444 protein-coding genes, 3 tRNA genes and 2 pseudogenes (2 of these 449 cut by a window edge) are annotated in these 442,439 nt (G+C 67.8%); 191 read left to right on the top strand and 258 right to left on the bottom strand.

The window, feature by feature from the left end:
* On the bottom strand, positions 1-851 hold the 5' portion of the coding sequence (gene chrA, locus IFJ75_RS17795; protein WP_225896885.1) for a chromate efflux transporter. Its footprint begins 358 nt before the window's first position; 851 of the gene's 1,209 nt are visible here — the first part of the coding sequence; its start codon is at positions 849-851; its stop codon lies off the left edge, out of view.
* 212 nt (positions 852-1,063) lie between these two features.
* On the opposite strand from chrA, the gene IFJ75_RS17790 reads away from it, so the two are divergent.
* Positions 1,064-1,258: a Trm112 family protein gene (locus IFJ75_RS17790; RefSeq protein WP_207870010.1), complete on the top strand. Its 195-nt coding sequence runs from the start codon at positions 1,064-1,066 to the stop codon at positions 1,256-1,258.
* Between the two features lie 3 nt (positions 1,259-1,261).
* Here the strand turns inward: IFJ75_RS17790 and holA are convergent, their stop codons facing one another.
* From holA to IFJ75_RS17770, 4 genes are all read right to left on the bottom strand, one after another.
* Positions 1,262-2,314 (bottom strand): DNA polymerase III subunit delta, encoded by a 1,053-nt coding sequence (holA, locus tag IFJ75_RS17785; protein ID WP_207870007.1) that lies wholly within the window; start codon positions 2,312-2,314, stop codon positions 1,262-1,264.
* A gap of 4 nt (positions 2,315-2,318) precedes the next feature.
* On the bottom strand, positions 2,319-2,810 hold the full coding sequence (gene lptE, locus IFJ75_RS17780) for an LPS assembly lipoprotein LptE (RefSeq protein WP_207870005.1): 492 nt from the start codon (positions 2,808-2,810) through the stop codon (positions 2,319-2,321).
* Positions 2,810-5,395, bottom strand: coding sequence for a leucine--tRNA ligase (gene leuS, locus IFJ75_RS17775; RefSeq protein ID WP_207870003.1), 2,586 nt, complete (start codon positions 5,393-5,395; stop codon positions 2,810-2,812). Before leuS ends, lptE begins: the two co-directional genes overlap by 1 nt.
* A gap of 210 nt (positions 5,396-5,605) precedes the next feature.
* On the bottom strand, positions 5,606-6,076 hold the full coding sequence (locus tag IFJ75_RS17770) for a DUF3576 domain-containing protein (protein WP_225896884.1): 471 nt from the start codon (positions 6,074-6,076) through the stop codon (positions 5,606-5,608).
* Positions 6,077-6,490: 414 nt separating this feature from the next.
* Here IFJ75_RS17770 and IFJ75_RS17765 point away from each other — a divergent pair, with 414 nt between their 5' ends.
* Positions 6,491-6,901, top strand: coding sequence for an NtrZ family periplasmic regulatory protein (locus IFJ75_RS17765; RefSeq protein ID WP_207870001.1), 411 nt, complete (start codon positions 6,491-6,493; stop codon positions 6,899-6,901).
* Here the strand turns inward: IFJ75_RS17765 and IFJ75_RS17760 are convergent.
* Positions 6,898-7,524 carry a thiamine phosphate synthase gene (locus IFJ75_RS17760; RefSeq protein WP_207869999.1) on the bottom strand — a complete coding sequence of 209 codons (627 nt, stop codon included), beginning with the start codon at positions 7,522-7,524 and terminating at the stop codon, positions 6,898-6,900. The genes IFJ75_RS17765 and IFJ75_RS17760 overlap by 4 nt on opposite strands.
* Between IFJ75_RS17760 and IFJ75_RS17755 the strand changes: the two genes are divergently transcribed.
* The 3 genes from IFJ75_RS17755 to IFJ75_RS17745 all read left to right on the top strand — a co-directional run bounded on the left by IFJ75_RS17755 (position 7,523) and on the right by IFJ75_RS17745 (position 9,484).
* Positions 7,523-8,242 carry a YggS family pyridoxal phosphate-dependent enzyme gene (locus tag IFJ75_RS17755; RefSeq protein WP_207869997.1) on the top strand — a complete coding sequence of 240 codons (720 nt, stop codon included), beginning with the start codon at positions 7,523-7,525 and terminating at the stop codon, positions 8,240-8,242. The two genes, IFJ75_RS17760 and IFJ75_RS17755, sit on opposite strands and share 2 nt — an antisense overlap.
* Before the next feature lie 61 nt (positions 8,243-8,303).
* Entirely contained in the window at positions 8,304-8,990 is a 687-nt protein-coding gene (locus IFJ75_RS17750) for a response regulator transcription factor (RefSeq protein WP_207869995.1), read from the top strand.
* Complete coding sequence (locus tag IFJ75_RS17745) at positions 8,987-9,484, top strand: hypothetical protein (protein ID WP_207869993.1); 498 nt, start codon at positions 8,987-8,989, stop codon at positions 9,482-9,484. The genes IFJ75_RS17750 and IFJ75_RS17745 overlap by 4 nt, the downstream gene beginning before the upstream one ends.
* Here the strand turns inward: IFJ75_RS17745 and yczE are convergent.
* Positions 9,435-10,097 (bottom strand): membrane protein YczE, encoded by a 663-nt coding sequence (gene yczE / locus IFJ75_RS17740; protein WP_207869991.1) that lies wholly within the window; start codon positions 10,095-10,097, stop codon positions 9,435-9,437. The genes IFJ75_RS17745 and yczE overlap by 50 nt on opposite strands.
* Positions 10,098-10,158: 61 nt before the next feature.
* On the opposite strand from yczE, the gene yczR reads away from it, so the two are divergent.
* Complete coding sequence (gene yczR, locus IFJ75_RS17735; RefSeq protein ID WP_207869989.1) at positions 10,159-11,613, top strand: MocR-like transcription factor YczR; 1,455 nt, start codon at positions 10,159-10,161, stop codon at positions 11,611-11,613.
* Here yczR and xth read toward each other — a convergent pair.
* On the bottom strand, positions 11,610-12,407 hold the full coding sequence (xth, locus tag IFJ75_RS17730; protein WP_207869987.1) for an exodeoxyribonuclease III: 798 nt from the start codon (positions 12,405-12,407) through the stop codon (positions 11,610-11,612). The genes yczR and xth overlap by 4 nt on opposite strands.
* 253 nt (positions 12,408-12,660) lie before the next feature.
* Entirely contained in the window at positions 12,661-13,296 is a 636-nt protein-coding gene (locus IFJ75_RS17725) for a LolA family protein (RefSeq protein WP_207869985.1), read from the bottom strand.
* Positions 13,297-13,498: 202 nt separating this feature from the next.
* On the opposite strand from IFJ75_RS17725, the gene IFJ75_RS17720 reads away from it, so the two are divergent.
* A complete protein-coding gene (locus IFJ75_RS17720; protein WP_207869983.1) occupies positions 13,499-14,137 on the top strand; it encodes a GNAT family N-acetyltransferase in 639 nt (212 codons plus the stop codon).
* A 2-nt stretch (positions 14,138-14,139) separates the two neighbouring features.
* On the opposite strand, the gene IFJ75_RS17715 is transcribed toward IFJ75_RS17720, so the two are convergent.
* On the bottom strand, positions 14,140-14,631 hold the full coding sequence (locus tag IFJ75_RS17715) for a hypothetical protein (RefSeq protein ID WP_207869981.1): 492 nt from the start codon (positions 14,629-14,631) through the stop codon (positions 14,140-14,142).
* A gap of 451 nt (positions 14,632-15,082) precedes the next feature.
* Here IFJ75_RS17715 and IFJ75_RS17710 point away from each other — a divergent pair, with 451 nt between their 5' ends.
* A complete protein-coding gene (locus IFJ75_RS17710) occupies positions 15,083-15,910 on the top strand; it encodes a transglutaminase-like cysteine peptidase (RefSeq protein WP_207869979.1) in 828 nt (275 codons plus the stop codon).
* Here IFJ75_RS17710 and IFJ75_RS17705 read toward each other — a convergent pair.
* Both IFJ75_RS17705 and katG read right to left on the bottom strand, forming a co-directional pair.
* Positions 15,859-16,809 carry a hydrogen peroxide-inducible genes activator gene (locus IFJ75_RS17705; RefSeq protein ID WP_207869977.1) on the bottom strand — a complete coding sequence of 317 codons (951 nt, stop codon included), beginning with the start codon at positions 16,807-16,809 and terminating at the stop codon, positions 15,859-15,861. The two genes, IFJ75_RS17710 and IFJ75_RS17705, sit on opposite strands and share 52 nt — an antisense overlap.
* Positions 16,810-16,960: 151 nt before the next feature.
* Entirely contained in the window at positions 16,961-19,192 is a 2,232-nt protein-coding gene (gene katG, locus IFJ75_RS17700) for a catalase/peroxidase HPI (protein WP_207869975.1), read from the bottom strand.
* A gap of 252 nt (positions 19,193-19,444) precedes the next feature.
* Here katG and IFJ75_RS17695 point away from each other — a divergent pair, with 252 nt between their 5' ends.
* Both IFJ75_RS17695 and IFJ75_RS17690 read left to right on the top strand, forming a co-directional pair.
* Entirely contained in the window at positions 19,445-19,999 is a 555-nt protein-coding gene (locus IFJ75_RS17695; protein WP_207869973.1) for a peroxiredoxin, read from the top strand.
* A gap of 83 nt (positions 20,000-20,082) precedes the next feature.
* Positions 20,083-20,616, top strand: coding sequence for a carboxymuconolactone decarboxylase family protein (locus IFJ75_RS17690; RefSeq protein WP_207869971.1), 534 nt, complete (start codon positions 20,083-20,085; stop codon positions 20,614-20,616).
* Positions 20,617-20,734: 118 nt separating this feature from the next.
* Here IFJ75_RS17690 and IFJ75_RS17685 read toward each other — a convergent pair whose 3' ends face one another.
* From IFJ75_RS17685 to hrcA, 3 genes are all read right to left on the bottom strand, one after another.
* A complete protein-coding gene (locus tag IFJ75_RS17685) occupies positions 20,735-21,370 on the bottom strand; it encodes an exopolysaccharide biosynthesis protein (RefSeq protein ID WP_207869969.1) in 636 nt (211 codons plus the stop codon).
* A gap of 101 nt (positions 21,371-21,471) precedes the next feature.
* A complete protein-coding gene (grpE, locus tag IFJ75_RS17680; protein ID WP_207869967.1) occupies positions 21,472-22,110 on the bottom strand; it encodes a nucleotide exchange factor GrpE in 639 nt (212 codons plus the stop codon).
* Positions 22,107-23,207 carry a heat-inducible transcriptional repressor HrcA gene (hrcA, locus tag IFJ75_RS17675; protein ID WP_225897122.1) on the bottom strand — a complete coding sequence of 367 codons (1,101 nt, stop codon included), beginning with the start codon at positions 23,205-23,207 and terminating at the stop codon, positions 22,107-22,109. The genes grpE and hrcA overlap by 4 nt, the downstream gene beginning before the upstream one ends.
* A gap of 51 nt (positions 23,208-23,258) precedes the next feature.
* On the opposite strand from hrcA, the gene rph reads away from it, so the two are divergent.
* Positions 23,259-23,987, top strand: a complete 729-nt coding sequence (gene rph, locus IFJ75_RS17670; protein WP_207869963.1) for a ribonuclease PH — start codon at positions 23,259-23,261, stop codon at positions 23,985-23,987.
* A 118-nt stretch (positions 23,988-24,105) separates the two neighbouring features.
* Positions 24,106-24,498, top strand: coding sequence for a hypothetical protein (locus IFJ75_RS17665; protein WP_207869961.1), 393 nt, complete (start codon positions 24,106-24,108; stop codon positions 24,496-24,498).
* A gap of 40 nt (positions 24,499-24,538) precedes the next feature.
* On the opposite strand, the gene IFJ75_RS17660 is transcribed toward IFJ75_RS17665, so the two are convergent.
* The 19 genes and pseudogenes from IFJ75_RS17660 to IFJ75_RS17570 form a co-directional block, all read right to left on the bottom strand.
* Complete coding sequence (locus tag IFJ75_RS17660; protein WP_207869960.1) at positions 24,539-26,194, bottom strand: MDR family MFS transporter; 1,656 nt, start codon at positions 26,192-26,194, stop codon at positions 24,539-24,541.
* Positions 26,195-26,315: 121 nt separating this feature from the next.
* Complete coding sequence (pnp, locus tag IFJ75_RS17655) at positions 26,316-28,550, bottom strand: polyribonucleotide nucleotidyltransferase (protein ID WP_207869958.1); 2,235 nt, start codon at positions 28,548-28,550, stop codon at positions 26,316-26,318.
* Positions 28,551-28,788: 238 nt separating this feature from the next.
* Positions 28,789-29,058, bottom strand: a complete 270-nt coding sequence (rpsO, locus tag IFJ75_RS17650; RefSeq protein WP_207869956.1) for a 30S ribosomal protein S15 — start codon at positions 29,056-29,058, stop codon at positions 28,789-28,791.
* Between the two features lie 94 nt (positions 29,059-29,152).
* Entirely contained in the window at positions 29,153-30,085 is a 933-nt protein-coding gene (gene truB, locus IFJ75_RS17645) for a tRNA pseudouridine(55) synthase TruB (protein ID WP_207869953.1), read from the bottom strand.
* 43 nt (positions 30,086-30,128) lie between these two features.
* A complete protein-coding gene (gene rbfA, locus IFJ75_RS17640; RefSeq protein WP_207869951.1) occupies positions 30,129-30,575 on the bottom strand; it encodes a 30S ribosome-binding factor RbfA in 447 nt (148 codons plus the stop codon).
* A gap of 103 nt (positions 30,576-30,678) precedes the next feature.
* Positions 30,679-31,443, bottom strand: coding sequence for a hypothetical protein (locus IFJ75_RS17635; RefSeq protein ID WP_207869949.1), 765 nt, complete (start codon positions 31,441-31,443; stop codon positions 30,679-30,681).
* Between the two features lie 4 nt (positions 31,444-31,447).
* Positions 31,448-32,161 carry a DUF2459 domain-containing protein gene (locus IFJ75_RS17630; protein ID WP_207869947.1) on the bottom strand — a complete coding sequence of 238 codons (714 nt, stop codon included), beginning with the start codon at positions 32,159-32,161 and terminating at the stop codon, positions 31,448-31,450.
* 4 nt (positions 32,162-32,165) lie between these two features.
* On the bottom strand, positions 32,166-32,696 hold the full coding sequence (locus IFJ75_RS17625; RefSeq protein WP_207869945.1) for a hypothetical protein: 531 nt from the start codon (positions 32,694-32,696) through the stop codon (positions 32,166-32,168).
* A gap of 151 nt (positions 32,697-32,847) precedes the next feature.
* The gene (infB, locus tag IFJ75_RS17620; protein WP_207869943.1) at positions 32,848-35,268 is read right to left on the bottom strand and encodes a translation initiation factor IF-2; all 2,421 of its coding nucleotides are present in this window, start codon (positions 35,266-35,268) and stop codon (positions 32,848-32,850) included.
* Between the two features lie 136 nt (positions 35,269-35,404).
* Positions 35,405-36,082, bottom strand: coding sequence for an RNA-binding protein (locus IFJ75_RS17615; RefSeq protein ID WP_207869941.1), 678 nt, complete (start codon positions 36,080-36,082; stop codon positions 35,405-35,407).
* 18 nt (positions 36,083-36,100) lie between these two features.
* Positions 36,101-37,849 carry a transcription termination factor NusA gene (gene nusA, locus IFJ75_RS17610; protein ID WP_207869939.1) on the bottom strand — a complete coding sequence of 583 codons (1,749 nt, stop codon included), beginning with the start codon at positions 37,847-37,849 and terminating at the stop codon, positions 36,101-36,103.
* Positions 37,849-38,472 carry a ribosome maturation factor RimP gene (gene rimP / locus IFJ75_RS17605; RefSeq protein WP_207869937.1) on the bottom strand — a complete coding sequence of 208 codons (624 nt, stop codon included), beginning with the start codon at positions 38,470-38,472 and terminating at the stop codon, positions 37,849-37,851. Before rimP ends, nusA begins: the two co-directional genes overlap by 1 nt.
* Positions 38,473-38,632: 160 nt before the next feature.
* Entirely contained in the window at positions 38,633-38,917 is a 285-nt protein-coding gene (locus tag IFJ75_RS20145) for a hypothetical protein (protein WP_207869935.1), read from the bottom strand.
* Between the two features lie 54 nt (positions 38,918-38,971).
* Positions 38,972-40,604, bottom strand: a pseudogene (locus tag IFJ75_RS17595) (HAMP domain-containing methyl-accepting chemotaxis protein); the annotation flags it as partial.
* A gap of 137 nt (positions 40,605-40,741) precedes the next feature.
* A complete protein-coding gene (locus IFJ75_RS17590) occupies positions 40,742-41,236 on the bottom strand; it encodes a DUF1993 domain-containing protein (RefSeq protein ID WP_207869931.1) in 495 nt (164 codons plus the stop codon).
* 48 nt (positions 41,237-41,284) lie between these two features.
* Positions 41,285-42,004, bottom strand: coding sequence for a tRNA (guanosine(46)-N7)-methyltransferase TrmB (gene trmB, locus IFJ75_RS17585; protein WP_207869929.1), 720 nt, complete (start codon positions 42,002-42,004; stop codon positions 41,285-41,287).
* A 113-nt stretch (positions 42,005-42,117) separates the two neighbouring features.
* A complete protein-coding gene (metK, locus tag IFJ75_RS17580; protein ID WP_207869927.1) occupies positions 42,118-43,311 on the bottom strand; it encodes a methionine adenosyltransferase in 1,194 nt (397 codons plus the stop codon).
* Positions 43,312-43,380: 69 nt separating this feature from the next.
* On the bottom strand, positions 43,381-43,833 hold the full coding sequence (locus tag IFJ75_RS17575) for a hypothetical protein (RefSeq protein WP_207869925.1): 453 nt from the start codon (positions 43,831-43,833) through the stop codon (positions 43,381-43,383).
* A gap of 6 nt (positions 43,834-43,839) precedes the next feature.
* Positions 43,840-44,331 (bottom strand): helix-turn-helix domain-containing protein, encoded by a 492-nt coding sequence (locus IFJ75_RS17570; protein ID WP_207869923.1) that lies wholly within the window; start codon positions 44,329-44,331, stop codon positions 43,840-43,842.
* A gap of 416 nt (positions 44,332-44,747) precedes the next feature.
* On the opposite strand from IFJ75_RS17570, the gene IFJ75_RS20055 reads away from it, so the two are divergent.
* Positions 44,748-44,882 (top strand): hypothetical protein, encoded by a 135-nt coding sequence (locus IFJ75_RS20055; RefSeq protein WP_263972999.1) that lies wholly within the window; start codon positions 44,748-44,750, stop codon positions 44,880-44,882.
* A gap of 35 nt (positions 44,883-44,917) precedes the next feature.
* Here IFJ75_RS20055 and IFJ75_RS17565 read toward each other — a convergent pair.
* The 3 genes from IFJ75_RS17565 to hemC all read right to left on the bottom strand — a co-directional run bounded on the left by IFJ75_RS17565 (position 44,918) and on the right by hemC (position 46,683).
* A tRNA-Thr gene (locus IFJ75_RS17565) sits at positions 44,918-44,993 on the bottom strand.
* A gap of 44 nt (positions 44,994-45,037) precedes the next feature.
* Complete coding sequence (locus IFJ75_RS17560; RefSeq protein ID WP_207869921.1) at positions 45,038-45,733, bottom strand: uroporphyrinogen-III synthase; 696 nt, start codon at positions 45,731-45,733, stop codon at positions 45,038-45,040.
* On the bottom strand, positions 45,730-46,683 hold the full coding sequence (gene hemC / locus IFJ75_RS17555) for a hydroxymethylbilane synthase (protein WP_207869919.1): 954 nt from the start codon (positions 46,681-46,683) through the stop codon (positions 45,730-45,732). Before hemC ends, IFJ75_RS17560 begins: the two co-directional genes overlap by 4 nt.
* Positions 46,684-46,724: 41 nt before the next feature.
* Between hemC and tsaD the strand changes: the two genes are divergently transcribed.
* The 3 genes from tsaD to IFJ75_RS17540 are packed head-to-tail and all read left to right on the top strand — an operon-like array spanning position 46,725 to position 49,258.
* Positions 46,725-47,852, top strand: coding sequence for a tRNA (adenosine(37)-N6)-threonylcarbamoyltransferase complex transferase subunit TsaD (gene tsaD / locus IFJ75_RS17550; protein ID WP_207869917.1), 1,128 nt, complete (start codon positions 46,725-46,727; stop codon positions 47,850-47,852).
* A gap of 9 nt (positions 47,853-47,861) precedes the next feature.
* The gene (locus tag IFJ75_RS17545) at positions 47,862-48,860 is read left to right on the top strand and encodes an NAD(P)H-dependent glycerol-3-phosphate dehydrogenase (RefSeq protein ID WP_207869915.1); all 999 of its coding nucleotides are present in this window, start codon (positions 47,862-47,864) and stop codon (positions 48,858-48,860) included.
* A complete protein-coding gene (locus tag IFJ75_RS17540; protein WP_207869913.1) occupies positions 48,857-49,258 on the top strand; it encodes a Rieske (2Fe-2S) protein in 402 nt (133 codons plus the stop codon). Before IFJ75_RS17545 ends, IFJ75_RS17540 begins: the two co-directional genes overlap by 4 nt.
* Before the next feature lie 8 nt (positions 49,259-49,266).
* Here IFJ75_RS17540 and IFJ75_RS17535 read toward each other — a convergent pair whose 3' ends face one another.
* The 3 genes from IFJ75_RS17535 to IFJ75_RS17525 form a co-directional block, all read right to left on the bottom strand.
* Entirely contained in the window at positions 49,267-49,413 is a 147-nt protein-coding gene (locus IFJ75_RS17535; protein WP_207869912.1) for a hypothetical protein, read from the bottom strand.
* A 78-nt stretch (positions 49,414-49,491) separates the two neighbouring features.
* Positions 49,492-50,001, bottom strand: coding sequence for a phasin family protein (locus IFJ75_RS17530; protein ID WP_225896883.1), 510 nt, complete (start codon positions 49,999-50,001; stop codon positions 49,492-49,494).
* Positions 50,002-50,043: 42 nt separating this feature from the next.
* Positions 50,044-50,793, bottom strand: coding sequence for a creatininase family protein (locus IFJ75_RS17525; RefSeq protein ID WP_207869910.1), 750 nt, complete (start codon positions 50,791-50,793; stop codon positions 50,044-50,046).
* 134 nt (positions 50,794-50,927) lie between these two features.
* On the opposite strand from IFJ75_RS17525, the gene IFJ75_RS17520 reads away from it, so the two are divergent.
* Positions 50,928-52,244, top strand: coding sequence for a flavin monoamine oxidase family protein (locus tag IFJ75_RS17520; protein WP_207869908.1), 1,317 nt, complete (start codon positions 50,928-50,930; stop codon positions 52,242-52,244).
* A 228-nt stretch (positions 52,245-52,472) separates the two neighbouring features.
* The gene (nth, locus tag IFJ75_RS17515) at positions 52,473-53,159 is read left to right on the top strand and encodes an endonuclease III (RefSeq protein WP_207932668.1); all 687 of its coding nucleotides are present in this window, start codon (positions 52,473-52,475) and stop codon (positions 53,157-53,159) included.
* Here the strand turns inward: nth and IFJ75_RS17510 are convergent.
* Entirely contained in the window at positions 53,156-54,028 is an 873-nt protein-coding gene (locus IFJ75_RS17510) for an ATP-grasp domain-containing protein (protein ID WP_207869906.1), read from the bottom strand. The two genes, nth and IFJ75_RS17510, sit on opposite strands and share 4 nt — an antisense overlap.
* A 99-nt stretch (positions 54,029-54,127) precedes the next feature.
* On the opposite strand from IFJ75_RS17510, the gene IFJ75_RS17505 reads away from it, so the two are divergent.
* Positions 54,128-55,132 (top strand): adenosine kinase, encoded by a 1,005-nt coding sequence (locus IFJ75_RS17505; RefSeq protein ID WP_207869904.1) that lies wholly within the window; start codon positions 54,128-54,130, stop codon positions 55,130-55,132.
* A gap of 34 nt (positions 55,133-55,166) precedes the next feature.
* Here IFJ75_RS17505 and IFJ75_RS17500 read toward each other — a convergent pair whose 3' ends face one another.
* Positions 55,167-55,400: a hypothetical protein gene (locus IFJ75_RS17500; RefSeq protein ID WP_207869902.1), complete on the bottom strand. Its 234-nt coding sequence runs from the start codon at positions 55,398-55,400 to the stop codon at positions 55,167-55,169.
* A 143-nt stretch (positions 55,401-55,543) separates the two neighbouring features.
* On the opposite strand from IFJ75_RS17500, the gene IFJ75_RS17495 reads away from it, so the two are divergent.
* From IFJ75_RS17495 to IFJ75_RS17470, 6 genes are all read left to right on the top strand, one after another.
* The gene (locus tag IFJ75_RS17495; RefSeq protein ID WP_207869900.1) at positions 55,544-55,783 is read left to right on the top strand and encodes a hypothetical protein; all 240 of its coding nucleotides are present in this window, start codon (positions 55,544-55,546) and stop codon (positions 55,781-55,783) included.
* 195 nt (positions 55,784-55,978) lie between these two features.
* Positions 55,979-56,191: a cold-shock protein gene (locus IFJ75_RS17490; protein WP_131250401.1), complete on the top strand. Its 213-nt coding sequence runs from the start codon at positions 55,979-55,981 to the stop codon at positions 56,189-56,191.
* A 156-nt stretch (positions 56,192-56,347) separates the two neighbouring features.
* Positions 56,348-57,067, top strand: coding sequence for a heme ABC transporter permease (locus tag IFJ75_RS17485; protein WP_207932667.1), 720 nt, complete (start codon positions 56,348-56,350; stop codon positions 57,065-57,067).
* A 4-nt stretch (positions 57,068-57,071) separates the two neighbouring features.
* Positions 57,072-57,224 (top strand): heme exporter protein CcmD, encoded by a 153-nt coding sequence (ccmD, locus tag IFJ75_RS17480; RefSeq protein WP_207869898.1) that lies wholly within the window; start codon positions 57,072-57,074, stop codon positions 57,222-57,224.
* The gene (locus IFJ75_RS17475; protein WP_207869896.1) at positions 57,221-57,751 is read left to right on the top strand and encodes a DsbE family thiol:disulfide interchange protein; all 531 of its coding nucleotides are present in this window, start codon (positions 57,221-57,223) and stop codon (positions 57,749-57,751) included. Before ccmD ends, IFJ75_RS17475 begins: the two co-directional genes overlap by 4 nt.
* Positions 57,752-57,838: 87 nt before the next feature.
* A complete protein-coding gene (locus IFJ75_RS17470) occupies positions 57,839-58,069 on the top strand; it encodes a hypothetical protein (protein WP_207869894.1) in 231 nt (76 codons plus the stop codon).
* 7 nt (positions 58,070-58,076) lie between these two features.
* Here IFJ75_RS17470 and IFJ75_RS17465 read toward each other — a convergent pair whose 3' ends face one another.
* From IFJ75_RS17465 to ftsY, 3 genes are all read right to left on the bottom strand, one after another.
* The gene (locus tag IFJ75_RS17465; RefSeq protein WP_207869892.1) at positions 58,077-58,685 is read right to left on the bottom strand and encodes a MarR family winged helix-turn-helix transcriptional regulator; all 609 of its coding nucleotides are present in this window, start codon (positions 58,683-58,685) and stop codon (positions 58,077-58,079) included.
* A gap of 171 nt (positions 58,686-58,856) precedes the next feature.
* Positions 58,857-59,462 (bottom strand): inner membrane-spanning protein YciB, encoded by a 606-nt coding sequence (locus tag IFJ75_RS17460; RefSeq protein ID WP_207869890.1) that lies wholly within the window; start codon positions 59,460-59,462, stop codon positions 58,857-58,859.
* Between the two features lie 2 nt (positions 59,463-59,464).
* Positions 59,465-60,403, bottom strand: a complete 939-nt coding sequence (gene ftsY, locus IFJ75_RS17455; RefSeq protein ID WP_207869888.1) for a signal recognition particle-docking protein FtsY — start codon at positions 60,401-60,403, stop codon at positions 59,465-59,467.
* 81 nt (positions 60,404-60,484) lie between these two features.
* Here ftsY and IFJ75_RS17450 point away from each other — a divergent pair, with 81 nt between their 5' ends.
* The gene (locus IFJ75_RS17450) at positions 60,485-62,572 is read left to right on the top strand and encodes an NAD(+) synthase (protein ID WP_207869886.1); all 2,088 of its coding nucleotides are present in this window, start codon (positions 60,485-60,487) and stop codon (positions 62,570-62,572) included.
* Positions 62,573-62,575: 3 nt separating this feature from the next.
* Here the strand turns inward: IFJ75_RS17450 and IFJ75_RS17445 are convergent, their stop codons facing one another.
* On the bottom strand, positions 62,576-62,875 hold the full coding sequence (locus IFJ75_RS17445) for a hypothetical protein (protein WP_207869881.1): 300 nt from the start codon (positions 62,873-62,875) through the stop codon (positions 62,576-62,578).
* Positions 62,876-62,908: 33 nt separating this feature from the next.
* Here IFJ75_RS17445 and IFJ75_RS17440 point away from each other — a divergent pair, with 33 nt between their 5' ends.
* The 3 genes from IFJ75_RS17440 (at position 62,909) to IFJ75_RS17430 (ending at position 66,022) form a co-directional block, all read left to right on the top strand.
* Positions 62,909-63,175, top strand: a complete 267-nt coding sequence (locus IFJ75_RS17440; protein ID WP_207869879.1) for a hypothetical protein — start codon at positions 62,909-62,911, stop codon at positions 63,173-63,175.
* 219 nt (positions 63,176-63,394) lie between these two features.
* Positions 63,395-63,619 carry an alkylphosphonate utilization protein gene (locus IFJ75_RS17435; protein ID WP_207932666.1) on the top strand — a complete coding sequence of 75 codons (225 nt, stop codon included), beginning with the start codon at positions 63,395-63,397 and terminating at the stop codon, positions 63,617-63,619.
* 1,131 nt (positions 63,620-64,750) lie between these two features.
* Positions 64,751-66,022: a hypothetical protein gene (locus tag IFJ75_RS17430; protein ID WP_207869877.1), complete on the top strand. Its 1,272-nt coding sequence runs from the start codon at positions 64,751-64,753 to the stop codon at positions 66,020-66,022.
* A gap of 14 nt (positions 66,023-66,036) precedes the next feature.
* Here IFJ75_RS17430 and clpB read toward each other — a convergent pair whose 3' ends face one another.
* Complete coding sequence (gene clpB / locus IFJ75_RS17425) at positions 66,037-68,625, bottom strand: ATP-dependent chaperone ClpB (RefSeq protein WP_207869875.1); 2,589 nt, start codon at positions 68,623-68,625, stop codon at positions 66,037-66,039.
* A gap of 263 nt (positions 68,626-68,888) precedes the next feature.
* On the opposite strand from clpB, the gene IFJ75_RS17420 reads away from it, so the two are divergent.
* Both IFJ75_RS17420 and IFJ75_RS17415 read left to right on the top strand, forming a co-directional pair.
* Positions 68,889-69,230, top strand: coding sequence for a BA14K family protein (locus tag IFJ75_RS17420; protein ID WP_207869873.1), 342 nt, complete (start codon positions 68,889-68,891; stop codon positions 69,228-69,230).
* A 132-nt stretch (positions 69,231-69,362) separates the two neighbouring features.
* Positions 69,363-69,734 (top strand): BA14K family protein, encoded by a 372-nt coding sequence (locus IFJ75_RS17415; protein ID WP_207869871.1) that lies wholly within the window; start codon positions 69,363-69,365, stop codon positions 69,732-69,734.
* Positions 69,735-69,795: 61 nt separating this feature from the next.
* On the opposite strand, the gene pelA is transcribed toward IFJ75_RS17415, so the two are convergent.
* Together pelA and IFJ75_RS17405 are read right to left on the bottom strand one after the other, a co-directional pair.
* Entirely contained in the window at positions 69,796-70,929 is a 1,134-nt protein-coding gene (gene pelA / locus IFJ75_RS17410; RefSeq protein ID WP_207869869.1) for a pectate lyase, read from the bottom strand.
* A gap of 124 nt (positions 70,930-71,053) precedes the next feature.
* On the bottom strand, positions 71,054-72,616 hold the full coding sequence (locus tag IFJ75_RS17405; RefSeq protein WP_207869867.1) for a carboxylesterase/lipase family protein: 1,563 nt from the start codon (positions 72,614-72,616) through the stop codon (positions 71,054-71,056).
* A gap of 162 nt (positions 72,617-72,778) precedes the next feature.
* Here IFJ75_RS17405 and IFJ75_RS17400 point away from each other — a divergent pair, with 162 nt between their 5' ends.
* Together IFJ75_RS17400 and IFJ75_RS17395 are read left to right on the top strand one after the other, a co-directional pair.
* Positions 72,779-74,413, top strand: a complete 1,635-nt coding sequence (locus IFJ75_RS17400; protein WP_207869865.1) for a serine hydrolase — start codon at positions 72,779-72,781, stop codon at positions 74,411-74,413.
* A gap of 2 nt (positions 74,414-74,415) precedes the next feature.
* The gene (locus IFJ75_RS17395; RefSeq protein WP_207869863.1) at positions 74,416-74,811 is read left to right on the top strand and encodes a DUF805 domain-containing protein; all 396 of its coding nucleotides are present in this window, start codon (positions 74,416-74,418) and stop codon (positions 74,809-74,811) included.
* On the opposite strand, the gene IFJ75_RS17390 is transcribed toward IFJ75_RS17395, so the two are convergent.
* The 7 genes from IFJ75_RS17390 to IFJ75_RS17360 form a co-directional block, all read right to left on the bottom strand.
* A complete protein-coding gene (locus tag IFJ75_RS17390; protein ID WP_207869861.1) occupies positions 74,812-75,567 on the bottom strand; it encodes a DUF4893 domain-containing protein in 756 nt (251 codons plus the stop codon). It abuts the gene before it with no gap.
* Positions 75,568-75,616: 49 nt separating this feature from the next.
* On the bottom strand, positions 75,617-76,810 hold the full coding sequence (locus IFJ75_RS17385; protein ID WP_207869859.1) for an FAD-dependent oxidoreductase: 1,194 nt from the start codon (positions 76,808-76,810) through the stop codon (positions 75,617-75,619).
* Between the two features lie 2 nt (positions 76,811-76,812).
* Positions 76,813-77,490: a DUF4893 domain-containing protein gene (locus IFJ75_RS17380; RefSeq protein ID WP_207869857.1), complete on the bottom strand. Its 678-nt coding sequence runs from the start codon at positions 77,488-77,490 to the stop codon at positions 76,813-76,815.
* Positions 77,491-77,555: 65 nt separating this feature from the next.
* A complete protein-coding gene (locus IFJ75_RS17375) occupies positions 77,556-78,932 on the bottom strand; it encodes an ATP-binding response regulator (protein WP_207869855.1) in 1,377 nt (458 codons plus the stop codon).
* 113 nt (positions 78,933-79,045) lie between these two features.
* The gene (locus tag IFJ75_RS17370; protein ID WP_225896882.1) at positions 79,046-80,029 is read right to left on the bottom strand and encodes a DUF4167 domain-containing protein; all 984 of its coding nucleotides are present in this window, start codon (positions 80,027-80,029) and stop codon (positions 79,046-79,048) included.
* 326 nt (positions 80,030-80,355) lie between these two features.
* On the bottom strand, positions 80,356-81,249 hold the full coding sequence (gene prmC / locus IFJ75_RS17365) for a peptide chain release factor N(5)-glutamine methyltransferase (RefSeq protein WP_207869851.1): 894 nt from the start codon (positions 81,247-81,249) through the stop codon (positions 80,356-80,358).
* Complete coding sequence (locus tag IFJ75_RS17360; protein ID WP_207869849.1) at positions 81,246-82,004, bottom strand: MOSC domain-containing protein; 759 nt, start codon at positions 82,002-82,004, stop codon at positions 81,246-81,248. Before IFJ75_RS17360 ends, prmC begins: the two co-directional genes overlap by 4 nt.
* An 86-nt stretch (positions 82,005-82,090) precedes the next feature.
* Between IFJ75_RS17360 and IFJ75_RS17355 the strand changes: the two genes are divergently transcribed.
* A complete protein-coding gene (locus tag IFJ75_RS17355; RefSeq protein WP_207869847.1) occupies positions 82,091-83,347 on the top strand; it encodes a YihY/virulence factor BrkB family protein in 1,257 nt (418 codons plus the stop codon).
* A gap of 10 nt (positions 83,348-83,357) precedes the next feature.
* Here IFJ75_RS17355 and IFJ75_RS17350 read toward each other — a convergent pair whose 3' ends face one another.
* The 3 genes from IFJ75_RS17350 to IFJ75_RS17340 all read right to left on the bottom strand — a co-directional run bounded on the left by IFJ75_RS17350 (position 83,358) and on the right by IFJ75_RS17340 (position 87,262).
* Positions 83,358-85,487, bottom strand: a complete 2,130-nt coding sequence (locus IFJ75_RS17350) for a PBP1A family penicillin-binding protein (RefSeq protein ID WP_207869845.1) — start codon at positions 85,485-85,487, stop codon at positions 83,358-83,360.
* A 199-nt stretch (positions 85,488-85,686) separates the two neighbouring features.
* Entirely contained in the window at positions 85,687-86,316 is a 630-nt protein-coding gene (locus IFJ75_RS17345; RefSeq protein WP_207869843.1) for a class I SAM-dependent methyltransferase, read from the bottom strand.
* A 7-nt stretch (positions 86,317-86,323) separates the two neighbouring features.
* Positions 86,324-87,262 (bottom strand): alpha/beta fold hydrolase, encoded by a 939-nt coding sequence (locus tag IFJ75_RS17340; RefSeq protein WP_225896881.1) that lies wholly within the window; start codon positions 87,260-87,262, stop codon positions 86,324-86,326.
* Positions 87,263-87,416: 154 nt separating this feature from the next.
* Here IFJ75_RS17340 and IFJ75_RS17335 point away from each other — a divergent pair, with 154 nt between their 5' ends.
* Positions 87,417-88,538 carry an aromatic ring-hydroxylating oxygenase subunit alpha gene (locus IFJ75_RS17335; RefSeq protein WP_207869841.1) on the top strand — a complete coding sequence of 374 codons (1,122 nt, stop codon included), beginning with the start codon at positions 87,417-87,419 and terminating at the stop codon, positions 88,536-88,538.
* Between the two features lie 195 nt (positions 88,539-88,733).
* Here the strand turns inward: IFJ75_RS17335 and IFJ75_RS17330 are convergent, their stop codons facing one another.
* A complete protein-coding gene (locus IFJ75_RS17330; protein WP_207869839.1) occupies positions 88,734-89,399 on the bottom strand; it encodes a TetR/AcrR family transcriptional regulator in 666 nt (221 codons plus the stop codon).
* 258 nt (positions 89,400-89,657) lie between these two features.
* Entirely contained in the window at positions 89,658-91,514 is a 1,857-nt protein-coding gene (locus IFJ75_RS17325; RefSeq protein WP_207869837.1) for a cation:proton antiporter domain-containing protein, read from the bottom strand.
* Between the two features lie 210 nt (positions 91,515-91,724).
* Between IFJ75_RS17325 and IFJ75_RS17320 the strand changes: the two genes are divergently transcribed.
* Entirely contained in the window at positions 91,725-93,869 is a 2,145-nt protein-coding gene (locus IFJ75_RS17320; RefSeq protein ID WP_207869835.1) for a M13 family metallopeptidase, read from the top strand.
* A gap of 61 nt (positions 93,870-93,930) precedes the next feature.
* Here the strand turns inward: IFJ75_RS17320 and IFJ75_RS17315 are convergent, their stop codons facing one another.
* The 3 genes from IFJ75_RS17315 to IFJ75_RS17305 all read right to left on the bottom strand — a co-directional run bounded on the left by IFJ75_RS17315 (position 93,931) and on the right by IFJ75_RS17305 (position 95,488).
* Positions 93,931-94,536 carry a Smr/MutS family protein gene (locus IFJ75_RS17315; RefSeq protein ID WP_207869833.1) on the bottom strand — a complete coding sequence of 202 codons (606 nt, stop codon included), beginning with the start codon at positions 94,534-94,536 and terminating at the stop codon, positions 93,931-93,933.
* A 3-nt stretch (positions 94,537-94,539) separates the two neighbouring features.
* Positions 94,540-94,782: a helix-turn-helix domain-containing protein gene (locus IFJ75_RS17310; RefSeq protein WP_207869831.1), complete on the bottom strand. Its 243-nt coding sequence runs from the start codon at positions 94,780-94,782 to the stop codon at positions 94,540-94,542.
* An 82-nt stretch (positions 94,783-94,864) separates the two neighbouring features.
* Complete coding sequence (locus IFJ75_RS17305) at positions 94,865-95,488, bottom strand: DUF2975 domain-containing protein (protein WP_207869829.1); 624 nt, start codon at positions 95,486-95,488, stop codon at positions 94,865-94,867.
* A 522-nt stretch (positions 95,489-96,010) separates the two neighbouring features.
* Here IFJ75_RS17305 and rdgB point away from each other — a divergent pair.
* From rdgB to IFJ75_RS17250, 11 genes are all read left to right on the top strand, one after another.
* Entirely contained in the window at positions 96,011-96,613 is a 603-nt protein-coding gene (rdgB, locus tag IFJ75_RS17300) for an RdgB/HAM1 family non-canonical purine NTP pyrophosphatase (RefSeq protein ID WP_207869827.1), read from the top strand.
* Positions 96,606-97,757 (top strand): radical SAM family heme chaperone HemW, encoded by a 1,152-nt coding sequence (hemW, locus tag IFJ75_RS17295; protein WP_225896880.1) that lies wholly within the window; start codon positions 96,606-96,608, stop codon positions 97,755-97,757. Before rdgB ends, hemW begins: the two co-directional genes overlap by 8 nt.
* A gap of 62 nt (positions 97,758-97,819) precedes the next feature.
* On the top strand, positions 97,820-98,695 hold the full coding sequence (rsmI, locus tag IFJ75_RS17290) for a 16S rRNA (cytidine(1402)-2'-O)-methyltransferase (RefSeq protein WP_207869825.1): 876 nt from the start codon (positions 97,820-97,822) through the stop codon (positions 98,693-98,695).
* Entirely contained in the window at positions 98,692-99,117 is a 426-nt protein-coding gene (locus IFJ75_RS17285; RefSeq protein WP_207869823.1) for a YraN family protein, read from the top strand. Before rsmI ends, IFJ75_RS17285 begins: the two co-directional genes overlap by 4 nt.
* A gap of 32 nt (positions 99,118-99,149) precedes the next feature.
* Entirely contained in the window at positions 99,150-99,965 is an 816-nt protein-coding gene (locus IFJ75_RS17280; RefSeq protein ID WP_207869821.1) for a SirB1 family protein, read from the top strand.
* Between the two features lie 69 nt (positions 99,966-100,034).
* Complete coding sequence (gshB, locus tag IFJ75_RS17275) at positions 100,035-100,979, top strand: glutathione synthase (RefSeq protein WP_207869819.1); 945 nt, start codon at positions 100,035-100,037, stop codon at positions 100,977-100,979.
* 64 nt (positions 100,980-101,043) lie between these two features.
* Positions 101,044-102,654 carry a YifB family Mg chelatase-like AAA ATPase gene (locus tag IFJ75_RS17270; protein ID WP_207869817.1) on the top strand — a complete coding sequence of 537 codons (1,611 nt, stop codon included), beginning with the start codon at positions 101,044-101,046 and terminating at the stop codon, positions 102,652-102,654.
* Positions 102,655-102,809: 155 nt separating this feature from the next.
* Complete coding sequence (locus IFJ75_RS17265; RefSeq protein WP_207869815.1) at positions 102,810-104,042, top strand: aspartyl/asparaginyl beta-hydroxylase domain-containing protein; 1,233 nt, start codon at positions 102,810-102,812, stop codon at positions 104,040-104,042.
* A gap of 82 nt (positions 104,043-104,124) precedes the next feature.
* Positions 104,125-104,682, top strand: a complete 558-nt coding sequence (locus tag IFJ75_RS17260) for a hypothetical protein (protein WP_207869813.1) — start codon at positions 104,125-104,127, stop codon at positions 104,680-104,682.
* A 98-nt stretch (positions 104,683-104,780) separates the two neighbouring features.
* A complete protein-coding gene (locus IFJ75_RS17255) occupies positions 104,781-106,358 on the top strand; it encodes a response regulator (RefSeq protein ID WP_207869811.1) in 1,578 nt (525 codons plus the stop codon).
* Between the two features lie 31 nt (positions 106,359-106,389).
* Positions 106,390-108,141 carry an AmpG family muropeptide MFS transporter gene (locus IFJ75_RS17250; protein WP_207869809.1) on the top strand — a complete coding sequence of 584 codons (1,752 nt, stop codon included), beginning with the start codon at positions 106,390-106,392 and terminating at the stop codon, positions 108,139-108,141.
* A 16-nt stretch (positions 108,142-108,157) separates the two neighbouring features.
* Here IFJ75_RS17250 and IFJ75_RS17245 read toward each other — a convergent pair whose 3' ends face one another.
* The 3 genes from IFJ75_RS17245 to IFJ75_RS17235 all read right to left on the bottom strand — a co-directional run bounded on the left by IFJ75_RS17245 (position 108,158) and on the right by IFJ75_RS17235 (position 112,131).
* Complete coding sequence (locus tag IFJ75_RS17245; protein ID WP_207869807.1) at positions 108,158-110,437, bottom strand: NADP-dependent malic enzyme; 2,280 nt, start codon at positions 110,435-110,437, stop codon at positions 108,158-108,160.
* A gap of 110 nt (positions 110,438-110,547) precedes the next feature.
* Positions 110,548-111,432, bottom strand: a complete 885-nt coding sequence (locus tag IFJ75_RS17240; protein ID WP_207869805.1) for an alpha/beta fold hydrolase — start codon at positions 111,430-111,432, stop codon at positions 110,548-110,550.
* A gap of 153 nt (positions 111,433-111,585) precedes the next feature.
* On the bottom strand, positions 111,586-112,131 hold the full coding sequence (locus IFJ75_RS17235) for a D-glycero-alpha-D-manno-heptose-1,7-bisphosphate 7-phosphatase (RefSeq protein ID WP_207869803.1): 546 nt from the start codon (positions 112,129-112,131) through the stop codon (positions 111,586-111,588).
* A 211-nt stretch (positions 112,132-112,342) separates the two neighbouring features.
* On the opposite strand from IFJ75_RS17235, the gene IFJ75_RS17230 reads away from it, so the two are divergent.
* Entirely contained in the window at positions 112,343-113,500 is a 1,158-nt protein-coding gene (locus tag IFJ75_RS17230; protein ID WP_207869801.1) for a DegT/DnrJ/EryC1/StrS family aminotransferase, read from the top strand.
* Between the two features lie 3 nt (positions 113,501-113,503).
* Positions 113,504-114,442 (top strand): Gfo/Idh/MocA family protein, encoded by a 939-nt coding sequence (locus IFJ75_RS17225; protein ID WP_207869799.1) that lies wholly within the window; start codon positions 113,504-113,506, stop codon positions 114,440-114,442.
* 421 nt (positions 114,443-114,863) lie between these two features.
* Here the strand turns inward: IFJ75_RS17225 and IFJ75_RS17220 are convergent.
* The 3 genes and pseudogenes from IFJ75_RS17220 to IFJ75_RS17210 all read right to left on the bottom strand — a co-directional run.
* Positions 114,864-115,955, bottom strand: a pseudogene (locus tag IFJ75_RS17220) (MHYT domain-containing protein); the annotation flags it as partial.
* Positions 115,956-116,244: 289 nt separating this feature from the next.
* Positions 116,245-116,712, bottom strand: coding sequence for a MaoC family dehydratase (locus IFJ75_RS17215; RefSeq protein ID WP_207869795.1), 468 nt, complete (start codon positions 116,710-116,712; stop codon positions 116,245-116,247).
* Positions 116,713-116,775: 63 nt separating this feature from the next.
* Positions 116,776-117,780: a threonine ammonia-lyase gene (locus IFJ75_RS17210; protein ID WP_207869793.1), complete on the bottom strand. Its 1,005-nt coding sequence runs from the start codon at positions 117,778-117,780 to the stop codon at positions 116,776-116,778.
* Positions 117,781-117,869: 89 nt separating this feature from the next.
* Between IFJ75_RS17210 and glpK the strand changes: the two genes are divergently transcribed.
* Entirely contained in the window at positions 117,870-119,375 is a 1,506-nt protein-coding gene (gene glpK / locus IFJ75_RS17205) for a glycerol kinase GlpK (RefSeq protein WP_207869791.1), read from the top strand.
* A 39-nt stretch (positions 119,376-119,414) separates the two neighbouring features.
* A complete protein-coding gene (locus IFJ75_RS17200) occupies positions 119,415-120,497 on the top strand; it encodes a phosphotransferase family protein (protein WP_207869789.1) in 1,083 nt (360 codons plus the stop codon).
* Positions 120,498-120,630: 133 nt separating this feature from the next.
* Here IFJ75_RS17200 and IFJ75_RS17195 read toward each other — a convergent pair whose 3' ends face one another.
* The 3 genes from IFJ75_RS17195 to timA all read right to left on the bottom strand — a co-directional run bounded on the left by IFJ75_RS17195 (position 120,631) and on the right by timA (position 123,303).
* Complete coding sequence (locus IFJ75_RS17195) at positions 120,631-121,410, bottom strand: DUF1223 domain-containing protein (protein WP_225896879.1); 780 nt, start codon at positions 121,408-121,410, stop codon at positions 120,631-120,633.
* 67 nt (positions 121,411-121,477) lie between these two features.
* Entirely contained in the window at positions 121,478-122,668 is a 1,191-nt protein-coding gene (locus tag IFJ75_RS17190) for an MltA domain-containing protein (RefSeq protein WP_207869787.1), read from the bottom strand.
* On the bottom strand, positions 122,668-123,303 hold the full coding sequence (gene timA, locus IFJ75_RS17185) for a TIM44-related membrane protein TimA (RefSeq protein WP_207869785.1): 636 nt from the start codon (positions 123,301-123,303) through the stop codon (positions 122,668-122,670). Before timA ends, IFJ75_RS17190 begins: the two co-directional genes overlap by 1 nt.
* A gap of 228 nt (positions 123,304-123,531) precedes the next feature.
* Between timA and secB the strand changes: the two genes are divergently transcribed.
* Positions 123,532-124,041: a protein-export chaperone SecB gene (gene secB / locus IFJ75_RS17180; protein WP_207869783.1), complete on the top strand. Its 510-nt coding sequence runs from the start codon at positions 123,532-123,534 to the stop codon at positions 124,039-124,041.
* A gap of 33 nt (positions 124,042-124,074) precedes the next feature.
* Here secB and dnaQ read toward each other — a convergent pair whose 3' ends face one another.
* From dnaQ to IFJ75_RS17155, 5 genes are read right to left on the bottom strand one after another with little or no spacing between them, the layout of a single operon-like run.
* Positions 124,075-124,812, bottom strand: a complete 738-nt coding sequence (dnaQ, locus tag IFJ75_RS17175; protein ID WP_207869781.1) for a DNA polymerase III subunit epsilon — start codon at positions 124,810-124,812, stop codon at positions 124,075-124,077.
* 47 nt (positions 124,813-124,859) lie between these two features.
* The gene (gene coaE / locus IFJ75_RS17170) at positions 124,860-125,471 is read right to left on the bottom strand and encodes a dephospho-CoA kinase (protein ID WP_207869779.1); all 612 of its coding nucleotides are present in this window, start codon (positions 125,469-125,471) and stop codon (positions 124,860-124,862) included.
* Positions 125,468-126,310, bottom strand: a complete 843-nt coding sequence (locus IFJ75_RS17165) for a shikimate dehydrogenase family protein (protein ID WP_207869777.1) — start codon at positions 126,308-126,310, stop codon at positions 125,468-125,470. The genes coaE and IFJ75_RS17165 overlap by 4 nt, the downstream gene beginning before the upstream one ends.
* The gene (locus tag IFJ75_RS17160; protein WP_207869775.1) at positions 126,307-126,939 is read right to left on the bottom strand and encodes a Maf family protein; all 633 of its coding nucleotides are present in this window, start codon (positions 126,937-126,939) and stop codon (positions 126,307-126,309) included. Before IFJ75_RS17160 ends, IFJ75_RS17165 begins: the two co-directional genes overlap by 4 nt.
* Positions 126,939-127,820, bottom strand: a complete 882-nt coding sequence (locus IFJ75_RS17155; protein WP_207869773.1) for a pyruvate, water dikinase regulatory protein — start codon at positions 127,818-127,820, stop codon at positions 126,939-126,941. The genes IFJ75_RS17160 and IFJ75_RS17155 overlap by 1 nt, the downstream gene beginning before the upstream one ends.
* A gap of 507 nt (positions 127,821-128,327) precedes the next feature.
* On the opposite strand from IFJ75_RS17155, the gene hemE reads away from it, so the two are divergent.
* From hemE to IFJ75_RS17100, 11 genes are all read left to right on the top strand, one after another.
* Entirely contained in the window at positions 128,328-129,389 is a 1,062-nt protein-coding gene (gene hemE, locus IFJ75_RS17150) for a uroporphyrinogen decarboxylase (RefSeq protein WP_207869771.1), read from the top strand.
* Positions 129,389-130,459: a ferrochelatase gene (hemH, locus tag IFJ75_RS17145; RefSeq protein WP_207869769.1), complete on the top strand. Its 1,071-nt coding sequence runs from the start codon at positions 129,389-129,391 to the stop codon at positions 130,457-130,459. The genes hemE and hemH overlap by 1 nt, the downstream gene beginning before the upstream one ends.
* Positions 130,456-130,923 (top strand): CopD family protein, encoded by a 468-nt coding sequence (locus IFJ75_RS17140; RefSeq protein ID WP_207869767.1) that lies wholly within the window; start codon positions 130,456-130,458, stop codon positions 130,921-130,923. Before hemH ends, IFJ75_RS17140 begins: the two co-directional genes overlap by 4 nt.
* Positions 130,924-131,174: 251 nt before the next feature.
* Positions 131,175-132,611: a transcription termination factor Rho gene (rho, locus tag IFJ75_RS17135; RefSeq protein ID WP_207869765.1), complete on the top strand. Its 1,437-nt coding sequence runs from the start codon at positions 131,175-131,177 to the stop codon at positions 132,609-132,611.
* An 88-nt stretch (positions 132,612-132,699) separates the two neighbouring features.
* Positions 132,700-132,933 (top strand): DUF6489 family protein, encoded by a 234-nt coding sequence (locus IFJ75_RS17130; RefSeq protein ID WP_207869763.1) that lies wholly within the window; start codon positions 132,700-132,702, stop codon positions 132,931-132,933.
* Positions 132,934-133,064: 131 nt separating this feature from the next.
* Positions 133,065-134,369: a tRNA uridine-5-carboxymethylaminomethyl(34) synthesis GTPase MnmE gene (mnmE, locus tag IFJ75_RS17125; protein ID WP_207869761.1), complete on the top strand. Its 1,305-nt coding sequence runs from the start codon at positions 133,065-133,067 to the stop codon at positions 134,367-134,369.
* A gap of 58 nt (positions 134,370-134,427) precedes the next feature.
* Positions 134,428-136,314: a tRNA uridine-5-carboxymethylaminomethyl(34) synthesis enzyme MnmG gene (gene mnmG / locus IFJ75_RS17120; protein ID WP_207869759.1), complete on the top strand. Its 1,887-nt coding sequence runs from the start codon at positions 134,428-134,430 to the stop codon at positions 136,312-136,314.
* A 49-nt stretch (positions 136,315-136,363) separates the two neighbouring features.
* Positions 136,364-136,948, top strand: a complete 585-nt coding sequence (gene rsmG / locus IFJ75_RS17115; RefSeq protein WP_404822059.1) for a 16S rRNA (guanine(527)-N(7))-methyltransferase RsmG — start codon at positions 136,364-136,366, stop codon at positions 136,946-136,948.
* Positions 136,941-137,774 carry a ParA family protein gene (locus IFJ75_RS17110; RefSeq protein ID WP_207869755.1) on the top strand — a complete coding sequence of 278 codons (834 nt, stop codon included), beginning with the start codon at positions 136,941-136,943 and terminating at the stop codon, positions 137,772-137,774. Before rsmG ends, IFJ75_RS17110 begins: the two co-directional genes overlap by 8 nt.
* A gap of 27 nt (positions 137,775-137,801) precedes the next feature.
* Positions 137,802-138,686, top strand: a complete 885-nt coding sequence (locus IFJ75_RS17105; RefSeq protein WP_207869753.1) for a ParB/RepB/Spo0J family partition protein — start codon at positions 137,802-137,804, stop codon at positions 138,684-138,686.
* A 25-nt stretch (positions 138,687-138,711) separates the two neighbouring features.
* A complete protein-coding gene (locus IFJ75_RS17100; protein ID WP_207869751.1) occupies positions 138,712-138,894 on the top strand; it encodes a hypothetical protein in 183 nt (60 codons plus the stop codon).
* 149 nt (positions 138,895-139,043) lie between these two features.
* Here IFJ75_RS17100 and IFJ75_RS17095 read toward each other — a convergent pair whose 3' ends face one another.
* Positions 139,044-140,297, bottom strand: coding sequence for a UbiH/UbiF/VisC/COQ6 family ubiquinone biosynthesis hydroxylase (locus IFJ75_RS17095; protein ID WP_207869749.1), 1,254 nt, complete (start codon positions 140,295-140,297; stop codon positions 139,044-139,046).
* Positions 140,298-140,445: 148 nt separating this feature from the next.
* Here IFJ75_RS17095 and IFJ75_RS17090 point away from each other — a divergent pair, with 148 nt between their 5' ends.
* The gene (locus IFJ75_RS17090) at positions 140,446-142,929 is read left to right on the top strand and encodes an FtsK/SpoIIIE family DNA translocase (protein WP_207869747.1); all 2,484 of its coding nucleotides are present in this window, start codon (positions 140,446-140,448) and stop codon (positions 142,927-142,929) included.
* A 271-nt stretch (positions 142,930-143,200) separates the two neighbouring features.
* Here the strand turns inward: IFJ75_RS17090 and acnA are convergent, their stop codons facing one another.
* Positions 143,201-145,933 carry an aconitate hydratase AcnA gene (gene acnA / locus IFJ75_RS17085; RefSeq protein WP_207869745.1) on the bottom strand — a complete coding sequence of 911 codons (2,733 nt, stop codon included), beginning with the start codon at positions 145,931-145,933 and terminating at the stop codon, positions 143,201-143,203.
* Positions 145,934-146,122: 189 nt separating this feature from the next.
* On the opposite strand from acnA, the gene ccmA reads away from it, so the two are divergent.
* The 7 genes from ccmA (at position 146,123) to truA (ending at position 150,660) form a co-directional block, all read left to right on the top strand.
* Positions 146,123-146,746 carry a heme ABC exporter ATP-binding protein CcmA gene (ccmA, locus tag IFJ75_RS17080; RefSeq protein WP_207869743.1) on the top strand — a complete coding sequence of 208 codons (624 nt, stop codon included), beginning with the start codon at positions 146,123-146,125 and terminating at the stop codon, positions 146,744-146,746.
* A gap of 83 nt (positions 146,747-146,829) precedes the next feature.
* Complete coding sequence (gene ccmB, locus IFJ75_RS17075) at positions 146,830-147,498, top strand: heme exporter protein CcmB (protein ID WP_207932662.1); 669 nt, start codon at positions 146,830-146,832, stop codon at positions 147,496-147,498.
* A 67-nt stretch (positions 147,499-147,565) separates the two neighbouring features.
* Positions 147,566-147,988 carry an acyl-CoA thioesterase gene (locus IFJ75_RS17070; RefSeq protein ID WP_207869741.1) on the top strand — a complete coding sequence of 141 codons (423 nt, stop codon included), beginning with the start codon at positions 147,566-147,568 and terminating at the stop codon, positions 147,986-147,988.
* 60 nt (positions 147,989-148,048) lie between these two features.
* The gene (gene def, locus IFJ75_RS17065) at positions 148,049-148,639 is read left to right on the top strand and encodes a peptide deformylase (protein ID WP_207869739.1); all 591 of its coding nucleotides are present in this window, start codon (positions 148,049-148,051) and stop codon (positions 148,637-148,639) included.
* The gene (locus IFJ75_RS17060; protein WP_207869737.1) at positions 148,639-148,854 is read left to right on the top strand and encodes a hypothetical protein; all 216 of its coding nucleotides are present in this window, start codon (positions 148,639-148,641) and stop codon (positions 148,852-148,854) included. Before def ends, IFJ75_RS17060 begins: the two co-directional genes overlap by 1 nt.
* A gap of 133 nt (positions 148,855-148,987) precedes the next feature.
* Positions 148,988-149,920: a methionyl-tRNA formyltransferase gene (fmt, locus tag IFJ75_RS17055; protein ID WP_207869734.1), complete on the top strand. Its 933-nt coding sequence runs from the start codon at positions 148,988-148,990 to the stop codon at positions 149,918-149,920.
* Positions 149,920-150,660 carry a tRNA pseudouridine(38-40) synthase TruA gene (gene truA / locus IFJ75_RS17050; protein WP_207869732.1) on the top strand — a complete coding sequence of 247 codons (741 nt, stop codon included), beginning with the start codon at positions 149,920-149,922 and terminating at the stop codon, positions 150,658-150,660. Before fmt ends, truA begins: the two co-directional genes overlap by 1 nt.
* Before the next feature lie 64 nt (positions 150,661-150,724).
* Here truA and IFJ75_RS17045 read toward each other — a convergent pair whose 3' ends face one another.
* Complete coding sequence (locus tag IFJ75_RS17045) at positions 150,725-150,862, bottom strand: entericidin A/B family lipoprotein (protein ID WP_207869730.1); 138 nt, start codon at positions 150,860-150,862, stop codon at positions 150,725-150,727.
* A 101-nt stretch (positions 150,863-150,963) separates the two neighbouring features.
* On the opposite strand from IFJ75_RS17045, the gene IFJ75_RS17040 reads away from it, so the two are divergent.
* The 3 genes from IFJ75_RS17040 to IFJ75_RS17030 all read left to right on the top strand — a co-directional run bounded on the left by IFJ75_RS17040 (position 150,964) and on the right by IFJ75_RS17030 (position 154,991).
* Positions 150,964-152,643: a thiamine pyrophosphate-binding protein gene (locus IFJ75_RS17040; protein ID WP_207869728.1), complete on the top strand. Its 1,680-nt coding sequence runs from the start codon at positions 150,964-150,966 to the stop codon at positions 152,641-152,643.
* Positions 152,644-152,659: 16 nt separating this feature from the next.
* On the top strand, positions 152,660-153,118 hold the full coding sequence (locus IFJ75_RS17035) for a hypothetical protein (RefSeq protein ID WP_207869726.1): 459 nt from the start codon (positions 152,660-152,662) through the stop codon (positions 153,116-153,118).
* A 118-nt stretch (positions 153,119-153,236) separates the two neighbouring features.
* The gene (locus tag IFJ75_RS17030) at positions 153,237-154,991 is read left to right on the top strand and encodes a hypothetical protein (RefSeq protein ID WP_207869724.1); all 1,755 of its coding nucleotides are present in this window, start codon (positions 153,237-153,239) and stop codon (positions 154,989-154,991) included.
* Between the two features lie 15 nt (positions 154,992-155,006).
* On the opposite strand, the gene IFJ75_RS17025 is transcribed toward IFJ75_RS17030, so the two are convergent.
* Positions 155,007-155,930 (bottom strand): hypothetical protein, encoded by a 924-nt coding sequence (locus IFJ75_RS17025; RefSeq protein ID WP_207869722.1) that lies wholly within the window; start codon positions 155,928-155,930, stop codon positions 155,007-155,009.
* Between the two features lie 114 nt (positions 155,931-156,044).
* On the opposite strand from IFJ75_RS17025, the gene IFJ75_RS17020 reads away from it, so the two are divergent.
* The 3 genes from IFJ75_RS17020 (at position 156,045) to rplS (ending at position 157,816) form a co-directional block, all read left to right on the top strand.
* The gene (locus tag IFJ75_RS17020) at positions 156,045-156,416 is read left to right on the top strand and encodes a GIY-YIG nuclease family protein (RefSeq protein WP_207869720.1); all 372 of its coding nucleotides are present in this window, start codon (positions 156,045-156,047) and stop codon (positions 156,414-156,416) included.
* A gap of 219 nt (positions 156,417-156,635) precedes the next feature.
* Positions 156,636-157,391 carry a tRNA (guanosine(37)-N1)-methyltransferase TrmD gene (trmD, locus tag IFJ75_RS17015; RefSeq protein ID WP_207869718.1) on the top strand — a complete coding sequence of 252 codons (756 nt, stop codon included), beginning with the start codon at positions 156,636-156,638 and terminating at the stop codon, positions 157,389-157,391.
* Positions 157,391-157,816: a 50S ribosomal protein L19 gene (rplS, locus tag IFJ75_RS17010; protein ID WP_207869716.1), complete on the top strand. Its 426-nt coding sequence runs from the start codon at positions 157,391-157,393 to the stop codon at positions 157,814-157,816. The genes trmD and rplS overlap by 1 nt, the downstream gene beginning before the upstream one ends.
* 60 nt (positions 157,817-157,876) lie before the next feature.
* On the opposite strand, the gene IFJ75_RS17005 is transcribed toward rplS, so the two are convergent.
* The 5 genes from IFJ75_RS17005 to IFJ75_RS16985 form a co-directional block, all read right to left on the bottom strand.
* Positions 157,877-158,356: a PA2169 family four-helix-bundle protein gene (locus IFJ75_RS17005; RefSeq protein WP_207869714.1), complete on the bottom strand. Its 480-nt coding sequence runs from the start codon at positions 158,354-158,356 to the stop codon at positions 157,877-157,879.
* A 120-nt stretch (positions 158,357-158,476) separates the two neighbouring features.
* A complete protein-coding gene (locus IFJ75_RS17000) occupies positions 158,477-159,280 on the bottom strand; it encodes a tryptophan 2,3-dioxygenase (protein ID WP_207869712.1) in 804 nt (267 codons plus the stop codon).
* A 52-nt stretch (positions 159,281-159,332) separates the two neighbouring features.
* The gene (locus IFJ75_RS16995) at positions 159,333-160,190 is read right to left on the bottom strand and encodes a glutaminyl-peptide cyclotransferase (protein ID WP_207869710.1); all 858 of its coding nucleotides are present in this window, start codon (positions 160,188-160,190) and stop codon (positions 159,333-159,335) included.
* 7 nt (positions 160,191-160,197) lie between these two features.
* Entirely contained in the window at positions 160,198-161,040 is an 843-nt protein-coding gene (locus IFJ75_RS16990; protein WP_207869707.1) for a TerC family protein, read from the bottom strand.
* A gap of 88 nt (positions 161,041-161,128) precedes the next feature.
* Positions 161,129-162,121 (bottom strand): cation diffusion facilitator family transporter, encoded by a 993-nt coding sequence (locus tag IFJ75_RS16985; RefSeq protein WP_207869705.1) that lies wholly within the window; start codon positions 162,119-162,121, stop codon positions 161,129-161,131.
* A 251-nt stretch (positions 162,122-162,372) separates the two neighbouring features.
* Between IFJ75_RS16985 and IFJ75_RS16980 the strand changes: the two genes are divergently transcribed.
* The 7 genes from IFJ75_RS16980 to IFJ75_RS16950 all read left to right on the top strand — a co-directional run bounded on the left by IFJ75_RS16980 (position 162,373) and on the right by IFJ75_RS16950 (position 168,104).
* Complete coding sequence (locus tag IFJ75_RS16980; RefSeq protein WP_207869703.1) at positions 162,373-162,927, top strand: F0F1 ATP synthase subunit delta; 555 nt, start codon at positions 162,373-162,375, stop codon at positions 162,925-162,927.
* A gap of 67 nt (positions 162,928-162,994) precedes the next feature.
* A complete protein-coding gene (atpA, locus tag IFJ75_RS16975) occupies positions 162,995-164,530 on the top strand; it encodes a F0F1 ATP synthase subunit alpha (protein ID WP_207869701.1) in 1,536 nt (511 codons plus the stop codon).
* Positions 164,531-164,564: 34 nt separating this feature from the next.
* Positions 164,565-165,443 (top strand): F0F1 ATP synthase subunit gamma, encoded by an 879-nt coding sequence (locus IFJ75_RS16970; RefSeq protein WP_207869699.1) that lies wholly within the window; start codon positions 164,565-164,567, stop codon positions 165,441-165,443.
* A gap of 40 nt (positions 165,444-165,483) precedes the next feature.
* The gene (gene atpD / locus IFJ75_RS16965; RefSeq protein ID WP_207869697.1) at positions 165,484-167,034 is read left to right on the top strand and encodes a F0F1 ATP synthase subunit beta; all 1,551 of its coding nucleotides are present in this window, start codon (positions 165,484-165,486) and stop codon (positions 167,032-167,034) included.
* A gap of 3 nt (positions 167,035-167,037) precedes the next feature.
* Positions 167,038-167,307 carry an ATP synthase F1 subunit epsilon gene (locus IFJ75_RS16960; RefSeq protein ID WP_207869695.1) on the top strand — a complete coding sequence of 90 codons (270 nt, stop codon included), beginning with the start codon at positions 167,038-167,040 and terminating at the stop codon, positions 167,305-167,307.
* Positions 167,308-167,586: 279 nt separating this feature from the next.
* Positions 167,587-167,835, top strand: a complete 249-nt coding sequence (locus IFJ75_RS16955) for a CBU_0592 family membrane protein (protein ID WP_207869693.1) — start codon at positions 167,587-167,589, stop codon at positions 167,833-167,835.
* 23 nt (positions 167,836-167,858) lie between these two features.
* Entirely contained in the window at positions 167,859-168,104 is a 246-nt protein-coding gene (locus IFJ75_RS16950) for a DUF1272 domain-containing protein (RefSeq protein WP_207869691.1), read from the top strand.
* On the opposite strand, the gene IFJ75_RS16945 is transcribed toward IFJ75_RS16950, so the two are convergent.
* The 8 genes from IFJ75_RS16945 to IFJ75_RS16910 form a co-directional block, all read right to left on the bottom strand.
* On the bottom strand, positions 168,101-168,589 hold the full coding sequence (locus tag IFJ75_RS16945) for an RNA pyrophosphohydrolase (protein ID WP_207869689.1): 489 nt from the start codon (positions 168,587-168,589) through the stop codon (positions 168,101-168,103). The genes IFJ75_RS16950 and IFJ75_RS16945 overlap by 4 nt on opposite strands.
* A 99-nt stretch (positions 168,590-168,688) precedes the next feature.
* The gene (locus tag IFJ75_RS16940; protein ID WP_207869687.1) at positions 168,689-169,900 is read right to left on the bottom strand and encodes a divergent polysaccharide deacetylase family protein; all 1,212 of its coding nucleotides are present in this window, start codon (positions 169,898-169,900) and stop codon (positions 168,689-168,691) included.
* Between the two features lie 179 nt (positions 169,901-170,079).
* A complete protein-coding gene (locus IFJ75_RS16935; RefSeq protein WP_207869685.1) occupies positions 170,080-171,513 on the bottom strand; it encodes a S41 family peptidase in 1,434 nt (477 codons plus the stop codon).
* Positions 171,514-171,706: 193 nt separating this feature from the next.
* Positions 171,707-172,795: a murein hydrolase activator EnvC family protein gene (locus tag IFJ75_RS16930; protein WP_207869683.1), complete on the bottom strand. Its 1,089-nt coding sequence runs from the start codon at positions 172,793-172,795 to the stop codon at positions 171,707-171,709.
* Between the two features lie 20 nt (positions 172,796-172,815).
* Complete coding sequence (gene rlmH / locus IFJ75_RS16925) at positions 172,816-173,280, bottom strand: 23S rRNA (pseudouridine(1915)-N(3))-methyltransferase RlmH (RefSeq protein WP_207869681.1); 465 nt, start codon at positions 173,278-173,280, stop codon at positions 172,816-172,818.
* A gap of 144 nt (positions 173,281-173,424) precedes the next feature.
* Complete coding sequence (gene rsfS / locus IFJ75_RS16920; protein ID WP_207869679.1) at positions 173,425-173,853, bottom strand: ribosome silencing factor; 429 nt, start codon at positions 173,851-173,853, stop codon at positions 173,425-173,427.
* Between the two features lie 94 nt (positions 173,854-173,947).
* On the bottom strand, positions 173,948-174,568 hold the full coding sequence (locus IFJ75_RS16915; RefSeq protein WP_404822105.1) for a nicotinate-nucleotide adenylyltransferase: 621 nt from the start codon (positions 174,566-174,568) through the stop codon (positions 173,948-173,950).
* A gap of 159 nt (positions 174,569-174,727) precedes the next feature.
* Positions 174,728-174,907, bottom strand: coding sequence for a hypothetical protein (locus IFJ75_RS16910; RefSeq protein WP_207869674.1), 180 nt, complete (start codon positions 174,905-174,907; stop codon positions 174,728-174,730).
* Between the two features lie 110 nt (positions 174,908-175,017).
* Between IFJ75_RS16910 and IFJ75_RS16905 the strand changes: the two genes are divergently transcribed.
* Positions 175,018-175,740, top strand: a complete 723-nt coding sequence (locus IFJ75_RS16905; protein WP_207869672.1) for a hypothetical protein — start codon at positions 175,018-175,020, stop codon at positions 175,738-175,740.
* On the opposite strand, the gene obgE is transcribed toward IFJ75_RS16905, so the two are convergent.
* The 6 genes from obgE to IFJ75_RS16875 form a co-directional block, all read right to left on the bottom strand.
* A complete protein-coding gene (gene obgE / locus IFJ75_RS16900; RefSeq protein ID WP_207869670.1) occupies positions 175,737-176,789 on the bottom strand; it encodes a GTPase ObgE in 1,053 nt (350 codons plus the stop codon). The two genes, IFJ75_RS16905 and obgE, sit on opposite strands and share 4 nt — an antisense overlap.
* Before the next feature lie 452 nt (positions 176,790-177,241).
* Positions 177,242-178,735 carry a histidine--tRNA ligase gene (hisS, locus tag IFJ75_RS16895; protein ID WP_207869668.1) on the bottom strand — a complete coding sequence of 498 codons (1,494 nt, stop codon included), beginning with the start codon at positions 178,733-178,735 and terminating at the stop codon, positions 177,242-177,244.
* Between the two features lie 126 nt (positions 178,736-178,861).
* The gene (locus tag IFJ75_RS16890) at positions 178,862-180,112 is read right to left on the bottom strand and encodes a DUF418 domain-containing protein (RefSeq protein ID WP_207869666.1); all 1,251 of its coding nucleotides are present in this window, start codon (positions 180,110-180,112) and stop codon (positions 178,862-178,864) included.
* Positions 180,113-180,206: 94 nt separating this feature from the next.
* On the bottom strand, positions 180,207-180,782 hold the full coding sequence (locus IFJ75_RS16885) for a phthalate transporter (protein WP_207869664.1): 576 nt from the start codon (positions 180,780-180,782) through the stop codon (positions 180,207-180,209).
* A gap of 9 nt (positions 180,783-180,791) precedes the next feature.
* A complete protein-coding gene (locus IFJ75_RS16880; protein ID WP_207869662.1) occupies positions 180,792-181,670 on the bottom strand; it encodes a 3-hydroxybutyryl-CoA dehydrogenase in 879 nt (292 codons plus the stop codon).
* 156 nt (positions 181,671-181,826) lie between these two features.
* Positions 181,827-182,132: a YggT family protein gene (locus IFJ75_RS16875; protein ID WP_207869660.1), complete on the bottom strand. Its 306-nt coding sequence runs from the start codon at positions 182,130-182,132 to the stop codon at positions 181,827-181,829.
* Between the two features lie 188 nt (positions 182,133-182,320).
* On the opposite strand from IFJ75_RS16875, the gene IFJ75_RS16870 reads away from it, so the two are divergent.
* Both IFJ75_RS16870 and IFJ75_RS16865 read left to right on the top strand, forming a co-directional pair.
* Positions 182,321-182,396, top strand: a tRNA-Ala gene (locus IFJ75_RS16870).
* 264 nt (positions 182,397-182,660) lie between these two features.
* The gene (locus IFJ75_RS16865) at positions 182,661-183,971 is read left to right on the top strand and encodes a site-specific integrase (RefSeq protein WP_207869658.1); all 1,311 of its coding nucleotides are present in this window, start codon (positions 182,661-182,663) and stop codon (positions 183,969-183,971) included.
* Here the strand turns inward: IFJ75_RS16865 and IFJ75_RS16860 are convergent.
* The 4 genes from IFJ75_RS16860 to IFJ75_RS16845 all read right to left on the bottom strand — a co-directional run bounded on the left by IFJ75_RS16860 (position 183,968) and on the right by IFJ75_RS16845 (position 186,427).
* Positions 183,968-184,234, bottom strand: coding sequence for a hypothetical protein (locus IFJ75_RS16860; RefSeq protein WP_207869656.1), 267 nt, complete (start codon positions 184,232-184,234; stop codon positions 183,968-183,970). The genes IFJ75_RS16865 and IFJ75_RS16860 overlap by 4 nt on opposite strands.
* A gap of 694 nt (positions 184,235-184,928) precedes the next feature.
* The gene (locus IFJ75_RS16855) at positions 184,929-185,231 is read right to left on the bottom strand and encodes a type 1 periplasmic-binding domain-containing protein (protein WP_207869622.1); all 303 of its coding nucleotides are present in this window, start codon (positions 185,229-185,231) and stop codon (positions 184,929-184,931) included.
* Between the two features lie 12 nt (positions 185,232-185,243).
* Entirely contained in the window at positions 185,244-185,810 is a 567-nt protein-coding gene (locus IFJ75_RS16850) for a recombinase family protein (RefSeq protein WP_207869624.1), read from the bottom strand.
* Positions 185,811-185,959: 149 nt separating this feature from the next.
* Positions 185,960-186,427, bottom strand: a complete 468-nt coding sequence (locus IFJ75_RS16845; protein WP_207869654.1) for a GNAT family N-acetyltransferase — start codon at positions 186,425-186,427, stop codon at positions 185,960-185,962.
* 380 nt (positions 186,428-186,807) lie between these two features.
* Here IFJ75_RS16845 and IFJ75_RS16840 point away from each other — a divergent pair, with 380 nt between their 5' ends.
* On the top strand, positions 186,808-187,203 hold the full coding sequence (locus IFJ75_RS16840; protein ID WP_207869652.1) for a response regulator: 396 nt from the start codon (positions 186,808-186,810) through the stop codon (positions 187,201-187,203).
* A gap of 28 nt (positions 187,204-187,231) precedes the next feature.
* Here the strand turns inward: IFJ75_RS16840 and IFJ75_RS16835 are convergent, their stop codons facing one another.
* The 4 genes from IFJ75_RS16835 to IFJ75_RS16820 form a co-directional block, all read right to left on the bottom strand.
* Positions 187,232-187,474, bottom strand: coding sequence for a hypothetical protein (locus tag IFJ75_RS16835; RefSeq protein ID WP_207869650.1), 243 nt, complete (start codon positions 187,472-187,474; stop codon positions 187,232-187,234).
* A 140-nt stretch (positions 187,475-187,614) separates the two neighbouring features.
* The gene (locus IFJ75_RS16830; protein ID WP_207869648.1) at positions 187,615-188,841 is read right to left on the bottom strand and encodes a GIY-YIG nuclease family protein; all 1,227 of its coding nucleotides are present in this window, start codon (positions 188,839-188,841) and stop codon (positions 187,615-187,617) included.
* A complete protein-coding gene (locus IFJ75_RS16825) occupies positions 188,834-190,900 on the bottom strand; it encodes a DEAD/DEAH box helicase (RefSeq protein WP_207869646.1) in 2,067 nt (688 codons plus the stop codon). The genes IFJ75_RS16830 and IFJ75_RS16825 overlap by 8 nt, the downstream gene beginning before the upstream one ends.
* 2 nt (positions 190,901-190,902) lie before the next feature.
* Entirely contained in the window at positions 190,903-193,671 is a 2,769-nt protein-coding gene (locus IFJ75_RS16820; protein ID WP_225896878.1) for a class I SAM-dependent DNA methyltransferase, read from the bottom strand.
* 124 nt (positions 193,672-193,795) lie between these two features.
* Here IFJ75_RS16820 and IFJ75_RS16815 point away from each other — a divergent pair, with 124 nt between their 5' ends.
* Entirely contained in the window at positions 193,796-194,170 is a 375-nt protein-coding gene (locus IFJ75_RS16815) for a hypothetical protein (RefSeq protein ID WP_207869644.1), read from the top strand.
* Complete coding sequence (locus IFJ75_RS16810) at positions 194,163-195,155, top strand: hypothetical protein (protein ID WP_207869642.1); 993 nt, start codon at positions 194,163-194,165, stop codon at positions 195,153-195,155. The genes IFJ75_RS16815 and IFJ75_RS16810 overlap by 8 nt, the downstream gene beginning before the upstream one ends.
* Before the next feature lie 3 nt (positions 195,156-195,158).
* Here IFJ75_RS16810 and IFJ75_RS16805 read toward each other — a convergent pair whose 3' ends face one another.
* The 5 genes from IFJ75_RS16805 to IFJ75_RS16785 form a co-directional block, all read right to left on the bottom strand.
* Complete coding sequence (locus tag IFJ75_RS16805; RefSeq protein ID WP_207869640.1) at positions 195,159-195,575, bottom strand: hypothetical protein; 417 nt, start codon at positions 195,573-195,575, stop codon at positions 195,159-195,161.
* Positions 195,568-195,891, bottom strand: a complete 324-nt coding sequence (locus IFJ75_RS16800) for a hypothetical protein (protein ID WP_207869638.1) — start codon at positions 195,889-195,891, stop codon at positions 195,568-195,570. The genes IFJ75_RS16805 and IFJ75_RS16800 overlap by 8 nt, the downstream gene beginning before the upstream one ends.
* Positions 195,888-196,367 (bottom strand): hypothetical protein, encoded by a 480-nt coding sequence (locus IFJ75_RS16795; RefSeq protein WP_207869636.1) that lies wholly within the window; start codon positions 196,365-196,367, stop codon positions 195,888-195,890. Before IFJ75_RS16795 ends, IFJ75_RS16800 begins: the two co-directional genes overlap by 4 nt.
* Positions 196,364-196,936, bottom strand: coding sequence for a hypothetical protein (locus IFJ75_RS16790; RefSeq protein ID WP_207869634.1), 573 nt, complete (start codon positions 196,934-196,936; stop codon positions 196,364-196,366). Before IFJ75_RS16790 ends, IFJ75_RS16795 begins: the two co-directional genes overlap by 4 nt.
* An 87-nt stretch (positions 196,937-197,023) precedes the next feature.
* Complete coding sequence (locus IFJ75_RS16785) at positions 197,024-197,812, bottom strand: hypothetical protein (protein WP_207869632.1); 789 nt, start codon at positions 197,810-197,812, stop codon at positions 197,024-197,026.
* A gap of 864 nt (positions 197,813-198,676) precedes the next feature.
* Between IFJ75_RS16785 and IFJ75_RS16780 the strand changes: the two genes are divergently transcribed.
* From IFJ75_RS16780 to IFJ75_RS16755, 6 genes are all read left to right on the top strand, one after another.
* On the top strand, positions 198,677-198,895 hold the full coding sequence (locus IFJ75_RS16780; RefSeq protein ID WP_207869630.1) for a hypothetical protein: 219 nt from the start codon (positions 198,677-198,679) through the stop codon (positions 198,893-198,895).
* Between the two features lie 41 nt (positions 198,896-198,936).
* Complete coding sequence (locus IFJ75_RS16775) at positions 198,937-199,110, top strand: hypothetical protein (RefSeq protein WP_207869628.1); 174 nt, start codon at positions 198,937-198,939, stop codon at positions 199,108-199,110.
* 135 nt (positions 199,111-199,245) lie between these two features.
* Positions 199,246-200,142 (top strand): hypothetical protein, encoded by an 897-nt coding sequence (locus tag IFJ75_RS16770; protein WP_207869626.1) that lies wholly within the window; start codon positions 199,246-199,248, stop codon positions 200,140-200,142.
* A gap of 159 nt (positions 200,143-200,301) precedes the next feature.
* Complete coding sequence (locus IFJ75_RS16765; RefSeq protein WP_207869624.1) at positions 200,302-200,868, top strand: recombinase family protein; 567 nt, start codon at positions 200,302-200,304, stop codon at positions 200,866-200,868.
* 12 nt (positions 200,869-200,880) lie between these two features.
* Entirely contained in the window at positions 200,881-201,183 is a 303-nt protein-coding gene (locus IFJ75_RS16760) for a type 1 periplasmic-binding domain-containing protein (RefSeq protein WP_207869622.1), read from the top strand.
* Positions 201,184-201,656: 473 nt separating this feature from the next.
* Positions 201,657-202,133 (top strand): peptidase S1, encoded by a 477-nt coding sequence (locus IFJ75_RS16755; protein ID WP_225896877.1) that lies wholly within the window; start codon positions 201,657-201,659, stop codon positions 202,131-202,133.
* Positions 202,134-202,223: 90 nt separating this feature from the next.
* Here IFJ75_RS16755 and typA read toward each other — a convergent pair whose 3' ends face one another.
* On the bottom strand, positions 202,224-204,056 hold the full coding sequence (gene typA, locus IFJ75_RS16750; protein ID WP_207869620.1) for a translational GTPase TypA: 1,833 nt from the start codon (positions 204,054-204,056) through the stop codon (positions 202,224-202,226).
* Between the two features lie 189 nt (positions 204,057-204,245).
* Here typA and IFJ75_RS16745 point away from each other — a divergent pair, with 189 nt between their 5' ends.
* The gene (locus tag IFJ75_RS16745; RefSeq protein ID WP_207869618.1) at positions 204,246-205,268 is read left to right on the top strand and encodes a glycosyltransferase family 2 protein; all 1,023 of its coding nucleotides are present in this window, start codon (positions 204,246-204,248) and stop codon (positions 205,266-205,268) included.
* A gap of 12 nt (positions 205,269-205,280) precedes the next feature.
* Here IFJ75_RS16745 and IFJ75_RS16740 read toward each other — a convergent pair whose 3' ends face one another.
* Positions 205,281-205,517, bottom strand: coding sequence for a DUF1674 domain-containing protein (locus IFJ75_RS16740; protein WP_207869616.1), 237 nt, complete (start codon positions 205,515-205,517; stop codon positions 205,281-205,283).
* Between the two features lie 237 nt (positions 205,518-205,754).
* Between IFJ75_RS16740 and IFJ75_RS16735 the strand changes: the two genes are divergently transcribed.
* Both IFJ75_RS16735 and IFJ75_RS16730 read left to right on the top strand, forming a co-directional pair.
* On the top strand, positions 205,755-206,999 hold the full coding sequence (locus tag IFJ75_RS16735; protein WP_207869614.1) for an NAD-dependent epimerase/dehydratase family protein: 1,245 nt from the start codon (positions 205,755-205,757) through the stop codon (positions 206,997-206,999).
* Positions 207,000-207,017: 18 nt separating this feature from the next.
* Complete coding sequence (locus tag IFJ75_RS16730) at positions 207,018-207,890, top strand: NAD-dependent epimerase/dehydratase family protein (protein WP_207869612.1); 873 nt, start codon at positions 207,018-207,020, stop codon at positions 207,888-207,890.
* Positions 207,891-207,939: 49 nt separating this feature from the next.
* On the opposite strand, the gene IFJ75_RS16725 is transcribed toward IFJ75_RS16730, so the two are convergent.
* The 6 genes from IFJ75_RS16725 to pheS all read right to left on the bottom strand — a co-directional run bounded on the left by IFJ75_RS16725 (position 207,940) and on the right by pheS (position 213,397).
* On the bottom strand, positions 207,940-208,563 hold the full coding sequence (locus IFJ75_RS16725) for a DUF1134 domain-containing protein (protein WP_207869610.1): 624 nt from the start codon (positions 208,561-208,563) through the stop codon (positions 207,940-207,942).
* Between the two features lie 135 nt (positions 208,564-208,698).
* A complete protein-coding gene (pheT, locus tag IFJ75_RS16720; protein WP_207869608.1) occupies positions 208,699-211,137 on the bottom strand; it encodes a phenylalanine--tRNA ligase subunit beta in 2,439 nt (812 codons plus the stop codon).
* On the bottom strand, positions 211,134-211,529 hold the full coding sequence (locus IFJ75_RS16715) for a hypothetical protein (RefSeq protein WP_207869606.1): 396 nt from the start codon (positions 211,527-211,529) through the stop codon (positions 211,134-211,136). Before IFJ75_RS16715 ends, pheT begins: the two co-directional genes overlap by 4 nt.
* A complete protein-coding gene (locus IFJ75_RS16710; protein WP_207869604.1) occupies positions 211,526-211,930 on the bottom strand; it encodes a hypothetical protein in 405 nt (134 codons plus the stop codon). The genes IFJ75_RS16715 and IFJ75_RS16710 overlap by 4 nt, the downstream gene beginning before the upstream one ends.
* Entirely contained in the window at positions 211,927-212,316 is a 390-nt protein-coding gene (locus IFJ75_RS16705) for a hypothetical protein (RefSeq protein WP_207869602.1), read from the bottom strand. Before IFJ75_RS16705 ends, IFJ75_RS16710 begins: the two co-directional genes overlap by 4 nt.
* Positions 212,317-212,320: 4 nt before the next feature.
* Positions 212,321-213,397 carry a phenylalanine--tRNA ligase subunit alpha gene (pheS, locus tag IFJ75_RS16700; RefSeq protein WP_207869600.1) on the bottom strand — a complete coding sequence of 359 codons (1,077 nt, stop codon included), beginning with the start codon at positions 213,395-213,397 and terminating at the stop codon, positions 212,321-212,323.
* Between the two features lie 130 nt (positions 213,398-213,527).
* Here pheS and IFJ75_RS16695 point away from each other — a divergent pair, with 130 nt between their 5' ends.
* Positions 213,528-214,004, top strand: coding sequence for a DUF805 domain-containing protein (locus IFJ75_RS16695; protein WP_207869598.1), 477 nt, complete (start codon positions 213,528-213,530; stop codon positions 214,002-214,004).
* 98 nt (positions 214,005-214,102) lie between these two features.
* Here IFJ75_RS16695 and rplT read toward each other — a convergent pair whose 3' ends face one another.
* The 5 genes from rplT to IFJ75_RS16670 form a co-directional block, all read right to left on the bottom strand.
* Complete coding sequence (rplT, locus tag IFJ75_RS16690; RefSeq protein ID WP_207869596.1) at positions 214,103-214,456, bottom strand: 50S ribosomal protein L20; 354 nt, start codon at positions 214,454-214,456, stop codon at positions 214,103-214,105.
* A gap of 51 nt (positions 214,457-214,507) precedes the next feature.
* Positions 214,508-214,705 (bottom strand): 50S ribosomal protein L35, encoded by a 198-nt coding sequence (gene rpmI / locus IFJ75_RS16685; RefSeq protein WP_003166435.1) that lies wholly within the window; start codon positions 214,703-214,705, stop codon positions 214,508-214,510.
* Positions 214,706-214,876: 171 nt separating this feature from the next.
* Positions 214,877-216,862 (bottom strand): alpha/beta hydrolase family protein, encoded by a 1,986-nt coding sequence (locus IFJ75_RS16680; RefSeq protein ID WP_225896876.1) that lies wholly within the window; start codon positions 216,860-216,862, stop codon positions 214,877-214,879.
* 84 nt (positions 216,863-216,946) lie between these two features.
* Positions 216,947-218,209, bottom strand: coding sequence for an MFS transporter (locus IFJ75_RS16675; RefSeq protein ID WP_207869594.1), 1,263 nt, complete (start codon positions 218,207-218,209; stop codon positions 216,947-216,949).
* Between the two features lie 40 nt (positions 218,210-218,249).
* Complete coding sequence (locus IFJ75_RS16670; RefSeq protein ID WP_225896875.1) at positions 218,250-219,263, bottom strand: NAD-dependent epimerase/dehydratase family protein; 1,014 nt, start codon at positions 219,261-219,263, stop codon at positions 218,250-218,252.
* Positions 219,264-219,338: 75 nt separating this feature from the next.
* On the opposite strand from IFJ75_RS16670, the gene IFJ75_RS16665 reads away from it, so the two are divergent.
* A complete protein-coding gene (locus IFJ75_RS16665) occupies positions 219,339-219,920 on the top strand; it encodes a TetR/AcrR family transcriptional regulator (RefSeq protein WP_207869592.1) in 582 nt (193 codons plus the stop codon).
* A gap of 9 nt (positions 219,921-219,929) precedes the next feature.
* Here the strand turns inward: IFJ75_RS16665 and IFJ75_RS16660 are convergent, their stop codons facing one another.
* From IFJ75_RS16660 to IFJ75_RS16650, 3 genes are all read right to left on the bottom strand, one after another.
* Positions 219,930-221,864 carry an alpha/beta hydrolase family protein gene (locus IFJ75_RS16660; protein WP_225896874.1) on the bottom strand — a complete coding sequence of 645 codons (1,935 nt, stop codon included), beginning with the start codon at positions 221,862-221,864 and terminating at the stop codon, positions 219,930-219,932.
* 191 nt (positions 221,865-222,055) lie between these two features.
* Positions 222,056-222,577 carry a translation initiation factor IF-3 gene (gene infC, locus IFJ75_RS16655; protein WP_207869590.1) on the bottom strand — a complete coding sequence of 174 codons (522 nt, stop codon included), beginning with the start codon at positions 222,575-222,577 and terminating at the stop codon, positions 222,056-222,058.
* A gap of 167 nt (positions 222,578-222,744) precedes the next feature.
* A complete protein-coding gene (locus tag IFJ75_RS16650) occupies positions 222,745-223,704 on the bottom strand; it encodes a glycosyltransferase family 9 protein (RefSeq protein ID WP_225896873.1) in 960 nt (319 codons plus the stop codon).
* 69 nt (positions 223,705-223,773) lie between these two features.
* On the opposite strand from IFJ75_RS16650, the gene IFJ75_RS16645 reads away from it, so the two are divergent.
* Together IFJ75_RS16645 and IFJ75_RS16640 are read left to right on the top strand one after the other, a co-directional pair.
* A complete protein-coding gene (locus tag IFJ75_RS16645) occupies positions 223,774-224,547 on the top strand; it encodes an alpha/beta fold hydrolase (protein WP_207869586.1) in 774 nt (257 codons plus the stop codon).
* Positions 224,548-224,599: 52 nt separating this feature from the next.
* Entirely contained in the window at positions 224,600-225,361 is a 762-nt protein-coding gene (locus tag IFJ75_RS16640; protein WP_207869584.1) for a dienelactone hydrolase family protein, read from the top strand.
* A gap of 3 nt (positions 225,362-225,364) precedes the next feature.
* On the opposite strand, the gene IFJ75_RS16635 is transcribed toward IFJ75_RS16640, so the two are convergent.
* The 5 genes from IFJ75_RS16635 to glnD all read right to left on the bottom strand — a co-directional run bounded on the left by IFJ75_RS16635 (position 225,365) and on the right by glnD (position 232,155).
* The gene (locus IFJ75_RS16635; RefSeq protein ID WP_207869582.1) at positions 225,365-225,829 is read right to left on the bottom strand and encodes an OsmC family protein; all 465 of its coding nucleotides are present in this window, start codon (positions 225,827-225,829) and stop codon (positions 225,365-225,367) included.
* Positions 225,830-225,844: 15 nt separating this feature from the next.
* Entirely contained in the window at positions 225,845-226,585 is a 741-nt protein-coding gene (locus IFJ75_RS16630) for a GNAT family N-acetyltransferase (RefSeq protein WP_318781025.1), read from the bottom strand.
* Between the two features lie 30 nt (positions 226,586-226,615).
* On the bottom strand, positions 226,616-227,671 hold the full coding sequence (trpS, locus tag IFJ75_RS16625) for a tryptophan--tRNA ligase (protein ID WP_207869580.1): 1,056 nt from the start codon (positions 227,669-227,671) through the stop codon (positions 226,616-226,618).
* Positions 227,672-227,972: 301 nt separating this feature from the next.
* A complete protein-coding gene (murJ, locus tag IFJ75_RS16620; RefSeq protein ID WP_207869578.1) occupies positions 227,973-229,574 on the bottom strand; it encodes a murein biosynthesis integral membrane protein MurJ in 1,602 nt (533 codons plus the stop codon).
* 43 nt (positions 229,575-229,617) lie between these two features.
* The gene (gene glnD, locus IFJ75_RS16615; RefSeq protein WP_263972998.1) at positions 229,618-232,155 is read right to left on the bottom strand and encodes a [protein-PII] uridylyltransferase; all 2,538 of its coding nucleotides are present in this window, start codon (positions 232,153-232,155) and stop codon (positions 229,618-229,620) included.
* 60 nt (positions 232,156-232,215) lie between these two features.
* Between glnD and IFJ75_RS19850 the strand changes: the two genes are divergently transcribed.
* The gene (locus IFJ75_RS19850; protein ID WP_225896872.1) at positions 232,216-232,791 is read left to right on the top strand and encodes a CAP domain-containing protein; all 576 of its coding nucleotides are present in this window, start codon (positions 232,216-232,218) and stop codon (positions 232,789-232,791) included.
* Position 232,792: 1 nt separating this feature from the next.
* Here the strand turns inward: IFJ75_RS19850 and mutS are convergent, their stop codons facing one another.
* The 4 genes from mutS to IFJ75_RS16590 all read right to left on the bottom strand — a co-directional run bounded on the left by mutS (position 232,793) and on the right by IFJ75_RS16590 (position 237,859).
* Positions 232,793-235,483 carry a DNA mismatch repair protein MutS gene (gene mutS, locus IFJ75_RS16605; RefSeq protein ID WP_207869574.1) on the bottom strand — a complete coding sequence of 897 codons (2,691 nt, stop codon included), beginning with the start codon at positions 235,481-235,483 and terminating at the stop codon, positions 232,793-232,795.
* A gap of 72 nt (positions 235,484-235,555) precedes the next feature.
* Positions 235,556-236,458 (bottom strand): aldo/keto reductase, encoded by a 903-nt coding sequence (locus IFJ75_RS16600; protein ID WP_225896871.1) that lies wholly within the window; start codon positions 236,456-236,458, stop codon positions 235,556-235,558.
* A 97-nt stretch (positions 236,459-236,555) separates the two neighbouring features.
* Positions 236,556-237,185 carry a maleylacetoacetate isomerase gene (gene maiA / locus IFJ75_RS16595; protein ID WP_207932653.1) on the bottom strand — a complete coding sequence of 210 codons (630 nt, stop codon included), beginning with the start codon at positions 237,183-237,185 and terminating at the stop codon, positions 236,556-236,558.
* Between the two features lie 11 nt (positions 237,186-237,196).
* Positions 237,197-237,859, bottom strand: a complete 663-nt coding sequence (locus IFJ75_RS16590) for a fumarylacetoacetate hydrolase family protein (protein ID WP_207869572.1) — start codon at positions 237,857-237,859, stop codon at positions 237,197-237,199.
* A gap of 146 nt (positions 237,860-238,005) precedes the next feature.
* On the opposite strand from IFJ75_RS16590, the gene IFJ75_RS16585 reads away from it, so the two are divergent.
* From IFJ75_RS16585 to IFJ75_RS16575, 3 genes are all read left to right on the top strand, one after another.
* A complete protein-coding gene (locus tag IFJ75_RS16585; protein ID WP_207869570.1) occupies positions 238,006-238,383 on the top strand; it encodes a glycine zipper domain-containing protein in 378 nt (125 codons plus the stop codon).
* Positions 238,383-238,796, top strand: a complete 414-nt coding sequence (locus tag IFJ75_RS16580) for a hypothetical protein (RefSeq protein WP_207869568.1) — start codon at positions 238,383-238,385, stop codon at positions 238,794-238,796. The genes IFJ75_RS16585 and IFJ75_RS16580 overlap by 1 nt, the downstream gene beginning before the upstream one ends.
* Positions 238,797-238,923: 127 nt before the next feature.
* Positions 238,924-239,100 (top strand): DUF1328 domain-containing protein, encoded by a 177-nt coding sequence (locus IFJ75_RS16575; protein WP_207869566.1) that lies wholly within the window; start codon positions 238,924-238,926, stop codon positions 239,098-239,100.
* 105 nt (positions 239,101-239,205) lie between these two features.
* Here IFJ75_RS16575 and IFJ75_RS16570 read toward each other — a convergent pair.
* The 4 genes from IFJ75_RS16570 to IFJ75_RS16555 all read right to left on the bottom strand — a co-directional run bounded on the left by IFJ75_RS16570 (position 239,206) and on the right by IFJ75_RS16555 (position 242,363).
* A protein-coding gene (locus IFJ75_RS16570; RefSeq protein WP_207869564.1) for an IS5 family transposase occupies positions 239,206-239,972 on the bottom strand; the annotation gives its coding sequence in 2 pieces (ribosomal slippage) (positions 239,206-239,648 and positions 239,648-239,972; 768 coding nt in all).
* Positions 239,973-240,025: 53 nt separating this feature from the next.
* Entirely contained in the window at positions 240,026-240,883 is an 858-nt protein-coding gene (locus IFJ75_RS16565; protein WP_207869562.1) for a metallophosphoesterase family protein, read from the bottom strand.
* Positions 240,884-240,896: 13 nt separating this feature from the next.
* A complete protein-coding gene (locus IFJ75_RS16560; RefSeq protein ID WP_225896870.1) occupies positions 240,897-241,910 on the bottom strand; it encodes a diacylglycerol/lipid kinase family protein in 1,014 nt (337 codons plus the stop codon).
* Between the two features lie 84 nt (positions 241,911-241,994).
* Entirely contained in the window at positions 241,995-242,363 is a 369-nt protein-coding gene (locus IFJ75_RS16555) for a hypothetical protein (RefSeq protein ID WP_207869560.1), read from the bottom strand.
* Positions 242,364-242,542: 179 nt separating this feature from the next.
* On the opposite strand from IFJ75_RS16555, the gene IFJ75_RS16550 reads away from it, so the two are divergent.
* The 3 genes from IFJ75_RS16550 (at position 242,543) to IFJ75_RS16540 (ending at position 245,683) form a co-directional block, all read left to right on the top strand.
* Positions 242,543-242,884, top strand: a complete 342-nt coding sequence (locus IFJ75_RS16550; RefSeq protein ID WP_207869558.1) for a YMGG-like glycine zipper-containing protein — start codon at positions 242,543-242,545, stop codon at positions 242,882-242,884.
* Positions 242,885-243,006: 122 nt separating this feature from the next.
* Positions 243,007-243,465 (top strand): OmpA family protein, encoded by a 459-nt coding sequence (locus IFJ75_RS16545; protein ID WP_207869556.1) that lies wholly within the window; start codon positions 243,007-243,009, stop codon positions 243,463-243,465.
* A 61-nt stretch (positions 243,466-243,526) separates the two neighbouring features.
* On the top strand, positions 243,527-245,683 hold the full coding sequence (locus IFJ75_RS16540) for a protein-disulfide reductase DsbD family protein (protein ID WP_225896869.1): 2,157 nt from the start codon (positions 243,527-243,529) through the stop codon (positions 245,681-245,683).
* Between the two features lie 39 nt (positions 245,684-245,722).
* Here the strand turns inward: IFJ75_RS16540 and IFJ75_RS16535 are convergent, their stop codons facing one another.
* On the bottom strand, positions 245,723-246,286 hold the full coding sequence (locus tag IFJ75_RS16535) for a hypothetical protein (protein ID WP_207869554.1): 564 nt from the start codon (positions 246,284-246,286) through the stop codon (positions 245,723-245,725).
* Between the two features lie 225 nt (positions 246,287-246,511).
* Here IFJ75_RS16535 and IFJ75_RS16530 point away from each other — a divergent pair, with 225 nt between their 5' ends.
* On the top strand, positions 246,512-246,748 hold the full coding sequence (locus tag IFJ75_RS16530) for a hypothetical protein (RefSeq protein WP_207869552.1): 237 nt from the start codon (positions 246,512-246,514) through the stop codon (positions 246,746-246,748).
* A gap of 2 nt (positions 246,749-246,750) precedes the next feature.
* Complete coding sequence (locus IFJ75_RS16525; RefSeq protein ID WP_207869550.1) at positions 246,751-247,161, top strand: retroviral-like aspartic protease family protein; 411 nt, start codon at positions 246,751-246,753, stop codon at positions 247,159-247,161.
* Positions 247,162-247,318: 157 nt separating this feature from the next.
* Here IFJ75_RS16525 and IFJ75_RS16520 read toward each other — a convergent pair whose 3' ends face one another.
* Positions 247,319-247,483, bottom strand: a complete 165-nt coding sequence (locus tag IFJ75_RS16520; RefSeq protein ID WP_207869548.1) for a hypothetical protein — start codon at positions 247,481-247,483, stop codon at positions 247,319-247,321.
* 423 nt (positions 247,484-247,906) lie between these two features.
* On the opposite strand from IFJ75_RS16520, the gene IFJ75_RS16515 reads away from it, so the two are divergent.
* The 3 genes from IFJ75_RS16515 to IFJ75_RS16505 all read left to right on the top strand — a co-directional run bounded on the left by IFJ75_RS16515 (position 247,907) and on the right by IFJ75_RS16505 (position 250,463).
* Positions 247,907-249,049, top strand: a complete 1,143-nt coding sequence (locus IFJ75_RS16515) for a VWA domain-containing protein (RefSeq protein ID WP_207869546.1) — start codon at positions 247,907-247,909, stop codon at positions 249,047-249,049.
* A gap of 133 nt (positions 249,050-249,182) precedes the next feature.
* Complete coding sequence (locus IFJ75_RS16510) at positions 249,183-249,725, top strand: DUF1254 domain-containing protein (protein ID WP_207869544.1); 543 nt, start codon at positions 249,183-249,185, stop codon at positions 249,723-249,725.
* A gap of 327 nt (positions 249,726-250,052) precedes the next feature.
* Positions 250,053-250,463: a DUF1214 domain-containing protein gene (locus IFJ75_RS16505; RefSeq protein WP_207869542.1), complete on the top strand. Its 411-nt coding sequence runs from the start codon at positions 250,053-250,055 to the stop codon at positions 250,461-250,463.
* On the opposite strand, the gene IFJ75_RS16500 is transcribed toward IFJ75_RS16505, so the two are convergent.
* From IFJ75_RS16500 to IFJ75_RS16485, 4 genes are all read right to left on the bottom strand, one after another.
* Complete coding sequence (locus IFJ75_RS16500; protein WP_207869540.1) at positions 250,460-252,391, bottom strand: ATP-binding protein; 1,932 nt, start codon at positions 252,389-252,391, stop codon at positions 250,460-250,462. The two genes, IFJ75_RS16505 and IFJ75_RS16500, sit on opposite strands and share 4 nt — an antisense overlap.
* 103 nt (positions 252,392-252,494) lie before the next feature.
* Entirely contained in the window at positions 252,495-257,378 is a 4,884-nt protein-coding gene (locus tag IFJ75_RS16495) for an NAD-glutamate dehydrogenase (protein WP_207869538.1), read from the bottom strand.
* Between the two features lie 209 nt (positions 257,379-257,587).
* The gene (locus IFJ75_RS16490) at positions 257,588-258,448 is read right to left on the bottom strand and encodes an outer membrane protein (protein ID WP_207869536.1); all 861 of its coding nucleotides are present in this window, start codon (positions 258,446-258,448) and stop codon (positions 257,588-257,590) included.
* Positions 258,449-258,793: 345 nt separating this feature from the next.
* Complete coding sequence (locus IFJ75_RS16485) at positions 258,794-259,933, bottom strand: AI-2E family transporter (RefSeq protein WP_207869534.1); 1,140 nt, start codon at positions 259,931-259,933, stop codon at positions 258,794-258,796.
* A 150-nt stretch (positions 259,934-260,083) separates the two neighbouring features.
* Here IFJ75_RS16485 and IFJ75_RS16480 point away from each other — a divergent pair, with 150 nt between their 5' ends.
* On the top strand, positions 260,084-261,646 hold the full coding sequence (locus tag IFJ75_RS16480; RefSeq protein ID WP_207869532.1) for a helicase HerA-like domain-containing protein: 1,563 nt from the start codon (positions 260,084-260,086) through the stop codon (positions 261,644-261,646).
* Positions 261,647-261,869: 223 nt separating this feature from the next.
* Positions 261,870-262,205 carry a GIY-YIG nuclease family protein gene (locus IFJ75_RS16475; RefSeq protein WP_207869530.1) on the top strand — a complete coding sequence of 112 codons (336 nt, stop codon included), beginning with the start codon at positions 261,870-261,872 and terminating at the stop codon, positions 262,203-262,205.
* Between the two features lie 201 nt (positions 262,206-262,406).
* Here the strand turns inward: IFJ75_RS16475 and IFJ75_RS16470 are convergent, their stop codons facing one another.
* From IFJ75_RS16470 to IFJ75_RS16460, 3 genes are all read right to left on the bottom strand, one after another.
* Positions 262,407-264,587: a prolyl oligopeptidase family serine peptidase gene (locus IFJ75_RS16470; protein ID WP_207869528.1), complete on the bottom strand. Its 2,181-nt coding sequence runs from the start codon at positions 264,585-264,587 to the stop codon at positions 262,407-262,409.
* A gap of 148 nt (positions 264,588-264,735) precedes the next feature.
* Positions 264,736-266,925 carry a prolyl oligopeptidase family serine peptidase gene (locus IFJ75_RS16465; RefSeq protein WP_207869526.1) on the bottom strand — a complete coding sequence of 730 codons (2,190 nt, stop codon included), beginning with the start codon at positions 266,923-266,925 and terminating at the stop codon, positions 264,736-264,738.
* 166 nt (positions 266,926-267,091) lie between these two features.
* Positions 267,092-267,895 carry a potassium channel family protein gene (locus IFJ75_RS16460; protein WP_207869525.1) on the bottom strand — a complete coding sequence of 268 codons (804 nt, stop codon included), beginning with the start codon at positions 267,893-267,895 and terminating at the stop codon, positions 267,092-267,094.
* 274 nt (positions 267,896-268,169) lie between these two features.
* On the opposite strand from IFJ75_RS16460, the gene dapF reads away from it, so the two are divergent.
* Complete coding sequence (dapF, locus tag IFJ75_RS16455; protein WP_207869523.1) at positions 268,170-269,015, top strand: diaminopimelate epimerase; 846 nt, start codon at positions 268,170-268,172, stop codon at positions 269,013-269,015.
* 155 nt (positions 269,016-269,170) lie between these two features.
* Here the strand turns inward: dapF and IFJ75_RS16450 are convergent, their stop codons facing one another.
* Positions 269,171-270,061 (bottom strand): LysR family transcriptional regulator, encoded by an 891-nt coding sequence (locus IFJ75_RS16450; protein WP_207869521.1) that lies wholly within the window; start codon positions 270,059-270,061, stop codon positions 269,171-269,173.
* Positions 270,062-270,210: 149 nt separating this feature from the next.
* Between IFJ75_RS16450 and IFJ75_RS16445 the strand changes: the two genes are divergently transcribed.
* Positions 270,211-271,218, top strand: coding sequence for an acyl-CoA thioester hydrolase/BAAT C-terminal domain-containing protein (locus IFJ75_RS16445; RefSeq protein WP_207869519.1), 1,008 nt, complete (start codon positions 270,211-270,213; stop codon positions 271,216-271,218).
* Here IFJ75_RS16445 and IFJ75_RS16440 read toward each other — a convergent pair.
* The 8 genes from IFJ75_RS16440 to sdhC form a co-directional block, all read right to left on the bottom strand.
* Positions 271,215-271,544, bottom strand: a complete 330-nt coding sequence (locus IFJ75_RS16440; RefSeq protein ID WP_207869517.1) for a PilZ domain-containing protein — start codon at positions 271,542-271,544, stop codon at positions 271,215-271,217. The two genes, IFJ75_RS16445 and IFJ75_RS16440, sit on opposite strands and share 4 nt — an antisense overlap.
* Positions 271,545-271,605: 61 nt before the next feature.
* Entirely contained in the window at positions 271,606-272,421 is an 816-nt protein-coding gene (locus tag IFJ75_RS16435; RefSeq protein WP_207869515.1) for a kinase, read from the bottom strand.
* On the bottom strand, positions 272,422-272,742 hold the full coding sequence (locus IFJ75_RS16430; RefSeq protein WP_207869513.1) for a 2Fe-2S iron-sulfur cluster-binding protein: 321 nt from the start codon (positions 272,740-272,742) through the stop codon (positions 272,422-272,424).
* A 52-nt stretch (positions 272,743-272,794) separates the two neighbouring features.
* Positions 272,795-273,106, bottom strand: a complete 312-nt coding sequence (locus tag IFJ75_RS16425) for a gamma-glutamylcyclotransferase family protein (protein WP_207869511.1) — start codon at positions 273,104-273,106, stop codon at positions 272,795-272,797.
* 10 nt (positions 273,107-273,116) lie between these two features.
* The gene (locus IFJ75_RS16420) at positions 273,117-273,914 is read right to left on the bottom strand and encodes a succinate dehydrogenase iron-sulfur subunit (protein ID WP_207869509.1); all 798 of its coding nucleotides are present in this window, start codon (positions 273,912-273,914) and stop codon (positions 273,117-273,119) included.
* Between the two features lies 1 nt (position 273,915).
* Positions 273,916-275,700, bottom strand: a complete 1,785-nt coding sequence (gene sdhA / locus IFJ75_RS16415; RefSeq protein WP_207869507.1) for a succinate dehydrogenase flavoprotein subunit — start codon at positions 275,698-275,700, stop codon at positions 273,916-273,918.
* A 4-nt stretch (positions 275,701-275,704) separates the two neighbouring features.
* Positions 275,705-276,109 carry a succinate dehydrogenase, hydrophobic membrane anchor protein gene (sdhD, locus tag IFJ75_RS16410; RefSeq protein WP_207869502.1) on the bottom strand — a complete coding sequence of 135 codons (405 nt, stop codon included), beginning with the start codon at positions 276,107-276,109 and terminating at the stop codon, positions 275,705-275,707.
* Positions 276,106-276,555 (bottom strand): succinate dehydrogenase, cytochrome b556 subunit, encoded by a 450-nt coding sequence (gene sdhC, locus IFJ75_RS16405; protein ID WP_404822055.1) that lies wholly within the window; start codon positions 276,553-276,555, stop codon positions 276,106-276,108. The genes sdhD and sdhC overlap by 4 nt, the downstream gene beginning before the upstream one ends.
* 216 nt (positions 276,556-276,771) lie before the next feature.
* Between sdhC and IFJ75_RS16400 the strand changes: the two genes are divergently transcribed.
* From IFJ75_RS16400 to IFJ75_RS16390, 3 genes are all read left to right on the top strand, one after another.
* Positions 276,772-277,365, top strand: a complete 594-nt coding sequence (locus tag IFJ75_RS16400) for a hypothetical protein (RefSeq protein WP_207869500.1) — start codon at positions 276,772-276,774, stop codon at positions 277,363-277,365.
* Between the two features lie 125 nt (positions 277,366-277,490).
* Positions 277,491-278,114, top strand: a complete 624-nt coding sequence (locus IFJ75_RS16395; protein WP_207869498.1) for a methyltransferase family protein — start codon at positions 277,491-277,493, stop codon at positions 278,112-278,114.
* Positions 278,115-278,308: 194 nt separating this feature from the next.
* Positions 278,309-279,190, top strand: coding sequence for a pirin family protein (locus tag IFJ75_RS16390; RefSeq protein WP_207869496.1), 882 nt, complete (start codon positions 278,309-278,311; stop codon positions 279,188-279,190).
* A 6-nt stretch (positions 279,191-279,196) separates the two neighbouring features.
* Here the strand turns inward: IFJ75_RS16390 and IFJ75_RS16385 are convergent, their stop codons facing one another.
* Together IFJ75_RS16385 and IFJ75_RS16380 are read right to left on the bottom strand one after the other, a co-directional pair.
* A complete protein-coding gene (locus tag IFJ75_RS16385; protein ID WP_207869494.1) occupies positions 279,197-280,765 on the bottom strand; it encodes a GAF domain-containing sensor histidine kinase in 1,569 nt (522 codons plus the stop codon).
* A gap of 128 nt (positions 280,766-280,893) precedes the next feature.
* On the bottom strand, positions 280,894-281,307 hold the full coding sequence (locus IFJ75_RS16380; protein WP_207869492.1) for an HIT domain-containing protein: 414 nt from the start codon (positions 281,305-281,307) through the stop codon (positions 280,894-280,896).
* 77 nt (positions 281,308-281,384) lie between these two features.
* Here IFJ75_RS16380 and IFJ75_RS16375 point away from each other — a divergent pair, with 77 nt between their 5' ends.
* Positions 281,385-282,212 carry a sterol desaturase family protein gene (locus IFJ75_RS16375; protein WP_207869490.1) on the top strand — a complete coding sequence of 276 codons (828 nt, stop codon included), beginning with the start codon at positions 281,385-281,387 and terminating at the stop codon, positions 282,210-282,212.
* Here the strand turns inward: IFJ75_RS16375 and IFJ75_RS16370 are convergent.
* Positions 282,159-283,229, bottom strand: coding sequence for an SIMPL domain-containing protein (locus IFJ75_RS16370; RefSeq protein ID WP_207869488.1), 1,071 nt, complete (start codon positions 283,227-283,229; stop codon positions 282,159-282,161). The two genes, IFJ75_RS16375 and IFJ75_RS16370, sit on opposite strands and share 54 nt — an antisense overlap.
* A gap of 227 nt (positions 283,230-283,456) precedes the next feature.
* Here IFJ75_RS16370 and mdh point away from each other — a divergent pair, with 227 nt between their 5' ends.
* Complete coding sequence (gene mdh, locus IFJ75_RS16365; protein ID WP_207869486.1) at positions 283,457-284,419, top strand: malate dehydrogenase; 963 nt, start codon at positions 283,457-283,459, stop codon at positions 284,417-284,419.
* 201 nt (positions 284,420-284,620) lie between these two features.
* Here mdh and IFJ75_RS16360 read toward each other — a convergent pair whose 3' ends face one another.
* Both IFJ75_RS16360 and zapE read right to left on the bottom strand, forming a co-directional pair.
* On the bottom strand, positions 284,621-285,172 hold the full coding sequence (locus IFJ75_RS16360) for a YbjN domain-containing protein (protein ID WP_207869484.1): 552 nt from the start codon (positions 285,170-285,172) through the stop codon (positions 284,621-284,623).
* A gap of 63 nt (positions 285,173-285,235) precedes the next feature.
* Positions 285,236-286,342 carry a cell division protein ZapE gene (gene zapE / locus IFJ75_RS16355; protein WP_207869482.1) on the bottom strand — a complete coding sequence of 369 codons (1,107 nt, stop codon included), beginning with the start codon at positions 286,340-286,342 and terminating at the stop codon, positions 285,236-285,238.
* Positions 286,343-286,618: 276 nt separating this feature from the next.
* Here zapE and IFJ75_RS16350 point away from each other — a divergent pair, with 276 nt between their 5' ends.
* The 3 genes from IFJ75_RS16350 to IFJ75_RS16340 all read left to right on the top strand — a co-directional run bounded on the left by IFJ75_RS16350 (position 286,619) and on the right by IFJ75_RS16340 (position 290,271).
* Positions 286,619-287,662 (top strand): aspartate-semialdehyde dehydrogenase, encoded by a 1,044-nt coding sequence (locus IFJ75_RS16350; protein WP_207869480.1) that lies wholly within the window; start codon positions 286,619-286,621, stop codon positions 287,660-287,662.
* Positions 287,663-287,849: 187 nt separating this feature from the next.
* Positions 287,850-288,776: an EamA family transporter RarD gene (gene rarD, locus IFJ75_RS16345; protein ID WP_207869478.1), complete on the top strand. Its 927-nt coding sequence runs from the start codon at positions 287,850-287,852 to the stop codon at positions 288,774-288,776.
* Positions 288,777-288,798: 22 nt separating this feature from the next.
* Positions 288,799-290,271, top strand: coding sequence for an MFS transporter (locus IFJ75_RS16340; RefSeq protein ID WP_207869476.1), 1,473 nt, complete (start codon positions 288,799-288,801; stop codon positions 290,269-290,271).
* A gap of 61 nt (positions 290,272-290,332) precedes the next feature.
* On the opposite strand, the gene IFJ75_RS16335 is transcribed toward IFJ75_RS16340, so the two are convergent.
* Both IFJ75_RS16335 and IFJ75_RS16330 read right to left on the bottom strand, forming a co-directional pair.
* Positions 290,333-291,478 (bottom strand): serine hydrolase domain-containing protein, encoded by a 1,146-nt coding sequence (locus tag IFJ75_RS16335; protein ID WP_207869474.1) that lies wholly within the window; start codon positions 291,476-291,478, stop codon positions 290,333-290,335.
* Positions 291,475-292,710 (bottom strand): BaiN/RdsA family NAD(P)/FAD-dependent oxidoreductase, encoded by a 1,236-nt coding sequence (locus tag IFJ75_RS16330; protein WP_207869472.1) that lies wholly within the window; start codon positions 292,708-292,710, stop codon positions 291,475-291,477. Before IFJ75_RS16330 ends, IFJ75_RS16335 begins: the two co-directional genes overlap by 4 nt.
* 59 nt (positions 292,711-292,769) lie before the next feature.
* On the opposite strand from IFJ75_RS16330, the gene greA reads away from it, so the two are divergent.
* Together greA and IFJ75_RS16320 are read left to right on the top strand one after the other, a co-directional pair.
* Positions 292,770-293,246, top strand: coding sequence for a transcription elongation factor GreA (greA, locus tag IFJ75_RS16325; RefSeq protein WP_207869470.1), 477 nt, complete (start codon positions 292,770-292,772; stop codon positions 293,244-293,246).
* A gap of 77 nt (positions 293,247-293,323) precedes the next feature.
* The gene (locus IFJ75_RS16320; RefSeq protein ID WP_207869468.1) at positions 293,324-293,473 is read left to right on the top strand and encodes a hypothetical protein; all 150 of its coding nucleotides are present in this window, start codon (positions 293,324-293,326) and stop codon (positions 293,471-293,473) included.
* Between the two features lie 15 nt (positions 293,474-293,488).
* Here the strand turns inward: IFJ75_RS16320 and IFJ75_RS16315 are convergent, their stop codons facing one another.
* The 3 genes from IFJ75_RS16315 to IFJ75_RS16305 form a co-directional block, all read right to left on the bottom strand.
* The gene (locus tag IFJ75_RS16315) at positions 293,489-293,914 is read right to left on the bottom strand and encodes a response regulator (RefSeq protein ID WP_207869466.1); all 426 of its coding nucleotides are present in this window, start codon (positions 293,912-293,914) and stop codon (positions 293,489-293,491) included.
* 118 nt (positions 293,915-294,032) lie between these two features.
* Entirely contained in the window at positions 294,033-295,205 is a 1,173-nt protein-coding gene (locus IFJ75_RS16310) for a DUF1501 domain-containing protein (protein ID WP_207869464.1), read from the bottom strand.
* The gene (locus IFJ75_RS16305; RefSeq protein ID WP_207869462.1) at positions 295,202-296,842 is read right to left on the bottom strand and encodes a DUF1800 domain-containing protein; all 1,641 of its coding nucleotides are present in this window, start codon (positions 296,840-296,842) and stop codon (positions 295,202-295,204) included. The genes IFJ75_RS16310 and IFJ75_RS16305 overlap by 4 nt, the downstream gene beginning before the upstream one ends.
* A gap of 257 nt (positions 296,843-297,099) precedes the next feature.
* Here IFJ75_RS16305 and IFJ75_RS20245 point away from each other — a divergent pair, with 257 nt between their 5' ends.
* Positions 297,100-297,348: a helix-turn-helix domain-containing protein gene (locus IFJ75_RS20245; RefSeq protein WP_225896868.1), complete on the top strand. Its 249-nt coding sequence runs from the start codon at positions 297,100-297,102 to the stop codon at positions 297,346-297,348.
* Positions 297,349-297,458: 110 nt separating this feature from the next.
* Positions 297,459-300,005, top strand: coding sequence for a DNA ligase D (gene ligD, locus IFJ75_RS16295; protein WP_207869455.1), 2,547 nt, complete (start codon positions 297,459-297,461; stop codon positions 300,003-300,005).
* A gap of 44 nt (positions 300,006-300,049) precedes the next feature.
* On the opposite strand, the gene ku is transcribed toward ligD, so the two are convergent.
* Positions 300,050-300,907 (bottom strand): non-homologous end joining protein Ku, encoded by an 858-nt coding sequence (ku, locus tag IFJ75_RS16290; RefSeq protein ID WP_207869453.1) that lies wholly within the window; start codon positions 300,905-300,907, stop codon positions 300,050-300,052.
* 178 nt (positions 300,908-301,085) lie between these two features.
* Between ku and IFJ75_RS16285 the strand changes: the two genes are divergently transcribed.
* Complete coding sequence (locus IFJ75_RS16285) at positions 301,086-301,415, top strand: hypothetical protein (protein WP_207869451.1); 330 nt, start codon at positions 301,086-301,088, stop codon at positions 301,413-301,415.
* 3 nt (positions 301,416-301,418) lie between these two features.
* On the opposite strand, the gene IFJ75_RS16280 is transcribed toward IFJ75_RS16285, so the two are convergent.
* The 10 genes from IFJ75_RS16280 to IFJ75_RS16235 all read right to left on the bottom strand — a co-directional run bounded on the left by IFJ75_RS16280 (position 301,419) and on the right by IFJ75_RS16235 (position 310,670).
* Positions 301,419-301,613, bottom strand: coding sequence for a hypothetical protein (locus IFJ75_RS16280; protein WP_207869449.1), 195 nt, complete (start codon positions 301,611-301,613; stop codon positions 301,419-301,421).
* On the bottom strand, positions 301,610-302,806 hold the full coding sequence (locus IFJ75_RS16275) for a PepSY-associated TM helix domain-containing protein (RefSeq protein WP_207869447.1): 1,197 nt from the start codon (positions 302,804-302,806) through the stop codon (positions 301,610-301,612). The genes IFJ75_RS16280 and IFJ75_RS16275 overlap by 4 nt, the downstream gene beginning before the upstream one ends.
* Complete coding sequence (locus IFJ75_RS16270) at positions 302,716-304,869, bottom strand: TonB-dependent receptor (protein WP_207869445.1); 2,154 nt, start codon at positions 304,867-304,869, stop codon at positions 302,716-302,718. Before IFJ75_RS16270 ends, IFJ75_RS16275 begins: the two co-directional genes overlap by 91 nt.
* Before the next feature lie 104 nt (positions 304,870-304,973).
* Positions 304,974-305,435: a hypothetical protein gene (locus tag IFJ75_RS16265; protein ID WP_207869443.1), complete on the bottom strand. Its 462-nt coding sequence runs from the start codon at positions 305,433-305,435 to the stop codon at positions 304,974-304,976.
* A gap of 8 nt (positions 305,436-305,443) precedes the next feature.
* Complete coding sequence (locus IFJ75_RS16260) at positions 305,444-305,851, bottom strand: GFA family protein (protein WP_207869441.1); 408 nt, start codon at positions 305,849-305,851, stop codon at positions 305,444-305,446.
* 50 nt (positions 305,852-305,901) lie between these two features.
* Positions 305,902-306,894 (bottom strand): aldo/keto reductase, encoded by a 993-nt coding sequence (locus IFJ75_RS16255; protein WP_207869439.1) that lies wholly within the window; start codon positions 306,892-306,894, stop codon positions 305,902-305,904.
* 13 nt (positions 306,895-306,907) lie between these two features.
* Positions 306,908-307,903, bottom strand: coding sequence for an aldo/keto reductase (locus tag IFJ75_RS16250; protein ID WP_207869437.1), 996 nt, complete (start codon positions 307,901-307,903; stop codon positions 306,908-306,910).
* Positions 307,904-307,905: 2 nt separating this feature from the next.
* On the bottom strand, positions 307,906-309,069 hold the full coding sequence (locus tag IFJ75_RS16245) for an aldo/keto reductase (protein ID WP_225896867.1): 1,164 nt from the start codon (positions 309,067-309,069) through the stop codon (positions 307,906-307,908).
* Between the two features lie 78 nt (positions 309,070-309,147).
* Complete coding sequence (locus tag IFJ75_RS16240) at positions 309,148-309,555, bottom strand: (R)-mandelonitrile lyase (RefSeq protein ID WP_207869435.1); 408 nt, start codon at positions 309,553-309,555, stop codon at positions 309,148-309,150.
* Between the two features lie 50 nt (positions 309,556-309,605).
* A complete protein-coding gene (locus IFJ75_RS16235; protein WP_207869433.1) occupies positions 309,606-310,670 on the bottom strand; it encodes an NAD(P)-dependent alcohol dehydrogenase in 1,065 nt (354 codons plus the stop codon).
* A 131-nt stretch (positions 310,671-310,801) separates the two neighbouring features.
* Here IFJ75_RS16235 and IFJ75_RS16230 point away from each other — a divergent pair, with 131 nt between their 5' ends.
* A complete protein-coding gene (locus tag IFJ75_RS16230) occupies positions 310,802-311,698 on the top strand; it encodes a LysR family transcriptional regulator (RefSeq protein WP_207869432.1) in 897 nt (298 codons plus the stop codon).
* On the opposite strand, the gene IFJ75_RS16225 is transcribed toward IFJ75_RS16230, so the two are convergent.
* The 3 genes from IFJ75_RS16225 to groES form a co-directional block, all read right to left on the bottom strand.
* Positions 311,683-311,916: a GIY-YIG nuclease family protein gene (locus IFJ75_RS16225; protein WP_207869430.1), complete on the bottom strand. Its 234-nt coding sequence runs from the start codon at positions 311,914-311,916 to the stop codon at positions 311,683-311,685. The two genes, IFJ75_RS16230 and IFJ75_RS16225, sit on opposite strands and share 16 nt — an antisense overlap.
* 169 nt (positions 311,917-312,085) lie before the next feature.
* Complete coding sequence (gene groL / locus IFJ75_RS16220) at positions 312,086-313,732, bottom strand: chaperonin GroEL (RefSeq protein WP_207869428.1); 1,647 nt, start codon at positions 313,730-313,732, stop codon at positions 312,086-312,088.
* A 54-nt stretch (positions 313,733-313,786) separates the two neighbouring features.
* Entirely contained in the window at positions 313,787-314,074 is a 288-nt protein-coding gene (groES, locus tag IFJ75_RS16215; RefSeq protein ID WP_207869426.1) for a co-chaperone GroES, read from the bottom strand.
* A 258-nt stretch (positions 314,075-314,332) separates the two neighbouring features.
* On the opposite strand from groES, the gene IFJ75_RS16210 reads away from it, so the two are divergent.
* On the top strand, positions 314,333-314,767 hold the full coding sequence (locus IFJ75_RS16210) for a DUF2141 domain-containing protein (protein ID WP_207869425.1): 435 nt from the start codon (positions 314,333-314,335) through the stop codon (positions 314,765-314,767).
* A 184-nt stretch (positions 314,768-314,951) separates the two neighbouring features.
* Positions 314,952-315,386, top strand: a complete 435-nt coding sequence (locus IFJ75_RS16205) for a hypothetical protein (RefSeq protein WP_207869423.1) — start codon at positions 314,952-314,954, stop codon at positions 315,384-315,386.
* 56 nt (positions 315,387-315,442) lie between these two features.
* Here the strand turns inward: IFJ75_RS16205 and pgi are convergent, their stop codons facing one another.
* Positions 315,443-317,041, bottom strand: a complete 1,599-nt coding sequence (gene pgi, locus IFJ75_RS16200; RefSeq protein WP_207869422.1) for a glucose-6-phosphate isomerase — start codon at positions 317,039-317,041, stop codon at positions 315,443-315,445.
* 108 nt (positions 317,042-317,149) lie between these two features.
* Between pgi and IFJ75_RS16195 the strand changes: the two genes are divergently transcribed.
* The 4 genes from IFJ75_RS16195 (at position 317,150) to mmcB (ending at position 319,243) form a co-directional block, all read left to right on the top strand.
* A complete protein-coding gene (locus IFJ75_RS16195) occupies positions 317,150-317,626 on the top strand; it encodes a hypothetical protein (RefSeq protein ID WP_207869420.1) in 477 nt (158 codons plus the stop codon).
* A gap of 109 nt (positions 317,627-317,735) precedes the next feature.
* Positions 317,736-318,203 carry a universal stress protein gene (locus IFJ75_RS16190; RefSeq protein WP_207869418.1) on the top strand — a complete coding sequence of 156 codons (468 nt, stop codon included), beginning with the start codon at positions 317,736-317,738 and terminating at the stop codon, positions 318,201-318,203.
* Positions 318,200-318,754 (top strand): GNAT family N-acetyltransferase, encoded by a 555-nt coding sequence (locus IFJ75_RS16185; RefSeq protein ID WP_207869416.1) that lies wholly within the window; start codon positions 318,200-318,202, stop codon positions 318,752-318,754. The genes IFJ75_RS16190 and IFJ75_RS16185 overlap by 4 nt, the downstream gene beginning before the upstream one ends.
* 45 nt (positions 318,755-318,799) lie before the next feature.
* Entirely contained in the window at positions 318,800-319,243 is a 444-nt protein-coding gene (mmcB, locus tag IFJ75_RS16180; RefSeq protein WP_207869415.1) for an MmcB family DNA repair protein, read from the top strand.
* A 64-nt stretch (positions 319,244-319,307) separates the two neighbouring features.
* On the opposite strand, the gene IFJ75_RS16175 is transcribed toward mmcB, so the two are convergent.
* Together IFJ75_RS16175 and IFJ75_RS16170 are read right to left on the bottom strand one after the other, a co-directional pair.
* Positions 319,308-319,865, bottom strand: a complete 558-nt coding sequence (locus IFJ75_RS16175; RefSeq protein ID WP_207869413.1) for an ActR/PrrA/RegA family redox response regulator transcription factor — start codon at positions 319,863-319,865, stop codon at positions 319,308-319,310.
* A 102-nt stretch (positions 319,866-319,967) separates the two neighbouring features.
* Positions 319,968-321,485 (bottom strand): ActS/PrrB/RegB family redox-sensitive histidine kinase, encoded by a 1,518-nt coding sequence (locus tag IFJ75_RS16170; protein WP_207869411.1) that lies wholly within the window; start codon positions 321,483-321,485, stop codon positions 319,968-319,970.
* Between the two features lie 87 nt (positions 321,486-321,572).
* Between IFJ75_RS16170 and IFJ75_RS16165 the strand changes: the two genes are divergently transcribed.
* The 3 genes from IFJ75_RS16165 to IFJ75_RS16155 all read left to right on the top strand — a co-directional run bounded on the left by IFJ75_RS16165 (position 321,573) and on the right by IFJ75_RS16155 (position 324,272).
* Positions 321,573-322,193, top strand: coding sequence for an SCO family protein (locus IFJ75_RS16165; protein ID WP_207869409.1), 621 nt, complete (start codon positions 321,573-321,575; stop codon positions 322,191-322,193).
* 101 nt (positions 322,194-322,294) lie between these two features.
* Positions 322,295-323,575 (top strand): polyhydroxyalkanoate depolymerase, encoded by a 1,281-nt coding sequence (locus IFJ75_RS16160; protein WP_207869407.1) that lies wholly within the window; start codon positions 322,295-322,297, stop codon positions 323,573-323,575.
* The gene (locus IFJ75_RS16155) at positions 323,529-324,272 is read left to right on the top strand and encodes a M48 family metallopeptidase (protein ID WP_207869405.1); all 744 of its coding nucleotides are present in this window, start codon (positions 323,529-323,531) and stop codon (positions 324,270-324,272) included. Before IFJ75_RS16160 ends, IFJ75_RS16155 begins: the two co-directional genes overlap by 47 nt.
* A 1-nt stretch (position 324,273) precedes the next feature.
* On the opposite strand, the gene IFJ75_RS16150 is transcribed toward IFJ75_RS16155, so the two are convergent.
* From IFJ75_RS16150 to IFJ75_RS16105, 10 genes are all read right to left on the bottom strand, one after another.
* Positions 324,274-324,660: a hypothetical protein gene (locus IFJ75_RS16150; protein WP_207869403.1), complete on the bottom strand. Its 387-nt coding sequence runs from the start codon at positions 324,658-324,660 to the stop codon at positions 324,274-324,276.
* A 166-nt stretch (positions 324,661-324,826) separates the two neighbouring features.
* On the bottom strand, positions 324,827-326,383 hold the full coding sequence (odhB, locus tag IFJ75_RS16145) for a 2-oxoglutarate dehydrogenase complex dihydrolipoyllysine-residue succinyltransferase (RefSeq protein WP_207869401.1): 1,557 nt from the start codon (positions 326,381-326,383) through the stop codon (positions 324,827-324,829).
* Between the two features lie 87 nt (positions 326,384-326,470).
* A complete protein-coding gene (locus IFJ75_RS16140; protein WP_207869399.1) occupies positions 326,471-329,473 on the bottom strand; it encodes a 2-oxoglutarate dehydrogenase E1 component in 3,003 nt (1,000 codons plus the stop codon).
* Positions 329,474-329,801: 328 nt separating this feature from the next.
* Positions 329,802-330,704: a succinate--CoA ligase subunit alpha gene (gene sucD / locus IFJ75_RS16135; protein WP_207869397.1), complete on the bottom strand. Its 903-nt coding sequence runs from the start codon at positions 330,702-330,704 to the stop codon at positions 329,802-329,804.
* Positions 330,705-330,717: 13 nt separating this feature from the next.
* A complete protein-coding gene (locus IFJ75_RS16130; RefSeq protein ID WP_225896866.1) occupies positions 330,718-331,170 on the bottom strand; it encodes a PIN domain-containing protein in 453 nt (150 codons plus the stop codon).
* Positions 331,124-331,384, bottom strand: a complete 261-nt coding sequence (locus IFJ75_RS16125; protein ID WP_207869393.1) for a DUF6364 family protein — start codon at positions 331,382-331,384, stop codon at positions 331,124-331,126. The genes IFJ75_RS16130 and IFJ75_RS16125 overlap by 47 nt, the downstream gene beginning before the upstream one ends.
* Positions 331,385-331,428: 44 nt before the next feature.
* Positions 331,429-331,992, bottom strand: coding sequence for a hypothetical protein (locus IFJ75_RS16120; protein WP_207869389.1), 564 nt, complete (start codon positions 331,990-331,992; stop codon positions 331,429-331,431).
* Positions 331,993-332,151: 159 nt separating this feature from the next.
* Positions 332,152-333,342: an ADP-forming succinate--CoA ligase subunit beta gene (gene sucC, locus IFJ75_RS16115; RefSeq protein ID WP_207869387.1), complete on the bottom strand. Its 1,191-nt coding sequence runs from the start codon at positions 333,340-333,342 to the stop codon at positions 332,152-332,154.
* Positions 333,343-333,492: 150 nt separating this feature from the next.
* Positions 333,493-335,022, bottom strand: coding sequence for a spinster family MFS transporter (locus IFJ75_RS16110; RefSeq protein ID WP_207869385.1), 1,530 nt, complete (start codon positions 335,020-335,022; stop codon positions 333,493-333,495).
* A gap of 125 nt (positions 335,023-335,147) precedes the next feature.
* Positions 335,148-337,355: a TonB-dependent receptor gene (locus IFJ75_RS16105; protein ID WP_207869383.1), complete on the bottom strand. Its 2,208-nt coding sequence runs from the start codon at positions 337,353-337,355 to the stop codon at positions 335,148-335,150.
* Between the two features lie 179 nt (positions 337,356-337,534).
* Here IFJ75_RS16105 and IFJ75_RS16100 point away from each other — a divergent pair, with 179 nt between their 5' ends.
* Positions 337,535-338,245: a TetR/AcrR family transcriptional regulator gene (locus tag IFJ75_RS16100; protein WP_207869381.1), complete on the top strand. Its 711-nt coding sequence runs from the start codon at positions 337,535-337,537 to the stop codon at positions 338,243-338,245.
* A gap of 51 nt (positions 338,246-338,296) precedes the next feature.
* Here the strand turns inward: IFJ75_RS16100 and IFJ75_RS16095 are convergent, their stop codons facing one another.
* Together IFJ75_RS16095 and IFJ75_RS16090 are read right to left on the bottom strand one after the other, a co-directional pair.
* Positions 338,297-338,806 carry a DUF2306 domain-containing protein gene (locus IFJ75_RS16095; protein ID WP_207869380.1) on the bottom strand — a complete coding sequence of 170 codons (510 nt, stop codon included), beginning with the start codon at positions 338,804-338,806 and terminating at the stop codon, positions 338,297-338,299.
* Between the two features lie 112 nt (positions 338,807-338,918).
* Entirely contained in the window at positions 338,919-339,578 is a 660-nt protein-coding gene (locus IFJ75_RS16090) for a DUF2141 domain-containing protein (protein ID WP_207869379.1), read from the bottom strand.
* A 69-nt stretch (positions 339,579-339,647) separates the two neighbouring features.
* On the opposite strand from IFJ75_RS16090, the gene IFJ75_RS16085 reads away from it, so the two are divergent.
* Complete coding sequence (locus IFJ75_RS16085) at positions 339,648-340,478, top strand: LytTR family DNA-binding domain-containing protein (protein ID WP_207869378.1); 831 nt, start codon at positions 339,648-339,650, stop codon at positions 340,476-340,478.
* Here the strand turns inward: IFJ75_RS16085 and IFJ75_RS16080 are convergent.
* The 3 genes from IFJ75_RS16080 to IFJ75_RS16070 all read right to left on the bottom strand — a co-directional run bounded on the left by IFJ75_RS16080 (position 340,475) and on the right by IFJ75_RS16070 (position 343,030).
* On the bottom strand, positions 340,475-341,941 hold the full coding sequence (locus tag IFJ75_RS16080) for a carotenoid oxygenase family protein (protein ID WP_207869376.1): 1,467 nt from the start codon (positions 341,939-341,941) through the stop codon (positions 340,475-340,477). The two genes, IFJ75_RS16085 and IFJ75_RS16080, sit on opposite strands and share 4 nt — an antisense overlap.
* A 91-nt stretch (positions 341,942-342,032) precedes the next feature.
* Positions 342,033-342,452, bottom strand: coding sequence for a DUF2141 domain-containing protein (locus IFJ75_RS16075; protein ID WP_207869374.1), 420 nt, complete (start codon positions 342,450-342,452; stop codon positions 342,033-342,035).
* Between the two features lie 155 nt (positions 342,453-342,607).
* Positions 342,608-343,030 (bottom strand): metallopeptidase family protein, encoded by a 423-nt coding sequence (locus IFJ75_RS16070; RefSeq protein WP_207869372.1) that lies wholly within the window; start codon positions 343,028-343,030, stop codon positions 342,608-342,610.
* A gap of 176 nt (positions 343,031-343,206) precedes the next feature.
* On the opposite strand from IFJ75_RS16070, the gene IFJ75_RS16065 reads away from it, so the two are divergent.
* The gene (locus IFJ75_RS16065; protein WP_207869370.1) at positions 343,207-345,540 is read left to right on the top strand and encodes a sensor histidine kinase; all 2,334 of its coding nucleotides are present in this window, start codon (positions 343,207-343,209) and stop codon (positions 345,538-345,540) included.
* A 124-nt stretch (positions 345,541-345,664) separates the two neighbouring features.
* Positions 345,665-346,522, top strand: a complete 858-nt coding sequence (locus IFJ75_RS16060; RefSeq protein ID WP_207869368.1) for an HAD family hydrolase — start codon at positions 345,665-345,667, stop codon at positions 346,520-346,522.
* A 14-nt stretch (positions 346,523-346,536) separates the two neighbouring features.
* Here the strand turns inward: IFJ75_RS16060 and IFJ75_RS16055 are convergent, their stop codons facing one another.
* The 3 genes from IFJ75_RS16055 to IFJ75_RS16045 form a co-directional block, all read right to left on the bottom strand.
* Entirely contained in the window at positions 346,537-347,439 is a 903-nt protein-coding gene (locus IFJ75_RS16055) for a dienelactone hydrolase family protein (RefSeq protein ID WP_207869366.1), read from the bottom strand.
* 70 nt (positions 347,440-347,509) lie between these two features.
* Entirely contained in the window at positions 347,510-348,127 is a 618-nt protein-coding gene (locus tag IFJ75_RS16050) for an alpha-ketoglutarate-dependent dioxygenase AlkB (protein ID WP_207869364.1), read from the bottom strand.
* A 576-nt stretch (positions 348,128-348,703) separates the two neighbouring features.
* Positions 348,704-349,567 carry a hypothetical protein gene (locus IFJ75_RS16045; protein WP_207869362.1) on the bottom strand — a complete coding sequence of 288 codons (864 nt, stop codon included), beginning with the start codon at positions 349,565-349,567 and terminating at the stop codon, positions 348,704-348,706.
* A gap of 394 nt (positions 349,568-349,961) precedes the next feature.
* On the opposite strand from IFJ75_RS16045, the gene dnaK reads away from it, so the two are divergent.
* The 3 genes from dnaK to dapB all read left to right on the top strand — a co-directional run bounded on the left by dnaK (position 349,962) and on the right by dapB (position 354,028).
* Entirely contained in the window at positions 349,962-351,869 is a 1,908-nt protein-coding gene (gene dnaK, locus IFJ75_RS16040; protein ID WP_207869360.1) for a molecular chaperone DnaK, read from the top strand.
* A gap of 184 nt (positions 351,870-352,053) precedes the next feature.
* Positions 352,054-353,253, top strand: a complete 1,200-nt coding sequence (dnaJ, locus tag IFJ75_RS16035; RefSeq protein WP_207869358.1) for a molecular chaperone DnaJ — start codon at positions 352,054-352,056, stop codon at positions 353,251-353,253.
* A 25-nt stretch (positions 353,254-353,278) separates the two neighbouring features.
* On the top strand, positions 353,279-354,028 hold the full coding sequence (gene dapB, locus IFJ75_RS16030; RefSeq protein ID WP_207869357.1) for a 4-hydroxy-tetrahydrodipicolinate reductase: 750 nt from the start codon (positions 353,279-353,281) through the stop codon (positions 354,026-354,028).
* 183 nt (positions 354,029-354,211) lie between these two features.
* On the opposite strand, the gene IFJ75_RS16025 is transcribed toward dapB, so the two are convergent.
* On the bottom strand, positions 354,212-354,583 hold the full coding sequence (locus IFJ75_RS16025; protein ID WP_207869355.1) for a hypothetical protein: 372 nt from the start codon (positions 354,581-354,583) through the stop codon (positions 354,212-354,214).
* 170 nt (positions 354,584-354,753) lie between these two features.
* On the opposite strand from IFJ75_RS16025, the gene IFJ75_RS16020 reads away from it, so the two are divergent.
* Entirely contained in the window at positions 354,754-355,692 is a 939-nt protein-coding gene (locus IFJ75_RS16020; protein WP_207869353.1) for a DMT family transporter, read from the top strand.
* Between the two features lie 9 nt (positions 355,693-355,701).
* Here IFJ75_RS16020 and dut read toward each other — a convergent pair whose 3' ends face one another.
* Both dut and coaBC read right to left on the bottom strand, forming a co-directional pair.
* The gene (dut, locus tag IFJ75_RS16015) at positions 355,702-356,151 is read right to left on the bottom strand and encodes a dUTP diphosphatase (RefSeq protein WP_207869351.1); all 450 of its coding nucleotides are present in this window, start codon (positions 356,149-356,151) and stop codon (positions 355,702-355,704) included.
* Entirely contained in the window at positions 356,152-357,402 is a 1,251-nt protein-coding gene (gene coaBC, locus IFJ75_RS16010) for a bifunctional phosphopantothenoylcysteine decarboxylase/phosphopantothenate--cysteine ligase CoaBC (protein WP_207869350.1), read from the bottom strand.
* A gap of 118 nt (positions 357,403-357,520) precedes the next feature.
* On the opposite strand from coaBC, the gene IFJ75_RS16005 reads away from it, so the two are divergent.
* Entirely contained in the window at positions 357,521-358,084 is a 564-nt protein-coding gene (locus IFJ75_RS16005; protein ID WP_225896865.1) for an S-type pyocin family protein, read from the top strand.
* A 149-nt stretch (positions 358,085-358,233) separates the two neighbouring features.
* On the opposite strand, the gene IFJ75_RS16000 is transcribed toward IFJ75_RS16005, so the two are convergent.
* The 13 genes from IFJ75_RS16000 to thpR form a co-directional block, all read right to left on the bottom strand.
* The gene (locus tag IFJ75_RS16000) at positions 358,234-358,647 is read right to left on the bottom strand and encodes a helix-turn-helix domain-containing protein (protein ID WP_207869348.1); all 414 of its coding nucleotides are present in this window, start codon (positions 358,645-358,647) and stop codon (positions 358,234-358,236) included.
* Between the two features lie 196 nt (positions 358,648-358,843).
* The gene (locus IFJ75_RS15995; protein ID WP_263972997.1) at positions 358,844-359,293 is read right to left on the bottom strand and encodes a hypothetical protein; all 450 of its coding nucleotides are present in this window, start codon (positions 359,291-359,293) and stop codon (positions 358,844-358,846) included.
* A gap of 143 nt (positions 359,294-359,436) precedes the next feature.
* On the bottom strand, positions 359,437-361,071 hold the full coding sequence (lnt, locus tag IFJ75_RS15990) for an apolipoprotein N-acyltransferase (protein WP_207869344.1): 1,635 nt from the start codon (positions 361,069-361,071) through the stop codon (positions 359,437-359,439).
* Positions 361,072-361,095: 24 nt separating this feature from the next.
* Complete coding sequence (ybeY, locus tag IFJ75_RS15985; RefSeq protein WP_404822052.1) at positions 361,096-361,572, bottom strand: rRNA maturation RNase YbeY; 477 nt, start codon at positions 361,570-361,572, stop codon at positions 361,096-361,098.
* A complete protein-coding gene (locus tag IFJ75_RS15980; protein WP_207869342.1) occupies positions 361,569-362,558 on the bottom strand; it encodes a PhoH family protein in 990 nt (329 codons plus the stop codon). Before IFJ75_RS15980 ends, ybeY begins: the two co-directional genes overlap by 4 nt.
* A complete protein-coding gene (miaB, locus tag IFJ75_RS15975; RefSeq protein WP_207869340.1) occupies positions 362,558-363,976 on the bottom strand; it encodes a tRNA (N6-isopentenyl adenosine(37)-C2)-methylthiotransferase MiaB in 1,419 nt (472 codons plus the stop codon). The genes IFJ75_RS15980 and miaB overlap by 1 nt, the downstream gene beginning before the upstream one ends.
* Positions 363,977-364,058: 82 nt before the next feature.
* Positions 364,059-364,526, bottom strand: coding sequence for a Fur family transcriptional regulator (locus tag IFJ75_RS15970; RefSeq protein WP_207869338.1), 468 nt, complete (start codon positions 364,524-364,526; stop codon positions 364,059-364,061).
* A gap of 23 nt (positions 364,527-364,549) precedes the next feature.
* Positions 364,550-365,014, bottom strand: coding sequence for a GNAT family N-acetyltransferase (locus tag IFJ75_RS15965; RefSeq protein ID WP_225896864.1), 465 nt, complete (start codon positions 365,012-365,014; stop codon positions 364,550-364,552).
* The gene (gene tsaB / locus IFJ75_RS15960) at positions 365,011-365,682 is read right to left on the bottom strand and encodes a tRNA (adenosine(37)-N6)-threonylcarbamoyltransferase complex dimerization subunit type 1 TsaB (RefSeq protein WP_207869336.1); all 672 of its coding nucleotides are present in this window, start codon (positions 365,680-365,682) and stop codon (positions 365,011-365,013) included. Before tsaB ends, IFJ75_RS15965 begins: the two co-directional genes overlap by 4 nt.
* A 70-nt stretch (positions 365,683-365,752) precedes the next feature.
* Positions 365,753-366,172 (bottom strand): helix-turn-helix domain-containing protein, encoded by a 420-nt coding sequence (locus IFJ75_RS15955; RefSeq protein WP_207869334.1) that lies wholly within the window; start codon positions 366,170-366,172, stop codon positions 365,753-365,755.
* A gap of 82 nt (positions 366,173-366,254) precedes the next feature.
* Entirely contained in the window at positions 366,255-366,854 is a 600-nt protein-coding gene (locus IFJ75_RS15950; RefSeq protein ID WP_207869332.1) for a helix-turn-helix domain-containing protein, read from the bottom strand.
* Between the two features lie 125 nt (positions 366,855-366,979).
* Positions 366,980-367,534, bottom strand: a complete 555-nt coding sequence (locus IFJ75_RS15945; RefSeq protein ID WP_207869331.1) for a NifU family protein — start codon at positions 367,532-367,534, stop codon at positions 366,980-366,982.
* A 31-nt stretch (positions 367,535-367,565) separates the two neighbouring features.
* Positions 367,566-368,102, bottom strand: a complete 537-nt coding sequence (gene thpR / locus IFJ75_RS15940) for an RNA 2',3'-cyclic phosphodiesterase (protein WP_207869329.1) — start codon at positions 368,100-368,102, stop codon at positions 367,566-367,568.
* 126 nt (positions 368,103-368,228) lie between these two features.
* Here thpR and IFJ75_RS15935 point away from each other — a divergent pair, with 126 nt between their 5' ends.
* Entirely contained in the window at positions 368,229-368,975 is a 747-nt protein-coding gene (locus IFJ75_RS15935; RefSeq protein WP_207869327.1) for a Bax inhibitor-1/YccA family protein, read from the top strand.
* 117 nt (positions 368,976-369,092) lie between these two features.
* Here the strand turns inward: IFJ75_RS15935 and IFJ75_RS15930 are convergent, their stop codons facing one another.
* From IFJ75_RS15930 to IFJ75_RS15915, 4 genes are all read right to left on the bottom strand, one after another.
* The gene (locus IFJ75_RS15930; protein WP_207869324.1) at positions 369,093-369,440 is read right to left on the bottom strand and encodes a DUF2794 domain-containing protein; all 348 of its coding nucleotides are present in this window, start codon (positions 369,438-369,440) and stop codon (positions 369,093-369,095) included.
* Between the two features lie 331 nt (positions 369,441-369,771).
* On the bottom strand, positions 369,772-371,007 hold the full coding sequence (locus IFJ75_RS15925) for a trypsin-like peptidase domain-containing protein (protein WP_225896863.1): 1,236 nt from the start codon (positions 371,005-371,007) through the stop codon (positions 369,772-369,774).
* Positions 371,008-371,062: 55 nt separating this feature from the next.
* On the bottom strand, positions 371,063-371,281 hold the full coding sequence (locus IFJ75_RS15920; RefSeq protein ID WP_207869322.1) for a hypothetical protein: 219 nt from the start codon (positions 371,279-371,281) through the stop codon (positions 371,063-371,065).
* Positions 371,282-371,513: 232 nt separating this feature from the next.
* The gene (locus IFJ75_RS15915; protein ID WP_207869320.1) at positions 371,514-372,704 is read right to left on the bottom strand and encodes an acyl-CoA dehydrogenase; all 1,191 of its coding nucleotides are present in this window, start codon (positions 372,702-372,704) and stop codon (positions 371,514-371,516) included.
* 144 nt (positions 372,705-372,848) lie between these two features.
* On the opposite strand from IFJ75_RS15915, the gene IFJ75_RS15910 reads away from it, so the two are divergent.
* The 3 genes from IFJ75_RS15910 (at position 372,849) to IFJ75_RS15900 (ending at position 375,347) form a co-directional block, all read left to right on the top strand.
* Complete coding sequence (locus IFJ75_RS15910) at positions 372,849-373,115, top strand: DUF6356 family protein (protein ID WP_207869319.1); 267 nt, start codon at positions 372,849-372,851, stop codon at positions 373,113-373,115.
* A gap of 95 nt (positions 373,116-373,210) precedes the next feature.
* On the top strand, positions 373,211-374,044 hold the full coding sequence (locus tag IFJ75_RS15905; RefSeq protein ID WP_207869317.1) for a hypothetical protein: 834 nt from the start codon (positions 373,211-373,213) through the stop codon (positions 374,042-374,044).
* Positions 374,045-374,099: 55 nt separating this feature from the next.
* Positions 374,100-375,347: a CaiB/BaiF CoA transferase family protein gene (locus tag IFJ75_RS15900; RefSeq protein WP_207869315.1), complete on the top strand. Its 1,248-nt coding sequence runs from the start codon at positions 374,100-374,102 to the stop codon at positions 375,345-375,347.
* On the opposite strand, the gene IFJ75_RS15895 is transcribed toward IFJ75_RS15900, so the two are convergent.
* The 6 genes from IFJ75_RS15895 to nepR form a co-directional block, all read right to left on the bottom strand.
* Positions 375,340-376,794: an NAD-dependent succinate-semialdehyde dehydrogenase gene (locus IFJ75_RS15895; RefSeq protein ID WP_207869313.1), complete on the bottom strand. Its 1,455-nt coding sequence runs from the start codon at positions 376,792-376,794 to the stop codon at positions 375,340-375,342. The genes IFJ75_RS15900 and IFJ75_RS15895 overlap by 8 nt on opposite strands.
* Before the next feature lie 85 nt (positions 376,795-376,879).
* Positions 376,880-378,541: an MFS transporter gene (locus tag IFJ75_RS15890; protein ID WP_207869311.1), complete on the bottom strand. Its 1,662-nt coding sequence runs from the start codon at positions 378,539-378,541 to the stop codon at positions 376,880-376,882.
* 202 nt (positions 378,542-378,743) lie between these two features.
* Complete coding sequence (locus IFJ75_RS15885) at positions 378,744-378,884, bottom strand: entericidin A/B family lipoprotein (RefSeq protein ID WP_207869309.1); 141 nt, start codon at positions 378,882-378,884, stop codon at positions 378,744-378,746.
* A gap of 50 nt (positions 378,885-378,934) precedes the next feature.
* Positions 378,935-380,734 carry a sensor histidine kinase PhyK gene (phyK, locus tag IFJ75_RS15880; protein ID WP_318781019.1) on the bottom strand — a complete coding sequence of 600 codons (1,800 nt, stop codon included), beginning with the start codon at positions 380,732-380,734 and terminating at the stop codon, positions 378,935-378,937.
* 7 nt (positions 380,735-380,741) lie between these two features.
* Positions 380,742-381,362: a sigma-70 family RNA polymerase sigma factor gene (locus IFJ75_RS15875; RefSeq protein WP_207869307.1), complete on the bottom strand. Its 621-nt coding sequence runs from the start codon at positions 381,360-381,362 to the stop codon at positions 380,742-380,744.
* Positions 381,359-381,562 carry an anti-sigma T factor NepR gene (gene nepR / locus IFJ75_RS15870; protein WP_207869305.1) on the bottom strand — a complete coding sequence of 68 codons (204 nt, stop codon included), beginning with the start codon at positions 381,560-381,562 and terminating at the stop codon, positions 381,359-381,361. Before nepR ends, IFJ75_RS15875 begins: the two co-directional genes overlap by 4 nt.
* Before the next feature lie 246 nt (positions 381,563-381,808).
* Here nepR and phyR point away from each other — a divergent pair, with 246 nt between their 5' ends.
* The 3 genes from phyR (at position 381,809) to IFJ75_RS15855 (ending at position 384,448) form a co-directional block, all read left to right on the top strand.
* On the top strand, positions 381,809-382,603 hold the full coding sequence (phyR, locus tag IFJ75_RS15865) for an anti-anti sigma factor/receiver protein PhyR (RefSeq protein ID WP_207869303.1): 795 nt from the start codon (positions 381,809-381,811) through the stop codon (positions 382,601-382,603).
* A 409-nt stretch (positions 382,604-383,012) separates the two neighbouring features.
* Entirely contained in the window at positions 383,013-384,029 is a 1,017-nt protein-coding gene (locus IFJ75_RS15860; RefSeq protein ID WP_207869301.1) for an NADP-dependent oxidoreductase, read from the top strand.
* Positions 384,030-384,040: 11 nt separating this feature from the next.
* On the top strand, positions 384,041-384,448 hold the full coding sequence (locus IFJ75_RS15855) for a hotdog family protein (RefSeq protein ID WP_207869299.1): 408 nt from the start codon (positions 384,041-384,043) through the stop codon (positions 384,446-384,448).
* A gap of 114 nt (positions 384,449-384,562) precedes the next feature.
* Here IFJ75_RS15855 and IFJ75_RS15850 read toward each other — a convergent pair whose 3' ends face one another.
* Both IFJ75_RS15850 and IFJ75_RS15845 read right to left on the bottom strand, forming a co-directional pair.
* A complete protein-coding gene (locus tag IFJ75_RS15850) occupies positions 384,563-385,354 on the bottom strand; it encodes a SapC family protein (RefSeq protein ID WP_207869297.1) in 792 nt (263 codons plus the stop codon).
* A gap of 213 nt (positions 385,355-385,567) precedes the next feature.
* A complete protein-coding gene (locus IFJ75_RS15845) occupies positions 385,568-387,619 on the bottom strand; it encodes a TonB-dependent receptor (protein WP_207869295.1) in 2,052 nt (683 codons plus the stop codon).
* Between the two features lie 106 nt (positions 387,620-387,725).
* Here IFJ75_RS15845 and IFJ75_RS15840 point away from each other — a divergent pair, with 106 nt between their 5' ends.
* Both IFJ75_RS15840 and IFJ75_RS15835 read left to right on the top strand, forming a co-directional pair.
* Positions 387,726-388,223, top strand: coding sequence for a Fur family transcriptional regulator (locus IFJ75_RS15840; RefSeq protein WP_207869293.1), 498 nt, complete (start codon positions 387,726-387,728; stop codon positions 388,221-388,223).
* 69 nt (positions 388,224-388,292) lie between these two features.
* A complete protein-coding gene (locus IFJ75_RS15835; protein ID WP_207869292.1) occupies positions 388,293-389,177 on the top strand; it encodes an alpha/beta fold hydrolase in 885 nt (294 codons plus the stop codon).
* Between the two features lie 359 nt (positions 389,178-389,536).
* Here the strand turns inward: IFJ75_RS15835 and prfA are convergent, their stop codons facing one another.
* A complete protein-coding gene (gene prfA, locus IFJ75_RS15830) occupies positions 389,537-390,604 on the bottom strand; it encodes a peptide chain release factor 1 (protein WP_207869290.1) in 1,068 nt (355 codons plus the stop codon).
* Positions 390,605-390,799: 195 nt separating this feature from the next.
* Between prfA and IFJ75_RS15825 the strand changes: the two genes are divergently transcribed.
* Together IFJ75_RS15825 and IFJ75_RS15820 are read left to right on the top strand one after the other, a co-directional pair.
* The gene (locus IFJ75_RS15825; RefSeq protein ID WP_207869288.1) at positions 390,800-391,417 is read left to right on the top strand and encodes a response regulator; all 618 of its coding nucleotides are present in this window, start codon (positions 390,800-390,802) and stop codon (positions 391,415-391,417) included.
* Between the two features lie 131 nt (positions 391,418-391,548).
* Entirely contained in the window at positions 391,549-392,325 is a 777-nt protein-coding gene (locus IFJ75_RS15820) for a sulfite exporter TauE/SafE family protein (RefSeq protein ID WP_207869286.1), read from the top strand.
* Between the two features lie 2 nt (positions 392,326-392,327).
* On the opposite strand, the gene ispG is transcribed toward IFJ75_RS15820, so the two are convergent.
* From ispG to IFJ75_RS15800, 4 genes are all read right to left on the bottom strand, one after another.
* Positions 392,328-393,473 (bottom strand): flavodoxin-dependent (E)-4-hydroxy-3-methylbut-2-enyl-diphosphate synthase, encoded by a 1,146-nt coding sequence (gene ispG, locus IFJ75_RS15815; RefSeq protein WP_207869284.1) that lies wholly within the window; start codon positions 393,471-393,473, stop codon positions 392,328-392,330.
* Positions 393,474-393,537: 64 nt separating this feature from the next.
* On the bottom strand, positions 393,538-394,683 hold the full coding sequence (locus IFJ75_RS15810; RefSeq protein ID WP_207869283.1) for a helix-turn-helix domain-containing protein: 1,146 nt from the start codon (positions 394,681-394,683) through the stop codon (positions 393,538-393,540).
* 247 nt (positions 394,684-394,930) lie between these two features.
* On the bottom strand, positions 394,931-397,138 hold the full coding sequence (gene ptsP / locus IFJ75_RS15805) for a phosphoenolpyruvate--protein phosphotransferase (protein WP_404822104.1): 2,208 nt from the start codon (positions 397,136-397,138) through the stop codon (positions 394,931-394,933).
* A gap of 115 nt (positions 397,139-397,253) precedes the next feature.
* Entirely contained in the window at positions 397,254-398,555 is a 1,302-nt protein-coding gene (locus IFJ75_RS15800; protein WP_207932643.1) for an aspartate kinase, read from the bottom strand.
* Positions 398,556-398,609: 54 nt separating this feature from the next.
* Between IFJ75_RS15800 and ubiG the strand changes: the two genes are divergently transcribed.
* From ubiG to IFJ75_RS15785, 3 genes are all read left to right on the top strand, one after another.
* Positions 398,610-399,437 carry a bifunctional 2-polyprenyl-6-hydroxyphenol methylase/3-demethylubiquinol 3-O-methyltransferase UbiG gene (gene ubiG, locus IFJ75_RS15795; RefSeq protein ID WP_207869280.1) on the top strand — a complete coding sequence of 276 codons (828 nt, stop codon included), beginning with the start codon at positions 398,610-398,612 and terminating at the stop codon, positions 399,435-399,437.
* An 8-nt stretch (positions 399,438-399,445) separates the two neighbouring features.
* Positions 399,446-399,784, top strand: coding sequence for a hypothetical protein (locus tag IFJ75_RS15790; RefSeq protein ID WP_207869278.1), 339 nt, complete (start codon positions 399,446-399,448; stop codon positions 399,782-399,784).
* A 113-nt stretch (positions 399,785-399,897) separates the two neighbouring features.
* On the top strand, positions 399,898-400,122 hold the full coding sequence (locus IFJ75_RS15785) for a hypothetical protein (protein WP_207869276.1): 225 nt from the start codon (positions 399,898-399,900) through the stop codon (positions 400,120-400,122).
* Here the strand turns inward: IFJ75_RS15785 and IFJ75_RS15780 are convergent.
* From IFJ75_RS15780 to IFJ75_RS15750, 7 genes are all read right to left on the bottom strand, one after another.
* Positions 400,119-400,634 carry a GNAT family N-acetyltransferase gene (locus IFJ75_RS15780; RefSeq protein ID WP_225896862.1) on the bottom strand — a complete coding sequence of 172 codons (516 nt, stop codon included), beginning with the start codon at positions 400,632-400,634 and terminating at the stop codon, positions 400,119-400,121. The two genes, IFJ75_RS15785 and IFJ75_RS15780, sit on opposite strands and share 4 nt — an antisense overlap.
* Positions 400,622-401,104 (bottom strand): DUF6265 family protein, encoded by a 483-nt coding sequence (locus tag IFJ75_RS15775; protein WP_207869274.1) that lies wholly within the window; start codon positions 401,102-401,104, stop codon positions 400,622-400,624. The genes IFJ75_RS15780 and IFJ75_RS15775 overlap by 13 nt, the downstream gene beginning before the upstream one ends.
* Before the next feature lie 30 nt (positions 401,105-401,134).
* The gene (locus tag IFJ75_RS15770; RefSeq protein ID WP_207869272.1) at positions 401,135-401,965 is read right to left on the bottom strand and encodes an AraC family transcriptional regulator; all 831 of its coding nucleotides are present in this window, start codon (positions 401,963-401,965) and stop codon (positions 401,135-401,137) included.
* A 4-nt stretch (positions 401,966-401,969) separates the two neighbouring features.
* Positions 401,970-402,404 carry a DUF1178 family protein gene (locus IFJ75_RS15765; RefSeq protein WP_207869269.1) on the bottom strand — a complete coding sequence of 145 codons (435 nt, stop codon included), beginning with the start codon at positions 402,402-402,404 and terminating at the stop codon, positions 401,970-401,972.
* On the bottom strand, positions 402,401-403,240 hold the full coding sequence (locus tag IFJ75_RS15760; RefSeq protein WP_207869267.1) for a carbon-nitrogen hydrolase family protein: 840 nt from the start codon (positions 403,238-403,240) through the stop codon (positions 402,401-402,403). The genes IFJ75_RS15765 and IFJ75_RS15760 overlap by 4 nt, the downstream gene beginning before the upstream one ends.
* 5 nt (positions 403,241-403,245) lie before the next feature.
* Positions 403,246-403,503, bottom strand: coding sequence for a glutaredoxin 3 (gene grxC, locus IFJ75_RS15755; protein ID WP_207869265.1), 258 nt, complete (start codon positions 403,501-403,503; stop codon positions 403,246-403,248).
* Between the two features lie 65 nt (positions 403,504-403,568).
* Entirely contained in the window at positions 403,569-404,300 is a 732-nt protein-coding gene (locus IFJ75_RS15750) for a ComF family protein (RefSeq protein ID WP_225896861.1), read from the bottom strand.
* A 118-nt stretch (positions 404,301-404,418) separates the two neighbouring features.
* Between IFJ75_RS15750 and IFJ75_RS15745 the strand changes: the two genes are divergently transcribed.
* A complete protein-coding gene (locus IFJ75_RS15745; RefSeq protein WP_207869261.1) occupies positions 404,419-405,303 on the top strand; it encodes a methyltransferase domain-containing protein in 885 nt (294 codons plus the stop codon).
* A gap of 6 nt (positions 405,304-405,309) precedes the next feature.
* Here IFJ75_RS15745 and IFJ75_RS15740 read toward each other — a convergent pair whose 3' ends face one another.
* Positions 405,310-405,504, bottom strand: coding sequence for a Flp family type IVb pilin (locus IFJ75_RS15740; protein ID WP_207869260.1), 195 nt, complete (start codon positions 405,502-405,504; stop codon positions 405,310-405,312).
* Between the two features lie 36 nt (positions 405,505-405,540).
* Positions 405,541-405,954, bottom strand: coding sequence for a (deoxy)nucleoside triphosphate pyrophosphohydrolase (locus tag IFJ75_RS15735; protein WP_207869258.1), 414 nt, complete (start codon positions 405,952-405,954; stop codon positions 405,541-405,543).
* A 166-nt stretch (positions 405,955-406,120) separates the two neighbouring features.
* Here IFJ75_RS15735 and IFJ75_RS15730 point away from each other — a divergent pair, with 166 nt between their 5' ends.
* Together IFJ75_RS15730 and IFJ75_RS15725 are read left to right on the top strand one after the other, a co-directional pair.
* Complete coding sequence (locus IFJ75_RS15730; protein WP_207869257.1) at positions 406,121-406,561, top strand: DUF350 domain-containing protein; 441 nt, start codon at positions 406,121-406,123, stop codon at positions 406,559-406,561.
* Positions 406,562-406,578: 17 nt separating this feature from the next.
* Entirely contained in the window at positions 406,579-407,409 is an 831-nt protein-coding gene (locus tag IFJ75_RS15725; protein WP_207869255.1) for a S1 family peptidase, read from the top strand.
* 10 nt (positions 407,410-407,419) lie between these two features.
* Here IFJ75_RS15725 and IFJ75_RS15720 read toward each other — a convergent pair whose 3' ends face one another.
* Complete coding sequence (locus tag IFJ75_RS15720) at positions 407,420-408,319, bottom strand: isoaspartyl peptidase/L-asparaginase family protein (protein ID WP_207869253.1); 900 nt, start codon at positions 408,317-408,319, stop codon at positions 407,420-407,422.
* 146 nt (positions 408,320-408,465) lie between these two features.
* Here IFJ75_RS15720 and IFJ75_RS15715 point away from each other — a divergent pair, with 146 nt between their 5' ends.
* Genes IFJ75_RS15715 through IFJ75_RS15705 form a run of 3 tightly spaced genes read left to right on the top strand, consistent with a single transcriptional unit; the run spans position 408,466 to position 410,980 of the window.
* Positions 408,466-409,467, top strand: a complete 1,002-nt coding sequence (locus tag IFJ75_RS15715) for an NADPH:quinone oxidoreductase family protein (RefSeq protein WP_207869251.1) — start codon at positions 408,466-408,468, stop codon at positions 409,465-409,467.
* The gene (locus tag IFJ75_RS15710) at positions 409,464-410,207 is read left to right on the top strand and encodes a 2OG-Fe(II) oxygenase (RefSeq protein ID WP_207869249.1); all 744 of its coding nucleotides are present in this window, start codon (positions 409,464-409,466) and stop codon (positions 410,205-410,207) included. Before IFJ75_RS15715 ends, IFJ75_RS15710 begins: the two co-directional genes overlap by 4 nt.
* Positions 410,204-410,980 carry a 2OG-Fe(II) oxygenase gene (locus IFJ75_RS15705; protein ID WP_207869247.1) on the top strand — a complete coding sequence of 259 codons (777 nt, stop codon included), beginning with the start codon at positions 410,204-410,206 and terminating at the stop codon, positions 410,978-410,980. The genes IFJ75_RS15710 and IFJ75_RS15705 overlap by 4 nt, the downstream gene beginning before the upstream one ends.
* Here the strand turns inward: IFJ75_RS15705 and IFJ75_RS15700 are convergent.
* The gene (locus tag IFJ75_RS15700; protein WP_207869246.1) at positions 410,977-411,375 is read right to left on the bottom strand and encodes a YkvA family protein; all 399 of its coding nucleotides are present in this window, start codon (positions 411,373-411,375) and stop codon (positions 410,977-410,979) included. The two genes, IFJ75_RS15705 and IFJ75_RS15700, sit on opposite strands and share 4 nt — an antisense overlap.
* Before the next feature lie 54 nt (positions 411,376-411,429).
* Between IFJ75_RS15700 and IFJ75_RS15695 the strand changes: the two genes are divergently transcribed.
* The 3 genes from IFJ75_RS15695 (at position 411,430) to IFJ75_RS15685 (ending at position 414,273) form a co-directional block, all read left to right on the top strand.
* Entirely contained in the window at positions 411,430-412,212 is a 783-nt protein-coding gene (locus IFJ75_RS15695; protein ID WP_207869244.1) for an SDR family NAD(P)-dependent oxidoreductase, read from the top strand.
* A 104-nt stretch (positions 412,213-412,316) separates the two neighbouring features.
* Positions 412,317-412,391 (top strand) — tRNA-Gly (locus tag IFJ75_RS15690).
* Between the two features lie 1,141 nt (positions 412,392-413,532).
* Entirely contained in the window at positions 413,533-414,273 is a 741-nt protein-coding gene (locus tag IFJ75_RS15685; RefSeq protein ID WP_207869243.1) for a TMEM175 family protein, read from the top strand.
* Between the two features lie 11 nt (positions 414,274-414,284).
* On the opposite strand, the gene IFJ75_RS15680 is transcribed toward IFJ75_RS15685, so the two are convergent.
* Positions 414,285-415,385 carry a phytase gene (locus tag IFJ75_RS15680; RefSeq protein WP_207869242.1) on the bottom strand — a complete coding sequence of 367 codons (1,101 nt, stop codon included), beginning with the start codon at positions 415,383-415,385 and terminating at the stop codon, positions 414,285-414,287.
* A 243-nt stretch (positions 415,386-415,628) separates the two neighbouring features.
* Here IFJ75_RS15680 and IFJ75_RS15675 point away from each other — a divergent pair, with 243 nt between their 5' ends.
* The 4 genes from IFJ75_RS15675 to IFJ75_RS15660 all read left to right on the top strand — a co-directional run bounded on the left by IFJ75_RS15675 (position 415,629) and on the right by IFJ75_RS15660 (position 422,438).
* A complete protein-coding gene (locus IFJ75_RS15675) occupies positions 415,629-417,893 on the top strand; it encodes a TonB-dependent receptor plug domain-containing protein (RefSeq protein WP_207869241.1) in 2,265 nt (754 codons plus the stop codon).
* Positions 417,894-418,122: 229 nt separating this feature from the next.
* Entirely contained in the window at positions 418,123-420,078 is a 1,956-nt protein-coding gene (locus IFJ75_RS20140) for a PAS domain-containing sensor histidine kinase (RefSeq protein WP_207869240.1), read from the top strand.
* Between the two features lie 150 nt (positions 420,079-420,228).
* On the top strand, positions 420,229-421,641 hold the full coding sequence (gene lpdA, locus IFJ75_RS15665; RefSeq protein WP_207869239.1) for a dihydrolipoyl dehydrogenase: 1,413 nt from the start codon (positions 420,229-420,231) through the stop codon (positions 421,639-421,641).
* 5 nt (positions 421,642-421,646) lie between these two features.
* Positions 421,647-422,438 (top strand): SDR family oxidoreductase, encoded by a 792-nt coding sequence (locus IFJ75_RS15660; protein ID WP_207869238.1) that lies wholly within the window; start codon positions 421,647-421,649, stop codon positions 422,436-422,438.
* Between the two features lie 11 nt (positions 422,439-422,449).
* Here the strand turns inward: IFJ75_RS15660 and IFJ75_RS15655 are convergent, their stop codons facing one another.
* The 5 genes from IFJ75_RS15655 to fsa all read right to left on the bottom strand — a co-directional run bounded on the left by IFJ75_RS15655 (position 422,450) and on the right by fsa (position 426,860).
* A complete protein-coding gene (locus tag IFJ75_RS15655) occupies positions 422,450-423,508 on the bottom strand; it encodes an aspartyl protease family protein (RefSeq protein ID WP_207869236.1) in 1,059 nt (352 codons plus the stop codon).
* A gap of 85 nt (positions 423,509-423,593) precedes the next feature.
* Complete coding sequence (locus tag IFJ75_RS15650) at positions 423,594-424,526, bottom strand: 2-hydroxyacid dehydrogenase (RefSeq protein WP_207869234.1); 933 nt, start codon at positions 424,524-424,526, stop codon at positions 423,594-423,596.
* Positions 424,527-424,535: 9 nt separating this feature from the next.
* Positions 424,536-425,453 carry a tyrosine recombinase XerC gene (locus IFJ75_RS15645; protein WP_404822049.1) on the bottom strand — a complete coding sequence of 306 codons (918 nt, stop codon included), beginning with the start codon at positions 425,451-425,453 and terminating at the stop codon, positions 424,536-424,538.
* The gene (locus IFJ75_RS15640) at positions 425,450-426,172 is read right to left on the bottom strand and encodes a DUF484 family protein (protein ID WP_225896860.1); all 723 of its coding nucleotides are present in this window, start codon (positions 426,170-426,172) and stop codon (positions 425,450-425,452) included. Before IFJ75_RS15640 ends, IFJ75_RS15645 begins: the two co-directional genes overlap by 4 nt.
* A 34-nt stretch (positions 426,173-426,206) precedes the next feature.
* Positions 426,207-426,860, bottom strand: a complete 654-nt coding sequence (gene fsa, locus IFJ75_RS15635; protein ID WP_207869232.1) for a fructose-6-phosphate aldolase — start codon at positions 426,858-426,860, stop codon at positions 426,207-426,209.
* 30 nt (positions 426,861-426,890) lie between these two features.
* Between fsa and IFJ75_RS15630 the strand changes: the two genes are divergently transcribed.
* The 4 genes from IFJ75_RS15630 to IFJ75_RS15615 all read left to right on the top strand — a co-directional run bounded on the left by IFJ75_RS15630 (position 426,891) and on the right by IFJ75_RS15615 (position 432,251).
* Positions 426,891-429,053 (top strand): primosomal protein N', encoded by a 2,163-nt coding sequence (locus tag IFJ75_RS15630; RefSeq protein ID WP_207869230.1) that lies wholly within the window; start codon positions 426,891-426,893, stop codon positions 429,051-429,053.
* A gap of 89 nt (positions 429,054-429,142) precedes the next feature.
* Positions 429,143-430,141 (top strand): agmatine deiminase family protein, encoded by a 999-nt coding sequence (locus IFJ75_RS15625; RefSeq protein ID WP_207869228.1) that lies wholly within the window; start codon positions 429,143-429,145, stop codon positions 430,139-430,141.
* Positions 430,141-431,013, top strand: a complete 873-nt coding sequence (gene aguB, locus IFJ75_RS15620) for an N-carbamoylputrescine amidase (protein ID WP_207869226.1) — start codon at positions 430,141-430,143, stop codon at positions 431,011-431,013. The genes IFJ75_RS15625 and aguB overlap by 1 nt, the downstream gene beginning before the upstream one ends.
* A gap of 68 nt (positions 431,014-431,081) precedes the next feature.
* On the top strand, positions 431,082-432,251 hold the full coding sequence (locus IFJ75_RS15615; RefSeq protein WP_207869224.1) for a CobW family GTP-binding protein: 1,170 nt from the start codon (positions 431,082-431,084) through the stop codon (positions 432,249-432,251).
* Between the two features lie 7 nt (positions 432,252-432,258).
* On the opposite strand, the gene IFJ75_RS15610 is transcribed toward IFJ75_RS15615, so the two are convergent.
* Complete coding sequence (locus tag IFJ75_RS15610) at positions 432,259-432,669, bottom strand: surface-adhesin E family protein (RefSeq protein WP_207869222.1); 411 nt, start codon at positions 432,667-432,669, stop codon at positions 432,259-432,261.
* Between the two features lie 95 nt (positions 432,670-432,764).
* Between IFJ75_RS15610 and IFJ75_RS15605 the strand changes: the two genes are divergently transcribed.
* From IFJ75_RS15605 to IFJ75_RS15585, 5 genes are all read left to right on the top strand, one after another.
* Positions 432,765-433,733 (top strand): WD40 repeat domain-containing protein, encoded by a 969-nt coding sequence (locus IFJ75_RS15605; RefSeq protein ID WP_207869220.1) that lies wholly within the window; start codon positions 432,765-432,767, stop codon positions 433,731-433,733.
* Between the two features lie 40 nt (positions 433,734-433,773).
* Positions 433,774-433,938, top strand: coding sequence for a hypothetical protein (locus IFJ75_RS15600; RefSeq protein WP_207869218.1), 165 nt, complete (start codon positions 433,774-433,776; stop codon positions 433,936-433,938).
* A gap of 49 nt (positions 433,939-433,987) precedes the next feature.
* Positions 433,988-434,686 (top strand): monofunctional biosynthetic peptidoglycan transglycosylase, encoded by a 699-nt coding sequence (mtgA, locus tag IFJ75_RS15595; RefSeq protein ID WP_207869216.1) that lies wholly within the window; start codon positions 433,988-433,990, stop codon positions 434,684-434,686.
* A 75-nt stretch (positions 434,687-434,761) separates the two neighbouring features.
* Positions 434,762-436,681, top strand: coding sequence for a M2 family metallopeptidase (locus IFJ75_RS15590; protein WP_207869214.1), 1,920 nt, complete (start codon positions 434,762-434,764; stop codon positions 436,679-436,681).
* Positions 436,682-436,917: 236 nt separating this feature from the next.
* Entirely contained in the window at positions 436,918-438,765 is a 1,848-nt protein-coding gene (locus IFJ75_RS15585; protein WP_263972995.1) for a pilus assembly protein TadG-related protein, read from the top strand.
* 144 nt (positions 438,766-438,909) lie between these two features.
* Here IFJ75_RS15585 and IFJ75_RS15580 read toward each other — a convergent pair whose 3' ends face one another.
* The gene (locus IFJ75_RS15580; RefSeq protein ID WP_225897118.1) at positions 438,910-439,821 is read right to left on the bottom strand and encodes an isopenicillin N synthase family dioxygenase; all 912 of its coding nucleotides are present in this window, start codon (positions 439,819-439,821) and stop codon (positions 438,910-438,912) included.
* A 240-nt stretch (positions 439,822-440,061) separates the two neighbouring features.
* Between IFJ75_RS15580 and IFJ75_RS15575 the strand changes: the two genes are divergently transcribed.
* From IFJ75_RS15575 to IFJ75_RS15560, 4 genes are all read left to right on the top strand, one after another.
* Positions 440,062-440,736 carry an OmpA family protein gene (locus IFJ75_RS15575; RefSeq protein ID WP_207869209.1) on the top strand — a complete coding sequence of 225 codons (675 nt, stop codon included), beginning with the start codon at positions 440,062-440,064 and terminating at the stop codon, positions 440,734-440,736.
* Positions 440,737-440,890: 154 nt separating this feature from the next.
* Positions 440,891-441,052 (top strand): hypothetical protein, encoded by a 162-nt coding sequence (locus IFJ75_RS15570; RefSeq protein ID WP_207869207.1) that lies wholly within the window; start codon positions 440,891-440,893, stop codon positions 441,050-441,052.
* Between the two features lie 48 nt (positions 441,053-441,100).
* Positions 441,101-441,730 carry a NeuD/PglB/VioB family sugar acetyltransferase gene (locus IFJ75_RS15565; protein WP_207869205.1) on the top strand — a complete coding sequence of 210 codons (630 nt, stop codon included), beginning with the start codon at positions 441,101-441,103 and terminating at the stop codon, positions 441,728-441,730.
* Positions 441,727-442,439, top strand: partial view of a DegT/DnrJ/EryC1/StrS family aminotransferase gene (locus IFJ75_RS15560; RefSeq protein ID WP_207869203.1) — the 5' portion only. It continues 418 nt past the right edge of the window; 713 of the gene's 1,131 nt are visible here — the first part of the coding sequence; it begins with the start codon at positions 441,727-441,729; its stop codon lies beyond the right edge, outside the window. The genes IFJ75_RS15565 and IFJ75_RS15560 overlap by 4 nt, the downstream gene beginning before the upstream one ends.

Here is a 442,439-nt window from a genome sequence, read left to right as displayed (position 1 = left end):
CAGAAGATCACCAGCGGCGCCGGGATGACCCCCGCGAAAGCGACGCCGTCGAGGAAGGTCCCGTCGTCGATGAGGCCGCGCCCGACCGTATCGGCCCTGACGTAGGGAATGGCGGTATAGGCCCCACCGAAGGTCAGAAGCCCCGCTTTCAATCCGGTCCAGAACATCGCGAGCGTTCCCGTCGCGACCTCGCCCGTCACAACGGTGTCCGCCGGGAGGGCGCCTTGGACGACCGGATGCAGCCATACCGCGAGCGTGGCGGCGGCGGCGATCACGACGCCTGCGAGGACGAACCGGCGGCCAGCGATCAGGGCATAGGCCGAGCCTGCAGCCAGCAGGACGATCCAGAAGGCGACGCCGTACAGGGTGGCGGCGAAACCGACCGTCGCCACGGCCCAGAGCCAGCGGTCCTCAAGGATGTGCGCGCCGATCTTGTGAACCGCGCGCACGATGATCGCGACCACGGCCGCCTGGATCCCGAGGAAGGCCCCGGTCAGCAGGGCCACGAAAGGCGCCAGCGAGACATAGATCCAGCCGATGCCCAGCATCAGGATCAGGCCTGGGGTCATGAAACCGAGCCCGGCCAGCAATCCGCCGATCCGCCCCTTGGCCCGCATCCCCAGATGGACGCAGAGTTCGTGCGCCTCCGGTCCCGGCAGAACCTGAAGCACGGCCAGAAGACGGTTGAAGCGGGCGCCCGAGATCCAGCCCTCCTGTTCCACCAGCTCGCGCCGGATCATGGCGATCTGGGCGACGGGGCCACCGAAGGCCAACAGGCCGAACCGGAGAAAACGCAGGAACAGCGCCGTATGGCTAAGGTCGGGAGGGGTGGATTCGTCGATCGTCGTCACTGCATGGCTCCATGCCGCACAACAGTGGCGCGGTGAAAGGAGCGGCGCTTGGACGGGAGCCGTCTGATCGGGCGTCCGCATGTGCCCGAAACACGACGATATCCGATGGAGCACGGACAAGGAAGAGAGGGGCGCGGCGAGATCGGCGGTGACGTCGGCGCGCCGAGCGCCTAGATCAGGTTACCCGCCCGACCACCGACCGAGCCGATCTCATGTCCGACGCCTTCAACACCCCGACCTCGGTCGATCCGCGCCTGCTGGAGGTGCTGGTCTGTCCGGTGACGCGCGGGGTTCTGACCTATGACCGCGAGGCCAATGAGCTGGTGTCGAAGGGGGCCAAGCTGGCGTTTCCGATCCGCGATGGGGTGCCGATAATGCTCACCGAGGAAGCGCGTCAGCTCGACTAGGCTTCAGAGCCCAAGGCGTCTCGCCCGGGCGGCGATCTCGAGCAGCAGCCGTTCGGCGATCAGGCCCTCGGGCATGCCGGTGGTCTTGGTGGCGACATCGGCGACATTGACGCTGTCCTGGACCAAATCGAGGTCTTCCAGCCGCCACGAGCGGGCCTGACGCAACATCTCTGCCTCCTGTTTCCAGAAGACGCCGGCGGCCTTGGCGGCCTCCTTGGCCCCGGCTCCCGCCCCCTGCAGCACATTGATGCGGCGCAGCTTGCCCAGATGGATCGAGGCCTGGCGCACGGCCATGACGGCGCTTTCGCCCTCGGCCAGAGCTCGCCGGAGACCCGCCTGGGACGGGGCGGGACGGCCGCCGAAGGCCTGAAGCGCGGCGTCCTGCAGAGAGGCGTCGGGCTCGACGCCCAGATGGCCTTCCAGTTCGTCGACGTCGATGGTCCGGCCGGAGCCCGGGCCGATATAGAGAGCGAGGCGTTCGATCTCCTGCCGCATCAGGCCCCTTTCGCGCGGCAGGCGGCTCACGAACCGGTCCAGGGCGTCCGACGTCAGGCCCACCTTGTCGGCGGCGAGGGCCTCGCGTGTCATCCGGGCCACGTCGCCGGTCTCGTCCTCGTAGCAGGTGATGCCCGCCGCCCCCCTGGCCGTCTCGGCGGCCTTGCGCAGGGCCGAGTCGCGACCGAGCGCCCCGGCCTCGATAACCAGCATGGCGTCGGGATTGAAACCGCCGTCCGAGTGGGTTTTGACCGCCGCCGCCAGCATCTTGTCGACGGACACCTTTTCCCCGCCCAGCTTGACGCGGATCAGGCGGCGGCCGCCGATCATGCTCAGCGCGGTCAGGGCCTCTTCGAGACGGGCCTCGTCGCCGTCGATGTCGCTGTCGGTCAGGACGGTGACGTTGAAGGGGTCGTTCAGATCGGGGGTGATGGCCTTGCACAGGATCTGGGCGCGCTCAGCGACGCCTGAGCGATCCTTGCCGTGAATGACCACCGCCCGGATTCCCGGCTCGGGCTTGGCCAGAAAACGGTCGATGTCCGGGCGTTTGGCCAGAATCATCCGCTTACTGGTCCGACAGGGCCCGCAGGATGTCGATGCGGATCAGCCTGGCCAGTTCGGCGGCGGCCCGGTCCTCGCCGTCCTGCTGGGCGGCGATGGCGGCATAGGGCTGGTCGGCGGCGGCATAGGTCGAGGTCGAGGTTTCGGACCCGATCAGGGGCGTGCCGCCCGACGTCGGCGTCAGGGTCCAGGCGACCCGGACCGTCAGCTCATAGCGGGTGGCGGTGTCGTCGATTCGGCGGCCGAGCGGACGGCGCGCCTGTTCGGTCACCGTGGTCAGGCGATAGAGGGGCGGCTGGGCCCCGCGATCCCAGGCCAGGGCGTCTTCCAGCTGTTCGCGCAGCCGGTAGCCCAGACGGTTGTCCTCGGCCGCGACCGCGATACGGCTGATCGCCGCCGAGCCGCCCGAGGCGTACATGGGGGTGAAGCCACACCCCGACAGGGCGGCGCCGGCCAGCAAGAGCACGGCGGTGAGCAGGCCGGCGCGCGCCCGCATCAGCCGACCACCAGATTGACGATGCGATCCTGGACCACGATCACCTTCTTCACCGAAACCCCGTTGGCCGAGAGATAGGCCTGAATGGCGGGGTTGGCGAGGGCGGCGGCCTCGACGTCGGCGCTGGCTGCGCCGCGCGGCGCCGTGATCTCGCTGCGGCGCTTGCCCGAGATCTGGATCGGCAGCACCACCTCGTCGTCGGCGGCCAGGGCCGGGTCGTAGACGGGCCAGGGCGCGTCCAGCACCATTCCGTCTTCACCCAGACGCGACCAGGCTTCCTCGGCCACGTGCGGGGTGAAAGGGGCGACCAGTCGGGCCAGGGCCGACAGGGCCTGACGGCGCGCCTCGCCGCCCGTGTCCTTGGCATCGCGCACGGTCGCCAGGAAGGCGTAGAGCTTGGCGATGGCCGAGTTGAACCTGAAGCCCTCGACGCCTTCGGAAACGGCCTTGATGGCCTTGTGGGTCTCGCGGATCAGGGCGGTGTTGGCGGCCTCGTCGCCGGGGACCGAGGCGTCATAGCCGTCGAACTCGGCCCAGACGCGCTGGACGAAGCGGCTGGCGCCCTCGACCCCGCCGGGCGTCCATTGCACGTCGCGCTCGGGCGGGCTGTCGGACAGGACGAACAGACGGCCGGCGTCGACGCCGTGGGATTCGAGAATCTCGGCCGGGGCGACGACGTTCTTCTTGGACTTCGACATCTTCTCGATGTCGCCGATGACCAGGGCCTCGCCGGTCGACAGCTGGCGCGCCGAGCGCACGCCGGCGTCGTTGGTCAGGTCGACGTCGGTCGGCTCGACCCATTGGCCGTCCGCGCGGCGATAGGTCTCGTGGACCACCATCCCTTGCGTGAACAGGCCGGCGAACGGCTCCTTGACCGACATCATGCCCGCATCCGTCAGGGCGCGGGTGATGAAGCGGGCGTAGAGCAGGTGAAGCACGGCGTGCTCGACCCCGCCGATATACTGGTCGACGGCCAGCCAGTGGTCGGCGGCGGCCTTGTCGATCGGGGCGTCCGCCGTCGGATCGGTGAAGCGGGCGAAATACCAGCTGGAGTCCACAAAGGTGTCCAAGGTGTCGGTCTCGCGCGTCGCGTCCTGATCGCAGGACGGGCATTTGACATGCTTCCAGGTCGGGTGGCGGGCCAGCGGATTGCCGGGCACGTCGAAGGTGACGTCATCGGGCAGGACCACCGGCAGCTGGTCGGCCGGGACCGGCTGGACGCCGCAGGACGGGCAGTGGATGACCGGGATCGGGCAGCCCCAGTAGCGCTGGCGGCTGACGCCCCAGTCGCGCAGGCGATAGATGGTCTCGGCCCGGCCCTGTTTCTGCTCTTCGACCTTCGCGATGGCGGCGGCCTTGGCGGCCTCGACGTCCAGACCGTTCAGGAAGTCGGAGTTGAAGATGCGGCCCGGGCCGACATAGGCCTCGGTCCCGATCTCGATGGTGTCGACGTCGTCCGGCTTGACCACCGGGGTGACCGGCAGGTCGTATTTGCGGGCGAAGTCGAGGTCGCGCTGGTCGTGGGCCGGGCAGCCGAAGATGGCGCCCGAGCCATAGGTCGACAGGACGAAATTGGCGGCCCAGACCGGCAGGGTCTTGTCCGGATCGAACGGGTGGCGGACGCGCACGCCCAGATCCACGCCCAGCTTCTCGGCCTTTTCGATATCGACTTCCGAAGTGCCCGTCTGGGCGCAGGCCTTGATGAAGTCGGCGACGTCCGGCCGGTGTTCGGCGATGGCCCTGGTCAGCGGATGGTCGGCCGACAGGGCCAGGAAGCTGGCCCCGAACAGGGTGTCGGGTCGGGTCGTATAGACCTCGATCGGATCACGGGCGTGGTTCGGCTCGCCCTCCGGCGAGGCCGGCAGGAAGGCGGGGGCCTCGGCGATAGGCCACCACAGGGTCGCGCCCTTGGACTTGCCGATCCAGTTCTCCTGCATCAGCCGGACCTTCTCGGGCCAGCGATTCAGGGTCTTGAGGCCTTCGATCAGATCGTCGGCATAGTCGGTGATGCGCAGGAACCACTGGTTCAGCTTGCGTTTCTCGACCAGGGCGCCCGAGCGCCAGCCGCGGCCGTCGATGACCTGCTCATTGGCCAGGACGGTGTTGTCGACCGGGTCCCAGTTGACCACCGCATCCTTGCGATAGACCAGGCCGCGCTTGAACAGCTCCAGGAACCAGGCCTGCTGCTTGCCGTAGTATTCCGGGTCGCAGGTGGCGAACTCGCGCGACCAGTCCAGCGACAGGCCCAGCAGCTTCAGCTGCTCGCGCATGTTGGCGATGTTGGAATAGGTCCAGCCCTTGGGGTGGATGCCGCGCTCCATGGCCGCGTTCTCGGCAGGCATGCCGAAAGCGTCCCAGCCCATCGGGTGCAGAACGTCGAAGCCTTGCGCGCGCTTGTGACGCGCCACCACGTCGCCCATGACGTAGTTGCGCGCATGGCCCATGTGGATGTTCCCCGACGGATAAGGGAACATCTCGAGCACATAGTATTTGGGCCGCCCGGTATCCTTCGTGACGAAGGCGTTCGCATCCGACCAGCGCTGCTGCTGGCGGGGTTCGGCGGTTTTCGGTTCGTAACGGGCCACGGGCATCCTGGAAGTCGACGGGGCGACCAACGCCCCTCGCGCCCGATTAGCCCGAAGGGCGGCGACGCCCAAGGAAAATAGAGCGACGCCCTCCGACCTGAACGGTCAAAGGGCGTCGGCGCACATTAAGGGCGCTCAAGCAGTGAGCGACCGCGTCGCGAGCGTAGCGCCCTGCAAAAGGACCAGGCTGATCGCTTCGCGATCAGCCGATCAGTTCGCGTTGGCGAGGTTGAGCTGGCGCGCCTTGGTCAGGATCGCGTTTTCCAGGTCGGTCTCGGTCTGGGCGGCGACGGGGGCCGCGGTCCAGCCGCCCGAGGCGTCCTTGACTTCCTTGGTCACGGTCACGTTCAGGGCGTCCGCGCGCAGACGGGTGTCGAGGATGAAGACCGTGGCCTTGAAGCGCTCGTTCGGGGTCTGCGGATTGATATACCAATCATAATTGACCACGCCGCCCCACGGATCGGCGGTCAGCAGCGGCATGAAGCTGAGGGTGTCGAGCGTCGCGCGCCACAGATAGGCGTTCACGCCGATCCCCGTCTGGGGATTGGCCTTGGCGGGCTTGGGACCGCCCGTGAAGGGCACCTTGACGCCGCCGCAGGCGGACAGCAGCAGGCCGGCGGCGATGGCGGCGAACACAGCGCCCCTTTTCAGGGTCTTGCCCATCGCTTGAGTGGGGGCCATCGAGGAATTCTCCGTTCAGATTGGACGCCGGACCCGCGGGTGACACGCACAAAGCGCGGGCGCGACAGCTCTGACCCCTGTTTCACAAGGGGCGAGGGCCGCTGCGACGCTCTATAACACGCCCAAAAGGGGCGATGACAAGGCGAAGACGACGCTGATCTTTGCAGCACCGAAAGCCGGGGTTCCCGCAGGGCCTGTTCCGGACGGCAGTCTCTTTGCGAAACATCTGTGCGGGTTTCCGCCCCATTCCCGTGACGCTTGCGCCACAGGGGCGGAATAGAGTCCGCGGAACCCGGATGAGGCGACCACGTTGCGTTGACCGGGCGGACCCACGATGTCTAATCGTCGGGTTCACGGCGAAAACGCCGGTTCAGGGTTTGACGGTCCGGTTCAGCCGGGTCTGAAGGGTAGGAAATGCGGTTCGGCGCGATCATCGCAGGACTTCTGAGCGCGGCGGCCCTGATGGGACTGGCCGGAACGGCGTCGGCCCAGTCGGCCGGTTCGCGTTCGCATGCGCCTGCCGTTTCTATCGCCGAGGCCCAGGCCGCCCAGGCTTCCCAACGCGCCAATCCGCCGGCCCAGCGCCGCGGCCTGCGCTGGTATGACACCGGTCGCTGGGGTCTGAACTTCAACCTCAACCAGCCCGTCGGTCGCGAGACCCAGTGGGGCGATGTCGAGGCCGGCGCCTATTACAGCGTCACTCCCCGCCTGAGCGTCGGCGCCGTGGGCAGTGTCGCCCGCGCCGATCAGGACCCGGCCCGCGCGCCCGAATCCGAAAGCCGCTCGCAACCGCGCATCCGGCTGGAATCCATCTTCAAGTTCTAGGAAGCGAAGGCCGACCGGATCGCATCCACTCCCGCGATCCCGCACGCGCCTGAGCCTGTGAGGCCCCCCACGGTCGCCACATTGACCCCGCCGAGGGCATAGACAGGCCGTCGCCGCGCCATCGCCGTAAGCGCCTCCACCCCCAGGGCCGGCTTGACGGCCGAGGCGCCGCCCGCCGGAAAGATCGGCGACAGCACCACCGCATCCAGAGCCTCGGGCGCCGGCGTCTCCACCGCATGGACGGCGCCGGTCAGCAGCCAGTCCGGGCGGCGCGCCCGCAAGGCCTCTGCCTGACCCAGCGCCCGCTGCGGCAGATGGACGCCGTCCGCCCCGACCACCTCGGCCAGACCGGCGTCCAGACCGATCAGCAGAACCAGCCCCCGATCCAACGAAATCGCCTTCAACCGCCGCGCTACGGCCTCGGCGTCGCGGGCGCCGAAGTGGCGATAAACAACGCCCGCCCCGGTCGGCAGCCGTTCGGCGGTCCGCCAGGGCTCGGGCGTCCGGGCGGGATCGGTGAAGAAGAGCAGGGGCGCGCTGACAGACGCCGTCTCCCGGGCTAGACCCCGTGCCGCGTCCCAAAGGATGCGCGCCTCGTTCGACAGGGTTCCGGAGCCGTCCATGCCGTCGTCATCCCCCGCTTTGCAGTCGACGTCCACTGTCGCTGAACGCGTCGCGGCGGTGCGGACGCGCATCGACGCTGTGGCCCGTTCGGTCGGACGCGACCCGGCCTGTGTCACCCTGACCGCCGTCTCCAAGACCCAGCCGCCCGAGGCCATCGACGCCATTCTCGCCACCGGCCAGCGCGTCTTCGGCGAGAACCGGGTGCAGGAAGCCGAAGGGCGCTGGAGCGAGCGCAGTCGCGCCCTGCCCAACCTCGAACTGCGGCTGATCGGCCCGCTGCAGTCGAACAAGGCCGGAGACGCGGTCGCCTTCTTCGATGTGATCGAGACCCTGGACCGCGAGAAGCTGGCCCGGGCCCTGGCCGAACAGATCCAGCGTCAGGGCCGCGCGCCCCGGATGCTGGTTCAGGTCAATACCGGCGCCGAGCCGCAGAAAGCCGGGATACTCCCCCTGGAGGCCGACGCCTTCATCGCCCTGGCGCGCGAAATCTACGGCCTGACGGTCGAGGGGCTGATGGCCATCCCACCCGCCGAGGAGGCGCCCGGTCTGCATTTCGCCCTGCTGGCGAAGATCGCCGAACGCAACGGCCTTTCCGTCCTGTCGATGGGGATGAGCGGCGACTTCGAGACCGCGATTCGCTTCGGCGCGACCGATGTGCGGGTGGGAACGGCGCTTTTCGGGGAACGAAACTCTTCCGAAGCGCCCTCTATCGCCTGAATCGACTTCATTTTCCCCGTCGCCCTTGGCGATTCACCCAAGCCTCGCCATTGTTATCGACATGCCCACGCCCAAGACCCTGCTGATCATCGACGACGACGACGACCTGCGCGAGGCTTTGGCCGAGCAGCTGGCGCTCCATGAAGAGTTCCGCACGGTCCAGGCCGCGACAGCCACCGAAGGCATCCGGCTGGGCCGCGAGCTGCGCGCCGACCTGATCCTGCTGGACGTCGACCTGCCCGACATGGACGGGCGCGAGGCCTGCCGCCTGCTGCGCAAGGACGGGGTCGCCACCCCGGTCATCATGCTGACGGCCCAGGACTCTGACGCCGACACGGTGCTGGGTCTGGACGCCGGGGCCAATGACTATGTCACCAAGCCCTTCCGCTTCGCCGTGCTGCTGGCCCGCATCCGCGCCCACCTGCGCAGCCACGAACAGTCGGAAGACGCCGTCTTCGCCATCGGCCCCTATTCCTTCCGCCCCGCCGGCAAGATGCTGGTCGACGACAAGGGCAAGAAGATCCGGCTGACGGAAAAAGAGACCAATATCCTCAAGTACCTCTATCGCGCGGGCGCCAAGCCCGTGTCGCGCGAGGAGCTGCTGACCGAGGTCTGGGGCTATAACGCCGGGGTCACGACCCACACCCTGGAAACCCACATCTACCGCCTGCGCCAGAAGATCGAGCCCGAGCCCGGCGCGGCGCGGTTGCTGCTGACCGATGCGGGCGGGTACCGGCTGCAGCCTTGAGGGCGCTGCTCGGCCTCGTCCTCGCCTTCGGGCTGCTGGCGACCTCCGCTTCGGCCCAGACCGGCGCCGAAGAGCTGCATATCGACCCGCCGGTCAACGCGCTGAAGGCGGCGCTCATCACGGCGACAGAGGGTGGTCCGCATGCCGAGTTCGAACGGCTGCTACTGACCGAGAAGGTCTATGTGGCGATCTCGGAAGCGTCGTACCGCTCGCTGCTCGCGGCGCGGGAGGCGGGAGACCCCGCCCGGTGGACATGGATCGATTATCCAACCTTCCGGATCAACGGAGCCCCTCAGGCGATCCTGATCTTCACCAGCGCGGAAGACCTGAAGGCGGTGATCGGGGACCAATACTGGGCCAATCCACCCGGTCGTCAGGTGCTGTCTTCCCTTCCGCCCTCGGCGCCCATCATCGTCATGGACGACGAGGGACATCAGGCGAGTTTCACCGCCGAGGAAGTCCGGATTCTGCTGGGGCGTCCCGCGACGCCTTAGGGGCCGGCCCCGGGATCGTGAACATCGGCAGGAAGCGGTGGACCAGGGGTCCGATGCTGAGCGCATAGATCACCGTGCCAACCCCCACCGAGCCGCCCAGAAGCCAGCCGACCGCGACCACGGCGACCTCGATGGCGGTGCGGACCCATTTCACCGGCCAGCCGGTGCGGCGCACGATGCCGGTCATCAGCCCGTCGCGCGGACCGGGGCCGAGGCCTGCGCCGATATAGGCGCCGCTGGCCACGCCGTTGAGGACAATGCCCGCGACCAGCAGACCGGCGCGCAGGACCAGAGGCAGGTCCGTCGGGATCCAGCCGAGGAAGACATTGGCGACCGTGCCGATGACAACGACATTGGCCACGGTGCCGAAGCCGGGCATCTGACGCAGCGGGATCCACAGCAGCAGGACCACCAGCCCGATCAGATTGACGACGAGGCCGAAGCTGATCCCGGCCGGACCGGCGAACCGCTCGAAGACGCCCTGGTTGAGCACGTCCCACGGATCGAGCCCCAGATCGGCCCGGACGATCAGGGCGATCGACAGCCCATAGAGGCCGAGGCCGAGGAAGAGCTGGATCAGGCGGCGGACCAGAGGGCGGATCGGCGTGTTCATGACAGGCCAATTGCGTCGAACTGGCCATGGAAAAAAGAGCCAGTTCCGCTAGTCTGGCCTGATGACACCGCGCCTGATCCGACCCGTTTCCCTGATCCGCCACCTCGGCGTCTGGCGGGCGCCCGGCGCGGGACCGGCCTGGCGACAGCTGGCCGGGGCGCTGCGGCTGCTGATCCTCGACGGCCGGCTGCCGCTGGAGGCGCGCCTGCCCGGCGAGCGGGAGCTGGCCCAGGCGTTGGGCCTGAGCCGGACCACGGTCTCGGCCGCCTACGGCAGCCTGCGCGACGAGGGCTTCCTGACCGGCGGTCAGGGGGCGGCGGCCCGCACCGGCCTGCCGTCGACGCCGGGGCCGCGTCCGGTGCGTTCGACGCTCGATCCCGAAGCGCCTGAAGATCTGATCGACCTGACCTCGGCCGTCCTGCCCGCCGACGCCAATGTCCATGCCGCCTACGTCCGGGCGCTGGAGCGGCTGCCCGCCCGCTTGCCGGGCCACGGCTATGAGAGCGCCGGACTGGAGGAGCTGCGCGAGGCTGTGGCGGCCCACTATGGACGGCGGGGCCTGCCGACCTCGCCGGGCCAGATCCTGATCACCCACGGGGCCCACAACGGACTGGTCCATCTGCTGCGACTGATGGTCCGGCCCGGCGATCCGGTAGTCATCGACCATCCGACCTATCCGCAGGCGCTGGACGCCATCCTCGCCGCCGGGGGGCGCCCCCTGCCCGTCGCCCTGCCGGACAATGGGGAAGAGGGCTGGGACATCGAGGGGCTGGCGTCTGCGTGCCGATCCGGCGCGGCCATGGCCTATCTGGTGGTCGATCATCACAATCCGACCGGACGACTGATGCGGGCAGCCGAGCGCAACCGGTTGCTGACGGCGCTGAAGGGGACACAGACCCTGCTGGTGCTGGACGAGACCCTGGTCGAGCTGACCCTTTCGGGCGATCCGGCGGTCAGCGCCTCGACCGTGGATTCACCGCGCATTGTGCGGCTGGGCTCCATGTCCAAGAGCGTCTGGGGCGGGTTGCGCATCGGCTGGATCCGCGCCGATCGGGCCGTGATCCAGCGCCTGTCCCAGAGCCGGGCCAGCCTGGATCTGGGCGTCCCGGTGCTGGAGCAGCTGGCGGCGGCCGAGCTGCTGACCGACGGCGGGGCCGCCCTGTCGCTCAGGCGGCCCCTGCTGCGGGCCCGCCGCGATCATCTGCTGAAGCGGCTGGGCGAGGCCCTGCCCGACTGGGTCTGTCCGCGCCCGGTCGGCGGCCTGTCGGTCTGGGCCCAGCTGCCCGCGCCGATCTGCTCGGCCCTGACGGTCGCGGCGGCCGCCGAGGGGCTGCGGCTGGCGGCCGGGCCTCGCTTCGGGGTCGACGGGGCGTTCGAGCGGCGCCTGCGCCTGCCCTACACCCTGCCCGAGGAGCGGCTGGACGAAGCCGTCGAACGACTGGCCCGCGCCGCCGGAAAGCTGGCCGGGGCGAGGCCGCCGGGACGACGACAGGTCGCCGACGGCCCGGTCTACTAGACGTCCAGATCGACCGTGATCGGGCAGTGGTCCGAAGGCTGGTCCCATTCGCGGACCGTGTCGTGGATCTTGGCGCTGCCGGGGACGACCTTCGGCGTCAGGCCGGGCGAGGTCCACAGGTGGTCGAGGCGCAGGCCGCGGTTGGACTTGCGGAAATCCTGGGCGCGATAGCTCCACCAGCTGGCCAGCTTCTGCGGCTCGGGGAAGGCGTCGCGGACCACGTCGTTGAAGCCGCCCGCGTTCTGGAGCCGGTACAGGGTCTCGACCTCGCCCGGCGTATGGCTGACCACCTTGGACATATAACGGTGGTTCCAGACGTCGAACTCATTGGGGGCGATGTTGAAATCACCGGCGAGCAGCAGAGGCTTCGAGCGGTCGCGCGTGGCCATCTCGGCCGTCAGCCGCTCGTAATAGTCCATCTTGTGATCGAATTTCTCGTTCAGCTCGCGGTCCGGCAGGTCGCCGCCGGCGGGGATGTAGAAATTCTGGATCTCGACGCCCTCGACCACCGCCGAGACGACGCGGGCGTGCTTGTTGCGGCAGATATCGAGCCGGGGCGCGTCGGTAATCGGGCGGCGGCTGGCGATGGCCACGCCGTGCCAGCCCTTCTGACCGGCGATGCGCAGGTACGGCAGGCCCATCTCGGCGAAGGCGTTCCGGGGGAACTGGTCCTCCAGGCATTTGATCTCCTGCAGGCACAGGACGTCGGTCCCGCTCTCGGCGACGAACCGGGCGACCTGATCGATGCGGAGGCGGACGGAGTTGATGTTCCAGGTGGCGATGCGCAGGGTCATGGCGCGCTTCTAGCCATAAAAAACGCCCGGCACGAGCGTGCCGGGCGCTGAAGTTTTTCTCTCTCACACGCCGCTATCGGGAGGGGATGACGTCCGACGCGGAAGAGCGACCGCCGTCGCTCTGTGCTCAAAGTGTCACGCCTGCAAAAAAAGGTCAAACACTAAACCATGAAGCTTTGCCGTTGCGGTCGAACCACGATCAGCGAATCATCCGCCTACCCTCCCAACCGTCACGCTCGCGTGTCAGTTGAGACTAGTTCCGACCGGGACGACGCGTCGGGTCGCGCAGCTGGAACAGGCTGGCGGCGAGGCCGGACGCCGGCTGCAGCGTCGTCAGCTGCGTACGGGTGCGGCTCCCTTGCGCGTCGGTGATGGTCCATTCCTGCAACCGGAGCGGGCTGCCGGCGAAGGCCAGAATCACCGAGCCGTCGTTGGGGCGCGAGCCGTCTCGCGCGGTGATGGCGAAGGCGCCGGAGGGCATGCGGGTCACCCGGTCGATGCGCACACCCTGATCCAGACGGACGTTGCGGGCGAGGAAGGTCGACAGAGGGGTGGCGCCCAGCGGCACCTGGCGGAAGACCTCCAGACGCGGGTCGTAACGTTTGACGTTATAGCCGTCCGAGACGACCAGCAGGCCGGCCGGGTCGGTGTATTCGAAACGCATCTTGCCCGGACGCTGCAGATAGAAGCGGCCGCGGCGCTGCTGGCCGTTGGGACCGGTCTCGACGAAGGTCCCCTGGGCCGAGGTCAGGTTCTGCAGATAGGTCTGGGCCGTTTGCAGGGTAGCGCGATCCTCGGCGGACAGCCCGGACTGGGCGGCGGCCGGCAGGGCGGCGAGGCCCGCGAGGGCGGCGGTTCCAAACGCGAAAGCGCGGCGTGAGACGGTCATGGTCAAATCTTCCTCCCGTTCGGGATGGTTTTCGATGGGCGCCAATCTGGCGAAGCCGGGCGACGTCGATATGACCCAAGCCTGACCATATTCCGGCGCCCCGATGAAGCCCCGTTCATAACGAGTCCCCGATTGTGAGGTCAGACAACGCCGCGCGGACGGAAGCGTTGCCGCCCGGCCCGCGAACCGCGAGGATGGCCGGATGAGCGCCGATTCCGAACTTCTCGCCCTCTGGACCCGGGGCTGGGCTCTGACGCGCGGCGTGGAGCCGCCCGCATGGGACGACGGCGGCTGGCGGGTCGAGGTCGGCGCCGAAGACCAGATGCGACGATACGTCTTCGCCGAGGCCGGAGAGGCTCTCGCGCGGCGCGCCGAGACGATCACCGAAGCCCACGTCTTCCTGAAGGTTTGCGCCGGCGAGGCGACGGCGCGGCCGCTGCTGCCCGCGCGCTGGACCCTGCGGCCGCCGGGCTTCCTGATGACGCTGGACGGAGCGATGGCGATCGGGCCGGACCGTGACGAGGGCTATCGGGTCGAGATCGGTCCCGATGTCCGGCCCGGTGGTCCGGTGGTCTTCTGCACCGTCCGCGACGCCTCGGGCGCCGAGGCCGGATGCGGGCGGGCGGTGATCGTGGACGACCGGGTCGTCTACGACCGGATCCTGGTCGAGCCCGCGCACCAGAGGCGAGGTCTGGGCGGGCGGATCATGCGGGCGCTGGAGACGGCGACGGGATCGCTGGGCAAGGGCGCCCTGGTGGCGACGGAGGACGGTCAGGCCCTGTACCGCACCCTCGGCTGGCGCACCGTGTCGCCCTATACGACCGCCGTCATTCCGGACTGACCTCAGCCGGCCTTGAAGGCCTGATCGCAGAGTTCGGCGCCGAAGGCGTCGGACAGCTGTTCCTCGCTTTCGGCCATCTGGAACACGCCCAGCCGCCCGCCGATGATGGTGCGGCCGATGTCGTATTCGCCGACCACACGGCCGTTGGCCGGATCGACCAGCCGGGCATGACCCCTCAGCACATTGGCGCCGCCGATCAACAGGACCTGGGCCGGATTGGCGCGGTCGAGGCGGCTGATCGTGGCCTCGAGCCGCAGAGGTCGCGCCCCGGTCGCGCAGCCGTCGAGCTTGGTCTGCACCCGGTCGCGGAAAATGCCTGCGAACTCCGGACGGACCGTGACCTTGTCATCGGTCGTCAGGCGAATCTCGGAGACCCGCAGGCCTGCGGCCGCCGCCGGATCCAGGGCCGTGACCGGCGCAGACCGGGACATGCCGACACAGGCGGACAGGGACAGGCCGGCCAGAAGGGCGACCGCGAGAGGGAGGCGAGACATCGGCTTCTCCGAAAGCGCGAGATTGAACGCCGTTAACGCCGCGGTTCAGGAAAGTTTCCTCGGCCTGGCAGGCGTGGACGTCGCTGCCCGTCCCTTGGCCGGGACAGAAATCGTGGCTTCCCGAACACAGATGGTTCGGCTTCAGCGAATTTGAGCCCCTTCGCCCGGGCGGCCGAATGTAACACCGCAGGCCATAAGATCAGCCTTTTTAAACACCAGAAAATATCGATGAAGCCTATTTTCCGGGTGTTTCGGCGAGTCCGGGCCCAAGGCGATTTTGCAATCTGAAACAGATCGGCCTGGATTGTAAAAAACCCAGTCGTGGCGGGGATTTACGGGTCAATTTCGCCTCACTTAAGTTAGGCGGACAGGCCTCCGGGGGCCCTTCTAAGAGCGCGGTCAACACGGCCCAGCGGCCGCTCACCGACGCCTCTTCCCCCCGGATCGCGCCATGCAAAAGACCTTCGCTTTCGCCACCTTCGTCGCCCCCGTTCTGGCGACCGTTCTGTCGTTCACCGCCGGCGCCGTCTCGGCCGAAACGCCCCGCGCCCAGACGATCGGCCGGCCGGTCGCCGCCCCCGCCGGCTTCCTGGACTTCTGCCGCCGCCAGCCGTCGGAATGCCGTGCCTCCGGCCAGGGCGCCGCCGACGACGCCCAGATCCAGCGCGAAGCCTCGAGCCTGTACTGGTCGAACAATTTCGGCGGCGACGGCGAAGCCGCCGTCCGCAGCTGGCGCGCCAGGGCCGCCCGTCAGGCCGCCAGCCAGGCCGAGATCGAATATCAGTCGATCAATGAAACCATCTCGGGCGACAGCCTGGACGACGTCGTCGGCCAGACCGCAGAGCCGCTGACGATCTCGCGCGCGCCGCAACGTCTGGAGATGACCGAGGACGCCTGGCGTCAGGTCAACACCGTCAATGCCCGCGCCAACACCCGCATCGCCTATACCCCCGACCAGACCCAGTACGCCCGCCCCGACTATTGGAGCGAGGCTCCGGCCGCCGACGCCGCCCGTGGCGACTGCGAGGACTATGTCCTGACAAAGCGCCGCGAGCTGATCGCTTCCGGGGTTACGCCAGACGCCCTGTCGGTCGCCATCGTCCGGACACCGCGCGGCGAAACCCATTCGGTCCTGATCGTGGCGACCCACGACGGCGACTATGTTCTGGACAATATCAACCCGCGCATCGTCCGCTGGGACCAGACGGGCTACCGCTGGGTCTCGCGTCAGGCCCCCGGCGCCGTGTTCGACTGGGTCGCCGTCGACGCGGCCGGCTGATCATCCTGCTGCATGGCCTCGGCCAGCAGCCGGGCCTCCGCGGCGCGGCTGGAGCCGGCGCGCCAGGCGACGACGATCTCGCGGCTGGGGGCCAGGGCGCCCGCCCGGGGCTGGATATGCCGCACCACCACCGAGGGGGTGTCGGCCAGGCCCGCCTTGACGGCCATCTGGGGCAGGAAGGACACCCCGAGGCCCGATCCGACCATCTGGACCAGGGTGTGCAGGCTGGTGGCGGCGAAGACGTCGTCGCCCTTCGGGGCTTCGATATCGAAGGCGGCCAGCGCCTGATCGCGCAGGCAGTGGCCGTCTTCCAGCAGGATCAGGTCCTCGCCCCTCAGCGAGCCCGGCTGGATGGCCCCCGGCGCGGCCAGGACGTGGTCGGCGGGGGCGGCGGCGAGAATCTCGTCGTCGCCGATGCGGGCGTGTTCTATTCCATGGGCCTCATAGGGCAGGGCGATGACGGCGGCGTCGAGTTGACCCGCCTTCAGCCCCGCGATCAGGCGTGGCGTCAGGTCCTCGCGGATGAACAGCCGCAAGGCCGGATAGGCCGTCTTCAGACCCGGCAGGGTGGCGGGCAACAGGAAGGGGGCCACCGTCGGGATGACGCCCAGACGGAAACGGCCCGAGAGGGGGCGGCCGGCGCTGCGGGCGGCCTCGACCAGATCCTCTGTGCGGGCCAGCACATCCTCGGCGCGCCTGACGGCCTCGGCGCCGACGGCGGTCAGCTGGACATTGCCCCGGGTGCGTTCGACCACAGGAGCGCCGAGGATCTTCTCGAGCTCCTGCACCCCGGCCGAGAGGGCCGGCTGGCTGACATGCGCGGCCTCCGCCGCCCGGCTGAACGAGGCGTGCTCGGCCAGGAGTTTCAGATACTGGAGCTGGCGCAGGGTCGGGAGCATGGAGCCGACATAGGCGCTCCCTATCGCCGGCGCAAAATCAATCGCCACACCTGATGATGTCGCGACCGATGGCGCCGTCTCTAATGGCGCGGAAAATCTCCGCCGCGACCGACGCCACGGCGGAGACATCCCGTTCGGCCCTCAGTCGGCCTTAAGCCGCCTTGTCCAGATCGGCGCGCCACAGGTCGAAGCGGTCGGCGTTCATCACCTGAACCCAGGCGGCGATGAAGTCCTTCACGAACTTCTCGCCCGCGTCGGACGCCGCATAGACCTCCGACAGGGCGCGCAGCTGGGAGTTGGAGCCGAACACGAGATCGGTGCGCGTCGCCGTCCAGAGCTGTTCGTCGGTGATGCGGTCGGTGCCGACGAAGGTCTCGTCGCCCTCGCCGTCGACCTTTTTCCAGCCGGTCTTCATGTCCAGCAGATTGACGAAGAAGTCGTTGGTCAGCTGGCCGGGGCGATCGGTGAAGACCCCGTCCTTCGATCCGCCGACATTGGCGCCGAGCACGCGCAGGCCGCCGACGAGGACGGTCATCTGCGGCGCCGTCAGGCCCAGAAGCTGGGCCCGGTCGACGAGCAGTTCCTCGGTCGGAACGCTGAACCGCACCTGCAGATAGTTGCGGAAGCCGTCCGCGCGCGGTTCGAGGACCGCGAAGCCCTCGACGTCGGTCTCGTCCTGGGTGGCGTCGGTGCGGCCCGGAGTGAAGGGAACCTCGACCGCATGACCCGCCGCCCTGGCCGCCTGTTCGATGCCGACGGAGCCGCCGAGCACGATCAGGTCGGCGATGGAGACGCCTGCCGAGCCGGCCTTGATGTCCTCATAGATCTTGAGGACCCTGGCCAGTTTCGCGGGTTCGTTGACTTCCCAGTCCTTCTGCGGCGACAGGCGCAGACGCCCGCCGTTGGCGCCGCCGCGATGGTCGGACCCGCGATAGGTCGCGGCCGAGGCCCAGGCAGTGGAGACCAGTTCGGCGACCGAGAGGCCGGACGCGGCGATCTTGCCCTTCAAGGCCGAGACGTCGGCGGCGGAGAGGGTCGCCCCGGTCGAGGCCGGGATCGGGTCCTGCCAGATCAGATCCTCGGCCGGGACCTCGGGGCCGAGGTAGCGGGCCTTGGGTCCCATGTCGCGGTGGCACAGCTTGAACCAGGCGCGGGCGAACTGGTCGCCGAAATAGGCCGGATCGCTGCGGAACTTCTCCATAATGACGCGGTAGGCCGGGTCGATCTTGAAAGCCATGTCGGCCGTGGTCATCATCGTCGGGACCTTCTTGCCCGGCGTATGCGCGGCCGGGGCCAGGGTCTCTTCCGGATTGCCGACCGGTTGCCACTGTTTGGCGCCTGCGGGCGAGCGGACCAGCTCGTAGTCGTGGTCCAGCAGCATGTCGAAATAGGTCATGTCCCAGGTGATGGGCGTGGGGGTCCAGGCGCCCTCGATGCCCGAGGTGATGGTGTGGTCGCCCACGCCGCTCTCGTGGCCCGACTGCCAGCCCAGGCCCTGCTGGGCGATGTCCGAGCCTTCCGGAGACTCGCCGACCTTGGACGCGTCGCCGGCGCCGTGAGCCTTGCCGAAGGTGTGGCCGCCGGCCGTCAGGGCCGCCGTTTCCTCGTCGTTCATCCCCATGCGGGCGAAGGTCTCGCGGATGTCGCGGGCCGACTGCAGGGCTTCCGGCACGCCGCCCGGGCCTTCGGGGTTCACATAGATCAGACCCATCTGGATCGCGGCCAGGGGCGCTTCGAGCGCCGCGCCCTCGTCAGGCCGAATGCGGGTCCTGTTCTCCTCGTGCCCGACCCAGTTCTCCTCCGTGCCCCAATAGACGTCCTTCTCGGGCTCCCAGACGTCGGCGCGACCGCCGCCGAAGCCGAACACTGGCCCGCCCATGGATTCAATGGCGACATTGCCGGCCAGGATCATCAGATCGGCCCAGCTGAGCTTGGACCCGTATTTCTGCTTGATCGGCCAGAGCAGGCGGCGCGCCTTGTCCAGATTGCCGTTGTCCGGCCAGGAGTTGAGCGGGGCGAAACGCTGCTGGCCAGCGCCCGCGCCGCCGCGCCCGTCGCCGGTGCGATAGGTGCCAGCCGAGTGCCAGGCCATGCGGATGAAGAAGGGGCCGTAATGGCCATAGTCGGCCGGCCACCAGGGCTGGCTGTCAGTCATCAGAGCGGTCAGGTCGCGCTTCACCGCCGCATAGTCCAGAGACTTGAAGGCCTTCGCGTAATCGAAGTTGTCGCCCATTGGGTCGCCCGACTTGCCCTGCTGATGCAGGATGTCCATCGTCAGTTGATTGGGCCACCAGTCGCGGTTGGTGCGGCCCAGAAGCGAACGCAGGGCGGCCGGTTCCTTCTTCGGATCATTGAGCGGGCTCTGGGTTTTTTCGCCGTCCATGACGTCCTCCATCGTCGGTGATGAGGCGACGGTATGCCCACACTGGACGCAGGGAAAATCGATAAACTTTGTGATTGGTAGTTGAGAAATCTATAAAAGCAGCTTCTTCGAAAACAGGTCCTGACTATAGTTTTATCTTATTCGCATACGCGAAATGATCGATTTGACTTCGCAGCTGCGAAAGACCATTTGAGCTCCAGCGACGGAGGCCTCCCCCTCCGCCGGTCCATTTCAAACCACTGGAGACTGCTCATGCTCGGCGTCGGCGAAACCCTGCCCAACTTCAAGATCATCGGCGTGAAGCCGGGCTTCAACTCGCACGAGGAAAACGGCGTCTCGGCGTTCGAGCCGCTGACGGAGACCTCCTTCGAAGGCAAGTGGAAGGTCATATTCTTCTATCCGAAGGACTTCACCTTCGTCTGCCCGACCGAAATCGCCGCCTTCGCCAAGCTGGGCAAGGATTTCGAGGACCGCGACACCATCGTTCTCGGCGGTTCAACCGACAACGAATTCGTCAAGCTGGCCTGGCGCCGCGACCACTCCGACCTGAACAAGCTGCCGATCTGGCAGTTCGCTGACAACGGCGGCAAGTTCGCCCGCGACCTCGGCGTCCTGAACGAGGAAGAAGGCGTGGCCCTGCGCGCGACCTTCGTCGTCGACCCGCACAACGTCGTCCAGCACGTCTATGTCACCAACCTGAACGTCGGCCGCGCGCCGGACGACACCCTGCGTGTCGTCGACGCCCTGCAGACCGACGAACTGTGCGCCTGCAACCGCCCCGCCGGCGGTGAAACGCTCGCGGCCTAAGCTCGCCGAGCGACGAAACAGAAGGGCGGCGGCGGGTCTCCGTCGCCGCCTTTTTTCTTCCCCGAATTCTGAAAGACCTGACCATGTCGATTGATACCGTCCGCGACCTCATTCCCGCCTACGCCAAGGACATCTCCCTGAACCTGGGCTCGCTCGCCTCCGAGACCGTGCTCAACGACCAGCAGAAGTGGGGGACCTTCCTGGCCTCGGCCCACGCCATCGGTGTCGCTCCGGTCGTCAAGGCCATCGAGGCCGCCGCTGCCGAGCATCTGTCGCCCGAGGCCATCAACGCCGCCAAGTCGGCCGCCGCCATTATGGGCATGAACAACATTTACTACCGGGCCCTGCACCTGATGCATAACCCCGAGTACCAGACCATCCCCGCCCGTCTGCGCATGAACGTTCTGGGCAATCCCGGCGTGGACAAGATCGACTTCGAACTGTGGTCGACCGCCGTCTCGGCCATCAACGGCTGCGGCGCCTGCCTGGACGCCCACGAGGGCGAGCTGAAGAAGCACGCCGTCCCCGCCGCCCAGATCCAGACCGCCCTGCGCATCGCCGCCGTCGTCCACGCCGCCAGCCGGATCGTGGCGTCGGAGGCCGCTCTGCAGTCTTAAGGGCGCTAACGCGAGCCCCGGGTCCGACCTTCGGTCGGCCCGAGGACAAGCCAAGGCGGTCGCTCGCTGCTTGAGCGCGGGATTCTGCGAGCCGGTAGTCGGCTCTCGGAATCCCGCCTTAGACTAGGCCCGAGACCCATTCCCAGCCGTGCTCGAAGCCGGCGACGATGATCTTCCAGGCGAGGAAGAGGACGACGATCGTGATCCCGGTCACGATCCAGCCCAGCAGCACCGCCAGACCGTCGCGCTGCATCACCCCCAGCGAGAAGAAGGTGATGGCTACGGCGGGGATCAGATTGCCGCCGAAGATCGGCAGGACCAGCACCGCCGACAGGAAGACGCAGGCCAGGCCGATCAGCCCCTGACCGAAGCGTGAGGTCAGGAAGCGCAGGCGCGGCCGCGAAAGATGTTCGGTGAAGCGGATCGCCTTCATGAAGCGGTCGCTGAGCTTCCTGAAGGTTGCGCGGCTGACCGTGGCCCGCTCCATCCAGCCGGGCAGCCACAGGGCCTCGCGCCCCCAGGCCAGCTCCATCGACAGGAACAGCAGGGGCGCGCCGGTGATCGTGGTGCCGCCGGGCGGCCAGGGCATCAGGTTCAGGACGCCGAACAGCAGCATAACCGCCCCGAAGGCCCGGTCTCCGAAAGCATCGACCAATTCGCCCAGAGCCAGCCGCTCGCCCGGGCGGCGACCCAGCGTCTCGATCACATCAGAAAAGGCGCGCGGACGGCCGGTCGAGGTCTCGGTCAGGGACATGCCCCGACCTTAACCTTTTCAATGACAGGCGTAACCGTGCTCGCCTGATACGGCGGCGCTCAAGTCGTGAGCGACCGCGTCGCGAACATAGCGCCCTAAAATCAGGCCTTGCCGTCGAACGATCCGCCGTTGGCGGCCGGGGCTTCGCCATAGGCGCCGGAGGCGGCGGCCTTGGGGCCCGAACCCTTGGCGGCGACCACGACCATGGCGGGGCGCACGGTGCGGCCGAACAGTTCATAGCCGGCCTGCATGGTCTGAATGACCGCGCCGCCCGGAACGGTTTCCGAGGGCTGCTCCATCATCGCCTGATGCAGATGCGGATCGAAGGCGTCGCCCGGCGCCGGAGCGACCTGTTTCAGGCCGTTGGCGGCGAAGGCGCCGATCAGGGCCTTTTCCGTCAGCTCCATGCCGGTGACGAGGCCGGCGGCGGCGCCTTCCGCATCCTTGGGCGCGGCCTGCAGTGCGCGCTGCAGATTGTCGGCGACGCCCAGCAGATCCTTGGCGAAGCGCTGGATGGCGAAGGCGCGGGCGTCGTTCAGCTGGTTCTCGGTGCGACGACGCACATTGTCGGCTTCGGCGGCGGCGCGCAGGGCGCGATCCTTCCACTCGTCGCGCTCGGCGATGACCTGGTCCAGCGGCGCGAGGCTTTCGTTGGCGTCGGAGACCGGACCGCCTTCGTCCTCTTCACGCTCGATGGCGTCGAGTTCTTCCTGGGTGGGGTTTTGGTGGGTGTCGCTCACGTGTCCTGTCCGTCCAGCATGCGCCCCAGCACCCGGGCGGTGTAATCCACCAACGGAATGATGCGGGCGTAGTTCAGTCTTGCGGGTCCAATCACGCCAATGGCGCCCAGGACCCGCTGTCGGCCGTTCATATAGGGCGCCGCGATCACGGCGGAACCCGAAAGTGAAAACAACCGCGTTTCGGCGCCGATGAAAATGCGTACCCCTTGCGCCGCATTGACGCCGTCGAGCAGGCCGATCAGCTGTTCCTTCTGCTCCAGATCGTCGAACAGGACGCGAACCATCTCCAGATCGGCGGCCGTTTCGCGGTTCTGCAGCAGATTGGCGCGGCCACGCACGATCAGGGACCGCTCGCGGTCCGGACCGCCCGACCAGGCCGCCAGACCGTCCTCGACCAGACGGGCGGCGGTGGCGTCCAGCTGCTGGCGCGCGGCGTCCAGCTCGGCCCGCATCTCGGTGCGCGCCTCGGCCAGACGGCGGCCCTTGAGCCGGGCGTTGAGGAAGTTGGACGCCTCCTGCAGCGTCGAGGGCGTCACCCCGGCCGACAGGGGCATCAGCCGGTTCTCGACCGTGCCGTCATCCCCGACCAACACCGCCAGGGCCTGATCGTGGCCGAGAGCGACGAATTCGACGTGCTTGACGCCCGCATCGCTCACCGGAGAGGCGACGATCCCGGCCCCGCCCGCCAGACCGGATAGCAGGGAGGAGGCCGCATCCAGCGCCTCCTCGAAGCCCCTGCCCTTCCCGGCCAGCCGCGCGTCGATCTCGCGCCGCTCCTCCTGACCGATGTCGCCGATCTCAAGGAAGCCGTCGACGAACAGTCGCAGACCCGCATGGGTCGGGATGCGCCCGGCCGAGGTGTGGGGCGCCGCCAGCAGCCCGGCCATGGTCAGATCCTGCATGGTGTTGCGGATCGAGGCCGGAGACAGGGAGACGCCGCGCTGCGACAGGGTCCGCGACCCGACCGGCTCACCGTTTTCCAGATAGGTCTCGACGATGCGGCGGAAGATGTCGCGTGCGCGCTGGTCGAGCGCGGACAGCCCTGCCCCGGTCCCGAGGGGGGCCGTGCCGAACGGAAGCGGGTTGGGGGCATACAGGCTCACGGTTTCAGGATAAGCAGCCCCGCTCTCGCTTGCTAGGACATAGATATGCGCCCGTCAGACCGTACGCCCGAACAACTCCGCGCCGTCACGCTGGAAACCGGGGTCAACCGCTATGCCGAGGGCTCGTGCCTGGTCACCTTCGGCCATACCAAGGTGCTGTGCCTGGCCTCGGTCGAGGACAAGGTGCCCGGCTGGATGCGCAACACCGGTCAGGGCTGGGTCACCGCCGAATACGGCATGCTGCCGCGCGCCACCCACACCCGCGGTCGCCGCGAGGCCGCCGCCGGGAAACAGTCGGGCCGCACCCAGGAAATCCAGCGCCTGATCGGCCGGTCCCTGCGCGCCGTCGTCGACCTGAAGGCGCTGGGCGAGCGTCAGGTGGTCATCGACTGCGACGTCATCCAGGCCGACGGCGGCACCCGCACCGCCTCCATCACCGGCGCCTGGGTGGCCATGGCCACGGCCCTGGGCCATCTGGTTTCGGAAGGCGTGCTCAAGACCAATCCCATCCTCGATCAGGTCGCCGCCGTGTCCTGCGGCGTGTTCGAGAACGAGCCGGTGCTGGACCTCGACTACGAAGAAGATTCGAACGCCGAGGCCGACAGCAACTACGTCCTGACCGGTTCGGGCACGATCGTGGAGATCCAGGCCACGGGTGAGAAGCGCGGCTTCTCCCGCGCCGAGTTCGACCGCCTGTTCCAGCTGGCTGAAATCGGCTGCGCCGAGCTGTTCGTGAAGCAGAAGGCGGCGCTGGAGGCGGCCCTCAAGGCCTGATCAGGCCACGATCGCTTCGCGCGAAACGCGGGCTTTGGAAGGGACTAGCCGAGCGGCGCGGATCGATGCATCGTCCGCGCCGTTCCCCTGACCGTGACCCTGTTGTGGAGGCGTGCCGATGCGTGGACTGGCTTCTCTGGCGATGCTGTCGGCGGCCCTGCTGCTGGCCACGCCCCTGCTGTCGGCCTGCGGCGAGCCTGCTCCGGAAAAGACGGCCGAGGTCGCCTCCGCGCCGGCCCAGACGCCCGTGATGCCCGAGGATGCCCCACCCCAGGAAGAGGCCGAGGCGACGATCACCGATTCGGTTGTGCCGACGCCGGTCAAGAGCTGCGCCGAGGACATCGGGGCGGCCGCCTCTGCGAAGCTGGTCCAGCGCTGCATCGCAGTCAGCCCGGCGACCCATCCGCCGTGCAACGCCCAGAACGAGTGCGCCGCCATCCAGGGTGAGATCGACCGGTCCTGCGCCATGTATGGCCCGGGCGAAACGAAGCCGGCCGAATGCGCGGCCTGATTCCTTAAACCACCTCGGCGGGATCGGCCGGTGGCTCTCTCTATGCCGGGTCGGCCGGCGGCTCTCCAGGCGCCTCGCCCAGGGTATGGACGTCGACCGGCTTCGGTCGCGGCGTCAGCGGCAGGTCGGGCACCAGCAGGGTTGCCGTAAAGCCCAGCAGACAGACGATGAAGCCCGCGAAGATGACGCCGAGGATGGCCGAAGTGACCGTCTCGCGCACCGCCGGGTCGACGGCGGCTACGGTCGGGGCTCCCGGCTCGGCCTGAGCCCGGCTGGAGAGGGCCAGTTTCTCCAGATCGGCCAGCGACAGGGTGCGGACCTGTGCGGTCGGGTCGGCGGAGACCCGATGGGTCATGGGCGCCGCCAGATTGTGGGTCAGGACCGCGCCGAAGACGGCGACCCCGACCGTGGAGCCCACCTGACGGAAGAACTGTCCAGCGCTGGTCGCCACCCCCAGCTGCTCGCGCGGCACGGCGTTCTGGGTGGCCAGGTTGAAGACGCTCTGGGCCGGACCGAGGCCGAGACCCAGAAGGGTAACCCGCCACATCAGGTCGAACAGGCCCGCGTCCGACGGCGTCTGCGACAGGAGAAAGGCCGCGAGCGTCGTCAGGGCCGCGCCCCCGACCATCACCAGCTTGTAGCGGCCGAGCTTGTTGACGAGGAAGCCCGAGGCCGTCGCGGCCATGATCAGACCGACCGTCAGGGGCATCATGGCCAGACCGCTGGTCGTCGCCGGCAGGCCGAGGCCGAGCTGCATATAGAGGGGCAGGAAGGACACCATGCCCATGAAGGCCATGAACATCAGGAAGGCCGACAGATTGCCCGTGGCGAAGGTGCGGTTGCGGAACAGGCTCAGCGAGATGATCGGATTGGCGACCCGGGCCTCGACCAGCAGGAAGGCGATCAGGGACACGGCCGCCAGGGCGAAGAGGCCCAGGATATGCGGCGCGCTCCACCCCGCCGTCCCGCCCCAGCTGAGCGCCAGCAGGAAGGGCACGAAGGTGGTCAGCAGAAGGGCCGCCCCGGCGAAGTCGATCTTGCCGCCCGTCCGGTGTGTCAGCCGCGGCATCTCGACCAGGATCATGAACAGGGCCAGACCCGCCAGCGGCAGGTTGATGTAGAAGACCCAGCGCCAGCCGGCGACGTCATAGCCGAACAGATGCGCCGTCGGCAGGTCGGTGAAGAAGCCGCCGATCAACGGGCCGATGACGCTGGCCAGACCGAAGGTCGAGCCGAACAGCCCGCCGAGCTTGGCCCGTTCGCGCGGCGGATAGAGGTCGGCGATGACGGCGAAGGCGGAGGTGATCAGGGCGGCGCCGCCCAGCCCCTGGATGGCGCGGAAGACGATCAGCTGGGTCATGCCGCCGCCCAGCAGCGGCAGGGCGCCGAACTCGCCCGACAGGCCGCACAGCATCGAACCGGCCATGAACAGGCTGATGCCGATGACGAGGATCGGCTTGCGCCCATAGATGTCCGACAGCTTGCCGTAGATCGGCACCATCACCGTCGACGCCAGCAGATAGGCCGTGGTCACCCAGGGATAGAGGTCCAGCCCCGACAGCTGGGCCACGATCCTCGGCATGGCCGTGGAGACGATCGTCTGGTCCAGCGCCGACAGCAGGAAGACGATCATCAGGGCGATCAGGGTCACCCGCTTTTCCAGCGGACTGAAGGTCTGGGGCTCGGGAGAGGTCATGGCCCTGTTTGCGTCAGAAGGTCGCGGCCTGCAATCGTATCCCCGAACGACAAAGGCCCCGCTGTTGCCAGCGGGGCCCCGATCATTTCAGCAGTAACGCCGTCGACTGGTCGCGCCAGTCCTAGTCACGACGGGGGCGACGACCGCGGCCTTCGCCGCCGCCTTCGCGCTTCTTGCCGCCGCCGCCGGTGTCTTCGGTCAGCGGGGCTTCACCGCGCTCGGCGCGCTCGGCATTGATCTTGTCGGTGATGTCCTCACCGGTTTCCTGATCGACGACCTTCATCGACAGCTTGGTCTTGCCGCGATCGTCGAAGCCCAGGAACTTGACCTTGACCTCTTGACCCTCGGACAGGACGTCGGCCGGGTTGGCGACGCGTTCCAGAGCGATCTGCGACACGTGGACCAGACCGTCCTTGGCGCCGAAGAAGTTCACGAAGGCGCCGAAGTCGACGACCTTCACGACCTTGCCGGAGTAGATCATGCCGGGCTCGGGCTCGGAGACGATCGACGAGATCCAGTTCTTGGCGGCGTCGATCTTCTCCTGGTCCGAAGCGGCGATCTTGACGGTGCCGTCGTCCTCGATGTTGACCTTGGCGCCGGTCTTTTCGACGATCTCGCGGATGATCTTGCCGCCGGTGCCGATGATGTCGCGGATCTTGTCGACCGGGACCTTGATGGACTCGATCTTCGGAGCGAACTCACCCAGCTCGGTGCGGGCGCCGTCGATGGCCTTGTCCATCTCGTCGAGGATGTGAAGGCGGCCGGCCGAAGCTTGGGCGATGGCCTTCTTCATGATCTCTTCGGTGATGCCGGCGACCTTGATGTCCATCTGCAGCGAGGTGATGCCGTCACGGGTGCCGGCGACCTTGAAGTCCATGTCGCCGAGGTGATCTTCATCACCCAGGATGTCCGACAGGATGGCGAACTCGCCCGACGGCTCCAGGATCAGACCCATGGCGATGCCCGAGACGGGCTTCTTCAGGGGCACGCCGGCGTCCATCAGGGCCAGCGACGAACCGCAGACCGTGGCCATCGAGGACGAGCCGTTGGACTCGGTGATCTCGGAGACCAGACGGATGGTGTAGGGGAAGTCTTCCGCCGACGGCAGCATCGGACGGATCGCCCGCCAGGCCAGCTTGCCGTGACCGATTTCGCGACGGCCGGCGCCGCCCATACGACCGGTTTCACCGACCGAATAGGGAGGGAAGTTGTAGTGCAGCAGGAACTTCTCTTTGTACGTCCCGGTCAGGGCGTCGATGTACTGCTCGTCCTCGCCGGTGCCGAGGGTGGCGACGACGATGGCCTGGGTTTCACCACGAGTGAACAGGGCCGAACCGTGGGTGCGCGGCAGGATGCCGACTTCCGAAACGATCGAACGGACCTTGTCGAGGGCGCGGCCGTCAACGCGGTGGGCGTTGTCGATGATGTCGCGACGCAGGACGTGGGCTTCGCATTCCTTGAAGGCGGTGGCGAACTTGGCCGACTCAACGCCGTCCGGGTTCTCTTCGGTCTTCACCAGAGCGGCCGAGGCCTTCTTCTTGGCGGCGCCGACGGCTTCATGACGGGCATGCTTGCCGGGGTGGGTGTAGGCGGCCTTGATATCCTCGCCGACCAGCGACTGGATCGAGGTCACGACGTCCGAGTGGTCTTCGGCCTGGAAGTCGAAGGGCTCCTTGGCGGCGTGTTCGGCCAGTTCGATGATCGCTTCAATGACCGGCTGCATGCCGCGCTGGGCGAACATCAGGGCTTCCAGGAAGGTGTCTTCCGACAGTTCCTTGGCTTCCGATTCCACCATCATCAGGGCGTCGGCGGTGCCGGCGACGACGAGGTCGAGCTGCGAGTCGGGCAGTTGGTCGATGGTCGGATTCAGGACCAGCTCACCGTCGATGTAACCGACGCGGGCGGCCGCGATGGGACCCATGAAGGGCACGCCCGAGATGGTCAGGGCGGCCGAGGTGGCGACCATGGCCAGGACGTCGGGATCGTTTTCCAGATCGTGCTGCAGGACGGTGACGACGACCTGGGTCTCGTTCTTGAAGCCCTTGACGAACAGCGGGCGGATCGGACGGTCGATCAGGCGGGAGACCAGGGTCTCCTTCTCGGTCGGACGGCCTTCACGCTTGAAGTAGCCACCCGGGATCTTGCCGGCGGCGAAGGTCTTTTCCTGGTAGTTCACGGTCAGCGGGAAGAAGTCCAGGCCCGGCTTGGGCGCGCGACCGTAGACGACGGTGGCGAGGACGACGGTCTCGCCGTAGGTGGCCAGAACGGCGCCGTCGGCCTGGCGGGCGATGCGGCCCGTTTCCAGGGTCAGCGGGCGGCCGGCCCAGTCGATCGTCTTGCGTTTGATATCGAACATGTTTCGTCTTTCGTATCCCGGGCGGCGTATTCCGGCCGGGGTCCCATCAATGGGTGGAGCGTCGGGCGTTCAGTCCTTCGGTCCATGGACCGGCCGCCCCATGGCGATCGGTCGGGAGTAAAGAGGACCGATCCTGGCCCTCGCGTCTGCGCCGTACGTCCGGCGGCGCGCCGGTCTCTAGGTACGGAAAGAGGCGCGGACATGGCCCGCGCCTCGAAACCGTTGTCGCCGGGAGCGCTTAGCGGCGCAGGCCCAGCTTGGTGATCAGAGCGGTGTAACGCTCCTTGTCGACCTTGGTCAGGTGGTCAAGAAGGCGACGACGCTGCGAGACCATCTTGAGCAGGCCGCGGCGCGAGTGGTTGTCCTTCTTGTGGGTCTTGAAGTGTTCGGTGAGGTTGGCGATGCGTTCCGACAGGATCGCGACCTGAACCTCGGCCGAGCCGGTGTCGCCGGCGGAGCGGGCGTTGTCGGCGATGACTTCGTTCTTGCGTTCAGCAGTGATCGACATCGTGTTCTCCATTTTTGTAGGCGCTAACGCTCGGCTCGCGGAGCCTCGCTGCTTGAGCGCCGGAGTGTCCCTTCGGTCCCTTTTGGGGGGTGCGTCAGGACAGGTTAAATACGCGGTCGGGTTCTAGCCGGCCGGCCCGCAACTGACCGAGAGCGACGAGGGTCTGTCCGTGAAAGGCTGAAACGGTTCGGTCGCCGTCCCTAAGGCGGCTCTTGAGCGTTTCGACCTGTCGGGGGAGCAGAACGATCGGTCGTCCCTGACGAAGCGAGAAGGCGTCCTGTTCCGTAACGGCCAACTCCGGGATGTCGTCCAGGGCGGTCGCTACGGGCAGCAGGCCTTCAAAGGCGGCGTCCCTATGCACCAGATCGGTCAGGAAATCCAGTGTGACGGCGTTCTCGACCGAAAACGGCCCCACCTGCTCGCGCCGCAGGGCCGAGACATGCCCCTCGGCGCCCAGGGCCAGGGCCAGATCGCGCGCCAGAGAGCGGACATAGACGCCCTTGCCCGTGCGTATGGTTATCTCCGTATGGTCGGCGCCCGGCATGTCGGTGACCTCGGCCTCGTGGATCACCACCTTGCGGCTGGCCAGTTCGAACTCGGCGCCGTCGCGGGCCAGGTCATAGGCGCGCTGGCCGTCGACCTTGATGGCGGAGAAGCGCGGCGGGGTCTGGTCAATCTCGCCGACGAAGGCCGGCAGGGCCGCCTTGACCGCCTCCAGCGACGGACGGACGTCGGACCGACCGATGATCTCGCCCTCGCGGTCGATGCTGTCGGTCGAGATGCCCCAGTGGACGGTGAAGCGATAGATCTTCTCCGCCTCCATCATGAAGGGCACGGTCTTGGTCGCTTCGCCGAGCGCGATGGGCAGGATGCCCGAGGCCAGGGGGTCCAGCGTTCCGGCGTGTCCCGCCTTCTGGGCGTTGAACAGCCGGCGGATCTTCGACACCGCGTCGGTCGAACCCATTTCGAACGGCTTATCCAGGCAGACCCAGCCGTTGACGACCTCGCCCTTCTTGCGACGGCCCATTATGCCGGGCCTGTCGCGTGTTGCTTGGCTTGAGGCCGACCCATCAGTCTTCGTCTGCCTCGTCACGTCCGGCCTGCAGGTCGGCGCGGACGCGGGGGTCGTCGAACAGGCGGTCGATACGGCTGGCGGCGTCGAAGCTCTCGTCGTGGCGGAAGCGCAGGTCGGGCGTGAACTTCATGTCCAGATGGCGACCCAGCTGGCCGCGCAGGAATTTGGCGTGGGCGTTCAGCGCCTTGATGATCTCGCTCTCATGGCCGGCCGTCGGGGCCGTGTCCACGCCAGCGCCCAGGGGCTCGACGAAACAGGTGGCGTGTTTCAGGTCGGGCGACAGCCGCACCTCGGTGACGGTGATCGAGACGTCCTTGAGCGCCTCGTCGTGGATCTCCTCCTCACGCAGGATCTCGACCAGGGCGTGACGGACCAGCTCGCCCGCGCGCAGCTGGCGCTGGGTTGGACCGGCGTTGGAGAATTTGGGCTTGCGGTTGCTCATCGCGGGATCCTCGTCGCTCGCCGGGGATCGGACCCGGCCTGAAAGCGCCCTCCGAAAAGGGAAGTCGGGCGGTCTAGGCCCCTCGGCCCCCAAAGTCCAGTTTTCAGCAGGTCAGCAGATCGGGCTTGGTCGTCGGCGCATAGCGGTCGCCGAACAGGGCGTAGGTTACTTCCGCCTTGCGATCGCCCGCATAGCGGACGACGAAACTGCGGCCCTTGTCTCCGGGAAGGACTGTGGCCTGCATGGCCCTGGCGTCCCTTTCGTCCATCTTGGCGCCGCTATCGTCATAGGCGACCGGAAAGCTCTCGACCCGCACGACGGGTTTTTCGGGGGTCAGTTCGATCAGACCCGACCACGAACAGGCATAGCCTTGCCAGACGCCTCCGGCTTCGGTGAGCAGGGCCGGCGCGGGCGTCAAATCGGTTCGCAGAGTCCACTCCGGCGGTGCGCCGAAGGTCCCGTCCACCCTGAACTCCGGCCAGGCGCCGAGGCGTTCGAAACCCGTGCCCGTCCGTTTGAGATAGTGAATGCTGAGAGCGCCGGCGTCGATATGGGCGGCGTCACTGAGCTTGCCCTGCGACACAAAGGCGAACTGGTCGCCGCCGAGAGACACCAGTTTGCCATCGGCATAGATCACCTCCGCGCCGTTGCGCGAGGCGCCCGGCATGAGACGTCGCACGGGCGCCGGAGCGCCCCAGGCCGCCTTGAAGCCCAACCCCTCCAACGTCCTTGCATCCAGAGCTTCGGTGACTTCCGGCGCGGCGGCGGGGGCAGCGGCAGGCGGCGCCTTGTCGGCCTTTTCCAGCCGTTTGCAGCTGGCCGTCGCGGCCAGAAGCGACAGGGCGGCGATGGCGAGGAGGCGGTTCATCCGCCTATCTGGCGACGGTTGACGCCGTCTGTAAAGCGGAGCCGGAAGCCCGATCCGCAGCCCGGTCCGCGGTATTCCCGATCTCGGCGGAGAGAATGGTCTGGACCGGGCGGATCGGCAGACCGGCGGCGTTCAGGACCTCGCCCGCCCAGTGGTTGCACAGGTGCAGGATCGAGAAGGTCTCGCGGCTGGCGAAGAAGCGGACCGGGTCGCCCGGACGGGTCGCGGCGACGCGCGCCTTTCCGGTCGACAGGTCGAGGCTGGCCTCGATGCGACGGTCCATGGCCTCGAACCCGGCCTGTGACAGGACCAGCCGGCGACGGCCTTCGGGCAGGAAGGCCTGTTCGGGCGCCTGGGTCTCTGGTCGCAGCATCAGGACGGACGGATTGCCCGGGCGGAAGAAGGCGCGGGCGCCGTCGGGCAGGCGCGACTGGATCGGGCTCTGGTCGACATAGAATTTCGCATCCCCCCAGCCGATCAGGATCCAGTCGCCCGGACCGAGGGTCGCGACGGCCTCCGCCAGCGGCCCCGGCCGGGCCGCGAGCGCCGCGCGCGGGACGACCATGTCGGTGTGGAAGCCGTTATCGAGCAGATAGAGTGGGACGCCCTCGTCACCGGCGGCCTTCGGCCACAGGGCCGGATCGCCCGGCGCGGTCCAGGTCCACAGGGCGGCGAGCGCCCCGACGATGCCTGCAAGAAGAGCCCCCCGGATCCCCATGGCGTTACGGCCGCTCGGGCAGGGGATTGTCGCTGCCGCCGAAACCGCTGCGCGGCGGCAGGGCCCATTCGCCGCGATAGTCGTAGGTCAGCTCGACGCAATGGCGATACTGACCGTCGGCCCAGCGCCCAACGGCGTGCATCTTCAGCGGCCGCACGGCGCGCACCAGACCGACGACCAGATAGGTCTCATCCGCCCCGGGGCACAGGGCGCGGGCCAGGGGGCGGCCATCGCCGTCGGATGGGATGGTGTAGACCGTGGTCTCGCCGGCATAGTCGGGCAGGGCGCGCCGGGCCTGATCGGGGCCGCCGCGGCGGATGTCGGCCGAGCCGCGCGAGGTGGTCGAGATGATGCGGCGAATGGCCACCGCGCCGAACAGGCCACGATGCACCTCCAGCGTCACGCCCCGCGTCAGGGCCGTGGTGATCCGGTCCGACGGATTATAGGCCAGATAGCTGGTTCCCGCCGCCGCGGGCGTCGCGAGGGCGGACAACGCCAGTGCGGAGGCAATAAGGGCGGTCACTGTACGGTACATGACGGCTTCATTCCCGGACTATGCGGCGGAAGCGGGGCAGTGAAACAAGGCAAAGACCCGTCGCCCCTGATGGAACGACGGGTCATTGTTGATCCGATCGGCCACGGCGCTCAAGCAGCGAGCGACCGCGTGATGAGCGGTAGCGCCCTTGCTAGAGCGTGCGCTTGATCTCTTCGACGGTGAAGCACTCGATGTAGTCGCCGACCTTGATGTCCTGGAAGCCCTGGAAATGCATGCCGCACTCCTGGCCCGACGGGACCTCGTTGACCTCGTCCTTGAAGCGCTTGAGCGTCTGCAGGGTGCCCAGTTCCAGAACCACGACGTCGTCGCGGATGATCCGGACCTTGGCGCCCTTGCGGACCACGCCTTCGGACACCCGGCAACCGGCGATCTTGCCGGTCTTGGAGATGTCGAAGACCTGAAGCACGGCGGCGTTGCCCAGGAAGGTTTCCCGTTGCAGCGGCGCCAGCATGCCCGAGAGCACGCCCTTCATGTCGTCGAGCAGGTCGTAGATGATCGAATAGTAGCGGATCTCGACGCCCTCACGATCGGCCAGATCGCGCGCCTGTTTCGAGGCGCGGACGTTGAAGCCGAGGATCGGGGCGCCGGCCGACTTGGCCAGGGTGACGTCGCTTTCGGTGATACCGCCGGCGCCGGAATAGACGACCCGGGCGCGGACCTCGTCGTTGCCCATCTTCTCAAGCGAGCCCTGAATGGCCTCGCCCGAACCCTGGACGTCAGACTTGATGAGGACCGGCAGTTCCGAGATTTTCTTGGAGCCCAGCTTGGACATCATGTCGGCCAGCGAGACCTGGTTGATGCCGCCGGTCGCCTTCTCGCGCTTAACGCGGGCGCGGTACTCGGTCAGCTCGCGGGCGCGGGCTTCGGAGTCCACGACGGCGAGCGGTTCGCCGGGCGAGGGAGCCTCGTCCAGACCCAGAATTTCGACCGGGACGGATGGACCAGCCTCGGTCAGCTGGGCGTTGCGCTCGTCGAGCAGGGCGCGGACCTTGCCCCAGGCGGAGCCGGCGACGACGATGTCGCCGCGCTTCAGGGTGCCGCGCTTGACCAGGACGGTGGCGACCGGGCCGCGGCCCTTGTCCAGCTTGGCCTCGATGACCACGCCTTCGGCCGAACGTTCCGGATCGGCCTTGAGGTCCATGACCTCGGCCTGCAGCAGGATGGCGTCGATCAGGCCGTCGAGGTTGGTCCTGGCCTTGGCCGAGACCTCGACGATCTGGGTGTCGCCGCCCAGGGCTTCCGAGATGACCTCGTATTGCAGCAGCTCGTTGACGACCTTTTGCGAGTTGGCGTCGGGCTTGTCGATCTTGTTGACCGCCACGATGATCGGAGCCCCGGCCGCCTTGGCGTGCTGGATGCTTTCGATCGTCTGCGGCATGACGCCGTCGTCGGCCGCGACGACCAGCACCACGATGTCGGTGACATTGGCGCCTCGGGTCCGCATGGCGCTGAACGCCGCGTGGCCCGGGGTGTCGAGGAAGGTGACCTTCTGGCCGTCCTTGGTCCGCACCTGATAGGCGCCGATGTGCTGGGTGATGCCGCCGGCCTCGCCCGCGGCCACGTCGGTGGTGCGTAGGGCGTCGAGCAGCGAGGTCTTGCCGTGGTCGACGTGGCCCATGATGGCCACGACCGGCGCGCGCGGCGTGGTCGCCTCGTCGTCGATGGCGTCCGACAGGAAGCCAGTCTCAACGTCGGATTCCGAAACCCGCTTGACGGTCATGCCGAACTCGTCGGCCACCAGCTCGGCGGTGTCGGTGTCGATGACGTCGTTGATCTTCATCATCATGCCCTGACGCATCAGGAATTTGATGATGTCGACGCCGCGCACGGCCATCCGGTTGGACAGTTCCTGCACGGTGATGACGTCGGGGATGACCACTTCACGCGCGGTCTTGGGCGCATCGGTGGAACCGCCCTTGCGCTTTTCCTTCTCGCGTTCGCGAGCGCGGCGCACGGAGGCCAGCGAACGCATGCGCTCGGCGGTGTCGCCGTCGCCGGCGACCGACTGGATGGTCAGGCGGCCTTCGCGGCGCTTGGGCTCACCGCGCGTGCGGCTGACGGCCTTGCCGGCATCCGAGAAACGCTTGTCGCCACGGTCGTCCTCGGGCTTGGCCGGGCGACCGAAGCCGACGCCGGGGGCGCGGCTGGGACGAGCGACCTCCGCCTGGGCCTGGGTGGCCAGCTCGATGGCGCGGCGACGGGCTTCCTGTTCCTCACCGGACAGGGCGCCGCCGGCGGGCTGCTGACGCGGCGGGGCCGGACGCGGGGTCGGCGCGGCGGCCGGCGCGGCGGTCTCGGTGCGCGGACGGGCGACATCGAAGCCCTGCGGACGCTGATGGCCGCCAGCGGGCGCTCCCGGACGGCGCTTGGTCTCGACGACCACCGTCTTGGTGCGGCCATGGCTGAAGCTCTGGCGCACGGTGCCGGTCGAAACCGATCCCGCGGCGCGCGGCTTCAGGCTCAGTGGCGCGCGCGGACCCGTCGTCGACGGGGTTCCTGCAGGCGTACCGTTGCCCTGGCCTTCGTTGGTCTTGTCGTTCTCGTCGCTCATCCGGTCGCTTTTACTCGTGGCGGGGAAGTCCGCCTGATCTTGAAATCGTCACGTCGCCCCAAAGTCCGGGGCTAGAGTCTGGAAACGCGAATAGCCGTGCGCAGTCCGGCGTTACGAAAACGCCAAACCCCGCCCGTTAATCCGCCCCTTCAGGCTCGTCCTTCAGGTCCTCGTCCGACCCGTCCGCGGCGTCAGACCTGTAGTCCAGGTCCCACGCCGCAGGGCGAAGCGATCGAAATCCCGCCAGTCGTTCGACCTCGGTGGTCCAGCGATCAGCGCGCCCGCCCAGCAGCAGGACGGCGTGTATCGCATTTTCCAGCCCCAGGGCCAAACTCAAATCGTCCGCACTGAAGGCGCCGCAGACCTTTGTGATCTGGTGTCGCGCCAGGGCGAGGATTTTGCCGCGCCCGTCAGAGGCGCCGTCGGACGCCTCGATGACCCACGCGGCCTTGCCGGCGCGGATGCTCGCGGCCGACTTTTCGAAGCCGGAGATAAGCACGCCTTCGCGCCGGGCAAGACCCAGCTGGTCCAGACAGCGCCGAACCAGCAGGTTTTCGACCGTATCGGCCAGGTCGGCCGGGGCGTTCAGCTTAGTTTTCGCGGCCCGCGAGAACAGGTTCTTCTTCGCCGCCTGCTCGACCGAGGCCCGGTCGGCGGCGACCCACAGGCCGCGCCCGGGCAGTTTCCTGCCCAGGTCGGGGAAGACGGAGCCGTCAGGCCCGGCGACGAAACGGATCAGACGAGATTCATCCATGACCTCGTGTGTGACGAGGTCCCGGCGCTCCCTATCCGTCGTTGCGTCCCGCAAGCTCATGTTCGGCCCCGCGTCCCATCACGCGTCGCGGGAAGATTCGAGGTCTTCGGCGAAGACCTCCGCGTCGCCGTTCTCGAGCGAAGCCTCTTCGAGGCCCTCGGACTGAGGCGCGAAGACGGCTTCGGGGTCGTATTCGCCCTCGGCGTATTCTTCCTCGTATTCCGGCTCGGGCTGCGGCAGTTCCGAGGCGTCGATCCAGCCGGCGGCCACGCGGGCCTGGAGGATCAGCAGCTCGGCCTCTTCCTGCGACAGGTTGAAGCTTTCCAGGACGCCGGCGACCTTGGTGCGCTCGCCGTTCTTCATCTCATAGCCGCCGCGAATTTCGTCCGTGGCCAGGTCGGCCAGGTCCTCGACGGTCTTGACCCCGCCTTCGCCCAGGGCGACGGCGATGGCGCCGGTGACGCCCGGCACGGCCAGGACTTCGTCCAGCACGCCCAGCTCGATGCGCTTGGCGTCGAGGGCGGCGGCCTGACGTTCCAGGAAGTCACGGGCGCGGGCCTGAAGTTCCTCGGCCGTGTCCTCGTCGAAGCCCTCGATCTCGGCGACTTCGTAGGATTCCACGAAGGCCAGGTCCTCGATGGTGGCGAAGCCTTCGGTGACCAGCAGCTGGGCGATGACCTCGTCGACGTCCAGGGCTTCCTGGAACAGGCTGGTGCGCTCGGCGAACTCGCGCTGGCGACGCTCGCTGTCCTGGCTCTCGGTGATGATGTCGATCTGCCAGCCGGTCAGCTGGGAGGCCAGACGCACGTTCTGACCACGGCGGCCGATGGCCAGCGACAGCTGCTCGTCGGGCACGACCACCTCGACGCGGTCGGCCTCTTCGTCCAGCACGACCTTGGAGACTTCAGCCGGGGCCAGGGCGTTGACGATGAAGGTCGGCTCGTCGGCGTTCCACTGGATGATGTCGATCTTCTCGCCCTGCAGTTCGGCGACGACCGCCTGAACGCGCGAGCCGCGCATGCCGACGCAGGCGCCGACGGGGTCGATGGAGCTGTCGTTCGAGAGCACGGCCATCTTGGCGCGCGAACCCGAGTCGCGGGCGGCGGCGCGGATCTCGATGACGCCGTCGTACACTTCCGGCACTTCCTGGGCGAACAGCTTGGCCATGAAGCCCGGGTGGGCGCGGCTCAGCATGATCTGCGGGCCCTTGGCCTCGGGACGGACGTCATAGATGTAGGTGCGGATCCGGTCGCCGATGTTGAACACCTCGCGCGGGATCGACTGGTCGCGGCGCATGATGCCTTCGCCACGGCCCAGGTCGACGATGGTGTTGCCGTATTCGACGCGCTTGACGGTGCCGTTGACGATCTCCCCGACGCGGTCCTTGAACTCCTCGTACTGGTTGGCGCGCTCGGCCTCGCGGACCTTTCCGGTGATGACCTGACGGGCCATCTGGGTCTGGACGCGGCCGAACTCGAACGGCGGCAGAACCTCGACATATTCCTTGCCGACTTCAGCTTCCGGATCGCGCTTGGAGGCGTCGCGCAGGCGGACCATGGCGCTGTCGTTGAATTCTTCCAGCTCGTCTTCCGGCATCCAGTCGTCCTCGACGATGGTGACGTGACGGGTCAGGCTCAGCTCGCCTGTCTTCGGGTCGATCTTGGCGCGGATGTCGTGATGGGCGCCGTAGCGCGACTTGGCGCCCTTCTGGATCGCTTCTTCCAGAGCCTCGATGACGATCTCGCGATCGATGTTCTTCTCCTGGGCGACCGCATTGGCGATCTGGAGCAGTTCGAGACGGTTGGCGGAAATACCGGTGGCGGCCATCAGGCTTTGTCCTCGGGAAGGGTCTTGTTGGTGTCTTCGGGAGCCGCCCGTTCTTCCTCGGAAAGAGGGGGCAGCTCGTCGTCTTCGGGTTCGCCGCGGGCCGCACGAAGCGCCGCGCCGCGTTTGATCAGATCGTCGTTCATGACCAGCTTGGCGTCGACCACCCAGTCGAAGGGGATCAGGGCGGTGTCGTCCTCGCCGTCCAGGTCGATGGCCACCATGTCGGCGCCGTCGTCGTCCTTGTCCAGACCGGCCAGAACGCCCTTGAAGCGTTTGCGGCCCTCGACCATCCGGTCGGCCTCGAGGCGCGCCTCGAAACCCTCGAACAGTTCGAAGTCGATCGGACGGGTCAGGGGGCGGTCGATGCCGGGCGAGGAGACTTCCAGCAGATATTCTCCGGCGATGGGGTCGGCGGCGTCGAACACCTCCGAGACCGCACGGCTGAGGCGGGCGCATTCCTCGACCGAGATGTCGTGGTCGGTCGGGCGTTCGGCCATGATCTGCAGTCGCTGGCGCAGGGTGCCGCCCATCAGACGCACGCGCACGACCTCGAGGCCGAGCGACTCCGCGATGGGGTCGATCAGTTCGAGAAGCTGGCGGTCCTGGACGGTCTTGGCGCGCAAGGCGGGGATCAACTCAATAAAAAAGCGGCTGGCCTTCCGGGCCGCCGCTTTGAAACGGCGCCGTCGGACGCCGATGTCTAACGATGTGGGAGGCCGTATAGGCCAAAGCGGAGGCCTTGTCAGCCCCCGCCTTCGCCTCAAACGAATCCCGCTCCGGATGTCAGAACTCTTCCCAGCCGTCGGCGGCGGCGACAGGGTCCGGACGCGGAGCGGCCCCGCCCTGGCCGAGCGTTTTGAGGGCCGTCACAGGCTGATGGACGGGCGGTCGCGCCGGCGGCGTCACGGACGGCATGGGGCGCCTGGCGGCCCGGACATCGGCGACCGGAGCGGGGGCGCTGCGCGTGCGGAAGCGGGCGACCGACTCGGCCAGACGGCCGGCGTCCTGGGTCAGGGCGTCGCAGGCCGCGGTCGCTTGCTCGACCATCGCCGCGTTTTGCTGGGTCACCTGGTCCATCTGGTTGACGGCGGTATTGACCTCATGAAGGCCGGTGGCCTGTTCCTGGGCGGAGGCGGCGATTTCGGATACCAGACCGTCGATCTCGGCGACCCGGCCGACGATGCGTTGCAGGGCCTCGCCCGTCTGGCCGACCAGGTTTACGCCCTGGGCGACCTGCTGGCCCGAGGTGGAGATCCAGGGTCTTGATCTCCTTGGCGGCCTCGGCGGACCGCTGGGCCAGGGCCCGCACCTCGGAGGCTACGACCGCGAAACCGCGACCCGCGTCGCCGGCGCGCGCCGCCTCGACGCCCGCGTTCAGGGCCAGGAGGTTGGTCTGGAAGGCGATCTCGTCGATCACGCCGATGATGTCCTCGATCTGGGCCGACGAGGCCTCGATCTCGCTCATGGCCGCCACGGCGTCGCGCACGACCCGGCCCGAGGTCTCGGCCTCGCCGCGGGCCGACTGGACAACCTCTGAGGCCTGGCGCGCGCCCGACGCAGTGCGGTTGACGGTGGCTGTGATCTCGTCGAGCGCGGCGGCGGTCTCTTCCAGACTGGCGGCCTGCTGTTCGGTGCGGCGCGACAGGTCCTCCGAGGCCTGGCTGATCTCGGCCGAGCCCGAACGAATGGCCGCGACATTGGAGCCGACGACGGCGATCGCCTCTTCCAGCGGGGCGACGGCGGAGTTGAAGTCGGTCTTCAGCTTGGCGAAGCCGGAGGCGATGTCGTCCTCCAGCCGGCAATCCAGCTCGCCGCGGGCGAGGCGTTCCAGGGCCTTGCCGACGGCGTCCATGGCCTGGACGCTGTCACGCGCCGCGAGATCGAACTCGGCCTCCTTGGCGCTCAGTCGGCGGTCCAGATCCTCCTGGAAGCGCGCCGCCTCGGCGCGGAGCCTCTGGGTCTCGAGCCCGCTCTCGCGAAGGACCTCGAGCGCCCCGGCGATGTCGCCGACTTCGTCCGCGCGGTCGCGACCGACGATGGTGCGCCCATAGTCGCCTCCGGCCATGGCCTGCATGACCGCGGTCAGGGGGCGCAGAGGCGCGATCGAGCGGGTGGCCCAGACGGCGACCGCGGCCCCGACGGCCAGACCGCCAACGCAACAGGCGAGGATCAGCCAGACGAACCGCGAGGCCGCCTCACTGGTCTCGGCCCCGATCTCCTTGTTGCGCGCCTCCTGCAGGTCGATGAACTGGTTGATCCGCGCCAGCCATTCGATGAACAGCGGCCGCGCCTCGGTCATCAGCAGCCGGCGCGCGCCTTCCCGGTCGCCGGCGGTCTGGAGGGCGACGACCTGTTCGACCACCGGCAGAGTCCGCTTTTCGGTATCCTTGATGCTTTCCAGAATGGCGGCCTCGTCCGGGGTCACATCCGGACGCGCCATCATCTCGTCCATGGGGCCGGCGGAATCGGCGTATTTCGCGGCCAGGGTTCCGATGCTCTGGATCGCCGCCTGAACCTCTTCCTCGCTCTCGGCCAGGGTGACGTCGCGCAGACTGATCGCCCGGTCATGGACGCTGCCGCGGAAATTGATCGCATAGCGCTGCTTGACGCCGTTGACCTCATTGACGGTGGCCAGGTTGCGGCTGATCGCGTTCACCTCATTGATGGCGATCGCACCGACCACCACCGAGAGCGAAAGGACCGCGGCGAAGCCGATCCAAAGACGCGTTCCAATCCTGATCTTCGACAGCCCCATGGGTTCCCCTCCCCGAAACAGCAGGCGCGCGATCGGCGCCCGTCGCATTCGAAAACACGACGTTCGGCCAAACCAGCCGATTCACGGTTAATGGGCGGTTACACGCCCATGGGGTGCGACATTCCGACGCCGGTCGATCAGGCGGTGCCCAGATAGTCCCGCTTGCCGATCTCGACGCCCGCGTTGCGCAGGATCCCGTAGGCCGTGGTCACGTGGAAGAAGAAGTTCGGCAGGGCGAAGCCGGTCAGATAGGCGCCGCCCTTGAAATGCTGTTCGCCGCCCGGGAACTTCAGGACGACGTCACGATCCTCGCCGCCGTCGAAGGCGGAGGCGTCGACCGATTTGATGAAGGCGACGGTGGCGTCGATCCGGCCCTTGAGCTCGGCGAAACCTGTCTCGGTGTCGGCCATCGACGGATTCTCGGTCCCGCTCAGCCGGGCGACCGCGCCCTTGGCCGAGTCCGAGGCCAGCTGAATCTGGCTGGAGAAGGGCCGCATGTCGGGGGCCAGGCGCGCCTCGATCAGCTTCGCCTCGTCAAAGCCCTGGGACAGGGCCTTGTCCATGAGGGCCGACAGATTGGTCAGGGCGCGCACGAAGACCGGCGCGGAGGCGTCGTAAAGACCGAAGGCCATGAGAGTTTCCCGGAGATTTCCTGTCCGCTTTCGGACGCCGGGTATCTGTTAGGCGGTCCGCTCGAATTCAAGGAACAGCGGTGCCGTATCGCCCAGCTTCTTTTCCTCGTAGCGGGTGACGACGTGATCGGCCGGAGCGACCTTCCAGTCGTCGGCCTCGTTCGCCTGCCAGGCCAGATGGGGGTTCCGCTGGAACCGCTCCAGCGCCCATTCGGCATAGTCCTTCCAGTCGGTAACGAAGCGCAGACGCCCACCCGGCTTGAGCACGCGCACGAGGGCCGTGACGAAGTCGTCCTGGACCAGTCGCCGCTTGTTGTGCCGCACCTTGTGCCAGGGGTCGGGGAACAGGATCATGACCCGGTCCAGCGAGGCGTCAGGCAGGGCCTCGACCACCGCCCGGGCGTCGTCGGCGTGCAGCCGGACGTTCTTCAGCCCGCCTTCGTCGATATGCCTGAGCGCGGAGGCGACGCCGTTCAGGAAGGGTTCGCAGCCGATCATCAGGGCGTCAGGGTTCGCGGCCGCCTGTGCCGCCAGATGTTCGCCGCCGCCGAAACCGATCTCCAGCCAGACTGCCTTCGCGTCCGGCATCATCGCAGTCGGATCGACCGGCCCGGCCTTGGGATCCGGCACGGCAATGGACGGCATCAGGGTGTCGAACAGGGCCGCCTGCAGCGGCTTGATCGGGCGCGACTTGATCCGCCCGAAGGTCCGCATGGGACGGTGGGCGCTGGTGTCGGCGGGGCTGTCAGGGGTCTTGGAGGCAGGCATGGCGGGCCCTCTAGCGGGTGATGGCGACAGAAAGAAGCCATCACAAACGAAAACGCCGGCCGCCCCTTTCGGAACGACCGGCGAGTTCAGGACCCCGAAGGATCAGGCTACGATCAGGCGAGAGCCTTGAGCTGGTCGACCAGATCGGTCTTTTCCCAGCTGAAGCCGCCCTCGGCGTCCGGCTCGCGACCGAAGTGGCCATAGGCGGTGGTGCGGGCATAGATCGGCTTGTTCAGGCCCAGGTGCTCGCGGATGGCGCGCGGGGTGGCGCCGCCGATGAAGTCGAGGATCTTGTCCTCAAGAACCGCCTCCGGAATCTTGCCGGTGCCGTGCAGGTCGACGTGGATCGATTGCGGCTTGGCCACGCCGATGGCGTAGGAAATCTGGATAGTGCAGCGGTCGGCGAGACCGGCGGCGACCACGTTCTTGGCCAGGTAGCGACAGGCATAGGCGGCGGAACGGTCGACCTTGGTCGGGTCCTTGCCCGAGAAGGCGCCGCCGCCATGGGGCGCCGCGCCGCCGTAGGTGTCGACGATGATCTTGCGGCCGGTCACGCCGGCGTCGCCATCAGGCCCGCCGATCTCGAAGATACCGGTCGGGTTGATGTGCCAGACGGTGTTCTCGTCGGTGAAGCCTTCGGGCAGCACTTCGAGGATGTAGGGTTTGACGATGTCCGCGACGTCGGCCGAGGACAGGCCCGGCGCGTGCTGGGTCGAGAGCACGATCGAGGTGGCGCGGACCGGCTTGCCGTCCTCGTACAGGATGGTGACCTGGCTCTTGGCGTCGGGCTCAAGGCGCTTGTCGCCGGCGTGGCGGACCTCGGCCAGCTTCTTCAGGATGTTGTGGCTGTACTGCAGGGTCGCCGGCATCAGCTCGGGCGTCTCGTTCGAGGCATAGCCGAACATGATGCCCTGGTCGCCCGCACCCTCGTCCTTGTTGCCGGCGGCGTCGACGCCGACCGCGATGTCGGCCGACTGGCCGTGCAGACGGTTGATGAACTCGAACTTCTCCCAGTGGAATCCGGACTGCTCATAGCCGATGTCCTTGACCGCCGCGCGCACGGCGGCCTCGATCTCGGCCTCGATGCCGGGAGCCCAGGCGCCGGACGTGTTCATGACGCCTTCGCCGCGGATCTCGCCGGCCAGGACGACCAGATTGGTCGTGGTCAGGGTCTCGCAGGCGACGCGGGCATAGGGGTCCCTGGACAGGAACAGATCGACGACAGTGTCGGAAATCCGGTCCGCGACCTTGTCGGGGTGCCCCTCGGAAACGCTTTCCGAGGTGAAGAAAAAGGAAGAACGGGACAAGGGTCTGGCTCCGAAGACGCTCCAAGAGGAGCGATTTAGGCGCAGACATATAAAGATATGCTTATATGTTCAAGGCTGCGGCCGAGCGGAATGGCGCAGGAGCGGCCGCGCCGTCGGCCGTTCCCCGGCCAGCCAGCGCTCCAGAACTCCGCCCAGCAAGGCGTAGAGGGTGAACAGGCCGAACACCCACTGAGCCACGATATTCTCGCGCGCAGTGACCTCGGGCCGGGTCATGACGGCCAGATAGGCCATGACGACCAACCCCTGGGCCGCGGTCGCCAGCAGCAGCCACCAGCGATCGAATTTCAGCGTCAGCCAGCCGAGCACGCCCAGCAGAACCGCGTCGGCGACAGCCAGGCCGAACATCAGCTCTCCGACCCGGGCCGGCTGCAGGAAGGGCGCGATCAGATAGTTGACCAGCAGGACCACGGCGACCGTCCGCTCGGCATGACCGCCCTTCAGCCAGGCGATCGGCAGGATCACCACCACCGAGATCAGGAAAAAGAGCTGGGTCGGCGGCACGGTCGGTCAGGACTTCTTCTTGGCCACGCCGGGATAGACCTTGGCGTCGATCTTGCCGACGGCTTCGTGCATCTCGCCCAGCATCACCACCGTGGTGGCGACGAAGGCGGCCAGAATGATGGTCAGACCCACGATCAGGGCGATGCGAACCGCCGGGTTTCGCGGCGGCGGCCTGTAGCCGAGGCGCGCGCCGTCGGCGGGGTCGGCGGCCGGGACCTCGGGCTTGTCGTCGTCCGCCGTCTGGCCGGACGGTTCGACAGACGGTTCGACGGGCGGCTTGGGCTCGACAGCCGGTCCCTCGGAAGTATCTGGTACGATCGGGTCCAGGAGGGCGAGGGCGGCCTTGCGCCGGTTGACGCCCAGTCTTTGGCACGCCTCGTGGACGTGCTTCTTCACCGTGGCTTCCGAAATGCCGAGGTGGGCCGCGATCTCCTTGTCTGTGCGGAAGGCGGTGAGGCGCAGACACTGCTCCTGACGCGCACTCAAACGGGGATGCATCGACGACTCCAAGGGATCGTCTCAACTAGAGCGTTTGCCCTGTCGCCGTCCACCATCTGAACGCGGTTCATCAATCAGAAAACGCGGCGTTTCAAGCCTGTGTTCTGCGCGCATCTTAAAACCGGGACGGCTCGGCCGCCCTCAGACCCATGAAACGTCGTCGCCATCGAACGGCGGACGATGGCCCGACGCTGGAACATCGGGCCACCCCATCCGCGATGGATCGCCGCTCGAGGGTGCGGCGCAGGGGTGTGAGCCCCCATGGATAAGGACGTCGCCGCCGGTCCGTCGCCTCAGGTCCTGAGTCAGAAATCGAAAGGAAATTCGCCGCCGGCGTGTCGGCATGGCCCGAGCTTTGCAACCTGAGCCATATTCAGCGACCCGCGTCCCGGGCCGCGACGCTTCGGACACGCCGCATGCTCATCGCCGCCATCGCCCTCGTCGTCGTCGCCGTCATCGCGGTGATCGTTCTGTTCGTTCGCGAGGGGATCGAAAAGCGCGGCTATCTGAAGAACCGCCGACGTCAGCCGGGCCGCATCCCGCTCAACTGAGCCTAGCTGCGGGCGTCATATTTCAGGAGAGGGAGTGGTGCCGCTTAGGTGACTCGAACACCTGACCCCATCATTACGAATGATGTGCTCTACCGGCTGAGCTAAAGCGGCCCTCGGCGATCGGGGCCGGGGCCCCGCGACGCGAGGAGCGCTCTTTATACGGGACGCGCCGCCTTGCCAAGCGCTTCCATGAGGCTGTTTTCATCCGGACGGGCTGCGAGGCGGACCTCGGCGAAATCGAGGGCGCGGATCGGGGCCGCCACGGCGGGCGAGAGGGCCACGGCGGTGCGGTTCGCGGCGTCGTCCTGCGTCAAACGGCGGGCCAGGACCTCGGCCGCACGGGCGGACTGCAGGAGGACGATGTCGAAGGCTTCGGGCGTCGGGGCGGCGGACTCGATCATGCGATAGACCGGCAGGCTACGCACCGGAACCCGGCCGGCCAGCAGGGCCGTCAGATCCGCGGCGGGCCGTTCGGCGCCGGGGGTCAGAAGGACGCCCTTCCGGTCGCCCCAGTCCGCCGCGATCCGTTCGGCGAGGGCCTGGGCGTCCCCACCGACCGAGACCACATCGGCGAACCCCTCGCGGCGAGCCGCCTCGGCGGTGCGGTCGCCGACGGCGAAGACCGGCCAGTCGCGGCGCGGGGTCAGGGCGGCGAAGGCCAGGCCATTGACGCTGGTGAAAGCCAGGGCCGCGACATCGTCGAGCACGGCGCCGGGCGGCGAAAAGTCGGGATCGCGCGTCAGCAGGGGAAAGACGACCGCGTCGTACCCGGCCTCACGGACGCGGTCGGCGAGGCGGGCGGCGCCGGGGACCGTGCGGGTGATCCAGACGAGGGGCCCGGGCCCGGTCAACCGGAGACGACTTCCTGATCGCCTGCCGCGAGGTGAACCTCATGGCCCAGGGTCTGGCCGAGCGTATGAGCGGCGGCCTCGGCGTCCGAGGCATGGATGTCGCCGAGCGTCCCGGACCGACGCCAGCGGGCCGAGCCGTCGGGGCTGAGCATCTCGGTGGTCAGCAGCAGATGGCCGTCGCCGAAGGTCGCATGGGCCCCGACCGCCGTGCGGCACGACCCCTCCAGCGCGACCATCGCTCCGCGCTCGGCGGCGATGGCCAGGGCGGTCATCGGATGGTTGAGGGCGGCGATCCAGCGGGCGTGCTTTTCCGCCTCTTCGTCCCCGTCGCGGGTCTGGATGGCCAGGGCGCCCTGCCCCGGCGCCGGCAGGAAGCGGTCCAGCGAGAGCCGCTCGCGGATCACCCCGGACAGGCCTAGCCGGTTCAGCCCGGCCGTGGCCAGAAGAATGGCGTCGAACTCTCCCTCGGCCAGCCGTTTCAGCCGGGTGTCGACATTGCCGCGCAGCATCTGGATGTCGAGATCGGGGCGCAGGGCGAGCGCTTGGGCCTGACGCCGCAGGGAGGCGGTGCCGAAGCGGGCGCCGGCGGGCAGGTCATCGAAGGACGCATACTGATGGCTGATGAAGGCGTCCGAGGCGTCTTCCCGCTCGGGAATGGCGGCGATGCGCAGGCCCTTGGGCTGTTCGGCCGGGACGTCCTTCATCGAATGGACGGCGACGTCGACGCGGCCGTCCAGAAGGGCCTCCTCGATCTCCTTGGTGAACAGGGCCTTGCCGCCGATCTCAAGCAGGCGGCGGTCCTGAACCCGGTCGCCGGTGGTGACGATCTCGACCAATGGTACCTGCTCCAGCGTCAGGTCCATGGCGGCGGCGATGGCGCGCTGCATCATGCCCGACTGGGCCAGCGCCAGCTTCGAACGCCGGGTGCCGATGCGAATGACGGGAGACATGGAAAGTTGCGCAGGCCCTGTGGGGTCGCTACCTCGACCCGATGACTATCGGCGCGAACTATAGCAGCGGGGCGCACCCGGCAACCGGAGGGGATCTTGTGGTCCTCGGGCTGGAGACCAGTTGCGACGAGACGGCGGCCTCGGTCGTGCGGCTGACGCCGGGCGGCACGGCGACGGTCCTGTCCTCGGTGGTCCATTCCCAGATCGACGACCACGCGGCCTTCGGCGGCGTCGTGCCCGAGATCGCGGCGCGCAGTCATGTCGAGATGATCGCAGGCGTGAGCGAACGGGCCATGGCCGAGGCCGGTCTGGGCTATGGCGAACTGGACGGGGTGGCGGCGACGGCCGGGCCCGGTCTGGTCGGCGGGGTCATGGTGGGGCTGAGCTTCGGCAAGGCGGCGGCCTTGGCGCGCGGCCTGCCCTTCGTGGGCGTGAACCATCTGGAGGGGCATGCGGTCTCGGCCCGGCTGGGCGCGCCGGTGGCCTACCCTTTCCTGCTCTTGCTGGTCTCGGGCGGTCACTGCCAGCTGCTGGAGGTGCGCGGCATCGGCGACATGAGCCGGCTGGGCACCACCATCGACGACGCCGCCGGCGAGGCCTTCGACAAGATCGCCAAGGCCATGGGGCTGGGCTATCCCGGCGGGCCGGCGCTGGAGAAGCTGGCCGCCTCGGGAGACGGCTCGCGCTTCGACCTGCCGCGCGCCCTGCTGGGCCGCAAAGACTGCGACTTCTCCTTCTCGGGGCTCAAGACCGCGGCCTCGCGTCTGGCCCAGGCCTGCGAGACCGATCAGGACCGCGCCGACCTCGCCGACGCCGTCCAGTCGGCCATCGCCCGCCAACTGGCCGAACGCTCCGAACGGGCCATGAAGGACTATGCGGAGAAGCACGAGCACCGGCTGTTAGTCGTTGCGGGCGGCGTGGCGGCCAACAAGACGGTCCGATCAACTCTGGAAGCGGTCGCAGCCAGACAGAGCTTTTCCTTCCTCGCCCCGCCCATGGCCTATTGCACCGACAACGCTGCCATGATCGCGCTGGCCGGGGCCGAGCGGCTGCAACTGGGGCTGACCTCGGACATTGATACAGCCGCCCGGCCGCGTTGGCCGCTGGACGAAGCGCGCGCCTTGGCCGATCCTGTCCATCCCGCGGGCCGCAAGGGCGCGAAAGCGTAGGAAACACGCATGGAATTTCGATCTGCGGGCGTGATCGGCGCCGGCGCCTGGGGCACCGCCCTGGCGCAGGTGACAGGCTGGGCCGGGCTGGACACCCTGCTGCAGGCGCGCGAGCCCGAGGTGGTCGAAAGCATCCGCGAACGCCGCATCAACGAGGCCTTCCTGCCGGGCGTCGTGCTGGACGACCACGTCAACGTCACCGCCGACATCGCCGACCTGGCCGCCTGCGACCTGATCCTCGCCGTGCCCCCGGCCCAGCATCTGCGCTCGGTGATGACGGCCTTCGCGGCCCACTATCGCCCGGGCACGCCCATCGTCCTCTGTTCCAAGGGGATCGAGCGCGGCTCGCTGAAGCTGATGACCGATGTGCTGGCGGAATCGATTCCCGGGGCGACGGTCGCCGTTCTGTCGGGGCCCAGCTTCGCCGCCGACGTGTCGCGCGGCCTGCCGACGGCCGTCACCCTGGCCTGCGCCGACGCGGCGCTCGGCGAAGAGCTGATGTGGACCCTGTCGGCGCCCGGCTTCCGGCCCTATCTGGCCACCGACCTGATCGGCGCCGAGGCCGGCGGCGCGCTGAAGAATGTTCTGGCCATCGCCTGCGGCATCGTCGAGGGCCGGGGTCTGGGCAAGTCCGCCCACGCCGCCCTGATCACCCGGGGCTTCGCCGAAATGACCCGTCTGGCCGTGGCCTTGGGCGGTGAGGCCGAGACCGTGGCGGGGCTGTGCGGGCTCGGCGACCTTGTCCTGACCTGCTCCAGCCCGCAGTCGCGCAATATGAGCCTCGGCCTCGCCCTCGGTCAGGGCCAGACGGTCGAACAGGCCCTGGCCGGCAAGCGGTCGGTCGCCGAAGGTTATGAAAGCGCGCCCGCCGTCCGCGATCTGGCCCGCAAACTGGGCGTCGAGACCCCGATCTGCGAGGCCGTCGCCGCCGTCCTGGCCGGAGAGACCACCGTCGACGTCGTCATCGACGGGCTTTTGTCGCGCCCGCTCAAGGTCGAGCGAAATTGAGCGCAGAGACGGCCCCCGAGGCCGCCAGTGAGGCGCCGGCCGAGCGCAAACGCGTCTGGACGACCCCGCCGAACGTTGCGCTCGGCCTGATCGACGACATCGCCGACCCGGGCTCGCGCGGCTATGTGCTGCAGATTGGCGAGGCGTTCTTCCACGGCTTCGTGGTCCGCAAGGCCGGCGAGGTCGCGGGCTGGATCGACCGATGTCCGCACGCGGGCTTTCCCATCGCCGTCGAACTGGACCGTTATCTGACGCCGGACGGCGGCCTGATCCTGTGCGGCTGGCACGGGGCGGTGTTCGAGCCGATCAGCGGCAAATGCGTCGGCGGGCCGTGCGCGGGCGGCAAGCTGTCGCCCTGGCCGGTCAAGGTCGAGGGCGGGATCCTGCGCACGGCCTGAAAGAGGCTTTAGCCCTCTTCCTCGCCGCCGAAGGCCTCGTCGACCTCGTCTTCGGTGATGCGCTTGGACGGATCGCCCGGCTGGCCGAGGTTCTGTTCCTCGGTGCCGTCGCCCAGCATGCCGGGGTGCGGATCGGTGGTTTTCGGATCAGCCATGGTCGTTATCCTGTCTGGAGGAGACTCGACAACGTTGGCTCGACCGCCGCGTTCCCCTGTCAGGTGAACTCCGGAGGACTACTTCCTCAGCCGTCGCGCATTGGCGACCGCCGTGTCGTGGATAGGCTTCATCGCCTCGGCCTGGGCCCGCAGCAGTTCGGTGTTCAGGGTCAGCATCTGACCGGCCGCCCGGCCCCACCAGCCCATGGCGTAGTCGTACTGGGCGGCGGCGAAGGCCTGGGGCGTGGCGGCGGCGGCCATGGCGGTCGCCGCCTTGCCCGCATGGCCCAGCTCCTCCATGGCCGACTGCGACAGCCGGCCCCCGACATCGCCGAGATTCCGGCTCAGCGAGGCGGCGGCTTCCGACAGGGCCTCGGTCTTCTCCGTGCTCATCAGGGAGATTTCGGTCAGGTCGGTCTTGCTCGGATCGGCCATCCCCGCTGCGAGGATTTCCAGTCGGGCTACGATGACGTCGCCGGCGGCCTTCATCATCTCCCCGCCCGCCACAGCGGTGGTCGCCGCCGAACGGGCGTTTCGCGCCGCCCGCCGGCTATCGGCCAGGAATTTGTCGAGCTGGGTCTGGGTCATGGTCTCTGTCGTGCGCCCCTCGGCCACCATGAGCAAGCGATCTTAAGGCAGGGTTTCGTTCGAAAACCCGGCCACGTCCCTGAGCAGGGCGGGAATCGCGGCGTCGATGATCTTCTGGCCCTTCTCCGGATTGGCCTGGGCCGGGTCCGAACCGATGCGGCCGTCGGGGAAGCGGGCGCGGTAGTCGAGCGCGTCGCGGATCGGGCCGTTGGGCGCGATCTGCGGGCTGTAGTCGGCCGTCTTGATCCGTTCCGGATAAGCGGCCTGGGTCACGGCGATCTCGGACGGGGTGGCGTGCATGCCGTGGCCGGTCGGGAACAGGGAGTTGCACAGCCCCATGACGCCGGGCAGGTCCCACCAGTTTCTGAGCTTGAGCACGAAGGGCGGCCGGTCCTCGACGAAGGACCATTCGGCGTAGATCTCGCTGAACGTCGCCTCGATCGTCGCGACATTTCCGCCGTGGCCGTTGAGGAAATAGATCCGCTCGAAGCCGTGACGGCTCAGCGACGACACCCAGTCGGTGATCGCGGCCATGAAGGTCGAGGGGCGAAGCGAGATGGTGCCTGCGAAGGCCAGGTGATGCTGGGCCATGCCGATGTTGAAAGTCGGGGCGACGACCAGGCTCTCGTCGGTCTTCTCGGCCGCGTGAGCGATGATCTCGGGGCAGAGCCAGTCGGTGCCCAGAAGGCCCGTCGGGCCGTGCTGCTCGTTCGAACCGATGGGGATGACGACCGTCTTCGTCTGCTTCAGTCGGGCGTCGATTTCGGGCCAGGAGGACAGGTGGATCAGCATGGTTCAGGCTCCGACGCGACTTGAGGTGCCGGCCTTGTATCAGACCCCGGGCGGTTCGCACGATTTCGGCGCAACGATTTCCCGGTCCCGGCGGTTGGCGAAGGCCCAAGCCTCCTCTACGCCTGCGACCAACCATGACCCACTCGTCCACGCCCCTGCCCGCGGAAGTCGACGTCGTCGTGATCGGCGCCGGCTCGTCCGGGATCGCGGCGGCGCGGCGTCTGGCGAAGACGGGGATCTCCGTCATCGTTCTGGAGGCCCGCGACCGCATCGGCGGCCGGGCCCACACCGTGCACCGGCGGCTGACACAGCATCGCGGCGGCAGCCTCGACCTGCCGCTCGACATGGGCTGCGGCTGGCTGCATTCGGCCGATGAGAACCCGCTCGTCGCGGTGACGCGAGAGGTCGGCCTGACCGTCGACGAGACCCCGCCCCCGTGGAGCCAGGCCGCCTTCGGCATGTCGGTGGACGAGCGCGCCGCCTGGCGCGCCGCCTTCGACGCCCTGGACGAACGGATCGAGGCGGCCGTGGCGCGGGGCGAGGACCGACCGGGCGCCGACTTCTTCGCCCCGTCGGACACCGCCGAGGGCCGCTGGAACGGCCGGATGGACGCCCTGTCCGGCGCCCTGAACGGGGCGAAGTTCGCCGAGGTCTCCACCGCCGACTATGTCGCCTATCGCGACACCGAGGTGAACTACCGGGTGCTGGAGGGCTATGGGACGCTGATCGCGACGCTGGGCCGCCCCGTCCCGGTCGTGTTGGACTGCCCGGTCGGAAGGATCGACCGGACCGGGCCTCTGATGAGGGTCGAGACCCTGCGCGGCGCGGTGCTGGCCAAGACGGTGATCCTGACGGTCCCGACCAATCTGATCGCCTCGGAGGCCATCCGTTTCGATCCGCCGCTGCCCGAAACGGTCGAAGCCGCAGCGGGCCTGCCCCTGGGTCTGGCGTCCAAGGTCCATATGGCGGTCGAGACGCCGGAGGATTTCCCCAAGGACGGACAGCTCTGGGGCCGCAGCGATACGGCCCAGACCGCCGCCTACCACCTGCGCCCCTTCGGTCGACCGGTGATCGAGGCCTATTTCGGCGGCGACCTGGCCTGGGGGCTGGAGGCCGAGGGCGAGGGCGCCTTCTTCGATTTCGCTGTCAGCGAATTGGTCGACCATCTGGGCTCGGACTTCAAAAAGCGGCTGACGCCCCTGACCACATCGATGTGGGGCGCCGAGACCTGGTCGCGCGGCGCCTATTCCCACGCCCTGCCCGGCCACGCCGGCGATCGGGCCCGGCTGGCCCATCCCGCCGAGAGCCGGCTATTCATCGCCGGCGAGGCCACCGCCCCGCATTTCTTCGGCACCTGCCACGGCGCTTGGATGGAGGGCGAACGCGCCGCCCTTCAGGCCATGGCCGCTCTGGGCGTCGACCGCTGGCTGTCGGAGCCGCGGGAAGATTAGATCCCGTCATCCTCGGCCTTGTCCCGAGGACCCATGGCGGACACGATCAGGACAGTGACGGGCAGGTCGGGTGTCGAACTCACACGATCCGTGCGTTGAAAGATGGGTCCTCGGGACAAGCCCGAGGATGACGGAGTTTGGGTTTTGGCGAAGGCCGTGAAATCAGCGCTGAAGATCAAGTCCAAGGCCAGATCAGGCGCCAAGCCCGCCCCCAAACGCCCGGCGATCATGACCGGCGCCGCTATCCCGACCCTGGCCTGGCCGCCGGACGAGGATCGGGTCGAGGAAATCTTCGAACGCCTTTCCCGGGTCATGCCCGAGCCGAAGACCGAGCTGAATTTCTCCAACCCCTATACGCTGGTCGTCGCCGTCGCCCTGTCGGCCCAGGCGACCGACGTCTCGGTCAACAAGGCCACCGACAGGCTGTTCGCGGCCGCCGACACCCCGGCGAAAATGCTGGCGCTCGGCGAGGAGGGACTGGTCCCCTACATCGCCTCGATCGGCCTCTATCGCGGCAAGGCGAAGAACGTCATCGCCCTCAGCCGGATCGTGATGGAGCAGCACGGCGGCGAGGTCCCCCTGACCCGGGAAGCCCTGCAGGCCCTGCCCGGCGTCGGGCGAAAGACGGCCAGCGTCGTCCTGAACGAACTCGGCATCGAGGCCGCCATCGCCGTCGACACCCACGTCTTCCGCGTCTCGCACCGGCTGGGTCTGGCCAATGCCGGCACGCCCGACAAGGTCGAGGCCCAGCTGTTTCGCGTCGTGCCCGAGGCCTTCCTGCCCAAGGCCCACCACTGGCTGATCCTGCACGGCCGATACACCTGCACGGCGAGGAAGCCGAACTGCCTCGGCTGCATCATCTCGGATCTGTGCCCCTCACGCGCCGGACTGGTGGCGATGGGGGAGGCGCGCTAGCGCTCCAGCCGCGCCCGGACCGCCTCGGCGAAGCCGGCGCCCGCCCTCGGGTCGTTCTTGAGATAGAAGTCGGGCTCGATCAGTTCGGCCTCCATCAGGACCCAGCGGCCCTCCCCGTCGCGGGTCATGTCGATGCGGGCGTAGAGCAGCGGCTCGTCGATGGCGGCCAGCACCTGTTGGGCCAAGGCCATGGCCTCGGCGGGCGGCTCGACGGAGACATAGGTCCCGCCGAACTGGACCTGGATGCGGAAGTCGCCGGGGACGGGGGTCTTGTTGACCGCATGGCTGAACGTCCCGCCGAAGAAGAGCAGGCTGGTTTCGCCCTCGCTGGCGATGGCGGGCAGATAGGGCTGGATCATCGCGGCGCCCTCGGGCGCATCGGCCAGGGCCTCGCCGCGCTTGAGCCGCAGGGTCTTCCACGCCCCGCCCGAGACAGTCGGCTTGATCACCAGTTCCTCGGCGCCGAAGGCCGCAAACGCCGCCTCGACATCGGCCTCGGTGACCCGGTCCGTGAAGCGCGTCGGCGGGATCGGCACGCCCTTCGCCTCCAGCCGGGCCAGATAGGACTTGTCGGAGTTCCAGCCCAGCACCGAGGCGGGGTTGGCCAGGGGCACGCCTGCCTCCGTCCAGGTCTTCACCGCCTGCATGAAGCGCGCATGGTCGCGGTGATAGCCCCAGAGCAGCACCGGCAGCACCAGCGGGAACCGCGTCAGGCCGCCCGCCTCTTCCACATGGTCGACCCAGCTCTCTGGCACGGCGACGATGTCGGCCCCGGCAAGGGCGCCTTCCAGCCGCGCCAGCACCTGGGGCCACTGGCCGCGATAGGAGGAGTCGGCGGGATCGGGGGTCAGGATGGCGATGGTGGTCATGGAGGTGGCTATAGCCGAGGCGATCCGCCCGGGAAACGCATAAGCATGTCCTTATATGTTTCGCATGACACCCTTCGCGGCGTCGGCTAAGGGGCAAACATGACCCAAGCCCAATATGATGTCTGCGCCGTCGGAAACGCCATCGTCGACGTGCTGAGCCCCTGTGACGACGCCTTCCTGGTCGCCCAATCCCTGACGCCCGGCTCGATGCAGCTGGTTGACGAGGATCAGAGCGCGGCTCTGTATGACGCCATGGCGGCGGGGGTCGAGGCCTCGGGCGGTTCGGCGGGCAACACCGTCGCCGGCGTCGGCTCCTTCGGCGGCAAGGCGGCCTATATCGGCAAGGTCGCGCCCGACACCTTGGGCGGCGTCTTCACCCACGACATCCGCGCCTCGGGCGTGCATTTCGACACCGCGCCGCTGGAAGGCGGCGCCGGGACGGGCCGCTGCCTGATCAACGTCACGCCCGACGGCCAGCGCACCATGTGCACCTTCCTGGGCGCCGCTAACCAGCTGGAGGTCGCCGACATCGACGAAGCCCTGATCGCCGACAGCGCCATCGTCTATCTGGAAGGCTATCTGTTCGACCCGGCTCCGGCCCGCGCCGCCTTTGAGGCCGCCGCCGCCGCCGCCCACAAGGCGGGCCGCAAGGTCGCCATCACCCTCTCGGACACCTTCGTCGTCGCCCGCTGGCGCGCCGAGCTGCTGAGCTTCATCGCGGCCTCGGCCGACATCGTCCTGGCCAATGAAGGCGAACTGGGCGCCCTGTTCGAAACCGAAGATTTCGACGCCGCCGCTACGAAACTGGCCGCCATGGTCGAAGTCGCCGCCGTGACGCGCGGCGCCGACGGCTCGGTGATCATCAGGGGCGAAGACCGCGTCGCCGTCGCCGCCTTCCCGGTCGACAAGGTGGTCGACACCACCGGCGCCGGGGACCAGTACGCCGCCGGCTTCCTTCTGGGTCTGGCGCGCGGCCTGTCGCTGGCGGACGCCGGCAAGCTCGGCTCACTGGCCGCTTCCGAGGTCATCGCCCACTGGGGCCCGCGCCCGATGGTCAAGCTGGACGCCCTGGCGACGGAAAACGGTCTGACACTGAAGGCCTGAAGCCCGGGGGGCCGGATCGCGGCGCCCGGTTCGATCAGTTCCGCGGAGTCAGCCGGGAAGCGCCGCCGGTGATCTTGCAGATATTGTCCGTCTCCGGCCGACCCGTCTGGGCGCCGGTGGGGGCCAGGATGCCGCCGCGCGCCTCGCAGTCGTCGGCCAGCTTCTGCTCGCGGGTGGAATAGTTTCCCTCCGGCGGGCCGTTGCTCGCGCAGGCGGACAGAGCGGCGGCGGTCAGGCCGACGATCAGGGTGGCAAGGGGCAATCGCATGGTCGAGCTCCGGTGAGACGGGAAACGAACGGCTCAGCCTGTGCCCCGTTCCGGGCGGGATCAAGGGCGGTAAGCGCGTGTCCGACGGCGGATACAGACGGGATGCCCTCGCATATCGCCGCGCTTGCGCCTATCTGTGATCCATGACCTTCAGACCGACTACCCTGGAACGTGCGTACGAATTGGCCCGAAGCGGCGCCTGCCGCACCGTCGGGGACATCAAGGCGAAGCTGCAGGCCGAGGGCCATGAGCGGGTTCAGGACCGGCTGTACGGCGGCTCGCTGACCTCGGCTCTGCGCAAGCTTTGCGTAGCGCATTATATCGCCCCGGAAGGCGACGACACGCCAGTGCCCGCCGCCACAGAGGACGAGGACGCGGCCTGAGCCGACGCTCTGGACAGTGTCAGAAATTCAACGCCTTGTTTCGGCGCCCATTCAGGCGCATAAGCCAGCCCGTCGATCTCTCTGCGTAACGCCCCTCTCTTTGCGAACGCACCGAGTTTCCAGGCCTTTCCCATTCAGAACCGACAGGTCACGCGCGCTGTTGCACGTGGCCAATCGCTAGCGGAGGTCCTGAAAATGGCTACCGGCACTGTCAAATGGTACAACTCCACCAAGGGTTACGGCTTCATCGAGCCTTCGGACGGCGGCAAGGACGTCTTCGTCCACGTCTCGGCTGTTGAAGGCGCTGGCCTGAACGGCCTGAACGAAGGCCAGAAGATTTCCTACGAAGTCGAACGCGACCGTCGCACCGGCAAGGAATCGGCCGGTCAACTGAAGGCCGCCGAATAGTCTTTATCGACTGTTCGACTGAATTCGCGGGGCCGGTGGGAAACCACCGGCCCCGTTTTCATATCCTCCCCATGACATGGGGAGGGGGACCGCCCGCCTCTTGCGGGTGGTGGAGGGCTCTTGCCGCCTGACCCGGCCCCGCGTAATCCCCGCACGATGTTCGGCCTCGCCAATCCCGAGCGCTTCATGCGCTTCACCGGTCCCCTGACCCCCTGGCTGTGGGGCGTGGCGGCCGTGCTGCTGGCGGCGGGGATCTGGCTGTCGTTCACCGCGCCCGGCGACTACCAGCAGGGCGACACCGTCCGCATCATGTTCGTCCATGTGCCCGCCGCCTCGCTGGGCACTATGGTCTATGCGGCGCTGGGGATTTCGAGCTTCTTCGCCCTGGTCTTCCGCCATCCGCTGGCCGACGCCGCCGCCCGCGCCGCCGCCCTGCCCGGAGCCGCCTTCACGGCCCTGGCCCTGATCACCGGCTCCCTCTGGGGCCAGCCGATGTGGGGGACCTGGTGGGTGTGGGACGCGCGGCTGACGAGCGTGCTGGTGCTGTTCCTCTTCTACCTCGGCTATATGGCCCTGCGCTCGGCCATCGACGATGAGACCAAGGCCGCCCGCGCCGCCGCCGTCCTGGGTCTGGTCGGGTTGATCAACCTGCCGATCGTGAAATTCTCCGTGGACTGGTGGAACACCCTGCATCAGCCCGCCTCCCTGTTGCGCGCCGGAGGCTCCAGTCTGGCGCCGGTCTTCCTCTGGCCGCTGCTGACCATGATGGCGGCCTATGCGGCCCTGTTCCTGGCCGTCTGGCTGACGGCGATCCGTACAGAGATCGTGCGCCGCCGTGTGATGTCGCTGCGCGCCCGCGCCGCCCTGGAGGCCTGACGCCATGCTCGACCTCGACATGACCCCTTATGCCGCCTTCGTCTGGCCCGCCTGGGGGATCAGCGCCCTGGTGCTGGCCGGCCTCGTCGCCCGCGCCGTGATCGCCTCGCGGCGCTGGAAGCGAGAACTCAAGAGCCTTGAGGATGACCGCCCATGATGCGCTGGCTGGCGGTGATCCCGCTCGTCGTACTGGCCGCACTTGCCTTGCTGTTCGTCGGCTGGTCGCTGAGGCACGACCCGACCTACAAGCCCGACGCCGCCGTGGGTCAGCCGGCGCCCGAACGCGTCCTGCCGGTGCTGGTCGGTTCGGTCGCCGGACCGTCCAACGTGGACGTGAAAACCGTGGCCATGGGCCAGCCGGTCATCGTCAATATGTTCGCCAGCTGGTGCGCGCCCTGCCGCGTCGAACATCCGAAGCTGATGGCGCTCAAGGCCCGGGGCGTGCGCATCATCGGCGTCGCCTACAAGGACGAGCCCGAGGCCACGGCGAAGATGCTGGAGGACCTCGGCAACCCGTTCGACATGGTCCTCGTCGATCACGAAGGTCGGGCGGGGCTCGACCTCGGCATCTCGGGCGTACCCGAAAGCTTCGCCGTCGACCGGACCGGCAGGATCGTCGCCAAATCGTCAGGCCCCCTGACCAATGACGCCGACGTCGAACGGCTGGTCGCGGCGCTCAAGTAGCGAGCCGCAGCGCGGCAAGCGATAGCGCCCACAGAAGAGGTTAATCGCGTTAACCTTTTTTCGAGAGATTTCGTTAACCCTGTCGGCATGAGCGCGATTCGCCCCGACCTGCCCGCCGTCCAGCCGACCTCGGCGCCGTCATCGGTGCGTCAGGCCCAGGCCGCCTTCTTCCGCGCGGCCCTCGGCGAGGTTCAGGCGACGCAGGTCCAGACGACGCCGGTGCGCACGACCCCGGTCCAACCCCAGACCACCGAGCCGACCTCGTCCGCGAGCGGACGGTCGCTGCGCCCGGGCAGCCTGCTCGACATCAAGGTCTAGGAAAAGGTCACTCGGCCGGTTCGAGGACCGGCTTGGCCTTCTTGATCTTGGGCGTCTTCTTGGCCCCGCCCTCAGCCGCCTTGCGGGCCAGCTTCTCGGCGCGCTTGGCTTCCTTGGCCGCCTTCTTGAGCGCCTTGGCCTCGGCCTTGGCCAGATCGGGGGCCTCGTCCGCGGCATTGGCCAGATCGGCCAGCAGCTCCAGGAAGCCGTCGCGCTTGCCCTTGGGCAGCAGGGCCATGATCCGCTTGTCGGCGGCCTCGACCCTGGGTCGGGCGGTTTCCAGCAGGGCCTGGCCCTCTTGCGACAGACGCACCGCCTTGGCGCGGGCGTCGACGGCCGACCGTTCGCGCTCCAGCAGCCCCTTGGTGGTCATGCGCGAAACCAGATCGGCGAGGGTCGAACGGTCGATGCCGGTGGCCCGGACAAGATCCGTCTGGGTCAGACCCGATTTCGCCGCCACCGCCTCCATGACCGCGAACTGGCGCTGGGTCGGACCATCGGCGCCAGCCTCCTCGGAATAGATGTCGAGCGCCAGCTGCAGCACACGGTGCATCAGGTGGCTGGGCGACTCCGCCAGCGTTCCCAGACGTTTGGACGACTTGCCTGACTTGACCATGGTCGAACTTCCCCAAGAGGCGCGAGACGGTTTGACGCCTCTACCGTGGACGGAGGGTTATCAGCGTGGCTTTACGGTTTGACGACATTCCGGCGTTGGCGCTTCGCGCCGGCGCTATCGCTCGCGACGCGGTCGCTTGCTGCTTGAGCGCCAAACGGGCCTCCGGTTTGGTCAAAGCCCCGTATCCGGCGAGGTCGGGCCCGGTTCCTCGTCCTTGATCATATGCTTCATGATGTAGGGAATTTGGATCAGGCCGAAGACGCAGGCCAGGATCCACAGGCCGACGCGGAACTGGACCCAGATGGCGTCCGGCTGGGTGCGCCAGACGATCTCGTTGGCGATGGCGATAGTCGCGAAATACAGGCCGTAGCGCAGGGTCAGGACCCGCCAGGCCTGATCCGTCACATGGATCGCCTCGCCCAGCAGATATTTGAAGGGCGATTTGTTGAGCGGCAGCGAGCCCAGCAGCACGATCGCCAGCATGGCGTTCTGCACCGTCAGCTTGATCTTGATGATGCTCTCGTCGTGGAAAAAGATCGTCAGCCCGCCGAAGACCAGGGCGAAGGCGCCGGTGATCAGCGGAAGGGGGGCGAACCGCTTCTCGACGAGATAGCCGACGGCCAGGGCGATGGCCGAGGCGACGACCAGCACCCAGGTCGCCTTGATCATGTCGCGGGTGATGAAATAGGCGGCGGCGAAACAGAGCAGGGCGCCGAAGTCGACGGCCTGACGGATCCACTGCGGACGTTTGGCTTCGGGCACGGTCTGGCCGGTCATTCTCAGTCCTCGAGCCCGACCAGCGAGCGGGAAAAGGCGCGGGCGTCGAAGGGTTGCAGATCCTCGATCCCCTCGCCGACGCCGATCAGCTTCAAGGGGGCGTCGGACGCCTGGGCCACCGGCACAAGGACTCCGCCGCGCGCCGTGCCATCCAGCTTGGTCATGACGATGCCCGAGACATAAGCGGCCCGGCCGAAAATCTGTTCCTGGGCCAGGGCGTTGCGGCCGACGGTCGCGTCCAGCACCAGCAGGGTCTCATGCGGGGCGTCCGGATCGATCTTCTTCAGCACCCGAACGATCTTGAGCAGTTCGTCCATCAGTGCGGACTTGTTCTGCAGCCGGCCGGCCGTGTCGATCAGGACGACGTCATAGTTCTCGGCCCGGGCCTTGGTGTAGGCGTCGAAGGCGAGGCCGGCCGGATCGGCGCCGTCGCGGCGGCTCTCGAAATCGGCGCCCGAGCGCTCCGCCCAGACCTTGAGCTGTTCGCGGGCCGCGGCGCGGAAGGTGTCGCCGGCGACGATCATGACCTTCGCCCCCTTGGCCGTCAGGTCGGCGGCGATCTTGCCGAGGGTCGTGGTCTTGCCCGATCCGTTCACGCCCACGAACAGGACGACATACGGCTTGATGCCTTCCGCCAGCGGATCGAAGGTCGCTTGACGCGGCAGCAACTCAGCGGCGACGGCTTCGGCCAGAGCCTCCTTGACCTCGCGCTCGTCCGACACCTTGCCGAAGCGCAGATCGCGGAAGCGGGCGACGATCCTGTCGGTCGCGGCCGGGCCCAGATCGCTCTCCAGCAGATGCTCCTCCAGCCGGTCCAGCGCCGCCTGATCGAGCGGCTCCTTGACCAGGCCGCCGACGACGGTCTCGGTGATCTGTTTGGAGGATCGGGCCAGACCGTCGGAGAGACGCTGGAACCAGCCCTTTTTCGGCGTATCGTTCATAGCTACGGCTTTAGCGGTCCCGCCTCCTCAGGTCACGGACTAACATAGCCGCAGTTGGCGGAGCCGGGACTTTGGCTCTATATGAGCATAAGACCCCCGAAGGACCGCGCCCTGGCCGTGACCCACGCTTTTCAATCGCCCGCCACCCACGGCTTCGTCCGCGTCGCCGCCGCGACCCCGGTCGTGCACATCGCCGATCCGAAATCGAATGCCGACGAGCATATCGCCCTGATCCGTCAGGCGGCCGATCAGGGCGTCGATCTGATCGTCTTCCCCGAGCTGTCCCTGAGCGCCTACGCCATCGACGATCTGCATATGCAGGCGGCACTGCTGGAGGCGGTTGAGACGGAAGTCGGTCGCATCGCCGAGACGATCAAGGACCTGAAGATCACGGCCGTGGTCGGGGCGCCGGTCCGGCACGAGGGGCGGCTGTACAACTGCGCCATCGTCATCGCCGACGGCTGGCTCTGGGGCGTGGTTCCCAAGACCTATCTGCCCAATTACCGGGAGTATTACGAAAAGCGCTGGTTCTCCCCGGCCTCGCCCGAACTCGCCCCCAGCGGCGGCGTCCCGTTCGCGGGTCAGCAGGCCGCGTTCGGAGCGCATCTGATCTTCAGTATCGAAGACCGGCCCGAGGTCACCTTCGGGGTCGAGATCTGCGAGGACTACTGGGCGCCGCTGCCGCCCTCGACGCGGCAGGCCCTGGCGGGGGCGAAGATCCTGCTCAACCTCTCGGCCTCCAACGTCGTCATCGGCAAGTCCGACGACCGGGCGATGCTGAGCTCGAGCCAGTCGGCGCGGGCCCTGGCGGCCTATGTCTTCACCGCCTCGGGCTGGGGCGAGAGCACCACCGACCTGGCCTGGGACGGTCAGGCGACGATCCACGAACTGGGCGCGAAGCTGGCCGAGGGCGAACGCTTCGCCATGGACAGCCATCTGACCATCGCCGACATCGACGTGGACCGGATCGCCCAGGAGCGGCTCCGGACCGGCACCTTCGCCGACTGCGCCCGCCGCGAGATCAAGCCGGGCGACTATGTCGATGTGCCGATCCGCGAACAGGGCAGGGGCGCGGCGGAAGGCCCCCTGCGCCGCCCGCTCGACCGCTTCCCCTTCGTGCCGGACGACGCGGCCCGGCTGGATCAGGACTGTTTCGAGGCCTTCAACATCCAGGTGCAGGGGCTGATGCGGCGCCTGAAATCCACCGGCTCGAAGAAGATCGTCATCGGGGTTTCGGGCGGGCTGGACTCGACCCAGGCCCTGCTGGTCGCCTGCCGCGCCTTCGATCGGCTGGAGATGCCGCGTACGGATATCCTTGCGTACACCATGCCGGGCTTCGCGACCTCGGAGGGGACGAAATCCAACGCCTGGACACTGATGAATTCTCTGGGCGTCACCGGCGCCGAGCTCGACATCCGCCCGGCCGCCGAACAGATGCTGAAGGACATCGGCCATCCGTTCGCGGACGGTCAGCCGGTGCATGACATCACCTTCGAGAATGTGCAGGCGGGTCTGAGAACGGATTATCTGTTCCGTCTGGCCAACCAGAACAACGGCTTCGTGCTCGGCACCGGCGACCTGTCGGAACTGGCCCTGGGCTGGGCTACCTATGGCGTGGGGGACCATATGAGCCACTACAACGTCAACGGCGGGGTGGCGAAGACCCTGATCCGGCACCTGATCCGCTGGGTCGCGGAGAAGGAGCATGACGGTGGCGCGCGCGATGTGCTGCACGCCATTCTGGCCACCGAGATCTCGCCCGAACTGGTGCCGGCGGGCGCCGACGGCAAGATCCAGTCGACCGAGGCGACGGTGGGGCCGTATGCGCTGAACGACTTCTTCCTGTTCTACATCACCCGGTTCGGGCTGAAGCCGTCGAAGGTGGCCTATCTGGCGCATCAGGCCTGGGGCGATGCGTCGAAGGGCGACTGGCCGGCGCATCATCCGGAGGCCGACCGCGTCGAATACGACCTGGCGACGATCAAGGCGTGGCTGAGGAAATTCCTGATCCGCTTCTTCCAGACCAGCCAGTTCAAACGCTCGGCCCTGCCGAATGGGCCGAAGGTCGTCACCGGCGGCAGCTTGAGCCCGCGCGGCGACTGGCGGGCGCCGTCGGACGGCAATGCCCGGGTCTGGCTGGACGAGCTGGACGCCAACGTGCCGGACTAGGGTTCAGACGACCAGCGAGACCATCGCACCCGAGAGGCCCGCGTCGCCGAGGGCGGCGTCGACAGAAGCGAGGGCCTTGTCGGCGTCGGCGACCTCGGGCGTGTTGGGATCCCCGGCAGCCTTCGCATCGGCCTCGGCCTTGGCCTTCATCGCCTTGAGCTCGGCCAGCAGCTGTTTGACCGTAGCGGCGAACTCGGAGTCCTGACGCACGCCATCGGACTTGCGGGCCTGTTCTGCGCTGCTGGCCGCCTGGGCCGCCATGGCCGCGCGGTAGGGGTCTTTCGGCGTGGCGGCAGAAGGCATGTCGGGGGCGGCGTCAGTCCGGTCCAGGCTTCATTGGAGACGACGACGGCTTCCGCCGGGGTCGCTTCCGTTCCGGACGAGACTGTCTCAGCGCCCGCAGCCGGGGTCGCGGCGGCATCGGTGTTAGCGCCGCCCCAGGATTTCACGATCGATCCCAGTTCGCGGGCCAGCTGGGCGATCAGCTTGCCGACGGCCTCGGGGTTAGCCGGCATCGACATCTTCAGCATCTGGATGCGGGCCTTGAGTTCGTCGGCCTTCTTCTTGGCGATGGCCTTGCGTTCGTCCGAGGCCTTGTCCTGACGGACGGTCATGGATTCCACGGCGGCCCTGGCGGCGCGGATCTTCTGCTCGTCGCGGCTTGAGATCGACGGCAGGCCAGTACTGCTCAGGCCTGCGCCCGCGGTCATCGTCGCACTGGTCACCGAAGAGGTCATGAGGCCGCAGGCTCGGGCGATTTGCCCAACCCGGCAAGCGTGCAGGACCCGTGACGGACGCGCCCGGTTGCGCTACCTCCGCGTCATGACCGACGCCCCGACGAAAGACTCCAACGGCAACCTGCTCGCCGACGGCGACAGCGTGACCCTGATCAAGGACCTCAAGGTGAAGGGCTCGGGCGGGGTGACGCTGAAGCGCGGCACATTGGTGAAGAACATCCGCCTGACCGACGACCCCGCCGAGATCGAGGCCAATGTCGAAAAGGTCCGCGGCCTGGTGCTGCGCACGGAGTTCGTGCGGAAGGCGTAGAACGACCTTCCCCTCTCCCGGCGGGAGAGGGCTTGAGCGCCCGAGAGCGCAGCGATCGGTTCGCGCGAAAGGGTGAGGGGCTGGCGTCTGGCATTGGGGGACGGCTCACGCCGACTGGACCGCCAACCCCTCATCCGACCCGGCTCCGCCGGGCCACCTTCTCCCACCGGGAGAAGGACTCACACGTTCTCATCCTCACGCGCCCATGCGCTGAAGACATGTTTGCGTTCCCCGCCGGGAAACCCGGCGGGTGGGGGGAAGCGGCGGAGCACGGGCGATCTCGCCCGGGTACCGTTGACGCCGACCCTCGCGGATCGCCGCCTCTAATGTGGAGTTTCGGCGTGGTCGCCCGTGCTCCGCTCGATCGGTTCTCGCAAGCGCCTTGGGGGAGGGAAGCTCTTCAGCCGGGAGCGGCGGGGGTCCCATTGTCCCGCCGCCTCAGGTTCACCCGGTTCGTCCCCGTTCCACAGGCTCAGCCCACGACAGGCGAAGGGCGCCGGGAGGCCCCCTCCGGACCCGGGGCTCTCCATGCCCCGGCAACCCCGCGATCGACCCCGCCGCACGTCCGGCTCCCGGGCCCGGGACGCCTTCCCCTCGCGACGGGACAGGAGAGATTATACGGCCGGTTTCGGGCGTGCTTATTCGATTGGGGCCAGAAGCGCGAAAACCCGGGAAATCCTTGGGATTGGGGAGGGGGATTGTGCGCAACTGCGCGGTTGGACCTCGCATCCCTCTCCCGGCGGGAGAGGGATGCGAGGCTCGCAGAGCGTAGCGATGCGATGCGCCAGCCGAAAGAGTGAGGGGTTGGCGTCTGACATCGAGCGACGGCTCACGCCGACTGAACCATCCGCCCTCATCCGATCCCTTGGGGCAATCTTCGAATGTCACGAGCACACGACGATCTTCGCCGGGGCCGGGCGAGGCTTCATGCCAGCATTGGGGGCGGAGAAGTAAGCTGCCCAATTAGCAATTGATTGGCCCCTTTCACCAACGGCCGTCGCTTTCGGTTTCGGACCATGCTTGCGAACCACACCCATGTGTCGGACTGTCGAGTCCCGCTATCCTGCGGGCAAAACACTGGGGGCGACATTGGAGGATAAGACCGAGTTAGATAACCGAAATCGTGACCGGGTGAAAGAAGCGCTCAACCGTATTCAGTCGGGAGACGACGATGCTTTCGGTGATTTGGTTTTATCTGAGAGAGTTTATAACGATTTAGATATCGAGAATATTGTACTTCCTTCTTTCAATTTAGACGCGGTGAAATCCTATCTTCCATATTCGGACAGAATATACGTCATGGTGTGCCCGAACTGCATTCGGAACGATAACATTAATGATTACAAGAAACTCGTAGAAACTGGATCAATTGTCCCGGTTCTTGGCAGTAGTTATTCAAGCTTCGATGATGAATTCGTCGACATAACATATTCACATAATCATGTAGGCGGACAAGAGTATTTCGCCTTGCGGAGTCTTTTTGCCGGAGGAGAAGGGTACGCGAGAGTTTGCGCTCATTGCGTAGAGGAACGATCTACAGCGCTTAAAGCTCAACTCTTAAGGAAAAAATTGAAGGGATTCCCAGAACGCAGCTTGAATACACTGATGATGAATCTTCATCCTTATATTGAACCTGATTTTGAACTTCTAGACAAACTAGAAGAAATGATAGTTAGAAGAGATTCAGAAGGCGCTCTGTCCATAATGGAAATGGGATGGACTCTCAGCCAAATGAGATCTGCCAACATATTCAATTCTCCTGTAGTTATATCTGGGACCTCTTATCAGCAACTTCCTACTGGATATAGTGATCAGGTAGATCAGACTCAAAGGCATGCCGTGAAGATTCAAAAAACCATCGGTGATGGATTAGGGATCCAAATCCCAGATGGCTTGGAACTTTCACAATATATTGAGTTAGCCTCTGATTTTCGCCCCAGAATTCAGGCATTGATTCAAAAAATTGAAGACCCATCAGATTCGAATAAGTGGCAAGGGTCACTGGACAAAGAAATAATAAACCTGAACCAAGAAGCCGCAAAACTATCCAAATCTATGAGATACATTGCCCTCGCCGCCGTAGTAGAATTTTACAAAAACAATCAGATAAAACTCAACACTGCTCTGGTTGCGGCATCCATGAGCTTGGGCGCCTCAGCCCTCGGCTGCGGAGTAACCGCTATCGCGGGAACAGCGGGGGGAGCGGTTTTGACAACAGCCGCTACAGGCATAGCTGGATCACGAGGCTGGATTGGTACCGGCCCCGCAATCGAACGAGCTACACGCACTTTTGGAAATGCTGTTCAGCCTCACATTGATAGCTTGATCGCGAAGTATGTCGGTTCGTCACCGATGGCAGTCAGTATTTTATCGCTCAAGAAGGACATAGGTGCTGCGACCTAACGTCTATGATGCGCCTAGTGAACGCGCGCCTTCCCGATCTCCAGCCCGCCTTCGCCGGCTGACACGGCGATCACCGACCCGTCCGCGATCTCGCCGGCCAGCAGCTTCTTCGCCATCGGGTCCACCAAGTCCTTCTGGATCACCCGCTTCAGCGGACGCGCGCCGTAGACCGGGTCGTAACCCTTGTCGGCGAGCCAGGCGGCGGCGCTGTCGTCGAGGGCGAGGGTCAGGCGGCGATCGGCCATCAGTTTTTCGAGGCGGGCCAGCTGGATGCGGACGATGCCGCCCATCTGTTCGCGGCCCAAGCGGCGGAACAGGATGATCTCGTCGATGCGGTTGAGGAATTCCGGGCGGAAGTGGGCGCGGACGGACTCCATGACATAGGGGCGCACGGTTTCGACGTCGTCGCCCTCCTGCTGACCCGCGAGCGCCTCCGACCCCAGGTTGGAGGTCATGATGATCAGGGTGTTGCGGAAGTCGATGGTTCTCCCTTGCCCGTCCGTCAGGCGGCCGTCGTCGAGAACTTGCAGGAGCACGTTGAAGACGTCGGGGTGGGCCTTTTCGACCTCGTCGAACAGGACGACCTGATAGGGTCGGCGGCGCACGGCCTCGGTCAGGGCGCCGCCCTCGTCATAGCCGACGTATCCCGGAGGGGCGCCGATCAGGCGGGAGACGCTGTGCTTCTCCATGTACTCCGACATGTCGAGCCGGGTGATGGCCGCGTCGTCGTCGAACAGGAAGGCGGCCAGGGCCTTGGTCAGCTCGGTCTTGCCGACGCCGGTGGGGCCGAGGAAGAGGAAGCTGCCCAGCGGCCGGTGCGGATCGTTGAGGCCGGCGCGGGCGCGGCGAACGGCGTCGGCGACGGCGGTCAGGGCCTCGTCCTGACCGACCACGCGGCCGCGCAGGGCGTCCTCCATCTGGAGCAGCTTCTCGCGCTCGCCTTCCAGCATCTTGTCGACGGGGACGCCGGTCCAGCGGGAGACGACGGCGGCGATCTGTTCGGCGTCGACGACCTCGGGGGTCAAGGGGCCGGACTTGTCGGTCTCATTGGCCTCGGCCTCGGCGAGCTGCTTCTCGATCTGCGGGATCTGGCCGTAGGCGATTTCGGACGCGCGGCCGAGGTCGCCCTGACGCTGGGCGAGGGCCAGGTCGGCGCGCAGGCGGTCGAGGGTTTCGCGAAGCTGGGCGCCTTGCCCGACCTTCTCCTTCTCGGCCTTCCAGCGGCGGGTCAGGTCTTCCGACTCGACCTCGAGGTCGGAGATGTCATCCTCAAGGGTTTCCAGACGCTGTTTGGAGGCCGCGTCGGTCTCCTTCTTCAGGGCCTCGCGCTCGATCTTCAGCTGGACCAGACGGCGGTCGATCTCATCGAGCGCCTCGGGCTTGGAATCGACGGCCATGCGCACGCGCGAGGCGGCCTCGTCGATCAGGTCGATGGCCTTGTCGGGCAGGAAACGGTCGGTGATGTAGCGGTTCGACAGGGTCGCGGCGGCGACGATGGCGCCGTCGGCGATGCGGACCCCGTGGTGGACCTCATACTTCTCCTTGAGGCCGCGCAGGATGGAGACGGTGTCCTCCACCGAGGGCTCGGCGACGAAGACCGGCTGGAAGCGACGGGCCAGGGCCGCGTCCTTTTCGACATGCTTGCGGTATTCATCCAGGGTGGTGGCGCCGACGCAGTGCAGCTCGCCGCGCGCCAGGGCGGGCTTGAGCAGGTTGGAGGCGTCCATGGCCCCGTCGCCCTTTCCGGCGCCGACCAGGGTGTGCATCTCGTCGATGAAGAGGATGATCTGGCCCTCGGCGGCCGAGGTCTCGTTGAGCACGGCCTTGAGTCGTTCCTCGAACTCGCCGCGGTATTTCGCCCCGGCGATCAGGGCGCCCATGTCCAGCGACATGACCTTCTTGTCGCGCAGGGATTCGGGCACGTCGCCGTTGACGATGCGCAGGGCCAGACCCTCGACGATGGCGGTCTTGCCGACGCCGGGTTCGCCGATCAGAACGGGGTTGTTCTTGGTGCGCCGGGCGAGGACCTGAATGGTGCGGCGGATCTCCTCGTCGCGGCCGATGACCGGATCGATCTTCTGGTCGCGGGCCGCCTGGGTCAGGTCGCGGGCGTAGCGTTTGAGGGCGTCATAGCCGTCCTCGGCGGCGGCGCTGTCGGCCGTCTTGCCCTTGCGGACATCGGTGATGGCGGCGTCGAGTTTCTCTGACGTGGCGCCGACCGATTTGAGGATTTCCCTGGCCACCCCGCCTTCGCGGGCGATGGCAGAGAGCAGGCGTTCGGTGGTGACGAAGGCGTCGCCGGCCTTCTTCGACGACTCTTCAGCGGTGGCGAAGACGCGGGCGGTGTCGCCGTCCAGATAGAGCTGGCCCGAGCCGCCGGAGACCTGGGCGCGCTTCTGCAGGGCGGTTTCGGTGGCGGTTTCGGCCTTTGCGGCGTCGCCGCCGGCGGCGGTGATGAGATTGCGGGCGAGACCGTCGCGCTCCTCCAGCAGCACCTTCAGCAGATGCTCGGGGGCGAACTGCTGGTGACGGCGCGCGAGGGCGAGAGACTGGGCCGACTGGACGGCCTGTTTGGCGCGGTCGGAATAGAGATCGAGGTTCAAAACGTGTCCCCTGTAGAGGCGGAAGTCCGGAAATCAGATGCGACTGACCGCGCGTCCTCTGATGCAAGCAACGCGCCGTTCGGTCGAGCGAGATTTGGGTGTGGCGAGGCGGTCACACAAGAGGCCCCCGCCCGGGATGCGCCTCAATGTGTCAGCCTTGTTACACATTGAACGCAAAGAGAAATATCCCGGAAAGCGGTCGAAATCGGAGTCGCGGACGTTTCATCGACATCGGAGTTCACCGATCAAGAAGGAGACCCCTCATGCGCAACACCCGCACAGTCCTGGCCGCCATGGCCGCCGGCCTGATGACCCTCAGCGCCATTCCGGCCTTCGCCGCCCCGCAGTCGCACAACAACGCCCCGCAGCAACAGCAGCGCGGCAACGACAATCGCGACAACGGGCGTGGCAATGGCGGCGCCAGCGAATATGGCAGCTGGAACACCAGCTGGGGCGCCCGTCCGCCGGCGCCGCCGCGCAGCTTCTCGCGCCACAACGACTGGTATCGCCACGTGCGGGCCTGTTCGCAGCGCTACCGCAGCTATAATCCGGCCACGGACCGTTACACGGTGCGACGCGGCCAGACGGCGATCTGCCGCCTGTAATCGCTGAGAAAACCCGCCGAGGTTGAAGCCTCGGCGGGGCGAGCGGTGAAATCTCACCTGCGGTGCAACGTCGCAGGGGTCGGGGTGTTCTCGGTTAACGCCGGGCAGGTCCCGGCCATCGGAGAAACGCTTATGAGAAAACTGCTGATCGCCGCCGCCGCCGGTCTGATGACCCTCAGCGCCCTGCCCGCCTCCGCCGGGGCCGCGCCCCAGGAACGGCCCTACAACGCCGGCCCAATGAACGGACCGATGAATCACGGCCCTGATCGGGGCGGTCCGGATCGAGGCGGTCCCAATCACGGCGGTCCCGGTCGTCCGGGCGACCAGTACGGCAACTGGGACGACCATTGGGGCGCCCGTCCGCCGGCCCCGCCGCGCAACTGGAGCCGCCAGAACGACTGGTATCGCCACGTGCGCGCCTGTTCGCAACGCTATCGCAGCTACAACCCGCGCACCGACAGCTACACGGTCCGCCGCGGCGTCTTCGCCCGCTGCCGCCTGTAGTCTCACACACGGCAATTGAAGACGGCCGCCGTGGGGACACGGCGGGCGTTTTCGTGTCCGCTCAGGTCGCGGGCAGGCCGACGCGGCGGCGCCAGGCCGGGTAGTCGCGGTCGATCAGACCGGCGGCCGCCCCGTCGAAATAGTTGTAGCCGGCGCGGCGCTCGCGCTCGATGTCGGCGAGCGCGGGGTGGACTACGGAATCGCGGCCGAGGAAGATCGGACGGTTGGTCCCCAGCTCATAGAACCGGGCCCAGAGGCGGGCGCCCGGAGCGGGGATCACGCGGCGGTCGTTCTGGCCCTCGGCGTTGGTGAAGCGCTCGACGGCGATGTCGGGGATGACGGTCGATCTGAACCAGGCGACCGAGCCCTCGACGGCGGCGATGATCTCGGGCGAGGGGTTGGGGACGCCCATCAGGAAGCGGGTGATGCCGACGCTCTCATAGCCCGACAGCGACGGCGGCTCGAATTTGCGCGCCCATGCCGGGGCCAGGGTGACCTCGTCATGCTGGGCGCACCAGACGGTGAGCTTGCCGTCCTGTCTGATCTGGGTCTTGAGGATGATGTCGATCCCGCGCGCGACCGCCTCGGCCGCCTTCGCCTTGCGGCCCGCATCGACGAAGCCGTAGGGGCCGGCGCCGTTCGAGACGTCGCGCAGGACGTTGAGCACCCGCACCATGGCGTCGTCGTTGTAGGTGATGTGGGTGTAGTAGCCCGTCCGCAGCGGGAAGAACTGGGGCCAGCCGCCGTTCGGATACTGGGCCGCCAGCACCCAGTCGAACCCCTTGTCGAAGGCGGCGACGTAAGCGGCCGAGTTGGGCGCGCCCGCCTGAATGACCCTGGCCAGAAACTCCATCTCCAGGGTCGTGGCCTGGTTGTCGATGGTGTCGCCGAGTTCGGGATCGACCGGGGTGGCCGGCGGCGCGCTCATGTCGGTGTTCTTGGGCCAGGAGCCGTTGGCGAACTGATAGAGCAGGACCGTATCGGCCAGACGCCGGGCCTCGGCCGAGGCGTACCAGGCCGCGTCCTGACGCAGGACCGCGCTGCCCCAGCGGACGGGCGCGGCGGTCTGGACGGCGGCAGGCGCGGGCGCGCTTGCGGCAGCGGGGGCGCAGGCGGCCAGAACGGCCAGCATGGGCGCGGCGGCGAGCAGCCGGCGGGTCTGGACGCGGCCGCGACCGGTCGACGAAAACGGCATGGGTTCCTCCCGAATGAGCCTTGAGGCCCGCCCCGTTCCGTCCCGGACGGCGAGGTCTGGGCGTGACGCTACATCAGGTCCGCGACGCAGGAAAGACACCGGTGTCAGAAACTCCGTCTGGCCGTCAGCGGGGGCCGCGCAAGCTGTCATAGACGGCGTCGAAGGCCCGGAAGTTGGGCTCTTCCGGCAGGTCGCCCATGGCCGGGGTCTCGCCGAGGCGCATGGCCTTGGGGTCGGCGAGGGTGAAGGGCGCCCAGGCCCCGCCTCGTCCGTTCGGATCGCCGATCGCGGCGAAGGCGACCCAGGCCTCGGCCATGCGGTCGGCCAGGACCCGGTCGGTCGCCGTCCAGTTCCCGTCGGCCGGATCCAGATGGTCGAACATGTACCAGAGGTCGGCGAAATGGCTCGCGCCCCAGTCGGCGCGGACCGATCCGGCGAGCCAGGGCGGGCGGCGCTCGAAGCGGTAGAGATAGACCGGGCTGCGACCGTGTTCGGCCTGCAGCATGGCCCAGGTGCGAATGTCCCAGCCGAAGCGCAGGTCGCGCTCGAAATCGAGCCGGGCGGTCCTCGCCTGATCGTCGGTCGTGAAGGCGTAGGGCGCCGGCAGGGGCGGCGGCAGACGGCCCCACCGGGCGGCCAGTTTCTCGTTGAAATTGGCGGCGGTGACCTCGGCGACGTCGGTCAGGGATCGCGCCTCCTCGGCGTTATAGCCGACCAGCAGGGGCACATCGCTGTGGCGTCCGGCGCGGAAGACCTCGAACGGCGCCTCGGGCAGGAGACGCGGCTCAATCACCGGATGGGTCACTCCGCCGGCGCCCGCCAGCAGCCGGTCGGCAGGGAGGGCGCGCATCTCGTCCAGCGTCGTGGCGCCCAGACGGGTCATCAGGGCGGCGCCGTCGGCCTCGGCCCGGGCCAGCTGGTACTGGGGGGCCAACGCCGTGGGTTCGAACAGGCCGCCCGACTGGCCGATGGCGCGCTGGAACAGGCCCTTGGCCCGGGGCGAGGCCATCAGGATGCTGACCGAGGTCGCGCCCGCCGACTGGCCGGCGATGGTCACCCGGGCGGGATCGCCGCCGAAGGCTGCGGCATTGGCCTTGACCCACTCCAGCGCCGCGACCTGATCCATCAGGCCATAGTTGCCGGAGGCGTGGTCGGGAGATTCGGCGCTGAGGGCCGGATGGGCGAGGAAGCCGAGCGCGCCCAGCCGATAGGCCACGGTGACGACCACCGCCCCGCGTCTCGCCAGCGCCGCTCCATCATAGAGGGGGATCGACGTGGAGCCGTTGGCCAGACCGCCGCCGGGAAACCAGACGATGACAGGTTTCGGCGATCCGTCCGCGATCGGTGCCCAGACGTTCAGATAGAGGCAGTCCTCAGCGGACGGCGACGGCGGCTCGCCCGGCATGGAGGTTCCGGTCTGGAGACAGGCTGGGGCAAAGCGGGTCGCCGGGCGCTCGCCGGTCCAGCGCGGCGCCGGCCGGGGATCGCGCCAGCGTAGAGGCCCGACCGGGGCCGCCGCATAGGGGACCCCGCGAAAGACCCGCACCCCGTCCTGCCGCTCGCCCACGATCCGGCCGCCGGTGACGGAGACGCGGTCAGGAGTCTGGGCCGAGGCCGCGCCCGCAGACGTCAGCAGGCCGAAAATCACGGCGAGGCGAATCGCGATCCGCCCACGGGTCGTCGTCATCGTCAGCCCTCCTCCAGTCCGGTCATTTGCAGCGGGCGCGGCGAAGGGTGCCAGTTAAGCTTCTGTAAGAGCCCCAACCCGCCCTTGAAGGCGGTCCGGACTCTGGCGCGGGCCTGAATCGACGCGTAGCGTCATCGCTCGGGTTTTGCTGGAGCTTTCGCCATGTCCCTTCGCCTATCGCGCCGTCAGGCTCTTTCGTCTGCGGGCCTCGGCATGGCCGGTCTGGCGAGCCCGTCTCTCGCGTGGAGCCAGACAGGGACCCCGGCGCCCGACGCCGGCACGGCCCTGGCCGAGGCGGTGGACGCCTATGTGAAACGGGCCATGGCGGCCTTCCCGGACCAGCCGGCCATCTCCATCGCCGTGGTCAAGGACGGGCGCACCGTGCTGGCGCGCGGATACGGCGTTCGCAAGACGGGCGAGGCCCGGACCGTCGACGAACACACCCTGTTCGCCATAGCGTCGAACACCAAGAACGTCACCGCCGCCGCCCTGGCCATGATGGTCGATGAGGGCAAGGTGAAGTGGGACGAGCCGGTGAAGACCTATCTCCCCGAATTCGCCCTGTCCGATCCGTACATCGGCGAGCACATCACGGTGCGCGATACGCTCAGCCACCGCGCCGGTTTCGGCCTCGGCGCCGGGGATCTGCTGTTCTGGCCCAACAGCGACCGGACCCGCGACGAGGTCGTGGCCCAGGCCGCCTTCGTGCCTATCGAGGACGGGTTCAGGGCGAATTATCACTACTGCAACCTGATGTTCGTGGTCGCCGGGGCGGTGCTGGAGAAGGTCTCCGGCATGCGCTGGGAGCAGTTCATCCAGACGCGGATCTTCGATCGCGTGGGGATGGCCGAGACCGTGCCGATGGCGACCCTGGCCGATCCGCAGAAGTCGGCCCTGCCCCACGCGCGCGTCGGACCGCCTCTGCGGACGCATGGGCCGATGGTTCAGATCGCGGAGTCCATCGCCGAGGTGTGGAACTGGGATTCGGCGGCGGCGGCGGGCGGCATCTGCACCAATCCGGTCGACTGGGCCAAATGGATCAATGTCCGGCTGGCGATGGGCAGGCTGCCCGACGGGTCGCGGCTGTTTTCCGAGGCGGTCGCCAGGGAGATGTGGAAGCCCAATATCATCGTCTCGGGTTCGGAGGGGCCGACGGCGGCCATGCCGGGGCGGGCCATCGCCTCGACCTACGCCATGGGCCATCAGGTGCAGGACTATCGCGGCGAACGCTACATCAGCCACGGCGGCGGCTCGCCGGGCGGCATCTCGGCGACGGTGATGATCCCGGGCCGCAATGTCGGCTTCTCGGTCTTCTCCAATGCCGAGGAGGGCCAGCTGCTGCGCGCCCTGCGCTCGGGCATCGCCGACATCTGTATGGAGAAGGGCGGCTCGTTCGACTGGATCGCCGACGCGGTGCGGGTCGCGGCAGAGGCCGAGCCCAAGGCCATCAAGGCCGCCGCCGACATCGACGCGCGTCAGGCGGCGGGGACCAAGCCGTCCGCGCCTCTGGAGGCCTATACCGGGACCTGGCGCGACCCCTGGTACGGCGACATCACGATCGAGATGAAGGACGGCGGCCTGTGGATGGCGTTTACGCACACCCCGACGCTGAAAGGTCCGGTCGAGCCCTATGACGGGGAGACGATGCGGACCCGTTTCCTCGACAAGCGCGAGGAGGACCTGCTGGTCACCTTCGCCCTCGAGAACGGCCGACCGAGGACGGCGACCATGAAGGCGCTGAGCCCCGACGCGGATTTCTCGTACGACTATCAAGACCTTAGACTGACGAAGGTCTGATCATGGAACAGTTCAAGGCGCTCTGGGCCGGACGGTCCCGGCGGCGGGAATACTGGGCGAGCCTCGTCGCGCTTGTGATCGCCTATCTGATGCTGGCCAGCGTCGCAGGGCCGGTGATCGCGAGCACCGCATCATTTCCGTTCTGGCTGCTGATCGGGACCCGTCGACTGCATGATGTGGGGGCCACGGGCTGGCTGTCGCTTATCCCGTTCGGCCTTGGGTTCGTGACCAGTTTCGCGGTCAGTTTCGCCGCCGGGATCGGAAGCCCGCTTCCTGTCGACGCCCGGGAGGCCAATCTCCTGGCCAGTCTGGTCTCGATGATCTTCATGATCGGTCTCGGGATCTGGCCCCCGCGCGCCAGGCCGGCCGTTCGTCCGGAGCCGGAAGCGGCCGCCTGATCACCGTGTCAGTTCGAGGATCTCCAGCTTGGCCTCCTGTTTCGGCCAGGGGATGACCAGCCGCCAGCGTTGCGGGCCGAGGCGTTCGAGGACGCCGATCTGGTCGCGTTCGCGGGTCTGGCCATAGGTCGGATACGCCGTCTCGTCACCCCAGGCCTGGGCGCCGAGGAAGACCAACTGGTTGTCCGAATGGGGATAGAGCAGGCCGCGCGAGCGCTGCGAGCCCGTGGTCTTGGTCAGGATCAGGTCGCCGCCGGGCGTCAGCTCCACCGTGCAGCGGAAGGCCGGATAGGACAGGAAGGCGGGACCCTTTTCGTCGCGTGAGCCCAGTTTGATCGTGCGACAGCGGTAGTTTCCGGGCGGGGGCTGGAGGCGGCCGGTCAGGGCGGCGTTGGGATCGACGAGGGGGCCCAGCGCCTCGACCTGATCGGCGAACCCCTTGTCCTCGGCCTCGGCGCGGCCCAGCCGCCAGGCCTGATCCAGACGGCCGAGGGCGGAGGCGTCGGCGGCTTTCGCGACCTGGCGCCAGTCAGCGGCGCCGCCCTGTTCGCCTGCTGGCGGCGCCGGATCGACAGGGGGCGGGGTCGGTCCGCTGAGGCTCTCTCCGGCGGCCGGATCGTGGGGCGCCGAGGCGGGCGGGGTGACCCCGTCCTGGGGCGTGGTCTGGGGGTCTTCGGTCGAGGGCGAGGGGCTCCGGCTGCAGGCCACAACGACAAGAGCCGCGCCGGCGACGGCGATGAGGGGACGGGCGGTCATGGTCGCTCCTTCGATCAGAGGGAGACGAACGGTCCGCGTCGGCTGGGGTTCACATCTTCCGGATCGCCGGGCCTCTGGGATCCAGCAGCAATCCCGAGACGGTCGCCGCCAGCAATCTCGGGGCGAAGGGCAGGCGGGCGACCTTGCCGAGGATATGGTCGCGGATCCAGGGCAGGACGGCGCCGTCGGCCTGATAGAAGGGGGTGAAGATCATCGACAGGGCCTGATAGAGACGCACATGCCAGCGGCGGGCGGCGGCATAGGCGGCGAGGGCGTCGGAGAGATCCGGATGGGTCTCGAGCGCATCGGCCAGGGCAAGAGCGTCAAGCAGGCCCATATTGACCCCCTGCCCCAACTGCGGACTGGTCGAATGGGCCGCGTCGCCGAGGACCGCCAGCCGGTCGGCGACGGGCCGGATGAGGGTGTGGTGGCCGTAGCGGGCGAGGGTCAGGGCGTCCGGGTCGGCGATGCTGTCGAGGATCGGCGCTACCTCGGGCCAGAGGGACAGGATCTCGGCCTTCCACGGATCGAGACCCGCCGCGCGCCAGGCCGGGTGGTCGTCGCCCTTGAGGCTCCAGAAGAAGGTGGCGAGGCGCTGGTCGGGCGCATCCGGCAGGCCGCCGCAGGGCAGGACGCCGATCATCTTCGAGGCCTCGCGATAGACCTGCTCCAGCGCGCCTTGGTCGAAGCCGCCGCCCGGCCAGGGGACCGTGCCCCACAGGCCCGACCAGCCCAGTTCCTGACGCCGCGCGCCGAGGGCTCTGGCGATGGGCGAGCGGGCGCCGGTGGCGTCGACGATCAGATCGAACCGGGCGCTGGTCCAGCCGTCGGCGCCGGTGAGCCGGCCGTCAGCGGCCCCGACGATCTCCCTCCCCGTCTCGAACGCCACCCCGTCGGCCAGACAGGCGCGGTGCAGGACGTGGAACAGGGCGGCCCGATGCACCCCCAGCGAAGGCCGCGGCGCCTTCAGGTCGCCGTAGCGGATGTCGAGGACCACCCGGCCGCGCCGGGCCTCGCGGCCGAAGATATGGGTCAGGGGCTGGGCGTGGCGCTCGACCTCGGCGGTCAGGCCGAGCCGGTCGAGGACGTGCAGGCCGGTGGGCTGGAGCATGAAGCCGGCGCCGACCGGGCGGGCTTCCTCGAACCGCTCGTGCACCACCACCTGCCGCCCCTGACGAGCCAGCATCAGGGCGGCGGCGAGACCGGTGGGACCGGCCCCTGCGACGGCGACAGACCGGGTCAAGGTCAGGCGGGGACGAGTTCGATCAGGTCGAGGTTGGATTCGTTCTGGGGCCAGGGAATGACGAGGCGCCAGCGGCGGTCGCCGATCCGCTCCAGGGTCGCGACGACGTCGCGGTCGGGGCGACGACCATAGGTATTGGCCGGGGGCTCGGCGGCCAGGGCCACGGAGCCGAGGAAGACCATATGCCGGTCGGTCTCGGGGAAGAGCAGCCCGCTGGGCCGCTGGGATCCCGTCAGTTTGGAGAATTTCAGGCCGCGCGGCGTCTGTTCGATACGGCAGGCGAACCAGCCGTAGACGACATAGCCGAGGCCGTCCTCGCCGCCCTGGGAGCCCAGTTTGACGGTGCGGCAGCGATAATCGCCGACGGGCGGGACGACGGGGGCGAAGGCGGCGCGCGGATCGATCAGGTCGCCGAGGCTCTGCAGATCCCCGGAGCCGGTCTGGCGGCGGGCCTGCTGCAGGGCCAGCGACCAGGCGGCGTCGCGGCGCTGGTAGCGGTCGCGGTCGGTGGCGGTGATGACGCCGCGCCAGTCCATCAGGGCCGCGCCGGTCGGACTGCTGGGCGGAGCCGGATAGCTGGGCTGGTTCGGCGGCGGGGGCGGAGGCGGCGGAGGCGCGCCCGTGGCGCAGGCCGACAGGACCAGGGAGGCGGCGAAACCGGCGAGGACGGCGAGGCGCATGGGCGACCTTGAGCTACGACTGACGCGAGGCCTTCAGAGCGCTCGCAGCCCGCCCCGTCAAGCGGTTACGCCGCTTGCACGTCGTTGGGCGCCCCCGCCCCCGTCCCCGACTCCGACAAACTCTCGATGAGGGCGCGATTCAGGGCCCGGGCCAGAACAGGAATGTCGAGCGGCTTGGTCAGATATTCCCGGAAGCCCGCCGCCCGGCCGCGTTTGATGTCGCCGGGCATGGCGCTGGCCGACAGGGCCAGCACCGGCAGGCCGCGCGTCAGGGGGTCGGCGTCGAGCCGAGCCTTGAGCTCGAACCCGTCCATCCCCGGCAGGTTGATGTCCAGCAGGATGACGTCGGGGCGTAGGTCGCGGGCCAGAGCCAGCCCCTCGTGCCCCGTCTCGGCGACATGCAGCCGCAGACCGCCCAAGGCCGCGATGACATGCCGCATCAGGGCGATGTTGGACGGATTGTCCTCGACATAGAGCAGGGTCGCCGCGCCGCCCGGCATCACGGGTGTCTCCAGCGCCGGGATGGGAGAGGCGACGACCTCGGGCGCCAGGGATCGAGCCAGGGGCAGGCTGAGGGTGAAGATCGAGCCTTCGCCCTCGCGGCTGACGGCCTCAAGCCTTCCCTTCATGGCCTCGGCCAGACGGCGCGAGACGGCGAGGCCGATGCCGGTCCCGGGGACTTCGGAGGTCTCGCGGCCCAGACGGTTGAAGGGCTGGAAGAGATCGGTCATCCGGGCCTCGGGAATGCCGACGCCGGTGTCGTGGACGGCCAGGGCCACGCCCTCGGCGGTCTGGTGCAGCTGCAGGAAGACCGCGCCGCCCGGGCGATTGTATTTGATGGCGTTGGACACGAGGTTGAGTAGCACCTGCCGCAGCCGGGTCCGGTCCGCAACGACGCCGAAGCCGGCGGTGGGCGGCGGCGGGGTCAGGGCGATCCCGGCGGCCTCGGCCTGGGGTCTCAGGCTGTCGCAGACCTGGCGGGCGACCAGGTGGGGGTCCACGGCCTCGATCGACATCGACATTTTGCCGGCCTCGATGCGGGCGAGGTCGAGCACCTCCTCGATCAGGCTGAGCAGATGCTGGCCCGAGGCGAGAATCTGGTCCACGGCCTGGGACTGGCGCCGGGTCAGGGGCTCGGCCTGGACGTTCATCCGCATCAGTTCGGAAAAGCCGATGACGGCGTTCAGCGGGGTGCGAAGCTCATGCGACATGCCCGCCAGGAAGTCGGTCTTGGCCTTGTTGGCGGCGGCCAGACCCCGGGCCTGTTCGTCGGCGGCCTCGAGCGCGAGACGCAGTTCGCGAGTGCGCTCCTCGACCCGGTCCTCGAGCGAGGCGTTCTCGGTTCGCAGCCGCCGGCTCTCGCCCCGGGCCCGAAGCGCCAGCCTTATCCCCGCCCAGGCGCCCGACAGGGCAAGGGCCAGAAGCATCAGAATGAATTCCATGACAAGTCCTCCTGAAGCAGAGGATGACGGCCATAGATTGCATTACGGTAAAACCACAGGTTGTGTTGCGAGGCCGAAGAAACCCCGGAGCCGCGAACGGTCCGGGGTCAGGATTACTCTTCGGCGGCGGTTTCGGCCTTGCGGCGCGGCGCCCGCTTCTTCGGCGCCGGCTCTTCGTCCGAGGCTGCGGCGACCGGCGCTTCCACGGCGGGGGCGGCAGGCGCCGAGGAGCGGGTCAGGAAGCCCGGCAGGGCGGCCGGAGCGTCGTCGGCGTCGCCTTCGCGCGGCATCCGGTTGCGGCGCGGACGCTGGGCCTTGGGGGCGTCGTCGGCGGCGGGCTCGTAAGGCGTCCCCGTCAGGGCTTCGGCCGGCGCCGCAGTCTGGGCGTCGGCGGCGGAATCCGCGCCGGCGTCATAGGGGGCGTTGTCGGGCGCCTCGCCCACGCCGCCCTCGGCCTCGAAGCGGCGGTTGCGCTCCTCGCGGCGGCGTTCCCAGCGTTCGCGGCGGGTCTCGCGGCGCGGACCACCCTCTTCGCCCTCGGCGCGGGGTTGTTGCTGGTCGCGGTCGCGGTTGTTGTCGCGATCCTTGTTGTTGTCGCGGTCACGCCATTCGCGCTGCTGCCCGCCTTCGCCACGGTTCTGATCGCGGTCGCGGTTCTGGTTCTGCTCGCGGGGCTGCCCGTCCTGCCGGTCGTTTTCGCGCGGCTCATTGGCCTGCTGGGCGGCGCGGTCGGCGGCCTGTTGCGCGGCGAGGAAGGCGGCGGCCTGGGCCCCGGTCTCGTCCTCGAAATCGATGTCGAAGCCCTGATTGGACAGTTCGCGCGCGGCGATCTCCGACACCGGACGGGCCGGCTGCAGGGCGCGCAGGACGCGGAAATAGTGTTCGGCGTGCTGGAGATAGTTCTCGGCCAGCACCCGGTCGCCCGAGGCGGTCGCGTCGCGGCCGAGCTGCAGATAGCGCTCATAGACCGTCTGGGCGTTGCCGCGGACCTTGATGTTCTCCGGGCCCTGGGAGTCCCAGGACCGGTTCGGATTGGCGTTGTTGGCGTTCGACTGACCGCCGCCGGGCTTTCTGTTACGTCCGCGTTGACGCTTCATGCCCTTGAAATCTCTCATGAGACGCTACCGTGCTTTCGAGAGGACAGCCGGATCGCGATGCGCGTCCAGAGCCTGTCCGTTTCGTCGTTCCGCTTCGTTCGGGGCCAATCCCCGGGGACGATCTATTCGGAAATCCGTCGTCGCCCCGTGGTTCGCCGGGCTTTCCGGCCCGACCATCACATGCCCCGAGCGCGCGTGACTGAACCGGTTAGGCGGTACGAGGCGTGCGGTTTGGGTGGGAGACAGCCTCTGACTTAGCGCGCGTCCGGCTGTTTTCCAAGGGGTTTGTTGGCCTCCCCGTCACAGCGCAATGGGGAGGATAGGGATCAGCCCTTGGGGATCGGATTGGTGCGCGGGTCGGGGCCGTTGGTGACGACGCGGTGGCGGTCGCCGAGGTCCTTGACCACGATGACGTTGTCGAAGCCCGCCTCGACGAAGAGGGCCTTGACCGCCTCCCCCTGGTCCCAGCCGATCTCGACGGCGAAGACGCCACCGGCTTTCAGGATGCGTTTGATCTCGGGCGCGAGCTGGCGATAGGCCTCCAGCCCGTCGGGGCCGCCGTCGAGGGCCAGGATCGGATCGTGGTCGCGCACCTCGGGGTCGAGGCCGGGGATGTCGCCGGACGGGATATAGGGCGGGTTGGAGACCACCAGATCGAAGCTGTGGTCGGCGAAGCCCGCCGCCCATTCGGTACGCAGGAAGGCAGCGCGGCCGTCGAGATCAAGGTTGGTGGCGTTCTCGCGCGCCACGGCCAGGGCCTCGAAGGAGATGTCGGTGCCGACGCCCTTGGCCGCCGGGCGTTCGCTGAGGATGGCCAGCAGGATGGCGCCCGAACCGGTGCCGAGGTCGGCAACGGTGAAGGCCTCATGCGGGACGTGGGCCAGCATGGCGATGTCGAGAATGGTCTCGGTGTCGGGGCGCGGGCTGAGCACGTCGGGGGTGACGTTCAGCATGATCTTCCAGAAGCCCTTGCGGCCGAGGATGCGCGACACCGGCTCGCGCTTCAGGCGGCGGTCGATGAAGCCGTCCAGCATGGCCAGCTGGTCGGCGCTGACGGCGCGATAGGGGTCGGTCAGGATGTCCATGCGGCTGGCGCCGGTCGCGGCCTCCAGCAGCAGGCGGGCGTCGATGGAGGGGCTGTCGATCCGCGCGGCCTTGAGTCGGGCCTGTGCGGCCTTCCAGGCGGAGACGAGCGTGGGAGTGGAAGAGGTGTCGGTCATGCGGGTCTCGCTACCGGATCGCCGATCGCGATGCGACCCCCCTGCTCGATCGAGACATAGAGTCCGCACAACATATGGCCATAGGTCTCGAACAGGGCGCGGACCACGGCGAGGTCGCGTTCGCCCGTCGCCGGATCGACCTCGGTGGCGGCGCAGCGGACGATGGGCTTGGCCCCGCGCAGGACGGTTTCGCCGATCGTGATGGCCTCTCCGGCCCAGTCGTTCTCGACCCAGGGCGCCCAGCCCTCGACCTGGATATTGGCGCGGAAGCGCAGGGGGGCGAGCGTCTGGCCCCATCGCGCCTCGAGATCGCGCACGCTGTTGAGGTTGAGGATCGAGACCCGGCCTTTGGAGGAATCCATGAAGCGATGATCCGGGCCGGCCGCGATCAGCTTCAGCGGTCCCCTCGCCTCCTCGTCGAGGAAGGCGGCCAGCCGGGCCTCGAAGGCGGCGCGGTCGTCGGGGTCGTCCAGGCGGACGTCGAGACGGTCGCCGTCGATCTCGGCGGTCAGGACATTGGTCGCCTCGTCCCAGCGGGTGCGGACCCGGGCGAGGATGGCCTGACGCATAAGGACGGTGAACCTCTGCTTCGGGATCTGTTCGGGAGCCGAAGGGTCGTAGCCGGAGGGGCCGTTCTCGACCGCCCACATCCGGTCGCCGGGGAACCAGCCGCCGGTTTCGAGGACGGCCTCGGTCAGGGGCTCGGGCGTGAATCCCTTGACCGGATGGCGGTAGAGGGCGGCGACGGTCGACATATGGGATCACTGCCCGACGAACGAAGATGCGGCAAGAGGAGGATAAGCCGGGGGAACGGCGTTGCAGCTTGGCCGTTGAGGCGTCGATGTCGTCTTCCAAGCTCCCTTTCAAACTGACCCGGGTCGGGAGAGGCGCCCCCAGCAAGGCGTCCGTCTGGCGGTTCGCCGCCGCGACACTTGGGGGTCTGGCTGCAGGCGCCGGGGCGGCGCACCTGCTCTATACCCAGGGCCATAAATACGGGCTGGAGCTGAGGCCGAAGCGGCCAGAGCTCGTACCGCCGAAAACGCCCACGCCCGAGGATTATGACGTGCGTGATCCGGGTCGCGGGCGGCTGGCGACCCGGCCCGAACACATTCCGCACAAGGGCTGGATGGATATCCTGTGGCGGGTCGGGGCAGCCTATTTCGGCGATCGGGTCGGCTTCTTCGCCGGCGGAGTGACCTTCTTCATCGTGCTGTCGCTGTTTCCGACGCTGGCGGCTTTCGTGACCTTGTACGGCCTGTTCGCCGATCCGGCCGACGCCTGGAGCCGGCTGCAGTTCCTGTATTCGATCCTGCCGTCGAACGTGGCCCAGTTTCTGGGCGGCGAGATGCAGCGGCTGGCCGCCAACTCTTCCGGCCAACTGACCTTCACCCTGGTCTGGACCCTGTTGCTGTCGCTGTGGACGGCCAACGGCGGGATCAAGACCCTCTTCTACGGACTGAACGTCGCCTATCATGAGGTCGAGAAGCGCAATCTGGTCCGCTACAACCTGATCTGCATGGCCTTCACCCTGTCGGGTCTGACGGCGGTTCTGGTCTCGGCGGGTCTGGTGGTCGGGGCTCCGATCGTGCTGTCCGTGTTCGGCCTGCAGGAGAATTTCGGCGTCTTTGCCTGGTTGCGCTGGCCGGTCCTGCTGGTCGGCTATACCGGCGCCCTGACCCTGATCTACCGCTTCGGACCGTGCCGGCAGAAGGCGCGCTGGCGCTGGCTGACGCCGGGAGCAATCTTCGCGGCGGTGCTGAGCGTGATCGTGTCCTTCGTCTTCAGCTGGTACCTGTCGACCTTCGTGCGACTGGACAGCTACGGCCCGCTGGCGGCCTTCATGGGTTTCCTTCTGTGGATCTGGTTCTCGGTGCAGATCATCCTGATGGGCGCCGAGGTCAACGCCGAGATCGAGCATCAGACGGCGATCGACACCACCACCGGCGCGCCCCGTCCGCTGGGCGAACGCGGGGCCCTGGTCGCCGACACCATCGGGCCGAGGCGCGGCTCGCCCGCGGCGCTCGACTTCACCCTCAAACACGCCGAGGCCGTCGCCGACCGGCTGACCAAGAAGAAGGCGAAGAAGCGCGCCAGCTGATCGCGAACGATCAGAAGAACAGCGGGTCCGAACGCTTCTCGGGCGGCAGGGTCTCGAGCTTCTGCGGCTGATCCTCACGGCGCGGCTTGGGCGCCTGGGCCGGAGCGGGCCGAACCTCGACACGCGGCGCCGCGGGCTGCGGCTGTCCGGGATCGTAGGGCTCGCCCGCGTTGGGATCGACTGGCGCCACCACCGTGCCGCCATAGGGATCCTCGACCTGACCGATCAGATCGCCGACCGGATCGGGCGGGACCCAGCCCTCGGGCATGGGCGGGCCGTTGGGGATGGCGGGGGCGTTCAGGCGCGGCAGGGCAGCGGACATGAAGTCCTTCCAGATGGCGGCCGGAGACCCGCCGCCGGTGACGCCGCGCATCGGGGTCGCATCGTCCTTGCCGACCCAGACGGCGGCGACGAAGCCGCCGGTATAGCCGACGAACCAGGCGTCCTTGTAGTCCGAGGTCGTGCCGGTCTTGCCCGCCAGATCGCGGCCGGCGATGGAGGCCGAAGCCCCGGTCCCGCCGGTCATCACGCCGCGCAGCAGCTGGTTCATATAGTAGAGCGGCGGGTTGTTGATCGCCTGGCCGCCGATCGCGCCGGAGTTCGAGTGCTGGTAGATGACCCGGCCCGAGGGGGTTCGGATGCGGCTGATGCCATAGGCCTGGACCCGACGGCCGCCATTGGCGAAGGCGTCATAGGCCTGGGCCATCTCGATGGGCGAGACCTCCGAAGTGCCGAGCGCCATGGCCGGATCGAGGCTGATGCGGCTGGTGATGCCCAGGCGGCGGGCGGCGCGCGAGACGCTGTCGCGACCGATCTTGTCGGCTACCGAGGCGGCGACCGTATTGGTCGAATGGGCCACGGCGTCGGCGATGGTGGTCGGTCCGCCGAAGGTCCCGGAATAGTTCCTGGGCGACCAGGTCCCGATGGTGATCGGCTCGTCGACCACCGGGGTCTGGGGCGTGTAGCCGGCCTCCATGGCCGCCAGATAGACGAAGGGCTTCCACGAGGAGCCGGCCTGACGCTGGGCGTCGACGGCGCGGTTGAACTGGCTGTCGGCATAGGACGAGCCGCCGATCATGGCGCGGACCCGGCCGTCGCCGTCCAGGGCCACCAGAGCCGCCTGCTGCACGCCCTTGGACGCATCGCGGGTCAGGATTCGGTTCACGGCGCGCTCGGCCGAGGTCTGGAGAGTCAGATCCAGGGTGGTCTCGACCACCATGTCCTCGGTCGGTTCGCCGACCAGGCCGCGGATCTGCTTGTCGAGCCAGTCGATGAAATACTGGGCGTGCTGGCTGGCCAGGGTGCGCGAGACGCGGACGGGCTCGAGCACCGCCTGTTCGCGCTGGGCCGGGGTGATGACGCCGGTGTCGACCATCTGGTTCAGGACGACGGTGGCGCGGGTGGCGGCGCGCTCATGCTCCGACACCGGCGAATAGCGCGACGGCGCCTTGAGCAGACCGGCCAGAAGCGCGGCCTCGCCGACCGTCAGATCCTTGGCCGGCTTGTCGAAATAGCGTTGCGAAGCCGCCTCGATCCCATAGGCGCCGGCGCCGAAATAGACCCGGTTCAGATAGAGGGCGAGGATTTCCTTCTTGGAGAATTTCAGCTCAAGCCAGACGGCCAGCATCAGCTCCTGCACCTTGCGGCGCATGTTCTGGTCGGGGGTCAGGAACAGGTTCTTGGCCAGCTGCTGGGTCAGGGTCGAGCCGCCCTGGACGACGCGACCGGCGCGCATGTTGCGCGCGGCGGCCCGCATCATGCCGATGGGGTCGAAGCCCGGGTGCCACCAGAAGCGGCGGTCCTCGATGGCGATGAAGGCGGCCGGGACATAGTCGGGCAGGCTGTCGAGATCGGCCGGCGGCGCCTGTTGCGTCCCGCGCGTGGCGATCAGGGCGCCGTTGCGATCCAGATAGGTGATCGAGGGCTGGCGCGAGACATTGTAGAGGCTGGAGGTGTCCGGCAGGCCGCGCGCGAAGACGGCGAAGAAGACCACCAGGAAGATGACGCCCCAGATGGCCAGGACCCCGCCCCAGTAGAGGACCTGCTGCAGACGGGTGCGCTGCGGCTTGGCGCCGCCGCCGTTACCGCCGGGACGACCGCCGTGGCCACCCTGTCTGCCCCCGAAACCTGGACCGGCCATCGATATCCTCAAAGTCCCGCTGCGGAAGGGGTTGTACCCGATCCGGCGCTATCCCACACGTCGCTCATCAAAACAGCCCGCGTGGTGAACAGGCGGTGAAGATGTCACGGGGAACGTGAGGCTTGTTTCCGGTGAAATCAGGGCGAGGGCGTTACGGATTGGTGAGGCCGGGGTGCAGGAAAGGTGCAGGCGGCGCGCTTCACCCCCGCCGCGCCACCCACCGGTTTCCGTATTCGTCCTGCTCGGCGGGATCGATCGGGTTGGGGGTGAAGCCGTGGGCGGCGAAGATCGTACGGTATTCCTCGGCCGCGAGACTGCCGTGATAGAGGGGTTCGCCACGCCATTCGCCGATGACCTCACCCTCCTTCTGGCCGGTGGAGGTCATGAAGACGCAGGCGTCAGCGGCGTGGGACAGGATGCGCGGCAGGGCGATCCTCTGGTCGGCGGGGCTGAGGTGGAACAGGCTGTGCCAGGCCAGAAGACCGTCGAAGCGGCGGTCCCCGAGGTCGAGGGTCCGCATGTCGCCGTCCAGCCATTCGCCCGCCGGCAGAGTCTCCGCCGCATGGGCCCGCAGGCCCGGAGAAGGCTCCACCCCCGTGACCCGGAAGCCGCGTTCGATCAGGGCCGCCGCCACCGGCCAACCCGAACCCGAGCCGACATCCAGCACGGTTCCGCCCGGCGGCAGGGCGGTCATGAACCGCTCGAACCAGTCGATCTCGGACAGGCCCCGCGGTTCGCCGGCGACCAGCCTCGGCCCCCGGTCGGCGATCCAGCCCTCGGCCTTGTCGGAATAGAGGCCGACGATGCGGGAGGCCGAGGGATGGGTCATCTTCGCCTTACTGGGCGACGAAGGCGTCCAGCGCCGAATAGAAGGCCTCGGGCTGGTCCAGCATGATGAAGTGGGCGCTGTCGTCGATGCGCACCAGTTTCGCACCGGACAGGTTGGCGAAGGAGGCGCGGTAGATGCCGTCGGTCAGCTCGGGCGTCATGCGCGGGTCGTTGAACTTGGCGTAGAGGACCTCGGTCGGGGCGGTGATCTTCGGCAGTTCGGGACGCAGGTCGGTGGCGATCAGCTCGCGGAACGCATGGGCCGAGACCTGCTGGTCGCTGGTCGCCGTATCCTGCAGCGGCCCGGCGCGCTTCGATTCCGTATTGATCATGCCGGTGACGGCGGCGGCGGCCTGTTGCTGGTACTGCTCCGGCGAGGCCGAGGCCATGCCGTTGCCGATCATGTCGGCGGTCGCGGCGATGCTCTCTGCCGTGGCTCCCGGAGGGCCGAACATCGCCCCCATGAAGGGCGTCATGTCGACGACCATCAGCTTGCCGACCAGATCAGGATGGCGCGCGGCCAGCATCAGGCCGATGGTCCCGCCCATGGAATGGCCGACCACCACCGGATGGTCCAGATGGTTCTCGGTGATGTAGCGGGCGATCTCCTCGGCGACCGGGGCCGCGACCGGACCCGTCCCGTTGCCCTCGACCGGCGCCCCGGCGAAGCCCTGGATATGGATGCGGTGAACGCGCCAGCCGGAACCCAGATGTTCGACCGTGCCGTCCCAGACCTCGGGCGAGGAGCTAAGCCCCGGGATCAGGATGATGTCGCGGCCGCCTTCGCCGTCGATGCGCACATGCAGCCGGTCCGAGGCGAAGTCGGCGTGGCGGTGATGTTCGGTGTGTCCGGTGTGACCATCCTGCGCAGCGGCAAGGCCCACCGCGCCGAAATTGATCATCAGTCCGACGGCGGCGACCAGTCCGGTCAACAGCTGGGTATTCATCCGGGTTTCCCTCCAAGGCGTTTTGAGCAGGCCGTGCGCCCGCCTTCTCATCCGCTTGTCGTCACAGTGGGGTCGAATGGATGCGGGCGGAAGCGGGGTGGTTGAAAAATTCCTGCGTGATGACGTCGCGGGCGCGGACGCCTAGAATGGCCGGATGCCCTCCGCCGACTCCGCTCCCGTCTCTTCCAACGCGCCTGAAGCCAAGGCCCCGCCGACGGCGTTCGGCAAGGGGTTCGTGCTGGACGCCTGGTATTTCGTGGCCCTGTCGCGCGACGTCGCGAAGGGATCGCTGAAGCGATACGAGATCATGGGCGAGCCGGTCCTGATCGGCCGGACCAATGCGGGCGCCGTCTATGGCATGCGCGACATCTGTCCGCACCGGGCCGCGCCGCTGTCGGCCGGGCGGATGGTCGACAAGCCCGGCGAGGGCGAGACCATCGAATGCCCCTATCACGGCTGGCGCTTCCGGCCCGACGGGGTCTGCGCCGCTATTCCGTCCCTGGTCGAGGAGCAGGCCTTCGAGGCGAACCGCATTCGCGTCCGGTCCTATCCGGTGGTCGAGAGCCAGGGACTGGTCTTCGTCTTCATGCGGTCCGATCCGCGCTCGGAAGAGGCCCCCGACCACGCGCCGCCGGTCTTCCCCGGCGTCGTCGGCGGCGAGGCGAAACTGGTCGAGTGGATGGATTTCGACAGCCATATCGACCACGCCGTCGTCGGCCTGATGGACCCCGCCCACGGGCCCTTCGTGCATCAGCAGTGGTGGTGGCGGTCCGAGCATTCGATGCATGAGAAGGCCAAGGCCTTCGAGCCGCGCGAGTTCGGTTTCGCCATGGTCCGTCACGCCCCGTCGTCGAACAGCCGGGCCTACAAGATCCTCGGCGGCGCCCCCGCGACCGAGATTAGTTTCCGCCTGCCCGGCTACCGCTGGGAGCATATCCAGGTGGGTGAGAAGCAGGTCCTGGCCCTGACCTGTCTGACGCCGGTGACGGAGACGAAGACCCGGATCACCCAGATTTTCTGGTCCGACCACTGGGTGTTCAACATCGCCAAGCCCTTCCTGAGGATGGGTGTCGTCGCCTTCCTGAAACAGGACGGCGGTATGGTGAACCTGCAGAACGAGGGGCTGCGCTACGACCCGGCCCTGATCTGGATCGACGACGCCGACAAACAGGCGAAATGGTACCAGCAGCTCAAGCGCGAATGGACGAAAAGCCGCGTGGAGGGACGCGGCTTCGTCAACCCGGTCAAGGCCGGGGTGCTGAGGTGGAAGAGCTGATCCTCCCCGTTCGCCGCTGGGCGAATGGGGAGGTGGATCGGAGGCGATAGCCGACGAGACGGAGGGGGCGACGCGATGATTCAGGTGAGGAACCGGTGACGCGCTCACTGGCAGCGCCCGGTCGCCCCCTCCGTCTCCTCGCGAAGAACTCGGAGCCACCTCCCCATGCTGCGCACGGGGAGGAGACCTGTCCCCCTAGCGCGTCAGGGCGCCCGCGAGGATGACGTCGATCTGTTTGGCGACGTGGGCCGACAGTTGCTCTTCGGTCCAGCTGTCGTAGGCCGCGCGGCGGTAGTTCGACAGATAGGCGTCCCACAGCAGGTCGGTCAGCAGCGGCACGTCGGCGTCCTGCGACAACTCGCCCTTGCCGACGCCGTCACGCAAAATCTGGGTGATGACGGCCAGCAGTTGCTTGGTCACGGCGCGGGCGCGCGTCTCGGCGGCCAGCGGCTGGAACCACGAACGGGCGACGATGGCCTGGAACAGCGGCAGCTGGTCCAGCGAGCCGTGGTAGCCGGCGGTCAGGGCGGCGGCCAGACGGGCCTTGACCGAACCCTCGCCGGCGCCGGCCTTCACAGTGTCGGCCAGTTTGGTCATGTCTTCGGTCAGGACGGCTTCGAACAGCTCGGCCTTGTCCTGGAAGTTGGCGAAGACGGCGCCCGTGGACATGCCCGCGCCCTTGGCGATGTCGCGGATGGTGGCGGGCTCATAGCCCCGCTCGGCAAAGAGGCCGCGAGCGGCGTCCAGCACCTTCTGACGGGTGCGCACCTTGGCGGCCTGACGGCGGTTCATACGGGGAGCTTCGGATCCGGCGACGTCATCGGGGGAAGGGGCGTCGGCGATCGCGGCGGTTTGGGACATGGAGATGCTTTACTCAAACCCGACGACGGGGGAACCGCCGGGGACGATGGGGAGATGGGGGCGACTGCGAATTCCGGCGCCGCCTGAAGGCGAAAATCACCGGTCTCCAAAAGACGCTACCCCGAGAACGGGGGTCTTCATCACGGAACGATGACGAAAATGGGGTCCAAATATTAACGGCGCCGTTCCGCGCCGCGTGGCGTCGGGGAAGCCTCACCCCGGATAAACGGCGTTATGTCGACATTCCGTCGCGAACGGTCACGCTTTATTTTCCAGCGGTTTCCGAACGCTAGAACCGCGCAGGGCCCGGGTCGCCCGACCGCGCCGCTCTTCCGGAATCGCCGCCTGAAACACCGCGCGGAAAACGTCGCGCTTTTCGTGGATAGAGGCCAGGACCAGCCCCATGGGCACGCCGACGTCGACCAGGGTGTTCTCGGCAAGCTGCAAACTGGCCTCGGTGGTCTCGGGCACAGCGTCGGTGACGCCGAGGCCGTAGAGGCGGGCGGCGTGACGGTCGTCGCGGGCCCGGGCGATCAGGGTCATGTCGTCGCGCAGGGCCCGGGCGGCGATCACCACCTCGTCCACCTTGGACGGCGCATCCATGGTCACGACCAGGGCCCGGGCGGTGTCGATGCCGCAGGCGGTCAGCATCTCGGCCCGGCCGGCGTCGCCGTAGTAGATGTCGAAACCTTCGCGTCGGGCCTCGCTGACGGCGGCCGGATCGGCGTCCACGGCGATGAAGGGCACCTTGTGTTCGGCCAGCATCTCGCCGACCAGCCGCCCGACCCGGCCGAAGCCGACGATCAGGACGGCGCCCTCTCGCACCACCGGGTTCAGGGCCTCGGCCGGGACCACGGGGGCCTCGTTGTCACGCGGCTCCAGCCTGCGGGCCAGCTTCAGCCCCAGCCAGGCCATCAGGGGCACGGTGAACATCGACAGGGTGGCGGAGACCAGCACGGCCTGGGTGAAGGCGGGCGGGGCCAGACCCTCGTTCATGGCGGTGTTCAGGACCACGAAGGCGAACTCCCCCGCCGGGCCCAGAACCAGGGCGGTTTCGATGGCCGTGCGGGCGCCCAGCTTCCAGAGGCGGGCCAGGCCGTAGATGGCGATCGCCTTGATGGCCGTAATGGCAAGGGCCAGGCTGAAGACGAAGACCGGATCGGCGGCTAGGACATTGAGGTCCAGCCCGATGCCGACGCCGACAAAGAAGACGCCGAGCAGCAGGCCCTTGAACGGCTCGATATTGATCTCGACCTCGCGCCGGTACTCGGTCTCTGCGATCAGCAGGCCGGCGATCAGGGCGCCGATGCTCATCGAAAGGCCGGCGGCCTGGGCCGCGACCCCCGTCCCGACCACGACCAGCAGACACAGGGCGACGAACAGCTCCTGACCCCCGTGGGACCGTTTGCGGATACGGGTGACCGAGCGGAACAGAGGCCGGAGCACGACCCGGCCCAGAACCACGATCAGGGCGAGGCCGAGGGCGGCGGGGGCCAGGGTGAACAGGGTGCGGCCGATCTGGTCCGGCTGCAGCAGGCCGCCGGGATGGGCGGCGGCGGCGAGAAACGAGGCGGTGATCAGGATCGGCGCCACGGCCAGGTCCTGGGCCAGCAGGACCGCGAAGGTCGACCGGCCGGTGGCCCCCTTCAGTCGCCCGTTCTCGGCCATGACCGGCATCACCACCGCGGTCGAGGACAGGGCCAGCGCCATGCCGAGCACGGCGGCGGCGGCCAGGGACTGGCCCAGAACCAGGAAGCCGCCGCCCAGCACCAGGGCGCAGACCAGCACCTGAAGCAGGCCGAAGCCGAAGACGAGGCGGCGCATCGCCTTGAGCCGCTCCCACGACAGCTCCAGCCCGATCATAAAGAGAAGGAAGGCGACGCCGAGCTCGCTGAGCTGGGCGATCTGGGCCGGATCGCTGATGGTGAACCAGGACAGCCAGGGCAGGGCGGCAGTCAGCTGGCCGAGGCCGTGGGGACCGAGGACCACGCCCGCGGCGAGGAAGCCCAGCACCGGACTGATCCTCAGCCGGCTGAACAGGGGCACCACCACGCCCGCCGCCGCCAGGAAGACGACCAGATCCTTGTATTCGCCGCCGCCGCCGTGTCCCGCCATTCGTCCTCCAATTCGCTGCGGGGACAATCTTGTCTCAACGCGGGTCCGGCGCCATCCCGTCGCTGAGATTCATGAATCTTTTTTAAGGCGACACCCCCCCTGTCCGGCGTAGGTTCGCCGCCGAACCGCCATATTGGCTTCGGCCGCGCATGGCCTCATCCGCCGCTCATTTCGACGAAAATCGCCGATCTTTCAGGACTGATTTCCTACATGAAGAAGCTTCTCCTCGGCGCCGCACTCGGCGCCCTGCTCGTGCCCGCCGCGTCCTTCGCCCAGACCGTCGACGCCGGCCTGTTCAGCGCCCAGGGCGACGAACATGAGTGCCTCGACGACAGCTGCGCCACGGTCGCCCTGTTCCAGTCGGGTCCGACCGGCTCGGGCTATCAGGGCACGGTGGCGCCCAAGTACGGGACCTGGGGCTTCGATCTCGCCGGCCGCGACACCACGGTGAATCCGGGCGACAACTTCATGGAATACGCCAACGGCACCGCGCTGAAGTCGCTGGTCATCCCGTCGGACCGCACCTCCTACGGCTCGTTCGCCCTGCTGCGCGAACTGTCGGACAACCGGATGAAGGAACTGGTCCTGGGTCTGGCGGCCCGCACCGACCTGACGCCGGGCACCGACGAGGCCAAGATCGCCGACGCCTACCGCGCCTATATGGACGAGGCCCGCATCGAGGCGCTCGACGCCCAGCCGCTGCAACCCTATCTGGCCGCCATCCGCGCTGCCGACAACCGTGACAAGATGGCCGTCCTGATGGGCGGCACCCAGGGCCGCCTCGGCAGCTCCCTCTTCCGCACCGGCATCACCATCGACGCCAAGCAGCCCGACCGCTACGTCGTCGCCGCCGGCCAGGGCGGCATCGGCCTGCCGAACCGCGACTACTATCTGGACCCGCGCTACGCCGACAAGAAGGTCAAATACCAGGCCTATGTCGAGCGCATGCTGACCATGATCGGCTGGGACAAGCCCGCCGAGAACGCGGCCGCCATCGTCGCCCTGGAAACCTCGATCGCCGAGACCCACTGGACGCCGATCGAGAACCGCAACCGCGACAAGACCTATAACGAATACACCATCGCCAAACTGGCCGAAGAGGCCCCGGGCTTCCCCTGGCAGGCCTATTTCGACGCCGCCCAGCTGGGTACGGCGCCGCGCCTGATCGTGTCGCAGAACACGGCCATGCCCAAGATCGCGGCCATCTTCGCCCAGACCCCGGTCGAGCTGCTGCAGGCGTGGGAAGCCTTCCACACCGCAGACGACGCCGCGCCGCGCCTGTCCAGGCGCTTCGCCGACGCCCAGTGGGAGTTCCGTTCGCGCGACCTGTCGGGCCAGCCCGAACAGCGCAGCCGCGAGAAGCGCGGCATCTCCTTCGCCGAGGGCTCCCTGGGCGAGGCCGCGGGCCGTCTGTACGTCGCCGAATATTTCCCGGCCGAGTCCAAGGCCAAGATGGAGCAGCTGGTCTCCAACATCCGTTCGGCCCTGTCCGACAGGATCGCCAACCTGACCTGGATGGGCGCCGAGACCAAGGCGGCGGCCCAGGAGAAGCTGTCGAAGATCACCGTCAAGATCGGCTATCCGAACAAGTGGCGTGACTATTCGGGCCTGGAAATCCGTCCGGACGATCTGTTCGGCAACGCCGAACGCACCGGCATCTTCCAGTGGAACTACCAGCTGGCCCGCCTGAACAAGCCCGTCGACAAGGCCGAATGGGGCATGACGCCCCAGACGGTGAACGCCTACTACAACTCGTCGAACAACGAGATCGTCTTCCCGGCCGCCATCCTGCAGCCGCCCTTCTTCGATCCGGACGCGGACCCGGCCGTCAACTACGGCGGCATCGGCGGCGTGATCGGTCACGAGATCGGCCACGGCTTCGATGACCAAGGCTCCAAATCCGACGGCAACGGCGTGCTGCGCGACTGGTGGACCCCGGCCGACAAGGCGAATTTCCAGGCCCTGACCACGCGTCTGGGCGCCCAGTACGACGCCTTCGAACCCCTGCCCGGCTACCATGTCCAGGGCGGGCTCACGATGGGCGAGAACATCGGCGACGCCTCGGGCGTGGCCGTGGGTCTGGAGGCCTATCACATCTCGCTCAACGGCCAGGCCGCCCCGGTTCTGGACGGCACCACCGGCGACCAGCGCTTCTTCTACGGCTGGGCCCAGGTGTGGCAGTCGAAGATGCGCGACGAAGCCGCCAAGCAGCAGGTCGCCACCGACCCGCACAGCCCGGCGATGTTCCGCGTCATCGGCCCGCTGCGCAACTCGGACGCCTGGTACGAGGCCTTCAACGTCCAGCCCGACGCCAAATACTATCTGACCCCGGCCGACCGGGTTCACATCTGGTAAGACGGGCGAGAGCCTGAACAAGGAAGGGCCGGAGCAGCGATGCTCCGGCCCTTTTGCTGTGTCAGCTCTTCCTGAGCGTGACGTAGATCGCGCCGTCTCCACCATGACGACGGTGAGCCGAGGCGAAGCCGGAGACAATGGGGCGCAAGCCCGGCGACTGCAGCCATTCGTGGACCGAGGCGCGGATGATCCCGCCGCCGCGCCGGCCCTGGCCCGTGATGACCAGCACCGACTTCAGCCCGCGCGCCTGACAGCCCATGAGGAAGGCCCGCAGCTGGTCCTCGGCCTCGAACCGGCCAAAGCCGTGCAGGTCGATGCGGTCCTCGATCGGATCGCGTTCGCGCGACAGGCGGCGCTGACGGCGGGGCTCCAGCTCCTCGGGCGCGCCGCGGGGGGCGTGGGAGGCGACGGGCGGAACGGAGGCGGGTTTGCCTGGGGGCTTTGCGGTCGGTTTGCCGGCGACGGGGCGTTTGGCCGGGGTGGTCGCCGTGGCGAGGCTGGCGGGCGGATCGGCGGGGAGCGGACCGCCGGGAATGACGAGGGCGGCCTTGCGCGCCCTGGGCGGGGTGACCGAGCCCGAGACCCGGGCCCAGATGCGGCGGTCCTCGGACGTCAGATCCCCTGAAGCCTTGTCCGCTGCAGGCTTTTCGGGAGGCCCCTTGGCCACCGGTCAGTCGTCGCTATCGCCGTCGGAGCCCATCTCCTGCGGCCCCGGCTCATGCACCAGCAGATCGCCGGGCTGGCAGTTCAGCTCGCGGCACAGGGCGTCCAGGGTCGTGAAGCGGATCGCCCGCGCCTTGCCGGTCTTGAGAATCGAAAGATTGGCCAGGGTCACGCCCACGCGGTCGGCGAGCTCGGTCAACGACATGCGCCGTTCGAGCAGGATGCGGTCGAGCTGAATGCGGATGGCCATTATTGATCTCGGGGGGCGCTATCGTTCGCCGCGCGGCGGCTCTCTACTTGAGCGCCAGAGGAATGTTGAGCGGGCAGCGTCATCAGATCGTCAGTTCGCTCTCGCGTCGCAGACGGGCGCCCTCGCGGAACACCTCGGCGAGGACGAAGACGACCAGGACGGAGAAGATGGGGGTCAATAGCTCACCGAACCCCTGCGGGTCCATCTGTCCGGGCACGAGGCCGGCGGCGACCATGCCCTGGGCGACCCAGACGCCCGCCGTCACCGTGGCCAGGGTCAGGCCGATGGCGCGCAGCCGGCGCACATTCTCGGGCCGGAAGGGATCGCCCGCGGTCAGGGTGCGGAAGATGAGGCGCAGGTTGCGCAGGATCAGCAGGAAACCACCGACCCAGGCCGTCAGGGCCCCGAGGCCGAACAGCAGCAGCGGCTGGGTCAGGGGCTGTTGCAGCCCGCCGTCATGGGCGGTGACGGTGACGTTGTAGTTGGAGATGGGGATGAAGATGGCGGCGACGAAGGCGATGAGCAGGCCGGCGGTCAGCAGCATCAGCAGCACATAGGCCACGTCGAGGGCGATCTTCAGAAGACTGGCGACCGAGCCGGGACCGAGGGTCCGCAGGGGGCCGCGAAGAAGAGGGAGGGCGAACCGGGGCCTGAAGCCCTTCGCGGGAAGCCGACCTTTCAGATTCTCGAGGGTCGGAAGACGCATCGGCCGTGTCGCTCAGGCCGGAGGGAAGGAGGCGAATGCCGCGCGGGGTCCGGCGAACCCCGTCGCGGTCTTATTCATCGCGATCTTCATGGGTCTCGTCAAAGCCTCACAGGACGTCTTTACCGTGAACCGGGGGTCATCGCTGACCCCCATGGTCAAATCCCTGCACCGATCGAGGTGCAAAGCGCGGTAGACGGTCTCAGAAGGCCTGGACGAGGATGGCGACCAGAGCGGTCGGCAGGGCGGCGAGCAGGGCGGCGTTGACCAGCACATTGCCGACCTTGTCCATGAAAAGCGAAGCGTTCATCGTGTTCATCGTGGTTCTCCTGATTGAGGGGGTCGTTTATTGCCCTCTCGGTTATGACTGCGAGGTAAAGATTGTGCGTTTCCGTCAATCTCTGGAACGGTGCAGCCCCCGTTCGTGAGAACATAGATAGGCCTTGCTACAGGGAAGGTCACGTTACATATCGTTTAACGATATTAAACTTTGGCAATGGATTGTAACGGGGTACGTGAAGAGCGATGAAACTCAAGCTTATCAAAGGGATGCGGCTCGTAGCGGCCACTCACAACCCCGGCAAGGTGCCCGAAATCGCGGCCCTGCTGGATGGAAATTACGAGATTGTCACGGCGGGAGAGCTGAATCTGCCCGAGCCGGACGAGACCGAGACCACTTTTGGCGGCAACGCCATGCTCAAGGCCCGGCACGCGGCCCGGCTGTCGGGCGAGGTTTCGCTGGCCGACGACTCGGGACTGTCCGTTCTGGCGCTGGACGGGGCGCCAAGCATTTTTTCCGCCCGCTGGGCCGGTCCGAGCAAGGATTTCGCCCTGGCCATGCGGAAGGTGGAAGAGCGGCTCGAGGAGATCGGGTCGACCGACCGGCGCGCCTGGTTCACCTCGGCCCTGGCGGTGGCCTGGCCCGATGGACCCTGTGTGGTCGTCGAGGGCGAAGTGCACGGCGAACTGACCTTCCCGCCCCGGGGCACGCGCGGCTTCGGCTATGACCCCATCTTCATCCCCGAGGGCTTCGATCAGACCTTCGGCGAGATGGAGCCGGCGGCCAAGGACGCCATGAGCCACCGCGCCCGCGCTTTCGCCAAGTTCAAGGCCGCCCTGATTGACTGACTCTCTGGACCCCGGTTCGGACGTCGCCGTCTATGTCCACTGGCCCTATTGCGCCCGTATCTGCCCCTATTGCGACTTCAACGTCGTCCGCGACCGGGGGAGGACGGAGGAGCAGGCCGGGCTGGTGGCGGCGATCCTGACCGATCTGGAGGCCCAGGCGGACCTTCTGGGGACCCGACGTCTGGCCTCGATCTTCTTCGGCGGCGGCACGCCGTCCCTGATGCCGCCCGAGGCCGTGGCGTCGGTGGTGGAGGCGATCCACGCCCGCTTCCCCGCCTCCCACCCGGTCGAGATCACGCTGGAGGCCAATCCGACCGACGCCGAGGCCGCCCATTTCGCCGCCCTGGCCGAGGCGGGGATCAACCGGCTGTCGCTGGGGGTTCAGTCGCTGGACGACGCCGCCCTGAAGTTCCTCGGCCGCAACCATTCGGCGGGCGAGGCGCGCCGGGCCATCGGGCTGGCCGGCAAGGCCTTCGACCGGCTGTCGATCGACCTGATCTACGCCCGGCCCGACCAGTCGGTCGCCGACTGGACCGCCGAACTGACCACCGCCGTCGATCTCGGGTTCGAGCACGTCTCCCCCTATCAGCTGACCGTCGAGCCCACGACCGCCTTCGGCCGGGCCTTCGCGCGCGGCGACTGGACACCGCCGGACGAGGACCAGTCCGCCGCCCTCTATGAAACCACGCAGGAGGTGCTCGGGGCCTCAGGCTTCGAAGCCTATGAGGTGTCCAACCATGCGCGCGGCGTCGCGGCCCGGTCGGCGCACAACATCCATGTCTGGCGCGGCGGCGACTATCTGGGCCTCGGTCCCGGCGGCCACGGGCGGCTGACGCTGGAGGGCGTTCGCACCGCCACAGTCGCCCACCGCCGGATCTGGGATTATGTGGCCGGGGTCGAGGGGGCCTCGCCCTGGGCCGAACGCGAGGCGCTGGACGCCGAAGGCGCCGCCGAGGAGCGGATTCTGCTGGGTCTGCGCACGGTCGAGGGGGCGGAGGCGTCGCTGTTCGACACCCTGGGGATCACGGACCGCGTGACGGATCTGACCGCCGATGGCTTCCTCCAGATCCGCGACGCCCGGGTGATCGCCACCGACACGGGCCGCCCGATCCTCGACGCGGTGCTCAAGGCCCTTCTGACATGATCCCCCCCCCCCGCGCGGGGGAGGATTGTTATCGAAACCTCTCGCTGGCAGGGTCCCGCGCCATGACTGAACCCGCGCCCTTCCCGCCGACCGCCCCGCCGTCGCGTCTCGTCTCGCCCGGCCTCTATCTGGTGGCGACGCCGATCGGGAACCTGCGCGACATCACCCTGAGGGCGCTGGACGTGCTGGCCGCCGCCGATCTGGTGCTGGCCGAGGACACGCGGGTCACCGCGAAGTTGCTGTCCGCCTACGGGCTGAAGGCCAGGCTGGAGCGCTGCGACGACCACGCCTCGGCCCGCGCCGCCGAGATCGCCATCGAGCGGGTGCGGGAAGGCCAGGTTGTGGCTCTGGTGTCCGACGCCGGGACCCCGGTCATCTCGGACCCCGGCTTCGTGGTGGCCCGCGCCTTCATCGCAGCCGACCTGCCTGTGCATCCGATCCCGGGCGCTTCCAGCCTGCTGGCGGCCCTGTGCATCGCCGGCCAGCCGTCCGACCGGTTCCTGTTCGCCGGCTTCCTGCCGCCCAAGTCCGGGGCGCGGAAGACGATGCTGGCCGAGCTGAAACAGGGCCGCCAGACCCTCGTCTTCTTCGAGAGCGGGCCGCGTCTGGCCGCCAGCCTCGCCGACATGGCCGAGGTGCTGGGCGACCGACCCGCCGCCGTCACCCGCGAACTGACCAAACTCTATGAGGAGGCGATCCGAGGGAGCCTGTCCGAACTGGCCGCCGATCCGCGCTGCGATGCGCCAAAGGGGGAGATCGTCATCGTCATCGGACCCGGCGCGGTCGAGGTGGCCTCGGCCGCCGATGCCGACGCCGCCCTGATCGAGGCCTTGGCCCGGCTGCCGACCGGCGAGGCCGCCTCCGAGGTGGCCCAGGCGCTCGACCTGCCGCGCAAGGCCCTCTACCGCCGCGCGCTGGAGCTTCAGGGCAAGGGATGAAGCCGCCCACCCGGCTCAAGGCGCCAAAACAGGCCGCCCGCCCCAAGGCGGCGTGGCGGCAGGCGCTGGGCGGCAAGGCGTTTCGGCAGGGGCACGCCTCCGAATGGACGGCGGCGGCCTGGCTGATGCTCAAGGGCTATCAGATCCTCGGCTTCCGGCTGAAGGGGCGCGGCGGGGAGATCGACATCCTCGCCCGGCGAGGTCGGGTGCTGGCCGTGGTCGAGGTCAAACGGCGTGCCACCATGGAGGCCGCCCTGACCGCCCTGACCCCCGAACAGCATCAGCGGCTGGTCGCGGCGGGCAAGGCAGTGTTGCACGGACGACCCAGCTTGGCCGGACATGAATTGAGAATCGATATGGTGGCGCTGGCTCCCGGACGATTTCCGCGCCATGTTTCGGCCATAAGTTTTCCCGGGTACTGAAATTCCCGCGGAAATCAGGTTGGGGAGTCAGAGTGACGCGCGAGGAAGCGGAAGCGATCCTGGTCGAGGCCGGTCGGGCCGACGACGACGACTTCCCCCTGCTGGAAGCCGCGATCGCCTGCGCCATCCACGACTATCCGTTCCGCGACCCCGATCCCGTGCGCACCCTGGCCCGCAACGCCGCCGAGCGGCTGGGCGAGCGGATGGACCGCGAGAGCCCCGACGACGCCCTGGCCGAGACCATGGCCGCCGACCTGAGGCTGAACGGCGACCTGCTCCACTATGACGACCCGGCCAATACCGATGTCATCGACGTCGCCGAGCGCCGGCGCGGCCTGTCGGCGGCCCTGGCTGTCTTCTACCTCGACGCCGCCAAGCGCGCCGGGCTGGTGGCGCAGGGCGTCGACTTTCCCAACCACTTCCTGCTGCGGGTCGAGACCCCGGCCGGTCCGGTGGCGCTGGATCCGTTCAGCCAGGGCCGCATCGTCCTGCCGTCCGAGCTCAGCCGTCGGGCGCTCAGGGCTGGGCTGACGCCGCATATCGCCGACCGGCTGGACCTGCTGATGGCCCCCGTCACGGACCGTCAGGCCCTGATCCGTCTGCAGAACGTCCTGTTCAGCCGCGCCATCAAGGCCGAGGACTATCAGGGCGCCGAACGCTCGGCCATGCGCCGCGCCCTGCTCGACCCCGAAGACCACCGCCCCTGGCTGGACGTCGCCTCGGCGCGCGAGAAACAGGGCGCCCTGAACGGCGCGCTGGACGCCCTGCACCGCGCCCGCACCGTGGGCGGACAGGAAGTCATTATCCAGCCCGCCAGTTTCGAGCGGCTGAGGATGCGGCTGAACTAGGGGTCCGCCCTTGCGCCTGCGGGCCTCCCCGCCCATTACCCAAGCTTCCAGCCGCGCAAGGTCTCCAGCATGCTCAAGGTCGCCGTCCAGATGGACCCCGTCGAAGGGGTCGATATCGAGGTCGACACGACCTGGCTGATGATGATGACGGCCCAGGACCGGGGGCACGCGATCTGGGTTTACGACTTTCGCACCCTGGCGCTGGAGGAAGGTCGCCTCTATTGCCGCGCCCGACCGGTGGCCCTGCAGCATGTCGCGGGCAGCCATGTGACCTTCGGCGACTGGGTCAAGCTGGATCTGGCCGATGACATCGACGTCGTCCTGATGCGTCAGGACCCGCCGTTCGACATGGCCTATGTCACCGCCACCTATATGCTGGAGACGGTCCATCCGAAGACCCTGGTCGTCAACGACCCGGCCGAGGTGCGTTCGGCGCCAGAGAAGCTGATGGTCACGGCCTTCCCCGGCCTGCAGCCCCCGACCCTGATCTCCTCCGATCCCGTGGCCCTGACCGAATTCCACAAGAAGCACGGTGACGTGGTGCTCAAGCCCCTGCACGGCAACGGCGGCTCGGGCGTGGTCAAGCTGCGCGCCGACGACCCCAACCTCGACGCCCTGATCGAGATCCACGCCGCCGGGTCACGCGATCCGCTGGTGATCCAGAAATTTATCCCCGCCGTCAGCAAGGGCGACAAGCGCATCCTGCTGATCGACGGCGAGCCCGTCGGGGCCATCAACCGGGTGCCCGCCGAGGGCGCGGTGCGCTCCAACCTGCATGTCGGCGGCACGGCCATGCCGGTCGAGCTGACCCCGCGCGATCTGGAGCTCTGCGCCGCCATCGGCCCGACGCTGAAGGAACGGGGTCTGATCTTCGTCGGCATCGATGTGATCGGCGAATATCTGACCGAGATCAACGTCACCTCCCCCACCGGCGCGCAGCAGCTGAAGCGGTTCACCGGCATCGACGCCACGGCGCTGATGTGGGACGTCATCGAGGCGAAACGCGCGACGTAAACCACGCGGGGTTGCATTCCGTTAGGGTTCATGGTTCGTTCTCTTCCGGAGCAGGAGGGCGGCCATGCTTGCATGCGTAGCGACGGTGGCGTTCGAGGGGGTGGAGGCGCGGCGCGTCGACGTCCAGGTGCAGCAGATCGGGGCCAGCGAGGGCTCCTTCGCCATCGTCGGCCTGCCGGACAAGGCGGTCGCCGAGAGCCGTGAGCGGGTGCGTGGCGCCTTCGCCGGCATCGGCCTGGCCCTGCCCTCGCGTCGGATCATCGCCAATCTGGCCCCCGCCGACCTGCCCAAGGAGGGCAGTCATTTCGACCTGCCCATCGCTTTGGCCCTGCTGGCCTCCATGGGGGTGATCGCGCCGGATGCGCTCGAGGGCTGGGCCGCCATCGGGGAGTTGGGGCTGGACGGACGGATTGCGGCGGTGGGCGGCAGCCTGTCGGCGGCCATGGCGGCCAACGCCATGGGGCTGGGTCTGATCTGCCCCGAGGCCAACGGGCCCGAGGCGGCCTGGGCCGGAGACGTGGCCCTGCTGGCGCCCCGCTCCCTGATCGGTCTGGTCAACCACTTCAAGGGAACCCAGGTTCTGCGCGCGCCCGAGCGCGGGCCGGTGGTCGGCGGGTCGTGCGTTCCGGACCTGCGCGAGGTCAAGGGGCAGGAGAGCGCCAAACGGGCGCTGGAGGTCGCTGCCGCGGGGGGCCACAACCTGCTGTTCATCGGCCCGCCGGGCTCCGGCAAGTCGATGATGGCGGCGCGGATGCCGGGGCTTTTGCCGCCCCTGACCTCGCAGGAATTGCTGGAGACCTCGCGCATCTGGTCGGTGGCCGGGATGATCGAGCGCGGCGCCCTGACCCATGAACGGCCGTTCCGGGCGCCCCACCACTCGGCCTCGATGGCGGCCCTGACCGGCGGCGGACTCCGGGCCAAGCCGGGCGAGGCGTCACTGGCCCACAACGGCGTCCTGTTTCTCGACGAGCTGCCTGAATATTCGGCCCAGGCGCTCGACAGCCTGCGGCAGCCGCTGGAGACCGGCGAGATCGTCGTCGCCCGCGCCAACCACCATGTGAAATATCCGGCCCGGTTCCAGCTGGTGGCGGCGATGAACCCCTGCCGCTGCGGCGTCGGCGGCTTTGGCAAGGGCGCCTGCGGCAAGGCCCCGCGCTGCCAGCGCGACTATCAGAACCGCATCTCCGGCCCGATGTTCGACCGGATCGACCTGACGGTGGAGACCCCGCCGGTGACGGCCGCCGACATGGCCCTGCCGCCGCCTTCGGAAGGGACGGCGGAAGCGGCCGCCCGCGTCGCCGGGGCCCGCGCCCTGCAGGCCGAACGGGTCGCGGAACTGGGGCTCGACCCCGTTCAGGCCCGGGATCAGGGGATCAACGCCCGCTGCTCCGGCGAGGTGCTCGACCGTTTCGCCACCCCCGACGAGGCCGGCCGCGCCCTGTTGATGCGGGCCGGGGAGGCCGGGGGGCTGACCGCGCGCGGCTGGACCCGGACGCTGAGGCTGGCGCGCACCATCGCCGACCTCGAAGGCTCGACCGGGGTCCTTCGCCGCCATATCGCGGAGGCCCTGATCTATCGCCGCACCGCAATGGGCGCACAGGAGGATTTCGACCGCCAGCGGGCGAGCCGCGAAGGCGGCCTGTCCGACGCGCGCCCCAGCCTGCCCGCCTGGTAACCTTCCCGCCCGGGAGCCTTCCCGCCAGATGGCCCTCCGGCCTGCAGGGTTGTCTGGCTGACGAGAGAGTCCGGCCCTTCGCGAGCCGGGATCGCGAAGCGGTAGAGCGCGGCAGGCAGATTGAGGGGCGGCGTTCGAGAGACTAGGAAGGCGGAATGACCCTGACGCCCTCCCCGTCCCCGATCTCCCCCGCGGGCCTGTCCGTCCCGGACAGCCTCGCCGCCGCCGAGGCGGATCTGCACGCCGCGCGCTGGACCGAGGCGCGAAAGCGTCTGGAGGATCTTACCACCGGACCCCTTCGCATCTCCGCGTCTGCCGAAGCCGCAGCCCTGGGCCTGCTGGCCGCAGCCTGCCACCGGTTGGGCGATACGGCCGCCGCCACCTCCGCCGTCGACCGGGCTCTGGCGCTCGACCACCGCGAGATGCGGGCGGTTCTGATCAAGGCCGATCTGCTCTGGGCCCTCGGCGCCCGCCGCGAGGCCAACCTCTATTACGGCGCCGTGGTCGATATCGGCGCCGAACGGGCGGCCCGTCCTGCCTCCGGTCTGGCGCCCGACCTGGCTGAGGGGGTGACCCGGGCCCGAACCATCCGCCAGCGGCTGGCCGCCAATATGCTGGGCGAACTGCAGACCGAACTGGACCGCGCCGGCTATTCCGGCGGGACCTCGGACCCCCGCTTCACCCACGCTCTGGACCTGCTGACCGGCAAGCGACGCCTCTATACCCCCCAGCCGCGCGCCTTCTTCTATCCGGACCTGCCCAACTGGCAGTTCTATCCCCGGTCGATGCTGCCCTGGGCCGATGCGGTCGAGGCCGCGACCGACGCCATCGCCGGGGAGCTGACCGCCCTCCTCGCCGACGACGCCGGTTTCGCACCCTATCTGAACAGCCATCCGGATCTGCCGAGCCAGCCCGACTATCCGCTGATCGACAGCCTGGACTGGAGCAGCTGCTTCCTGTGGAAGGACGGCGCCGCGACGCCCAATGCGGCGCTGTGCCGGCGCACCATGGAGGCCCTGAAAGACGCCCCCCTGTGCCGCATTCGCGCCCGGTCGCCCCAGGTGATGTTCTCGCAGCTGAAGGCCGGGGCTCACATCAAGCCGCACACCGGCTTCGTCAACACCCGCCTGACCTGCCACCTGCCGCTGATCGTGCCGCCGAACTGCCGCTTCCGCGTCGGCAACGAGGTCCGGTCGTGGGAGAAGGGCAGGCTCTGGGCCTTCGACGACACCATCGAACATGAGGCCGTCAACCAGAGCGACCGCACCCGGGTGGTGCTGATCTTCGACATCTGGCGGCCCGAACTCAGCGAGGAGGAGCGCCATCTGGTCGCCACCCTGCTTGAAACCCTGGACGCCTTCTCCCCGCGCACCCAGTCCTGGGAATAGGCGCCCTTGAGTTAGGCGTCGGCGCCAGAGCTTGAACCGCTCAAGGTTGTGAGCAAAGCTGGCCTTTCGCCAAAGGTCGCTCATGGTCACCCTGCTCGTCGCCCTCGTTCTGCAATCGACGCCGCCGCTCACCGCCCCCGCCGATTGTTCCCTGTCCGAGGCGGACCGCGTCGCCAACCGGGCCCTGACCTTCGAGCAGTTCGACCAGTATCGTTCGACCCTGCGGTCCACGGCCTGGAATCTGTCCATGGCCGGTTGCCACGCGGCCTCGGCCGAGGTGGATCAGGACTATCTGGTCCATGGCCCGATCCTGTCCGACCGCCAGTATGTCGTGGTCCGGTGGCATATGGCCCTGAGCCTTGCCCGCGCAGGTCGTGAGGCGGAGGCCATTCCCCTTGCCGCCGCCTCCATCGCCCCGGTCGAGCCGTCGGAGGACCAGTTCGACTGGAACACCTATGTCCGGGGCGTCTGGGGCTTTCTGAGCAAACGTCGCGAGGTGCTGGAGGCTTCGCTGACAACGCTGAAAGCGGCGCCGGGCGGACGCAACGCCATCAACGCCCGTGCCTTGGGCCGGCTGTCGAAATGTTTCGACAGCCCCTACGCCGAGGCGATCGAAGCCGAAACCTGCGCCGTCGACTGATCTCTCCAGCACGCGATATTCCGTGCGGGCGCTTGAACCGCCCTTAACCCTTGGTGGTGCAGGATGGGGGTCACGGAAGGCGATCCACGGAATCGACCATGGCCCGAAGGGCGAAGACCACTGACCTGAATTCTACGGTTCCGGCTCCGGCGGAGCCGTCCATCGACGGCAGCGACCAGTTCCTGCGGCTGATGAGCCATGAGATGCGCACGCCCCTGAACGGGGTGATCGGGATGCTGGGCCTGTTGACCCGCACCCGTCTGGACGGCGCCCAGCGCGCCTATGCCGAGGCGGCCCAGTCGTCGGCCGAACATCTTCTGGGTCTGGTCAACGATCTTCTGGACTATGCGCGGCTCGAGGCCGGGCGGCTGGAGTTCGACCCGGCCCCGGTCGAGGTCGAGGCCCTGGTGCGCGGCGTCGCCGAACTGCTCAGCCCCCGCGCCCACGACAAGGGGCTGGAGATCGTCTGGTCGGTTTCGGGCGACGTGTCCGACATCATGGCCGACGAGGGCCGGCTGCGGCAGGTGCTGTTCAATCTCGCGGGCAATGCGGTCAAATTCACCGATGCGGGCGGCGTCCGCATCGCCGTCGAGCGGATCGGCGGCAGCCGCGCCCGGCCGCGCCTGGCCTTCATCGTCGACGACACCGGCCCCGGCGTCCCGCCCGAGGCCCGTGAACGCATCTTCGAGGAGTTCGGCCACGTCGACGCCTCGGACGCCACCCGCTTCGGCGGCGCGGGCCTGGGTCTGGCCGTGGTCCGCCGTCTGGCCGGGGCCATGGGCGGCACCGTCGTCGTCACCGACCGGCCGCGTCAGGACAACTCGGACATGTCCACGGGATCGCGTTTCCGCTTCGAAGCGGCGTTCGACGCGGTTGCGGGCGCCGCGCCGCGCCCCAAACCCCTGACCGGCATCACAGTCGCGGTTCGCTCGCCCGACCCCTTCGTGGCCAAGGCCGCCACCGACCAGATCGTCGCCAGCGGCGGCGAGGCCAGCGACGATGCCGCCATCGTCCTGGTCGACCATGCCGGGGCGGTGAAGGAATTCGGTCCGGGCGCCGTCGCCCCCCTGCCCGCCTCGGGCCGCGGCGTGATCCTGCTCAAACCCTCGGAGCGTGAGCTGATCGCCCGCTACCGCGCCATCGGCTTCAACGGCTATCTGATCAAGCCCCTGCGCCGCGCCTCCCTGGCCGAGCGGGTTCTGGCCGCGGTCCAGGCCGCCGAACCCGTCAATGACGCCGCCCCGCGCAAGGCCCCGGCCGAGGACGACCGCGTCGTGCCCGTCCGTTTCGCCGGCATCCGCGTCCTTCTGGCCGAGGACAATCCGGTCGGCGCCCTTTTGGCCAAGACCCTGCTGCGCCGCGAGGGCTGTGTGGTCGAGACCGCCGCCACCGGCACCGAGGCCGTCGCCGCCATGAAGCGCGCCCGCTACGACATGGTCTTCATGGACATGCGCATGCCGGGGATGGACGGACCGGCGGCGACGCGGGCCATCCGCGCGGCCGGGGACAAGACCCCGATCGTCGCCCTGACCGCCAACGCCTTCGCCGAGGACCGAAAGGCCTGTCTTGAAGCCGGGATGGACGACCATCTGGTCAAGCCGCTGGAGCCCGACGCCCTGCGCGCCGCCCTGACCCGCTGGACGAACCGCGACAACCGCTTCAAGGTCGCGGTCTGACGCCGGGGGGCGTCGCCCCCGGAGTTTTCCAATGACCGACGCCGTGACCACCAAGCCCGCCGGCCGCTTCGGCGGCCTGGCCGTCTATGGCGAGCGACGCGTCATGGCCCAACTGCTGCTGGGCTTTTCGGCCGGCCTGCCGAACCTTCTGATCTATGACACCCTGACCGCCTGGCTGCGGGATTCGGGGGTGACGCTGGAGCTGATCACCTTCTTCGGCCTGGCCACCCTGACCTATGCGCTGAAATTCGTCTGGGCCCCGTTGCTGGACCGGACTAACCTTCCCTTCCTGACCAAATGGCTGGGCCATCGGCGGTCGTGGATGCTGGCCACCCAGGCCATGATCGTGCTCGGCCTGTGGATGCTGGCGGGCCAGAACCCCCAGACCAATCTGGTCGGCGTCGCCCTGTTCGCCCTGATGGTCGGCTTCTTCGGCGCGACCCAGGACATCGCCATCGACGCTTGGCGGATCGAAGTCTCGGACGACGCCCGTCAGGGCGCCATGGCCGCCGCCTACCAGCTGGGCTACCGGGTCGCCGTCATCGTGGCGGGCGCCGCGCCCCTGGTCCTGGCCGAGCTCTACAACTGGAACTTCTCCTACGCCGTCATGGCGGCGCTGATGGCCATCGGCGTGGTCGGTGTCCTGCTGGCCCCGCGCGAGAAGACCCACAGCATCCGCGAAATCCCGGTCGGCGACATTCCCGCCCGGCCCGTGCTGCAGGTCGTCGAATGGATCGTGAGACTGGCCCTGATCTTCATCGCCGCCCTGATCATCGGCACGGGCCTGACGGACAAGCCCGACGCCCTGCTCTGGGCCTTCGGCGGCGTGATGGGCGCGGGGGCCGAGACGATCAAGGGGGGGCTGGAGGACAATACCGCAACGGGCGTCCTGACCCAGTTCGCCTATGTCATCGGCGGTTTCGTGATGATGGCCGTGGCCTGCTGGCCCATTCCGGGGGTGAAGACCCGTCCCGGCGCCTATCTGGCCGGCTCGTTCGGCCAGCCGCTCGCCGACTTCTTCGTGCGCTTCGCCAAACTGGCCCTGCCGATCCTGGCCCTGATCTGCCTCTATCGCCTGGCCGACTTCGTGCTGAACATGATGAACCCCTTCTATCAGGACCTGGGCTTCACCAAGATCGAGATCGCCGAGGTTCGGAAGGTGTTCGGGGTGGTCATGCTGTCGCTCGGCGTCTTCGTCGGCGGCTGGTCGGTGGCCAAGCTGGGCCTGATCCGCACGATGGTCATCGGCGCCTTCATGAGCCCGGTATCGAACCTCGTCTTCGGCTGGCTGGCGACCCAAGGGCATGATCTCGGCGCCCTGTTCGTGGCCATCGGGGTTGACAATGTCGCCACCGGCTACGCGGGCACGGCCCTGATCGCATACATGTCCAGCCTGACCTCGATCGGCTTCACCGCGACCCAGTACGCCCTGTTCAGCTCGCTCTACGCCCTGCCCGGCAAGATCATCGCCTCCCAGTCGGGCAAGATCATCGAGGCTTCGGCCCGGGCGGCAGACGCGGGCGGGCCGCTCAGCCTGTTCAAGCCGATGTTCAATAAGCTGCCGGAAGGCTCGCTGGTCGCCGGGGCGGCCAAGAGCGGGGTCAGCGTCCAGGGTCTGGGCGCGGGCTATTTCACCTTCTTCCTCTATTCGGCGGCGATCGGGATCTTCGCCATCCTGCTCGCCTTCTATGTCGCCAAACGCCAGCCGGCCGTCATGGCCGAGGCGAAGGCGCGCGAGGAGGCGGCGCAGGCCGAGGCCGCGACCGAAGCCCAGCCCTCCTGACGGCCGACGCCGGAGCCTAGAGCTCCGGCGCGCCGCCTTCGTAGGCGGCGAAGGTGGCGGCGGTGATGATCTCGGACACCGAGGCGCCGAGGCTGACGATCTGGACCGACTTCTCGAGACCTACCAGCAGGGGGCCGATCACGGTTGCCCCGCCCAGGGACTGGACCAGACGCGTCGAGATCGAGGCCGACTGGATCGCCGGCATCACCAGCACATTGGCGTCGGCCGACAGGCGCATGAACGGATAGTTCGACCGCGCGCCCGGATCCAGCGCCAACTCGGGCGGCATCTCGCCTTCATATTCGAAGTCGACGTCCATGCCGTCGAGGATGCGGATCGCCTCACGCACCTTCTCGCCACGCTCGCCGGGCGGGTCGCCGAAGGTCGAATGGCTGAGGAAGGCGACGCGCGGAGTGCGGCCCAGCTTGCGCACGGCCGACGCCGCCTGGATGGCGATCTCGGCCAGTTCCTGGGCGTCGGGCAGTTCGTGGATCGAGGTGTCGGCGACGAACAGGGTCCGGCCCTTGGCCAGAACGATCGACAGGCCGATCAGTCGGTCCTTGACGTCGATGACCCGGCGCACCTCGCGCAGGACCATGTTGAAGTTCCGGGTCGTGCCCGAGACCACCGCGTCGGCATCGCCCAGGGCGACCATGGCGGCGGCGAAATAGTTGCGGTCCTGATTGATCATCCGCTGGACGTCGCGGCGCAGATAGCCGCGGCGCTGGAGCTTGGCGTAGAGCCAGTCGGTGTATTCGACGTTCTTGTGGCTGACGCGGGCGTTGACGATCTCGATGCCCAGAGCGTCGAAGTCGAGGCCGGCCTCGATGGCGTTCTTGCGGATCAGGTCCTCGCGGCCCAGCAGGACCGGGGTGCCCAGTTCGGACTGTTTGAAGGCCCAGGCGGCGCGGATGACGGTCGTCTCCTCGCCCTCGGCGAAGACCACCCGCTTGTTAGGCGCCGCGCGGACGGCCGAGGAGATCTTCTGCATCAGGGCCGCCGACGGATCGACGCGCTCGCGCAGACTGGCGCGATAGGCGTCCATGTCCTCGATCTGGATCCGGGCCACGCCCGTATCCATCGCCGCCTGGGCGATGAAGGGCGGGATGTACCAGATCAGACGCGGATCGAACGGTGTCGGGATAATGTAGTCGGGGCCGAACTTCAGCTTGCGGCCCGAATAGGCGGCGGCGACCTCGTCCGGCACGTCCTCACGAGCCAGGGCGGCGATGGCCTGGGCGCAGGCGACCTTCATCTCGTGATTGACCCGGCGGGCGCGCACGTCCAGCGCGCCCCGGAACAGATAGGGGAAGGCCAGGACGTTGTTGACCTGGTTCACATAGTCGGACCGGCCAGTCGCGATGATGGCGTCGGTGCGGACCGACAGCACATCCTCGGGCGTGATTTCCGGATCCGGATTGGCCATGGCGAAGATGATGGGATTGGGGGCCATGGAGGCCACCATCTCCTTGGTGATCGCGCCCTTGGCGGACAGGCCCAGGACGACGTCGGCGCCGACCATGGCTTCAGCAAGTGTGCGGTGCGGCGTGTCGGTGGCATGGGCGGCCTTCCACTGGTCCATGCCGGTGGGGCGGCTCTTGTAGACGACGCCGTCACGGTCGACGATCACGGTGTTCTCGGCCTTCACGCCCGCGGCCTTCATCAGGCCGATCGAGGACAGGCCGGCCGCGCCGGCGCCGGCCAGAACCACCTTCAGGTCCTCCAGCTTCTTGCCGACGATATGGGCGGCATTGATCAGGCCGGCGGTCGAGATGATGGCCGTGCCGTGCTGGTCGTCATGGAAGACCGGGATGTCGAGCAGGTCCTGAAGCTCGCTCTCGATCACGAAGCATTCCGGGGACTTGATGTCCTCCAGATTGATGCCGCCCCAGGTGTCGCCGATGTTCTTGACGACGGTGATGAACTCTTCCGGGTCGGTGGTCTTCACCTCGACGTCGAAGCTGTCGACGTCGGCGAAGCGTTTGAACAGGACCGACTTGCCCTCCATCACCGGCTTGGACGCCATATGCCCGAGGTTGCCGAGGCCCAGGATCGCCGTGCCGTTGGAGATGACCGCGACCAGATTGCCCTTGGAGGTGTAGTCATAGGCGAGGTCCGCATCCTTGGCGATCGCCAGAACCGGAATGGCCACGCCCGGCGAATAGGCCAGCGACAGGTCGCGCTGGGTCGCCATCGGCTTGGTCGGCGCCATGGAGATCTTGCCGGGCGTCGGAACCTTGTGGAAATCCAGCGCGTCCTGATCGGAGAAGGTCTGTTTGTCGGTCAGGTCGGGCATGGTGGCCTTTGCGCGCGCGTCGTCAGGATCGGGGTCGAAACCCTGACTGTCCTAGAGCGACGCTGGCGAGGGGACAACCCGGGCCGAGATTGACCCAGGGGAATGTCGCCTCAATCGACCCCGGCGAGGAACTCGAAGATCGCCGCCTTGGCCTCCGGCTCGTCCAGCATTGGCGCGTGGCCGACGCCGGGGACGTCGACATGGTCCATGCCGGGCGCGGCCTTCTTCATCCTGGCGGCGATCTCCGCGCTCAGAAGGTCCGAGTTTCCGCCACGAACCAGCAGGGTTGGGCGGTTTTTCGCCAGTTTGCGGAACCACGGCCAGAGATTCGGGACCAGGGCCTTGGCCCCGGCCGCCCGGATTGGCACGGCGATGTCGGGGTCGTAGTCCAGCACCGGCGTCCCCTCGGTGCCGTCGCGGAAGATGCGGCGGGCGAAGGCTTCCCAGTCGGCGTCCGAATAATGGGGGAAGGCGACCTCGTTGATCCGCCTGGCATAGTCGGCGGCGGCGGCCCAGGTCGGGGTGTCGACCGGCTGGCCGGAATAGGCGGCGATCCGGGCCAGGCCCTCGGGCGAGACCTCGGGACCGATGTCGTTCAGGACGGCGGCGGTAACGGCCCTGGCCTTGATCGCCGTCAGGGCCATGGTGATCAGCCCGCCCATAGAGGTGCCCATGAAGACGGCGCGCTCGATCCCGGCCTGTTCCATCAGGGCGACGACGTCGCGGGCATAGACATCAGGCGTATAGGTCATGGCATCGGGCGCCCGGTCCGACCGACCGCGACCGCGCACGTCTATGGCCAGGACCCGGCGCCCGCTCTGGGCCACCAGCGGTGCGATCCCCTCGAAATCGGCGCTGTTGCGGGTCAGGCCGTGGATGGCGATGACCGGCAGCTTCGCCGGCCCGGGTCCGGGCGCGTAGTCCCGCGCGAACAGGCTGAGGCCGTCAGGAGAGGTCCACCGACGCTCGGCGAAGGCGATGTTTGGCGCGGCCATGATCTCAGTGTCCCCGTAATCCACGATGCGCCCCCGCTCCGGCAGCGTATTTCAACGCCGTACGAATTGCGATTCCGGGCCCGGAGCAACTCTCCGAACAGGCGAAGTCTGTGGCCTGCGGGACGCTTAATGCGCGAACAGACTTAAGGCCGGTCAGAGACCCAGAACGTCGTGCACGAAGTCGGCGAGGTCAGGGCCGTGGAACAGGAAGCCCTTCACCCCGGCGCGACGCGCGGCCTCCATGTCGCTTTCACGGTCGCCGATCATGAAGGATCTGGCCGGGTCGATATTGTGGTCGGCGATGGCGCGCAGAAGCATGCCGGGATTGGGCTTGCGATCCGGGTGATCCTCGTGGAACCAGGCGGGATCCTGGGCCTCATGATGCCACGGGCAGGCATAGACCGCGCCGATCACCGCCCCCTTCGCCCCCAGACGGCGGACCAGCAGGGCGTTGAAGGCCTTCATCTGGGCCTCGGAGAACAGGCCCCTCGCCACGCCGGACTGGTTGGTGACGACCACCACCAGATAGCCGTGCTGGTTGAGCAGCTGGATCGCCCGCGCGGCGCCGGGAATGAACTCCAGATCCTCCTCGCGATGCGGATAGCCGACATCGACATTGATCACGCCGTCACGGTCGAGGAAGACGGCGGGAATGCCCGAGGGATTGGCGGGCGGCGGGGTCACGGATTCTGTCGTCATGCCCGACCGCGTCTATCGCCCTACGTTGCAAGTCGCAACGCGAAGTGACCCTGTCGTGTTTGGCGTCGGGAACGGTCATTTGCTAGACCGCCCCACCATCGTCGCTTCCGCCCGATTTGCGGAGGCTTTTCCCGGGCGGACGCCTGTCAGCGTCGCTCCGGCCCCGATCTCGAAGCGAGGCGGGTCGGACAAGAGATGAAACGATAACCCCATGATCCCCTTCATCGACCTTCAAGCCCAGCGCCTTCGCCTCGGCGGCAAGATCGAGGCCGCCGTCCAGGAGGCCGTCGTCGGCGGCGCCTGGGTCATGGGTCCGCAGGTGCGCCAGTTCGAGGCCGACCTGGCCGCCTTCGGCAAGGCGAAGCACGCCCTGGGCTGCGCCAACGGCACCGACGCCCTGGCCCTGCCGCTGATGGCCTGGGGCGTGGGCCGCGGCGACGCCGTCTTCGTGCCCTCCTTCACCTTCGCCGCCACCGCCGAGGTGGTGCCGTGGTTCGACGCCGAGCCGGTCTTCATCGACGTCGATGAGAAGACCTACAACATGGACCCGGCCCATCTGGCCGCCGCCGTCGAGGCCACGATCGCCGAGGGCCGGCTGACGCCCAGGGTGGTCATCGCCGTCGACCTGTTCGGCCAGCCCGCCGACTATGCGGCCATCAAGGCCGTCTGCGACAAGCACGGGCTGAAACTGATCTCGGATTCGGCCCAGGGCTTCGGCTGCACCATCGACGGCGACCACCCGCTGAAATGGGCCGACGTCACCACCACCAGCTTCTTCCCGGCCAAGCCGCTGGGCTGCTACGGCGACGGCGGCGCGGTGCTGACCGACGACGACGAACTGGCCCAGCTGATGGATTCCATCCGGGTGCACGGCAAGGCCGTCGCCGTGGACCTGAAGGACCGCACCTTCGACCACGACCCCAAATATCTGAACATGCGCGTCGGGCTGAACAGCCGTCTGGACACCATCCAGGCCGCCGTCCTGATCGAGAAGCTGAAGGTCTTCGGCGAGGAGATCGAATGGCGCAACCGCATCGCCAAACGCTACAACGAAGGCCTCGCTCGTCACGTCGCGGCCGTGCCGAATGTGCCCGAGGGCAATGTCTCCAACTGGGCCCAGTATACGATCGAACACCCGAACCGCGACGCCCTGGCTGCCCATCTGAAGGAACAAGGCGTGCCGACGGCAGTCTATTATCCGATCCCGCTGCACCTCCAGCCGGCCTATGAACACTATCCGCGCGGCCCGCAGGGCCTGCCGGTCACCGAGCGTCTGAAGGAGGTGGTGATCAGCCTGCCGATGCACGCCGACCTGGATGAGGCGACCCAGGACAAGGTCATCGCCGCCGTCGCTTCCTTCAAGGGCTAAGCCATGAACCCGAGCCAGCTCCACACCCCCCTGCGCGCCGGCGTCGCCGGCGTCGGCGTCATGGGCCGCAACCACGCCCGCGTCATGTCCGAGATGCGCGAGTTCGACCTCGCCGTCGTCTTCGACCCGGACAGCGCCACGGCCGGAAACGTCGCCACGGCTTTCGGCGCCCAGCCCCTGACCACCGCCGCCGACTTCGTTGCGGCCGGTCTTGAAGCCGCCGTCGTCGCCACCCCGAACCGCCACCATGCCGAGCTGGGCGTCGCCCTGCTGGAGGCGGGCGTCCACGTCCTGGTCGAAAAGCCCATCGCCGCCACCGTCGCCGACGCCCAGCGGATGATCGACGCCGCCAAGGCCAACGACCGCGTCCTGATGGTCGGTCAGGTCGAGCGCTTCAACCCGGCGGTCGAGGCGGTCAAACGCGCCATCGCCGGCGAGGAAGTCATCTCCATCCAGATCACCCGCGTCGGCCCCTTCCCGCCGCGCATGGGTGAGGTCGGGGTGGTCATCGACCTGGCGGTGCACGACATCGACATCATCCGCCACCTGACCGGTTCGGAGATCGCCGAGGTCCAGCCGCAGCTGGCCCGCACCCGCGCCGACCGCGAGGACACGGCCCTGCTGCAGTTCCGCCTCGACAACGGGGTGATCGCCCACATCACCACCAACTGGGTGACGCCCTACAAGACCCGCACCCTGCAGGTCGCCACGCATAACAAGTTCGTCGTCGCCGACCTGATGACGCGTCAGGTGACCGAATATTTCGGCCAGCAGCCGGACGGTTCCTATTCCACGCGCGGCGTGATGAGCTGGCCGAACGAGCCGCTGAAGAAGGAACTGGAAGCCTTCGCCCACGCCATCCGCACCGGCGAGACCCCCGCCGTCACCGGCGAGGACGGCCTGCGCAACCTCGAGGTCGCCCTGAGGTGCCTGGGAGAGTGAGGCGCCTTGGGGGAGTAAGGCCTCAGGCGGCCCCCGCCTCCACCCGCAGCGGCGCCGGTCTGAACGTCAGCCGCGCCCGGAAGCCGGCAGGCGCATAGTCCAGCTCGGCCGCGCCGCCGAGGTCGCCCTTCAGGCTGGTGGCGATCAGGCGCGAGCCGAAACCGGTGCGTTCAGGTTTCGGCACCCTGGGTCCGCCCGTCTCGATCCAGTCCAGTGTGACACGCCCCGCCGCATCCGGCGCGGTCCAGCGGACCGAAACCCGACCGCCCTGGCGGCTCAGGGCGCCGTGCTTGGCGGCGTTGGTGGCCAGCTCATGGATGATCATCCCCATGGCCAGGGCTTGGGGCGGGGCGAACAGGACGTCGGGGCCGTCCAATGCGAACTGGTCCGGCGAATAGGGTCGCATCTCCCGGCCCAGCATGTCGCGCAGCATGGCCTGCTCCCAGCCTGTGGCGGTGAGCAGATTGTGCGTCTCCGACAGGGCCATTAGCCGCGCCTCGAACAGGGACGAGAACTCGGGCACCGACTCGGTCCGGCGCGCCGTCAGCATGGCGATCGACTGGATGGTGGCCAGGGTGTTTTTCACCCGGTGATTCAACTCATTGATCAGCAGCTTCTGGCGCCGTTCGCTGGTCTCCAGATCCTCGAACGCGCGGCGGCGGTCGGTGATGTCGGACACCACCCCCGCCAGTTTCAGCGGCCGGCCCGAGCGGGTGCGGACCAGGCTGCCCTTGGACTGGACCCAGCGGCCGGTGGTCCCGATCGGATATTCGACGTCATAGTCGGCCTCGCCCGCGATGGCCTTCTCCAGCGCCTGGGCGCGGGCGGCCAGATGGTCGTCGTTCATCCAGACGGGGTGTTCGATGGCGCCGGTCGGATCCTCATCGGCCAGGCCGACCAGTTCGCGCGCCCGGGCCGAGAGGGTGAAGGTCCGGTCCTTGAGATTGAGCTCCCAGTATCCGACGTCGGCGGCGGCCAGCACCGAGACCAGCCGGGCCCGGTCGTCGGCCATGGAGGCGGCCAGGGCGATGAACAGGATCACAGCGGTGACGGCCGCGACGCTGACGGCGATGGCCAGGGGCGGGGCGCCCGAATCGTCCATGACCTCGGCGACCGGTCTCAGGTCCAGGGCCGCCATGCCGGTGTAGTGCATCCCGACCACCGCCAGGCCGAGGAGGGCGGCCGCGGCGGCGCGCCAGCCGATCGAGGTTTCTCGCCGCGCGGCCCACAGGGCGGTGATGGAGGCGCCGATGGCGATGGCGATGGAAAAGGCGATCAGGCCCGGCCGCCAGCCGACGGTGGCGGCGGTGCGCATGGCCGCCATCCCGACATAGTGCATCAGGGCGATGGCCGTCCCCATGGCCGCGCCCGCGATGGGAATACGACCCGCGCCGAGCCGGTCGCGCGAGGCGGTGAAGAAGGCCCCGGCCGTGCCCGCGACCGCCAGCAGGAAGGACAGGACCGTCAGGCCGGGATCGTAGCGGACCGGGGCGCCGGGGTCGAAACCCAGCATGGCGATGAAATGCATCGCCCAGATGCCGCCGCCCATGGCCACGGCCGCCGCCGCCAACCAGGGCGTCTGGTCCCGGCCTTCACGGCCCCGGATGCGCTGGAACAGGTCGAGCGCCGTCCAGCCCGCCAGAACTGCGACAGCATAGGCCAGGAGGAGGAAGACGCCGCCGTGGTGGTGCAAGGCCGTTACCGTACAAATCTCTCCGAACGCCCCTTATCGGGCACAAGCCGCGCCGGCGTCCAGCCGCTTCCCTGGATCGGCGGTAGCCGACCCCGCCAACTCAGGGAATTCAGTCCTTCACCATCTGCATGCCCAGCCATTCGGCGATCAGGGCCGGCTTGGAGCCGCCTTCGATCTCGACGGTGACCTCGTGCTTGATCAGCCAGCGGGTGACGCCGCCGTCCGTGCCCTTGTTCTCGGCCGAGAGCAGTTTGAAGCGGCCGCGCACCTTGGAGCCCGAGGCGACCGGGCTGATGAAGCGCAGCTTGTCGAAGCCGTAGTTGACGCCCATGACCACGCCTTCCAGCGGCGGATTGGCGTCATAGCTCATGGCCGACATCAGGCTGAGGGTCAGGAAGCCGTGGGCGATCGTGCCGCCGAAGGGGGTCTTGGCCGCCGCCTCGGGATCGATGTGGATGAACTGCCAGTCCTCGGTGCAGTCGGCGAAGGCGTCGATACGCTTCTGGTCGATCTCGATCCATTTCGAGACCCCGACCTCCGTGCCGATCAGGCCTTCCAGTTCCACGCCCTTGGTCATCGCATCGCTCCCGTTGTTTCGTCGAAAGCTATCCGCCTTCCCCCGGGTCAGGCCAGCGGGAATTCAGCCGCCGAAGCGATCTTCGAAACGATCCTCGATGATGGCCGAGAACAGGGCCGGATCGACGTTCCCGCCCGACAGGACGATGACCGTGGTCTTGTCCGCCGCCGAAACCTTACCGGTCAGCAGGGCCGCCAGGGAGACGGCGCCGCCCGGCTCGACCACCAGTTTCAGGGTGCGAAAGGCGTAGCGCACGGCCTCGGCGACCTCGGCGTCGGTCACGGTCAGGATGGCCGCCAGTCGGCGGTTGATGGGGAAGGTCAGCTCGCCCGGCCGGTCGGTCATCAGGGCGTCGCAGATGGTGCCCTTGGCGGGCGCATGGGTCAGCCGCTCGCCCTTGGCCAACGAGATCTGGGTGTCGTTGTAGTCGGCCGGCTCGACGCCATAGACGGTCGTCGCGGGCGACAGGGCCGCCATCGACAGGTTGATCCCGGCCATCAGCCCGCCGCCGGACGTGCCGCACAACAGTTGATCCAGAGCCTCGACGCCCGCCTCACGCGCCTGTTCGACAATCTCCAGTCCGGTGGTCCCCTGTCCCTCGATGACGAAGGGGTCGTCGAAGGGGCGAACGAGAATGGAGCCCTTCGAGGCCGCGATCTCCTCGCCGATGTCCTCGCGGCTCTCGGTGTAGCGGTCGTACATCCGGACCTCGCCGCCGAAGCCGATGACGCCCTCGACCTTCACCTTGGGACTGTCGGCGGGCATGACGATAATGGCGGAGGTCCCGACCATCTTCGCGGCGGCCGCCACGGCCTGGGCGTGGTTGCCCGAGGAATAGGCCACGACCCCCCTCGCCCCCTCCTCATCCGTCAGCCGGCTGATGCGGTTATAGGCGCCGCGGAATTTGAAGGCCCCCGCATGCTGCAGGGTTTCGGCCTTCATCAGCACCCGCCCGCCCAGCCGTTCGTTCAGAGCCGGACTCTCGATCAGGGGGGTGCGCACGGCGACGCCGGCGATCTGGCGGGCGGCGTCGCGGACGCCATCGAAGGAGGGGGTGTGCAAGGTCATGCCCCGCTGCTTAAACCAAAGCCGAAGTCGTGCGTAAGGGCCAGTTCAAGAGTTCCTGCCCCGACTTTCCGCCACCACTGGAGACGCCGATGCCGCATCTGATCCTCGCCATCGACCAGGGCACGACCTCCAGCCGCGCCATCGCCTTCGAGGTGGGGGAGGATCAGTCGCTCAGGGCCGTGGCCATCAGCCAGATCGAACTGGCCCAGCATTTCCCCCACTCCGGCTGGGTCGAGCATGACGCCGTCGAGATCTGGACCGCGACCCTGCAGACCTGTCGTGAGGTGATCCGCAAGGCCGGGGGCGTGTCGCGCTTCGCCGCCATCGGCATCACCAACCAGCGCGAGACCTCGGTGATCTGGGACGCTGCGACCGGCGAGCCCCTGCACAGGGCCATCGTCTGGCAGGACCGCCGCACCGCCGACGTCTCGTCGCGACTGGCGACCGAAGGCCATGAGGCCATGGTCCAGGCGGCGACCGGCCTGATCCTCGACCCCTATTTCTCCGCGACCAAGTTCGCCTGGCTGCTCGACAAGGTCCCCGGCGCGCGGGAACGGGCGGAGAAGGGCGAGGTGAAGCTCGGCACCATCGACGCCTGGCTGGTGTGGAAGCTGACCAACGGCCAGAGCCATGTCACCGACGCTACCAACGCCAGCCGCACCTCCCTGATGGACCTGCGCACGCGGGAATGGCGTGACGACCTGTGCGCCCTGTTCGATGTGCCGAAGGCCGCCCTGCCCCGCATCGTCGGCTGTTCGGAGATCAGCGGCGAGAGCGACCCCTCCCTTTTCGGCCGCGCCCTGCCCATCGCCGGTTCGGCCGGGGACCAGCAGGCGGCGCTCGTGGGCCACGGCGCCCTGACCCCCGGCGACGCCAAGATCACCTACGGCACCGGCGCCTTCCTCGTCGCCAATGTCGGGGACCAGCCGGTCGCCTCGACCCGCCGGCTTCTGGGCACGCTCGGCTATCAGGTGGGCGAGACCGCCGCCCCACTCGTGGCCTATGCGCTGGAGGGCTCCATCTTCTCCGCCGGATCGGCGATCCAGTGGCTCAGGGACGGGGTCGGGATGATTTCCGAGTCCCGCCATTCCGAGGCCATGGCCCAGGGGCTGAAGGACAATGGCGGGGTCTATCTGGTGCCGGGCTTCACGGGTCTGGGCGCGCCCTGGTGGGAGCCCGATGCGCGCGGCGCCGTCATCGGCCTGACCCGGGATTCAAAGCCGGCCCATTTCGTCCGGGCGGGGCTGGAGGCCCTGGCCTATCAGACGCGCGACCTTCTCGACGCCCTCGCCGACGACGGCGCGCCCCGGCTGGAGCGGCTCAAGGTCGATGGCGGGGTCACGGCCAACGCCTTCGCCATGCAGTTCGTCGCCGACATCTGCGAGGTCACGGTCGAACGCCCCGCTTTCCAGGAGATGACGGCCCTCGGCGCGGCCAAGCTGGCGGCGCTGGGCGTCGGCCTGATCGCGGATCTTGAGGTGCACACCACCGAGGCGCCCGCCGTCTGGACCCCGCGCATGGAGGCCGCAGAACGCGAACGTCTGCTCAAGGGCTGGCGCAAGGCCGTCAAGGCCGCCATCATCGCCGCGAACTGAACGACAGAGCGTCTTCAAGACGCCGACCGAGGAAGATCCATGACCGACGCCGACACCAATCTTGACGCCCAGGCTGCCTTTTCCGGCACGCGCGAGGTCGATCCCCGCTACGCCCTCGACGAAGGCAGGCTCGGCGAATGGCTGGCGGCGAATGTGGAAGGCTATGCGGGGCCGCTGACCGTCCGGCAGTTCAAGGGCGGCCAGTCCAATCCGACCTATGAGCTGGTCACGCCCGGCCGGTCCTATGTCCTGCGCAGAAAGCCACCCGGAACCCTGCTGCCCTCCGCCCATGCCGTGGATCGGGAGTTCACCGTCATCTCGGCACTGTGGAAGCAGAACTATCCGGTCGCCCGACCTTATGCTCTGTGTACGGATGATACGGTCATCGGCTCGATGTTCTATGTCATGGACAAGGTCGAGGGCCGGGTTCTGTGGGACCTGAAGCTGCCGGGCATGGAGCCCGCCGAGCGCCGCGCCATCTATGAGGCCCAGACGGATGCGCTCGCCGCCCTGCACGCCTTCGACCCCGCCGCTATCGGTCTCGGCGATTACGGCAAGCCGGGCAACTATTTCGAGCGCCAGGTCGGGCGCTGGACCAAACAGTACCGGGCTTCGGAGATCGATCTGATCCCGGCCATGGACCGGCTGATCGACTATCTGCCCGCCACCCTGCCGCCCGAGGGGCCGGCGCGGATCGTCCATGGAGACTTCCGCCTCGACAATTTGATCATGGCGCCTGTGGCCTCCGAGGTCCGGGCCGTGCTGGACTGGGAGCTGTCGACGCTCGGCGATCCGATGGCGGACTTTTCCTATATGCTGATCGGGTGGGTGCTGCCGGCCAGCCAGCGGAACGGTATCAACGGCGTCGACCTGAAGGCGCTGGGCATCCCGACGATCGAGGAGACGGTCGCCCGCTATGCGGAGAAGACCGGCGCCGGGATCCCGGCCAATCTCGACTGGCTGATGGCCTATAATCTGTTCCGGCTGGGCGCCATCTGTCAGGGCATCGCCGGCCGGGTGCGCGACGGCACCGCCTCCAGCGCCCACGCCCGCACCATGGCCGCCCAGGTTGGCCCCCTGTCCGACGCCGCCTGGAGCTTCGCGAAGAAGGCCGGGGCCTGAACTTTCCCCGGTCAGGGACGATCAGGCTCGGCGCGGCCTATCCGTTCGGAACGGGCGCGAAGCCCCACGCGAACGGGCCTCGGTCCGACAGGACTCCAAAAAGCCATCCAGTTCGCCCCCAGCCAAACCAGCCCTATTGGGTGGCGGCGGTCAGGATGCGGCGGTCACCCTTGGCCTGGACCATGACCGCGACGGCTTCGTCGGGATCGCGCTGGGCCGGCAGAGGATAGAGAACGGGACGCCCGTTCCAGTCTCCCAGTTTTCGCAGTTCGCGCACCACATTGACGTGGCGCACCGCCCGGCCGCGATTGTCGCCGCCGCTGACGGTCACGGTCTGGGCGCCGGGCCTGTAGATCACGGCCCAGACCTCGGCCCCGCCGACCGGGGCCCGGCCCGAGCCGACGCCGACACGGTCGCCGCTCTCGCGGAACTCGACCTGGGGCGGGAAGATGCGACGCGTCGCCTCCTCGTCCACTGCCGCCTGGACGGCGGGAGCCTCGGCGCCCGAGACCTGACGGCGGCCATCGATGATGACCTGGGGCGTATAGACGCCGCGCAGCCGCATCGCCGTCTGATAGGCGCGCTGGCGCTGGGCGAACTCCGGCTTGGCGAAGGTGTCGGGCCAGCCCATGTAGTCCCAGTAGCCCACGGCATAGGTCAGGGCGATGACGCCCGGCTCGTCGGCGATGGTCTCGACCACCTGATTGGCGTCGGGACAGCCCGGGCAACCCTGGGCGGTGAACAGTTCGAGCACGACCGGCTCTGACGGCGGTCGGCGATGGGTCGGGGCATGATTGCGCGACGGCGCCGGCTGGGCCCAGGATCCGAGCGCCGTCCCCATGGTCGCGGTCCCGGCGATCGCCACCGCCGCCCCGATCATCCATCCCCTGAACGTCTTGGCCCTGAGTTTCATGGCGCGAACCGTAGCGGGCTGAGACGGGGATCGCCCCTCATATCTGCGTGAGGCGCGGGTGATGCGATCACGGTCTCGGTACGAGCCGCCACATCCGCAACGGATGCCGGACCGTCCCGGCCTCGACGCCCGCGGCCTGACCCCGGCCCATGTAGAAGTCGGCGCGCACCGGCCCGCGAATGGCAGACCCCGTGTCCAGCGCCATGACCAGTCCACGATAGGAGGCGTGGGCGCCGTTCAGGTTTCCTGCGTCGGCGTCGATCCAGACGAGGTCGCCATAGGTCCAGCTGGCCGGATCGACCGCGATCGACCGGCGTGCGGGCAGGGGCACGCCGGCCGCCCCCGCCGGATTGCCGCCGTCGTCGGGCTGGAGGTCGAAGAAGATGTAGCGCGGGTTCAGGGCCGTGATCGCCCGCGCCTCACGGCCCCGGTGCGCGGCCAGCCAGGCGCGGATCGCCTCGCCCGAGGTGCCGTTCCTCGGCAGCAGGCCCTGCTGCTCCATCGGCCGGGCGATGCCGACGAAGGGGCGGCCGTTGTCGGCGGCATAGGCGGCGCGGCCGGTTGTTCCGTCCTCGAAGGTCAGATAGCCGGAGCCCTGGATCTGCAGGAAGAACAGGTCCTCGGCCCGCATCCAGGCCAGGACCGGGGCCGAGGGCGACCCCGCGGCCGCCGCGGCCTCGATGGCGGCGCGGTCGGCATAGGGGCCGGTCGAACCGTCCGGGCGGCGCTGGACCACCCCGCCGGAACCCCGCTCCAGATCGAGCGGCCTGGCCAGCACCGGCATGTCGAACTCGGAGGTCTGGCGGTGGCTGGCCGAATATTCGGGCGCGAAATAGCTGGTCAACAGGCCGTCGCGGCCATCAGCGGTGCGGGCCTGAACCACCCGGAATCCGGTCTCGAAGAAGGCGCGCGTCAGGGCCGGGGTCACCGGTCGAGAGGTGCGCTGCAGATCCATCGCCCGGGCGCACTGGCGGGCGCCCGCCGGATCGCGGGCCACGCCGCAGGTCTTGAGGTAGGCGTCGAAGGCGGCGACGAAATCCTCAGTGTCCCAACCGGCCAGATGCGCCGGACTGTCGGCGCCCACGGGCCCGGACGAGGGCGGGACGGGCGCCGGCGCGGTGGGAACGGACGGAGAGACCACCGGCGGCCGGTTCGGCACGACGGGCTGTGTCGAGGCGCAGGCGGCGAGAAGGGCGGCAGCCGCAAGGCCGAGGCCGGTCGCGGCCGACCGCCAGCCCTTCACGCTCACAGACCGCATCAGGCGGTGGCCGGCTCGACCCGGGCCAGAACCCAGTTGGGATCGGCGGCGCCCAGGGTGCGCTCGAACGTCCAGTGTTCGGCCGTGCGGCGTTCCTCGATACGGGGTTCGCCGGGCGCGCCCGGGGTGGCCTCGCCTTCCGGCGGAATGATCTTGCTGCGCAGCTCGGACAGGAAGCGGACCTTGGCGATGGCCTTGTCGCCCTCGGCGGTGGCGCTTTCCAGATCGGCGCGCGGGGCGTGCAGGAACTCGACCTGTTCGGTTTCACCCCGGGTCTCGCGCGCGGCGATGCCGTGCTCGAAGGATTCCATCACGGCCGGGGCCAGCAGGGGCCTCAGCGCGGCCCGGTCGCCCGAGGCATAGCCGCGCACGATGGTCTCATAGGCCTGACGCGAACCGTCGAGGAATTTCTGCGGGTCGAACTGCGGATCGCGGGCGCGCAGCCCCGATATGGCCGCCAGGGTCTGGGCGTCCAGGGCCGGGCGGGCCGGAGCGGTTTCGGCGGCGGGCAGGACGGGGGCGCGCGCATCATCCTGCGGCTGACGGCCGACCCGCTTGCCCAGCACATTATAGAGCTGGAACAGGACGAAGACGGCGATGCCCGCGAAGAGCAAGATCTGGAACTGGACCGGCAAGACTCTATCCTGAATGACGTCGGGCCCGACCAACCCAAATCAGGCCGGATCGGAACGCGCGACGGACGATTAGGGTCTCATATAGGGCGGCGCAAGGCGAGACGCATCCGCCGACATGCCCTGACAGGCGCGCGCCGTTGCCGCACGCCCGTCCGCCGTGGTAGTCGCCGCCCCCTCACCCGGTCGCGTGCGACGCGCCGGTCCACTCCATTCACGGCCCCTTCGCCCATGACCGACGTTTCGACCACCGCCGCCGAGGCTCCGCAAACCCAGGACGGCGCCCCGCCCAACGGCGGCTTCCGCATCCTGGCCCAGTACGTCCGCGACCTGTCGTTCGAGAACCCCAAGGCGCCCGACAGCCTGCGTATCGAGGGCAAGCCGGGCATCGACATGGGCGTCGAGCTGAACGCCCAGGGTCGTCCCGACGGCCTGTTCGAAGTCGACATGAAGCTGTCGGTCAAGGCCTCGACCGACGCCATGACCGTGTTCAACGTCGAACTGCTGTACGGCGGCCTGTTCCAGCTGAACAATGTCGCCCCGGCCGACATCGAGCCCCTGCTGCTGATCGAATGCCCGCGCTACCTGTTCCCGTTCGCGCGCGAGATCATCGCCCGCGCCACGGCCGACGGCGGCTTCTACCCGCCCTTCATGATGGACCCGATCGACTTCGTGGCCATCTATATGGCTCGCCAGCAGCAGATGGCCGCCAACGCCGACGCCGGAACCGGCCAGGCCTGAGTCACTGAAACCAGACGACCGGAAAGGCGTCCGTCAGCCGGCGGACGCCTTTTCCATGTCTGCTTCGACGGTGATCCCATAGCCCTGCCACAGGGAGCGGTCCTTCAGGGTGGCGGTCAGGAAGGCCAGATGGGCCTCATGCTCGGCCGGGGTCGAGCGCGGGGCCAGGGAACGCGGCCGGGCGCCGTGGCCGCCCGCGGCGGCGAAGGCGGCCGCCTGTTCGGCGCCCTTGCGGCTGGTCAGGTCCAGCACTCGCTCCTTGCCGCCGCGCAGCTCCAGATAGACCTCGGCCAGCAGGCGGGCGTCGATCAGGGCGCCGTGGAACGAACGGTCGGCCAGCGAGACCTTGTAGCGTTTGCACAGGGCGTCCAGCGAGTTGGGCATCCCCGGCCAGCGTTTCTGGGCCAGCTGAAGCGTATCGATCCACCGGTCGGCGGGCAGCAGGGGCGAGCCGCAGCGGCCGTACTCATGGTCGATGAAGTTGCGGTCGAACTGGGCGTTGTGGGCGATGACCGGGGCGTCGCCGATGAATTCGATAAGGTCGGCGACGATCTCGGCGAATTTCGGCGCGTCCTTGACCTTCTCATCGGTGATGCCGTGCACCCGGATGGCGTCCTCGGGGATCAGCCGCTCGGGATTGCAGTAGCGGTGGAAGGTCCGGCCCGTCGGCAGAAGGTCCATGATCTCGATACAGCCGACCTCGATCAGCCGGTCGCCCGTGCGCGGGTCGAAGCCGGTGGTTTCAGTATCGAGAACGATTTCGCGGGCCATGGCCTCTTAATGGGGTTGTTCGGCCCCCGGCGAAAGACGGACAAAGGTCAGGACCGGGGAGAAACCCAGTCTGGATCGAGCACTGCCGCCACGATCGCCTTCACCTGATCGCGCGCCGCCTCCAGCCCGCGGTCGGTCTCGACGATGAAGTCGGCCAGTTTGCGCTTTTCGGCGTCGGGGACCTGACGCTCCAGAATGGCCTCGAAGCGTTCGCGGGTCATGCCGGGTCGGGACAGGACCCGTTCGGCCTGAACCTCCGGGCTCGCGGTGACCACGACCACCGCATGGAAGGATTTCTGTCCGCTGCCCTCGAACAGCAGGGGGATGTCCAGCACCGCCAGCTTGACCCCACGCTCCGCCGCCTCGGCCAGCTCGCCCGCCCGGCCGGCGGCGACCAGGGGATGGACGATGGCCTCCAGACGTTTGAAAGCCGCATCGTCGCGGCCCAGAGCCTCGGCCAGCCGGGTCCGGTCGACGGCGCCGTCGATGACCACGCCCGGAAAGGCCTCGCCGACCGGTTCGACCGCCCCCCCGCCAGGCGAATAGAGCCGGTGCACGGCCTCGTCGGCGTTCCAGACCACCGCGCCCTCGTCGGCGAACATCTGCGCCGTCGTCGACTTGCCCATGCCGATGGAGCCGGTCAGGCCCAGCAGGATCACTTTTGCGCCTCGATCGCCGCCAGCAGCAGGGGGCGCAGCGGCAGGGCAGGGGGTTCGACGCCGAAGATGGCCCTGAACGACGGTCCGGCCTGACCGATCAGCATCCCCAGACCGTCGACGGTCCGCAGGCCCCGGGCCCGCGCGGCCAGAAGAAATTCGGTGTCCACGGGGCGATAGGTCATGTCCATCACCGCCGTCTCGGGCGCCAGCCGGGCCAGATCCAGCGCCGGCTTGATGCTGAGCGCATTGATGACCAGAACAGCGCCGTCAAAGGCCTCGTCCTCATCCACAACCGTCACTGACGACCCCAGATCGGCGGCCAGGGCCTCGGCCCGGTCGCGTGACCGATTGAGGATCCGAACCTGCGCCCCCTCGCCGATCAGGGTCCCCGCCGCGGCCCGGGCCGCGCCTCCGGCGCCGAGGATGACCACCGGCCGGTCCTTGACCGTCAGGCCCGGGGCCTGATCGGAGATCGCCCACATCATGCCGAAGCCGTCGGTGCTGTCGCAGGCGACCTGGCCGTCACGGAAGACCAGAACATTGGCCGAGCCCGAACCCTTCGCCGCCCCGCTGGCGCTGTCCGCCAGGGCGAAGGCCTGTTCCTTGAAGGGGGCGGTGACATTGATCCCCATCAACAGGCCCGCGCGGCCGGCCGCGACCAAAGCCGCGAACCCGGCCTCGTCGGCGGGGGCGAATGGCACATAGGCGGCGTCCATGCCGGCGGCGGCGATCCAGGCGTTGTGGATGACCGGGCTCAGCGAATGGCCGATGGGATTGCCGGCGATGCCGCCGACCTTCGCGGCGCCCGAAATGGTCTGCCCAGAAACGGAAGAACTCACGAGGCGATCACTCCCGCGCGGCGCAGTTCGGCGAGGACCGGCCACAGCGGCAGGCCCAGCACGGTGAAATAGTCGCCCTCCACCGCCTCGAACAGCTGGGACCCCAGCCCCTCCAGCCGGTAGGAGCCGACGCAGGCCAGAAGCTCATCGCCCTCGGCGGCCAGATAGGCGTCGAGGAAGGCGTTGGAGAAGTCGCGCATCTTCATCTGGACCGTATCCACGCCCGACCAGACCACCTGACCCTTTGTCGCGATGGCCGCGCCCGAATGCAGCTGGTGCGATTTCCCACGCATGGATTTCAGCCGGGCCTTCGCCTCGTCCAGCGACTTCGCCTTGGAAACCAGCCCACCGTCGAAGGCCAGGGTCTGGTCGGCGCCCAGGACCCAGACGTCCGGATCCCGGCGCGACACGGCCAGGGCCTTGGCGCAGGCCAATTCGATAGCCAGTGCGTCGGCGCTCGCGTCCTTCATGGCGACCTTGATCGCTTCCTCGTCGACGCCCGCGTCCTCCAGACCGAAGGTCACGCCGGCATCCGTCAGCATGGCCCGGCGCGCGGCGCTGCGGGACGCGAGGATCAGGCGCTCGCGCTCAAGTAGCCCGGAGGGCGATAGCGCATCAGGAATGCTCATCACCATGCCGCTCCGATCCGGCGCGTGCGCTTCTCGCTCAACAGGTTGACGATGGCCGCGGCCGTCTCCTCGACCGAGCGGCGGGTCACGTCGATGGTCGGCCAGCCGCGGCGTTCGAAGGCCCGGCGCGCCTTGACCGTCTCCTCGCGCACCAGATCGTGGTCGACATAGGCGGAGGTATGGTCGGCGTTCAGCCCGTCCAGCCGGTTGCGACGAATCTGGACCAGCCGGTCGGGCGAGACGGTCAGGCCGATGACCAGCGGGTTCTTCAGCCCGACCAGACGCTCCCCGTCTTCCTGACCCGGCACCAGGGGCACATTGGCCGCGCGGATGCCGCGGTGGGCCAGATAGATGCAGGTCGGGGTCTTGGAGGTGCGCGAAACCCCGCAGAGGACGACATCGGCGCCCTCCAGCTGCTCGGCCGTGCCCTGACCGTCGTCATGGGCCATGGCATAGTCCAGGGCGCTGATCCGGTTGAAATATTCGTGGTCCAGGGCGTGCTGGGCGCCGACGCGCGTCGACAGCGCCGCGCCCAGATAGCGCGACAGGGCCCCGACCAGCGGGTCCAGCGCCCCGATCTGGGGCATGTCGGCGAGGCGGCAGCCTTCCTCCAGCTGGGCGCGCAGATCGCGGTCGACCAGGGTGTGCAGCACGACCCCCGGCGCCATGGTGATCTCCTCCAGCACCCGCTCCATCTGCTTCTCGGAGCGGACCAGGGCGTAGATGTGCTCGATTGGGATGACCCCCTCGAACCGGGCCGTGACCGCCTTGGCCATGGCGTTCAGGGTTTCGCCGGTCGAGTCCGAGACCAGATGGACGTGGAAATAGGTCGCCAGCCGCACGGGACCGGCCGGCTTTCCGACGGGAGAGTTGGGCGTCATGCGGTGGGACTCATCAACGGATTCCTGTGGAAACCCCGGTTGGCTTTCTGGGCGCCGAAATCCCCGGACGGGGCGCCGATCTCTATAGCCGCGCCCGTCGGCGGGGGCGAGCGGGGACAGCGGGGAGGATTCATCTCTCCGGACCCAGAGATTTCCAACGCCCGTCCGGTCTCCACCGCGCTGCAGTGGATAAGGTTAACAAGACGTAAACGGCGCCCGTCAGTCATGCCCAGGCGCAGCGCGGCTCAAAGCCCCGCGCGTTAAGGGTTCGTTAAGACTTATCCCCGGTTTCGACAGCCCTTTCCGGGGGTCCGGATCCATCCCGGACCGCCCGTGGACGTTCGTTTTCCGTTCACGGCGCCGCCTGAAAACCATCCCCGTCGTCCCCGCCCCCTGCTGCCTTCCTCCAATCTTTTAAATTCTTGATCAGAGAAGGGGGAGGGACTGTGACCCCTTGGACAAACCGCGCTCTTGAGCGAAGGCCGGGCTCCCCGTAGGACCAAGGTCATGACAACGCCTTCGGTCCAGCCTCTCCTCCTTCAGGTCCTTTCGGGTCAGAAGACCAGCCGCCCTCCCGTCTGGTTCATGCGGCAGGCCGGGCGGTATCTGCCGGAATACCGGGCCCTGCGGTCCGAGGCTTCGGACTTCATCGCCTTCTGTCTGAACCCCGAGATGGCGGCCGAGGCGACCTTGCAGCCGATGAAGCGGTTCGGCTTCGATGCGGCCATCGTCTTCGCCGATATCCTGCTGATCCCGCGGGCCCTGGGTCAGGACGTCTGGTTCGAGACCGGCGAAGGACCCCAGCTCGGCGAGATGCCGCCGGTGGGCCGGATGGCTGAACTGGCCGAGGGGGCCGGCGAGCACCTCGCATCCATCGGCCAGACCCTGTCCCTCGTCCGCGAAGGTCTGAAACCGAAAGAAGGGGAGCAGGAGCGCGCCCTGATCGGCTTCGCCGGCGCCCCCTGGACCGTCGCCACCTATATGCTGGACGGTCATCACAACACGATCGGCAAGGGCGAGCGAGCGACGGCGCGCAAATACGCCTATGAAGACCCCGAAACGGTCGACGCCCTGCTGGACGTTCTGGTCGAGGCTACGGCCCGTTATTTCGTCATGCAGGCCAATGCCGGCGCCCAGGTGCTCAAGATCTTCGAGAGCTGGGCCGAAGGGCTGCCCGACGACCTGTTCGAACGGCTGGTCCTCAAACCGCATCAGAAGCTGGTCGCCCGAACGCGGGAGCTGGGGGTGACGGTTCCTCTGATCGGCTTCCCGCGCGGCTCGGCCATCCACGCCGAACGCTATGCGGCCGAGGTCGATGTCCAGGCCGTGGCCCTCGACACCGCCTGTCCCCTCGCGGTCGGCCAACGGGTCCAGAAGATCAAGCCGATCCAGGGCGCGCTCGATCCCCTGCTGCTGCGCGCCGGCGGGAAGGCGCTGGACGCCCGCGTCGATCAGCTGATGGAGGCGTGGAATGACGGTCCGTGGATCTTCAACCTCGGCCACGGCATCCTGCCCGACGTGCCGATTGCCCATGTCGAACAGGTCCTGGAACGGATCGGGGCCCAGTAATGGCTTCCGCATCTTTGGCCGAGGCAGGGCAGGGCGGTCGCCGGATCGCGGTGGTGCTGTTCAATCTGGGCGGGCCGGACGACGCCGCCTCGGTGAAGCCCTTCCTGTTCAACCTGTTCAACGACCCGGCCATCATCGGCCTGCCCGGCTTTCTGCGAACCCGGCTGGCGAAGCTGATCTCCTCGCGGCGGGAAACTTCGGCCCAGGCCAACTATGCGATGATGGACGCGGGCGGCGGTTCGCCCCTGCTGTCCGAGACCCGCCGACAGGCCTCTGCTCTGGAAGCGGTTCTGGCCTCGGCCCTGCCCGGCGACGAGGTCCAGACCTTCATCGCCATGCGCTACTGGCATCCGCTGACGGAAGAGACCGCCGTCGACGTCGCCGCCTTCGGCCCGGACGAGGTGGTGCTGCTGCCCCTCTATCCCCAGTTCTCCACGACCACGACCCAGTCCTCGCTCAAGGCCTGGCGCGAAGCCTATGCCGGATCCGGGCGGTCGCGGGCCATCTGCTGTTATCCGCAAGGCGGCGGCTGGATCGAGACTCAGGCCGAAGAGATCCGGTCGATCCTGGCCGAGACTAGAGACCGTCCGATCCGTATCCTGTTTTCCGCCCACGGCATCCCCGAGAAGCTGGTGGCGAAAGGTGATCCCTATCAGGAGCAGATCGAAACGACCGTCGCCGCCATCGTCGCCCGGCTTGGCGAGGTCGATCACCGCATCTGCTACCAGAGCCGGGTCGGGCCGATGAAATGGCTAGGCCCCTCAACGCCCGAGGCCATCGCGGAGGCCGGCCGCGACGGGGTCGGGGCCGTGGTCGTCCCTGTCGCCTTCGTCTCCGAACACATCGAGACCCTGGTCGAGCTCGACATCGAATATCGCCATCTGGCCGAGCGGACGGGCGTCGCGCCCTATATCCGCACCCCCACGGTCAGCCTGTCTGAACCCTTCATCGCCATGCTGTCCGACGCGGTGGTCGCATCGCTGGGCCGCACCGGCGTCGCCCCCTATGGTCCGGGCTGCCGGGCGAGTTGGAAAGCCTGTCCGTTTCAGCATCAGGAGAGAGCCGCATGAACCAATACGATCTTGCCCGCGGCCTCCACATCCTGGCGGTGATCGCCTGGATGGCCGGTCTGCTTTTCCTCCCGCGCCTGTTCGCCTATGACGCCGAACAGAACGCCAAGCTCGAACCGCTGAAGTCCGAGATGCAGACCCTGCTGCGGACCTGGCAGGGGCGGTTGATGAAGATCATCATCAATCCGGCCTCGATCCTCGTCTTCATCTTCGGCGCCTGGCTGGTCCATCTCGACATCCAGATGCGCGGCGCGGCGTTCCTCGCCCAGCCGTGGATGATCACCAAGCTGGTCGGGGTCGTCCTGCTCTACGGCTGGCACGGCTATCTCTCCGCCGAGCGCAAGCGCATCGCCGCCGGAACCTCGGTCCGCACCTCGAAATTCTGGCGCATGACCAATGAGATCCCCTTCGTTCTGGCCATCATCATGGTGTTGTCGGTGACGACGGAGTGGAGCTTTTCGTAGGGCGCTACCGCTCGGCTCGCGGAGCCTCGCGGCTTGAGCACCGCTTGACCTTGTGGGGCGTTTCGTGGTTTCGCTGCCGGTGAACCGCGAGGCGCGATCCGCCCACGGTCCCCCTCTCTGCGCGACGCCGGCTGGTTCGACCCGCCGGAGCCCGTCGCAACTCCCTTCGGCCGCAAGGCCAGACTTTTTCCAACGCCTCTTCGTCCCGCGCCTTTATGGCGTCCGGGCGCGAGGCCGGGTGCTATCCTGACATGACCGACGTTCGCGACACCGACCCTACCACCCCCGAAGCCGAAGCGCTCGAAGGGCTGAGCTCCGAAAACGGGGCCTCCGAAAACACCGCGGAAGAAATCGCCGCCGCCCAGAGCGCCATCGAGGCCGCCGAGGCGGAAGACGAGGAGGAGGGCGAAGCCGTCGTCCCTTCCGGCCGCATCACCCTGCAGGAACTGAACGACAAGACGCCGGCCGAACTGGTCGCCTTCGCCGAACAGCTCGAGATCGAGAACGCCGGCAACCTGCGCAAACAGGATCTGCTGTTCGCCATCCTCAAGGCCCTGGCCGATGAAGAGGTCGAGATCATCGCCGACGGCGTGCTCGAAATCCTCTCCGACGGCTTCGGCTTCCTGCGCAGCCCGGGCGCCAACTATCTTCCGGGTCCGGACGATATCTATGTCTCGCCCTCGCAGATTCGCCGCTTCGGCCTGCGCAACGGCGACACCGTTCACGGCGCCGTCCGCGGCCCGCGCGAGGGCGAGCGTTACTTCGCCCTGCTCAAGGTCGACACGATCAATTTCGAGGATCCGGAAACGGTCTCGACCAAGGTCCTGTTCGACAACCTGACCCCGCTCTATCCCGACGAGCGGTTGCACATGGAAATCCAGGATCCGACCCTGAAGGACCGTTCGGGCCGGGTCATCGACATCGTCGCCCCGCTCGGCAAGGGCCAGCGCTGCCTGATCGTCGCCCCGCCGCGCGTCGGCAAGACGGTGATGCTGCAGAACATCGCGAAGTCGATCGAGAAGAACCACCCCGAGGTCTTCCTCATCGTCCTGCTGATCGACGAACGTCCGGAAGAAGTCACCGACATGCAGCGCACCGTGAAGGGGGAGGTCGTGGCCTCGACCTTCGACGAGCCGGCCAGCCGCCACGTCGCCGTCGCCGAGATGGTGATCGAAAAGGCCAAGCGCCTGGTTGAACACAAGCGCGATGTCGTCATCCTGCTCGACTCGGTCACCCGTCTGGGCCGCGCCTATAACGCCACCGTTCCTTCGTCGGGCAAGGTCCTGACCGGTGGCGTCGACGCCAACGCCCTGCAACGGCCCAAGCGCTTCTTCGGCGCGGCGCGCAATGTGGAGCAGGGCGGCTCCCTGACCATCATCGCCACGGCCCTGATCGACACGGGCTCGCGCATGGACGAAGTGATCTTCGAAGAGTTCAAGGGCACCGGTAACTCGGAAATCGTCCTGGATCGCAAGGTCGCCGACAAGCGCATCTTCCCGGCCATCGACGTGCTCAAGTCGGGCACCCGCAAGGAAGAGCTGATCACGCCGAAGGAACAGCTGACCAAGACCTATGTCCTGCGTCGCATCCTGAACCCCATGGGTCCGCAGGACGCCATCGAGTTCCTGCTCGACAAGCTGCGTCAGTCCAAGAACAACGGCGACTTCTTCCAGTCGATGAACACCTGATCGACGAGCGCCATTGGGCGAGCGATGGTATGGCCGGGTAATACGTAGTTTCACGTGAAACATCGGGTCCCGGAAATGGAGCAAGGCGATGAAGGTCACCATCAACATCGAGTGCGAACCCGCCGAAGCCCGCGCCTTTCTCGGCCTTCCAGACGTCACCTCGCTCAACGATCATCTGGTCGAAGAGATGAAAAAGCGGATGGACGCCAACGTCTCGGCCATGCAGCCGGAAGAGCTGATGAAGTCCTGGACCAGTTTCGGCCTGACCGCCCAGGACCAGTTCCGCCGCCTGATGGACGCCGCGACGACAACTTCCAAATAATGTCTCCTCCCCACGCAATGGGGAGGGGCCGCGAAGCGGTGGAGGGGCGCCGTCTCTAAGAACCCCCTCCGTCTCGCCGCTCCGCTCCGAGCCACCTCCCATCGCGGAGCGATGGGGAGGAGAGTTCTCCCATGAACCACACCATCTTCGCTCTCGCCACCCCGCCGGGCCGAGGCGCCATCGCCATTCTTCGCCTGTCGGGCCCTGAGACCGACGCCAGCCTGACCGGCCTCGGCGCGGGCGGGCTGAAGCCGCGTCTGGCTTCGCTGCGCACCCTGACCCACGGCGATGCAGTCATCGACCAGGCGCTGGTCCTCCGCTTCCCCGGGCCGAACTCCTATACGGGCGAGGACTGCGCCGAACTGCATCTTCATGGTGGCCGGGGCGTCGTCGAGGCGGCGTCCAGCGCCCTGATCGCGCTTGGCCTCCGCCCAGCCGAGCCGGGCGAGTTCACGCGTCGCGCCTTCGAGAACGGCCGGATGGATCTGGCCCAAGCCGAGGCGGTCGCCGATCTGATCGACGCCGAGACGACGGCCCAAGCGGGGCAGGCATTGGGTCAGCTCGACGGCGCCCTGTCCCAGACCTATGCAGGTTTCCGCCGCGACCTGCTCAAGGCCCTGGCTCTCGTTGAGGCGGAGATCGACTTCCCGGACGAGGATGTGCCCGACAATCTGGCGCGCACCGCCGGGCCGGTGCTCGACGTTCTGGCTGCCGATCTGCGTGCGGCCTTGTCTGACGCGGACCGGGGGAGGCGCGTTCGCGAGGGTTATCGCATCGTCCTGATCGGCGAGACCAATGCCGGCAAGTCGTCACTGTTCAACGCTCTGGTAGAACGGGAAGCGGCGATCGTCACCCCCATCGCCGGCACGACGCGCGATGTCCTCGACGCCGAACTGGTCATCGGCGGCTATGCGGTCACCCTGTCCGACACGGCGGGCCTGCGCGAGAGCGATGATCCGGTCGAGGCCGAGGGGGTCCGCCGAGCCCGGGCTCGCGCCGCCGAGGCCGATCTGCGTCTGTGGGTCCGCGCCCCCGGCGATCCCGACGGCGTCGCGGCGGAATTTGCGAAGTCCGAGGATCTGGTCGTCCTGACCAAAGCCGATCTGGGCGCCGCTTCTGTGGAAGCCGATCAGGTCCTGACCGTCAGCACGGCAAGCGGGGAGGGCCTGTCCGCGCTGCACGACTGGATCGCCGCCCGTCTGGCCCGGGATCTTTCGGGCGCCGACTTCCCGGCGGTTACACGTGAAAGACACCGCCGCCGCCTCACCGAGGCCCTGTCCGCCGTCGAGGCCGGGCGCGCCGCTCTCCATCGAGCCCCCGAGATGGCGGGCGACGATCTGCGTCGCGCCGCCGAAGCCCTGGCCCGGGTCACCGGCGCCATCGGCGTCGAGGACGTTCTCGGCGAGGTGTTTTCGACCTTCTGTATCGGAAAGTGAGGGCGCCGCGTTTCACGTGAAACGCCGCCCTCGGTAGATTTTCGAGCCCATTTCCACTATGTCCCGCGCCATGCCCAATCCCAACAATTTCGACGTCATCGTCATCGGCGGCGGCCACGCCGGCTGTGAGGCCGCGGCGGCCTCGGCGCGCGCCGGCGCCCGCACCCTCCTGCTCACCCAGAAGCTGGAGACGGTGGGAGAGATGTCCTGCAACCCGGCCATCGGCGGTCTGGGCAAGGGCCATCTGGTGCGCGAGATCGACGCGCTGGACGGCGTCATGGGCCGGCTGGGCGATGTCTCCGGCATCCAGTTCCGCCTGCTGAACCGCTCCAAGGGGGCCGCCGTCCAAGGGCCGCGCAGCCAGATCGACCGCCGTCTGTATCGCGAAGCCATGCAGGCCGAGCTGGCCCGAACTCCAAACCTGACCCTGATGGCCGGCACCGCCGAGGGCCTGATCATGGACGGCGACCGCGTCGTCGGCGTCACCACCCTCGGCGGCGAACAGATCCGCGCCGCCGCCGTCGTCCTGACCACGGGCACCTTCCTCAACGGCGTCATCCATCGCGGTGACGAGCGTATTCCGGCGGGACGTCACGGCGAGGACCCCTCGACCGGAATGGCTGCCGACCTCTATGGGGCTGGCCTGCAGATGGGTCGCCTCAAGACCGGCACCCCCGCCCGCCTCGACGGCCGCACCATCGGCTGGGACTGGCTGGAGATGCAGGCCGCCGATGACGAGCCCGTGCCCTTCAGCTTCCTGACCGACCGGATCGAGGTGCCCCAGATCGCCTGCGGCATCACCTCGACCAATGAAGAGACACACCGGATCATCGCCGCCAACCTCGGCGAGAGCGCCGTCTATGGCGGCCATCTGACCGGCCGCGGGCCGCGCTACTGCCCCTCGATCGAGGACAAGGTGGTCCGGTTCGCCGACAAGACCTCGCACCAGGTCTTCCTCGAGCCCGAGGGTCTGGACGACCCGACCGTCTATCCGAACGGGATTTCGACCTCGGTCTCGCCGGAGACCCAGCTGGCCTTCCTGCGCACCATGCCGGGGCTGGAGACGGTCGAGGTCTTCCGCTTCGGCTACGCCATCGAATACGACTACGTCGACCCGCGCGAACTGACCCCGGCGCTGGAGGTCAAGCGGCGGCCCGGCCTCTATCTGGCCGGTCAGATCAACGGCACCACGGGCTACGAGGAGGCGGGGGCGCAAGGCCTCATCGCCGGCCTGAACGCCGCCCGCGCCGCCGCCGGTTCGGATCCCATCATCCTCGGCCGCGACCAGGCCTATATCGGGGTGATGATCGACGACCTGGTGACCCGGGGAGTCACCGAGCCCTATCGGATGTTCACCAGCCGGGCCGAATATCGTCTGACCCTGCGCGCCGACAACGCCGACCAGCGGCTGACCCCGATCGGGATCGCGGCGGGCGTTGTTTCACGTGAAAGAGCGAGCGCCTTCGGGGCCAAGGCCGCCGCCCTGGGCGAGGCCATGACCCTCGCCCGCGAGACCCGATACACCCCGAAGGAGGCGCAAGCCCTCGGCATCGCCGTCAACTCCGACGGTCAGCGACGGTCGATGCGCGATCTGCTGGCCTATCCCGGCGTCGACCTGACCGCCTTCGAGGCCCAGCATCCGGCCATCGCCAGCTGGTCTGCCGCCGTCCGGGAACAGGTCCAGATCGACGCGGGCTATGCCGGCTATCTCGACCGTCAGGCCGCCGACGCAGAGGCCCTGCGCCGTGAGGAACAGCTGAAGCTGCCGCGCAATCTCGACTATGGCGCCATCGGCGGTCTCTCGAACGAGGTGCGCGAGAAGCTGTCTCTCATCCAGCCGCAAACTCTGGGGCAGGCGGGCCGGATCGAAGGCATGACGCCCGGAGCCCTGACCGCGCTGCTGTCCCACGTCCGCAAGGGCGCGCGGACCGAAGCCGCCGCCTGACATGACGCCTTCCGAATTCCAGACCCTGACCGGCGCCGCGCCGGAGCGCATGGCCGACCTCGCCGTCTTCCTCGAGCGGCTGACCGAGGCCAATGAAGTCATGAACCTCGTCGGGCCGGACTCCATCCCCGACTTCTGGAACCGTCACGCCTGGGACTCGGCCCAGTTGCTGAATTTGGCGCCCGAGGCCAGGACTTGGGCCGACCTTGGGGCCGGAGCCGGTTTCCCGGGTGTGGTCCTCGCCATCTTGTTGAAGGGTCGGCCCGGGGCGCATGTTTGGCTGATCGACTCCCTGCAGAAACGCTGCCGGTTCCTGCAGACGATCGTCGACGAACTGGCCCTGCCGGCGACCGTCATCTGGGGGCGCGCCGAGGAGCAGTCGGTCACGGTGGACGTCGTTACCGCCCGCGCCGTTGCCTCGATGGAGAAGCTTCTGGGTTATGCACAGCCCTACCTCTCTCGCGGTGCACAAGCTGTGTTTCTCAAGGGAGAGAAGGCCGAGGCGGAGTTGCGGGAAGCGGCCAAGGTCTGGCATCTGGAGGCTGACCTCTCCGTCTCCCGCAGCGATCCCCGCGGTCGTATCGTCACCGTCAGGACCCTTCGCCGTGGCCCCCAAAAGCGTAAACATGCCTGAGTCCGAAAAGAAGACCCGCGTCCTCGCCGTCTCCAACCAGAAGGGCGGGGTCGGCAAGACGACGACCGCGATCAATCTGGGCACGGCCCTGGCCGCAATCGGCGAAAAGGTTCTGATCGTAGACATGGACCCTCAGGGCAATGCCTCCACGGGGCTGGGTGTTCCACGTGAAACGCGCCGGATCACCATCTATGACGTTGTCGTCGACGGCCGCTCGATCCACGACGCGGCAGTACCGACGGCCGTACCGGGTCTGCATATCATCCCTGCCGACGCCGACATGTCGGGCGTGGAAATCGAGTTGAGCCAGGCGGACCGCCGTTCCTATCGTCTGCGCGATGCGCTGGAGGCGCAGGCCAACGGTCGTACCGGGTATGACCCGGAGCCCTATGACTACGTCCTGATTGATTGTCCGCCTTCGCTGAACCTGTTGACGCTGAACGCCATGGCGGCGGCCGACGGCGTGCTGGTGCCGTTGCAGTGTGAATTCTTCGCTCTGGAGGGGCTGACACAGTTGATGAAAACCATCGACATGGTCCGTCAATCATTGAATCCGGCGCTGGAAATCCAGGGCTTGGTCCTGACCATGTACGATCGCCGCAACGCCCTGTCCGGCCAGGTCGCCGCCGATGTGCGCGGCCATTTCGGCGACAAGGTTTATGACGCGGTCATCCCGCGGAACGTCCGGGTGTCGGAGGCGCCGTCCTTCGGCAAGCCGGTGCTGATCTACGATCTGAAATGCACCGGCAGCCAGGCCTATCTCCGCCTCGCCAAGGAGGTGGTCGGCCGCGAACGCCGCCGCCGCGCCGAACCGGCCGCCGCCTGAAAACAATAGAAAAAACGGAACAAAGACTTGTCTGAACGTCAAAGAGGATTGGGCCGCGGCCTGTCGGCCCTGCTGGGCGAAAACGCCGCGGAAGCCGTGCCTGTTTCGGGCGCGCAAGCGGCCGGCATCCAGACGGCCCCTATCGAAAGCCTCAAGCCCAACCCGGATCAGCCGCGCAAGATCTTCACCCAGGAAGACCTCGACGAACTGACCGCCTCGATCCGCGACAAGGGCATCCTCCAGCCCATCCTCGTCCGCACCCAGTCGGGTCAGGATGGCATGTGGCAGATCATCGCCGGCGAACGGCGCTGGCGCGCCGCCCAGGCCGCCCGCCTGACCGAAGTGCCGATCGTCGTGCGCGAAATGGACGACGTCGAGGTGTTCGAGGTCGCAATCATTGAAAACGTCCAGCGCGCCGATCTGAACCCGCTGGAAGAGGCCGACGCCTACCGGATGCTGATGGAGCGCTTCGGCCGGACCCAGGACACGGTCGCCGGCGTCGTCGGCAAGAGCCGCAGCCATGTCGCCAACACCCTGCGCCTGCTGCAACTGCCGGAAGAAGTCCTCTGGTATGTCCGTCATGGCAAGCTGACCGCCGGTCACGCCCGCGCCCTGATCACCGCCCCCAACCCCGGCGAGCTGGCCGAACAGGTCTTCAAGGAAGGCATGAACGTCCGTCAGGCCGAGGCCCTGGCCCGCCGCGCGGCCGAGGGCCCGAAGCCTGCGTCGTCGAGGCCCGCCGCGACCTCGGGCGAAGGCTCGGCCGACGTTCAGGCGCTGGAGCAGGATCTGGCCGACGCCCTGGGCCTGAAGGTCCAGCTGGCCGACAAGGGCGGCAAGGGCGAAATCACCATCCGCTACGGCTCGCTGGAGCAGCTGGACGACCTCTGCCGCCGCCTGATGCGCGGCTGACCGCAGTCTGTGCTAGGGTATCCGCATGACCGACAAGCCTGAGACCGCCGCCGAAGCCCTGAAACGCGTCCTCGCCGCCAAGAAGGCGAACGCCACCGGGGCTGGCGGCCCGGCCTTCAAGCCCGGCCAGCATCCGGAGAAGGCCGCCGGCGCCAAGAGCGCGGCCATGGCCAAGCCCGCCTTCCGCAAGGCCTCGAAGCGGGGCTAAGCCGCGTCTCCTCGCCACGCAGGGGGAGGGGGACCGCGAAGCGGTGGAGGAGCTCTGCAGTCCCCGCCGTCGGGGGATCAAGAGCCCCTCCGTCTCCTCGCGAAGCGCTCGGAGCCGCCTCCCCATCGCTACGCGACGGGGCAGAGACGCTAGACCGCTTCGCCGCGCAGCAGCCTCGGCAGATCGCCCGTGGCGCCGCCGGCCTCGCGCATGAAGGCGCGGCGCAGGGGGCCGATGCGGTTGACGGCCGCCATGCCGAGATCCCGCGCCAGCCGCACGGGCGGCAGATCGTTGGAAAACAGGCGCACGAAGCCGTCGAAACCGGCCGCGAGGGCCGCATTGTCGAACCGGCGCCAGCGGGCGTAACGGTCCAGCACCATCTCGGAGCCGAAATCCTCGCCCAGCCGCACGGCCTCGATCAGCACCTCGGCCAGGGCGGCGGCGTCCTTCAGCCCCATGTTCAGCCCCTGGCCCGCGACAGGATGCACCCCGTGGGCCGCGTCGCCGAGCAGGGCGGTGCGCGGCGCGGTCAGTTTCTCGGCCAGCTCCAGCGACAGCGGATAGACGAAGCGAGGGTCCTCAGGGACGGCGCCGTCGAGGAACTCTCCGAAGCGGCGCATCAGATGGGCGTTGAAGGCCTCGTCCGACGCCGTCTTCAGCGCCTCGGCGCGGCGGGTGGTTTCGGTCCAGACCAGACTGGCGCGCTGGTCGGTCAGGGGCAGGATGGCGAAGGGGCCGCCGGGCAGGAAATATTCGTGGGCCACCCCGCCGTGGGGCCGGCCCAGACGCACCGTGGCCACCACCCCGCTCTGGCCATAGCCCCAGCCGACCGTGCCGATACCGGCGGCGCGGCGCACGACCGAGGCCCGCCCCTCGGCGCCGACGACCAGCGAGCCCTTCAATACGTCGCCGTCGCTCAGGGTCACGGTCGCGCCGAAGCCGTCGGTCTCCACCGAGGTCACCGAAACGGGCGCCCGCACCTCGATCCCGGCGGCGGTCACCGCCTCGGCGAGGGCCGTGCGGATGCGGCGGTTCTCGACCATATAGCCCAGCGGCTCGTCGCCGTTCTGGTCGCCGATCTCGGCGGCGTCGAAGCGGAGGTAGGCGGGAAGGGGGCGGTGGGCGGCCGCGCCGGGCCTTTGGCCGTCGGTCACCAGAATATGGTCCATCCGGCAGGCGTGGGGTCGTAAGACCTCACCGACGCCGAGTGCGCCGAACATGCGGAAGGTCGCATAGGCCACGGCGGTCGAGCGGCCGTCGAAGGTCGGGGCCAGCTGGGCCGAAAACGGCTGGGGATCGACCAGCACCACCTTCAGCCCCCCTTGCGCCGCCGCCAAGGCGAAGGTCGCCCCGGCCATGCCGGCGCCGGCGATGATGACATCATGGGTGAAAGGCGTGCTCATGCCCCGCTTGTCGCGCTCCGAGCGTCCTGCGTCCAGAGGTCAGAAGGTCCACAGGCGAACCCCTGCAAGCGTGGCTTGGTAAATGCCCCCTTAACCACCCTCGGGCGACAACGGCGAAGAGACCGTTTCGTCCGGAGTTCGCCTGCCCATGTCCGCCGTCCTGATCCTCGGCAATCGCGCCTGGTCCAGCGCCCGCATCCTGTGGGACGCGCCCTTCGTGGTGCGGTTCCGGGGCGTGTTGCAGGCCCTGCTCGCGGCCCTGCTTCTGGTCGCCCTGATCTCGTGGAATCCGGCCGATCCGAGCCTGAACGCCGCATCCTCGACGAGCGCGACCAACTGGCTGGGCGGCAATGGCGCCCTGTTCGCCGATCTGGCCATGCAGTCTGTGGGTCTGGCCGCCTGGCCGATGACGGTGCTGTTGATCGCCTTCGGCCTGGCCACGGCCATCGGCGAGGCGATCCAGCAACGGCTCAAGCCGACGCCGCTGAAGGCCCTGTCGGCCTCGGCGGGGGTGCTTCTGCTGTCCGCCGCGCTTTCGGCCCTGGCCGCGCCCGCCGCCTGGCCTCTGGCGACGGGAATGGGCGGTCTGTGGGGCGACGCCTTCACCGGCCTGACCGCCGCCGGCCTGCATGCGCTCAGGATCCCGGGCGCCCGCGCCATAGTGGGCCTGCTGTTCGCGGGTCTGGGTCTTTGGGCCTGCGCCTATGCCGTGGGCGTGCGCCTGACCGATTTCTCCGAAGCCCTGCATTGGGGCTCCACCCTGCGCCGCCAGCCCGATCCTCAACCCGTCCCCGCGCCGCGCAAGCCGCGCGCCGTTCGGCCCAAGCCGATGACCGAGGCCGCCGCCATCCAGTCCGAGCGCCAGTCCGAACGGATGGCCACGGCCTCTCCGGAAGTCTCGACCCGGGCGTCGATGGCCCCGGAGCCGGCTCCCGACGCCGCTTATTCTCCCGATGAAGCCGACGCCGCCTATGCCGACGACGGCCCGCCGTGGGAAGAGGCCGCGCCGATGGCCCCGACCTCGCTCGCCGCCGCCGTCGAGCCGCGCGTCGCCGCCCCCAAGACGCCCAAGCCCGCGAAAAACAACGCTGACCCGGATCAGGGCGCCTTCGTCTTCGACCGGCCGGAAGGCGACTTCGATCTGCCGCCGCTCGGCATGCTGGCCAAGCCCCAGGCCCGCGTCGGCATGATCGACGAGGATTCCCTCAAGCAGAACGCCAAGATGCTGGAAGGCGTCCTAGCCGAGTTCGGGGTCAAGGGCGTCATCGACCAGATCCGCCCGGGTCCCGTCGTCACCCTGTACGAACTGGTGCCCGCCGCCGGGGTCAAGCACGGCCGGGTCGTCGCCCTGTCGGACGACATCGCCCGCTCCATGTCGGCCCGCGCCTGCCGCATCTCGGTCGTTCAGGGCCGTAACGCCATCGGCATCGAACTACCCAACGCCAAGCGCGAGACCGTCTATCTGCGCGACCTGCTGGCCTCGGGCGAATACGCCAAGCCGTCGCACATCCTGCCTCTGGCGCTGGGCGAAAGCATCGGCGGCGAGCCCTATGTCGCCGATCTGGCGCGCATGCCCCACCTTCTGATCGCGGGCACCACCGGCTCCGGCAAGTCGGTCGGGGTCAACGCCATGATCCTGTCGATCCTCTATCGCCTGTCGCCGGCCGAATGCCGCTTCATCATGATCGACCCCAAGATGCTGGAACTGTCGGTCTATGACGGCATCCCGCACCTGCTGGCGCCCGTCGTCACCGATCCGAAGAAGGCCGTTGTCGCCCTCAAATGGACGGTGCGCGAGATGGAGGACCGCTATCGCCGCATGTCCAAGCTCGGCGTCCGCAACGTCGCCAGCTACAACGAACGCGCGGTCGAGGCCCAGAAGAAGGGCGAGCATTTCGAGCGCACGGTCCAGACCGGCTTCGACGAACAGGGCCGCCCGATCTACGAGAGCGAGAAGATCCGCCCCGAGCCCATGCCCTATCTGGTCGTGGTCATGGACGAGATGGCCGACCTGATGCTGGTCGCCGGCAAGGACGTCGAGGGCGCTGTCCAGCGTCTGGCCCAGATGGCCCGCGCCGCCGGCATCCACCTGATCATGGCGACGCAGCGCCCGTCGGTCGACGTCATCACCGGCACCATCAAGGCGAACTTCCCTACGAGGATTTCCTTCCAGGTCACGTCCAAGATCGACAGCCGCACCATCCTGGGCGAACAGGGCGGCGAGCAGCTGCTGGGGCAGGGCGACATGCTCTATATGGCCGGCGGCGGCCGCATCACCCGTCTGCACGGTCCGTTCGTGACCGACGGCGAGGTCGAGGCGGTCTGCGCCCACCTGCGCGCCCAGGCCGAGCCCGACTATCTGGATCTGATCACCGACGATCCGGACGGCGACGGCGACAACGCCATGGGCGGCGATGAGGGCGGCTCCTCGGGCGACGACCTCTATGACCGCGCCGTCGCCGTGGTCACCCGCGACCGCAAGGCCTCGACCTCCTATGTCCAGCGCCGCCTGCAGATCGGCTACAACCGCGCCGCCTCCCTGATCGAGCGGATGGAGCAGGAAGGCGTGGTCAGCCCCGCCAACCACTCCGGCAAACGCGACGTCCTCGCCGGCCCGCCGCCGATGGGGTGACCGCAACCGCGGTTCAGATCGAATATATCCCCGCCACCCTCGAGCTTGTCCCGAGGGCCCATGGCGGATGCGAACGCGGACCTCAACCGCATTGTCGATGCGGCAGGATCATCGCCGTCTGGATTGCTAAACGCTGGGTCCTCGGGACAAGCCCGAGGATGACGGATTTGGGTTCAGGGTTCAGGCCTCAGACCCACCCGACATCACAGACACGAAAAAAGGCCGGTGGATCGCTCCACCGGCCTTTCTCATTTCAAACCGCTGAGGCCGATTACTCGGCCGCGATGGTTTCGGCTTCGGGGGTGGCGCCGCCGCCCGCGAGGTTGCGCAGGACGTAGGGCATGACGCCGCCGGCGCGGAAGTAGTCCAGCTCGGTCTGGTTATCGATGCGGCAGCGGACCGGGAAGCGGGCCATCTTGCCGTCCGACGGGCGGAACAGCTCGACCCACAGATCCTGACGGGGCTTCAGCTTGCCGATGTTGACGTCCGACAGGCCGCGGACGGTGACGATTTCCTCGCCCGTCAGACCCAGCTTCTGCCAGCCGTCGGCCTTGAACTGCAGCGGCACCACGCCCATCCCGACCAGGTTGGAGCGGTGGATACGCTCGTAGCTTTCGGCGATGACCGCGCGGACGCCCAGCAGCTTCGTACCCTTCGCGGCCCAGTCACGCGACGAGCCGGTGCCGTATTCCTTGCCGGCGAAGACGACCAGCGGACGGCCTTCCGACTGGTAGCGCATGGCCGCGTCATAGATCGACATGGTGTCGCCCGACGGGAAGTGCTTGGTCACGCCGCCTTCGATGTCCGGGGTGATCTTGTTGCGGATGCGGATGTTGGCGAAGGTGCCGCGCATCATGACCTGGTGGTTGCCGCGGCGGGCGCCGTAGCCGTTGAAGTCCAGCGGGTCGACGCCGTGGTTGATCAGGAAGGCGCCGGCGGGCGACGAGGACTTGATCGAACCGGCCGGGGAGATGTGGTCGGTGGTAATCGAGTCGCCGAAGATGGCCAGGACGCGGCCCTCGACGATGTCGGTGACCGGAGCCGGGTCCATCGACAGGCCCTCGAAGTAGGGCGGGTTCTGGACGTAGGTCGACTCGGCGTCCCAGTCATAGGTCTGGCCGCCTTCGATCTTGATCGCCTGCCAGTGCTTGTCGCCCTTGAAGACGTCCTTGTAGCGCTTGGCGAACATGGCCGGGGTGACCGACTTGCGCTGGATGTCGGCGACTTCCTGCGACGTCGGCCAGATGTCCTTCAGGAAGACGTCCTTGCCCTTCTTGTCTTGACCGATCGGGTCCTTGGTGATGTCGATGCGCATGGAGCCGGCGATGGCGTAGGCCACGACCAGCGGCGGCGAGGCCAGGTAGTTGGCCTGGACGTCGGGGTTCACGCGGCCCTCGAAGTTGCGGTTGCCCGACAGGACCGAGGTGGCGACGATGGCGTTGTCGTTGATCGACTTCGAGATCGACGGGGCCAGCGGGCCCGAGTTGCCGATGCAGGTGGTGCAGCCGTAGCCGACCAGGTTGAAGCCCAGCGCGTCCAAATCCTTGGAAAGGCCGGCGTCGTTCAGATAGTCGGTGACGACCTGCGAACCGGGAGCCAGCGAGGTCTTGACCCAGGGCTTGGCCTTGAGGCCCAGCGCATTGGCCTTGCGCGCCACCAGACCGGCGGCGATCAGGACCGACGGGTTGGAGGTGTTGGTGCACGAGGTGATGGCCGCGATGACGACGTCGCCGTCGCCGACGGTGAACTTTTCACCTTCGACGTCATAGCGCGGGGCGTCCGACGGACGGCCGAAGGTGCCGGTCAGGTGGCCTTCGAACTCGGGGGCGGCTGTGGTCAGTTCGACGCGGTCCTGCGGACGCTTCGGACCGGCCAGCGACGGGACGACCGAGGCGAGGTCCAGCTCGAGGGTGTCGGTGAAGATCGGATCTTCCGAGTTCTCGTCGATCCACAGGCCTTGCGCCTTCGCATAGGCTTCGACGAGCGCGACGCGCGCCTTGTCACGACCGGTGGCGGTCAGGAAGTCGATGGTGGCTTGCGAAACGGGGAAGAAGCCGCAGGTGGCGCCATATTCCGGGGCCATGTTGGCGATGGTCGCCTGGTCTTCCAGGGTCAGGCCGGTCAGGGCGTCGCCGAAGAATTCGACGAACTTGCCGACCACGCCCTTCTTACGCAGCATCTGGGTGACGGTCAGGACCAGATCGGTCGCGGTCGCGCCTTCCGGCAGACGGCCGGTAAGTTTGAAGCCGATGACTTCCGGGATCAGCATCGGGATCGGCTGGCCCAGCATGGCGGCTTCAGCCTCAATGCCGCCGACGCCCCAGCCCAGAACGGCCAGGCCGTTGATCATGGTGGTGTGGCTGTCGGTGCCGACGACGGTGTCGGGATAGGCGACGGTCTTCTTGCCCTCTTCCAGCGTCCAGACGGTCTGGGCGAGGTTTTCGAGGTTCACCTGGTGGCAGATGCCGGTGCCGGGCGGAACGACGCGGAAATTGGCGAAGGCGGACGAACCCCAGCGGAGGAAGTTGTAGCGCTCGATGTTGCGCTCATACTCGCGCTCGACGTTCTGGCCGAAGGCTTTCGAGGTGCCGAAATTGTCGACCATGACCGAGTGGTCGATGACCAGATCGACGGGGTTCAGCGGGTTGATCTTGGAGGCGTCGGCGCCCAGTGCGGTCATGGCGTCGCGCATTGCGGCCAGGTCGACGACGGCGGGAACGCCGGTGAAGTCCTGCATCAGGACGCGGGCCGGGCGGAAGGCGATCTCGTGCTCGACCGAGCCCTTGTTCTCGATCCAGGCGGCGACGGCTTTCAGGTCGTCCTCGGTGACCGAGACGCCATCCTCGTTGCGCAGCAGGTTCTCGAGAAGCACCTTCATCGAGCGCGGCAGACGGGAAATCCCGGCCAGACCAGCTTCCTCGGCGGCGGGAAGGCTGTAATAGGCGTATTTCTTGCGCCCGACGGTAAGGTCCTGACGGGTCTTGAGGCTGTCATTCGACGGCATGGAGAGTCTTCCTCTGGTGTACGCCGCCCGACAATCCGGTTGCGCCTCCGCGCGACAGACGCCGGGTCACACAGGTCCCCGACGCGCGCGGCGAAAGCCTGCTGCGGCACGGGGGGCTATAGCTCCGCAGATGTATACAGTCCATGTATCCACGTCCTGCGTGGGGACATTGATAACGGGTCGCAAAAAGTGATCCATTCCCTGAGCTTGAGCCGCCTTTCGATCGTCCGTGGGGAGCGGGTCCTGTTCCGTGAACTGGACTTCGAACTTCAGGCCGGTGAGGTCTGCGCCCTCGTCGGGGCCAATGGGGCGGGCAAGACCTCCCTGCTGCGCGCCGTCGCCGGGCTGATCCGGCAGGACGCCGGCGAAATCATCTTCCACGACGGCGACCGCAACCGGCTCGATCCGCGCGAGGCGAGAGGGCGCGAGGTCCATCTGCTGGGCCATCTGGACGGGCTCAAGGGGGCGCGCACGGCGCGGGACGAACTGGCCTTCCAGTGCGACTGGCTGGGCCACACTCAGGACGGCGTCGATGAGGCGGTCGAGACCTTCGGCCTCAAACCCCTGCTGGATCTTGAGGTGCGCAAGCTGTCGGCGGGACAACGCCGTCGGCTGGCGCTCGGTCGTCTGGTCGGATCGCCGCGCGCCCTGTGGCTGCTGGACGAGCCCATGGGGCCGCTGGACGCCCGCTGGCGCGCCGTCTTCGCCGAGGCGATGCAGCGCCATCTGCGGTCCGACGGCCTGATCCTCGCCGCCGTCCACGACGCCCTGCCCATGCCCGTGCGGACGCTCGATCTGGGAGGGCTGGCGTGAGCGGCAAACCCAGACTGCCGAAATGGAACGACCCGAAGCCGGAGCGGCCCGAGCCCGGCCCGGCCGAGCCGCGTGCGCCCGGTCTGCGCGGAGCCACCCGGGTCCTGTTCGAGCGGGAGCTGTCCTTGGCCTGGGGCGGCGGCGGCGGGCCACTGCTGGCCTGCGCCTTCTTCGCCTGTCTGACGGCCATCCTGCCGCTGGCGGCGGGCGGCGAGCTCAAGACCCTCGCACCGGTCGCGGCGGGTGTCGCCTGGCTGGCGCTGGCCCTGTCGTCCCTGCTGTCGCTGGAACGGTTGTTCGAACGCGATCTGGAAGACGGGGCGCTCGATCTTCTGGCCACCGGCCACCTGCCGCTGGAATCCGTCTTCGTGATCAAGGCGCTAAGCCAGTGGATCGCCACCGGCCTGCCCTTGGCCCTTACCGCGCCCGTGGCGGCGCTGGCGCTCGGCCAGCCCTTGCATCTCGCGCCCCTGACGGCGCTCGCGGCGGCTCTGGGCGGACTGGGTTTCGCCTTCACCGGGGCGCTGGGTGCGGCCCTGGCGCTGGGGGCGAAGCGCGGCGGCCTGCTGATCGCCGTCGTCGTCCTGCCCCTGTTCATTCCGCCGGTAGTGTTCGGTTCGGGCGCCCTGGCCCGGGCGGTTCAGGGCCTGCCGCCCGGCCCGGCGCTCGCCCTTCTGGCCGCCTACGCCCTGTTCGCCGCCGTCATCGCGCCGTTCGCGGGCGCGGCGGCGATCCGGAACGCGCAGGGCTAGGTGATCAGTGATAATCTGAAACCCGAGTTGGCTTGCCGTCCCGCCCGGCAGGCGTAAAGCGGATCCCATGACCGACATCTTCCAACCCGAAACCCCGCTTCAGGCTCCCGACCAGCAACCGGTCGTGCGCGTCATCGCCATGCCGGCCGACACCAATCCAGAGGGCGACATCTTCGGCGGCTGGCTTCTGGCCCAGATGGACCTCGCCGGCTCGACCCCGGCCTTCGACCTGGCGCGCGGCCGCTGCGCCACCATCGCGGTCGACGGCATGGTCTTCCACCAGCCGGTCTCGGTCGGCGACGAAATCTCGATCTATGCGAAGGTCCTGCGCCTCGGCCGCACCTCGATCCGCGTCCATGTCGAGGCCTGGAAGCGTCCGCGCGCCTCCCACACTGTCATCCGCGTGACCGAAGGCGTCTTCACCTATGTGGCTATCGATGAAAACCGGAAGCCGCGCGCCATTCCGGAACAGGGCCCTGAAGCGGTCTAAAGCCCCACCGCAAAGGTCGGAAATCTTGACCAGACGGGCCTTCGCGCCTACCTGAGCCCCATGGCCGTCAGACGTATCCTCACCATCGACAACCCCGCCGACCTGGCGGTGCTCAAGCACATCTCGAAACCTGTCGAGGCTGTGGACGACGGCGTGCGCGCCCTCATGGACGACATGCTGGAGACCATGTACGCGGCCCCGGGCATTGGTTTGGCCGCGGCCCAGATCGGCGATCTGCGTCGCGTCGTGGTCATGGACCTGCAGGACGGCGAGCCCACCACGGACGCCGAGGTGGTCGATGAGGCCGGCGAGGACGCCGAGCCCAACCGCGGCGCCAACCCCCGCTTCTTCGCCAATCCGGAAATCCTCTGGGCTTCGGACGAACTGTTCCAGTACGAGGAGGGCTGCCTGTCCCTGCCGGAATATTTCGACACGGTCTCGCGCCCGGCCCGCATCCGCATCGGTTATCTGAACCGCGACAACCAGCGCATCGAGGAAGAAATCGACGGCCTTTACGCCGTCTGTTTCCAGCACGAACTGGATCACCTCGAGGGCGTTCTGTTCATCGACCACCTGTCGCGTCTCAAGCGCGACCGGGCGGTGACCAAGGTCAGGAAATACATGCGCTCGCGGGCGCTGGAGGACGCGTGATGGCCCGCCGATCGACCGTTATCGACACCCACGGCCGTCGTCGCCTGACCCGTAGCGAGAAGATCGGCATCGGCAGCCTGGCCACCATCATCGGCGTCGCCGCCGTGGGCCTGATCGCCGGGGTCCTGCTGGACCGCCTGCTCGACTTCGACGACGCCCTGGACGCCGGCGGCGAATGGGACGAGGGCGGCGGGGTCGCTTCGCGCTGGGACTAAAGTCCCAGCTTTCTTTTTGGGCGCTATGTTCGCGACGCGGTCGCTCACGACTTGAGCGCGGTTGACCTGATCCTTCCGTCCGGACGCGTGCCGGGCTAGGGGACCCCGTCTTTCAACGATCCGAGGGCATCTCATGCGCCTTGCCTTCATGGGCACCCCCGAATTCGCCGTGCCGTCGCTGGCAGAGCTGATCGCCTCGGGCCATGAGATCGTCGCCGTCTATTCCCAGCCGCCGCGCCCCAAGGGCCGGGGTCAGAAGCTGACGCCGTCGCCGGTCCACGCCTTCGCCGAGGCCATGGGCCTGCCGGTGTTCACACCTGAATCGATGAAGTCGGCCGAGGCCATCGAAATCTTCCAGAGCCTGGATCTCGATGCCGCCTGCGTCGTCGCCTACGGCCAGATCCTCAAGCCGGCCGTGCTGGAGGCGCCGCGTCTCGGCTGTTTCAACCTGCACGGCTCCCTGCTGCCCCGCTGGCGCGGCGCCGCTCCGATCCAGCGCGCCATCATGGCCGGCGACCGGGAGACGGGCGTCCAGATCATGCGCATGTCCGAAGGCCTCGACGAGGGCGCGATCCTGCTGTCGGAAATCCTGCCGATCCAGCCGGATGACACGGCCGCCAGCCTCTCCGAACGCATGTCCACGACGGGCGCCACCCTCTGGACCCGGGCTCTGGCCGCCATCGAGCGCGGCGGGGTGACGGAGACGCCCCAGGCCGGGGAACCCACCTACGCCCGCAAGATCACGCCGGCCGAGGCCCGCATCGACTGGACCCGCCCGGCCGCCGAGGTCGACTGCCACATTCGCGGCCTGTCGCCCTTTCCCGGCGCCTGGTTCGCCGCGCCTGACGGTACGCGCGTGAAGGCCCTGATGTCGCGCACCAGCCTGAAAGGGACCGGCGCCCCCGGTGAAATCCTCGATGACGAGCTGCTGATCGCCTGCGGGCTTTCCGGTGAAGAGGGGGGCGCCGTCCGCCTGACCCGTGTCCAGCGCGAGGGCAAGGCGGTTCAGGCCGCGGAAGAGCTGCTCAAGGGCTTCCCCCTGCCCGCCGGGACGTTGCTGGGCTGATGCCCCGCTACCGCCTGACCATCGAATACGACGGCTCGAGCTACGCCGGGTTCCAGGCCCAGGCGGGGCTGCCGACCGTGCAGGGCGCGATCGAGACGGCGGTTAAGGGCTTCTCGGGTCAGGACGTCCGCATCGCCGCCGCCGGCCGCACCGATTCCGGCGTCCACGCCACCGGTCAGGTCGTCCACGTCGATCTGGACAAGGACTGGCCCGCCGCGACCGTCATGAATGCGCTGAACGCCCATCTGGTGAAGGAGGCGGTCGCCGTCCTCGATTCACAGGCCGTGAGCGACGACTGGCACGCCCGCTTCTCGGCGACGGGCCGGCGCTACCTCTACCGCATCCTCAACCGCCCCGGCCGCCCGGCGCTGGAGCGGGGCAAGGTCTGGCACATGAAGAAGGCGCTGGATGCCGGGGCCATGCATGAGGCGGCCCAGGTTCTGGTAGGCCATCACGACTTCACCACCTTCCGCGACCTGGCCTGCCAGTCGAAGTCGCCGGAGAAGACGCTCGACGTCGCCCGCGTCACCCGCGTCGGCGAGGAGGTTCATCTGGTCTTCGAGGCCCGGTCCTTCCTGCACCGTCAGGTCCGCTCCATGACCGGCACCCTGGTCGAGGTCGGCCTCGCCCGCTGGACGGCGCAGGATGTCGCCGACGCCCTGGCCGCCCGCGACCGCACCGCCTGCGGACCCGTGGCGCCGTCGGACGGGCTCTATCTGACCGGCGTAGCTTACGACTGAGCCCCGAAACACAAAAAGGCCCGCCGGTCAGGGCGGGCCTTCAGCAACCTTGGCGTTGACCGCCTTAGTGTTTGGCGGTCTCGGCGCCTTGGGTAACGGCCGAGCCGGCGGCCGAGACGTCGCGGCCGGCGCCGGAAATGGTGTTGCAGGCCGAAACGGCCAGGGCGGCGGCGACGATGCTGAGGGCGATGATCTTGCGCATGGGTTTTCTCCGAGGGGGAATTGTTGAACCTTCGCCGTAACGCCAAGCGTGACCATAGGGTTGCACGGTCAATTCAGGCTTTGGTCTGCTAATCCGTGGTGATGACCCCAGCCTCCACCACCGTCGCCAATACCGCCCGCCGTCTCGTCGATGTCCTCGTCATGAACGGGGTGGAGCGGATCTTCTGTGTCCCCGGCGAGAGCTATCTGGCCGTTCTCGACGCCCTGGCCGACGTGACCGACCAGATCCAGGTCATCACCTGTCGGCACGAGGCGGGCGCCGCCAATATGGCCGAGGCCTATGGCAAGCTGACCGGCAAGCCGGGCATCTGCATGGTCACGCGCGGCCCCGGCGCGACCCACGCCTCCATCGGGGTGCATACGGCCCATCAGGATTCGACCCCGATGATCCTGTTCGTCGGCCAGATCGCCGTCTCGGACCGGGGCCGCGGCGCCTTCCAGGAGGTCGACTATCGCGAGGTCTTCGGCGGATTGGCCAAATGGGCGACCGAGCTGGAGACCTCGACCCGCACCGTCGAGGTGGTCGAGCGCGCCTTCGCCACCGCCCTGCAGGGCCGGATGGGCCCGGTGGTCATCGCCCTGCCCGAGGATGTGCTGGAGGCCGACGGCGGCCCGGCTCCGGTGCGGCCCGTCGCCCCCGCCCGCTCGGCGCTGGATCCCGCCTTCGTCGCCGAGGTCGGCTCGCATCTGGCAAAAGCCGAGCGGCCCCTGCTGGTGCTCGGCGGCTCCGGGTGGACGCAGGAAGCGACCACCGCCATCGGCGACTGGGCCGAGCGCATCGGCCTGCCGCTGGCCCTGTCGTTCCGACGCAAGGACCTGATCTCCAACGCCCGGCCCAACTATGTCGGCGACCTCGGTCTCGGCCCCAATCCGGTGCTGCTGCAGCGGGTCCGCGACGCCGACCTGATCATCACCATCGGCGCCCGGCTCGGCGAGAACCCGACCCAGGGCTACACCCTGCTCGACCGGGCCCGCACGCCCGAGACCCTGATCCACATCCACCCGGGGCCCGAGGAGCTGGGCCGCGTCTGGCCGCCGCTGATGAGCGCCTGCGCCGACGTGTCGCTGGCGGCCATGGCCCTCGCGGAAATCGAGCCGGGCCGCACCTGGCACGAACAGGCCGAGGCCGGCCATGCCGCCTATGAGGCCTTCACCACCCCTGTCGCGGTCACCGGCCGGGCCAATATGAGCGAGTGCATGGCCCATCTGCGCTCGGTCCTGCCCGCCGACGCCGTCCTGACCAACGGCGCGGGTAACTACGCCGCCTGGCTGCACCGCTTCCACAAGCATACGGCGATGCACACCCAGCTGGGCCCGACCTCGGGGGCCATGGGGTACGGCTATCCGGCGGCGGTGGCGGCCAAGAGCCTGTATCCCGACCGCGACGTCGTCTGCATCGCCGGCGACGGCGAATATCTGATGACCGGTCAGGAGCTGGCCACGGCAGTCCAGTACGGGATCAACACCGTCACCGTCATCGTCGACAACGGGACCTACGGCACCATCCGCATGCATCAGGAACGGGACTATCCGCGCCGGGTCATCGCCACCGACCTGAAGAACCCCGACTTCGTCCAGTACGCCCGGGCCTTCGGCGCCTTCGGCGTCCGCTGCGAGACCACCGAGGACTTTCCCGCCGCCTTCGCCGCCGCCCGTAAAGCGGTCTCAGGACCGGACGGCGTCCCCGCCATCGTTCACCTGATCACCTCGGCCGAGGACATCGCCCCTGGCCGCACCATCACCGCCCTCAGAGGCGGGTAACCCCGGGAGACGCGTGATGCGTAGATTTGCAGTTCTGTCGACGGCCGTCGTCGCGACCCTGTCCGCCTGCGCCACCGACCCCGCCGGGCCCGGCGGCCCTCCGTCTTCCGCGGACAACGGCAACGACTGCGCCGTGATCGCGGCGGTCGCCAGGGAGCATTACGGCTTCAACACCACCGACCGCCTGCCGCCGCCGCTGTGGCTCAAAGACGGTGACAGGACCTGGAACCCCCGCTGCGACTGGAGCCGCTACGGCGTCGGCTTCCCCCGGACCTACGATCCCGCAACCCGTTCGGAGCCGGGCAAGCCCGTCCAGTGGGTCTCGTTCGACAGACCCGTCTATGACGGCCGCGGCGCCACGGTTCAGAGCGGTATCATGCACGGACCGCTGGCCGGAATGGGCGTCGAATGCCGCGTGATTTCGGGCTTCGCCGGATGGACGGTCGGCAATTGCAAGAACACCTGGATCTCCTAGGTCCGAGCCCGGACCCCGCAGGGGTTCGATCGCTGACCCGAGCGCCGGGTCACGGATCATTGTTCTCGACTCGCAAGAGCGGCCCAACATAAGGTCGGGGGATCGATCCGGGGACCCCATGACCACCAAGACGGAAGCCGCCCAGCCCGTGGTTCTGGCCATCGCCGACATGGTGACGGGCGCGTTTGAGAAGACCACGACCTGGATCGCCATCGTCCTGTTCGTCAGCGCTGTGGTCTATCTGTTCCGGGACGTGTTCCGGAGCTACCGTCTTCTCAGGGTGGTCAGGGAGGGCCGGCTTCAGTCCGGGGGACGCCTCGCCGCCGTCGGGACGATCCTCGGGATCGCCTTTCAGGACTGGACTTTTCTTGCCATCAAGGAACGCAAGATCTTCCGTCGCGTCCGGATGCGCGCCGAGCACGAGATGTTCCCGCCGACGCCCCAGATCGACCTCGCCCGCTTTCAGTCGCCGACATCGCGAAAGCTTCGTCGGATTCCGGGCGACGAGACCGGGGCCCAGAGGGTCGAGCTGTACCAGGCCGCTCTTGCGAAATGGAAACGCCATCTGCCGAAGATCTACAAGGGCGACCCCACCATCAAGGTCGCCAACGCCGCCGAGGTGAACGCCCACTTCGCCGAGATGGACCGCTATTTCGACGTTCTCGCCGATATGGGCGTGGACGAGGAGGGCAAGTATTTCATCTGCCCGATCGAGATCGAAAGCGGCTTCATCACGCCCCTGCACCTGCTCACGGGGCTGCTGATCGAGTTCAATCAGAAATGGGGCAATGTTCTCAGCGCCTTCAATCGCGACGCCAGCAAGGTCACGGGGCCGCTGGGCGAGTCCGGCGGTGACATCCGGGAAATCCAGATGTTCATCTACACCTGCTGGCTGCTGTGGGGGCCGAGCATTCCGGTCTGTGGATGCGCCCGCTCCGACGCCCGGTTCCGATCCGTCCAGTACGGCTTCGGCGACGAGAACAATTCGCTGGAGATCGTCGGCGCCGCATCCCGCATCGATCCGCTGATGAAGCATCTTCTGGATACGACGCGCAATCACATCGCCTCGGCCACGGAGCCGGGCAAGCGCGATGTGATAAGGATGCCCATGGCGCTGCCGGTCACGGTGCGCGGTCGGCTGCGGCTCAGCGACACCATCGGTCTGGACCGGCGCGACACCAATGCCCTGCCGGGCACGGCCCTGACCAGCTGGAAGGGCGGAGCCGATCGGCGGCCCGTCCTCTACATCTCCACGATCAAACAGGGCGCCGAGGGCGCGGCTTCGCCCTATGAATCGGTCAACGTCGGCGAGATCAGCCTCGAGGAAGGCGCCGTCCGCTCGAAATACTATTCGGCCTATCTCTGGATCGCCTTCGTGATGATGGAGGAGAAGGACGGCCGCTTCACGCCGCTCAGCCAGACCCGGAACGAGGCGCGACCGTGGACGGATCTGGTGCCCTTCTTCGAGCACGGAAATCTGGCCGATGCGGAGAGCCTCGCCTACGGAAAGGCCCAGCTGGCCGCCAAGGTGGCCGAGGCCCTGGTCAGCGCCGTCGAGAACCTTCCGAAGGAAACCACCACCCGTCTGGTGTTCGCCTGCGCGATCGACGACCCCGGCTGCAACACCGCCGCCGAATCCCTGTTCGCGGGATGGCAGGGCGGGGAGCGGGTGCGCGACCTTGTTCGCGCCCGGGTCCGGGAACGGGCGGGGCAGGGGGATCCGGACTATGTGAGGCTGCAGACGTCAGGCGTCGTCATCTTCGAACCCGACGGCGCGGCCTGGCGGGCGGCGCATGACTACTCCGCTTGCGCCCTGCCGGATCACGTGGCCCTGCACTACAAGACCATGGACGACGAGGCCGTGACGGCCTGACGCCGCTTCGGCGGATCAGGCCGTCAGCGTCCCCCGGAACCGTCGCCCGATCCCGTCTCCGGCCCCGACCCGCGACCGGATCGCCTCCGGCCTTTCCGGGCTCGCCAGCACCGGCCCCAGGTCGATCAGGCGGACGGCGCCGTCCTTCCAGGCCAGGGCGTCCAGTTCGGCCAGCTGCCGGGCCGCCGTCTCATTCCGCTCCAGCGGCTGGCCCTTCAGCACCGAAATGCCGAAGAACCGGGCCAGATGGTCGCGCACCAGCCGGGCCGGCAGGGCGCGGGCCTCCCCGGCGCCGAGCACCGACAGGATCAGGGTGTCGACCGGCGGATGGTCGGGCGACAGCGGCGGCTGGACATAGTCCATATCGACCATCAGGGCCCCGGCCCGGCTCCAGACGCGTAAGCGATCGAACTGATCCATGCCGGTGAAGCGTGTGTCCCGCTCATAAGCGTCGTCGTCCATGGCGATGGGGTCGTTCTGCTCGATGAAGACCAGAGGCCGGGCGCCTGTCCCCTCCGGGAGGGCTTGCGGGAACATCCCCGCCACATGATCGGAAATCGCATGAACCAGGGCGCGGAACCGGCCTTTTCCGCGCTGGGCGCCGTCGACATAGACATAGTTGAGGTTGGCCGTGATCACCGGAACCCCGTTCAGCGCGCCGTTCGGCATGGCGATCAGATTGGCCCCGCCGACCAGGCCGCCGTCGTCCGGATCGCGCGCGGTCAGGCAGATTTCGCGGAACAGGCCGTAGCGCGCCTCCAGCGCCTGCCGCGCCGCGCCGTGGTTCAGGTCCAGACAGGCCCGAAACCCGTCCTCGTCCTCCATCTCCTCGGGCAGGACGAAGGCCTTCTCGTATCCGGCGAAGAAATCCGCGAAGACCGGGCTGTCGGCCGTGTCGGTGGTCTCCAGGATCAGGGGCGCGTTCGGGGTCGAGCTCATGGGCCGTCGCCCTATACGAATTCCGCAGCTCTGGCGAATGACCCCTCGGGTTATTTACCCGGACTAAAATAAAGCCTATTCTACCCGGATCAAATGGAATTCGCGAGCCCGACCATGATCCCAGTCCCACCTTCGACCGTCCCGTCTTTGGCCGCCCGCAAGGCCCTGATCGCCGACTATAAGGACACCCCGACCGTCGCCGGGGTCTATGCCGTCATCTGTGCGGCGACAGGTCAGGCCTGGGTGGGTCAGACGCGCCATATCGACACCCGCTGGAACGGACTCAGCTTCACCCTGAAGACCGGCTCGGGTCGCGATCCCTCGCTGCAGGCGGCCTGGAACGCCCATACGCCCGACGACTTCCGCTTCGAACAGCTGGACCGGCTGCCGACCGATCTGTCGGACCTGCGGCTCAAGGACGAGCTGAAGGAACGAGCGGCCCGCTGGACCGCGCGGCTGCAGGCGGAGACCCTTTTGCCGGGTTGAGGGCTTCGACCGCGCGTTTGTGCCGGGATTTTTCCGCGTCTTTTCAGTCTGAAGACGGAAAGTCGGCGACTTCGGCATGGCGCCGTTTGCAACGGGACTATATTGGGCGCGCGGCTCGCTCCCTTTCCTGTCTTCGCGACCGTTTGGCAGGATTTGGCAGTCTGTCAGTGTGTTTTTCGGTGGCGCCCTGCCACTTCAACCGGATCGACCCGACCCTCAATGCCCTTCACCGCCACCGTCCTGACCATGTTCCCCGAGGCCTTTCCGGGCGCGCTCGGCGTGTCCCTGATCGGCACGGCCTGGCGCGAGAAGGGGCTGTGGAGTCTGGAAACGCTGGACATTCGGGACTTTTCCGAAGATAAGCGCGGCTTCCTCGACGACACCCCTGCGGGTGGCGGCCCCGGACAGGTCCTCAAAGCGGACGTGGTGGCTCGAGCGCTCGACAGCGTGGCGGGCCCGCCTCGGCCGCTTTTGTACATGAGCGCACGCGGTCGGCCCCTGACCCAGGCGCGGGTGAAGGAATGGGCGAAGGCGGACGGGATCACCGTCCTCTGCGGCCGGTTCGAAGGGGTGGATCAACGGGTGCTCGACGCCCGCGGGTTCGAGGAGGTCTCCGTCGGAGACGCGGTTCTCGCCGGCGGCGAGGCGGCGGCGATGCTGGTGATCGAGGCGTGCGTAAGACTGATCCCCGGAGTGCTCGGCTCAGGCGAAAGCCTGTCGACCGAGAGTTTCGAGGACGGGCTTCTGGAGCATCCGCAGTACACGAGACCGCGGACGTTCGAGGGGCTGGATATCCCCGAGGTGCTGTTGTCGGGCGACCATCGCAAGATGGCGATCTGGCGTCAGGAACAGCGGGAACTCACTACGCAGGAGCGGCGGCCGGATCTCTGGCAGGCTCATCTTGCAAATCGACCAGCGGAATCCTCCGCCAACTCAAAGCTAAAGGGCAAAAAAGCCCGAGGAGAACAAGACTAATGGCCAACATCCTTCAGACTATCGAAGCCGAAGAAAAAGCCCGCCTGATCGCGACCCGCGCGATCCCGGACTTCCAGCCCGGCGACACCCTGCGCGTCATGGTCAAGATCAAGGAAGGCGAACGCGAACGCATCCAGGCGTTCGAAGGCGTCTGCATCGCCCGTGACGGCGGCGGCGTGAACGAGACCTTCACGGTCCGCAAGATTTCGTTCGGTGAAGGCGTGGAGCGCAAATTCCCCATCCTGTCGCCGAACATCGACGCCATCGAAGTGAAGCGCCGCGGCGTCGTCCGTCGCGCCAAGCTCTACTACCTGCGCGACCGTCGCGGTAAGTCGGCCCGTATCGCCGAGCGCCAGACGGTTCGTCCCGCCAAGGGCGCCCAGGTGCCGGTCACCGGTTCGGCCGAGAAGACCGACGAAGCCTAAGATCGGCCTCACGGCCAAAGACGAAGGCCCCGGTCGAGAGACCGGGGCCTTTTTCATTTTCTACTGCGGAAACAGGCGGTTGGACGCATCCTTTTGGCCGTCGACGCTGCGTCTGAGGCTATGGACCTCGGTGGTCTCGCGGTGGATGGCGGCGTGGGCCCGGCGGATGGTCTCGCGGGTGGTCGCCGACAGTTTCTCGTCGGCGACGGCGGCGTGGAAGCGCTTGTCCAGCGCGGCCTCGCCCCGGTCGGCGGCGTCGACCAGACCGGCCTCGTCGCGCATCAGGGCATGGCTCATGTCCATGACGGCGCGCTGGGCCTTGGCGAAGATCGAACCCGAGGTGTCGGGCTGACCGCCCAGGGCGGTGACGGTCGCGGCCATGACCCGGGCCATGTCGCGGCGCTCCTCGGCCAGGGCGCTGAACAGGCTGCCGTGGCCCGAGCTTTCGCTGTCGTCCGCGATCAGGTCCAGCCGTTCCGCGCTGTCGAGCGTGGCGGCGATCAGGCCGTTGAGGACGTGGATATCGTGACGGTTGGGCATTGGGGGTCTCCAAAACTTACCCACTGGAACGGCCCAGCCTCGCCCCGGGTTGCGGCGCGATTGCGACCGGCCGATCACCGTCGGATCAGCAAGTCATCACAGCTTCGTGCCCAAGCCTCGCTAGAGCTTCGTGCGAAGCGACCAGAGTTCCGGGAAGCAGCGCTTCTCCAGCGTCGTCATCAGATAGGCCGCGCCCTCCGTGCCGCCGGTGCCCCGACGCCGGCCGATGATCCGCTCTATGGTCACCACATGTTTGTGCCGCCAGGTCAGCAGGGCGTCGTCGAGATCGACCAGCTTCTCGGCCAGCTGATACTGGGCCCACCAGCGGTCGGTGTCGCGATAGACCTCCAGCCAGGCCGCCTCGACGCCCTCCGACGGTTCGTAGGGCCGGCTGACGTCGCGGTTCAGAACCGCCTCGGGCACCGGCAGGCCGGCGTTGGCCAGCTGGGCCAGGGCGTCGTCATACAGGCTGGGCGCCTCGATCGCGGCCTTGAGCGCCGCATGGGCCTCGGGCCGGTCTTCCTGGAAGGCGAGAAAGCGGGCGTCCTTGAGCCCCAGCATGGCCTCGAAGCGCCGGAACTGGTCGCTCTGGAAGCCCGAGCTTGAGCCCAGCACATCGCGGAAGCGCAGATAGTCGGCCGGGGTCATGGTCGCCAGGATGTCCCAGCTCTGGGTCATCACAGCCTGGATGCGGCTGACCCGCGCCAGCGACTTGTAGGCCGGGACCAGATCTCCGTTCCGCACCATCGTCTGGGCCAGCCCCACCTCGTGCAGGATCTGCTTGAGCCACAGCTCCTTGGTCTGGTGGATGATGACGAACAGCATCTCGTCGTGCTGGTCCGAGATCGGATCCTGCGCCGACAGCAGCCGGTCGAGCCCGAGGTAGCGGGCGTAGGTCATGTTGGAAGGGGCGGCTTCGGTCATGCGGTTCGATACGGCGAACAGGGGCCGGGGTCGAGGGCGGGGGGGGGCGACCCTACTTGATCCGGATCTCGAACAGCTGCGGCCAGTTCTTGCCGGTGACGAACAGCCGCTTGCCCGCCGCGTCCCAGGCGATGCCGTTCAGGACGTCGTCGTTGACGTCCTTGCGCTCGCTCTCCGGAAACAGGCCGGTCAGGTCGATCCAGGCCACGACATGGCCGTTGGTCGGATCGATGCGGGCGATGCGGTCGGTCTGCCAGATGTTGGCGTAGATATATCCGCCGCCGGGCGCATCCGCGTCGGCGACCCACTCCAGCTCGTTCAGCTGGTCCACCGGCCGGCCGTCGGCGGTGACGGTCAGTCGGCCGGTGACGGCCAAGGTCTGGGGGTCGAGGAAGCGCAGGGCGGGGGTGCCGTCGCTCATGATGATGCGGTGGTCGTCCTTGGTCAGGGCCCAGCCCTCGCCCGTATAGGAGAAGAGCCCCATCGGGCTCAGGTCCGTGGCGTTCCAGATGAAGCCCAGATGGTTGCGCCAGGTCAGGCTGATCAGCCGGTCGCCGACCTGGACGATGCCCTCGCCGAAATAGGCGGTGTCCAGCACCCGCTTTCTCAGGACCTCGCCGTCGGCCAGCCGGACGATGCGGATGTCGGACGGGAAGCGGCCGGTGCTCTCGACCAGTTCGGCCTCGGCGCCCTCGCCGCGATAGAAGAGGCCCTCGGTGAAGGCGTCGGTCGCATGCGGGAAGGTCCGCACAATCTCATATCCCAGCACCGGGACGGTCCCGGTCGTGCCCGCAGCGGGGGGCGCCTGCGCCGCTTCCGCCAAGGGGGCCGAGGCCGCCCCCATCGGGGCGGCGCAGGCGCCGAGGAGCATGAAGAGGGCCGAGAGACGGACGGGAAGACTGAGGCGCATCCTTCGCCTATACCCCGGGTCCCGCCGTTTCGCGCGCGTTCAGTTCGGCCTGATGCGCGTCAAGCGCGGCCTGCTTCTTCTTCGACGAGGCGCGCCCGGCCATGTTCAGCCCTTCGACCAGAGCCGAGAAGGCCATGGCGGCATAGATATAGCCCTTGGGCACATGGACCCCGAAGCCATCGGCGATCAGGACGGCGCCGATCATCAGCAGGAAGCCTAGGGCCAGCATGACCACGGTCGGGTTCTTGTCGATGAAGTTGGCCAGCGGGTCCGAGGCCAGCAGCATCACGGTCACGGCGACGATCACCGCCACCATCATGATCGGCACGTGATCGGTCATGCCGACGGCGGTCAGGATGGAATCGACCGAGAAGACCAGGTCCAGCAGGATGATCTGGACGATGGCGGCGCCGGCGTTGTTGATGACGACCGACTTCTTGTCGAGCACGTCGTGGCTGGGCGTCGGATCGACCGTGTGGTGGATCTCCTTGGTCGCCTTCCACAGCAGGAACAGGCCGCCGGCGATCAGGATCAGGTCGCGCCAGCTGAACATGGTGTCGAAGGACGGCTCGCCGTGGCTGTTCAGCGGACCATGGAAGCCCAGGTTGAATACCGGGGCGGTCAGGCCGACAATCCAGCCGATGGTGGCCAGCAGGCCCAGACGCATGATCAGGGCCAGGCCGATGCCCAGCCGGCGCACCTTCTGCCTCTGCTCGGGCGGCAGCTTGTTCGACAGGATGGAAATGAAGACCAGGTTGTCGATCCCCAGCACCACCTCCATCACGATGAGGGTGGTCAGGGCCAGCCAGGCGGCGGGGTCGGTCAGAAGCGGGACGATGGCGTCGAACATGGGAGTCCTTGAAAGCGTGGCCGCCTAGATAATGCAGGACTCTGTAATCCCGTCATCCCCGACCCGCGTCTGATTGTCGCTTGGCGGCTCAGGGTTGGCTCGGCGCCGGGACGTCGGAGACCAGAGCCCCCGCCCCGCCGCCCGCGATGACCGCTTCCCGCACCGCCGAATGGGAGGCGAAACTCTGGGCCTCGACATAGATGCGGCCGGCCTGGGGGTAGGCGGCGCGGAGCTTCTGCTCCAGTCGGGCGACCGTGTCCTCGACGTCAGCGGCTGAGAGGTCGTTGCGGAAATCGAGGCTGAGGCACACGAGGATTTCGTTAGGGCCGAAATGCATGGTGCGGGCGTCGTTCAGGCCCTCGACGCCCGGTTCGGCCGCGGCGATGGCGCGGATGCCCTCGCGCGTCGCCGGATCGGCGGCCTCGCCGGTAAGCAGGCTCTGGCTCTCGAAGGCGAGGAAGGCGGCGGTCACGGCCAGGATCACACCGATGACGATGGAGGCGATCCCGTCCAGCACCGGCAGGTCGAACAGCTGGCTACACACCACCCCGACCAGGGCGACGACCAGACCCGACAGCGCCGCAGTGTCCTCGAACAGCACCGTGAAGACGGTCGGATCCTTGGACCCATGGATGGACTTCAGGAAGGGCCTGTCGCCGCGCTCGGTGTTGAACGCCTTCAGGGCCACGAACCAGGACGCCCCTTCGAACACGACCGACAGACCCAGGACGACGTAGTTGACCCACGGGTTCTCGATCGGCTCGGGCGCGCGGATGCGGTCGATCCCGTGGGTGATCGAGACCACGGCCCCGACGCCGAAGATGAGCACCGACACCACGAAGGTGTAGAAATACAGTTGCAGCCCGTGGCCGAACGGGTGGGTTTCGGTCGCCGGACGGGCCGCGCGCCTCAGTCCGACCAGCAGCAGGACCTGGTTGCCCGTATCGACGGCCGAGTGGATCGCTTCCGACATCATCGCCGCCGAACCGGTGATCAGGGCCGCGATCAGCTTGGTCACGGCGATGGCCAGATTCCCGGCCAGGGCGGCGAAGACGACGTTCTTGTTGGTCGATGCGGCCATGCGGTCTTTCGGGGCGGGAGGGCGAACACGGTGAGACGGAACGCCGCAGGATCGCAACCGTGCCGCTCATCCGTCCGATCACGACTTGTTGCGAGCGGGAAAACCCCATGCTATCAGGCGCCCGGCTTCATAGGGGCGTTTCTGACGAAACGGCCCTGTGCGTGCTTTCCTTAAGCATTTCAGGCCCTTGGCCGGCGCGGACATCGCCGCCGGTCGCGACCACAAAAGCTTGACCGAACGGGTACGACACCTTGGCAGACGATTTCAGGACGACGGAAGTCGGCGAGCGCTACGCACAGGCGCTGTTTGACCTCGCCCTCGAGACGAACAAAATCGACGCCGTGCGCGCCGATCTCAAGTCGCTGAAGGCCGCCTGGACCGAGAGCGCCGACCTGCGCCGCCTCGCTACCTCGCCGGTGATTTCGGCCGAGGACCAGGTCAAGGGCCTGATCGCCATCGCGACCAGGGCGAAGTTCGAGATCACCACCCGGAATTTCCTCGGCCTGCTGGCCCAGAACGGCCGAGCCCGCGATCTGGCCGCCGTCATCGCCGGTTTCGAGGCCCTGTACGCCAAGCATGCCGGCATCGTCGCCGCCGAGGTCGTCTCGACCCAGGCCCTGACCGCGGCCCAGCTGAAGACCATCACCACGGCCCTGACGACGGCCCTGGGCAAGAACCCCGAAATCACCACCCGGGTCGATCCGTCGATCCTGGGCGGCCTGAAGGTGAAGGTCGGCTCGAAGCTGTTCGACGCCTCGTTGAAGACCAAGCTCGACCAGATGAAGTTCGCCCTCAAGCGCGCCTAAGGCGCGCGCCAACAAGAATGTAGCGGGCCTCACAGCCCGACCTGAAGACGAAGACAGAGAGATCCAAATGGACATCCGCGCCGCCGAGATTTCGGCCATCCTCAAGTCGCAGATCGCCTCCTTCGGCGTTGAAGCGGACGTGTCCGACGTCGGCCAGGTGCTGTCGGTCGGCGACGGCATCGCCCGCATCCACGGTCTGGACAACGTCCAGGCCGGCGAGATGATCGAGTTCCCCAAGGCCGGCGTGAAGGGCATGGCCCTGAACCTCGAGCGCGACAACGTCGGCGCGGTTATCTTCGGCGCCGACGCCGCCATCGCTGAAGGCGACGAAGTCCGCCGCCTCGGCGAGATCGTGGACGTTCCGGTCGGCAAGGGCCTGCTGGGCCGCGTCGTCAACCCGCTGGGCGAGCCGATCGACGGCAAGGGCCCGATCTCCTTCACCGAGCGTCGCCGCGTCGACGTCAAGGCCCCGGGCATCATCCCCCGCAAGTCGGTGCACGAGCCGATGCAGACCGGCCTGAAGGCCATCGACACCCTGATCCCCGTCGGCCGCGGCCAGCGCGAGCTGATCATCGGCGACCGTCAGGTCGGCAAGACCGCCGTCGCCATCGACACCATCCTGAACCAGAAGTCGACCAACGCCGCCGCGGCGTCGGAAGGCGAGAAGCTGTACTGCATCTACGTCGCCATCGGTCAGAAGCGTTCGACCGTCGCCCAGATCGTCAAGACGCTCGAAGAGCGCGGCGCCCTAGACTACACCATCGTCGTCGCCGCCACGGCCTCGGAACCGGCCCCGCTGCAGTTCCTGGCTCCGTTCGCCGGCACCGCCATGGGCGAGTTCTTCCGCGACAACGGCATGCACGCCCTGATCGTCTATGACGACCTGTCCAAGCAAGCCGTCGCCTACCGCCAGATGTCCTTGCTGCTGCGCCGCCCGCCGGGTCGTGAAGCCTATCCGGGCGACGTCTTCTACCTGCACTCGCGTCTGCTGGAGCGTTCGGCCAAGCTGAACGCCGACTACGGCTCGGGCTCGATGACCGCCCTGCCGCTGATCGAAACCCAGGCCAACGACGTTTCGGCCTATATCCCGACGAACGTGATCTCGATCACCGACGGCCAGATCTTCCTGGAATCCGACCTTTTCTACCAGGGCATCCGCCCGGCCGTGAACGTCGGCATCTCGGTGTCGCGCGTGGGCTCCTCGGCCCAGACCAAGGCCATGAAGAAGGTTGCGGGCTCCATCAAGGGCGAGCTGGCCCAGTATCGGGAAATGGCCGCCTTCGCCAAGTTCGGTTCGGACCTGGACGCCTCGACCCAGAAGTTGCTGGCCCGCGGCGCGCGCCTGACGGAGCTGCTGAAGCAGCCCCAGTATTCGCCGCTGACCATGGAAGAGCAGGTCGTCTCGGTCTACGCCGGTACGCGCGGCTATCTGGACGGCATCGCCGTTTCGGACATCGGTCGTTTCGAGAGCGAGCTCCTGGCCCGCATCCACTCGTCGAACGCCTCGCTGCTGGACGGCATCCGCGCCAAGAAGGACCTCACCGCCGAGCTCGAAGCCGAGCTGAAGTCGGTGCTGGAAGCCTTCGTCAAAACCTTCGCCTAAGCCTGATCACCGGAAGCTGAAAGAGTAGCGCCCGATGGCCAGCCTCAAGGAAATGCGCAATCGGATCGACAGCGTGAAGTCCACGCAGAAGATCACGAAAGCCCTGAACATGGTCGCCGCGGCCAAGCTGAAACGCGCCCAGGACCAGGCCGAAAGCGCGCGTCCCTACGCCCGCAAGATGGCTGCGGTCATCGCCAATCTGGCGGCGGGCGTCTCCGGCGACGGCGCGCCCAGGCTGCTGGCCGGCACGGGTTCGGACAAGAAGCACCTCGTGGTCGTGGCCACGGGCGACAAGGGTCTGGCGGGGGGGTTCAACTCCAACGTCATCCGCGCCGCCAAGGAGCGGATCAACTCGCTGATCGCCTCGGGCAAGGACGTCCGCATCGTCGCCGTGGGCCGCAAGGTCCGCGACGGCCTGTCGCGTCTGTACGGCGACAAGCTGATCCGCACCTTCGAAATGTCGGACCACAAGGTCATCGGCATGGGCGCGGCCGAGCCGATCGCCGCCCTGATCGCGGAGGAGTTCGAGGCCGGCAACGCCGACGTCGTGACCCTGTTCTACAGCCGCTTCCAGTCGGCCATCTCGCAGGTCCCGACGCCCAAGCAATTGATCCCGGCGGTCGTAGACGGCGATGCGGCTCCGATCAACCTGAACGGCGCCGTTTACGAGTACGAGCCCTCGGAAGAGGAAATCCTCGACGTCGTCCTGCCGCGCAATATCACGACGCAGGTCCTGGCGGCGCTGTACGAGAACCAGGCCAGCTTCTTCGGCGCCCAGATGGCCGCCATGGACAACGCCACGCGCAATGCGGGCGACCTCATCAACTCGCTGACGCTGCAGTACAACCGCAAGCGTCAGGCCCAAATCACCACCGAACTGATCGAGATCATCGCCGGCGCGGAAGCGCTCTGATCCTCCGATCCTGACAGAACATACGAAACGGACGCACCCGATGACCGACACCGTCAAGAAACCCGCCGCCCGCAAGCCTGCGGCTCCCAAGGCCCCGAAGGCCGCCGCCGCCACGGGTAACGCCGTCGTCACCGCAGGCACGGGCGTGGGCAAGATCGCCCAGGTCATCGGCGCCGTCGTCGACGTCGAGTTCGAAGGCCAGCTGCCGGCGATCCTGAACGCCCTGCACACCCAGAACGTCGACCAGAAGACGGGCGAGCCCTTCACCCTGGTTCTCGAGGTCGCCCAGCACCTCGGCGAGAACATGGTCCGCACCATCGCCATGGACACCTCGGAAGGCCTGACGCGCGGCCAGCCGGTGACCGACACGGGCACCTCGATCCTGGCGCCGGTCGGCCCGGGCACCCTCGGCCGCATCATGAACGTCGTCGGCGCGCCGATCGACGAACAGGGCCCGATCAACACCACCATGTACCGCCCGATCCACCGCGAGGCGCCTTCGTTCGAAGAGCAGTCGACCTCGTCGGAAATCCTGGTCACGGGCATCAAGGTCATCGACCTGATGTGCCCCTACACCAAGGGCGGCAAGACCGGCCTGTTCGGCGGCGCCGGCGTCGGCAAGACCGTCACCATGCAGGAACTGATCAACAACATCGCAAAGGCCTACGGCGGCTATTCGGTGCTGGCCGGCGTGGGTGAGCGCACCCGCGAAGGCAACGACCTGTATCACGAGATGATCGAGTCCAACGTGAACGTGGACCCGACCAAGAACAACGGCTCGACCGAAGGCTCGAAATGCGCCCTCGTTTACGGCCAGATGAACGAGCCTCCCGGCGCCCGCGCCCGCGTCGCCCTGACCGGTCTGGCCCAGGCCGAGTACTTCCGCGACGAGGAAGGCAAGGACGTTCTGCTGTTCGTCGACAACATCTTCCGCTTCACGCAAGCCGGTTCGGAAATGTCCGCCCTGCTGGGCCGTATCCCGTCGGCGGTGGGCTATCAGCCGACCCTGGCCACGGAAATGGGCAACCTGCAGGAGCGCATCACCTCCACGAAGAAGGGCTCGATCACCTCGATCCAGGCCATCTACGTTCCCGCCGACGACCTGACCGACCCGGCCCCGGCCGCCTCGTTCGCCCACCTTGACGCCCGCACCGTTCTGTCGCGCGACATCGCCGCCCAGGCCATCTTCCCGGCCGTCGATCCGCTGGACTCGTCCTCGCGGATCATGGACCCGCTGGTCATCGGCGAAGAGCACTACAACGTCGCCCGCTCGGTCCAGGAAGTCCTGCAGCAGTACAAGGCCCTGAAGGACATCATCGCCATCCTGGGCATGGACGAGCTGTCGGAAGACGACAAGCTGGTCGTGTCGCGCGCCCGCAAGATCTCGCGCTTCCTGTCGCAGCCCTTCTTCGTCGCCGAACAGTTCACCGGCGCCGACGGCAAGTTCGTCTCGCTCGAAGACACGATCCGCTCGTTCAAGGGCATCGTCGCCGGCGAATACGACCACCTGCCGGAAGCCGCCTTCTACATGGTCGGCCCGATCGAGGAAGCCGTCGAGAAGGCCGCCAAGCTCGCCGCCGAGGCCGCCTGAGTCATGGCGGGCAAGCTGCAGTTCTCGCTGGTCGCACCTGAGCGCGAGGTCTTTTCGGGCCACGTGGATCAGGTCGACGCGCCGGGCGTCGAAGGCGACTTCGGCGTCCTGCCCGACCACGCCCCCTTCATGACGGCCCTGCGCGAAGGTCCGGTCACGGTCTTCGACGGCAATACGAAGCGCGTCTTCACCGTCCATGGCGGCTTCGCCGACGTGACCCCCGCCGGCCTGACCATCCTGGCCGAGCAGGCGACGGAAGTCGTCGCGGGTTAAGACCTGACAGAGCCGCGACAAGCGCTTTGATCCATCTGCAAACAGCCGGCGCGCAAGCGCCGGCTGTTTTGCATTTCGGACTGGCGACCCGGTCGCCAAGGGCTGTCGTCAAATCGACCAATCCCGACGGGCCGAAATCGCCAATCTCGCCAGTCTGGCCAAGGCGGGTTGAACGGGCGATGCGGGCGGCTAGACTGGCCTCATGGGGCCACGTCCCCGCCGCCGGGCGACCGGCGTGAAGTCCGGGACGGCCCGGCCCACACGGAGGGCTTCAAGGCCATGACCCTGATCGATATCGCCGGCGTATTCGGCGTCCTGCTCATTCTCATCGCCTACGCGGGCGCCACGGCCGGAAAGCTGGATCCGAAGCAATGGCCGGCGCTGGTGCTCAACCTGGCGGGCGCCCTGCTGATCCTCTGGTCCCTGTCGGTGGACTTCAACCTGTCGGCGGCCCTGATGGAGGGCGCGTGGGCCCTGGTCGCCGTGGCGGGTCTGGTGCGGCTGGCGCTGGGCAAGCTGCGCCGCTAACCTCAGCCTCCGAGGAGGCTCCGATGCTCGAACTGCGCCCGAACTGTGAATGCTGTGACCGGGACCTGCCGCCCGCGAGCGCCGAGGCGCGCATCTGCACATTCGAATGCACCTTCTGCGCCGACTGTGCGGAGGGGGCGCTGAAGGGGGTCTGCCCCAACTGCGGGGGTGGTTTCGCGCCGCGCCCGATACGGCCCGCCGCCAAACTGGTCCGATATCCCGCCTCGACCGTGCGGGTGCTCAAGCCCGAAGGCTGCGGCGCGACCTAGCCTGCGAACTTCCCGAAGGCCGCCACCACCTGCTCATAGGCGGCGCGCTTGAACGGCACGATCAGGTCGCAGGCTTCCGAGAGGTCGCCCCAGCGCCAGGCGTCGAACTCGACCTCCTCATGCTGGTTCAGGTCGATCTCGGCCTCGTCGCCGGTGAAGCGGAAGGCGAACCAGGTCTGGCGCTGGCCGTTCCAGGGTTTGCGCTTCTCGCGCAGGTGCTGGGCCATCAGCTCGGCCGGGAAGTCGTAGAGGATTTCGTCGTCGGTGCGGCCGAGAAGCTCCACAGAGGTGACCCCGGTCTCTTCCTGCAGCTCGCGCAGGGCGGCCTCGGCGACGTCCTCACCCTTGTCCACGCCCCCTTGCGGGAACTGCCAGTTGTACGGCCCCTCGGTGGCGTGCCGGCGCCCGTACCAGACCTTGCCCTCCGCATTGAACAGCACGACGCCGACATTGGGGCGGTAGAGGGAGAGGTCGGGCAGGGTCATGGGTGAGGAGTGCTAGTGAGCGAGAAGTGAGTGCGAGGCGGCGAGCGCGCTTGCGATCCTGCTCACCCCTTGCTCACTAGCACTCCTCACCTGGTGCAGCTACCGCCCCGGCCGTTGCGTCATCGCCGAGGCCGGGGCCAGCTGCAGCCCCCGCGCATCCAGACCGGCGGTCCAGCGGGCGGCGGCCTCGACGGTGACCGGATAGCTGAAACCGGTCCCCAGAGCCGCGCCGGTGGCCTTGGCGCGGGCTTCGAGCGCGTTCAGGCGGCCGACGATGAAGGCCGGGGTCTGGGTCTCGTCAATGATGGAATCCGCGCTGGCGCGGGCCCAGGCGCCCGGCTTGCGGCGGGCCGAGCCGTCGTCGATGAAGGCGACGCCATGCTGGCGCAGCACGCTGAGGAAGGCGGCCATGCCGTTGTCCGAGGTCACGAACTTGTCGCCCAGATAGTTGGTCACCGCGAAATAGCCGGTGGCGCGGCCGAGCAGCCAGTTCATCCGGGCGGTGATGTCGTCGGGCGTGGCGGAGGACAGCAGGGTCTGGGGACCCGGATCGTTGTCCGGATAGCCCGAGGGCTCCATCGGGATCTCGATCATCACCTCATGGCCCTGGGCGCGGGCCAGATCGATCCAGCCCTGCAGGCCGTCGGCATAGGGGACGAAGCTCAGGGTCACCTCGGCCGGCAGACGTTCGATGGCGGCGCGGGTGGTGACGGCGTTGAGGCCGAGGCCGCCGACGATCAGGGAGACGCGCGGCTTGCCGTTCGGGCGGAAGGGACGGGCATAGGCCTGGGCCGGGACGCGGCCGTCGGCGGCGATGGTCGGCAGGGGGCCGTTCGGACCCGGCTGGCTCAGGCCCGCGATCGGGGCCGAGACCAGGGGCTGGGCCGGGCGTTTGGGCGCGGTGAAGGCGCCGCCGCCCGCGACCGTCGCGCCGTCGGGCAGGGTGATCAGGGCGTCGCCCCCGGCGGCTCCGGAGAGGGCCGGGTCGGCATTGGGATCGCCCAGGGTCTGCCAGGCGGCCCAGTCGCCGCCCATGCCGAAGGCCTCCATGCCGGTTGGCGCCTCAGGGGCTGCGGGGGCGTGGGTTTCGCGATGCAGGGCGGCGCGCGCCGAGGGGGTTCCGGCCGTGGGGTCGCCCAGCACCGTCAGGAACAGGGCCACGGTTCCAAGCAGCAACAGGCCGGCGGCCCCGACGGCGACCGGCGGCCGCTTCAGGGCGTCGACGACCGGGGCCAGGCTCAGGCGCGGAAGCTTGCTCTGCGGAGCGGCTCCGGCGGCGGCGGCGAGGGCGGATTCTCTCTTGGCGAACATAAGGCGACAGGACGCTGGGTCAGGGACCGCGACGGGCGGTCCTTCTCAGACGTCACTCTGCCGTGCGGCGGTTAAGAAACCCTAACGCGCCATTCACCATCCTCCTCCCCACGACGTGGGGAGGTGTCTCGAAGCATAGCGAAGAGACGGAGGGGCTCTGTCAGCCCACGCTCAACCCTTTACCGGCGGCGCTGTTGCGGCGTCGGGGTCGCTTCCGGAGCGGGCTCGGGCTTCGTCTCCGGAGCCGTGGCCGGAGCGTCGTCATTGGCCGCCGTTTCCGCCGCCTTTTCCGTGCCGTCATCGACCACGATCCCGGCCGGGGCCGCCGCCAGTTTCGAGAGGTCGCCGCCGGCGCGCAGCACGTCCAGCGCCCGTTCCAGCTGATAGTCCTTGGCCTTGTCGAAGTCCGGGCCCGGGGCCTCGTGCGGCGTGTGGGCGCCCTTGCGTTCGGCGCCGATGGAGGCGTCCAGGGCGGTGGCGTAGGCGGCCTCGGAATAGATGAAGCTGGAGCGCGATACGATCCGGCCCTCAGCCTCCGAACGGGCGACCTCCAGATCCGGCTCGATGCCGATCTTCTGGATCGAGCGGCCGGACGGGGTGTAGTAGCGCGCCGTGGTGATCGACAGGGCGCCGTCCTTGCCCTGGTTCAGCGGGATGACGGTCTGGACCGAACCCTTGCCGAAGCTGGTGAGGCCGACCATCGTCGCCCGTTCCTGATCCTTCAGGGCGCCGGCCACGATCTCGGACGCCGAGGCCGAGCCGTAGTTGATCAACACCACCAGCGGCAGGCCGTTGGTCAGGTCGCCGGGCTTGGCGGCGTAGCGGTCGATCTGGTCGGGCTTGCGGCCGCGCTGGCTGACGATCTCGCCGCGCTCGAGGAAGGTGTCGGACACGTCGATGGCCGCGGTCAGAAGCCCGCCGCCGTTGTTGCGCAGGTCGAGGACGAAGCCCTTGATGCCCGGCTTCTCGGTCTTCAGCCGGGTGATGACCTGGGTCAGCTCGCGGCCGGTGTTCTCGTTGAAGGTCGAGATGCGGATATAGCCGAAGTCGCCTTCCAGACGGCCGGTGACGCTCTCGACCTTGATCACCTCGCGCACCAGGGTGACCTCGCGGGCCTCCTCGCCGTCGCGCAGGACGGTGACCTTGACCGAGGTGCCCATGGCGCCGCGCAGTTTGTTGGACACTTCCGAGACGCTCAGGCCCGCGGCGTTCTGGCCGTCGATGGCCGAGATGACGTCCCCGGCCTGGATGCCGGCGCGGCTGGCCGGAGAATTGTCCATCGGCGAGATGACCTTCACCAGACCGCCCTCGGCCGTGATGGTCAGGCCGACGCCCGAATATTCGCCCGAGGTGCGCTCCTGCAGGTCCTCATAGCCGTCGGGGGCCAGATAGTTGGAATGCGGATCCAGGGCCGACATCATGCCCGCCAGCGCCGCCTCGATCAGCTTCTTGTTGTCGACCGGGACCACATAGGCCTGCTCGACCACGGCCAGGACGTCCCCGAACAGCTGCAGCATCCGGAAGGTCTCGTTCCGGGGCGTCTGGGTGGCGACAGTCATGCCGCTCAGGCCCAGGGCCAGCACGGCGCCGCCGGCGAGGAGCAGTTTACGCATTCGGTCTCTTTCGCGGTCGTCAGAGGTCTTCGAAGCCGAAGCCTTCAGGCGTCCGGTATCAGGGTCAGGAACGCCGAAGTCACGACGAATTCGTGGCGCCGACGCTTGCCCCGGATAAAATCAGCGTCGGGGGCGGATGGAAAGCGGTTTCGCGTTCGCCGAACCGGTCATCGCAGCTCCTCGCCTGAGCCCCTCACCTCAACCACGGCGCGGGGTCGACGGGGCGTTCGTCGCGGCGCAGTTCGAAATAGACCTCGCCGTCGTCGGCCGAGCGACCCAGGGCCTGACCATCCGCCACCCGGCCGCCGGCCTCGACCGATACGCTGTCCAGACCGGCGATGACCGCACGCCAGCCGGGGCCGAGGTCGAGGATGACCACCTGGCCCCAGCCGCTCAACGGCCCGGCGTAGTCGACGACGGCATTGGCTGGGGCGGTGATGGTCCGCGCGCCCGTGCGCCAGCGCCAGCCCGAGGAGCCCCGGCCGAAGACGGCGTCGGGCTGGCCCGGGGCGGGCGGGCTCAGGCGCGAACGGCCGCCGGGCAGGCGGGTGACCACGGTCTCGGCGTCGGCCTCGGCGGCGGAGAGGGGCTGTATTTCGCCGCCCAGACTGCGGATCCGGGCCTCCAGCACCCTGGCGGCGCGTTCCGAGCGTTCGGCGTCGGCCTTGAGCACGGCGACGAGTGCGGCCTTGCGGGCCGACAGGTTCTCGATCTCGCCGCGCCGATCGCCCTGGGCGCTCTCGGTGGTCATCAGCTGTTCGCTGGACAGAACGGCGAGGCGGCGGATGCGGGCGATCTCGGTCTGCTGATCGACCAGGGCCCGGGTGCGGCGCTGCAACTCGGGCGTCATGGCCCGCATCAGGATGGCGGCGCGCACCGTGTCGACGGCCTTGTCGGACGGGATCAGCAGGGGCGGCGGCGGATCACGGCTCATCATCTGCAAGGCCGAGAGCAGGCGCGCCTGCTGGCCCCGGTCCTTGGCCAGGGCGATCAGAAGCACGGATTCCCTCCGGCTCAGCTCGTTCAGTCGGGCGCGCTGGGCGGCCATCTGGATGTCGTCGTGGCTCTCGGCCTGACGCAGGGCGGCCAGCTGGCGGTCCAGATCGATGATCTCGGCCGCGGCCTCGGCGGCGTCGGCCCTCAGCCGGCGGGCCCGGACCTGCTCGTCGCGATATTCGGACTGGAGCCCGGAGAGCTCGCTGCTCTCTTGCCGCGCGCGCAGGCTCGCCGCGGGCGTCGCCGCCAGCGCGAAGGCGCAGCCGAGAAGGAGGAGGCGTTTCAAGGGATCAGATCGGGACCGGTTCAGTCCCGATGATAGGGTGATCCGGCCAGGATCGTCACGGCCCGATAGAGCTGTTCGGCCAGCATGGCGCGGGCCAGGGCATGAGGCCAGGTCTGGGGCCCGAAGGCCAGGGTCGAACCGGCGGCGTCGAGCACAGACTTGTCCAGCCCGTCCGCCCCGCCGATGACGAAGACGACCTTGCGCTCGCCCCGGTCGCGCAGGGTCGCGATATGATCGGCGAAGGCGCGGCTCGAGTACGTCTTGCCGCGCTCGTCGCAGGCGATCAGGTGCGCGCCTTCCGCCGCGGCAAGCAGCAGTTCGGCCTCGGGCGCCTTGCCGGTCTTCTTCGCGTCGAGATCGACCAGCTCCAGAGGGCCGAGACCCAGCGCCCGGCCCGCGAGGGTGGCGCGCCGGGCATAGTCGTCCGCGAGCGCGGCCTCAGGCCCGCGCCCCGGTTTGCCGATCGCTATGACTGAAAGTTTCACCCCGAACTCCGCTCGTCCCCGCGAAGGCGGGGACCCAGTCATTTTATGAGGCAATGCCTGTGGGATGAGGGTCTGTCGCCAGCCATCCTGATCCGATCGCCCAAAGCACTGGATCCCCGCCTGCGCGGGGACGAGCGGAAAAGATCAGGCCGAGGCCTGGGTGCGGTGGGCGCTGTCGACGGCCCAGATCTTCTCGATGTTGTAGAACATCCGCACTTCCGGCCGGAACAGGTGGATGATCACGTCGCCGGAATCGATCAGGACCCAATCGCAGTGCGGCAGGCCCTCGACCTTGGCCTTGCCCAGACCGTGGTCCTTCAGCGTGCGCAGCAGGTGGTCAGCAAGCGCGCCGACGTGGCGGTGCGACCGGCCCGAGGCCACGATCATGGTGTCGGCCATGGGCGACTTGCCCTTGAGGTCGATCAGGACGATGTCCAGCGCCTTGTCGTCATCCAGCTTGGCGAGGATGGCGGTCTCCAGCGGCGTCGAACCGACGGGCAGAGCCGCGCGCGGACCGTCAAACCCCGTAGACTCGTCGCCGTCTTCGGAATGGATGGGCTCGAATTCGTCCATCTCATGGGCCGTGTTGGAAACGGCGTCGTCTTGCGTATCGTACGCGGGCGAGGGGGTCAGCGGAGGGCTCCAGGGCGGTGACTAAAGAGGGTCTCTAGCACAGATGGCCCCCAAGGTCACCCGACTCAAGCGGAGCCGCCGAATCAGGTTCGACGCGGGCTTTCGCGCGCAGGGCGGTCGACGAACTGAGGTTCAGCGGCGCGGTCAGATAGGTCCAGGCGGGGGCCGCCATATCGGGCAGGCGGCGGGCCTCGGTCTCGGACACCCGATCGCTCGCGAAACGCCGCGCGGCCGGCGCAGAGCGGCTTTCCAGCAGCGAGCCCGGCCGGGCGATCACCGCCACCGGCATCATCCGCATGATGTCGGTCCAGCCCCTCCAGCGATGGAAGCTGGCCAGGTTGTCGGACCCCATCAGCCAGACGAAATGCACGCCCGGATGGCGCGCCTTCAGGGCCCTGAGGGTATCGACCGTCCAGGCCGTGCCGATGCGGGTCTCGAAGTCGGAGACGATCATGCCGGGCCCCTTGGCCAAGGCGCGGGCAGAGGCCATCCGGCCCTCCAGCGGCGCCGTCTCCTGACGGCCTTTCAGCGGATTCTGCGGCGAGACCAGCCAGATGACCCGCTCCAGCCCCAGCCGGCTCATGGCCGTCTCGGCGACATGGGCGTGACCGTCGTGGGCCGGGTTGAACGAGCCGCCGAACAGCCCGACCCGCATCCCTCGCGTCAGGGCCAGCCCATCCCTCAGCGCCCCGTGACGGGGCCCGGAGATCCGGGGCGCGGGACCGGCGTGGAAGAAGGACAAGGCGGGGAGGGCTCTGACAGGCTTATGCTCAAGGCTGCGCTATCACGCCGTCACGCCTCTGTCGCGCAGGAATCACCCGCCGGTTTGCTTGAACGTCTTGCCCACCTCGCCAGCGTCGGGACCATCGGGTCCGGCCGACTTCGTCTCGCGGCGGCCGGTTTCCCGGACCTTCGCCTCCGACGTAGAGGCGTCGGGCTTGCCTCCGGGCGCGGCGCCGTTCGCCTTGCGGCCGTCGCTCTGTTTGTCATCCATGGATTGTCTCTCCTTTGTCGTCAGGGAGCGAGCTCAAGGCCGTGGGGTTCCGGCGCAATGAACCCGCCTCCCCGCCGATCGTTCACCAGGGGCAGTCGCCGGAGAGACCGATGAGCCAATTCAACGCCGAATGGACGGTCGGCCCGCATGGGGCGATCGAGACGGTCGATGAAGGCCTGATCAGTGTCGCCGGCGAGATCGTCATGCCCCTCGGCCGCTTTCCCCGGCGGATGACGGCGGTGCGCCTCAAGGACGGCGGGGTGGTGATCTGGAGCGCCATCGCCCTCGACGACGCCGGCATGGCCGAGCTGGAGGCTTTCGGGGCGCCGCGCTTCCTCATCGTGCCCAATGCCGGTCACCGGCTGGACGCCCGGCTGTTCAAGGACCGCTATCCGGGCCTGACGGTGGTCGCACCCGAGGGCTCGCATGAGGCGGTAGAGGCGGCAGTGCCGGTCGACGCGACCGAGGACGTCTTCGGCGATCCGGGCGTCCGCTTCGTCACGGTCGCGGGCACGGCGGCGGCCGAGAGCGCCCTGATCGTCACGCGATCAGGCGGGACGACCCTGATCACCAACGACATCATCGGCCATGTGACCCACCCGCACGGTCTGGGCGCCAATGTCATGACGCGGCTGTTCGACTACGGGGTGCACGAACCGAGCATTCCCCGAACCATCCGCCGCTTCATCAAGGACAAGGCGGCGCTGGCGGCCCAGATGCGCGACTGGGCGGCCCTGCCGGACCTGAAGCGGATCATCGTCTCTCACGTCGATCCTATCACTGACGCTCCGGCCGAACACCTCAGGCGGCTGGCCGACGAACTCGACGACTAGGGCCGCCAGGCCTCGGTCAGCTGGACGCGTTCGTCGCCCTCGTCGTCGATCTCGCCGCGGTTCTTGCGGACCTCGGCCCAGGCGGCGCGCAGCAGTTCGGGCACGCCCTCGCCGGACACGCCCGAGACCAGCATGGGACGGCGGCCGGCGACGGCCTCCAGCTCGGCGGCCTTTTCCTCGCGCGCTTCCGGGGTCAGGGCGTCGATCTTGTTGAGCGCCAGAATCTCGGCCTTGTCGCCCAGACCCTCGCCATAGGCATCCAGCTCGCCACGAATGATCCGGTACGCCTCCACGACATTGTCCTGGGTGCCGTCGATCAGATGGATCAGGGAGGCCGAACGTTCGACGTGGCCAAGGAAGCGGGTGCCGAGCCCGGCGCCGTCACTGGCGCCCTCGATCAGGCCGGGGATGTCGGCGATGACGAAACGCTCGCCCGGCGACAGATCCACCATGCCGAGGTTGGGGGCCAGGGTCGTGAACGGATAGTCGGCGATCTTGGGCCGGGCGGCCGAGGCCGCGGCGAGGAAGGTCGACTTGCCGGCGTTGGGCAGGCCCGCCAGACCGATGTCGGCGATCAGTTTCAGCCGTAGCCAGATCCACATCTCCTGGCCTTCCTGGCCGGGGTTGGCGAAGCGCGGCGCCTGGTTCTGCGGGCCCTTGAAGCGGACATTGCCCCAGCCGCCGTTGCCGCCGCGCAGCAGGCATTCGATCTGGCCGACCTCGGTCATGTCCAGAACGACCGTCTCCTTGTCCTCACCCAGCACCTGGGTGCCGACCGGGACCTTGAGCACGACATCCTCGCCCTTGCCGCCGTGCATCTGTCGGCCCTGGCCGTGATGGCCGGTGCCGGCCTTGAAATGCTGTTTGTAGCGATAGTCGATCAGGGTGTTCAGACCCTCGACCGCCTCGATCCAGACATTGCCGCCGTTGCCGCCGTCGCCGCCGTCAGGGCCGCCGTTCGGGATGAATTTCTCGCGTCGGAAGGAGACGGAACCGCCACCGCCGTTGCCGGAACGAATATAGATCTTGGCCTGGTCGAGAAATTTCATGGAAGACTTTGTTGGGGCGCTAACGCGCGTCTCGCGGAGACGCGCTGCTTGAGCGCGAGCCCTATAGAGCAAGAGAGCGGCGAATTACAGGCGGACGATGATTCCGCCGGATCCGGATGAGTTCGTGCCGCAACTCTCGTGTTCCTGCGAAGGCATTCGCATCGCGCTCAAGCAGTGAGCCGCCGCGCAGCGAACGATAGCGACCTCAGGAATCTGGATGTGAAAAAGCCCGCTGCGGGGGATACATCGCAGCGGGCTTTCACGCTCTCTGTGGAGCGGACGTTTCCTCCCCGAAACGCCTCCGACCGGCAGCTGTGCTTCCGCGTTGCGCCGTTCGAGTGAGGTCAAATGACCCGGATGCCCGGGTGTCGTCAATGAACCGTCACGCAAAAACCGAAACTTTTATGAGTGATCGTCGATAAGTCATCCGTGAAGCCGGATTTTATCGAAGCTTATTCGATAATGCCGCGAATGGTTTGCACAAGGTCGCTGCGGGCGACGGTGACCTGACCGGGTCGGGCCGCCTTCCAGGCCTCGTTATCGGCCACGCCGGCGGCCAAGGCGCGTCCGGCGTCGAGGTCCTTGATGGTTACCTGACCGGCGGCGATCTCGTCCCCGCCCAGCATGACGGCGGCGGGGGCGCCCCGGCGGTCGGCGTATTTCATCTGGGCCTTCATACCGGCCCGACCGAGGTAGAGTTCGGCGGGTATGCCCGCGTTCCTCAGCTCGGAGACGGCGTCGAGATAGGACTGCATGTCGTCCTGCGAGAAGACGATGACCACGACCGGCCCGCGCACCGAGGCGTCGGCCCGTCCGGCCGCCCGAAGCGCCGAGGCCAGACGCGACACCCCGAAGGAGAAGCCCGTCGCCGGGGTCGACTGGCCGGTGAAACGGGCGACGAGATCGTCATACCGGCCGCCGCCGCCGATCGAGCCGAAGCGCATCGGCCGGCCCTTGTCGTCTTTCGTCTCCAGCAACAGTTCGGCCTCGAAAACGGCGCCGGTGTAATATTCCAGACCGCGCACGATGGTGGGATCGAACTTCACCGAGGCCTGATCCACGCCCATGGCCTTCAGCGCGGCGTCGATGCCGGCCAATTCCTCAAGGGCGGCTTCACCCGCCGCGCCCAGACCGCCCGCCCGCGCGACGGCCTCCAGCGTCTCCGCGCGCGACAGGGCCGCGTCGCCTGCGGAAGCGAGGAAGGCCTCGATGGTGGCGGCGACGCCCAGCGGCAGTTTCGCCCCCTTGGTATAGTCGCCGCTCTCGTCCAGCCGGCCTTCGCCGAGCAGGGCCGACACGCCTTCCCAGCCCAGACGGTCGAACTTGTCGACGGCGCGCAGGGCGGTCAGGCGCTGGGCCGGATCGGTCACCCCGCCGGCGTCGAACAGGCCGTCGAACAGTTTGCGGTTGGAGACGCGGATCACCGCCTGACCCTCGGCCAGACCCGCCGCCCTCAGGCCCGCAGAGGCCATGGCGATGATCTCCGCGTCGGCCTCGGGCCGGTCCGAGCCCACGGTGTCGGCGTCGCACTGCCAGAACTCGCGGAAGCGCCCCGGTCCGGGCTTCTCGTTGCGCCAGACCGGCCCGAAGGCGTAGCGGCGGAAGGGTTTGGGCAGGGTCTCCCAGTTCTGGGCCGCGAACCGGGCCAGCGGCGCGGTCAGGTCGTAGCGCAGGGCCATCCACTGGTCGTCGTCGTCCTGAAGCGCCAGAACGCCCTCGTTCGGACGGTCGGTGTCGGGCAGGAATTTGCCGAGCGCGTCGACATATTCGAAGGCCGGAGTCTCCAGCGGCTCGAAGCCCCAGCGCTCATAGACCTCGGACACCTTCGCCACGATGCGGCGCTCGGCGATCAGATCGCGGCCGCGCTTGTCGCCAAAGCCGCGCGGACTGCGGGCCTCGGGGCGGACGAGTGCGGTATCGGGGGTGGTCTCAGGCGTATCGGTCATGCCGGGCTTTTAGAGGGGATAGACCCGAGAGTGCTAGTGAGGAGTGCTAGTGAGCGAGCAGTGAGCGCCGGCCATCTGCGAAACTTTCGTGGCGCCGCTCACCTCTTGCTCACTAACGCTTCTTGCTCACCCCCGCTTCAGCAGCGGCACGAACCGCCCATAGGTCAGGCAGCGCCACACCCACTCCAGCGGCCCCATCTCGAACACCGACAGCCACAGCGGCGACCAGATCAGCTGCAGCAGCCAGACCGCCCCGACTATGCCCCACAGCGGCGCCGGCTCGACCTTGCCGTACAGCAGCGGCCCCCAGGGCATGTAGAACAGGGAGGTCATGATCAGGGTCTGGGTCAGATAGTTGGTGAAAGCCATCTTCCCGACCGGCGCCAGCCGCCGCGTCAGCCAGCCCAGACCGTACCGCGTCATCAGCACCAGCAGCCCGACATAGGCCAGGGTGCAGAAGGGGGCCAGGGCGTCGCCGATCGAGCGGGGGATGTAGATCTCCGCCGGGGCGTGGCCGGGCAGGAGATCCAGCCAGTTGTACCAGCCGAAGGGCACGGTGATGGCGATCCCGACCACCACCATCAGCCCATAGACCCAGGCCGACGACCGCCCCGCCAGATAGCCGGTCTTGAACAGGCCCAGGCCGATCATCATCAGCCCCACGGTGGGGAAGACGAAGAGGACGGCGCTCATCCCCTGGACGATCCCCCACATCTTCAGGTTCTCGAACATGGCGCCGGCCCAGCCCGAGCGGACGGCCTCGACCGTCTTCAGGGTGGCGGCGGCCTGTTTGGCCACCTCGGCCGCGCCCTTGGCGGCGTCATAGGGCTGAAGCGAGGAAAAGACGTTGCCGCCCAGTTCCAGCAGGGTGAAGGCGGTGACGATGCCGATCCCCGTCCACAGAAGCCGCTTCGGCGACCAGGACCGGCACAGCATCATGAAGACGCCCGACCAGGCATAGAGCAGCAGGATGTCGCCGAACCACAGGGCCAGGCCGTGCAGCAGGCCGAAGATCGCCAGCACCAGCAGGCGTCGTCTCAGGATCGCGCCCCGGGCCTTGTCGCTCCGCTCGCCGCCGACGAGGAAGATCGACACCCCGAACAGCATGGAGAACAGGGTCCGGCATTTGTTGTGCAGCAGAACCTCGACGGCCCAGACGGCCCAGCTGTTGGCCGTGTCCAGTGCGTAGGGGGCGGCCATGGAGCCGGCGTCCATCATCGCGGGCCAGGCGAAGGCCATGGCGTTGACGGCGAGAATGCCCAGCACCGCGAAGCCGCGCAGGACATCGAGCGTCTCGATCCGGTCGGCGCGGCTGACCGGCCCCGGCTTGAGCGCGGGTTGAGGTTCAACCGCGATGGCCACGGCGGCTTCTGTCATGTCGATGTCCCCCGCCCGAACCGGGCGCCGGGAAGGTGCCGAACGATGATCCGCGAGGCAATACGCCGGAGGCGCAAACCGCGGCGACTGTGACCTAGGGGTTGTCGTCGCGCATCAGGCCCAGGCGGTCGCGAACCTTGTCGGGCGCGGGCTGGAAGGCCAGGAAGGCGGCGCACAGGCCGGCCCACAGGGCGTAGCTGACACCCACCAGGATCGACACCGGAAGGCCGCCGACGCCGTAGATCAGCAGGATGGTCTCGGTCGAGCCGAGCGCCTGCATGACGCTGCCCGACGAGATCGCGCCGATCAGGATCTGGATCAGGGCGAAGATCACGGCCAGGGCCGCGCCCAGAAGGCCGCCGTACAGCATGAAGCGCCAGATCACGCCCAGACGCGAGGCCGGTCGGCCGGTGCGGTCGCGCTCGCGGCCCAGCAGCCAAAGGCCCGTCGGGGCGGCGATGAGGCCGATGAACAGGACCAGCAGCCGCCAGTCCATCTCGCGCCCCGGGATCCAGTGCGGCCCGCTGGGCGGCCAGATGAAGAAGGTGGCGATCAGGGGCGGCCAGCAGACGGCGGCGATACTGGCCAGCACCTGCGCCCCCGGGGTGCGCCGCCACATGACCCGGGTCTGGCCGGGCAGGTCTTCGGGCTTTTCGAAGGTCGGGATCATCGCGTCGCCCTACCGTGTCGGAACGGGGCTGGGGCCGGAATAGTCGTAGAAGCCGCGGCCCGACTTGCGTCCCAGCCAGCCGGCCTCGACATATTTCACCAGCAGGGGGCAGGGGCGGTATTTGCTGTCGGCCAGACCGTCGTAGAGCACGTTCATGATGGCCAGGACCACGTCCAGCCCCATGAAGTCGGCCAGCTCCAGCGGACCCATCGGGTGGTTGGCGCCCAGTTTGAGCGCCTTGTCGATCGAGGCCACGTCGCCGACGCCCTCATAGAGGGTGAAGATCGCCTCGTTCATCATCGGCACCAGAATACGGTTGACGATGAAGGCCGGGAAGTCCTCGGCGTTGGTGGTGGTCTTGCCCAGGCTCTCGGCGAAGGCGACAGCGGTGTCATAGGTGTCCGCAGAGGTGGCGATGCCGCGGATGATCTCGACCAGGCCCATGACCGGGGCCGGCTTCATGAAATGCAGGCCGATGAAGCGGTCGGCCCGATCCGTCGCCGAGGCCAGGCGGGTGATCGAGATGGAAGAGGTGTTGGAGGCCAGCAGGGTATGGGCCGCCAGATGCGGGACCAGTTCGGCGTAGAGGGCCTTCTTGACCGCCTCGTCCTCGACCGCGACCTCGATGACCAGATCGGCCGATCCGGCCTCGGCCAGGCTGTCGGTGGTCTGGATGCGGGCCAGGGCGGCGTCGGCGTCGGCCTGGGTCACCGTGCCCTTGCCCACCTGGCGGGCCAGGTTGGCGGCGATCTCGCCCACGGCTACCGGCAGGCGCGCCGCGGCGATGTCGTAGAGCCGCACGGAATAGCCGCCCAGAGCCACGGCGTGGGAAATCCCGACGCCCATCTGTCCGGCGCCGATAACGGCGACTGTTCCGATCGTGGTCATTTAGTCGTGGTGTTCAGCGGCCCTTGGCCAGTCGGCGGCACCTTAAGAGGGTCGCCGGACGGTGCAAGGCTGGAATCGTGCAATGCAGCAACAGAGCCGAAGCCGGGGCGGCGCCTGAGACACGGTTTCGCGTCGTGGACGAGCCCCAACCCCTTTCTAGCCCAGCAGGCCGATCAGGATCGGCGCGGCCATCCGGTCGAACAGGATGCGGGCGAAATTGAGCAGCAGCAGCACCACGATCGGCGAGATGTCGATCCCGCCCAGCGACGGGATGACCCGGCGGAAAGGCTCCAGCAGGGGCCGGGTCACGGCGTCGAGGAAGCCGGCCACCTGGTTCACGAACCGGTTGCGGTGGTTGATCACATCGAAGGCGAACAGCCAGCTCAGGATGGCCGAGGCGACGATGAACAGGATCATCAGGCCGATGACGGTGTCGACCAGCCAGACGATGGCGTAACCCATGGAAGCGCTCCGAGCGATGAGACGGGCCCGCAAACAGGCCGAGCGCCGCTTCTAGCCGAGGTCGCGCGGAGCCACAAACGCCGATACGTCGCACGGGTCGGGCGCGGGCGGTCGCCATGGGACGGGCAGGCTGTTGACACCACACCCCCGCCCCCCGTATGTCCCGCCCTCGCCTGCACCCTGAGAAGGGGGCCGTAGCTCAGTTGGTAGAGCGCGTCGTTCGCAATGACGAGGTCAGGGGTTCGACTCCCCTCGGCTCCACCAAATCCTTGCTCAACAAGGGTTTGGACGGAAACAGGCGATCAATCTGACACCACGCTGCTACACACGGCTCCCAAGAGACCGTCGAAAAAGCGTTCGCCTACAGTCAGTTCACCGTCCCGACGCTGTGGCACCACCTCGTCGCACACACCGTCCAAACGGCCCCTTCAACCGTCTGCTCGGTCACCTGATGCTCGGCGTCGGCAATCGTCTGGCCTGATAGTCCGTGGATCGACCTACTACCTTCGACTTCGGGTTCCGCGTTCATTGGCTGGCATCCTCGGCAAGACGGAGGTGATGAGGTCTCTCGGCACCGGCTATCGGGCTGATGCTGTCCGCAAAGCTCGGATCGTCGCAGCAGAGTTCGAGCAACAATGGCGAGACATCGAAGCCCACGGCACTCTGCCGGTTATCCCGACTCCCCACGAGCGTCCAAAGATCGCGCCGACGCATCCGGCACCGCCAGCGGACAAAACGCTTCGCCAAGCCTTCGAACTGTTCCGATCCGATCCTGCAAAGCAGCGCACTCGCAAGACGGACCTTCATTATCTGAATCTCATCGAGTTGACGGTCGGCCTATGGGGCGAGAACCGCACGATCCGGTCCATCGACCGTGAAGCGTCACGCGAGCTTCTCGACGTGCTGCTTTGGTTGCCGTCGAACGCCGAGAAGAAGTTCCCCAAGCTGTCACCGCTGGCGGCTGCAAGGATGTCCAAAGAGAAGGGCCTGACCGGGCGTCTCTCGCCAGCCTCGGTCAACGGCTACATGTGCAAGTTCAGGGCGGTTATGAACTTCTGCCAGAATGAGGGCTGGATCGAGCGGAACCCAGCCAAGGGGCTTCAGGTCATCGACCGGGTGAGACGGCGGGATAAACGCCTACCATTTTCCGCCGAGCAGCTACGCCTGATCTTCGACGCGCCGATCTACCGAGGCTGCGTTGACGATTGGGCCGGATACGCCACGCCCGGCTACGCGCACCCGCGTCGTGGGCGGTTCTGGGTGCCGCTGATCGCCCTATTCTCGGGCATGAGAATGAACGAGATATGCCAGCTACACGTCGCGGACATCCACCGGCTCGATGGCGTGGACTGCTTCTTTGTGACGGAAGGACCGTCTGACGCCGACAACGGCAAACGCTTGAAGACAGAAGCCAGCGAACGGTTCATCCCCGTCCACCCCCAACTGGCCGAGATCGGGTTCCTGTCCTTCGTGGAGCAAAGGCGAACGGCTGGCGCCGTCCGCCTATTTTCCGAACTCCAGAAGTCCAGCACCGGCTACTACAGCGACCCGTTCAGCAAGTGGTTCAGACGCTTCCTTGAGCGCGCTGGGGCGGCTCGCGAAAAGACCTGCTTCCACTCGTTCCGACATTGCTATCGGGACGCTCTACGCGAGGCCCGCATTGAGCATGAGGTTGCCCTCGCACTGGGTGGCTGGTCTTCGGGCAACAGCAGTGAGGGGGGTGAAACCGCCGCAGCGTATGGCCGAGGCTACCGCGCGCAGACGCTCTACGACGCGATGGGCCGGATCGCCTATCCTGATCTGGACCTATCGCACCTCAAGCCGGAACGGACGGGTTAGATCAGAACCTCGACCTCGCTTGCCGTGATCAGGTTCTGCTGCCCAGTGACCTGTCCCTTCATCCGAAGACTCACGCCGCCTCCCGATGCCAGTCGCGCCTTCACAGCTTCCGCATCTGCGACGAAGAACTGATTGAGCTTGTTGTTGTGTTTCTCGTGGACGGCCCGATCCGCCATTACAAACATCCCGTGCCGCATAACCGGTTCGTAGACCTCCGTCGTCCCGTCCGGGTTGGTTCGAGTCCGCCGAAACTGGATCGTCATAACACCTTCTTGTAAAAAACACGCCAATATATGCTTGTTAAACAATGTCAGAAATGGCTTGGCTTTACAAGATCGGCACCCGCGCGCTGTTCAGCGCGCTGGAGGTCGAAGGTAGTAGGTCGATCCACGGACTATCAGGCCAGACGATTGCCGACGCCGAGCATCAGGTGACCGAGCAGACGGTTGAAGGGGCCGTTTGGACGGTGTGTGCGACGAGGTGGTGCCACAGCGTCGGGACGGTGAACTGACTGTAGGCGAACGCTTTTTCGACGGTCTCTTGGGAGCCGTGTGTAGCAGCGTGGTGTCAGATTGATCGCCTGTTTCCGTCCAAACCCTTGTTGAGCAAGGATTTGGTGGAGCCGAGGGGACACCAGAAGGATCGGTTTCGTCGGTCATAGGATGCTCTGGGACTCGGGGGCTTAGAGCGGGTCAGCAGAGGCCGATGTGGAGGCGTGGTCAACGGCTGGGACGGTTGCCTTCGACCGTTGCTGACGTCGGGCACGGGCGGCCACAGCGTCAGCAAGCCGTAGTCGATTGAACGCGATGGACGGTCAGTCTTGGCCGGCCGTGGTGGCGTGGCGCGCGGGTCCGTCCCTTAAGGCCCTCTGGAGCCTTCCCAGACGGTGCTCGCCATTCTTGGCCATGATCCTGGTCACGCGGCTTCAGAACGGCTCCAGGGCCGTCTCTAACCGCCCTACGGGGTCTTTTCGCTGGTCATGTCGTGGATCAGCTTCATGATCTCGGCTTCCTCATCGGCCGACAGGGTGATCCAAGATTTCTCGACCATGATGACGTCAGGGTCGCCACTCTTGATCTTCTCCACGGCTTGGCGTGCATCAGTCTCTCCAGGCACTTGGAACATCACTGCGCGGACATCATCGAGTTCATCGTCGATGATCTTCCGCCGAGCTTGGGCGAAGCGTTGGAAGGCGTCGTCGCGCTTCCCAAACGCTTTCCAGTCCTCTCTGGACGGGCCTGATAGGCGAACCACGAACACGCTGCTCTCCTCCTAAGCACCAGCCTCTACGAACGCCCTGTAGACGCTTGCTCGACTGATCCCGACGCTCTGTGCGATCTGGGCGACGGTCTGGCCTTCAGCCTTCAGACGCAAGACCTCGGGCGTCTTGGCGCGGGCAGTCGGAGCGCGTCCTCGATAGCGTCCCTCAGCCTTGGCCTTGGCGATCCCGGCACGCTGTCTCTCCAGCATGATCTCGCGTTCCCACTGGCTCACCGCGCCCAGCACTTGGAGGATGAGCACCCCGGTCGCGGTCGAGGTATCGACGCCCATGCTCATGATCCGAAGCGTTACGTTGCGGGCCTTCAGGTCTTCGACGATCCGCAGGAGGTCGGTGACGCTTCTGGCCAGACGGTCGGGCTTGGTCACGATGAAGGTGTCGCCGTCTCTCACCCAATCGAGGGCGGCGCGGAGTTGTGGACGCTGAGCATCAACGCTGCTCACATGCTCCTGAAAGACCTTGGTGGCGCCGGCGGTTTGGAGTTCGGCGACCTGTGCCTCCAGGCCGGCTCGTTGCTCGGCCGACGACGTTCTTGCGTATCCAACCAAGGCACCCGTCATCGACCCTCCTCACACGGTTCTCAGACAGTGTGACACAGGTCTCTCAAAAGGCGATCAGAATGCTTGTGAGACACTGCAACCAGGCTCTCGGGGAGTCTCACGAGGGCGTGGGCTATTGAGGGGAGGGGGGGGTGGCTAACCAGAACGCGCTACTTCGCCATGCGATAGTTTCGGAGGGTCTCACCCCGGAGTTCGACATCCTGCGCTTCGATCAACTTGAAGCCGTTGCGCTCAAAGAATGGGCGAGCAGTGATGCTCGCTTCCGTGAACAGGCGGCCAATGCCCCTCTTCGTCGCTTGAGCATGAATGTGATCCAACAGAGCGCGCGCGACTCCTCGGCCTTGGTAGTCGGCATGAACGAACAGCATGTCGATGTGACCGTCTGGCTCCAGATCACTGAAGCCCACAATTTCTCCGGCGACCTCCGCAACGAAGGTCGGTCGGCCTCCCAATCGGTTCGCCCACTGCTCGCGATTCACCGCAAGCGGCGCCCATGCCTCAATTTGGGCCGGGCTGTAGTCGCGGCTGGCTACCTGCCTGACCGATCCAGTAAACAGGTCGATCAGCGCGTCGAGATCGGCCTCACTGTAGGCCCGGATGTGAACTGCTGCGCTCATGTGGGAGCCACTGCCACAAGCGATCTTCCCCGACCACCCAAAGCTGCCTTGGACGCAATAGCCGGGGCAGTTCGTCTTCCAGATCGGCGATGGCGTCATACTGGAAAGCGAGACGCAGGTAATGGTGGCGGTGCTCCACGACTGAGGTCGCTGCCGCGCTTTCGCGAGCCTTCATCGCCCGCAATCGGTTGTAGCTGATCGCTGCTCCCATGGGGCGGGAACGCTACGCGGGCCAGTCGGCTCCTTAACCAATCTTGGGCTGAATACTCCTGAACTCTACGGCGGGACGCGCCATATATGACGGAACTTTAACAGAAAACCGGGCAACGTCCCTTTAAGAGCAGGGTTAGCCACCCGGCAGAAATTAGTCCGAGACCGGAATGTCAGAAAGCGTCTGTGTCTTCGTCGTCGATGACGAAGCCCTTGTTCTCCTCACTATCGAGCATGCGATGGAAGATGGAGGCTTTGACCACAAAACAGTCCTCTCAGCCGAAGACGCTCTGACCCTGCTCGAAAAGGAAGGTGAGACCTGTCGGGCCTTGGTCACCGACGTTAACCTCGGCGGCAAGCTCACCGGCTGGGACGTGGCTCGTAGCGCGCGGGAGCAACTCCCGACCTTGCCGGTCGTCTATGTCACAGGTGACAGCGCGCACGAATGGGCCGCGCATGGTGTGCCGAACAGCGTTCTGATCTCCAAACCATTCGTCGCAGCGCAGATCGTCAACGCTGTGGCGGGACTTCTGAACACCGAGCCGTCCCTCTCTGCGGCGAGTTAGGACGAGACAAGCACTCAGACTATGGAAGTTACCCGCTTTTCAGTGCGACCACATCGTCCAGCGGCATAACGAACATCTGGCTGTAGCCTTGGTGGCCGTCGCTTGTGGTGAACACCACGAACTCCTCACCCGCCTGTTCGGCCGCTTCGCGCACGATGTCGCTGAACTCGTTGATGTGGTCCGGTTTGCCGATCAGCGTGAATCCATCCCGCTCGACTTTGACGTCGTAGGCGGGGGCGCCGCGCTTCAGCTTGTCGAGCAGCCGTCCCATGGCTGAAATGGAACACCAGCATACCTGACCGTCAAGCTCAGCGGTATCTGGATGTTCATGGGTCACGCCCCGTGCTGGACATCTACGCGCGGCGGACAATCACAAACCGTTTCTGAAACCAGTCCGGGCCTGGGAGAGCATTATGACCGGCGCAAACGCCCAGCCTGTGGGTCGTAAATGAACTCGACGATACTGCCGTCGCGAATGCGCTCCACGGCCTCATCTATCGCGCTGATTGGCACCAAGAACCACTCGCGCGGCTTCACGTCATTACCGAACCGGTCAGGGATCGTGAGATCGAAAAGCGCGGGCGCGAACACTTTGTGGATGAGGGCTTCGAGCTTGCGACACTGAATGCCGTAGACTTTGTAGGTGGCGACGACCTCTACGTCTGCGAGCAGGTAGGTCGCGCTCTTGTTCGCCCCGGCAATGCGTGCGGCCACGTCTCCGCCAGTCACGCCGATCTTGTGAAAGACCTGGCGGTGTTCCGCGACGAACGGCTGGTCCGACAGGCTACGCAGAACGTAAATCGTGCCGTCTTCGATCTCGCCGTCGTCGGCCGCGCTACCGAAAACCGCGCTTGGCGCGGTGTCTTCAGCCACGCCTCCAAAGAGCGGCCCCGCATCGGGTTCAGTGATCCGACGCCCAGCGTCGTCCTTGTAGAGAGCGCGCTGCAATGAGCGGAGCAGTAGATCGCTCTCGGTGCCGTTGGAATAGATCACGCGCAGACGCGCGTCGGTCTCGCCGTTCGGTGCCTTGATAGGTTCTCCTACCGACGCGACGTAGGCGATCTGACCGCCGACGATGAAGAAATCCCCCTCGCGGATGTCGGCCTTCTGGAAGCCGGCGTCACGAACAAATCGGCGGGTGACACGCACGCCCGCATCGAGGTCTCGCTGGACCTCGGCGAACAGCGGCTCGAAGACCTCGAAGTCCTCGCAACGCTCACGTCCAGCGATGTCTTCGGCGGCCTGACGCTCTTCGCGCGACGAGACGTGCCGCAGCTTGGTGATGTCCTGATCGTTACTGCCGGCGAGTTCAGCACGCAGTGCTTCGAGGTCCATCTCCTCGGGTTCGACGGGCACCGCCTCGGAGTTCAGGAGACCGTTCTTGTCGAACGCGGCGAGCAGGGTCCGGCATTCTTCCAGACCGCGCATTCGATCCAGGCGCACGGCGTAGAGCCGCTCGAAGATGTCGCGATCTTCGCCGTGCAGAGGCGCGCGACCGTGCTCTTCGAAGAAGCGCACTATGTCCTCGAAGCCCGCGATGATGCGCTCCTCGCGTGGTGTGTGGGTCGCCGCCTCAGTCTCGGCCGGAGCGAAGTCGGCGAGTTCGGCGCGCAGGTCGTCGAGGCTCAGGTCAGCCATACTTGCCTTCCCGGTCGTAGCGCATGAAGGCGGCGGCGCCCTCGGCCAGTGTCCGCTCCCACTCATCGGCAGCGTCCATCAATGGCGAACGACCACGCTCGCGACGGAAACGAACGGCGCGCGCGGCGTAGTCCTTGGCCTCCTCGGGTGAGAGCGTCGTGCGTTTCGCCGAAATCACCGACTGGACCTGCTTGAGGGTGGCTTCGTTCATGGACTTGGCCAGGACGGCATAGGCGGTCTCGAACGGGTTGATGCGGTCGATCAGATCGATGTCGAGTTCCTTGACCTCAATAGCCAGCCGGCGGACGCCATCCAACAAAGCTGTGTTTGCCTTCGGCTCGCCGGGCGTGTCAGGCGTAGCAGCGAGTTCCTTGGCCTTCTGCGTTAGGTTCAGTGCTGCGATGGCGTGCTGGCGGATCGCCTCCTGATCCTCGGCACTCATGTCGGGATACTTGTCGCGGACGATCTTGCCCATGCGGACTTGGGTCAGTTCCTCGGGCACCGTCTCCTCGTCGAACAGACCCCGTTCGAGGGCGGTCTTATCCTGCACGAAAGCCGTGATGACCTCGTTCAAATCCTCCTGGCAGACACGAGTCGCCTCGGGGCTTTTCGGTTGAACCAGGCCGCCGATCTCGAAATGGAACTGGCCCGTCTGGTCGTTAAAGCCGACGTTGGCCTTGCCTTCCTGATAGCCGTCGTCGCCGTAGTCGAAGCCCTCGATCTTCCCGTGGTCCTTCGGCGTGAAGTTGAAGCGCGGCGCCAACACCTGCTCCATCAGAAGGCTCGCGGCTATGGCCTTCAGGGTGTCGTTGATGGCATCGACGACGGCACCTTCCGAGGCGTCTGGCTCCGCAATCAGATTGGTAAAGGATGCGCTTTCCTTGCCGGGCGCGTCGCGGGTGGCGCGGCCGATGATCTGGATGATCTCGGTCAGGCTGGAGCGGTAACCGACCGTCAGGGCATGCTCGCACCAAATCCAGTCGAAGCCTTCCTTGGCCATGCCGAGAGCCAAGATGATGTCCACATGGTCGCGGTCGTTCTTATGCGACGGGTCTTTCAAGGCGGTCAGCACTTTGGCGCGTTTCGCCTGATCGCCATCATCGACCAGATCGGCGATCTTGATGATCCGGCCGTCCTCCAGCTTCACACGATGGAATCCGGTCGTCGGGTCGGCGCCCAGCCATTCGCCGAGGCAGTGCATGATGTGCTCCACCTCCTTGATCTTGTCCGCCGTGCTCTCGCGCGAGTTCACTGATGGGATGTGGACGATGGTCTTCTTCGACGGATCAAGCACGGCTTCGATGGCGGTTAGATACCGGCCGCTGTAGAAGAAATAGCCGATGTTCAGCGACTTGAGGTGCTCGTAGCCGTTCAGTTGCTCGTAGTAGGTGTAGGTGACGGTCTCGAACCTATTCTCGTCCTCGGGCATCAGCACCGGTGCCGCGTCGCCCCGGAAATAGCTCCCTGTCATCGCCACGATGTGCGCCTTGCCGCGCCGGATGAACTCGGCAAGTTGGGCGCCCAGCCGATTGTCGGGGTTGGCCGAGACATGATGGAATTCGTCCACGGCGATCAGCCTTCCGTCGAACGCCTCGACCCCAAGCTGGTCCACGGCGAACCGGAAAGTGGCGTGGGTGCAGACAAGCACCTTGTCTTCGCTGGCCAAGAACTGGCCGACCGCCTTCACCTTCGATGGATCAACGCGCTGTTCGTCAGGGCCGGGCGCGTTGCAGAGGTTCCACTGAGGCTTCACCGTCCAGTCGGCCCAGAAGCCGAACTTCGACAGCGGCTCATCCGCGAAGCTGCCGCCGATTGACTTCTCCGGCACGACAATGATCGCCTGTTTGAGGCCCTGGTTGTGAAGCTTGTCCAGCGCGATGAACATCAGCGCGCGCGACTTGCCCGAAGCCGGCGGCGACTTGATCAGCAGATACTGTTCTCCTCGCCTGGCGTAGGCGCGCTCCTGCATCGGACGCATACCGAGTTCGTTGGCCTTGGCAGATGCGCCGGTGCGGGCCGTCGTGAAGCTGACGGCGGGAATGGGTTTGGCCGTGGTCATTTTCACGCGGCAACCTTGGTCGGGCCACCGGGCTTGGTGGTCATCTTGGAGTAAAGTTCGAACAGCTTCTCCAGCCGCTCAGTGTCATTGCGAAATCGCCGCCCGATGTAGATGCGTTCTAACAACTCGTCATTGGCCTCGTGGGCGCGGCGAAGGTCTTCGGGCATGTCGTTTGGTTCGTAGAGGTCACCGAGTGTAGCCGGGAAGTGTGCCTCGCGGGCGAGCACGATGTTCTCGGCGCAGCGGATAAGGTCAGCCTTATTCTGCTGAGTTAGGCTGGGGACCGGAAATGTATTCCAACCCATCGTATTTGAGTATGAGAAGCGCAGTTCCAAACGCGCGCAAACAGTGCCAATCCAAACCCAATGAAGACGCGATGCAATCAAAGACATCACCCAAAGTGGCTGATCGTAAATTGCGTAACATTTATGTCCAATGACCGCCCCGTCACTCGCTACGGTGACGGGCAAGTAGTCCCGATTCTCGGAAGTGATAGCGGGGATGATAATTGCTGTTTTTCCAGAGGCCGGAGAAAGCTGGACGAACCGGTGAGATATTGGGGCCTTGTCTCGCGTAGAGGGTGCCTTGCTCTCTCGCCTGAACTTCGCAACTTTATCTACTTGCGACCGCACGAAATCATTCTCAAGCACAAGGTTGAGGTCAGCATCAATCAGCCAGAGACAACACCGAGGAACTCCAGAGATCACCTCCTGCGCGCCCCAAAAATCTTTGATCAGTGACGACGGAACAGCGTGTTTACCCAGCAAGTCCTTCTTCTCGGACTGCTCAAATATGAGGTGGCCTCCGTCCTTTGCCATGTTGCCGATATACATTTGCGGCCTGTCGCCAATCGGCTTCTGCAACGGCTGAACGACTTGATCTGACCCTGCCGCCAAATAGGGACCGATCACCCCAACTTCCTTCCGTTGCCCGTCATCATATATGAATCGTGGGCCATCCTGACTTGAAAGACCGACGATAACGACAGTCACGCCAGCATTGTTGGAAGCCAGATTTGCCCACCTAAAAGAACGATGCGCGAACGATATCCGCTGGCCGGCAGAGAACACTATCGGCCAAAGAATAGGCACCTGTTCGCCCTGACATATCGAGTTAGTCGCGACAAACGCACCGCCCGCGTTCGGAACATACCTCATAAAATCACTCAGCTTCACGAACCACGCGGCAACATAGTCCAAACTCTTGTGCTTATCGGTTCGACTGCCAAGAAGTGCGAACAGGTCTGATTTTTGATCTTCTTCCTTCTTGTTTCTTCCTTTGTAGGGGGGGTTACCGCAGATGTAGGTTTCGCCTCCCTCGTTCTCGAAGTCGATCTCGGCTTGGTCGAGTGGAGTCTGGAAAAGATCATCCGAGGTGACTCTTACGCCAGTGCCTGTTGGAGGGCAGACGCTCAACCAGTCCAGGCGCAAGGCGTTGCCGCAAGTGATCCAGTTCTCCGCGCCGAGCGGCAGGAACTCGGCAATCGCCTCCTTCTGTCCACGATAGGTCACGTCAGACTGATACTCGGCGATGATGAGGGCGAGCCGTGCGATCTCAGCCGGAAAGTCGCGAAGCTCGATCCCCCGGAAGTTGGTGAGAGGAATGTCGGAACGACGATCCGGCTCTCCGCGTCGCTTGTTGATCTCGAACTCGATCTCGCGCATCGCCTTGTAGGCGATCACCAGGAAATTGCCCGACCCACACGCCGGGTCGAACACCCTAATCCGAGCCATGCGTTTGCGGAGGTTCAGTAGCTTTTGAGGGCTGTCGCCGGCCTCAACGAGCTTTTCGCGCAGATCGTCGAGGAAGAGCGGATTCAGCACCTTCAGGATGTTGGGGACGCTGGTGTAGTGCATGCCCAGCGAGCCGCGCTCATCCTCGTCGGTCACCGCCTGGATCATCGACCCGAAGATGTCCGGGTTGATCTTCCGCCAGTTCAGGCTCCCGATGTGCATCAGGTAAGAGCGCGCCACTTTGCTGAACCGGGGCGCCTCAGTGCTGCCGCTGAAAAGCTGACCGTTCACATACGGGAACTTGCTCGCATACCGCGGGAGGTCAGCCGCCTCGCGATCCGCCGGCTTGGTGTCCATGGCGCGGAAAATCTCGCCGATAACCTCGTGGGTCATGGCGGCATCGCCGGCCGACATCTGTTCGACTGTCTTGATGAACAGCCCTTCGGTCAGGAAGATGTCGGTGTCCTCGGCGAAGAAGCAGAAAATCAGCCGCGCCATGAAGTGGTTCATGTCGTGCTGACGCTCGATGGACGCCCAGTCCGGGTTTTCCTTCAGAAGCTGGACGTAGAGCTTGTTAAGACGACCCGTCGCCTTCACATCGAACGAGCTTTCGCGGATTTCCTTGACCGTGGTGATCCCAGCCAGCGGCAGGAAGAAGCCGAAGTGATCGGGGAACTCGGCGTAGGTGCAAGCGACCGTGCCGCCGCCGTTCAGGTCTTCCGCTTGGAACCACGCGCCGTCCGTCGCAACGATGAACTTGGCCTTGGCCGAGGCGGTCTTAGGGCTGTCGCGCAAGGCCTTTAGGGTGTCGTCCACGGCGCCAGGCGCGCAGGTGGCGATATGGATGTTGTTGCGCTGTAGGACGCCGCCCGGCACGTCGGACTGATTGGTCGATCCAGTCCTCAGCCGCTTGATCGTGGTTGCTGGGTTGTCGAAGGCGATCAGAAACTGAAACGGGAACTCGGCCGCGTCGAACGGTTCAAGCGCGAGGTTGGATACAGCTTCTTCAATCTCAACGGGATTCATGCGCTGGACCATACGAAGTGCGCCCCCATCGCAGCAACTCACGTCTTCCAGTCCAGGGCCGGCTTGCGTCCGATATGGTGGACAAGCGCGGAGTCCATGAGAGACTCAACGGACTTTCACCGATGATGGAGGTCCATTGGCGCCCGCTGAACCCGCGCTGCGATGCCTTGCCGTCGCAGTCAGACTCGATGCGAAGAATGAGATCGACAGCTTCGAACTCACGCATCTCCTCGATGATCTCGCCGGTTCTGGACAGTGGATGACGACGCTGGAGTGGTTATTCGTAGAGCCGCCGCAGTCGGCCGCCGGCGAGGTCACTGCCCCTGTCTCGTTGCCAGAAGAAATCGCCGTGAAGGCGATCCTGGCGGACCTAACCAACGAGCCGCACCGCATTCTCTTCGATCACGCCATGACTCCCGCTGAAATCAGGCGGTGGCGTTGGGTGGCGTTCCAGATGGACCTAAATCCCGAGGGGCGTGGTCGCTTTCCATGGGAGCGGGGCCATGGATGAAGGATTGCTTGGCTGGGCGACCGCCTCTCTCGTAAAGCTCGACGACGAGCAGCCCGGCGTCATAGCCAGAGTGCTGACCGCATCATCTGGCCGGCGCCAGGCCATCTTTGCCGCGCTCTCGGCGCAGGAGAATGGCGAGGTCGTCGGCGAGGACTCGTGCTTGCTCCCGCGCAAACTGGCCGAGGTCGTTCGCCATGGCCGCTCAAGCGACATCTTGCGTCATGCGTTTCGTGATGTGCCGCAAGGCCTCCCTGGATTGCTCCAGCGGATCGGCGACCGGCCACTCACTCACGCCCGCGCCTACCTCGACCTGCGCGAGATGCTCTTGCGCGGCGACATGCGAAGCGCAGACGCGCTGAGCCAGTCCGGCCGAATCACTGTTCGCAAGCTGGAGGTGCTGGCCGCTCTCGATGCGCGCTGGCGTCACCAACACACGCTCTCGCGCCTCGATACGCCCGCCGAGGCAACGCGCTTCAACGCCGCCGTGGAGTTCGTGCAGAGCGTTTGTTCGAGGGCTGACGACGACGCGGTAGCCGCAGCTATCGCCGCGATGGGACCATCATCTACGCTCCCCAGACTGCTGGATCGCCTCGTTCGACGCGCCGACCGTTTGCCCGAGCACCCGATCCAAGCCGGCGACGACGAGCTACGACCATTCACGACCATGCGTGACTATCTCGATGCCGCACGACGATACAGGAACTGCCTCGCCAGCAAGCTCGACCATGTGGCAGCGGGGCGCCTCGCCATCGCGGAGTTCCGGGGGGAGGCGTTGCTCGAATTTCGACCGTTAACCGCCGAGGCCGGACGCGGATGGATGCTTTGGATGGTCCACGGCCACAGGAACTCGCCGGTGGCTTGCAAGGTCTGCGAGGCGGCCGAGCAGAAGTGTGATCTGCTCGGCATCCCTCGCGTCAACGAAGGCGCCGGCGGGTCTCGGTGGCGCAGCTTCAGAAGCTTCGCGCGTCAGGTGGACTGGGATTGAGACTTATCCGACGCCCATACCGGCAGCGGAATAGGCAGCTTCCACCTGTTCCACTGCGTGCTGTAAGGCTTCTCTGTTTCCACGGCACGCGATCAAAGCAGTCCGCACATCGAGGCCGATGATCAGGAGCAGTTCAAACTCGCCACCGACGACGTGGAAGATGTGCTTTGGCTCGGACGCATAGGGGCGAATTCCAAGATATCGGACGGTCATCCAAATATCCGCTCCAAACGGGCGAAAATCGAAGCTCCCGGCTTGATCCCGCAACCTGTCCATTACGCGCAAGGCTGTGACGACGATGCCATCGTAATTCGTCAGCGGTGGGGTTTTCCATGCACTCCCCGGAAGGTCCGAGAAGTCTCCTCCAGAGATATCCACATTGCGCTCAGGAACGACGGCCTGTTGGCGAGACTCACTCATCGCCGTCTCCGTCACTCGCCGAGTTCGCGAACGCTTCACAGCCCATGTCGAGTTCGATCACGACCGTCAGATCGGCTTCGTTTTCGGCCCATGATTTCATAGTGACGATGTAGCCGACCGCATTGATCGTCCACCGACCAGGGACATATTGGATGGCGTCATCAGCTTCGACCTGAGTCCAGATTCTGTTGTCCCCAACGGCGTCGAGGAATACACATTCGTCCGGGTCGGAGTCGTCGAACAGGAGCCAGTCATCGTTCTGCTTGATGATCGGAATGAAGCGTTCTTCCCATTCTTGTTCGGTCAACATGGTCATGGTTCACCGATCCCGGCGACACGTTCCGTGATCCAGCTTTCTCTGTAGACCTTCCAGACGTCAGCGGCAGCGTGAACCCCACACCATCTGCGCCAGTCGGATTGAGCTTTCCGAATGGCCTTCTGCACATTCGGCGCGACTACCGGCCATGGCGACCACCCGAGGCCGTCAGGGTCGGTTAGAATGACGACCCAGCAGTTCTGCAATGAAGTGTCTTTCGGTGACTTGGCGCACTCATAGTCGTCCGTAGGCTCGAAAGTGACTTCCTGCCCGATGTGCTGCGACCCCCAAGCCTTTTTGGAATGGTAATAGCCATCCCCGCCGGGGTGCCGGCCGGGCTTCAGCGTGACCAGTTCAGCGTCCCCGTCCTCGAACTTGGTCCAGATGTTTGCGTCAGGCTGGTTTGCCAGTTCGTCGATCTCTTCGACCCCGTAGAACTCAGGATCGAAGCCCTCCCACCATTCATCGTTGGTCATTGGACTTCCCCTTGGATCGCTGCGGGAGTCGCCAGCCGTTTGGCGAAATGAGCGTCCAGCCGGTCGCGCTGACGCTCGAACCATGCGGCGCAGACCGCGCAATCGGCGCCCGGAACATGGAAGGTCGTGTGGCAGTCCACGCCAACGAGCGAAACGCCATTTCGTCCTTCCCATCGAAGGGTCGGCTTGAGATCGACCCACCATTGATCACCATGCGTGATGATAATTCTGGGCGAGTTCCGCGAAGGCCAGAACGCCACTGTCACTTCGTCGTCCCGTCGCGCGCTCATTCCATTGAAGGTTTTTCTGATCAGGTCGCGGACCTTTTTCCGCCGGTCGAGGTCACCGATCCCCCGTTCGATCTGAACGGCCAGCGGCCTGAAAAGCGCGTCGATCACCCCGGCCACTGCCGCGCTCAATCGACAATTTGTGATCTGCTGCTGCGTGAGGCCGTCTAAGAACTGGTGCGCGAAGGCGATCTCTTTCGTCTCAGTCGCTGAAACCACCTCGGGCGGATCGACGATGACGGCGCGACGCGACTTTCGCGTCTTATACTCAACTGTAAACACGGACTTTCTCCAGAGGCATGTTGCTCTGGAGAACATGACCGACGCCGGCCAGCGGCACATGCGGTTCTGCGGACGGGGTTGGAAGACCTACTTTTCCAACCTCATCCCAGAATAAGTCTTGCGCGCGTCTGTGATAGTCCTCTCGTGAGGTAGTTCGCGAAGCCCGATGCCCAGCCGCCGGAGTTCGTGTTCCACCGCATCTCCAAATTGCCGATTGGACAATCTCGACAACGGCGGGAGGCCGCCGGGCCATAACTTTTCGATTACGACGGGAAGGAGCTTCGTCCACACCCTGCCAGCGGCAGCGGCCTTCTCCCGATAAACCGCTTCCTCATCCAGGGCGGGCACCACTACGATGTCGAACAGCGGTTCGCTGGCAACCCGTCCGACCGACTTCATCCAATCATCAATCACGACGTGCGCGCACGCCGACGATGGCATCGATGAGCGATCAGTGAGGGGCGAGCCTCTGCGGGCCATCAACGTGACTGTGCCGCGCTGAATTTCATTCGCGAATGCCTCGGTGGCTCGCTCGAAGAGTAGCTTAGCTCTCTCACGGATGATGAACGACGTCACCTGACTGACTGCTGGCGGGATTGATAGGTTCGGGAGATCGACCCAGTTGACCCGATGGCGAACGGCACCGCCGCTAACGAGCCAGACCAAGGCCAGCCCCTTCCCGGTTCTTTGCTGGCGAACACGCAGTTGTTCGCCGGCCTTTGATAAGCCCGCAATGGAAAACACGTCACGGAGTCGCTTCGTGGGCAATGTCGATCTGAATTCGGGGATGAGATCGGAGAGGAAAGATTCGCGTCGCGAGGCCGACAAGGCTGTAGTGAAGGCGGCACTCAGGAGCGATTGAAATTCAGAGGACATGCGCTTTTAGTGGCGTGAGCGATTTGGCTTCGCCTGATCTCTGAAGTGCATTCATCAGGATTCCGTAAGCACGGTTCGTCGCGCGTCACCGCATCTGCGGCGCCACGGAAACCGTCAGCCATCTTTGAATGCGGTGTCTCCCAATATCACGAGGAGCTTTGTCCTTTTCTCCCCTGTCGCCAGGACGATGAGCATCGTCCGCGACAAGAGAGATCAGACATCACTTATCGCGAATGTCCCAACCGGCGACGATCCGCGTCTATAGCGGAAGCTGGCGGTTCCCCGAGACCAGCATGTAATCGCCCGATCCTTGCCATGCTCGCTTGTGTGCTTTGTGAGGCGGTCGAGCTTCGGGGCCTGTTGGCGATGTGGCGAGCAGCCTTTTTCATCGGTCAACGCCTTGTGCTCGGAGCAGCAGTTATGGTGGCAGAACGGTTATGGGGGAAGTTGCCCCCAAGCTAACGGCCCCTGCGGTTGGATGGACAAGGGCGCGTTCGGACGGGCGTGAAATTGATCAACACGCACACGTCCTCCTTTGTTTGAAATGCCTTTCGAGAGCCAAGCTCTCCAAGCGGCCGTCCTTCAAGCCGCGCACCCAGATCGAACTGGTCGGGCTATCAGGTCCATCTTGTTGGGCGTTCTCCCACGTTTCTCGGTCAGTCGTCCCGATAGCCGTTTTGCGGCGGGGCAACCGCGCTTGTCCCCTGAACGATATGGATGGCCAACGCCGTTGGCCTACCTTCTATTTATGCACGAATGCTGATGGCCTGACGATATCTTTCCGCACCTGGCTCGCCGGCTTCCGTTGATAAATAGGGCTACCGATCCGCGATGTTGTGGTCGGCAAAGCGACCACGGAGCCAGATGTTCGACCTCTACGAATTCATGCTGAAGAGCCGTCTAACGACGAGCCGTCGCCACTGCGCCACCTATTGGTGTCAGATGGCCCCGAACTATCTCGTGATTGGTGGCCCCTCTGATACGGCCATGATCACGGTCTTCCGCCGGCTGATTTCAGAGGGGCGATGGGCGGCGGCCTATCGAGTGGCGCACGCCCTGCTTTTCGGACAGGTGCGACGATGAGCTTACCGGTGGCTCCGTTCCAAACTGACCATCATATCGAGATGGCCATCGACCTCGATGACGCCACCGACGATGCTCGCCGCCTATTGGCCGAGTCCTGGTGTTGCGAGAACGCGGAGAAGCGTTGGTTCAGGAGCGTCGACAAGCTGAAGCAGACCGTGCGCTTCTCGTTTCAGTGTCGTCGGGACGCTGTTCATTTCTGGCTGTCGAACTAACGAACGCATCTACCACCTTGCCCTCAGCCCATTATCCGGTTCCTTGAACGCCGTGACAGATCGCCGACCCGGTGTAATCATCGACCGATGGGGACGTTTCGACCCCTGCCAGATCAACCCCGGCGGCGCAGCTTGATGGCCAGTATTGATGAGATGGCTCGGAAAATTGCGGTGCGAATCGGCTCGCTAAGCGAAGAGGAGCGCGTCCAACACAACACAAGCCAGATCAGAGAATCTGAGCGTCAACACGCTCTTTTCAAAGCCGCGTTCGATCAGGGCAAATGCTATATCTGCGACGCAGACCTGACGACGTTCGTTGAAAGAGTCCCCTGCCTCCACTGGTTCCTCCGACCTCCCGGCGTGAAGAAACGGCACTACCCTGCCGTCGCCGAGAAGTTCGGTATGATGGCGATTCAAAGCTGGGTGAGGTGGGTCGCTAACGAGGGGGGCTGGGCGAAAAACATCGCCGACACTGCCGATGAAAACCACGTTGTCCAAGTGACCGCCCGATACGGCGATTTTTCGTGGTCGATATCATGCGGCAAGTCGGACTTTGCGGGTCATTCAGGGAAGAACAGCGACTTTCCCCATTACCACTTACAGATGTGGATCAATGATCGACCGTTCATCAGCTACAATGATTTCCACTTCCGTATCCACGACGACGAACTCGCTATTTTGAAGGCGATGGATGCCTCGGGGGTGAAGTCTAAATTCGTTTTCGGAGAAAGCTTCGATGACCTCATGGCTGCTGTTGAACCCGAGTGGGTCATCAATCTACCGGTCATCGAAGGTAACCCTGACAGCGCGCCGTTCAGGATGGAGACTGTCATAGTGGCCGACGAGGGGACCGTCATGTCAGGTGAGATGATCTATGACATGATCCAACAGGCAAAGGCGGACGGCGTAACCATCGCCAGCCGCGCTTCCACAATTCCCAACGCAACGGCGAGGACCATCATTACCGAAGGCCCCGGCGTAGTGGACCCGGCCCCGCGAGAAGGTGGTCGAGGATCGAAGCGATTAGCTTGATAATGACGATAGCATCAGCAGTTGAACAACCCCCCTCCCCTCAATAGCCCACGCCCTCGTGAGACTCCCCGAGAGCCTGGTTGCAGTGTCTCACAAGCATTCTGATCGCCTTTTGAGAGACCTGTGTCACACTGTCTGAGAACCGTGTGAGGAGGGTCGATGACGGGTGCCTTGGTTGGATACGCAAGAACGTCGTCGGCCGAGCAACGAGCCGGCCTGGAGGCACAGGTCGCCGAACTCCAAACCGCCGGCGCCACCAAGGTCTTTCAGGAGCATGTGAGCAGCGTTGATGCTCAGCGTCCACAACTCCGCGCCGCCCTCGATTGGGTGAGAGACGGCGACACCTTCATCGTGACCAAGCCCGACCGTCTGGCCAGAAGCGTCACCGACCTCCTGCGGATCGTCGAAGACCTGAAGGCCCGCAACGTAACGCTTCGGATCATGAGCATGGGCGTCGATACCTCGACCGCGACCGGGGTGCTCATCCTCCAAGTGCTGGGCGCGGTGAGCCAGTGGGAACGCGAGATCATGCTGGAGAGACAGCGTGCCGGGATCGCCAAGGCCAAGGCTGAGGGACGCTATCGAGGACGCGCTCCGACTGCCCGCGCCAAGACGCCCGAGGTCTTGCGTCTGAAGGCTGAAGGCCAGACCGTCGCCCAGATCGCACAGAGCGTCGGGATCAGTCGAGCAAGCGTCTACAGGGCGTTCGTAGAGGCTGGTGCTTAGGAGGAGAGCAGCGTGTTCGTGGTTCGCCTATCAGGCCCGTCCAGAGAGGACTGGAAAGCGTTTGGGAAGCGCGACGACGCCTTCCAACGCTTCGCCCAAGCTCGGCGGAAGATCATCGACGATGAACTCGATGATGTCCGCGCAGTGATGTTCCAAGTGCCTGGAGAGACTGATGCACGCCAAGCCGTGGAGAAGATCAAGAGTGGCGACCCTGACGTCATCATGGTCGAGAAATCTTGGATCACCCTGTCGGCCGATGAGGAAGCCGAGATCATGAAGCTGATCCACGACATGACCAGCGAAAAGACCCCGTAGGGCGGTTAGAGACGGCCCTGGAGCCGTTCTGAAGCCGCGTGACCAGGATCATGGCCAAGAATGGCGAGCACCGTCTGGGAAGGCTCCAGAGGGCCTTAAGGGACGGACCCGCGCGCCACGCCACCACGGCCGGCCAAGACTGACCGTCCATCGCGTTCAATCGACTACGGCTTGCTGACGCTGTGGCCGCCCGTGCCCGACGTCAGCAACGGTCGAAGGCAACCGTCCCAGCCGTTGACCACGCCTCCACATCGGCCTCTGCTGACCCGCTCTAAGCCCCCGAGTCCCAGAGCATCCTATGACCGACGAAACCGATCCTTCTGGTGTCCCCTCGGCTCCACCAGGCGGTTTCCCTTGTCGATACGGACTGTCCGCCCCGTCGGGGGGGCAGTGGCCGGGGTTCTTCCGCCGGTTCGCGTATCCGTGATAGCGTGACGGCGCCGGCCAGATCCTGAGCCGGGAACGGGGAAATAATGACCACACGAATTCTGATGGGCGCGACCGTGTTCGCGGCCGTCCTGGCCGCGAGCGCGCCGGCTCTGGCCCAGGACGCCTCGCTGGATCCGGTGTTCGGCTCTGTGACCCTGAAAGCCGGGTTCCAGCCGGATCCGCGCAGCGTCGACATCGTCGCGGGCGGGACCGAGGACGCCTCGCATCTGGGCGGGGCCTGCGTCGGCATGGTCGGCGATGCGCCGGATTACCGGCTGAACTACACCGCCGGCGGCCTGCCGCTGAACATCTGGGTCTATGCGGACGTCGACACCACCCTGGTGGTCAATGACCCGGACGGCGAATGGGTCTGCAACGACGACGGCGCCGGCGACGGCGGCAACGTCAATCCGGGCCTGCGCTGGGCCACTCCGCCCAGCGGCGTCTACGACATCTGGATCGGCCGCTACGGCAAGGGCGACGGCGCCCAGGCCCGCCTGGTCTTTACCGAGAACCATTGACTCGTCGGACAGCAAAAAGGCCGCCCCAGCGACGGGGCGGCCTTTCCAATTCCGGTTGCTCTGGCGACGGCCCCAGGTCGGGCCGAGTCCTTACTCGGGGCGAGCGCGCTTCTTGCGGAACGAGGGGTTCAGGATCTGCTTGCGCAGACGGATCGACTTGGGCGTGACCTCGACCAGCTCGTCGTCCGAGATATAGGCGATGGCCTGTTCCAGCGACATCACGCGCGGCGGGGTCAGGCGCACGGCCTCGTCCTTGCCGGAGGCGCGAACGTTGGTCAGCTGCTTGCCCTTGATCGGGTTGACGTCGAGGTCGTCCCAGCGGGCGTTCTCGCCGATGATCATGCCTTCGTAGGTCTTCTCGCCGGCGCCGACGAACATGATGCCGCGGTCTTCCAAGTTCCACAGGGCGAAGGCTGCCGTGTCGCCGTCCGAGTTGGAGATCAGCACGCCCTTCAGACGGCCGGCGATCTCGCCCTTGTGCGGCTCATAGTGGCTGAAGACGCGGTTCAGCACGCCCGAACCCCGCGTGTCGGTCAGGAACTCGCCCTGATAGCCGATCAGCGAGCGCGAGGGAGCCTTCAGGCTGATGCGGGTCTTGCCGGCGCCCGACGGGCCCATGTCCGACAGCTCGGCCTTGCGGGCCGACAGCTTTTCGATGACCACGCCGGTGAACTCGTCGTCGACGTCGATCATGACGTCCTCGATGGGTTCCAGACGCTCGCCGTTCTCGCCGGTCTGGTAGACCACGCGCGGGCGGCTGATCGATACTTCGAAGCCTTCGCGACGCATGTTCTCGATCAGAACGCCCAGCTGCAGTTCGCCGCGGCCGGCCACTTCGTAGGCGTCGCCGCCTTCGGTGGTGGTGACGCGGATGGCGACATTGGCCTCGGCCTCCTTGAGCAGGCGGTCGCGGATGACGCGCGACTGGACCTTGTCGCCTTCGCGGCCGGCCAGGGGGCTGTCATTGACCGAGACGGTCATGGAGATGGTCGGCGGGTCGATCGGCTGGGCCGGCAGGGCTTCGGTGACTTCCATGGCGCACAGGGTGTCGGCCACGGTCGCCTTGGACATGCCGGCGATGGCGACGATGTCGCCCGCTTCCGAACCCTCGTCCAGGGCCTGGCGCTTCAGGCCGCGGAAGGCCAGGACCTTGGTGATCCGGCCGCGCTCGATTTCCTTGCCGTCGCGGTCCAGAGCGTGAATGGCCATGCCGGGAACGGCCTTGCCGCTCTCGATCCGGCCCGTCAGCAGACGGCCGAGGAAGGGGTCGCTCTCGATCAGCACGTTCAGAATCTGGAACGGCTTGTCCTTGTTCTCCTGCACCTTGGGCGGCGGCACGTGGCGCACGATCAGGTCGAACAGGGGCGCCAGGGTGTCGGACGGTTCGTTCAGGTCCAGCGTCGCCCAGCCGGCGCGACCCGAGGCGTAGATGTGCGGGAAGTCCAGCTGCTCTTCGGTCGCGCCGATGGCGGCGAACAGGTCGAAGGCCTCGTTGTGGACGCGGTCCGGATCGGCGTGGGCGCGGTCGACCTTGTTGATGCACAGGATGGGACGCAGGCCCATCTTCAGGGCCTTGGTCAGGACGAATTTCGTCTGGGGCATGACGCCCTCTTCGGCGTCGACCAGGATGACGCAGCCGTCCACCATGCCCAGGATGCGCTCGACCTCGCCGCCGAAGTCGGCGTGACCGGGGGTGTCGATGATGTTGATGCGGGTTTCGCCGGCTTCACCGTTCCAGAGCACCGAGGTGCATTTGGCCAGGATGGTGATGCCCCGTTCCTTTTCCTGGTCGTTGGAGTCCATGGCGCGTTCGGTCGTGGCCTCATTGGCTCGGAACACGCCCGACTGGGCCAGGAGTTGGTCGACCAGGGTCGTCTTGCCGTGGTCAACGTGGGCGATGATGGCGACGTTGCGAAGGTTCATATCGTGTCGTTCAATGCGAAAAGGCGGCCGACAAAACGGGGGCCGCTCTGGGATGTGCGTCTGCGGGGAGCGCGCGCCTCATACAAGGGCGCGACGGAAAAGGCCAGTAGGCTCAAATCAGGGCCGTAGAACGGCGATCGCTTCGGGTTTGTCGTCGGGCCGGGCCCGTGTCAGATCATATCCATGCCCATGCCTCCGTCTTCCGCCGGGTCAGAGCCTGTGAACGACCGCCCGGCGCGCGGCGGACCGGCCATCGTCACGACCTTGCGCGACGCGGGGCCGCTGCTGGATCGCTTCATCGCCTGGCACGTCGCGGCGGGCTTCGCGCGCCTGTATCTGGTGTTTGACGACCCGGCGGATCCCGACGCCGTCCGGGTGGCGAGCCGCCCCGGCGTGACGGTCATCGTCCATGACGGGGCCCTGCGCGAGGCCTGGACCGCCCAGTCTGTGTACGCCGGACTGGCCGATTCCATCGACACCGAGGTGATGGCGCGGCAGATTCTCAACGCCGCCGTCGTCATGGATCGGGCGCGGCGCGACGGGTGTTCCTGGCTGCTGCATATCGACATCGACGAACTGTTCTGGTCCCCCAATCAGTCGGTCGCGGACCATTTTTCGGCCCTGGAGGCCGAGCCGTTCGACGTCGTGACCTATCGCAACCTCGAAGCGGCGCCCGAGGCGGACGAGATCGATGACCCGATGGGTCAGGTCACCCTGTTCAAGGTCCCTCCGGAGCGACTGCCGACCCTGCCCCAGGCGGCCTTGCGACAGGCGTTGCAGGCCAGCCCGCGGTTCCGGACCGGGATCTTCAACCTCTATTCCAACGGCAAGTCGGCGGCGCGGCTCGACCGGCCGGGACTGGAGCCCTTCGGCGTGCATGATTTCGGCCGCCCCCAAGCCGGAACGGCGCGGGCGATCAGCGCGCGCCACTTCATCCTGCACTATGCCTGCTGCGGCTTTCAGGCCTTTCTGGCCAAGTATCGCCGACTGGGCCGGTTTCAGGACAGATGGTGGGGCCGATACGACATCGCCGCCGCCATCGGTCCGTTTCACCTTCAGGCCCGGGACGTGATCATGACCGGGGACGAGGCCGCGGCGCTGGCCTTCTATCGCGCCCGAGTGGCCATCGAAAATCCGGCCGAGGCCGAACGGCTGCTCGCCGCCGGAGTGCTGGAGCGGATCATCGGCCCGGCCAGATTGCTGCGTGGCTAGACTTCTGCGCGGCTAGAAGTCGACCGCCAGGCCCTTCTTCTCCCAGTCGCCGTAGCGGGTGGGTTCCGGGCCGGTCGGCCCGCCATGCTCCAGCGCCATTTCGGCCGCCTCGACGGCCCGCCGCTCCGCCGCCTCCTCCAGGGCCCGGCGGGCGGCCGGGGTCAGGGGACGCTCGCGCGTCGCGCCGGGGACATCCAGGTTGAAGCCGGGATCATTGGCGGGGGCGTCGGTCGAAACGTCGTCGGTCATGGGCGGCATGTAGGCGTTTCCGGACAGGAGGAGAAGATGGGCGCAATCCTTCTCCTCCCCGTCGTTCCGCGAGGTTCGGCGTCTCGACAGTCTCCGTTTTCGGCGTTTCTTCCGGGATCGGAGACACCCGACCCGCGCCGATCGCTGGACGGCGCCCTGCGACTTCGTCCACCGCTCCGCTTTGCCCCGGTCGTCCTCATGGTCTAGGCAGGAGCGGGGAAGGAAAGGTGGCGTAAAATGAAGGTCTTGATTCTGGGCGGCGACGGCTTCTGCGGCTGGCCCACGGCTTTGCACCTGTCGGGGAAGGGCTGGGATGTCGTGATCGTCGACAACCTGAGCCGCCGCAACATCGACAATGAGCTCGAGGTCCAGTCCCTGACCCCGATCCGGACCATGGGCGAGCGGATCGCCACCTGGAAGGAACTGACGGGCCGCACCATCGGCTTCGTCAATATGACGGTCGGCAAGGAGTTCGACCGGCTGGTCGCCCTGATCCGGGACGAGGCGCCCGACAGCGTCGTCCATTTCGCCGAACAGCGGGCCGCGCCCTATTCGATGAAATCGGCGCGGCACAAGCTCTACACCGTCGACAACAACATCAACGCCACCCACCATCTGCTGGCCGCCATCGTCGAAAGCGGCCGCGACGTCCATCTGGCCCATCTGGGCACCATGGGGGTCTATGGCTACGGCACCGCGGGGCTTAAGATCCCCGAGGGCTATCTGAAGGTCACGGTCGAGACCGACAACGGCCCCACCGAGCAGGAGATCCTGTTCCCGCCGAACCCGGGCTCGATCTATCACATGACCAAGACGCAGGACGCCCTGCTGTTCCAGTTCTACGCCCGCAACGACCGGCTGCGGATCACCGACCTGCATCAGGGCATCGTCTGGGGCGCCCAGACCGAGCAGACGCGGATGGACGAGCGGCTGATCAACCGCTTCGACTATGACGGCGACTACGGCACGGTGCTGAACCGCTTCCTGATGCAGGCGGCGGTCGGCTATCCGCTGACGGTGCACGGCGCCGGCGGCCAGACCCGGGCCTTCATCCATATCCAGGACACGGTGCGCTGCGTCGAACTGGCCCTGAACAACCCGCCGGCGCGCGGCGAACGGGTCAAGATCCTCAACCAGATGACCGAGAGCCGCCGGGTGCGCGACCTGGCCGCCATGGTCGCCCGGATGACCGGGGCGACCGTCGAAACGGTCGCCAATCCGCGTCAGGAGGCCGACGAGAACGAGCTGGTCGTGGCCAATGACCAGTTCCGCGATCTGGGGCTGAAGCCGATCACCTTGGCCGAGGGGCTGATGGCCGACGTCACCGAGGTGGCCCGCCGCTACGCCGACCGCGCCGACCTGGCCAAGATTCCCTGCATCTCCGCCTGGAACACGGACCGGGCTGAAGCGCTGGAAGCGGCGGCCTGCCCGACCCTGAATGATCCGAACGTCGCGCCCCTGCGGCCCCGGGCCAGAGCCTGAGTGCGGGCTGAGGTCGATTTGAGCGAACCCCAAAAGCTTCTGGTCTTCGGCGGCGGCTATCTGGGCCGAACTGCGGCGCTGGAAGCCATCCGCCGGGGCGGAACCGCCGTCGCCACCTCGCGCGATCCGGAGCGTCGGCTGGCGTTGGAAGCCGAAGGGATCGCCGCCGTCGACCCGAGCGACCGCGAGGCCCTGTCGGCGGCCCTCGCCGGAGCCACGACGGTTCTGATCACCGCTCCGCCCGACGCCCAGGGCTGTCCGGCGCTGAGGGCCCTGGCGGTCGCGGAATCGGTCTCCACGGCCTGGCCCGACTGGATCGGCTATGTCTCCTCCACCGCCGTCTACGGCGACCGCAACGGCGGCTGGGCCTTCGAGGACGACGCGCTCAACGCCTCCAGCCTCGAGGGCGGCCGCCGGGTGCGGGCCGAGGCCGACTGGCTGGACGCCGGACGTGGCATGGGTCTGACGGTGCAGATCTTCCGCCTGCCGGCGATCTATGGTCCCGGCCGTTCGGTGGTCGACCGGTTGCGCGACGGCTCGGCCCGGCTGGTCCGGAAGCCCGGCCAGGTCTTCAACCGGGTTCATGTCGAGGATGCGGTGGCGGGCCTGTTCGCCTCGATGGCCCAGCCCCGACCCGGCGCGGCCTACAATCTGGCCGACGACGAACCGACGCCGGCCGATGTAGTCATCGCCGGCGCCGCCGAACGGCTCGGTGTGCCGCGCCCGCGCGAGGTCGACTGGCACGACCCCGAGGTCTCGGACACCATGCGCCGCTTCTATCTGGACAACAAACGCATCTCCAACGCCCGCGCCAAGGCCGAGCTCGGCTGGCGGCCGCAGTATCCGACCTGGCGGGAGGGGCTAGAGGCGATAATCGCCGCTGAAGGCTAGCGCTGAAACGCGCTCAAGCAGCGAGCGACCGCGTCGCGAGCGGTAGCGCCTAAAAAGGAAGCACGTTCCGCTGGCGGCTGTAGGCCATGGTGCCGACATTGGCGCCGAGGCGCAGGCCGACGCCGGTGCGGACCGGGGCCAGGACGATGCCGTCGGCGCGCTGGTAGTTCACGCCCAGACCGCCGACCAGATAGGCCGAGCCCTCGACGCCCGGGTAGCGGCGGTAGATGGCGTCGGGCGTGTAGAGGCCATAGACGAGGGTGAAGACCCGGCTGGCGTTGCCGCCCAGGTCCCAGCCGATCGAAATCCCCTGCCAGAAGACGTCCTGGGCGGTGCCGAGGTCCTTCATATGCAGGGCGCCGCGGCCGTAGCGGACGCCGAGCGCCACGGCGCCCGCGCCTTCCTCACCGGCGATATAAGCGGTCGGGCTGTCACCCTGGTCGCGGAAGATGCGTTCGATGGCGCCGCCCATGGCCTCGGCGGCGATGCCCAGCTGGCGCGAGCCGGCGGCGACCAGTTCGTCGGCCGAATAGGCGGGGGCGTTGGCGTCCGAGGCGATGGGATAGGCGGGCTCGGTGCCCTGACGCGGGGCCGCGCCGCCGCTGGCGCAAGCTCCGAGCGCCGAGGTGGCGGCGGCGGCGAAACCGGTCTGGATCAGGTGGCGGCGATGCATGGCGAGGTCTCCGGCGGGTGAGTCGCCCGTCATGCGAGCGTTGCCGTCAACCTCGCGGGCCTTTGCGGCAGCCTTGCGGCGTCAGGGTTAACGAGAGGTTGAGACCCGGCCGCGAGCCGGGTCTCAACTCTGGCGTCAGGCGCGCAGCTGGGCGCCCAGCTTGGCGGCGGCTGCGACGACCCTGGTCGACAGGGCCTCGATCTCGGCCTCTGTCAGGGTCGCCTCGCGGGGCTGGAGCACGACTTCCAGCGCCACTGACTTGGAGCCCTCGGGGACGCCGGCGCCGCGATAGACGTCGAACACCCGGACCTCCTCGATCAGAGTCTTGTCGGCGCCCACGACGGCGCGGACCAGATCACCGGTCGCCTTGTCGTCCTTGACCACGAAGGCGAAGTCGCGGGTCAGGGGCTGGAGCACCGACAGGTCGGCGGCGCCGCGCGTCTTAGATTTCGCCTTGGGCTCGGGGACGCTTTCCAGCACGATCTCGAAGGCCAGCATCGGACCGTCGGCGTCCAGCGCCTTGAGCACGCGCGGATGCAGGGCGCCGAACTCGGCGATGACGGTCTTGGGCCCCAGCTGCAGCCGGGCTGAACGGCCGGGGTGCCACCAGTCGCGGTTCTGTCCCTGAGCGAGCTGCAGGGAGCCGACCGGCGCGCCGATCTCTTCCAGCAGGCCCATAAGGTCGCCCTTGAGGCCGAACAGGGCGTCGTCGGCGCCGTCCTTGCCGGTCCCCCCGCTGGCCCAATGGCGGGCGGGATGGGGCGCGATCAGGCCGGCGATGACGGTGCGCTGATCCTTCGGACCGTCGCCCGGATAGATCGGGCCGATCTCGAACAGGGCGGCGTCGGCATGGCCGCGCGCGGCGTTGCGGGCGGCGGCCTGGATCAGATTGGGCAGGGCCGAAGGCCGCATGCAGTCCAGTTCGGACGCGATGGGGTTCTCAAGCACCAGACGCTCATCCCCGCCGCCGAACAGGGCCGCGATTTTCTGGCTGGTGAAGGACCAGGTCACGGCCTCGGCGTAACCGAGCGCCGCCAGCGCCCGGCGGGCCAGACGGATGCGGGCCTGACGCGGGTTCAGCACGCCCCTGGACGACGGGTTCTGGTCGGGCAGGGGAACGTCGGGCAGGTGGTCGAAGCCGACGATGCGGGCGACCTCCTCGACCAGATCGGCCTTGCCCTCGACATCGCGGCGCCAGGACGGCGGAGTGACGGTCCAGGGCTCGGCCTGACCGGTCTCACCCGCCTTCACGAGGAAGCCGAGCTGACCCAGGATGGTGCCGATGCGGTCGTCCTCGAGGTCCATGCCCGACAGCCGCTTCACATAGGCGGGGTCGAAGGCGAAGGCCTCGGGGTTGGCTGGATGCTCGCCCGCGAGGACGATCTCCGACGGTTCGCCGCCGCACAGGTCGAGGATCAGCCGGGTGGCCAGCTCCAGCCCCGGAATGACCGAGGCCGGGTCCACGCCGCGCGCGAACCGGTACTGGGCGTCCGAGGAGATGGTCAGGCTGCGACCGGTCTGGGCCGTGACGATGGGATCGAACCAGGCGCTTTCGAGGAAGACGTCGGTGGTCTCGTCCGAACAGCCGGTCGACTCGCCGCCCATGACGCCGCCGAGGCCGATGGGGCGCTCGCCATTGGCGTCGGCGATGACGCAGACCGAGGCCTCGGCCGGATAGGTCTTGCCGTCCAGCGCGATCAGATGTTCGACCGCCCCCGTCTCGGCCGAATGCAGGCCGCCGCGGATCACGATCTCGTCCCCGACCAGCTTGCCGGCGTCATAGACGTGCAGCGGGCGGGCGCGGTCGTAGGCGATCAGGTTGGTGACATCGACCAGACGGTTGATCGAGCGCAGGCCGATGGCTTGCAGACGCGTCTGCAGCCAGGCAGGCGAGGGACCGTTCTTCACGCCGCGGATCAGGCGGCCGGCGAAGACCGGGCACATCTCCGGAGCCTCGATCCGCACCGAGATCGGCGAGGCGAAGGCGCCGCGCACCACGGCGATGTCATAGTGTTTGAGCTTGCCCAGACCCGTGGCGGCCAGATCGCGAGCGATGCCGGCGACGCCCAGCCAGTCGGGCCGGTTCGGCGTCACCTCGAAATCGATGACGGGTTCCAGCGCATAGACGTTCGCGGCCGGGGTTCCGACCGGGATCGACGGCGGCAGCTCGAGGATGCCGTCGCTCTCGCCCGGCAGCTCCAGCTCCCCGGCCGAGCACAGCATGCCGTTGGAGACGACGCCGCGCACCGGCTTCTCGACCAGTGTGACGCCGAGGCCGGGCACATAGGCGCCGATGGGGGCATAGATGGTGGTCAGGCCCGCGCGCGCGTTGGGGGCGCCGCAGACGATTTCCTTCATCCCGTCGACGGTCTCGACCTGGCAGACGCGCAGGCGGTCGGCGTTGGGGTGTTGCACCGCCTCGATGATGCGGGCGACGGTGAAGGCCTTGAGGGCGACGGTGGGATCCGAGACGTGTTCGACCTCCAGACCCGCCATGGTCATGGCGTCGGCGACGGCCGCGGCGTCCGCGGTCGTCTCCAGATGGTCCTTCAGCCAGCCGAGGGTGAATTTCACGAAGCGGCTCCGGACGGGGCGCCCGCGGGCAGGGTCTTGAGCTGTTCCAGGAACTCGGGCGCGCCGGCGTAGCCCACGGCGACGAATTCGCACCGTTCGAAAACGCAGTTGCTGAACGGTATGACGCCGTTGACGCGGGTCGGCCCCAGGGGCTGGAGCAGCAGATTGCGCATGTCGCCCTCGGCGTTGCCCATGCTGCAGGCGTTGAACTGGCAGCCGGCGATCGGAACGATCACCGCCGGTCCCTGAATGCGGCAGTTGGTGAAGGTCTTGCCGTCCAGGACAGCCTCGCCGCGCAGGGCCGCCTCGTGGAACAGCAGGGGAAGCCAGATGTCGAGATTGCTGTAGTGCGGGCCGGCGCCGAGGGCCGGGAAGGTCAGGGTCTGGCTCATGCGAGTGGTCCGCCCGAAGACATGCTGGCGATCAGCTGATCCAGGAAGGCCTCGGGGCCGGTGAAGGCGACGTTGTAGAATTCGCAACCCTCGAACACGCAATCCCGGATCGGCAGGGTTCCGGGCGCGCGCACGCCCAGGGGGCGGAGCAGGAGGTTTCTGATGTCGCCCTGGCTGTCGCCGAAATTGGTGCTGTCGAAACTGACTCCGCCGGCGACCAGCAGAACCACCGGTCCCTGCAAACGGCAACGGCGGAAGGTGCGGCCCTCGATGAAGCCGGGCGCGGCGCTGCCGACCACGACCGTGTAGAGGTCGAAAAGATTGATATCGACGTCTTCGAACACGGCTTGCGTCAGGCCCTGGGCGACGCGGATCGGGCGGTTGATCGGGGCGTAGGTCATTCGCCGCCCCTCATCGTCAGATCCTCGGCAAGGGAATCGAGGACCGCATCCGAACTGGTGAAGCCGACCTGTTTGAACCGGCAGCCGACGAATTTGCAGTTGGAGAAGCCGACCGCGCCTACCAGTTTGGGGCCCATGGGGCGGAACAGCAGGGAGCGGACGTCCTCGGTCACGCCCATGTGGCAGTTCTCGAAATTCGTGCCGTTCATGATCGCGATCATGCCCGGCCCTTCGATCACGCAGTCGGTGAAGGTTCGGCCCTCGATGACCGCCTGTCCGGCGTTCAGGGCGTGCACCGCGAGCAGGGGAAGCCAGATGGCCTCCTTTTCGAAGGTGGTGCGGGCCGCGAGTTCGCGACCGAAGGCTTCGGACATTACATCAGTCATGGGATCAGCTCAGGCCCGAGGCCGGGTTGGGAGAGGAGAAGGCGGAGAAGCCGTAATGGGCCAGCCAGCGGACGTCGGCCTCGAACATCGGGCGCAGGTCCGGCATGCCGTATTTCAGCATCCCCAGACGGTCGACGCCCATGCCGAAGGCGAAGCCCTGGTATTCGTCCGGATCGATGCCGCATGACCGCAGCACGTTCGGGTGGACCATGCCGCAACCGAGGATCTCCAGCCAGTCGGTCCCCTCGTTGAACTTGATCTGACCGCCCGAGCGGTCGCAGCGGATGTCCATTTCGGCCGAGGGCTCGGTGAAGGGGAAGTGGTGCGGACGAAAGCGGGCGTCGACCGTGTCCAGCTCGAAGAAGCGGGCGATGAAGGTCTGAAGCGTCGTCTTCAGGTGGCCCATATGGATGTCGCGGTCGATCACCAGACCCTCGACCTGATGGAACATCGGGGTGTGGGTGGCGTCGGAATCCTTACGGAAGGTCCGGCCGGGCGCGATGATGCGGATCGGCGGCTGCTGGGACATCATGGTCCGCACCTGCACCGGCGAGGTGTGGGTGCGCAGCACCTTGCGCTCGCCCGTTTCCGGATCGGGCTTGAGGAAGAAGGTGTCGTGCATCTCCCGCGCCGGGTGTTTGGGCGGGAAGTTCAGGGCCGTGAAATTGTGGAAGTCGTCCTCGATGTCCGGGCCTTCGGCGACGGCGAAGCCCATGGAGGCGAAGATGGCGACCATCTCGTCCATCACCTGCATGGTCGGATGGACCCCGCCCTTGCGGCGCGGGCGGGCCGGCAGGGTCAGATCGACCTTTTCCGACAGCAGGCGGGCGTCCAGCTCGGCGGCCTCCAGCTCGGCCTTGCGGTCGGCGATGGCCGAGGCGACGCGGTCGCGCAGGCCGTTGATCATCGGCCCCTGTTCGCGGCGCTCGTCGGGGCTCATCGCGCCCATGCCCTTGAGCAGGCCCGAGATGACGCCCGTCTTGCCCAGGGCGTTGACGCGCACGGCCTCCACCTCGGCGACTGTGGTCGCGCCGCCGATGGCGTTGATCAGATCGAGTTCGAGTTGGGGAAGATCGGTCATTGCCGGGAGCATCTAGCGGCTGGCGAGCCGTTCGTCACCCTCCGGCCCCGGAGCCGTGGGCTTAAGGATGTTCGGCGCCGCTTTCTCAACCGCCAGACGGCCAGAATGGACGCCGCAACGGGAGGTCGCGATGGGCTGGATTCGCACTCTGGGAAACAGGCTGGGCTATGGCGGCCGTTCGGATCGCCGTGAATTTCTGGCAGGAGCGGCCCTGACCGTGATCGCGCCCTATGCCCTGTCACTGGCGATCAAGGGTTCGGTCGCGCGGCTGTTCGCCGCCTTTCCCCGAACGGTCGCCCTCGGGCTGGCCCTGATCCTGACCTTGCTGGTCTGTGCGGCCATCATCGCCTGGTTCTGGGGCTGGAGCGCGCTGTTGACCCGCCGGGCCCGCGACGTCGGCGCGCCGGCCTGGTCGGGACTGGCCGGCCTGTTCGCGCTGTGGGCCGCGATGACCGCCGTGAAGGGGTTCGCCGATCCCGGTGTCTATGGCTGGACCAATGTACTCGCCTGTCTGGCCTTCGCTGTCGTCTGGGCGGTCTGGCCGAGCCGGGGCGGATCATGGGCGCCGGGGCGTCCGGGCGGTGCGCCGTCCGCCGAACCAGCCTGATTCCCCCGGCCTGCGCGAGCCGCAAACGAAAACGCCCGCCCCGGCGACCGGGACGGGCGTTTCAGATCGTGCAGACCGTAAGGACTAGGCCAGACCTCTTAGGCGAGGGCGGCGCGGACCTTGGCGGCGATTTCCTTGAAGCCCACGCCTTCCATGGCGATCGCGGCCAGGACCTTGCGGTCCAGCTCGATGCCGGCCTTGCCCAGGCCGTGGATGAACTGGGAGTAGGTGAAGCCTTCCTGACGGGCGGCGGCGTTGATGCGCTGGATCCACAGGGCGCGGAAGTTGCGCTTGTTCACGCGGCGGTCGCGGTAGGCGTATTGCCCGGCACGGTCGACGGCGGCCTTGGCCGTGCGGATGGTGTTCTTGCGGCGACCCGAGAAGCCCTTGGCCTGTTCGAGAACCTTCTTGTGTTTGGCGTGGGACGTAACGCCCCGTTTCACGCGAGCCATGATTTATTCCTTCAAATTCGTTGGGTTGAGATCAGTCTGTGCGCGCGCCGATCAGGCGTACGGCATGTAGGACTTGATCTTCTTGGCGTCGGCGTCGGCCATGACCGAAGTGCCGCGGTTTTGGCGGATGTACTTCGAGTTGTGGCTGATCAGGCGGTGGCGCTTGCCGGCCACGCCCGCCTTGACCTTACCGGTCGCGGTGAATTTGAAGCGCTTCTTGGCGCCCGACTTCGTCTTCAGTTTCGGCATTTTCCACTCTCAGTTTGAGTGGGCTACCGCTCTTCGAGCTACATGAGCCCGTCGTTGGGTAACCCGGTTTCGAAACCGCCAAGGCATGCCATTAGCCCGGCGGTTCGTAGGCGAAGGCGCGGCTAGTAGGGGAACCGGGCCCGAAAGGCAAGCGGAGTCTGGGCCGGCCGCTCAGTTCGACGGCGCGCCCGGCGGGTTGTTGGCCTCCAGGAAGCGAACCGTCTCGGTCAGCATCTGGGTGCGGGTCTCCTCGCGCGACATATGGTGGTCCTCGCCGCTCAGCTCGATCAACTCGACCGGCTTGCCCGCGCGGCGCAGGGCGGCGGCCATCACCCGGCTCTGTTCGATCGGCACCACCGTATCGTCGCGTCCGTGGATCAGGAGGATCGGCGCATCGGCCGTTTCCGCCAGTCGGGCCGGGGAGCGCGCGTCCAGCGACCGGTCGCCCGGCCCGTCCCCGCCCATGAAGCGGTTCCAGTAGCGGACGGTCTCATTGTCCTTGCGGACGCCCTGGGCGGCCTCCCAGGCGATCATGCGACGCAGGTCCGAGACACCGGACACGGCGACGGCGCAGCGGTAGACGCCGTGATCCAGCGTCGGCCCGGCCATGGCCGCATAGCCGCCGTAGCTGGCGCCGACGATACAGACGCGTTTGGGATCGATGACGCCTTCGCCGGCCAGATAGCGCACGCCGTCGGACAGGTCGGTCTGCATCTTGCGGCCCCACTCGCCGTAGCCGGCCTCCAGGAAGCTCAGCCCATAGCCCGTCGAACCGCGGAAATTGGCCTGGAGCACGGCATAGCCGCGCGACGCCATGGCCTGGGCTTCCCAGTCGAAGCCGCTTTCATCCTGCCACTCCGGACCCCCGTGGGCCAGAACCACCAGCGGCAGCCCCCTGGCGTCGGCCCGGCCGGGCGGCAGGGTCAGATAGCCGTGGATTTCGAGTCCGTCGGCGGCGTCATAGGTCACCAGCCGGACCGGGGCGACCATTTCGGGTGTGATGGTGGGGTAGGCGGATCCGACCGTGCTGACGCTGGCGTCGTCCAGATCGACGAGGTGATAGGCGCCGGAGTCTCCGTCGCCGCTGGTGTACACCACCGCCTGACGCAGGTCGTCGCTCCAGCTGACCAGTTCGGGCTTCTTGCCCGGGAAGCCGCTTTCCACGGCGGCCCAGAGTTCCCCCGCGCCCTGTTCCACGAAACTGTAGCGGGAGCCGTCGTCATCGCGCCGGGTGACGCCGACCAGTCTTCCGTTCACCGGGTGAAAGAGCGGGCGCTGAGGCGAGATTTCGAAGCGCAGGGAGCGCCACACGCCGGTCGCCAGATTGACGTCGAACAGACCTCTCACGCCCTGGCCCTGATGGGTAAGGTCGGGCCGGTCCGCCCAGACGATGACGCTGTCGCCGTTCATGCCCAGACCCATCAGGTCGGGCCGGTCCAGAAGGGCGGTCGTGGTGAAGGTCTCGCGGAAGTCGTCGCCCTGTTTGAGCTGCAGGCTCCAGCGGCCGGTGCGCTCGTCGTACTCGGCCTTGGCCACCGGATTGCCCTGGGTGTCCAGCACATAGTCCACGACCTTGTCCGACAGGGGGGCGAAGGCCCGTGGGCGGCCGTTGTCGGGATCGATCCGGTAGAGGTCCATGTGGTTCTGGCGGTCGAACTCATAGGCGCGGACCAGCACCAGGGGGGCGCCATTGTTCCGGACCACGCGCGGCATGCCCATCAGGGCCGGGAAGACGCTGGCGGCGCCGTTCAGCATCCGGGTGACCCGACGCCGGGCGGGATCGAAGATCTGGCCGAGATAGAATTCGGTCTTGCTGATGCCGAAGTCGGGAATGGATTCCGTCGAGGCGGTGGTGACCAGCACCTTGTCCTCGCCGACCCACTGGATGGCCTTCACCTTGGCCAGGCCGACGCCGACGGTGCCGAGGGTGGTGTTCGTCTTCAGGTCCGCGAGGGCCATGGTGCGCTGGTCGCCGACAACGGCGACGAAGGCCATCCGGTCGCCCGAGGGCGAGATCTGCACCAGCTCCAGCGACGGCAGGGCGCCGTAGGCCGAGAGGGGGGCGAGGGCTGGAGGCGTCTGGGTCTGGGCTTGGGCCGCGCCGGACGCGACAAGGGGCGCGAGAAGAAGCAGGGCGCCCACGAGCGCCGTCGTCACACTACGATACACGTCTGGCCCCCGCCGATACTGAACCTCGCTACATTTGCGCGGCGGAGCTGAAGGCTCAAGCGAATTTCGCCTTCAGGTCGTCGTGGAGCGGGCGATCCCGGCCTGACGGCGGCGGAAGGCCCGACCCGCATTGACCGCCGCCACCGCAGCCGGGACCGTCAGCAGGGCGCCGATCAGCATGGGCCAGTCATGGCCGACGCCCGAAAAGACGGCGCCGGCCACGATCGGGCCGACGATGCGGGCGCCGGAGCTGGCGGCCATGTTCAGACCCAGCATGGCGCCCTGTTGATCCGGCGGCGAGGAGCGCGAGATCAGGGCGGAGATATTGGGCATTGTGATCGCCATGCCGAAGGCGCCGACCGCCATCATCACCGGCACCGCCCAGGCGACGGGGGCCAGCACCTGTCCGACCAGACCGACCCCGAACAACAGACAGCCGCAGGCCAGGACCCGGCTCTCGCCGAAGCGGCGGGCCAGCCGACCGGTGACCAGGCTCTGGCAGATGACCGAAACCACGCCCACGGCCATGAAGCTGAGCCCCACCTCGCGCGCGCCCCAGCCGTAGCGGGCCTCGACCCACAGGCCGAAGGTCGACTCCATGCCCGAGAAGCCGGCCATATAGATGAGGGTCACCAGCAGGACGCGGGAGATGACCGGATTGGCCATGGCGTCGCGCACCCCGCCGAGGAAGGGCGGGCGCGGGGCGCCGGGATCGGCCCTGGCCAGGCTTTCCTTCAGGAACACGACCACGCCGAGACCGGCCAGCAGGCACAGGCCCGCCGCCGCGAAGATCGGCAGCTGGTAGCCGAGCCGGCCCAGGTCGGGGTGGACCATCAGCCCGCCCAGACCCGGCCCGACGATGAAGCCCATGCCGAAGGCCGCCCCGATCATCCCCATGCGCGCGGCGCGCTTCTCCGGCGGGGTGATGTCGGCGACATAGCCCTGGACCGTCGAGATATTGCCGGCGCCGAGGCCCGTGAACAGCCTGACCGCGACGGCCAGCCAGATGTTCGGCACGAAGGCCAGGGCCAGATAGCCGACGGCGTTGGCCAGGACGGTGATCAGAAGCACGGGCTTCCTGCCGATCCGGTCCGACAGCCGGCCCCAGAAGGGTTCGCCGAAGAACTGGCCGAGCGAATAGGCCGAGAACATCAGCGCCACCTGCCAGGCCTCGGCCTTCAGGCTCTGGCCGAAGAAGGGCAGCAGGGGCACGACCAGGCCGAACCCGACCAGATTGATGAACACCACGGCGAACAGGACGGCCAGGGCCGGGGCCTGACGCTTCGGCTCCTGCGACTTCGCGGAGGCGGCGGGATCGGACGGCGTATCGGTCATGGCCTGACGCTAGACTGAGCCGCCTGATCCGGAAACGGGGTTATGCGGCGACTTTTCCGATCAGGCTGCGGGCGCAATCCTTCAGGGTTTCGCGCGTCGGCCGGGGTGTGAAGCCGAGCATCCGCCGGGCCTTGTCAGCGCTGAAACTGTGGCGGCGGCCCAGCATGGGCGTCAGATTGCGCATCCGGGGAATGAAGACGGCTAGCAGCCGCACGATCGGATCGGGCATCCGCTTCGTCGGGACCCGGGCGCCGTCCCGGCCCAGACTTTCCTTCAGGACGGCGGCGACATCCTCCATCCACATCCGCTCGCCGGCGGCGATGAAGCGCTGGCCGGCGGCCTCGGGCGCGGTCATGGCCTTCAGATGCAGATCGGCGACATCCCGCACGTCGACCACGTTGAAGCCGATGTGCGGGATGCGCGGCGGCCGACCGTTCAGGAGGCCGTCGATCAGGGCGACCGAACTCAGGGCCTTGCGCGACAGGACCGGGCCGAAGACGGCGGCGGGCAGGACGGTGGTCAGACGGTCCGTGAAATCATTCTCCGCCGCCCAGTCCCAGGCGGCGCGCTCGGCCAAGGTCTTGGATCGGCGATAGTCGTCCAGATTGGGATCGGTGACGTCGCTCCAGACCGTCTCGTCGCTCGTGGTGTCGCCGCGCACCTCGCGCGGCGTGACGGCGGCGCAGGACGAAGTGACCACCACCCGCTTCACCCCGGCCCTGCGAGCAGAGGCCAGAACCCGAAGCGTGCCGTCGCGGGCGGGACCGATCAGCTCGGCGAGAGCCGCGCCGCTGAGCGGCGAGGCGACGTGCAGAACCCGATCGCAACCGGCCAGGGCGGCGTCCCAGCCCGCGTCGGCGGTCAGGTCGGCGACGGCGAACTCCAGGGCCTCGGTCGGGGCGCCGGCCGCCGCCACGGCGCGCCGGACCGCCTCTTGCTTGGCCGCGCTGCGCACGGTGGCCCGCACGCGATAGCCCGCCGACAGCAGTTTCGCCGCGCACCAGCCGCCGATGAAGCCCGAAGCCCCCGTCACCAGAACCATTTCCATCGCCATGCCGTTCACTCCCGTAAAGGTCTACAGGTGTATACATGCTTGTTGTCGCCTCGTCTACAGGTGTAGACATTGTCCATGACCGACACCGCCCGCCGCGATTCCGCCTCCACCCGCGCCGCTATCCTGGCCTCGGCGCGCAGGGCCTTCGCCCGGGCCGGCTATGACGGAGCGGGCCTGCGCGAGATTGCGGCCGGCGCCGGGGTCACGGCCATGATGGTCAACCGCTATTTCGGGTCCAAGGAGGCGCTGTTCGGCGAGGTCATGGCCACGATCATGTCCGCGCCCCGGGTTCTGGACGACGCTCTGATGGCTCGGCCCGACGCCGCTGAAATCCTCGCCCGCGCCGTGGTCGGGATGACGGGTCCGGAGGCCGAGCCGCTCGACGCCTTTCTGATCATGCTGCATTCGGCCTCGAGCCCGACGGCCGTGGCGGTGACCCGGCGCGAGATCGAGCGCAATCATCAGGCGAGCGTGGCGGGCGGGCTGGCCGGCCCCGACGCCGAGGTCCGCGCCGGCCTGATCCTGGCAATCGTCTCGGGCGTCCAGACCGTGCGTCAGGTCGTCGGGGTCTCCACCCTGGCCGAGGCCGATCCCGAGGTCCTGATCCGGTTTCTGACCGCCCTGTTCTCCAGCCTGCTCGCGCCCCGGAAGGTCTGAGATCCGGTTTCAGTGCGCCGGATTGTTGGCTTCGAGGAAGGCCACCGTCTCTTCGAGGGCCGCCAGACGGGTGCCGCCGCGGGACAGCCAGTGGTCCTCGCCCGGCATCTCGACCAGACGGGCTCCGGGTTTGCCGGCCTCGCGCATGGCGTTGATCATCATCCGGCTCTGTTCGATCGGCACGACGGTGTCGTCTCGGCCGTGGATCAGCAGGATGGGGATGGTGACCTTGTCCGCGAGCCGGGACGGGGAGCGGGCGTCGAGGGATCGGTCGCCCAGACCGTCGGCGCCCATGAAGCGGTTCCAGTAGCGGACGGAGACGGTGTCGCGGCGCCCGGCCTGCTGGGCCGTCCAGCCGACCATCCGGCGCAGGTCCGAGACTCCGGCGATCGAAACGGCGCAGCGATAGACGTCGGGATCGAGGGTCGCGCCGGCGAGGGCCGCATAGCCGCCGTAGCTGGCGCCGACGATGCAGACGCGTCTGGGATCGACGATGCCTTCGCCGGCAAGATAGCGCACCCCGTCGGACAGGTCGGTCTGCATCTTGCGGCCCCATTCGCCGTAGCCGGCCTCCACAAAGGCCTGGCCATAGCCGGTCGAGCCCCGGAAATTCGGCTGCAGCACCGCATAGCCGCGCGAGGCGATGGCCTGGGCCAGCCAATAGAACCCGCCGTCGTCATTGGCCTGGGGCCCGCCGTGCGGCAGGACCACCAGCGGCAGGCCGCGGGGGTCGCTGACCTGCGGCGGCAGGGTCAGATAGCCGTGGATCTCGAGGCCATCGGCGGCCTTGTAGGACACAGGCCGCACCTCCCCGACCTGGGCCGGGCCGATGGTGGGATAGGCTTCGCCGACGATGTCGGCGGCGCGGCGGTCGAAATCAACCAGTTGATAGACACCCGAGCTCCGGTCGCCGCCGGTCAGGACCAGCACCTGGTGCAGATTGTCGCTCCAGGAGACCAGGACGGGGGACTTGTCCGGGAAGGCCCGCAGGATCGCCGCCCAGCGCGTCGCCGCCGCCGGGTCGATGAACTCATAGGTCATGCCCTGGTCGCTCATCCGTGCTCCGCCGATCAGAAGGCCGGTGACCGGGTGGTGGATCAGGCTTTCAGGCTGGCGGGTGAAGGGAAGACGGGTCCATTCGGCGGTGTCGACATCGACCTGGAACAGGTTGGAGCCCGGATCGCGCGGATCGGCGGGCAGGTCGTCGCGCCGGGCCTCGACGATGATCGACCGTTCGGTGGTTCCCATGCCCCGCAGGGCGGGGGCGTCCAGCGGCGCCTCGACCAGCCAGCGGGTCGTATAGGTGGAGGCGCGGCCGTCCTGCAGCAGTAGGGCCCAGCGGCGGCGGTCGTCATAGAAGGATTTGGCGATCACCGTCCCGGAGGCGTCGAGGACAAAATCCTCGGTCGTGTAGAGCATCGGCGCGCTGAGCTGGCCGTAGGCGTTGGCCGGATTGACCCGCAGAAGATCGACGTGACCGGATCCGGTGACCGAGAAGGCGCGGACATAGATGCCCTCGCCCTGCGCCGAGGTGCGTATCTGCGGATCGCTGGCCAGCATGGGCGCCACGCCCCGCGTCGAGTTCAGGATCTGTTTGAAGGTGCGGGTGGGGACGTCGAAGACCAGCCCGAGGGCCCATTCCGATTTCGGGATGTTGAAGACGGGGATGGACTGGGCCACGCTGACGGTGGCCAGCAGGCGATCGTTGTTGATCCACTCCAGATTCCGGACCTTGGTGACGCCGACCGTGGAGGTGGCCAGCAACCGGCCGGTGGCGATCTCGGAGATGACCATGGAGCGTTCCTCGCCCATGACCGTGATCCGCGCCAGCCGCGTCCCGTCCGGCGACAGGGACACCATCTCCAGCGCCGGCAGGGCCCCGTAGGCGGCAAGCGGCGGCGGGGCCAGGCTGGTGCCTGTTTGGGCTCCTGTCGTTTGGGCCATCGACGGCCCGGCGGCCACAAGCCCCGTCAGGAGCACGGCGGCCCCGATTCCACTCAACTTCACGCAATCCCCCAGGCTCAGCCCGGCGCAATCATTGCGTGTCGGCCGGACGCGCGCAAGCATCCCGGCGCAAACGAAAACGCCCCGGCGCGAGGCCGGGGCGTTTCAGGATCGGACGATGCCGGGAGCCGCTACTTCGGCGCCAGGATCATGATCATCTGGCGGCCTTCCATACGCGGGGCGTATTCGACCTTTGCGATCTCGTCGAAGTCTTCCTGGACCTTGTTGAGCAGCTTCATGCCCAGTTCCGGGTGAGCCATTTCACGACCGCGGAAGCGCAGGGTCACCTTGACCTTGTCGCCCTCGTCGAAGAAGCGGTGCATGGCCTTGGCCTTCACCTCATAGTCGTGGGTGTCGATGTTGGGACGGAGCTTGATCTCTTTCAGCTCGACGACCTTCTGGCGCTTGCGGGCCTCGGCCTTCTTCTTCTGCTCCTGGAAACGGAACTTGCCGTAGTCGAGGATCTTGGCCACCGGCGGTTCGGAGGTGGACACGATCTGAACCAGGTCCATGCCCGCTTCTTCGGCGGCTTCCAGCGCGGCGGACGTCGGCATGACGCCCTGCTTCTCGCCGTTCTGATCGATGAGCAGAACGCGCGGCGCGCGGATATCTTGGTTCATGGGCGGCCCATCCTTGACGGGCGGCGTTTGCATCGGACGGCGAATGAGCGTCGTTTCCTTTTGTGGACGAAAGCAGTGTGGACGAAAGTCTTGCAGGCTCGCAGGGGTCAGCGCACGGCTCGGCGCCGCGTTCCCTGAGGCGCGCTATATGCGCCTGAAAGCCCGTTTTATCAAGGCGAGGCTGATCAGCCGTTAACGGCTCAGCTGGCGATATAGGCGTCGTGGAGCGCCACGACCGCCTCGAAGACGTGATCGACCGTCAGGTCCTCGATAGGCGAGAACTGGCCGCGCGTCTCATTGGAGGCCGCGATCCGGGTGCGCGGGCCCCAGGGGCCGTAGAGCCACCATTCGGTCGGACCGAACAGGCCGAGCGTCGGTCGTCCCAGCGCCGCCGAGACGTGCATCAGGCCGGAATCGTTGCCGACGAACAGGGCTGCGCGGTCGATGGCCGCCGCCGAGGCCAGGATGTCCCCCTTGCCGACGAAATCGATGCCGCGCGATCCTGCGGCTTCCAGCGCCGGGGTCGCGGGCGGCCGGTCGCCGGGCCCGCCGACGGGCATGAAGCGCCAGCCGTCGAAGCGGGGCTCGGCCTTCAGCTTCTCGACCAACTGGCCCCAGCGCTCGGCGGGCCAGCTTTTGCCCGGCTGGTGGGCGATCGGCGCCAGCGCAATGATCGGCCCCGGTCCCGTACCGCCGGCCAGTTGCGGGTCGATGACGGCGGCGGCTTCCGTGCGAGCCCGGTCATCGAGGAAGATCTCGGGATCGATCGGGGTGTCGGAGCCCATCAGCCGCGACACCATCTCGACCTTGCGCAGGCCGGTCTCCCACGAGCGGTTGTAGACCACGCGCCGCTTCGCCGGGATCAGCCAGCTGAGCGCCGAGCCGCGGATGTCGACGACCAGGTCCCAGCGGGTCCCCGAGACCTGTTTCCACAGATCGACCCAGTGTCCGGCCATCTTCTTCTTGTCGAGGACGATGACCCGCTCGACGCCCGGGGCGGAGCGGAAGAAGGGCGCGGGCGGGCGGCCGCAGGCGACGGTGATCGCCGCGCCGGGCAACTGGCGTTCGATCTCGCGGATCACGCCCGACGAGATGACGCAGTCGCCGATGCGGTTGGAGCTGACGAAGAGGACTTTGGGGGTGGACTGGACGGGCGGCACGCTTTGACCTTCGCTTCGTTCGTCGGCGTTCGCTATCAGGTGCGGACCGTTTGCGCGAGAGTAGGCCGCATGACCCCCATCGACCAGACTGACACCAACGACAACGACCTCCAGCATCTGGCCCGGCCGGACGGGGAGACCCTCGCCTACAAACAGATCTCCGGCGAAGGCCCTACGGTGGTCTGGATCGGCGGGTTCCGCTCGGACATGGAGGGGACCAAGGCCCTGGCGCTGGACGCCGCCGCCCGCGAGCGCGGCTGGGCCTTTTTGCGCTACGACCATTTCGCGCACGGCCAGTCGTCGGGCGACTGGCGGCAGGCGACCATCGGCCGCTGGCGCGAGGACGCCGTCGCCCTGATCGACAGCCTGAAGGGTCCGGCCATCCTCGTCGGCTCCTCGATGGGGGGCTGGGTCGCCCTGCTGGCGGCGCTGGCGCGGCCCGAGGCGGTGGCGGGTCTGGTGCTCATCAATCCGGCGCAGGACTTCACCGAGACCCTGATGTGGCCCGGTCTCGCCGATCACGAGCGTCAGGCCATCCTGCGCGACGGGGAGACGGTGGTGGTCGAGGAAGGGCTGGGTTCCTACGTCCTGACCCGCGCCATGTTCGAGGAGGCGAAGGACTGGCTGCTGCTGGGATCGCCGATCCAAATCGCGACGCCGGTCCATATCCTTCAGGGCCGTGCCGACGATGTCGTGCCATGGCGGCATTCGACCGCCTTGGTGGAGGTCCTGACCGGCGGCGACGTCCTGCTCGATCTGGTCGAAGGCGGCGACCACCGGCTGTCCGCACCGGCCGACCTGACGCGACTCATCAACGCCGTCGCGGCCCTGCGCGGCCTATGATCTGTCAGGGTCGGGCCTTCTCAAGACCCCTTTGACGGCTATGGTGACGCTCATGGACACCTTGAGCGCGCGCTGGGCGAAACTGGAGACCCACACGACGGTGGTCGGGCCGGACGACGACCGACCGCGTCCGGCGGTCCTGCTGTTCCACGGCTGCGGGGGCCTACGCGACCATCTGCCGAAATACGCCGCGGCGGCGAAGGCGGCCGGATGGCGGGCCTTCACCGTCGATTCCTACGGATCTCGCGGCTACAGCCGGGCCTTCGCCCTGGCCACGGTCTGCACGGGCCTGCTGCTACGCGGCGACGAGCGGGCGGGCGACATTCTGGCGACGATCCACGGCGTCTCGGCCCGGCCCGACGTCGACGCCTCGCGTATCGCCCTGGCCGGCTGGAGCCACGGCGGCTGGGGCATCATGGAGGCGATGAGTGCGGACCGGCGTCCGAAATCTCTCGGCCTCGCCGATCCGGGCGAGGTCTCGCTGGACGGGATCAAGGCGGCCTATCTGGCCTATCCCTATATCGGTTTCGCCGCCCTGAACCGGATGCGGCCCTGGCGACACTGTCCGAAGACGCTCGCCGTCATCGCCCGCGGTGATCACCTGACCTCGGTCCGCAACGCCGAGAAGGTGCACGAGATGGTCCGCAACTGCGGCGCGGAGGTCGAGACCTGGATCGCCGAAGGCACCCACAGTTTCGACGAACCGACTTCCGCTCCGCCGATGCGCTACCACCCCGAACTGACCGACGAGGCCATCCGCCGGTTCAGGGCTCTGCTGGAAGACGCCGCCACGGCCCCGCCGGTCGTCGCCTGATCGTCAGCCGATCTTCGCCTCGACCACGATCTCGGCCCGGACCGAATGGGCCATCTCGCAGTGTTCGTGGGCGGCGTGGTGCAGGGCGTCGAGCTCGGCCTGCGTCGGGGCGGGCCCGAAGAAGGTGGTGACGGGGCGCAGGGTCACCCGGTTCATGTAGCGATGGCCGCCCGCGTCCTTGCCCAGCATGCCCGAGGCCTCGTCGACATAGCGGTCAACCACGAAACCGTCGCCGGCGGCGAAGGCCAGGAACCATAGCATGTGGCAGCTGGACAGGGACGCGACCATGGCCTCCTCCGGGTCCACGGCGGTGATGTCCGACATCGGAACCGGCACGCTCTCGGGCGCCGAGGAGCCCTTGACCACGGCGCCGCCGTCAAAGGTCCAGACGTGGGCGCGCGAATACTTCTTGTCGATGAAGACCTGGCCGTCGCGTTTCCATTCGACGGTGGTGTGGTGTGCGCTCATGGCCTGCCTTCCCGCTCAGCTTTCCAGAATCGTATAGGTCATCGGCGCGCGAATTTCGAAGCCCAGGGTGCGATAGAAGGCGATGGTCGCGTCATGGTCGGCGAAGGCGTGCAGGAAGGCCGCCTCGCCCGTGGCGTGGATCTCGCCCACCACCACCCGGGACAGGGCCGCCGCATAACCCCGGCCGCGATGATCCGGATGGGTGCAGACCCCGCTCAGTTCGGTGAAGCCGCCGACCCGCAGCCGCCGTCCGGCCATGGCGATCAGTTCGCCGTCCTGTTTGATCCCGACGAACGGGCCGAGTTCGCGCGTCCTCGACCGGAAGGGGCCGGGCCGGGTCAGGGTCGCCAGGGCGAGCATGGCCGGGGCATCGGCTTCGGTCAGGGTCTGGAAGGCGATCTCGGGGGCGGATGAGGGGGTGAGTTCGGTCGCCGTCATCTGCACCAGGGCGATGCGGTCGCGAATGGCGATCCCTTCCGGCAGGACATCGACCATCGGCCCGTCTGCGCGCTCGACCAGGCTCGCGCCCGGATGACGCCGGGCCAGTTCGGTCAGGCGCGCCCGGCTCTCCGGCGAGCCGTCGGCGGCGGAAACGAAGACCCCGATCTCGGGATCGATCCGCACGGCGCGCGCATCGGAATCCCTCGTTGTGAAGGACGAGAGACGTGTGGTCAGGGCGTTCCAGACGGCGCGGTCGAGCGGGTGGGTCATGTTGGACGCGATGTAGTGCGGGATGGCTGCGCCGTCAGCCGTCATTGCAGCGATGGGTCCGAAAACCGCCGAGGCTCAGGCCCGCCAGAAGCCCACGATTGTCTTGACCTCATCCACTACCGGATCGGCGATGGCGGCGGCGCGTTCGGCGCCGTCCTTGAGGACGCGGTCGATCTCGGCGGTGTCGGCCATCAGGCGGCGCATCTCGGCGGTGATCGGGGCCATGGCGCTGACGGCGAGGTCGGCGAGGCGCGGCTTGAAGGCGCCGAAGCCCTGGCCGGCGAACTCGGCGGTGACCGCGTCCTTCGACTGGTCGGACAGGGCCGCATAGATGGAGATCAGGTTCCTGACCTCGGGCCGGTCGTCCAGCGCCTCGCCGACCTCGGGCATGACGCCCATGTCGGTCTTGGACTTGCGGATCTTGCCGGCGATGGCGTCGGCGTCGTCGGTCAGATTGATGCGCGACTGGTCCGACGGGTCCGACTTGGACATCTTGGCCGAGCCGTCACGCAGGCTCATGACGCGCGGCGCCGGACCCTGGGTCAGGGGTTCGGGCAGGGGGAAGAAGTCGGGCACGCCGAAGTCGTTGTTGAACTTGGCGGCGATGTCGCGGGTCAGTTCCAGATGCTGCTTCTGGTCCTCGCCGGTCGGCACCTCGGTGGCCTTGTAGAGCAGGATGTCGGCCGCCTGCAGCACCGGATAGGTGTAGAGGCCGACGCTCGAGCGTTCCTTGTGCTTGCCCGACTTCTCCTTGAACTGGGTCATCCGGTCCAGCCAGCCGAGGCGGGCGACGCAGTTGAAGACCCAGGCCAGTTCCGCATGGGCGCGCACGGCCGATTGCGGGAAGATGACCGACTTCGCCGGATCGAGGCCGGAGGCCAGATAGGCGGCGGCGATCTCGCGCGTCTGGGCGGTCAGCAGGGCCGGATCCTGCCAGACGGTGATGGCGTGCAGATCGGCGACGAACAGGAAGCAGGGCGCGCCCTGATCCTGCAGCTGGGTGAAGCGTTTCAGGGCGCCGAGATAGTTGCCCAGATGAAGCGCGCCCGAGGCCTGGATGCCCGAAAGCACCCGTCGCGGACCGGCGTAGTTGGAGGTGGGGGCGGGGGAGGCGGGCGCAGCGTCGGACATGGGCTCGCAGATGCCCTAGCAAGCGCCTGAGGGCAAGATCGCCGGTCGCCTGGAGCGAACCCTCAGATCAGAAACCGTCGGCCGGGCGCGGGGATTGCACGGGTGAGCCGGTCTCAACCGATTGTATCGTCGGAACTCTCCGGAAATCCGGGCCCCTCGACCAGGCATAGTCGGGCGCCGTGGTAGCCTATGGCCTCAACGGTCTTTGCCATGTCCGGCTCTTCGCCCGCCTCAAAGGCTCATCCGGCCGATGCGAACTCTCCGGACTCTTCGGACCCTGTTTTCGGGTCCGGAGAGTCCGCTAGTCCAGCCCGCCGCCTTGCACCGAGGCGCCCGGCTCACGACGCAGGACCGCCTTGAGTTCGGCGGGGGTGACCGCGCGGAACAGGAACAGACAGGCGCCGTAGACCACGGCTCCGGCCCCGCAGACGATCAGAACCGCGATCTCCTTGGCGAGGAACAGCTTGCTGAGCTCGGGATAGAAGATCCCCGCCGCCAGCAGGAGCGCCGCCATGACGCCGCTGGCCGCCAGCACGCGCGAGATGCGCGAGACGAAGCCGGCCGAAGGAGTCCAGGCCTTCTCGCGGATCAGTGTGCCCCACAGCAGGGCGACGTTGATCCAGGCCGAGACGCTGGTGGCGATGGCCAGACCCAGCACGCCGTCGACGCCGATGTGCGAGAACCAGAAGAACAGGCTCGCGCCCAGCACCACGGTGATCACCACCGAGGTCACCGCGAAGATCATCGGTCGCCGGGTGTCCATCCGGGCGAAGAAGGGCGGGGTCAGGACCTTGGCGAGGACGAAGGCGGGCACGCCCCAGCCGAACTGGCGCAGGGTGTCCGCGGTGCGGGCCGCGTCCTGATGGGTGAAGGCCCCGCGGGTCACCGTCGAATCGATGATGAAATAGGGGATGACGAACAGGGCGACGGCGGCCGGCAGGGTGAAGGCCATGGCCAGGTTGATGCCGTCGTCCAGGGTCTTCTGCCCGCCCTCGTGGTCGCCCTGGACGAAGGCCCTGGTCAGGCGCGGGACCAGGGCCAGGCCGATGGCGACCCCGACGAGGCCGAGCGGCAGCTGGTACAGGCGGTCGGCGTTGTAGAGCACCGAACGGGCGCCGGCGTCCGAGCCGGTCAGGACCTGGCTGACCACGGAGTTCAGCTGCAGGGCGCCGCCGGCCATGGCGCCGGGAATGGCCAGGGCCAGGGTCTTCTTCACGCTGGCGGTCAGCTTCGGCAGGGAGATCTTCAGGCGCACGCCCAGACGCCGCACGCCCCACCACAGCAGGCCCGCCTGGACGAGGCCCGAGACGGTCACCGCCGCGCTGACGGCCAGAAGCGTGTCCGGCTGACTCATCGAGGGGATGAAGGTCGGGGCCAGAAGCGGGAACAGGGTGCAGACGTTCAGCGCGACCGGCACCCCGGCCGACAGGGCGAATTTTCCGCCTGTGTTGAGCACGCCCGACAGCAGGGACGCGATGGTCATACAGGCCAGATAGGGCATGGCCAGCTGGGTCGCGGTGATCGCCACCGACATGACCCCGGCGTCGTGCTTCCAGGCCGACATCAGCAGCGGGATGATCCACGGCATGGCGATCTGCATGACGATGCAGAAGCCGGTGACCACCGCGAACATGAAGCTCAGGGCCTCCGAGGCCGTCACCGCCGCGGCCTCCTCGCCCTCGGCGGCGCGGACACCGCCGTAGATGGGCACGAAGGCCTGGGCGAAGGCGCCCTCGGCGAACAGCCGGCGGAACAGATTGGGCAGCATGATCGCCGTGGCCCAGGCGTCCATCATCGGCCCCTGGCCGAACCGGGCCGACAGGGCCAGGTCGCGGGTGAAGCCCAGGACGCGGCTCCCCAGCGTCAGGGTGGACTGGACGATCGTATTGCGAGCCAGGCTCATGCGGGAGGGTCCGAACCGCCGGAATGCGCGGGTAATTCTGCGCTTAGCGCGGTTCCGCCTGCGACGAAACGTCCTTCGCACGTCGGATCGGACGATTGAGGTCAGAGACGTCGCGGGCGCTGGCCCGGGCGGCGATGATCTGGCGGCCCTGGGGCGCGGCGGGGGCCCGTTCCAGCACCGCCTCCAGCCCGGTCTGGATTTCGTTCAGCAGCATTTCGGAGAAGATCTTCCGCCCCTTGCGGTCCACCACATAGAAGCTGTCGACCGCCCGCTCGCCGAAGCCGGCGACGTGGGCCGAGCGGATCGACAGGTCCAGATCGGTCAGGGTGCGCGACAGCTCGGCCAGAAGGCCCGGCCGGTCGGCGCCCGAGACCTCGATCACCGTCGCCGTCTCGCTGGCCCCGGCGTCGATCATGACCACGGGTCGCACGTCGAAGACGGCGCGGCGCGGGGTCGAGGCGGGCATGGCGGGCGGCTCGACCGGGGTCTCGCCCCGGGCGGCGGCCTCGAGGGCGGCGACCAGGGTCTTGAGGCGGCGCGGCTCGGCCTGGCCATAGGGGGCGTCGGCGCCGTCCTGGACCTGAAACACGTCCAGCGCCGTGCCGTCGGCGGCAGTGGCGACCCGGGCGCCTGTGACGTCGGCCCCGGCGGCGGCCAGCACCGCTGTCAGGTCGGCGAACAGCCCCGGCCGGTCGCGGGCGGCCAGCGCGATCTCGGTCGTGGATTCGATCCGGCCCGGCCCCTGACGGCATTCGGCGGCGGCGCCGGTCTCGAAGGCCCGGGCGATCAGGGCGGCGTGTTCGGCCAGGGGGTCGATCAGATCCACGTCCTCGCCCCGGAACAGGGCCTCGACCCGGGTATAGAGGGCGGTGATCAGCTGGCCCTTCCAGTTGTTCCAGACGCCAGGCCCCACGGCGCGGATGTCGGCGACGGTCAGGACCAGCAGCAGGCGCAGCCGCTCGGGATCGCCGACCAGCTCGGCGAAGTCCTTTATCGTCTGGGGATCGGAGGTGTCGCGCTTCTGGGCATAGTCGGACATGGCCAGGTGGTTGCGGACAAGCCAGACCACCAGCTCGATCCGGCGCGGGTCGACGCCCAGCCGTTCGCAGGCCCGCCGCGCCGCGATGGCGCCGTCCTCCAGCTGACCGCGCTCCCCGCCCTTGCCGACATCATGCAGCAGCATGGCCAGCATGAGCACCTCGAAGTCGGCGATCAGATGGATGGTCGAGGACGACAGCGGATGGTCGTCCTTCAGCTTGCCGCGGAAGATGTCGTTGATGATGCCGATGGCCTGCAGGCTGTGCTCGTCGACCGTGAAGGCGTGGTACATGTTGAACTGGGTCTGGCCGACGATCCGCCCCCATTCGGGGAGGAACCGGCCCAGCAGCCCGGTCTCGTTCATGATGGTCAGGACGCGATAGGGCCTCTGGCCGTGCGCCAGGATGTGCAGGAAGGCGGCCGTGGCGCGGGGATCGCGCCTGAGCTTCGGCGTCACCAGCCCCAGCGACCGGGTCACGGCGGAGAAGGCGTGGGGATGCAGGTCCAGATCGTGCTGGTCGGCGGTGACGAACAGGGTCAGCAGCTTGACCGGGTCGTCGATGAAGACCTGGGCGCTCTCGACCGACAGCCGGCCGCCGTCCTCGATGAAGCCGGGAACGCCGAGGTTGCGCTTCCGCCCCGGGATCAGCCGCGACAGGCTGAGGGTGTTCTTCTGCTGACGCGCCTCCAGCGTCGCGCTCATGGCCCGGGTCAGGGCGCCGACGTCACGGGCGACGAGGAAATAGCGGCGCATGAACCGCTCGACCGCCGGCTCGTCGCCGCGCCCGCGCCAGCCCATCCGCCGCGCCACCTCGGGCTGGAGGTCGAAGGTCAGCTTTTCCTCGGCCCGGCCGGTGATCAGGTGCAGGTGGCAGCGCACCCGCCACAGGAAGTCGAACGCCTCCTCGAAGGTGCGGCGCTCGCGGGCGGTCAGGAGATCGTTCAGGACGGCGGCGCCCAGCGGGCTTTCCGGCGCGAGGGCCCGGGCGATCCAGAACAGTGTGTTGAGGTCGCGCAGACCCCCCTTGCCGTCCTTGATATTGGGCTCGACGCGATAGCGGACATTGCCCGCCTTGGTGTGACGCGCCTGACGCTCTTCCAGCTTGGCGGCGATGAAGGGGCGGGGGTCGGCATTGGTCACCGTCCCCCGGAAGCGCCACAGGAAATCCTCGGCCAGATGTTTGTCGCCGGCCAGCCAGCGCCCTTCCAGCAGGGCGGTGCGGACGGTCATGTCGGTGCGCGACAGGGCGAGGCATTCGTCGACCGACCGGGCCGAGGATCCGACCTTCAGCCCAAGGTCCCACAGGACGTAGAGGACGAACTCGGCGACCGTCTCCGTCCGGGCGGTGGTCTTCCACGGCCTCAGGAACAGCAGGTCCAGATCGGAAAACGGCGCCAGCACCCCGCGCCCGTAGCCCCCGACAGCGATCAGGGTCAGCTTCTCGGCCTCGGTCGGATTGTGCGACGGATAGAGGGTCTCGGAGGTGAACCGCCACAGGGCGATCAGGATCTCGTCGGCGGCGGCGCTATACTGTCGGGCCACCTCGACCCCGCCGAGGCCCCCGGCCAGACGGGCGGCGATCTTCTCGCGCGCGGCGTCGTAATGGGCCTTCAGGGCGGCGGCGACGCCCAGCTGTCGCGCGAGGTCCTGGCCGAGATGAACCTGATGCGGTCGGACCCCCAGGCCTATATCGCCGTGCTGCAGGACTACCGGACCCAGTTCCGCGGCGACATCGTCGTGCGGCCCGGCCGGATCAATATCCAGACCCGCGAGGGGGTTGCGGCGGTCGACGAGGCCATCGCCTTCCTGCGCCGCCAGAAGCCGATGGCGCCGCTGTCGCCCGATCTGATCCTGGCCTTGACGGCCGGAGACCATGTCGCCGATCAGGGCCCTTCGGGCTTCATCGGCCACTATGGTTCGGACGGCTGGGATTTCGCGACCCGCGTGACCCGGCGAGGCGGCGATCCCTATGGCGGGGAGAACATCTCCTACGGCTATGACACCGCCCGCGAAGTGATCATCCAGCTGCTGGTCGACGACAATATCGCCGACCGGGGCCACCGGGTGAACCTGTTCCGCGACGGCTATGTCCGCGCCGGCGTCAGCTGCGGCCCGCATGCGGTGTTCAACCACATGTGCGTCATCGATTACGGCTATGAGCCGGTGAAGCGGCGCTAGATCAGACCTTCAGGGCCTTCAACCGGTACAAGGCTTCAAGCGCCTCGCGCGGGCTCATCGCGTCGGGATCGAGCGCTGCGACGGCCTCGTCCATGATCGACTTCATCGGCGGAGGCGGCGGTTCGGCGACTGCGAACAGGGGCAGGTCGTCCAGCTTGTCGTTGGCGGCCTTCTCGGCCTCCAGCCGGTCCAGCACCGAGCGGGCGCGGGCCACCACCCAGGGCGGCACGCCCGCCAGCTTCGCCACCTGCACCCCGTAGGAGCGATCGGCGGCGCCGGCGCCGGCCTCGTGCAGGAAGATCAGTTCCCCGTTCCACTCCTTGGCCTTCATCGACAGATTGGAGACGTGGTCGAGCCGCTCCTCCAGCCGCGCCAGCTCGTGATAGTGGGTGGCGAACAGGGTGCGCGAGCGATTGGTCTCGTGCAGGGCCTCGGCGCAGGCCCAGGCGATGGCCAGACCGTCATAGGTCGCCGTGCCGCGCCCGATCTCGTCCAGCACCACGAAGCTTGCGGGTGTCGCCTGGGTCAGGATGGCGGCCGTCTCGACCATCTCCATCATGAAGGTGGAGCGGCCGCGCGCCAGGTCGTCCCCGGCGCCGACGCGCGAGAACAGCCGGTCGACGACGCCCAGCCGCATCGCCTGCGCAGGCACGAAGGATCCGGCCTGGGCCAGGATCACCAGCAGGGCGTTCTGGCGCAGGAAGGTCGACTTACCGGCCATGTTCGGCCCGGTGACGATCGACAGACGCGGGCAGGCGCCCGCCCCCTTGATCGGGGCGCCGTCCAGACGGCAGTCGTTGGGGGTGAAGGGGTCGCCCGCCTTCCTGACCGCCGCCTCGACGACGGGGTGGCGACCGCCCTGGACCTCGAAGGTCAGGCTGGAATCAACCGTTGGCCGGACCGCCCCGACCTCTTCCGCCCATTCTGCGAGCGCCGAGGTGGCGTCCAGTTCGGCCAGGGCGTCGGCGACGGCCTGCAGCGGCTGGGCGAGGCGTTGCACGGTCTGGCGCCAGCCCTCGAAGGTCTCGCCCTCCATGGCCAGGGCCCGGAACCCGGCCTGGCTGATCTTCGCGTCCAGCTCCGACAGTTCGACGGTGGTGAACCGCACCTGGGCCGCCAGGGTCTGGCGGTGGATGTAGGGGCTCTCCGGACCTGCGCGGAACAGGGGCTCGGCATGTTTGGCCGTGGTCTCGAGGAAATAGCCGAGGACGGCGTTGTGCTTGATCTTGAACGGCACGCCCGATTCGGCGACGGCGCGGGCCTCGAGGTCGGCGACCACCCGGCGGCTGTCGTCGCGAAGGGTGCGGGCGGCGTCCAGCTCGGGCCGGAAGCCGGGACGGACGAAGCCGCCGTCGCGCGCCAGATGCGGCGGCTCGTCCATCAGGCCTTCGATGAGGTCGATCTTCAGCCGCCCCAGATCGGGCGACAGGGTCAGGCGGTCGAGACAGCCGAGCAGCCGCTGCGGCGGCGCGCTCAACGGATTTGCGGGAACCACGAACAGCCCCCCGATGCTCTCGGCGATGTCCAGTCCCGAACGGATGGCGGCCAGATCGCGCGGTCCGCCACGGCCCAGCGCCAACCGGGACACCGCGCGGGCGACGTCGGCGGAGGCGCGCAGGGCGTCCCTCAGATCGCGGCGCAGGTCGCGGCGCTCCAGCAGCCATTCGACGGCGTCCAGTCCCTCGTTGATGGCCAACGGATCGCGCAGCGGCCGGGCGACGCGCTCGGCCAGAGCCCGGGCCCCGCCCGAGGTGACGGTGCGGTCCAGACAGGCCAGCAGCGAGCCCTCGCGCTCGCCGCGCTGGGTGCGGTCGATCTCGAGCGACTGGCGCGTCGCCGGGTCGATAGCCAGGAAGCCGCTCTCGCCCGAACGGCGCGGCGGCGTCAGGGCCGGGACCTTGCCGGCCTGGGTCGTCTCCAGATAGGCGGCGACCAGACCCAGGGCCGAGACCTCGGCCTCCTCGAAGGCGCCGAAACCGTCCAGCGAGGCGACGCCGTACAGCCGCTCGACCCGGTCGCGTGCGGCGGCGGGCTCGGCGACGGCGGAGGCCAGGGCCTGAACCACCCCGCCGGAGCCGTCCAGCGCGGGACGGACGGCGTCGTCGGAGAAAAGCTTGTCCGGGACCAGCACCTCGGACGGGCGGAAGGCGGCGAGCGTCGCGGCCAGGTCTTCCAGAGCGCAGGCGACCGAATCCACCGCCCCGGCCGACAGCTCGACCACGGCGACGGCCGCGCGGCCCTTGCGGATCGCCACCGCCGCCAGACGGTTCGCGCCCCGCGCCTCCAGCAGGGAGTCCTCGGTCAGGGTGCCGGGGGTGACGACGCGCACGATGTCGCGCGCCACGATGGCCTTGGAGCCGCGCTTTTTCGCCTCGGCGGGGGTCTCGATCTGGTCGCAGATGGCGACGCGCTGTCCGGCCCGGATCAGCCGCGCCAGATAGCCGTCCATGGCGTGGACCGGCACCCCCGCCATGGGGATGTCCTCGCCCTGATGCTTGCCGCGCCTGGTCAGGGTGATGCCCAGCAGGGCCGAGGCGATCTCGGCGTCCTTGAAGAACAGCTCGTAGAAATCGCCCATCCGGAAGAAGACGATGGCGTCGGGCTGCGCCGCCTTGGCCGCCAGATACTGGCCCATGACGGGGGTCACGCCGTCAGGCGCGGGCTGCGGGGGGTGGGCGAGGGGAGCGTTCATGCGAGCGCACAGGGTGAAGGATCGCGTGCTTCGTCTCAAGCCATTCCGAGGCGGGATGGCTGACTTGTTTTGTCAGGCCGCGGCGCTGATCGGCGTGCGGGCGCTGAGGGCGGCCGGCTCGGACAGGGCGAGCGCCTCCCAGTCCAGATCGGGCTTGGGCGCGCAGGAGGCGGCCAGGATGGCGCGCAGCTCGGCCGCCGAGGCAACGCTGGCCACGACGCAAGCGGCGGGCGGCAGGTTCAACGCGAAGGCCAGGGCGGCCTGCATCGGGTCGACGCGGGCCTCGGCCAGGCTGCGGCGCACGCGCGACAGGGCCGGACCGTGCTCGGCCAGATGCGGCGGCAGGCTTTCTCGGCTGGCGAACAGCAGGCCGCGCGCAAAGACCGATGCGATGTGGACGTCGATATCCATGGCCGCGAGATCAGACAGGGTCCCTTCGGTCACCGGACGCTGGTCCAGAAGATTGCAGGGCATCTGGACGACGTCGGGCTGGTAGCGGCGCGCCAGCAGGGCCGGGCCATCCTCCATGGTCGCGCAGAAGCCGATGCGGCGATAAAGCCCGCGATCCTTGAGCGCCTTCATCCGCTCCCACAGGGCGCGGCCCTCGGCTCCAGCCAGGTCGGCGGCGTTGGACACCAGAAGCGTGTCGCCGCGCGGCAGACCCATCCGCTCCAGCGAGCGGCGGGCGCGGGCCTCGACCCGGTCCAGCCCCTCGGACAGGGGCACGGTGCGTACGGTCACACGGAACGGCGACGGGAAGGGCCAAGCCTGACCCAGCAGCCGCTCGCCGTCGCGATCGGGACGGGTGGCGACGGTGTTGATCCCGCCGTCGGCGGCGGTCTGCAGCAGGAAACGCATCGCCTCCTCGCGCGCGCCGACCGGTGCGGTCGCCACGGCGCCCACGCCCCTTTCGGGGTCGGTCACGACCGCCATGGCCAGTTTGCCGGCGGGAGTCTGTACGGGGAGAGGCTTCACCCCCGAACCCTGCACGACAAAGTTTAAGGGAGGCTGACCCGGAAGTTGCCGGAACCTTACCTGCAGACTCGCGGTCTCTCGAATTTCCTTAGCGAAATCAGTCTGCGTCCGGCTGTTTGTCCGGATGGGCCGCGATAAAGGCCGGATGGGTTTCCGCCGCCTGTTCGACCGCCAGCAGCCTGGGCCAGGGCGACAGATCGACATTGAAGCGCCGCGCCGAATAGAGCTGCGGGATCAGATAGCAGTCGACCATGGTGGGATTGGCGCCGAAGCTCCAGCCGGCCCCGTCCCTCGCGACCATCTGCTCCAGAGCGTCGAAGCCGGCGGCGATCCAGCCGCCCGCCCAGGCGTCCACCCCGGCCTGATCGGCGCCCAGACCGCGCACGGCGCCGAGCACCCTGAGATTGTTCAGCGGATGGATGTCCGAGCCGATGAGGGCGGCCATGGCCCGGACCCGGGCGCGATCGAGCAGGGCGGTCGGCAGCAGGGCGGGGTCGGGGTAGGCCTCTTCCAGCCATTCCAGAATGGCCACGCTCTGGGTCAGGACCGCGCCCTCGACCTCCAGGGCCGGGACCATTCCCTGGGGGTTGATCGCCAGATACTCCGGGGTCTTGTGCGCCCGGGTGCGCAGGTCGACGTCGCGCCGCTCGTACTCCAGACCCTTCAGATTGAGGGCGATCCGGGTCCGGTAGGCCGCGCCGGAGCGCCAGTAGGAGTGCAGGATCATGGTCACGGCCCTCAGAGCGGGGGGGCGACGGTGAAGCTCAGGGTCGTCAGGCCCTCGATGGTGGCCTCGACCGTGTCGCCCGGAACCAGCGGCCCGACGCCTTCCGGGGTGCCGGTGAAGATCAGGTCGCCGGGCTGCAGGGTCCACAGCTCCCCCGCCTTGGCGACGATCTCGTGCGGGTTCCAGATCATGTCGTCCAGCGACCCCGACTGTTTGGCCACCCCATTGACCGACAGGGCGATGGCGCCCATCGGCCGCGGCAGGTCGCCAAGGGTCAGGGGGCCGCACGGGGCCGACTGGTCGAAGCCCTTGGAGGCGTCCCACGGACGGCCCTTCTCCTTGGCCAGGGCCTGAAGGTCGCGCCGGGTCAGATCGACGCCGACCGCCCAGCCGATGGCCTGCCCACCTTCACCGATGGCCACGACCAGCTCGACCTCGTGATGCAGATTGGTGGTCTGCGACGGATAGGCCGGATCCTTGCCGTCGGTGACGAGGGCGTCCGCCGGCTTGGAGAAGAAGAAGGGCGCCGGCCGGGTCGCGTCGCCGCCCATTTCGCGCACATGGGCGGCGTAGTTCTGGCCCACGCACAGGATGCGGCGTACCGGAAAACGGCGCTCATCGCCGACGATCGGCAGGGACGGGGTCGGGGCGGGTGAGAAGAGCCAGTCGGTCATGGTGCTTTTCTTAGGACGCGGAATCCGCAGCGTCATCCGCAATCCCATGCTGCGCTGCGGCGAAACGGCCGGAACCCTCGCGAGGATATAGCGTTCAGCGGCTGGTACCTCTATTTACAGCCAAGCTGACCACCGGAGCGCGCGACATGGCCACGACCAAGGCTCGAGAAGATATCAAGAACGACCTAAAGACCCTGAAGGAAGACCTGAAGACCGGCGCCCGCGAGGAAACCGAACGTCTGAAGGAAAAAGCCGCCGAGGCCCAGCAGCGTCTGAAGGCCAAGTCCGCCGAGGCCGAGGCCCAGGTGCGCGAAAAGGCCGAGGTTCTGCGCGAACAGGCGCGCGGCTATTATGACCAGGCTCGTCTGCGCGGCCGCGAGTACTACGACGACGCCTCCGAGCGGTTCGACGAGGCCCAGCGCTACATCACCGAACGCGTCCAGGAACGTCCGGTCCAGTCGACCGCCATCGCGCTCGGCGTCGGCGTTGTGCTCGGCTTGCTGCTGGCCGGTCGTCGCCGCTGATGATCGGCAAGGGGCTGGTAAAAAAGCTGGTCGCCGGCCTCGCCGCGGCGGCCAGCGCGTTCGTAGCCGTGATCGCGCTTGGCGCGACGCTGTTCTATGCGCTGTGTCTGGTGCTGCCCGCCCTCGGCGCGGCGGCGATTACCTTCGCGGTGTTCGCCGCCGTGACGGCGCTGATCGCGGTGATCTTCCTCAACGCCGGTGGTGATCACCACCACGACGACGACGAAGATGAGCCCGAGAGCTTCGCCCAGAAGGCGGTGCATCTGCTGCGCGAGCGTCCGATCCTTGGCGCCGCCGGCGGTCTGGGCATCCTCTTTTTCCTGCTGCGCAACCCGGCCCTGGCCGCGATCGCCGCCAGCATGATCACCGAGAAGCGTATGGAGAGCCGCGGCTACGGCCGCAGACGTCGGTAGACTTCGCAGAGTCTTCGACCTCCACGGAACAGTAGGGGTTGAGACGCGTTGATTGAGGGAGCGGCGCCGGTCAGGTGGCGTCCAAGTTGATCAATCGTTTCAATCTCATCCTGAGCTGGAGGCCACTATGCTGCGCTGGGCTATCATCTTCTTCGTCGTGGCGCTCGTCGCCGCTGTTCTGGGCTTCGGCGGCATCGCCGGCATGTCCTTCGAGATCGCCAAGTTCGTCGCGATCATCGCCGTCGTCCTGTTCCTGGCTTCCCTGATCATGGGCGGTCTGCGCGGACGCGGGACGCGCATATAAATCGACGCTTCGGCGTTTGAATAAAGAAGCCGCCGTCCGAAAGGGCGGCGGCTTTTTCGTGTCTGAGATGGCGGGAGCGTCGGTGAACGACGGAGTGACGAAGGCCTAGGTCGTGGACTCATAAGCTCTGAGCCACAGGCGGGTTGAGGCCAGCAGTACGGCGGCGAGGAAGTTGCGGGCCAGTTTGTCGAAGCGTGTGGCGACGCGGCGGAAGTGCTTGAGCTTGCAGAAGTAGCGCTCCACGACGTTGCGCTGTCGATAGATGGCGGGATCGACGGAGCGCTGGACCTTGCGATCCTTCTGGGTCGGGATATGGGCGCAGCCGCCGCGAGAGCGGACCAGATCGATGACGGCCTGTGCGTCGTAACCTCTGTCGGCGACGAGCGCCTTGGCGGGCTTGAGGCCGTAGATCAGTTCCTCGACGGCGGCCTTGTCGGACGCCTGGCCGGCCGAGAGGGTGATCCTGAGCGGCAATCCGTCCTGATCGACCAGGGCGTTGATCTTGGTGCTCAGTCCCCCACGAGATCGGCCGATGGCGTGATCCGGGCCCCCTTTTTTCCACCGGCGGCGTGCTGGTGGGCCCGAATGATCGAACTGTCGATCAGGTGCATCGAACCCGGCGACGCCGCCGACAGCGCCTCGAACACCCGCACCCAGACGCCTGCTTTGGCCCACCGATTGAAGCGATTGTAGACCGTCGTGTGCGGCCCGTAGCGACCCGGCAGGTCACGCCAGGGCGAACCCGTCCTCAGAATGTAGAAGATGCCGTTGATCACCCGACGGTCGTCCACGCGGGCCACGCCGCGGGGCTTGTTCGGAAGCAACGGCTGGATCAGCCGCCACTCCGTTTCGCTCAGATCGTATCGCGCCATCGACGTCTCCTTCCGAAGACCTCGAATCCCTCAGACCTTTATGGGTTCAGAACCTAGACCGCCGCCTTTTCCTTGTCGCCCGCGACGGCCGGGTCGGGCGCGGTGTCCGGGTGGCGGGTGTCCTGACGGCGCGGCAGACGCCAGGTGCGACTGGGCGCGAAGGCTGAGCCGTCCCAGGCCATGGCCGTGACCACGATCTCGCGCTCATCCCACTCCAGTTGGTTGAAGCTCGGAGGCGTGCCGCGTTCGCGGTGCGACAGGGTCCCGCAACCGACCGCATAGGAGCACCGGTCCGTCAGGTCGATCGGCAGGGCGAAGGGGATATGGGTATGGCCGGTCATGATCAGATCGACCCCGGCCTCGGCGAAGATTTCGGCCGCCGCGTCGCCGCGCTTGACGTCGCCGGTCATCGGCGTGCCGATCATCTCGATCAACGGGTGATGGCAGGCCAGGATGCGCAGGGCCCCGACCGGCGCCTGGCGCAGGGCGGCGGCGGCCCGCCGGGTCTGGTCCAGATCGATGACGCCCTTCGACCAGTTCAGCCGCGCCTGCCAGCCCCGGGCCGTGGTCACGCCCCGCACCATCAGATTGTCGCGCTTGAACTCGCCGTCATGGGCCGGATGGCCAGTCGCCGCCTCGAAGGCGCGCCAGGGCCAGAACAGCCGGGCCATGGCGCTATAGTAGGGAACGTCATGATTGCCGACGACGACGAAGCGCGGCTCGGGCATGGCCCGGATCCAGTCGCCCGCCGCCTTGAACTCGTTCGGCAGGCCCTTCTGGGTCACGTCGCCGGTGATCAGGATCAGGTCGTTCTGCGCGGCGTGGGCGTAGTCGAGAGCGGCGGCGCAGGCGCGCCGGTGCTCGGCGCCGAAATGGACGTCGGAAAACTGGATCAGGCGGCCGGAGCTCAAGGCGGCGTACTCGTCATACGCTGTCTTCCGCCGCCGGCGGATGGGGCGCAAGGGCCTGGAAGGCCTTGGGGATGAAGGTGACCTTCGTCTCGTGCGGCAACAGGGTCGGCTCGCCGTCGATCACGGCCGGGATCTTCGACCGGGCCCAGACCTCGATCTTGCGCGCGGGCCGGGTGGTGACCGACGGGTCTTGACGCCAGTCGCTGAACAGGGCCGTCGCCGCCAGACGGAAGGCTTGGCCGGTATCGCTCGGATCCATGGCGGCGGCTTCCAGCCCGACGGGTTCGTCCAGCGCGCGCGAGATCATCGGGCTGATCAGGACCAGGGCCTCGGTCTTGGCCTTGGCGGCGCCGTCCAGCGAGAACCGCAGTCGGCCGGTGAAGGCGCGGCGCAGGGCGCGGCGGCCATAGGCCCAGGCCAGGGACAGCTTGCCCGACCGCATGGCCTCGCGCGCCGGGGCCCAGAGGGCGGGAGAGCCGAGGATGGCCGCGCAATAGAAGTCTTCGCCCTGGACGGTTCCCCCCGAAACGCATTGCGGCGCCCCCTCTTCCAGCGCCTTGCGCAGCGCCAGCTTCCAGTCGGCGGTGCCGTAGAGCGCCTTGGGCAGCATGTTCATCGTGCCGCCGGGCAGGGGGGCGACCAGCGGTCCCTTCGGTCCTGCGCGCGAGGCCACGGCCCGCGCCGTGCCGTCTCCGGCCAGGACGAACAGGACGTCGGGCCCGGAGGCCAGAGCCGTCTCGATCTGGGCGTCGATGCGATGGCCTTCCAGCGAGATCACCTCGGCCTCGCAGGGGTATTCGGCCATGATGGCCTCGACCTCGCCGACAGCGCGCGGGCCGACCGAACCCGAGGCCGGATTGACCAGCACCACGACACGCCGGATCTCGACATGGGGCGTCAGTTCGCGGACGACGGTGTCCGCCGCCTCGGCCATGTCGTGGTTCGATACGGGCGCCGCGTCAGGTCCCGTTTCAGGCCCCGTTTCAGGTCTGGTGGCGTCGCCGTGAAGGGTGATGCTGTCGGTCATCTCGCCCGAACGTCCGGCCGGGGCCGACGTTCCGGGCAAGCGTAACTATTCCACCGGAGCGTTTCGTCGCACCGAGGACGGCCCTCAGTGGGCGGGTGCGGGCTTCAGTTCCTGGGCGGTCTCGGCGGCGCCGGCCTTCAGGGCGTCGCCGGTCTTCTCGGCCTTGTCGCCGGCCTTGTCGGCGGCCACGGTCGCAGCGGCGGGCGCCTTGCCGACGGCCCTCACGGCGGTCTGGACGCCGGTGGAGATCCAGCCGTCGATCACGGCGCCGCCGGCGGCGACGGAGCGTTCCTTGATGGCCATGACGCCGGTCAGGGCGCCGAAAAGGGCCAGCAGGGTCACCAGGAAGCCGATGAACGGACCGGCGCCCGGGCCGCGCTTGCGCTTGCTGCGCGCCCAGACCGGGCTGTGGCCCGTATCGTCCGAATTCCGGACCACTTCAGGAAAACGCATGTCAGACCCCTCCAACCAACTTTTCTTGCGACCGTCGAACCCCGCGACGGTGCGGGATCAGCCTAGTCGATCGTCAACGAAGCGCATAGGGCGGGAACCTGCACCATAATCCAGCGTTCTCCCCCCCGGGGCGAACAACAGGCTCGCTCTCGAGCCATTCGGGATGAAGGATTACACCCATGAAGAAGGCACTCATCGCCATCGGCGCCGCCGGTCTTATGGCTTCGGCCTGCGCCAGCGATCCTTACGGCGGCACCAATGAAACCGCGAAGCAGGGCGCAATCGGCGCCGGCCTCGGCGCCGTCGCTGGCGCGATCATCGGCAACAATGTCGGCAGCGGCAACGCCGCCACCGGCGCCCTGATCGGCGGCCTCGCCGGCGGCGCCGTCGGCGCCATCCGCGGCTCCAACCAGGACCGCGCGAACCAGCAGCGCTACCGCGACAACGGCGGCGCCTATTACTATTGCTACGATAACCGTCAGTCCGAATGCTATTGGGAAAACGGCCAGCGCCGCAACTAGGACGGTTCGGCCGTCCGAGGGACGGCTGGGCGGGAGCAGGGGCGGCTCGCAGCGCGGGCCGCCCTTTTTCACGTCGCGATCAGGGTTTTGAACGCCGGTATTCGGTGACGGAGGGGACGAGCATGGGCAAGGGCGGGATTCTGGTCGCGGCGGTGGCTTGCGCGGGGCTGCTGGCGGGGTGCGAGACGACGCGGAACATGTTCACCGACCGGTCGCAGATCGTGGAGACGCCGTCGGCGTGCGCGGCGAAGCGGTTCGAGATCTATTTCGCGGACGGGGAGGCTCGGCTGACGGAGCCGGCGCGGCAGGCGATCGGGCTGACGGCGACCCAGCTGCAGGGCTGCAGGATCAACAGCGTCAAGGTGCTGGGCCTGGCGGACGCCAGGGGCGGGGCCCAGGCCAACCAGAGCCTGTCGGAGCGGCGGGCGACGGCGGTTGCCGAGGCCCTGGCGGCGGCCGGCTGGCCCTCGCCGGCGTTCGAGGTGGGCGCGGCGGGCGACGACGGGGCGGTCAACGCCCAGGGCGTGCGCGAGCCCTTGCGGCGGCGCACCGAGGTCCTCGTCGACGCGGCCCCCAATTAGAACTCCGACGCAGCGACGGCAGAGGTTATAGGTCGGGCCTCGACCGTCCGGACCCTCGCCGTTGCGTCTTCTGAAATTCCTTCTTCTCAGCCTGGCCCTCATTTCCGGAGCGGCGTCAGCCCCGGGCGCGTGGGCGCAAACCCCGGCCCAAAGCCCGTCCGGCGGGGCGTCAGGCGCGCAGAAGACCGAGCGGATCGAGGCCGAACTGGTCCCCATGTCGGCCTGGGCCGCGCCGGGATCGACCGCCGTGGTCGCGGTCAGACAACAGATCAAACCCGGCTGGCACACCTACTGGCGCAATCCGGGCGACTCGGGCGGGCCGACGACCCTGGACTGGACCCTGCCCGCCCATGTCACGGCCGGCGACATCGTCTGGCCCCTGCCGCAGCGCCAGCGGCTCTCAGGGCTTACCAACTATGGCTATGAGGGCGAGGTCTTCCTGCCCGTGCCGATCGAGGTCCCGGCCGAGGCCAAACCCGGAACCACCATCCCCCTGACCGTCCGCGCCGTCTTTCTGGTCTGCAGCGCCGAGATGTGCGTGCCGGATCCCCTGACCCTGAGGCTGGACCTGCCGATCAAGGCCGGCGCCGCGCCCCTGGCCGGAGCGACCGGCCGCCGCATCCAGACGGTGGTCGAGACCGCGCCCCGCCCCGCCGGGATCACCGCCCATGCGACGCTTCAGAACGGCGCCCTGACCCTGAGCCTGACCGGCGGCCCGCTGAACGGGATCGCGCCCAGACAGGCCTCCTTCTTCCCGTTCGAGGGCGACGTCATCGACCACGCCGCCGCCCAGTTCGGCCAGCGCGGCCCGAACGGCCTGACCCTGACCCTCGCCCCCGGCCGCGACCTCAAGACGGACGGCCTGACCAGCCCCGTCTCCGGCGTCCTGTCGACCGATCTGGGGAGCTGGGAGATCACCGCGACCCCCGGCCCGGCCCTGCCCGGAACCACGGGCGCGGGCGCCCTCGAACCCACCCCCGACGCCTTCGGTCAGGCCGAGGCTCCGGCGAAGACCGGCCCGCTCGACCTTCTGAAGGCCGCCGCCTTCGCCCTTCTGGGCGGGCTGATCCTCAATCTGATGCCCTGCGTCTTCCCGATTCTGGCCATGAAGGCGGCGGCCCTGACCCGCTCAGCCCATGAACCGGCCGAGGCGCGCCGCGACGGCGTCGCCTTCACGATCGGGGTGCTGGTCTCCTTCGCCGTCCTCGCCGCCGTGCTTCTGGCCCTGCGCGCCGGAGGACAGGCGGTCGGCTGGGGCTTCCAGCTCCAGTCCCCGGCGGTGGTCGCGGCTCTCGCCCTCCTGATGCTGGCCGTGGCGCTCAACCTGTCCGGCGTCTTCGAGGTCGGCCAGAGGCTTCAATCCATCGGCGGCCAATCGCCCCTGTCCCGCCTGCCCGGAGGAACCGGCGCCTTCTTCACCGGGGTTCTGGCCGTGGTGGTCGCGGCCCCCTGCACGGCGCCCTTCATGGCCTTTGCGCTGGGCGCGGCTCTGGTGATGCCGGCCCCCATGGCCATGGTCGTCTTCCTGATGCTGGGTCTGGGTCTGGCCCTGCCCTATCTGGCGATCAGCCTGTCGCCGGGCCTGCTGGCGAGATTGCCGAAGCCCGGACGCTGGATGGTGCTGCTCCAGAGGTGGCTGGCCCTGCCGATGTACGCCGCCGCCGCCTGGCTGGTCTGGGTCTTCTGGCGGCAGACGGACCTGTCTCCGGCCCTGCTGCTGCTCGCGGCCTGCGTCGCCGCCGCCGTGGGTCTGGCCGCCGTCGGGATGTTCGCCGGCCGCGCCCGTTGGGCGCGCGGCCTCGGCTGGGGCGCGATCGCCGTCGCCGTCACACTGACCGGGGTCTCGGGCCATCTGGCGGCGCGCGCGAACGCTCCCGCCGAACTCCCCGCCGACGCCTGGTCCGAGGCGAAGGTTCAGGCGGCGCTGGCCTCGGGCCGTCCGGTCCTGGTCAACTTCACCGCCGACTGGTGCGTCAGCTGCAAGATCAACGAACGCACCGCCCTGTCCTCGCCGGTCACCGCCCGGGCGCTGCGGGAGACGAACGCCCTCTACCTCGAAGGCGACTGGACGCGCCGGGATGACGCGATCACCCGGGAGCTGGAGAAGCATGGGCGGTCAGGGGTGCCGCTGTATCTGGTCTACCGGCCCGGGAAGGCCGAGCCGGAAGTGCTGCCACAGCTGCTGACGGACGGGGTGGTGGTGGAGGCGTTGAAGTGAGGGGAGAGGTTAGGGCTCGGACGCCGAGAGATCGTTCATTTAGGTTTCGCCGAATGAAGGATCTTCATGTCCTGCCCAAGTGCGCCACTGGCCGGTAGTTTTGTCTCGTGTGCGTCGGATCAGTGACGGATAGTCATCGGCGACCGAACGCATAAGGCCTGTAAAGTCGGCAAGCTCGACCTGGATTAGGCCCTTTGCTTGTTCGTAGTCCGACGTGACCATGAAGGCGTCAAAGGTCTCAGCCTCTCCTATAACCTCCACGAATACGAGGCTATGAATTAGGAGATTCACGAGCCGCCGGTTGGGCATGTCCACGGGAGTGGCGGTGCTCAAGTCAAAGAACTTGTCGAACCGATGACTGTTCACTTCCGAGTACCCAGAGCGAACCGGCGCGAAGCGCTGAACGCGCATTGGCGCGCTGAGAGTTGAGGTGGACAGCTTGGTTGCGTCGTCCAGTTTCCGCATCGCGTATGCGGCGAGAAACACCTTCTGTTCGATCAGGAACGAGCGTCGCTCGGAGCGGCTGGGTTTGGCTGCCCAGCGCTCAATTAGGTCGGCATCGCCGATAAGCCGAGATTTCCAAGGCACGCTATCGTGAATCATCGGCCATCCCGATCAACCTACCGATTTGCCATCCATACAGCGGCCGATGAGATCATCAGACAATGCCTTTAAAGCGTTCAGGTGAGCGCGGACGACATTGTTCTGCGTTGGCGTGAACGCTCAAGATACGACATTCGGGCAACGTACCGCTTAATCCGACGTTAGCGATTCCGACCGGACTCTTGTTGTGTTACGATTCGTCATAACGCAGGTCGGTTGGATCGCATGAACACCGTCAGCCTTGAGCGCGAAATTCGAGCATACGAATCCATGCTTCCCGAAATCAAAAGGGAGTACGGGTCGGTATGGGCGGTTATTTCTCACGAGAAGCTCGTGAGCACCTTTAAAGCGTTTTCTGACGCGGCTCGCTTCGTGAACGCCAATTGCCGTGATCACCAAGTCCTGATCCGCCATACCGACCAGCACAACGAAACCGCTCCGTTCGTCGAAATCAGCAACTGACCGTGGCTTTTGGTTCGTGGGTCACCGGACCCCTGATCGACATGACCTTGTTCGGTGCGAATGGGAGCGAAGAGCAAGCTCTTGTCGGGATAATCGATACCGGCGCTTCGGTCATCTGCATCGACAAGCGGATCCCGATCAGGTTGGGGCTGACGCCCACCAACCTTAAAACTATGATCGTTGCGGATGGCTCCGAAGTACAAGCCACCGTCTTTGCGGGTGAACTCTCCATTCCCGAACTCGATTTTCGGGATTGGGTCGAGCTTCATGGGATGGCCATGAAGAGCGAGACAAACCGCGTCTTGATTGGCCGATCTTTCCTGGCACCGTATCACGTCACGTACAGCGGTCCGGAAGAGCGCTTCCACTTCGCCAAAACCGTGGCCTTCCAAGAGGCCGAACAAGACGGCTGAGCCTGCGTGCTCCGGATCCGGTGTCTGGGGTTGGACCCCTCCACCGCACTGATCCCTGCGCGATCAGCCCCTCCACCGCTTCGCGGTCCCCCTCCCCACGAGGTGGGGAGGATATGCGGTCCCCCTCCCCATCGGAGATGGGGAGGAGACGTGGCGGCTACTTCGCCCGCTTCAGTGTCAGCCACACCGCCGAGACGAGGAAGTAGAAGGCGCCGAAGCCGGCGTAGCCGGCGACGGTGGCTATGGAGAGGTCGGCGGGGCCGCGGGACATGATCGTGAAGAAGACGCCGGCGAGGATGGACTGGGCGCCGGAGAGGATCATGGCCCATTGGGCGCCGGCGGTCTTCCAGCGGCGCAGGCCGGTGAGGACCGATCGTTGATTTCAAAATCCGTCATCCCCGGGCTTGTCCCGAGGACCCATCGGCCCGCGCCATCGGACGGGGAGGTTGCGGGCTGAGTCTTGGTGCGGCGCTGTCCTGCCGAACCTTGCCATGGGTCCTCGGGACGAGCCCGAGGATGACGGGGGTGGGGTGAGGTGTGTGGGGTTGGCCCCCTCCGTCTCCTCGCGAGGGCTCGGAGCCACCTCCCCCGATGGGGGAGGATTGTCGATTTTGAATCTGTCATCCTCGGGACGAGCCCGAGGATGACGGGGTGGGGTGGCGGACGTGCAACCCCCGGTCGTCTGGTTCGTTTTCTGGCCGTCGCGGGCGCGCGGTGAGGCGCCGGTATCCGGGCGAGGGACGACATGGCCATGACGGCGGTTTCGGGTCTCAAATGGGCGGCCTGTGGGTCCGCGCTTTCCCTCGTCCTGGCGCTGGGCGGGTGCGAGCGGAAGGCCGCCGACGAGGATGCGATCCATCTGGAGGGCGGATCGGCGGCGGCGCGGGCCTATGTGGCGGGGTTCACGACGAAGGATCCGGCGACCTGTTTCCGGGAGGTGGGGCTGAGACAGCCGGAGCTGAAAGGCCGCCCCGGCGGCCTGGGTCCCCGGGTCGCGCCGACGCGGGTGATCGTGATGATCGACGGGTCCGGTTCGATGGCCGGTCGGATGGGCGGCCGGACCAAGCTGGAACTGGCGCGGGAGGCGGCGCTCGGGTTTGTCGAGGGATTGCCCGCCTCGGTGCAGACCTCGCTGCTGGTCTTCGGTCAGGAGGGGAACAATCGGGCGGACGGCAAGGCGGCGTCCTGTTCGGCCATTGACGTGCTGGCGCCGATGTCGGCGGACCGGGGGCCGTTGCGCTCGGCCCTGGGGCAGGTGCGGGCGGTCGGCTGGACGCCTCTGGCCGCCGGGCTGGACCGGGCCGAGGCCCTGCTGGCGGCCTCAGCCACGCCCGGCGAGCAGGTCATCTATGTGGTGTCGGACGGGGAGGAGACCTGCGGCGGCGATCCGGTCGCGGTGGCGCGGCGGATCAACGGCGGCCGGACCCGGGCGATCGTCAATGTGATCGGCTTCAACCTGCCGTCGGGCGAGGCGGCGAAACTGGCGGCGGTGGCGCGGGCCGGGGGCGGCGGCTTCGTCAACCTGTCCAACGAAGCCGAGCTGGCGCGGGTGACGGCCGAGGTGAAGGAATCGATCCGTCAGACGGACAATGAGGTCGCGACCAGTATCACCACGACCGACAACAATGTGGCGACCAGCCTCGCCGTCACCGACGCCGACACCTGTATCTCGATCATGGCCACCGACGAGGAGACGGCGATGATCATCGACCTGACGGATCGGGAGACGGCGGGACGGCCCGTGTCGTTCAAGGAGGAGGCCAAGGCCCTGCTGAAGGCGCGCCACGATGCGATGCGGGCGCGGCTGGCGGCCTATCGGGCCCGTCTGACCGGGGCCGAGGCGGCGGCGAAGCGGGATATCGATTCGGCGGCGGAGGCGGTGCGCTGATCCTCCCCACTGCGTGGGGAAGATATGGTCAAGTCTGTTGAAAATACTGTTTTGTCGGGGTTTTCCCTGACGGCTCTTGGCGCGGCGGACGGTCAAGGTGGAGGCGTAAACCTTACCGTACCCGGGTCCAGTGATGTCCTGTCGCGTTTTTCATGCCGTGCGTGCCGAGGAGGAGAGGCCGGGTCTGCCGGATGCGGCGGTCATCGCGACCCTTCTGGAGGAGCGGGATGTGCAGCGGGCCTGTCAAGCCTGGCTCCTGGCGCTGCCGACGGTGGCCTGGGCGCAGTGGCAGAACCAGCATGAGACGGTGTTCGGGGCACGCGACGGCGACATCGTCAAATACCGGTCGGTGCGCGACAAACTCGGTCTGATGGGGGCCGACGCGGCGCCCTGTGCGGCGGGGTTCGTGAACACGGCGCGGACCGGGCCGGTGGCGGTGGACTTTCCAGCCGGGGGAGGGACGGCCGGAGAGTTCGTCGACTTCCGCGGACGGGCGATCGGGGCGGTGGGGATGGGCGGCCCGGACCGGGGCCGGGGCGGGCGCTATCTGGTGCTGGGGCCGGGGCAGGCGCCGCCGGAAGGGATCGGCTGGGACTTTCTGGTGCGGTCGCCGACCTTCAACCTGGCGCTGACTTTTCGCATCGCGCGCCCGACGCGGCCGAGCGGGAGCGGGTGACGAAGGCCTGCCGCATCTATCCGGCGCGGCAGGCGGCGGCGCCGCGGCCGACGCGGGTCGTCCGGCCGGAGGGGCGGCCGTGGAGCGGGACGCCGCCGACCGGCATGGCCTTCTGGCGGCGGCTGAACACCGTGCTGCAGGTCGAGCCCGAGGACCCGGCGCTGACGGCCCTGCTGACGCCGCTGGGTCTGGAGAAGGGGCGGCCGTTCGAGCCGGACGCCGATCAGACGCGGGCGCTGGAGGCGGGGGCGCGGCTGGGCGCGCGGATGGCGCTCGCCGAGGCGGCAGGGGGACCGGCTGGCGGCGGGAGCTCGCGACGGGGATCGGGTGCTCCCCCAAAGTCCGGCGCCGGAGGAGGGGCGGCTGACCGCCTGGCGCGACGCCCATGGCCAATGGTTCGACGGCGGGCGGGCCTGGGGGTTCAGCGTGCCGGCGATGGGGTCCTCGATGGGGCCGGCGGGGCTTCCGGCGGAGGGCTGGTCCGTGACCCTCTATGACGTGGAGACGCGGGGCTTCATCGACACCCCCTGGGACCTCGTCGGACGGGGGTCGGACGACGCACTGGCGCGGCAGGCGGACGGGTCGGTGGCGCTGATCTTCTCGCCCCAGCCGCCGGCGGATGCGCCGAGGTCGAACTGGATCCCGACGACGCCGGGGCGGGCCTGGTTCGCCGTGTTCCGGTTCAGGGGGGCGGGAGTGGAAGAGGGCTGGGCCCTGCCGGAGATCGCAGCCCTCTAGGCCGCGGCGGCTTCCGAGGCGTCGAGGCTTTCGGCGATCTCGGCGAGGGCGCCGGCCAGCTGGCGCACGTCGATGGGCTTGGGCAGGAGGCGGGTCATGCCGGCCTCGAGGCAGGCCTCGATATGGTGCGACATGGCGTTGGCGGTCAGGGCGATGATCGGGGTGGCGGCGAGCGCCTCGCGGCGTTCGATCTCGCGAATGGCGCGGGTGGCGGCGAAACCGTCCATCACCGGCATCTGGACATCCATGAGGATCAGGTCCCAGCTTTCCGAACGCCAGGCCTCGACGGCGGCCTGACCGTCGTCGACCAGCACCACATCGACGCCGAGCTGGCCCAGAAGGGTGCGCAGGACCAGCTGGTTGGTGGCGTTGTCCTCGGCGGCGAGGACGCGCAGGGCCGGCAGGGGGACGTCGTCGCCCTCGGCCGCCTTGGCGACCGCTTCGGCCTCGCCGACGAAGGGCAGGGGCAGGGTGACGGCGAAGCGGGAGCCGACGCCGGGGCGGGAGGTCACCGAGACGTCGCCGCCCATCCGCACGGCCAGCTCGCGCACGATCGACAGGCCCAGCCCCGTGCCGCCGAAGCGCCGGGTGGTCGAACTGTCGGCCTGGGCGAAGGGGGTGAAGATGCGGCCCAGGACCTCGGCGTCCATGCCGGAGCCGGTGTCTATGACCTCGATGGTCAGGACCTCGCCGGCGCGGCGAGCCTTGAGACTGACGCCGCCCTCGGCGGTGAATTTCAGGGCGTTGGAGACGAGGTTGGACAGGATCTGGCGCAGGCGGGTCGGATCGCCCTGATAGACGCCCGCGGCCGTGCCCAAGTCGACGTCGAGACGCAGTCCGCGGTCGCCCGCGGTGGCGGCGAAGGTGGAGCTGAGGCTGGTCAGCAGATGGCCGAGGTCGAAGGGCACGACCTCCAGCTCCAGCTTGCCGGCCTCGACCTTGGACAGGTCGAGAATGTCGTTGAGGATGGCCAGCAGAGCCTCGCCCGATTCCGAGATGATCTCCAGCCGGGCGCGCTGGGCCTCGGGCAGGGGATCGGCGGCCATGGCCTGGGCCATGCCGAGGATGCCGTTCATCGGGGTGCGAATCTCGTGGCTCATGACCGCGAGGAACTGGGACTTGGCCTGGCTGGCGGCCTCGGCCTGCTGGGCGAGGACACGGGATGCGGTGACGTCCCAGTTGGCGCCGATCAGACGTTCGGGGGCGCCGTCGGCGCTGCGGTGGACCCGGCCCAGAACCTTGATGATGCGGATGTCGCCGTCGAGGCGGCGGATGCGGAATTCGGTGTCGATGACGTCGGTGACGAGAGCGTTCTGGATCGCGGCTTCCAGCGGGCCGACGTCGTCCTCATGCAGATTACGGGCGAAGAAGGCGAAGTCGAGCGGGCCGGGCGGCGGGGCGACGTGGTAGAGGGCGAACATCTCCGGCGACCAGCTGAGGGCGTTGGTGCCGAGGTCCCATTCGAAGATGCCGATCTCGGCGGCCTTGGCGGCGAGGCTGGCGCGTTCGGCGAGGCGCAGACGCTCGGTCTCCTCGGCCTTGCGCGCGCTGATGTCCTGGACGTGGGAGATGAAGTAGATCGGGGCGCCGTCGTCGTCGCGGACGATGGCGACGGTCAGCTCGGCCCAGACCACGACGCCGTCCTTGCGGAGATAGCGTTTGTCCATCTGGTAGGAGGTCGAGGTTCCGGCCAGCAGGGCCTGAAGCTGGTCGAGGTCGGCCCCGAGGTCGTCGGGATGGGTCAGGGTCTGGAATGTCAGGCCGGCCAGTTCGTCGGCCTCATAGCCGAGGAAGGCGCGCAGCGAGGCATTGGCGCGCAGAAAGGCGCCGTCGAGCGCGATCAGGGCGGTGCCGATGGCCGAATGCTCCATGGCGCGCCACAGATAGCCGGGCTTGAGCGCCGGCAGCGCGGTCGGTTCGGTGGCCATGGTTCCCATGAACACCGTTGTAATCCCAAAAGGTTTTAGGACCTGTGAACCGGACCCGCCCCGGCAGCGCTTTCGCGTTGCCGAGGCGATTTTTTGTACGGTATCAGACCGAGGCGGCGACGGCGCGGATAGCGCCGTTGGCGATGGTCAATTTGGCGAAGGTCCAGCCGGAGCCGGAACCCTCGATCTCGTCGACGGAGGCGCGGACGCCCTCGACCACGGCCTTGCGCGGGCCGATCCAGGCGTCGACCGCGGCTTCGGCGGCCGCTTCCGAGGCGCCGACCGAGGCGTCGGAGGCCCGGGCCACGGCGCGGGTCAGGGCGACCTGTTCGGACATCAGGTCCTCGATCAGGCGACGCACGGCCAGACGGTCGAAATGATCGCCCGACTGGATGCCGCCGGCCGCCGCGCGCAGGCGGTCGAAGTCGAAGGCCGCGCCGACCTGGTGATAGAGGCGGGCCATGGCCGGCTCGGCCCAGCCCGCTTCCCTGGCCAGATCGCCGATGTCGGCGGTGGCGACGAGGGGACGGAGCATGGCAATGGTCTTCGCCAGATCCTCGCCCACACCCATGGCCGCGAACTTCTGCAGACGCTTGTCGAGCAGACCCTGTTCGAAGCGCGACAGGACGTCGCCGCCCTGCTGACGCAGGGCGTCGGCGGCGGGGCGGTAGGCGGCGATCAGGCTGTCGACCGTGGTCCCCACGCGGCCCGCCCGCTTGGCCAGCCAGAAGGTCTGGCGGCGCAGGACGGTGGAGATTTCCGTGTAGAGGGCGGTCTGGGTCTCGGCCGGGATCTTGAGATCCAGACCGTTGACCGCGTCCCAGGCCTCGTCGAGGCGGAAGACGCGACGCGCGGCCTCGAAGGCGATGACGAGGGCGGTGGTATCGACCTCGGCCGAGGCCTTCAGACGGTCCGGGAAGGTCGGCCCCGTCATATTGACGATCTCGTTGCAGAGGACGGTGGCGACGATCTCGCGGCGCAGCCTGTGGCTCTTCATCTCGTCCTCGTACTTCGCGAGGGCGTCGGGGAAGTAGCGGACCAGGGTCTCCTCGAAGAAGGGATCCTCGGGCGCGGAGGAGGCGACGATCTCGTCGGCCAGTTCCAGCTTGGAATAGGCCATGAGGACGGCGAGCTCGGGCCGGGTCAGGGGCGTGCCCGAGGCCTTCATCTCATTGACGCGCAGGTCGTTGGGCAGGCCCTCGACCTTGCGGTCCAGTTTGCCGCGCGCCGTCAGCGCCTGCATGAAGCGTTGCTGGGCGTCCAGGGCGCCTGCGCCTTCGGCCTGCTGCAGGGTCAGGGCCAGGGTCTGGTCGTAGTTGTGGACCAGAACCTTGAGGCCGACCTCGTCGGTCATTGAGGCCAGGAGAGCCGTGCGCTGGTCGGCCGGCAGGACGCCGTTGGTGACCGCCGACCCGACCAGGATCTTGATGTTGACCTCGTGGTCGGAGGTGTCGACGCCGGCCGAGTTGTCGATGGCGTCGGTGTTGCTGCGGCCGCCGTTGCGGCCGTATTCGATGCGGCCGGCCTGGGTGAAGCCGAGGTTGGCGCCCTCGCCCACGACCTTGACCCGCAGTTCGCCGGCGTCGATGCGGAGCGCATCGGTGCCCTTGTCGCCCACTTGCGCGTCGGTCTCGGTCGAGGCCTTCACATAGGTGCCGATGCCGCCGAGGTAGAGGAGTTCGGCGGGCGCCTTGAGGATGGCGCGCATCAGGGTGACGGGGTCGACCGTGTCCTCGGCGATCTCGAGGAGGGCCTTGATCTGGGGCGTCAGCTGGATCGACTTGGCGCCGCGCGAGAAGACGCCGCCGCCGTCCGAAATCTTCGCCTTGTCATAGTCCTGCCAGGACGAGCGCGGCAGCTGGAACAGGCGGTTGCGCTCTTCCCACGACGCAGCCGGATCGGGCGTCGGGTCGATGAAGATATCGCGGTGGTCGAAGGCGGCGACCAGTTTTGTGGCCTTGGACAGCAGCATGCCGTTGCCGAAGACGTCGCCGGACATGTCGCCCACGCCGACGGCGGTGAAGGGCTCGGACTGGATGTCCTTGCCGATCTCGCGGAAGTGGCGCTTGACCGCCTCCCAGGCGCCGCGGGCGGTGATGCCCATGGCCTTGTGGTCGTAGCCGATGGACCCACCCGAGGCGAAGGCGTCGCCCAGCCAGAAGCCGTAGTCGGCCGAGACGCCGTTGGCGATGTCGGAGAAGGTCGCCGTGCCCTTGTCGGCGGCGACGACCAGATAGGGGTCATCCCCCTCGAAGGCGACGACATGGGCCGGACGGATCACCGAGCCATCGGCGCCGATGTTGTCGGTGATGTCCAGAAGGCCCGAGAGGAAGGTCTTGTAGGCGCGGATGGCCTCGGCCTGTTGCGCGTCGCGGTCGCCGCCCGCGCGGACGATGGCGGACAGGTTCTTCGGGAAGAAGCCGCCCTTGGAGCCGACGGGGACGATGACGGCGTTCTTGACCTGCTGGGCCTTCACCAGACCCAGGACCTCGGTGCGGAAGTCGTCACGACGGTCGGACCAGCGCAGGCCGCCACGCGCGACGGGACCGAAGCGCAGGTGGACGCCCTCGATATGCGGGGCCCAGACGAAGATCTCGCGATAGGGTTTGGGCAGGGGCAGGTCGTCGAGTTCGCGCGAGGCGATCTTGATCGAGATGTGCGGTTTCGGCGCGCCGTCGACCGTCTGGTAGAAATTGGTGCGCTTGATCGCACCGACCAGCAGGGCGAGGCGGCGCAGGGCCCGGTCGTGGTCGAGGCTCTTCACGTCCTGCAGCAGGGCGGTGATCTTGTCCGAAAGTTCGGTGCAGTGACCTGCGCGCTCGTCGGCGGAACCGCCGAGCGACGGGTCGAATTTGCAGTGGAACAGGGAGACGATGGCGCGGGCCACGTCGGGGTAGAGGGTCAGGGCCTCTTCCTGAACCGCTTGCGACGGATCCAGGCCGGTCTGCTGGCGATAGCGGGCGAGGGTGCGGACCAGGGCCGCCTGACGCCAGTCGACGCCCAGCTCCATGACCAGACGGTTGAAGCCGTCGCTCTCGGTCAGGCCGGTCCAGACCGCGGTGAAGGCGGTCTCGAACGGCGCCTTGATGTCGGCGAACGACAGGGCCGCGCCGCGCGGGTCTTCCAGCAGGAATTCGTGGACGTGAATCTCGGTGTCGCCCACCGGTTTGATGGCGTGACCGAACTCTTCCAGCGTCTTCAGACCCATGTCGGCGAGCACCGGCAGGACGTCGGACAGGGGCACGGCGGCGCCGCGATGATAGAGTTTGAAGCGGAACTGCAGCTCACTGTCGCCCGTGGCGCGGAAGGCGCGGACGGCGACGGGTTCTCCGCCGTCGTGAGCGCCCGTGGCGTTCAGGCGGTCGATCTCCTGCAGGTCGGCGACGGCCTCGGCGGCGTCATAGCGGTCGCGGTAGCCGGCCCCGAAGGCCTCGGCCCATTTGGCCGAGAGGGCGCCGATCTGGGCCTCGTCGATGTCGGCGTCGCGGGCGGCGCTTTCGAAGCGGTCGATCCAGCTGCGGCCGGCCTCGGCGACGGCGGCCTCGAGCGCCACCGGGTCGGGCGTCGGGTGATCGCCGGGGGTCACGCCGATGATGTAGTGGATGCGGACCAGGGGCGCGTCCGACAGCTGGGGATACCAGGCCGACAGGCGGCCGCCCCAGGCGGCGGCGAGGATGCGGGCGATGCGCTCGCGCACGGTAGAATCGAAGCGTTCGCGCGGGATGAAGGCGAGGACCGAGATGAAACGGTCGAACGGATCCTGACGCGTGAAGGTCTTGATGCGCGGACGATCGTAGAGGTGGAGGATGCCGAGCGAGATGTTGAGCAGCTCGTCCTCGGAAATCTGGAAGAGCTCGTCGCGCGGATAGTTCTCGAGGATGTTCCTGAGGCGCTTCTCGTTGTGGCTGCCCGGGGCCTTGCCGGCGCGGGCGAGGGCGCCGGCGACCTTGGCGCGGATCAGGGGCACCTGGGAGGCGGCGCTGTCATAGGCCTCGGCCGTGAACAGGCCCACGTAGCGGGTCTCGCCCGAGGGGCGGCCGTCGGCGCCGTAACGCTTGACCCCGATATAGTCCATGTAGGCGCGGCGGTGGACGCGCGAGCGGATATTGGCCTTGGCCACGGTGACCGGGTCCGACAGGTCCATCTGGCGCTTCATCTGGGCGGTCAGGATGGCGGGCTCGGAGGTGCGGCGCAGCACGGTGCGCGACGGATCGCGCAGGACCCCGACTCCGGCCGAGACCTGACCGAGGGGCTCTTCATGGGCATAGCCGCCGTCGGCGGTGCGCGGATAGTCGTAGTCGCGGGCGCCGAGGAAGACGAAATGGTCGGCGTTGAGCCAGCGCAGGAACTCCAGCGTCTCGGCGACGACGGCGGAATCGACCGTGCCGGGGCAGGCCTCCAGATGGGCGACCGAACGCTCCATCAGCTCATGCATGGCGGCGTGGTCGGCGACGGCGGCCTGGACGTCGGCCAGGGTCTCGACGAGGGCGGCGGTCAGGGCCTCGCGGCGCTCGGCGGGCAGGGGGTCGATGACCACCACGATCATCGATTCGCGGTCGGAGCCGGCGGTGCGGGCGCCGGCGGCGTCGCGGCCGAGGGTCACGACCGGGTGGAAGAGGGCGCGGACCGAGACCCCGGCGTCGGCCAGCTCGCCCATGACGCTGTCGACGAGGAAGGGCCGGTCGTCCTGAACGATGGCGATGACGTCATAGCCGGTCGCCGAACCGTCGGCGGCGGCCAGGGGCTGGACCGAGACGCGGGCGGCCTCGCCGGACTTACGGACATCGGCAGAGGTCCAGACCCGGGCCAGAAGGGCGGCCAGATCGGCGCCGCCCAGCTCTGGCGTTTCGTCGTCGGCATAGTCCTCGTGGGCCTGCGACAGATAGGAGGACTGCAGCGGGCCCGTCCCCCCTCCGGCCTTGGCGAACCCGTCTTCGAGCGCCTCCAGGGAAATCGCCTGAGGGACGGAGCGAAGGTCGCCGGACATGGGCAGGGTCTCATTCGGCGCGGCCGGAGCCGCAAGGGGGTCAACGACACGATAGGCCGTTGAAGCTTCGGATCAATGAATGGCTGATTAGGCCCGACCGGCGCCCTCTGGAAGCCGGAAACGACATGGCCGGACCCGCTTTCGCGGACCCGGCCATGGTTATCGCCGATAAGTCTGTCCGGATCAGGTCCGGCTCAGGCTCACAGGATTCAGAAGCGGTAGCTCATGCCGATGTTAAAGGCGTGCAGACCGAATTTGGAGTTGGAGCGGATGATATCCGTGCCGGTGGTGTTGGGGGCGAGGACGAAGGGATTGGTCGCCGGGGCCGTGCCCTGGCCGACGCGGATGACATGGTCGCCGGCGTCGAGCGAGCTGTAGAGATATTCGCCGGTGAGGCTGAGGTTGGGGGCGAGCGAATATTCGACGCCGCCGCCCAGCTGGTAGCCGTCGGCGCGGTCGTCATCGAGGCGGGCGGTGAAGGTGTTGGCGCCATTGGTGGTGAAGAAGCGGTTCTCCACCTCGGCGGTGGCGGCGCCGCCGGTCGCATAGACCAGGGCCGGGCCCCAGGCATAGCCGACGCGGGCGCGGACGGCGGCGAGGTTGTTCAGGGTGCGGGTGAAGACATAGGCGGCCGGGGTGGTGGAGAAGCCGGTGACGCTGTCCTCCTGATTGCCGACGCTGTAGTCGCCGACGACGCCGACGACGAAGGAGCCCATCTGGTAGTCATAGCCGGCGCGGACGCCGCCCTGGGTTCCCGGCGCGTCCTTGTCGCAACCGCCCGCGGCGGCGTTGGAGTTGGCCGCGCCGCCGCAATAGCCGGGCGAGAAGGCGTCGGCGCCGGCGGGCGTGGCGAGGGTGACGGTGTCGCCGTAGTTTCCATCGAGGTTGCGGTCGAAGCGGAGGCGCTCGTCGCCCTGGCCGTTCTGCTGGGTGAAGCCACCGAAGACGCCGACATAGGGGCCGGTCCAGCTGTCGGGACCGGATTGGCCGAACAGCGTCTGGGCCGAGGCCGGGGCGGCGATGAGGGCGGCTGCGGAAGCGGCCGTGAGGAGGGTGATCGTGCGGGTCATGAGGGGCGTTCCTGTCCGTGTGCTGAGCGTTTGCCCCCGAGGGTCACGGGCGGCGGTCGCGGGTCCTAACGGGACAGGTACGAAGCGGGATGCGCGGCGGCCGAGGCCTGCGCCAATGCGCCGCACGTGACGCAGTGCGCTGTTTTGTCTCGGGAAATCGAAGGTTACTAGGGAACCAAAAGACAAGGCCGTCGGACGGGGGGGTCCGACGGCCTGCTTTGGGGATCGGCGCTGGAGGGGGAAGGGCGCCGTCCCGGGTCGACGCGAACCCCGGAGGGGGAGGGAGGGTCCGCGTCGTCTGAGACCCAGATAGGAAGGCGTCAACGGGGGTTCAAGGGGCGCCCGTCAGGGGGTTTCCTGCGGCGGCTTGACGCGTCGCTTGCTCGCCCGGGCCCTGGCCGCAGCTGCCTGCTTCTCTTCCTCGTCGGCATAGGGGGCTCCGTCGCCGGACAGGAGGATGGCCATCCACATCGAGCCCTTGAACTCGGCCAGGATGGCCATGGCCATGACCGCCAGAGGCGTCGACAGGAACATGCCGACGACGCCCCACATCTTGCCGAACAGGGCCAGCGACAGGAGGACGGCGACCGGGTCGATGTTCTGGTTGTCGCCCTGCATGCGCGGCTGGATCATGTTGCCGACGATGAAGAGGACGGCCTGGAGACCGATCAGCAGGACGATGGCCTGCCAGTAGGTCGGGAACTGGACGAGGGCGAACAGCGGCGGAGCGAGGCCGCCGACGGCGCCGCCCAGCACCGGGATGAAGCCGACGATGAAGATGACGAAGGTCCAGAACTCGGCGTTCTGGAGCCCGACCGCCTTCATCAGAATCCAGGCGAAGACGCAGATGATCGCACCGGTCACCGACTGGACCCAGATGTAGCCCTCGACCCCGCCGCGGACGCGCTGGAACACCTCCATGGCCTCGGAGCGCTGGAGCTTCTCGGGGAACATGGCGACCAGCTTGCGCCGGAAGCCGCCCTGCGACGCCAGCAGGAAACCGAGATAGACGAAGACGAAGAAGGCGCCCGAGGCCACGCCCTGTGCCTGGAGCGCGACGGTGGTCAGATACCCCCGGATGTCGATGCCGGCGATCAGGACCTGCAGGGTCGGCGGGTTCTGGATCCGCAGCAGGGCGGAGCCGTCACGCAAAATCTGGTCGATGCGCGGCCCGATATTGGTCGCCACGCCCGAGGCCTGGCCGAAGAATCCGGAGGCGCCGTAGATGATGATGGCGATAGAACCGGCGAAGATCAGCACCACCACGATCAGGGCCGCGATCCCGGCCCAGCGGTGCGGCAGGGGCGTCTTCTCCTCGATCGACCGCTTCACCCCGTCGATGACGATCAACAGGAAGATGGCCATGGCCAGAGGCGTCAGGATGTCCGCCAGCCAGACGAGGGCCGCGGCCGTCACGACCACGGCGATCAGGACCAGGGCGTTGCGGGCGACGACGGGGGTGGCGACGGTGATGGGCGGTTTCATGCGGTGACCTTCGGGGGGCGGGGACGGCGCGTCAATGAGGATTGGGGAGGATCGGCCCCGATGGGATGACGTTCCGCAAAGCTTGATCCGCCAACGCTTTTACGCGGTGAAAGGCTGCGCTAATCGAGTCAGAACACTGGAGACGCCTCGATGTCCGATCTGCCTGCTACCGGCCTGTTCATGGGCCAGTCCAATGACACGGGGGCCGGGGTCCCGGAGATCCTGTTGTGGCAGAGGGCCAACCGGCACGGCGTGATCGCGGGCGCCACGGGGACGGGCAAGACGGTGACGCTGCAGATCCTCGCGCAAGGGTTTTCCGAGGCCGGGGTGCCCGTCTTCTGCGCCGATGTGAAAGGCGATCTGTCGGGCATCTGTCAGCCGGGCGCGCCGAGCGAGAAGCTGATCGCCCGGGCGACGGGGATGGGGCTGACGCTGAACCCGAAGGCGGCGCCGACGGTGTTCTGGGACCTCTATGGCCAGAAAGGGCATCCGGTGCGGGCGACGGTGTCCGAGATCGGGCCGCTGCTGATGGCGCGGATGCTGGATCTGAACGATGTGCAGGAGGGGGTGCTGACCGTCGCCTTCCACGTGGCGGACAAGGAGGGGCTGCTGCTGCTGGACCTCGACGACCTGCGCTCGATGCTGACTTACGTGGCCGAGAACGCCGCCCGAATCGGGCGCGAGGTCGGCAATGTGGCCCCGGCCTCGATCGCCTCGATCCAGCGCGCCCTGCTGCAGCTGGAACAGGACGGCGGCGACGCCTTCTTCGGCGAGCCGGCCCTGCGCCTGACCGACATGATCCGCACGGGTCTGGACGGCCGGGGCCAGGTCAATGTGCTCGATTCGACCAGGCTGATGAACAGCCCGCGCCTCTATGGGGCGTTCCTGCTGTGGCTGCTGTCGGAGCTGTTCGAACAGCTGCCCGAGGTGGGCGATCCGGAGAGGCCGAAGCTGGTCTTCTTCTTCGACGAGGCGCACCTGCTGTTCAGGGATGCGCCCAAGCCCCTGCTGGAAAAGGTCGAGCAGGTGGTGCGGCTGATCCGGTCCAAGGGGGTGGGGATCTATTTCATCACCCAGAACCCGGCCGACATCCCCGACAGCGTCCTGGCCCAGCTGGGCAACCGGGTGCAGCACGCGCTGCGCGCCTATACGCCGTCCGATCAGCGCGGGCTGAAGGCGGCGTCCGAGAGCTTCCGCGTCAATCCGGCCTTCGATACGGCCGAGGCCATCCAGGCCCTGGGCACCGGCGAGGCGCTGGTTTCCGTGCTGGACGAGAAGGGGGCGCCGTCGATTACCGCCCGCACCCTGATCCGCCCGCCGGACAGCCGCCTCGGCCCCGCGACCGACGCCGAACGCGCCTCGGTCATGGCCGCCAGCCCCGTCGCCGGGGTCTATGACACCGCCATCGACCGCGAGTCGGCGGAAGAGGTGCTGGCCGCCCGCCACGCCGCCGCCGATCAGGCCGCCGATGCGGAGGAAGCCGCGAAGGCCGAGGCGAAAGCTCAGGCCCAGGCGGAGAAGGCCCAGGCCCAGGCGGACCGCGCCGCCGCACGAGCCGCGCCGCGTCAGGCCCCCGCGCCCCGCGCCGCCCCGCGCCGCTCGACGCGCGAGACGCCGATCGAGGCCATGACAAAGTCGGTGCTGAGGACGGCGGGTTCGACGATCACCCGGGAGCTGCTGCGCGGGCTGCTGGGCAGTTTGAAGCGGCGGTGATCCCACTCACCGCTCATCCCAATTCCGTAATCCCAAATTCCGTCATCCTCGGGCTTGTCCCGAGGACCCATACGTCCGCGTGCGGAATGCTGATCGGGTGTGGGCACAGGTCAGCGTTTCACCGTCCCTGTCCCGCCATGTTGAAGCATGGGTCCTCGGGACGAGCCCGAGGATGACGGGTTTAGGCGTTGAATTGCAATCATGGGTGGTTCAGCGTCCGCCGATGAAACGGGAACGGGTCTTCATCGCGACCTACATCATGACCAACGCGCCGCGCGGGACGCTGTATGTCGGTGTGACCAGCAATCTGCATGCGCGTTGTCGGCAGCATCGTGACGGGACGTTCGGAGGGTTCACGTCGGACCATGGGCTGACGCGGCTTGTCTGGTTGCAGCCGTTCGAATTCATGACCTCGGCGATCCGGTGCGAGAAGCGGATCAAACACTATGTCCGCGACTGGAAGATCAATCTGATCGAGCGGGACAATCCGCACTGGGAGGATCTGGCCGCGAACTGGGATCGTCCGCCGGTGTGGAAGCACGGGCCGACGGACGAATAAGGTTTCGCCCTCGCCACTGCCGTCCCCCCCCAATTCCGGCATCCTCGGGCTTATCCCGAGGACCCATGCGTCCACGTGTGGAATTTTGATCGTGTGTGGGGATGTGGCGGCGTTTCACCGTCCCTGTCCGGCCTTGCTGAACCGTGGGTCCTCGGGACAAGCCCGAGGATGACGGGGTTTGGATGACGGTTATCTAGAACCTCAATCCATCAACTGCTGCGCCAGATAGACATAGTGCCGGGCCCAGCGGCGGGCATTGGCGACCGGGTCGGCGTCGTTGGAGTGACCGCCGGAGGTCTCTTCGTAATAGAGGTGGTCGTAGCCCATGTCGCCGAGACGGGCGGCGAACTTCCTCGCATGGCCCGGGTGGACGCGGTCGTCGCGGGTGTTGGTGGTGATGTAGAGGCGGGGGTAGTCCGCTCCTCGGCGCAGGTTCTGGTAGCCGGAATAGCGGGCGATGAAGGCGGCGTCGGCGGGGACGCGCGGGTCGCCGTATTCGCCGATCCAGGAGGCGCCGGCGGGCAGTTCCCAATAGCGCAGCATGTCGATCAGGGGGCTTTCGATGACCGCCGCATTGAACAGCTCCGGATGCTGGGTGATCGAGACCGAGGTCAGGACCCCGCCGTTGGAGCGGCCGTAGATGCCGAGGCGGCGCGGCGAGGTGATGCGGCGCTCTTCCAGATCGCGGGCCACGGCGGCGAAGTCGTCAAAGGCCAGCTGGCGGTGGTCACGCAGGGCGGCGTCGTGCCAGGCGGGACCGAACTCGCCGCCGCCGCGGATGTTGGCGATGACGAAAGCGCCGCCGTTCTCGAGCCACAGCTTGCCCATCTCGGGCTTGTAGGCGGGCGGATAGGCGATGGAGAAGCCGCCGTAGCCGAACATGATCGTCGGCGTCGATGCGTTCATCGGGGCGTCCCTGGGACGGACCACGAAATAGGGGATCTTCGTCCCGTCGGACGAGGTGGCCTCGAACTGTTCAACGACGTCCCTGGAGGCGTCGAAGCGGGCCGGGGCCGAGCGGATGACATTGGCGGTCGACTGGTTCAGGTCGGCGATGGCCAGGGTCGGCGGGGTCAGGAAGCCTTCGAAGCTGTAGAAGATCCGGCCCGACTTGCGGTCGAACGCGCCCAGATGGACGGCGGCGTTGTCGGCGGCCGGGAGGACGGTCTGGGTCCAGGGCCGGGTGGCGTTGTTGTTGAACGAGACGACATGGCCGATGACGTTGTCATAGACGGTGGCGACGATCTTCTCGTCCATCACCGCCACCTCCTCGATCGACTGGCGCGGGGTCGGAACCAGGACGATGTCGGATTCGGTCGACATGAAGATGTTGCCGTCGGTCGGCGGGCGCAGGACGTTGAGGCTGACGGCCAGGAGCGAACCGGCGGTGCGGGTGTTGCCGCGCCGGGTCCAGTCCTGATCCGGGGTGAAGACCAGCCGGTTGTCGATCATGCCGTGGATGCTGACCTTTTCCGGCAGGCCGAGCTTGATGGTTTTGGCGCCGTCGATCAGCCAGGTTTCCTGGCGGAAGGTGTCGAGCGGGCGTGAGACGATGACGGCCTGAAGCTCGCCCGCGCCGTTGCGGAAGGCGCGCGGGCTGACGCCGTAGCCGCCGTCCGAGGCGGCGCCGCGGAAGATCTCGACGGCCTGATCCAGACCCTGACCCCGGCGCAGACCCTTGACGATGAAGGGATAGCCGCTCTCGGTCAGGGCGCCGGGGCCGAAGTCGGTGGCGACCAGAAGCGTGTCCTTGTCGAGCCATTCGATGCGGTGCTTGCCCTCGGGCAGGACGAAGCCGCCCCCCGAGACAGGATCGACGAAGGCCTTGGTCGTGGTGTCGAACTCGCGGACCACGACAGCGTCCTTGCCGCCGTCGGAGAGGGAGATCAGGCAGCGGGTCTCGTCGGGCGGCAGGCAGTCGGCGCCCTTCCAGACCCAGTCCTTGCCCTCGGCCTTCGACAGGGCGTCGATGTCGATCAGGGTCTCCCAGTCGGGCGTCGCCGAGCGGTAGGAGGCCAGGGTCGTGCGCCGCCACAGGCCCTTGGGATTGGTCGCGTCCTGCCAGAAGTTTCCGATGCCGTCGCCGAGGAACGACGGGGCCGCGATCCGGTCGGTCGCCGACAGGATGTCGAAGGCCTGCTGGCGGAAGGGCTCGTAGCGGCGGTCGCCGGTCAGGGCCTTGAGGCTCTTCTCGTTCTCGGAGGCGACGAAGGCCATGGCCTCGGTCCCGTTGACCTCCTCCAGCGCCAGATGCTCGTCGGCGGCGCGGACCCCGGCGGGGGACAGGTCGCGCGGCATGTGGGGCGGGGTCGATTGGGCGAGGGCTGTGGTGGCCGTCGTCGCGAGCAGGACCGCCGACAGGGTCAGAACGAGACTACGCATCTTTAAACTCCGTCATCCTCGGGCTTGTCCCGAGGACCCATGTTTCCGCGACCCGACCGCTGCCGGTTTCGCACCCCGGTTGCCGTCATCGACCGCGTGTGTCGACCCATAGGTCCTCGGGACGAGCCCGAGGATGACGGAATTCAGATCACTGCTGCGCCGGCTGATCCATCAGGCGACGGGTCAGATAGGTGTATTCCAGCGCGATCCGGCGGGCGGTTTCCAGCAGATTCGCTCCGGCCGCGTGGCCGCCGTCGGTGTTTTCGTAGAAGAGGACCGGATAGCCGAGCTCTTCCAGGCGGGCGGCGGCCTTGCGGGCGTGGCCCGGGTGGACGCGGTCGTCCTTGGTCGAGGTGTGGATGAAGACCTCGGGGTAGTTCATGCCCGCGCGCAGGTTCTGGTAGGGCGAATAGGCCTGGATCCAGGCGCGCTCTTCGGGGACGTCCGGATTGCCGTATTCGCCCTGCCAGGACGCGCCGGCCAGCAGCTTGTTGAAGCGCAGCATGTCGAACAGGGGGACCTGGATGACGGCGGCGTTGATCAGGTCCGGGCGCTGGGTCAGCATGGCGCCCATGAACAGGCCGCCCTGCGAGCCGCCCATGATGCCGAGCTTGGGCTGCGACGTGATGTGGCGGGCCTCGAGGTCCAGCGCCACGGCCTGGAAGTCCTCATGCGCCTTGTGGCGGTTCTCCTGCAGGGCCGCATCGTGCCATTTGGGTCCGAACTCGCCGCCGCCGCGCGTATTGGCCACGACATAGACGCCGCCGCGCTCGAGCCACAGCTTGCCGACGGTCGCCGAATAGCCGGGCAGGAGCGAGTTCTCGAAACCGCCGTAGCCGTAGAGCAGCGTCGGGTTGGAGCCGTCCATCGGGATGTCCGACTTGTGGACCACGAAATAGGGGATCATCGTCCCGTCGGCCGAGCGGGCCTCGAACTGGTCGACCTGCATGCCGGTGGCGTCGAACTTGGCCGGCAGGGATTTGACCACGGCGGCGGCGCCCGTGGCGGCGTCGGCGAGGTAGAGGCTGGACGGGTTCAGATAGCCGGCGACGGAGACGAACAGGCGGTCGTCGGTCTCGCTGGCCGAGCCGACGCCGACGGTGACGTTGCGCGGAAGGTCCATGCGGCTGTGGCTCCAGTCGGACGGGTCATAGACCTCGATCCCGCCCCGGACGTTGTCGAACAGGGCCACGACCAGTTTGTTGCGGGTGGCGGTCAGGCCCTCGATGGCCTGACGTTCGGTCGGGCGGATGACCAGCTTCGCCTGGGTCTTCGAATCGGCCAGCCAGGCGTCGAGGTTCCAGGCGATGACGTCGCCGGTCAGGAAGGTCTGGCCGGACGGGGCGGTCCAGTCCTGTTTCATCGAGACGATCAGTTGGCCCTGGACCAGGGCGTTGATGTCGGACTTGGCGGGCAGCTCCAGCTTCGTCGTGGAGCCGTCGGCGTTGAGGCGGAAGGTTTCGCTCTCATAGAAGTTGACGGCGCGGTTGATCAGGGTCGCCTTGATCACCCCGTCGGCGTCGCGGAGCGCATAGCCGGAGACCGAGACGTCCGAGGGCTGGCCGGTGAAGACGGTCTCGGCCTGATCGACGGTCTGGCCGCGCGTCAGCCGTTTGACGATCATCGGATAGTTCGAGGTGGTCAGGGTGCCCGGGCCGAAATCGCGCGAGATCAGCAGGGTGTCGGCGTCGATCCACGAGGCGCCGCCCTTGGACTCGGGCAGGGAGAAACCGTTCTCCACGAAGGTCTTCGAGACGCTGTCGAACTCGCGCACGACCACGGCGTCCTTGCCGCCGTCGGACAGGGAAACGAGGCAGAGGCGTTCGTCCGGCGGCAGGCAGGAGGCGCCCTTGTAGACCCAGTTCTTGCCTTCCGAGGCGGCGAGGGCGTCGAAGTCGAGCACCGTCTCCCATTGCGGGGTCTCGGAGCGGTAGCTGTCCAGCGTGGTCTTGCGCCAGACGCCGCGAACATGGTCGGCGTCCTGCCAGAAGTTCGTGATCGTGCCGTCGTGGTTGAAGCCCGGGGCCGGGATGCGGTCCTTCGACTGGACGATGGCCAGGGCCTGCTGGTGCAGGGGCTCGTAGCGCGGATCGCCTTGCAGGATGCCGAGGCTGCGTTCGTTGTGCGCCTTGACCCATTCCATGGCGCGGGCGCCGTCGACCTCTTCCAGCCACAGATACGGATCGGTCGCGTCCGAGGTGGCGAAGCCGCCCTCGGGGATCGGGGGATTGGCGAGAGGCGCGGATGCGGAAGCGGGAGCGGTCGTTTGGGCCATGGCGGCGGTGGTCATTCCGGTTGCGGCGAGGAGGACGGCGGCCGAGGCCAGCGAGCGCATCATATGGGAACTTCTTGAAGGTGGCGGCACCTTAGCGGTGGAGATGTGCCCGACAAGGTTACGGATTGTTCATTCTGGAAGGCGCTAACGCTCGGCTCGCCCCCGGTTACGACCTGGGGTCGGCCCGAGGATAAACTCTGCCTCGCTGCTTGAGCGCAGGCTGCGACGCTCAGTCGCCGTCGTCGGGGATGCAGAGCAGGTGACCGCAGGCCTTGCAGTGGACGGCGTCGGGGTCGTGCTTCTGCAGGCCGCATTTGTCGCAGGGGAAGCGGACCTTGTGCGGCCGCAGCAGGGCCTGTCCCAGGCGCACGAACAGGGTGATGCCGATCAGCATGACGGAGATGGACAGGATGCGCCCCCACGCGCCCGGCAGGGTGATGTCGCCGAAGCCCGTCGTGGTCAGGGTGGCGACGGTGAAATACAGGGCGTCCAGATAGCCGTTGATGCCGTCGTGACGGCCCCGGAAGGTGGTGTAGACGAAGCCGGTCACCACGAAAACGAAGGTGACCAGGGCCGACAGGGCGCGGGTGATCTCCTCGACGCGGGTATCGTCGAACCGACGTCCGATGGTGCGCCAGAACATGTCGGAGTTGAGCAGGGTCCAGAGCCTGAGGATACGCAGGAAGCCGAGGTTGACGGCCCAGGCGGGGGCCAGCAGCGACCCCAGCACGACCAGATCAACCCAGTTGATCGGTCGCCGGAACCAGTCCTTCCAGTCCGAATAGGCGGTGATCCGCGCTGCCAGGTCGAGGATCAACAGGGCGGCGATGCAGTAGTCGACCGTATAGAAGGCCCGGCCGTGGGCCTTGAGGATGGGCGCCGCGACGAAGAAGGCGATGATGGCCAGATCGACCAGGATCACCGCCAGCCGGAACCGCACCGCCGTCAGGCTGTCGCCGTGATAGAGGTAGCGCAGCCGGGCCTTGATCCGGAGGCCGTGATGCTTGTGCGAAGGGGCGGTCGGTTCGGCCATGAAGCAGCGATAACGCGCGTCGCGACAAACAGCACCTCTCCTTTCGTCATCCTCCGGCGACCTTCGCGCAAGCGGAGGGAGACCGGGGGACCCAGCGGCGCCGAAGGCGATCTGTTCAGGCGCGATGCCGAAAGGCTCCGCTCGCGGCAGGTTCGCGCTCGCGCGCGCCGCTGGGTCCCCCGGTCTGCGCCGCGAAGATGCGGCTTGCCGGAGGATGACGAAAGAAGGGGAGCGATTTGGGAACCGGCTTCACCATGCGTATATACCGGCCGAAATGACCCGTCCCTTCGTCAAGATGAACGGCGCCGGCAACGACTTCGTCGTGGTCAATGCGCTCGACCGGCCCTTTACGCCGACGACGGAACAGGTGCGCGCGCTGGGCGACCGGGACACGGGCGAGGGCTTCGACCAGCTGATCGCCATCGAGCCGTCGGAGACCGGCGACGCCTTCATGCGGGTGTGGAACAGTGACGGCTCGGCGGTCGAGACCTGCGGCAACGCCCTGCGCTGCGTCGGCTGGATGCTGATGCAGGCGTCCGGAGCGGACACGGTGACTATCGACACCCTGGGTGGACCGGCGGTCGCATCGAAGCCGAACGATGGGCTCGGCGAATTCCGGATCACCGTCGACATGGGGGCGCCGCGGCTGGACTGGCGCCAGATCCCCCTGTCGGAAGAGATGGATACGCGCGGCATCGAGCTGCAGATCGGGCCGATCGACGCGCCGGTGCTGCATACGCCCGGCGCGGTCTCGATGGGCAATCCGCACGTCGTCTTCTTCATGGATCATACGCCCGACGACGCCTTCGTGCGCGGCTCGGGATCGCTGATCGAGCACCATCCGCTGTTTCCCGAAGCGGTGAATGTCGGCTTCGCCCATGTCGAGGCGCGCGACCGGATCCGCTTTCGGGTGTGGGAGCGGGGCGCGGGCCTGACCAGGGCCTGCGGCACCGGCGCCTGCGCGGCGCTCGTCGCCACGGCGCGGCGTGGCCTGACCGACCGCAAGGCCACGGTGGTCATGGACGGCGGTGAGGTGGTCATCGACTGGGATGAGGCCACCGACCACGTCTTCATGACCGGCCCGGTCGAGGTCGAACGGACGGGCGGGCTGCCGTTCTAAATCCACCCGTCATCCTCGGGCTTGTCCCGAGGACCCAGACTTCCGCGCGCGGGATGTTGATCGCGTCTGGTGATGCTGCAGCGTCCGCCGTCTCTGTCCGGCTGTGTTGAACAATGGGTCCTCGGGACAAGCCCGAGGATGACGGATTTATATGTTTAGCTCTCGCGCTGACGTACTCTCAACCAACTGACGAAGGCGGCGAGCGCCGGGGGCGGGTGGCGGCGCGAGGGGTAGTAGAGGAAGGGGCCCTCGAACGGCGGCAGCCAGTCCTCGAACAGGGACACCAGACGACCCGCCGCGATGTCGGCCTCCGCCCAGGCCGAGAAGGTGGCGTGAAAGCCGAGGCCGTCGACGGCGGCGCGGGCGGCGAGGATGCGGTCGGTGACGGTGAAGGCGCCCTCCGGATGGATGCGGATGACCCGGTCGTCCTTCTCGAACTCCCAGACCACGACCCCGCCCGGCAGTTTCATGCGGATACAGGGCAGGGCGGCCAACGCTTCGGGACTGTCGGGCGTGCCGACCCGTTCCAGAAGTGAAGGGGCGGCGACGAGGACGAAGCGTTCGGGCGCGCCGAGGGGCACGGCGATCATGTCCTTGTCGAGACTCTCTCCATAACGGACCCCGGCGTCGAAGCCCGCCCCGATGACGTCGGTGAAACCGTCGTCGACCACCAGCTCCAGCTGCACGCCCGGATGGGCGGCGAGGAAGGGGGCGATCAGGGGGCCCAGGGCGATCTCGGCCGCGCCCGGGGCGTTGATGCGCAGACGCCCCACGGGTTCGTCGGAGGGCAGGCCGGTGGCGGCGAGCGCCAGATCCAGATCCTCGAGCGCCCCACCGACGCGGGCGATCAGGGCCTCTCCGGCCTCGGTCGGGGAGACGCTGCGGGTGGTGCGGTTCAGGAGCCGGGTCCCGAGCCCGTCCTCCAGCGCCCGGATGCGCTCCGAGAGGCTGGACGGCGACAGGCCGTGCTCGGCCGCCGCGCGCCGGAAGCCGCGATGGCGCGCCACCGAGACCAGCAGGGCCAGATCGTCGAGCGAAGGCTTCATTGTTCGAAAATCCGGATGAAGGCGGCGGCGTTGGTCGGATCATCGCACGATCAAGCGCGGCCGGGGAAGTTTCGGGCAGGTCTGCATCCAGTCGGATGTCCGGCGACGACTTGGGAGGGAAAGGCGGATGGTCCGCCGGGAGACCCACGATGATCCGTCACCGCGCCGTCCTCGCTCTCGCCGTTTCCGCCGGCCTGACCCTTGGGGCCGGATTGGCCGCGCCCGCCCGCGCCGAACCGGTTCAGGCCGCCGCCCAGGCGGTGGTCGAGACCCCGATCCCGGGCTTCCCCCATGCGGTGCTCTACAGCCTGCCGGGCGAGGAGGCCCGACCGGTGGCGGTCATTCTGGCCGGGGCCGACGGCGGCGATGAGGGCGGCAAGCGGTTCGGGCCGATTCTGGCGCGGATGGGCTATGCGACGGTCAGCCTGCCCTACTACTCCCCGAACTGGGGCGAATACGCGCCGCCGCCGCAGTACCCGGACCTGCCGGGCAGTTTCATCGACATCCGTATCGACCAGATCGGCGAGTTGCGTGAGGCGCTGAAAGCCTTTCCGACCGCCGACGTCGAACGGTTCGGCCTGTTCGCGGCCTCCAAGGGCTCGGAGTTCGCCCTGATCGCGGCCAGCCGCTATTCGTGGATCGACGCCGTGGTCGCCTATACGCCCAGCGATCTGGTCTGGGAGGGCTGGGGTCTGGAGATGGTCGAGGCCGAGGGAACGCGGTCGTCGTTTTCATTCGCGGGGCGGCCGCTGGCCTTCATGCCCTATCGCGGCTTCGTCGAGGGGCTGATGGCCGGGCCTGGCAAGGCGGACCTGAGGGCCATCCATGAGAACGGCCGCGCCGACCATCCCGAGCGGGAGGCGGCGGCGCGGATCCCGGTCGAGGACTATCCGGGCGCCCTGATGCTGATCGCGGGCGGGCGCGACGCCCAGTGGAACTCGGCGCGGCAGGCGCAGGGGATCGTCGCGGCGCGCGAAAAGGCTGGGCTGAAGACCGAGACCCTGATCTATCCGGAGGCGGGCCATGATCTGGTCGGGGGCGACGGGGGTCCGAGGTCCGATCCGCGAAGCGGCGGGACGCCCGAGGCCAATGCGACGGCGCGTCTGGACGCCTGGCCGCGGATCACGGCGTTTCTGGCGGAGAGTTTGAAACTCTAGCGCCCGCCCGCACGGCGCCAGGCGTCTCGCGCGGCGGCGAGACGGGCGGGGACCAGGCCGCGCAGGGAGGTCTGGTTGCGGCATTTGAGGCCGGTCTCGGCGCCTTTTGTCCAGGCCGTGTCGGCCTCGCAGGCGGTGCCGGCGGCGATATCGACGACGATGACGGGCGAGGGCAGGGCCATCTGGCGGTCGAGCCGAAGCTTCATGCCGTTGCTGGAGGTATCGACGATGACGCAGCCGAGTTCGAAGCCGGAGGCCAGAACCACGCCCCGAGCGTGACTGGGCCGGCGCGGCTCGAGGCGGCGGTCTTCCTGCTGGATAGTCATGGGTACTGAACGCTCAACTCTTGATCCAGGTCGCCGAGCCCTCCCGGCGGCGCCTGAAGCCCTACCCTTGGCGCAGAGTGGTTACCGCCCGATGTGCGTCGAGGGTTACCGTGGCCTCGGCCGCGATCCCGCCGGCCAGCATGGACCGGGTGATGCGCTCGAAGACCTGGATGAAGCGGGCGATGCGGGCGCGGTCGGGGGCGGGCAGGGCGTCGAGATCGAGGCCCATCAGCTCCGCCTCCTGCTGGCAGCGCCAGTCCAGAACCACGTCGAAGGACGGGGCCTTGAGGAAGAGGATGGCGTCGAAGGCTGAGAAGGCGCGGGCGTAGTCGCCTGCTAGTGCATCACTGACCAGATGCCGCCAGCGGCCGTCGGGATCGCGGTCACGCTCCAGATCATTGATGGATTCCGCGAGGTCGGCCTCCGGTTGGGCCTGCGCGCCGAGGCACCAGCCGTCGATCAGGATGACGGCGGGGCGGCCGGTGAAGACAGGCCATTGGTCGATGGGGAGCCGGTCGTCGGCGCGCTTGTCGAAGGCTGGGAGGGGCGTGGTCGTGTCCGGACCGGCGGCCCGGAGCGCCGCGACGGTCGCGGACAGAAGGTGGAGGTCGTAGGTCAGGGGCGGACCGCGCGTCTCCAGCAGCGGATGCAGGTCGCGGGCGAGGGCCTGACGCTCCGCCTTCGTCCGATAGACGTCGTCGAGGGACAGCTGGACGCCGTTCAGCGAGGCGGCAAGCGCGCGGGCGAGGGTGGTCTTGCCGGAGCCCTGCGCCCCGGCGATCCCGATCAGGGGGATGTGGCCCACCTCTTCTGACGAAGGTCGAACATGGGTCGCGATCAGGGCCCGGGCGGTCGCCTCGAGCCGGGGATCGATCACCTAGTGCTGGCTTTCCGGCAGGCGGACGACGAGGCCGTCGAGCGCGTCCGAGACGCGGATCTGGCAGGACAGGCGGGAGTTGGGCTCAACGTTCTCGGCGAAGTCCAGCATCGATTCCTCCATGGCGCTGGCCTTGCCGGCCTCCTGCAGCCAGTCGGCGTCGACATAGACGTGGCAGGTGGCGCAGGCGCAGGCGCCGCCGCAGTCGGCGTCGATGCCCGGGACGTTGTTGCGGATCGCGCCTTCCATGACCGAGAGGCCATTCTTGACCTCGACGGTCTGCTGGTCGCCGTCGTGCTGGATATAGGTGATCTTGGCCATGGCGGGGTCTTAGCAAGGGTCGGGAGAGAGGCAAAGCACCCGGATCGGTGTGTCAGGCCGCGACATAGACCCAGGCCTCGATTTCCGAGGCGAGGCGGACGCGGATGCGGCGGTAGAGGTCGCCTTCATAGGCGTCTGCGGCGGCGAGGTCGGCTGGCGTGATCTCGAAGACCACCCCCTCGACCGGGGTGGGGGCCGGGCCGCCGGGGATCAGGACGGGATAGACGGCGTCGCCGTCGGTGAGCGTGGAGCGGGTGAAGCCGTCGAGGCGGTCGGGGTCGCCGGTCAGCGGGCGCCCGAAGTGGGCGATCTGGATCGCGGGGTCCTGCAGCGTGCCATAGGCGAACAGCAGGACCCCGGTCATTTCAGTCGGATCAGGCCGCGGTCTTCTTGCGGTCCGGCGCCACCATCAGCTTCTTGGTTTCGGCGATGGCCTTGGCCGGATTCAGCCCCTTGGGGCAGACCTGGGCGCAGTTCATGATGGTGTGGCAGCGGTAGAGCTTGAACGGATCCTCAAGGTCGTCGAGGCGGCTCTGGGTCGCGTCGTCGCGGCTGTCGGAGATCCAGCGGTAGGATTGGAGCAGGGCCGCCGGGCCGAGATACTCGCCGGCGTTCCACCAGTAGCTGGGGCAGGACGTCGAGCAGCAGGCGCACAGGATGCACTCGTACAGGCCGTCCAGCTTGGCCCGGTCCGCCGGCGACTGCAGCCGCTCGGTGGTCGGATCGGGCTCGTCCGACTGGAGGTAGGGCTTGATCGAGTCGTACTGGGCGTAGAACAGCGTCAGGTCCGTCACCAGGTCCTTGACCACCGGCTGGTGGGGCAGGGGCGAAATGGCGATGGTCGAGGACGAGCATTCGTCCCAGCCCTTGGTGCAGGCCAGGGTGTTGCGCCCGTCGATGTTCATCGAGCAGGAGCCGCAGATGCCCTCGCGGCACGAGCGCCGGAACGACAGGGTCGGATCGATCTCGTTCTTGATGTGGATCAGGGCGTCCAGCAGCATCGGGCCGTGGTCGTCCGACGACACCTGGTATTCGTCCCAGCTGGGGTTCTGATCGACGTTCGGGTCGTAACGATAGACCTTGTAGGTCTTGACGTTCCTGGCGCCCGGGGCGGCCTTGTAGACCTTGCCCTTCCTGGGGCGCGATCCAATGGGAAGAGTGAATTCAGCCATCTCAGTAAACCCTCGCCTTGGGTTTGATGTACTCGATCTCGTCGGACATCGTGTAGGTGTGGACCGGGCGGTAGTCGATCTTGACCGGCTCGCCGGCGACCTTCCAGGCCAGGGTGTGCTTCATCCATTCGTCGTCGTGACGGTCGGGGAAGTCCTCGCGGGCGTGCGCGCCGCGGCTTTCCTGACGGTTGGCCGCGCCCTCGATGGTCACGAGCGCCAGGTCGATCAGGTTGTCGTATTCCAGGGTCTCGACCAGATCCGTGTTCCAGATCAGGCCGCGATCGGTGGTCTTGATGTCGGCCGAGCGGGCGTGGATGTCGCGCAGCTTGGCGACGCCCTCGTCCAGGGTCTTGCCGGTGCGGAAGACAGCGGCGTCCGACTGCATGGCGGCCTGCATCTCGGCCCGCAGATGGGCGGTCGAGGTCGAGCCGTTGGCGTTGCGGAAGCGCTCGAGGCGCGCTAGGTGCGGGGCGGTGGCTTCCGGCGGGGCGGCCGGGACCGGGGCGGCCTTGTCGACGATCTCGCCGGCGCGCAGACCCGCGGCGCGGCCGAAGACAACCAGGTCGGTGAGGGAGTTCGAGCCGAGGCGGTTGGCGCCGTGAACCGAGACGCAGGCCGCCTCGCCGACGGCCATTAGACCCTTGACCACGGTGTCGGCGTTGTCGCCGACCTTGGTCAGGACCTCGCCGTGATAGTTGGTGGGGATGCCGCCCATATTGTAGTGGACGGTCGGGATGACCGGGATCGGCTCCTTGGTCACATCGACGCCGGCGAAGATCTTGGCGCTTTCCGAGATACCGGGCAGGCGCTCGTGCAGGATCTTGGGATCGAGGTGGTCGAGGTGAAGGTTGATGTGGTCCTTCTTGGGACCGACGCCGCGGCCTTCGCGGATCTCCATGGTCATGGAGCGCGAAACGACGTCGCGCGAGGCGAGGTCCTTGGCCGACGGAGCGTAGCGCTCCATGAAGCGCTCACCCTCGGAGTTGGTCAGATAGCCGCCCTCGCCGCGGGCGCCCTCGGTGATCAGGCAGCCCGAGCCGTAGATCCCGGTCGGGTGGAACTGCACGAACTCCATGTCCTGCAGGGGCAGGCCGGCACGCAGCACCATGGCGTTGCCGTCGCCGGTGCAGGTGTGGGCCGAGGTGGCCGAGAAATAGGCGCGGCCGTAGCCGCCGGTGGCGAGGATGACCAGCTTGGCGCGGAACTGGTGCAGGGTGCCGTCGTCCAGCTTCCAGGCGGTGACGCCCGTGCAGACGCCGTCCTGCATGATCAGGTCCAGGGCGAAGTATTCGATGAAGAATTTCACCTCGCGACGGACCGACTGGCCGTACAGGGTGTGCAGGATGGCGTGGCCGGTGCGGTCGGCGGCGGCGCAGGTGCGCTGGACCGGGCCCTCGCCGTAGTTGCGGGTCATGCCGCCGAAGGCGCGCTGGTAGATCTTGCCCTCGTCGGTGCGCGAGAAGGGCACGCCCCAGTGCTCGAGCTCATAGACGGCCTTGGGGGCCTCGCGGACCAGATACTCGATGGCGTCCTGGTCGCCCAGCCAGTCCGACCCCTTGACGGTGTCGTACATGTGCCATTTCCACGAATCCTCGCCCATGTTGCCGAGCGAGGCGGAGATGCCGCCCTGCGCCGCCACGGTGTGGGAGCGGGTCGGGAAGACCTTGGTGACGCAGGCGACCTTCAGGCCCTGCTGGGCGGCGCCGAGGGCGGCGCGCAGGCCCGAGCCGCCGGCGCCGACGACGACGACGTCGTATTCGTGGTCGATGAATTTCAGGTCCGTCACGCGATCAGGCTCCGATACCGGCGGGGAGCGGGGCCGAGCCCAGCGCCAGACGCACGATGAAGAAGACGCCGGCCGCGGCCAGCACGAAGAAGGCCAGGTTCAGAAGGCCGACGAGCAGCCCCTTGGTCCCGGGCTTGTGGATGTAGTCCTCGACGATGACCTTCCAGGCCAGGGCGCCGAAGAGGCAGAAGATCAGGACCGTGGCGATGGCCAGCCCGGCGTTCAGCTTGCCGGCGAACCAGGCGACGACGGTCTCGTAGCTCGCGCCCGTCAGGGTGAAGGCGGTCGAGGCGACCCAGACGCCGAGCGGCATCAGGGCGGCGAGGCAGAGTTTTTCCAGGGTCCATTCGCCGGCGCCGTGACGCTCGGAGATCTTGACCCCGTTCCTGAACTTTGCGGGATGACTCACAGCGAGATCCTTCCGGTGGCGAACAGGAGGGCGAAGAAGGCGACCGCCAACGGGACCGGGCCCCAGACGGCGATGTTGGACAGCAGGTTTGCAGGTTTGAGCGTCAGGCCCTGACCCGCGTCGTTGATCAGGTGGCGGGCGCCGTTCAGCAGGAAGGAGAACAGCACCACCGTCAGGCCGAAGCCGACGAACAGGCCCAGCGGCGTGGCCAGGCAAGCGCCGATACGGGCGAAGGCGTCCGGCCCGAAGGCGACCGCGCCGAGCCAGCCGACCAGCAGGACGGCCGCGACGCTGGCGGCGCCGATGGTCACCCGGAACAGGATGGAGGCCGCCATGGTGACGTGCCAGCGCCAGACCTGGAGGTGGGGCGACATGGGGCGCGGGCGGCCGTTGGGCTGGAGGACGTACCGGTCGTCGTGACCGGTCGAGTCGGGGGTGTTCGACATGCGAATGGTTCTCAAAACCCTGTGAATTCAGGCTTTCACCGTTTATGGGAGTGGCTTTAGGACCCCCCGTCAGGGGGTGTCAACGCGACGGGCGCCGCACTGCGGCAAGAAAAAGTGCGACGCCGTGTCCCGAGGGCGGAACCGATCACGTTTTCGCGTGTTGCCGCTTCCACGCTAGCCATGTGCGCCCGCGATCCGCATCGTGGGCCTATGCTGTTGCTTACCCTCATGATCGCCGGTGTTTCAGGCCTGTCGGGTCAGGAAACCGCCTATGCCCAGGCGGCCTCGAGCGAGGTCTATGCCGCCCCCGTGGTCCGCCCTTACGAGCCGCCGTCCGATTTCGGACGTCAGGTCGAGGAAGGGGACGTCAACCGTCCGATCCGCAGCCGCCCGATCACCGGACCGGTCGCGGTCGAGGCCTATCAGGGCAATTACGAACAGATTCGTTCGTCCGGCGAGATCGGCTATGTCGCGGCGGTCAACCGCGCCCGGGCCTCGGCCGACGCCCGGATGGGGTCGCTGGACGGGGTCTGGACGGCGACCGGCGCCGACGGCCGGCCGGTGCTGGATCTGGTTCTGTCGGATCGCGGATCGTCGAAGCCCGTCGAAGGCGCTCTGAGTTTGAACGATCAGACCCGCTCGACCGCCCCGGTCGAGTCCGTGACCCGGAACGGCGAAGAGACGGTGATCGAGGCCTCGGTGGGTGGGCGCGCCGTCAGGCTGCGCCTGCGACAGGCCGGTCAGGGCTGGACCGGAAGCCTGAGCGGTCTGGGCCGCGATCAGGCGGTTTCACTGACCCGCCCGGGCTGAAAATCCCAAGCGTAGCGGTAACCACGTTACGCGTTTCGGTTGCGCGACCTAACCTTGGTTATAACCGGCGGATTTAAAAGCGGTTCTTAAGGGGGCGGCAAGGACGTTGGCGGCATCCTGCGGTCATGACCAGCATCGACCTGAAAATCAGCCGCCTGACCATGTCACGGCTGCTCGACGGCGCCGAGCGTATCGCCATCGTGGTGCTCTACCTCATGATGGTGCACCGGTTCGTCGGCGATCTGGCCGCCAAGCCGGCCAATATCCTGTTCATCCTCTCCGAGGGGATGATCGCGGTGATGGTCCTGTTCCGGCGCGGCACGGAAGCGATCAGCCTCAGGCCGGTCGACTGGCTGACGGGGGTCCTGGGGACCGCCCTGCCGATGCTCTATCAGCCCACGGGCGGCGGCTGGAGCGGCGGGGCCATGCTGATGGCCGCGGGCCTGCTAATCAGTGTCGGCGCCAAGCTGTCGCTGCGCCGCAGCTTCGGCGTCGTCGCCGCCAACCGAGGGGTCAAGCGTTCGGGCCTGTACGCCGCCGTCCGCCACCCGATGTATCTGGGCTATCTGGTCACCTATATCGGCGCCTTCGCGGTCAACCCGAGCAGCTGGAACGCCGTGCTGCTGTCGGTCTGGCTGGTGTTCGAAGTGCTGCGCATCTACGCCGAGGAGCGCATCCTGATGCAGGACCCGGCTTATCAGGAACACGCCGCCAAGGTGAAGTACCGGCTGATCCCGGGAATCTGGTAGGCTCTTTCTTTTGGGCGCTACCGCTCGCGACGCGGTCGCTCGCTGCTTGAGCGCGGTTTTGGCGCTATCGCTTACGACGCGGTCGCCCGCTGCTTGAGCCCGGGCTCCCCTTTTTGAGCGCTATCACTCGGCGCGGCGCCTCCCTGCTTGAGCGCGGACTAGCCATCTATGATCCGCCACACTAGATGTGGCGAATGACCGATCCTGTTGTTCGCCCCGTCATTCGTCCCGTCGTTCGCCAGCATCCCGCCTTGCGGGACGACATCGGCGATCTGGTGACCCGCCGTCCGGTGCCCGGGCCGGGGCTGGAGCAGATGGATCCCTTCCTGTTCCTCAATCACCACGGGCCTCAGGTCTATCCGCCGAACAACCGGGGCCTGCCGTTCGGGCCGCACCCGCACCGGGGGTTCGAGACCGTCACCTTCATTCTGGACGGAGAGCTGGCGCACAACGATTCCGCCGACGGGGAGAGCATCATCAAGGCCGGGGGCATCCAGTGGATGACGGCCGGGTCGGGCCTGATCCATGCCGAACTGTCGCCGGCCGCCTTCAAGCGCGACGGCGGGCCGATGGAGATCCTGCAGCTCTGGGTCAATCTGCCGTCGCGGCTGAAGATGACGAAGCCGGACTATGTCGGACTGCAGGCGGCGGATATTCCGAGCTTCACCACCGACGAAGGCCGGGTGACGGTCGAGCCGGTCTCCGGCGTGTGGGGCGATGTGAACGCGCCGATCCAGTCGTTGATCGACATCCAGCTGGCGGTTCTGAAGTTCAAGGCGGGCGGGGTGTTCGAGGCGCCGATGGCGCGCGGCCGGACGGTGTTTCTCTATGTCGTGGCGGGCAAGATTTCGGTCGGCGGGACGCCGGTCGAGCCGTGGAATCTGATCGCGCTCGGCGACGGGGATACGGTCAAGATCGAGGCGACCTCGGACGCGGTGATCCTGCTGGGTCATGCCGAACCGATCGCCGAGCCGGTCGCCAGCCACGGCCCCTTCGTGATGAACACCCGCGAGGAGATCATCCAGGCCATCACCGACTATAACGCCGGCAAGTTCGGACCGCCGCCGAGGGTTTGATCGGCTCTATCCGGCCTGCATCTGCAGGGGCGCCGCTTCCGCAGCTGCAGGCTCCAGCGGGATCTCGAACCAGAAGGTCGAGCCGTGGCCGGGGGTGCTGTCCACCCCGATCCGGCCGCCCATCATGACTACCAGCCGGCGCGAGATGGCCAGGCCCAGGCCGGTGCCGCCATAGAGGCGGGTGGTCGAGCTGTCGGCCTGGGTGAAGCGGTCGAACAGCCGGTCGACCGCCTCGGGCGAGACGCCGATGCCGGTGTCGGTCACCTCGACGCGCAGTCCCGCATCCCTGGCCTGAAGGCTGAGGCCGATCCGGCCCGTCTCGGTGAATTTGATGGCGTTGGACAGGAAGTTGAGCACCACCTGACGCACCCGGCCCTCGTCGGCGACCATGGCGTGGGGCAGGGCGTCGGCGATGTCGAGATCCAGATCGAGGCCCTTCTCGCGGCACTGTTCGGCGATCATGGCGACGGCCCCCTCGGCCATCAGCCGGGGATCGAACGGGGCCGGGTCCAGCTCGAAGGCGTCGGCCTCGAGCCGGGAATAGTCGAGCACGTCATTGATCACCCCCAGAAGGGCGTTGGAGGCGGCCGAGATGCGGGTGGCGTAGTGCCGCTCCTTGTCGGTCAGGGTCGGGCTGGACTGCAGGAAGGCGGAAAAGCCGATGATCGAGGTCAGGGGGGTGCGGATTTCGTGGCTGGTGTTAGCCAAGAAGTCGGACTTGGCGCGGGTCGCGGCCTCGGCGGCGTCCCGGGCCTCGATCAGGGCGGTCTGGGCCTGGACCGTCTCGGTGATGTCCTGAAAGACGCCGAACAGGCGCACCGGCCGGCCCTCGGCGTCCATCTCGCAGCGCGCCTTGGAGCGGGTGGTGCGCTCCTGCCCGTCCGCACGGGTGATGCGGAGGGTAGCGTCATAACCTGTCCCGGTTCTGAGGGCCCGGTCGACCAAGGCCCGAACCACGGCGGCGTCCTCGGGATTATAGGCGCCGATGGCCGAATGCAGGGTGGGATCGACCGTCCCGGGCTGGAGCCCGTGGATGCGATAGACCTCGTCGGACCAGGTCACCTGACCGGTCGTCACATCGACGCTGAAGTGACCGACGCCGGCCATGGACTCGGCCAGCTCCAGGGTCTCGCGCTTGGCCGAGGCGGCGCGTTCGTCGCGTTCCAGTTCGAACAGATCCCCGGCCATGACGGCGAACCGGCGCAGGTGGTCGATCTCTTCGGCGCTCAGGGGCGGGCGCGGCTTGAAGTCCATCACGCCGAAAGAGCCGACGGCCTTGCCCGAGCGATCCGAGACCGTGGCCCCGGCGTAGAAGCGCAGGCCCTTGTCGCCCTTGACCAGATCGAGATCCTTGACGCGCGGGTCGGTCAGGCCGTCCTCGATCAGCAGCAGGGCGCCCGGACCCTCGGCGATCAGCAGCCGGGTCGGGCTGAAGGGGACGACGCCGACGGGGGATGTCGGGAAGCCGGGCAGGCCGATCAGGGTGCGCTGGGCGACCCGGTCGTCGACGAAGATGGAGCACAGGCCCACGGGCGCCGAAAACAGGGCGCACGCCGTCCGGACCAGACGGCCCATGGCGCTGTCATCACCGGATGCGGGTTCGAAGATACTTTGGGGCACGGTCTGAACCTGACACTCAATCGTAAAATCTAGGTCAGGTGGAACGCTGAGCGGCTACTAACTTTGGTTATAAGGCCACGCTTTCACAGCCCTGCCGCGAGGTCGGCGAGCTCCGCCAGCCGAAGATCGCCCAGGGCGGTGCGGCCGTCGCGGCCCCAGATGGGGTCGGGCCAGAGGGGGTCGTCGCGGCGGCGACCGACGACATGGACGTGCAGCTGGGCGGTGACATTGCCCAGCGCCGCGGTGTTCACCTTGTGCACCTCTAGGTCCATCGCCTCGCCCAGGCGGCGGACCATCTCTCCGGCGCGGATCATCTCGGCCATCAGGACGGGGCGGTCGGCCGGGGACAGGTCGTCCAGCTCGGAAGCGTCGGCGACGCGCGGTATCAGCACCAGCCAGGGGAAGCGGGCGTCGTCCATCAGCCGCACGTCGCACAGGGGCCAGGCGGCGACGGCGGCGGAATGGGCGATCAGGCGCGGGTCGGTCTGGAAGGTCATGGGCCCATCCTAACGGCGGGCGAGGAATTCGGCAGGGCCTTAATCGGCCCGCAAGGACGATCGGTCATCCTGGGCGGATGACGCTGAAGGACCTCGCTCTCGTGATCGGCCTGGGCGCCGCCTTCATCCTGCTGGAGCGGCTGATCCCGCGCGACCGGAGCCAGCGGGTGCTGCGGCCGGGCTGGACCACAGACCTCTTGCACACCTTCATCGGCGGCTGGCTGATCAGTATCGGCATCTTCGCGGTGGGGGTGGCCTTGAGCCTGTTGAGGGTCCACGCGGTTCCGCAAGCGATCGCCGGGGCGATCCGGTCCCAGCCCCACTGGCTTCAGTTCGTCGAAATCCTGCTGCTGTCCGACCTCGGGGTCTACTGGATCCACCGCATCTCCCACGCGGTCCCGGCGCTGTGGCGGTTCCACGCCGTGCATCATTCGAGCGAGCATCTGGACTGGGCTGCCTCGCACCGGGTGCATCCGGTGGAGCAATTGCTCTTTTCGACGGCGGCGGCGGGTCCGGCGATCCTGCTGGGCTTCTCGCCCGGCCCCTTGGCCCTCTACGCCCTCGTCTATCAGGCCCATGCCCATCTGCTGCACGCCAATGTGCGGATCGACTTCGGGCCACTGAGGCATGTGCTGGGCTCGCCCGCCTTCCACCACTGGCACCATGCGGATCAGCGCGAGGCCTATGACCGCAATTTCGCAGCCCTGTTCGCCTTCTACGACCATCTGTTCGGCAGCTTCCGCCTGCCCAAGGGCCGGTTGCCCGAACGCTACGGCGTCGAGGACCCGGTGCCCAGGGACTTCCTCGGCCAGCTGGCGTATCCGTTCAAAGCGACCGCTGCCCCTGCTCCGTCATCCTCGGGCTCGTCCCGAGGACCCATGGCGGAACCCGACCCGATCCGTTGAGGGTGAGTACGGGCGGCAAGGTCGTCGCCGACCGTCCCTGTCCGCGCCGCTGAACCTTGGGTCCTCGGGACGAGCCCGAGGATGACGGCCTGACGGGATGCTCAGTTCAACCCGTAGACCACGCAGGCGTTGTCGGTGAGGGTCTGCAGCGGCGGCTGCAGGGCCAGACGCGCGGCCTCGATGGCCTCCTCGCTGGGCGCCTGACCCGGCGCCGGGGGGGCGGCGGCGGCGGGGAGCGACATAGGGCGGGGGCGGGGCGGCCATCCGCGAGCCCGTGACCACCACATCCCGATCGACCGTGGTCTCCTGACCGCCGCCCGCAGTGTAGGAGGGCCAGCCGGCGAGGACGTCGGTCTCGCAGGCGCGGCCGGTCGGGTCAATGACCCGCACCGAACCGAGCGAGGCCCCGGCGTTGGTCGCGGCCGCCAGGGCGCGGCTTCGGGCGTCCTTCATGGCTTCGGCGGCCAGATTGGTCTTCCAGACGTTCTCGGGCTCAAGCCGGAAATTGACCGAACTGATCGACATCGGCTGGCTGGCGACGACAGTCGCATAGACCCGTTCCAGAAGGGCGGTGTCGCGGAGGGTCAGCTGGACCGAGGCCTCGGTCTGGTAGCGGTTGATCTTGTCGGGGCGGACGTTGTCGCGCATCACCCCGGCCTCGTCGCGGTACTGCTCATAGAGGGGGCGGGTGGTCAGCCGGGTCTCGACCCGGACCTTGTCGACGCCATAGGCCGCCAGCGCCTGGCTGAGGGCGCGGACCTGATCGGCGGCCTTGCGCGAGGATTCGGTCGCGCTGCGTTCGATGGACTGGAAGCTGGCGCTGAAGCCGGCGCGGTTGGCCGGGATCTCGACGCGGACGCTGCCGATGGAGGCGATGACGGGATCGCGCATCCACCAGGGCGCCGGGACATATTGCTGGCCGATGGTGGCGGGCGGGGTCTGGGCCGAGGCGGGAGCGGCGATCCCGGCGATCCCGGCGAGGGTCGCGACGATCAGGGCGGCGGTCACTTTACGCATCGGCGTCTCTCCCGTTTCACTCTCGTTATCCGGGCACCCTCGCAGTCACCGTGAAGGTCGTAAACCCCGGACCTTGCCGAGGCCCGTCCACAGGTCTAGACCGCCGCGCAAAGATTTCCTCTCGCAACTGCAAACCGGCCCGAAGCCGCTCCCAGGCAGACGGCCAACCACCCCCGGCCTCAAATAGCGCCCAGCGCCTCAGGCCACCCAAAAACGGAGACTTGCCTATGGCTCGCGCGAAGATCGCCCTCATCGGCGCCGGTATGATCGGCGGCACCCTGGCCCATGTGGCCGCGCGCGAGGCGCTGGGCGACGTCATCCTGTTCGACATCGCCGAAGGCACCCCCCAGGGCAAGGCTCTGGACATCGCCGAAGCCACCGCCGTGTTCGGCTCGTCGGTCGCGCTGAAGGGCGCCAACGCCTATGAGGACATCGCCGGCGCCGACGTCTGCATCGTCACCGCCGGCGTGCCGCGCAAGGACGGCATGAGCCGCGACGACCTGGTCTCCATCAACCTGAAGGTCATGAAGGCCGTCGGCGAAGGCATCAAGGCCCACGCCCCGAACGCCTTCGTCATCTGCATCACCAACCCGCTCGACGCCATGGTCTGGGCGCTGCAGAAATTCTCGGGCCTGCCCAAGGAGAAGGTCGTCGGCATGGCCGGCGTGCTCGACTCGGCCCGTTTCGCCTACTTCCTGTCGGAAAAGACCGGCGTCTCCGTGCAGGACATCCACGCCTGGACCCTGGGCGGCCACGGCGACGACATGGTCCCGATGGTGCGTCACTCGACCGTCGGCGGCCTGCCCCTGCCTGACGCGGTCGCCGCCGGCTTCCTGTCGCAAGCCGATCTGGACGCCATCGTCACCCGCACCCGCAAGGGCGGCGGCGAGATCGTCGCCCTGCTGAAGACCGGTTCGGCCTTCTACGCCCCGGCCGAAAGCGCGATCGCGATGGCCAAGTCCTATCTGCTGGACCAGAAGCGCGTCCTGCCCTGCGCCGTCTGGCTGTCGGGCGAATATGGTCTGTCGGACCTCTACGTCGGCGTTCCGGCCCTGATCGGCGCCGGCGGCGTCGAGAAGGTCGTCGAGTTCACCACCAACGACGAGGAAAAGGCGATGTTCGAGAAGTCGGTCGCCTCGGTCCAGGGCCTGATCCAGTCCTGCAAGGATCTGGAGCCTTCGCTGGCTTGATAAAGGGGCGCGGTCACCTCCCCCATTCGCGAAGGCGAATGGGGAGGACAGATCGCGAAGCGATCAGGAGGGGGCGACGCGGTCTTGGCCGGTCGCCCCTTTTTCGTATCTGGACCTCAGGCAGAGGTGTCGCCCTGTCCTGATCGCCGCTGCGCGCCGATCTGTCCTCTCCATCGCCCTTCGGCGACGGAGAGGTGAACGTTAGTTCGCCGGAGCGGGGGCCGCCGCCGCTGCGCCCGCGCCGGTGGTCAGGCGGGCGAATTCGGGCAGGAGGCCGCGCCAGATCGACAGGTGGTCGGCCAGCTGTTCCGGGCCCCCGTTTCCGAGCAGGACGTCGTACTGGACCACGGCCGAGGGCAGGCCGGTCCCCTCGGGCGCCTCATAGATGGCCTTGAGGAAGCGGCGGTCGCGGTTCCAGCCGTTGATCACGTCGGGGGTGACGGCGGCGTTGGACACCGCGGTGGTGAACTGGACGTCCGAACACAGGCCGTTCTCGCAGGACTGGAAGAACAACAGCCAGGCCAGGCCGTCGGCGTCGACGCGGACATACTGGCGGCCCTGATCCGTCTGGATCGCCCCGACGGTCGCGCCCTGGCTGTTGAGCCAGGCGATCACGGCGGCCGGGGAAACGCCGAGCACGGCCGGGCGCGGGGTGGCGGCGGGTGCGGCGGCGGGCGCCGCAGCGGGCGCAGTCTGGCTCACCGGGGTGACGGACAGGGCGAGGGCCGACAGGGCGGCGGCGAGAACGGTCATCGGAAATCCTCCAGCTTCGGCTCCAGCCTAGCAGCCATTACGGCGAAGTTGTGTGCGTGACGCTTACGCGTGCTCCGCCTTCTCCAGCCATGAGGCGCTGGACATCTCGCGCAGGCGCGAGACGGTGCGTTCGAACTCGAAGGCGCCGTCGCCGGCCGGATAGAGGGCCTCGGGTTCGGCCTCGGCGCGGACGACCAGCCGAGTCCCGGCCTCATAGAGGGCGTCGATCAGGGTCACGAGCCGCTTCGCCTCCTGGCGCCGGTCGGGGCTGAGGATGGGCACGGAATCGAGGAACAGGGTGTGGAAGCGGGCCGCGATGGCCAGATAGTCCTGCGGACCCAGCGGCCGGGCGCACATTTCCTCGAAGGTGGCCCGCGCCAGACTGCCGGCCGTGCGCTCGATGACCACGTCGCGGCCGAGGACCTGCAGATGGGCGGCCTCCTCGGGCTCGCCGCCGCGCAGGTCGGTCCAGAGGTCCTCGAAGGCCGCGCCGGACTTGCCGTCGGCGTCTCCCGTGAACCAGACGGGCGAGCCCATCAGCCGGTTCAGCCGCCAATCGCGGGCGCCGGCGATCTCGATCACCACACAGCGCTGTTTGATCTCGTCGATGAAGGGGGTGAAGAGCTGGCGGTTGATGCCGTTCTTGTAGAGTTCGTCGGGCGCGCGGTTGGAGGTGACGGCCAGCACCACCTTCCTCTCGAACAGGGCGTCGAACAGCCTGCCCAGGATCATGGCGTCGGCAATGTCGGTGACCTGAAGCTCGTCGAAGCAGAGCAGGCGCGCCTCCGAGGCGATCAGGGCGGCGATCGGCTCGATGGGATCGTCGCCCTTGTGGGTCCCGAAGACGGCCTGGCGCTGCTTTCTGTCGCCCTCGCGCCACTGACGGACGAGATCGTGGATGCGGGCCATGAAGGCGTGGAAGTGGGCGCGCAGCTTCTTAGGCTCGGGCGTGGCGGAAACGAACAGGTCCATCAGCATGGATTTGCCGCGCCCGGGCGGGCCCCAGATGTAGAGGCCGCGCACCTCGCGGTGACCGCCGAACAGTCCCTTCTTCGCCAGGTCCTTCTCCAGCCGCTCCATGGCCTTGATCAGCGGCGCCTGGGCCGGATCGGGGGCCAGAACGCCCTCGTCGACGCGGATGTCATAGGCGGAGCGGATGCGGGAGGTCATGGCCCTCAGTTAGGCGACCTGGGCAGTGCTGTGAAGCTGACGCCGGGACGCCCAGCCAACGAAACATAAGCGTAGCCAATGCTGGCGACCTGCGAACTGGGGCAAATCCTTGCGCGGCGGACGCGAAAACCGATTGCTTCGCGCGCGCGAAAGCTTACATGCGTGCCGCTGCCGCAAAACCCCTTGCGGCAGGCCTTGCCTTTTCACGCATCAAATCGCGCTCAAGCAGCGAGGGACCGCGTCCCGAGCGTTAGCGCGTCCGAAGGACCAAATATCATGGGCTATCGCGTCGCCGTCGTAGGCGCCACCGGCAATGTCGGCCGGGAAATGATGACCATCCTCGAGGAACTGAACTTCCCCGTGGACGAAATTCACGCGATCGCCAGCCGAAAATCCAAAGGCGTGGAGGTCTCGTTCGGCGACCGCACCCTGAAGTGCCAGGATCTGGAGCAGTTCGACTTCTCGACCGTCGACGTCGTGCTGATGTCGGCCGGCGGGACCGTTTCGAAGGAATGGTCCGAGAAGATCGGCAAGGCCGGTCCGATCGTGATCGACAACTCCTCGGTCTTCCGTATGGACAAGGACGTGCCTCTGATCGTGCCGGAAGTGAACCCGGACGCCGTCAAGGACATCCGCAAGAACATCGTCGCCAACCCGAACTGCTCGACCGCCCAGCTGGTGGTCGCGCTCAAGCCCCTGCATGACGCGGCCAAGATCAAGCGCGTCGTGGTCTCGACCTATCAGTCGGTCTCGGGCGCGGGCAAGGAAGGGATGGACGAGCTGTGGAACCAGACCAAGGCCATCTATGGCCTGGGCGACGCCAAGCCGAAGAAATTCCCCAAGCAGATCGCCTTCAACGTCATCCCCTTCATCGGCGCCTTCAACGAGGACGGCTATACCGACGAAGAGGCCAAGATGTGGAACGAGGTCCACAAGATGATGGACCCCGAGATCAAGCTGACGGTCACCTGCGTGCGGGTGCCGGTCTTCGTGGGCCACTCCGAAGCGGTCACGGTCGAGTTCGACCGTCCGATCTCGGTCGACGAGGCGCGCGCCATCCTGCGCGAGGCCCCGGGCGTCCTGGTTGTCGATAAGCACGAGCACGACGGCTATATCACCCCGGTCGACGCCGCGGGCGAACACGCAGTCTATGTCTCGCGCATCCGCAAGGACCATACGGTCGAGAACGGCCTGAGCTTCTGGGTCGTGTCGGACAACCTGCGCAAGGGCGCCGCCCTGAACGCCGTCCAGATCGCCCAGCTGCTGGACGAGACCGGAACCCTCAAGTCCTCGTCCGGCTTCCGCTCGATCACGGTCTGACTATGCAAGCCCTCTCCCGGTGGGAGAGGGCTTGAGCGCCCGGGAGCGAAGCGATCGGTCTTGCGCGAAAGGGTGAGGGGTTATGCCCTCACCGGTCAGCGCCAGCCCCTCACCCTTTCGGATTCGCGCATCGCTGCGCTCTGCGAGCCTCAAGCCCTCTCCCCAAGGGAGAGGGAAAGGAAGTTTCATGTCATCTTCCGCCGCCTCCGAGACCCGCAACGCCCTGATCGCGGCCCTGGTCTGCTACACGGCCTGGGGCGTCTTTCCGCTGCTGTTCATGGCCATGGCCCACAGCGGCTTCACGGCCCCCGAGATCCTGACCCAGCGCGCCGTCTGGGCGCTTCTGTTCGCCGCCGCCCTGGTGCTGGCGACGGGTCGGATGGCCCAGGTGCGCAGCGTCCTGACCACGCCCGCGACGCTCGGCTGGCTGCTGCTGTCGACCGTGATGATCCTGATCAACTGGGGCGCCTATGTCTGGGCCACGACCCAGCATCATACCCTCGAGGCCAGCCTCGGCTATTACATCAACCCCCTGCTCAACATGGTGGCGGGCCTGTTCCTGTTCCGCGAACGGATCGACAAATGGGGCTGGGTCGCCATCGGCTCGGCGGCCGTGGGCGTGGTCCTGCAGACCCTGGCGCTCGGCCGGGCGCCGTGGCTGTCCATCCTGATCGCCCTGAGCTTCGCGGCCTATGGGGTGATCCGCAAACGGGTCGCCGCCGACGCCCAGACGGGTCTGTTCGTCGAATGTCTGCTGATGATCCCGTTCGGGGTCGGCATGCTGGTCTGGCTCAGCCAGGCCGGGCAGGTGGTCGGTTTCGCCTCGCCGGCCCATTGGGCCTGGTCGGTGTCCAGCGGTCTGGCGACGGTCCTGCCTCTGGCCCTGTTCGCCTGGTCGGCGCGGCGGCTGCCGCTGTCGACGATCGGCTTCCTGCAGTTCCTGGCCCCCACGCTGCAGTTCGCCATCGGCGTGGCCTCGGGCGAGCCCCTGACGCTGTTGCGCATCCTGTCCTTTGTCTTCATCTGGGCCGGCGCGGCCGTCTTCGCCCTGGCCGCCCTGTGGCGCAAACGGGCCGAGCGGCAGGCGATCAAGACGGTGGTCGACGCGGTCTAGGGAGCGGCCTAGCCTTGGGCGCATGACCGATACGCTGACGAAAGCGCACAAGCGCTGGATCCTCGCCGCGACGGTGCTCGGGTCGTCGCTGACCTTCATCGACGGCTCGGCGCTGGGCGTCGCCCTGCCGGCGATCCAGAAGGATCTCGGCGCGGGACCGGCGGCGGTGCAGTGGGTGTCGAACGCCTATCTGCTGACGCTGGGCGCCCTCGTCCTGATCGGCGGAGCGGCGGGCGACCGGTTCGGGCGGCGCCGGGTCTTTCTGGTCGGGGTCGGCCTGTTCACCGCGGCGTCGGTCGCCTGCGGCCTGTCGCCCGATGTGCGCTTCCTGATCGGGGCGCGGGCGGCGCAGGGCGTCGGCGCGGCCCTGCTGACGCCCGGAGCCCTGGCCCTGATCGGGGCGACCTTTCCGCCCGAGGAACGGGGCAAGGCCTTCGGCGCCTGGGCCGGGGCGGGGGCCATCTTCGGCATGGTCGGACCGCTCGTCGGCGGCTGGCTGGCCGACCACGCCGACTGGCGCGCCATCTTCTGGATCAATGTGCCTCTGGCCGTTCTCGCCGTCCTGATCACGGTGAAATTCACGCCCGAGAGCCGGGACGAGGGGGCCAAGGGTTTGGACGGCCTCGGCGCCGTGCTGGCCGTGGTCGGGCTCGGGGCGGTGACCTGGGGACTGACGGCGGCGCCGGATCTGGGGATGGGCAGTCCGTGGATCGTCGGGTCTCTGGTCGGGGGCGTGCTGGTGCTGGCGGGCTTCCTGTGGGCCGAGGCGAAGGAGGCGCATCCGATGATGCCCTTGAGCCTCTTCCGGTCGCCGGTGTTCAGCGGGATCAATCTGCTGACCCTGCTGCTCTATTTCGCGCTCGGCGGGGCGATGTTCTTCCTGCCGTTCGAACTGATCCGTGTGCACGGCTGGACCGCGACCGGCGCCGGATCGGCCATGCTGCCCTTCGCCGTGATCATGGGGCTGTTCTCGGGTCTGGCGGGCCGGATCGCCGACCGGTTCGGGGCGAGGCTGTCCCTGAGCGTGGGGCCGGTGCTCGCGGGTGTCGGGCTGGCCCTGCTGGCCCTGATGCCGAGCGATGCGGGCTATGTCGCCGGGCCCCTGGCCGGAATGACGGTGCTGGCGATCGGCATGACCCTGGCGGTCGGTCCCCTGACGGCGGCGGTGATGGGGGCGGTGGCCCCGGGGCACACAGGGGTGGCGTCCGGCGTCAACAATGCGGTGGCGCGGGTCGCGGGTCTGCTGGCCGTGGCCCTGCTGGGGATGGTGCTGTCGGCGGTGTTCGTCGCGGTTCTGGACCAGTCGGAGGCGCGGGCGCGGCTCGGCGACTTCATGGCCGGCGCCCGGGGCGGATCAGGAGAGGGCGCGGCCTTCCACAGGGCCTATCAGGTGGTGATGGCGGTCTGCGCCGCCTGCGCCGTGCTGGGCGGCGTCATCGGCGGGCTGACGGCGCCGGGGCGGGTGAAGAGTGAGCAAGAGGTGAGCGAGAGGTGAGCGTGTGGCCGCACGCGCGGTGGCTCACTGCTCGCTCACTCTTCACCCCTCGCTCACCCGCCTAGAGACCCGAATAGAAGGCGTCGATCAGCCTGACCGCGCGCGGATCGCCGATCAGGTGGGGCGACTGGCGGGTCATGACATAGGCGCCCGAGACCTTCGTCTTCGGATCGGCGAAGACGCAGGAGCCGCCCCAGCCGCAATGACCGACCGTGTCCGGGTTGGGGCCGAAGATGTTCAGGCCCGCGTTCCTCATGACGCCAGTCGCCCAGCTGATGTCATAGGGCAGGACCTTGTCGGGGCCGTGGATGCGTTCGCGGGTCAGCTGGCCGACGACCTCGGGCGACAGGATCCGGCGGCCGTGCAGGACGCCGCGGTTGGCGACGAGGCTCATGATCCGGGCCAGATCGCGGGCCGTGCCATGCAGATTGGCCGAGGGGATCTCGGTCGTGCGCCATTCGGTCGAGCCGCGTCCGCCGGGGGCCGCGCCCTTGGAGATGAAGGCGGCCGACTTGATCGGGTCGAGGGTTCCCAGGTTGGGCGGGGCCGAGGGTTTGCGGATGGCCGCGACCCGATCGTGCTCGGCCTCGGGCAGGCCGATCCACAGGTCGAGGTCGTATTTCGTGGCGAAGTCTTCGCGCAGGGCCGTGCCCATCGAGCGGCCGTCGGCCAGTTCGAAGACGTGTCCGGCCAGATAGCCGATGGTGATCGGGTGGTAGCCCGAGGCCGTGCCCGGAGGCCACATCGGGGCCTGGGCGGCGAGGCGGGCCAGCACCGCCTGACGGTCGAACCAGATGGCCGGGTCCTCCGGCGTGTCGAAGCCGGGCAGGCCGTCCTGATGCGACATCAGTTGGGCGACGGTGATCGCTTCCTTGCCCGCCTGACCATAGTCGGGCCAGAGGCCGGCGACGGTCTGGTCGTAGCTGAGCTGGCCGCGCTCGACGGCCGCAGCGATCAGCAGGGCCATCACCGCCTTGCCGGTGGAGAAGACGGGGGTGAGGGTCTTGTCGGTGAAGGGGGTATTTTCACGCGGATCGGCCTGACCGGCCCAGAGGTCGACGACGACCTCGCCCTCGACACAGAAGGTGACGCGGGCGGCCTGTTCGTTGAGCCCGTCGGGGGCGTCGGTGAAATTGGCCGCGAAAGCGTCCTTCACGGCGGCGAAACGGGGCGGGCAGACGCCGGAGATGTCGGGGAGGTCGCTCATGCGGGGGTCTTATCCGGGGATTTGGCGTTCAGCCAGTCCAGCGCGCCGTTGGCCGCGACCACGCCCGAGGCGAAACTGGCCTGGAGCAGATAGCCGCCGGTGGGGGCCTCCCAGTCCAGCATCTCTCCGGCGACGAAGACGCCCGGGCGGGCGGTCAGCATCAATGATGGATTCACGGCCTCCAGACCCACGCCCCCGGCCGAGGAGATGGCCCGGTCCAGCCCCTGCATCCCGGTCAGCTTCAGCCGCACCCCCTTGATGCGTCGGGCCAGTTTCTCGGCGCCCAGCGGGATCTCGCCGGGGATGTCGCGCAGGACGGCGATGGCGGCGGGCGACAGGCCCCCGGCCTTGCGCAGATGGTTGGTCATGGAGTCCTTGCCGCGTCCCTGAACCAGACGGTCGACGAGGGCGGCCTCGCTCAGGTCCGGGCGGAGGTCGAGGGTCAGGACGGCCGAGCCGTCGCGGGCGATGGCCTCGCGCAGGGCCGAGGACAGGGCGTAGATGGCGCCGCCCTCGATGCCGTAGCGGGTGATCATCACCTCGCCCCTGATGGTCTGGCCGCCGAAGGTGAGGGCCACGGCCTTGAGCGCCTGACCGGCGGCGCGGTCGATCAGGATGTCGGTCCAGTCAACATTGAATCCGGCGTTGGAGGGCCGCAGGGGCGCGACCGGTACGCCCTCGGCCTCGAGCAGGGGCGCCCAGCTTCCGTCGGAGCCCAGACGCGGCCAGCTGGCCCCGCCGGTCGCGAGGATGACGGCGTCGGGGGTTTCGGCTGATCCGTCCTCGAAGGTCAGGGCCTCGCCGGACCAGCCGGTCCAGTACGAGCGCGTCTTCAGGACCACGCCGAGCTCGGCCAGCCGGGCCAGCCAGGCGCGTAGAAGCGGAGAGGCCTTCATGGCGCGGGGGAAGACCCGGCCGCTGGAGCCCACGAAGGTCGTCTGGCCCAGATCCCCGGCCCAGGCGATCAGGTCGTCGGGCGAGAAGGCGTCAAGCCAGTCCGCGGCGGCGCCCTCGGCCGGACCGTAGCGCGACAGGAAGGCGGCCTGCGCCTCCGAATGGGTCAGGTTCAGCCCGCCACGCCCCGCCAGCAGGAATTTCCGCGCCGGGGACGGCATGCGCTCGTGCACGGTCACCGCGACCCCGGCCCGGGCCAAGATCTCGGCCGCCATCAGCCCGGCGGGACCGGCGCCAATGATGGAAACGGTGCGAGCGGAGGTGTCTGGTGAGGCCATGAGGCGCCTTCTAGCGCAAGAGGGGGGATTTCGGAGCAAAAACCCCTATATGTTTCCAGATGAGCGTCGCCTTCACCCGTGAGGAAGACCTGGAGGCCACGGCCGCCGATCTTCCCGACCGCCCCATCTCGCCCCACGCCAATCTGGTGACGGCGTCCGGCCTGGCCGCCATCGAGGACGCGCTGGCGGCCGCGCGGGCGGCATACACGGCGGCTCAGGCCCATGGGTCGATCGAGGCGGACCGGACCGCCATGGCCCGGGCGACGCGCGACCTGCGCTACTGGTCCGCGCGGCGGGCCAGCGCCCAGCTGCTCGAGGTTCCGGCCGAAGGCGTCGTGCGGTTCGGCGGTTCGGTGACCATCGAACGCGAGGACGGACGCACCCAGACCTGGCGCATCGTCGGCGAGGACGAGGCCGATCCGGCGGGCGGTTCGGTCAGCCATGTCTCGCCCCTGGCTCGCGCCCTGATCGGCAAACGGGTCGGCGAAGAGGCCGTGGTGGCGGGCCAGTCGGTCGAGATCGTCGCGGTCGACTGATCAAGGCCCATTCCGGGTCGACACGAAACATCAGCTGCGCTCAACTGGCGCCAAGACAAGAAAGAAGAGAGACGCCCATGGCCCGTAAGCCCAACTACAGTTTCGAGCGTCAGGAACGCGAGCGCGCCGACGCCAAGAAGGCCGCCGAAAAGGCCGCCGCCAAGGCCGAGAAGCGCGCCCAGCAGCAGGCCGAGAAGAACGGCGACGCGGCTCCGCAGGAAGACTGATCTAAGGGCCGGGCGTCAGGCGGCCCGGGAGGCGGCCTCGCCTCCCGCCGCCGCCGCAGCCGGCTCGGCATTTTTCAGCATCCGGGCCAGACGCGGCAGCAGGTGGCTCTGGATCCGGTCCTTGGTCAGATAGTCGCGCGCGCCCAGCGACACGGCGCGCTGAACGTCCTGGGGCGCGCCGCTCACCGTCAGGACCATGGCGGGCGCCGTCGCGTCCTGCGGGTGGGTGCGCAGGGTTTCCAGAACCGTGAAGCCGTCCATGTCGGGCAGGTTGAGATCCAGCAGCACGGCCTGCGGCTTGACGATGAACATCCGCTCGAGGGCCTCGCGCCCGCACCGCGCCGTATGGACGTCATAGCCCGCGGCCGTAAGTTTGGACCGGACCAGCTCGCGCACGAGGGAGTCGTCTTCGGCGATCAGGATGCGGCGTCGTCCGGGCATGGGCCCTCCATCGTTGCGGCCGGCCGTTTTTGCGGGCCTCTCGGTTATGCCGGAGGAATAACCGGGGATGGATACCGGACCCTTACGCAACCCATAGGTCTTTGGTTATACGCGGCTTTCAGACCAGCCCGTCGTAAGCCGGGGCTTCCGCCGCGCTGCCGGGGAAGACGCGGTTATCAAGCGCGGCGCGGTCCACGCCCATATGGTCGCGAAGCACGCCCTTGAAGACCGAGCGGACGTCGAGCGTCGGGGCCAGGTCGCGATCCTCGAACAGCTTCGCTTCGGCGAGCGTCGGCCAGTCTCCGACGAGACCGCCCTGTTTGAGCGCGCCGCCGGCCAGCAGCAGGGAGGAGCCGGTGCCGTGGTCCGTCCCTTGCGTGCCGTTGGCGCGAGCGGTGCGGCCGAATTCGGTGGCGACGACGACGACGGTGCGGTCCCAGTCGGTCCCCAGCCCCCGATGCAGACCGCCGATGACCTGATCGAGGCCGGTGAGCCGGGTCTGGAGCTGGCCCAGCTGGCGGGCGTGGGTGTCCCAGCCGTCGATCGACAGGGCCACCAGATCGGCGCCCTGATCCCCTGACATCAGCCGGGCCACGGCGGCGCCGAGGCCGGCGACATCGTTGCGGCGCACCGCCCCGTCGCCCGCGACCATGGCCATCAGTTCGGTCTCCAGACCGCGCGCCAGATTGGTCCCCAGCATGGGATCCTCGACATAGAGATCCTGAAGCAGGGAGGCGATGCGGTCGCCGCCCTCGATCTTGCCGCCCGGCGCCCAGCTGGAGGTCGGGGCCGAACCGCGCAGGATCAAGGGCGTCTGGGCCCCTATGGACAGGCCGTGATAGCGGGCGCCCGACGCGGCCAGCGCGCGGTTCAGCCAGCCGTCGGTCTGCTGCCTCAGGCCCTCGCCGCCGTTCTCCAGCACGTCCTGGGCGTCGAAATGGGAGCGGATGCGGGTCGGGATGGCCACCGCCGGGGCGAAGCGGGCCTGACCGGCGCCGTAGAGGTCGTGCAGGCCCTTGAGCGACGGATGAAGGCCGAAGCCTTCGGACAGGGCCAAGGCCCCGTTGGGCTGGCCGGGCGCGGGGATGGCGAGCCCGCCGCGCAGGGGGACGTAGTTGGCATCGCCGTAAGGGACGGTGACCGACAGGCCGTCCATGGCGCCCCGGGCGATGATCAAGACCATCTTGTTGCGCGGCCCGGCGGCCGATTGCGCCGAGGCGCGTCCGGCGAAGGCGAGGCTGACGCCGGCGGCGCCGAGGAACAGGCGACGGTTGAGGTGGGGGTAGGTCATCGGCGTTGGAACTCCGGCGACATGAGAAAGAGGGTCAGGGCTTCGGGGCGGCTTTCGGCGCGGGCGACGGCGAGGCGGGTGCGTTCGCCGAGGCGGGCGCCGAGGGCGTTTGCCGCGACGGTGTTGGGATCGGCGACCTGAGCGAGGTCGGCGGCGGCCTTGGACCAGTCGAGCCGTTTGACCAAGGCGTCGGGTCCGGCCCAGTCGGCGGCGGTGTCGGGCCAGCCCTCGGGCGAGGGGGCCGCGAAGGCCGGTTGCCCCATGGAAACCAGAGCCTGCTGCAACGGTTGAATCCGTTGCGGCGCCGTGCCCAGAGCCCGGTGGGCCGAGATGATGAACTCATAGGGCGTCTTGATCTTGGCCGGGCGGGGCTCCCAGCTTTCGGGCGCGGTGATCAGGGCACGGGCCACGACGGCGAGGTCGCCGCCCGAGCGGGTCCAGGCCTGTTCGAGCCTGTCGACGAGGGCGGGCGGCGGATCGTCGGCGACGAAATGGGCGGCGATCCTGCGGGCCAGCCGCCGGGTGGTCCGGGGGCTGTTGGCGAGGTCGCGCAGGATGGCTTCGCCCTGGTCCTTCTCGCCGGGGGCGTAGGTCTTGCCCAGAACGGTGCGTTCGCCAGGCTCGTGGACGATGGCGCGATAGACGAAGCCGTTCAGGCCGGGCTCGCCGCGCACCGCCGCCTGAACGCCGCGGGCATAACGCGCCTGTTGCCGGGCGCCGCCGCCGCCGAAGCCTTGCGCCCCCGCCGCGACATTGGCGCGGACCAGATCCATTCCCTGATCCCGGGGCGCGGGCACCGACCAGCCGGTCAGGGCGCGGGCGAATTCGGTGACGTCGGCCTGGGTGTAGCCGCCGTCGGCGCCGACGGTGTGCAGCTCCATGATCTCGCGGGCCAGGTTCTCGTTCAGCCCGGCGTTGCGGCGCTGGCCGGCGCGGCTGTCGGGGCCGATCGACTGGGCCTGATCGAGATAAAGCAGCATGGCCGGATGCTGTTCGGCGGCGACGGCCAGATCCTCGAACTTGCCGAAGACATGGGGGCGGATGGCCTCGCGCTCATACTGGCCCATGAAGACGGCCGACTGGAATTTCGTCGCCGAGACGGTGAAGCCATTGGCCCAGAACAGGGCCCAGCGCTCGGCGAAGCCGGCCTCGGTGGCGGCGCCCAGCTGGGCCCGGGCGAGAAACTCCCGCGCCGTGTCCTGCACCAGATCGCGGCGGCTGTCGCGACGCGCGTCGAAGGCGGCCTGGGCGGGGTCGGAGGCTGCGGGCGCCATGGCTTGCGGCGCCATCGGCATGGTCTGTGGGGCGGCTTGGGCGGGGGCGGCCATCCGCTGGGCGCGGCGTCCCGGTCGGCGGGGTTCGGCCGGCGTCTCCGTGGCCGGTTGGGCGCCGGCTGCAGGCGGCATGTCCTGACGCGCCTGCCGGACCTGCCGGGCGTCGCGCTGATAGTCGAGGAAGGCCTGCATCCGCTCGACCGAGGTGTCGAACTGGCCGGTCGGGTTGGCCGCGCCCGAGGGCTGGATCTGGCCTTCCAGCCAGCCGCGCGGGTCGTTCAACCGTTGAATCTCGCCGGGTCGGGCGCCCAGGCCGAAGCGGGTGAGGGCAATGGCGGCGTTGACGTCGGATTGCGAAGGCATGGCCCGTCCTGTCGTCATTTGTATCAGGGCTGAAACGTCCCGCCCTGAAAAGTCCGTCGAAGATGGGGAGTTGCAAGCCGGGATTGCCGGGTATCCAATGACGGTCGACAGCCAAGGCCGCTCTGGAAGGGCCTCGGCGGGAGGGAGATCGATGGGCCAGAGTTCCGACGCCCTGACCGACGCCGCCGCCCACCCCGATCGGTGCGGTCGGTGCTGGACGATGTGGCCGCGCCGGCGCGCTCGGCTCTGGCGGCGTCATGGCGGCGCTCGATCACCCTCTATGGCCTGGATCCCGAGGACGGGCGGCCGCCCGAGCTGCTGACGGCGCGGGAGCTGGAGACGGCGCGGCAGGAGATCGAGCCCCTGATGCGGGCGGCGGTGGCGAGGAGCTGGCCGAGGCCGAGCGCGGGTTTGTGCGGCGAGCTTTGGCGAGGGCCGACGGAAACGTCTCGGCCGCCGCGCGCGCCCTGGGCGTCCGTCGGGCGACCCTGCACAGGAGAAGCTGAACCGGCTGGGGCTGAGCGGACGCCAGGCCTCCTTTTTCCCGCAGGGGGAGAAGGTCGCGCACCCTGATCCAATCCCGCGTTCAAACGTTGCCGTCGCCGAGGAGACCGTGATGCTGGGCGAACTGAAGACCTATAAGGCGAAGCGGGACTTCGCGGCGACGCCGGAGCCGGCGGGGAAGAAGGGCAAGGGCGGCCAGACCGGCGGCCGTTATCTGATCCAGCGCCACGCCGCGACGCGGCTGCACTATGATTTCCGCATCGAGGCGGACGGGGTGCTCAAGTCCTGGGCGGTGACCAAGGCGCCGTCGCGGGATCACACCGTCAAACGCCTCGCCGTCGAGGTCGAGGATCATCCGCTCGACTATGGATCGTTCGAGGGGACCATTCCCGGCGGCAACTATGGCGCGGGCACGGTGCAGATGTGGGACACCGGAACCTGGGCGCCGCAGGAGCCGGACCTCGAGGCCGCCTTCAAGCGCGGCCAGATCAAGATGATCCTCGACGGCGAGCGGCTGAAGGGCAAATGGGCCCTGATCCGGCTTCGGTCCGATCGCGGCAAACCGTCCAAACGGAACAACTGGCTGCTGATCAAGGAGATCGACGAATACACGGTCGACGGGGAGGGCGACGCCAATATGGAGATCGACGCCTCGGTCACGACCGGCCGGACGATGGCCGAGATCGCCGAGGGCAAGACGCAATGGACATCGTCGAAACCCACCGGCCGCAAGGCGCCGCCGAAACCGAAGGCGACGACGGCCCAGGCCTCGCACGCGACCCGGCCGCACGCCTTCGTCCCCATCCAGCTGTGCAAGATCGCCGACTATCCGCCCTCGGCCGCCGGCTGGGCGCATGAGATCAAGTTCGACGGCTATCGGCTGCAGGTCGCGACCGGCGGCGGGCGGGCGACGATCCGGACGCGCAAGGGGCTGGACTGGACCGACCGCTTCCCCGAACTGGCCGCCGACGCCGCGAAATGGCCCGACGCCGTGATCGACGGCGAGCTCTGCGCCCTGACGGAGGACGCCAGCCCCGACTTCTCGGCGCTGCAGGCGGCCATCTCGGACGGCGACACCGGCGGCCTGATCTATTTCGCCTTCGACCTTCTGTTCGAGGGCGGCGAGGATCTGCGGACCCTGCCCCTGTCGCACCGCAAGGCGCGGCTGCAGGCGGTGCTCGACCGGCTGCCCAAGGCGGCGGCGAAGCGGATCCGCTTCGTCGATCACTTCGCCTCCAGCGGCAAGGCGGTGCTGGAAAGCGCCTGCCGGATGGACCTCGAAGGCGTCATCTCCAAACGCCTGGACGCCCCCTATTCCGCGGGGCGCTCCAACAGTTGGGTCAAGTCGAAATGCCGGGGCCGGGACGAGGTGGTCATCGGCGGCTGGACGTCCGAAGGCGACCGCTTCCGCTCCCTGATCGTCGGCGTCCATGACGGCAAGAAAGGTCTGCGCCCCCTCGGCCGGGTCGGCACGGGCTATGGCGAGCCCTTGCTGAAGACGCTTCTGCCCGCCCTGAAAAAGGCCGCCGCCGACCGCAGCCCCTTCGCGGGCGCGACCCCGAGGAAGACCGGCGGCGAGACCATCCACTGGCTCAAGCCCGTCCTCGTCGCCGAGATCGAACACGGCGGATACACCGACAGCGGCTCCCTCCGGCAGGCCGCCTTCAAGGGCCTGCGCGACGACAAGACCGCGCCAGAGGTCGACACGGCGCCCCAGACCCCGGTGAAGACCAGCCCGAAGCCCGCCGCCGCCAAACCCGGCAAGCTGGTCGTCGCCGGGATCACCATCTCCCACCCCGACAAGGTGCTGTGGCCCGCCCATGACGGCGCCGATCCGATCACCAAGGCCGATCTCGTCGCCTACTATGAGACCGTCGCCGAGCGTTTGCTGCCCCATGTCGCCGATCGGCCGACCTCGATCATCCGCGCGCCCGAGGGGATCGAGGGCGAGCAATTCTTCCAGCGCCACGCCATGCCCGGCTCCAACCCGCGGCTGAAGCTGATCGACGTGCATGAGCGCAAGCCCTATGTCGCCGTCGTCGACGTCGGCGGTCTGGTCGCCATCGGCCAGTCGGGCGGGCTGGAGCTGCATCCCTGGGGCTGCGCGCCCGGCGATCCGGAGACGCCGGAACAGATCACCTTCGACCTCGATCCGGATGTCGGGCTGGACTTCGCCGACGTGATTTCGGCGGCTAAGGTAGTGAAGGCGAAACTCGAAACCCTCGGTCTCAACCCCTTCGTCAAGACGACCGGCGGCAAGGGGCTTCACGTCGTCGTTCCAATCAAGTCTGACGCCCGCTCGGCTGTGACCTGGGAGCAGAACAAGGCCTTCGCCAAGGCGGTCTCCGAGGCCATGCGCGTCGAGGCGCCCGACCGCTTCACCACCACCCTCGCCAAGAAGGCGCGGGGCGGGAAGATCTTCCTCGACTATCTGAGGAACGGCCGGATGGCGACGGCGGTAGCCCCCTGGTCGCCCCGCGCCCGCCCGGGCGCCGGCATCGCCTTCCCCCTGAACTGGGGTCAGGTGAAGGCCGGGCTGGATCCGAAGGCCTTCAATATCCGCACCGCCCCGGCCCTGTTGAAGAAGGCCGATCCGTGGAAGGACTTCCGCGACGGCGCGGTCAGCCTGCAACCGGCGCTCAAAAAGATGGGCCTCTAACGATCCCGCTCATCCCCGCGCAGGCGGGGACCCAGCGGTTAAACTCACGCCGCCTTCTTCTTCGCGGCCGGCTTCTTCGCCGGAGCCTTCTTCGGCGCCGCCGTCTTAGCGGGCGCCTTACCCGACGCCGACCCCTTCAGACTGTTCCTCAGCGCCGCCATCAGGTCCACGACATTGGTGTCGTCCGGCTGTTCGACCTCGACCAGACCCTTGCCGCCCTTCTGCTTGGCCTTGATCATGTCGCGGAGCGCATCGTCATAGCGGTCCTTGAAGGTGGTCGGATCGAAGGCGGCCTCCTTCTGGGCGATGATCCGGGTGGCGATGTCGACCATATCCTTGTCGGGCTTCACCGCCGGGATATCGTCGAAATAGTCGTCGGCGTCGCGGACCTCGTCATGGGCGCGCAGGCTGTAGGCGATCAGGCCCTTGCCCCGCACCTCCAGCGCCAGCTGACGCTCTCGGCCGCGCAGGACCAGACTGCCGATGGCCACCTTGCCCGCCGCCTTCATGGCGTCGCGGATCACGGCGAAGGCCTCGGCCCCGACGCCCTTCTCGGGCACGACGAAGAAGGGATCGTCCCAGTACAGACGGTCGATATCGGCTTCGTCGACGAAGCTGTCGATCGAGATCGTATGGGTGGTCTCCAGCTTGACCTTGTCGAAGTCGGCGTCGTCGAACAGGACGTACTCGTCCTTGGACACCTCATAGCCCTTGACCAGATCGGCGCGCTCGACCGGTCCGGTGTCGGGATCCGTCGGCACCATCCGGATGCGATTGTTGGTCTCCGGATTGATCAGGTTGAAGCTGACATGGGCGTTGGACGCCGTCGCCGTGTAGAGACCCACCGGACAGGTCACCAGCGACAGCTTCAGATGGCCGTGCCAGGTCGGTCGCGTCGCCATGGTCGTCTCCCGTTGTGAACCGCGGAGTCGAACGTCGCAGGGCCGGAAGCGTTGCCCCACGCCCCGTCGCGCGCGGACCCGGGTCGATTTGCCCCTCCCGTCGCCCATTCGTCACTCGACGAACAACCTTGGGTCCGGCAGGGTGGGACCGTCAGCTTCACTGCTCCCGGAGACCCCCATGCGCCGCCTTTTCGCCGCCGGAACCCTCGGTCTCGCCGCCCTGCTGTCCGCCTGCGCGCCGGCGGTAACGACGCTGCCGCGGGCCTACGGCGACCTGTCCGACCGGCTGAAGGTGGTCGAGCGCGGCTATCCGCAGCCGGGCGGCCCCTGCTGGCTGCTGGGCGAGACCTACAAGACCTCCGAACTGTTCGACGACAGCGCCGACCTTCTGGCCTGCCCGCGCGAATCCGTGCGCGATCCGCGCGTGACCTCGGTCGGCCGCCGCGTCGGCGAGTTCGAGGGGGTGATCATCTTCTCCGTGCCCCGCTCGGCGACGGCCGCCCACTAGGGTTTATCGCCGCCTGAAGCGGGCCCAGATGACGCAGACCGCCGAGGTCGCCAGCAGGGCCGCGCCCAGTCCGTCCCACAGGCCGTTCTCCAGCAGCGCCCCCACCAGCCCGATCAGGGCCAGGACGCCGAGGATCAGCGGAACGCCGAATACGACCCACAGGCCGAGGTCCCCCGCTCGTTTTGGGCCGCCCTTCACGCCGCGCCTCCCGGCTTGCGCTTCTTCCTGGCCAGCCAGAGGTAGAGGCCGGAGCCGAGGATGACGATGGTCGCCAGGTCCAGCAGACCCCAGACGATCTTCAACCCCAGCCCGCCGTAGTCGCCGAAATGCAGCGGCTGCGACAGGCTCAGCGCCTTCACATACCAGGGCGTCGGGGCCACGGCCGCCAGCTCTCCGGTCCTGACGTCGATCAGGGCGGGCGTGGTCAGATGGGCCGTCAGCGGCGTGTCGCCGTGGAAGAAGACGGCATAGTGGTGATCCGTCGAATAGTCGGTGCCGGGAAAGGCCACGAACTGCAGCGTCTTGCCCGGCAGGGCCTGTTTCGCCCGCGCCACCGCCTGATCCAGCGAGGCCCGCTCACCGGTCGCGACCGGGGCCGCATATTCCGCCGTCAGTTCCTTGAGCGCCGTATTCTTCCAGACGGTCAGGATCGGTGTCGCGAGCGTATTGACCACGCCGGTCAGCCCCACGACCGTCACCCAGGCCACGGTCACGACGCCCAGAAGATTGTGCCAGTCCAGCCAGCGCGTCCGCGCCGCCTTCTCCAGCCGCAGCGTCCCGAACGGCAGCCGCCGCATGAAGGGGGCATAGAGGACCACGCCCGAGACGATCGCAACGACCAGCAGCAGCCCCATGGCCCCCAGGAACAGCATCCCGGGCAGGCCCAGGAACATGTCCGTATGCAGCTGCAGCAGGAACTCCAGCAGCGGATGGCCAGCGACCGGCGGGGCCGCCTCGCCCGTCGTCTGGTCGATCGGCTGGAAGTGGAATGCGGTCGCGGGACCGCCTTCCGGCCGGCTGGTGACGTTCACCACCGGCCGGTCCTCGTCGAAGCTCATGAAGGCGGGCACGTCGCCCGGCTCGCGCGCCAGGGCCGTGGCCAGAATCTCGTCGAGGCTCTTCTTCGGCGCATTGGGCTCGGCCGCCTGCCAGCTCTGGTCGAGCAGCAGATGGTTCAGCTCATGGGTGAAGACCAGCGGCAGGCCGGTCAGGCACAGCATCAGCAGAAAGGCGGTCGAGACCAGGCTCGACCATTTGTGAACCCAAGACCAGGCGCGGATCGTGCCGGGCGTCATCCGCCTCAGAAGTCCGCCGAGATCGAGACCCGCAGGGTGCGCGGCGCGCCCAGCGTCAGATAGTTGGCGCCCGGATAGCCCCCGACGGCGACCCACTGGTCTTCGTCGGCGATGTTCTCGACCCGGGCCCGGGCGGTCAGCGGATGGCCGCCCGCCTCGAAGGCGTAGCGAACGCCGGCGTCGAAGCGGGTCCAGGCGTCGAGCGGGACGCTGGTCGTGGCGTTGGTCTCCTGTTCGCCTGTGTAGACGGCGCGGCCTTCCAGGGTCAGGCCGGCGACCTGGGGCACGTCCCATTCGATGTTGGCATTGGCCTGGAAGTCCGGCACGCCGATCGGGGTGCGGCCGCTCGAGGCGATCTCGGCGTCCAGCCAGCTCATCCCGCCCAGCAGGCGCAGGCCCGCGATCGGCTCGCCATAGACGCTCAGTTCCACGCCGCTGTTCTCCTGCTCGCCGCCCGAGGAGTAGGTCCCCGCCGTCGCGCTGGTTTGGGTGAAAAGCTCGCTCTGGAGCGTCGTGCGGAACAGGCTGATCGAACCGCCGAAGGTCCCGGCGTCATATTTGGCGCCGACCTCGAACTGTTCGCCGACGAACGGGTCCAGCACCTCGCCCGCGTTGGTCACGTTGAGGCCATTGACCACGGCCGGGGCGATCTTCCCGGGGATCAGGGCTTCGGCATAGTTGGCGTAGAGGGAGACCCGGTCGATGGGCTTGAACACCACGGCGAAGGCCGGGGTCACGGCATCGCCGTCATAGGACGAGCCGAGCGCGCCGGTGTTGTAGTCATAGGTGCGGGTCTTGATGTTCTGGTAGCGCACGCCCGCCGTGACCAGCAGCCTGCCGTCCAGGAAGGACAGCATGTCGGCGATGGCCAGGCTGGAGTTGTCGACCCGCTCGGTCACCAGCGGGCTGTCGAGGTCGCCGCCGATGAAGAAGTTGGCGGCCGGCTGGGTTGCGGCGACCGGGTTGGACAGGGTCCCGGCCGGGAAGCCCGCGAAGCTGGAGAAGGCATAGGCGTTCTTCGACTTCGACTGCACCTGCGAGGCCGAGGCCACGATCCGGTGCCCGACGGAACCGGTGGTCAGATCGGCGCGCAGGCCGACGTCCCCCGACCAGACGGTGTCTTCACGCGTATTGTCGAACCGATAGGCGGTCAGATTGCCGCCGGCGTCGACGTTCGGGTTGGCCAGGACATTGGCCTCCTTGCCCTGACGGCCGCCGAAGGCCGCCCAGGCGGTGACGCTGTCGGTTACGTCGAACTCGCCGCGCGCCGCGCCGAACACCTGCTGCTCGTCGGTATAGGTCCAGGGCTGGGCGTAGTTGACGTCGGCCGAGGGCGCGGCCGGAACGGCGCCCGACGGCGTCACGGTCGGACGCGGGGCGTCGATATGGTGGTCCTGATAGCCGACATCGGCCGAGAAGCGGGCGCGCTCGCCGCGGCGGTCCAGACCCAGGCCGATGGCGGTCAGCTGGCGGTCCTCGCCGTCCACCGTGCTCTCGCCGTCGCGACGCACCAGGTTCAGACGGGCGCCGTATTCCTGATCGACGCCGAAGCGGCGGGCGACATCGCCGGCCAGATAGATCTCGCCGCCGCTTTCGATCCCGGCGGTCACGCGCGTCAGAGGCTCATTGCCCGCCCGCTTGGGCGTCAGGTTGAAGGCGCCGCCGACACCCGATCCGCCGGGGGCCGCGCCGTTCAGGAAGGCGGTCGCCCCGTGGAAGACCTCGACCCGCTCCAGGAACTCCGACGCCACGAACTGGCGCGGCAGGATGCCGTAGAGACCGTTATAGGTCATGTCGTCCGAATAGACCGGGAAGCCCCGGATCACATACAGCTCCTGAAAATTGCCGAAGCCCTTGGACACCCGCACCGCCGGATCGTTCTGCAGCACGTCGCCGACGCTGCGGGTCTGCTGGTTGCGCGACAGCTCCTCGGTGTAGCTGGTCGTTGCGAAGGGGGTGTCCATCACGCCCAGCGACCCGAACAGGCCGACCCGGCTCCCCCGCGCCACCTGGCCCCCGGCATAGGGGGCGGTCAGGGTGACCTGCGAACCCGTGACGATGACCTCTTCCAGCTCGGTCGTGTCCTGCGACGTCTGGGCGAAAGCGGGGGCGGAGACGGCGAATGCGCAGCAGGAGGCGAGGAGAAGGGAGCGGAACATGAAGGCGACTTTCTGCGGGCCGGGGAGGGCTGTAATCTGAGAATGTGTCGCAATATCCGAACAGCCTGCGCCGTTCAAGGCCGCCACGGCGTCGCAGGCCGTATTCAACCCTGGGAGACGGAACCCTCGGCCGCCCGATGGTTGTGGGTCGCCGTGCCGTCCAGCACCTCCATCATGTAGTCGCCGTCGGGCTTGTCGGCGAACCAGTCGGCCGCCATGGCCCGGGCCCGGGCGAAGAAGGCCTCTCCCGCCTCGTCGAGCGGCCGGCCCCGGTTCTCGTCCGTTTCGCGCCCCGCCGTGTTGTCGAGCCCGGCCGCATAGTGGCGCACAGAGCCCCGTCCGAACTCCATCGTCCGGGCGCGGCCGCGTGCATTGGCGGTCCCATCGCCGCACAGGTCCAGATAGCGCTGGAACGGCCCGGCCAGAAAGGCGTCGGGGCTCATCCATCCACATTCGGCGGCGGCGCTCATCAACACCGTATAGTCGGCGATGGCCGACCAGTCGGGTTCGACCGGCGCCGGCTTCTGCGGCCAGAACCAGTATTTCAGCCAGCCGACGACACGCATTTTTTTCGCTAGTCCGGATCCTTGTCCCACACCTGCACCGTCTCGGGCAGGCCCACCCACGGATGGCGGCGGCTGTCGTAGACGCTGTCGGACGGCGGCGGGAAGGTCGGGTCGGCGAAGGATCCGACCGAGATGCTGACCGAGCGGTCCTCGAACCCCTCCTCCGTATGGAAGACGTTGGAGCCGCAGACGGGGCAGAACCGAAAGCGGAACTTCGCCCCCTGATCCCCGGTGCGCACATATTCGGTGGCTCGCCCGCTCATCGACCATGCGCCGCGAAAGCCAGCCAGGGTCGCGAAGATGCTGCCCGTCCGCCGCTGGCAGGACAGGCAGTGGCAGACCCCCACGCCGCGAGGCTCGCCCTCGACGGTGATGCTGAGCTGTCCGCAGTCGCAGGAGGCGGTTCGGTGGGTCATGTCGCCCATATAGGACGGCTTTGCCGAACCGCCTCCCCTTCAGGCGGGAATCAACGGTCGATCATCTTCTGCTGGGCCGGGGCGTAGCGGTCGCCGGTCACCTGCAGCGTCGCCGAGGCGGTGTTGAGCGCCTCTACATCGTCCGCCGTCAGCTCGACCGCGACGGCGCCGAGGTTCTCCTCGAGCCGGTGCAGCTTCGTCGTGCCGGGAATCGGAATGATCGACGGCGACCGGGCCAGCAGCCAGGCCAGGGCGATCTGGGCCGGGGTCGCGCCCTTCTGTCTGGCGAAGGCCTGGACGAGGTCGAGCAAGGCCTGGTTGGCGTCACGGTTCTCCGACTGGAACCGGGGCAGGGTGCTGCGGAAATCGCCCTTGTCGAAGGTCTCGTCGGCCTTGATCGCCCCGGTCAGGAAGCCCTTGCCCAGAGGGCTGAAGGGCACGAAGCCGATGCCCAGGTCTTCCAGCGTCGGCAGGATCTCCGCCTCCGGCTCGCGCCACCACAGGGAGTATTCGCTCTGCAGGGCCGCGACCGGCTGGACGGCGTGGGCGCGGCGGATGGTGCTGACGCCGGCCTCCGACAGGCCGAACGCCTTGACCTTGCCCTCGGCGATCAGGTCGCGGACCGTCCCCGCCACATCCTCGATCGGAACCTCGGGATCGACGCGGTGCTGGTACAGGAGGTCGATCGTCTCGACGCCCAGCCGCGACAGCGAACCCTCGACGGCCTTGCGGATATGGTCCGGACGGCTGTTCAACCCGCCGGTCGGGGCGCCGGGCTCAAGCGCGAAGCCGAACTTGGTGGCGATCACCACCTGATCGCGGAACGGGGCCAGGGCCTCGCCGACCACGCTCTCATTGACGAAGGGGCCATAGACCTCGGCCGTGTCGAAGAAGGTCACGCCGCGTTCGACCGCGGCGCGGATCAGGGCGACGGCCTCATTGTGCTCCGTCGCCGGACCGAGGCCGAAGCTCAGCCCCATACAGCCGAGGCCGAGGGCCGAGACTTCGAGATCGCCGAGTTTGCGTGTGGGGAGGGTGGTCATGGGGAAGCTCCGATCAACGGTTGGTCATGGCCAGGACAGCCTCGGGAAGGCGGGCCCCCTGGATATCAATTTTCGCGGCGGCGGCGGCGATGGCCGTCAGGTCGCCGGCGGTCAGTTCGACCTCGGCCGCGCCGAGGTTTTCCTTCAGGCGGTGCAATTTGGTGGTCCCCGGGATCGGGACGATCCACGGCTTCTTCGCCAGCAACCAGGCCAGGGCGATCTGGGCCGGTGTCGCGCCGTGGCTCTCCGCCGTCGCCTTCAGAAGCTCGACCATGGCCGTATTGGCCGCCCGCGCCTCGGCGGTGAAGCGCGGCGAGATCGAGCGGAAGTCGCCCGGGGCGAAGGCCGTCTCCGCATCGATCTTCCCGGTCAGGAAGCCGGCGCCGAGCGGACTGAACGGCACGAAGCCGATGCCGAGATCCTCGCACAGGTCGAGCACGCTGTTGGCCTCAACATCGCGCGTCCACAGGGAATATTCGTTCTGCAGCGCCGTCACCGGCTGCACCGCATGGGCGCGGCGGATGGAGTCCAGGCTGGCCTCCGACAGGCCGAAATGCAGCACCTTGCCTGCCTCGATCAGATCCTTCACGGCCCCGGCGACCTCCTCCATCGGCACGGCCGGATCGACGCGGTGCTGGTAGAGAAGGTCGATGTGGTCGGTCCTCAGCCGCTTCAGCATGCCCTCGACCACAGCCACGATATGCTCCGGCCGGCTGTTGACCCCGCCGTTGCGCGCGCCGGTCGCCTGATCGATGTCGAAGCCGAATTTGGTGGCGATCACGACCCTGTCGCGGATCGGCGCCAGCGCCTCGCCCACCACCGTCTCATTGACGAAGGGTCCATAGGCTTCGGCCGTATCGAACAGGGTCACGCCCAGGTCGAAGGCGTCGCGGATCAGCGCGACCGCCTGCGCCGTCTCCGTCGCCGGTCCATAGGCGGCGCTGAGACCCATACAGCCCAGGCCGAGGGCCGACACCTCAAGGCCGTTTCCGAGTGTGCGCGTCTTCATCGTCATTTCTCCGTGGTCTTCGCCGGCGCTTCCCGTCCGGAATGCACCAGAACGCTGTCGGGCAGACGCGCGCCAAGCACCGCGATCGCCGAGACTGCGGCGTTCAGTTCCGTCAGTTCGTCCGGCGAGAACCGCAGCGCGGCCGCCCCGACATTTTCCCGCATATGGGCCATCTGGGTCGTGCCCGGGATCGGGACGATCCACGGCTTCTTCGCCAGTAGCCAGGCCAGGGCGATCTGGCCGGGCGCCGCGTTCTTTCGATCGGCCCAAGCCTTCACCAGCGCCACAAGGGCGAGATTGTGCGCCAGATCCTCACCCGCGAACCGGGACTCGGCCTGGCGGATATCGCCCTGGGCGAACCGGGTGCCGGCATCGATTGCGCCGGTCAGGAAGCCGACGCCCAGCGGGCTCCACGGGACGAGGCCGATTCCCAACTCTTCGCAGGTCGGGATGACCCACTGCTCCGGCCCGCGCCACAGCATGGAATATTCGTTCTGGACCGCGCTGACCGGCTGGGTCGCATGAGCGCGGCGCAGGGTGCCCTGGCCCATCTCGCACAGGCCCCAGTGCAGAACCTTGCCTTCGCGCATCAGGTCGCCGATCACCCCGGCCACGTCCTCGATCGGCACGTCCGGATCGACCCGGTGCTGATACAACAGGTCGATGCGGTCGGTCCGCAGACGCCGCAGCATCCCCTCGACGACCTGCCTCACATGCTCCGGCCGGCTGTTCAGGCCGGGACGGCGGGCGCCGGTCTCCTGATCGATGTTCCAGCCGAATTTGGTGGCGACGACGACCTGATCGCGGAATGGCTGCACTCCCTCGCCCAGGATGCGCTCGACCTCGTGCGGGCCATAGGCCTCGGCTGAATCATAGAAGGTCACGCCCTGATCGAAGGCGGCGCGGATGATGTTCAGCATCTCGGGCCGCGAGGGGACGGTGGTCTGATAGGTGCGGCTCATATTCTGAACGCCGATCCCGACGCTCGAGACCTCCAGCTTTCCCAGCCGCCGCCGTCCGGGCCCAGGCGCCGCCGCCGGGCCTTGTTTTGAACTCGCGACCATCGCCGACGCCGGCAAGGCCGCGGCGGCCGACAGCGTCAAACCCATGCCGAACAGGGCACGGCGGCCGGTGTTCTCGACTTCCGTCTCTGGCTCGTCTTTCATCGAAAATCTCCGGGAGTGTGTGATTGAAAAAAGTCGACGTCCCCCCGGGTCTCAGTCGGTGGGCCTCAGTCCCTTGCCTCAGTCCCTGACCGGCGGCTGGTATTGCTCGTCCGTCACCGGCTCCATCCACTCCACGACCTTGCCGTCGAGGGCTTCCTGAACGGCCCAGTGGCTCATCCCGACCGTGGCGCTGGCGCCGTGCCAGTGGCGGTGGTTGGCGTTGCATTGAACCACATCGCCGGCGCGGATTTCCTCCACCGGCCCGCCTTCGCACTGATGCCAGCCCACGCCCGAGGCGACGATCAGGGTCTGACCCAGGGGATGGGTGTGCCAGTTGGAACGGGCGCCGGGTTCGAAGATGACCAGCGCGCCCTGAACATTGCCGGGCTCGGACGATTTGAACCCGTTCTCGATGCGGACGCGGCCGGTGAAATAGTCGGCCGGGCCGAAGGCAGCCGGGGTCGTTCCGTTGCGCTGAACGGTCATTGGTGGCTCCTGAATGAGGATGAGAAGGGCGGCGACGAACGCCGCCCCCATCACGCGGCCTCGGCGGCCGGGGCTTCCAGCGACGCCATGTCGATGACGAAGCGGTAGCGGACGTCGGACTTCTCCATCCGCTCGAAGGCGTGGTTGATCTCGTCCATGCGGATCATCTCGACGTCGGGCAGGATTCCCTTCTCGCCGCAGAAGTCGAGCATCTCCTGGGTCTCGCGGATGCCGCCGATGGGCGAACCCGAGACGCGGCGCCGCGCCATGAGCAGCGGCAGGGTCGACAGCTCTTCCATCGGGCCCAGTTGGCCGACGATGACCAGGGTGCCGTCGATGTCGAGCAGCGGCATATAGGGGTTGAGGTCATGCTTGACCGGCACGGTATCGATGATCAGGTCCAGGCTGTTGGCCGCCGCCTTCATCGCCGCCCGATCTGACGACACCAGCAGGGCGTGGGCGCCCAGCTCCTTGGCATCGGCTTCCTTGTCGGCGGTGCGGCTCAGCACCGTGACATGGGCGCCGAGGCCCGCGGCCAGCTTGACCGCCATATGGCCCAGACCGCCCAGACCGATGACGCCGACGCGGGTGCCTTCCTTGACGCCCCAGGTCTTGAGCGGCGACCAGGTGGTGATGCCGGCGCAGAGCAACGGCGCGGCCTTGGCGATATCAAGATTGTCGGGCAGCGACAGGACGAACTCCTCGCGCACCACCAGATCCTTGGAATAGCCGCCGTAGGTCGGGTCGCCGGTGATCCGGTCGCGGCCGTTATAGGTCTGGGTGTTGCCGTGGCGGCAGAGCTGCTCCTCGCCCTTGTCGCACTGGTCGCAATGCTGACAGCTGTCGACCATACAGCCGACGGCGACGCGGTCGCCTTCCTTGTATTTCTTCACCTCGGAGCCGACGGCGGTGACGACGCCGACGATCTCGTGACCCGGCACCACCGGATAGGACGACCAGCCCCAGTCGTTGCGCGCCTGGTGCAGGTCCGAGTGGCAGACGCCGCAGTAGAGGATCTGCATCTGCACGTCGTTGGCGCGCAACTCGCGCCGGTCGAAGGTCCAGGGCTCCAGCGGCGCGGTGGTCGAATGGGCGGCGTAACCGATGGTCTTCATGGGGTGGCTCCAGCAGGCGAAGAGGGCGCCGTCCGGACGGTCCCTCGGGTTTCGGTAGACGCAGTCTAGGACTGGTTCGGCCCGTCGATTAGGCGCAGATATCGGCATGCACCCATGTCGAGGATTCATCAATGAAGCGCGATGAGCTGGGCGACCTCTCCACCTTCATGGTCGTGGCGGAGGAACGCAGCTTCACCCGGGCGGCGGCCAAACTGGGCACCTCCCAGTCGGCGGTCAGCCATACGGTGCGGCGGCTGGAAACCCGTCTCGGCCTACGCCTTCTGGTCCGGACCACCCGCAACGTCGCCCCGACCGAGGCGGGCGAGCGATTGCTGGAGACCCTGCGCCCCGCCTTCGACGACATCGAGCAGCGGGTCGCGGCGCTCGGCGACCTGCGCGATCGTCCGGCCGGAACCATCCGCATCACCTGCGGCGAGCATGCGGCGCGCAGGGTCCTGTGGCCCGTGCTGGAACGCCTCCTGCCCGCCTATCCGGACATCAAGGTCGAGATCTCGGTCGACGACAGCCTCGCCGACCTCGTCGAGGGCCGGTTCGACGCCGGCGTCCGCCTGGGCGAGCGGCTCGGCAAGGACATGATCGCCGTCCCCATCGGCCCCGAGCTGCGCATGGTCGTCATCGCCTCGCCCGACTATCTGGCCCGGCGAGGGACGCCGCAGACGCCGCACGACCTCGCCGACCACGCCTGTATCAACTACCGCCTGCCGACCCTCGGCGGCCTCTATGCCTGGGAGTTCGAGAAGGACGGTCAGCCGACCAATGTGCGCGTCTCCGGCCAGCTGATCTTCAACAGCATGGCCTTGGTCCAGCGCGCGGCGCTGGCCGGCATGGGGCTGGCCGTCATGATGCACGACGAGGTCGCCCCCCTGATCGCCGAGGGCCGCCTGACCACGGTGCTGGACGACTGGACCCCGCCGTTTTCGGGGTACCACCTCTATTACCCCAGCCGCCGCCAGCCGACCCCCGCCTTCGCCCTCCTTGTCGACGCCCTGCGCTACCGCGGTCGGTAGAAACGCCCCGTCTGCGCGCCCATCTTATGTGAAAGAATGTGGCGGCGGAGGCGACGACCTCCAGCCGGACCGGTCGGGTACTCCTCGCGCGCGATGGCGGGCGTCACGAGCGCATATTGTTCGAACCAGACCAGTCGGGTGCAGCCATGCTCCTTGCTGAACCCATCGAACGTTCGGTGACGATGTTTCCAGACTCGCGCCGTCAGATTGGCGGTCATGCCGGTGTAGAGCGTCTCCGTTTCGCCCGCCGGCCATCATGTAGGTCGCGATGAAGGCGCCAAGGCTCGGCATGCGCACCGCCCGCAATCAAAAAGGGCGGGCCCATCGCTGGACCCGCCCTTCTGTTCGTTCAGTCCCGGCTCGAGGCCGGGATGACAACCGGACTTCCTAGAAGTCCATGCCGCCCATGCCGCCCATGCCGCCGCCCATGTCGGGGGCGCCGGCGCCGCCCTTCTTGGGAGCGTCAGCCACGGCGGCTTCGGTGGTGATCAGGATGCCGGCCACGGAGGCGGCGTCCTGCAGGGCGGTGCGGACCACCTTGGCGGGGTCGATGACGCCCATGGCGACCAGGTCGCCGTACTCTTCCGTCTGGGCGTTGAAGCCGAAGGTGGGGCTTTCGTTTTCCAGCACCTTGCCGACCACGATCGAGCCTTCGACACCGGCGTTTTCCGAGATCTGACGGATCGGAGCCTGCAGGGCGCGACGGATGATGGCGATGCCGGCCGTCTGGTCGGCGTTGTCGCCGGTGACGCCCGTCAGGATCTTCGAGGCCTTCAGCAGGGCGATGCCGCCGCCGGGAACGATGCCTTCGTCAGCCGCGGCGCGCGTGGCGTTGAGGGCGTCGTCGACGCGGTCCTTCTTTTCTTTCACCTCGACTTCGGTCGAACCGCCGACGCGGAGAACCGCGACGCCCCCGGCCAGCTTGGCCAGACGTTCCTGCAGCTTTTCCTTGTCGTAGTCCGAGGTCGTGGCTTCGATCTGGGCCTTGATCTGGGCGACGCGGGCTTCGATGTCGGCCTTTTCACCCACGCCTTCGACGACGGTGGTGTCGTCCTTGGTGATGGTGACCTTCTTGGCCTTGCCGAGCATGTCGAGGGTCACGTTCTCGAGCTTGATGCCCAGGTCTTCCGAGATGACCTGGCCGCCGGTCAGGACGGCGATGTCTTCCAGCATGGCCTTGCGGCGGTCGCCGAAGCCCGGAGCCTTGACGGCGGCGACGCGCAGGCCGCCGCGCAGCTTGTTGACCACCAGGGTGGCCAGGGCTTCGCCCTCGATGTCCTCGGCGATGATCAGCAGCGGGCGACCCGACTGGACCACGGCTTCCAGGATCGGGAGCATGGCCTGCAGCGACGACAGCTTCTTCTCGAACAGCAGGATGAGGGGCTCTTCGAGTTGAACCTCCATCTTGTCGGCGTTGGTGATGAAGTAGGGCGACAGGTAGCCGCGGTCGAACTGCATGCCCTCGACGATGTCGACGGTGGTTTCGGCGGTCTTGGCTTCCTCGACGGTGATGACGCCGTCGTTGCCGACCTTGGCCATGGCTTCGGCGATCAGGGTGCCGACTTCAACGTCGCCGTTGGCCGAGATGGTGCCGACCTGGGCGATTTCCGAGTTGTTGGAGACCGGCTTGGAGTTCGACTTGATCTCTTCGAGGACGGCGGTGACCGCCTTGTCGATACCGCGCTTCAGATCCATCGGGTTCATGCCGGCGGCGACGGCCTTGAGGCCTTCCTGCACGATGGCCTGGGCCAGGACGGTGGCGGTGGTGGTGCCGTCGCCCGCCTTGTCGTTCGTCTTCGAAGCGACTTCGCGGATCATCTGGGCGCCCATGTTCTCGAAGGCGTCTTCCAGCTCGATTTCCTTGGCGACCGAAACGCCGTCCTTGGTCGAGCGCGGGGCGCCGAAGGACTTCTGGATCACGACGTTGCGGCCCTTGGGACCCAGGGTCACCTTGACGGCGTTGGCGAGGACGTTGACGCCGCGCAGCATCTTGTCGCGGGCGTCGGTGTTGAACTGTACGATCTTGGCAGCCATTGAGGCAGCTCCTTATCTATTGTTTTCGAAGAAGAAGGTCGTCGACGCGGGTGCTTAGGACAGCACGCCCAGGACGTCGGATTCCTTCATGATGATCAGGTCTTCGCCTTCCAGCTTGACCTCGGTGCCCGACCACTTGCCGAACAGGATGCGGTCGCCGGCCTTCAGCTCGAGAGCGTTGACCTTGCCGGACTCGTCACGGACGCCCGGACCGACGGAGACGACTTCGCCTTCCTGCGGCTTTTCCTTGGCGGTGTCGGGAATGATGATCCCGCCCTTGGTCTTGGATTCTTCTTCCACGCGCTTGACCAGCACGCGATCGCCGAGAGGACGAAACGCCATCTGCATATTCTCCGGTGAGACTTCTATTGTTTCCTCGCAAGCGACCCCCGGACCGGCGTTTTGGCAGCCGGCGCCTGAGAGTGCTAACGCGCCGTGCAAGTAGGGGGGCTGGGGGGCAGGGTCAAGGCAAGGTTCGATGACGGGATCAGAGAATGAGCCCGAAAAGCTGCTTGACGTAATGTACTTTGTAAAATAAAGAACATTGCAGACGGCGATCGGCGCCGCCGACAATCGGAACGAACGACAATGAAAGCCTCCATGATCGCTATCGCCGCCCCCCTCCTGGCATGCGCGGCCCTCACCTTCTCCGCCGGCTGGGCCCTGGCCGGGGACGTCACCGTGACCCTGACCGGCGTGCAGGCGCGCGGTGGCGACCTGCTGGTCGGGCTGCAGACGCAGGCCCAATTCCTGAAACACGAAGGCGTCTACGGCGAGCGGATCGAGAACCCGACGGCGGGGACCCGGACCTTCACCCTGCATGATGTGGCGCCGGGCGACTATTCCATCACCGCCCTGCACGACGAGGACGGCAACAAGGACATGAAGCTGGTCAACGGCCGTCCCGCCGAGGGCTGGGGCATGCTGCACGGCGAGACCCTCCGCGCGATGCCGACCTTCGATCAGGTCAAGTTCACCGTGCCGGCCTCGGGCAATGTCGCCCTGACGGTGGCGATGGATTACCCGGCCAACTGAACAGGCTGAAGCCTGGGCCGGGCCCGGCGAGGCTGCGCCGGGCCCGGCAAGGCGCGGCGCAGTTGCCGAGACGAAGCTGAACTGAAAATGAACGTGGCGAACCCGGGTCGTTCAGAAGCGGGGCGTTAGAAGGAAATCATGACGTCGGCATCCGCCGGCCCGACCTTTTGCAAGGAGACGCATCATGATGAAGTTCAAGCTGGCCGCCGCCGCCGCGGCTCCCGTTCTCGCCCTGAGCCTGCTGGCCGGTTCGGCCGACGCGCAAAGCTACCGTGATCGCGATCACCGCGAGGACAACACCGCCAAGAACGCCCTGGTCGGCGCCGCCATCGGCGGCATCGCGGGCGCCATCCTGGGCAACGGCGACGGCCGTTATGTCGCCGGTGGCGCGCTCGCCGGGGCTGCCGTGGGCGCCGCGAGCTCGAACTCGCGCGACGACCGCAACTATCGGGGCGGCTACGGCTACCGCTACGACCAGGGTCCGGACTGCAACTATTTCCGCGACGGCCGCTGCTATCGCAACGAAGGCCATTGGGAGCGCGATCACGGCATCAACAGTCGCGACTACGACCGCGGTCGCTATGACCGGCGCGACTATCGCTACGACCGCCGCTGGTAGGTCGTAGCCGAGGGCGGGAAACGGGCGCTTCGGCGCCCGTTTCTGCGTCTGGAGCCCTAGCCCAGCAGACGGGTCAGCAGACCCGCCGTCGAGGGGTCGAGTTCGGCCGAGGGGCCGCCCGCCGCGACGTCCTTGAGGATGGCTTTCGCCAGCACCTTGCCGAGCTCCACGCCCCATTGGTCGAAGGAGTTGATGTCCCAGACCACGCCCTCGACGAAGGTCTTGTGCTCATAGAGGGCCAGGAGAGCGCCGAGGGTCTCGGGCGTCAGCCGCTCCATGACGATGGCCGTCGAGGGGCGGTTGCCGGGGAAGGTCTTGTGGGTGGCCAGACGGTCGGCCTCCGCCGCGTCGGCGCCCGAGGCCAGCAGCTCGGCGCGGGCCTGTTCGGTGGTCTTGCCCAGCATCAGGGCCTGGCCCTGGGCGAGGGCGTTGGACCAGAGGGGGCTTTCCGGCGCGTCTTCATGCGTCTTCGCCACGATGACGAACTCGGCGGGGACGACCTGCGGCCCCTGATGGATCTGCTGGAAGAAGGCGTGCTGGCCGTTGGTGCCGGGCTCGCCGAAGACGACGGGGCAGGTCTGGCGCGTCACGGCTGAGCCGTCGCGATGCACCCGCTTGCCGTTCGATTCCATCTCCAGCTGCTGCAGGAAGGCGGGCAGGCGGCGCAGGGCATGGGCATAGGGGGCGACGGTGCGGGCCGGACGGTTCAGCCCGTCGACGTTCCAGATCTGGGCGAGGGCCAGAAGGACGGGCGCGTTCTTTTCCAGCGGGGCCGAGACGAAATGGTCGTCCATGGCGGCGGCGCCGGCCAGCATCGCCTCGAAGACGTCGGGGCCGAGGGCGATGACGCAACTCAGGCTGACCGCCGACCACAGGGAATAGCGGCCGCCGACCCAGTCTCTGAACGCAAAGGTGCGGGCGCATCCAAACGCGACAGCCTTGTCCGGCGCGGCGGTGACCCCGATGAAATGCTTGTCGCGACCGGCTTCAGGCAGGCCGGCGGCCAGCCAGGCCTTGGCGGCCTCGGCATTGGCCAGGGTTTCCTGGGTGGTGAAGGTCTTGGAGACGACGACGACGAGGGTGGTTTCGGGATCGAGCCCGGTCAGGGCCTCGGCCATGTCGCGCGGGTCGATATTGGCAACGAAGCGCAGGTCGATCGACGGTTCGAGCGGGCGAAGCGCGTCCCAGACCACGCGGGGACCGAGGTCAGAGCCGCCGATGCCGATGTGGACGATGGCCTTGAACGGCTTGCCGGTCGCGCCGGTCTCAGAGCCGGAACGGACGGCGGTCGCATAGGCGGCCATGTCGGCGCGGACGGCGTCGACCTCGGCCGAGACCGGCTCGCCGAGTGCGATGTAGTTCGAGCCCTTCGTGGCGCGCAGGGCGGGATGCAGGACAGCGCGGCCCTCGGTGGCGTTGATGGCCTCGCCGCCGAACAGGCGGGTGCGGGCCGCCTCGACCCCGGCGGAGCGGGCCAGATCCAGACAGGTCTCGAAGCCCTCGCGGGTCCAGGCCTGTTTCGACAGGTCGAGATACAGACCGGCGGTCTCGACCCCCATGCGGGCGACCCGGTCGGGGTCGGCGGCGAACTGGTCGACGATGCGGGCGTCGGCGTCGCGGGCGGCGGCGGCCTCAAACGCGGTCCAGTCGGTCATGGTAAACGTTTCCTGTCGATCTCAAGGTGTCGTTTACGGGTGGGGCGTATGCCGGTTCAACGGTTATTCCGGCCCTGATTCCTGAATTGATCCGGCGGAGAAGTTTCGATGTCCTGCGGTCTTGCCCTGAGCCTCGCCCTGATGATGAGCGACCCCAATGTCGCGGTCGCCGCGGCCCAGCCGCATGCGGTGGCCGGAGCGCCAGTGTCGGTCGCCGGCGAGCCCCTGTTTCTCGACATTGTCAGCCAGTCGACCTCGCTGAAGGCCGTGGTGGACGCCTGGGCCGCCGACAAGGCCGCCGACGCCGCGGGCTTCCTGACCGGCGCCGACTTCACCGGCTTCAAGACCCGCGCCGAACACCTGTCGCAGACCGACATGCAGGGCCATCTGATCCTCAAGGAGCGGGGCACGGACGGCGATCTGAAATGCATCCTGCGCGGCATCTCGGAAGACATTCCCAAGAAGATCGCCGCCGTCGAGGCCGCGACCACGCCGGAGGCCCGGGCCGTGGCCCTGTCGGAGCTGTCCTATCTGCTCAACGACAATGTCGAGGTGATCACCTCGCCGCCCCAACCTGAAGTGTGATGGCTGAAGTCTAAACCACCCGGTCAAACGACCCGATTGGCGCGGAAGGCAAAACGCGCTTGAGTGGAGCAGGCCGCGTCGAGAGCGGTCGCGGCCGAAGCGAGCCCCCATGCCCAGGAAGTTTCTGGTCGTCGTCGACGACAGTCCCGAGTTCGACGCCGCCCTGCGCTACGCCTCGCGCCGGGCCCGCTCGACCGGCGGCCGGGTCGCGCTTCTGGCCGTCATCCCCGACAGTTCGGACGAGCACTGGGCCGGGGTGCGCGAGGAGATACAACGCCAGCAGAGGGCCGAGGCCGAGGCCCTGCTGACCCGTCTGGGCGCCGAGGCCGCCGAACGCTCGGGCGCCCAGCCCATCTTCATCATCGAGGCCGGCGACGCCCAGGCGGCGATCCGCAAGACGGTCGGCGACGACCCCGAGATCAAGATCCTGGTCCTGGCCTCGGCCGGCGGCGGCAAGTCGGCGGGGCCTCTGGTCTCGGCGGTGCTCAAACACGGCGCGGCCTTCACGGGGCGCAAACTGCCCGTGACCATCGTGCCGGGCGAACTGACCGACGCCGAAATCGAGGATCTGGCATGACCGCCGTGACCGATCCGGTGATCGAAACCGCACGGCTGATCCTGCGCCCGACGGCGATGAGCGATTTCGAGCGCTGGTGCGACTTCCAGTCCGATCCGGAGACGACGCGGTTCATCGGCGGGCCGAAGACGCCGGCTGAGGTCTGGCGCATCCTGATGACCTGCGCCGGGGCCTGGAGCCTGACCGGGGTCTGCTTCTTCTCGATCATCGAGAAGGAGACGGGTCAGTGGATCGGCCGGATCGGGCCGTGGTTTCCGCATCAGTGGCCGGGCAAGGAGGTGGGCTGGAGCCTGCACCGCGACGCCATGGGCAAGGGTTATGCGCTGGAGGCCTCGGTTGCCTCGATGGACTACGCCGTCGATGTGCTGGGTTGGGACGACATCGTCCATACGATTGATCCGGCGAACGCAGCGTCGGCGAAGCTGGCGGAGCGGCTGGGGTCGGTGAACCGGGGACCGGGGCGGCTGCCGTCGCCGTTCGAGGCGGCGCGGGTCGATATCTGGGGCCAGACGGCGGCGGCGTGGCGCGAGAACCGCAAGCGGTTCGTCTGAAGCCCGCCGGTTGAAACCGGAACGGAGCCGGAACATAATGGCGGAATGTCCGCCGCCTTCGATCTCGAACTCGTCTTCAGCCGTCCCGAAACCACGCTTTCGGTGACGCGCGGAGCCGCAAGGCTGCTGATCGACATGGGCTATGCGCCGCTGCTGGAGGTCTGTCTGCCGAACGGGCGGCGCGCCGACGTCATGGCCATCGGCCGAAAGGGCGACATCGTCATCTGCGAGGTGAAGTCCGGCATCGAGGACTATCGCGTCGACCGCAAATGGCCGGAATACGCCCCCTTCTGCGACGCCTTCTTCTTCGCCGTGGCGCCGGAGTTTCCGGAGGGCGTCCTGCCGGAGGAGCCCGGCCTGATCGTCGCCGACGCCTTCGGAGGGGCGGTGGTTCGGGACGCGCCGGTGCTGGCGCTCGCCCCCGCGCGCAGGAAGGCGCTTACCCTCGCGTTCGCGCGGTTGGGGGCGATGCGGACTTTGAGGGATTAGGGCGTGGGGTGTGGGGTGTGGGGTGCGACCTCTTACGCCCTACCCCCCAATCCCCCACACCCCATCAGCGCGGCGCGCGCTTCGCCAGGATGCGCTGCAGGGTGCGGCGGTGCATGCCGAGACGGCGCGCGGTCTCCGAGACATTGTGATCGCAGAGCTCATAGACGCGCTGGATGTGCTCCCAGCGCACCCGGTCGGCGCTCATCGGGTTTTCGGGCGGTTCGGGCGAGGCGTCGCCGATGGCGAGCAGAGCCTTGACCACGTCATCGGCGTCGGCGGGCTTGGACAGATAGTCGACCGCCCCGGCCTTGACCGCCGCGACCGCCGTGGCGATGGCGCCGTAGCCGGTCAGCATGACGATGCGGGCGTCCTCGCGGCGCTCGCGGATCGCCTCGACGATCTTCAGGCCGTTGCCGTCCTCCAGCCGCATGTCGAGCACGGCATAGGCGGGCAGGGCCGTCTTCAGGGCGTCGGTCGCCTCGGCGAGGGATCCGGCGGTGGTCACTTCGAAGCCGCGCGATTCCAGGGCGCGTCCCATCCGGGTGCGCAGGGCCTGATCGTCGTCGAGCAGAAGCAGGGTTTTATCGTGAAGCGCGGCGACGCGGTCCTCGATGACTGACATTTCTAGAGTCTCCATGGGCCTCAAGTCGCGGTCCGGACCGCCGGGGTCAAGACATGCGCGGCGTTTGGTCGCTGGTCAGGAAGCGCCTGAAATCAGGTGATTTCAAGCGGCGGCTGTCTCGAGTGAGGCGCGGGGCCAGCGCACGGTCACCCGGGCGCCGCGATGGCCGATCGGGCCGTCGCCGGCCCCGACCGAGACCCGGCCGCCGGTGCGCTCCAGCAGGGTGCGGGCGATGAAGAAGCCCAGACCCATACCGCCCTGGCTGGGGATCACCGCCTCGGTCGAGGGCAGGGGCGGGAAGGGCGGAGGCGACGGGGCCGTGTCCTTGCGGCGGCCCCTTCCCAAGGCAAAGGGCGCGGCTCCGAGACCCACGCGAGCGGGCCGGGCGGCGGCGCGGAGCTGGGCGGCCAGGGCCCGGCGCGCCTTGCCGTGGGGGCGGCTGGTCACATAGGGCTCGCCCAGGCGCGGCAGGATGTCCGGGGCGAAGCCGGGGCCGTCGTCCAGCACCTCGACGACGATCCAGTCCTCATCGACGGTGGCTCCGACCCGCACTGAAGAGGCGGCGAAATCGGCGGCGTTCTCGACGAGGGCGGACAGGCCGTGGACTACCTCGGGCAGGCGTTTCACCTGCGGGACCGGCCGGCCGTCGGCGGTGGTGGTCTCGACGGCGATGTCGAGGTCGAAGCCCAGATGGGGATCGACGACCTCGGCCAGAAGGGCTTTCAGGCCGACCTCGGCATAGAGGGCGTCGCCGTCCTCGGGGCGTTGCGACAGCCGGGTCAGAATCTCGCGGCAGCGATCGGCCTGTTGCAGCAGCAGGGCCGCGTCCTCGGCCTCGGGGCTGTCGGCGGGAGCGCCGCGCAGCATCTCCTTGGCCACAACCTGGATGGTGGCGAGCGGCGTGCCCAGCTCGTGCGCGGCGGCGGCGGCCAGACCGCCGAGCGCGGCCAGCCGCTGCTCCCTCTGCAGCACGTCCTGGGTGGTGGCCAGCGCCAGCTCCAGCTTCTCCGCATCGGCGGCGACCCGCCAGGCGTAGGCGGAGGTGAAGACCACCCCGGTGGTCAGGGCCATGGCCAGACCGATCCGGTAGAGCAGCGGCAGGATCAGCTCGGTCCCCGACTGCCAGGGCAGGGGCAGGGACCATTTGAACAGGACCCCCGTCGCGATGAGGACGAGGAAGCCGAGGCCGATGGCCTGACGCCCCGGCAGGGACGCCGCCGCCACCGTCACCGGGGCGACCAGCAGCAGGCAGAAGGGGTTCTCCAGCCCGCCGGTCAGGCCCAGAAGGGTCGAGAGCTGGAGGATGTCAAAGCCGAGGTGCAGGGCCGTCTGGCGGCCGTCGGGCAGGCGGTTGTCGGTGCGCCGCAGATGCAGCAGGGCCGCGAGATTGACCGCCGCCCCCGCCGCGATGGTCGCCACGCAGGGCCAGACCGCCAAGGGGAAATGCAGCAACTCATGCGCCACCCAGATGGTCGCCGCCTGACCCATCAGGGCCAGCCAGCGCAGGATGATCAGGGTGCGCAGGGTCAGGCCGCGCCCGCGCCGGGGCAGGTCGCGCCAGTGGTCGGCGGGGCCCTCGCCGCCGATGAAAGGCGGCTGCCCGGGTGACTGCGACGTCATAACGGAGGAAGAGGCGGTTTCACGGATGTCCACGACCGTTCTATAGACCGGTCGCCGCCGTCTGTCGGCAGCGCCGGGAAAGACCAAATGCCACGCCGTTCCATCCTGCTGTTCGCGGCCGCCTGTTTCATCATCGCCGCCTCCCTGGCCATCGTCACCGTGGTGGTGGTCACCGGACGCGAGCACGGGGTCACCGAGGCCTCCAGTGCGACCGGCCAGCCGACCGTCGGCGGGCCGTTCCAGCTGGTCAATCAGGACGGCCAGACGGTCGACCAGACGATGCTGAACGGCAAATGGACCCTGGTCTTCTTCGGCTTCACCTACTGCCCCGACTATTGCCCCACGACCCTGACCGGGCTGGCGGCGACCAAGAAGCAGATGGGCGACAAGGCGAAGGACCTGCAGATCGCCTTCGTCAGCGTCGATCCCGCGCGCGACACGCCGAAAGCCCTCAAGGACTATCTGGAATCCGACGGCTTCCCCGAGGGCGTCGTCGGCCTGACCGGCTCGCCGGAGCAGATCGCGGCCGTCGCCAAGGCCTACCGCGCCTATTATCAAAAGGTCGGCGAGGGCGAGACCTATACGATGAACCACACCCTGACCGTCTATCTGATGGGACCCGACGGCAAGTTCCGCGCGCCCCTGGCCTATGACCTTGGGCCGCAGAAGTCGGCCCAGCTGATCGAGCGGGTGATGGCGCGGGGCTGATCCGAGGGGCGCCGGCTCGCCAAAAGTGATAATCCTTTTGCAGTGCACAATGATTTATGGTGCCTTGCGCCGCAGTCGGCGGGGGCCGGTATTGGAGTCTCATGCTCTACGCACTTCACGAACTGGCGTATCAGTCGGCGCAGCCTTTCCGTTTCGGGGCGCAGTTCGCCCGGAAATTCTGGACCTCGCCCTTCAATCCGGCGTCGGACACGGCCATCGGCCGCACCGCCTATGCCTCGGCCGAGCTGTTCGAGAGCGTCACCCGCCGCTACGGCAAGCCCGACTGGGGGCTTGAGGTCGTCACCATCGACGGCAAGCCGGTGCGCACTGTCGAACAGGTGGTCTGGGAAAGCCCCTGGGTGAAGATGGTGCGGTTCGCCCGCAACGTCGGCGACCTGAAGCGCGCCAAGAAGCCCGTGGCGGCGCCCAGCGTCCTGATCGTCGCCCCCTTGTCGGGCCACTATGCGACCCTGTTGCGCGGCACGGTCGAGACCTTCCTGCAGGACCACGACGTCTATGTCTCGGACTGGACCAATGCGCGGCAGGTGCCGATGCTGGAGGGCCGGTTCGACTTCCACGACTATATGGACCACGTCCGGTCGATGCTGGCCCAGATCGGCCCGCGCGCCCACGTCGTCGCCGTCTGCCAGCCCGGACCGCCGGTCCTGGCCATGGCCGCGGTGATGGCCGAGGAGAACGATCCCAACCGGCCGGCCTCCATGACCTTCATGGGCTCGCCCATCGACGCCCGCCTGTCGCCGACGGTGACCAATGTGCTGGCGGAAGAAAAGCCGTTCACCTGGTTCCAGTCGAACATGATCCACACCGTGCCCTGGCCCTATCCGGGGTTTGGCCGGCGGGTCTATCCGGGCTTCGTCCAGCTCTATAGCTTCATGTCGATGAACGAGGAGCGCCACACCGACGCCCACTGGACCTATTTCAAGGATCTGGTGAAGGGCGACGGCGACGGGGTCGAGAAGCACGAACAGTTCTACGACGAGTATCTGTCGGTGCTGGACCTGTCGGAGGAGTTCTATCTCCAGACCATCGACATCGTCTTCCAGGACTACACCCTGGCCAAGGGCGAGCTGGTTCACGACGGCCGTCCAGTGGATCTGTCGAAGATCATGGACATCGGCCTGATGACGGTCGAGGGCGAGAACGACGACATTTCCGGCGTCGGCCAGACCCAGGCCGCCCATATTCTGTGCCCCAATGTTCCCGTCGAGCGCCGGGTGCTCTATGTCCAGCCGGATGTGGGCCACTACGGCGTCTTCAACGGCCGGCGGTTCCGCGAGGAAATCTATCCGCGCACCCGGGACTTCATCGCGACCAATGAAAAGCTCTGCGCCGTACCGGACCGGTCAGCGACTGCCGCTTGAGGCCCCCAATGGGGCCGGTGAAACGATCCAGCTGCGCCTGTCGGTGAACCCGAGGGCGCGGCGGATCTCGATCCGTATCGACGCGCGGGCGGGCGAGGCGGTGGCCATCGCGCCCAGTGAACGCCGCCTGTCCGAGGCCGTGGCCTTCGCCCGGTCCAAGGCCGGCTGGATCGCCGAACGGCTGGAGGCGCGGGTCGAGGGCCAGCCGCTGGAGCCCGGCCAGATCATCCTGCTGCATGGGCTCGAGACCCGGCTGGAAGCGACCGGGACCAATGGGGCGGCGCGGCTGACGGCCGACGGCGTCGGGCCGGTGATCCGCTCGGGCGGCGAGGGCGAGGCCTTCGCGCGCCGGGTCGAGAACCTGCTCAAGCGCGAGGCGCGGACCCAACTGGTGGCCCGCACCGAGGTCCATCTGAAGGCGCTGGGCCAGAGGCCGGTCAAGGTGTCGGTCGTCGACACCCGCTCGCGCTGGGGCTCCTGCAGCCCGCACAACCGCTCTATCCGCTATTCCTGGCGCATGGTTATGGCCCCGCCCGCGGTGCTCGACTATCTGGCGGCGCACGAGGTGGCTCATCTGGTCCATGCCGACCATTCGCCGGCCTATTGGTCGGTGGTGCATGGGCTGGTTGGGGATCATCGCCCGTTCCGCGCCTGGCTGAAGGCCAACGGACAGGCCCTGCACGCCGTGGGTCGCTAGGTCAGCGCAGCAGGCCCGCCAGAGGCATCGACAGGACCAGCAGGGTCGCCAGGCTGTAGACGGCGAAGGCGTTCAGGGTCTGACGGCGGCCTCGGGCCGAGATCGGGTCGCGTGGGCGATACCAGCGCTGCGCCCAGAGCAGATAGGCCGCCTGGGCGCCCCAGCAGGCCAGGAAGACCAGAACGGCCCAGGGCTGCAGCATCATCAGCGCCGCGCCCGAGGCCAGCACCAGCACCGATCCCATGGCCAACATGACGTCGGCCGCGCGTTCGGTGATGGACGAGGGCGGAGAAGAGGGCAGGACGGCGGCGATCATCCGCTCCAACCGCCAATTGATCAGGACCTGCCGCAGGGCGAGGACGCCTGCGAGCACATAGAAGACACCCATCCCCCGAACGGCCCACTCCATGACGGGAGGGTGGCCTATTGTTTCGTATAGGTAAACCTACGGATTCTGACAGGGGTTGTGCGGAAATCTGTCAGGCCTGGCGCAGACGAAAAAGCGCGCGACCGCCGAAGCCGCCGCGCGCTCTCATCTCTTTCTTTGAGACGTCCTAGAGGTCCAGCAGCGAGCGCTGCGGGTCTTCCAGGTGTTCCTTGACGCGGACCAGGAAGGTCACGGCTTCCTTGCCGTCGACGATGCGGTGGTCGTAGCTGAGGGCCAGGTACATCATCGGGCGGATCTTGACCTCGCCGTTGATGGCCATCGGACGCTGCACGATGTTGTGCATGCCCAGGATGCCCGACTGCGGCGCGTTCAGGATCGGCGTCGACATCAGCGAACCGTAGGTGCCGCCGTTGGTGATGGTGAAGGTGCCGCCCTGGAGCTGGTCCATGGTCAGGCCGCCGTCGCGGGCCGCCTTGCCGAGGTCGGCGATGCCCTTCTCGATGCCGGCCAGCGACAGCATGTCGGCGTCGCGCAGAACCGGAACCACCAGACCCTTGTCGGTGCCGACGGCGACGCCGATGTCATAGTGGTTCTTGTAGATGATGTCGGTGCCGTCGATCTCGGCGTTGACGGCCGGGATTTCCTTCAGGGCGTTGATCACCGCCTTGGTGAAGAAACTCATGAAGCCCAGCTTGACGCCGTGGCGCTTCTCGAAGGCGTCCTTGTACTGGGCGCGCAGGGCCATGACCTGGGTCATGTCCACCTCGTTGAAGGTGGTCAGCTGGGCGGCGGTGTTCTGGGATTCCTTCAGGCGGCGCGCGATGGTCTGGCGCAGGCGGGTCATCTTGACCCGTTCCTCGCGCGGCTGGTCGGCGCGCGGGGCGGCCGGGGCAGCGGCGGCGACCGGGGCCGGGGCGGCCTTCGGAGCGGCGGCGGCGCCAACAGCGGCGAGCGCGTCGCCCTTGGTGATGTTGCCCTTGGGCCCGGTCGGGCTGATCGAACCGGCGTCGAGGTTGTTCTCGGTGACCACGCGCTGGACCGACGGCGACAGCTGTGCCGAGCCGGTGTTGGCCGAGGCGGCAGCGGCAGGCGCAGCAGCCGGAGCCGCAGCAGCCGGGGCGGCGGCCGCGCCGGCGCCGGCGGCGATGGAGCCGATGGTCTGGCCGGGGGTGACGGTCGCGCCTTCGTCGGCGGAGATGGTCAGGACGCCGTCGGCCGGGGCCGCGACCTCGACCGCGACCTTGTCGGTCTCGATCTCGACCAGCAGCTCATCCTTCTTCACGGCCTCGCCGTTCTTCTTCAGCCACTTGCCCATCGTGCCTTCGGCGACGCTCTCGCCCATGGTCGGGACCGGGATGGCGACCGTGGCGCTACCGGCGGCCGGGGCCGAAGCCGAAGCGGGAGCAGCGGCCGGAGCGGCGGCGACGGGAGCCTCAGCGGCCTTTTCAGCCTTTGGAGCGGGCTTGGCCGCGGCCGGGGCGGCCGAAGCGCCTTCGGTGACGACGCCCAAGACGGCGCCCGGAACGACGGTGTCGCCCTCGCCGGCCTTGATGTCCGACAGGACGCCGTCAGCCGGGGCCACGACTTCCAGCGAGACCTTGTCCGTTTCCAGCTCGACCAGGACCTCGTCCTTCTTCACCGCGTCACCGACCTTCCTGGTCCATTTTGCGATGCTGGCTTCCGAGACGGATTCACCAAGGGTCGGGGTCAGGATGTCGGCCATGTCGGGTCCAGGCTTTCGTATTTTCAGGCGTCGGGCGGTTGTAGGTCAGTCTTGTGTCAGGCGAACGAACACAGGTCTAGGCGGAGATCAGGCGAAGGCTTCGTCCGTGAAGGTCTGCAGTTCCTTCAGGTGGCGGCTCATAAGGCCCGCGGCGGTCGAGGCCGAGGCCGGGCGGCCGACGTAGCGGGCGCGCTTCGACTTCACGTTCAGCTTCTCGAGCGTCAGTTCGATCCACGGATCCACGAAGGTCCAGCCGCCCATGTTCTTCGGCTCTTCCTGGCACCAGACCAGTTCGGCGTTCGGGAAGCGGGCCAGTTCGGTCATCATCGACTTCATCGGCCAGGGATAGAACTGCTCCAGACGCAGCAGATAGACGTCATCGACGCCCTTCTTCTCGCGCGCGTCGAGCAGGTCGTAATAGACCTTGCCCGAGCAGACCACGACGCGACGGATGTCCTTGTCGGCCTTGATCTTGATGCCGGAGACTTCGGGACGGGTCTGGGCGTCGTCGTGCAGCACACGGTGGAAGGACGAACCCTCCGCCATATCGGCGATGGTCGAGACCGCCTTCTTGTGACGCAGCAGCGACTTGGGCGTCATGATGATCAGCGGCTTGCGGAACGGCCGCTGCATCTGTCGACGCAGGATGTGGAAGTAGTTGGCCGGGGTCGTGCAGTTGGCGACCTGGATATTGTCCTCGGCGCAGGCCTGCAGGAAGCGTTCGAGGCGGGCCGAGGAGTGTTCCGGACCCTGACCCTCATAGCCGTGCGGCAGCAGCATGGTCAGGCCGCTCATGCGCAGCCACTTGCGTTCGCCGGAGGTGATGAACTGGTCGATGACCACCTGGGCGCCGTTCACGAAGTCGCCGAACTGGCCTTCCCACATGACCATGGTGTTCGGGTCGGCGAGCGAATAGCCGTATTCGAAGCCGAGCACGGCCTCTTCCGACAGGGCCGAGTCGATGACCTCGAAATTGGCCTGGCCTTCGCGCAGGTTGTTGAGCGGGATGTACCGCTCTTCCGTGGTCTGGTCGATGATGCCCGAGTGACGCTGGGAGAAGGTGCCGCGCACCGAATCCTGGCCCGACAGGCGGACCGGGAAGCCCTCGTCCAGCAGGCCGGCGAAGGCCAGGCTCTCGGCGGTGGCCCAGTCGATGGTGCCGGCGGTCAGGCTCTCGCGACGCGCCTCGATGACGCGCTTGAGCGTCTTGTGCATGTCGATCTGGTTGGGGATGGTCGTCAGGCGATGGCCGTAGTCCATCAGCTTCTCGGCCGGGATGCCGGTCTTGCCGCGACGCTCGTCGTCCTCGGCCAGGCCCACGCCCTTCCACTGACCGTCCAGCCAGTCGGCCTTGTCGGCCTTGAAGGTCTTGCCGGCCTCGAACTGTTCGTCCAGCCAGGCTTCCTGTTTGGCGACCAGGGCGTCGACCTCGGCCTCGGTCAGGACGCCTTCGCCGACCAGACGGGCGGCGTAGATCTCGCGCGTCGACTTCAGGGCGCGGATCTTCGAATACATCAGCGGCTGGGTGAAGGTCGGATCGTCGCCTTCGTTGTGACCGAAGCGGCGGTAGCAGAACATGTCCACCACCACGTCCTTGTGGAATTTCTGGCGGAATTCGGTGGCCACCTTGGCGGCGAAGACGACCGCTTCCGGATCGTCGCCGTTCACGTGGAAGATCGGCGCCTGGACCATCAGGGCGACGTCCGAGCAGTAGGGCGTCGAGCGCGAGTTGCGCGGCGAGGTGGTGAAGCCGATCTGGTTGTTGATGACGAAATGCATCGTCCCGCCGGTGCGGTAGCCCTTCAGACCCATCAGGGCGAAGCATTCGGCGACCACGCCCTGACCCGCGAAGGCGGCGTCGCCGTGGATCAGCAGGGGCATGACCTTGGAGCGGTCCAGCGCCCACTTGTTCTCGGGCACGCCGACATTGGCCTCACGGATGTCGAAGGCCTGTTTGGCGCGCGCCTTGCCCAGGACGACCGGGTTGACGATCTCGAGGTGCGAGGGGTTGGCGGTCAGCGACAGGTGGACGGTCTTGCCGTCGAACTCGCGGTCCGACGAGGCGCCCATGTGGTATTTGACGTCGCCCGAACCCTCGATGTCCGAAGGTACGGCCGAGCCGCCCTGGAACTCGTGGAAGATGACCTTGTGGGGCTTGCCCATGACGGTCGCGAGGGTGTTCAGGCGGCCGCGGTGGGCCATGCCGATGACGATCTCGTCGATGCCCAGGGCGCCGCCGCGCTTGATCATCTGCTCCAGCGCCGGGACCATGGCCTCGCCGCCATCCAGGCCGAACCGCTTGGTGCCCGGGAAGCGCTTGTGGGAGAAGCGTTCGAAGCCCTCCGCCTCGATCAGCTTGTTCAGGATGGCCAGCTTGCCTTCCCTGGTGAAGCCGTTCTTCTCGAAGGCGTCGGCGCCCTCGAAGCGCTGCTGCAGCCACGCCTTCTCTTCAGGCTCGGCGATATGCATGTACTGGATGCCGATATGGCCGCAGTAGGTGCGCTCCAGGATCGCCATAAGCTCGTTCACGGTCGCGTACTGCAGCCCCAGGACGCCGTCGAGGAAGATCGGGCGGTCCAGGTCGGCGGCGGTGAAGCCGTGGAAGGCGGGGGTCAGCTCGGGATTGTCGATCGGCTGTTCGATGCCGAGCGGGTCGAGCTTGGCGTGCAGGTGACCGCGCACCCGGTAGGTGCGGATCAGCATCAGGGCGCGAATGGAATCGTGGGCGGCGGCGCGGACCTCGTCGGCGGTCGCGCCGGCGACGGCCGCAGCGGCGGCGGCAGGCGCGGGCTTGGCGGCGCCGGCCTTCTTCGGATCAACCTTGGGGGCGGGCCACTGGCCGTCGAAGACGCCGGTCTCCTCGGTGGGCTCCAGGATCGCGCCGCGGCCCCAGCCGCCGGCCGCGCCCGAGGCCTTGACCACTGCGGCCGAGTCCTTGAGCTGGTCGAAGAAGCTGCGCCACTCGGCCGAGACGGAGGACGGGTCGGTCGCCCATTTCTCGTGGAGGTCCTCGATGAAGGCGGCATTCGCGCCATAGAGGAAGCTGGTCTCGGCAAAGACCTGGTTCAGCCGACCGGCATCGTCCGCCATTTTCTCACGTCGTCCTTCTGGGGCCCCACGGTCACAACCGCGTGAGGCCGGCGCGGTTCATATAGGCGCTGTTTCCTTATGGGTCATGACCGAAGAGGGGCGAAACGATAAGAAATTGGTTCGGAGCGTAACAAAAACGCCCCCGGCCGTGACCGGGGGCGTCTTCAATACGTGTTTCCGGCACGATCGATGCCGAAACCGGTGTCATGTCGCTCGAGGAGCGACGATTCACCGCGATGTCGATCCGCTCACGACCCGCGCTCAAGCAGCGAGCGACCGCGTCGCGAGCATTAGCGCGGCGCTCCAGAGGAGCGCTCGCTGAAGGGCGTTAGCCCTTCAGCACTTCAACAAGCGTCTTGCCGAGGCGGGCGGGCGAGGGCGACATCTTGATGCCGGCCTCTTCCATGGCCGCGATCTTGGATTCCGCATCGCCCTTGCCGCCGGAGACGACCGCGCCGGCGTGGCCCATGGTGCGGCCCTTCGGAGCGGTGCGGCCCGCGATGAAGCCGGCCATCGGCTTCTTGCGGCCCTTCTTGGCTTCGTCGATCAGGAACTGGGCGGCGTCTTCCTCGGCGCCGCCGCCGATTTCGCCGATCATGATGATCGAGGTGGTTTCCGGGTCGGCCAGGAACAGTTCCAGGACGTCGATGAACTCGGTGCCCTTGACCGGGTCGCCGCCGATGCCGACGGCCGTGGTCTGGCCGAGGCCTTCGTTGGTGGTCTGGAAGACGGCTTCATAGGTCAGGGTGCCGGAACGCGAGACGATGCCGACATTGCCCTTCTTGAAGATGTTGCCCGGCATGATGCCGATCTTGCACTCGTCCGGCGTCAGGATGCCGGGGCAGTTCGGGCCCAGCAGGCGCGACTTCGACTTCTCGAGGCGGGCCTTGACCTTGACCATGTCCAGCACCGGGATGCCTTCGGTGATGCAGGTGATGAAGGGCACTTCGGCGTCGATGGCCTCGATGATGGCCGCGGCCGCGCCCGACGGCGGGACGTAGATGACCGAGGCGTCGGCGCCGGTGGCTTCCCTGGCTTCGGCGACCGAGGCGTAGATCGGCAGGGTCTCGCCGTGCGAGCCCGTCCAGTTCGTGCCGCCCTTCGACGGGTGGACGCCGGCGACCATCTGGGTGCCGTGGTAGGCCAGGGCCTGTTCGGTGTGGAAGCCGCCGGTCTTGCCGGTCAGGCCCTGGACGATGATTTTCGTGTTCTTGTCGACGAGGATGGACATTGGGGTCTCTCTGTCAGGCGGGAAGGAAAGGGTTTTCGACGCGGACCGACCCGTAGGTCTGTCCGTGGTGAAGGTCTTCGGAATAGAGGATTTTGGCGCCGAGGCGCTCGGCGGCGGCGATGACCGCTCCATCCCAATAGGAAATCTGATAGCGGCGGGCGTTGTCCATCCCATCGCGAACGACCTTGAAATCGACGGGCTGGAATGGCTTTTTGGACAGGCGGACCACCCATTCCCGGGCCTCCTCCGCCGTCAGGGGCCGCGAACCCCTCCGCTGGACGTTGACGTAGAACTCGGCCAGCACCTGGCTCGAGGTTCCAAATCGACGCGTCAGCAATCCGAGCGCGCGCTCGTACTTCGCCGGCTCGTCGGCGGACCCGAGCGCTGCGTAAATCAGTACGTTCGTATCGAGAAAGATGTCAGCGCCAGCGATCAAAGCGAGGCTCGCCGCTGTAGGTTTCGTCACGGCTTCCGGGCCGCCAGTCGCCCAGCCGGCCTTCGCTTTCGCGCGCCAGTTTCAACAGGGCCTCGGTCGCCTCGTCGTGTTCGGTCTCTTCCTCGACCAGCCGGGTCAGGAAGCCGCGCACCATTTCGTTGACACTGGTCCGCTTCATGGCGGCCAGTACCCGCACCTTGTCGAGCAGGTCGTCGTCGATGGCGAGGGTGAGGTTGCGGGTCATGGCGCTACACGGGTTATGTGGAGCACATAGCCTGTGGGTCGGGATTAGTCGACCCTTGGCAACATATACATCAGCGTGGACCCCCGCCCCGAGCGGTCGAGCACGACAAGCCGCATCTGCCCGGTTCGAGCCATCGCCACGAACTGGTCGTCCGACAGGCTACGGCTCGGCGCCCGACCCTCGGAAGTCTGCAGCCACGCATAGGCGTCAAAACCGCCCGCATTGACGGCGTCGAAGTCCATAAGGTCGCGCAGCCGCCGGTCGAGGGCGCGATGATCCGTGGGGCGGGCGCTGACCCCGCAGAAATCCAGTATGACAGTGTCGCGCCCGACGCGCCGCGTCATCTGGCCCGTCATGACGATGCTGATGTCGGTGGCGTTGGTGCGCATGAAGCCTGCGCGTTCCGAGGCGTTGCGGAGCCGAGGAGTCATGCTCTCCGGCACGGGCGAAAAGCCCGCATCCGCCGCCAGGGCCGCAACCTGGGCGCGGTCGCCCCGCGCCCTGACGCAGATGGTGTTCAAGGTCGCGATGAGGTCGGTGGGTTCAGGCGTCGCCACAGACTGCGCCGAAAGCGCAGCGGGCGGACACAGCAAGACCAATGCGGCCATCAAGGCCGGAACAACTCGAAAAGCGTCCATGACGCTTATGGTCAAGCATGGTTGTGCTTGCGTCAAGGACTCCACCCCTGAGGGTATCAGGGGTGGAGTTCCGGTGCCGCGGAGGAGCCCTGCGTCGCCGGGAGGCGACGCCGACCCTCGCGGGTGAGACTAGCCGACCGCCGCGACGATCTTCTGGGCCGCGTCGTCGAGGTCGTCGGCGGCCTGGATGGTCAGGCCGGATTCGTTCAGAATCTTCTTGCCCAGTTCGGCGTTGGTGCCTTCGAGGCGGACGACCAGCGGCACCTTCAGGCCCACTTCCTTGACGGCCGCGACCACGCCTTCGGCGATGACGTCGCACTTCATGATGCCGCCGAAGATGTTGACCAGGATGCCCTGGACGGCCGGGTCGGCGGTGATGATCTTGAAGGCCGCGGCGACCTTCTCCTTGCCGGCGCCGCCGCCGACGTCACAGAAGTTGGCCGGCTCCTTGCCGTACAGCTTGATGATGTCCATCGTCGCCATGGCCAGGCCCGCGCCGTTGACCATGCAGCCGATGTTGCCGTCGAGGGCGACATAGGCGAGGTCCCATTCCGACGCTTCGATTTCCTTGGCGTCTTCCTCGGTCTCGTCGCGCAGTTCCTTCATGTCCGGGTGACGGAACAGGGCGTTGCCGTCGAACGAGACCTTGGCGTCCAGGACGCGCAGGTGGCCGTTCTCCATGACGATCAGGGGGTTCACCTCCAGCATCGCCATGTCCTTCTCGGTGAAGGCCTTGTACAGGGCGGGGAACAGCGACTTGCCGTCTTCGGCGGCGTCGCCGGTCAGGCCGTAGGCGGCGTTGATGGCGGCGACATCGGCGTCGGTGACGCCCGCTTCCGGGTCGATGGCGATGGTCTGGATCTTCTCGGGGGTGTCGTGAGCGACGGCCTCGATGTCCATGCCGCCCTCGGTCGAGACGACGAAGGCGACGCGGCCGACTTCACGGTCGACCAGCAGCGAGCAGTAGAGTTCGCGGGCGATGTCGGCGCCGTCTTCGATGTACAGGCGGTTGACCTGCTTGCCGGCTTCGCCCGTCTGGGCGGTCACCAGGGTGTTGCCGAGCATTTCGCCGGCGTGCTTGACGGCTTCCTCGACCGAGAAGGCCAGGCGGACGCCGCCCTTGGCGTCGGCGGGCAGTTCCTTGAACTTGCCCTTGCCGCGGCCGCCGGCGTGGATCTGCGACTTCACGACATAGAGCGGACCGGGCAGCGACCTGGCGGCGGCCTCGACCTGATCGACCGAGGTGACGGGGACGCCCTCGGCGACCGGCGCGCCGAAGCTCTTCAGGACCTGCTTGGCCTGATATTCGTGAATGTTCATGGATCCGACGTCCTGTGGCGAGAGTGGCCTGGGGAAGAGTTGGCCGCGCTTATAGGCGTCGCTTGTTCGCAGGTGCAACCGTCTGTGATCACCTGTTACGCTATCGATCGGATCAGGCCCGGTATGAAGGGGCCATATGAGGGGTCGCCCCTAGTCGACCCAGTCCGTCTTCAGCGTCCTTGAGGCGCCGAACAGCAGGACGGAGGCCAGGACATAGAAGCCGACGCCGGTGTAGATGGCCCAGCGCAGGCTCTCCTCGCCGAAGGTCGGGGCCAGAAGGTCGCTCATCCAGCCGAAGTAGAAGAAGCCGACGGCCAGACCCAGCAGGTTGTTGATCAGCAGGAACAGGGCCGAAGCGGTCGAGCGCATCGGGGCGGGGACCAGATGCTGGACCGCTGCCGTGACCGGACCGAGCCAGGACAGATTCAGGCCGGTGGGGATCAGGAAGATCAGGAAGGCGAGCGTCAGGGCCAGACCCTGGGACCCGCCGCCGGGGATGATCTGCTGGATCAGCCAGGCCGAGTTCATGGCCAGGATGAAGCAGGGGCCGGAGATCAGGAAGGCGATGGCCGGGGTCAGGGGATAGGCGCCCTTGCCCTTCTTCGCCAGCTTGTCGGCGATCATCCCGCCCAGCCAGATGCCGGCCAGACCGCCGATCAGGGCGATGCCGGAATAATACCAGGAAGTCTGTTTCAGGGTCAGGTCGAAGCTGCGCATGAAGAAGAGCGGCAGCCAGCCCGCGACGCCGTAGCCGCAGACCGAGGAGGAGGCGGCGCCGAGGGCCAGCAGCCAGAAGCTGGGCTTCTTTACCACCACCGAGGCCGTGGCCCGGGCGATCATCAGCGAAATCCCGATGACGAGGGCGAGGCCGCCGCCGAAGGCCCAGATCAGGGGATTGCCGATGGCGAGACCGGCGAACTGTCCGAGGGCCGCCAGGATCATGCAGCCGGCGCCGAGGCCCAGCATGATCAGGGCGGCGACGCGGCCCGGGCCGGTCGAGCCGGCGATCGCCGGGACGGGCGCCGAGGCGGGAGGCGGGGCCGCCGTGGCGGAGGCCGCGACATCGCTGCCGCCACGCTTCGGATCCCGGACGGTCAGACGCAGCAGGGGGGCGAGCACGAGGCCCAGCAGGCCGACGGCGATGAAGGCGGTCTGCCAGCCGTAGGTCGCGGCCAGAAGCCCGCCGACCAGAGTCCCTGCCGCCGTGCCCAGCGGAATGCCGAAGGCGAAGGCGGCCAGGGCCCGGGCCCGGTGCTGGGGCGGGAAATAGTCGGCGATCAGGGAATAGGCCGGGGCCACGCCGCCCGCCTCGCCGATGCCGACGCCCATCCGGCACAGGAACAGCTGGCCGAAGGAGCCGGCCATGCCGCACAGGGCGGTGAAGCCGGACCAGACGGCGAGGGCGCCGGTCATGATCCAGACGCGCGAGAAACGGTCGGCCAGCCAGGCCAGCGGAATGGCCAGGGTCGAATAGACCGAGGCGAAAGCGATGCCGCCCAACAGGCCGAACTGGCTGTCGGTCATGTTGAAGTGGGCCTTCAGCGGGGCGGCCAGAATCCCGATGATCTGGCGGTCCAGAAAATTGAGCATGTAGACGGTGACCAGAACCGCCAGGACGTAATAGCGGTATCCGCCCCGTTGCGTGGGGTCCTGCGCGGCGGTCGTGTCGGTCGTCGCCATGTCGCTTCCTCGGATTTTCTGGTTTTCGGTATGGTAACGGCCGCGCTGGGGACCGCAACGAAAAAGGGCGGCGGCTCTCCGTCGCAGGAGGACCGCCGCCCTTGTCTCGGGGAGCTGGAAGCCGCCTATCGACGCCAGGTCAGGCGGGCCGTAACGGTGCGCGGCGGGCCGTAGAAGGCGTCGATGGAGTTGTTGTAGGTGGCGCCGGCGAAGTTGTAGCCGCCGACCTTGTAGCGTTCGTCGGTCAGGTTCTTGCCGAACAGGCCCAGCTCCCAGGCGCCCGAGGGCGAGGTCCAGGTCGCCGACAGGTCGATCAGCGTATAGGCCTTCTGGTCGAGCACCGGATCCGGGGCGTCGAACAGGTGATAGTCGCCGCGGTAGGAGGCCGAGGGGGTGATGCGCAGCTGACCGCCCGCCACCTGGTCCGACCAGGTCAGGCCGAGGTAGCCCGACCATTCCGGCGAGTTCTGCGGCTCGCGGGTGTTGGACACATCGACCGGCGTGCCGGTGGCCAGGGAGATGAATTTCTCGAACTCGTTCTTCAGATAGCCGACCGAGAAGTTGGCGGTGAAATGCTCGTTGAAGAAGGCCGCCCCTTCCAGCTCGGCGCCGTAGATGTGCGAGGCGCCGACGTTGTCGACCACCGAGGCGATGCCGACGGCCGGGGCGGTGGCCACCTGCTGGGTCGTGATCTGCTGGTCCTTGTAGTCGGCGTAGAAGATGGCCGAGGAGAAGCTGAGGAAGTGGTCGAAGGCCGATCCCTTCAGGCCCAGCTCGTAGTTGGTGACCGTTTCCGGCTCATAGCCGTTGACCGTCTGGGGCACGAGGGCCGCGTCGCCGCGCATGTCCCAGCCGCCGGACTTGAAGCCCTGGCTGACCGAGGCGTAGCCGGTCATGTCGTCCGAGAAGTCGTAGGAGACGCTGACGCGGGGCGTGAATTTCTCGAAGGTCTTGGAGGCCGTGTAGTTGGTGCGGGTCGCGAAGATCGGACGATCCACGCCGCCGGTGAACGGCGAGCGGGTGGCGCCCAGATAGAACAGGCGCAGGACCTGGCCGTCCTTGTCGTCACGTGTGTAGCGGCCGCCGGCCGAGACGTGCAGGCGGTCGGTCAGATCGTAGCTGAAATCGGCGAAGGCCGAATAGGACTTGGTGTCCACCGAACCGGCAGCGGCGATCGACAGGCCGAGGTTGCCGGCGATGGTGTCGAAGGCGCCCGAGGCGGTCGAGTCCATGTAGAACAGGCCGGCGACGCCCGAGAGCCGCTCGCCGGTGTAGAGCAGCTGGAACTCCTGGGTGAAGGAGTGGTCCGAATAGAGGGCCGGGATGTCCAGGGTCGGCAGGGGGGTTTCGTCGAAGTCGATGACGGTCTTGGTGTCGCCCGTCAGATAGGCGGTGATCGCCTTCAGGGTGATCTGGTCATTGACCGTGTACTCGCCGGTCAGGGAGACGCCGTCGGTGGTCACCGACTGGTCGCCGGTCAGGCCGGCCTGGGTGTCATAGACGTCGGCCGGGGGCAGATAACCGCCGGTGGTCGAAGGCACTTCGCGGTGACCGTGGCGGGGCGCCGAGTCGTCGCTGACGCGGTTGTAGGCCAGGCGGAAGAACAGGTCCGAGGTCGGGGTCCATTCCGCGCTGAAGCGGTAGGCGGTGACGTCCTTGTTGTAGTGCTCCTGGCCGGTGGTCAGGTTTGTTCCATAGCCGTCGCGGGTATAGCGGGCCACCGCGCCGCCGACGGCGAAGCTGTCGGTGATCGGCAGGGTCAGGGAGCCGAGGGCGTTGATCTCGCGATAGGAGCCCAGGTCGGCGCGCAGCATGGCCTCGGGCTCATCGCCCAGACGCTTGGTGACGTATTTGATCGCGCCGCCGATGGTGTTGCGGCCGTACAGGGTGCCCTGCGGTCCACGCAGGACCTCGATGCGCTGGATGTCGAAGATGTCCAGCACCGCGCCCTGCGGACGGGCGACATAGACGTCGTCGATATAGAGGCCGACGCCGGGCTCGAAGCCCCAGAGCGGATCCTGCTGGCCGACGCCGCGGATGAAGCTGATCAGGGTGGAGTTGGAGCCGCGGGCGATCTGGACCGTGGCGTTGGGCGTCTGCTGCTGCAGAACGGTGATGTCGGTGGCGCCGGTCTGTTCCAGGCGGGCGGCGCTGAGCGCGGTCACCGCGATCGGCACGTCCTTCAGCTGCTCGTCGCGGCGGCGGGCGGTGACGACGACGTCCTCGACCGAGGCCGTGTCTTCCTGCGGCGCTGCCGTTTGGGCCAGGGCCCCGGTTGAAATAGCACTCCACGCCGCGCCGGCCAGCAGCGCGCTCTTGACGAGTCTGTTCATAGGGGTTGTCCCGTTCCTTTGTTTCCAGCCCAAAGACGCCGTTATTCAGCGTTCAATGATTTTCCTGAACCTGACCCTGTTTCGTTGTTCTGTCAAACGGCCCAGCTTTGGATCGCTGACGTCGCGTCACCCTGTGGCGCCGTTGCACCGGCGCCGGTCGTGGGTTTAAGCCTGTGCGCATGAGCGAGATCGCCCCTTCTCCGGCCCGCCGCGGCCGCCCGCCCAAGGCCGCCGGCGCTCCCGCCGTGGATACCCGCGCCACGATTCTGGACGCGGCCGAGGACCTGTTTTCCAAGCACGGCTTCTATGGGGTGACCATCCGCGAGGTGGCGCGCGAGGCCGGGGTCGATACGGCCCTGGTCCACTATTATTTCGGGGCCAAGCGCGAGCTGTTCGACGCGGTGTTCATCCGCCGGGCGGAGGTCTGGAACAACGACCGGGTCGACGCCATCAACCGCTATGTCGAGACCGCAGGCGCAGGCGCGACGCTCGAGGGGCTGCTGGAGGCCTTCCTCAGGCCGCCGTTCGAATGGTCGCTGAAGGGCGGGCCGGGCTGGAAACACTATGCCGCCCTGGTGGCCCAGACCAACGCCAACCCGACCTTCGGGGGCGAGACCATGGCCCGCTATTTCGACCCGGCCATCCATCGGCTGATCGAGCTGATCCGCAGCCTGATTCCGGGGTCGAAGGACGTCGATCTCTATTGGGCCTATCACAACCTGTCGGGGGCCCTGACCCTGACGCTCGGCGAGACGGGGCGTCTGGACCGGCTTTCCGGAGGCCTCGCCCGTTCCGGCGATCTGGAGAGCGCCTGCGACTATATGGTCCGGTTCGCGGCGGCGGGGATCCGCGCGGTCTGCGGGCCGACCGTGGTTCCGCAGCAAGGCTGAGTGTCTGGGCCTGAGCTTGTCGGAAAATCGCTGACACTCCCTTATCAGGCTCTAGCCGAAGAACACCGCCCACATCAGACGGCCCGGCAGGAAGGTGAAGCCGCCCGCGATCACCAGCCCGCCGACGAACAGGGCGGCCATGGTGCGTCCGTGGGCGCGGACCCGGCCCGAACGGACGTGCCAGATTCCCATCGGCAGGGCGATCAGGGTCCAGCCCGAGAGCAGGTGGATCAGGCTAAAGGATCCAGGGTTCATGACCCGGATGAAGAAGGAGCTGATCGCCACGGTCGCCATGGCGATGACCCAGCTCCAGCCGATCATACGATGCGCCGCCGTGCCCTTGACCCCGATCAGCTGGACAACGCCGAGCAGGAGGGCGCTCAGGGCGGCGGCGATGTGAAGCTTGAGCACCCAGCCCTGACCCAGGAGCAGGGCCCAGTCGGGCGCATGGCCGAACTGCCGGGAAATCAGGACGGCGCCCGCCCCGGCGACGAGGGCGACGGTCGCCAGCAGCAGAAGGCGGCGGGGCGTGTAGGCGGCGGTGGGGGTGACGGCGGTCATGGCGGGATCCTCGGGTGAGGTCCCGATCCTTGCGGGTTTCCGGTGCGCTCAAAGCATCGCTTCGCCGATCACCGCCCCCGCTTCGCGAACGGACAGGCGCCCCGTCAGGTCTTCAGAAGACGCCGCGCAGGAGGATGTGCTGTGTCACGCCGGCCGTGGTCTGTTCGAAGGACGCCGCATCGAACGCAGGCAGGCCGAACCGGGCGCGGGCGCCGTTGGAGAAGCCGAACGGCTCACGCGGAATGCCCAGACGGTTCTTGCTCAGCTTGCCGTCGCCGTCGGTGTCCTGAAAGGCGGCGATGGCGTAGCGGCCGGGCTCCAGGCCCTGGACATAGATCTGGGTCACGGTCCCGGTGCGCTGGAGCATATAGGTCCGGACCGGGTTCTCGCCGCGGCGGAAGCTGTCGGCGTCGCGATAGATGGCCACGGCGATGCGGCCGTTGGTCTGGGGCGTTTCCAGCTGGAGCAGCAGGGTGGTCTGGCGCGGCCGGGAGGGGCGGCTCTGGGTCGGCGGCACGATCGAACGCGAGGGAGCAACCGGCGGCGGGCCGGCAGTGGTCGAGGGTTCGGCCGAGACATCGGCGGCGACGGAGGATTCGGCAGCCCGACCCGTGGTCAAGGCGGCGGAGGGGGGACCGGCGGCGGGCGCGACAGGAACGACATTTGCGGTGCGCGGCGGCGGGGCGATGGGCACCATGCCGGCCTGCTGGGCCACCACGGCGTGCGCCGGGGCCATAACAAACAGCGTCGCGATGGCGAGGATGATCTTCATTCCAGGTGCGTTTCGTGGTCTCACAGCGTTATCGCCCCCGACCATGACGGCGAACCCGCGTCGAATGCAATGAGTCCCATCCTGAATTCCCCCAAGACGTCAAACCCATCGGCCAAAACCGACGGCGATCGCGCCGTTCGCAGCAAGCCCCCTCGCAAGCCCCTGACGCTAGGTCTGGTTCGCGGCATTGTCGTGGCGGCGGCGGCGGGCGGGGTCTTCGCCTTCATGGGCGCCTTCGGCACGGGCGCGGCCCCGTTCGGTCTGCGGCTGGTCTATTGGGTCCCGGTGATGCTGGCCGGCGGTTTCTGGGGGCATCTGTGCTCAAAGCTGATCGAGCGGTGGGTCGATCTGGACGAGCGGCCCTGGCTGGCGGTGCTGGTTCTGACGCTGGCGATCACCGGACCGGTGTCGGTGCTGGTCTGGTGGGTCACCGGCCTGGTGTTCGAGGGGCGTGTCTATCCGGTGTCGGCCCTGCCCTACATGCTGATCCCGGTCGGGGTGGTGACGGCGACCCTGTCGGCCATCAACGTATTCCTGTCGAAGGCCCAGCCGGTCCAGACCCATGCGGCCGAGGGCGGAGCCCCCGCCGCCCGTTTCCCGGATCGCCTGCCGATCAAGCTGAGGGGCGCGACCATCCGCGCCGTCCAGGCCGAGGACCATTATCTGCGCATCCACACCGACCGGGGCTCGGACCTGATCCTGATGCGGTTGGCCGATGCGCTGGAGGAGCTGGAGGGTCTGGAAGGCGCCCAGACCCACCGCAGCTGGTGGGTGGCCCGGGGCGCCGTCCGCGATGTGGCCCGCGGCGACGGCCGCGCCACCCTGTCCCTGGAAGGCGGCCTGACGGCTCCGGTGAGCCGACGCTATGCCAAGGCCTTGCGGGAGGCGGGCTGGTACTAGCTTTTCCACGCCCCGTGAAAGCCGGCCGGCAGGGCCACGTCGGCGGCCCAGGTCGCGACCGGGCCGTCCGAGACATGGGCGGCGTCGAAGACGTGCAGCTCTGTCACTCCGGCGCGCAGATTGATGGCGGGGCCGACCAGCCAGGCGTCGCGCTCGGTGCGGGCGTCGGGCTTGGGCACGAAGACGGTCTCCTCGACGATATGGCCGATGCCGAACTCGAAGCTGTCGGACTTGCCTGACGCCCAGTCCTGAACCGCCAGACCCGTCGGCAGGGGGCGGTCCGGCGTCTCGCCCGCCATATGGGCGGTCAGGGCGCGGTTGAGGCCGGCGAAGCGCGGATTGGCCTTGGGGAACTCCCCGACAGCGCCACTGGAGACCATGTCGGCGCGGCCGTCGGCATGGAGGGTGACCAGTTTGAGCACGGCGGGCTCGCCGGGAACGCGGCCGCTCTGCTGGACCATGACGCGGGCGCCCTCGACCGCGAACTGAACGTCCTTGCCCGCCGCGACGTCGAAGCGGATCGTTCCGTCCCGCTCCGCCCAGGCGTCGCCGAGGTGGAAGAAGGAGAAGCTCGGCAGCTCGTAGAGGCGCGTCCGCGTCAGATCGGCCTTGTCCAGAACCAGCACCTGCGTCCCCAGCTCGGGCTTCCAGGCGAACTGGCTGGCGAAGGGCATGGCGCGGTGGTCGAACACCCAGGGCTGAAGCACGATCACCAGATGCCGGTCGGTGGCGGTGAAGTCGTGGAAATAGCTGTTGCGCGGCAGGCGCACGACCGAGGCGTCGATCAGGCCGCCGTCGGCGCGCAGATGCCAGACGATCATCTGGTCGCCGCTGGTCCCGACGTTCCAGACCGTACCGTCGGGTGCATGGCGGGGATGGGCCTGGAAGGGCATGCCCTTTAGGTCGTCGCGCAGGCTGACGAAGCTTCCGGTGGCGAGGCTGGACGGATCCATGGCGAGGGGCGAGCCGCCTTCCCACAGGGCCCAGATGGCGTCGCCCGCGACCATGACCGAGGTGTTGGCGACATTGGCCGCATCATTGGAATCCAGCCGGGCGCGGCTGTCGCCCGCCGTGCCGAAGCCCGGGGTGACGATGGCGTCAAGTTCGGTCTCGTAGCGGCGCTTGGGGGTATCGGCGAAGCGGGCCTGCAGCGTCGCCCGGCCGTCGCGGATGTCGAAGGACCGCATCAGGCCGTCGCCGTCGAACCAGTGGGTCGCCGACCCGCCCGGGCGGCGGAATTTCGCCGGGCCGTTGCGAAACAGCGTCCCCTCCAGCCCCGCCGGCGCCCGGCCGTGGACCAGCCGCAGGGCTTGCGGGGCGACGTCGCCTTCCAGGTCGCGAGTAGCGAGCGCCCAATCAGCCGTCGCATCGAGCGCGGCGGCGGCGCGCACCATCTCGGGCGTGGCGACGGCGGCGGACAGGGCGGCGGCGCCCATCAGGAAGTTGCGGCGGGTGGGGGTCATGGGGGTCTCGTGGAGCGTCGGGCAAAGGGCTGGGAACCGGGGGTCTGAGGGCTCAAGCAGCGCGAAGCGCGTTAGCCTCCAGCAAGAAAGATCAGCGCAAGCTGATCGTCTGGGCGGTGTCGCCCGCGACGGTGAAATGGGCCTGATCCCAGCTGGCCGGACCCATGTTGCCGCGGGCGTTGTTGGAGAAGCCGTAGGGTTCGGTCGGCATGCCGAAGGGGTTGGCGTTCATCCGGCCGTCGCCGTTGATGTCATGGAACGACCGGGCGGCGTAGTCGCCGGCGGGGACGGTGAAGGTCGCCGAATGCTGGCCCGCGGCGACGTCGACCAGGGCTTGGGCGACCGGGGCGCCATTGCCCTTCCACGCGTCCTCGCTGCCGAACAGGACGACCATGACCTGACCGGTGGCGGCGGCGGTGTCGAAGGTCAGGGTGACGGTGGGCTCGTCAGCGGCGAAGGCCGGCGCCGAGGCCAGCAGGGCGGCGACGAGAGAGAGGGCGGCGATCTTCATGGCGGCGATCCTTCGGGGGAGGAGCCCGACGGCCGGGCTCCGATGTCCCGACCGTGCCGCCGCCCCGGCCGTCTCGCCACCGCCTCTACGGCTGCGACCGCCGTCCGTTCGCGAACGCCCACGCCCGTGCGTTCACGAAGCGCGAACGAACATCCTCAGTCCGCCGCGTCCTCGATCGCGTGGATCTGGTCGTCGTCGAGGCCGAAATGATGACCGATCTCGTGGATCAGGACGTGGGTGATGATCTCGGCCAGACCGACGTCGCCGCGCTCGCACCATTCGTCGAGGATGGGGCGGCGGTAGAGGAAGATGCGCGACGGCTCGATCGCCGGTCCCATGGAGTCGCGCCGGCCGATGTCGACGCCGTGATACAGGCCGCTGAGCTCGAACGGATCCTCGATGCCGAAGCTGGCCAGGGTCTCGTCATCGGCAAAATCGTCGATGCGGAACACCACCTCGCCCGCGGCCGCGCGGAACTCTTCCGGCAGGTCGGCGAAGGCCTGTTCCGCCAGCCGGGCGAAGTCGTCGAGCGACGGAGCGAGCTGGTCGGCCCAGATCGGGGTGGAAGCGGTGGGCATCGAGCGTGTCCGGGTGATTTGTGGTTCGTGGTTGTGGCTGATGTTGTGACGGCCGGGGTCCGGAGCCAATCGTCTGCGACGTCGCAATCACCAACCACAAACCACTAATCACCAACCCCGACGCAAATCTCGCATCTTAAGCTATGGTGAATCATCGAATCGGCGGGTGAGGATTGATGGCTGAGGCCGAAATCGCCTTTGTGGCGGCGGCAGGCGCGGCGGGTCTGGCGTTGGCGGTCAGCGCCTGGGCCTGGCGGCTGCGCGGTCGGCTGGCCGCGCGCGAGGACGACGTCGAGACCTGGGAGGCCCAGCGCGCCGCCGCCCTGTCCGAGCGTGACGGCGCGCTCACGGCCTTCGAGGACCTGCGCATCGGCCTGACGTCCGACGGCGGCGTCACCACCCTTCTGGGGCCGACGGAGGCCGTGGTCGCGGCCCGCGCCGCCCTGTGCCCCGAGGACGAGGGCGCCGATGACGCCGTCGTCCTGGCCAGCGCCGTCCACGCCGCCTGGCCGACCCAGATCCGCGCCCTGGTCGAACAGGGCGAGGCCTGCGACCTGCGTATCGACACCACGACCGGCAGCTGGGCTGTCGAGGGACGGCTGTCGGGCGGCGTCGCCTGGCTGAGGCTCTATCCGATCCGGGCCATGGTCTCGGGCGTCGAGGCCAGCCTCGGCCTGCTGACCGACGCCTCGCCGGCCCCGACCTGGGTGATCGACGCCGAGGGGCGGCTGCTGTGGGCCAACCGCGCCTGGCTGGCCGAGGTCGATGCGGCCTCGCTGGAGGAGGCGCGCGACCGGGGGCTGGTGTTCGACCGCAGCGCCGAGGCCCTGCTGAGCGAGGCCGGACGCATCGGGGTGCGGCAGGAAGGTTTCCGCTGGACGGCGGGCGGCGGACGCCGTCGCGCCTGGCGGATCGTCGCCGAGCCCCTGGCCCGGACCGGCGCCCTGGCCGGGGCGGTCCTGGCCTTCGCCATCGACATGACCGAGGCCGAGGAGACGCGCGACACCCTGCGGCGTCACGTCGAGGCCCATGACGAGACCCTGAACCACCTCGCCGACGCCGTGGCCATCTTCGGCCCGTCCAAGCGGCTGGCGTTCCACAACGTCGCCTTCCAGCAGCTGTTCAACATCGACCCGGCCTGGCTGGACGAGCGCCCGACCCACGCCGAGCTGCTGGACCGGCTAAGGCAGAAGCGCCAGCTGCCGGAAGTGGTCGACTATGCGGGCTGGAAGGCCGGGGAGCTGGACTTCTACGGCGCCTCCGAGGCCGCGCCCGACGACAGCTGGTCCCTGCCGGACGGCCGGACGCTGCGCGTCGTACGCCAGCCGCACCCGCTCGGCGGCATCCTGCTGCTGTTCTCGGACATCACCGACGAGCTGCAGCTGCGCAGCCGCTACAACGCCCAGATCCAGGTCCAGACCGCGACCCTCGACAAGCTGAACGACGCCGTCGCCGTGTTCGGCTCGGACGGGCGGCTGAGGCTGCACAATGAGGCGTTCGAGACCTTCTGGGAGCTGTCGGCCGAGCGTCTGGCCGAGGCTCTCGATTTCGACGCCGTCGCCGAACTCGCCAAGCACACCCTGCCCGATCCGGCCCTGTGGCTGGGGCTGAAGGCGCGGGTCGCCGATCCCGATCCCGAGAGCCGGGTGCCGATCTCGGGCGAGGGTCGTACCGCCGACGGCCGTATCGCCGCCTGGCAGACCCGCCCCTTGCCGGACGGCGCCACCCTGGTCGCCTTCTCCGACGTCACCGCCCGACGCGAGCTGGAACAGGCCCTTGCCGCCAAGGCCGCCGCGCTCGAGGAAAGCCAGGCCCTGAAGCGCGAGTTCGTCGGTTCGGTCAGCTATGAGCTGCGCACCCCGCTGACGACCATCGTCGGCTATTCCGAGCTGCTGGAGACCTTGGGCAATCTGAACGAGCGCAACCGCCAGCATGCTGGGGCGATCCGGGTCGCCGCCAGCCAGCTGGCCCGGTCGATCGACGATGTTCTGGACATGGCCCAGATCGACGCCGGCGAGATGGAGCTGGCGCTGGGCGACGTGCGCATCGACGACATGTTCGCCGCCGCCGCCGACCGCTTCCGCCCCCGGATCGAGGGGCGCGGCGCCCGGTTGATCGTCGAGCCGGTGGACAATACGGGCGCCATCCGCGGCGACGCCCGCCGCATTGCCCAGGCGCTCGATCACCTGCTGGAAAACGCCACCCGCTCGGTCGCCGAGGACGGTGTGGTCACGCTCAAGGCCGAGGGCAATCCGTCCGAGGTCCGCATCCGCGTCGAGGACACCGGGCGCGGCATTCCCTATCACCTGCAGGCCCATGTCTTCGACCGGTTCGTCCGTCGCGATCGGGGCGGGCCGGGGGTGGGGCTGGCGCTGGTCAAGGCCCTGGTCGAACTGCACGGCGGCTGGGCCGAGGTCGAGAGCGAGCCCGGCAAGGGCGCCGCCTTCATCCTGCACCTGCCCATCGACGCCCAGAGCGACGCGGCGGCGCCCGAGCTTCAGCTGGGGTGATTGGCGGCTCGCCAGTGAAGAGTGCTAGTGAGCGCAGGAGTGAGGCCGGGCGGCGTCTGCATCGGCGGCCTCGCTCACGTCTTGCTCACCAGCACTCTTCACTGCTTGCCCCGAGTTCGCCCGCATGACCGCCCTCCTCAAGACCGCCATCATCTACGATTTCGACGGCACCCTCGCGCGGGGGAATATGCAGGAGGTGACCTTCATCCCGTCGCTGGGCATGGGGATCGGCGACTTCTGGGGCGAGGCGGACCGGCTGACCAAGTCGAACGACGCCGACAACATCCTGATGTACATGCAGCTGATGCTGCAGCGGGCGCGCGAGCACGGCGCCCCGATCACCCGCAAGCTGCTGGCGGGCCACGGCGAGGACGTGAAGCTGTTCGACGGGCTGAAGTCCGACCTGACCGGCAAGGGCTGGTTCGAGCGCATCAATGAGATCGGGGCGCGATACGGCCTCGATATCGAGCACTACATCATCTCGGCGGGCCTCGAGGAGATGATCGACGGCTGTCCGATCCGCGACGCCTTCCACCACGTCTTCGCGTCGAAATTCGCCTATGACGACACGGGCACGGCCATCTGGCCGGCGGTCGGGGTCAACTACACGACCAAGACCCAGTACCTGTTCCGCATCAACAAGGGCGTGCTGAACCACTGGGACCACGAGCGGATCAACAAATTTGTCGCCGACGACGACCGGCCGGTGCCGTTCGAGCGGATGATCTTCCTGGGCGACGGGGACACCGACGTCCCCACCATGAAGATGATGCACACCAAGGGCGGCTTCTCGATCGCCGTCTATGATCCCCAGAACACCGCCCGCGACCAGAAGAAGGTCTACAGCCTGATCTCCGAGGACCGGGTCAATTTCGTCGCCGCGGCCGACTACCGCGAGGGCCAGCCGCTGGACCTGATCGTCAAGGGGCTGATCGGCCGGATCGCCATCACCGCCGGGGTGATGCCGGCCAGTGAAGCCTGAGGCCGGGGCCTGAGTTACTTCAGCTTCGCCTCGAAGACCTTGAGCAGCTTCGACCATCCATCGGCGGCGGCGTCGGCCTTGTAGCTGGCGCGGTAATCAGCGTGGAAGCCGTGCTGGGCGCCCGGATAGACAACGATCTCGCTCGTGGTGTTCCCGGCTGAGCGCAGGGCCGCGCGCATGGCCTCGACCGCCGTCTGGGGGATGCCCTGATCAAGCTCGCCGTAGAGGCCGAGCACCGGACATTTCAGGTCGTCGGCCAGATCGACGGGCCAGGGCGTCCCGGCCGAGGCCTGTTCGGGCGTGGCGGTCGCCGACGGGGCCAGCTGGCCATACCAGGCGACGCCCTGATCGATGACGGGGAAGCGGGCGCAGGCCTGCCAGACGACCTTGCCGCCCCAGCAGTAGCCGGTGATTCCGACCTTGTCGCCATTGGCCCAGAGCTGGCCGCTGGCCCAGTCCAGGGTCGCCGAGACGTCGCCCATGACCTGTTCGTATTTCGCCGCGCCGACGATCTGGCGGATGCGGGTCATGTCGGACAGGGGCGCGGGGTCCTCGACGCGGACGAAGAAGGCCGGGGCGATGGCGGCATAGCCCTGTTTGGCCAGGCGGCGGCAGATGTCCTGGATGTAGGCGTGGACGCCGAAGATCTCGGACACCACGATCACGACCGGGTAGGGGCCGTCGCCCTCGGGCCGGGCCACATAGGCGGGCAGGGCGAAGCCGTCGGGGGCCGGATAGGTCACGTCCGCGGTGGTCAGGCCCTGGGAATCCGTGACGACGGGCTCGGCCGACTGCGCGAGCGCGGCGACCGCATACTGGCTGAAGAAGAGGCCGCCGACGGCGCCGACGCCGAGCGTCCGACGAGAGAATTTCAGGTCTTCGGCGGTCTGGCCTTCGGGACGGATCAGGACGGTCATGCGGCGCTCCGGAACGGGTCAGGTGAATGCGGTCCGGACCTTGATCCCGGTTCAGGCGGGCGTCGAGTCCCTAAAGCGCCCGGCGCAGTGTCAGATTGAGGCGCCCCCCGCCGGGGATCAGCCGCGACGACCCCTCCAGCACCCGGTCGATCCCGTGCCGCGCCAGTCTTGCAGGCCCGGTCAGGGCGCAGACGTCGCCGGAAGTCAGGCGGAAGGTGCGGGTCGGCCCTCTCTCCGCCGGGCTGATGCGGAAGGTCGCCGTGTCGCCGAGCGAGACCGACAGGACCGGCGCGGTGTGATCGGCTTCGTCGCGATCCTGATGCAGCCCCATCTTCGCCCCCTCGCGATAGAGGTTGACCAGACAGGCGTCGGGCGGGGCGGGCCAGCCGGTGAGCTGGTCCCAGAGGTCGAGCAGCACAGCCGGGATCGGCGGCCAGGCGGCGCCCGTTTCCGGATGGGCGGGCTGGTAGCGATAGCCGTTCCGGTCCGAGACCCATCCGAGCGGGCCGAGGTTGGTCATCCGCACCGAGAAGGGCCGTCCGCCCGGGGTGACCGGCCGGTAGAGGGGCGCCGCTTCGAGGGCGGCGAACACCTGTTCGACCAGCGCGGTCTGCTCCGCCTCCGACAGGGCGGACGGCCACAGGCGGAAGCCGGGCAGGCCGGTCGGGATTTCGGGCGGCGGGTTCACAGCGGCACTCTAGCGTGGACAGGCGGGTGCGTCCTCTCCGGGCGACCGGAGCGGTTGGGAGGCGAGCGGGGCCGCCGGGCGACGCCCGGGAGTGTTGAGAGAGATACCGTTTCGACGCCGCCTTCCGGCCCCGCGCGAGGATTTTCGAGCAGCTTGCGTCAGGTGGCGATCTTTACGCCTTACCGCAGCGCCACCCACGGGCGGGGCCTGCTTGCGACAGGCTCCCCGGACCGGGCTCAGTATCCCCCTGGCCCCTACCTCCAGCGAACTGGACTCCCGCTTCTCCGCATTCCGCCGCCAGACGGTCGCAAGGCCTCTGCGCCTCCCCCGCGACGGAACGGGAGGATTATAGGCGGGGTCGTGGGTAGGGCCTGAAAACGTTGGGGTTCGTGGCTGGAATTGCGCGGGCTGGCGAATTTGGGCGCCTGTATCCACCCCACCGCTCATCCCGGCGAATGCCGGGATCCAGATCCAGACGTTGCGCCTGCCGCAGGGATGCCGCCGTGCGAAACTTCAAACATCCGATGTGAATCTGGATCCCGGCATTCGCCGGGATGAGCGGTGATTGGGGGGCAGTCACGCGTAGAGGGCGACGAACATTCCGGCGGCGGGGGAGGCGTTGCGGATGTCGCGGTCCATCTTCTCCAGCGCCTTGTCGACCTCCTTCAGACCCTCCTCGGTCTCCTTGAACGCCTTTTTGGTCTCGTCGTCGGGCCCCTTGAGAGCGGTCTGGATTTTCGCCCTGGTCAGGAGGTCGCGGATGACCTTGCCGACGCCCCGCACCAATTTGACGAAGTCCATGTCGCCGGCGGCCTCGGAGCCGCTGACCTCGTCGCGCATCTTCTCGTAAATGTTTCGCGGGTCGACGATGGCCGTCGGGGCTGCGGGAACGGCTTTCGCACCGGATGGCGAGGCCGTATCCGCGACCTCCCCGGCGTCAGGCGCTTCGGCTGTGACAGAGGCGTCCAGGTCTTCGGTCCCTCCGGCGGCGGGCCTCTTTTCCGAGGCGGCTTCGGCTTGATCAGAAACGGCCTTGTCAGGGGCGGCCGGGGCGGGCGCGGAGGCGTTGCCGAGATCGCGGGCGGAGCCGCCAGCGTCGGCATAGGCCTTGATGGCCGACTTCAGGTCCCTGGTGATGGCGGCCAGCTGTTTGGCCATGACCCCGGGATTGTCGGAGGCGAACTGTTTCAGCGTCCGGATGCGGTCCAGCAGGGCCAGGACCTGGGCCTTCGCCTGGGCCTTGAGCGAGGAACGCCGCTCCTTCTGTATACCCGCCAGGGCGGTCGCGACGGACCTGGCGGCCTCGGTCTTGTCGCGGGTCGTCTCCGAAGCCTCGTCGGAGGCTTTCGCGGAGGTCGCGGCGTCCTTCAGCAGCGACGCGAGGGTCGGCCTGGGGGGCGTTGCGGCCGGTCTGGCGAGGGTGGTGTTCAGGGCGGTCATCGGATCCGAGCTTTCTGCTGGAAGCGCGGATCCTGACATAGAGAGACTAAGCGGGGCTTTACGCGGGCGGCGTGAGGGTTCCCTGCCGCCGCTACGCCAGAAGGGCTCCTGACGGGGGCTGGCGGCGGCTGACAGGGCCGATCGCGAGATTGGAATGGGCAAAGAGTCCTCGGGTTGAATCCCGACGTTGCACATCAAGGCCTTGCGGGGCATGAGGGCTTTCCCATATCCGCACCAGCCGGAGAGGCCCCGAAATCCATGGGGGCTTTCCAACGGACAACCAGCCACCGTCCCTCCTGCGAGGGGCATCACGACCAACCGGGGACGGTCACGCGCGGCGCTTAGCTTGAAAAGGCCGCCGCACCGCCCGCCAGACGGAGAGACAATAAAGCCCATGGGCAAGATCATCGGTATCGACCTCGGCACGACCAACTCGTGCGTCGCGGTCATGGAAGGCAAGAACCCCAAGGTCGTCGAGAACGCCGAGGGCAACCGCACGACCCCGTCGGTCGTCGCCATCCAGGACGCGGGCGAGACCCTGGTCGGCCAGCCGGCCAAGCGCCAGGCGGTCACCAACCCGACCAACACCTTCTTCGCCATCAAGCGCCTGATCGGCCGCAACTTTGATGACCCCGTCGTGGCGAAGGACAAGGGGATGGTCCCCTATGAAATCGTCAAGGGCCCGAACGGCGACGCCTGGGTGCGCGCCAACGGCAAGGACTATTCGCCCCAGCAGATTTCGGCCTTCACCCTGATCAAGATGAAGGAGGCCGCCGAGGCCTTCCTCGGCGAGAAGGTGACCCAGGCCGTCATCACCGTCCCCGCCTATTTCAACGACAGCCAGCGTCAGGCGACCAAGGACGCCGGCAAGATCGCCGGCCTGGAAGTGCTGCGCATCATCAACGAGCCGACCGCGGCGGCCCTGGCCTATGGCCTGGACAAGAACGACGGCCAGAAGATCGCCGTCTACGACCTGGGCGGCGGCACCTTCGACGTCTCGGTTCTGGAAATCGGCGACGGCGTCTTCGAGGTGAAGGCGACCAACGGCGACACCTTCCTGGGCGGTGAGGACTTCGACCTGCGTCTGGTCGACTATCTGGCCGACGAGTTCAAGAAGGAGCAGGGCGTCGACCTGCGTTCCGACAAACTGGCCCTGCAGCGCCTGAAGGAAGAGGCTGAAAAGGCCAAGAAGGAGCTGTCGTCCACGACCTCCTACGAGGTCAATCTGCCCTTCATCACCATGAACGCCTCGGGCCCGCTGCACCTGAACATCAAGCTGTCGCGCGCCAAGCTGGAAGCCCTGGTCGAAGACCTGATCGCCCGCACGATCGAGCCCTGCAAGAAGGCTTTGGCCGACGCCGGTCTGAAGGCCTCGGACATCGATGAAGTGGTTCTGGTCGGCGGCATGACCCGCATGCCCGCCGTGCAGGAAGCCGTGAAGAAATTCTTCGGCAAGGAGCCCCACAAGGGCGTGAACCCTGACGAAGTCGTGGCTCTGGGCGCCGCCGTTCAGGCCGGCGTTCTGCAAGGCGACGTCAAGGACGTGCTGCTGCTGGACGTGACCCCCCTGACCCTGGGCATCGAAACCCTGGGCGGCGTCTTCACCCCGCTGATCGAACGCAACACCACCATCCCGACCAAGAAGAGCCAGGTCTTCTCCACCGCCGACGACAACCAGTCGGCCGTGACCATCCGGGTCTTCCAGGGCGAACGCCCGATGGCGGCGGACAACAAGGTCCTGGGTCAGTTCGACCTGATGGGCATCCCGCCGGCGCCGCGCGGCCTGCCGCAGATCGAGGTCGCCTTCGACATCGACGCCAACGGCATCGTCCACGTCACCGCCAAGGACAAGGCGACCAACAAGGAACAATCGATCCGCATCCAGGCGAACGGCGGCCTGTCGGACGCCGACATCGACAAGATGGTCAAGGAAGCCGAGGCCAACGCCACGGCCGACAAGGCCAAGAAGGACCTGGTCGAGGCGAACAACGCCGCCGAAAGCCTGATCCACTCGACCGAGAAGGCCCTGGCCGATCACGGCGACAAGGTCGACGCCGAGGTCAAGGGATCGATCGAGACCGCTCTCGCCGAGCTGAAGGCCGCCAAGGAAGCCGGTACGGACCCGGAAGACATCCGCGCCAAGACCAACACCCTGGTCCAGGCCTCGATGAAGCTGGGCGAGGCCATGTACGCCCAGGGCCAGGCCTCGGATGAAGACGTGACCGCCACCGCCGACGACGGCGTGGTCGACGCCGAGTTCGAGGAAGTCGACGGCGACGACGACGAGAAGAAGAGCGCGTAAGACACACGCTCTCCAAAACTTGAGGGCCCCGCTTGTCAGACGACGGCGGGGCCTTCTTTTATGAAGGTTGCATCACACGGCCCGCTTACCATGTGTCTGACAGGCACTGACTGGGTCACGGACCGCGCCGATCGCCCGCAGAGGCGACGCCGGGCCGACAAGGGATAGAGGACGAGTTCGCCCGATGGCGCGTGACTATTACGAGATTCTGGAGGTCGAGCGGACCATTGACGCCGCCGGTCTGAAATCCAGCTATCGCAAACTGGCCATGATCCACCATCCGGACCGCAACGGCGGCTCCGAAGAATCGATGGCGAAGTTCAAGGAAATCTCCGAGGCCTATACCGTCCTGTCCGACGAGCAGAAACGCGCCGCCTATGACCGCTACGGCCATGCGGGCGTGAACGGCGGCGGCGGGGGTTTCGGCGGCGGCCAGCAGGGCTTCCACGACGTCAACGACATCTTCTCCCAGGTCTTCGGCGACGCCTTCGGCGACGTCTTCGGCGGACGCGGCGGCGGCCGGCAGAATAACGGGCCGCGCCGCGGGTCAGACCTGCGCTACGATCTCGAGATAACCCTGGAGCAGGCCTACAAGGGCGCCGAGGTCGAGATCTCGGTCCCCTCGACCCTGACCTGCGAGACCTGCGAGGGCACGGGCGCCAAGAAGGGCGCCAAGCCGACCACCTGTTCGACCTGCGCCGGTCAGGGCCGGGTGCGTCAGGCCAACGGTTTCTTCCAGGTGGAGCGGACCTGCCCGAGCTGCGGCGGCGCCGGCCAGAAGATCTCGGCGGCCGACGTCTGCCCCACCTGTCACGGCCATGGTCAGGTGAGGAAGACCCGCACCCTGAACCTGAAGGTTCCGGCGGGCGTCGACGACGGCTCGCGCATCCGCCTGACGGGCGAGGGCGACGCCGGCCAGCGCGGCGGCCCGCGCGGCGACCTCTATGTCTTCCTGTCGGTGCAACCGCACGAGCTGTTCGAACGCGACAACCTCGACCTGCTGTGCACGGTGCCGGTGCCGATGACGGTCGCGGCCCTGGGCGGCGAGATCGAGGCCCCCTGCCTGGTCTCCGAGGCCTGCGACGGCCAGTGCAAGGCCCCCGTGGTCGTCCCCGCCGGCGCCCAGACCGGCAAGACGGTCCGCATCAAGGGCAAGGGCATGCCCCACCTGAACGGCCGCCAGCGCGGCGATCTGGTGGTCGAGCTGTTCGTCGAGACCCCGACCGACCTGACCCCGCGCCAGAAGGAGCTGATGCAGGAGCTGGCCCAGTCGTTCGGCGAAAGCCAAAATCCACGGAATAGTTCCTTCGCCGGCAAGGCCAAGCGTTTCTGGGCCGATATTCTCGGTTCCGAGCCGGATTCCTCGAAAGAGACTGCCGCGTAAGGCGGTTCGTGCTTAGAGTGCGCTGATGAGCGGAATATTTCACGCCGGGATCTCCGGCGCACGCGGCCGGATGGGCCGTGCGGTCGATCAGGTGCTGGATGAGCGCGACGACGTCATGGTCGCCGTGCGCTTCGACTGGGGCGAGACGCCGGACCTGAGCCTGTGTGACGTGGTCATCGACTTCTCGACGGCCGAAGCCTCGATGGCCCTGGCTGAGCTGGCGGCTGAGCGTGGCGGACCTGCCCTGGTCATCGGCTCGACCGGCTTCACCGCCGAACAGGACGCCCGCATCCTGAAGGCGGCCGAGAAGGTCGCCATCGTGCGCAGCGGCAACTATTCGCTCGGCGTCAACATCCTGATCGGGCTGGTCGAGCACGCGGCCCTTCGGCTGGACGCGCGCGACTGGGACATCGAGGTCATCGAGGCCCATCACCGGCTCAAGGTGGACGCCCCCTCGGGCACGGCCCTGATGCTGGGCGAGGCGGCGGCCAACGGACGGGGGCACGACCTCGAGGAGGTCCGCCAGAAGCCCTACGACGGCATCACCGGCGAGCGCGAGCCAGGCAAGATCGGGTTCGCCTCGATCCGGGGCGGCGGCATCGTCGGCGAACATACGGTGCTGTTCGCTTCCAAGGACGAGACCCTGACCCTCAGCCACTCGGCCATCGATCGCAGCCTGTTCGCCAAGGGCGCGGTCGCGGCGGCGGCCTGGGTGCGGACGCGCCGTCCCGGCCTCTACGACATGCAGGACGTGCTTGGGTTCCGGCAGGCGTAGCCTGCCGGAACCCAAGCGTTTTCAGGGAGAGGTCGCTGCGCGACGCGCTACCTTCGCGACGCGGTCGCTCACTGCTTGAGCGCCGGCTCACTCACCGTCGAAGCTCGTGAGCGGCTCTTGCGCTCAAGCAGCGAGGCTCCGCGAGCCGAGCGATAGCGCGTCGCGAAGCGACCTCTACAGGGATCAGTGCGCGTGACGGGCGCGATGTGATCGGAACGCTGATCCCGTGAGAATGGTCTTCAGGAAGAAGAAGATCGCGATCACGATCGCATAGCCGAGGAAGAGGGCGAGGGCCGTCATCCAGAAGCCCATGGTCATGATGTCCGGCAGGGCGATCTGGCCGCCGTCCAGGGCCGGGCGCAGCATGACCACCAGACGATCGACGATGACGGCGCCCAGGGCCGTGCCCCACAGGCTGCGCCAGGCCGGCATGACTAGGGTGGCGATCAGTGCGATGATCAGCCCCACCACCTGGTTGACGCCGTCGAAGCCGCCCTGGGCCAGGGCGAACAGGCCGCTCAGAAGCGAGCCGATCTGATCGAGGAAGTTTTCCATCACGCACCGCTCCTGTTGATTGAGGGCCTGCCGGAAACACAGCTTGGCCGCATGAAGCAGGGTTAACGCCGGTCTTCCAGATTCGCTCCGCCCGCGCGTGCGCGATTTCAACCGGACAGCGGCGGAAGGCTACGCTACAGAGCCCGGATGAACGGCAAGGCCTTGAAAGCATGAGCGGGACGGCGTCCGCCCCGAGCGGGGGACAGACCGACCGGATCGCGTTCGGCATCGCCCTGAGGATCGCCTCTGCGGGCTTCTTCTCGATCATGTCGGCGGTGCTCAAGCTGGCCGCGACCCACGGGGTCAATGCGCCCGAGATGCTGTTCTTCCGCGCCCTGTTCGGCCTGCCGGTGGTGCTGGTCTGGGTCCTGACCATGCATGGCGGGGTGCAGGTTCTGGGCACGGAGCGGCCCTGGGCCCATCTGTTCCGCAGCGCCCTGGGCATCGCCTCCATCCTGTGCACCTTCCATGCCCTGACCCTGCTGACCCTGCCGGACTCGGCGACGCTCGGTTTCACCGCCCCGATCTTCGCCACCATCCTCGCGGCGCTCATCCTCAAGGAGGCGATCGGGCGGCATCGCTGGATCGCGGTCGTGGTCGGCTTCATCGGCGTCGCCGTGGTGCTGAGGCCCGGGACCGGTCATGCCCCGCCGCCGGAAGGGGTGGTGTTCGGCCTTCTGGCCGCGCTCGGCACCGCCGGGGTGACAGTGACCCTGCGCCAGCTGAAGGACACCGAACATGTGGCGGCGATCGTCTTCTGGTTCTTCTCGGCCTCGGTGGTCGTGGGCGGTCTGATGCTGCCCTTCTTCGGCCGCTGGCACGACCTGACCACCTATGGGCTGCTGGCCGCGGGCGGGTTCGCCGGCGCCCTGGCCCAGCTGAGCTCGGCCGCCTCGCTCAAGGCGGCGCCGGTCGCGACCGTGGCCCCGTTCGACTATCTGCAGATCGTGGGCGCCGTCATCTTCGGCTGGTGGCTGATGAACAGCCCGCCCAGCCTGAACACCCTGGTCGGCGGCGTCCTGATCGCGGCGAGCGGCCTCTACACCGTCTGGCGCGAGCACAGGCGCAGCAAGGACCGGCTGATCCAGACGACGTCGGCGCCGGTCTAGGCGTCCAGCCTACCGTCCCGTGGAACCGAAGCCGCCTGCGCCCCGCGCGGTCTCGTCGAGGCTCTCGACCTCGGAGATGATCGCCTGGGCATGGGCCGCGATGACCATTTGCGCGATGCGTTCGCCGCGCTGGATCACGAACGGTTCGGCGCCGTGGTTGATCAGGATCACCCCGACTTCGCCGCGATAGTCGCTGTCGATCGTGCCGGGCGAGTTCAGGCAGGTGATCCCGTGCTTGAGCGCCAGCCCCGAGCGCGGCCGCACCTGGGCCTCCCAGCCGTGGTCGAGGGCGATCTTGAGACCCGTGGGCACCAGGGCGCGGGCGCCGGGCGCCAGCGTCACCGGAGCCTCCGCCGGAATGGCGGCGCGCAGATCCATCCCGGCCGAACCGGTCGTCTCATAGGCCGGCAGGGCCAGCCCTTCGGAATGGGGCAGGCGCTGGATCCGCAGGGTGGTCATTCAGGCTTTTCCGGCAGTCTTTAGAGAGATGGCGTTGAAGTGATCGGCGATGCGCGCCGCCAGCTGGCGGGCGATGGCGGTCTTGGGCTGGCGCGGCCAGCTTTCGGTCCCGTCGCGGGTGACCAGAAGCACGGCGTTGCCGTCCGAGCCGAAGACGTCGTCGGAGACGTCGTTGCCGACGATCCAGTCGCAGCCCTTGCGCGACAGCTTGGCGCGGGCGTTAGCCTCCAGTTCCGTGGTCTCGGCCGCGAAGCCGATGACGAGGGCGGGGCGGTTGGGACCGGGCGCGGCGATCCCCGCCAGGATGTCGGGGTTCTCGATCAGGGCAAGGGTCGGCGGGCCGCCCGGACCCTTCTTGATCTTGCCGCCGGAGATGGTGTCGATGCGCCAGTCGGCGACGGCGGCGGAGAGGACGGCGATGTCCGCGGGGAGCGCCGCTTCCGTGGCGGCCTTCATCTCCAGCGCGCTCTCGACGTCAATGCGGCTCACGCCGACAGGAACCGGCAGGCCGGTCGGGCCGGAGACGAGCGTCACCTCGGCGCCGAGGGTGGCGAGGGCCGAGGCGATCGCATAGCCCTGCTTGCCGCTGGAGCGGTTGGTCAGGCCGCGCACGGGGTCGATCGCCTCGAAGGTCGGGCCGGCCGTCACGACCGCCTTGCGGCCCAGAAGCGGCCTGCCGTCAGGGCCGGTCAGAAGATCGATGATCCGCTCGAGGATGGCAGCGGGCTCGGCCATCCGGCCCGGTCCGTATTCGCCGCAGGCCATCTCCCCGTCGTCGGGACCGACCACGGCCATGCCGTGGAAGCCGTCGAAACCCTTGAGCCGCGCCACATTGGCCTGAACCGCCGGGTGCAGCCACATGCGCACATTCATGGCCGGAGCCAGCAGGGTCTTCTTGTCGGTGGCGATCAGGGTGGTCGAAGCGAGATCGTCGGCGAGACCGTTGGCGGCCTTGGCGATCAGGCCGGCGGTGGCGGGGGCGACGACGATCAGATCGGCCCAGCGCGACAGTTCGATATGGCCCATGGCCGTCTCGTCCTCGGGCGCGAACAGGGTCTGGCGCACCGGGTGGCCGGTCAGGGCCGCGAGAGACAGGGGGGTGACGAACTCGGCGCCCGAGGCGGTCAGTATGGTCTGGACCTCGCCCCCGGCCTTGCGGACCAGCCGGACCAGCTCCAGCGCCTTGTAGGCGGCGATGCCGCCGCCGACGATCAGCAGGATCTTGCGGGACTGGAGCGCGCCGGTGGTCATGTCGTGCTTCTAGCGGTCGGCCGTCTCGCCGTCGAGGCGAAGCACAACCGCGAAAAAGAACATTGCAAGAACATGCAACCTATGCCTAACTGTGTTCTGCGATGCAATGGAGGGTTGGATGAGCGGAACGATCATCAGGACCGGGGCGGCGCTGGCCGCGGGGGCGGTTCTTCTGCTGGGGGGCGGTTGCGACAACGGGCCGTCGGCGGTCCAGACGCGGGACCGGGCCGGAGAAGCGGGGGCGGTCCTGACCGCCGCGGCGCTCGGCGGGCCGGCCCAGGCCGAGGCGGCGGGAGCTGGGCCCGGGGGCGGGGCGACGGCGGAGAAGGGTGTGGTCACCGCCAACCGGCGCGAGACTGCTGACGCCAAGATCGTGCGACTTTACGAGCGCAACGGCTCGGCCTTCGGGGCCCGCTCGGCCGAGGACTATGCGGCGCGGATGAAGGCCTTCGCCGACCATCCTCCTGCGGGGGCGGATACGGCGAAGCGGCCGAACGGCGACACCCTCTATTACCAGGCCTCGACCAACACCTTCGCGGTCGTCGCCCGGGATGGTACGCCACGGACCATGTTCAAGCCGGACGACGGGCCCGCCTACTGGACCCAGCAGAAGGAACGGGCGCCGAACTTTGGCGTGCAGAGGACGGCGGCCAGGACCGCGGGGGAAGGGGCAGGGACCTGACACCGGTGGCGCGGTGAGGTTGCGGGGTGCGCCGTCCGGAACAGAGTCGGTCGGGCGGTCTCCAGACGTGTTCGGGCGCGTCCGGGACGCGCTCCGTGCCGGGCTTCCCGACGGTCAGGCGGATGGCCGCGCCGTCGGGAGAAGGCCGATCAGGCCTCTTCCTCGGGGCGGTCGGTCATCTCGCGGATCAGGTCGAGGGCCAGCTTCTGCTGCCGGTTCGACAGCTGCGGCGCCAGGCGCGAAATCTCGATCGAATAGCGGGTCGAGGGGAAGTCATGATCGAAGGCGGCGGCGCCGTCTTCAGCCATGCCCGGCTGGCCCTGGGCAAGGCCCTGGAAGAAATAGCCGATGTCGACCTTGAAGAAGCGGGCGATGTCCCAGAGCTTGGACGCAGAGATGCGGTTCGCGCCCTTCTCGTACTTCTGGATCTGCTGGAAGGTCAGGCCGAGAGCCCGGCCCAGATCGCTTTGATTGTACCCCAGGCTGATGCGTTTTTCGCATACCCGTCTGCCCACGTGACGGTCGACGGGGTGGGGTCCGTCTTCGCCTGCGCCTCTAGCCATTTTTCTCTCGCCGTATCCGCGTACTAACGCGACCGTTTTGATGCGCCGCGTTTAAGCGACTGTCACCTGATAATACACATACGGCGGCGCTTCACATTCGGTTGCAACCTTTAGGCATCATTTTTCGCGGATTCCGCGCTGCAAACCGCGAATGGGTATCAGGTACGAAACGTACCATATGCAAAAACGCGAAAGTTCAGGGGCGATTCGCCTTATGCGCGCGAATCCCCTTCAGGGCGGCGAGGGCCAGATTCCGCTCCAGCGGGTTCAGATCGGCTGCGACCTCGGCGATGGCGCGCAGGGCGGCATCGTCTGAAGCCGGATCGTGCGGATTTCCGGACGCGACTTCGAACGCCGTCGCTTCTTCGGCCATACCCGGAGCAAGGCCGGTCGCGACTCCTGTCGACGCCCCCCTCGCCACCTCGCCCGTCACCTGCCCCAACCCTCCGACCGTCGGGGGGGCTGTCGCGCTGTCGGTCTCGCCGCCGGCCCCGACCGGCCCGATGGTGAAGGGCTGGCCGGCATAGATCTCCGACACGTCCAGACCGTAACGACGGCAGAACTGCCAGATGCGTGAAGCCGGAATTCGTTGACCGCTTTCATAGCCCTGCCAGCGGCCGACCGAGGCGCCCATGTCGGCGGCCACCTGTGTCCTGGTCAGTCCCAGAGCTTCGCGCAGTTCCCGGAAACGGCGGCTTATCGCCACATCGACATGACGGGTCCGCTCGGTCTCCTGCCGTTCTCCCGTCTTCCTTCTCGCCCTCTTCTCCCCGGCTTTCGTCATATCGTTCACTCGCGCCCGGGCGAGGCCAGCCGGGTCCAGGGAAGGCAGATCGCCAGACTGGCCAGAATCGCCAGCCAGAAGAAGAGATCGCCGACGCGGCCATAGAGGGTCGCCGGGGCGGGGCGCGGCAGGAAGGCGTCGATGACCCCGCTCTCGCCCGGATCCAGCCGCTTGCCCGGGACCAGCCGGCCCCAGCCGTCGATCATCGCCGAGACGCCCGTCGGGGTGGCGCGCACCACCGGCAGTCCGGTCTCGATGGCCCGGTAGCTGGCGAGGTTCAGATGCTGCAGCGGTCCCGACGTCCGTCCGAACCAGGCGTCGTTGGAGACATTGGCGATCCACGACGGTCGCCTGGCCCCGCCCGGCGTGAAACCCGGATAGAGGCTTTCGTAGCAGATCAGGGGTTGAACGCGCGGAGCGTTGGGCAGGTCGATCGGGGCGGGCTTCGGACCCGCGCTGAAGTCCGACGGCATATGCACCAGGCTGCGGATCCCCAGCGCGCCCATCAGGTCGCCGAGCGGCAGATATTCGCCAAAGGGCACCAGCCGGTATTTGTCATAGATGCCGCTGACCCGCAGACCCGGCCCGTCGCCCTCGTCATGCAGGGCGAACAGGCTGTTGAAATAGCGGTCGGGTGCGCCAGTTTTGGGCGACGGCTCGGCCCGGGCGAGGCCCATCAGCAGGGTCTGGCCAGGCTGTAGGGCGCGGGCGATGGCTGTGGCCTCGGGCGCGCCGTCGGCGAAGACCTGATTGGCGCTGGCCGGCAGGGCGCCTTCGGGCCAGACTACGACGTCCGGCAAACCCCCTTCACCCGGTCTGGCGGTCAGGTTCAGATAGCGATCGACGATCCCCTGATAGGCCTCGGGCGTCCATTTCGATTCCTGGGCCACATCGGCCTGAACGATGCGGATCAAGGTCGGCGACAGCTCGACCTTCGCGCCGTGCAGCCGGATCATGCCGCCGACGACGAGCGCCAGCAGGACGCCGACGCCGAACAGGGCCGAGGCGGCGCGGCGTTCGCGCGTACCCGGTCCCAGCAGGGGGGCGAAGGCCGAGACGGCGGCGACGGTGACGAAGCCCAGGCCGTAGACCCCGACCACCGAGGCGAACTGCGACCCGGCCGAGCCGGCCTTCCAGCTGGCCCCGGCCGGGTTCCAGGGGAAGCCGGTCAGGACATGGCCGCGCAGCCATTCCAGCAGGCAGAACAGGGCGGCGAAGACCAGGACGCGGATGACGCCCGCAGGCGCGAACCGCCGATAGAGGGCCAGGGCCGTTCCCCAGAACAGGCCGAGGCCGGCGGGCAGCAAGCTCGCGGCGAAGGGCGCCATCCAGGCCTGGGACGGATCGACCTGAAACGCCTCGGCGACCCACCAGCAGGAGATGAAGAAATAGGCGAAGCCGCCGAGCCAGCCCATCCAGAAGGCGCCGCGCTTCGTCTCCGAGCGCTCGGCCAGAAGCATGAGCAGGGGATAGCCGAGCAGACCCGGCAGGACGCCGAATGGCGGATGGGCGAGGGCCGCGCCGACCCCGGCCAGCAAGGCCAGGCCGATGCGGCCGAAACGCAGGATCAGCCGACGCCGCTTCTCGCTTCCGGCGGCGAGGGCGTGAACGGGCAGGTCGGCCAGGGGTTCGGAGGTCATGCGGCCCGTTTTACTGGAGGCGATTCAGAGGTCGTCAGGCAGGATGTATGGGTCCGCCACGCCCAGGCTGGCAAGCAGGGTGCGCTCTTCGGCCTCCATCGCCTCGGCCTCGGCCTCGTCTTCATGGTCGCGTCCGAGGACATGCAGGGTCCCGTGAATGACCAGATGGCTCAGGTGGTTGGCCAGGCTCTTTCCCTGCGCCTTCGCTTCATCGCGGCAGATACCGAAGGCGAGGACAATGTCGCCGAGGTGCGGCGGAGCGCCGGGCATTTGCACCTCGCCGCCCGGGAAGGACAGGACATTGGTCGGCCGGTCCTTGTCGCGGAACTGGGCGTTCAGCAGTTGAACCGCCCCGTTGTCGGTAAGCAGGACGACGAGGCCGCCCTCGGTGGCTCCCAAGGCTGCCTGCGCCGCACGTTCGACGATGGCTTCCGCGTCCGGCAGGGCGTCGGTCCAGTCGTCGGCCTCGATCTCGACCTCGATCATGCTCCCCTCGGTCACGGGGTGGGATCTTCGAGATCGGCCTTGGGACGGGCGCTCGCCGAATCGGCGTCATAGGCGCGGACGATCCGCTCGACCATGGCGTGGCGGACCACGTCGCGGGCCTCGAACTCCAGCACCCCGACCCCCTTCACGTCGCGCAGGATGCGGAGCGCATGGGCGAGGCCGGAATCACGCGGATTCAATAGGTCGATCTGCGACGGGTCGCCGGTGACCACCATGCGCGCGCCCTCGCCGAGACGGGTCAGGACCATCTTCATCTGCAAGCGCGAGGTGTTCTGCGCCTCGTCGACGATGATGAAGGCGTGGCTCAGGGTGCGGCCGCGCATGAAGGCGATGGGGGCGGCTTCGATCTCCCCCTTGTCGCGACGGCGCTGGACGTCTTCGGCGCCGAGGATGTCGTTCAGGGCCTCCCAGATGGGGGCCAGATAGGGATCGACCTTTTCGTTCAGGTCGCCGGGCAGGAAGCCCAGCTTCTCGCCCGCTTCGACCGCCGGCCGGGTGATGACCAGCCGGTCGACCTGACCGCGCCGCAGCAGCGACGCGCCATAGGCGGCGGCGAGGAAGGTCTTGCCGGTGCCCGCCGGGCCGACGCCGAAGGACAGTTCGTGATTGGCCAGAACGTCCAGATAGCGGGCCTGGGCGTCGGTCTTGGGCACGATGGCGCCGCGTCGGCCGATGGGCAGGGCCAGGGGATCGACGCGGCGGCCGCCGCCCGAGACGCCGGTGCGGGCCACGCCGATGGCGGCGCGGACGTCGGCCTCATTGACCTCGGCGCGCTGGGCGATGCGCCCGGCCAGGGTCTCGATGACCTGTTTGGCATTGGCCCGGTCGCGGGCGCCGCCGTTGATCGACACCCCGCCGCCGGGGGCCTCGATCAGCACCTTGAAGGCGTCCTCGATCAGGGCGACGTGGCGGCTGTTGGGCCCGATGACGGCATGCAGGGCGTCGTCGTCCAGCTCCAGGAATTCACTTTCTCTCGCCACTAAGCGACCTTCTGTTGAAGCAGCCGCCCGGTCAGGCTGTTCTGCTGTCCGCTGATGATTTCGACCGGAACGATCTGGCCGAGCAGATGATCCGCGTCGTCGACATGGACCGATTGCAGCCAGGGCGAGCGGCCGATGGCCTGATGTCCGTGGCGGCCCTTCTTCTCGAACAGGACGTCGAAAATCATGCCCGCGCGCGAGGCGTTGAAGGCGGTCTGCTGTTCGAACAGAAGGGTCTGGAGCGCGTGCAGCCGTTCGCGCGCCACGGCGTCGGGCACCTGGGTCCCCATGCCGGCGGCCGGGGTGCCGGGGCGCGGCGAATAGATGAAGGAGAAGGCCGAGGCGTAGGTCACCTGACGGACCAGATCCATCGTGTCCTCGAAATCCTTGTCCGTCTCGCCGGGGAAGCCGACGATGAAGTCGCCGGACAGGGCGAGGTCGGGCTGGGTCTCGCGGATGCGGGCGATCAGGTCGATATATTTCTGGCGGCCGTGCTTGCGGTTCATCAGCCGCAGGATCCGGTCCGAGCCCGCCTGAACCGGCAGGTGCAGCCAGGGCATCAGGGCGGGCAGATCGCCATGGGCGGCGATCAGGTCATCGGACATGTCGTTGGGGTGGCTGGTCGTATAGCGGATGCGGTCGATGCCGGGGATCTCGGCCAGGGCATAGGCCAGCTTCGCCAGGGTCCAGACGCCGTCGGGACCGGCGCCGTCATAGGCGTTGACGTTCTGGCCCAGCAGGGTGACCTCGCGCACCCCCTTGTCGGCCAGACCCCGCGCCTCGGCCAGCACATCGGCGACCGGGCGCGACCATTCGGCGCCGCGCGTATAGGGCACCACGCAGAAGGTGCAGAATTTGTCGCAACCCTCCTGCACGGTCAGGAAGGCGGTCGGTCCCTTGACCCCGCGCGCGGCCGCGCCCTCGGCGGAGAGAGCGTCGAATTTTTCATTGGGGGCGAAGTCGGCGCCGATGCGTTCGCCGCGCGCCCGGGCGTTGCGGGCCAGAAGCTCGGGCAGCTGGTGATAGGCCTGGGGGCCGACGACCAGATCGACGGCGGGCTGGCGGCGCATGATCTCCTCGCCCTCGGCCTGGGCGACGCAGCCGGCGACGGCGATGGTCATGCGGCCCTCGCCGCGGGCCAGCTTCTTGTCCCGCATCTCACGCATCTTGCCGAGTTCGGAATAGACCTTCTCGGCCGCCTTCTCGCGGATGTGGCAGGTGTTCAGGATGACGAAGTCGGCGCCTTCCGCCGTATCCGTGGCGGCATAGCCGAGCGGGCGCAGGACATCGGCCATGCGCTCGGAATCATAGACATTCATCTGACAGCCGTAGGTCTTGATGAAGAGACGCTTCGGCGGCGTCTCTCCGGTCCCGGCTTCAGGGTGCGCACCGACGGGCGCGACGAGGGTCTCGGTCATGGGCGCATATTAGGGGGCTACCGCGCGTCGCGCTACTTGAGCCCGCTGACAAGGAGCGGCGCCCCGAGACCAGCCTCCTGGCTCAGTGGTCGTGGCGTGCGCCGTGACGGGTGAAGATCAGGCCTTCGCGCTTGGACGGCTCGGCGCCTTCGATGGCCGTGCCGTAGAGCTCGAGCTTGTGCCCGACCAGCTGGAAGCCGAGGCGTTCGGCGATCTCGGTCTTCAGCCGCTCGATCTCGGCGTCGAAGAATTCGATGACCTCGCCCGTGCGGGTGTCGATCAGGTGATCGTGGTGGTCGTCGCCAGCCTCTTCATAGCGGCTGCGGCCGTCGCCGAAATCGTGCTTCTCGACCACGCCCGCTTCCTCGAACAGGCGCACGGTCCGGTAGACGGTGGCGATCGAGATATGGGGGTCGATGGCGGAGGCGCGGCGGTACAGCTCCTCCACGTCCGGATGGTCCTCGGCGTTCGAAAGCACCCGCGCGATGACGCGCCGCTGCTCGGTCATCCGCATGCCGCGTTCGGCGCAAAGCTTTTCGATCCGGTCCATGGTTCGACAAGATAGAGGCAGCGTCACCGCGAGGGAAGTCGCTCCGGCCATGCAAGTTCAAGAAGAAGCGCATCGACACGGCTTGCATCTGATTTTTCGTAATAGTTCCTGCGGCGTCCGGTCTGGATAAATCCCAGACGGGCATAGAGGGCGCGGGCGGCCTCATTGTCCTCGGCGACCTCGAGGAACAGGCGTTCGGCCCCGGCGCGGGCCGCGAACTCGGCCGCCGCCTGGGTCAGGCGGGCGCCGAGGCCGGCGCGGCGGGCGGATGGACGCACGGCCAGGGTCAGGATCTCGGCCTCGTCCAGCACCACCCGGCACAGGATGAAGCCGTCGGGCGCGCGGATGGCGAAGACCCCGGCCTGACCCAGAAGACTGTCGAAGGCGGCCGTGTCCCAGGGGGCGTGGAAGGCCTCGAGATGAACCGCGGCCAGAAGCGGCGCGTCCTCCGGGCCCCGGGAGACGATCAGGTCGGCTGATTCGGTCACGACGGCTTGGCGGGGCGCGCCGCTGGCGGTCGCGCCTGTCCCGGCAGCCGGGTCGGCGGGGTGGCGTCGGGCGCGCGCAGATACAGCGGCGTCGGCGGGGCCTCAGCCGGATCGGCCGCGATCGTCAGGGCGGCGAGGGCCTCGGGTGTCGGGACGGTGATCGGCTCGGCCGCGAGGGCGCCGGTGACGAGGGAGACGCCGCTGCCCGCCCAGATCCGATCTTCGCCGGACAGGGTCTCGCGCGCCGCATCGAGGGCGAGGGCGGTTGGCGCCATGGTCGGTGCGCCGTCCTGGAAGGTCTGCAGATAGACCTGGCCCCGGCGGGCGTCGATGACGGCGGCGGTCGCTCCGGCCCCGCCGTCGGCGGAGCGGGCGAGGGCCGCCAGGGTGGATATCCCCACGACCGGCACGCCGAGCGCGGCCCCCAGCCCTTGCGCGAAGGCGAGGCCGACGCGCAGGCCGGTGAAGGAGCCCGGACCGACGGTGACGCCGATACGCGCGATCCCGTCGAAGCCGCCGGCGTCGGCGACCGCGTCGCGGACCAAGCCGCCGATCCGCTCCTGATGCCCCTTGGCCATGGGCTCGACGCGCACGCCCAGAGGACTGTCGCCGTCGAAGACGGCGGCGGTGCAGGCGTTCAGCGCCGTATCGATGACGAGGACCTTCATGGGCGGACCTCTATCCGCGCACGGCCGGGAAGGCGAGGGGGCTCGCCGCCCCCGGTCATGTGATGGCGGGTCAGCGTGAGGCGAGGGCCTCCACGATGGTCGCGACCGCGCGTCGGGCGTCCCGGCTCTCGATCAGGCCGAAGCCGGTCGCCACAGCCCGCCCCTCGGCGCTGGCGGTCAGGAACCGCAGACCGATCAGCCATTCCGCTTCAGCGGCGTCGGCCCCGACGGATCCGCCCGGCGGTCCCTCCTGTGCCATGTCAGGCGCGGGCGGCGGGAAGAACCCCGCCGTGGCGGCCCCCAGGACGGTCGCGATCCGGTGCAGGCGCGAGACCGAGACCCGGTTCGATCCAGCCTCATATTTCTGGATCTGCTGCGAACTGATGCCGAGCCGGTCGGCGAGCGCCTGTTGCGACAGGCCGAGCGCCGCGCGGCGCTGGGCGATGCGGGCCCCGACGAAGGCGTCTACCCGGTCCGGCGTTCTCGGCATGGGGTGTCCCTTCCGCGTCATCGGATTTAAGAGTTTCATGAAACGAACAAAGTTGCAACTTATTCGTTTCATCGCCCCGGTGTCACGGATCGAGACGGGCGATGACGGCTGCGACCCGGGCGGCCCGGGACCGCTCAAGCACGGTCTCAGCGTCCAGCCCGCCCGGACCGCCGCGCAGATAGAGGCGGTCGGCGTCGGCGCGGTCATAGAGGCGGATCAGGCGCCCGCCGTCGGTGAGGTCGATGACGCAGCCCTGATCCCGGCGTGGCCAGCGGCCCGGATCGAACTCCAGCACCACGCCCGAGGCGGCCCAGGGGGCGAGGTCGTCATTGGAGAGCTGCAGCCGTTCGGTCGCGACCCGAGGGGCGGACGGGGCGCCGGACCAGCCGCGCCCGCCGCTTTCGACGCCCTTGGCCGGAGGCGTGGCGGGCGCATCGGCTGTGATCCGGGCGGCGGTGAGGGCGAGGTCTTCGGGACTGGCGTCGAGGGCGGCGGTCAGGCGGCGCTGGACGTCGGGCCGGAACAGGCCCGGGCGCTTGCCGGCCTCATACAGGCCCCAGCCCTGGCTGGTCATATCCAGCCGGGCGCCGGCCTCGGCCTGGCTCAGGCCGCGTTCGCGGCGGAGGGCGGCCAGGGCTTCGCCGAGGGCGCGCACGTCGCTGTCCTGTTCGAAGCGGGGCATGGCCGCAGGATGGCAGGCTTGCGCGCGGGCGGCCAGAACGAATTGGTTTCAATGAAACCCTGTCACCAGACCCGTGACGCGCTCAAGCAGCGAGCCGCCGGGCGGCGAGGGTTGGCACCCTTCGCCTAAATCACCTGCTCCACCCGGGTCACTTCCGGGACGTAGTGTTTCATCATCTGCTCGACCCCGGCCTTGAGCGTGGCGGAGGAGGAGGGGCAGCCGGCGCAGGCGCCGCGCATGCGCAGGCTCAGCACCCCACTGTCCTCATCGAAGGAATCGAACAGGATGTCGCCTCCGTCCTGGGCCACGGCCGGGCGGATGCGGCTGTCGAGCAGGGCCTTGATCTCGGCGACGATCTCGGTGTCCTCGCCCGCGTCGGCGACCGCCTCCTCGGTGCGGATCAGGGGCGCGCCCGAGGTGAAATGGTCCATGATGGCGGCCAGGATCGGCGGCTTCATATCCGACCAGTCCAGACCGTGCGGCGCCTTGGTCACCGAGACATAGTCGGCGCCGAAAAAGACGCCCGCGACGTCTTCCAGATTGAACAGGGCCTCGGCCAGAGGCGAGGCGGTGGCCTGGTTGATGTTCAGGAACTCGCGCACGCCCAGCGGGGCGACATCCCTGCCGGGCAGGAATTTGAGCACGTTCGGATTGGGCGTGGGTTCGGTCTGGATGAACATGGACCGCAGATGCGCTCAGTGGAGCCCGCGTTCAAGACGGGTAGGACTGCTCCAGCTCATATTCGCTGCCGTGATCGGTCAGGGTGCTGGAATACAGGCCGAAGCGGTCGATGCGGATCGGCGGCGAATGCAGCAGATTGTGGTTGGCGACCCAGGCCCCGATCCGGTCCGGATTGGTCTGGGTCTTCAGATAGGCCAGGGTCAGGTGGGGTTTGTAGACGCGGGGCTCCATGCGGATCCCGGCCCGCTCGCCCGCCGCCTTGCAGCGTCCTGCGAGCACGTTCAGGCGCTCATTGACCTCGACCCCGGCCCAGAGGGTGTCGGCGCGGTGGCCGTCGCCAAAAGAGCCGATGCCCTTCAGTTCGATCTCGAACGGATCGACCGGGATGCGCGACAGCTCGCCGGCCAGATCATCGGCCTGACGCTCGGGCACGTCGCCATAGAAGGCCAGGGTGATGTGCAGCGCCTCTTCCGGCCGCCATTTCGCGCCCGGGAGGCCGGTCTGGCGCCGTTTCAGGGTCTGGACGACGTCCCAGGGAATGGGCAGGGCGGTGAAGAGGCGCAACATGCGACCCTTGGTAGCGGGGCGGATCGACGCGGGAAAGCGCACATTCCCTTGCATGGCGGGGCGCGGACCCCGATATTTCAGCCAAGGCCGGGGACGTGCTCCGGCCAAGAGGAGATTGATCTCGCGATGAGCGACTTCAGAAACGGTTTCACCAATGTGGCGCCCGCCTCGGCCGACATGTCGGTCGACGCCGGACTGCGCGGCTTCATGCTGGGCGTCTATAACAAGCTGGCCCTCGGCCTCGTGGTCGCCGGCGCCCTGGCCTATGTGACCGGCAATGTGCCGGCCGTGCAGCAACTGCTGTTCGTGCAGGGTGCGGATGGCCGTATCGGCCTGACGATGCTGGGCCTGATCATCCAGTTCTCGCCGCTGGTCATGCTGTTCGGCTCGATGTTCTTCATGAAGAATCCGACTGCAGGCGGCGTGAACCTGCTGTACTGGGCCGTGGTTTCGACCATCGGCGCCGGGCTTGGCATCCTGTTCCTGCGTTACACCGGCGGTTCGCTGGCCACGACCTTCCTGATTACGGCGGCGGCCTTCGGCGGCCTGAGCCTGTTCGGCTATACGACCAAGCGCGACCTGTCGCCGATCGGGACCTTCCTGATCATGGGCGTGATCGGCCTGATCATCGCCTCGGTCGTCAACATCTTCCTGCAGTCGGGCACCTTCTACCTGATCATCAGCGCCGTCGGCGTGCTGCTGTTCTCGGGTCTGATCGCCTTTGATACGCAGCGGCTGAAGATGACCTACTACCAGCTGGGCGGCGACCAGCAGGCGATGGGCGTGGCGACGGGCTTCGGCGCCCTGAACCTGTTCATCAACTTCATCAACCTGTTCCAGTTCCTGCTCGCCTTCACGGGCGGTCGTCGCTGAGTTCAGGCGGGGGTCGCGAGGCGGAGCCCCCTGCGTCTCGTCGCTACGCTCCGATCCACCTCCCCATCGCAGGCGATGGGGAGGAAAAGGCCCCGGCGGAAACGCCGGGGCCTTTTGCTATTCCACGATCTGGAATTTCCGGCTGTCGAAGACGCGCAGGACCTGGGGCAGTTCGCGGCCGCGTCTCAGGACCACCCCGCCCTCGCCGATGACGGCCCACTGGCCCTGACGGGTCTGCAGCGCCGGGCGTTTCTCGATCCGGTAGAGGGGGGCGTCGCCCGAGCGGCGGAAGACGGCGAACTCTGCGACGTCCTTGTGCCCGATCATGGCGTAGTCTCGCCATTCGCCGGCCGCGACCATGCGGCCGTAGACACGCAGGATCAGGTCCAACTCCTTGCGGTGAAAGAAGACGGGACCTTGCTGAGGCTGTCCATCGGGACCCGCCGCGTTCGGATCAAAGCTCATCCGATCAAGTTAGGCCGCTCTCGCCCAAACGCCAGCGCTGACCGAACGGAGCGGTCCTGAAAATAATCGACGGCGACACGAAATGGCCCCGTTTCGGTCCAGCCACGGCCCGCTTGCCCGGCGAAACAGCCAGTGTCGGCCAGACGGAGTTCGGAAGCGTCCCGGATCCTGAACAGCCCCCCCAGCCCCCCTGGATGTTTCCAGCAACGGGCTCCGTCGGGCCGACGCTTCCTCCAAGCGAGACGCCCGCTGCCGCCCCCCTCCCCCTCCTGGCGCAGCGGGCGTTTTGCTGTCCGGCGTCCGGGTTCAGGATCGAGGACGTCGCCGGGGATCACTCCCCGACGTTGATCTCCACCGTTTCCTCGCCGCGCCTGACCGTCAGGGTCGTCATGCCCTGATCGGCTTCGAGCGCCGAGGCCAGACCGGCCAGATCCGTCACCTCGCGCTCGCCCACCTTCGTCACGATATCGCCGGCGGTCAGCTTGTGCTGGGCCGCGTCGGAGCCGCCCTCGACCGAGACGACGAGCACGCCCGTCTGCGCGGCCGTCTGGGCGGGCGCCTCCTCCTTCGCCGCGGTCTCGTCGCGGGCGGGGGCAGCGGGGAGGGCCTGGAACTGGGCGCCGAAGGCCTCGATGGCGGTCTTGCCGACCGCAACCCGCACCGGCTCGGCCGTGGCCACCGTCAGGGCGGTGGTGTGCTCATGGCCGTCGCGCAGATAGACGATCGGCAGACGGGTGCCCGGCGGGGCGATGCCGACCGTGGCCTGGACCGAGCCGGCGTTGGCCACCGGACGGTTCTGGATGCGGGTGATGATGTCGTTTTTCTGCAGGCCCGCCGTCTCGGCCGGGGAGCCGGGAGCGACGTCCTCGACAACCGCGCCGCGCACGATGCCCAGGCCGAAAGCCCGCGCCCGGGTGGCGGTCAGGGAGCCCATGACCGCCCCGATCTTGCCGCGCGTCACCTCGCCGTGCTCGCGGATCTGGCCGACGACGAACATCAGGATGCGGGTCGGCACGGCGAAGGCGATGCCGTCGTTGCCGCCCGTTCCGCCCAGCGGGTCCGATCCGCCCGACAGGATGGAGGTGTTGATGCCGATCAAACGCCCGCGGCTGTCCAGCAGCGGCCCGCCGGAGTTGCCCGAGTTCACGGCCGCATCGGTCTGGATATAGTCCTCGACCGCATCGCCCAGACCCGAACGGCCCAGACCCGAGATGACGCCCATGGTCAGGGTCTGGTCGAGGCCGAGCGGATAGCCGACCGCGAAGGCCAGGTCGCCGGTGCGCAGGGTGTCGGAATCGACGATCTCCACCTGGGACAGGTTCGGCGCCTCGATCTTGAGCACGGCGACGTCGGTGGCCTTGTCGACCCCGACCAGGGTGGCGTCGAACAGCCGTCCGTCGGTCATGTCGACTGTAAATTTGGTGCCGCCGTCGACCACATGGTTGTTGGTGACGATGATGCCCTGGCGTGCGTCGATGATCACGCCGGAGCCGCTTTGCAGCGGTTTGGGCTCGTTCTCGCCGGAGGTCGGACCGCGCGAGGCGCCCAGGGTCGTCACCTGGACCACGGCGGGCAGGGAGCGTTCCAGACCGGTGGCGAAGGTGAAGACCCCGCGCCGCTCGTCATAGGGCAGGGGAATTGCGGCGTCCGGGGGGCGGCGTCGGGGCGGCGGCCGGACGGGGCGCGCGATAGGGGGTCGGAGGGGTCTGGCTCGGGGCCGGAGTCGCGGCGGGAGGCGTCGGCCTGGGCGTCGGTTTGGGGGTTTGGGCCAGACCCGCGCCGGGGAGGGTCAGCAGGACCAGAGCGACGGCCGAACCCGCCTTGAAAACCGAACGTGACATCAAGTCTTTCCCCGGGCGCGACGCGTCCTCGCGGGCGGCCGGACCTCAACCTAGCGCGAGAATTGCGCCGTGACGATGGTCCCCGGCGCGGCGTCATCACTCGCCATTTCCGCCCCGTAAGGCCCCTCCGCCGCTTCGCGGTCCCCCTCCCCCCGAAGGGGCAGAGACGACTTGCGCTCAAGCAGCGAGCGACCGCGTCGCGAGCGGTAGCGCGGCGGCGAAGCCGCCCTTCCTAAAAAGCGCTCTCGCCGGTGATCGCCCGGCCGAGGATCAGCGCATGCACATCATGCGCGCCTTCGTAGGTGTTGACGGTCTCCAGGTTCATGGCGTGGCGCATGACGTGCATCTCGCCGGTGATGCCGGCGCCGCCATGCATGTCGCGGGCCTCGCGGGCGATGGCCAGGGCCTTGCCGCAGTTGTTGCGCTTCATCAGGGAGATGGCCTCCGGCACCCAGGCGCCGGTGTCGAGCAGGCGGCCGAGCGCATAGGCGCCCTCGAAGCCGAGGAAGATCTCGGTCTGCATCTCGGCCAGCTTCTTCTGCACCAGCTGGCGCGACGACAGGGGGCGGCCGAACAGCATCCGTTCGCCGACATAGTCGCGCGTGGCATGGAAGCAGAACTCGGCGGCGCCCATGGCCCCCCAGGCGATGCCGTAGCGGGCCTTGTTCAGGCAGGAGAACGGACCCCGCAGACCTTTCACGCTGGGCAGCAGATTGGCCTCGGGCACGAAGACGTCGGTCAGGCCGATGTCGCCGGTGATGGAGGCTCGCAAGGACAGCTTGTCGCCGATCTTGGTGGTGGTGAAGCCCTCGAAGCCGCGCTCGACGATGAAGCCGCGGATCACGCCGTCCAGCTTGGCCCAGACCACCGCCAGATCCGAGATCGGCGAGTTGGTGATCCAGTATTTGCCGCCGTTCAGGCGATAGCCGCCCTCGACCGCCTCGGCCTTGGTCTTCATGGAAGCGGGATCAGAGCCGCCGTCGGCCTCGGTCAGGCCGAAGCAGCCGACCAGTTCGCCGGCCGCCATCCGGGGCAGGAAGCGCATCTTCTGCTCCTCCGAACCGAAGGCGTAGATCGGATACATGGCCAGGGACGACTGGACGCTCATGGCCGAGCGGTAGCCCGAATCGACCGCCTCGATCTCGCGCGCGATCAGCCCATAGGCGACGTGGCTGACGCCCGACCCGCCGTACTGTTCGGGCAGCATCGCGCCGAGGAAGCCCATCTCGCCCAGTTCGGTCATGATGGCGCGGTCGAACGTCTCGTCGCGGAAGGCGGCGACCACGCGCGGCAGCAGCTTTTCGCGGGCATAGGACCGGGCCGCCTGCTGGATGGCCCGTTCGTCCTCGGTCAGACGGCCGTCCATGTCGAACGGATCGTCCCATTTGAAGGTTTGCGCGGAGGCAGCGGCGCCGTCGGCCATGTGATCTTCCCGGTCTCTATAGTGTTTCAGGGCGTTCAGCGGATCGTGACGCGTCGTGACGATCCGGCCCCTGTTGTTGTTCGCGGTTTAGGGCAGAATGGCTGCGCCGGGTAGGGGCTGGCCCGGTGTCTCGGAGGACCTTCCATGATCCGCAGGTTGAAGATCCTGTTCGCCGACCATCCGCGCGAGGTGGGCGAAACCTATCTCGAGCATTCGGCGACGGCCTTCGGCATGGGGATGCGGCTGGCTCGACTGTCTGCGACCGCCTTCCTGCATGGACTGGTGCCCGGCGTGTGCAAGACCGCCGTTTCGGACGAGATCAGGACCATGGCCCGCGAGCTGGGCGGCCGGGCCGAAGAGGCGAGGGAGTGTCGCATGCGTGACGCCGGCGTCTGGGACCCGGGACTTTAGGTCGGGATTCGACCTGATAGGCGCTTCAGGGCGTCGGGAACATTCTCACGGACAAGCGACGCCGCGACCTCTCGGGCGACCGCCAAGGACGTCCGATGAAACATCTCCCGCTGATCTCCTCGCTGTTCGCGTCCGGCCTGCTGTGCTGGGGGGCGACGGCGACCTCCGCCGCCGCCCAGGCCCTGGAGGACCGCTTCTGGTTCGAGGCCTCGGCCTTCAAGCCGAACATCGACACCCATGTGCAGGTGTCGCCCAGCTACGGAATGGGGGCCGGCACCGACATCAGCCTGGAATCCGATCTCAACCTGGCGGATCGCGAGACCCTGCCGGACCTGTTCCTCGGCGCCCGGCTGGGGAGCCGTTGGACGATCACCGGCGAGTATTTCGCCCTGGACCGGGAAGGCAGCGTCGGTCTTCAGCGGGAGATCGTCTTCGACGACGTCACCTATCCGGTCGGGGTAACGCTCAACAGCGCCTTCGACACCAGTGTCTATCGGCTGAGCGCCGCCTATTCCTTCATTCACAACGACCGGGCCGAGGTCGGGGTTTCGCTCGGCGCTCACGTCACCACCTTTGATCTCCAGCTCGAAGGCAAGGGCTATATCGGCAGCGCCAGCCTCCAGGCCCTGCGTCGCGAGCGGGACGTCCTGGCGCCCCTGCCCACCCTCGGTCTCTATGCGGGCTATCGCATCACACCCAGGCTGAGCGTCGGCGGGCGGTTCGACTATATGTCTCTGGGCGTCGGCGACTATGACGGCGAACTGACCAACGCCCAGGCGACCATCTCCTGGCAGCTGTTCAGGAACGTCGGGGTGGGAGCCATGTATCGCTACGTCGACTACGGCCTGCAGATCGACAAGGAAAAGTGGACGGGCGACATGTCCTACCAGTTCTCGGGTCCCGCCGTGTTCCTCCGGGTCGGCTTCTGACAGCAGCCTCAGGCCCCCGCCTTCTCCCGAACCGGGAGACGGGTTAGGCAGGGGAATGACCCAGTCTTCCCGCCCCTCTTTCATCCAGGGTCCCCTGGCCGGCGTTCGCGTCCTCGACCTGTCCCGGGTGCTTGCGGGGCCGTGGGCGACTCAGGTCCTGGCCGATCTGGGCGCCGAGGTGATCAAGATCGAGCGGCCGGGGGCGGGCGACGACACCCGCGGCTGGGGCCCGCCCTTCCTGAAGACGACCGACGGCGGGCGCGGCGACGCGGCCTATTTCCTCTCGGCCAACCGGGGCAAGAAGTCGGTCACCCTGGACATCGCCTCGGAAGAAGGCGCGGCCCTCGCGCGCGATCTGGCGGCGACCTGCGACGTGGTCATCGAGAACTTCAAGACCGGGGGCTTGCGGAAATACGGCCTCGACCACGCCAGCCTGACGGCGGCCCACCCGAAGCTGGTCTATTGCTCGATCACCGGCTTCGGCCAGGACGGGCCCGACGCCGCCCGACCCGGCTACGACTATATGATCCAGGCCATGGGCGGGCTGATGTCGATCACCGGCCAGGCCGACGGGGCGCCGGGCGCGGAACCGATGAAGGTCGGGGTCGCCGTGGTCGATCTCTTCACCGGGATGTATGCCGCCAACGCCATTCTCGCGGCCCTGCTGCACGCCCGGGCGACCGGGGAGGGCCAGCATATCGACCTTGCCCTGTTCGACGTTCAGGCGGCCATGCTGGCCAATCAGGCGACCAACTATTTCGCCTCAGGCAAGGCGCCGACGCGGATGGGCAACGCCCACCCCAACCTCGCCCCGTACCAGCCCTTCCCCTGCTCGGACGGGATGATCGTGGTGGCGGTCGGCAATGACGGCCAGTTCCGCGCCTTTGCGAAGGCGCTCAGGGCCGAGGGTCTGGGGACCGACCCGCGCTTCGTCTCCAATGCGCTGCGGATCGAGCACCGCGCCGTGCTGACGGCGGAGATCAGCGCCCTGACCGCCCGGCTGACCATGCGGGAGCTGACCGTGGCGCTGGACGCCGCCGGCGTGCCATGCGGGCCGGTCAATACGATCGATCAGGTGTTCGAGGAGCCCCAGGCGATCCACCGCGGCCTCGTCGTCGAACAGGCGCGCGCCGATCTGTCAGGCCCGGTGAAGACCGTAGCCTCTCCCATCCGCCTGTCGAAGACCCCCGTCGCCTATGACGCCGCCCCACCCGCCCTGGGGCAGGATACGGAGGAGGTGCTGAGCGGAATGGGTCTGGACGCTGAGCGGCTGGCCGCGCTCAGGACCATGGGCATTATTTGAGCGCCAGCGTCACCTGTTTGATGTCGACATATTCGTCGATCCCGTGGATCGAGCCCTCGCGGCCGTAGCCGGACGACTTGACCCCGCCGAAGGGGGCGACGGCGGTGGAGATCAGGCCGGTGTTGATGCCGATCATCCCCGCCTCGATATGCCGGCCGATACGCATGGCCCGGTCCAGATCCCGGGTGAACAGATAGGAGGCGAGGCCGAACTCCGAATCGTTGGCCATGGCCATGACCTCCGCCTCGGTCTCAAACGGGAAGACGGGGATCAGGGGGCCGAAGGTCTCTTCCCGGCGGAACAGTTCGTCCTTGCCGCCGAGGGTGACGGTCGGCTGGAAAAAGCGGCCGCCCAGTTCGTGGCGCGCCCCGCCGGTCAGGACCTTGCCGCCGTCGGCCTTCACATGGGCCAGATGGGCCTCGACCTTGTCGATGGCCTTGTCCTCGATCAGGGGGCCGACCTTCACGCCCTCTTCGAAGGCCGGACCGACCGGAATCTTCGCCACCTCGGCCGCCAATTTCGTGGCGTAGGCCTCGGCGACCGAGGCCTCGACATAGACGCGGTTCGGGCAGACGCAGGTCTGGCCGCCGTTCCTGAACTTGCCCTTGATGGTCTCGGCGACGGCCAGATCCAGATCGGCGTCGGCGAAGACGATCAGGGGCGCGGCGCCGCCAAGCTCCATCGACACCCGCTTCAGCGTATCCGCCGACTGTTTCGCGAGCAGCCTCCCGATAGGGGTCGAGCCGGTGAAGCTCAGCTTGCGGATCAGGGGGGAGGCGGTCAGCACCCCGCCGATGGTCGCCGCATCACCGGTAATGACGCTCAGCGCCCCCTTGGGCAGCCCCGCCTCATAGGCCAGTTCGGCCAGCGCAATGGCGGTGAAGGGCGTCTGGGAGGCCGGCTTGACCACGGCGGTGCAGCCGGCGGCGAAGGCGGGGCCGAGCTTGCGCGTCAGCATGGCCGCCGGGAAGTTCCACGGGGTGATCAGGGCGCAGGGACCGACCGCCTCGCGGAAGGTCAGGATGACGTGGCCCAGAGGACTGTCCTGGGTCTCGCCGATAATGCGCTCTGCCTGTCCGGCGAACCATTTGATGAACCCGTTGGCATAGGCGACCTCGCCCTTGGCCTCCTCGAACGGTTTGCCGTTCTCCAACGCCATCAGGGCGCCGAGCCCCTCGGTATTGGCGTCGATCAGGGCGGCCCAGTCGCGCAGGAATTTCGCCCGCTTGTGCGGATCGCTGCGCGACCAGTCGGGGAAGGCGTCATGGGCGGCCTGAATGGCCCGCTCGGTCTCCGCGCCGCCCAGATCGGGGATATGGCCGATGATCTCGCCGGTCGCCGGATCGTCGACCGGAATGCCGCCCGAGCCCGCGGGAATGGCCTCCCCGGCCAGCAGGGCGTGTTGGCGCAGAAGCTTCAGGCCGGCGTCGCGGGCGGCGGTGTTCATGGCGGGACCCTCGTCGATAATGCGTGATCTCTAACGCCGTGACGTCGCGTCAGGGCGCAAAAAAATCATGGTTCGCTTCAGGGTCTCAGTCGCCAATGGTGTCGAGATCCCTGCCCTTCGTCTCCGGCAGGAAGATCAGGGCCGCGACGGCGGCCACGGCGGTGAATCCCAGCGCGTACCAGAGGCCGAAATAGATGTTCCCCGACCAGGCCACGAGGGCGAAGCTGGCGGCCGGCAAGAGGCCCCCGATCCAGCCGGTGCCGATATTGTAGGGCACGCTCATGGCCGTGTAGCGGACCCGCGTCGGGAACAGCTCGACCAGAGCCGCCGCCTGCGGGCCATAGACGGCGGTGGCGGCGACCATGAAGATCATCAGCACCCCGAAGACGCCCCACCAGTTGAAGCGGGCCGGGTCGGCCCTGGCCGGGTAGCCGGCTTCGACCAGGGCCGCTTTGAGCCGGGTCTCGACGTCGGTGCGCGCCGCCTTGAGGTCCGCGCCCGCGAGCTTGCCGGCCTCCACCGAAGCCACTTCCTGCCCGCCGATCCGCACCACCGCCACCGACCCAGCCGGGGCGGCGATATTGGCGTAGTTGACCCCGGCGTTGGAGAGGACCGACTTGGCCAGGTCGCAGGAGGAGGTGAAGGCGGTCTTGCCGACGGGATCGAACTGGACCGCGCAGGCGGCGGGGTCGGCGACCACGGTGACGGGCGAGCTGGCCTGGGCCTCCGCCAGGGCCGGATTGGCGGCGCGGGTCAGGGCGTGAAAGCCGGGAAAGACCGCGATCAGGAACAGGATCATACCGCCGACCATCACGGGCTTGCGCCCGATCTTGTCCGACAGCCAACCGAACAGGACATAGAGCAGGGCCGAGGCGACGGTCAGGGCCAGGATCATGCCGTCCACGGTCGAGGCCTCGACCTTGAGCACCCGCTCCATGAAGAAACGTGTGTAGAAATAGCTGGCGTACCAGACGGCCCCTTGCGCGAACATGATGCCGACGAGGGCGACCAGCACCCAGCGGGCGTTCTTCCAGCTCAGGAAGCTTTCGCGGAACGGGGCGTGACGGCCCTGGCTCTCGGCCGCCATCTTCACGAAGGCCGGGCTCTCGTGCAGCTTCACCCGGATCCACAGCGACACGACCAGCAGCAGGGCCGACAGGCAGAAGGGGATGCGCCAGCCCCATTCGTCGAAGGCCTCGACCCCGAGAATGGTCCGGGTGGTCAGGATGACGACCAGGGCCAGGATCAGGCCGAGCGCGGCGGTGGTGTTGATGTAGGAAGTCAGCAGGCCGCGCGTCTTCCGCGGCGCATGCTCGGCGACATAGATGGCCGCGCCGCCGTATTCGCCGCCCAGGGCGAAGCCCTGCAGCATCCGCATGATCAGCAGAAGGATCGGCGCGGCCAGGCCGATCATGCCGTAGTCGGGCAGCAGGCCGATGGCCACGGTGGCCAGACCCATCATGGTGATGGTCACCAGGAAGGTGGTCTTGCGCCCGGTCTTGTCGCCGAACCAGCCGAAGGCCAGGGCCCCGGCGGGCCGCACGACAAAGCCCAGGCCGAAGGTCAGCAGGGCCAGGATGTAGGACACCGCCTCGCCGGCATCGGCGAAGAAATGGCGGGCGATGATGGTGGTCAGGGAGCCGAAGACGAAGAAGTCGTACCACTCGAAGGCGGTGCCGGCGGCCGAGGCGGCTACCACGGTCGTCAGGGCGGGCTCTGCGCTCTTGGTGGTGGTGGCTGCGGTCATCTTGATCTCCCCGGTCAGCCTCTGGCGGGCCGTCTTCGGGCGACCCTAGCGGGCGGGGTCACGAGGGGGAAGCGCGGCGGTTGGGCGCGGCGCAGCAAAAACCCCGCCGGTGGGGCGACCGGCGGGGCTCTTTACGGCGTCGGCGGCTCTCTCCAGCCACGGACGCCCCTGGAAACGCGCTCCGAAGAACGCGGTTCCGCTATCAGTTGCCCTTGGCGTCCTCGGCGGCGCCGGTCACGGCGTTGCCGGCGGCGGCGGTGTCCTTGCCCACGCCCGAAACCGTGTTGCAGGCGGCGGTGGTCAGGGCGGCGGCGGCGGCGAACAGAACGAACATCTTGCGCATTGGAAACACTCCGGGAGGGGCGGCGCGATGATCGCACCGGGTCTGTCGGATCAACGCGACGGAGGCTTGGCGGTTCCGACCAGATCGGCGGGATCGCTGGGCACGACGGCCTCGGGCGTGGCGAAGACCATCCGGGCGATGGTGCCGCCGTCGGGACCGCGCAGAATTTCGGCCTCGCCCCTCAGTTGTTTGGCGAAGGCGCCCATCAGGGTGCGTCCGACCCCGGCGGTGACCGCGGCCTGATCCGGACCAGGGCCGTCGTCCTGGACCTCCAGCACGCTCTTGTCGCCATCGACCTTGAAGCGAACCTGAAGGTTGCCGCCGCGCCCGGCGAAGGCGTGCTTCTGGGCGTTCGAAACCGCCTCGACCAGCCACAGGGCCAGGGGCGCCAGCTTGTCCGGATCGACCACCAGACTGTCAGCCTCCACCGACGAGGACACCACGGGGCCGCGCATGGCCTCGGCGGCGACCAGCTGGCCGACCAGTTCGGTCAGGAACTCGCGCGCGTCGGCATAGCGGATATTCTCGGACTGGTAGAGGGTGCGGTAGATCAGGGCCAGGGCCGAGATCCGCTGGCGGGTGTCGCCCAGCGCCGCCTTGGCCGGGGCGTCAGTCAGGGCCCGCTGCTGCATCGACAGCAGCGACGAGATGATCTGCAGATTGTTCTTCACCCGGTGATGGATCTCGCGCATCAGCGCGTCCTTTTCCGTCAGGCTCTCTGTCAGCATGCCGTCGCGGGTGGTGATGTTTTCGGCCAGCTCGTCCAGGGTCTGGGCCAGAAGGCGGATTTCCGACGGGGCGTTGGCGGCCTGGACCGGGCGCACAGAGAACCGGCCGCGCGCATAGATGGCGGCGATCCGTTCCAGATAGTCGAGCCAGCGGATGACCACCCGCTCGGTGACCAGCATGACCGCGGCGAAGGCGGCCAGCCAGGCGGCGAAGGGCAGAAGGATCGACCCGATCGGATTCAGCTGCGCCCAGGACAGGAGGCCCGGCGCCGGGGCCGACAGCAGCACATAGACATCGCGTCCCGCCAGGGCGGCCCCGGCATAGACCCGGTGCTGGCCCAGGTCGTCATCGGCCTCGAACAGGGCGGTGGCGTCGCTGCGGGCGCGCTCGACCCAGCCTTCCAGGGTCTGGTCTCCCCTGAGGCGGAAAGCCCGGACGTCTGTGGCGGTCAGGATGCGCCCTTGCGCGTCGGTCAGGGCCGCCTGGGCGCCCTTGGGCAGGGCCGGATCGGTCACGTCGGGCTGCAGCCGGTCCAGCGGGATCAGGGCGACCATGCCGCCGTCGAACCGGCCGAGCGGACGCTCCACCCGCGACGCGATCAGCAGGCTGGCGCGGGGCGATACCGTCAACGAGGAACGCATCACCACCAGGGGGTCGCCGGCGGCGATCCGCTGGAACCAGGGCCGGGCGCGGACCACCTCGGGGGTGCTGGTGGCCAGCGGCGGACGCGAGGAACAGACGATGTCCCCGGTCCCGGACATCCGATAGAGGGCCTCATAGTCGTCGAGCCGCTCGATCAGGGCCCCCAGCCGGGGACCGCAGCTGGGGCCGGTCGCCTCGGGGCCGAGGGCCTCGAGCAGGATGGTGGTGCTGTCCAGCCGGGCCTTGGTGGTCGCTGCGGCGCGAGCGGCGGCCAGCTGCAGATCCGAGCGGCGATCCGCGGCCTGTTCGCGGAAGTCCGCCTGGGTCTGGATCGCGCCCAGCACCAGGATCGGCAGGAGGGCGATGGCCATGGCCACGCCCAGCCGGAAGCGGATGCTCTGGAACCGCTGCGAGGCCTTCTGGGGCCTGGGCGTGAAACGCCGTTTCAGATCGCGGCCCAGGGAGCGGCCGATACGCACCACGGGCTCAGACCTGCCTGGCGCCGCTCAGACGGTCTGCATCGGCCAGGATGGACCGCATGGCGTCTCCGGCCGCCTTGCCGTCGCGGGCATAGCCGCCGCGCTCCAGCGTGGCCTGCAGGGCCCGGCGGGCGCGGCTCACGCGACTCTTCACCGTCCCGACCGCGCACTGGCAGATTTCGGCCGCCTCTTCATAGGCGAAGCCGCCGGCCCCGACGAGGATCAGGGCTTCGCGCTGTTCCTCGGGCAGGGTGTTCAGGGCCATGCGCAGCTCGTCCAGGGCGACGGGCGCCTCGGGATCGTCGACGGCGACCAGAGTCCGCTCGGCGGCTTCCTGATCCAGCTGCGACTGACGCCAGGAGCGGCGCTTCTCGGAATAGAACTGGTTGCGCAGGATCATGAAGGTCCAGGCCTTCATATTGGTGCCCATCTGATAGCTGGCCCGGGCGTCCCACGCCTTCATCATGGCGTCCTGGGCCAGGTCGTCGGCCGCAGTCGGATCGCCGGTCAGAGTCCGGGCGAAGGCGCGCAGATGCGGAATCAGGGTGACCAGTTCGCGCTTGAACCCGGCGTCATCGGCCGAGGGCGGTTTGGGCGGCGCCGGCGGCCGGGAGGAGGAGCCGCTCATTCGCCGCCCTTCTCGCCCGCATTGTCGTCGGCCCGGCGCAGGATGGCTAGGAATTCGTCGGGGATGGGCTCGTTGACCACCTCGTCGAACATGTGACGCAGCTTCACGCCGATGGCCTGCTGGCGCAGACGGGCCTCTTCCAGCCCGGCCTCGCCTGTGGGAGCGGCCTTGCGCCGGGAGGAGTCAGGAGTATCGATCATGGACAATTAGGCCGCCACCCGTTGCACGCATTCAAGGACGCGCCGATCTTGGCGATCGACGTCATTATGGAACCGGACAACGTCGGCCAACGGACACGGTTCCGGTTATAGATGCAAAAATATGGCCAAGGTTGTCGTCAGCCCATGGAACCGTGGCGGTGATGATACGTTTGGAGCTGGTCACGCGCCCGGGTCCGCCTTGGGGTCTTTGGCGTGTCACCTTGTTATGTCGGGGAATTTTCTGAAATGAGCCTTCTGGCCAGACTTGCGCCTCATCTGCCCTACGTCCGTCGCTACGCGCGCGCCCTGACTGGCGACCAGGCGACCGGCGACAACTATGTTCGCGTCGCCCTCGAGGCCCTGGCCGCCGGCGAACGCCAGTTGTCGACCGAAATGACCCCGCGGGTCGCACTCTATCAGGTGTTCCACGCCATCTGGTCCTCGACCGGCGCCCAGCTGGAAGATCAGAGCGGCATCGAGGGGCGCGACGACGCCTCGCGCCGTCTGATGCGCATCGCCCCGCGCTCGCGTCAGGCCTTCCTTCTGACCGCCCTCGAAGGCTTCACCCCGTCCGAAGCCGCCCAGATCCTGTCGGCCGACGTCAATGACGTCGAACGGTTGATCGGCGAGGCCCAGGCCGAGATCGACGCCGAACTGGCCACCGACGTCCTGATCATCGAGGACGAGGCCATCATCTCGGCGGACATCGAAAGCCTAGTTCGCGAGCTGGGCCACAATGTCACCGCCACCGCGACCACCCATGACGAGGCCGTCGACGCCGTCGCCCGCCACCGTCCGGGTCTGGTCCTGGCCGACATCCAGCTGGCCGACGGCTCGTCGGGTATCGACGCGGTCAAGGACATCCTCAAGCGCTTCGACGTGCCGGTGATCTTCATCACCGCCTTCCCCGAGCGCCTGCTGACCGGCGAACGCCCGGAACCGACCTTCCTGATCACCAAGCCCTTCCAGCCGGAAACGGTGAAGGCGGCGATCAGCCAGGCCCTGTTCTTCCACCCCTCGCGCCGCAAGGAAGCCGCCTAGGCGTCATCAGACCGATCGTGAAAAGGCCGTCGGACAGGCACTGCCCGACGGCCTTTTTCCTTGGGCGCCTCCCGCGATTCGCGACGGGACAATCAGTCGTTTCCCTGATGTGGCGAAAAAATCGCGCATCCGATGGAACGGCTTTCAAGAGTCGCCGTTATCAAGCTGTGGAGGCGGCGACGCCCCCCCGACTTGAGACCGGCCTAGCCGGTCTGTCGCCTCCACGCCTCATTCTCGATGATGCCACTTCCCTCGGGCGGATCTCTGATCCGCCCGATTTTCTTTGCGGAATGGCGGCGGACCTCACGGTCCGCCCTTTTTCTTTGCGGGCGACGCCGAGGCCTCTCGACAGGCGGAGGCGACGCGCCAAGATGGGTTCTGAAAAGAAACCATCCCGGGAGAGCGTTCGATGCCGATGAATCGTCAGTGGGTCCTGCGCCAGCGACCGCAGGGTCTGATCAAGGACGGCGACCTCGAACTGGTCGAGAGCGCGACGCCCGAGCTCAAGGACGGCGATATCCTCGTCCGCACCGTCTACCTCTCGCTGGACCCGACCAACCGCACCTGGATGAACGACGCCGTCGGCTATCTGCCGCCCGTGGGTCTGGGCGAGGTCATGCGCGGCCTGACGCTGGGCGTCGTCGAGGAATCGAAGTCGCAGAAATACAAGGTCGGCGATCTGGTCACCACGGCCATGGGCGGCTGGGCCGACTACGGCGTCGTGCCCGACAGCGGCGCCTCGCGGGTGCACCGGGCGCCCGGCCTGCCGCTGACCGCCAATATGTCTGTCATGGGCATGACCGGGATGACCGCATACTTCGGCGTTACTGATGTGCTGAAGCCCGAGCCGGGTCAGGTCATGGTCATCTCCGCCGCAGCCGGCGCGGTCGGCTCCATCGCCGGCCAGGTCGCCAAACAGCGCGGCGCCCATGTCATCGGCATCGCCGGCGGGCCCGACAAATGCCGCTGGCTGGTCGAGGAGCTCGGCTTCGACGCCGCCATCGACTACAAGAACGAGGATGTCGGTGAGGCGCTCGACCGTCTGGCCCCGAACGGCGTCGATCTGAATTTCGAGAACGTCGGCGGCGACATCATGGTGGCGGTGTGGAACCGGCTGAACCTGCACGCCCGCATGGCCGTCTGCGGCATGGTCTCGGCCTATAACGCCACCAAACGCCCGCCGTCGCCGGACCTCAGCCGCCTGATCACCCACCGGATGACGATGCAGGGCTTCCTGGTCATGGACTATTCGCCCCGCGCCAGGGAAATGGTCGCCGAGCTCGGCCCCTGGCTGGCCGAGGGCAAGGTGAAATGGAAGGTCCACGTCGACAACGGCCTCGAAGGCGCCTTGACCTCCCTGAACCGCTTGTTCACCGGAGACCACGACGGCAAGCTTCTGGTGCGCGTTTCGGAAGAGCCGGCCTAGGGATATTCACCATGAGCGAAAGCCTTCACCTCCATTTCGAGGATCTCGAAAACGGCCAGGTGCTCCAGCTCGGGGCCATCGCCGTCGACGAGGCGGGCGTGGAGGCTTTCGTCGAACGGTTCGCGCCGGGCTGGGACACCGCCTATGGCGCGCCCGACGCCATGGTCTATGCCCTGTGGTCTCGACTGGCGGCGGAAAAGGCCTCGGGCTGGGCCCAGACCAAGGTTCTGGCCGTCGACGGCCTTCGCTTCATGCGCAATCCGCCGCCGGGGGAGCTGCTGCGCGGCCGGATGACGGTCATGGGCAAGGACCCTGTCGGCGACGAAAAGGGCATCGTCATCGCCCAGCACGACCTTCTCGACGAGGGCGGCCGGCTGGTCTTCGGCTGCCTGACCCGGGCGCTTTTTGTGCGCCGCTGACGCCCACGAAAAAGCCCCGCCGGCGAACCGACGGGGCCAATCAGTCAATCGGGGGGCTGAAGTAGCGCGACCGCGCGATAGCCCCCAAGAAAGAAGCTTAAGTCGCTGCGCGACTTAAGCGTTGGCGGCGACCGGCATCTGGGCGGCGCGCTGGAAGGCCAGGGCGATCAGGCGGTCCCAGCCCAGCAGCGACACCAGATGGGCGTAGATCTGGCCCAGGGCGCCGTTGTCGCGCAGCTCGGCCAGCTTCTCGGCCGGCAGGGCCTTCAGCTTGTCTTCCGAGACGGCGAAATAGTCGGCCAGCTTCTGGGGCTCGCCCGGATTGCCGTTCTCGTCGCGCGGCGTGAAGACGGCCTCGCGGGTGTGGAACAGGTCCAGCTCGTTGAGCAGGGCGATGAAGCTGTCGGTGCGCTGACGCTCCTGTTCGAAATTGTTGCAGAACTCCATCGCCTGGGTGACGTACTGGCTCGGCTGGCCGTTCTCGAACAGGGGCACCTGCCCGCCTTCGGCGATGAAGGAGGCGTCGCGGTCGATGCACAGGATCATGCGGTTCTGGACTTCGTCATTGGCGAAGACGAACGGATAGCGGCGGGCGTAGGCCGGGATATAGGCCTCGGCCTTGAAGTCGCCGGCGGCGTCGACATACAGGTTTTCGCCCTGGCGCAGGCCCATGACGGCGACCGGCTGTTTGGTGTCGCCCAGGAAGACGACCGGATAGGACAGGGCCGCCGGAGCGAACTCGGTCACGGTCAGCGGCACGACGTGGGTCTGGGCCACGAAGGCATAGGGCTTGTCGACCGGGTTGGCGCCCAGGGTGCCGTGCATTTCGGCCGAGAGCGGCTCGGGCTTGTTGTAGAACAGGACGGTCCCGGCCAGCTGGCCTTCGGTTTGCAGGGTGTCGGTCATGGCCGGCAGGGTCTCTGAAATAACGGAAAGTCGCGCCTTCTAGCGGAACCCGGCGTCGGCGGCAAACGTGAGTATTGCAGATGGGGAAGGTGGAGAGGCTCCCGAAGCGCCACGATCCGGAGGGGGGCCAGATCAGCTTCGGGAGCCCCTCCGTCTCGTCGCGCGATAAAATCGCGCTCAAGCAGCGAGCCGCCGCGCGGCGAGTGTTAGCGCCTAAAACCTGTAAGCCACGCCGATGCGGAAATTGCGGCCCGGCATCGGGGCGATGTCCTTCAGGAAGGAGACGTGCTCGCGGGCTTCCTCGTCCGTCAGGTTCTTCGCCTCGGCGAAGACGGTGACGTTGCGGTCGGTCAGCGGACGCCAGGCGGCGGCCAGGTTGAGCAGGATGTACTCATCCGTCGGCAGCTCCAGATCGGCGACCCGGTCCTGTTCGGCGACGTGGCGCACCTCGACCGAGGCGTCGAACGGGGTCGAGGTCCAGGCCAGACGGCCGGTCACCGACCACGGCGGGATGCGGGCTGCCGGGCCCAGATCCGTCTCGGCGTGGACGTAGTCGGCCGAGCCTTCCAGCGCCAGTTTGCGCGTGCCCGAGGCCCACAGGTCGTACGAGCCCTCGGCCTCGAAGCCGTAGAAGGTCGCGTCGGTCTGGACGAATTGATAGACCGGGAATTCTTCGCCCTCGTCGGAGGTGAAGGTCGCGCCCGTCGGCCGCTCATCGATGAAGCCGTCGTATTTCGAGCCATAGACGTGCAGGTCGCCCGAGGCGCGGCCGGCGTCATAGTGGACCGTACCTTCCAGCGTATTGACCTTCTCGGTGTCGAGGGTCAGGTCGCCGGTCTCATAGGCGGCGGTGGCGATGTGCAGGCCGTCGGCGAACAGTTCGACCTCGGACGGCGCCCGCTCGTTGTGGGCCAGGCTCAGACCCAGGAACAGGCCGGGGGCCGGACGCAGGAAGCCGGCGATCGAGGCCGAGACATTGTCGAACTCGCGCTCCAGCTCGACCGTGTCGCCCAGCGGAACGGCCGAGACCGTATGGCGGTCGTAACGCAAGCCCCCCTCGAAGCCGAACTGGCCGAGGTCCAGGCGCTGGACGGTGTAGATCCCCGCCTCGTCGATGTCCGTGGTCGGGACGAAGGCTTCCTCGCCGATGGCCTCGAAGGTGCGCGACAGACCCTGGACGCCGATCGCACCGTTCCAGGTTCCGCCGCCCAGCGGACGGGCGCGCTGGACCAGATCCAGCCGGCCTTCCTGACCGTCGGAGTTGAAGATGGTGCCCGGCTCGTCGGGGCCTTCGAACTCGGTGTGGGTGTATTCGGCGTGGCCGTAGTTGGCGCGGACCGTCTTGAACGGGCCGGCGTCGAAATTGTACTCCCCGCGCACGTCCTCGCGCGTCTGGTGCAGCTGGATGAAGACGGTCGGCTCGGCGACGGTGCCGTATTCGCTGTCGGTGTCCTTGTAGGAGACGCCGAAATAGCCCTTGTCGGCGATATAGGCGCCGCCGAGGCCCCAGGCCTTCAGGTCGGTATAGGAGTTGGGCTGGGTTCCGCCCGGGCCGCGCGGCTCGCCGTCCTCGGCCGCCAGACGGGCTGAACGGGCGGGCGAGGGGATTTCATAGTCGTCGGTGGTGCGGCGCACCCCGTCGATGTTGAAGGCGAAATGGCCGGTCCCGGCCGTCAGGCGGGTGAAGATCGACTTGCCGTCATCGACGGTCGAGGCCTGGGTCGAGATCACGCCCGACAGGCCGCCTTCCGGAACCTCGGTCGGGATACGGCTGTCGAGGATGTTGACCACCCCGCCGATGGCCGAGCCGCCGTACATCAGGGTCGACGGGCCGCGCACCACCTCGATGCGATTGGCTTCGGCCGGGTCGGTGGCGACGGCGTGGTCGGGCGAGACCGAGGAGGCGTCGATCATGCCGATGCCGTTGGTCAGGACCTGGACGCGCGGGCCGGACAGGCCGCGGATCACCGGACGGCTGGCGCCGGGGGCGAAGCCGGTCGAGCGCAGGCCCGGCTGGCCGGCCAGCATGTCGCCCAGCGACTGGGCCGGGGCGGTGGCCAGGGCCTGTTCGTCCAGAACCTCGGTGGCGATGGTCGAGGCGCGCTGACTGACGCCATACGGCGAGGCGGTGACGACCACGTCGTCGACCGTGTCGGCCTGATCGGCAGGCTTTGCCGTCTGGGCGGAGGCGGCCCCGGCCAGGGCGGCCCAGCCGGTGAAGGCGAGCAGCAGGGCGCGGGTGGAACGGGCGGAGTTTTTACGCATAAGGGACCTCGGCGTCGGGGAGACGGCGAAGTGTTATGAGATAACATCACATACCGTCAAGTCCGTTCCGGTTGCGGCGCGGCCTTTCAGCCCTTAGCTGTGTCCCATGGCCAGCTCCTGCGACCACGAACACCATCACGACCGCCCCGGCGCCGAGGCCGTCGTGCGTGCCCTGGACGCCGCCGAGGGCCGTTGTGTCGCCGAGGGCGAGCGGATGACCGCGCCGCGTCGCCGGGTGCTGGAGCTGCTTCTGGCCGCCGGGGAACCGGTGAAGGCCTATGATCTGATCGCCCGCTATGGCGAGGACGGCCAGGCCGCCAAGCCCCCGACCGTCTATCGCGCGCTCGAGTTTCTGGAGCGCAAGGGGATGGCGCACCGCATCGCCTCCATCAGCGCCTATGTCGCCTGCACCGCCGGAAACGACGCCGAGGCGCTTCCGCACGCGGCGGCCTTCCTGATCTGCGACTGCTGCGGCGCCACCGAGGAAGTCCTCGCTCCCAGCGGCCAGACCTTCTCCCTCGCCGCCGACACCGCCGGCTACGCCATCGAACGCACCACGATCGAAGGCCACGGCCGCTGCCCCGCCTGCAGGGTCGCGGCATAAGGTCCCTGAGGCCAAAGAGAGGGTTCGGCCTTACTGGCCAATGTCGTCCCGGCTCCCTACCTTGAGGCCATGGACGCCGCCCTTCTGACCCCGCCCCGCCGCCTGTCCGTGCCGGTGAACAACCGCTGGGGCGCGGGCGAGATGTCGGTGATGGATTTCGGCGATCCGAAACGGCCGGTCGATCTGGTCTTCGTCCACGCCAACGGCTTCAACGCCGCCACCTATCGCACCCTGCTGGCCCCCCTGTCGGCCTCGCTCAGGATCTGGGCGCCCGATCTGCGCGGCCACGGCCGCACCACCCTGCCGACCCCCACGGCCGGCCGCTTCAGCTGGGCCGACCATCGTGATGACCTGACCGCCCTGATCGACGCCGTCGACGGGCCGCCGGTGGTGATGTCCGGCCATTCCATGGGCGGGACCTCCAGCCTGCTGGCCGCCGCCGAACGGCGCGATCAGGTCTCGGGCCTCGTCCTGTTCGATCCGGTGATCTGGACCCGCCCCTGGGTGGCGGCCTTCAAACTGCCGATCCTGCGCGGCCTGCCGCGCCGCATTCCGTTGGCCAAGGGGGCCCTGCGCCGCCGTCGGCTGTTCGACAGCCGCGAACTGGCCGTCGCCGCCTACCGCGGGCGCGGGGCCTTCAAGGGCTGGCCCGAGATGATGCTGGCCGACTATATCTCCGACGGCCTGATCGAGACCGATCAGGGCTTTACCCTGGCCTGTTCGCCGGAGTGGGAAGCGTCGAACTATGCCGCCCAGTCGCATGATCCCTGGCGCGCCGTCCGCCGTCTCGATCGCCCCGTGCGCATCCTCAAGGCCGAGACTCAATCAACCTGCCACATGCCGTCCGATCCCCGCCATCAGCTCACGGTCGAGACCGTGCCCGACAGCACGCACTTCTTCCCGATGCTGAAATCCGACATCGTCCGCGACGCCCTGTTCGACGCGGCGGTGTGACAGGATCCTCCCCTATCGGGGGAGGGGGGACATTTTCACCGCTCATCCCGGCGAATGCCGGAATCCAGATTCAGACGCCGTGTCGGCCGCAAGGATGCGGACGGCGCGAACCCTCGAACAGCCGATGTGACTCTGGATCCCGACTTTCGTCGGGATGAGCGGTGTCCGGGGATGCGAACCGATCGAGCGGAGCACGGGCGACCACGCCGAAACTCCCTTTAGAGCGGCCAGCGGCGACGCTGATCGTCAACGGTATCCGGGCGAGATCGCCCGTGCTCCGCCGCTTCCCTATCTCCTTGGCGCAGTGGCGCGCGAGGGCGATGACTCATGTCCCTCTCCCGCAGGGGGAGAAGGGCTCCCTAGTTAAACTCCGCTTCCAGATCCGCCAGACGCGCGGCCTGGTCCTCGGCGATCAGGGCGTTGAGCAGGGGGTCGATGTCCCCTTCCATGATCTGCGGCAGGCTGTGCAGGGTCAGGTTGATGCGGTGGTCGCTGACCCGTCCTTGCGGATAGTTGTAGGTGCGGATGCGTTCGGACCGGTCGCCCGAGCCGACCTGGGATTTGCGGGCGTCCGACCGGGCGTTGTCCTTGGCCTGACGCTGCATGTCGTACAGGCGAACGCGCAGGTTCTTCATAGCCTTGTCGCGGTTGACGTGCTGAGACTTCTCCGACGACGTCACCACGATCCCGGTCGGGAAGTGGGTGATGCGCACGGCCGAGTCGGTCTTGTTGACGTGCTGGCCGCCCGAGCCGGAAGCGCGGAAGGTGTCGATGCGGATGTCCTTGTCGTGGATCTCGATCTCGACGTCCTCGACCTCGGGCAGGACGGCGACCGTGGCGGCCGAGGTGTGGATGCGGCCTTGGGTCTCCGTCGCCGGAACGCGCTGGACGCGGTGGACGCCGCTCTCGAACTTCAGCCGGCCGAAGACGCCGTCGCCGGTGACGGTGGCGATGATTTCCTTGTAGCCCCCGGCGTCGCCCTCGGTCGCCGAGTCCAGCTCTACCCGCCAGCCGCGGCTCGAGGCATAGCGCGAATACATGCGGAACAGGTCGCCGGCGAAGATGGCGGCCTCGTCCCCACCGGTGCCAGCGCGGACTTCGAGCACGGCCGAGGCGTTCTCGTCGGCGTCGCGCGGGGCCAGCAGCAGGGCGACGTCGCGCTCCATCTCCGGCAGGCGGGCGTTCAGCGCCTCCAGCTCGTCGGCGGCCATGGCGGCCATTTCCGGATCCTCGGCCATCGCCGCGAGGTCCTCGATCTCGGACCGGACCTTTGCGAGCGCCTGAACGGCGTCGGCGACCGGCTTCATCTCGGCGTGTTCCCTGGACAGGCGCACGATCTCCTGACCGTCGGTGGCCGCACCCATGCGCGCCTCCACCTGATGGAAGCGATCGAGCACCTGATCGAGCCGGGCCTGGGGCAGTCGCAAGGGAGAGGTCGCCTGTTCTGAAGGAGGCGCGGTCTTACTCCGGGAGGCGTCGTCATGTCGAGGAATCGCGGTTCAGTGCGGCCGAACCGCGCGCTGGCGCAGTTGTGATCCGGCGTCACGATCCCGTCAGGGCCGGTTACCAATCCCGGCCCCACGCCTTAGGTCCGGTCGAGCTGTTCAGTCCGGAGACCTCCAATGTTCGATCGTCCGCCCGTGTCCGAAACCGCCAATGACGAGGCTCACGAGGCCGTTGAACGTCTCTGCGCCCTCTACGACCGCCTGCTTGAACAGGTCGGCGACGGCGGCCTGTCGGAGGCGGCCTCGGCCGAGCTGCGCGCCATGGCCGGCATCTACGACCTCGATCTCCAGCGGACGGACGCCGAGGTCTGGGCCGACCTCCGCGCCGTCCTGATCCGTCAGACGCCCCGCCCAAAGGCCGCCGAGACGACGGCGCCCGAGCCCCTGACCCTGTTGCTGGTGGAGGATGATCCCGAGACGGCGGCCGACCTGACCCTGGCTCTGGTCGAGGCGGGCCACAGCGTCGTCGGCCCGTTCCAGAACGCCGAGGCGGCCGAGGCCGCGGCGGCGCTCCACCTCGTCGACCTGGCCCTGCTGGATATTAACCTGACCGGCGAAACCACGGGCATCGACCTGGCCCGCGCGCTCAAGGACCGTTGGGGCCTGCCGTCCCTCTTCCTGACCGGCGACATCGGCGCCGCGGCCCGGCACGCCGATCTGGCTGAGGCCCTGGTGCTCAAACCCTATACCGGCGCCCAGGTGCTGGAGGCGATCACCCGGGTGACGACCCACTAGCGCTGGGCCATTCCGGGAGGCGGGAGAAATACTCGCCTCCGCAGCTAGGATTTGTCGCTTTACCGACTTCGACGCCCATCCGAGAACAACGGCACATCCTCGTCCCGCTTCCGCCGGAGCCCGCCCGATCCATGCAAGACTTCCTGCTCTTCCTCGCGGTCGGCTTCCTGGCGCAATGCGTCGACGGGGCCCTGGGCATGGCCTATGGCGTGATTTCCTCGACCGTGCTGCTGGCCTTCGGCGTGCCGCCCGCAACGGCCTCGGCCAGCGTCCATGCCGCCGAGGTCTTCACCACGGCGGCCTCGGCCGGGTCGCATGCCGCGAACAAGAATGTGAACTGGAAGCTGTTCGTCCCGCTCGCGGCCGGGGGTGTGGTCGGCGGCATTCTCGGCGCCTTCGTCCTGACCACGGTGAATGGCGATGTCCTCAAGCCGTGGATCACCGCCTATCTGTCGATCATGGGTCTGGTCATCATCTGGAGGGCCACCAGGAAAACGCGTGAGCGCGTGTTTCCGGTGAAGTTCTCCGCCCCCCTGGGTCTGGTCGGCGGCTTCTTCGACGCCATCGGCGGGGGCGGCTGGGGGCCTACCGTGACCACGACCATGGTCGGCTCGGGGCAGGACCCGCGCATCTCGATCGGCACCACCAACACCGCCGAATTCTTCGTCACCGCCGCCATTTCGGCGACCTTCCTTGCCGCCTTGCTGACCGGTCACTGGGAACAGGCCGAGGGCATCGCCAGCCACGCCACCGCCGTCGCCGGCCTGATCGTCGGCGGCCTGATCGCCGCCCCCCTGGCCGGGGTCATCGCTCGCATCGCCCCCCGTCAGGTCCTGACATACGGCGTCGGCGCGGTCGTGCTTCTGTCCGCGGGCTATCAGGCCCTGCGGCTGTTCAAGGTGATCTAGGTCTATTCCGCCGCGACGCGGGCGGTGGCCTCCGCCGCCCGGGCGGCATCCAGTTCGGCGGCCTTGGCCTCGACCATCTGGACGATCTCATCGACCATCCTCGCATTGTCGAGTTTGTGGGCGATCTTGCCGTTCAGATAGACCATGCCCGAGCCCTTGCCGCCGCCGGTGAAGCCGACGTCGGTGTAGAGGGCCTCGCCCGGACCGTTGACCACGCAGCCGATGATCGACAGCGACATGGCGGTCGAGATGTGGGCCAGCTTCTCTTCTAGCACGCCCACCGTCTCGATGACGTTGAAGCCCTGACGGGCGCAGGACGGGCAGGCGATGATGTTGACGCCCCGGTGGCGCAGGCCCAGCGACTTGAGGATGTCGAAGCCGACCTTGATCTCCTCGACCGGATCGGCGGCCAGCGAGACCCGGATTGTGTCGCCGATCCCGGCCCAGAGCATATTGCCCATGCCGATCGACGACTTGATCGTGCCGGTCCGCAACGGCCCCGCCTCGGTCACGCCGAGGTGCAGCGGACAGTCGATGGCCTCGGCCAGCTGCTGATAGGCGGCGACGGTCAGGAAGGGGTCCGACGCCTTCACCGAGATCTTGAACTCGTGGAAATCGTTGTCCTGCAGGATGCGGGCGTGGTTGAGCGCGCTCTCGACCATGGCGTCGGGGCAGGGCTCCCCGTATTTCTCGAGCAGCTCCTTCTCCAGCGAGCCGGCGTTGACGCCGATACGCATGGAACAGCCGTTGTCGCGGGCGGCCTGGATGACGTCCCGGACCCGCTGGGCGTTGCCGATATTGCCCGGGTTGATGCGCAGGCAGGCGGCGCCGGCCTCGGCCGCCTCGATGCCGCGCTTGTAGTGGAAGTGGATGTCCGCGACCAAAGGCACCTTGGCGGCCCTGGCGATGGTTCTTAACGCCGCGGTCGAATCCTCGTCGGGACAGGAGACGCGGACGATGTCGGCGCCGGCTTCTTCCAGTTCGCGGATCTGACCGATGGTCGCATTGGCGTCCGAGGTCAGGGTGTTGGTCATCGACTGGACGCTGATGGGCGCATCGCCGCCCACGGCGACGGACCCCACCATGATCTGGCGGCTCTTGCGGCGCTCGATGTGGCGCCAGGGACGGATATGCGAATGGTCGCTCATGTCAGACGCAAGATAGGCGCTTCATCGTGGCATGGCCATGACGGCCCGCCACTTTGAATGCGCCTTATTGAGGCGCGACCGCCGCGTTGAAGCCCTGCTGGGCCTGGACGGCGTTGGCCTGGATCACCTGCCCCGCCTGGGCGGCGGTCCGGGCGGCGGCCTGATCGGCGGTGCGCTGGGCGGCGGCGGCCTGGGCGGCGACCTCGGAGGCGGTCTGACGGGCCAGCTGTTCGGCGCGCTGGTTCAGCTGGGCCAGCGGGGTCAGGACGGTGGACAGACCGCCCCCATGCTCGCCGTTCAGATAGACGTCGAAGGCGGTCGGGTCGGAGACGTCGACCGTGGCGGCGACGCCCGTCGGGGCGCGCCAGCTTTCGCCGGCGGCCAGCTGGCGGGCGAACAGGACGCGGCCGTCGCTCATGCGGACAACAAGGGCGGCGGCCTTCTTGGCCTGCAGCACGACCTGGGAGGCGGTGGCGGCCGCGCCATAGATGGCGCCGCGCGGATTGAAGGCGGCCTGCACCGGCGTCGCCCGGGCGGCGGCGGCGGCCGCGACGGCTTCGAGGTCGGTCGGGTCGATGCCGGTCAGCTGGGCCTCGAGGCCGGGCGTGACATAGAGGGCGGGCGTGGTCTGGTCCGGCGGGGCCGGGTGGGGCGCGCCGATGCTGACGGGGTGCTGGCCGGGCACGTCGCCCAGGGTCCAGCTCTCGGGCACGGAGGCGATGTCCGACGGCTGCGGCGCGCGCAGCATGTTGACGCGCTGGAAGACGTTCCAGCCGACCACGGCGACGGCGATCGCGGCCACGGCGGCGATGACGCGCGGCGAATAGCGACGCACGTCCTGGAAGGCGACGCCGACCGGCGCCTGCAGCGGCACCGAACCGTCCGGGCTTTCGCGCTTGAAGCGTTCGACGGCCAGCTGCTCGTCCAGGCCCAGGGCCTCGGCATAGGCGCGGACATAGCCGATGGCGAAGACGCGCGACGGCAGGGCCGAGAAGTCGCCCTCTTCCAGAGCGATCAGATAGCGGGTGTGGACGCGGGTGACGACCGACAGCTCGGCCAGCGAACGGCCCGAGGCCTCGCGGGTGGCGCGCAGCCCGGCGCCCAGAGTCGCGGCGTCGACGATGGAGGGCACAGGGTCCTTCCAGTCCGGATGTGACCGAAACTCATCGGGGACATTCCCCGTATCCAGCGCCATGAAGGCTGACCCCATACTCGGCGCGTCGTACCCCGGAACTGCGGGATGCCGATCATGCGCCGTACTCGACCAAGACGCGAACGATACCACATTGGCTTCGTCGCTCTGAGCTCCCCCCGGAGATCGTTTTTCGTCGGTGTCTGGATATCGCATTTCAGCCGGTCATTCAACGCTCTGTTAAGCATGACGGCGGCTCGCCCGGGAGGTGTGGCGCGCTCTCCTCAGAAGCGAATTGGAGGAGGGTGCACCAGGACGGGACGCGTCAGACCACGACGTTCAACTTTCGCGCCAGACTTTCGATCTCGTTACGGATCGATCCGGCGGAGCTGCCCAGAAGGCTGGCCATACCCCGTTTGGCGGCGGTCAGATCGGCGGACAGAATCATCCGCTTGACCGGCCCCACGCCCCCCGCCGGCGCCGACAGTCGGGTAAAGCCCAGCGTCAACAAGGCGAAGGCTTCCAGAGGGCGGCCGGCCAATTCTCCGCACACGGACACCGGCGTGCCGGTGTCGGCGCAGGCCTTCTGGATCGACTGCAGGGCCCTGAGCGCCGGGGGCGACAGGGGGTCGTACCGGTCCGAGACCAGCGGATTGGTCCGGTCGGCGGCGTACATGTACTGGAACAGGTCGTTGGACCCGACCGAGACGAAGTCCGTCAGGGGCAGGAGCGCGTCGAGGTGCCAGAGCACCGAGGGGCATTCGATCATCGCCCCGACGCGCAGCAGGGCGGGCAGGGGGCGACCGCGACGCCGCGCCCAGTCGCATTCCACATCGACCAGTTCGCGCGCGGCGCGGAACTCGTCGACGGTGGCGATCATCGGGAACATGACACGCAGCTCGCGCCCGGCTCCGGCGGCCAGAAGCGCGCGCAGCTGCAGCCGCAGCAGGGACGGCCGGTCCAGCCCCAGGCGGATGGCGCGACGGCCCAGAGCCGGATTCTCCTCCCGCTCGGTCGTCTCCATGTAGGGCAGGACCTTGTCGCCGCCGATGTCGAGGGTGCGGAAGGTCACGGGCCGATCGCCGGCGGCGTCCAGCACCAGCTTGTAGAGGGCCGTCTGGCTGTCCAGACGCGGCAGCTCCTCGGAGACCATGAACTGGAATTCGGTGCGGAACAGGCCGATGCCCTCGGCGCCCGTCTCGTCTAGGTTTTCCAGATCGACGGCCAGACCGGCGTTGGTCAGGAGCGAGATGCGGGTTCCATCGGCTGTGACGGCCGGAACGTCTCGAAGCTTGGCGAACTCGGCCTGACGCTGATCGCGGACGGCCATGCGCGACTGGACCGAATCCAGCATGTCGGGCCGGGGCCGCAGATGGGCCTCGCCGGTCTCGCCGTCGACGATGACGAGGTCGCCCTCGCTCAGCCGGTCGCGCAGCCCCATCAGACGGCCGACGCAGGGGATGCCCAGCGCCCGGGCGACGATGGCCGCGTGGCTGGCCGCCGAGCCCTCTTCCAGCAAGAGGCCCTTCAGGGTCTCGCGCGGATATTCCAGCAGGTCGGCGGGCCCCAGGTTGCGGGCCACCAGAATGGCGTCGTCGGGCAGTTCGCGCTGACCCGGATTGTCGCCGGCCAGGACCCGCAACAGCCGGTTGGCCAGGTCCTCGAAATCGTGCAGCCGTTCCTTGATATAGGGGTCGCGGGCCTTGGCGAAGCGGGCGCGGTGCTCGTTGCGGACGCGGTCGACGGCGGCCTCGGCCGTCAGGCCCGAACGCACGGCCTCGACCAGCGACCGGTTCCAGCCCCGGTCGTCGGCGAACATCCGGTAGGTTTCCAGAACCTCGAACGACTGGCCGGCCAGCTTGCCCTGACCCCCCTCTAGCATTCTGTCGATACCGGACTTCAGGTCGGCGAGGCCGAGATTGAGCTTCATCTCCTCAAGCACGGGGTCGGATGACAGCAGCTTCTCGGGCGCCAGCGGCGCCTCGTGCAGGATGACGTGACCGAAGGCCAGGCCGTCGGCGAATTTCTGGCCCTTCAGCCGTTCGGGGCGGTGCGGGGCGACCTCGACGTCGCGCAGCTCTTCCTGACCCAGCAGTTCGCCCGAGGCCACCGTCTCGGCCAGGACCATGGCGATGGTCTGGATGTCCTCGACCTCGTCGGGGTCGTAGCGGCGCTCGGCGCGGTTCTGGACGACCAGAACCCCGATGGCCCGACCGCCGCGCAGCAGGGGCGCGCCGAGGAAGGCGTGATAGGGGTCTTCGCCCGTTTCCGGACGATAGGCGAAGCTGGGATGCGACGGGGCGTCCGACAGGCTGATCGGCTGGGCCATGCGCGCCACCTCGCCGACCAGACCCTCGCCGGGCCTCAGACGGGTGTTGTGCACGGCCTCGCGGTTCAGACCTTCGGTGGCGAACAGCTCCAGCTCGCCCGAGGCGCGGCGCAGATAGATCGAACAGACCTCGGCGACCATCGACTGGGCGATGGTGCGCACGACGCGATCGAGCCGCTCCTGGGCCGGAGCCGCACCGGCCATGGCCTCACGGATCTGGCGCAGGAGGTTGCGTGGCCCCCTCGTCGTCAATCCGCCGCCTATTGGCATTCAGCCTCCCGTCCCAGACTTCCCAGATAGGGAGCTACTGTGACGCTATCTATAGCGCATCCAGTCCGTATGCCGAATGAAGTGCACGAACCGCGAGTTCCGCATAGGCGTCCTCGATCAGGACACTGATCTTGATCTCGGAGGTGGAGATGGCCTGGAACTTCACGCCCTTGTCGGCGAGGGCCCGGAACATGGTCTGGGCGACGCCCGCATGGCTGCGCATCCCAACCCCGATGACCGAGACCTTGGCCACGTCGGCGTCGACGCGGATCTCTTCAAATTTGATCTCGTCCTTGGCGGCGGTCATCAGCTCCTCGGCCCGGACGGCGTCGCGACGGCCCGTGGTGAAGGTCAGATTGACCCCGCCGGCGGTGCGGGCCTGGGACTGGACGATCATGTCCACATTGACGTTGGCCTCGGCCAGGCGGGTGAAGACGTCCGCCGGGGCGTCGGTGCGGTCCGCGAGGCCCAGCAGGGTGATGCGCGCCTCGTCGCGGCTGACGGTCACGCCCGAAACGATGCGCTTTTCCACGATGTCTTCCTCGTCACAGATCAGGGTGCCGGCTCCCACCGGCAGGTTTCCGTTTTCGTCGGGTTCGACGAAGCTCGACAGGACCCGCACGGGGACCTGTTTGGCCATGGCCAGTTCGACCGACCGGGTTTGCAGCACCTTGGCGCCGAGCGACGCCATTTCCAGCATCTCTTCGTATGAGACGCGGTTCAGCTTGGTGGCCTTCTTCTCGATGCGCGGGTCGGTCGTATAGACGCCGTCCACGTCGGTGTAGATGTCGCACGGGCATTCCAGCGCCGCCGCCACCGCCACCGCCGAGGTGTCCGAGCCGCCGCGGCCCAGGGTGGTGATCCGGCCGCCGGCCGTCACGCCCTGGAAGCCCGGGATCACGGCGATCTCGCCCAGGTCCATGGCGGCGCCCAGCACCTCGCCCGGCACGTCTTCGATGCGGGCGCGGCCGTGGGCGTCGTCGGTGATGATCGGGATCTGCCAGCCCATCCAGCTGCGGGCGTTGTGACCCATGTTGCGCAGGGTCAGGGCCAGCAGGCCGGCGGTGACCTGTTCGCCCGAGGCGACCACGACGTCGTATTCGTCGTCGGACAAGGGCAGGCCCTGCGCGGCCGGACCCGCGCCGTCGGTCCAGGCGACCAGCTCATTGGTCTTGCCGGCCATGGCCGAGACGACCACGGCGACCTGTTTGCCCGATTTGACCTCGGCGGCGACGATGCGCGCGGCGCGGCGGATCCGCTCCAGGTCGCCCATGGAGGTGCCGCCGAATTTCATCACCAGCCGCGAGGCGGGCGTCGAAGCGTCGGGTATTGTGGTCTCGGGCCGCGTCATCCTGGCGGTCACCCCCATCTTGCGTGAAATCGTCCGGCGGTTCATGCCACCGGGATGGCCGCTTCTAACGACACCGGAACCCTCGTGAAACCCCAAAGCGGCGCGGCTTTTTCTGGCGCCGACGATCAGGTGGCCTCCGGCGCATCGATCGATCCGGCCGACGTCGCGCGGTTCTCGGCCCAGGCGGCGCTGTGGTGGGACGCGCGCGGTCCCTTCGCGCCGCTGCACAAATTCAACCCCAGCCGCCTGGCCTTCGTGCGCGACCGGGTCGCCGAGCGCTTCGGTCGCAATGCGCGCGAGCGGGCGCCGTTCAAGGGACTGAGCCTGATCGACATCGGCTGCGGCGGCGGTCTGCTGTCCGAGCCGATGAGCCGGATGGGGTTCGACGTCACCGCCATCGACGCCTCGTCCGAGAACATCGGCACCGCCCGCGCCCATGCGGAGCCGCAGGGCCTGCCCATCCGCTATCGCGCCGCGACGGTCGAGCAGATGGAAGCGGCCATGAACGCGGGGGGCGCGGGGCCGTTCGACGTCGTCCTGACCATGGAGGTGATCGAGCATGTCGCCGATCCGGAGGCCTTCGTCCGCGCCTGTTCGCGGCTGGTGGCGCCCGGCGGGATGATGATCGTCGCCACCCTGAACCGCAGCCTGAAGGGGCTGTTGCTCGGCAAGATCGCGGCCGAATATGTTCTGCGCTGGGTGCCCGCCGGGACCCACGACTGGCGCCAGTTCCTCAGGCCCGACGAGATCCGGCGCATGCTGTCCGAGGAGCCCGTGGCCGTCACCGGTCCCTATGGCCTCGCCTACGACCTGTTGACGGACCGCTGGGCCGAGAGTGACGATACGGACATCAACTATATGATGATCGCGACCCGAGACTGAGACCCGACATGCCGCTGGACCTGCCGCCCGCCCCGCCCGCCTATATCCAGACTGCGCCGGCTCGCCCGACTGCGCCGGAGGCCGCGCCGCCGTCGCTGGCCGGCGCCGTCGGCGTCTGTGTGCGCTGGGAAGCCGATCCCATCCATGTCGCCGAAGTGGTTGTCGTCATTCCCTCGGGCAACGCCACCCTGGACACCGCCATCGTGCCTACCGTCAAGGCGGCCGCCTGGCCGAAGCCTGCGGGAGACACGGGCGGATGGACAGGCCGATTTGTCGCCATCGGCGTGCCGGTCCCGGCGGGCCCGCAGCCGACATGCGAGAAGCTGCCAAACCACGCACGGCCCTGACGGCGGATATCGCGGGCAAGCTTACCGCGATTTCATCTACCTTGCTGTGATGTAACGGGATTCTGCGAGCGGGCGGTGGAATGACTGGGGTATCGAAACCCCGGAGCCACTCCATGAAACGCCTTCTGATCCTCGCCGCCGCAGCCGCCGTCGCCCTGTCGACCTCGGCCTGCGTCACCGTCATCGACGCCACCGACGACGGCGACCTCGCCTGGCACGGCGAGAACGCCCAGCCCTTCGACGCCGCCCGCGACCAGTGCCGCGCCGAGACCCGTCACGGCCAGCATTCCGACGCCTTCCGCGACTGTATGGCCGGCAAGGGCTGGACCCGCAGCTAGTCCTGGAGCCTGCGGATCATGTAGCGGGCGTCGGAGCCGTAGCTGGCAAGTTTGGTCCGGACGGCGGCGTTCTCGCGCACTTCAAAGCCCTGCTTCGTCCAGAACCCGACCGCGTCATTGACCGCGACGAGCGCGATGGCGGGCCAGCCCCTCGACCGGGCCTGGTCCGCCAGTTGCTCCACGATGGCCCGCGTCGCCCCGCCGCCCCGCGCGTCCGGCCGCAGGGCGAGGTCGTGCAGATAGATGACCTCGGCGTCCGCCGGGATGGCGTCGATCAGACTGTTCACCGGCGGCGCGCTGTCGATCCGCCACGGATAGCTGACGGCATAGCCCATCGGCTCGCCATCCCCGTCCGCCAGCACGAAACAGCCCTGGGCCGCGAGCGCCAGCCGGTTGGCGAACATCGGCCGACCCTCGAAATGGTCGGGGAAGCTGACGAAGGCGATGGCGGCGACGGCGTCGAGATCGCTCTCGGTCATCGGCCGCCATGCAAATGTGGTCAGGTCGGGCATCGGGTGTTGAGGTCGGCCTTGCGGTAGGACCAGCTCATGGACTGGATCGGGGACTGGTCGCGGTCGTCCATATGGCCCTCGATGCGGGCGTTGAGAACATCGCCCACCCTTTCGTAGATGACCCGCTGCGGGAAATCGTGCCCGGCGTTCTCGAACACCACCCGGGTTCCGCTTGCTTCCCTCGCCGCGAAGGCGACCGGCGGGGCGCCGTTGACGCCAGCGAAATAGGAGACGTTTCCGCCGGCGGGCGTTTGGGGCGAAATCCGGCTGGTTTCGAACCCGGTCAGCTTGCCGCCCTCGAGGGTCAGGGCCGTGCCCAGCATCAGACCGCCGCGCGCATCGCTCCAGGTCTCCGACACCTCCCGCCCGCCGTCGCAGGATAGCCAGTAGCCGCTCATCCACGACAGCTGGTCGGCGGTGACGGGGGTGGATTGGAGGACGAGGGCGGCGGCGAAGGTCGAGAGGATCATGTCGGTCTCCAGCGAAGGTTCGGCGCGACCCTAGAGCGGCGAGTGGGGCGAGGGCTTGTAGGTTTGCGACGCGATCGAGCGCGCCAGCTCCGCCTGATCCCGCGCCCAGGCGGTCGCCGTGCAGCCGAGGTAGCGCTGGAAGTCGCGGGCCATCTGCGGCTGGTCGAAATAGCCGGCGGCGAGACCGGCCTCCAGCCAGGACACGGCGTCGGCCTCCGGATCGTTGATGTGATCAAAGACGCGGCGGAACCTCAGGATCGAACGGAACTCGCGCGGCGAGATCCCGACCCGGCCGCGGAAGCGGCGCTGCAGGGCGCGCTGTTCGGCGGCGGGGCGGGCGACGGGCGGCTGTTCGGCCTGGGCCGCATCGATCTCGGCCCGGACCTCGGGGTCGAGGGCCCAGCCGACGTTCAGACGCTCGGCCTCCAGCAGGGCGACCATGACCGCCACCTGCCCCTCCGGATCGCCGGCGGGCGCCGTGAGCCCGGCCAGCCGTCCGGTCATGTCCAGCCTCTGATCCACCGCCAGATGGCCCGACATCCCCAGCCAGTCGCGGGCGCCGTCGGGCTCGAACCGGACGGCGACCAGTTCGATCGGTCCGACGGGGCGCAAGGCCAGGGGCCGGGTCATCTGGCCGGCGAACAGGGCGGGCGGCTGCAGGCGGAAGACGCCGTCGGGCCCTTCCTCTTCATAGGGGCTGCCGATGTCGAGGATCAGCTCGGGACAGCCGTCCGGCGCGATCCGCTGCACGGAGCCCGAAGGCGAGGGGGAGGCATAGGTCCAGATCGTACGCACGAAGGGACGCAGCGACGCGGGCGGCTCGTGCTCTGCGTATCGCTCTTCGCCCGCCCCCGCGTCCATGATCTCAGTTGACCTTGGCGGGGTCCGGCGGGGCGGCGGGCAGGGGCGAACAGGGCACGCCGTCGTCCTTCAGCTTCTTCACCTCGGCGGGCGTGGCCTCGCCATAGATCTCGCGCTTCTCGGAGCGGCCTTCGTGGATGTCGCGGGCCTCGCGGGCGAAACTGTCGCCGACATAGTCGAAATTCTGCTCGACATGGGCGCGCACCTCGCGAGCGGCCTCGAGCATCATCGACTGCATCCTGGCGGCCATGTCGGGCGCGGCAGGAGACCGTTTCGTGCCCGAGACGGCCGGCGCCATGATCTGTTTGGCCACCCCGTGCGAGCCGCAGAAGGGGCATTCGACCAGGCCGCGCTCCGCCTGGTCGTCATAGTCGGAGGACGAGCCGAACCAGGCCTCGAACGGGTGGTCCTGGTCGCAGACGAGGGCGTACCGGATCATAGCGGCCCCGCGAATTCGCGGTCGTGCTTCAGGGCCGGGACCGAGGCGCGGGCCTTTTCGACGGCGGAGAGGTCGAGCGTCGCGCGCAGGACGGCGGGTTCGTCGTGATCCAGTTTCGCGATCACCTCGCCCCACGGCCCGACGACGATGGACCGGCCCCAGGTCTTGCGGCCGTCCTCATGCAGACCGCCCTGGGCCGGGGCCAAAACGAAGGCGCCGGTCTCGATGGCCCGGGCGCGCAGCAGGGTCTCCCAGTGAGCCTCGCCGGTCGGGACGGTGAAGGCGGCGGGGACGGAAATCATCGCCGCCCCGGCCTTGGCCAGCCGGCGATACAGATGCGGGAAGCGCACGTCGTAGCAGACGCTCATCCCCAGCCGGCCCCAAGGGGTGTCGGCGACCGTCGCCCCGTCGCCGGGGCGGATGGTCGCGCTTTCCCGGTACGTCTCGCCATTGGCCAGATCGACGTCGAAGACGTGCAGCTTGTCATAGCGACCGACGAGGCCGCCGCCGGCGTCGATCAGCAGGGAGCGGTTGGCGGCGCGGTCGTCGCCGGCCGCGCCCGACCGGACCACCGCCGAGCCGATCAGAATCCAGACGCCGAGCTCGGCGGCCAGTCGGCGCAGGCCGAGGATGACGCCGTCCTGATCCTCGTCCGTGACCCATTGACCCTTCTTGTCGCGCCTCTGCTCGACGAAGTTCGAGACCTCGGGCGTCAGGATGAATTTCGCGCCCCCCGCCGCGGCTTCGCGGATCAGGGGTTCGACATGGGCCAGCCCGGCCTCGGGCGTCGCCGGGGTCCGCGTCTGGATCAGGGCGATGTCGAGGCCGGCGCTCATCAGGATCAGGCGTCCAGCAGCGGGTCGAGACCGCCCTTGCGCTCCAGCGCCTGGATGTCGTCGCAGCCGCCGATGTGCTGGCCGTTGATGAAGATCTGCGGGAAGGTCGCGCGGCCGCCCGACTTCTCCATCATCTCGGCCTTCTTCTCGGGATCGTTGGAGGCGACGATCTCGGTGAACGCCGCGCCCTTCTTGTTGAGCAGGGCCATGGCCGACGAGCAGTAGGGGCAACCGGGCTTGGTGTAGACGACGATCTCGGCCATGGGCGAACTCCGACAGGATTTGAGGGTGACCTAGCGCGAATCCACGCCCGGTCGAAAGGATGCTCCTATGTAGGAAGAATTCTCGCCGTGCGCACCCGGGCGATGACGGCCAGATCGACCGCACGCGCCCCCGCCGCCAGAAGCGTCTTCGCACACGCCTCGCCGGTCGCCCCGGTGGTCAGGACATCATCGATCAGCAAGATGCGCCGACCCTTGATGCGGCGGGCGCCCGCCTCGGTGACGGCGAAGGCCGACTTCACGTTCAGCCGCCGCCCGCGCGCGCTCTTGCCGCCTTGGGTCGCCGTGCGCTCCGTCCGGACCAGGGCGTCGGCCAGATAGTCGAGGCCGGCAGTGCGGGCCAGCGGCCGGGCGATCTCGGCGGCCTGGTTGAAGCGCCGTGACAGCAGCCGCATCCGGTGCAGGGGCACCGGCACGACGGCGTCGGCCTCTGCGATCAGGTCGCAGGCCGCGCGGCTGATCCAGCGGGCGAACAGGGCCGAGAACTGCTGCTGGTCGCCGTGCTTGTACTTCAGGATCAGGCCGCGCGAGGCCTCGTCATAGACGCAGGCGGCCCGGGCCCGGGCGAAGGCGTAGGGCTGGGCCAGGCAGGCGGCGCAGCGCTCCGAGGCGAATTCGCCGCCGTCGAACTCGAAGGCCGCGCCACAGCCGTCGCAAACGGGCGCCTCCAGAAAGATCACCCGGCTCCAGGCGTCCGGGCTCAGGCCCGCAGCCGCCGTGGCTTCGCGGCTGTCATGCGCGACCGGCGGCAGGATCAGGTCGGCGAGGCCCCGCCCCACATCCGAGAGCCGGGGCAGGACAGGCCAAGGCGGGACAGGGCGGGGAAAGCGGAGTAGGGGGCGTCGCGCGGCCGTCGCCGCTTCCAATCCGTCCCTTGAATCCCCATCCTCTGCGTCCATGACTTCCCCCAGTTCTGGCCCCTCCGGCCCTCCTCAAATCTTCGACGCCATCCGCCGGGCCGCCCGGCTGAGGCGATCGGCGCCGCGTTTCCGCGAGGCCGACTTCCTGCACGTCAGGGCTGCGGACGGCGCTGTTGACAGCCTTGAGGCGATCCTGCGCGACTTTCCCGTCGCCGTCGACCTCTCCGCGCGACCCGAGGCGTTCGGAGATTTGCTGGCCGACAGTCCGGCGGCGAAGCGGGTCGGCCCGGTCCGCGTCATCAACGCCGGGGCCGCCGCCCCGGGCGCGGAGGCGCTGGGGCTTGAGGACCAGTCCGCCGACCTGATCGTCTCCCTGATGACCCTGCACTGGGCCAATGACCTGCCGGGCGCGCTCAGCCAGATCCGCCGCGCCTTGAAGCCCGACGGCCTGTTCCTCGGCACGCTTCTGGGCGCCGCCACCCTGAAGGAGCTGCGCGCCGTCCTGACCGAGGCTGAGTTGGCCGAGCGCGGCGGGGCCCAGGCCCGGGTTTCGCCCTTCGCCGACGGCTATGACGGCGCGGCCCTGCTGCAGCGGGCGGGATTCACCCTGCCGGTGTCGGACGTCGACCGGGTCACGGTTCGCTATCCCCACCTCTTCGCCCTGATCCGCGATCTGCGCGCCATGGGCGAGACCAATCAGCTGGCCGGGACCATCCGCCCCCTGACGCGCGGCATATTGATGCGCGCCGCCGCCCTTTATTCCGAGAAGTACGGCGAGGCCGACGGGCGGATTCCCGCGACCTTCGAGATCGTCAATCTGGCCGGCTGGGCCCCGCACGAGAGCCAGCAGAAGCCCCTGCCGCGCGGCTCGGCCAAGGCCCGGCTGGCGGATGTGCTCGGGGTGACCGAACACAAGGACTGAAAAGGCTCAGCCCCCCGTCATTCCGCCGGAGATGGCGATGAAGGCGGTGTTGAAGATGGCGCTGGCCTTGTTGCCGAAGGCGGTCACGGCGCTGACGATGACCACGAAGATCAGCGAGATGATCAGGCCGTATTCGATGGCGGTGGCGCCGGAATCGTCACGCCAGAAACCGGGCAGAAAGCGGGCGCTCAGCTTGCGCATCGGGTCCTCCTGCCTCTGACGCCTTCTGGCGTCGCTTCAGAGCAGGTCGCGCAGCCAGGCGACCAGCGGAGCGTCGGCGGGCGGCATGGGATAGTCCGGCAGCTTGTCCGGCTTCACCCAGGCCAGGGCGGCGTGTTCGTGAGCCACGACCACGCCCGACCAGCGTCGGCACAGGTAAAGTGGCATCAGAAGGTGAAAGCTTTCGTAAGCGTGGCTGGCGAAAACGAAGGGGGCGAGGCAGCTCTCGGTCACCTCGATGCCCAGCTCCTCGCGCAGTTCGCGGATCAGGGCGGCCTCCGGCCGTTCGCCCGGCTCGACCTTGCCGCCCGGGAACTCCCACAGGCCGGCCAGCTGCTTGCCCTCGGGCCGTTTGGCGATCAGCACCCGGCCGTCGACGTCGATCAGGGCGACGGCGACCACAAGGACGGTGGGCAGGACGGATTCGGTCATCCCGTGGCTCTACATTTCCCTGTGCGCCCTCGCGACTGCAATCTTTCGTCACACAGTGTGGCGCGGCGGCGCTTGCGGATTGGGGCGAGATTCGGGCAAGGGCTCATACACCGGGGCCCCGGCCGGGCCGTTCGCATCCGCGCATTCGACCAGATTCTTCAAGGGCATGGGCTCGACCTTCTCCGATATCCTTTCCAGCCCCGAGATCCAGGCCTTCGCCAGCGGATTCCCGGTTATGGTGCTGCACCTGGTCGCGACCTTCGTCCTGCTCGTCGCGGGGGCCGTGATCTACGGCCTGCTGACGCCGTGGAAGGAGATTTCCCTGATCCGCGAGGGCAATTCGGCGGCCAGTGTGGCTTTTGGCGGGGTGCTGCTGGGTCTGGCCATTCCGTTGGCGGTGTCCCTGTCGGTGTCGACCTCGCTCAGGGATATCATCCTGTGGGGCATCGCCACCCTGGTGCTGCAGCTGCTGGCCTTCCGTGTCGTCGACGCCGTTCTGACCGGACTGCCGCAGCGGATCCAGGAGGGCGAGATCTCGGCCGCCGTTCTGCTGGTCGCGGCCAAGCTGGCGACCGCGCTGGTTCTCGCCGCCGCCCTGACGGGTTGAGAGGGGCGGGCTGACCGATGGCCGGCTTCCGTATCCCGGACTGGAGCGTCTATGCGGTGGTCCTGGCGGCCATCATCGGCCTGTCGCTGAGCCGGCGCGAGAACGCCGACGCCCCGCCCGCCCCGACCCCGCCGGACGAGGCCGAGGGCGCGCTGCTGGGGCCCATCACCCCCTTCGATCCCGCGGTGACGGTGGAGGCGCCCGATGGCCCGTTCCAGCCCTCGGCCGGGACCGCCTTCTCCATCGCCGCCGACGGCCGCTGGATCACCGCCCGCCATGTGGTCGACGGCTGCCGCAAGCCTGCCCTCGTCGTGGGCGGAGGCCGGGCTGTGGCGGCGGACCTGCGGCTGGCGCGCGGCGCCGACGTCGCCCTGCTGATCACCGACGGCGGACCGCCCGGCCTGCCGGTCCTGACGCGGCCGCAGCTCAAACACGGCCAGCGCGCCTTTCATCCGGGCTTCCCGCAAGGCCGGGTCGGGGAAGTGTCCAGCCGCCTGCTGGGCCGCGAGACCCTGAAGGGTCACGGCCGCGGCGCCCATGACGAGCCGGTTCTGGCCTGGGCCGAGGTCGGCCGCACCGAAGGACTGGAAGGAACGCTGGCGGGCCTGTCCGGGGCGCCCGCCCTCGACCGCCAGGGCAGGGTCCTGGGCGTGACCATCGCCGAGGCGCCGCGTCGGGGCCGAATCTACACCACCTCGCCGGAGACCTTCGCCCCGACCATCCGGGGTCAGTCGGGCGCCGAACAGGCGCCGCTGAGCGAGCCGATCACGGTCGATAACTATGGCCGGGTCTCCGACACCCTGAGGCGCGACCTGCGCGTGGCCCAGGTGGTCTGTCTGGCGGGTTGATCGGGGCCGGTCAGACCCCGAAGACCTCGACCCCGATGTCGCCGTCCGTCGTCAGCCAGGCGCGCTTCATGCCTTGGCTGTTGAAGGGGTGGGCGATGTTGCCGTCGGCGTCGAGCGCGATCAGGCCGCCGTCGCCGCCCAGTCCGCCGATGTCGTCGATGACCGCGCGCGCGGCGTCTGTGATCGTCTGACCCGCCCCGACGCGCCAGCCGACCTGGGCGGCGGCGGCGACGCGGATGAAATATTCGCCCTGGCCGGTGCCCGAGACGGCGACGCGGCCGTCGGCCCAGGTTCCGGCGGCGGGGATGGGGGTGTCGCCGACCCGTCCGGGCATCTTGCCGAACACGCCCGCGGTCGAGGTCGCGGCGGCGAGACGGCCTTCGCTGTCCAGCACGCAGCAGCCGACGGTGCCGTGGCTGAGAGCGTCAGGCGCCGTGCCGGGCGGATGGTTGTCCTCGCCCTTGCCGGCGTGGGTGAACCAGCTGGGCTCGTCGGCGATGGCCTCCAGTCCCTGATCATGGGCGAAGAGGGCCGCGCCCTCGCCGACCAGCATGACGTGCGGCGTATGGTCCATCACCGCCCGGGCGGCGCGGACCGGGCTGCGGAAGCCCTGCAGGGCGGCGACGGCGCCGGCCTTGCGGGTCGAACCGTCCATCAGACTGGCGTCCAGCTCATAGGCCCCGGCGAGATTGGGCGAGGCGCCCTTGCCGGCGACATAGAGACCCGAGTCCTCGAGCAGCACCACCGCCTCGACCGCGACGTCGATCGCCGGGGCGCCGGCGTCGAGCCGCGCCTTCATGGCCTCGACCACCTCGCGCATATGGACGACTTCGCGGCTGTAGTCGCGCTCGCGCCGGGCGCCGGCGCCGCCGTGAAGGATGAGGGCAGGGCGAGTCTTGCCGAGGGGCATGGGGGTCTCCGCTTTCCGGCCGCGTTCGATCGGGCCTTTTCTTATCGTGGGGGGCTGATTAGCGTTCCCGGGACGCGCATGCCACGGGGGCGGCGCCAAAACCGCCAATCAAACGGCGAAAAAGCCGTCGTAAGGGAAACTTCCAGATGCGCGCAGTCCTGTCCAAGACCGTCGGCGGTCCCGAGGCCCTTGTGGTCGAGGACATCCTTGATCCGACCCCCAAGCCGGGTCAGGTGATCATCGAGGTCAAGGCGGTGGGCATCAACTTCCCTGACACCCTGATCATCGAGGACAAATACCAGTTCCGCCCCGAACGCCCCTTCGCCCCGGGTGGCGAGGTCTCCGGCGTGGTCGAGGCCGTGGGCGAGGGGGTCAAGGGGATCTTCAAGGGCGACCGGGTCATCGCCGTGCCCGGCTGGGGCGGTCTGGTCGAGCGGCTGGCCGTGCCGGCCGCCAGCGTCATCAAGATGCCCGAGGGGATGTCGTTCGAGGAGGCCGCCGCCCTCGTCATGACCTACGGCACCTCCTACTACGCCCTGAAGGACCGGGCCCAGCTGAAGGCGGGGGAATCGCTGCTGGTGCTGGGCGCCGCGGGTGGTGTGGGCGCCGCCGCCGTGGAACTGGGCAAGGCCATGGGCGCCCATGTCATCGCCGCCGCCTCGACCAATGACAAGGTCCAGTTCGCGCTGGAGCTCGGCGCGGACAACGGCCTGATCTATCCCTCGGGCAAGATGGACAAGGCGGCCCAGAAGGAGCTGTCGGGCGAACTGAAGCTGGCTTCGGGCCGCGACGGTCCGGACGTGGTCTATGACGGCGTCGGCGGCGACTATTGCGAGCCGGCCCTGCGCGCCATGGACTGGAACGGGCGCTATCTGGTCGTCGGCTTCCCGGCGGGTATCCCGTCCCTGCCGCTGAACCTGACGCTGCTCAAGTCCGTGTCGGTGATCGGGGTCTTCTGGGGCGCCGCCGTCGCCCGCGACCCGGCCGGTCACGCCGCCAATATGGCTGACCTGCTCAAGTTCTACGCCGAGGGCAAGATCAAGCCGCGCATCTTCCAGACCTTCCCGCTGGAGCGCGCCCATGAGGCCATCAAGGCCCTGGGCGATCGCACGGCCATGGGCAAGATCGTGGTGACGGTCGAGTCGTGAGCGACCTGAGGCTCGCTGACGGTCTGGAGGTCGAGGAGGCGGCGGAGCGGCTGGCGCGGACCGGCCGCACCCGCCTGTCGGGTCTGATCGGCGAGGGGGCGGCGGCGATCCATGCCGCTGTTCTTGATCCGGACATGGTCTGGATGCGCGCCATCGAGAACCCCTACAACGAAGACGTGCCGGTGGCCCTGTTCGAGGCCGAGCCACCGGCGGAACAGGCGCGGCTGATCGCCATGGCCCATGAAGAGGCCGTCGACGGCTTCCAGTTCATCTTCGACCGGCTCCGGCTCGGACGGGCCAGGGCCATGGGTCTGCCGATCCCCCAAGCTCTCTACGACCTGCACGACCTGTTCAACTCCGAGCCCTTTCTGGCGTTCGCGCGACGACTGACCGGCGACGACCGTATCGCCTATGCCGACGCCCAGCCGACCCGCTACCTGCCCGGCCATTTCCTCAACCGCCATACGGATGAGCATGAGGACGCGGGGCGGCTCTACGCCTATGTGCTGAACGTCTCGCCCGAATGGCGGGCCGAGTGGGGCGGCCTCCTGATGTTCCTCAACGAGGAGGGGGCGGTCACCGAGACCTTCACCCCCAGCTTCGGGACGCTGAACGTGTTCAGGGTGCCTCAGAGCCACTGTGTTTCGATGGTCGCCCCGTTCGCCGGGGCGCCGCGCTATTCGATCACCGGCTGGTGGCGCTCAGCGCCACCGCCCGAACCGCGCCGGAAGGCGGAATGACCGACACCCCATCCTCCCCGATCCGCCTGAACCCTGACCTGGACCTGGCCGCCCTGGCCGGGGCCTTCGCGCGCGGCGGGCGGCTGCATATCCCGAACATCTTCGCCGCTGAGGCCGCCGACGCCGTGGCGGGGGTTCTGGAGGCGGAGACCCGCTGGAAGACCACGGTGGCGGCCGGCGGCGCCTTCTTCGAGATGCCGCTGAACGGCCGGCTCGCCGAGGATCCGGGCAAACAGTCCTGGCTGGACGACGCGAAGGTCGATGGGGCCAGCCCCCTGACCCAGTACATCTTCGACACCCGCCGGCTGGACCAGCGCGAAGGCCACGAGGAGGGTCATCGGGACGCCGCCGACGCCGCGCTCGACTTCATGAACTCGGAGGCCTTCATCAGCTTTCTGCGGGCCCTCACCGGCGACGACCGGGTCGATCTGGTCGATGGACAGGCCAGCCGCTATCGCCCCGGCCATGTGCTGACGGCCCATAACGACGTCTCGGCGGGCAAGAACCGGCTCTACGGCTATGTGCTCAACATGACGCGCGAATGGCGGGCGGACTGGGGCGGCAATCTGGTCTTCTACGGCGCCGACGGTCACATCGAGCACGGCTGGGTGCCGGCCTTCAACGCCCTGAACCTGTTCGTGGTCCCGACCCGCCATGCGGTGACCCAGGTGGCCTCCTTCGCCGCGAAGGACCGGTTGTCGATCGTCGGCTGGGTGCGCTCGCACCAGAAGGTCGGGCCCCAGACGCGCGAGGAGGCGCGTCAGGCGTACTAGCGATCCTTCAGCCGCTCGACGGTCTGGGCGGCCTCGTCGCGGTGGCGGCGTTTGATATTGGCGCCCAGGGTGGCGATCAGGGCGGCGAAGACAGCGGCGTCGTCGGTGAAGCCGATGCCGGCGAAGATGTCGGGAATGGCGTCGATCGGCAGGACGAAATAGGCCAGCGCTCCCAGCATCATCCCCTTGGCCGCCGCGGGCGTTTGCGGATCGCGGGCCGCATACCAGACGCTCAGGGCCTGATCGGCGAAGGGGATGCGGGCGGCGGTCGAGACGATCTTGGGCCAGAAGCCGCGCTGGACCCGCATCTCGTTGACCTTCTGGACCGACGGGACCAGCGCCTTGGCGGGATCCAGAACATCCTCTGGCGTAACAGGTTGTGATCCGGTCGGCATCGCCGCTAAACCCCTCGCACATTCATCGGTTCAGACAAGATAGGGACTCTTCGCATGAAACTCGACAGCTCCATCGCCGCGGTCGTCACCGGCGGCGCTTCCGGCCTCGGCGAAGGCACGGCCCGCGCCATCGCCGCCACGGGCGCAAAGGTCGCCCTGTTCGACATGAACGAGGAGAAGGGCGAGGCCATCGCGAAAGAGATCGGCGGGGTCTTCTGCAAGGTCGACGTCACCTCCGACGAAGAGGTCGCCGCCGCCTTCGCCAAGGCTCGCGCCGCCCACGGCCAGGAGCGGCTGACCGTCAACTGCGCCGGCATCGCCACGGGTCAGAAGACCGTGTCGCGCAAGAAGGACACCGGCGAGATCCGCGCCCACGACATGGCCTCGTTCGAGCGCACCGTGCGCATCAACCTGTTCGGCACCTTCCGCGTCCTGTCGCAGTCGGCCCTGGGCATGGTGAGCCTGGACCCGATGGAGGACGGCGAACGCGGCCTGATCGTCAACACGGCCTCGGTGGCGGCCCAGGACGGCCAGATCGGTCAGGCGGCCTATTCGGCGTCCAAGGGCGGCGTCTACGCCATGACCCTGCCGATCGCCCGCGACCTGGCCCAGGAAGGCGTGCGGGTGAACACCATCCTGCCCGGCATCATGTGGACCCCGATGATGGCCGGCATGGACCAGAAGATCCAGGACGCCCTCGCCGCCGCCATCCCCTTCCCGTCGCGTCTGGGCCGCCCGGCCGACTATGCGTCCCTGGTGCTGGAGCTGGCCCGCAACGTCTACATCAACGGCGAATGCATCCGTCTGGACGGCGCGATCCGTCTGGCGCCGAGATAATCTGAAAAGAGTCGAAAAAGACCCTTGCGGTATCCCGCGAGGGTCCGCTATACGGCCGCCTCTCGACGAGACGGATCGCCTTTCCGAAGGGGCCGTTACGGAGTGCGGGCGTAGCTCAGTGGTAGAGCACAACCTTGCCAAGGTTGGGGTCGGGCGTTCGAATCGCCTCGCCCGCTCCAGTCGAACCGAAGGCCCGATCCGCAAGGATCGGGCTTTTCTGTTTTCAGGCCCAGCCCTTGTTTTCCTGTCTTCGCCCCGGGCGGCGTGAGTTTGCCAAGGTTGGGGTCGGGCGTTCGAATCGCCTCGCCCGCTCCAGTCGAACCGAAGGCCCGATCCGCAAGGATCGGGCTTTTCTGTTTTCAGGCCCAGCCCTTGTTTTCCTGTCTTCGCCCCGGGCGGCGTGAGTTTGCCAAGGTTGGGGTCGGGCGTTCGAATCGCCTCGCCCGCTCCAGTCGAACCGAAGGCCCGATCCGCAAGGATCGGGCTTTTCTGTTTTCAGGCTTCAGCGATCCTTGCGGCGTTTGACGGCGACACGGCGGCGGTCGAGCGCATCGCGGATGACCAGATAGAACAGGCCGACGACGGCCACGCCGACGACCAGATACATCACATACATCATAAGCCGCCCCCTCGGGTCGACGCTGACAACGCCGTTCTCCGGAAGTGAGCGCCCGAAAGCGCTCGCCGTCAATGATGCCGGAGGTTGAGATTTCATAGGGATGGGTACGGAGGGCCCGGTGCTGGAACGCCGGACCCTCCCGATCTGGAAGGATCGGCCGTTCCCCCGAACGGCAAATGGGAAACAGAGGTCGCCCAAGGGTGAAACGCCACCAATCGACCGCGGCCTCAAGTGAATTGTCTGCAACACTCACAAGTCCTGCTTATGCTCAGGCGGAGACAAATACCTGCGGTAGCGCAGGTGTCCGTGCAATGCTCTGACAAGGGACGAGAAGGACTGAGCTCAGCGAGTCTGGACGCTTTTCTCAAAGCCGTCTGATCTTGGAGCTGCTTATGTCGGGGCAGGGCGATTGACGGCCCGTCCCGGAGCCAGCGGAGGTTCAACCGGCAAAATTGAAACCGTGAGGTTCAACCAGCGAGGTTCGGGGCGGGCCGTCTGTCGAACGCGGACGTCACGCGATGGACGAACGACGTTAGACCAGCTTGGGTGGAAATGGCTAGTGGCTTGTCGCCGCACCATGTCCCGAACATGAGACGCGGTCGCAGCGTCGGGGCAGGCTGTGTCACAGGCAGCGTCAGGAAACGGCGGTTGTTCAATGTCCGCCGATGGCCCATCGTTCGGCCGCGTCGAGGGAGGACGAGATGGCGGACGGGGACAAGGGGCGATCATCGGTCAGGCCGGTGGAGACCGCGCGGCTGGACGCCTTCGTCGACGCCTCCTTCGCCTTCGCCGTGACCCTGTTGATCATAGCCGGGGCCGAACCGCTGAACGATTTCGGCGACCTGATGCGGGCCCTGGGGCGGATCCCGGCCTTCGCGGCGGGGTTCGGTCTCGTGGTCATGTTCTGGCTGGCGCACCGGAATTTCGGCCGGCTGGCCCCGATCCGCGACAGCTGGTCGGCGACGCTGAGCCTGGCCATCGTCTTCATGATCCTGATCTACGTCTTCCCCTTGCGGCTTCTGACCGAGGCGGGGGCGGCCTGGTTCACCGGCGGCGTCCTGCCGGGGCGGGGGCTGATCCAGACCCTGGCCCAGCTGCGCGATGTCTATACCGTCTACGGCATCGGCTTCGCCCTGCTGTGCTGGCTCTACTTCCTGCTCTACGGTCACGCCCTGAAGCGGGGCGCGGTGGCGGGGCTGGCCGAGGCGGACCGGGACGAGGCGCGGGAATCGCGCGCCGTCTGGGGCCTGATCACCCTCGCGGGGCTGTTCTCGGCCCTCCTGGCCTGGGTCCTGCCGCTTCGCATCACGCCCTGGGCCCCCGGCTTCGCCTACTGGCTGATCCCGCTGGGCCTGTTGCTCATGAACCTGTTCCAGCGCCGCGGCATCGGCCACGGCCCGGTCGGCAAGAGCAAACAGGCCGGGCCCGACGAGGTCGAGTAACGAACCCCTCGTCAGAGACCCAGCGCCGTCCGGATGTCGCGCCAGTCGATGTATTTGAAGTTCTGGGTCCCGCCCTCGTTGACGTCGTCCTGAACCACCACGACCCCCTCGGGGAAGCGATCGCCGACCCGGCCGCCGAGGGCCGCGACCCCGTCTGTGCCGGTGACGCCGTCGACAGCCCCATCCCGCACCACGATCCGCCCCACATAGGCCGGCGTCGCGCCGTCGATGCGCCAGATGGGAAAGGTCGAATCGCCCTGACTGGAGGCGATCAGATAGCGCTTCTCCCCGTCGGCCAGGGTCGTCAGCCCCTCGGCGTCGGCGACCAGCAGGCCCGGCGCGATCGGCTGGATCAGGGTGCGCGTGGCGCCCGAAGCGGGGTTCAGCCCATAGCGCCACAGGCCGACGTTCTCCTCGTTCAGATACAGGGCGTCGGTCTCCGGATCGGCCGCGCAGCCTTCCGAGATGGAGCCGATCCCGAACCGGCGCAGCTCCCGCGCCACCGGCTGACCGTCGGCGGAGGCGGTCAGGTCAAATTGTCGCACCTCCCCCTCATGGCCCACGAGGATGGCGTCGATCGTTTCGCCGCGTCTGGCGAAGCAGAAGCCATAGGGTTCGACGACGTCGGTCGGGATGCGACCCCACAGGCGCACCGCATTGGCGCCGGTTCCGGCCGGATCGAACAGATAGAGGGTCACGCCGACCTTGCCCGGGGTCCGGTCGCTGGCTCCCAGGACGATCTGGCGCCGGCCGTCGACCATCAGGCCGTCGATCAGGTCGACGTTGTTGAGCAGCCCCTCGGGCAGGAACTGCAGAATCTCGCCTTCAAGGCCGTAGATGTAGAGGCCCGACTTCTTGTCCGTGCCCGCCACAAAGCCTTGAACCGTATGACCTTCTACCAGAACCGGCTTGGCGGAGGCGAAGACCGCCGGATCGTCGGCGGCATCCTGGCCCGGGGCGCCCACCGAGGGGGTTTCGAGCACGGCGTGCACCGTCGTCCCTTCGCCGATGAGCCCCGCGCCCTCGCCCTGGAAGTCGACCTCATGGGTGGCGCAGGCGGCCAGGGCTATCAGCGAGGCGGCGGTCAGAAGGGTGGTCAGGGTGCGGCGCATGGGGGCTCCGGGAGGTCGGGATGGGCCGCCAGACCATGAGGTCGACGCCGGGGTCAACGGCGGCCTGATGACGCAGCGATTGCGGTTTTGCGACAGCTGATCCGTGTGGGAACCGATCGTCACATCGCAGAGGCCAAACCGCATTTTCCCTGTCGTCGAACAGTCGCCGACGCGTCAACGCGCGCCGTTATGCGCCCCCAATCCGGCCAGAGGCGCAACGCCCGGCCTGTTGGGGATCACATCATGAGACTGAACCTTCTGCTCGGCGCCGCCATCGCGCCGTTGGCTTTCGCCGGGGCTTCCGCAGCCCAGACCGTCGAGACCGGGCCCGCAACGGCCGTGGAAGAGGTCATCGTCACCGGCCAGCCGCAGATGCGGAACCGCACCGACGATGTCGTTCCGACCCTGTCCTACGATCTGGAATACTTCCAGCGCTTCGAACCCCTGACCGTCGGTGACGCCCTGAAGCGCGTGCCTTCGGTGACTTTTCTGTCGGACGTCCTCGAATCCGACGGCGCCCGCCTGCGCGGCCTGGATCCGGGTTACACCCAGGTCCTGATCAACGGCGAGCGGGTGCCCGGCGCCGGCGTCGACCGCTCCTTCTTCGTCGACCGCATCCCCGCCGAACTGATCGAGCGGGTCGAGGTCGTCCGCTCGTCCTCGGCCAACCGCTCGGGCGACGCGGTCGCCGGCGCCATCAACATCGTGCTGCGTGACGCCCTGGCTCTGGACGGCGGCTATGTCCGTCTCGGCACCCTGCACTGGAACGACAGCGAGTACGGCCAGTGGGGCGGAACCTACGGCGCCGTCTGGGGCGGCCGTGTCGGCCCCGGCCGTCTGTTGATCGGCGCCAACGTCCAGGATCGTCGCAATCCCAAGGACAAGTTCAGCGCCCGCTATGACGAGCCCGGCGGCAGCCTGGTCAATATCGAGGACCAGACCGACGTCCGCGACGGCACCGACTATTCGTTCAATGCCGCCTATGAGGTCGAGGTCGGCGGCGGCGATCTGGACCTGTCCGGCGTGTTCGTCCGCACCGACCGCTACCAGGACGAGGACTCGATCGAGTACAACCAGGGAATTCGCGACGCGGCTCACCTGTCGACGATCAACGACAACGACGTCGACATCCGCACCGACAACCTGTCGCTGAACGCGAAATATTCGCACGACATGTTCGGCGGCAAGACGCGCTTCAAGCTCGGCTACGCCTCGTTCGACGACAACCAGTTCGAGTTCGAGAATGAGGCCGAGTATCTGCGCGACGCCCTGCCGGACGAGGACCGCTACACCGCCGACCGGACCTATACGGATCTGAGCGACGAAGAGGTCTCCGGCGCGATCGAGCACGAGCGTCGCCTGACGGAAACGATGAAGGTCGAGGTCGGCGTCCAGTTCGTGGACAAGGATCGCGAAACCAGCATCACCGCCCCGGCCCGCGTGCGCTTCACCATTCCGAACGCCCCGGCCCCGCGTCCGACCCAGCCGGCCTTTGGTCCGAACCTGCCCATCCCGGGCGGCGTCAACACGATCGAGGAAACCCGCGTCGACCCGTACGTCATGTTCTCGGGCGAGCAGTCGAACCTGAAGTGGGAAGCCGGTCTGCGCTATGAGACGACCGACACCACCATCACCGACCAGACCGCCCCGGCCGCGGATCGGGTGAGCGACAGCGACTATGGCGTCCTGCTGCCCTCGGCCAGCCTGCGCTACAGCCTGTCCGACACCGACCGCCTGACCGTCTCGGTGGCGCGCACTGTGCGCCGTCCGAACTTCGACCAGCTGTCGCCCGCGACCCTGGAAGAAGAGGTCGGCGACAGCGACTTCCTCGGTAATCCGGACCTGGAGCCGGAAACGGCCTGGGGCGCGGACCTGGGCTTCGAGCGTCGTCTGGGCCACCGTGGCGTGGTCGGCATCAACGCCTTCTACCGCGACGTCACCGACCTGATCGAGAACGTCAACACCGGCGCCGAAGGCAGCGCCGGCGCCGGAACCTTCATCTACACCGTCGACAACGTCGGCAACGGTCAGGTGTGGGGCGTTGAGTTCGACCTGTCGACGCCGCTGGACTTCATCGGCATGGAAACGACCGGCGTCTTCCTGAATTACTCCTGGCTGGATTCCAAGATCGACGACTTCATGGGCGAGCGCCGCTTCAACGGCCAGTCGGACTATGTCCTGAACTTCGGCTTCACCCACGACATCCCGACCTGGGGCGCGGCCTTCGGCGCCACCTACCGCAAACAGGGCGACGCCCACAGCCGGGTCATCTCGGAAGAGGTCAAGACCTCCTACGGCGCCGACCTGGAGGCCTTCATCGAGAAGCGCGTCGCCGAGAACGTCGTGATCCGCCTGACGGGTTCGAACCTGCTGAACTCGTCCAAGGACGAGGCCTTCGACAAGTTCGCCAACCTCGACGACCAGGAAGCCCGCGACTACGACGAGTACGAGCTGGAAACCGAGTCGGCCGGCCCGGTCTATCAGCTGGTCGCCCGCGTCGCCTTCTGAGGCCGACCAAAAACCTGACGAAGAAGGGGTCGGACGGCGACGTCCGGCCCCTTTTTCACGCCCGGTTCACATCAGGATGGTTAATGCTCAACGCTGTGCTTGACGGCGTTCGATCCGCCGGGAAGGAGAGTGGCGCCCGCCATTTTACAATTGTGGGCGAAGTGGTGCGCTCCTTGCGCGGTGCGATGGCCTCGCGACCGCAAGGCGCCAGATTGGGACGTTCGGGTTCATGCTGCTGGAAGGCGAGGTCAACTGGACGGTGGTGTTCGCCGTGCTCGCCGTCGCGGGCCATGTTGTCGCGCTCATCGCCATCTGGTTCGCCCTGCGCAACCGCATCCGGCACGCCAGCGCCTCGGGCGAGCTGAACCAGGTCCAGAAGGTCGCCGCCGAGACCGACAAGCGGCTGTTCGAGACCCTGAACGCCATTCCCGTCGCCATTGTCCAGACCGACACCCAGGGCAAGTTCACCTTCGCCAACAAGGCCGCGCACCAGCTGATGGGGCGTCGTGACGCCGAGCTGCTGGGCCTGCGCTTCCATTCGGCGACCTGGGGCATCACCTTCCCGGACGGACGGCCCATCCCGCCCGACATGCTGCCCAGCGCCCGCGCGCTTCGGGGCCAGACCGTGCGGGGCTTCCAGCATATCCTCGCCAACCCGTCGTCGCGGCGGAAGATGCTGGTCTCGGTCACGGCCATGCCCATCGAGAACGAATACGGCCAGATCATCGGCTCCACCGCCGCCGTGGTCGAGACCGAGGGGCTGACCACGCCAGAGGCGCCGCCCGCGCCCGAGCCGGCCATCGTCCATCCCGACGCCGACCTGACCCGCCGGGTGTTCGACAGCGCGACCAGCGGCCTGGTCGTCGTTTCGACCCACGGCGTGGTGCGCGAGGCCAACCCGGTGGCCCTGGACCGTCTCGGCCGCACCGAGGGCGTGATCGGCGCAGACTTCGCCGAGACCTTCCTGGCCGACGGCCAGAGGGTCGAGGGCCGTCAGACCCTGCGCGCGGCCCTTCAGGCCCCGGCGGGCGCCGCTGATGTTATCATCGCGACCCAGGCCGACGGCGCGATCGTGGCCTGGCGCATCCTGCCGCTGACCAATTCCGAGGGCGTGGTCGACGCCCTGCTGCTGGCCGGGGACGAGCACGTCCCTGAGCCGGAAGTGGCGGTCGAGCCGGAAATCGTTCCCGAACCGGAAGCGATGGTCGAGCCGGCCTTCGTCACTGCGGACATCCCCGAGCCGGAGGTCCAGCCCGCGTTCGAACCCGAACCCATCCCGGCGGAAGCCCCGGCTTTCGACGCCGCGTTCGACGGACCCGCTTCTGGCCCCGTGCCCGGTCCCGACGCGCTCGACGAGGACATGCCGACGGTGGAGCCTGCGTCTGACTCGGCCGAGCTCGACGCCCTGCGCCGCGAACGCGACGCCGCCCTGCGTCAGGCCGAGGCCGCCCGCGCGGAGGCCGAGACGGCCATGGCCGAGGCCGACCGGATCGAGGCCCGGGCCCGCGCCGAGGAAGACAATGTCCGCCGTCTGGAGGGCATCGGCCGTGTCACCGGCGGCATGGCCCAGGACTTCAACGCCCTGCTCGGCGTCATGACCAGCGCGCTCGACATGATGCTGAAACAGGCCGAGGACCCCGCGAAGGTGCGCCGTCTCGGGCAGGCGGCGCTCGCCGCCGGTCAGCGCGGCGAGGCCATGACCGCGCGTCTGTCGGCCCTGTCGATGGACGACGAGAATGCGCCCAGGACCCTCGACGCCGGCGTCCTGCTGCGCGCCATGGAAAGCCGTCTGCGCGCCCTGGCCGGCCCCGGCGTCGACCTGATGATCGAGGGGCCGTCGGCTCCGGCCATCGTGCGTCTGGATCCCGTGGCCTTCGAGGGCGCGGTGCGGGCCCTGGTCGCCAATGCGGTCGAGGCCGTCAGCGGGTCCGGCTCCGTCGCCGTGCGGCTGGAGACCACCGAGGCCGGCGCCCGTCTGTCGGTGCGCGACACCGGCCCGGGCATGGACCGCGACGTCATCGCCCGCGCCCAGGAGCCCTTCTTCACCACCAAGACCGGCGCCGCCGGTCTGGGTCTGGCCCAGGCGCGCGCCTTCGCCCGCCAGTCGGGCGGGACCCTGACCATCGACAGCGCGCCCGGCGAGGGCGCCGAGGTGGCCGTGACCCTGCCGGCCGAAGCGGCCTGATCGAGGTTGTCGGTCCTTCCGATCCTTGGAAGCGTAACCGAACGACACCATATCTGACGCAGAAACGGCGGTTCGGCGGTTGACCCGGCGGAACCGGGCGTTAGGTACGGCGGGCGCGCTCCCACGCCCGACATAGACCCCGAGGATCCCATGGCCGAAGCCACCGCCCAATACGACGTCGTCATCATCGGCGGCGGTCCCGGCGGCTATAACGCCGCGATCCGCGCCGGCCAGCTGGGTCTGACCGTCGCCTGCGTCGAGAAGGGCGACACCCTCGGCGGCACCTGCCTGAACGTCGGCTGCATGCCCTCCAAGGCCCTGCTGCACGCCTCCGAGCTGTTCGAGATCGCCAACAAGGAGTTCGGCACGCTCGGCATCGACGTCGGCACGCCCAAGGTCAATCTGCCGCAGATGATGAAGCAGAAGGCCGACAGCGTCGGCGCCCTGACCAAGGGCATCGAATTCCTGTTCAAGAAGAACAAGGCCGTCTGGATCAAGGGCAAGGGCAAGATCGCCGGCGCCGGCAAGGTCGAGGTCACCGCCGCCGACGGCACGGTCACCATTCTGACCGCCAAGGACATCGTCATCGCCACCGGTTCGGAGCCCACCCCCCTGCCGGGCGTGGACTTCGTCGAGGGCAAGATCATCGATTCCACCGGCGCCCTGTCGCTGCCGGCCATCCCGAAGAAGCTGATCGTCATCGGAGCCGGCGTCATCGGCCTTGAGCTCGGCTCGGTCTGGCGTCGTCTGGGCGCCGAGGTCACCGTGGTCGAGTTCCTCGACAAGGTCGGCGCCGGCATGGACGCCGAGGTCGCCACCGCCTTCCAGCGCGGTCTGACCAAACAGGGCATGACCTTCAAGATGGGCACGAAGGTCACCTCGGCCAAGGTCGCCAAGGACGGCGTCGTCCTGACCCTGGAACCCGCTGCCGGCGGCGAGGTCGAGACCCTGACGGGCGATGTGGTTCTGGTCGCCATCGGCCGCCGCCCCTACACCGCCGGCCTGGGTCTGGAGACTGTCGGCATCGAGACCGACAAGCGCGGCTTCCTCAACAACGACCACCTGAAGACCGGCGCGGCCGGCGTCTGGGTGATCGGCGACGTGACCCACGGTCCGATGCTGGCGCACAAGGCGGAAGAAGAGGCTGTCGCGGTCATCGAGTACATCGCGGGCAAGGCCGGCCACGTCGACTACGACCTGGTCCCCAGCGTCATCTACACCGGTCCCGAAGTGGCCTGGGTCGGCAAGACCGAGGAACAGCTCAAGGCCGCCGGCGTCGAGTTCAAGAAGGGCAAATTCCCCTTCACCGCCAACTCGCGCGCCAAGATCAACCATGAGACCGAGGGCTTCGTGAAGGTCCTGGCCGATGCGACCACCGACAAGGTTCTGGGCGTCCACATCTACGGCCCCTCGGCCGGCGAGATGATCGCGGAAGCCTGTATCGCCATGGCCTTCGGCGGCGCCTCGGAAGACATCGCCCGCACCTGCCACGCCCACCCGACCCGCTCCGAAGCCGTCAAACAGGCGGCCATGGGCGTCGAGGGCTGGACCATGCAGGCGTAAGACCGATGGACCTGAGGATCGCCGGAAAACGCGCCCTGGTCTGCGGCGGGTCCAGCGGTCTGGGTCTCGCCGTGGCGACGGCTCTGGTGAAGGAGGGCGTTCATGTCGCCCTCTTGTCCCGTGATGCGGCGAAGCTTCAGGCGGCGGCGGATGAGCTGAACGCCATGGGGCCCGGTAGGGCGGTCATCGCCCCGGCGGATCTGGCGGATCACGCCGCCCTTCTGGCGGCCGTGGATGTGGCGGAAGCCGCGCTGGGCGGACCTATCGAGATCCTGCTCAACAACACCGGCGGACCGCCGCCCTCGGGCGTGGTCGGTCTCGGTCCCGAGCTGTGGCGCGCCCAGTTCGAGATGATGGTCCTGTCTGTCTTCCGCCTGACCGACCGGGTCCTGCCGGCCATGCGGGCGGCGGGCTGGGGCCGGATCCTGAACGTCGCCTCCGTCTCCCTGATCGAGCCCATCGGGACGCTCGGCGTGTCCAACACCCTGCGCGCCTCCATCGCCGCCTGGGCCAAGACCCTGTCGAACGAGGTCGCCGCCGACGGGATCACCGTCAACACCCTGCTGCCAGGCCGGATCGACACCCCACGCATCGAGCGGCTCGACAAGGCCGCCGCCGAACGCACGGGCAAGACGCCGGAAGAAGCGCGCGCCGCCTCCGTGACCTCCATCCCCGTGGGCCGCATCGGCACGACGGAAGAGTTCGGCGCCGTCGCCGCCTTCCTCGCCAGCCCTCTGGCCGCCTATGTCACCGGGTCGCTGGTGCGGCTGGACGGCGGATCGGTGCGGGCGATCTAGCCCCCGTCCCCCTAGCGGCGCGTCATCGTCTCGGGCGTGCGTCTCAGCGGCCCGAACTCCATACGTGAGCGACCGAAGTCGAGCGACACCCGCCGGAAGCGATAGAGGACGTCGGCGCCCAGCAGCAGGGCGGGGCGCTGGTTCAGCTCCAGGGTTTCGAAGGCGTGGAGATCGGCGAACAGCAGGGAGGCCGGCCCCAGACGCCGCGTCCCGATGGTCAGCTGGCTGACATTGGCGTGCTCGGCCAGGATGGTCTGGCCCGTGACGCCATAGATCGGGATCAGGGTCCGCTGGGTCGGCCGGTCGCCGCCCGAGGCGATGGCCTGGAACAGGCTCATATTGCCGATCGAATACTGGGCGCCGCTGTCGACGAAACAGTCGACCTGAACCCCTTCGACGCGGGCGTTGACAAGGATCAGCTGGCCGAACCGCCCGATGCGGGTCCGGCCGCAGCTGTCGCGTCGGATGTGGCTGGGGGTGTAGAAGGCCGTGCCCACCTCGATCCTGTCGGGGCCGGACGGGGTCAGCTTCATGGAGCGGCGGTCGAGGTTGAACTCCAGCTCGAACCGCGACAGCACGTCCAGCCCCATCAGGCCGTCGGCGCCGAGCAGTTCGCGCGGATAGACCCCGGCATAGATGTCGTTGAACCGTCGACCGCCGAAGCTCAGCCGGGCGATCTTCACCGTCGGGGTCAGTTCGGCCGAGGTCAGGCCGTGGACCAGGATGGGCGGCCCGGGCGGCAGGGCCATGGCCTCGGCCACATCGCGGGCGATGGCGGTCCGTCCCGCGCCGGTGTCCATGACGAAGGCGAAGCCGGGGCGGCCGTTGAGCTCGGTCTTGACCGCCATCCGGGTGAACAGATTGGCCAGCAGCCGCGCCTCTTCGCCGACATCGGGCGGCGGCGCCAACGGATCGGGGCCGGGCGCCACCGGCGGCGGCGCTGACGTCGTCTGGGCGAGGGTGGGACCGGCGATCAGGCCGAAACCGGCCGCGCAGAGTCCAAGGGTCAGGGCGCGCCTGTGCGGCTGCGTCGGTGTGAAGGCGTCGCCGTGTTCGGCTGAAGACCTCATGACCGCCTCCCCAGCGGTGTTATGGCCTCAGTCTGAGCCGAAAACGCCGATCTGCATAGGTCCGCCCACGGAGGGTCAGGATGCATCAGGCAACGGGTGTCGGCGCGGCCTCTCCGGCGAGGGCGGCTTCCAGATTGGCGATCATCAGCGCCGCCATCGCCGTCCGCGCCTCGACCGTCGCCGAGCCGATGTGGGGCGCCAGCACGCAGCGGTCCGAGTCCAGCAGGGCCTGCGGGACGTTCGGTTCACGGGCGAAGACGTCGAGACCCGCGCCGCCCAGCCGGCCCTCGGCCAGGGCCGCGATCAGGGCCTCCTCATCGACCACCTCGCCCCGGGCGATGTTGATCAGGACCCCGTCGGGGCCGAGCGCCTCCAGAACCCGGGCGTCGACCAGCCCCTTCGTCGCCGGGCCGCCCGGGACCGCGACGATCAGGACGTCGACCGAGGCGGCGAGGGCGACCGGATCGGGGGCATGACGCCAGGCGACGTCCGCGACCGGCTTGCGGCTGTGATAGGCCAGCTCTCCGGCGAAGGGCTCCAGTCGTCGGGCGATCTCCCGCCCGATCCGGCCGAGGCCGAGGACCCCATACCTCAGGCCGGTCGCGCTGCGGGCCAGCGGGAACTTGCCGCCGGCCGCCCAGTCGCCTGCCCTCAGCCAGCGCTCGGCGGCGGGCAGGCGACGCAGGGTGGAAAGGGTCAGGGCGAGGGCCAGATCGGCGACGTCGGCGCTGAGCACATCGGGGGTATTGGTGACGACCACGCCCCGGCTCCGGGCATGGGCGACGTCGACCCGGTCATAGCCGACTCCGTGGACGGCGATGATCTTCAGATCGGACAGGGCGTCGATCAGACTGTTCGGAACCGCCGTCCCGCCCGAGGCGACGAGACCGACGATCGGCGCGCCTGCAGGCGGAGACCCGACGGCCTGGGGCGGATGGAGGACCCACGCTCCGGCCTTCAGTTGCTCGGCGGCCAGTTCAGGCAAGCCGGGCAGGACGAGAATGTGGGGGAGGGACATCCGCCCCTTCTAGGCCCGGGGATGGGCCGCGGCATAGGCGCCGAGCAGCCGGGCGGCGTCGACGGCGGTGTATTTCTGGGTCGTCGACAGGCTGGCGTGGCCCAGCAGTTCCTGGATCGACCTCAGGTCGGCCCCGGCGCCCAGCAGATGGGTGGCGAAGGAGTGGCGCAGGGCATGGGGCGTGGCGCTGGCCGGCAGGCCCAGCCGGCCCCTGAGTGTCTGCACCGTCGCCTGCACGTGGCGGGGGCTCAAGGGCCCGCCGCGTTTGGCCCGGAACAGGGCGTCGCGCGGCTCCGGCGGGAAGGGCTGCAACGCAAGATAGGCATCCACCGCCTCGCGTACGGCGGGCAGTATGGGGACGATGCGGGTCTTGGAGCCCTTGCCGACGATGCGAATGGTCTCTGGGAAAGGGGCGTCGGCGCGGATCAGGCTGAGGGCCTCGGAAATCCGCAGGCCGCAGCCGTAGAGCAGGGTCAGGACCGCCCGGTCGCGCGCGGCCTCCCACGGCTCGGCGTCGGGATCGGCCTCGGGCTCCTGCATCAGGCCGCGCGCCTGATCGGCGGTGACGGGGCGGGGCAGGGAGGGTTTGATCTTCGGCCCCCGCACGAGCGCCAGCTGAGGCGCGGGCGTATCGCAACGCCGGTCGAGGAAGTCGTGAAAGCCCCGGATGGCGGCCAGGGTCTGGCCCAGCGATCGGGCGTTCAGCGGATGGTCCCCGCTGCGCCGCTCGGCCAGATGAGCGCGGACCTCGGCGGCGGTCACCGTGCCCAGATCGGACAGGGACTGGGGGTCGCCGCGATGGCGTTCGAGAAAGCCGAGATAGTGCCGCCCGATATGGCCATAGGCTTCCAGCGTGCGGGGCGACAGCCGCCGCTCATGCGCCAGATGCTCGAGCCAGGCGAGCAGGACCTCGCCCGAGGTTTTCAATTGAGTATCGGCCAGCGTTCGGCCGTGCGCTCGACGACCCGGGCGATGAAGGCGACGAGCTCGCAGCCCATCTGGGGCGTGAAGCCCTCTTCCTCGGGCGAGCCGAAGGCGCAGATGGCGTGGCGGGCGCCGCCGAGGTCGCCGGCCGGATCGCCGCCGAAGACCGGTGCCATGCGGATCAGGGCGACGGACCTCACCTGCTCATCGGCCGCGCCGAACAGGTCCAGCCCTTCGAAATTCGGACCCAGCCAGGTCAGGCCGTGGTCGCCAAGCAGGGAATCGACCCCGCCGACCTCCAGGGCGCGCCAGCCGAAGGGCACGCCGCCCGGCTTCTCCAGCGCGATGGCGGCGCCCGCCAGACCGAAGCGGCCCTGTGCGGCCGCATCCAGACGGCGGGCCAGGTCGGAATGGTTGCGGGCCTCCAGCAGGTCCAGCGCCGCCACATGGGTCTGGGTCTGGGCGGCGAAATTGGCGCGGGCGACCGTCTCGATCTGTTTGCGGGCGTCCGCCTCGCGGTTGGCCACGGCTTCCAGCCGGGTGAGGGCGGCGGCGCCGAATTCCACGACGTTACGGCCGTGCGGCTTCAGCCCGATCTCTTCCAGCAGGGAACGGTCGTCCAGCAGGATCTGGGGATTGGCCTGAAGCCAGGCGCGCACCTCCGGCCAATGCGGCTCGGAACTGGTCTCCAGCTCGGCGAAAAGGTCTCGGGTGCCGCTCAACGGTCGTCTCCTCCCGGAAACGCCGGGCCGTATGCTACAGGATCGACTGACCGGTCTTGCCCCAGTCCGCCAGGAATTGATCAAGACCCTTGTCGGTTAAGGGGTGCTTGACGAGGGCCTTGAAAACGTCGGCCGGCAGGGTGGCTGCGTCCGATCCCGCCACAGCGGCGGCGGATACGTGGTTCGGGTTGCGCAGCGATGCGGCCAGAATCTGGGTCTCGAAACCATGCAGATCATAGAGGACGCGGATTTCCTCCAGCAGGCCGATGCCGTCGGCGCCGTGGTCTTCCAGACGGCCGACGAAGGGCGAGATGAAGGTCGCGCCGGCCTTGGCGGCCAGCATGGCCTGGGCGGCGGAGAAACACAGGGTGACGTTGGTCTTGATGCCCTTGTCCGAGAAGTTGCGCGCGGCGCGCAGCCCGTCCCAGGTCAGGGGCAGCTTGACCACGACGTTCGGGGCGATGGCGGCCAGCTTGTCGCCTTCCTTGACCATGGTCTCGAAATCGGTCGCCACGGCCTCGGCGGAGATCGGCCCCTCGACCAGTGCGCAGATTTCAGCGATGACCTCGGCGATGTTCCTCCCCGACTTGGCGATCAGCGACGGATTGGTGGTCACGCCGTCCACCATCCCGGTGGGCAGCATGTCCTTGATGACGGCGACGTCGGCGGTGTCGAGGAAGAGTTTCATGGCGGGGTTTCTAGCCGAGGCGGGCCGGTCTTGAAAGTCGCATCCGTCCTCATTCCCCTGCCGGTGCCGGAAGCCTTCGACTATGAGGTCGCCGCCGAGATGGCGGTGGAGCGTGGCGATCAGGTCGCCGTGCCCCTCGGTCCCCGGCTGATGCGCGGCATCGTGTCCGAGGTGCGCGAGACCACGGGCTCGAACCGGCGGCTCAAGGCCGTGGAGATGGTGCTGGACGATCCGCGCCTGCCGCCCGGCACGGTGGACTTCGTCGAATGGGCCGCCCGCTGGACCCTGAGCGCGCCGGGCGAAATGGCCTCGACCGCCCTTAAGGGGCTGCGCGCGCCGCGCCCGAAGCCCGAACGTCGCGTCCGCCGGGTCGAGGGGCGGGAGCCCGCCCGGCCGACGGCGTCGCGCACGGCGGTGCTGGAGACGCTGGAGGGGCGCTCGATGCCGGGTGCGGATCTGGCGCGTGCGGCCGGAGTGTCGTCGGGCGTGGTCAAGGGACTGGTCGACGACGGGGTGCTGGAGGTCATCGAGATCGAGGCCGTCGCCGCCTTCGACACACCCGATCCGGACCATGCGCCCTCGATCCTCAACGCAGATCAGGCGGCCTCGGCATCGGCCATCGCGGAAGCGGTAGAGGCCGGCGGCTTCGCCCCCTTCCTGCTGGACGGGGTCACGGGCTCGGGCAAGACCGAGGCCTATCTGGAGGCCGTGGCGCGGGCGCTGAGGGCCGATCCGACGGCCCAGATCCTGATCCTCCTGCCCGAAATCGCCCTGACACAGGCCCTGATCGCGCGCCTTTCCGACCGTTTCGGCGCCGACCCGGCCGAATGGCATTCGGGCATCGCCCCGCCGCGTCGACGTCAGGTCTGGGAGGCGGTGGTCGCCGGCCGCTGCAACATCGTGGTCGGGGCGCGTTCGGCCCTGTTCCTGCCCTTCGTGAACCTGAAGCTGATCGTCGTCGATGAAGAGCACGACAGTTCGTTCAAACAGGAGGAGGGGCTCGTCTATCACGGCCGCGACCTCGCCGTGGCCCGGGCGCGGATCGAGGGGGCGGCGGTCGTCCTGGCCTCGGCGACGCCGTCGCTGGAGACCCTCTTCAACGCCGGACAGGGCCGCTATCGCTGGCTGAAGCTGGGCGCGCGGCACGGCACGGCGGTCCTGCCAGACATCCGCCTGCTGGACCTGCGCCAGAACCCGCCCGATCCCCAGACCTGGCTGTCCGTCCCCTTGCGCGAAGCCATCGGCGAGACCCTGCTGAAGGGCGAACAGACCCTGCTGTTCCTCAACCGGCGCGGTTATGCCCCCGTGGTCCTGTGCCGCGCCTGCGGGCACCGGCTGACGGCGCCGGACACCGACAGCTGGCTGGTCGAGCATCGCTACACCGGCCGTCTGGTCTGCCACCTGACCGGCTTCTCCATGGCCCGGCCGAAGACCTGCCCGTCCTGCGGTGCGTCGGATTCGCTCGTCGCCGTGGGGCCGGGCGTCGAGCGGGTCGAGGAGGAGGTGCGGCAGCTCTTCCCCGAGGCGCGCACGGCGGTGTTCAGTTCCGACACCGTGCCGGACGCCAGGGCGGCTCGCGCCCTGATCCAGTCGATGATCGACGGCGAGATCGACATCCTCGTCGCCACCCAGGCGGCGGCCAAGGGGCACAACTTCCCCAAGCTGACCCTGGTCGGGGTGGTTGACGCCGACCTGGGTCTGCGCGGCGGCGACCTGCGTGCGGCCGAGCGGACCTTCCAGCTCCTGACCCAGGCGACCGGACGGGCCGGGCGGGCGGAGATCCCCGGGCGCGCCCTGCTGCAGACGTGGACGCCCGAACATCCGGTGCTCAGGGCCCTGGCGGCGGGCGACCGCGACGGCTTCGTCGAGGCCGAGATGGACGAGCGGGAGGCGGCCTCCCTGCCGCCGTTCGGACGGCTGGCCGCCCTGATCCTGTCGGGCGAGAACGCGGTGGCGGTGGAGAAGACGGCCGAAGCCCTGGCCCAGTCCATTCCCAATGCCGAACGGCTGGAGGTCTATGGCCCCGCCGACGCCCCCCTGGCCCTCATCCGGGGACGGCGGCGCAAGCGGCTGCTGGTCCGGGCCGACCGCGACGTCGATCTGCAGGGCTTCCTGCGCGCCTGGCTGGGCCGGGTGAAGGTGCCGGCCTCGGTGCGGCTGACCATCGACGTGGACCCGTACAGCTTCCTTTGAAGGCCCGTTGTCATTGAAACGACAGGACCGGATGTCTATCTGGACCCGCTTTCCGGCGCCCCCTGCGCCGTCTCAGGATTTCGCCGCCCATGTCGCAAGTCATTCCCGCCGAATGGGCTCCGCACCGGGCCATGTGGGTCGGCTGGCCGAGCCATCCCGAGCTGTGGGACGACCTGGAACAGGCACGCGACGAGGTCGAGGGTCTGGTCCTGGCCCTCGCCGGCCCCGGTCGCGAACAGGTCAGACTCATGGTCGGGACCGAGGAGGCCCTGGTGGGGACGCAGGGGCGTTTCGCGGGCGTCGAGAACGTGACCGTGGTCCCGGCCCTGTTCGGCGACATCTGGCTGCGCGACACCGGTCCGATCTTCGGCCCCGGCTCGAAGACCGCCGCCGCCTTCGAGTTCAACGGCTGGGGCGAGAAATATATCTATGAGCACGACACCGAGGTCGCCGCGCAGATCGGCGCGTTCTCTGGCGTGCCCCTGACGCGGCACAGCGCCATTCTGGAAGGCGGATCGCTGGACCACGACGGTCTGGGCACCATCCTGACCACGCGCCAGTGCCTGCTGAATCCGAACCGGAACAAGGGCTGGCAGGAAAACACCGCAGGCATCGTGCTGGAAGAGGCGCTGGGCGCGCGCAAGATCATCTGGCTGGGCGACGGCCTGCTCAACGACCACACCGACGGCCATGTCGACAATCTGGCCCGTTTCGTCGCGCCGGGCGTCGTCGCCTGTCCGATCGCCTTCGGGACCAATGATCCCAACGCCGAGGCCTATGACGCCTGCGCCGCCGCGATCACCGCCTCGACCGACGCCGAGGGAACGCCCCTCAAGGTCCTGCGCATCCCCTCGCCGGGCATGGTCGTCGACGCCGACGAGCGTCCGGTCCCGGCCAGCCACATGAATTTCCTCATCGCCAACGGCGCCGTGATCGTCCCCACCTATGGCAACGCCATGGCCGCCCGTCTGGCCTGCGAGGCCTTGGCCACCGTCTTCCCGGACCACGAGATCATCCCCCTGCCGTCCAAGGCCATCCTGACCGGCGGCGGGTCCTTCCACTGCATCTCCCAGCAGGAGCCTGCCTGATGACCCGCACGATTTCCGTCGCCGGCCTGCAGACGTCCTACGGCGAGGACATGCAGGCGAACATCGCCAAGACCGTCGATCTGGTGAAACAGGCGGCTTCAAAGGGCGCGCAGGTGATCCTGCCGTCGGAGCTGTTCCAGGGGCCGTATTTCTGCGTCAGCCAAGAGGAGCACTGGTTCGAAACCGCCCACCCCTGGCGCGAGCATCCGGCCGTGGTTGCGATGGCGCAGGTGGCGAAGGATCTCGGCGTCGCCATCCCCGTCTCGATCTTCGAGAAGGAGGGGCCGCACTACTATAATTCCATCGTCATGCTGGACGCCGACGGTTCGCCCCTGGGCGTCTATCGCAAGAGCCACATCCCCGACGGCCCCGGCTATCAGGAAAAATACTATTTCCGCCCGGGGGATACGGGCTTCAAGGTGTGGGACACCCGCTTCGGCAAGGTCGGGGTCGGCATCTGCTGGGACCAGTGGTTCCCGGAGGCCGCGCGGGCCATGTCCCTGATGGGCGCCGACGTTCTCATGTATCCGACCGCCATCGGCACCGAGCCGCAGGACGGCGACCTGCACACGGCCCAGCCCTGGCGCCGCGCCATGCAGGGCCATGCGGTGTCGAACGCCATCCCGGTGGTCGGCGCCAACCGCATCGGCCATGAGACGGTGACCCCGGTCGGCCAGACCTTCTACGGCCATTCGTTCATCGCCGATCAGCAGGGCGAACTGGTCGAGAGCTTCGGCGCCGAGGAAGAGGGCGCGCTGGTCCATACCTTCGACCTCGCCGAGCTGGACCGTTACCGGGCGGCCTGGGGCTTCTTCCGCGACCGCCGGACGGACCTCTACGGCGCGCTGACCTCGGCGCGTCCCACGAGCTGAGCCACGAACTGACGAAGGGAAGGGGGCGCCTCTTCCCTTCGCGGGTCGGAGCCGCCATCTAGCGGCCTATGACCTCGACCCTCGACGCCCCCGCCTCTGCCGCCGCCGCCAACGGCAAGATCCCCGTCACCGTCCTGACCGGCTATCTGGGGGCGGGCAAGACGACCCTGCTGAACCGGATTCTGACCGAGGATCACGGCAAGCGTTACGCCGTCATCGTCAATGAGTTCGGCGAGATCGGCATCGACAACGATCTGGTCGTCGGCGCGGACGAGGACGTGTTCGAGATGAACAACGGCTGCGTCTGCTGCACGGTGCGCGGCGACCTGATCCGCGTCGTCGCCGGCCTGATGAAGCGCCAGCGTCCCGGCAAGCCGGCCTTCGACGCCATCATCGTGGAGACCACGGGTCTGGCCGATCCCGGCCCGGTGGCCCAGACCTTCTTCGTCGACGAGGACGTCAAGGCCAAGACCCGGCTGGACAGCGTCACCGCCCTGGTCGACGCCAAACACGTCATGGCCCGTCTCGACGACTCGAAAGAGGCGCGCGAGCAGGTGGCCTTCGCCGACCGCATCATCCTGAACAAGACCGACCTGGCCTCGGAGGCCGAGTTGACGGCGGTCGAGCAGCGGCTGAGGAAGCTGAACCCGCTGGCCCCCATCACCCGCGCCGAACGGGCCAATGTGCCGCTTGATCAGGTGCTGGGCCTGCACGGCTTCGATCTGGAGCGGATCCTCGACGTCAATCCGGAGTTCGCCAACCCTGCCCATGGGGAGGCTGGCCACGTCCATGACGAACACTGCGGCCACGACCATCACGGGCACGATCATGGCCACGACCACGACCATCATGGGCATGACCATGCGCACCATCCGGACTCATCGGACGGGTCGGACCATGTTTCGGGGTCCGTTTCCGGGGCCCGTGGGCACGATCATGCCGACGACATCAAGGGGATCTCGGTCTCGGTCGACGGCCCGCTGAACGGTCAGAAATTCACCGCCTGGCTGGACCGGCTGCTGGGCGAGCAGGGCCAGAACATCCTGCGCGCCAAGGGCATCATCAATGTCGAGGGCGAGGAGCGCCGTCTGGTCTTCCAGGCCGTGCACATGATCCTGGAGGGCGACCTTCAGCGCGAATGGGGTCCGACCGAACGCCGCTGGTCCCGCGCCGTCTTCATCGGCCGCGACCTCGACGAGGCCGCGATCCGCGCCGGGTTCGAGAGTTGCGCCGCCTGACCTTGGGTCAGGCCTTGCAGACGTGCTCGATCAGCAGGGTCTGGCCGGGGTCCGACGCCGGGCCCAGCGCGGCGTCGTGTGGCTCTGTCGCCAGGAAACGCGCGGCGCTGTAGATTTCGGTGGTCCCCCTGCCGATCGTCCGGGTCGCGCAATCGACGACGATCTCGGCGACGACGGTGTTGGGGGCGTCTTCCCCCATCCCCGACGGGATATCCGCCTTCATGAGGAAGCGCACCGTCTGGCCGTCGCGCGCGATGCTGGACGGCAGGACGAAATAGGTCACGTGCTCGACCGGACCGACTTCGGTCCAACCGGCGGTGTCGCGGTTGGTCAGGGTCTGGGCCGAGGCGGCGCCGGCGGCTCCGACGCTTGCGGCGATCAGCGCCGCCGCGCGGATCCGACGTTTGAACGTGTTCATGATGGCTTCCCCCGTTTTCGGAAACCTCGCCAAGCCCGGCTTCGGCGTCAAGGTCCGGCGTTGACCCCGGCGTCCGGACCTCTATGTCACACGCCATGAGCCAGTTCGCCTTCGACGCCCAGATCACCGCCGCCCTGTTCGACAGGGACGGCGCCGTCTTCGCCCTGGGTGATGGATCGGTGCGGTTCGAGGACGGGTCGTATAACGCGGTCCACGACGGGGCGATCCTGTGCGCGGCCCTGCATCCCTCGGGCGACGGGATCGTCACCGGCGGCGACGACGGCCGGGTGATCTGGAGCCGGAAGATGGAGGCCGGGGTGCTGGCCACCTCGGCAAAGAGCCAGTGGATCGACGCCATCGACGCCTCGGCCGAGACGAAGCTGATCGCCTTTTCCTCGGGCAAGACCCTGTCGGTGATCGATGCGACCGACATGGGCTTCCGCCGTGACTTCGAACATGAGCGGACGGTGTCCGGCGTGGCCTTCGATCCCAAGGGCCGCCGGATCGCGACCTCGACCTACGGCGGCGCGGCCCTCTGGTACGCCCGGATCGCCCAGCAGAAGCCGACCCTGCTGAAATGGGCCGGATCGCACACCGGCATCGCCTTCTCGCCCGACGGCGCCTTCCTCATCTCAACCATGCAGGACGCGCAGCTGCATGGCTGGCGACTGAAGGATTCCAGGGACATGCGGATGGGCGGCTATCCGTCCAAGGTGCGCAGCGTGGCCTTCCTGTCCGACGGGCGGCTGATGGCCACCTCGGGGGCGCAAGGGGCGGTGCTCTGGCCCTTCGTCGGCGCCACTGGGCCGATGGGCAAGGAGGCGACCGAGATCGGCTATGACGAGGGCAGTCTGGTGACCCTGGTCGCCGGCCAGCCGAAGCAGGGGGTCATGGCCGCCGGCCTCAGCGACGGCCGCGTCTGGTGGGCCGACCCGGCCGGCCAAGGGCTGCGGTTCCTCAAGGCCGAGCGCGGCGCGGCCATCTGCGCCCTGGCCATGAGCCCGAACGGCCAGCGCGTCGCCTGGGCCGATGAAGACGGAAACGCCGGGGTCGCCGAAGCCTGACTCCTCGACAGCCCCGGAGATTCGGCCGCATCGTCGGGGAATGAGCCCTCGATTTGGCGAGCGTCCGCCCAAGACCCGAACCCAGGCCCGCAAGCCCGCGCCGACGCCGGTGTTCGCCCTCGGCTGTCTGGTCGTGGCCATCATCGGGGCGGTGCTGGTCGTCGGACTGGCGGTGGTCTTCCTGTGGGACGTCAACGCGGAGTGAGCCTTGCCAGCACTCTTGCCTTGGGGGCAGGGATGACGAACATGGGGCCATGTTCGGGGTTCCAAAACTGGGGCGGCGCAGCCGTCCGTTTCTGATCGTCTTTCTGGTGCTGTGCTTCCTGCCCATCGGCGGAGTGCTGGTTCACGCCGTCCTGCCGCCGCCGATGACGGTGTTGATGCTGCAGCAGCTGGTGGGCGGAAAGGGCATGGACTACCGTTGGCGCGGCCTCGACGACATCTCGCCCAACCTCGTCTATTCGGCCATCGGCGCCGAGGACGCGCGCTTCTGTTCGCACAGCGGCTTCGACTTCAAGGCCATCCAGAAGGCGCTGGATCACAACGACGACGGCGGAAAAATCCGCGGCGGCTCGACCATCAGCCAGCAGACCGCCAAGAACGTCTTCCTCTGGCCGTCGCGCGACTGGGTCAGGAAGGGTCTGGAAGCGGGCTACACCATCCTGATCGAGGGTGTCTGGGGCAAGCGCCGGATCATGGAGACCTATCTGAACGTCGCCGAATGGGCGCCGGGCGTCTATGGCGCGGAAGCCGCCTCGCGGCACTGGTTCGGCAAGTCGGCGCGTGACCTGACGCCGCAGCAGGCGGCCCGGCTGGCGGCCATCCTGCCCAGTCCCCGCCGCTATGACGCCGCCAGGCCGGGACCCTATGTCCGCCGCCGCGCGGCGCGCATCCAGGCGGCGGCGCGGGCCGTGCGCGTTCAGGGTCTGGGGACCTGCGTCTATCCGAAGTGAAGGCGGGCCCCGCCAGCCGGGGTTGACGGAACCGGCGACGAGGCCTCCGATGCCGGCCTTGCTGGAGAGGGTCTCATGAAATCATATCTCTTGGCCGCCGTCGCCGCCGGCGCCCTGGGTCTCGCCGGCTGCGCGACCACCGCCGATCGCGCCGCTGACGCCGCCGCCTTGGCCGATGCCGCCGCGGCGGACGCCGCCGCCGCTGCAGGGGAAGCGGCTCCCGCCGCCGCCGATGCCGCCGCCGTCGCCGAACAGCCCGTGACCGCCGCTGGCGCGACGGCCTTCATCGCCGAGGCTGAGACCAGGCTGGCGACCATCAGCGAATATCAGCAGCGCGTCGCCTGGACCCGGGCGACCAACATCACCTTCGACACCATGTGGCTTGAGGCCAAGGTCAATGCCGAGGTGACCGAGCTGCAGGTCCAGCTGGCCAATGAGGCCGCCCGGTTCAATGACGTCCAGGTTCCCGACGACGTGCGGCGCAAGCTGAACCTGCTGCGCCTCGGCATCGTCCTGCCGGCGCCGAACCGCCCGGGCGCGGCGGCCGAGTTGGCCCAGATCACCACCCGGCTGGACTCGACCTATTCGACCGGCAAGTTCGCGTTCAAGGGCAAGGAGATCACCCTCGACGACGCCAATGTCCTGATCGCCGAAAGCCGCGACCCGGCCGAGACCAAGGCCCTGTACGAAGGCTGGCGCACCGTTTCGCCGGGAATGAAGCCGGACTACGCCCGGATGGTCGAGATCGCCAACGAGGGCTCGCGCGAGCTGGGCTTCGCCGACACCGGGGCCATGTGGCGCGCCGGCTATGATATGGCGCCCGACGATTTCGCGAAGGAGACGGACCGTCTCTGGGCCCAGGTGAAGCCCTTCTATGTGAACCTGCACTGCTATGTCCGGGCGCGGCTCAACGCGAAATACGGCGATGCGGTCCAGCCGAAGACCGGCCCGATCCGCGCCGACCTGCTGGGCAATATGTGGTCGCAGCAGTGGGGCAACATCTATGACGTCGTCGCCCCGGCGACGGGCGGCCAGAGCAGCTACGACCTGACAAAACTGCTGACCGACGCCGGCTATGACGCCACGAAAATGGTCCAGACCGGCGAGGGCTTCTACAAATCGCTGGGCCTCGCGCCCCTGCCCCAGACCTTCTGGGAGCGGTCCCAGATCGTGCGGCCGCGCGACCGCGAAGTGGTCTGCCACGCCTCGGCCTGGGACGTCGACAACCTCGAAGACGTGCGCATCAAGATGTGCACCCAGGTCAATGCCGACGACTTCTACACCGTGCACCACGAGCTGGGGCACAACTACTATCAGCGCGCCTACAAGGATCAGCCCATGCTGTTCCGCAACGGGGCCAACGACGGCTTCCACGAGGCGATCGGGGACTTCATCGGCCTGTCGGCCCTGACGCCGACCTATCTGAACCAGATCGGGCTGCTGAAGACGACGCCGGGCGCGGATGAGGACATCCCCTTCCTGCTCAAGATGGCGCTGGACAAGATCGCCTTCCTGCCGTTCGGCCTGATGGTCGACCGCTGGCGCTGGGGCGTGTTCTCGGGCGAGACGACGCCGGATCAGTATAACGTCGCCTGGAACGCGGACATGCTGAAATATCAAGGCCTTGTCGCGCCGGGGCCGCGTCCCGCCGACGCCTTCGATCCGGGCGCCAAATATCACGTGCCGGCCGCGGTGCCCTACACCCGCTACTTCCTGGCGGCGATCTACCAGTTCCAGTTCCAGCGCGCGGCCTGCAAGATGGAAGGGTGGACCGGGCCGCTGCATCGCTGTTCGACCTATGGCAATGAAGAGGTCGGACGCCGCTTCAACGCCATGCTGGAGATGGGACAGTCCAAGCCCTGGCCCGAGGCCATGCAGGCCTTCACCGGCGAGACCGGCAACGACGCCACCGCCATCATCGACTATTTCGCCCCGCTGAACGCCTGGCTGACCGAGCAGAACCGCGGCAAGGACTGCGGCTGGTCGGAAACCTGAGCCCCGGTCTTGTAACCTAAGTCACGCCGCCGGAACGCGATTCCGGCGGCGTTAACCCTGCGCGGTACGGCTTCCCTTAACTGCCTCCACGGTATGGCTTCGCGATTGCGGGCCAGTGCGCCCGTTTGGGGACGTGCGAAAAGGCCATGGGCGTCGGAAACTGGATCAGGCGGCAGGGACAGGCTGCGCGGACATTCGTCCAGCGGTTCGGCCAATCCACGCGCGGAAACGTGGCGATGATCTTCGCCATCAGCCTGCCGGTCCTGGTGATGATCACCATGGGCGGGGTCGACATCAATCGCGCAGCGACCGTGCGGGTGAACCTGCAGGACGCCCTGGACGCCGCCACCCTGGCCGCCGCCCGGTCCAGCGCGACGTCGACCGCCGACCTGACGACCATCGGCACAAAGGCGTTGAAGGCCAATCTACAGAACTATCCCGACATCAACCTGGCCAACGCGACCTTCACCCTGAGCGCGGACCAGATCGTCATCGCCAATGCCACGGTCAATGTGAAGACCCTGGTCGCCAACATCGTCCTGCCGCCCTACGGCAAGCTGCTGGACGACACCCTGCCGGTCGGGGCCCATTCCGAAGTCAACCGGTCGTCCAAGAATATCGAGGTCGGGCTGGTGCTCGACATCACCGGCTCCATGGCCGGCCAGCGCATCGCCGATCTGAAGACCGCCGCGGCCCAACTGGTCGACATCGTCGTCCAGGCCCAGCAGACGCCCTATTACACCCGAATGGCCATCGTGCCCTATTCGATCGGGGTGAACATGGGGTCCTACGCCGCCGGGGCGCGCGGCACGCCGGCGACCAATGTGAGCATCAGCGGCGCGGCCTGGAGCACGGGCACGGCCAAGACGATCACGGGCTTCAGCAACGCCAGCCCCGGGGTGATCACCTCAAGCGCGCACGGCTTCAGCACCGGCGACTTTGTCTGGGTCACCGGTCTGGCCAGCGGCTCGGGCAGCGGCACCCGGTTCACGACCCTGAACGACCAGGCTTATGTGGTCACCAAGATCAACAACAACACCTTCTCGCTGAAGACCTCGAGCGGCTCGGCGGTCAACACCTCCTCGAGCTGGCGCAGCTGGGCGTCGGGCGGCACGGTGACCAAATGCCTGGTCTCGGACTGCTCGATCGTGGTCACCGCGAACGGCCATGGCTTGCAGGCCACGACCACCGACACCGGCGACACCCGCCCGACCACCGTCTATCTGACCGACGTGAGCGGCCTAACGAACGGCGGCAACTCCCTGGTCAACAATCAGGGGTTCGAGATCGACAACGTCACGACCAACACCTTCTCGATTGGGGTCAATGGCGCGAACTATTCGGCCTATTCCTCGGGCGGCAAGGCCTGGTGCGGCATGGACGGCTGCCAGTATCGCGTGTTCCGCAACGACAACGGCGGGACCCTGACCACCTTCCAGACCAGCACCTGCGTGTCGGAACGGACGGGGTCGCAGAAATACACCGACGCCAGCCCGGCGTCCTACAAGGTCGGCCGCAACTACGCCTCGACCAACAACCCCTGCCCCTCGGCGACCATCCAGCCGCTGACCGACAACAAGACCACGCTGAAGAACCTGATCAGCGGCCTGACCGTGACCGGATCGACCGCGGGTCAGATCGGCCTGGCTTGGGGCTGGTACACGGTGTCGCCGAACTTCAACTCCCTGTGGTCGTCCAACCCGGCCGGGGCCAACGTGCCGCGCGACACCTTGAAGGCCGTCATCCTGATGACCGACGGCGACTTCAACTCCCCCTATTGCACCGGAGTGCTGGCGGGCGACTCGGGCTCGGGTTCGGGCAGCACGGCCGACCACATCAACTGCAACGCCACCAACGGCGATCCCTTCACCCAGGCGGCCGCGCTCTGCACCGCCATCAAGGCCCAGAACATCGTGGTCTATACCGTCGGGTTCGCCGTGACCGCGGGCAGCGACGCGGCGGAGATCCTGAAGGACTGCGCCACCAGCCCCGACTACGCCTTCCTGCCGGCCTCGGGCGCCGACCTCACCGACGACTTCGCCGCCATCGGCCGCGACATCACCAGATTGAGAATCTCGAAGTAGCGAGGCGCGCTCCTCGGTCGCTTCGCGACGCACTAACGCTCGGCTCGCGGAGCCTCGCTGCCTGAGCGCGATGATCGGTGGTTAAACGAAAACGGCGCGTCCCGGGGGGCGCGCCGTTCTTCTGTCCGAAAGGTTTTCCGAGGCTCAGATCAACCGGATTTCCTTCAGCCGTTCCATCAGGAAGTCCTCGGCCATGATGGACTTGCCGGCGTAGCGGTCGGGGTTCTCGGGCGTGATGGTCGAGGGCAGGGTCTCGATCACATAGTCCGGGTTGAAGTGCAGGAAGAAGGGCGTCGAATAGCGGGCAAAGCCGCGACGCTCGGGCGCCGGATTGACCACCCGGTGGGTCGTCGAGGGCAGGACATGGTTGGTCAGCCGCTGCAGCATGTCGCCGATGTTGACCACCAGGGCGCCGGGCGGCGGGGCGATGGCCAGCCACTGGCCCTCGGCGTCCTTGAGCTGCAGGCCGGCTTCTTCGGCGCCGAGCAGCAGGGTGATGACATTGATGTCCTCATGGGCGCCGGCGCGCACGCCCGGGGCGTCCAGCGGCACGGGCGGATAGTGGAGCATGCGCAGGACGCTGTTGCCGAGCTGGACCTTGTCCTCGAAGAAGTCGTCGCCGAGGTCCAGATAGTGGGCGATGGCCTTGAGCAGTTTGCGACCCAGGGCGTCCAGCGCCTCGAACATGCCGTACAGGTGGTCGCGGAAGCCCTCGATCTCGGTCGGCCAGAGGTTGGCGCGCATATATTTGCCGTAGGCGTGGCCGGCGGGCAGTTCGCGGCCGGTGTGCCAGAACTCCTTGAGGTCGACGGTCTTGGCGTCCTTGGCCGCCTCGGTGCCGAACGGGGTCAGGCCACGCGCGCCGCCGGTGCCGGCCATATGGTAGGCGCGTTTGACGTCCTCGGGCAGGGCGAAGAAGGCCTTGGCGTCGGCGATGGCGGCCTGGATGACGTCCTCGTCCAGGCCGTGGTCGGCGATGACGGCAAAGCCGTAGCGCTTGAAGGAGTTCCCCAGATCATCGCTTAAGCCCTGGAAGTCGGTGTCGTAGCGCGACATCGACACCGGCTGGATGGCGCCGAGCGTCGAGGTGGCGGCGGTGTCGGAAGTCAGAGGTGTGGAGCTCACGGGCGGGCCTTCAGATCGAAATACGGACGGTTCCATACGCCCTAACGCCCGAAATTGGCAGAGCGGCGCCGAAAGCCCGCTTCGTTCATGTCCGTGTCACCTTGGAACCTTCACAGTAAGGCCACGTTCCGGCTCCCAAGAGTTGGGCAAGAACAAGAAGGATTTTCCCCTATGCGCACCAATTTCATCGTCGCCGGCGTCGGCGTTCTGGCCATGCTGGGCGCCACCGCCTGCACCACCACCGATCCGTACAGCTCGACGCCGCAGCGGAACAACACCGGCACTGGGATCCTCGCCGGGGCTCTGGGCGGGGCGGTGCTCGGCTATCTGACCAACACCTCGAACGGCGAACAGGGCCGCAAGAACGCCCTGATCGGCGCGGGCATCGGCGCCCTGGGCGGCGCGGCCGTCGGCAGCTACATGGACCGCCAGCAGCGCGATCTGGAAGGCCAGCTGTCCGGTTCGGGCGTCGGGGTGGCGCGTCAGGGCGACAACCTGGTCCTGCGCATGCCGTCCGACGTGACCTTCGCCACAAACCAGTCGGCCATCAATCCGCGCTTCGACGCCACCCTGGCCGATGTCGCGGCGGTGCTGCAGCGCTATGACCAGTCGCTGGTCGACATCGTGGGCCACACCGATTCCTCGGGCGGCGACGCCATCAACCAGCCGCTCAGCGAGCGCCGCGCCATCTCGGTCGCCGACGCCCTGATCCGCAACGGCGTGCAGCGCGAACGTCTCTATGTCGCCGGCAACAGCTCGCGCACCCCGGTGGCCTCCAACGACACGCCGGAGGGCCGCGCCCAGAACCGCCGCGTCGAGATCCTGATCCGCCCGTTCCGCGGCTGATCCGGGCTTCGGCGACCTGATCGAAAGGGCGGCGCCCAGGCGTCGCCCTTTTTGATTCCTCACACCGTTCCGTGACTTGAACGATTCAGGCGACCATGGTCATTAACCGTGTCGATCGACTCGGGGGAGCGCGATGCCGTCTGATCTGGAAGAAATGGCGCACGGACTGCGGCTGGCCGCTGTCGCCGTCGTTTCCGCCGTGATCACCGCCGTCGCCGTGATCGGCGTCGGCCAGGTCTGGGTGGCCCGCACGGCCCAGAGCTCCTCCGCCACCGCGCCGGTCGAACAGGCGGTTCTGGTCCGCACCGCCGGCTGAGCCGTCGCGACCCTTGCGGGAATCAAGGCCGCGGGTCCAGATGACCCGGTGAGCGTCAAACCCATCTCCTCCATCACCGGATGCGCCCTGATCGGCGCGGGCGGCCATGCGCGCGTCGTCGCCGCGACCCTGGTCCGGCTGGGCCTGTCGCTCGAAGCCGTGTTCGACGCCGATCCGGCGCGGATCGGAACCCTGCTGGGCGGGGCGCCGGTCGTCGCCGACGCCGGGCGCACGGATATTCCCCTGCACATCGCCATCGGTGCGAACGGAACGCGACGCCGGATCGCGGCGGCGCGGGCCGGGGCCGTCTGGCTGAGCCTGATCCATCCGGACGCCCGGCTGGCCCCCGGGGTCGAGATCGGCGAGGGCGCCCTGATCGGCTTGGGGGCCCTGGTCCAGACCGGCGCCCGCATCGGTCGCCACGTCATCATCAACACCGGCGCCGTGGTCGAGCATGACAACCGCATCGGCGACTTCTCCCACGTCGCGCCCGGCGCCGTTCTGGCCGGAGACGTCGTCGTCGGCGAGGCGGCCCTGATCGGGGCGGGGTCCGTCATTCTGCCGGGCCTTCACATCGGGGCAGGCGCCGTGGTCGGGGCCGGCGCGGTGGTCACCCGGTCGGTCGGCGAGGGTGAGACGGTCATGGGCGCCCCGGCTCGGGTGACGGCGAGATCATGAGCGAACGCATCCCCCTTTCCGCGCCCGACATGGGCGAGGCCGAGCGCCGGCTGTTGCTCGAGACCTATGACGCCGGCTGGGTGTCCTCGGTCGGGCCGGTGGTCGAGCGGTTCGAGCGCGAATTCGCGGCCTCGGTCGGACTGGCCCACGCCACGGCGGTCGCCTCGGGCACGGCGGCCCTGCATCTGGCTCTCGCCATGCTGGATCTGCGGCCCGGCGATGCGGTGATCGCGCCCAGCCTGACCTTCATCGGCGGCGTCGCCCCCATCCTGCACGCGGGGGCGACGCCCATCTTCGTCGATGTCGAGGCCGACAGCTGGAACCTCGATCCCCGCCTGCTCGATGACGCCTTCATCCGGGCCGAGGCGCAGGGACTGACGGTGCGCGCCGTGGTCCCCGCCGACCTCTATGGCCAGTGCTGCGACATCGACGCCATCCGCGCCGTCGCCGATGCCCGGGGCGTTCCGGTCATTCTTGATTCCGCCGAGGCCGTGGGCGCGACCCTGAACGGAAGGCCGGCGGGGCAGGGGGCGCTGGCCGCCGCCTATTCGTTCAACGGCAACAAGATCATCACCACCGGCGGCGGCGGGATGCTGGCCTCGGACGACGCGGCCCTGATCGCCCGGGCGCGCTATCTGGCCACGGCGGCGCGCCAGCCGGCCGTTCACTACGAACACACCGAGGCCGGCTTCAACTATCGCCTCTCCAG

Source organism: Brevundimonas goettingensis, from assembly GCF_017487405.1.
Lineage (GTDB): Bacteria > Pseudomonadota > Alphaproteobacteria > Caulobacterales > Caulobacteraceae > Brevundimonas > Brevundimonas goettingensis.
The sequence above is the reverse complement of the archived record's forward strand: the minus strand, read 5'-3'. Positions and strand labels throughout refer to the sequence as shown.

Coding starts and splice junctions, on each gene's coding strand:
- IFJ75_RS17790 (WP_207870010.1), top strand. CDS start 1,064: ATGTCCGACGCCTTCAACACCCCGACCTCGGTCGATCCGCGCCTGCTG.
- holA (WP_207870007.1), bottom strand. CDS start 2,314: ATGATTCTGGCCAAACGCCCGGACATCGACCGTTTTCTGGCCAAGCCC.
- lptE (WP_207870005.1), bottom strand. CDS start 2,810: ATGCGGGCGCGCGCCGGCCTGCTCACCGCCGTGCTCTTGCTGGCCGGC.
- IFJ75_RS17770 (WP_225896884.1), bottom strand. CDS start 6,076: ATGGCCCCCACTCAAGCGATGGGCAAGACCCTGAAAAGGGGCGCTGTG.
- IFJ75_RS17765 (WP_207870001.1), top strand. CDS start 6,491: ATGCGGTTCGGCGCGATCATCGCAGGACTTCTGAGCGCGGCGGCCCTG.
- IFJ75_RS17755 (WP_207869997.1), top strand. CDS start 7,523: ATGCCGTCGTCATCCCCCGCTTTGCAGTCGACGTCCACTGTCGCTGAA.
- IFJ75_RS17760 (WP_207869999.1), bottom strand. CDS start 7,524: ATGGACGGCTCCGGAACCCTGTCGAACGAGGCGCGCATCCTTTGGGAC.
- IFJ75_RS17750 (WP_207869995.1), top strand. CDS start 8,304: ATGCCCACGCCCAAGACCCTGCTGATCATCGACGACGACGACGACCTG.
- yczE (WP_207869991.1), bottom strand. CDS start 10,097: ATGAACACGCCGATCCGCCCTCTGGTCCGCCGCCTGATCCAGCTCTTC.
- yczR (WP_207869989.1), top strand. CDS start 10,159: ATGACACCGCGCCTGATCCGACCCGTTTCCCTGATCCGCCACCTCGGC.
- xth (WP_207869987.1), bottom strand. CDS start 12,407: ATGACCCTGCGCATCGCCACCTGGAACATCAACTCCGTCCGCCTCCGC.
- IFJ75_RS17725 (WP_207869985.1), bottom strand. CDS start 13,296: ATGACCGTCTCACGCCGCGCTTTCGCGTTTGGAACCGCCGCCCTCGCG.
- IFJ75_RS17720 (WP_207869983.1), top strand. CDS start 13,499: ATGAGCGCCGATTCCGAACTTCTCGCCCTCTGGACCCGGGGCTGGGCT.
- IFJ75_RS17715 (WP_207869981.1), bottom strand. CDS start 14,631: ATGTCTCGCCTCCCTCTCGCGGTCGCCCTTCTGGCCGGCCTGTCCCTG.
- IFJ75_RS17710 (WP_207869979.1), top strand. CDS start 15,083: ATGCAAAAGACCTTCGCTTTCGCCACCTTCGTCGCCCCCGTTCTGGCG.
- IFJ75_RS17705 (WP_207869977.1), bottom strand. CDS start 16,809: ATGCTCCCGACCCTGCGCCAGCTCCAGTATCTGAAACTCCTGGCCGAG.
- katG (WP_207869975.1), bottom strand. CDS start 19,192: ATGGACGGCGAAAAAACCCAGAGCCCGCTCAATGATCCGAAGAAGGAA.
- IFJ75_RS17695 (WP_207869973.1), top strand. CDS start 19,445: ATGCTCGGCGTCGGCGAAACCCTGCCCAACTTCAAGATCATCGGCGTG.
- IFJ75_RS17690 (WP_207869971.1), top strand. CDS start 20,083: ATGTCGATTGATACCGTCCGCGACCTCATTCCCGCCTACGCCAAGGAC.
- IFJ75_RS17685 (WP_207869969.1), bottom strand. CDS start 21,370: ATGTCCCTGACCGAGACCTCGACCGGCCGTCCGCGCGCCTTTTCTGAT.
- rph (WP_207869963.1), top strand. CDS start 23,259: ATGCGCCCGTCAGACCGTACGCCCGAACAACTCCGCGCCGTCACGCTG.
- IFJ75_RS17665 (WP_207869961.1), top strand. CDS start 24,106: ATGCGTGGACTGGCTTCTCTGGCGATGCTGTCGGCGGCCCTGCTGCTG.
- IFJ75_RS17660 (WP_207869960.1), bottom strand. CDS start 26,194: ATGACCTCTCCCGAGCCCCAGACCTTCAGTCCGCTGGAAAAGCGGGTG.
- pnp (WP_207869958.1), bottom strand. CDS start 28,550: ATGTTCGATATCAAACGCAAGACGATCGACTGGGCCGGCCGCCCGCTG.
- rpsO (WP_207869956.1), bottom strand. CDS start 29,058: ATGTCGATCACTGCTGAACGCAAGAACGAAGTCATCGCCGACAACGCC.
- truB (WP_207869953.1), bottom strand. CDS start 30,085: ATGGGCCGTCGCAAGAAGGGCGAGGTCGTCAACGGCTGGGTCTGCCTG.
- rbfA (WP_207869951.1), bottom strand. CDS start 30,575: ATGAGCAACCGCAAGCCCAAATTCTCCAACGCCGGTCCAACCCAGCGC.
- IFJ75_RS17635 (WP_207869949.1), bottom strand. CDS start 31,443: ATGAACCGCCTCCTCGCCATCGCCGCCCTGTCGCTTCTGGCCGCGACG.
- IFJ75_RS17630 (WP_207869947.1), bottom strand. CDS start 32,161: ATGGGGATCCGGGGGGCTCTTCTTGCAGGCATCGTCGGGGCGCTCGCC.
- IFJ75_RS17625 (WP_207869945.1), bottom strand. CDS start 32,696: ATGTACCGTACAGTGACCGCCCTTATTGCCTCCGCACTGGCGTTGTCC.
- infB (WP_207869943.1), bottom strand. CDS start 35,268: ATGAGCGACGAGAACGACAAGACCAACGAAGGCCAGGGCAACGGTACG.
- IFJ75_RS17615 (WP_207869941.1), bottom strand. CDS start 36,082: ATGAGCTTGCGGGACGCAACGACGGATAGGGAGCGCCGGGACCTCGTC.
- nusA (WP_207869939.1), bottom strand. CDS start 37,849: ATGGCCGCCACCGGTATTTCCGCCAACCGTCTCGAACTGCTCCAGATC.
- IFJ75_RS17590 (WP_207869931.1), bottom strand. CDS start 41,236: ATGGCCTTCGGTCTTTACGACGCCTCCGCGCCGGTCTTCGTGCGCGCC.
- trmB (WP_207869929.1), bottom strand. CDS start 42,004: ATGCCTGCCTCCAAGACCCCTGACAGCCCCGCCGACACCAGCGCCCAC.
- IFJ75_RS17570 (WP_207869923.1), bottom strand. CDS start 44,331: ATGCATCCCCGTTTGAGTGCGCGTCAGGAGCAGTGTCTGCGCCTCACC.
- IFJ75_RS20055 (WP_263972999.1), top strand. CDS start 44,748: ATGCTCATCGCCGCCATCGCCCTCGTCGTCGTCGCCGTCATCGCGGTG.
- hemC (WP_207869919.1), bottom strand. CDS start 46,683: ATGTCTCCCGTCATTCGCATCGGCACCCGGCGTTCGAAGCTGGCGCTG.
- tsaD (WP_207869917.1), top strand. CDS start 46,725: ATGACTATCGGCGCGAACTATAGCAGCGGGGCGCACCCGGCAACCGGA.
- IFJ75_RS17545 (WP_207869915.1), top strand. CDS start 47,862: ATGGAATTTCGATCTGCGGGCGTGATCGGCGCCGGCGCCTGGGGCACC.
- IFJ75_RS17535 (WP_207869912.1), bottom strand. CDS start 49,413: ATGGCTGATCCGAAAACCACCGATCCGCACCCCGGCATGCTGGGCGAC.
- IFJ75_RS17530 (WP_225896883.1), bottom strand. CDS start 50,001: ATGACCCAGACCCAGCTCGACAAATTCCTGGCCGATAGCCGGCGGGCG.
- IFJ75_RS17525 (WP_207869910.1), bottom strand. CDS start 50,793: ATGCTGATCCACCTGTCCTCCTGGCCCGAAATCGACGCCCGACTGAAG.
- IFJ75_RS17520 (WP_207869908.1), top strand. CDS start 50,928: ATGACCCACTCGTCCACGCCCCTGCCCGCGGAAGTCGACGTCGTCGTG.
- nth (WP_207932668.1), top strand. CDS start 52,473: ATGACCGGCGCCGCTATCCCGACCCTGGCCTGGCCGCCGGACGAGGAT.
- IFJ75_RS17510 (WP_207869906.1), bottom strand. CDS start 54,028: ATGACCACCATCGCCATCCTGACCCCCGATCCCGCCGACTCCTCCTAT.
- IFJ75_RS17505 (WP_207869904.1), top strand. CDS start 54,128: ATGACCCAAGCCCAATATGATGTCTGCGCCGTCGGAAACGCCATCGTC.
- IFJ75_RS17500 (WP_207869902.1), bottom strand. CDS start 55,400: ATGCGATTGCCCCTTGCCACCCTGATCGTCGGCCTGACCGCCGCCGCT.
- IFJ75_RS17495 (WP_207869900.1), top strand. CDS start 55,544: ATGACCTTCAGACCGACTACCCTGGAACGTGCGTACGAATTGGCCCGA.
- IFJ75_RS17490 (WP_131250401.1), top strand. CDS start 55,979: ATGGCTACCGGCACTGTCAAATGGTACAACTCCACCAAGGGTTACGGC.
- IFJ75_RS17485 (WP_207932667.1), top strand. CDS start 56,348: ATGTTCGGCCTCGCCAATCCCGAGCGCTTCATGCGCTTCACCGGTCCC.
- ccmD (WP_207869898.1), top strand. CDS start 57,072: ATGCTCGACCTCGACATGACCCCTTATGCCGCCTTCGTCTGGCCCGCC.
- IFJ75_RS17475 (WP_207869896.1), top strand. CDS start 57,221: ATGATGCGCTGGCTGGCGGTGATCCCGCTCGTCGTACTGGCCGCACTT.
- IFJ75_RS17470 (WP_207869894.1), top strand. CDS start 57,839: ATGAGCGCGATTCGCCCCGACCTGCCCGCCGTCCAGCCGACCTCGGCG.
- IFJ75_RS17465 (WP_207869892.1), bottom strand. CDS start 58,685: ATGGTCAAGTCAGGCAAGTCGTCCAAACGTCTGGGAACGCTGGCGGAG.
- IFJ75_RS17460 (WP_207869890.1), bottom strand. CDS start 59,462: ATGACCGGCCAGACCGTGCCCGAAGCCAAACGTCCGCAGTGGATCCGT.
- ftsY (WP_207869888.1), bottom strand. CDS start 60,403: ATGAACGATACGCCGAAAAAGGGCTGGTTCCAGCGTCTCTCCGACGGT.
- IFJ75_RS17450 (WP_207869886.1), top strand. CDS start 60,485: ATGAGCATAAGACCCCCGAAGGACCGCGCCCTGGCCGTGACCCACGCT.
- IFJ75_RS17445 (WP_207869881.1), bottom strand. CDS start 62,875: ATGCCTTCTGCCGCCACGCCGAAAGACCCCTACCGCGCGGCCATGGCG.
- IFJ75_RS17435 (WP_207932666.1), top strand. CDS start 63,395: ATGACCGACGCCCCGACGAAAGACTCCAACGGCAACCTGCTCGCCGAC.
- IFJ75_RS17420 (WP_207869873.1), top strand. CDS start 68,889: ATGCGCAACACCCGCACAGTCCTGGCCGCCATGGCCGCCGGCCTGATG.
- IFJ75_RS17415 (WP_207869871.1), top strand. CDS start 69,363: ATGAGAAAACTGCTGATCGCCGCCGCCGCCGGTCTGATGACCCTCAGC.
- pelA (WP_207869869.1), bottom strand. CDS start 70,929: ATGCCGTTTTCGTCGACCGGTCGCGGCCGCGTCCAGACCCGCCGGCTG.
- IFJ75_RS17405 (WP_207869867.1), bottom strand. CDS start 72,616: ATGACGACGACCCGTGGGCGGATCGCGATTCGCCTCGCCGTGATTTTC.
- IFJ75_RS17400 (WP_207869865.1), top strand. CDS start 72,779: ATGTCCCTTCGCCTATCGCGCCGTCAGGCTCTTTCGTCTGCGGGCCTC.
- IFJ75_RS17395 (WP_207869863.1), top strand. CDS start 74,416: ATGGAACAGTTCAAGGCGCTCTGGGCCGGACGGTCCCGGCGGCGGGAA.
- IFJ75_RS17390 (WP_207869861.1), bottom strand. CDS start 75,567: ATGACCGCCCGTCCCCTCATCGCCGTCGCCGGCGCGGCTCTTGTCGTT.
- IFJ75_RS17380 (WP_207869857.1), bottom strand. CDS start 77,490: ATGCGCCTCGCCGTCCTCGCCGGTTTCGCCGCCTCCCTGGTCCTGTCG.
- IFJ75_RS17375 (WP_207869855.1), bottom strand. CDS start 78,932: ATGGAATTCATTCTGATGCTTCTGGCCCTTGCCCTGTCGGGCGCCTGG.
- IFJ75_RS17370 (WP_225896882.1), bottom strand. CDS start 80,029: ATGAAGCGTCAACGCGGACGTAACAGAAAGCCCGGCGGCGGTCAGTCG.
- prmC (WP_207869851.1), bottom strand. CDS start 81,249: ATGACCGACACCTCTTCCACTCCCACGCTCGTCTCCGCCTGGAAGGCC.
- IFJ75_RS17360 (WP_207869849.1), bottom strand. CDS start 82,004: ATGTCGACCGTCGCCGCCCTCTACCGCCATCCGGTCAAGGGATTCACG.
- IFJ75_RS17355 (WP_207869847.1), top strand. CDS start 82,091: ATGTCGTCTTCCAAGCTCCCTTTCAAACTGACCCGGGTCGGGAGAGGC.
- IFJ75_RS17350 (WP_207869845.1), bottom strand. CDS start 85,487: ATGGCCGGTCCAGGTTTCGGGGGCAGACAGGGTGGCCACGGCGGTCGT.
- IFJ75_RS17345 (WP_207869843.1), bottom strand. CDS start 86,316: ATGACCCATCCCTCGGCCTCCCGCATCGTCGGCCTCTATTCCGACAAG.
- IFJ75_RS17340 (WP_225896881.1), bottom strand. CDS start 87,262: ATGAATACCCAGCTGTTGACCGGACTGGTCGCCGCCGTCGGACTGATG.
- IFJ75_RS17335 (WP_207869841.1), top strand. CDS start 87,417: ATGCCCTCCGCCGACTCCGCTCCCGTCTCTTCCAACGCGCCTGAAGCC.
- IFJ75_RS17330 (WP_207869839.1), bottom strand. CDS start 89,399: ATGTCCCAAACCGCCGCGATCGCCGACGCCCCTTCCCCCGATGACGTC.
- IFJ75_RS17325 (WP_207869837.1), bottom strand. CDS start 91,514: ATGGCGGGACACGGCGGCGGCGGCGAATACAAGGATCTGGTCGTCTTC.
- IFJ75_RS17320 (WP_207869835.1), top strand. CDS start 91,725: ATGAAGAAGCTTCTCCTCGGCGCCGCACTCGGCGCCCTGCTCGTGCCC.
- IFJ75_RS17310 (WP_207869831.1), bottom strand. CDS start 94,782: ATGGCCATCCGCATTCAGCTCGACCGCATCCTGCTCGAACGGCGCATG.
- IFJ75_RS17305 (WP_207869829.1), bottom strand. CDS start 95,488: ATGCGTCTTCCGACCCTCGAGAATCTGAAAGGTCGGCTTCCCGCGAAG.
- rdgB (WP_207869827.1), top strand. CDS start 96,011: ATGAAACTCAAGCTTATCAAAGGGATGCGGCTCGTAGCGGCCACTCAC.
- rsmI (WP_207869825.1), top strand. CDS start 97,820: ATGACTGAACCCGCGCCCTTCCCGCCGACCGCCCCGCCGTCGCGTCTC.
- IFJ75_RS17285 (WP_207869823.1), top strand. CDS start 98,692: ATGAAGCCGCCCACCCGGCTCAAGGCGCCAAAACAGGCCGCCCGCCCC.
- gshB (WP_207869819.1), top strand. CDS start 100,035: ATGCTCAAGGTCGCCGTCCAGATGGACCCCGTCGAAGGGGTCGATATC.
- IFJ75_RS17270 (WP_207869817.1), top strand. CDS start 101,044: ATGCTTGCATGCGTAGCGACGGTGGCGTTCGAGGGGGTGGAGGCGCGG.
- IFJ75_RS17265 (WP_207869815.1), top strand. CDS start 102,810: ATGACCCTGACGCCCTCCCCGTCCCCGATCTCCCCCGCGGGCCTGTCC.
- IFJ75_RS17260 (WP_207869813.1), top strand. CDS start 104,125: ATGGTCACCCTGCTCGTCGCCCTCGTTCTGCAATCGACGCCGCCGCTC.
- IFJ75_RS17255 (WP_207869811.1), top strand. CDS start 104,781: ATGGCCCGAAGGGCGAAGACCACTGACCTGAATTCTACGGTTCCGGCT.
- IFJ75_RS17250 (WP_207869809.1), top strand. CDS start 106,390: ATGACCGACGCCGTGACCACCAAGCCCGCCGGCCGCTTCGGCGGCCTG.
- IFJ75_RS17245 (WP_207869807.1), bottom strand. CDS start 110,437: ATGCCCGACCTGACCGACAAACAGACCTTCTCCGATCAGGACGCGCTG.
- IFJ75_RS17240 (WP_207869805.1), bottom strand. CDS start 111,432: ATGGCCGCGCCAAACATCGCCTTCGCCGAGCGTCGGTGGACCTCTCCT.
- IFJ75_RS17235 (WP_207869803.1), bottom strand. CDS start 112,131: ATGACGACAGAATCCGTGACCCCGCCGCCCGCCAATCCCTCGGGCATT.
- IFJ75_RS17230 (WP_207869801.1), top strand. CDS start 112,343: ATGATCCCCTTCATCGACCTTCAAGCCCAGCGCCTTCGCCTCGGCGGC.
- IFJ75_RS17225 (WP_207869799.1), top strand. CDS start 113,504: ATGAACCCGAGCCAGCTCCACACCCCCCTGCGCGCCGGCGTCGCCGGC.
- IFJ75_RS17215 (WP_207869795.1), bottom strand. CDS start 116,712: ATGACCAAGGGCGTGGAACTGGAAGGCCTGATCGGCACGGAGGTCGGG.
- IFJ75_RS17210 (WP_207869793.1), bottom strand. CDS start 117,780: ATGACCTTGCACACCCCCTCCTTCGATGGCGTCCGCGACGCCGCCCGC.
- glpK (WP_207869791.1), top strand. CDS start 117,870: ATGCCGCATCTGATCCTCGCCATCGACCAGGGCACGACCTCCAGCCGC.
- IFJ75_RS17200 (WP_207869789.1), top strand. CDS start 119,415: ATGACCGACGCCGACACCAATCTTGACGCCCAGGCTGCCTTTTCCGGC.
- IFJ75_RS17195 (WP_225896879.1), bottom strand. CDS start 121,410: ATGAAACTCAGGGCCAAGACGTTCAGGGGATGGATGATCGGGGCGGCG.
- IFJ75_RS17190 (WP_207869787.1), bottom strand. CDS start 122,668: ATGCGGTCTGTGAGCGTGAAGGGCTGGCGGTCGGCCGCGACCGGCCTC.
- secB (WP_207869783.1), top strand. CDS start 123,532: ATGACCGACGTTTCGACCACCGCCGCCGAGGCTCCGCAAACCCAGGAC.
- dnaQ (WP_207869781.1), bottom strand. CDS start 124,812: ATGGCCCGCGAAATCGTTCTCGATACTGAAACCACCGGCTTCGACCCG.
- IFJ75_RS17160 (WP_207869775.1), bottom strand. CDS start 126,939: ATGAGCATTCCTGATGCGCTATCGCCCTCCGGGCTACTTGAGCGCGAG.
- IFJ75_RS17155 (WP_207869773.1), bottom strand. CDS start 127,820: ATGACGCCCAACTCTCCCGTCGGAAAGCCGGCCGGTCCCGTGCGGCTG.
- hemE (WP_207869771.1), top strand. CDS start 128,328: ATGACAACGCCTTCGGTCCAGCCTCTCCTCCTTCAGGTCCTTTCGGGT.
- hemH (WP_207869769.1), top strand. CDS start 129,389: ATGGCTTCCGCATCTTTGGCCGAGGCAGGGCAGGGCGGTCGCCGGATC.
- IFJ75_RS17140 (WP_207869767.1), top strand. CDS start 130,456: ATGAACCAATACGATCTTGCCCGCGGCCTCCACATCCTGGCGGTGATC.
- rho (WP_207869765.1), top strand. CDS start 131,175: ATGACCGACGTTCGCGACACCGACCCTACCACCCCCGAAGCCGAAGCG.
- IFJ75_RS17130 (WP_207869763.1), top strand. CDS start 132,700: ATGAAGGTCACCATCAACATCGAGTGCGAACCCGCCGAAGCCCGCGCC.
- mnmE (WP_207869761.1), top strand. CDS start 133,065: ATGAACCACACCATCTTCGCTCTCGCCACCCCGCCGGGCCGAGGCGCC.
- mnmG (WP_207869759.1), top strand. CDS start 134,428: ATGTCCCGCGCCATGCCCAATCCCAACAATTTCGACGTCATCGTCATC.
- rsmG (WP_404822059.1), top strand. CDS start 136,364: ATGGCCGACCTCGCCGTCTTCCTCGAGCGGCTGACCGAGGCCAATGAA.
- IFJ75_RS17110 (WP_207869755.1), top strand. CDS start 136,941: ATGCCTGAGTCCGAAAAGAAGACCCGCGTCCTCGCCGTCTCCAACCAG.
- IFJ75_RS17100 (WP_207869751.1), top strand. CDS start 138,712: ATGACCGACAAGCCTGAGACCGCCGCCGAAGCCCTGAAACGCGTCCTC.
- IFJ75_RS17095 (WP_207869749.1), bottom strand. CDS start 140,297: ATGAGCACGCCTTTCACCCATGATGTCATCATCGCCGGCGCCGGCATG.
- IFJ75_RS17090 (WP_207869747.1), top strand. CDS start 140,446: ATGTCCGCCGTCCTGATCCTCGGCAATCGCGCCTGGTCCAGCGCCCGC.
- acnA (WP_207869745.1), bottom strand. CDS start 145,933: ATGCCGTCGAATGACAGCCTCAAGACCCGTCAGGACCTTACCGTCGGG.
- IFJ75_RS17070 (WP_207869741.1), top strand. CDS start 147,566: ATGACCGACATCTTCCAACCCGAAACCCCGCTTCAGGCTCCCGACCAG.
- def (WP_207869739.1), top strand. CDS start 148,049: ATGGCCGTCAGACGTATCCTCACCATCGACAACCCCGCCGACCTGGCG.
- IFJ75_RS17060 (WP_207869737.1), top strand. CDS start 148,639: ATGGCCCGCCGATCGACCGTTATCGACACCCACGGCCGTCGTCGCCTG.
- fmt (WP_207869734.1), top strand. CDS start 148,988: ATGCGCCTTGCCTTCATGGGCACCCCCGAATTCGCCGTGCCGTCGCTG.
- truA (WP_207869732.1), top strand. CDS start 149,920: ATGCCCCGCTACCGCCTGACCATCGAATACGACGGCTCGAGCTACGCC.
- IFJ75_RS17045 (WP_207869730.1), bottom strand. CDS start 150,862: ATGCGCAAGATCATCGCCCTCAGCATCGTCGCCGCCGCCCTGGCCGTT.
- IFJ75_RS17040 (WP_207869728.1), top strand. CDS start 150,964: ATGACCCCAGCCTCCACCACCGTCGCCAATACCGCCCGCCGTCTCGTC.
- IFJ75_RS17035 (WP_207869726.1), top strand. CDS start 152,660: ATGCGTAGATTTGCAGTTCTGTCGACGGCCGTCGTCGCGACCCTGTCC.
- IFJ75_RS17030 (WP_207869724.1), top strand. CDS start 153,237: ATGACCACCAAGACGGAAGCCGCCCAGCCCGTGGTTCTGGCCATCGCC.
- IFJ75_RS17025 (WP_207869722.1), bottom strand. CDS start 155,930: ATGAGCTCGACCCCGAACGCGCCCCTGATCCTGGAGACCACCGACACG.
- IFJ75_RS17020 (WP_207869720.1), top strand. CDS start 156,045: ATGATCCCAGTCCCACCTTCGACCGTCCCGTCTTTGGCCGCCCGCAAG.
- trmD (WP_207869718.1), top strand. CDS start 156,636: ATGCCCTTCACCGCCACCGTCCTGACCATGTTCCCCGAGGCCTTTCCG.
- rplS (WP_207869716.1), top strand. CDS start 157,391: ATGGCCAACATCCTTCAGACTATCGAAGCCGAAGAAAAAGCCCGCCTG.
- IFJ75_RS17005 (WP_207869714.1), bottom strand. CDS start 158,356: ATGCCCAACCGTCACGATATCCACGTCCTCAACGGCCTGATCGCCGCC.
- IFJ75_RS17000 (WP_207869712.1), bottom strand. CDS start 159,280: ATGACCGAAGCCGCCCCTTCCAACATGACCTACGCCCGCTACCTCGGG.
- IFJ75_RS16995 (WP_207869710.1), bottom strand. CDS start 160,190: ATGCGCCTCAGTCTTCCCGTCCGTCTCTCGGCCCTCTTCATGCTCCTC.
- IFJ75_RS16990 (WP_207869707.1), bottom strand. CDS start 161,040: ATGTTCGACGCCATCGTCCCGCTTCTGACCGACCCCGCCGCCTGGCTG.
- IFJ75_RS16985 (WP_207869705.1), bottom strand. CDS start 162,121: ATGGCCGCATCGACCAACAAGAACGTCGTCTTCGCCGCCCTGGCCGGG.
- atpA (WP_207869701.1), top strand. CDS start 162,995: ATGGACATCCGCGCCGCCGAGATTTCGGCCATCCTCAAGTCGCAGATC.
- IFJ75_RS16970 (WP_207869699.1), top strand. CDS start 164,565: ATGGCCAGCCTCAAGGAAATGCGCAATCGGATCGACAGCGTGAAGTCC.
- atpD (WP_207869697.1), top strand. CDS start 165,484: ATGACCGACACCGTCAAGAAACCCGCCGCCCGCAAGCCTGCGGCTCCC.
- IFJ75_RS16960 (WP_207869695.1), top strand. CDS start 167,038: ATGGCGGGCAAGCTGCAGTTCTCGCTGGTCGCACCTGAGCGCGAGGTC.
- IFJ75_RS16955 (WP_207869693.1), top strand. CDS start 167,587: ATGACCCTGATCGATATCGCCGGCGTATTCGGCGTCCTGCTCATTCTC.
- IFJ75_RS16950 (WP_207869691.1), top strand. CDS start 167,859: ATGCTCGAACTGCGCCCGAACTGTGAATGCTGTGACCGGGACCTGCCG.
- IFJ75_RS16945 (WP_207869689.1), bottom strand. CDS start 168,589: ATGACCCTGCCCGACCTCTCCCTCTACCGCCCCAATGTCGGCGTCGTG.
- IFJ75_RS16940 (WP_207869687.1), bottom strand. CDS start 169,900: ATGTTCGCCAAGAGAGAATCCGCCCTCGCCGCCGCCGCCGGAGCCGCT.
- IFJ75_RS16935 (WP_207869685.1), bottom strand. CDS start 171,513: ATGCGTAAACTGCTCCTCGCCGGCGGCGCCGTGCTGGCCCTGGGCCTG.
- rsfS (WP_207869679.1), bottom strand. CDS start 173,853: ATGGACGAATTCGAGCCCATCCATTCCGAAGACGGCGACGAGTCTACG.
- IFJ75_RS16915 (WP_404822105.1), bottom strand. CDS start 174,568: ATGCGGGTCGGGCTGTTCGGCGGCTCGTTCAACCCGGCCCACGACGGT.
- IFJ75_RS16910 (WP_207869674.1), bottom strand. CDS start 174,907: ATGGATGACAAACAGAGCGACGGCCGCAAGGCGAACGGCGCCGCGCCC.
- IFJ75_RS16905 (WP_207869672.1), top strand. CDS start 175,018: ATGAGCCAATTCAACGCCGAATGGACGGTCGGCCCGCATGGGGCGATC.
- obgE (WP_207869670.1), bottom strand. CDS start 176,789: ATGAAATTTCTCGACCAGGCCAAGATCTATATTCGTTCCGGCAACGGC.
- hisS (WP_207869668.1), bottom strand. CDS start 178,735: ATGACCGATACGCCTGAGACCACCCCCGATACCGCACTCGTCCGCCCC.
- IFJ75_RS16890 (WP_207869666.1), bottom strand. CDS start 180,112: ATGACAGAAGCCGCCGTGGCCATCGCGGTTGAACCTCAACCCGCGCTC.
- IFJ75_RS16885 (WP_207869664.1), bottom strand. CDS start 180,782: ATGATCCCGACCTTCGAAAAGCCCGAAGACCTGCCCGGCCAGACCCGG.
- IFJ75_RS16880 (WP_207869662.1), bottom strand. CDS start 181,670: ATGACCACGATCGGAACAGTCGCCGTTATCGGCGCCGGACAGATGGGC.
- IFJ75_RS16875 (WP_207869660.1), bottom strand. CDS start 182,132: ATGGGTTACGCCATCGTCTGGCTGGTCGACACCGTCATCGGCCTGATG.
- IFJ75_RS16860 (WP_207869656.1), bottom strand. CDS start 184,234: ATGACGATCCAGTTTCGGCGGACTCGAACCAACCCGGACGGGACGACG.
- IFJ75_RS16850 (WP_207869624.1), bottom strand. CDS start 185,810: ATGACGGGTGCCTTGGTTGGATACGCAAGAACGTCGTCGGCCGAGCAA.
- IFJ75_RS16845 (WP_207869654.1), bottom strand. CDS start 186,427: ATGAGCGCAGCAGTTCACATCCGGGCCTACAGTGAGGCCGATCTCGAC.
- IFJ75_RS16840 (WP_207869652.1), top strand. CDS start 186,808: ATGTCAGAAAGCGTCTGTGTCTTCGTCGTCGATGACGAAGCCCTTGTT.
- IFJ75_RS16835 (WP_207869650.1), bottom strand. CDS start 187,474: ATGGGACGGCTGCTCGACAAGCTGAAGCGCGGCGCCCCCGCCTACGAC.
- IFJ75_RS16830 (WP_207869648.1), bottom strand. CDS start 188,841: ATGGCTGACCTGAGCCTCGACGACCTGCGCGCCGAACTCGCCGACTTC.
- IFJ75_RS16825 (WP_207869646.1), bottom strand. CDS start 190,900: ATGACCACGGCCAAACCCATTCCCGCCGTCAGCTTCACGACGGCCCGC.
- IFJ75_RS16820 (WP_225896878.1), bottom strand. CDS start 193,671: ATGGTCCAGCGCATGAATCCCGTTGAGATTGAAGAAGCTGTATCCAAC.
- IFJ75_RS16810 (WP_207869642.1), top strand. CDS start 194,163: ATGGATGAAGGATTGCTTGGCTGGGCGACCGCCTCTCTCGTAAAGCTC.
- IFJ75_RS16805 (WP_207869640.1), bottom strand. CDS start 195,575: ATGAGTGAGTCTCGCCAACAGGCCGTCGTTCCTGAGCGCAATGTGGAT.
- IFJ75_RS16800 (WP_207869638.1), bottom strand. CDS start 195,891: ATGACCATGTTGACCGAACAAGAATGGGAAGAACGCTTCATTCCGATC.
- IFJ75_RS16795 (WP_207869636.1), bottom strand. CDS start 196,367: ATGACCAACGATGAATGGTGGGAGGGCTTCGATCCTGAGTTCTACGGG.
- IFJ75_RS16785 (WP_207869632.1), bottom strand. CDS start 197,812: ATGTCCTCTGAATTTCAATCGCTCCTGAGTGCCGCCTTCACTACAGCC.
- IFJ75_RS16780 (WP_207869630.1), top strand. CDS start 198,677: ATGTTCGACCTCTACGAATTCATGCTGAAGAGCCGTCTAACGACGAGC.
- IFJ75_RS16775 (WP_207869628.1), top strand. CDS start 198,937: ATGGCCATCGACCTCGATGACGCCACCGACGATGCTCGCCGCCTATTG.
- IFJ75_RS16770 (WP_207869626.1), top strand. CDS start 199,246: ATGGCCAGTATTGATGAGATGGCTCGGAAAATTGCGGTGCGAATCGGC.
- IFJ75_RS16765 (WP_207869624.1), top strand. CDS start 200,302: ATGACGGGTGCCTTGGTTGGATACGCAAGAACGTCGTCGGCCGAGCAA.
- IFJ75_RS16755 (WP_225896877.1), top strand. CDS start 201,657: ATGACCACACGAATTCTGATGGGCGCGACCGTGTTCGCGGCCGTCCTG.
- typA (WP_207869620.1), bottom strand. CDS start 204,056: ATGAACCTTCGCAACGTCGCCATCATCGCCCACGTTGACCACGGCAAG.
- IFJ75_RS16745 (WP_207869618.1), top strand. CDS start 204,246: ATGCCTCCGTCTTCCGCCGGGTCAGAGCCTGTGAACGACCGCCCGGCG.
- IFJ75_RS16740 (WP_207869616.1), bottom strand. CDS start 205,517: ATGACCGACGACGTTTCGACCGACGCCCCCGCCAATGATCCCGGCTTC.
- IFJ75_RS16735 (WP_207869614.1), top strand. CDS start 205,755: ATGAAGGTCTTGATTCTGGGCGGCGACGGCTTCTGCGGCTGGCCCACG.
- IFJ75_RS16725 (WP_207869610.1), bottom strand. CDS start 208,563: ATGCATCGCCGCCACCTGATCCAGACCGGTTTCGCCGCCGCCGCCACC.
- IFJ75_RS16715 (WP_207869606.1), bottom strand. CDS start 211,529: ATGAGCCAGACCCTGACCTTCCCGGCCCTCGGCGCCGGCCCGCACTAC.
- IFJ75_RS16710 (WP_207869604.1), bottom strand. CDS start 211,930: ATGACCTACGCCCCGATCAACCGCCCGATCCGCGTCGCCCAGGGCCTG.
- IFJ75_RS16705 (WP_207869602.1), bottom strand. CDS start 212,316: ATGACTGATGTAATGTCCGAAGCCTTCGGTCGCGAACTCGCGGCCCGC.
- pheS (WP_207869600.1), bottom strand. CDS start 213,397: ATGACCGATCTTCCCCAACTCGAACTCGATCTGATCAACGCCATCGGC.
- IFJ75_RS16695 (WP_207869598.1), top strand. CDS start 213,528: ATGGGCTGGATTCGCACTCTGGGAAACAGGCTGGGCTATGGCGGCCGT.
- rplT (WP_207869596.1), bottom strand. CDS start 214,456: ATGGCTCGCGTGAAACGGGGCGTTACGTCCCACGCCAAACACAAGAAG.
- rpmI (WP_003166435.1), bottom strand. CDS start 214,705: ATGCCGAAACTGAAGACGAAGTCGGGCGCCAAGAAGCGCTTCAAATTC.
- IFJ75_RS16675 (WP_207869594.1), bottom strand. CDS start 218,209: ATGACCGATACGCCGTCCGATCCCGCCGCCTCCGCGAAGTCGCAGGAG.
- IFJ75_RS16670 (WP_225896875.1), bottom strand. CDS start 219,263: ATGGCGATGGAAATGGTTCTGGTGACGGGGGCTTCGGGCTTCATCGGC.
- IFJ75_RS16665 (WP_207869592.1), top strand. CDS start 219,339: ATGACCGACACCGCCCGCCGCGATTCCGCCTCCACCCGCGCCGCTATC.
- IFJ75_RS16660 (WP_225896874.1), bottom strand. CDS start 221,864: ATGGCCCAAACGACAGGAGCCCAAACAGGCACCAGCCTGGCCCCGCCG.
- infC (WP_207869590.1), bottom strand. CDS start 222,577: ATGCAAACGCCGCCCGTCAAGGATGGGCCGCCCATGAACCAAGATATC.
- IFJ75_RS16645 (WP_207869586.1), top strand. CDS start 223,774: ATGACCCCCATCGACCAGACTGACACCAACGACAACGACCTCCAGCAT.
- IFJ75_RS16640 (WP_207869584.1), top strand. CDS start 224,600: ATGGACACCTTGAGCGCGCGCTGGGCGAAACTGGAGACCCACACGACG.
- IFJ75_RS16635 (WP_207869582.1), bottom strand. CDS start 225,829: ATGAGCGCACACCACACCACCGTCGAATGGAAACGCGACGGCCAGGTC.
- IFJ75_RS16630 (WP_318781025.1), bottom strand. CDS start 226,585: ATGACGGCTGACGGCGCAGCCATCCCGCACTACATCGCGTCCAACATG.
- trpS (WP_207869580.1), bottom strand. CDS start 227,671: ATGTCCGACGCTGCGCCCGCCTCCCCCGCCCCCACCTCCAACTACGCC.
- murJ (WP_207869578.1), bottom strand. CDS start 229,574: ATGAGCCTGGCTCGCAATACGATCGTCCAGTCCACCCTGACGCTGGGG.
- IFJ75_RS19850 (WP_225896872.1), top strand. CDS start 232,216: ATGGGCCTTCAGGGCGGCGGCGACGCCCAGCTGTCGCGCGAGGTCCTG.
- mutS (WP_207869574.1), bottom strand. CDS start 235,483: ATGAACGCTCCCCTCGCCCACCCCCCGCAGCCCGCGCCTGACGGCGTG.
- maiA (WP_207932653.1), bottom strand. CDS start 237,185: ATGATCCTGCACTCCTACTGGCGCTCCGGCGCGGCCTACCGGACCCGG.
- IFJ75_RS16590 (WP_207869572.1), bottom strand. CDS start 237,859: ATGACCGACTGGCTCTTCTCACCCGCCCCGACCCCGTCCCTGCCGATC.
- IFJ75_RS16585 (WP_207869570.1), top strand. CDS start 238,006: ATGGCCACGACCAAGGCTCGAGAAGATATCAAGAACGACCTAAAGACC.
- IFJ75_RS16580 (WP_207869568.1), top strand. CDS start 238,383: ATGATCGGCAAGGGGCTGGTAAAAAAGCTGGTCGCCGGCCTCGCCGCG.
- IFJ75_RS16575 (WP_207869566.1), top strand. CDS start 238,924: ATGCTGCGCTGGGCTATCATCTTCTTCGTCGTGGCGCTCGTCGCCGCT.
- IFJ75_RS16560 (WP_225896870.1), bottom strand. CDS start 241,910: ATGACCGACAGCATCACCCTTCACGGCGACGCCACCAGACCTGAAACG.
- IFJ75_RS16555 (WP_207869560.1), bottom strand. CDS start 242,363: ATGCGTTTTCCTGAAGTGGTCCGGAATTCGGACGATACGGGCCACAGC.
- IFJ75_RS16550 (WP_207869558.1), top strand. CDS start 242,543: ATGAAGAAGGCACTCATCGCCATCGGCGCCGCCGGTCTTATGGCTTCG.
- IFJ75_RS16545 (WP_207869556.1), top strand. CDS start 243,007: ATGGGCAAGGGCGGGATTCTGGTCGCGGCGGTGGCTTGCGCGGGGCTG.
- IFJ75_RS16535 (WP_207869554.1), bottom strand. CDS start 246,286: ATGATTCACGATAGCGTGCCTTGGAAATCTCGGCTTATCGGCGATGCC.
- IFJ75_RS16530 (WP_207869552.1), top strand. CDS start 246,512: ATGAACACCGTCAGCCTTGAGCGCGAAATTCGAGCATACGAATCCATG.
- IFJ75_RS16520 (WP_207869548.1), bottom strand. CDS start 247,483: ATGATCCTCTCCGGCGCCCAGTCCATCCTCGCCGGCGTCTTCTTCACG.
- IFJ75_RS16515 (WP_207869546.1), top strand. CDS start 247,907: ATGGCCATGACGGCGGTTTCGGGTCTCAAATGGGCGGCCTGTGGGTCC.
- IFJ75_RS16510 (WP_207869544.1), top strand. CDS start 249,183: ATGTCCTGTCGCGTTTTTCATGCCGTGCGTGCCGAGGAGGAGAGGCCG.
- IFJ75_RS16500 (WP_207869540.1), bottom strand. CDS start 252,391: ATGGCCACCGAACCGACCGCGCTGCCGGCGCTCAAGCCCGGCTATCTG.
- IFJ75_RS16495 (WP_207869538.1), bottom strand. CDS start 257,378: ATGTCCGGCGACCTTCGCTCCGTCCCTCAGGCGATTTCCCTGGAGGCG.
- IFJ75_RS16490 (WP_207869536.1), bottom strand. CDS start 258,448: ATGACCCGCACGATCACCCTCCTCACGGCCGCTTCCGCAGCCGCCCTC.
- IFJ75_RS16485 (WP_207869534.1), bottom strand. CDS start 259,933: ATGAAACCGCCCATCACCGTCGCCACCCCCGTCGTCGCCCGCAACGCC.
- IFJ75_RS16480 (WP_207869532.1), top strand. CDS start 260,084: ATGTCCGATCTGCCTGCTACCGGCCTGTTCATGGGCCAGTCCAATGAC.
- IFJ75_RS16475 (WP_207869530.1), top strand. CDS start 261,870: ATGAAACGGGAACGGGTCTTCATCGCGACCTACATCATGACCAACGCG.
- IFJ75_RS16470 (WP_207869528.1), bottom strand. CDS start 264,587: ATGCGTAGTCTCGTTCTGACCCTGTCGGCGGTCCTGCTCGCGACGACG.
- IFJ75_RS16465 (WP_207869526.1), bottom strand. CDS start 266,925: ATGATGCGCTCGCTGGCCTCGGCCGCCGTCCTCCTCGCCGCAACCGGA.
- IFJ75_RS16460 (WP_207869525.1), bottom strand. CDS start 267,895: ATGGCCGAACCGACCGCCCCTTCGCACAAGCATCACGGCCTCCGGATC.
- dapF (WP_207869523.1), top strand. CDS start 268,170: ATGACCCGTCCCTTCGTCAAGATGAACGGCGCCGGCAACGACTTCGTC.
- IFJ75_RS16450 (WP_207869521.1), bottom strand. CDS start 270,061: ATGAAGCCTTCGCTCGACGATCTGGCCCTGCTGGTCTCGGTGGCGCGC.
- IFJ75_RS16445 (WP_207869519.1), top strand. CDS start 270,211: ATGATCCGTCACCGCGCCGTCCTCGCTCTCGCCGTTTCCGCCGGCCTG.
- IFJ75_RS16440 (WP_207869517.1), bottom strand. CDS start 271,544: ATGACTATCCAGCAGGAAGACCGCCGCCTCGAGCCGCGCCGGCCCAGT.
- IFJ75_RS16430 (WP_207869513.1), bottom strand. CDS start 272,742: ATGGCCAAGATCACCTATATCCAGCACGACGGCGACCAGCAGACCGTC.
- IFJ75_RS16425 (WP_207869511.1), bottom strand. CDS start 273,106: ATGACCGGGGTCCTGCTGTTCGCCTATGGCACGCTGCAGGACCCCGCG.
- IFJ75_RS16420 (WP_207869509.1), bottom strand. CDS start 273,914: ATGGCTGAATTCACTCTTCCCATTGGATCGCGCCCCAGGAAGGGCAAG.
- sdhC (WP_404822055.1), bottom strand. CDS start 276,555: ATGTCGAACACCCCCGACTCGACCGGTCACGACGACCGGTACGTCCTC.
- IFJ75_RS16395 (WP_207869498.1), top strand. CDS start 277,491: ATGACCAGCATCGACCTGAAAATCAGCCGCCTGACCATGTCACGGCTG.
- IFJ75_RS16390 (WP_207869496.1), top strand. CDS start 278,309: ATGACCGATCCTGTTGTTCGCCCCGTCATTCGTCCCGTCGTTCGCCAG.
- IFJ75_RS16385 (WP_207869494.1), bottom strand. CDS start 280,765: ATGGGCCGTCTGGTCCGGACGGCGTGCGCCCTGTTTTCGGCGCCCGTG.
- IFJ75_RS16380 (WP_207869492.1), bottom strand. CDS start 281,307: ATGACCTTCCAGACCGACCCGCGCCTGATCGCCCATTCCGCCGCCGTC.
- IFJ75_RS16375 (WP_207869490.1), top strand. CDS start 281,385: ATGACGCTGAAGGACCTCGCTCTCGTGATCGGCCTGGGCGCCGCCTTC.
- IFJ75_RS16370 (WP_207869488.1), bottom strand. CDS start 283,229: ATGCGTAAAGTGACCGCCGCCCTGATCGTCGCGACCCTCGCCGGGATC.
- mdh (WP_207869486.1), top strand. CDS start 283,457: ATGGCTCGCGCGAAGATCGCCCTCATCGGCGCCGGTATGATCGGCGGC.
- IFJ75_RS16360 (WP_207869484.1), bottom strand. CDS start 285,172: ATGACCGTTCTCGCCGCCGCCCTGTCGGCCCTCGCCCTGTCCGTCACC.
- zapE (WP_207869482.1), bottom strand. CDS start 286,342: ATGACCTCCCGCATCCGCTCCGCCTATGACATCCGCGTCGACGAGGGC.
- IFJ75_RS16350 (WP_207869480.1), top strand. CDS start 286,619: ATGGGCTATCGCGTCGCCGTCGTAGGCGCCACCGGCAATGTCGGCCGG.
- rarD (WP_207869478.1), top strand. CDS start 287,850: ATGTCATCTTCCGCCGCCTCCGAGACCCGCAACGCCCTGATCGCGGCC.
- IFJ75_RS16340 (WP_207869476.1), top strand. CDS start 288,799: ATGACCGATACGCTGACGAAAGCGCACAAGCGCTGGATCCTCGCCGCG.
- IFJ75_RS16335 (WP_207869474.1), bottom strand. CDS start 291,478: ATGAGCGACCTCCCCGACATCTCCGGCGTCTGCCCGCCCCGTTTCGCC.
- IFJ75_RS16330 (WP_207869472.1), bottom strand. CDS start 292,710: ATGGCCTCACCAGACACCTCCGCTCGCACCGTTTCCATCATTGGCGCC.
- greA (WP_207869470.1), top strand. CDS start 292,770: ATGAGCGTCGCCTTCACCCGTGAGGAAGACCTGGAGGCCACGGCCGCC.
- IFJ75_RS16320 (WP_207869468.1), top strand. CDS start 293,324: ATGGCCCGTAAGCCCAACTACAGTTTCGAGCGTCAGGAACGCGAGCGC.
- IFJ75_RS16315 (WP_207869466.1), bottom strand. CDS start 293,914: ATGCCCGGACGACGCCGCATCCTGATCGCCGAAGACGACTCCCTCGTG.
- IFJ75_RS16310 (WP_207869464.1), bottom strand. CDS start 295,205: ATGACCTACCCCCACCTCAACCGTCGCCTGTTCCTCGGCGCCGCCGGC.
- IFJ75_RS16305 (WP_207869462.1), bottom strand. CDS start 296,842: ATGCCTTCGCAATCCGACGTCAACGCCGCCATTGCCCTCACCCGCTTC.
- IFJ75_RS20245 (WP_225896868.1), top strand. CDS start 297,100: ATGGCGGCGCTCGATCACCCTCTATGGCCTGGATCCCGAGGACGGGCG.
- ligD (WP_207869455.1), top strand. CDS start 297,459: ATGCTGGGCGAACTGAAGACCTATAAGGCGAAGCGGGACTTCGCGGCG.
- ku (WP_207869453.1), bottom strand. CDS start 300,907: ATGGCGACGCGACCGACCTGGCACGGCCATCTGAAGCTGTCGCTGGTG.
- IFJ75_RS16285 (WP_207869451.1), top strand. CDS start 301,086: ATGCGCCGCCTTTTCGCCGCCGGAACCCTCGGTCTCGCCGCCCTGCTG.
- IFJ75_RS16270 (WP_207869445.1), bottom strand. CDS start 304,869: ATGTTCCGCTCCCTTCTCCTCGCCTCCTGCTGCGCATTCGCCGTCTCC.
- IFJ75_RS16265 (WP_207869443.1), bottom strand. CDS start 305,435: ATGCGTGTCGTCGGCTGGCTGAAATACTGGTTCTGGCCGCAGAAGCCG.
- IFJ75_RS16260 (WP_207869441.1), bottom strand. CDS start 305,851: ATGACCCACCGAACCGCCTCCTGCGACTGCGGACAGCTCAGCATCACC.
- IFJ75_RS16255 (WP_207869439.1), bottom strand. CDS start 306,894: ATGACCACCCTCCCCACACGCAAACTCGGCGATCTCGAAGTCTCGGCC.
- IFJ75_RS16250 (WP_207869437.1), bottom strand. CDS start 307,903: ATGAAGACGCGCACACTCGGAAACGGCCTTGAGGTGTCGGCCCTCGGC.
- IFJ75_RS16245 (WP_225896867.1), bottom strand. CDS start 309,069: ATGAAAGACGAGCCAGAGACGGAAGTCGAGAACACCGGCCGCCGTGCC.
- IFJ75_RS16240 (WP_207869435.1), bottom strand. CDS start 309,555: ATGACCGTTCAGCGCAACGGAACGACCCCGGCTGCCTTCGGCCCGGCC.
- IFJ75_RS16235 (WP_207869433.1), bottom strand. CDS start 310,670: ATGAAGACCATCGGTTACGCCGCCCATTCGACCACCGCGCCGCTGGAG.
- IFJ75_RS16230 (WP_207869432.1), top strand. CDS start 310,802: ATGAAGCGCGATGAGCTGGGCGACCTCTCCACCTTCATGGTCGTGGCG.
- IFJ75_RS16225 (WP_207869430.1), bottom strand. CDS start 311,916: ATGACCGCCAATCTGACGGCGCGAGTCTGGAAACATCGTCACCGAACG.
- groL (WP_207869428.1), bottom strand. CDS start 313,732: ATGGCTGCCAAGATCGTACAGTTCAACACCGACGCCCGCGACAAGATG.
- groES (WP_207869426.1), bottom strand. CDS start 314,074: ATGGCGTTTCGTCCTCTCGGCGATCGCGTGCTGGTCAAGCGCGTGGAA.
- IFJ75_RS16210 (WP_207869425.1), top strand. CDS start 314,333: ATGATCGCTATCGCCGCCCCCCTCCTGGCATGCGCGGCCCTCACCTTC.
- IFJ75_RS16205 (WP_207869423.1), top strand. CDS start 314,952: ATGATGAAGTTCAAGCTGGCCGCCGCCGCCGCGGCTCCCGTTCTCGCC.
- pgi (WP_207869422.1), bottom strand. CDS start 317,041: ATGACCGACTGGACCGCGTTTGAGGCCGCCGCCGCCCGCGACGCCGAC.
- IFJ75_RS16195 (WP_207869420.1), top strand. CDS start 317,150: ATGTCCTGCGGTCTTGCCCTGAGCCTCGCCCTGATGATGAGCGACCCC.
- IFJ75_RS16190 (WP_207869418.1), top strand. CDS start 317,736: ATGCCCAGGAAGTTTCTGGTCGTCGTCGACGACAGTCCCGAGTTCGAC.
- IFJ75_RS16185 (WP_207869416.1), top strand. CDS start 318,200: ATGACCGCCGTGACCGATCCGGTGATCGAAACCGCACGGCTGATCCTG.
- mmcB (WP_207869415.1), top strand. CDS start 318,800: ATGTCCGCCGCCTTCGATCTCGAACTCGTCTTCAGCCGTCCCGAAACC.
- IFJ75_RS16175 (WP_207869413.1), bottom strand. CDS start 319,865: ATGTCAGTCATCGAGGACCGCGTCGCCGCGCTTCACGATAAAACCCTG.
- IFJ75_RS16170 (WP_207869411.1), bottom strand. CDS start 321,485: ATGACGTCGCAGTCACCCGGGCAGCCGCCTTTCATCGGCGGCGAGGGC.
- IFJ75_RS16165 (WP_207869409.1), top strand. CDS start 321,573: ATGCCACGCCGTTCCATCCTGCTGTTCGCGGCCGCCTGTTTCATCATC.
- IFJ75_RS16160 (WP_207869407.1), top strand. CDS start 322,295: ATGCTCTACGCACTTCACGAACTGGCGTATCAGTCGGCGCAGCCTTTC.
- IFJ75_RS16155 (WP_207869405.1), top strand. CDS start 323,529: ATGAAAAGCTCTGCGCCGTACCGGACCGGTCAGCGACTGCCGCTTGAG.
- IFJ75_RS16150 (WP_207869403.1), bottom strand. CDS start 324,660: ATGGGTGTCTTCTATGTGCTCGCAGGCGTCCTCGCCCTGCGGCAGGTC.
- odhB (WP_207869401.1), bottom strand. CDS start 326,383: ATGGCCGACATCCTGACCCCGACCCTTGGTGAATCCGTCTCGGAAGCC.
- IFJ75_RS16140 (WP_207869399.1), bottom strand. CDS start 329,473: ATGGCGGACGATGCCGGTCGGCTGAACCAGGTCTTTGCCGAGACCAGC.
- sucD (WP_207869397.1), bottom strand. CDS start 330,704: ATGTCCATCCTCGTCGACAAGAACACGAAAATCATCGTCCAGGGCCTG.
- IFJ75_RS16125 (WP_207869393.1), bottom strand. CDS start 331,384: ATGACCCGCAACCTCACCCTCGCCATCGACGACGACCTGCTCGACAAG.
- IFJ75_RS16120 (WP_207869389.1), bottom strand. CDS start 331,992: ATGGCCGCATTGGTCTTGCTGTGTCCGCCCGCTGCGCTTTCGGCGCAG.
- sucC (WP_207869387.1), bottom strand. CDS start 333,342: ATGAACATTCACGAATATCAGGCCAAGCAGGTCCTGAAGAGCTTCGGC.
- IFJ75_RS16110 (WP_207869385.1), bottom strand. CDS start 335,022: ATGGCGACGACCGACACGACCGCCGCGCAGGACCCCACGCAACGGGGC.
- IFJ75_RS16105 (WP_207869383.1), bottom strand. CDS start 337,355: ATGAACAGACTCGTCAAGAGCGCGCTGCTGGCCGGCGCGGCGTGGAGT.
- IFJ75_RS16100 (WP_207869381.1), top strand. CDS start 337,535: ATGAGCGAGATCGCCCCTTCTCCGGCCCGCCGCGGCCGCCCGCCCAAG.
- IFJ75_RS16095 (WP_207869380.1), bottom strand. CDS start 338,806: ATGACCGCCGTCACCCCCACCGCCGCCTACACGCCCCGCCGCCTTCTG.
- IFJ75_RS16090 (WP_207869379.1), bottom strand. CDS start 339,578: ATGAAGATCATCCTCGCCATCGCGACGCTGTTTGTTATGGCCCCGGCG.
- IFJ75_RS16085 (WP_207869378.1), top strand. CDS start 339,648: ATGAGTCCCATCCTGAATTCCCCCAAGACGTCAAACCCATCGGCCAAA.
- IFJ75_RS16080 (WP_207869376.1), bottom strand. CDS start 341,941: ATGACCCCCACCCGCCGCAACTTCCTGATGGGCGCCGCCGCCCTGTCC.
- IFJ75_RS16075 (WP_207869374.1), bottom strand. CDS start 342,452: ATGAAGATCGCCGCCCTCTCTCTCGTCGCCGCCCTGCTGGCCTCGGCG.
- IFJ75_RS16070 (WP_207869372.1), bottom strand. CDS start 343,030: ATGCCCACCGCTTCCACCCCGATCTGGGCCGACCAGCTCGCTCCGTCG.
- IFJ75_RS16065 (WP_207869370.1), top strand. CDS start 343,207: ATGGCTGAGGCCGAAATCGCCTTTGTGGCGGCGGCAGGCGCGGCGGGT.
- IFJ75_RS16060 (WP_207869368.1), top strand. CDS start 345,665: ATGACCGCCCTCCTCAAGACCGCCATCATCTACGATTTCGACGGCACC.
- IFJ75_RS16055 (WP_207869366.1), bottom strand. CDS start 347,439: ATGACCGTCCTGATCCGTCCCGAAGGCCAGACCGCCGAAGACCTGAAA.
- IFJ75_RS16045 (WP_207869362.1), bottom strand. CDS start 349,567: ATGACCGCCCTGAACACCACCCTCGCCAGACCGGCCGCAACGCCCCCC.
- dnaK (WP_207869360.1), top strand. CDS start 349,962: ATGGGCAAGATCATCGGTATCGACCTCGGCACGACCAACTCGTGCGTC.
- dnaJ (WP_207869358.1), top strand. CDS start 352,054: ATGGCGCGTGACTATTACGAGATTCTGGAGGTCGAGCGGACCATTGAC.
- dapB (WP_207869357.1), top strand. CDS start 353,279: ATGAGCGGAATATTTCACGCCGGGATCTCCGGCGCACGCGGCCGGATG.
- IFJ75_RS16025 (WP_207869355.1), bottom strand. CDS start 354,583: ATGGAAAACTTCCTCGATCAGATCGGCTCGCTTCTGAGCGGCCTGTTC.
- IFJ75_RS16020 (WP_207869353.1), top strand. CDS start 354,754: ATGAGCGGGACGGCGTCCGCCCCGAGCGGGGGACAGACCGACCGGATC.
- dut (WP_207869351.1), bottom strand. CDS start 356,151: ATGACCACCCTGCGGATCCAGCGCCTGCCCCATTCCGAAGGGCTGGCC.
- coaBC (WP_207869350.1), bottom strand. CDS start 357,402: ATGACCACCGGCGCGCTCCAGTCCCGCAAGATCCTGCTGATCGTCGGC.
- IFJ75_RS16005 (WP_225896865.1), top strand. CDS start 357,521: ATGAGCGGAACGATCATCAGGACCGGGGCGGCGCTGGCCGCGGGGGCG.
- IFJ75_RS16000 (WP_207869348.1), bottom strand. CDS start 358,647: ATGGCTAGAGGCGCAGGCGAAGACGGACCCCACCCCGTCGACCGTCAC.
- lnt (WP_207869344.1), bottom strand. CDS start 361,071: ATGACCTCCGAACCCCTGGCCGACCTGCCCGTTCACGCCCTCGCCGCC.
- miaB (WP_207869340.1), bottom strand. CDS start 363,976: ATGACCGAGACCCTCGTCGCGCCCGTCGGTGCGCACCCTGAAGCCGGG.
- IFJ75_RS15970 (WP_207869338.1), bottom strand. CDS start 364,526: ATGGACCGGATCGAAAAGCTTTGCGCCGAACGCGGCATGCGGATGACC.
- tsaB (WP_207869336.1), bottom strand. CDS start 365,682: ATGAAGGTCCTCGTCATCGATACGGCGCTGAACGCCTGCACCGCCGCC.
- IFJ75_RS15955 (WP_207869334.1), bottom strand. CDS start 366,172: ATGCCGAGAACGCCGGACCGGGTAGACGCCTTCGTCGGGGCCCGCATC.
- IFJ75_RS15950 (WP_207869332.1), bottom strand. CDS start 366,854: ATGCCCCGCTTCGAACAGGACAGCGACGTGCGCGCCCTCGGCGAAGCC.
- IFJ75_RS15945 (WP_207869331.1), bottom strand. CDS start 367,534: ATGTTCATCCAGACCGAACCCACGCCCAATCCGAACGTGCTCAAATTC.
- thpR (WP_207869329.1), bottom strand. CDS start 368,102: ATGTTGCGCCTCTTCACCGCCCTGCCCATTCCCTGGGACGTCGTCCAG.
- IFJ75_RS15935 (WP_207869327.1), top strand. CDS start 368,229: ATGAGCGACTTCAGAAACGGTTTCACCAATGTGGCGCCCGCCTCGGCC.
- IFJ75_RS15930 (WP_207869324.1), bottom strand. CDS start 369,440: ATGAGCTTTGATCCGAACGCGGCGGGTCCCGATGGACAGCCTCAGCAA.
- IFJ75_RS15920 (WP_207869322.1), bottom strand. CDS start 371,281: ATGTCACGTTCGGTTTTCAAGGCGGGTTCGGCCGTCGCTCTGGTCCTG.
- IFJ75_RS15915 (WP_207869320.1), bottom strand. CDS start 372,704: ATGGCCGACGGCGCCGCTGCCTCCGCGCAAACCTTCAAATGGGACGAT.
- IFJ75_RS15910 (WP_207869319.1), top strand. CDS start 372,849: ATGATCCGCAGGTTGAAGATCCTGTTCGCCGACCATCCGCGCGAGGTG.
- IFJ75_RS15905 (WP_207869317.1), top strand. CDS start 373,211: ATGAAACATCTCCCGCTGATCTCCTCGCTGTTCGCGTCCGGCCTGCTG.
- IFJ75_RS15900 (WP_207869315.1), top strand. CDS start 374,100: ATGACCCAGTCTTCCCGCCCCTCTTTCATCCAGGGTCCCCTGGCCGGC.
- IFJ75_RS15895 (WP_207869313.1), bottom strand. CDS start 376,794: ATGAACACCGCCGCCCGCGACGCCGGCCTGAAGCTTCTGCGCCAACAC.
- IFJ75_RS15890 (WP_207869311.1), bottom strand. CDS start 378,541: ATGACCGCAGCCACCACCACCAAGAGCGCAGAGCCCGCCCTGACGACC.
- IFJ75_RS15885 (WP_207869309.1), bottom strand. CDS start 378,884: ATGCGCAAGATGTTCGTTCTGTTCGCCGCCGCCGCCGCCCTGACCACC.
- IFJ75_RS15875 (WP_207869307.1), bottom strand. CDS start 381,362: ATGAGCGGCTCCTCCTCCCGGCCGCCGGCGCCGCCCAAACCGCCCTCG.
- nepR (WP_207869305.1), bottom strand. CDS start 381,562: ATGATCGATACTCCTGACTCCTCCCGGCGCAAGGCCGCTCCCACAGGC.
- phyR (WP_207869303.1), top strand. CDS start 381,809: ATGAGCCTTCTGGCCAGACTTGCGCCTCATCTGCCCTACGTCCGTCGC.
- IFJ75_RS15860 (WP_207869301.1), top strand. CDS start 383,013: ATGCCGATGAATCGTCAGTGGGTCCTGCGCCAGCGACCGCAGGGTCTG.
- IFJ75_RS15855 (WP_207869299.1), top strand. CDS start 384,041: ATGAGCGAAAGCCTTCACCTCCATTTCGAGGATCTCGAAAACGGCCAG.
- IFJ75_RS15850 (WP_207869297.1), bottom strand. CDS start 385,354: ATGACCGACACCCTGCAAACCGAAGGCCAGCTGGCCGGGACCGTCCTG.
- IFJ75_RS15845 (WP_207869295.1), bottom strand. CDS start 387,619: ATGCGTAAAAACTCCGCCCGTTCCACCCGCGCCCTGCTGCTCGCCTTC.
- IFJ75_RS15840 (WP_207869293.1), top strand. CDS start 387,726: ATGGCCAGCTCCTGCGACCACGAACACCATCACGACCGCCCCGGCGCC.
- IFJ75_RS15835 (WP_207869292.1), top strand. CDS start 388,293: ATGGACGCCGCCCTTCTGACCCCGCCCCGCCGCCTGTCCGTGCCGGTG.
- IFJ75_RS15825 (WP_207869288.1), top strand. CDS start 390,800: ATGTTCGATCGTCCGCCCGTGTCCGAAACCGCCAATGACGAGGCTCAC.
- IFJ75_RS15820 (WP_207869286.1), top strand. CDS start 391,549: ATGCAAGACTTCCTGCTCTTCCTCGCGGTCGGCTTCCTGGCGCAATGC.
- ispG (WP_207869284.1), bottom strand. CDS start 393,473: ATGAGCGACCATTCGCATATCCGTCCCTGGCGCCACATCGAGCGCCGC.
- IFJ75_RS15810 (WP_207869283.1), bottom strand. CDS start 394,683: ATGGGGTCAGCCTTCATGGCGCTGGATACGGGGAATGTCCCCGATGAG.
- ptsP (WP_404822104.1), bottom strand. CDS start 397,138: ATGGCCGGTGCGGCTCCGGCCCAGGAGCGGCTCGATCGCGTCGTGCGC.
- IFJ75_RS15800 (WP_207932643.1), bottom strand. CDS start 398,555: ATGACGCGGCCCGAGACCACAATACCCGACGCTTCGACGCCCGCCTCG.
- ubiG (WP_207869280.1), top strand. CDS start 398,610: ATGGCCGCTTCTAACGACACCGGAACCCTCGTGAAACCCCAAAGCGGC.
- IFJ75_RS15790 (WP_207869278.1), top strand. CDS start 399,446: ATGCCGCTGGACCTGCCGCCCGCCCCGCCCGCCTATATCCAGACTGCG.
- IFJ75_RS15785 (WP_207869276.1), top strand. CDS start 399,898: ATGAAACGCCTTCTGATCCTCGCCGCCGCAGCCGCCGTCGCCCTGTCG.
- IFJ75_RS15780 (WP_225896862.1), bottom strand. CDS start 400,634: ATGCCCGACCTGACCACATTTGCATGGCGGCCGATGACCGAGAGCGAT.
- IFJ75_RS15775 (WP_207869274.1), bottom strand. CDS start 401,104: ATGATCCTCTCGACCTTCGCCGCCGCCCTCGTCCTCCAATCCACCCCC.
- IFJ75_RS15770 (WP_207869272.1), bottom strand. CDS start 401,965: ATGGACGCGGGGGCGGGCGAAGAGCGATACGCAGAGCACGAGCCGCCC.
- IFJ75_RS15765 (WP_207869269.1), bottom strand. CDS start 402,404: ATGATCCGGTACGCCCTCGTCTGCGACCAGGACCACCCGTTCGAGGCC.
- IFJ75_RS15760 (WP_207869267.1), bottom strand. CDS start 403,240: ATGAGCGCCGGCCTCGACATCGCCCTGATCCAGACGCGGACCCCGGCG.
- grxC (WP_207869265.1), bottom strand. CDS start 403,503: ATGGCCGAGATCGTCGTCTACACCAAGCCCGGTTGCCCCTACTGCTCG.
- IFJ75_RS15745 (WP_207869261.1), top strand. CDS start 404,419: ATGACTTCCCCCAGTTCTGGCCCCTCCGGCCCTCCTCAAATCTTCGAC.
- IFJ75_RS15740 (WP_207869260.1), bottom strand. CDS start 405,504: ATGCGCAAGCTGAGCGCCCGCTTTCTGCCCGGTTTCTGGCGTGACGAT.
- IFJ75_RS15735 (WP_207869258.1), bottom strand. CDS start 405,954: ATGACCGAATCCGTCCTGCCCACCGTCCTTGTGGTCGCCGTCGCCCTG.
- IFJ75_RS15730 (WP_207869257.1), top strand. CDS start 406,121: ATGGGCTCGACCTTCTCCGATATCCTTTCCAGCCCCGAGATCCAGGCC.
- IFJ75_RS15725 (WP_207869255.1), top strand. CDS start 406,579: ATGGCCGGCTTCCGTATCCCGGACTGGAGCGTCTATGCGGTGGTCCTG.
- IFJ75_RS15720 (WP_207869253.1), bottom strand. CDS start 408,319: ATGCCCCTCGGCAAGACTCGCCCTGCCCTCATCCTTCACGGCGGCGCC.
- IFJ75_RS15715 (WP_207869251.1), top strand. CDS start 408,466: ATGCGCGCAGTCCTGTCCAAGACCGTCGGCGGTCCCGAGGCCCTTGTG.
- IFJ75_RS15705 (WP_207869247.1), top strand. CDS start 410,204: ATGACCGACACCCCATCCTCCCCGATCCGCCTGAACCCTGACCTGGAC.
- IFJ75_RS15700 (WP_207869246.1), bottom strand. CDS start 411,375: ATGCCGACCGGATCACAACCTGTTACGCCAGAGGATGTTCTGGATCCC.
- IFJ75_RS15695 (WP_207869244.1), top strand. CDS start 411,430: ATGAAACTCGACAGCTCCATCGCCGCGGTCGTCACCGGCGGCGCTTCC.
- IFJ75_RS15685 (WP_207869243.1), top strand. CDS start 413,533: ATGGCGGACGGGGACAAGGGGCGATCATCGGTCAGGCCGGTGGAGACC.
- IFJ75_RS15680 (WP_207869242.1), bottom strand. CDS start 415,385: ATGCGCCGCACCCTGACCACCCTTCTGACCGCCGCCTCGCTGATAGCC.
- IFJ75_RS15675 (WP_207869241.1), top strand. CDS start 415,629: ATGAGACTGAACCTTCTGCTCGGCGCCGCCATCGCGCCGTTGGCTTTC.
- IFJ75_RS20140 (WP_207869240.1), top strand. CDS start 418,123: ATGCTGCTGGAAGGCGAGGTCAACTGGACGGTGGTGTTCGCCGTGCTC.
- lpdA (WP_207869239.1), top strand. CDS start 420,229: ATGGCCGAAGCCACCGCCCAATACGACGTCGTCATCATCGGCGGCGGT.
- IFJ75_RS15660 (WP_207869238.1), top strand. CDS start 421,647: ATGGACCTGAGGATCGCCGGAAAACGCGCCCTGGTCTGCGGCGGGTCC.
- IFJ75_RS15655 (WP_207869236.1), bottom strand. CDS start 423,508: ATGAGGTCTTCAGCCGAACACGGCGACGCCTTCACACCGACGCAGCCG.
- IFJ75_RS15650 (WP_207869234.1), bottom strand. CDS start 424,526: ATGTCCCTCCCCCACATTCTCGTCCTGCCCGGCTTGCCTGAACTGGCC.
- fsa (WP_207869232.1), bottom strand. CDS start 426,860: ATGAAACTCTTCCTCGACACCGCCGACGTCGCCGTCATCAAGGACATG.
- IFJ75_RS15625 (WP_207869228.1), top strand. CDS start 429,143: ATGTCGCAAGTCATTCCCGCCGAATGGGCTCCGCACCGGGCCATGTGG.
- aguB (WP_207869226.1), top strand. CDS start 430,141: ATGACCCGCACGATTTCCGTCGCCGGCCTGCAGACGTCCTACGGCGAG.
- IFJ75_RS15615 (WP_207869224.1), top strand. CDS start 431,082: ATGACCTCGACCCTCGACGCCCCCGCCTCTGCCGCCGCCGCCAACGGC.
- IFJ75_RS15610 (WP_207869222.1), bottom strand. CDS start 432,669: ATGAACACGTTCAAACGTCGGATCCGCGCGGCGGCGCTGATCGCCGCA.
- IFJ75_RS15605 (WP_207869220.1), top strand. CDS start 432,765: ATGAGCCAGTTCGCCTTCGACGCCCAGATCACCGCCGCCCTGTTCGAC.
- IFJ75_RS15600 (WP_207869218.1), top strand. CDS start 433,774: ATGAGCCCTCGATTTGGCGAGCGTCCGCCCAAGACCCGAACCCAGGCC.
- mtgA (WP_207869216.1), top strand. CDS start 433,988: ATGTTCGGGGTTCCAAAACTGGGGCGGCGCAGCCGTCCGTTTCTGATC.
- IFJ75_RS15590 (WP_207869214.1), top strand. CDS start 434,762: ATGAAATCATATCTCTTGGCCGCCGTCGCCGCCGGCGCCCTGGGTCTC.
- IFJ75_RS15585 (WP_263972995.1), top strand. CDS start 436,918: ATGATCTTCGCCATCAGCCTGCCGGTCCTGGTGATGATCACCATGGGC.
- IFJ75_RS15580 (WP_225897118.1), bottom strand. CDS start 439,821: ATGTCGCGCTACGACACCGACTTCCAGGGCTTAAGCGATGATCTGGGG.
- IFJ75_RS15575 (WP_207869209.1), top strand. CDS start 440,062: ATGCGCACCAATTTCATCGTCGCCGGCGTCGGCGTTCTGGCCATGCTG.
- IFJ75_RS15570 (WP_207869207.1), top strand. CDS start 440,891: ATGGCGCACGGACTGCGGCTGGCCGCTGTCGCCGTCGTTTCCGCCGTG.